This is a genomic window from Vibrio sp. FE10 (genome assembly GCF_030297155.1).
Lineage (GTDB): Bacteria > Pseudomonadota > Gammaproteobacteria > Enterobacterales > Vibrionaceae > Vibrio > Vibrio apostichopi.
In genome coordinates, this window is sequence record NZ_AP028067.1 from 1,499,456 (window position 1) to 1,960,828 (window position 461,373).

A 461,373-nucleotide genomic window follows, 5' to 3' on the forward strand; every position below is an offset into this window, starting at 1 on the left:
AAGCTCAGTGACTTCACTTACCAGCGTTAGCCAAGACTCTGGCACCTTGCTTTGCTTTAATTTTTCAAGAACCTGAGCACGGTAGTCATCAGAGATGTCGAACTGTCGGTCACCTGTCTTACGACAAATCATCACAGCCGCGAAGGCTATCATCTGCTCTTTCTGCCAGTTCTGGTCAAGCAGCTTTGGTAACCACTGTTCTGCTTGCTCTCTTGGAATGACGCTGTGTTGGCTTCCGTATAACGGTGTGCGAGACGCTAAGCGACCCAGAGCCCACCAATGAGCTTGTTCAAACTGATTATGGTTAATCGCTTTGCTTAAGAACCAAGTCGCTAATAGAACCTTATCTTCCACTTCAAGTTGCTCAAGTGACGCAGCTAATCTCACCATGGCTTCATAGCCATTGTCTTGCGCATCTTTAGCGGTTTTAGGGTTCTTCATTGCACCTGGGTGAAGGTACTTCGCGATATCAGCCAAGATGGTCTCTTGCTGTTCTTGATTTAAACCACCCGCAACACGGCGCCAGAATACCCACCAATCGGTCCAACCCTGATGGTTCTGGAATTGGATGTTTTGTTGGTAGAGTCCCCAAATTTGTTCAATACGCCATGAGTCGGTTGGATCACCAAAGCCAGGTCGCAAAGAGTAACCCGCTAAACGGAGCCAGTTCTTCTCGTGAGCTTCCGAGCGACGACGGCGTTTACGACCTAAAGAGAACGAATCAAACAGGTGACGGAGAGTGGTAAAGTCCCACTCTTCGCGCTTACCCAGTCGTTTCTCAAGATCTTTGGCCAGTGTTTTGATCTCTTTAGATTCAGCACTTTTCTTGTTGCCGCTATACAGGCGAGAAATCAACTCCTTACACTCGTCCAGCCTCGGATGAAGTTTAGAGTTATCGGACTCATCGCCTTGCTTGTTTCTGACTTCGAACTCAAGCAACCAACGCTTGGTGTCATCTTCCGTGCTCACACATTCCATTTTCAATGTGCCGACTTCGGTTAACTGACAAGCGAGCAGTACTTCAACGCGCTCTTTTTGGTTGGCCTGAAGCTCTGCAGTGCCTGATCCTTCCAGCGTAGAAATATAAGGTGGAAGAGGGGAGAACAAGTCAGCGTCCACATTGACCATCACACCATTTTGAATGGCGGTGTCATGAGCAATTTGATCGTGAGTCGAAGTCAGTAGATTGAAACGTACCGGCTCACCCAAAGTCAGTGAGAAACGACGGCTGTTCAAACGGATTTCTTGTCCTTCTTCAGTTCCTTTAGCAAGCAGGCAAAGTGCTTTGCCCATCTTGTTCTTTTCTTGTAGATGTAAGAAGTAAGAACGAGCCGCACCACCACCGATTTTCAGCTGTGCACCACGGCGTGCTTTACCAAAAGCTACTGCACCAAGGGCTACAGACCAGTCAGGGTGAGGGTTATCTAAGACGGTGATTGGCGTACCGTTCCAATTGCCAAGTAACTGAGTAATACGTTCAGTGACAAGCTCACTGTTGAACACACCGCCGTTGAGTAGTACACCGACAGGTATCGCTGGCTTTGTCTCGTCAAACTCGATTGCGCCAGATTTTTCTAGTGCCGCTTTTGATACTTGCTGGTGTGTCGCTAGGAATTCGGCAACGTGCTTACTTACCGCAGGATCTGCTGCATAGGGTAGGCCGAACTCTACAACCGCGCTACGGCGTTTGTCAGGTACTTCAGTGAACTCAGAAAGTGGGAAGAAACCTTCCAGTGCAATCTGATGAACTTCTTGTTTGGTTAAACCAATACTCTTGGTACCGCCAAGCAGTTTTGAACCGCTGCCCAGCATGGTGATCTTCACATCGTCTGGCGCATTAGCAGAAAGCAGGCTCTCTTTTGCGGCGCGAGTCTGTTGAATAAGTTTGGTTAAGCTAGACGCATTCAACTTTTTGTTTTGATTGAAACGTTGCTCTGCAAGGTGAGCAAGAGCCAAATCGAGGTTATCACCCCCGAGCATCAAGTGTTCTCCAACGCCGATACGGTCGAGTGCGAGTTCTTGGTCATCGCCATTGTTTGAGTTGAAGCTTGCTTCGATCAAACTTAAATCGGTGGTACCGCCACCAACATCACATACTAGAATCAGCGGGATCTGTTGAAGTTCGTCTGCCGCGGTTTGTTGGTGACGTGCATACCAGTCATAACATACGGCTTGCGGCTCTTCGAGTAACAGAATCTTACCTAAGCCCGCCAGTTTTGCCGCTTCGAGTGTCAGCTTGCGTGCTGTCTCATCGAATGAAGCAGGAACGGTGACTACAACATCTTGGTCTTCAAGCTTGTTGCTTGGGTTACGGTAGTTCCATGCTTGGCGGATGTGGTTTAGGTAGCTTGCGCTTGCAACAACAGGAGACACCTTATCGACGTCAGTTGCGCCTGCCCAAGGCAGAATATCAGAGTTACGATCAACCGCTTGGTGAGATAGCCAGCTCTTAGCACTCGATACTTGGCGGCCTTCAACTTTTGCGCCCAGTTCGCGCGCCCATTCACCGACGATGACGTTTTGAATATCGCCTTCAACCAAGCTCGGTTCCCAAGGCATAGTGAGATCGGAAGGAGAGATCTGACCTTGTGCAGGATGGTAACGAAATGAAGGAAGCAGCGGTTTACGAACCACTTCACCGGGGCCGATGAGTTGGTCAATATCGAAAAGAGAAACGGGAGCATGTTGTAGGTCGTCGTTGATTTCACAGTAGGCAACCACAGTGTTGGTTGTGCCTAAGTCAATGCCGACTAAAAAACGAGGAGATGCCATACAAAACCTTATTCTGCCAAAGTGATGACCAGTTAATGGATAGTCTTGGTCTTATTATTGTCTTTGGAATGTTTTTAATACAGGGCTAGGGAATCGCATTGATAAAATAACGGCACCCGTTAAGGTGCCGTTGATTCATTATGCTTGTTCGTTTGAGTCGTTATTCGAGTCTTCACGAACGTCGAACTCAACGTGCCATTTCTGACCATTGTCAGTGGCAATCGCTTCTAGGTATAACGTGCCTAATTCAGTAACACGAGACGCCAAAGTCACGGGAACCACTTCACCTTCGCGACGACCTTCAGAAACAGGCAGTGTCACTTGGATTTCAGGAAGCTCATCAAGATCTTCTGGAGCCCAGTGATCAAGGTGCGTACCCGCTTCATCTTCACGACGTGTTGTTGAACCGAAGAATTGGAAGTGTACTGGCTGACCAATCACGAGACCAAACTCTTGGCTAGGAACTTGAACGCTTGAGCCTTCTTCCATACCAAACGGTGCAACACACAAAGCTTCCATTGGAGGAGCCATACCAGGGATAGCTGGCATCGCGCTTTCAATTCCTACGTAGTAAGAAGAAGCGATACCACCGCGGATACGAACGCCTTGGCCACGACGTACTGCGCCGTAGTAAGAAGCGCCGCTTGCAACGGCTAGGTCTAGATCTAAACCTGAAAGCTGTTTAGCGAATTCTGCGTCTGCATTAATTAGCCATTCATTGATCGTGTCTGATAGACGGTCAGCAAGTAGGTTCGATTTTAGAACACCACCGTTAAATAGAACGGCGGTAGGCTTGATGAAGTCTGCCGCTGGCGCTTCTGACCCTTGCGCTTGTGTACCGGGCATACCGGGCATGTTTGCAAACGGGTTGAAATCTTGTTGAGCGGCTTCGCTATTTCCAGAAAGCGCATTGGCTTGCTTAGAAAGGAACGCGGCAATATGACGAGTGATACCCGCGTCTTGAGCGTAAGGCAGACCCATTTGAGTCAGTGCACCACGTGTTTTTTGTACCGGATGATCCGTTACCGCCACTTGTGGGAAGAAGCCATCAACCAATGTTTGTTGTACTTCTTGCTGAGTCAGTTCTGTTTTCAGTGTTGCGCCAAGTAGCTTAGAGCCACGGCTTGGAACAACGATCGGCACAGATTGAAGCTCAGCATCGTTAAGCAGAGCTTCTTTAGCATCGCGACACGCGTGAGTCATCGCTTGAACCTGCCAAGGAGCCAGTTCTTTGCCTTCTTGAGCCAGTTTCATTTTCAGACGGTAAGCGAGCGCCAAGTCCATGTTGTCGCCGCCAAGTAGGATATGTTCACCTACAGCGATACGGTTCAGACTTAGGTTGCCTTCATCTTGGGTTACTTCAACCAACGAAAGGTCAGTCGTACCACCACCGATATCGACAACAAGAACGATGTCACCAACGTTCACTTCATCACGCCATGTGTCGTTGCTGTTATCAATCCAGCTGTATAGTGCTGCTTGCGGCTCTTCTAGAAGCGTAAGGTGAGTGAAACCAACATTACGCGCAGCTTCAGCTGTTAGGTCACGAGCCGCAGGATCAAACGAAGCTGGAACGGTGATCGTTACATCTTGGTCTGCCAGTTTGTGTTCTGGGTTAGCGTGGTTCCAAGCATCTTTCAGGTGCTCAAGGTACAACTCAGTGGTCTTAAGCGGAGATACCTTTTCAACTTCTTCAGGGCTACCTGCAGGAAGGAATGCGTCACGACGGTTAACACCACCGTGGCATAGCCAAGATTTTGCACTTGCTACCAAACGGATAGGGGTTTTAGAACCAAGGTTACGCGCAATAGCACCAACCAGAGCTTTAGGCTCAGAAGACCAAGGAAGAACGCGAGAACCCGCATTCATTTCATGTTCGTGTGGCTGGTATAGGAACGAGCCAAGTTGGCTGCGAGTTTCTACTGTACCAGGTGCTGTTAGTTGAGGGACTTGCATCACCTCTACACGAGCGTCTTCATTGGTTGTGTCGATGTAAGACAAAACACAGTGTGTGGTACCTAAATCGATACCAATACTGAACTTAGGCGCTTGGTCTTGTGAATGCGTCTGCGCAGATGACTCGTGCGATGATGGCTGAGTTTGGTGTTCCATTATAGCTCCACCTCTGCCGGTGCAATCACAGATGCATCGTAGTTTTCAGCAAGTTTTGGAAGGTTCATGTCAGTTGCTTTCCAACCTTTGTGAACTAGCGTGCCGTTGAATGGTGCATTGCCCGTTACGTTGCCGGTTAGGCGAATTTCTTGTGGGTTGAAGCCTTCAACAACCGTGATACGCGTTTCTTCATCTTCAGTGCGGATGTGAGAAAGCGTTACGTAATCGGCTAGTACTTTTTTACCGCCAGTGTGAATAACACGTGCTGCTGCGCCAACTTCTTCGTCAGAGAATGAAGTTAGGTCTTCTTTTAGGAAGTCGATTAAACGCGCTTCTTGTTGCATGATAGACAGAAGTTGCATTGCAGAATCTGTCGGTGCTGTTGCCAGCTTAGATTCAACTTCAACGACTTTCTCGATCACTTTTTCAACTTCAACAACTTTCTCTACTTCGACAATTTTTTCAACTTGCTTTTCAACTTCAACGATCTTCTCTACTGGTTTTTCTACGACTTTCTCAACCACTTTGGTTTTACGAGAAACGGCAATTAACAGTAGTAAAACGCTTGATGCAGTTAAGCCTGCGTGAAGCATATCAAACGTCTGTGGGATTAGGTTCAAATCAACGATCATAGTGATTTCTCTTTAAAATTGATTTAACGGTATATTCGTCGGTTTAAAGGAATATACAGGTTGGAAAGAAACACGATGGCACAAGTCCAAAACGGTCACTTTCAAGCTATAAATATGGATGGATACTAGCATATTCAAGGCTTAAGAGTGGTATTTAATGTTTTCAATCAAGTGGGTTTTTGGTGTGTTAGCTTGAAAATTAGTCGAGATTTGTCTGAATATTGGCCGCTGATGTAAGCAAGAGGTAAACAATGCCCGTTTTATGTCAGTTTTAAGACTAAACAGAAATGGAGCATGATTCCCTTCCGTTATATACTTTTAACTCATTAGAGACTATTTGGAACCCATATGCCTCACACTACCGACCCATTAACAGGGTTGAAGAGACGAACTCTCCCATTGGTCGTATTTGCGGTCAGCTTTTTGATTACTGTGTTGTGTTTTATATTAGTCGCGCTAAACCAAAACCGCGCACTGAATATGAATTTGAATAGCTTTGCTACTCACCAAACACTGAGCTTGGAAGCGTTTATCGGCAATGATGTGGCTTATATAGGTTCCGGTGCTAATTTTTTCTACTCCAATGATCCTGAGAACTGGGATAAGTTCGACCGTTTTGCTCAGCAAACCATTAACGATTCAAAGAGTCTGATTGGCTTGCAGTGGATGCAAAAAGTGTCAGTAGATGAGATTGCTGAACACACGGCTCAAATGGAAGCAAAGTACCCATTCTATAAGTTGTTCACCATCCCGAAGCACGAAGCCAAAACCTATGGTTATATCTTAGATGGTGAGCCTGCTTTTATTGCCAGCGATGTCTATCCTAATACCGCAGCGAACGATAGAGTTCTTGGTTTTTACTCTTCTCGCGAACGATTTAAGCGCGTCTTAGAAAACATTAAACAGACACGCGAAGCGAATATTTCAGACAAGGTTCGCTTGATACAAGATGGCTTAGACCAAGAGACGCCAAAGAGTGGCATGTTGGTTTATCACCCGGTGTTTGAAGGAGAAAGCGACAACCTACTCGGTGTTGTGATTGGTGTAGTTCGCACCACGTATTACTTCGAAAACCTGCTGGCGTCAGCCTTGGGTGATATGGACGTTTATATTCGGGTTACTGATACCGGATTCGAAGCGGAAGATTCGCCAATCTTGTTCGAAACTGATGGTTATGAAGCCGTCTCTGGGCACCACATAACCAAGACAATTGCACTGACCAATCGTGATTGGAAGATCGATTACAAGATCGATTCATGCATCTCTTTTTATGGCTATCTGGTATTAACAGGCATCGCATTGGTAGGGACAACCATCTCGTTGCTGTTGGCGTACATCGTTAACATGCAAATCAGAGAGAAAGAACGCTTGTATGGAATGCTGGATAAGAGGACTGAAGAACTTCGTTTCTTAGCCGACCACGACAGCCTGACCGAAGTGTATAACCGACGTGCTTTCAATAAGAAGCTCGACAAAGCCATTGAGCGAAACCAGCCTTTTAGTCTCGTTGGGTTTGATATCGATAAATTCAAAGGCATTAATGACCAATTTGGCCACCCTGCAGGTGATGCTTTGCTCATTCATGTCATCAAGCTGATCTCGGTGAACTTGAAAGAGGGAGATAACTTGTTCCGTTTAGGTGGTGACGAGTTCTGCATTATTTCTAGCATTTCAGACCATGAATCTCTGAATCGATACTTAGAGTGCATTATAAACACCGTAAGTCACTCTCATTGTGAACACAAAGGTCGACAATTAAGTTGTACTTTGAGCATCGGTGCAGCCATTCGTAACAGTGAAGACTCTGAAGAAATCATGCAAAAAGCGGACAGCATGCTCTATCAAAGTAAGTCAAATGGCCGAAATAGAGTCACAATTGCAGGCTAAATGAGCACTTGATGCAACTGGGGTCGAGTTCTTTATTGGGCTCATGTACAATTTCAAAAAACTTTTGATGAAAGAATTGGGCGACGTATGAATCACAATCGAGTGGTATGTTTCGATTTAGAAATGTGCTGTTGGAGCAAAGATGGTGTAGGAACAACAGGAGAGATCATTGAAGTGGGTCTTGCTGAGATCGATCTTGTATCTGGAACCATCGTGAAGCGCGCACAATATTACGTTAAGCCCGAAAAAGACGAAGTCTCTCTGTTTTGTGCAGAGCTAACAGGCATTACACCTCGCAAGATAGAAAAGCAGGGGCGTCCTTTAGAATCCGTGATTAAATCGATGATTAAGAATTTCGGTGGCCCAAAGAAAATCTATGCCGCTTGGGGACGTGATGACCTTATCTTGCACAAAGAATGTATAGAGAAAGGCATCGAACCGCCGTTTAGCGAGTTCTTGAACATCGCCACACTTTATCGTGTTCAAAACCGCCTTAAAGAGAAACGCATTGGACATCGCGCCGCTCAAGAAGCTAAGAATATTGAGTGGGAAGGTCGTCAGCACTCGGGTTATGTCGATGCTTATAACCTCGCGAAACTGACACTGACGATGCTTTAGTCTTTAAAAGCGATTGGTCTCTTAAAGAACAACAGACAACAAAAAGCCACCTTCCAAGTTTCTATATGAACAGAGTTTATATATGAAAACTAGGTGGCTTTTTTTGTATTCAAGGAAAGGAGCTGAATAAATCAAACTTTTGATTCTAGTTATCCAAGCTAATTAGATATTCTGCCAGTTTTCTTATTCAACCTAGCGCCTTATTCATCCTAATTACTTACCAAGCATGTTTTTTAACTTATCGCCTTTATCGAAAAAGTGATGCTTCAGCGCGCCTAAAACATGTAACGTTACCAACGACATGAACACCTTAATTGCAGTCGCATGAATAAAAAACAATAGGCTAACCATCTCTCTTTTTGTTGCTCCGTCATTAAATACCCATGAATAAACACTGAATATCGGTGTATCAATCAATGCAATACTTAACCCCGATACCGCAATAAAGGTCAGTGTTACCGCCTGAATAAGTTGAACGACTCTGGGGATGGTAAATCGACGTTCACCTCTTTTCGGTTTAGCGAGCATTCTTGCAATCAGTATGTTTATCAGCACTAAAACAACGGATCCAAAAATCTGATGTATTAATATTGTTGGGTATTTATCTGGGAAGGGGAGCAATCGGCTTGATATAAACCCAAGGGTTAAGGTCATCATAACAGCACATAACATTGCCCAATGCAGTGAATCGACTTTGTTATTTTCGTTGTCGTCTATCCTATTTTGTATTATTTGTTGGTTCATTCGATATTCCATTATTAGTGTTAATCGATTTATTATATTTATCTAGCGTCTGTTATGAATATGTTTACCTGATGTTTAATATTAATAATAAAGTATCGTTTTAATTAATATTAAATCGTTCGTGTTGCTCTTGATGGCGGTTTTATCTCTGTTAGCGTGGTCGAATCTAATCCACGGAGAGCGATATGAAAATCGAGATGAAGAGTTTGATTAAACGAGCCATTACTTTGAGTTTGTTGAGTGTGAGTCCATTAGTCTTTGCACAGCCCGTTGTACTTATTAACACCTTCTCAGTTGAAACAAGCAAAGAAGCCGAAACGTTAGCGTATTGGGAAAGCGCTAGGGACGTACTCATTGAGCAACCGGGATACATCTCTACTACGCTGCACCGTTCGCTAAGCACTGATGCCACTTACCTGTATGTGAATGTGGCTAATTGGGAGAGCCAGAAACATTTCCTCGATGCTATCTCTGTGATGAGAAAAGAACTGCCCGCACTCGATATTGAGGGTGTGACTGCCGATCCTAATCTTTACGAAGTTATTCGCCATTAATTGAGAGTTTGTTCAAATGAAATATGTACCACGATTGTTTTTAGTTCTTTTTAGCTTTTTGTTCTCTGTCAGCAGTTATTCTGCGGCTTATGGCGTTTCGGTTGCGTGGAAAACACAAGATGCTCAAGCGGTATTCGATGCAATGCCAAATCAGAAAAAGGTGTTCGCTAATCTGATTGATGCAGGGCTAATTTACGATATGTTTGTTTCTGAAAGCTTTATTGGCGATCAAGCATTCCCAATCATTAAGTTTGTAATGGAAGCAGACAGTGAAGAAGAAGTAAGACGTGTTATTGGTAATCTTCCTCTTCAATTTAAAGAGCTAGCAGAAATAACAGAGGTGAGAGATATTGGCAGTAAGTGGTTAGATACTGAAATTGCGTTTAAAAATTATGCGATTGAGTTATCTTGGAAAGAGCCGGAAGACCAATTAATTGCAGACAAAATAATCAGTGTTGATTTGCAAAAAGTGGTGGACTGGAGTGCTCAAGGGGTTATTACTTCGGCCTATTTAAAAAACCAAGCGATTGCAGAAGCTCAAGCTAATCAAATGGCGATGATCAGACCTATTTATTCTATTGCTGTATTAGCACGAGATGAGCAACATGCACTTGAAATTGCTAATGAACTTAATGCCGTTAAATTAGGATTTGCTAGTGTAAATATCAGTGAGCTAGGTTTTAAACTCGCGTTATGATTTTGAAATAAAATAAATTTCCATGTTATTCTAAGGTGAGTCTATTAACACGTTTAACTCACCTTATGAATAATAATAAAATACAAGAATATGACTTGGTTATTGAACTTGAAAATCGACAATTGCTTAACCTGTCTTTAAATAAGCATGTGACCTTATCCCCATCAGAATGTTTAATTTTAAAGCACTTGATGGATAATTGCTCACAAACCATAGGGCGAGAGTTCCTCCTAACGCATTGTTGGCCGGGTAGAGTGGTAACAAGCAGCTCTCTTAATGTCGCGATTAAAAACGTTCGTACCGCGCTCAAAGAAGTCGGTTCTGACTGCAAGGTTATCACTGTCCAAAAAGAGGGCTATTGCTTTGTCTCACCAGATAAAGGAGAGACTCAAGTTGCCGAACTTATCAACAGCCCTAGCGAGAATGCCCCTGAGCGACTAGAAAACAACAGCGCTCCCCAACTCGTGAAAGCTCCTAGCGAAGTTTCTGACGTTATTGCGGTGCCTTTTTCTAAACGCCAATCATTACTTAATTTCGTTCATAGCAAAGACAAACTTCATTTTGTGCCGTTAGCGACTGGTATTGCGGCGAGCGCGTTGTTGGTCGTTGTGCTGTCTTGCCTAGGCTTTTTTATGGAGAAAACGCCTATTAATGGTATCGATGTATACCACGACAGCGTCGATTTCGATTCCATGCTGGTGGAAGATCTAATGTCGCTTGCTGAACCTGGCGTCGAGGCAATATACCTTCATCGGTTTGGTGTGGATTGTGGAAGTCTTCAAGTGGTGATTTTGACCCCTAGTGGTTGGCAAGACATCAGTTCAGATTTTGAATTAAGGCGTTGCAGTGCAGGGCTGGCAGGGCTCAACGAAGTAGAACGACTTGATAGCAGAAAAACAAACAAAGCCACAGAAGGGGGCGTCAATGAAGCGTAAGTTTTGGCTACCCATTTTAGTGACCTTATTCGCTATCTTATTGTTTGGCGTGATTTCAGGAGTGATGACCCGAGGGGCTTATCAGTTTGAAGGGGTCTATGACAATATTGGTTCAGAGGTTGTGACCCTAGAGCTAAAGAATGGTCGCTCAAAAATGCGTTACGTTGGCTACAACATTGATGGACAAGTGGTACAAGCCAAGCAATTTTTTGGCGTGTTCTTACGTTGGGGGAATCACTACTATTTCTACCAGCTTGAACAAAACCAAGCTCACGGGCAGCAAACCTTCAACGTGAAGAATCTTTTTATTCAGCACCACAGCAATAAACGTAGTGTGATGGTTTCAGATCAGCGCGGTGCTTATGTGACCAAAGATGGGAAAATTCTGGAACTGAAAGGGATTCTCTATGGGCGATCGCTTCGCTGATTTATGTCTCGTTCTTTAAGCAAGCTTGTAGAGAACAGTTCAGCTTAAATCAATTTAGTTCTGGCTCATCTAAACCAACAGCGACGGCTTATTGAGCCGTCGCTGTTGGTTCTGTTGAGAGTCTAATCTTCGCCCAGAACGCTTAATTTACTTTTGATGAAGTCTTTGTGGTCAACATAGAGAAGTTCTGCGGTTTTGCGGATCACTGAATCTTCAAGTGGGTCAATCTCTCCATCGGCATGCGCGACTTCCCACATAGCTTTGATCAAGTCTATGCGAACTGGCTGCGAAAGCTCTCGCAGTTGAGAAGTGAAATCGTACAGAGAAACAGATTGTTCAACTTGAGGCTCAGCTTGTGCCAATAAGGCTTTGGATTCTTCTTCTGTTATGTTCAACAAACGTTGTAGTAAGTGAAGCTTGGCTTCTTGTTCTGACTGGTTGATCGCGTGGTCAGCACCGGCCACTTCGCATAACAAGCTGGCGATAGCTAAGTTAGGTGAGGCGGTGGGTGTTTTACCTAAATCAGAGCCTTCAACTAATTGTTTAAATAACGAGGTAAGTGAGTTAAACATAAGAGCATTCCAGTTATGGTGAATATTATTACTATTGGGCCTACAGAGTGTGATCGCAAGCGTCTTTACTTAAAACTGACATTACGAAGAGGTCAGCAATAAGGAACACTTAGTTAGTCAGGCTCTGGAAAACGAGTGACTTTTCCATCACCACTTAACGTCGTAATCGCTTGTGGTTTACCATCGCTATCTAACCTTAACTCACCAATTGCACTGCGGTTTGAAAGGCGATAAAAGGTCTGATTGTCAGGGCTACGCTTTTCGATTTTTAGGCGCTTTCGCTTGGTGAAATAGTTAAGAACTGAGCGCGGGCTATATAACAATCGGTCACACACATCGCAGAATTTAAGCAATGGTGCAGGGAACTGATTTTTGATACCACTACAAGTAATCTGGTAGATATTCGGACTGTTTCGGCGATACCTAAGCTTAATGTCGTAGGCAAACGAGTAGTGAACATCACCAGAAAGCACAACGAAGTTTGTTGGCGTTTTGGTATGGGTAAAGATACTGATGAGCGTGTTAGCACTACCTGGGTGTGCCATCCAGTTTTCAGCATCAATCATCAATGGCTTACCTATTGTAGTTGCCATCTTTTGTAGTGTCTCAATGAACTTAACGCCGAACATTGGCGCAGCAGAAACAATCACCACCTTTTCTTGATTAATCAATTGATGCTGAAATTCCGTCAGCGCTTCCCAGTCCATCAAACCCGATGGCTTGTTCATTCGAGATTCAGAGCGCCAACGACGTGTCCGAGTGTCCAACACAATCACTTTTGGTGACGTGTTGATGGTGTAATGCCACTCTTCAAAGCGATCGATCATCTCTAAGTATTGTTGGTGCTGTTGGGGATCGATATTCTTACTGCGATCGCCGTGGTTTTTGCCATTCTTTTCGACATAACTTTCGCTATTGCTTTCATCATTATTTTCGATACTGCTTTCGCTTTCGTTACCGTTAACCACCGGAGAGAAAAGCTGTTTGGTTTGCTCGATAAATTCACTGCTGAACTTTTCTGGCGCATTACCCCAGCCTTGGCACATCCAATAAGCGGCAAGGCCGTTACCAATCACTTGAGTCGCAAAGCGATTTTGATCGACGGCATGTTCCCAACCTACTGTTAAGTTCCAATCATCAGTGACATCGTGGTCATCGAAGATCATGTAAGTCGGAATATGAGCGAACAATCGCTGCACTTGTGGCAAGCCTGCGACGAAGTCATCAATGATAACGCTTTCGTCACGCCACTGTTGTTGCTCTGCAGGTGTTAATTGACGACCAGCCTGCTTGAAATTATTTTCGATTAATCGTTCACGGTTGATGCATTGCCACAAGGTCGGAGACCAAACCAATAGGTACATTGCGATGAATTCAGACAAGGTGACCAAGTGATTCTCACAATCAGTCGAGCTGAAGATAGGAATCCCGCGTTTAGGGAATAACTTATCGAGCAGCGAATCCGAAGTGTTGTGGTGTGGCAGTAGGTGATGGCGTTGGTAGAGGTGATATTCACTCTCAAACAAGGCATCGCTACTGTTGATTTGGTTAACCTGTGAATCGGTTGGTAACTCTTCACCAATCAGGCCAAGCAATTGAATCACTTGCTGAATGGCATCCAATGTTGGACCTGCAACGTGATCGGCGTAGATTTGGTCGCCGCTCATCATCAGCATATCCGGTCGTTCAAGTACAGTTTGATTTGCGATTTTGTTGTCTGCTGCGACTAGGCTGTCTTTGCTTGGGTGATGAGGGTTACGACAAGAGCCATGCAAAATATAGTCGGCAGCTGTAGATATCTTAAATTCGATTCGAGAACTGTCGTTGTTGGTTCGCGTGTCCTTGTAAATCAAATGCGGAGCCAGTTCAGTGATTGAACCTTGCTCAGTCTCTATTTGATATTCCAACGGAACGTTGGTGGGGAAGTCACCCTGTAAATGAATCAAAGTGACCCAAGCGTGTGTGCCGACTTGAATCGACTCTTGCTCATCGAGTGATGACGAATAAAAAGGCGTCTCTTGCTCTGCATTGAATAGTTGAGTTGTGCCCGAAAGTGGGGCGCTGGTGACTACCCAGAGTACCACCTCAGTTGCGGTGGTTTTTCTTAAAATTGGGCCAGCAAGCAATAAGGGGAGAGGTGATGTCGTCGAGCGTTTCAATGCGGTTCCTAAATCGTTGGAGGTGAGTCGTTGAGTTGTTCCGTTTCAAGAGCGGAGATTTCGAGTTCTGGAGTTTGAGGTTCTGCAGCTTTCTGCTCTGTAACTTCAGGCTCAGCCATTTCAGCTTCTGTTGTCTCAAGGACTTCGATAACTTCTGAGCTAGAAAGTTCATGACCCATTAGAAATATTGCCAATAGGGCATCGGCTTTGGTCTTGGTATCGGAAGGCTCGTCTAACAACAGTTCAAGCTTTTCTCGAATCATAGCAATTTCGTGCTCAACAAAGCCACGGCCTTCGTCGTCCCCTTGGTTTTCTTCAGGGGCGTTATCGAACTCCATAAACAGCAGCTCACCGTCCAACTTTGTGTTGACCAGTCGCTCTGGTAACCATTCCTCACCCATAACGATATCTGGGTCGGAATCATTGGGTAAGTGGTCTATAATGTTTTGTAATTCTGAGACTTTCACAATACTTTCATTTAACCGAGAATATTCTACATTGTAACGGTCAATGTCGATCAAACCTAAAATTAGTTGGCTGGCATGGCCAATAAATGTCTATTCAGTAACACAATATTTATTACAAAGAGTAATTACACCAGAATGAAGCACAAATTTTCACCGAAGCTCATTTCGTATGGAGCGGTTTTATTAGGTAACGCTTTTTTAGGTAACAGCGTGGCGTGGGCTGCGGAAGAGCAAGAGTGGGGCATTGCCGCAATGTTCCGTACTGCGAGTATTCCTTATGACACGTCTGGCGGTGACCAATCGGTTAACTCGTTTGTACCGATGTTATTCTTCAAGAACGATTACGTGTTTATCGACGGCACTGAAATGGGCGCATACCTGTATCAAGCCGATGATGAAAAATGGTCACTGAACGCTATTTCTCGTATGCGTTTTATTGATATCCCAGCTTCAGAGCAAAATGCCATTGAAGGTGATACCGCCGATTTCGGTACTCAATTTACTTATCAACTTGATGAGCAATGGGGCGTCGAAACGGAAATCATGAGTGACAGTGAATACAACTTCCACGGTAACCTACGTGCAAAAGCCAAGTATGAAACTGGAGATTGGGAGTTTTCTCCAAGTGCCACGTTGCGTTACAAAAGTGCCGATTTCAACAGTGAATACTATTCAGCATCCAATGAAACGATTGGTGCAGGTGTTGACCTAAACGTTGGTGTAGAAGCGCGTTACCATGTGGTTTCGAACTTGTACCTATTGGGCTCAACTAGCGTGACTCGATTGGATGACAACGCCTACGATTCATCGATTATTGAAGACCGTTATCAAGGTGAACTCTACTTTGGTTTTGGTTTCTTCAATGATAAAGAGAAAGCGCCGAAACCCAAGCTAAGCAATGCACCTTACTTGCGAGTAGCGCATGGTTGGGCAACGCCATCAAACATCGGCGACATCATGAAGTTCAACGCCGAGAAAGACGAATACAACAACCAACTCACATCGTTCTTTTATGGTCACCCTTTAACTGATGAGATCTTTGGTTTCCCGTTGGATATCTACCTAACGCCGGGTATCGCGCACCACTGGAGTTCAGACGTTCAATCCAGTAGTACCGAATATATTATCGCAATCAAAGCGTACTACACCTTTGATTGGCCAACCCAGTGGCGTGTTGGTGTGGCAGAAGGTATGTCTTACATCGATTCGATTACCTACATCGAAGGATCTGAGATGGATCGCAAAGGGTATACAGCAAGCCATCTGTTGAACTACTTAGACTTCTCATTCGATGTGAACGTGGGTGACTTGATTGGTAAGAATGACCTGAACAACTTGTGGTTTGGTTACTCTCTACACCACCGTTCGGCAATCTTTGAAAACGCCTCTCAGTTTGGTCGTATCAAAGGCGGCAGTAACTACAACACCATAAGCTTGACAATAGAGTTCTAAAAAGAAGAATAGCTCTTGGCGTTATTTGGTAAGTAATTCCGAATACAACCCGTAAATTTAAGAAGCCTCAATTTTTATTGGGGCTTTTTTCTTATGGGAGTTTTCATGATTGCATACAGTTATCGTCGTTTTAGTTCAAAGGCACAGGCTAAAGGTGATTCTATTCGTAGACAAATTGAGCTAGCTGAAAAGTACTGCCTTAAACATCGCCTTAGGCTCTCTGGTAAGACATTTGAAGATCTTGGGGTTAGTGCATGGAATGGCAGTAATTCAGCTGAAGATGCGGGTTTAGGACTGTTCTTACAGGCATGTGAAAACGGAGTTGTCGAAAGTGATGCTGTGTTGCTAGTGGAAAACTTGGATAGATTGAGCCGAGAGCGAATTAAAAAAGCAATGCGCCAGTTAATGGATATTACGGATTATGTGGATGTCATTACATTGGTTGATGGTAGGCGTTATACCAAGGATATGGACATTACAGATTTCATAATTGCAGGTGCCACAATGCAACGTGCCAATGAGGAATCTGAGATTAAATCCAAGCGAGTATCCGCTGCGTGGGAAGCTAAACGCAGAGACCCTAAAGGCTCGAAGAAAACAAGAAAGTGTCCAACATGGCTAGATGTAACTGAAGATAGCATGAGCTTTGTTCTTAACGACAGGGTTGAGATTGTACAAAAAGCATTTGAACTAAGTAGCCAAGGGTTAGGTAATCTAAAGGTAGCGAATCAACTCAATTCATTGGGTTTTAAAACGGACCGCAATAAAGATTGGTCTCCTGCAAGTGTTTCTCATCTATTGAGGAGTCGGATGGTGCTTGGTGAGTATCAGCCAAAGAAAACTCAAGACGGCCAACTGGTAAATGTTGGGTGTATCGTAGCTGATTATTACCCTAGGGTGATTGATTTGGATTTGTTTAATAAAGTCCAATTGTGTATTGCGGAGCGCTCAAAGAAGATACGAATGGGGGCAACTCGAAGCCACAGAAACTTGATTCGTGATAATGGTAAATGCATGTGTGGAGGAACTTTGTTTATTACGTCTAAAAGGCAAGGAGTACCTTATTTTCAATGTCAAAATGGGGTAAATAAGGGCTGTATACATGGACTGTTTCGATTTGATGTCTTCCTACAATTTATACGTGAGCAGATAATCAGACCTTTGTATTTTAATTACTGGGTGACTGAGCAAGGTAGTGAGCTGGAAAACAAAAGAAACTCATTGTTAGTCGACGTTGCGGATAAACAAAAGAGGCTAGATACACTGCTCGAAATGGATATCCTAAATCCTAGCATTCAAAGTAAGATTTCTGATCTGGGTATAGCGATTCAAGACCTAAAGGCTGAAGTCGGCACTTTGGATACTGAAATAGCAAGAATGAAGATCTCAGGGAATAAGCGGCAAAGTGTTGATAGCATGTTTCGTATGATTGATGTAGCTGGTGGATTAGGCTGTACGGTTGAAGAGATAGCATCGAGAGTAGAGTTAAGCCGGATACTTAGCCGTTTTAAATTCCAATTGGGTAATGTAGATAGATGTTCGATAGTAAGTATTGAGCACTTTGATAAGCGTACAGATCGAGAGATTAAGCAGATTTTTAAAAGCCTACGTATACCTTCCAGAGCGATGAAAAAGAGTAAGCAGATCTGGACTCTAACTAGTTGTAAAATGTAGTGTAAATGACTGCATTAAATGCATTTAAGCTCCAAAGGTATCTGCCTAATGGGGCTTTTCTTTTTTTGCAAAAAGGGGAAGTGCTTCTGAGATATGCTTATATGCCCTATTACATAGAGCATATTTCGGGGCGGCTTGTTTATTCAGTTACCCAGCCGAGATTTATTGCTTGCATCTTTGCTTTATTGGTAAGAATGTAAATATCTTTATACCTGCTATTTACAAATTTACTATCTTTGAGCAGATATTTATCTTTCAATAGTTCAGTAACGTAGACTTCTGTGAAAATTGTAGAGCTACCAAGTTCGTGCTGTATCTCATCGAAGAAAAAGTACTCTTCAGCTTGGTTGTATCTGGCGATCAAGGATTTAAGTAACGCAGTTTTCTTATCGGTTTGACTCTCGGCTGGTTTTGCTCGAGCAGTTTGATAGGGGTTAGAACCAAGCTCAGGCTTCTTGTAAAGTGGAGAGCCGTGAATCTCTCGCATTAACTCGTCGATAACGGATTCGAACTCATTATCGTTTGAAAAGTTGTAATAGAGCTTTGAACCAAGGAAGGTAGGTACTTCATTTGTACCTTGTTGACGAATGATAGGAATGATTTTTGTACTGCCGATACTGGACATTAGTGAAGAGGTAACAATCATCTTTTCATAGCCTACGCCACCAGTGCCTTTGTTAGCTTTCTTTACATAGGTTTCTGTGCAGACCATTATTACGCGGTCTACTTCGGCTAATTGAGTTTCCATAAAGTGAGGTAAGTCAGTACCACCCCCTACACCCCAAGCGTCTATACGAGCATCTATACCTCCATGTACAAGGCGTGTTGCAAGGTCTAGAACCCATTGTTTGTGTTCTGCACTGTCATGAGAGTAGGATAGAAAGACTTTTGGTACGACTGCGCTCATTTGTTTCTCCAAATATTTTAATCCATAAGTTATATGTGGTTTAAATCGAGGATAACAAGGGTAGCTGAAAACTTTATTATAAACAGTTATTAAGCTCTTTGAAGTCTATTAACTGTGGCTGGTGATATCTGTAACTGTTCTGCTGTTTCTGCTATTGATAGAGTCTTACGCAGCTCTTTGACTTGGTCAGGGGTTGCTTTTGATGGTCGCCCAAACTTTTTTCCTTTAGCTTTAGCTGCCTCAATTCCTTCCCTTTGACGCTCTTTGATAAGCTCTCTTTCCATCTGAGCAACTGACGCTAGGATTCCCAATACCCCTTTTTGAGCTGCTGACATTGTAGAACTGAAACTTAACCCTTCTTTGATAAATTCGACTCCTACTTGCTTAGCTGTTAGTTGTTCTACAATCGCTACAGCGTCACCAGCTCCAGAGCGACATACACGGTCTAATGAGTGAATGTAAAGCTTATCATCTTTCCTTAGGTAATTAAGGCACTCAGACCATACAGGGCGGTCTATAGTAGATGCACTGCAATACTCTTCAAATACCTTATCTAATTGAATATCTACTAATTGACGATCAGTATTCTGGTCTGTTGTAGATACTCGCTTATAGCCTATCGTTGCCATTGTTCTATCTCATAAAGTCTTAGGATATAGAAGTTGTACTGTATCAAAAAGACAAAAGCAAGGTTTTGAGATAGGTTGGTGGTGGTATCTTAAAAAGTATACTTTTGAGATAGATCGGGTTCAGCCTTTCACAATAAAAAGTTTAGGCTTTAGTACATTCATTTTTCAGATGGCGTTTAATGATAAGTATAAGTTTCTTTACTAATTATATTTTTATTAAGAAACGTATACATGTTGAATCAACTCGACCGTTAAAGGTATGTAAGTCTGGCCACCAGTGAGCAATCACAAAAAGGGGGAAGTGCTTTTTTACCTTGCTACTTAGCTTGATGTTTGGGAGTTATGTGAATGAAAATTAAGAAGTGCTTGCGCTGTCAGAACGATAAACCGATTCAAGGTAACAAGAAGATTTGTGATGAATGTAGAAGCAATGAGTGGTTTGGGAGTAAAGCTGAGCGGTGGCTATACAGTCAGGTAGAGCGTGCTGGTATAGAAGTATTACCAGATACTACTGACGAGTTAGAAGAGGTTTTAGAATTACGCAAAGCCTGTCATAAAGCATGTGGTTATAAAAGTGACGGTTTGAATTGGAGTCAAGCATATACGTATAAACTTGGTCATCGTTTTCCTGCTAGTAAAGGAGGAAAGTTAGTAGCTGACAATCTGGTAATTATGCCAAGTTGGGTGAATCAGAAGATTGGAGATAATCACGGAGAAGGCTTGGAAGCTTTCAAAGTGGAAGGGAAAAATGTTCTTTCATATAGTGACTTTCGGTTATGGACAATGGAAAAGTATGAAATACCAAGATTAACTAGTTTTAAAGATACAACCCCGTCCGATTACGAATTTAGTAATAGTGGATTAAGTAGTGCCCGTGTTTTGTCTGATGAATTACAACGATTGAATCTCATTAAACCAGATCGTTCTAATCTTCTTAGTGAGCATGAAAACGAAGCACTAATTTTTTCTGGTATCTGTAATGGCGAGGAGGCATTTTGGCAACACTATGGTAATGGGGTTGTTGAATCCTTGCTCGATGAACGTAAGCGTCAAGACAAGATAATGTCCCAGTATGATATTCCAATGTTAGAGTTTGAACCGAATTGCGATATGAGCATTTCAGATTATGAATATGCCATTGAAGTAATGGACATGGCGCACGAAAGAGATACTAAAAGTGTTGAATCTGGAAATGGTAGGTTTTTCATGTCCTTAGATGGAGGGCACCCTAGCCACTTTGATTGGCGCTCTGGATATGTACGATTAGGGGTAGGGAGTGCAATGCATCGTGCTAGTTTCTATCAATTGGTTTTGGCAATGATGCATAAGGTGAATATGACTAGACGCGATATCAATTATGGGCTGATAGCTAACTTATTAAGGGGAGAGCTAGTGGAAATGAGAAAAGAAAAGGAAAGAGGAGAAGAACTTTATTTCGAAAATACTGAGTATATACACAATTAAGAGCTAGGAGATAGTGATGATGATAGACCTTTCTAGAAACTCCCTACCTTACCTATACAAGGGTGTTTGAGGAAATTATCCATTGATTATGGGGGATTGAAATTAAAGGCTCCAAGGGAGCTTTCACTCCCTATTAACACTAAGCTGGTTCGTTACCATTGCCATTACATCGTTGGCATTCTAGTGGTTCGTAATCGTCTTTCTTTACTATCCAGCTGGTAAGTGGGTTAGCCTTGCCGACCCCAGTACCTTTACAGGCGGTACATTCTTCAATTTCTTTATCCATATATTCACCTTATCTTTGTAAATGAGAAGGCACCGAAGTGCCTTATCCTAGTTAAGCGACCTTAGGAGCGTAATACTTAATTAACTGTTCATGTAGCTCGTTAACGTTAAGTGCTAGCAACTTGGGGGCAATGTGCTTCTGAGCATTTAGAAAGTTGATTGCTCGGTTGTGCTTGAGCAGTTCTTCGCCAGCACAGACAACTAAGTATTCTTGGTGCTCTGAATTTGCAGCATCCATTGCTGTATAGGCTAGTTTCTCGATAGCAGTACCATGTGACTCTTGATACTTAGCGGCAATCTGCACGGTTCCATGAGGTGTATGTAAAACAAAGTGTGCATAGTCATTTTTCTCAGGAAGTAGGGTGCTAGGGTATCGAACATTGCTTTCAAAGGTGTTTGGCTGACCGGATGAGCTTTGTTTGAATCCTACTTTTTCTAGACAAGTGTTGATGTCGTGTAAAAGATGTTTTCTAGACATACATGGCTCCTATCGTGACTTGTTAGATTGAGCAAGAACTGACGCAGCTAGAGATTTTGTCTCTTCGCTGTACTTGGGACTTTGTAGTGCTTTAGACGCCTTACTTTCCATATCTGCACTTGTTTGCCTAGATGTGGATGATTGAGAAAGAGCCGATCCAGCAAATGCTTTAGCAATAGCTGAAGAGTTAGGATTATTAAGTGTCTGAGCAGCCAGTGAAGCTACTTCGCTTGAGGTTTGCTTTTTATTTTTGGACATAATCATGCTTCCATTATTGGTAAATATTATTTTCAGTTCACCAGTTGGATGCTATGCTAAAGTTCTGAAGTCTAGATGAGCATCCTACTTGGTAGGTAATTGTCTTAAGTGACCCCTGACAATCGTTAGGGGTTTTCTTTATCTACTGTCTATCAATTTCTCTCCTTATTAGTATCTGCTGCCTATGATATAAAACACAACATGTAGTGTCTGTTTGTTCTAAAACAACAAGATAGTGCTATGTCTAATGGTTTTCAAGGCAAAGATTTTTGATGCGCTGTGGATAACTAGCAATTTTTAAATAAACGGTAAGTACTTGCTAACTGTAGGGATTAATAGGACTGGGAGTGCTGGGATAATATACAGTGCAAATGGTTTAATTCTGTCCGATTTAAAAAATATATTGCTTGATCTTTGTTCAGTTTTGAGAGCTTAGAGTAGTGAGCCTGATTTCTTATGAAATTATCGATTTTGGTGCGTTTTAGGTTTTCTAAATGCCAAATAGTAATCTAAGGTGATGGAGTAATTTAAGGAGGTTAAGCGTACCTATAGAGAGGATTTTTCGGTTAGTTTTACAATGGGAGTAGGCTACTGGTTGAAATGTGTGGGCTTACTAACAACTACAACACCGTTTACTTCCAGTACGAGTTCTAGAAGCGGCATTTTTAGATACGATTTCTAATCACCGTTTTTATACAGACGACTTGCATTTGACCTTGCTTTCATAGCCTTCGCTAGTGTTAGCTTAAAGAATCAGCCTGATCGCAAAAGGTTTTCCCTTTGTTGTCAGGCTTTTTTGTTTGAGACTTGTGGTACAATCGCGCGAGTTTAATAAGTACAAGAATAGGACACGCTTTGACTTCGTCTCCGGAAAAAGCAGACAACAACAAGAATGCAGCACAGCCAAGTTCTCCACAGAACGAAGCGAAATCGAATAAGCCTGCATCGAACCGACCTGCTAAGCAATTAAAAGCTAAACAGCCAAAAGCTAATCAATCAAAAGCTAAACCTGCCGATCATTCAGCAGCAGCCAATACAAAAGCATCTCAAAATAGCCCAGCCTCTCTTCGTAAAGCGCTCAACGAATGTATGATGCGCGATCGCTTCCGTCTGAGTAAGCGAATTGCTGGTGCGAGTAGAATTAAAAACGAACAATCTAAGAACGTTGTCTTCGATGAGATAGCGTTAGATATTGCCAAGTCAATGATGACGGCAAATCAGCGAGCCTCGCACAAACCAACCATCGAATACCCAGAGATTCTCCCTGTTAGCCAAAAGCGCGATGATATTGCGAAAGCCATTTCTGAAAACCAAGTGGTTATCGTGGCGGGTGAAACGGGCTCGGGTAAAACCACTCAGTTACCAAAGATTTGTTCTGAGCTTGGCCGTGGCCGCTTTGGCTTAATTGGTCACACTCAGCCTCGTCGTCTTGCGGCTCGTTCAGTTGCAAATCGTATCGCGGAAGAGATGGAAACACAGCTGGGTGATTTTGTTGGTTATAAGGTTCGTTTTAACGACCAAATTTCTGATAACACGCAAATCAAATTGATGACCGACGGTATTCTACTGGCGGAAATTCAGCATGACCGTTTCTTAAGCCAATACGACACCATCATCATCGATGAAGCTCACGAACGTAGTCTGAATATTGACTTCATCATGGGTTATTTGAGAGAGCTTCTGCCAAAGCGTCCTGACCTTAAAGTCATCATTACATCGGCGACCATCGATCCAGAGCGTTTCTCGAAGCACTTTAACAATGCACCGATCATTGAAGTATCAGGTCGAACGTACCCTGTAGATACCCGTTACCGCCCATTAGGTGGTGATGAAAGTGATTCAGATCGTGACCAAATCGAAGGCATCTTTGAAGCGGTGGATGAGCTTTGTGATGAAGGGCAAGGCGATATCTTGATCTTCATGAACGGTGAGCGTGAAATTCGTGATACTGCCGATTCATTAAGTAAACGTAACCTGCGTGATACTGAGATTGTTCCGCTTTACGCGCGTCTTTCTGCGGGCGAACAGAACCGAATCTTCCAGTCTCATACTGGTCGACGCATCGTTCTGGCGACCAACGTGGCTGAAACCTCATTAACCGTTCCTGGCATCAAGTATGTAATCGACCCGGGTACGGCGCGTATTAGCCGTTACAGCTACCGTACTAAAGTACAACGCCTACCGATTGAGCCTGTATCTCAAGCGAGTGCGAACCAGCGTAAAGGTCGTTGTGGTCGTGTTGCGGAAGGTATCTGTATTCGTCTGTACTCTGAGGAAGATTTCGAATCACGCCCAGAGTTTACTGACCCTGAAATCCTTCGTACTAACCTAGCATCCGTTATCCTTCAGATGACAGCGCTAGGCCTAGGCGACATTCAAGCATTCCCATTTGTTGAAGCGCCAGATAAGCGCAACATTCAAGATGGTGTAAGACTGCTTGAAGAGCTTGGTGCGATCGCAACAGCTGAACCCGCTGCAAACAAAAACAAGAATCAAGGCGACGATAAGAAGAAGCTAACGGCAATTGGTCGCAAGCTCGCTAAGCTGCCGATTGATCCACGTCTAGCGCGTATGGTGATTGAAGCGCCAAGCAACCGCTGTCTGCACGAAGTAATGGTAATTGCTTCTGCATTGTCGATTCAAGATCCGCGTGAGCGTCCGTCAGACAAGCAACAATCGTCTGACGATAAGCACAAGCGCTTCTTCGACAAAGAGTCTGACTTCATCACGTTTGTGAACCTATGGGATTACGTTAAGCAGCAACAAAAAGAGTTGTCGAGTAACCAGTTCCGCAAACAGTGTAAGCAAGATTACCTGAACTATTTACGTATCCGTGAATGGCAAGATGTGTACTTCCAAATTCACCAAGCAATGCGTGAATTGGATACCAAATTGAATACAGAACCGGGTAGCTACGATGGCATTCACATGTCTCTGCTATCAGGCCTGCTTTCGCACATAGGTATGAAAGACCAAGAGAAGAATGAATATCAAGGTGCTCGTAATGCGCGCTTCCATATCTTCCCTGCGTCTGGCCTATTTAAGAAACAGCCTAAGTGGATCATGTCTGCTGAGCTGGTAGAAACCTCAAAACTTTGGGGGCGTGTTATCGCCAAGATTCAGCCTGAATGGATTGAACCACTAGCGAAACACCTGATTAAGCGCAGCTACAGCGAACCTCATTGGTCGAAGAAGCAAGCGGCCGTAATGGCACACGAAAAAGTGATGCTTTACGGAATCCCAATCATCCCGAAACGTTTAGTGAACTACGGAGCGATTGATGCCACCGTCAGTCGTGAGTTGTTCGTGCGCAGCGCATTGGTTGAAGGTGAGTGGGAAACCAAACACGCCTTCTTCAAACAGAACCGTAAGCTACTGCAAGAAGTCGAAGAGCTAGAACATAAATCGCGTCGTCGTGACATCTTGATCGACGATGATGAACTGTTCGACTTCTATGACCAACGTGTTGGCGAAGAAGCGGTTTCAGGCCGTCACTTTGATACATGGTGGAAGAAGACCAGCCAGAAAACACCAGAGCTGCTTAACTTCGAAAAGTCGATGCTGTTCCGCGGTGATGCAAGCCATGTTACTGATCTGGATTACCCGAACTTCTGGCATCAAAACGGTATCAAGTTGAAGCTGAGCTACCAATTTGAGCCGGGCGACGACAACGATGGTGTAACGGTACACATTCCGCTGCCTATCTTGAACCAAATCGACCAGAACGGTTTTGATTGGCAGATCCCTGGCCTACGTCAGGAACTGGTGATTAGCCTAATCAAGTCACTACCTAAAACGCTACGCCGTAACTTTGTGCCTGCGCCAAACTACGCGGATGCGTTCTTGGCTCGTGTGACACCGTTAGAAGCGCCGTTGTTGGATTCTCTTGAGAAAGAGCTGCGCCGTATGACAGGTGTGGAAGTAGTACGTGATGACTGGAAGTTAGACCAGATACCAGAGCACTTAAAGGTAACATTCCGCGCTGTAGATCATCGCAAGCGTAAGCTGAAAGAACAGAAAGATCTGCATGAGCTGAAAGAAAGCCTGAAAGACAAGGTTCAAGAAACGCTTTCTAAAGTGGCAGACGATGACATCGAACAGCAAAACCTGCATACGTGGAGCTTTGGTGAGTTACCAAAAGTCTACCAACAGAAACGTGGCGGCTACGATGTTAAAGCCTTCCCAGCGCTGGTGGATACTAAAGACAGCGTAGAGATCAAACTGTTCGAAACCGAGCAAGAGCAGATCTCGGCAATGAAATCGGGTCAGCGTCGTTTAATCCTGTTGAACGTGCCATCGCCGATCAAATACTTGCACTCGAATTTACCGAACAAATCTAAGCTTGGTTTGTACTTCAACCCATACGGACAGGTTCTCGATTTGATCGATGACTGTATCGCTTGTGGTATTGATAAGCTGATTGAAGAAAAGGGCGGTTTGGTTTGGGAGCCAGAGCAGTTTGAAGCACTGAAAGAACACGTACGTGCAGAGTTGGGCGACAGCGTAGTTGAGATTGCTCAACAGGTTGAAACCATCCTAACTACCGCATTCAGCATCAGTAAGAAGCTGAAAGGGCGTGTTGACCTTTCAATGGCATTTGCGCTTTCAGACATCAAAGCTCAGGTAGAAGGTTTGATTTTTAAGGGGTTTGCCACAGAATGCGGGTGGAAACGTCTGCCGGATATTCTACGCTATATGAAAGCCATTGAGCGTCGTATGGAAAAACTGCCGATTGACCCGAACAAAGATCGTCTTCATATGATCAAAGTTGAGTCAGTAATGAACGATTACAAAGAGCTGCTTAATAAGATTCCAAAAGGGATCGCGGTTCCAGAAAATGTAAAAGAGGTGCGTTGGATGATAGAAGAGCTTCGTGTAAGCTTCTTCGCACAGCAGCTCGGTACGCCTTACCCAGTTTCAGATAAGCGTGTTAAAAACGCTATTGATGCTTGCTAAAGGAATAAAGCTAGACGCAATGGCAAGGTTTGGGTATAAATCTTGCTTATTGCTATACTAATTAAATAGTTACTACAAAAAGGGCGACTTGGTGGCAATTTATTACCACGCAAGGCCTGCCACTAGGACGAAAAGGTCGAATATGAAAAAAACGTTATTGGCACTAGCACTGCTAGGTGCATCTTCAACAGCAATGGCTGATTCTTGGTTATACGGTGGTGTTATGGGCGGTCAAAGCTCATTCGCTGGTGAAGATGAAAATGCGGTGGGCATCCACGTAGGTACAGGCATCCTGCCACTAATCGGCGTTGAAGCGGGTTACTGGGATCTAGGTTCTTTCGACAACGTTAGCTACGGTAACCGTGCTAAACAAGGTGTTGACGTAAGCACAGCTTACCTAGCGATCAAACCAAGCATCGACTTCGGTCCTCTACACGTATACGCGAAAGGTGGTCTTCACTCATACGAAGTGAAAGGCGATAACTTTAAGCAAGACGATGTAGACGTAATGTTTGCAGTTGGCGCTGAATACTTCATCTTCGGTCCACTATCTGTAGGCGCTAGCTACCAAAACTTCAAAATGAAAGATGACGACGCAGGCGTTTTCTCTCTAAACGCAACTATCCACTTACTGTAATCAATCAGTAAGGCGATCGTAAATAACGGTCGGATAGTCGTTAAAGAGTTCGTTAGAATTCATAAAAAATGCCAGCTTGATAGCTGGCATTTTTGTATCTGTAGAATAGTAATGTCGTTGACTTAATCGGTATAAGTTAAGCGAGCAGCGCTATTTTTTGCTGTTTAGAATCTTCTGGATTCTTGGGTTAATCGCTTTGCCGTGTTGGCTTTCATACTCTTCACGTTTCAAGTCGTTTAGGTTCTTCACTGAGTTAGCAGCAAGAAGGAACTGCGGCAATTCTGTTTCCAGCATGCCTTTCTCATCTAAACGCTTTGCTTCCAAATAGTATTTCTTAAACAGGCCATCGAGCTTGTTTTCAGCCGTACGCTTCAAGTCGTACAGTTTGTTTTGGATTAACCACTTCTCAATCTTGTTCACAGCAGTGCGCGACAACACACGAATGCGGCTATCCAACAGCTCTTCTTCTGTTAGTGAATCCTTCAGGATCCAAAGCTCGCCCATTTGCGGCGGCCAACTGTTGCCAAGTTGAATACGTTCATGACAGTGCATTAGTACGCGGTTAAGGCCGTCTGAGTCGACAGAGTGGGCAAACTCAAGAAACTTACCGCTCGGTTCACTGCCGTATTGGTATTCCCACTGAGTTTCGTACACGCTCAGGAAAGAACCGAACACATGGATACACCAATCGGTCAGCTCTAATTCTGCTGGATCTTGATCAACAACTGGCACTTGCTGAGACGCACCAGAGCTAACAGCTTGTTGAGCCGCTACATTTACTTCGGTACTTTGCGCTTCAATAACGTCAGGTACTACTGAACCTTTAGGCAGAACGGTAGCGTCAGGTACAACAGGTGAAGCTGGCTCAGAAGGTTGGCTTTTTGCCTTTTTGAATGAGCTGCTGCCTGAAGCGTTCAGATGGGCTAAGCTTTTGTCGATACCCATTTCCTTGAGCTTGTCCTGCATTTCCTGAATATTGAGAGGTCTTCTGCTGTTGTTGTCTTTCATTTTGCTTCTCGTTAACTAACCAGTACTGCAACTTAGATTCGATGCGCGATATTGGCATTAGTTCATTGGCTTTGGCTTTATACCAGAGGACAAATTTCTTCCATATTAAACTATGGTCACCAGCAAGGCCGGAGAATTTAAACGCACGTTCCGCCCATGTTGGAATGTTCTCTTCATCCAAATCATGAGTTGAAACGGTATTGCTGGTCATTGAGCCTCGGCTTTGTGGGCGAGGGGCATGCTGCATGTTTTGCATCGGTGCCGGAGCAGGCTGAAACTTAGGTGCAGGTGCAGGTGCAGGTGCAGGTGCAGTAGAGTAGACCGGAATACTATTGGTCGGTTGAGTCTCAGCGTGAACCGCAGCTTGCTCTTGCTCAATGAGCATTTTGAAAATGTGAATCTCTTTCTTATCTCGATAATCTACTTTTACCTTATCGAGAAAACCTTGGTCGACTAAACACTTAAGGCAGTCGGCTAAACCAAACGTAGAGAGAGCACAAAGTTGACCTGCTGATTGTAGGCACACATTGGTGTAGCCGAATTCGTCAGCACCGTCTGCAAGCATCAATAAAACCAGCTTTTCTGCTGGGCTTGAAGTATTCACTTGCCAAGCTAAATAAGAATATTTGGCGCTCAATATCGTGTTCTCAAAAAAGGTAAGTCGTTGTCACTATTGTAAGTCACCCCTTACCGAATTTATAGCAACTTAACAGAAAACGGCATTAGTAAGCCAAATATTGACCATAAGGAGAGGTCTGACCCAGAAAGTAAGCCTACACCCATTCATTCTTGTGGTTTTCGTTAGGACTCATTGGGTATGAGTACGCATAGCGGCTTGATGTGACGGCACACTTTGTTAGGTTAAGAATGACCAATTCGTTTTCGCATTCTGTTCGTCAAAATCAAATCTTCTCTTAAGGTCGGCTATTGACGATTTTCTTATCTATTTTCCATTCATCTCTGCTTATATTCACAAATGATATTAAATTTATAAAACACCTTGATGTGATCAATATTTGCGCTATTATGACGATAAGTCAGAAATGACGAAGCGTCACAAAATGGTTAACTACATGAATTTACCATTCGTGTTAATATATTGAATAGGAGTGTTTTAAATACTGGCGAAGCTTAGATAACGGCTAAGCTCATATACGGACTGAAAAATTATGTTTGGCTTTAGTTGTAAAGGCGATAAACAAGGTATCTTTGGTTGCAAAGGCGTGTTGTCTAAAAAGCAGCAGTCTATCGCAGACCGAGAAGTAGAATTGATGTTGTTAGCAAAAGATCTGGTTCGAGAACAAGGGTTCGGAAACCTCACGATGGATAAGCTGACGGCCGCGAGCTGCTATTCTAAAGGTACGATATACAATCACTTTTGCAGCAAAGAAGATGTGGTTTTGGCTTTGTGTATTCATTCTTTAAAGGCCGAGGCATTGATGTTTGCTCGCTCTGGAGAGTTTGAAGGCAACACACGTGAAAAGATCGTCGCACTGCACGTTGCTTACCGAATCTATGCTCGCATGGAACCGGTATTATCAACCTGTGCGATCATGGCGAAAAGCCCGTGGGTACTAGAGAAAGCGTCTAGTGCACGTGTAACCGAGATGAACGAACTGGAAGAATTGGTGATTGAACAAGCTGATTCTATGGTTAACCAAGCAGTAGAAGCGGGTGACCTAAAGTTCTCTTCTGGTGTGGGTTCAGATGCCATCGTGTTTGCAAACTGGTCAATCGCATTTGGTTCAAATGCCTTGTCACAGAACGCATCAAACAGTCATTGTATCAAGCGGTTACAAGACCCGTATTCAGTATTACATAACGCGAACATGCTTTTAGACGGCCTAAATTGGCAACCCCTTTCTAGCGATTGGGATTACCGCAAAACTTGGCGTCGTGTAGAACAAGAACTGTTCAGTGAAGAAATCACCTACTTAGAATCAGTAGGTCGATAAGCTTCCATTAAACCCACTCATGTGGGTTTATTAATAACCATTTATGACGATTCGTCATAAACTTAAGTTTAGCCTAACGTGGTTTTGGTTTTCTTGAGTGTATGACTAAGAATTGTGTCTTTTGTCAGCTTCGGCTGGCTTTTTAAGACACAACTATGACGAATCGTCACAAATGGAGACTGTGATGGAACATGACAGCCAGAAGCCCAATTTAGCTAATAGCTCTGATTCAATGAGTAACCCTGATTCAACTAGTAACCTTGATTCAACTAAAAAAACCGATTTAGACAGTCAATCGTCCAACTCAGGTCAACAGGCTCATAATCTAGATAACAGTTGGCACTCAATACCGACCAAGCGTTCGTTTATCGTTTTGCTGGTGGTTTTTTCAATCATCATGCTTTCTGCTTTTGGTGCGAAGAACCTCTACTTTAGAGGGGACTACAACATCTTCTTCGAAGGCACCAACAAACAGTTGATGGCGTTCGACGAAATCCAAACCACCTTTGCGAAAACCGACAACCTCGCGATTGTCGTCGCACCTGAAGATGGCAATGTCTTCACCCCAGAAACCCTTACCTTAATTCAAAACCTCACGGTCGATGCGTGGCAGATCCCGTACTCAAGCCGTGTCGATTCCCTTGCCAATTATCAGCATACCGAAGCCGTTGAAGATGACTTGTTAGTTGAAGACTTGTTGTACGAAGAATACGAGCACACACAAGAACGAATCGCCAAAGTAAAACAGATCGCCCTCAACGAACCTCTGCTTAAAAACGCACTAGTGTCAGCCTCTGGTGACGTGACCATTGTTAACGTCACCGTGCAATTGCCTGAAGTGGATAAAACTGCCGAAGTGCAAGAAGTGATCGCGGCTATCAATACTATGATCGCCAAGTACCAAGCCGATTACCCGAGCGTCGAATTCCATAAAGCGGGCATCATTGCCATGAACAACGCCTTTATGATGTCGGCTCAAGAAGACAGCTCAACGCTTGTGCCGTTAATGCTGCTGGTGGTATTGGTGTTCCTGACCTTTATGTTGCGCTCGTTCTTTAGCGTGGTGGCTACCTTAGTTGTGATTATCTCTTCGATTGTCGCGACCATGGGGTTGTCTGGGTGGGCAGGGATGTTCCTCAGCACCGCAACGGTTAATGTTCCAACCTTGGTATTAACGCTTGCCGTTGCCGATTGTGTTCACGTGATTGTGACCATGAGACAAGCGATGCAGCGCGGCATGGAGAAAGCACAAGCCATTCAATACAGCATTAAGCTTAATGCGATGCCGATCTTAATTACTTCGGTGACCACCGCGATTGGCTTCTTGATGATGAACATGTCGGATTCTCCAGTATTGCGCGACTTCGGTAACTTGTCGGCATTAGGCGTGATGATTGCGTGTTTCCTCTCTGTGACCATGCTTCCTGCGCTGTTAAAACTGTTGCCAGTTAAGAGCTTGCCAGCAAATCCGTTAGCGGCAGATAAAGTGACCTTCATGGATAAGCTCGGTGACTTTGTGGTGACCAACCGCAAAGCACTGCTGCCTATTTCTACTCTAGTAATCGTTGGTGCTGCGGCGTTAATTCCGTTGAACAAAGTGAATGATGAATCGGTGAAGTATTTCGATACCTCAAGCGAATTCAGACAGGCTGCAGACTTCATGGAAGAGACCGTAAGCGGCATGACCACCATCAGCATTGCGGTCAAAACTAACGAATCTCAAGCGATTGCTGATCCTGTGTTCTTGCAAGCGATTGGTGACTTTACCGATTGGCTACGCGTACAACCAGAAACCGACCATGTGGCCACGCTTTCCGATGTCTACATGCGTTTGAATAAGAACATGCACGGTGACGATGACAGTTACTACCAACTGCCACTTAACCGTGAACTTGCCGCGCAATACCTACTGCTTTACGAGATGTCTCTGCCGTATGGCTTGGACTTGAATAACCAGATCAACGTCGATAAATCATCGATCAAAATGGTACTCACCGTCGATAACCTCGGCAGTGTGGAATTGGTGGAATTCGAAGAGCGTATTTACTCGTGGTTTGCAGCTAATGCATCTCAGTATGAAGTAGTCGCGTCGAGCCCATCGTTGATGTTTGCTCACATTGGCGAGACCAACATGGCGAGTATGCTCTCGACTCTGCCTATCACCTTAGTGCTTATCTCTGGCCTGATGATCTTCGCATTACGCTCGGTTCGCTTGGGTGTGATCAGCCTAGTGCCAAACATTGCCCCTGCGATTATTGGCTTTGGTTTATGGGCGTTGATCTCAGGTGAAATCAACTTGGGTTTGTCGGTCGTGGTCACGCTCACACTGGGTATCGTGGTTGATGATGCAGTGCACTTCTTGAGTAAATACCAACGCGCCAGAATGGAAGGGAAATCAGCAGAGGAAGCCGTTCGTTACGCGTTCCACACAGTTGGCCGCGCATTGTGGATCACCACCGTTGTACTTGTGGCTGGTTTCTCTGTACTAGCGATGTCGAGCTTCAGACTCAATTCCGACATGGGCTTACTCAGCGCGATTGTGATTTTCATTGCGCTGGTGGTCGACTTCATCTTGCTACCAAGCTTACTGATGATCTTCGACAAACAGACTCACTACGAACCAAAGTCATCCGCTAAAGCTCAATCCACCCCGTCTAACCCAGCAGGCGAACTGACTACTTCGACCAAATAAGGAATCGTCAGTCTACTGCGGTGGGCTGACTCAAGGAGAAATTTATGAAAATCGTTAAACAAACTCTCGTTACGACACTATTTGCTTTCAGTTCATTAACCGTGGGTGCGGTATTAGCTTTCCCAGCGTTAGCAGACCCTGCGAAAGGCTTAGAAATTGCCGAGCAACGCAAAGCGGTCGATGTCGGGTGGGGCGATTCTGTCGCGACCATGGAAATGCTACTTCGCAACAAACAGGGTGAAAGCAGCACACGCCTAATGCGATTGAAATCATTAGAAGTCGATGACGATGGCGACAAAGGCTTGACCATTTTTGATGAGCCGCGCGATGTAAAAGGCACGGCTTTCCTAAACCATTCACACATCACCAATTCCGATGACCAATGGTTGTATCTGCCTGCATTGAAACGTGTAAAACGCATCTCTTCACGCAACAAATCTGGCCCGTTTATGGGCAGTGAATTTGCTTACGAAGATTTGAGCTCGTTCGAGTTAGGAAAGTACACCTTCAACTACATTGAAGACGCCAAAATTGAAGGTGTCGATACCTTTGTTTTAGAGCAAGTTCCGACCGATAAAAACTCCGGCTACACCATGCAAAAAGTATGGCTAGACCAACAATACTACCGCCCAATTCAGGTTGAGTTTTACGACCGTAAAGGCGCATTGCTGAAAACCTTGTCGTTCCAAGACTACAAACAGTACCTAAACCAATACTGGCGCGCTCACACCATGGCGATGCAAAACCATCAAACAGGGAAGAGCACCGTATTAACCACAACAGATTTGGCGTTCCAGACGGGCCTTAAAGACAAGGACTTCCAAAAAAACACACTGAAACGTGTTAAGTAAGGCAAGAATATGAAAAGGATTGTGGCAACAGGAACCCAGTTATCCTTAACCTTGGCAGCGACAGTCGGGCTTATGCAGGTGTCGTTGCCATGTGTAGCAGCCGGCTTTAGTCCGGAGCTCGCAGGGCAGGTTAACCTTGAACACAGGCAGTTCTTTAGTGACGGCTTGCAAGGGCAAGATAAAGGACAAAGCTCGCTGGTATTACAGCCAGAGTTTTACTGGGAACAAGAAGAGGGCAATGGCAGCTTTACCTTCACCCCGTTTTATCGCCTAGACAGTGAAGACGATGAGCGAACTCATGGAGATATTCGAGAAGCCCTATACCTAACCTATTGGGATGATTACGAACTGCGAGCCGGTGTCGGCAAAGTGTTTTGGGGCGTAACCGAATCGGCGCACTTGGTGGATGTGGTAAACCAAACCGATGCCATTGAATCGGTCGATGGCGAGTCTAAGTTAGGTCAGCCAATGGTGCACTTCACCTCGATAAAAGACTGGGGAACCATCGATGCCATGTTACTGCCGTATTTTCGTGAACGTACCTTTGCGGGCGAAGACGGACGATTAAGGCCAACGGTACCCGTTTCGGATGATGCGCTTTACGAATCTTCGAGAGAGGAAAAACACGTTGATGTGGCACTACGCTATAGCCAAATGTACGGCGATTGGGACGTCGGTTTAAGTTATTTAGGTGGCACAAACCGCGACCCTTATTACCGTGTGGAAGGCAATAAGCTCAAGCCATACTACGCACAAATGCAGCACTTTGGATTGGATGTGCAAGGCATTATTGGTGATTGGTTATGGAAGCTGGAAAGCATTTATCGCGACAGTTACGACAACCACACAGGCGTAGCAACAGGCTTTGAATACACTTGGGTTGGTGCGCTTGAATCATACTGGGACATCGGCTTCATTGCAGAATATCTGTATGACAGCCGGGGTAATAACGCCCAAACCATCGGTCAAAACGATGTGTTCCTTGGAGCACGTTTCGCCTTGAACGACGAAGACGGCACCGAAGTGCTCACAGGCATCACTCAAGATTTAGATAACAGCGATGTCTACAGTGCAAAGCTCGAAGCTTCAAGTCGCATCAATAACAACTTCAAGTGGCGATTGAATGCTTGGTTGTTTGAGAACGAAACCCCAGAGGACTTGCTGTTCTTTGCTCGCAAGGATGATTTTGTCGAGGTGGCGTTGGAATATTACTTTTAGTTTTATAAAGAGTTAGCATCTCCAACAACTTAGTCTTTACAAAAAATAAGCATTTCCAACAAGTTAATGTTGGTTTCGTGAGGCGTCCTCGTTAAGGGGCGTCTCAAATTTAAGATGACTCATATTTAGAATGTTCAAAGTCGCCTTTTTATAAAACGGATCAAACAATCGAATAGGCCCACAGGTAAAATGGTTATATTTTTCGAATATCTATAGCCTCCGAATATGCATGTAAATTGTGCTGGCGGTATCGACCCTAAGGGATTTATGAACTCATTTAACTGGGATAAAAACTTTGAGACAGGCATTGGTGTTGTCGATGAACAGCATCAATACCTTGTCGGTTTTATCAACCATTACGGAAACCTGTTGTCGGAGAATACGATCTCTATCGACGACATGAGCGCTGCTTTACTTGATCTCACACGTTATGCCGAATTTCATTTTAAAGAAGAAGAATCTTTGATGAGAGAGCGTGGCGTTTATGATTTACACATTGAAGAACACATCAAAGTGCATCGTGTGTTTATGCAAGACATCTACAGCATGCAAGCCTTCATCTTGGAAGAAGATCAAGCGTCAGCACGTCAGTTACTGGACTTCCTCATCCATTGGCTTGCTTATCACATCCTTGGCATCGACCAAAACATGGCGCGACAAGTAGCCGCGATAGAAGAGGGCGCAACGCCTCAACAAGCCTTTGAAGCAGAAGAAAAGCAGCAAGACTCTTCAACCATCCCTTTGCTAGCAGCGCTTAAAGGCTTATTCGAACAAGTCTCTGAACGAAACAAACAGTTGCTACGCTTCAATCAAGTACTCGAAGACAAAGTCGAGGAACGTACCGCAGAATTGAAACGAGCGAACAAGAAGCTCGAAGAACTCTCGTTAACTGATTCACTCACTAAATTACCTAACCGTCGTTGCGCTTTTAAACAGTTAGCTTTGCATTGGCAAGAATCGAAAGAATTTGGCATGCCTTTGGTGTGCATTATGATCGATGCCGACCACTTCAAGCGGATTAATGACACATGCGGACATGATGCTGGTGACTTGGTGTTAAAAACCCTTGCGAACGAGCTGAAAAACAGGTTTCGCAACGATGATATTGTGTGTCGATTAGGGGGCGATGAATTCTTGGTGATTTGCCCAGATACCGATCTTAATGGGGGCATGCACATCGCAGAAACGACTCGACAGAAAGTGTCTGAATTAGAGGTCGAAACTGGCAACCAAGCTTGGATTGGTAGCATCAGTGTCGGTGTGGCTGAAATGACCCAAGAATTCGAAACCATGAATGAATTGATTAAAGCGGCTGACGAGTCGGTTTATTTAGCGAAAGATGCCGGTAAGAACAGCGTTTGTTCTATTCAGATCTAGCGTTCAGGTCATTTCCAAATTAAGAAGTGGAACCTGTAATTGTTCCACTTCTTCCTACTCCTCATTAATATCCTGTTAAATTTGCCGTGTTTTTAGTCAATAACTTGTTCTTTTAGCGATTCAATTTGGCATTGGATGCGTGTTTGATTACTATGTGTAGCTATCTAAAAAAACTAATCATCCGATACGGACACTACCAACTGGTAGATGAGGAAATGATGCAACATCTAGAAGAGATCATTGCTAATGCAACGACTGCTATTGATACAGCAGATTCGTTAGTCGCACTTGATGAAGTGCGAGTTCAGTATTTAGGTAAGAAGGGTGAACTAACTCTTCAACTACAAAGCCTAGGTAAACTTCCACCTGAAGAGCGTCGCACTGCTGGTCAAGAGATCAACAAAGCGAAAGGTGCTGTTCAACAAGCGATCGCAGCTCGCAAAGACGCACTACAACGTGCAGAGCTTGAAGCGAAACTAGCTGAAGAAACTATCGATGTGAGCCTACCAGGTCGTCGCATTGAGAACGGTGGTCTTCACCCAGTTACTCGCACAGTTGAGCGTATCGAACAGTTCTTTGGTGAGCTTGGCTTTAGCACTGAGTCTGGCCCTGAGATCGAAGATGCATTCCACAACTTTGATGCACTAAACATCGCAGACGATCACCCAGCTCGTACTGATCACGATACTTTCTTCTTCAACCCTGATCTAATGTTACGTACGCACACTTCTGGTGTTCAAATCCGTACGATGGAAAACGGCAAACCGCCATTCCGCTTCATTGCTCCGGGTCGTGTTTACCGTAACGACTACGATCAAACTCACACGCCAATGTTCCACCAAGTGGAAGGTATGTTAGTTGATGAGAACGTAAACTTCGCACAACTTAAAGGCATTCTTAACGATTTCCTTTGTAACTTCTTTGAAGAAGAAGTTGAAGTGCGTTTCCGTCCTTCATTCTTCCCGTTCACAGAGCCTTCAGCTGAAGTTGACGTGAAACGTAAAGATGGCAAATGGCTAGAAGTTCTAGGCTGTGGCATGGTTCACCCTAACGTACTTCGCTCTGTTGGCATCGACCCTGAGAAATACTCTGGTTTTGCATTCGGTATGGGTGTAGAGCGTCTAACGATGCTTCGTTACGGCGTAAATGACCTTCGTGCGTTCTTCGAGAACGACCTTCGTTTCCTTAAACAATTCAAGTAATCCGGGGCAGTCAAAACTATGAAATTCAGTGAATCTTGGCTACGCGAGTGGGTTAAACCTGCAATTAACAGCGAAGAGCTAGCTCACCAAATCACTATGGCTGGTTTGGAAGTTGACGATGTAGAACCTGTTGCTGGTGAATTCACCGGCGTTAAAGTAGGTAAAGTGGTTGAGTGCGGTCAGCACCCAGACGCAGACAAACTACAAGTAACTAAAATTGATATCGGCGAAGAAGAGCTTTTAGACATCGTATGTGGTGCATCTAACTGTCGTCTTGGCCTAACTGTAGCAGTAGCAACGGTTGGCGCAGTACTTCCTGGTGACTTCAAAATCAAGAAAGCAAAACTACGTGGCGTTCCATCGCACGGCATGCTTTGTTCTTTCTCTGAGCTAGGTATCGACGTAGAGTCTGACGGCATCCTTGAGCTGCCAGAAGGCACAACGCTAGGTATGGACGTACGTGAGCTTCTTGAGCTTAACGACGTAACTATCGACGTAGACCTAACAGCAAACCGCGCAGACTGCTTCAGCATCCGTGGCCTTGCTCGTGAAGTTGGCGTACTAAACCGCGCAGACGTTACAGAGCCAACAGTTGACGCTGTTGCAACAAGCATTGAAGACACAGTATCTGTTGAAATCAAAGCAACTGATGCTTGTCCACGTTACCTTGGCCGTGTGGTTAAGAACGTAAACGTGAAAGCGGAATCTCCAATCTGGATGCAAGAAAAACTGCGTCGTTGTGGTATCCGTTCAATCGACCCAGTTGTAGACATCACAAACTACGTGATGCTAGAGCAAGGCCAACCAATGCACGCATTTGATCTTGCTAAGATCGAAGGCGGTATCGTGGTTCGTCTAGCAGAGCAGGGCGAAAAGCTAACACTTCTAGATGGCAACGAAGCTGAACTAAACAGCAACACACTTGTTATCGCAGACCAAAACAAAGCACTAGCAATCGCTGGTATCTTTGGCGGTCAAGATTCTGGTGTGACTACTGAAACAACTGACGTACTTCTTGAAGCTGCATTCTTCGCACCGGATCACATCCGTGGTCGCGCACGTGCTTACGGCCTTCACACAGATTCTTCTCTACGTTTCGAACGTGGTGTTGATTCAACACTTCAAGCAGCAGCAATGGAGCGTGCAACACAGCTTCTAGTTGAAATCTGTGGTGGTGAAGTTGCGCCAGTAAACGGCAGCGAATCTGAAGCTGATCTTCCTAAAGCAAACGTAGTTGCTCTACGTCGCGCTAAGCTAGACAGCCTACTAGGTCACGAAATCCCATCTACAGACGTAGTGGAAATTCTTACTCGCCTAGGTTGTACTGTTTCTGTTGTAGAAGATACGGAGACGACTGAAGCTGGTTGGACGGCAACGTCTCCATCTTGGCGTTTTGATATCGCAATCGAGCAAGACCTAATTGAAGAAGTAGGTCGTATCTACGGTTACGATAACATTCCAAACCAAGCGCCTAAAGCGGCACTTAAAATGAATGACCACAAAGAAGCTAACCAACCGCTTAAGCGCGTTCGTGACCTTCTTGTAGACCGTGGCTACCACGAAGCAATCACATACAGCTTCGTAGAACCAGAACAGCAAAAACTTGTTGTACCTGGTGTTGAGCCGCTAATCCTGCCATTCCCAATCTCTGCGGACATGTCAGCAATGCGTCTTGGCCTAATCCAAGGTCTTCTAAACACCGTTGTTCACAACCAGAAGCGTCAACAGTCTCGCGTTCGTCTATTCGAATCAGGCCTACGTTTCATCCCTGAAGCAACGGCTGAAAACGGCATGCGCCAAGAAATGATGCTTGCGGGCGTTATCTCTGGTACTCGTGGCGAAGAGCACTGGGACATTGCAACTAACACTGTAGATTTCTTCGATCTTAAAGGTGACCTAGAAGCCGTTCTTGAGCTTTCTGCAAACGAAATCGCATACAGCTTCAAATCTGCTAAGCACCCAGCACTTCACCCAGGTCAAACTGCGGCTATCGTAGTAGACGGCAAAGAAGTGGGTATCATTGGTACTGTTCACCCAGAACTAGAGCGTAAGTTTGGTCTTAACGGCCGCACTATCGTATTCGAAATCGAATGGGCAGCTATCAACACTCGCGTGCTTCCAGAAGCAGTAGCCGTATCTAAGTTCCCTGCAAACCGTCGTGATATCGCCGTTGTTGTTGACGAAGCAGTCGCTTCTGGCGACATCGTTGAAGCGTGTATCGCTGCTGGTGGCGAATTCCTAACAGGCGCTAAACTGTTCGACGTATACGTTGGTCAAGGCGTTGAAGAAGGTAAGAAGAGCCTAGCTATCGCACTTAGCCTACAGTCTGTAGAGCGCACTCTTGAAGATGCAGACATCGCTGGTTCAGTAGATGCTATCGTAGCTTCAATCTCAGAGAAATTCGGCGCAGCACTTCGCGACTAATCTCTTCTGATAGATAGAAAAACCAAAGGCCTCGCATTGCGAGGCCTTTTTGTTTGCTGGAACTGGTGTTTAAGCAGACATGTTCTCAAGCGTGTTTTTTAGTTCAGATAAGTTAGCTTGAATACCAGCAAGCTCGTTTCTAAACAATTCATCAGCCTTATCATCTAGCTCGGAGTGCCATTTACTCGTAAATGGTCGTAAGCTTCTTTCTAAATACCCATTAACTAAGCTGTAATACTCTTTGCAGTTTGGACCATGTAGCTTTGAGATATCTCTATGGAGGTCAAACAAAGAAGCTAAACTAGATAATGCCGCTTTGGACTCGCCTCGTAATAGCTGGCGAGTAGCTACTCTAGTATCAAGTTCGACAAATAACTCCCAAGCTGCAGACCTGTCAGCTTGTGTGTATCGACTTTCATTTTTATAAGTGCGATTGAAATAATTGATATAAGCCATTATGCGTTCAGGAGCTCGATGATCAGAGCTTCTAAGCAGAGATTTAAACCGTTCATAGTGATCTGCGATTGGTTTTTCATCCGCCGTCTCATTAACTTCTTCTCGGTAGTACTCTTCGGCAAAGTGACTCTGACTAATTTTTTGGTCTTTTAGTTCCTTCTTCAGATAATCTGCGTTTTTCATATTACTTTCCCTAAAAACAAAGCTCTTTCCCTAAGTTCATCCCTATAAACAAGTCATTGTTCAACCTACATTAAGAATGCAAATTCAATGACAACAACAAATAGGATTTAGTCATGAGCAACAATCAAAACAACCATAAAGCAAACCAAGGAAATGAGAATAAAGGAACCTCTGGCCACAATGCTGCTTATCAAAAAGCACAAGATAATCGCGCAAACCAACGGAACCCAAACAATGTTCGATTTCAAGGAAAAAAATAGGAGGTACACTATGGATACATCAGATATGTCACAGGATGAATTAGACATATGGTCAGACATTAACAACCCAAATAATGACTCTGATATGGATGCTTGGTCGGATGCCCACAATCCAAATAATGATGACTATTTGGATGATGATTAGAAGCTAAAATATGAGAGTAGGTGAGTCGTTTTCACTTACTCTCATATCAAATAAATCAACCACGAACCCAACTAGATACCATGTTTAAATCCCAATCATAAACCTCCTGCTGGACAATTTTAGGAGCGCCTCCGAATGAATTAGGAACTTTCATGACAAGAATGTCAGATCCTTGTTTCAGCTTCCTAAATTCGTTTATTTCCCATTCGACCCAAAGCTTACTATGAGTATCATTTCCTAAAAGCACTAAGAGCTTATCTGACTCCTGAAGTCGTCTGCTTATTTCCTGACGTACGAGATATGATGCGGAATCGTGAGGTGGTCGTCGATTTACATGTCCTTCTTCGTTGTAAATGGGTTCTTGCAATGACTTGTCATTAAACCCCAAACCATGATTTCTGTTTAACCTTACAGATTTGATGTCGCTAACGTAGCGTTGGTCACTGTGGCTATAGCTAATAAATACCTTGGTCACAAACTACTCCTTTAATTGTCTGTTTAAATGTTAAAAAATTAATAGAATAAGGTTTAAATGCAAATATTTTATATATTGTATGCTTGTATTGTTTTTCCTTCTGAAACTAAAGTCTCAAATCCTTGTATTTATTAACTTTTAAGCCAAGGATAAACAGTTCGACCATACCTTGCACAAGACATTGAAGAAGGTAAGAAGAGCCTAGCTATCGCACTTAGCCTACAGTCTGTAGAGCGCACACTTGAAGATGCAGACATCGCTGGTTCAGTAGATGCTATCGTAGCTTCAATCTCAGAGAAATTCGGCGCAGCACTTCGCGACTAATCTCTTCTGAAAGATAGAAAACCAAAGGCCTCGCATTGCGAGGCCTTTTTTGTTTGTGTCCTAAGGGACTAGGGGGCTAACAATTAGTCTAACATTTCAGTATTAGTGATGGTGTAGAAGAGATTATCAGTGCTCTTTTTCGCGTTTAATAACTCAAATATCTACATAGATCAATCTAGCCTTTCGCAAATAAAACTATGACTAACATGTAGTTAGCTTCAGTGGTAGCATGTTATTACAACCAGTTGCACAGGCGCGCCCTCCATGAGTTTTCATTTAAATAATTTCCTCAAAAATCAAATTCTAGATGATAATTGTTCTTACCTATATTTATTGTCTCTGCTTAAAAAGCAGAAGGGCAAAAAGCTTACAAAAGCAATTTATTCAGAACTGGGTGACATAGAACAGTTAAGAAGAAGAGTTGGAAGGCAGGTCGAAAGGTATAGACGAATTGTGGACCAAAATATGACTTTAGCACGTGACAGCTCTAATTTAGTGCTGACACCGCTGAAGTCAATACAAGTTAAAAACTTTAGAGGTTTCTCTTCCCTTAACGACAATGATCAAGGGACATTAATCCCATTTAGTAAGGGTGTTAATGTCTTTTTTGCACCAAACGGTGGGGGAAAAACATCATTATGTGAGGCTATCGAATATAGCCTTACAGATAATGTAAAAGAAGCTGATCGCAGAAATACCCCGTTAAAAAACTATATAAAGAATGGCGGAACACCAAGCATTATCTGCGAGTTGGTCAATGGAGTCGTCCCTAAATCACCATTTTGGAATAGTTGTTTTATTGATAGGAACAGGCTTCAAGAATTCTCGCTATTGGGTTCAAAGGATACTAACGTTAAACAAGCAGATGTTCTTGCTACATTGTTTGAACTCGAAGAAATTGATGACATTGTAAATGGAATGGTTAAGCCAGCTTCATTTAAAGCTATTGAGTTTATTCGAAGCTCTGGTCAAGAGCGTTATGACGCGGTTAATCAAGAACTAGCTGCTAAAAGACGCTTGAGAAAAACAAAGATAGATGAAATCCAAGGCGAGCAACAGCTCTTAGCGGAACTGTTTGGGTTAGAAAAATATGATAGTGCTCATATAGTAGCAAGGAAAAACTACTTTGATCGGTTGAAGAAACATTTAGTGTTAAGTACTCAGAAATTTGAAGTTGTTGGTGAAGAGATCAAACTAGACTCCCTTATTAAATATATTGATTCAATTACTTGGCTAATTGAGTTATTAGAAAATAGAAGGAACTTGTTAGCAACTAATGCTAGCAAAGTTAACTACAAAGACTTGTATAAGGCTATTCAAAATTTCGGTGATATGTCTGATATTGAGAGTTGTCCAACTTGTGAAACACCCATAAAAGACGTTTACAAACATCCAAAGAAAGTTGTTGAAGACGAGTTACCGAAACTAGAGTTTTTAGATCGGGCATCGATAACCTGCACAAAGATCGAGCTTCAATTACAAGAACGTATAACAGTTTCCTCTGCCTATCTACAAACGTTCTTAAATCTTCATCGGGATACTTTATCGGAAAACTTGGTTCTCGCAATTGATAGTACTTTATCTTCAAACAAATCGGATTCAGCCGAGTATTTAATACAATTATCAGCATTGAACGAATTCTCGGCTGAGATAGAAACATTAAATGTTGAGATTAGAGCAAAAAATAAGAGAGTAGTAAATCAAGCTAAACGCCTCGAATCTCTGAATTCTGAAATTGATAAGATCGAAGAAAAGCTCAGCTCTGCTACAGTTTTTGAAACAAATATTGCCACGAAGTCTGTCAATCTATCGGAGGCACACGAAGAGATAATTCGCTTTCTAAGTCAAAGAAAAAATCAATTTAATCAGATTCTTAGTGATGAAAGGTTTAACGATTTTGCAAAACAACTAGAAGGTAGTTACAAGAAACTGTTTTCAGAACTTAATGAATACAAGCGAGGAGTAGAGGCTGAAAATATAAGTGGGATAGAACAATCAACGCTCAATTATTACAGTCAGATCAACAAGCATGACAACCCAAATGAAATTGTGTCGGAAGTTAAATTTCAGCAACTGGGTGGTACATATAGAATTATTCTTAAGATGCAAGATGGTCGTGAAGATGATGCATTTTGTGTGTTAAGTGAAGGACACTTGAGAGGCTTGGGACTTGCTTTACTGTTATCTGTAGCAAAGAAAAATTGTCATCCAATAATTATTTTTGATGATGTAGTCAATGCAATTGATACTGAACATCGGTCAAATATTATAGATATGTTTAGTGAAGATGATTATCTAAAACAGGTTCAAAGGATAATAACAACACATGACAGAATGTTTTGGGAAAAGATTTCCAACAAACATAAAAGAGCAACTGATGCTGATACATTTTCAAGTCAAATATTAAAATCGACACCAAAGGGGATAGTAATACAAAACTTTGGTGTAAGTTACTCTCAAAAGGTTAAAGAAGCGTTAGATGTGTACGATATTCGTCAGGCTTTAGTCTACTCGCGAATTTGGTTTGAAACTATGATCAATGAGTATTGTGTCAACAATCAAATTCAAATTACGACAACATTTTCTAGTAGACAGCTCAAAAAAGATAATTGGTTGGAAATTAGCTTAGAGGCTACTTATAGCGAGTTTGCGAAATCATTGAACGGGAATGTCGATACCTTTAATTACCTGAAAAACGACCTAATAAACTGGGGAGGTCAAAATCAAGAGCACCATGCATTTGATGAATATAACTATAACTTCTCTCATGCAACAACTAGCCTAGAAGTTCAAACAATCTATGAGAAGTTATGGGTGTTTGAGGTTCAGTTGAATCAAGACAAAACTATTGAGAAGCTAAACCATGAGAAAGCAGAACATGAATGGATTAGGGAACAAGCTACCCGCCAGCTAGCAAATCAAGGTTTTGTTGATAATGCTACTCAAGAACTTGTGCAAGATTGCAGAGACCGCCTTGAAAAAGCCAATAGTGAGTTAAGGTTGTTGAACAAGATTTTAGAACAAGTTTAGTTGCATCATGCTTGGTCTAATTTACATCTTGACCCGTCTACAACTTCACATTTTATAGTGACTTATTGATTGAGAGGGGCGCTTTCTGTGTTCCCTCCAAAGTAAGTAGAGAGACACTATGAAACGTTTAGTTCTAAACATCACACTCTTGGTATTCATGACACTTAGTAGCTTTAATACCATGGCTCATGATTCAAAGGTTAAGTACGGTATTGCGATATCTCACGATGGTGAGCAAATTGCGTATGGCAAAAGTGGGAGTGGGGAGACAGCGCTGATCTTCATTCACGGTTGGAGCTTAGACAGCAGGCTGTGGCAAAACCAAGTGAGTGAGTTTTCAAAACACTATCAAGTCATCACCATGGACTTAGCAGGGCACGGTAACTCATCGTTCAACCGCGAAGAGTACACCATGGTTGCATTCGCTGAAGACATCAAAGCGGTAATTAAGAAAGAACAACTCGAATCCGTCATCTTAGTCGGCCATTCCATGGCAGGTGGTGTAATTGCAGAAGCGGCTAAACTGATGCCGAAAAGAGTGAAGGGTATTATTGGTGTCGACACATCGCAAAACGTCGCACTAACGGTTTCACAAAGCGACTTAGATGCAATGACCAAACCCTTTGAAGCAGACTTCCAAGCAGGCATTAATATGTTCGTGAAAGACTCGCTACCAAAAGACGTAGATGCGGATTTACTTTACTGGGTAACGCAAGACATGGCATCAGCACCGCCAGCAATCGCGATAAACCAGTTCCGCCATTATCTAGGTCAATACGTGACAGGCGAAGCCCACCGCGTGTATGAGAACGTGAATGTGCCAGTAATATTGGTTAACGCTCGCCTATGGCCAACGGATTCAGAAGCGAACAAGAAACACATTAAGGATTACAGCATTTACTACATTGAAGACTCAGGCCACTTCCCAATGCTAGAGCAACCACAGTAGTTCAACACAACGTTGATGAAAGCAGTTAAGTCAGTGAAGTAGGGCAGTTGTACGTGAGAATAGGCTGATAATCCCCTCCTAACCTCCCCTTGGTTTACATCTCCAATCTCTTGTTGGCAACGATAAAGGGGAGGAACTGAATACCGATCGTGACAAGTGCTGCTATATGTTCAGCGACAAAGAATGTTCTCCCCCCTCATTCTTATATCTCAAGAGATCGGGTCACTCCATTCGAGGGGGAGCTAGAGGGGGAGGCTTTGGTCTACTAGAACCATTCACACAACGTTGATGAAAGCGGTGAAGTCAGTGAAGTAGGGCGCTTGTAATCGTTAATCGAAATACTAAGGCCTCGCGTTTGCGAGGTCTTTTTGTTAGTCGGAGGTTTTGGTCGAATCCCAGAACTGTCTTTCACAATACTGATCTCATGGTCTTCATCCTATAGAGCAGACAGATACTGAGTGGATGGCTAGTCGTTCCGGGTCATATTCGGCATTTGTCCTAACATACCATCTTCGCTGAAATGGAATGTTTCAAGTTGGGCTCTGGGTGTAGAGCTCGACTTTATTGAGCTTGTATGGAGCGCTTCATCCTTTGTGCTAGCGGCGTAAAGTTGCCCAGAGAACGGAATGCTGGTGTCGTAATTTTCAAACCATACTGCCATTGCTTCCGTAAGCAAATTATCAGATTTGTCGACATGCGCTAAGTAAGACTTGTGGTTGGCAAATATTCTCAAGTCATGAACCAAGTTGGGCGTGTCGTCGTCCGGAAAGACCGCTGCCATCAAAATGCCAGGAATCTTCTGGTGCCACATGTCACAGACGGTCTCGAATGACGTACCTAAATTCTGTATTTGCCCTGGCTTCACATAACGCGTCGTAAATCCAAACAGCGGAGGACCTTCTTCCCTACCGCCATCAGGTTTCATGAAACCGGCAAGGTTGCTCTTAAAGTCGTACTTTACGCCCGAATCTGCTTTCGCTCGGGTTTTTGTTTCTTCGTTCCACCCGCCAAACACGGTTAATGTGTCTAGGTTTTCAGGCGAGTAATCATACGTATCCCACACGGATTCTGCCTGAGTAGAGCGAGACAAGTAATCGTTAAACGCACTGGCACTTCGGACCCATAAAATATGCCAGTATGCCAAAGGATCTTCTGTATCAGGAAAGGCAAAGATTGCTTTAATGTCTGGGTTTTCTTCGTAAGCTGACTTTGAATGCGCTTGGTACGCATGCTTAAATTCAGCAAGTTTCTCTTTTTTTATATGACGCTTACCGTAAACAAGAACCGGGGTTACTTGTGCCGAGTCAGAGATAACAGCAGTTTCTTCAAATTGGGATAAAACGGAACTTACTTGTTCATTATCATCTTTCTTTTGCATGTCTTCTCCTAACTGAGTGTCAATTTTTATCTACTATTGATAGTTAAAGTTTAGTTTTAATTCGCCTAGAACGAGCATCTATTATCTTAGGTTTGATAAAAGCCATGCTGCCAAATGTTCTAAGGACACCTTATTCACTGTTATCTCCTGTCTGTTCTGAGGCCAACAGATCATCCCTAGTTTTAGCGGTACGAAGCGTAATAAGTTGCTGGGTGATTTTTCGTTGTGTCTTCATATTTATCTCCAGTTAATTCTGAGTGAAATACAAAGCCTAGATACAAAAAAACCTCTGGCGATGAATCACTCAGAGGTCTTTTATTGACGCAAAAAACTACCTCCTGAGTAACCTCATGGTGGTAGTGGTGGTTTTTGCGTTTAGGTAAATTTTGTTCATAGGGGTAATTATTAACACCTTGTAGATATCCGCACAAGGTAAATTAAGATTCCACAACAGAAGAAATGGGTCTGTTGTGTTCTTGAGCTGACAGCAGCGCTTAGTCTCATTTCACCCTATGTTTGGTACAAGTGTTCTTGAAGCCAAATCGGTAACATGATGGCTTCTGTCATTCTCATGAGAACCGTTTATTTTTTGTCTTGAGAGTCTTTATATTTTTTTGCAATCCACTCATGCAAGTGAAGCCCCGTTTGACGCTTTAGGAATACAGTGATGCCAGCTAAAATTAACAGTCCGATTATTGTGCCCATAATTATCTCCAAAATTAGTTATCGTTCGTCATTCAAAAGTGAATCAATACATGTCGGTATTATGATTAATCCATTGATTTCATCATTTTATCTATATTAAGCCCACCAAGATCCTCGAGGTTATTCTTAATCGCTTCATCGATTGATAGCTGGCGTTCCACTTTCTTTATTTCCTTCTCAAGAAACTTTTCAACTTCTTGAGATACATTGAACATTAGCCCTTGTTCACGCGCTGCTTTTCTCGCTAGTTTAAGGCGAGCATCCAAGTCTGAAGAGATTTTAATGTTCAGTGATACTTTAGATTGCTTCTTCTGTAATGACATGTCGATTCTCATTTTTAACGTAAGAATACTATAAACTTTTCTACCTTTTTAGCAAGAAAAATTCAACCTTGACTGTAATAGAAGCAAACAAGAAGCACATCAAGGACTACCGCCTTTACTACATCGAAGATTCAGCCACTTCCCAATACTAGAGCAACCAGACCAGTTCAATACAACGTTGATGAAAGCGGTTAAGTCAGTGAAGTAGGGCGCTGTAGTTATTAAAGGATAGTGGTAACCCTTAGAAAGATATAACAAAGGCCTTGCGTGTACAGGACCTTTTGTTAGTTAGAGGTTTTGCTAGCTACATTCATTCCTAATTTGCGAGTAATGATCGTATTTTTCACTCGTTTATGGTCCTTAAACTCGTGCCTCATAGTTATATAAATGGTCTATCAACCATCCCTAGATACGTAATTAGCACCACTGTTATTAGTAAGGGCTGACCGAATCTAGTGGTGCTTTCTACTGATAATCACTTTAACTATGTGTTTAGGACGTCCTGCTATGGCTAAGAAAATAATATTCATTCATGGTCGCGCTCAAAAGCCCGATAAAGCTCCCCTTCAAGCGCTCTGGTACGAGGCTATAGAACATGGCTTGCAGCGAGATTGTGGAGACTCAAGTTCATTACAAGCTTTTAAAGATGTAGATAAACGGTTTGTCTATTACGGTGAACTATCAAACACATTATTAGAGAAACCAACGGAAGACCCTGCAAGTCGGCAGCAAGCGTTGTCCGAACTCAAAAAGTACAAGACAAGCCAGTTCAATAAAACAACGTATAACAAGGTATCTAAAATTGGTTTTCTGAAAGAGGCGTTAGCAGATACTTTTTCATCGCTATTTGGAAAGCTAGGTGTGGCTGAGACACTGATAACGAAGGTCGCGCCGGATATGGCGCATTATTGGTATGAAGATACCTATTTTGGTAGCGATGTCAGGCATAGGCTAATGGTTGAACTGAAGGAAGCGCTTGATAATCAGGATGACGTGATGATTGTGTCGCACAGCCTTGGGTCGATGATCAGTTATGACGTGTTATGGAAGTTGTCTCATTACGGAGAGTATAGACACGATTATGGTGCGGATAAGAAGGTCAACTTATTGCTGACGCTCGGGTCACCGTTAGGCGATGAAAACGTAAAAGACAGGCTAAAAGGGAGTCGCTTGAAAGATGAGAAAAAGTACCCTTTAAACATTCAGCAATGGATAAACATTTCGGCAGAAGATGATTTTATCTCTCATGACAGCAAAATTAGAAATGATTTTAAGGATATGCTCAAACTGGATTTGATACCCGGCGGAATGAAAGACATCCACCCAATTTATAACCTCAATATTCGCAACGGAAAAAGCAATCCGCATGCTTCTATCGGTTATCTCATTAACCCTAAATTCATCAAAGTATTGGATGAATGGCTCTCGAGTTAATTTGGTTTTACCATCGTAAATTGCTAGCTAGTCGTTCGTTGGAACGCAGATAAAACAAGGCCTCGCGTGCACGAGGCCTTTTGGTAATTGGGGAGTTAAATAGTAGGGTGCGAACTCGGAATCGGACAGAAACAATTCGGGACACATACACTACGTGCCTTTGCGTGTTCTTAGGCTAAAAACTGCTTAATTACACCGCAAACAAATTGTGGCTGATCTTTATGTGTCTCATGACCAGCGAATGGTACATTGGCAAACGATGATTCTTTAAGTCGATTAACTAGCTCTAATGCTGCTGGAAGAGGGAAAAAGAAATCATCATCACCACGTATCACCAGTACCTTGCCATCAATTTGATCAATCGTATTCGTAGGGTAGCCTGATGAGCTTGTATCCGTCCACATTCTGACCAGTTCAGCGATGAATGCATCAAAGTTCGGCTCTGGGTTTAGTTCGTTAAAAAGGCGATATGAATCTGGAAATTTCTCGCTCCAACTCTGCCCAGTCACTCCCGACAAAATATTGTAAATGGTCGAACCCGCCTCCAATTTATAATCAGAGCCAATCGTAATTAGCTTACTGATAATCACTGAGTTTGACGCCATCAAACGATAGCCAACGACACCACCATCACTGAAGCCAAGAACTGCCGTCTCTTTAATTCCCAAATAATTAAGCACTTCAATAACATCCAGTTCTAAGCGCTGGTATGTCAGTTTACTGCTGCCTAACGTAGAACGACCATGACCGCGACTATCAATTCTAATTAATTGATAATCCTGTGATAGTGAGGGAATCAGTGCATCAAAATCTTCAATACTACCGGCACCGCCATGGAGCATCACTAATGGGGCTTTGCTGCTGTCTCCCACAATATCAAAATAAATGCTCACATCGTCGATTTGGATGTTTTCTTGACGCTCAATAGTCCAGTTAGCCATGAAGATACCTATGCTTTTTTGAATGTTTGAAAAGAATTACCAGCCCGTTTAGAGGCAAGTAACCTTGCTACTGAAAGTAAATATAAATCATGTTAGTGACAGTTTATGTCAGTAGCGAATTCCATAGCATTAACTCCCCCTATTTATTGCCATTTTTCAATTACGCGTGCCGAGATGAAAGATAACGTTCTGTTGAGGGAGGCCATTTTGATATTCGATCTAGCCTAAAATTACGAAATGCTTTTCGTGTTTCACACCAAGCGACATGAACATAATGATGATGGAATAAATAATTAAGGTTCAGTCATATCACTCGTGAACTTTCTGGACATTTACTTCCTCCATTATTGTGTTTTGTAGCGCGGCAAAACAAAGTGGCAGATACACGTGAGAATCGTCTACAAATCCCCTCCTAACCTCCCCTTGGTTCACATCTCTAATCTCATGTTGGTAATGGGAAGGGGAGGAACTTAATACCGATCGCTACATGTGCAGCGCCAAAGAATGTTCTCCCCCTCGGTCGTATATCGAAAGAGATCGGCGAACTTCATTTGAGGGGGAGCTAGAGGGGGAGGCTTTGGTTTACTAGAACCGTTCACGCACGTTGATTAAAGCGATTAAAGTCAGTGAAGTAGGGCGTTTGTAACTGTTCATAGAAAAACTAAGGCCTCGAGATTGCGAGGCCTTTTTGTGTTTCAACCAAAACTAAATATTCATTGAGGTTAACGAAAACTCGGGATAATCGCTGGAATCCCCGGTAGAAGGCCAACCAACGCCATCACACCACTTAATACAATAAACATAATGCCAGGCAACACCCAACGGCTCATTTTACTCAGTTCACTACTACGTTCTTTACAACCAACTAGGCCTAAGTTATCCAACAGCATGGTGAGAGCCCAACCAAATGCAGGGTTAACCAGTGCTGAAGAAAACACGACAATCGCTGCCGATTGTGTGGTTTTCCCTTCACGAGTCATTTCCATGCCAGCTTCTAGCAATGGAACAAATACCCCAACAATCAGCGCAACACACAGTACAGGTTGCCAGATAGCTAAATCCATCGGGTAGCCCCAAACAGCGGCGATGATACAGAATAGAGCTGTGAGCAAAGCGCCTGCAGGAATAGGGCGTTTAGCAATCGCCGCCGGTACGATATAAGTACCCCATGAAGACGTAAAGTTGGTACCACCGAGCAAAGAACCGAACGTTTGACGAATTGAAGCCGTGGTCATGGTGTCGTCAATGTTCATGTGCACTTTTTCGGTACGTTCTGGGTAGCTGATCTTTTGGAATACTTGATGTCCTAAGAAATCTGGTGACCACATTGCTACGGCTAGAATCGCAAACGGCAATACAACCATGAAGTGTTCAATCGTCGGTAGGCCTAGCATCCAACCAGTATCTTCGCCCCACCAATACATAGGGTTCATGTTAGGCAAGCCTGGCTCAGTGTGGAAAGCAAATGGGGCACCCATGGCAAATGCAATCGTACCACCCAGTAAGCAACTAAGAGGCACCGCTAACCAACGTTTACGGAAGTGTTCCAATAGCGCGTACAAGATAATGGTGCAAAAGATCACGACAAACGCGATGTGGCTCATGCCGATTCCCTCAGCCCAAGCGAACAGTTTTTTCACTTGAGAGGCAGTACCAACAAAGCCAAGGTAGAGCAATAATCCGCCACACACGCCTTTACTGGTGAGGTTGGCCAACATGCTACCACCTTTACTGATGGCTAAGATTAGGCCAAAAGCGCCAATCAACAAGCCAAACGCCATAGGGTGTCCGCCTGCTGCAACCACAATAGGAATCAAAGGGATAAGTGGGCCGTGTGTACCTGCGAGGTTCGCGGTCGGCAACAGGAAGCCAGAGAAAATAATAATGAAAACAGAGGCGATGAGGAGTTCATAACGAACGTTTTCTAGAATGAAGTCTTCATTTAATCCGAGAGCCCCTGCAAAGGTGGCAGCAATCGCGCCCACCATAACAACTTTACCAATGGTCGCTGCCATTGCTGGGATGGTGTCTTCTATCTCGAATCGATAATCTTTAAACGGCAAATTAGGACGCCAGCGCTTAGGCGCCATGATTTGTAATTCATGTTCTAAATATTGTTCGCGGGAATCAAATTCTGATCTTGGTTTGTGTTGTTGTTCATAAGTGAGTTCATCCTCATTCGCTTGAGGCTTATCTGCTTGTATATGTACGGACTCTAAAGTACTGCTCATGTTGATTCCTTTCGTTCACACTCTAAGGTGTGTTATTCCAACAAACGTTGTTGACTCACGCAAAAGTGAAAACAATGCGTCAACTTATCATTAAAAATTCATTAACATTTAGTTGTTAGTACCTTATACCAAACCAAAAAAAACAAATAGTCTCAGGTAGTTAGACATTAGTCGTAGAGTTTGAAGGCTAATATGGGAGACGGTAAAGGGGATGAGTCAGTTTGTTGATAAGCCATTAATTACATGAACAATAAAGCCACTTGCAACAACGAACGGCCAAGTGAATCTGTTCTGACATCGAGCCTAAAAATCAAAACCAAAAAATAATTTAGAAAAGTGTGCATCCTTTCGCGACCTCAAACGTGTTAGAGGTAAATCGTTTAGAGGGTGCCACTATGTTGGACATTTTTACCTACTTTGCCGACTGGCTGACGTATTCCATTTTTAACTTGGAAGCCAGTACCTCAATGGCAACAGGCGTTCATTTCTTTATTGAAGACACCAGTAAGATCTTAGTCTTATTGGTCGTGTTGATTTATGTTATCTCCGCACTGAGAGCCAGTTTGAGTGTGGACAGAGTTCGCCAATATCTACAAGGCAAGCGCCGTGGTGTAGGTTACTTCTTGGGTTCTGTATTTGGTGCGATTACACCGTTTTGCTCGTGCAGTTCTATTCCGCTGTTCATGGGTTTTGTCTCAGCACGTATTCCCATTGGTGTGACCATCGCATTTCTTATTACATCGCCTCTGATCAATGAGGTGGTGATCATCATGCTTGGCAGTGTCCTCGGGCTGAAATTCACCATCATGTACATTGTGATTGGCATGTCGCTTGGCATTTTTGCAGGCTTTGTCTTAGATGCTTTTAGAGCCCACCGTTGGTTACAACCTTTCCTCGCTGAAGCGTATCAAAAAGCCAATGAGTTAGATGAACAGCCTCAAACGACGGTTGAATCAACCCCAATGACGTTTAAAGAGCGCCATGAATTTGCCGTGAACGAGACCAGTACCATCTTCAAGCGCATTTGGATTTGGGTCTTTGTTGGTGTCGGTATTGGGGCGTTTATTCATGGTTTTGTTCCGGCGGATTGGTTCGAGCAAAACCTCGCACACGGCCAGTGGTGGACGGTGCCACTCGCGACACTCAGTGCCATTCCGATTTACACAAACGCAACGGGCATCGTGCCAATCATGGCATCGTTGATAGACAAAGGTATGCCACTGGGAACCACGCTTGCGTTTTGTATGGGGGCGGTCGCAGTGAGCTTGCCAGAGTTCATGATGCTCAAACAAGTCATGCAATACCGATTGCTTGGTGTAATCGCGGGTTACTTGCTGGTGGCTATTTCCATCACGGGTTGGTTGTTCAATTTCTTCTATTAATCACAGCAGAGCACATGCTCACAGGAGTCTGATATGAAAAGCATTCAAGTTTATGGTTCAGGTTGTAAGAACTGCCTCGTCACCGCAGAACGGTTTGCCGAGGTCGCACAAGAGTTAGGGCAGCAAATCAACATTGAAAAAGTCACCAGTTTAGAAGCCATTATGAAAGCTGGCATTATGAGCACACCGGGTGTCGCGATTAATGGTGAGTTAAAACACACGGGATCGGTGCCATCTGTTGATCTGGTTCGCGCTTTACTCAAAGAAAATGTTGTAGCGTAAAGTAAGGAAAGAGCGTCGCGCGTGCCGCTTTTTTGAATGAGCAGGCGCGACGGATAATCGAGATTGAAGAATGAAATGTTTGATGAATGCGTGGAATGATGCAGAACCTAGTCTTTATGGATGGCTACTAAAACAGACCCAAAATCCGCACGAAGCGGAAGACATCATGCAAGAAGTGTTTCTGAAAGCCATGGGAAACAGCGAGCGTTTCTGTACATTGCAGGACGGTAAATCATGGCTGTTTAAGATGACCAGAAACCACCTTGTTGACCAACTGAGACGGAAAATACATTCGGTAGACATCGAAGAGTTTGTGATGCCCACGGACATTTCCCCAGCGATGGTTCAGCTTCAACGCTGCCTTCCCAAAGTATTGGTCAAACTCACCGAGCAAGAGCGCGATGTAATAGAACAATGTGACCTCAACGGCATGGCACAAAAAGACTATGCAGAGAAACACCAGCTCAGCCTACCAGCCGTGAAGGCGCGTTTACGTCGAGCCCGTATAGAACTCAAAACCATTTTGGTGAGTGAATGCAAAGTGACTCAAGATCAAACGGGCGTCTGTTACTTCAAGTCTTTTCAAATAGAGCTTTAAGTCCTTTCGAGCAGAGCCTTAAGTCTTTTCAAGTAGAGCGTTAAGCCCTTTCAAGCTGAACCTTAAATCCTTCTGGAAGTAACGTTTCTAATTGAAACTTATTGATAATAATTCTCATTACGTTATGTTTGTGGTCTCAAATACACTCATTGTTTCGGAGACCAACATGGAACACTCGGATATTACTCAACTGCTTATTCCAAAGAGTGATTGGGCATCGCCTGATCTCTTTCTCTATGAAGGCGAAGACAAACTTCGACTCAGCTTAGAGGGGGCAATTCAATACAGTGGGTTGAACAGCATTGGCGGCGTGGTTCTGGGCTTTAGGATACTCCAGTACGCGGTTAAATTAGCCGTGGGTGATCAGTCTTTGCAACGTGATGGCATCAGTATTTATACGGCGTTCCCTGGGCGTGGCGCTCAAGATGCCTTTGAATACACATGCCGCGCATTACGTGATAAGCGCTATTGCTGTGATAGCACATTACACCATCCAGCCGCGCAAACCGGGCAGCGTGGTCAGTTCCTATTTACGATTCGCTTGAACGAACAATCCATGGTGATGACGCCAGCAAACGGACTACCAAGACAAAGCTATTTTGAAGCTGACCGACATTCGCAAGACAGCAGAGAAGCGGCATTGAAATGGCGAGATGAGAAGATCAACTTCGCCAACACACTCTTGAGCTTATCGCCAGAAGAGTGCTTACGTGTGCTGTAATTCCCTGTTCTCATAAACACAATGCGCATAGAAATAGAATGAACAACAGGAGGTCGCTTGCTTTCAAGTGGGCGACCTTTTTGTATCAAGCGTTCGTGGGAACCAGATTCCTAGTCGCGCTTAGGCTTGCTGGAATGACGCGTTTTGGTTTTTGGGCTTCGGACTTCGGACTTCGGACTTCGGGCTTTGGTTTTTGGTATTGGGGGAGGTAGTCTAGAGTATCTATATCTTTCACCATTGTTCTTAAACCGCCTCGATTTCATTTCGCAGGCACACTTAGATGTACATATGGGACAGTTTTCAAAGCATTACACTGCTTACGGTGACACGAAGTGATATGATTTTGCTGAAAGAGCTAAAGAGCTAACGATTTAAAGGATGAGTACGATGGCAAAAACGATCTCATTGGTACTGGGTAGTGGTGGCGCGAGAGGCTTGGTTCACGTTGGAATCATCCGTTGGCTGATTGAGCATGGCTATGAGATAAAATCCATCTCTGGCTGTTCAATTGGCGCACTTATTGGCGGTGTCTACGCTGCGGGTAAGTTGGATGAATTTGAAGAGTGGGTGACCAGTATCGACCAAGGTGATATGGCGATGTTGTTGGACTTTTCATGGCAGTCGAGTGGTATGTTCAAAGGCGATAAGATTATCGACACGCTGCGTGGGCTGATTGGTGAGACTTCAATTGAAGATTTGCCTATCCCATATACCGCGGTTGCTGCCAACGTCGCCGATGAAAAAGAGGTTTGGTTGCAATCAGGTTCTCTGTTTGATGCCATTCGTGCCTCTATCTCTTTACCATTGTTCTTCACACCTCATGTGATTAATGGCGAAGCGCTGATTGATGGAGGGGTACTCAATCCCGTACCGATTGCACCTACCTTCGGTGATAAGACAGACTTTACTCTGGCTGTGAACTTAGGTGGTGAACCTGAAATGCTTCAACAGGAAGTGATACCGGTTTCCCTACCTACAAAAGAGAGCAACCTGCATGATAAAGTGGTGCACTTTATCGATAACCTCGGTAGCAGTGTAAAAAGCAAAATGAGCTTTAATTTTGCGGCCTACGACATTGCCAACCAAGCGTTTGATGCGATGCAATCGACCATTGCTCGTCAAAAATTAGCCGCATATCCTGCCGATATTACGCTTGAGCTTCCACGCAATGCCTGTGGCACCTTAGAGTTTGATCGTTCACAAGAGATGATAGACAGAGGCTACCATTTGGCACAGGCTAAATTAGGCAACCGACTTTAATGGCAACTAAAAGGCTTTGATAAGTGGACAACAGGCTTGACGAAGAGGGGATTTATGCAAACTGAACTCAAACAACTTGAACTCAAAGAATGGGTCACAAACAAAGATGTCATCGTGCTAACCAGCGTAGACGCGCCTGCCGTGTCTTGGCTGATAGATTGTTATCAAGACAACGCCGATATTCAGATTATCGAGAATGCACACCGGTTAGATACAGAAGCTATTTTGGCGCAATGCCGAAGCAGCCTAAGTGAAAGTAAAAAGGTCATACTTACCGCGCAGTTTCGCAGTCAGCTACCTATCATCAATATCGCTTCACTGTGTAATGAGAAGCGTAAATCATGGATCAACATTGAACTGTCTGGATGGGATGAAGAAAAATGCCTTCCTCACTCTTATAGCAGTTTCTAAGTTATAGCAGTTTCTAGCTTATAACGGTTTCTTGGTAACAGCAGCTAGTCTTTTGAGTTTCTGTGTTGAGTAAGCCCACAATACATGGGCTTTACTTCAAATGCCTACCGCCATCTAGGTGCAAGGTTCTTCCTGTCATGTAGTGACTGGCCAACACAAACTTGATGCCATCTATTATTTCCTCAAAGCCAGCTTCTGCGGGGATCAGAGCTTTCTGCAGCGCTTTGTTTTTGTATGCCTCATCGTCATGGTCATTGAACTTAATCATGGCTGGAGAGATGGTATTTACTTTGACCTTGGGAGCCAACATTGCTGAGAACGACAGCGTCAGGTTGTTGAGCGCAGCTTTACTGGCGGCGTAAGCGATGTGTTTTTTACTGCCTTTTTCCGCAACGTAATCACTGATGTGAATGATGTCTGAAGTTTGATCGCCAGACATCAGTTGGTCTTTGAGTGTTAAATTGAACAGATAAGGCACGGAAGCGTGAATCGTCATCATCTGGTGCATGATGTGTGATGCATTTTCACTGGGATCTGTCTTGTTCTCGGGTTTCCAGTCGGAAGCGTTATGTATGACGGCTCTGAGTGTCTTATATTCTTGACCAACATAATGAAGAAAGTCGTCTAGGCTGCTTTTTTGATAAAAGTCGACCTGTTGCAAGTCGGCTCCACTGTCGCGCAATAATTGCAGTTGCGGGTAGTCGCTGCGATAGGTGCCAACCACGTTGTATCCATCTGCTAAAAGTTGCTGCGCAAGTGCGAAGCCAAGTCGCTTTCCCACGCCGGTTATTAGTATCGTTTCACTCATCGTAAAAACTCAGCTCTGGTTTGAGGGTTAGTTTTGAAAATACCACCAAGCGCGGTTGTAGAGGTTTCAGAGTTTGCATCCATAACGCCTCGGGACTTAACGCAATAGTGAGTTGCTTTAATTGTCACGGCCACGTTTTCTGTTTCAACGAGAGTCTGTATCGCAACTAAGATTTGCTGAGTAAGGCGTTCTTGTACCTGAGGACGCTGAGCAAAGAAGCGAACAATGCGGTTGATTTTAGACAGCCCAAGAATCTTGTTTTCAGGGATATAAGCCACTTCTGCTAAACCATCGATGGTGATGAAGTGATGTTCGCACGTCGATGTTAGGTCGATGTCCGATACCTTAACCATTTCATCAACGGACATTTTGTTTTCTATAACACTGATTTTTGGGAAGTTATCGTAATCGAGCCCGGAAAATATCTCGTGTACGTACATCTTTGCAATGCGATGGGGTGTTTCAGCGAGGCTATCATCGGTTAAATCCAGCCCAAGCGTACTGACCACTTCCGTTAAAAGTCCTTTGATGCGGTTGTACTTCTGGCTGGGGTTCATTTCGCTCGGTGTCATTGGGGTTTCAAGTCCTTTTGCGAGCAAAGCTTCTCTTACTTTTTCGGCTTCTGTATTCAGCATGACTCTCTCCTTAAGAATTATTGTCGTTGTCTGCTTCATAACTCAGGGTGAGCGAAACAGAGTCGGCAAAACGTAGCGCATGAGGCTTATCAATTCTTACTTGAGCGTATTTCACCCATGGATGATCGATACAGATGCCGAGTACGTCGCTGGTCAATTTTTCTAAAAGTAGAAACCTTCCGGATTCGACGTGTTGAATGACCTTCTTGCAGATGTTTTTGTAGTTAAGCGCGTTTTCCACATCATCTGAGAGACAAAGGTTATTGGCGGGATAGTGGATCTCTGCATTGATAACGATGTCTTGCTGCTTAGACTTTTCTTCTTCGTTGAAACCGATGAAGGTTCTTAGTCTGAGGTTTGTGATGGTGATAATGGCGTTGTGATTCATAACAGTGTCCATTCCTTAGAAAGTGAAGTCAGTTACGTGCTTGTTTTAAGAAAAGATCATTAAAGCTCAGTCGATTAAGAGTTCAGTCGTTCCTTTTGTAGCCGAGCACGCGCTAAGTGAGGCTAAACTCGAAAGGGATGGGTTCGGTTTTCTGGCTCAACTGATCGAAGCTTTCCCAGAGCTGCTGAAACGAAATGTTTAGAGTGGGGTGGCGCTCTTGTGCGGCAACATCGACTAACGGTCTGAGTACAAATGCGTACTCGGTGATCTCACCTCTAGGCAGCTCTACGCCATCGATAACGCCCACTTGATTGCCATAAAGAAGGATGTCGATATCCATTGTGCGTGAAGCATAGGCTTTGGTCTGACGCTTGCGATCGTTCTCTGATTCGATTTGATGTAGAACCTTAACCAGCTCTGAGACAGGGAGGTCACAATCGAACCCAACGACTAGGTTTAGGAAGTTATCTCCTTCGAAACCGACAGGCTCGCAGTCGTAGAAACTAGAAATGTGCAGGGGTGCAAAGCGGTCATTCAATGCTTTGAGAGATTCTGTGACGTGATGTTCGCGGTTAATGTTGCTTCCGATGCTGACATAGACGCTGGCCATAATATTTCCTTTTTGTTTAAGGAACCTATACGTCTAACTCACGATGAAGATCAGCTATGCGTCCTTTTAGAGGTAAGAAGATAAAAGAAAATATGGTTCTGCCAAAAATCTTGCTCGTTTTTGAGTCCGTATAAGGGCACTTTGGATCTAGAAAGTACCACGAGTAAAAATTCAGCTGATGAGGATTCTGGACAAAAATGTGTTTCAAGCTGATCGAGCGAATGCCAGAAATGGTAATGGATAACCGTCTTTAGCAACTCAATTTCTACAACGTTCCGTCTTTGATAGTGATAGAATCCCCGCATCAGAATTATCGAGAATCTAGGTATTTATAAACAATGTTTATCCATCACGTTAACGGCATCGACTGGCTGGTGATTACAGCTTTTGAAGAACTAAAACCGATGTTTATCGAAGATGCTGGTCCAATCCCGTCTTACTTCTCGACCGCCAGTGAATTGAGCCTGATTGATCAAGCCAAGCGTAGCTATGGTTTTTTGCCGATTCTCCGCGGTGTGATCACCGATACCGGCACGTATCAAAGCAAAGATCTTGAAGAAGATTTGAATCCACAGCTTGCGTGTATCGTTGAAGGGCGTGGCCGAGTGTTTATCTATCATGGCGACTACGTGGCTTTCGTGGATGACGAGCAAACCTTCATTACTCGAATGGACTGAACATAATTCAGTATTTTTAGATCGGTGAATTGGTAGCTTAGTTAATTGGCTAATTGGCTATGGATAAACCGCTCTGTAGATCAAACGAAGGCCTCGCATGTGCGAGGCCTTTTTTATGTGTTGTTTAGCGAGCGAATAACTTGGCCAGAAGCTCGTGAGAATATACTGCCAACCCCCGTTCAAATCTCCCCCTTAATTGATATTTCCCCCCTTTTTTGAAGCACAGAAAAGGGGGAGGGTAAGAGCATCTAACTTCCTATTTTTGTGTGTTATGCCCCTATGCAAACTCTTTATTATTCAGGGAGTTAATTTGTCCGTATTCTCTGGTGTCTATTTGAAATACTAGGGAAACAAAAATGAAAAATGGGTTAGTCTGCACTTTAGCTGTGATGTTAATTGTAGGGTGTAAAGAATCTAATGAACCAAACGAGACTGCAGTGGAACAACTCAGTGTCATATCTCACATCGAGAAAACACCTGAGCTAGTCGCAGAGTTAAAGGCACAAGAAACAATTGATGATCAGTTTAGGCTGTTATACGAGCGTTTTGAACCCATGCTCGACCGCAGTGACTCTCTTACTGGTACTGATGTAAACAAAGATGGTATCCGCGACGACATTGAGGCGTTTATTGATGCGCTAGAAGTGACCGAGCCAGTCCGAAAAGCCTTAAAACAAAATGCGCACTACGCACAAGAGAGTCTCTATCACGACTGGAGTGTAAAGAGTAACGCCAATATAAAAAAGGCATTAGCGATTAGCCATAAACATAACAAAGTTCTCGCTTGTAAAGAGTTTGTTGGTATTCCCGTAAGAGATATAACCAATACAGGGCAAACTATCAGGGCACTGACTAACAACACTAAAGCCCGCACTATGACTTACTTGGCTTATAACCACCTGTTAGATGGTTCCGTAAGTACACTCCTTCCTGCTGAGGCAAAATACTGTGAATAGGCAAACAATATTACTCATGATTGCGGCTCCACTGCCATTCAATGCAATAGCTAACTCATGCAAAATTGAAGGTTACACTATCGGTTTTTTTAACGGTGTGGCAACAACTAGAGAGCAAGCCGAACAAGGGATAAAGGAGATAAAATTCACTTTAGGTATCAGCCAATACAAAAGTGAGTCTGTCGAATACCAGCTTTTCTACAACGATTCTTATATTGACGGAAGTGGGCTTAACGTACTGGCTGATTTTGCTGAAACCTTTGACCAAAGAACTTACGAGTTAGAGCAGAAACAATTCGACCGGTGGGAGGCCTTTTGGGACATTGTGAGCGGTCGGCAAAACAGCGCTATCATCCAAAAAATCAGCGCCACTTTTGATTGGTTTATTGGGTTTGTTCTCGACTTCACAAACCAAACCATCAATGCAACCATCACGAAATATTTACAAGAACTAGCCTCACTTGTTGATGCCCCCGAAACCAGCCAAACTAGAATGCAGCATCACCTTTTAAATGACTCTCTTACGTGGAAAGGAAAAAAGCTCATTTACATCGCGCATTCACAAGGGAACTTATGGGTAAACGAATCATACAAGCATGTTACATCCCAATACGGTTACAGTGCCGATAACATTCACGTTGTTCACATCGCTCCCGCTTCCCCAACCCTTAGCCCGGACAGTGATTATGTTTTATCGACCTCAGATCTTGTGATTAATGGGCTGAACTTTACAGGGATAGGCAGCGTTCCGCCTCCCAACACCACGATAGCACCGAGTAAATTAGACTTTGCGGGACACGGACTCATTCCTATTTACCTCACTCACCCCAAATCCATTGAGAAAATCAAAGCGTCGGTCGATAAAGCTTTTACCTCTCTTACTAAACCTGAGATGGAAGATTTTTTGTTTAAAATAGAGTTCGATTATAGTGCTAGCTATGACGCACTTCATGATAATCCTGTTTATGAAATTGTTGACGCTAATAAAACTGACGATTTTGGGTCTTACCTAAAGAGCCCTTCCTTTTATCTCAGCCCGAAAAATGAATCTTGGCCTAAGAAGACGGTGGATTCTTATATACAAGATGAAGATAGGTTGCCATTTAGAGTTACGGGCAATGATGTGGCTTTATTTGATACTTGTAAAAGCCCGAACGAGGCAATGAATGACATTCCATCGGTTCCCTCGCAAGACACTTATATGTTCGTACAATGGCGAAATTTAAAACGCTTTGAGCGAGGTACATTTAAGGATATTTGGAGGTCAAGAAAGATGACCGATAGATATGGATTGGTAGATGAAACCCCAATAGCATTTCGAGACATGGACGACGGCTATTTCATTTGTGCTGGGGATGGCGATGCCATTGAACTAGAAGCAACACAACACTTTTATAATGAGGAGCAACGTCAGTATTTAGTCACTCAGCATTTGTCTGGACGCTATGATGTGTCGGCACGTTATGCAGTACCTTTTCAAAGTTTTCATCCTACTAATCTCTGTCAAGGTCATTGATTACTAACTACGTTGAAGGTTCAGGCTATGTCCATATGATAGAGCAACTAAAACTGTTTAATGAAAAGTTGATGAAAGCGGCTAAGTTGGTGGAGTCGGGGGACAACCTTTCGATAGATAACACTAAGGCCTCGCGTGTACGAGGCCTTTTTGTTTGTATCGAGTCAGGAGAAAAGTCTCTTGAGGTGTTACTTTTCTAAATTGTGCTTAATGATTTGTTCCACCACACCATCCATCGTCCTGCAGCTAATCTCAGGATTCAAATACAAAGGATGATATTCAACGCCTGTGCGGTCTATATAGGCTGCCTGTAAGCCGGCGGATAATGCACCATGAGTGTCCCAATCGTGAGTAGCGACAAGACGAAGGTTTTCGACAGGCTCTTTTAACGTTTCTGCTGCAAATCTATACACATCTGAATTTGGTTTGAAACTGCCTGTTTCTTCAACGGAAATGACGGTGTCGAAATAATCTTCTAAGCCTGAGTTCTTGATTTGAGAAGTGATTAGGTCGAGGGATGAGTTTGAAAAAGCGACGGTTTTAAAGCCGTTGTTACGCAATTCAAGTAAAGATGCTTTGATATCAGTGTGCGGCGGTAGAGTGGCAAAAGAAGTTAACAAGGCATCTTTGCTTTCCGCCGTTAAATCACACTTGTACCGTTGTGCAATAGCGCCGAGCGCTGCATTCGCTAGTTCAGAAAAAGTAGACTTTACGTTTGTTGCGATGCAAACCGTTGAAGAGTGCAAAAGCTTTGAGAACCAAAGTGATAGTGCATCCTCACTGCCAAATGCCGCTTTAAATTTAGGCTGTAATGACTCCAAATTTAAAACCGTTTCGTTTATATCAAACAGTATCACTTCTTTATTCATGCGAAGAACCCAGATTTAATTGAATTTCGTACTTACATAATCCGCTCGGATGACCCGGTTTTCAACCTCGATTTAAGTAACTTAAGCTTGGTTCTCTAATTTGAAAAGAGGGTTGGAATGAGTCATCGATGAAAACGTCACTCAAATCTGGCGTTGCTTACTGAGTTGCAGACAGCGCCAAATCTGAAATGATTTATTTAGCTTATTTAGCTTAATTTGCAGCTTCGATAGTGCCTTTGAAAGTGCTGTTTAAAAAGTCATTGATCTCTTGTGAGTGGTAAATTGAGATGATCTTTTTATACGTTTCATTGTTTTTGTCTTCTTCTCGCGCTGCCACAACCATCACAGCTAAAGGTGCGTCTTTTTTCTCTAAGTAAATGCCTTGTTTCTTAGGATCGAGCCCAGCCGACATGACATAGTTCATGGTGATTGCTGCTGCATCTACATCGTCAAGAGAGCGGGGTAGCTGAGCGGCATCCACTTCAACAAATCGAATGTTCTTCGGGTTGTTAACAATATCGTTTAAAGATGCATTGAAACCAGCGTTGTCTTTTAATGAAATCAGCCCGGCATCTTCAAGTAGTAGCAGTCCACGCCCGCCATTCGTTGGGTCGTTTGGAATCGCGATTCGTGCGTTATCTGGGATAGAGTCAAGCGAAGTGTACTTGTTCGAGTAAACGCCCATACGCATCAAAATTGAACGTCCGATAGAAACTAACTGGCTATCGTGATTGGCATTAAAGTTATCGAGAAATGGCTGATGCTGGTAACTGTTCAGTTGGATACTTCCATCGTCCAGTGCTGCGTTAGGGGTGATGTAGTCTGAGAATTCGACGAGTTCAATGTTTATCCCTTGCTTTGCTGCTTCTTTGGCAACAGCTTGTACAACTTGTGCATGTGGGCCAACTGTCGCCCCAATCTTGATAACATCCTCGTCTTTTTTTCCACATCCTGTCACGCCGAATGCGAATGCTAATGCCAACAGGGATGCTGTGATTTTTTTGTAGCGGTTCATGATAACTCCATTTAATTAACCAAAAGACGTTTAGATGTCTAGATGTCTATATTATCTATTTATAAAGTTGGGTCAATAGGTTTGTCAGAAGCAAAGTTAGATCTAGAAAACAAAGGCCTCGCACGTATGAGGCCTTTTGGGTTTCGTTGAGTAAGATATAGGGCAGTCACTTGCAACCTAAAGAAAACGGGTTCGGTAATCTCGCCTATTAAGAAAGCTTTTGATTAAAGAACTCAAGCGTACGTGTCCATGCTAATTCTGCTTCTTCTTCGGCATATCGACCTGTTGAATCGTTATGGAAGCCATGATTCACACCGTCATAGATGTAAGCGGTGTAGTCTGCCCCAATCTCTTTGAGTTCGGCTTCATAGTCTGGCCAAGTTGCATTCACACGTTTATCGATTCCAGCGAATTGGATCAGTAATGGCCCTTTGACGTTCTTTCTTAAATCAGGAGCGGCAGGAGTGCCGTAAAATGGAACGCCCGCATCCAGCTGCTCTGGCATTACCGCCGCCAACATATTCACGATATAGCCACCGAAGCAAAACCCTACAGCGCCTAGTTTTCCGTTACTTTTTTCATGAGATTTCAAAAAGTTTGCAGCGGCGATAAAGTCTTCTTCGATTTTCTCTCTGGATAATGATTTTTGCATTGCTCGACCTTCATCATCATTACCTGGGTACCCGCCAAGCGAATAGAGTGCATCAGGTGCAAACGCAATAAACCCAGCGGCCGCGAGTCGTCTTGCCACATCCTTTACGTATGGATTCAAGCCTCTATTTTCATGTATGACCAAGACGACAGGCGCATTACCCTCTAGCTCTTTTGGTACCACCAAGTAGCCATAGCCTTCTCCGTGGCCTTTAGGCGAAGGAAATTTCTCGTAGGTTGCTTTGATGGAAGGATCATTGAAAGAGACTTGCTCTGCGTTTGCATAATTAGGAATCAATGCAGACGTTAATGTTGTCATGGTTAAGCCAAGTACAGCCAACCCAGATAGACGAGCCATAAACTCTCTGCGATCAATCAGACCGTGTGCATATTCGTCATACCAATCAAATGCTTCTTGGGGGATAGATCGAGTTGGATCTGATTGAGATTCGGTACTTTTATTCATAACTTTTCCTTGTTGTGAGTTGTTTGACCAATCAACTATAGTGGAAACTTCAATATATTTGAACGATCGCTCAATAACTTTTTAACTATTTGTTATATCAAAGTACAAAAATTAGATGACAGTCAGATAAAACGACCACTTCGGAATCGATTCCCTTGTCTTAGGTTTGTTTTACTGGATCAATCAACACAAGGTTGATGTAAGTGATTCAGTCAGTGAAGCAGGGTAGTTAAGACTATTCGATATTTGCTTTTCTTATTTGGGGAGGAGGTTCTAGTTCTAAATTGGCCTTTAATAGCTAGGCATATTTACCGTCAGTAGGGCAGTATGTTTCAATACAAAACGCTTGATTTTACTCTGGTATAATCTTTCCCCATAAGGAAGCCTTAGCGTTATTAGAACCGTTTTAATGAGAGATAAAGATTAGATGTTGAAACTTTTGTGTCAGATAAAAAAATGGAAACTTGCAGCGTTTAGTTTGCTCATGCTTATTTGCGCATTTTTTATCTACAACCAGTTTGGCAACCGTATGTCCCGTGTCGATGAGGCAGACTTTCTGATCGGGCAACTGAATACAGTCTTGGATGCCGCTGAGCAATATTCTCTTGATAATGGCTCTTTGCCTCCCATCACTTCCGATACCGACACTAAATACGGCTACTTGAATATCAATCACTTAATTGAAAATCCGGGCCTATCAACATGGCAAGGGCCGTACCTATCTTTTGACGATACATGGATAGGTGGAGATCAGTACATCGATAATCCAGATTACATAGCAACGCAATTACTGCTTAAGGAAAAGGGTAGTCAGTGGGCACGAGGAAGCACCGAGACAGGTTGTGAATCGTCGTCAGCAACCTGTTCTCTTGCGGCTTGTATCTGGTTGGTACCAATAAAAGTGGCACAAGAAATTAATCAGATTGTCGATGGCAATACGAGTCTCGAAAGTTCTAATACGACCGGAAAAATACGTTACGATAAAGCATTTGGTGGCGCACTTGTTTGTATGGTTGGAGATGACTATCCAATGCCTTCTGTACAGTCCAATTAAGTCGCCCCTAATTACCTCACTGGCAGCTTGGTCTTTGTTTTTACCTGACCGAAGGCGAAGCTGGATTCAATAGAGGCAATATTTGGCAGGCGAGTTAACTGTTTGCGGATGAACTGCTCATAGCTTTTGAGCGATTCACTCACTACATGCAGTAGGTAGTCGTGATTGCCCGTCATCAGAAAGCACTCTAACACTTCATCAATCACTTCAATGTGTTGCTCAAAATCTCGCATGTTCTCTTCTGTTGGCTTTTCAAGTTTCACCAACACAAACACATTCACAGGTAAGCCACACGCTTCTTGATCTACGCTGGCGTGATAGCCACGAATAATCCCTTGTTTCTCTAGGGCTCGAACTCGGCGTAAACAAGGAGAGGGCGACAGCGCTACGCGATCAGCCAACTCTTGGTTAGTCAGGCGAGCGTTGTTTTGCAGTTCAGCCAGTATTTTCTTGTCGATCTCATCCATTAGCATATCCCATCAATATTGAAGCTTATTTGGCAATATTATTGCTCAAAGTGTATGTCTTACTTCGCAAATAGCAATTTTTGACATCTGCGCAAAACTAAAATTAAAGGAGGAATAACAAGCATGGAATGACTTAGGAACTATGAATACTTCAACTCAACTTAGCCCACTGCGTAAAACCACCAAACATGAACAAGCAGAAGCGCTTGCCATTGAGCAAGCAAAGCACTTTGGTATCGACCCAAATAGTGATTACGGCGTCACGCTGATTGAGCTGGCGACCACGCTGTACCAAGCCAATACCAAGACTCACGATCTTTGGGCTCTGACGGTTGATGGACTTTCAGAGCTCGACAAGAGTGACCGAATCGCTTGGTTTAATGCCAAACGCTTCTTGTCATTCCAGATCGCGAAGATCCTTGATAACCTACAAAACCCAATGCGCGCTACCTACCAATCTATTGCTACTAACAATGGTAATTTTGCCTCTAAAGGAGCCTATCCTATCTTTGATAATGTTGCTGCTATCTTCTCTGCCAGTCCTGTTATTACGCGCACTGCGACCTATTTATTTGCCTGTACAGAATGGATTGAAGACGCGTTCAACGGTAAAGAACCACTGCACGATATTTACTCTCGACTGCTTAATCCGACCTCAATTTCACTCGCGAATCACATGGTTGATATTGAGGCAGGTTCTAGAGCCAACGAGTACCTCGCATGGAACTTTAACTCGGGGATGGCGGCTATTGATGGGTTGTTGAGCCATTTACTTGGACATGAAGACATTGTGTTGGCATCACGCAACATTTACGGCGGTTCTTATCAGTTATTGGAAGATTGGTTTGGCAAGCCTTCTAACTTGAATGTGGCGGTAGAATGGGTCGATGGTTATTCCGGTGATGAGTTTGCGACTCGCCTTGATGAGGTTGCTGATAAATACGCGGATCGCCTCGCCGCGGGTAAGAAAATCTACGTTTACCTTGAGTCACCGTGTAACCCACATGGATATGTGTTGGATGTCGCCAGTATCAGTAAAGCTGGTCACTCTCGTGGTTGGGATGTGATTGTCGACTCAACTGTGGGCACACCATTGCTTCATCCCGTACTCAAACGCGATGATGGGATGGAAAGACCAGATTATGTGATTCACTCTTATACAAAAGAGCTAGCGGGTTCCGGCACCACAACCGCTGGAGTCGTGATTGGCCGTAACGAAACGATGTTTGTTCCTAAAGGAGAAGAGGTGACTTTCACTAAACCCAATGGCGATGAGGCAACCATTCCGTGGAACGAAACCCTCTTTTGGAATGTGTACTACATTAAGGGCGCGTTCTTAGATGCAGATAAAGCGTTTGAAGTGCTCAATGGCATGAAAACCTATGAGATGCGTGTGGTGCAAAAAACGATTAATACTCTAACTCTCGCGAAGATTTTTGATGCTCACCCAGACATCAATGTGTCGTGTCCTGCTTTGCCAGACAGCGATAACTATGAGCATTGCCAGAACAACATGTACTTAGGGCTACCAGCAGCGTTGTTTACTATCGATATGGAAGGTAACGGCAATCGTGCGCCAATCAATCGTGATGGGTTTAAACAGTTCTTCGACATGCTTGAGCCAGCAATCGGTATGCAAGTGAGCTTAGGGCAAACTAATACGGTTGCCTTGTGTCCGGCATTGACCACGCATTCAGAACTTAGCGATGAGGCACTCAATGAAGCGGGTATTGAGCCAACAACAATGCGTATCTCTATTGGGTTGGAAGATCCTCGCATGTTCATTGCTCATATTATCGAGGCAGCCAAGTTATCGATTGACCGTAAACACGCAGACTTCTCATCGAGCTTCCCGAGTAACGACCGTATCGATGAGATCTATATGCAAACCTATATGGATGTACACCAGAGGTTTGTGAAGAGTTTGCCGAAGTTTAGTCAACTTACTCAGTAACTCTGGTTAGTAAGCCATGTCAGTGAAGTAGGGAGCTGTAATCGTTAGAGAATAGCTGCATCGCTAGATAGAAAAACTAAGGCCTCGCGTGTGCGAGGCCTTTTGAGTGTCAGATAATGGCTATAGAGCAATCCCGAATAGACGGTTTTCGGTTAGCTTTCTTTATCGAAAAATACGCGAACAAAACCAAAATCAGGATCAGATTCCTTACGAGAAATCGTCCATCCATTTTTAAGGTAAAAGTTCATAGCTTGAGTATTGGCCTCAAAGGTTTCAAGTGTTGGCTTGAGGTTACTACTTAGGATTTCCGCCTCAGCAAACGACAGCAACATCGCACCAATGCCTTTACGCTGCTGTGTTGGTGATACCATCATAATGTGTATTAGGTCATCAATAACCACGACGTAACCAATGGCAGATTCACTATCGTCTATGGCTACAAAGGTATTGCCAATATGCTTGTCAATTTCATCGTCACTAGCACCACTTGATAGGTAGCCATTGACCATTTCTTCACCCATAAAACTTGTGTAGCATGCACTAATGGCATGCTTGGATAGCTCTTTCAAAGAGTGAGCATCACTCAAATTTGCTTGTCTAATTTTCATTTTTTAATAACTCTCTAGTAACCATAAGGCTAATCTACCCTTTGTGGTTTTGGAAAAATTGAACAAATGCGACAAGATTAATTACTAAAGTCACCAAACAGGTCAATAGAAAGATGTTTCTCGATTAAGTAACGTTTGGGTGTCACGCCAATTACTTTCTTTAATTGACGTATCAGGTGGGGTTGGTCACTGAAACCAAATCGATAGGCGAGGTCGCTCCAATCTATCTTCTCGTCTTGCTCTTGGTAGATAGCCCATATAAGACGATCCATTCTCACCATTTGCTCATACTGCTTGAGCGACAAACCAGTGACTAATGCAAACTGTCGCTCCAATGTGCGCCTAGACATTGGCAACAAATCGAGGCTTTTTCCTTCGTTAATGTGCAAGCGAGCCTCATGAACACTCTTCCATATTCGCTGATCATCAATGGGGGGAAGAGTAAGTAGCTGTGACTCTATGATCTGGGCTGCTGTGTCCGGACAATTGATATCCATTTCATCTTGCCATTGAAAACAGGAAGGGAGAGGTTGAATGAGCTTCTGGTTAGCGCTCTCCGATCGCATCAAACCTAAGCCAAAAGCACCATCAGGGAAAAACTTCACTCCTAATAGTTGGCGCGGATGCAGATCATCAATATAAAGTTCTTCAGTGTATGCAGAGAGCCAATGTCCACCTTGAACCTCTAATTCGAATCCGTTCTTTCGGTAAACATGCTTGTCTTCCGAAGGAGACAGAATGGCATTAGCAGAGGGATTAGGAAGCAGCAAAGCAGACTGTTGGCTCGGCTCAGTGACTTGCAACGCCCAGATATACTCAACATATGGCGTGAGAAGGTCTGATGTGGGTTTGATTTTCCAGGTATTCATTCGTTGATTATTTCGGCTGGTGGCCTGTCTTTTTCGCAAGCTCTTGCATAGCCTCGGCAAAGGTTGTTGTCTTGCCTTTCGCTTTAACCTGAACCACCTTATACCCTTGGCTTTCCAACGCTTGGCGCTCTGCTAAAACCACTTTGTCGTCTGGCAGACTACCCTGTACAGGCTGATGAATGTAGCACCCTTCTAGTTGACCATCTTCGACCAGTTGGTGGTGTTTCAGTGCATTGATATCAAAATTCATAGTCAGTCTTTTCGTTTTAAATGGAGAGTCTCTGTGGCAAAGGCCGCAGGTATCTATAATTTTATTGTTTGTACCATACGGCATTTTAACCATAAGAAGCTAGTGTGAATACAGTAATTCAAAGGAATACAGCTGGGGACGGTTCTCCGCGGAAGGGGCAAAGATAAATTACGAAACACCTCGTTTCGTAATTCAGTGAAAAGCTGACTCCCAATGCATCGCGTTTGCGAGGCCTTTTTGTGTGGTGACAGTAAACTGAGCTCTGGCGACTTATTGGACAGACATTGGCTAGTGGTATCGCACTAACCAAGTCGAATATATGGGGTCAGTGCTACTTTGATTCAGTTTCTATAATTTCATTCATTAAACGATCGATTTGAAAGACAACTTGTATACTTGCGTCCTCCATCGCTTTAACTGATTTAATTGTCCCTTCAATGTTATTAGATGCTGCTTGATTCATTGCTTTACGACCATTGTCATGCACCTCTTTATGAGGTTCTTCAAGCAATTGATAACTTCTCAGGTGGTTGTAAGCCTTGCCATCACCGCGATAATACCACTGACCTAAACGACACTCTGAATGAGTATTGATTGTTTCCCCAAAAGCACCACTTTGGAGTAGGCGATAGGTGTTATTCTTCCAGATAGCATGGTCGAGTTTCACCGAATCTAAGAATGCACGTGTAGAAGCAATATGAATAACGTGCTTCATGTTTTCAGACTTCACAACAACTTCGTTGACAATAGAGCTTATTTGCGCGGAAGACGCTGAAACTTCTTCTGCACAAATTTGGTTTTCACCAATAGAGGTTTTTATCGCGTTTACTTGCCCCAATACCTGCTTTACTAATGAGTCAATTTTTTCGCTGGCTTCACTGGCTTTACTTGCAAGGGTTCTTACTTCATCTGCGACCACTGCAAATCCGCGTCCTGCTTCACCTGCACGCGCGGCTTCAATAGCAGCGTTTAATGCTAAAAGGTTGGTTTGATCAGAAATCTCTTGGATAGTCGATACAAGGTTAGAAATAGCACCAGCAGTGTGATCTAATATATCTACAGATTGAATGCTCTGAGATGCTTGATCGCTGATCTTAATTGCTCGGTTGTCTAGACGCACTAATGCTTGATGTGTTTGTTTAAACATATCATCCAGTTGTTTAAGCTCTTGGTTTTCATGAGCCATAGACTTAGCACTTTCAACCATTTCTTTTTGAATGGTCTTGAGCATATCTCCACCTTTCAAGCAATTAGACATCATTTCACTGCTGTTGTGATGTTGTTGATGTGTCGATTGAGCAAGCTTTTGCGACTTCTTTAATTCTATTTCGAGAGCATTAATATCAGATTCATGCTTCTTTTTTAGTTCGGCTAACTCTTTTTTAAGTGATTGGTTTTCTAAATTTATTCGTTTTATTCCAAACATAAAATACCTATACCGAATCAACTTGAAGATGCAGGCTTGAGAATCTGAAAATTATCATTAATTCGAGATGTCAAAGAGCCTGCGATCTCTGGAAGAGTCACTGCAAAAAATTGGTCTATTGCCTCCTTGAAGTCCCGTTTTCTTTTGAAGTAAACGTTGTTCCTCGACTTCTCATTCATTACTTTCCATAGCCGCTCTATTGGGTTGAGGTTTGGGCTGTAAGGTGGAAGATAATGCAGTTCAATATTCAGGACAAACGCCGCATCTTTGACTAAGTCACTGCGGTGATACCCCGCACCATCTAAGATGATATGAAGCTTATGGGTTAACGGATAACTCTCTCTTAACTTACAGAAAAAGCGAACAATCGTTTCACTGTTAATGTTCTCATAGTCGTGAACAATGGTTGCACCGATATCCGATAGGTTCAGTGCGCCAATAATGTTCAATCGGCTACGATTACCCGTTGTTTCAATCACTTTATCCTGACCAGTTCGTATCCAGCCACGAGATATTTTTGTTGATAGTGTTGGGTGAACTGCATCAATAAAGACTATCGATTCATCCTCGCCACAGCTTGCCTTTAGCGCTTCATAAGCCTCGATGAAAGCTTGTTGTTTTGCTTCATCAAATTTGTGTGGAACGCCTTTCGGCTGCTTGTAGCTAAAACCATTGTGGTGAAGCCATTTGTTCATACCAGAAACCGTGTAATCAAGTCCAAATGTCTCTTTAACGTAGGCGACAATTTGATGCGTGTGAGAATAGGTTTTCTCAGTCAAATGCTCGATTAGGTGCATGGTTTGAGTTGCAGAAAGCTTGCTTTGGCTTCCGCCATTTTCAGGCTTAAGTTTTTCAGAGAAAACATAATCACTGAGATGACGAGCAACAGTCGATTCGTGAATACGAAGAGCTTGTGAAATCATAGTCTGACTCCAGCCTTCAGAAGCCAGCAAAACAGCCTTAATACGGTCGCAGACCCGACTATCACGTTCAATGTCGTGCATTTGTTCGAGTTGTAGTTTCTGCTGAGGAGTCAGTGTAATTTTCATGGTTCGTAGCATGATCCTGATTTTAAAGAAAATCAAGCACCTTCAATGATCACGGGTATATATGTATAACTCGAAAAGTTATTTGTGAGGCTAATAATGTGGGTTAGGGTGATAACGTATTGGTTTTAAAGGTAATAATCATCGATCGGATTGTAACAAAATATTATTAAGTTGTTAGCCTTATTGAGAGTTTGGAGGAATTAAAAACCACAACTGATAAATTTGTTATTTAAATTCCTATATTGTAACTATGAATTACTTTGACCTCGAACCTTGTCAAATAACTATTAGCAAGGGTAAGGCAGTTTGAGTGAATTAGAATAAATGTGAGTTCACCGAACTTGTACATGGAGTTAGTTTTTAAGGCCTGACTCGTTTTTATGTTCGGAGAAATTATTGGAAACCAGTTATACAAGACGCTTCTTTCAAGGCTTCATGGATTGAAAAAAGAGTTGAGCACGATATTTTAGAATGAATTTCTTGTGAAAGCGTGGGACTACAATTCTGGGCGGTTGGCACAAAATGGTACTCTTGTTGATCGTATGATAACGGAATACCGATCTTGATAAGTTCAAGGTAAGTGCAACTTCAGTTCATCTGTAAAGAATGTTCTCCCCCTCAACCGCCAATCTAAAGAGATCATTAAACTTCATTTGAGGGGGGAGCTAGAGGGGGAGGTTAGTGATCCTAAGCTTTAATTCGTGTGTTGGTCATCATCGCGATGATTTTTGCGACGCGTATACGTATATCACGCCTAGCAATAATCATGTCTAAAGCGCCATGTTCTAATAAGAATTCACTTTGTTGAAAATCGTCAGGTAATTTTTCTCGTACCGTTTGTTCAATCACTCTTCGTCCCGCAAAACCAATTCGCGCTTTGGGCTCACCAATATTGATGTCACCAAGCATCGCTAAACTGGCCGAGACACCGCCAAAGGTTTGATCGGTCAATATCGAAATATAAGGCAATCTGGCTTCTGACAGTCGCTTTAAAGCAGCGCTTGTTTTTGCCATTTGCATTAAGGCCATGAGCGACTCTTGCATTCGAGCACCACCACATGCGGAAAAGCAAACTAATGCACAGTTTGATGCTATTGCTTGATTCACGGCGTCCACAAATCGAGCACCGACAACCGATCCCATCGAACCTGCCATAAAAGAAAATTCGAAAGCGCACGCCACAACAGGTATCCCTAACAGCTCTCCTTGCATCGCGACTAATGCATCTTTCTCGCCTGTACTTTTTTGAGCTAGGGCAAGGCGCTCTGTGTAGCGTTTATTGTCTTTAAAACTGAGTAAATCTTTCGGCTCATGTTGTTTGCCTAACTCAGTTCTTTCGCCTTTATCTAAAAATGTGTCCAAACGAAGACGTGCTGTCATCCGCATGTGGTGTTCACATTTAGGGCACACTTCTAGGTTTTCCTTAAGGGCTATGCGGTACAAGACCTGATCACAGGATGGGCATTGGGTCCATACTCCTTCGGGAATTGATGCCTTACGTGTACTTATTAACTTCTTTTTATCTAATAGCTTTTCTAACCAGCTCATGGCGAGACCTTCTTTTAATCGCTCTAATGATGAGTATTGTATAAGCCTATTGTTAGTAATAAAGTGTCTAAAATTGCACTTATAATCCAATATAATGGGATTATTGAAATGGGTGGGATTGATGTAATGCTTGAAAAAATTGACCAACAGTGGCTTAAAAGCTTTCACTGTGTATATGAGAACAATAGCTTTAAAAGAGCGGCGGATTTTTTATGTTTGCCGACCTCAAACGTCAGTCGTCACATCGCTTTGTTAGAAGAACAACTAGACGTTCGATTATTCGATAGAACGACTCGCCGAATTGCGTCGACTGAAGCAGGGGATCACCTCTATCTGCGAACTCAGCCATTGTTAGACAAACTCAATGATGCGCTCGAGGAGGTAACACAACATTCTCGTGAGGTGATGGGGCAGCTCAACGTACTCATGCCAGATTCACCGGAGTTAGCCCAAGCCGTCGTTTCTTTTTGTGCCGAGCATCCTTCTATTTCATTGTGTTGTGATACAAGCATCAGCCCTAAAGAGGACTTTGTGGATGGTTTTGACGTTATTCTGAGTTTTCACCGAGGAAAACTTGAAGACAATAATTGGATCGCGAAAGAGATTAAGCGCTGGCCTAGTAGTGTTGTGGCATCACCCAAACTCCTACAAACAACCTCTAAACCTTTTCAGATTACCGATTTGAAACATGTACCGTGTATTAATAGCTTTACTGCGCTAAACGGAACGCCATGGGTGTTTAAGAACGGAACCGGTGAACTCACAACTCAAAGGGTAAAATCTGCGTTTAAGGTAAACAGCGGGCAGATCGCGAAGGCTGGTGCATTGGCTGGATTGGGTTTCGCGATACTACCTGTTGAATTATGTCGTGATGAGATAAAGACAGGTGCGCTAGAGGTTATCAAACTTGAATACCAACCTGAAGATTTAGTGCTGTACGCCTTTTATGCATCTAGAAAACATATAGCGAAAAAGGTTCCAGTATTCATTGAGCACTTATTGCATCAAGCGAATCTAGACGGGTAAAAATAACAGAAAATACGGAGGTTATGGGTCCTTCGCTGTGCTAGAGCTGCCGGAGCAGTCAATTAAAACTAAGGCCTCGCGTTTATGAGGCCTTAGTTTTATTTGGTTGTGATAATAATCTCTTGGATAGAAATTAGTTAGGTCTGTTGCTTTAAAGCACTTATCTCCGATTAGGAAAAGTATGCTGAACCCTTAAGCGATAATTACCTGCATGATAAAGATGGTTGTTCTCTTAAATTAGATACTCAATGACGGTGTAATGTGGAATAACAATAGCGTCAGAAGTTAACTATTGACGCCATAGTCTCTTGTTAGGCTAGGATATCCTCATAAGCTTTAGAAGCCATTACAGGAATAAATTCAGTGATTGAATAAGTTACAGCTCCACTTGTAACGAATGGGTCTGAGTTTAAAACTTGGACTAGCTCTCGTTCGCTCGCATGTTGTGAAATAAGTATGCCTCCAGTTCTAGGCACTTTTCTTCCGCCAAACACTAGCTTGTTTGATTTATATTCTTGCTCAAGATAACTCTTATGCTTATTAGTTAGTTCCGGCGTTATTTTTGCCATGTCAGTAAAAGTCATATCTACTAGATACATATAATTCTCGCTTTTCAAATAGATTAATATAAAATTGCTACTTATTTCGTAGCGAACTATATCGCTACTTTTTTAGAAGCGCAACGTTTATGACAACACCATTACCTAAAAAATTAGTAAGAGGATCGAGTTCGGGTGTAGCAATCATGGCTGTATTCGATCTGTTAGGCCGAAAGTGGAATATGAGGATCTTGTGGGAACTTAACTCCGATCCTTTAAGTTTTAGAGGATTACAAGAACGATGTGACGGTATGTCTCCTTCTGTTTTAAACACTAGGATTAAGCAATTGACTGAAGCTGAATTGGTTTTTACAACATCAGAAGGCTATAAACTAACGGAATTAGGATTGTCCTTAATGAAGACACTTAACCCTTTAAGAGATTGGGCTGCTGAGTGGGAAGATAAAATATCAAAGTAGCCTAACGCCTACTTAAACCGTGAGTGGGCGTGTGCCATGTTTGAGCGTTAGCGAGTAGAGCACGCATTTACGAATCAGACTTAAAGCATTGACCGGTATATCAGCCATACACTTGATATTAGAAAAATAAGTCAAATTGTGGTTCAGTCAATTTAGTCGTAGGCCCGGTGAACCAAACTTTGGGGCAAAGACGTGTCAGCGATTTTTTAAAATGTCTATTCCTCAAGGTACGCCAAACACTTCGCTCTAAAAATACAGAGAGAAATCTGATTCGTTATTGGTATTTAAGTCTTGAATTCAGCTTTCTAGATTGCGCCTAACTAAATCGTGCATCTGTTTTACTGTCATCAAAGCTAACCAGATGATTTCTTCTACCGAGCGTTTACCTGTTGTGGAAGTGGGTTGGTCGGCATCGGTTTTATTGGTTAGCGCAGGAAGCTCATGGACGCGATTGTCACGAATGGTATTGATCAATGCGTCCATCGCATCATGAATTAAGCGTTCGACTTGTTGAGACCCTTGGTATTGCGTGCCTGTTCTGATGAGTGGAATCAGCAAGCAGAGATAATGGCTCAACAATCGATAGTGACTCAGCATATCTTCGTAATAATGAGGATCGGCGCGAGTGTGTCTTGGTTCTTGCTGCATCTCATTGTAAATCAGCTCAAGGTCGCTTTCTGCCGTGAGCATCGCGGCACGTTGCTTAGTTAAGGCCATGTGGTCGCGTTGTTCGGTGTCTACTTGCAGTTGTTCATAGCAGTAAACAAACAAGCTTTTTGAGCTATTCAATGCTGTTAACGCTTGATTGTGGATCTCTTTTCCTCGCCATTGCGGCCACAACAAACCATAACCGAGTAGCACAATGGCGCCACCGACGATGTTGTCGATCAAACGTGGCGCGGCAAAATCGAGCCCTTGGTGCGCCATGGTTTGATAAATCAAAATCAATAGCGCGGTAATACAACCAATGGCCAGCGAGTAATTGCGCATGATGTTGAGCATCGCGACGGGCAAAAGGGTGACCATTAGCGTATACATCGCGGTCGTTGGTACGCCAATATGAATCAAGGAAGTCGCAAAGAGCACGCCAAGCGCTGTACCTAAACAGCGTTGCCACGTTTTACTGCGTGTCGCCAAGAAGCTTGGTTGAATGACCATTAACATCGAAATCAACACCCAGTCAGGGCGAATCAACTCAAAGTATTCCGCAATCCCAGCGCCAAGCGCGAACATTAAACCGACACGAGTAACATGACGCCAAATCGGATTGCCTCGGGTTGGTAGTCGAAAAGATAACTCGAACGGCTGCACTTCAAAAGAGCGTTCATAAGCGGGTTCATTAAGCTCAATACGACGGGATATGTGCTTCACAGCGTAGGCCCAATAACGAAATCGGGGTTGGTCTTCAAGCTTTACCGCTTCAATTAAGTCATTGGCTTCTTGCTCTAGTGAGCTTAAGTGCTTCATTTCTTCGTTCGTGTTGTGCAAAAGCTGTTTGGCTTTGTGTCTTAATCGTTGCTGACAATGTTGGCTCCAAACCAATAACAAATCTCGCTTCTGTTTACTTGATTGAAATTGGCTTAATAGGTCAGGATTCGTGGTGTGGCTGCTGAGTATCACTTCAAATGTATCGAGTGCGAGAAATAAGGCTTGTCGGAGTGAGTCAGCATCTTCGTGCTTAGAGCGAAAGGATTCGGATTGAAGTGCCTGTTGGAACAACTCGATGAGCTGATACTTTATGCGTCTTTTTGGCGCTTCATTTTCGCCTCCTAACAAGAAGGCTTGGCGATATTGGATGTAGTCTGCCAACGTTTCGTAAATTGCAGATAGACACACGCGCAGCGCATAGTGTTTCCACAAGGCAAACCAAAGCCAACTAAACAGTGCAAAAGTAAGGGGCCCAAGTACCAACATTGGGTACAAGCTTAGCGCTGTGTTGGAATTATGGAGTGATAGGGTGACGACAGCTATTAGGAGGCTGGACATGCCTAGGCGTGCCCAAAATGGACCATTGACCGCCGCACTGGCAAGTAAGGCACCCAATGCGCCATAGGTTAACCATAAAGGCAGCCCACTGATCAGCAGGACATAACTGACGGCTAGAGTGATTCCCCAAGCGGTTGCGGTAATCGCAAAACGTGTCCACCGCCTTGGTCCTGCCGCATCAAGCCCACTAATCAAAGCGGCGGGCATGGTCATGAGCGCGGTCATGGCGATATTGATGTGGTTCGACAGCAACCCTAAGCCGAAAAATAGCACAATGGCACTGGTGGCGCGAAGCCCTAGGTTAATCGAAGGGGAGTACCAAATTTTACGCAGAATGGCAGGAGAAAACGTCATAGACCCTCTTTACTTGCTGTGTCTCATTCAGTGTAACGCCAAACCTCTGCATTGTGCTGGTTTCAATCACAGATTGATAAATTGAAGCGCTGTAACACTCTTCTATTGGCATAGCTCGCAATAGTTTGGTTTATTGGAGAGTGAATCAAGGCTTAACGTTGCCAATGTTTCTTTGAAAGGGGAGTGTTGTAAGGCGGTGGAGAGGGTGTCTATTTCTCTAGTTGAGAGCAGGCTCGCATGCCTGAACAGAACGTAATCTAATGCAACGTGTAGGTACAACGTCGAGAAATCAGGCTGAAGTAAATCATGAGTAGTGTTATTCAGTTGTTCGATAAGTGATTGAACACTCTTTTGAATACCTTCCTTTCCTCTAACTGTCAGCACATTTTGTTCAGCGCCAAAGCGGCTCAATGCAGCGCAGCGAAATGCCACTTCCATGAGGGTCTTACTCATCCCCAATAACGACATGCGTTTAGCATCATTAGCCTTGGTTATTGTGAGTGTCGTAGTTGGGTAAGTTTGTAATAGGAACTCACAGATCATTAAGCTCTCGGTGAGTGCAATACCATCACTAGTTTCTAGAACCGGAATGGTACTAAACGGATTGATTGTGACTAATGCTTGGGGTGTCTGCCATGGATCGACCCATTCAAGTTCCAGTGGTGCGTTACACAGGTAGGCAGTGGCCAACACCGCTCGTGAGAATGGCGAGGTATCATTTAAATACAGTTTCATGAGCGATTCCTTTGCTAAGAACTTATTTGAGCAGTGTTTAATCCCTGCTGTTTGGTTGATGTAAATGCAATGCAGAGTATTGATAAAATGAGCGCACTCGCACTGAGCATAAATAGGACGTTATAGCTGGTAAGTTGCGGGGCGTAATGAGCCATAACAAAGCCAACTGTGCCTTGCGAAACGGCAAAAGCCATTGTCATTGCTCCCCAAGATTTTGTATGGAGCTGCGTGCCAACGAGTTCTAAGGTGTAAGTTGAGACGAGTGTGACGATACCCGGAGTGAACATACCGACGAGTAGCGACGAAACAAAAAGTGCAACTTCACCTGTGTTCATTAACGGAAGTGCAACGCCAGAAGCCTTACAAATAAATGCAGCTAATAGCGCTTTTTTGAGCCCAACCTTATCACCCAATACACCTGTCACTATCGGTCCAATCGCCGCCCCGATGCCAAATACGGCCCAATAAAAGCCGCCACTTGTAAAACTCATCCCTAACTCACGAACAATATAGTCGACCCAAAAAAGGGTATGAGGTAAGTAACCAATTGCGCTAAAGGTATAGGCTAAAAGTACAAATCGAATACTCGTACGTTTACGCTTAGATAAGTCCTTAAACGAAGCTGGGCTCATCGCACAATGACTCTGTTTAGCCTCAAGACTCCATGTTTTCCATGTCAGAACAGTTGCTAGAAAAGCGATGGCCCCCATACCTAACCATGCGCTTTCGACACTTTGATAGATAAGCAGAGGTATGATCGTTCCTGAGATCATGGCACCAAGCCCGATCCCTGAAAATACGACGCCACTGATTCTTGCTTTCATCTCTTGTGGGTGAAGGCTAGCGATCATGGGTGGTGCGAGCACCATAAGAATGGCTCCCGATATTCCTGCAATGGTTCTCAGTGTTAAAAACCATTCAAAGGGGGCAGTCTTTAAGGCACAACCAAGATAACTAAAGCTGCTCAATAAAAGAGAGGCGCGTATGAGTGTGCCTGTTGAATAGTATCGCTGTAGAAAGCTTGAAGCGGGAGCCCCAAAGATATAGCCAATCAGCGTGGCAGCGCCAAGGGTTGACGCATCTTCACTTGAGAACCATCCGCTCTGTATGAGCACTGGCATCAAGGCAATGTAGGCAAAGCGGCCAATGCCATTCCCAACTAATGTTGCTGCAAATCCTGCGAAGGTAGCGCGGTTTAAGAGTTTTATTTGTTGCATGTCGCGCCTGATGTTTGTGTTTGTAACATCACGCTAACATTTTAGTTTGAGTGCTCTCAAATGAGTTTTTACTCTAATGCTTGGAGTTTGATGGTGATTTGTATTCTCTGTAAGTATTGGATTTATCATTTACATTGGGGTTCATTCTTTTGAACTCAGTTCAATGTTAAAAATAGACAGCCTGATAGTCGATTGAGTTAGTCGACAAACGAATTCTACTTAATCCAATCTTCTCGCTGCGATTGTATTCGTTAATAGAGTGGTCAAACCCGTAGGCGGTTGACGGTGCCATATATTGGGTTACGCCTTGTTTTATAAACGTTATTCCATCATGGCCGTGACCGCAAATAACCTCACGAACGCGGTACTTACTAAGCACCTTCATTACATCGGCATCGTTTTCTAGACGGATGGCTTTCATCCACTCAGCTCCGACTGGAATGACAGGGTGGTGGATAACAATGATTGGATTATTCGCTTTTCTTAGCTGTTGTTTTAGCTTTGCCATTCCACGGTTATCAATGCGCCCTGAACCGAGTGGATGATGGCTATCAAGCGGTTTGTCGCTAGAGTCAAGAAATACAAACTCTCGCTCATTGATGATTGCTCTATCGGTGACGAGAATTGTCGATCCTTTTAACTCTTTACGCATCAAGCAAGAGTCATCATGGTTGCCTGCAATCGCGTAAATAGATTGTTCGCTAATGTGTTGCCTAATGAACGCCTCTAATCGAATGTAGTCTCCCGGTTTGGGGTTACAACAAATATCACCGGTCAGAAAAATGGTCTCACACTTCGTGTCTTTGCTTACGTATTCCAGTGCTTTTCGCAGGTTTTCATAGCTGGGTTCATCTGAAAGGTGACAGTCACTGATTTGGTATACGGTAGTCATTAGCATTGTCCGGTTATGCCATACACCTTATTAAGGTGATAGAAAAATGCCTGCCAAATTGGCAGGCATTTTTTGAGATTAGTTTGCTTTAGGTGCTTTGGAAGCTTCGTGCTGTTCAATCATGAACTCGACTGCTTCATCGCTTAAACAAGATTTACTCACATATTGGCGCTGCTTACCAATATGAAGGATAAAGCCGAGATCGGTCTGTTCAAGTTGGTTGATGTCACTCCAAGCAATAGTATTGGTGGCTTTGCGGTTTTTATAGCTCACACCATCAGTATCCCCTGAAAAGACCACTTTACTGCCAGCGCCTGAGCTGATTTTTTGTCGCCATAACCACCAGGTTCTCTTGCAGTAAACGCTGAACGCTTCAATCACACTTAATACAATAAAGAACCAACCAACGTAACCGTTCGGTAATAGTTCAAACTCTAATAGAACCACACCAAAAACAAGAAACAGTATTCCTTTCAAATAGGCTTTTGGAAATTGAGTCGGAAGGCTTGTTTGATCATAACACTCTGCGAAAAACGTCTTGTCGAGGGTATATTTTGTGGTGAAACCGGATTCTTTAGACATGTGTGGCTACTTTAAGGTTCTCTGTGAATGGGCTTTCTTTCAATGGGCATTCCATGCTGCGCTCTTGCAACTTGAGCATTGTATCGCTTCTCGATGCTTTTCTTTAGCGGTTTTGACCCTCTTTTGTAAATCTATAATACCGCAGGTGTTTGCTCATGCCATCGTTATGCACAACAGATTAGATAGTGCGTGTCTCAGTTTATTATTTCGATGTTCTACAACAATAATGAAAAGAGACTAAAAGGTCATACTTCGCTTCATAACGAAGTGTCACAATTTCATGCCGTTATAATGTGCTTAACGATTAAATGAATGAGGTAGACAGACAATGATTGCCGTAATTTTTGAAGTGCAGGTCGCGGAAGGAAAAACGTCGGAATACTTGGATATAGCCAATGAGCTTAAGCCGCTGCTGTCCGACATCGATGGCTTTATCTCGATAGAACGCTTTCAAAGTTTAACGAATGAAGGCAAGGTGCTCTCTTTGTCATTTTGGCGAGATGAAGAAGCCATTCAAGCATGGCGAAATTTAGAATCACACAGATTTGCACAATCTAAAGGGCGTGGCAGCGTATTTGAAAACTATCGGTTAAGAGTGGCGAGCGTAATGAGAGATTACGGTATGGATCATCGTTCAGAAGCGCCAAAAGACAGTGTTAAGATTCATGGCTAAGGTAAGTCATTTAAGGTACACAAAGTGTTTGAGATCTAAAAGACGCTTGATTGTAACTCTGATAAGCGAATGATAGCTTAACGAAGAATGACACATTGGTTTTCATCGACGAATTGATAGACGGTCCTAATTTGAGTAAACAAAATCCTTGTTCCACAGAACCTATAAATTATAGCCAAGAAACCGATATGGCAGCGCTTGCTGCGGCTATGTCGGATACTTCTCGTATGAAGATCTTATGTGCGCTAATGGATGGTAAAGCTTGGACTGCGACGGAGCTCAGTACCGTCGCTGAGATAGGAGCCTCAACAACAAGCGCTCACTTGTCTCGGCTTTTAAAAGCCAACCTAGTGACGTGTTTGTCACAAGGGCGACATCGATACTTTCGCCTGTATAGCCATAGTATCGCGTCACTGCTTGAAACCATGATGGGCGTGACTTCCCAAGTCAGTAATCCATCCCACTCGAAAGTGCCTAAAGAGCTACTTAAAGCGAGAACTTGCTACGACCATTTGGCGGGCGAGGTTGCGGTGAAATTGTACGACTCTCTGACAGCGAATGGCTGGATTGATAGCGAGGGCAATGACCTTACCGAGCAGGGGAAAGAAAAATTCTTGCAGCTAGGTATCTTACTGGATGCAAAGACTAAGCGTAAGAAGTGTTGTCCTTGCTTAGATTGGAGCGAACGGAAGTTCCATGTGGGCGGTTATTTAGGGGCGTCTCTACTTAACTTCTTTGAAAGTCACCATTGGATTGAGAGAGTTCCGGGATATCGTGAAGTGGTGATTACCAAGAAAGGATACCAAGAACTTCACAGGCATTTCCTTATAAGTCAATAATGGTATTGGGCAGCAAACGAGCTGCCCGTTATTCGTCTCTACCAATTACATAGTAAACACAGGAGACATGCCGCTCTCTTGCCCGTTCATTAACAGCAAGCCAATCAACAACAATAGAATGCCGCCGAACAGCTGAAGATAGTGACCAGCCACTTTCAATGATGCACTGTTATTCTTGTTACCTGCTGCCAAATAGCGTTTTACCAAGTTCTTGCCTGTCAGTGTCATGATTGCAATCGTCGAGGTCGTAAATGCGGTACCTACCGCCATGGCGAAGGCACTTAACACGCCCATCCAATACAAGCCGACCATATTCGCGAACAGCAGAACCATAATGGCACCTGTACAAGGTCTTACGCCAATAGTGACAATGATTCCGGCGTATTCACGGAGCGTTGAAGCTTTGTTTATCGCATCGGCATCGGCTACATGCTGGTGGCCGCATCCACAGTCGCCATGAGAATGATCTGCGTGAGCGTGTTCTGTGGGTTGTAATGCGCTAGATGGATTCAACATTATTGAACCAGCAGATACTGATGAGCGAAGCGCCATTGGTGATTGGTCTGAAATCGAAGATCGAGCAGCCATTGGCGAAGACGCATCAGCAGCTAGTGTGGTGATGGCTTTCACTTTCAACTTTGGTTTGCGCATCGTGGTGTAGATGTTTTTCAGAGCCTTCCAGCAGATCAAAGTACCGACTACCGCGATTAACGCAAAGCTTAATGAGACAAACATATTGGCTTTGTCGTTCACCACTCGCATTGAAGCACTAAAGCCCCACAGCAATACACTCACCAATAAGATCGCGACTAGCGCTTGTAAAAACGCAGAGACAACCGTGAGCACTAAACTGGCTTTCGCCTTAGTTGGGTGCGTCGCTAAGTAAGTAGACACGATAACCTTGCCGTGTCCTGGGCCTAAAGAGTGAAGCATACCGTAGACGAAGCTGAATCCGATGAGGTAGCTGCCTGCGCCCCAAGGGTTAGACTTAGCTTCATAGAGTAGGTCGGCTAGCTCAGAGTTAACTTCTCTTTGCCATTGGATACTAGAGATAACCAATGATGGCCACATAGACCACAATTGATATGCGCCGACAGCAACCAGCAATAAAGCGCCCATACCAATGAGGTAATAATTTGTTTTGAATTGATTTTTCTGCATTTAACAAGAACCTGTATCAGAGACCTTTCTCATTGAGTGAGAGGTTTAATGAGTTTGAGTTAAGACGTTTTATGACTGAAACGACCCATTATGATTAAGACGCTGGAACCGCAGCACAATGAAGCTCAACCGATTGAGTAAACAGTTGGCCCAACGTGTTGTCTGGATCCGCATCGGCAGGCAGAGACATCGCATAGCTCATTTGTTCAGGTGTCGGGTTCGGTTCAACAATCTCCAACTTGCATTGTCTCGCGAGCGCAGGTGATAAGGTCACATCACCATTTGAGATCCACGACATATCGACGAAGTAACTCGGGTCAAAAATCAGCACGCGAAGCGAGTCTCTTGTCACTGGCTTTGGCTTTGAAAGCGGTAGATCAAAAGTGAGCACCATTTTGGCTTTGTCACGCTCAAATTTGGCATGTTCAGCAACTTGATATTTGATTGGCTCTTCGCCATCGTAGAAGTAGGTGAAGTAGTGCTCGTACATCATGTTTTCGATGACGGATGCTGCAAGGTTTTTGTATGTCTCGACTTCTTTCTCTGGAGAGACATCTTCCCCGTCTAACATGTACATGGATGTCATGGCATCAAAAGACCATTCCATTGAAAGGCCAGTGATCATGCCGTTTTCGCCCTCGATGTGGGTTTTCATTTCAACCCAAGAGTGAGGGTGGGCTTGCAGGGTCGGAGCAAAAGACAAGAATGCCAACCAAAGAGGCAAGCGCTTAATAGAACGTAAGCCCGCTGAAAAACGGCTTACATAGCGCGAAGAGAGTTTATTGAATGCGTTGGTTAGAACAAATAGCTGTTTCATGAGGACGAATGGTTATTTAGTGTGATGTTATAATATAACAATCTGCGGGATTATTCATTTCAAATTGTTAGCTTGTTCAATTCAAAATGTAAGTTTGTTTGCTTCAAAATTTTCTCAATCCATGATCGTCTGTCTAATTCTCTTACTGCCATTAATTCGTTGAATAATGTTCTTTTCAGCATTAGCTCAGCCAATGCTTGAGTGTTGGACTACTTGATTTTGGCTTTAAACGAGCCGATTGGAATACACTCTTGATGGCCTTATAAACTACCCCCCAGTATAGGTAAGGTGCTATATTACTTGTTAAATTCTTTCTTCCATCACATTGAGTAACCACGTTATGTCACACACAGCCAAAGATCAGAAAAAACTCAAGGCTCGAGTTAGCAAGATACAAGGTCAGGTTAATGGTCTGAAAAAGATGTTGGATGATGAAGAGCAGCAATGTCAGGATGTGTTGCAACAGATTTCAGCCATTCGTGGTGCTGTGAATGGCTTGATGCGAGAAGTGATTAAAGGCCATCTGCTAGAGCACGTCGTGTTAGAAGATGACAAAGTTCAGCGTGAAGAAGATATGGAAGTGGTGCTTAAGGTGCTCGACTCTTACATCAAATAATCGGCTCGGTTAATCTGCTTTCATTTGTGACTTTCTTTTCTGCAGTTCTTTCTTAAGAGTATTGATGGCGTAAGGCTTCATCGTTTTCCAAGCCTTACACTCTTCTCGGGTTCGAGCGCAGCCTAAACACCATCCCTTACTGTTTGAAAAGTCGCACATATCAATACATGGGCTTTTTTGTTTTTTCATTTAGAGTCTGTCCTATTTAAAGTCAGTCTTAGTTAGAGTCTGTCTAGAACTTTGTCGACACTTGCTTCAAGAGTACGTAATCGGTTGAATTCTTCAAACAAACGCTGTTCAAGATTTTTGAAGTTTAACGGTAACGTTCGTTGGCAAATGCCGTAACTGTTGTCTTGGGTTTTGTATCCCTTCCAACTTTCAATGCGGCTTTTTTCTAACTCTTTAAACTGACGTATAAATTCAGCTTGAGCGGGGCAATCTTCTTCTGCGTGCATGCAAATAGGAAAGGCTTTCTGTTTGATTTGAGGGCCTTCGATAAACGTCTCAAAGTGAATGCCGCCTTGGCTTTGGTTAAACCAGTTCTCTTTATAGAGTTGAAGGTACTCACCACGGTTATGGATTTCCCAACCATCTTCAAACCAATTCGCGTTTCGTAGCATTTTCTCTAGGTTGCGGAACACACCCTTAACGTCTTTCATCTGGAAACTCTACTTTGCTAATAGGGTTGCTAGGGGATACGAGATATATCGTTCAAAAAAACTATACTCCCCTCCAGTATAAAATACTACCCCCTAGTATATGTGGTTATTTGAAGTTTAAGATTAAGAGGGTGGTTCTTAGTCGTTTGAACAAAAAAATGCCTCGCAAGAGCGAGGCATTTTTTGATTGGGCAAGGAGGGTACTAGGCCGCTTTTCTAGATCAGTCAGTGTTTTTGGTAAACGGATTTTAGAAGAACTTCTTAATCGCTTTTTCAGCACATGCGACATCTAAATGACCACCCGGAGCACCACCCACACCAATCGCACCAATCATGGCATTGTTCAGTTGTACTGGAACGCCACCTGCTAGGAACAACAAGTTGTCGTCCATATTCTGTAAGGGTTGCATGATAGGTTTGTCGGCGATGAGCTTCATCAAGTTACCTGACGGCTGCTTCATGCTTGCCACGGTGAACGCTTTTTTGCGTGAGCTATCAAGTGTGTGGATGCCAGCGCCATCAGAACGCAGTTGAGCAATCACATTGCCCGACAAATCAACAACAGTCGCAGAAACCTTGTAGCCATCGGCTTCACATTGATTGACGGCTTCATGGGCAAGCTTGAATGCTGCTTCTGATGAGATTTGAGTGAAAGAGACCGATTGTGTCTCTGCCGCCATTGCATTGTGAGAAAGGCTAAGGAAACTAAGAGTTGCTGCTAGTACAGTAAGTTTTGTCGTTTTCATGTTTACTCCGTTAAAGCATTTGTTTTCAAAATATTGGATTTTGGTTCTAGGGACTTGTTTGGTATGAACAAGCCACTTTTAATCAACAGGTTCATACTAACGAACGCATGATTACGACTGGCTTTCTAGAACATTACAAAGTTGCAATGTTGGTTATATTCGAGAAAGGATATTGATAGAGTGTATTCAGACCACGGCTAACAGATAAACGGACGTTAATGAAAATACTATTGATTGAAGATGACATTCATATCGCGAGATTTTTGGTGAATGGTTTTCAGCAAGAAGGGATAACGGTGACTCACTCAGCAGATGGTGTTGATGGATTGCATGAGGCCATAACCGAAGAATACGACGTGATCATTCTCGATATCATGTTGCCCAAGAAAGACGGATTTGAAGTGTTGGCTGAACTCAGAGGGCAGGGCTACGCGATGCCCGTCATCATATTAAGTGCTAAGCATTCAGTGGAAGAGCGAGTACAAGGATTACAGTCGGGCGCTGATGATTATCTAGTGAAGCCTTTTGCATTTCCTGAGCTGCTTGCTCGTTGCCAAACCTTGGTGCGCCGAGGCAAACAGCCTACACCTCAAGCATTAGAACTGCATTACGATTCGCTGAGTCTAGACCTTCTTAAACACACGCTACAAAGAGATCAACAAACGATCACCATCAACCAGCGCGAGTTTATGCTGATGAAGTTGCTGCTCGAAAATCCAGAGGCTGTTATGTCGAAAACGGCGATCCTTGAGCATGTTTGGGGGCATCAATTTGATCCACAAACCAATGTGGTCGATGTACTGGTGTGCCGTCTTCGCAGCAAAGTCGATAAGGGTTTTTCTAAGCCATTGATTCACACACTTCGAGGTGTTGGCTATGTCCTCAAGTCGTAGTGTTGAACAGGCGCTTGCCAAAACGCAGAGGCATTTGTTGGTTCGCTTTATGTCGACCTTGCTGCTCTGCTTACTGTTGGTGGAGTTGATCGTCGGGGCTATTTTCTTTTTCGATCTCTATCAAACCGAGAAGAAAATCCTTACGTCTATGTCGACCGAGTATCAGCGCATTTTAACTTACGATTCGAGTGAGCGATTGGTCCATGTTTTAGAAGCCAATCCTCATCGGCTACTCGAAAACAACATTGCGGCTTATAAGGTTGAGAAGGGCGTTTCATCTGAGGGAGTATTCATCGCTGGTGCTCAAAACCTATCAATAGAACAACCTTTTTCCAGCTACCAAATTGATGAGAATCGCTCATGGTTGGAAAGCTTCATCTTTAGTCCCTATATGTCGTTATCTATTGAAGGAGAGCAGCATGATTTCTGGTTGGTTTTGGATAACCGAGCAAGAGACTTTATTGCCTACAATCAATGGCTAATGACCTTGTATGCGTTGCTTGCACTTGTGGCGGTGACTGCGGTATTTACTCGTAACATTATCCAGAGTGCGATGTCACCGCTCATTACCTTTGGTGACCTGCTCGATAAGCTTAAAAAAGGGCAGTTAGAGTTTCCTAGCACTGACACTAAGACAGAATCCGAATCTGAAATACCGCAAGGACTTAACGTGATCAGTTCCAGTGTTCACACCGCAGTTGCAAAGCTTCAGCATGTAACGACAACCTTGAATACGACGGTGGATGCGATTGCTCATGATATTCGAACTCCTTTGTCGCGTATTACTTTGGCGTCTCAAACCGCACTACTGAACAACGCCGATGAGCAAGCAATGAAAGATGCATTGGCTGACTGTTCTGAACACGCTATGCAGGCAAGTAATATGCTAACTGCCTTGATGAAGTTGAACGACGAACTGACTGGTAAACGCATACCACAGAAAGTATCGACACCGGTATCGGATGTGATTGGCAACGTGGTGAGTTGGTATGAAGATGTCGCAGAAGATAAACAAATCGAGCTGGTAGTTGAGAGCGCTGATGGTCTTGTGATTCAGTCAGACCCAGACAAGTTGACTCAGGTCTTGGTTAATCTTGTTGATAATGCGATTAAGTACACCGAGCCCGGAGGAAGAGTGACCGTCAAAGCGGAGCAAAATGCAGAGGGCAAGGTTGCTATAAGTATCCAAGACACTGGTGTTGGCATTGAACAGAAGTATCAGGACCTGATTTTTGAGCGGCTTTATCGAGTCGACAGCAGCCGCAGCAACGTTGAGGGGTATGGTCTTGGTTTGTCTCTAGCGCTTGCTATGGTTGATAACCTTGAAGGCACCTTAGTTGTGAAATCTGAGTTGGGTGTGGGGAGCACGTTCACTCTTACGCTTTAGTGAACGGGGTGCCTGTTATGGTTTTTATTGGCTACGAAGGCCGACGACGACTCTTGTAGGTAACGAGTAAGTTACCGATCAGCATCACCACACCACCAATGATTAAAGCCAACGTTAACGGTTCGTCATACAAGAGAATCCCTACAACTGCGATAACAGGCAGCCTAAAGAAGTCGAGTATCATCACCAGAGTCACTTCAGCGTTCTTCATGGCTTTGGTCAAACAATAATGAGCGGAGAGTGCCGATAGAGCGACGAGCAACAGCCAAGCGGACTCTAATGCTGAGGGTGTTTTCCATACTTGCCAAGACAGAACCAAACCTATCGGCAGTTGAATTAAGCACATGTAGAACAAGATAGTAAGCGGAGCCTCGGTACTGGCTAATGATTTGGTTGAGGTATGCGCGACCGCGTAACAAAACGCCGCGCACAGCACAATAATAGCGCCAACACTCATGACGTCTTGTGTCGGTTGAACAATGATGACAACACCTAGCAACCCTAATGCAATAGCATCATTTTCTTGAGTGTGAGGCTTTCACCCAGAAAGAGACTTGCCAGTAATGCCGTCCAAAGTGGGACAGTGAACTCGAGTGCAAACACTTCAGATAGCGGAAGCAATCCAATCCCAACGAACCAACCAAACTGACCACCAAAGTGAAAGACATTACGGAGGCTGTGAAGGCGCAGTCGCTGTGTTTGAAACAGTTCCTTTTGCTTAGACGCAAAGATCAGAAATGATACGACGCACAAACCAATGACACTTCGCACAAGCAAGACTTGATAAGTACTGATGTTACCACTGAGCTCTCGCGCTCCAATGGCCATCAAACTGAATGACATCAGTGTGCCTATCATCCAAAGAATCGTTGATGAGATAGTGATTTCCCTCGTGTGCGTGTCAGATTTCCATACTTAGTGATTGTTCAGAGTTTAACCGCTGCATTCAATTGATATCCAATGTTTTATTAGATTTTGCCTATTCATCGTTAAGATCTCTACAAACAGTAAATCTAATTTTCCACACGATAATTATTGGCATATGCCAATAACGAGGCGTATGCTGAACTCCTAATCATCAATAACAGGAAGTTATCATGTTATACGCAGTACCTTGTCGCGACCTTCATGTCGGTAACCACTTTGCTCGTTCTCCGCAGATAGCTATTGTCGATGAGCGACAACAAATAAAGCAGCTTATTCCTTTGGTTGAGTCGGACAGCCCGTGCAATAAGAAGAAACAATGGATGTCTGTCGTTAAATCATACGATGTGAAGGCTGTAGTTGTCCGTCACATAGGGAAGAAGATGCTAGCGCACTTGTTCAATAACGATATTCGAGTTTTTGCATCGACAGGAAAGGCGGAAGTTGCCTCGCTGGATTTCAGCAATCTGCAAGAAGTCACTGACCTCGATTATGGTCGCGAGTCGCGAAATAGCGGGTGTCGCGAGAAAACGTGCGGTGACAAAGGACACAAGAAAGAAACGTCGATTAACATGCCACGGTCGAATAGGTTCAGTGTTATTCGAGGTGTTCGTAAATGACTTTCTTACTCACGCTACTGGGTTTTGTTGGAATCGTCTTTCTGATGGCGATAGGCGTGATTTTTTCACGTAAGCCAATCAAAGGCAGTTGTGGAGGGCTCGCGCAGTTAGACATTGAGCGAGAATGCAATTGCAAGGATGTGTGTGAAGAGCATAGCCGAACGTTGTATCAGATTACTGAGCCATCACATTAATGTCCATTAAGAGTCTCTCGACAAGCAAAGTGAAAGCTTCGGACTATGAGCCTTGAATCAATAACGCGTGGCCGTTGACGATGCACTTGGCTACCTTAGCTCGTGCACGCTTAATGATGTTGCCGAATGTTTGACGAGACACCTGCATCTGTTCTGCGGCTTCAAGCTGGCTCAATCCTTCTTGATCAGCCAAGCGTAAGGCTTCTAACTCTTCTAATAGCAGTTCTTCTTTCTGAAGCTCATCCATAGGAACACCATTGGGCTTAAAACAAGAGTAAGCCGCACGGGTACATAACTGGCGATGTTTTTTTGGTCGAGCCATATCAATCTCTAGGAATCTAAGGGTAAAAAGGAATAAGGATAAGTATGAAGGTTTTCATTCCTCACAACCATCGGCGTTGCCAAGTATGCAGCCAAGGCTTTTTCACGGACAGCCCCATTTGCTTTGAAGCTGTTGGCGAGCGCGAGACTTTAATTAAGTATGAAGCTCTAGCTAAATATGAAGCTTTCGCTAAGATTGTACCAACAGATAAAGCTGAGGGCTACGATGGCATCATGCAGGGCGGTATTGTCACCACGTTACACGACAGTGCGATGCTGCATTGCTTGTTCCAAAATAGTATCAATGCGATGACTGTGAGTTTAACGTCACGCTTTCATCATCCAATAGCCATTGGTCAAGAGTTAGAAATTCGCGCTCAATGGGTCAAAAGCAGACGCAACATTCACTTCTTAGAGAGCCGAATCACTCAAAATGGAAAGCTGTGTTCATCGGCACAAAGCCAGTTTATGTCTTAGGTTTTAGCTATTAGGCGTCAGGTAACACGTTGATAGGTCTGGAGTCGGTGGAATGCGTATGGGGTGAAGTTCGGCAGGGCATTCAAATCGAACGTTATTTCAGGTTATCACTATACAAACGTTGATACTCTCTGGGTGAGTAACCTGTGCTTTTATTAAAGGTCGTCGAAAAAGTCGCCAAGCTTTCATAACCGACACTCATGCAAACATCGGTGACAGAATGGCCCTGCTTCAAGAGTTCTTTAGCTTTGGAAATGCGCATGTCTTTCAGGTAGTTCCTGGGTGTCACGCCGTATACCTGTTTGAATATACGAATGTAGTGGAACCGAGACATAAATGCGGCTTTGGCTAGGTCATCTAACTCTATTTTTTCTGGATAGAACGCTTCTATGAATCGCTTCGATTGTCGGATGAGCACGTAATGTTTGGCTGGAAGTGCTATCTCACTGTCCAAACGGTCGAGCTCTTGTTCATAGAATGTTTTAGGGGGTGATGACATTGCACGTTAACCCGTTATTGGATGGACACTTATTTATATTAGTACTTGTTCAGTACGAAAGAGGCAGAGCGACCAACAGGTGACACCTTTGGCGGCACCCGTTGGTTGAATGAGCAGAGCGTTATAGCAGTTGCATCAACTGGATGTAGTTACCACAGGTATCGTCTAATACGGCGATCATCACGCTTCCTGCTTCTCTTGGCGTAATTGAGAACTCAACCCCTAGAGCAACCAATCTTTCGTATTCCGCGTTAACGTCATCAACAGCAAATGACGTCCAAGGAATACCAGCTTCTTTCAATGAATCTTGGTATTGCTTAGCGGGTTCGAACGCCATTGGCTCAAGCAGCAGTTCAACACCCGATTGTTCTTGAGGGGACACAACCGTTAACCATTTGTGTTCACCGAGCGGGACTTCTGTCTTCTTGATAAAGCCCAGAATATTGGTATAGAAATCCAGTGCTTTGTCTTGGTCTTCAACGGGAACACTTGTTACGACGATTTTCATTGCGAACTACCTTTAATTGTTGGGAACAGGAAAAGAATAACCAGAAGGCGGTGACAATACTTATTCTATATTGCTTTTCTGAAAGTGTAGAGTCGAGCTGTCCTATAGTTCGTACTTTGTTGAGCCCATTCTTTGCACAATAAATAGGGTTCTCTATAGTTAAAGTTATAACTGTTAAAGCTAGGGCAGTATTGAATTTATCATAAACTCTCTCCACTTCTGGGGACATTAATGTGTGTTCGTTAGGCGAGCCTTCGCACTCGATTCAATTCATCGCTGCCTTTTTCTGGAGGGCTGCTGATGCACAAATTCTTCAAATCGACATTCCGATACAGTGTCACTTCAATCGTTTCTCTTTTTCTATTCTTCAGTACTTTTGCTTCCTCTGCTCCACTTAAAGTCGGTGTGTACCCGTGTCCGCCCTTTGTTATTAGTTCGATGGAGAGCGAGTGGAATGGCTTGAGTATTGAACTTTGGGAACAGATCGCAAAAGAAATGGACGTCGAGTTTACGGTAGAGAATCATAGGTTGGATGAGTTACTCAATGCGATTGAGACGGAGAAAATCGACATCGGTGTGTCTTGTATTTCAATCACCCCAGAACGCGAGTTGTTCGCTGACTTTTCCCATTCATTTTACGAAACTCATCTTGCCATCGCGGTGAAGAAGCAGGGTTATCTTCACACCTTACATGCCATTTTCTTGAACCCCGCATTGTGGCTGATCATTGGTGTCATCGTTTTTATCTCAGGGGTTATTGGCGCCTTTTTCTACGTATTGGAACACGGCGAGAATGAAAAACTCTATTCGATGAAAAGTCGCACCGGTCGTTGGTTAGAAAGCTTCATACTGGGCTTGCTGTTCATCACTAGAGGACCATTCAATTACTTTGAGTTTAAGAGCTTAACCGGACGAATTGCCACGGTGTTCATTGGTGTGTTGAGTATGCTTTTCATCGCCAGTATTACCGCCGTGTTAGCCAGTAAGCTTACGCTCAGCCAAGGCTCTTCAAATATTAAAGGCGTTAATGATCTTGCGGATGTTGAAGTAGGGGCAAAAGTCGCGACGACTTCTTCTTTGATGCTCACAAGCTTTGGTATCCGACATAAGAGTTATGTGGATATGCCAAGGCTTTTGGCAGCTTTAGAGGACGGCGAAGTTGAAGCCATTGTTGCCGACGATGTAGTGCTCAAATATATGATCGGTAACGGCAGAATGACGGGACAATTTGATGACTTGGAGGTGTTGCCTTATCAGCTAGAAAAGCAAAACTATGGTTTCATCATTACGGAAAACAATTCGTACGAAGAAGAGATAAACCGCGCGCTGCTGAAAATTCGCGAGTCGCGTAAGTGGCGTAAAATCTTGGTCGATTACTTTGCGGATCAATAACCGACATCAGCTGCCGACTTAAGAGATTTCCTAGATCTAGCCCTAGAGCTGATCTGACCCAGAGGCTTTGTTTTTCTTGAAGTACTTGAACGCGGTCCAAACGGCATAAGCCGAAACACCGACAATCAATGCTGAGCGAAGGAGAATAGGCGCATCATGCTCTAACTGACTAACATGCGGCACGATACTGGCAAACAATCGACTGGTAAAAAGCAGCCCCATTACTAACATAATAACTTTATTCATGTGACCTACCATTCAATCTGATGCGTTGCACAGAACAAGTTATGGGCGGGTTAGGCTATTAATGTGGCCAAAACTATTCTGCTCGGAAATAAAAGCATGCGCTTCTCAAACGTAACCGTCAACGCGATATCGGCTTAAAGCCAGTAAGCTAAAATTTCGTTTTTGGAAGTCCCCCAGTCCTGTAATTGAAATCAATGAAGTAATTGACGTTAAAGGGGGATACGCTCAGGCCTAACTAGTTAGCAGCCATCTACCCTAAAGGATACTGTGGTAGGCGATACCATATTTCATCAACGTATTAATTGAGTGGCTGAATTGCAGCGAGAGGTCGTTTAAATTGTTCGAGAGAGGGGAGCTACGTGGGAATACAGTGTTGAGGAAGCAGAGTTATCGATACGATGTTGCGGTTTACATGTCAAATAATGCCACTACAAGGCTGCAGTGGCATTTGAACGATAACAATCTATAACTCTAACAGTTTGGCCAATTCACGCTGTTCCATTAGCTCTTCAATACGTTGACGAGTCTTGGGCGTTTCGGCTTGTGCTTTAGTAGACTTGCCAGCTTTTTTACTGCGACTGGTTTTCGCTTTTTCTTTTGGCGTAGTCATCGTAACTTTCCTTGTTGTATTGCGGTGTTAAAGGTTGCATGCCTCTTTTAAAGCTTTACCTGCTTTAAAGGCTGGCGTTTTTGATGCTGAAATTTGAATCTCTTCTCCAGTTCGTGGGTTACGACCAGTGCGTGCAGCACGAGTGTTCACTTTAAAACTGCCAAATCCAAGGATGGACACATCATCGCCGTTAGCAAGCGTAGTAGAGATGCCTTCAACGAGAGCATTTAACGCTGTGCCCGCTTGGTCTTTTGAGATGTCTGCAGAAGTCGCGATGTGTTCAACTAATTGAGATTTGTTCATAATCTATATTCCTTATTGAGTACGGCTGGCGTCTACCTTTAGCACCTAGCTGATACGATCTTATCAATAGCAATTGAGATAATGTCAGTGATTGGGTAGGGCTTTGTAAAGTAACCAACAAAATCGACTATAAAAGCATCTGTCGGTTCAATCAATGGAATTCGTTGATTATTATGGATTTAAAGTGAGTTACTTGACCTAATCTAAGAAAACTGGCCTCGAATTATAAATGTGATTCATTTGATCAATCAAAGATGAAATTCCATCGACCAACCAACGAGAGAGTAAAACGAAAAAGCTCAGCGAGTGTGCTGAGCTTTTGGTGTGTTTCTAAGGTCGTTCGGTAAGAGCTACTTGGTAATGAAGATCTGTTCCGTTTCTAATGACGTCATGCCGCGTACTTGGCGCCAGATGTAGTAGAAAATACCTAACATCATCAGAAGGCTTGGGATAGCGATTGCTGGGTAGCTGTAAAGTGTCAGCTTACCAAGCTCTTCATTGAAGGCTACTGTGCCTGCTGGGCTGGTGACAATCCAAGTCGCTAGGAAGTAGTTCATCGCAGAAGAGAAGGCGAACGTGCTAGCGAACATGTAGTTTGATGTCATTAGGCAACGATCAAACTTCGCTTGGTTGCCAAACTGTCTCAAACGCTCTTCAATCAATGAGATGTTTAATAGTGCCGGAGTGAAGATGACTTTTTGGATAAATGGGTAGCGAGTAAACGTAGAGCCAAGTACCGCTAAACCAATTAAGCCGGGGATTAATGCTTCTTTGAGCGCTAACCAACGAGTGTCGAGTTCGAAGAAACCAATGCCGCCCGTTAATAATACGCTGACAAAGCCCAACGCAGCGATAAAGTTAAACTTCTTGTTGCGGATTAATTCCATACCACCGTAAGCAATAGGGAAGGCAAGTGCGACAAGCAATGCTAAGCCAGTTCCGAGATGCTCCTCTCCACTGAACTTCATTAGGATGAATGAAGGAAGAAAGACGTTAAAAACGACTTCGAAAAGAGGGCTCGATTTTTTGTTTTCTGTATTACTCATAATTTCTAAATACATTATGTTATGGATTTATTCTCAGGGATTGTTGTTTACCTCGCCCAAGATGTAAAGCCTTAAGGCTTCATGCTGTGTAACGACATGTGACATCAACGACATCTTTTGGAGTATAAGCGCTTCAATTCTCCGGAATAAATACGCTAAATACGTCAAATACGCTAAACACGTTACGCTCTGCGTTTTTTGAAGGCGTGCCAACCTGCACTTAAGATCGTTTTAACCACGACGCCAAGCGCACTTAATCTTGGGTCGGTGTTTTTTCCCGCGGCCATTCGCCACATTTGATGTTCGTACCAAACCAATCCAACCATCGCCATTCTATCTAATGAAGGCTTCCCTGTAGTAGGGACGGTTAGTGGCACTCCGTATTCTGGATTTTCAATTAACTTATTGGGGAAGTCAGGGTCAACCGCCATGGTTCGAGCTATGCCGATAAAGTCAGTTGCGGATGTGTTTAACGCGTCATTCATCGCTTGTGCGGTTCGAAAGCCACCAGTGACCACGAGGGGCGTGTTGACCAACTTCCTCGCTTTAACCATGTAATCCATAAAGTAGGCCTCACGTTTGAGTGTGCTTGCCTTTATCGGTTCACTTTTGCTCTTAGATCCCATCATCGACGGGCTTTCGTAAGTCCCACCTGATATTTCGATTAAGTCAATTCCGTCTTCGCTCAACGCTTTTACAACCTGCATTGACTCATCTTCCGTGAAGCCACCTTTCATGAAGTCGGCACTGTTAAGCTTGATACCAACAGGGAAATCATCGCCCACTTCTTTTCGGATACCACGATACACTTCGAGTACGAATCGAAGTCTGTTTTCCAATGAGCCGCCCCATTTATCGTCGCGTTGGTTGTGCCTTGCCGACAAAAATTGACTGACAAGGTAACCGTGAGCGCCATGGATTTGAACGCCAGTAAAGCCAGCTTGTTTGGCGAGCTTAGCACTCAGGATGAACTTATTAATAACGTCATGGATCTCGCTATTACTGAGAGCTCTTGGGGTGTTAAAGCCTTTCTCTAATCCTCGGCCTAGTGATATAGCAGAGGGAGCGACGGGTTCATTGCATAAGAACTTAGGGATCTGTTTACCGGGGTGGTTAAGCTGCATCCATATTTGTGAACCATTTTGCTTTCCGGCGTTAGCCCATTGACGAAAAACGGTTAAGTCACTTTGCTCATCCAAAACAACGTTTTTCGGTTCACCGAGCGCATTCCTATCGACCATTACGTTACCGGTTATCGACAAACCAATCCCGCCATTCGCCCAACGTTGATAGAGGTTAACTAAACCGATTGTCGGGTTGTGGTTTTTGTCGCCAAGTTGTTCGCTCATCGCTGATTTAAACAGGCGGTTCTTAATCACTTGGCCATTGATTAGAGTGAAAGGTTCACTGAGGGTAATAGAGTTCATGCGGTTTGGCTGCTATGGGCTTTTTATACGAGGGCTCTAGTATGACCTATTTGGTGGTTCGTTCCGAGAAATACGGCTCCATTGAACCTTATTCTGGCTCTGTTTGGGACTTTATAGGCATTAAGAATGATGGGATATTCTCCGCTTAAGCTCTCGCCTTAATAGGATGGAGAGAGCTTAGAGGGAGCCAGAAAGAGACGGTATTAAACTATTACTTGTCGAAGAGTAGATTGAAGCTTAGTGGAACCTTATCTGAAATCGCTAGCCCGCCGACGGTTGCTGAAAGCTTGTTTAGATTTTCCGTCGATATCCCAAAATCAGCGCCATTGACGATGATGGTTGATGTTGAATTGACCATGATAAAACCTTCAGCCGGAACAACCATAACCGGGAAGTCGATGGTTTTGGTTACGCCATGCAAGGTGACTTCGGCAGCGATAGACGTATTTTGTGGGTCGCCAGATAGCATTGCAGGGTCAACCTTTCCGGAGATCTTCACTTCAGGGAAAGTCATCGATTCAAAGTAGAGCTCATTGAGTCGCTGGTCGCGAATCGATACTCCGGTACTCACGCTCTTCAAGTCTAGCAATATGGAAAACTGACCTTCTTCTGTTAGCCCACCGGACAGAGGTTTTATCGACGCGGGCTCCACAACAAACTGTTTCTTAATGGTTGCGAATGTAACGTTCGATAACTTGGGATCTAACGTGTAGCCCGTTTCTGCAAAAGATGGCGCAGAAATGAGGGTACAAAACAGACCGAGCGTAGGTATTAGTTTTTTCATAAGTGGTCACCAGATTGATGAATTTACAGGTTTAACGTTATGGAGCCGTTCGCTTAAAGAACTTCTTTAGCACATCTTTTAGAGCATATATGTTGGAAAAGAAAGATAGATAAAAGCTTAGTCTAGCATTCACCAAATTACCTGAGGAAGGTAGAGCATCGCCATATTATTGGAACCATGATCGGCTAAGTTACTTGTGTATTTTTAGTTATGTTATAACATAACTAAAATCACTCTTGCTGTGAATAACGACCGTAGCGGCAAGAGGAAGACGATAAGCATGTATCAAGGAGATGACGTAATGAATGCCGTGTTAACGAAGCCTTTGACAACCAATAGTAATCAGCCACTTAACATTAGTTCCGCCGTGAGTATCAAGGATCAAGCGAGTCACAAACCATGCTTTCGTGCTTCTGAGCAGCCAACGGTACTGGCCGATATCTATCAAAGTGATATCAATATTGCGATTTGGCAGCGTACATTTGATGCTGACTTAACAAGTGCCATTGGTGAGTTTATCGCGTCGAATCCAAACTTTAGTAAGTCTATTAGTCTGTCACCTGACAACGCTTTTGAGAAATTAGAGTTTGCGACAGACGGAACGGCTTCTAAAGCGCTGTTAGAAAACATGGCAGAGCTGGTGGATATGTTCTGTTGCTTGTTCGAACTTGAAGAAGTAGGGCTGCGCCTAGCGGTTCTGAATAAAGCGATGTGTCCTCGTTTCCATTTTGACCAAGTACCTTGCCGCTTAGTGACGACTTATCATGGTGTCGCGACGCAATGGTTGCCAAACTACGCGGTCGACCGTTCGAAGCTAGGACGAGGAGCCAACGGACAACCCGATTCTGCTTCAGGCTTATACACTCATGAATCTGATATTCAACAAATGGTGAGTGGTGATGTGGCGTTGCTGAAAGGAGAGAGCTGGAGTGGCAATGAAAATGCGGGTCTTGTGCACCGTTCTCCCGTTACTTCATCTGACGAGACACGATTATTGCTGACGCTAGATTTCGGCTAATAAACTGTTTATGAGATGAGATGAGATGAGCAAGCGGCTAGGCGCAGCTTGCTCTTATTCGCTTAAGCGAAGACGCGGATACGGTGTCCGTCTGGGTCAACAGCAAGAAAGTTGATGCCGTAAACCGACTCTTCTGGATCTTGTTCAAACTGAATGCCTTTTTCTTTCCATGCTTGATAAAGATTTTCCAGTGTCTCTTTATCAGCAACAGGCATAGAGAGCTCAGTGCCGCCGCCCTTGATGTTACTTGCTGGTGTTAGAACGTCAGCCTGCTTTAGGGTGATTTTAACGTTGTCTGCAAAGTCTAGGGCAGCAAAGGTTGGTGATAGAAGCTTTGGCTCGCAATCAAATGCTTTTGCATAAAAGTCCATGCTCCGATGAATGTCTGCGACATAAAGAACAAATGAATCAATGGTAAACATAATAGCTCCTAGGCTGGTCAATTTGATTTACGATGTTGTTTCTGATTTAACTCGTTTCGTCTCTGGGCAACTTGATTTCCATCGAGTTTGCTCGGGTTGAGAGAAATATAACGCGTGCTAGTGACAGTTTTTGTCAGTAGCGAATCACTTTATCTGCAATGCCTTCGATGTTCTGCCAATCTTTGATCAAGTCATGACGCGGGCGCTGATATCTTTCTTCAAGCATTTTCCATTCTACGATTCTATCGAGCCTGAAATTCCGATACGCATTTCGCGTTTCACACCAAGCGACCAAAACATAGTGTTGTTCGAATAAGCCAATCAACATCGGCCAAACGATTCTTGAACTCACATTAGCTTTTGCGTCTGTGTAAAGGAGATCAGCTTTGTTCTTTTGCTTAATTGCCAGTTTGATGTCCGACAGTTCAATAGTTAACTCTGCAACCTCAATGATTGAAGCAACACGCACAATGTCTTCACTGCGTTTGGCTTGATGATCAGCAGGTAATACCGCAGAAATCTTGGCAATGGCATTTCTAGCCGATTCACTGAATTCCCCATTGGCTTGCTTGGCGACCCATTCAGCGCCAAGCCGTAACGCTTCCAATTCTTCCGTTGAAAACATCATTGGTGGGAGAGTGAAGGTGGGTTTCAATTGATAACCCACTCCAGCTTCACCATCAATTTCAGCACCTTGTGCTTGCAGCGTCACGATGTCTCTATAAATGGTGCGAGTACTCACGTTTAGCTCTTTAGCGAGATGATCGGCAGACACTGGGTATTTATGACAGCGCAATAATTGGAGCAGATCGAAGAGACGTTGACTTCGGGACATAGGAAAACTCTGAGTACTTAATAGCTTATAAGATTAATGCATTGAGAATACGAACGCCATTTACATCAGGGTAAATGAAGCAAAAGGCTCGGCATCTTTGTTTGGGCTTTGAAGGCGTAACTTAACGTATATCATTCTTTCGATTGTGAATTGATCTGGATCTGCTATTGGTTCACATATATCGATAATACAATGAGTTAGCCCGTTCTATTATTTATTTTAATGTGTAAAATATATTGGCTTGCTACCGCATGGGAACGGTTCTGTTACCCACGGTTATTTATACAAAAATTATAGGTTTTCTATGTTAAAGAAACTCTCGCTTAAGAATAAGCTGGCGATCTCTGCCAGTATGGCCATCATCCTGGGGGGGATTTTGGTCGAAGCACTTTCATTTCGTGCATCATTGCAACGATTGGATACAGAAGTTGAACAGCGTTTGGAAGGGGCGTCCGCTTCTTACAACCAATACGTGTCAGATTGGATCTTATCCAAAGAGCGTGCGCTCACTTCTCTGTCGAAAGAGTCCAAACAAGAAAGCTTGGTAACTCACCTAAAACAGGTTCGTGATTCTGCCTCTTTTGATAATGTCTTCCTGGCATTCCCTGACGGTTCGCAAAAGAATGCGAATGGTGTTGTGTTGCCACCGGGCAATGATGATCCACGCGTATGGGGTTGGTACACCAATGCGGTTGCGAATCCAAGTAAAGTGTTCATGGACAACCCAACGGTTGCAGCGGCAACGGGCGCTAACGTTGTGTCGCTGGGTACCGCAATGCAATTGCATGGTCAGCAGGTCGTGTTAGGTGCAGACGTAGAAATTACCGACATCCTTAATAGCCTTGAAAAGGTAATCCTTCCGGGTGAAGGTTATATGTTCATCGCGACCAATAAAGGCACGGTTTACACGCACGCAGATACCAAGCTACTGAATCAGAATATCAGTTCACTTGGGCTTAATTTCACAGATGTACAAAAGGCGTTGGTGAGCGGTAAAGATACCTCTATCGACTTAAACGGCAGCGACTATGTACTGTATGCGCGTGCGATTGATGGAACTAACCTGATCACCATCAGTGTGGTTAACCATGATTCTTTGGTGGCACCGTTATTTGATGCTGTGATCGGGCAAGTGTTGGTGACACTGCTGGTCGTGATTGTATGTACCATATTGTTCAATCTGCTGTGTACGATTCTATTCCGTCCGCTTAATCATGTATCTCAAGCCTTGGCACAAATCGCTAATGGTAGCGGTGATTTAACTCAACGAATTCATGTTGAAAACCAAGACGAAGTCGGTGAGCTGGCTCATAATTTCAATACATTTGTGAGTAGTTTACAGCAGTTGATTGGTCATATCCGTGGACAATCAGAACAGCTAAACAGCCAGTCGGAGCAAAGTGCCCAGCGTGCAAATCGTTCTGTGGATGAACTAAACCACCAGCAGCAAGAAATTACTATGGTGGCGACAGCGGTAACGGAGATGGCTTGTGCAACTCAAGAGATTGCATCGCATGCAGAACAAACAGCAAAGGCTGCACAAGACTCAGCAGCAAGCACCAACAGTGGTCACGCTCTGGTCGTCGACACGAAAGGTTCGATTAATAACTTGGCCAATGAAGTGAACGAAGCGGGCAATGTGATTAGCGAACTTAACAAGCATGCTCAAGAGATCTCAACGGTATTAGCGACAATCCAAGGCATTGCAGAGCAAACCAACTTACTTGCTTTGAATGCGGCGATTGAAGCCGCTCGTGCGGGCGAGCAAGGACGCGGGTTTGCCGTGGTAGCTGACGAAGTTCGTGTGCTTTCACAGCGTACTCACTCTTCAACAGAAGAGATCAAATCAACGATTGATATTCTGCAGCGCACAACGACCCAAGCCGTTGAGCTGATGGAGAGCAGTTCTAAACTGGCAATACATTCAGTAGAAGATGCCGACAGAGCTTCGCACGCACTTGAAGAGATCAATACTGCAGTTGCTTTGATTAGCGATATGGCGACTCAAATTGCGACCGCAGCTGAAGAGCAAACGCACGTGACGGGTGAAATTACCCAAAACATTACGACCATTAAAGATGTTACTGACCACTTGGTTGTGGGCGCACAGGACAGCTTAACTGAGTCGAACGAACTTAAGAGCCAAGCCGCTGGTTTAAGTGACAAAGTGGCGACTTTTAAGCTTGCTTAACGGTCTCGTTTTCTGATGCCTGATCAGTGAATGAACAGTAAGCAATAAGCCAAAGCGGCGTAGATTACGTCGCTTTTTTTGTGCCTGAAGAACGCACTTTTGTTAGCTCGCTTCTGAAAACTCTCTAAGTGCACTCATTGCGGCTTCAGCTTTGTCTTTCTGAACGAAGATGTGGTCGTGATAAAAGCCAGCAATCACGTTGGCGCTAATGCCGTATGAGCCAAGCTTTGTGGCAAAGGCCGCTGTTAATCCAACCGCTTCAAGGCTTGAGTGTACCGACAAAGTAATCAAGCTAAACACACCATCGAAATCGAGTTGAGCTTGGCGTGCGGCATCCTCAGCGAGCACCAAGGTTAAGCCTTCTTTTTCACGAAAGGTCGCGATTGGGTCGAGTTGAATATAGTCTGCCAACGCTCCATCGACAGTACAGAAAACATAGTTGCCTTCAATGAGTTCTGGTGACATGGACTTTAACAAAATGTCTAAATCGGTAATGGCGGTCATCGTCTTTTTCCCTGCGTAATCGCGTTTGTTTATAGTGTTGGATAATGCAGCCAAGATAGAATTTAGCTCTGCATAAGTAAAATTAATAATACTTATTCCACATCAGTATCGTTAATGAGAGAGTTTATCTACCAGCTTGTCGACTGTTCCATCTCACTTGATAGGTGATCGATAAAGGCTCTTAACAGCGGTGTGACTTGTTTACGCGTTCCATAAACTGCGTGCACACCCAACGTTTTCGGTTTCCATTCAGAGAGAAGAGGAACCAACACCCCGTTTTCAATTAGGCCTTCGACTGAAGGAAAGGGCAGTAAGCAGATACCGTTGCCTTTGAGTGTGGCAGAAAGTAGAACTTCAGAAGTATTCGCACTGATGTTCCCTTTAATCGGCACTGATTCCAGCCCATTCGGGCCATTAAACGTCCACGCGGTTTTGCCAAAATAACTGAATGATAGGCAGTTGTGGTGCGCTAAATCTTGTGCGTTTTTTGGGGTCCCTTTCTCTTTTAGATATTGTGGCGACGCGCAAATCACAGACCGACATTCACCTAGCTGTTTAGCAACAATATTGGGTGTCAGTTCGTTGGTAATACGAATTGCCAAATCGATGCGTGATTCAACAAGATTGACCGTTTGATCGGTAGAAACGATATCAATCGAGACCTCTGGCCATTTATCGATGAAGTGACTGATCACGTCCATCAAGAAGCTATCGACAATGGAGTAACTTGCGGTAATACGCAGTTGGCCTTTCAAGTGCTCGTGGCTTTGGTTTCTGATACCTGCTAACGACGCCTCAAGGGCAAGCAACTCTCTTGCGACTTCAAGCGTCTCTTTTCCTGCGCTGGTTAAGCTCAAGCTTCGAGTGGTTCTATGAAGCAGGCGTGTGTCCATCCAGTTTTCGAGTTCACCCAAATAGCGCGTGACCTTGGTTCGAGAGAGCTCAAGGTGCTCGGCTGCGGCACTCAAGCTGCCACGCTCAACGATGGTGACAAAGACGTTCATTGCCTCGAGTTTATCCATTGTTCTTATTACCCAAATGATTTTTGAATCTAATCGCTACCAGAAAATGAGTATATGTCCGAAAATCGCAACAGTGAAAGTTAATTTGATGTCTATTTCATCTAATTCCAATCAAATAAGATGTTTGCACACTCAATGAGTTGGCAGGCGTTCAGCTCTTAATAACGGAATAAAGCTATGAAAAAGTTATCTAAAATCCTTGTATCAAGAACCGCGCTTTTAGGAACAATGAGTTTAGGAGCCATGCTAGCTGCATCGAGTGTTGTCTCTGCTGCTGAGCTAAACATCACCCATTACAATCCGGGTGAAAATGCGATATTCCCAGCAAGCTCTGTACTGGTTTCGGGAGAGAAAGAAGTGATTCTGTTTGATGCACAATTTAGCGTCGCAGATGGACAAAAGCTGGTGGAGCAAATCAAAGCCACAGGCAAAGAGCTATCGATGATTTACATCAGCAGCGGTGACCCAGATTTCTACTTTGGCTTAGAACCGATAGTGGCGGCATTTCCAAACGTTGAGGTCGTTGCCAGTGAAGCGATCGTTGCTCACATCAAGCGTACTAAAGATGCAAAGCTAGAGTACTGGGGCCCAATCTTAGAAGACAACGCTCCGTCTAAAGTTATTGTCCCAACCGTTCTTAATGACACCACGCTAAGTATTGAAGGTGAAACCATCGAGGTGAGAGAAATTAACACACACCAAGCGTACCTGTGGGTTCCGTCTGAGAAAACGGTGTTTGGTGGTGTGTCGGTTTATAGTGGCATACATGTATGGATGGCAGATACCGCATCAAAAGAGATTCGTAGCCAGTGGTCACAATCATTAGAGCGCATGAAAGCACTTAAGCCTGAGGTGGTGATTCCAGGTCACTACTTAGGTGAAATGCCAACGGATACAAATGGCGTTCAGTTTACATTGGATTACGTGGCAGACATCGAAAAAGCACTGGTAAGCACAAGCAATCCAACTTCTGTTGATATCAGTGATTATATGAAGAAAGCATACCCACAATTCAAGGCAACAGAAGGCGACCTTGAACTGGGTGCCAAAGTGCTAAGTGGTGAGATGGAATGGCACTAAGTTGATTATTTCGGTTGTGTCTCAGAAAAGCTTGAAGATTGTGTGCTAGATTTAAGTTGATACACAACTGGAGATATCGATGATCTGGCTTTCGGTGAAAGTACTACAGATTGGACTTGTCTATGGATACAGGAAGTATCAAAAAACGAAAAGAGCGCCTATTTAGGGGCTCTTTTTTTGTTTGGCACTTTGTTGTTTACTATTTAGCAAAGCAGTAAGTTGACAGGGTTTAGCGTTAGAGAGTCAGAAAGCTAAAAAGTTAGCGAGACCGAAAATCATCAAGTTCGGATTTTAACCAAACTTCACTGCTAACCGATGCTTTACCTACACAGTGAACTTGGTAATGACGGCCACTCAACATACTTTTTGTTGCTGAATGCGCGATAAAATCTTCAGCAGACTCAATATCGTCAGCGTAATAATCGGCTTTCTTTTTTATATGTGCAGCCGCTTCTGGCCCGTTGTGCATTGTGCCATTTCGTTCGTATTTGCACTGCGTTGATTCAACAAAGGTAAGCAGATGGTCAATCTCTTGTTGAGGAGAGGCCAATGCATGATTCAGCGATAGTAATTGGCTGACCATCAACCCACACAGAAACAGTGTACGCTTCACAATCATCCTCTCCCATCTAATCGGCTATTACAGAAACGATTAGGAATCAGTGTTTATAGATGGCTTTTTCTAACAAAGAAAAAAGCTGTGTAAATTCTTGTTCAATGGTGTCGCTTTTCCATTCTGATGAATGAAGTGGGTGGTGGTAACGCACGGTACCAAAGAAGAAGCAACGCGCAGTAATAGCACAATCCTCAATTTCAAAGACACCTTCTGTAACGCCATCATTCAAAATCGACTCAACTTGCTGCAACAGATGGTTGATGTGTTTTGATTTTACGTGCTCTGGTGTTTGTTGTGCCAATGATGAATATGACTCAAACAACTCTGGCTCGCCAATAAAAATGCTTCTCTTAATGGCCGTTAACGCCTCAAACCATTCTCGAAGCCTTATTGATGCGCTTTCAGAACTGTGTGCGATCTCAGTTAATGGCGCAGTTACACGCTCCAACCATCTTAATGTTATCGCCTCATGCAATTCCGCTTTAGTTGCAAAGTGTCGGTAAACCGTGCCGTGACTCACATCAAGGGAACGAGCTACGTCAACAACGGTCGTTTTTCTTGGGCCGAATTTACGTAAAACGATTTCCGATGCATCTAATATTTTTTCTTTAGTAAGCATTTCTAACTACCAATAAATTGTGTCTAAACCCGTATTTAAGGCTTTGAAAATAAGAACCTTCGATAACGACAGTATTAGCTTGATGCTATCGATTACCGTCTACTCAGTCAAACGAGGTCATCGTTTAATGCAAAGGTTATTGCCGCTATACATAAGTTATTGCCGTTATACATAAGAGTTAATGTGTTCTTATATCAAATTGGCGCGTTGACAATGCAACAAATGACATTTATTGTAAATTGTCATTTGTTATTATCGAATCCATTGGGAGCATCGCTATGCCGCTAAGTTTGATTGCCAGTGGTCCCCCGAAGGGCAGGCATCGCCGAGTGATATCGGCCATTATTGGACAGAAAAGAAAACATCATGCTTGCCCTGAGTTACCAAGGCTTGATGGGAAAAGGGTACTTGTAACGGGTGGAACCGCTGGCATTGGTGAGTTCATCACTCGTTCTTTACTTGCTCAAGGTGCGAGGGTGACGTCGTTGGCGAGAGGTTTATCGGATGCAACGGATGACATCCTTCATGCCGAATCAATCTATATGGATCTTGCAGATCCTGAGAGTATTGTCGCTGCTGTAGAGCAACTAGGGGAGACGCCATTCGACATTGTTATTTGTAACGCGGGGCTGGTGTCTAAAAAGGCTGAAATCTCACCTTCCGGCTATGAAAAAACATTTTCAGTCAATGTGTTAGGTCATCACATTCTTTATCGACTCCTTATGCAGAAAAACATGTTGGTTGACGATGCTCGTCTGGTAGTGACCAGTGGCGATATTTACATTATGGAAAATGAGTGTGCGGCTGATATTCCTTTTGATGGCACATCCAGTACTTATTCACGAAGCAAGCTGGGAAATTTGTGGCAAGTGCGTGAGTTATCAGAGCGTTACCCTAATATTCATCCAATCGCGGTTCATCCCGGAGTGGTTGCCAGTGGTTTTGCTGGAAGTAAAAAAGGGTTTCTCGCATGGCTTCGTACTAAGCAACTTGTGTCGGAAGAGCAAGGGTCTCACTCTTCTCTGATTGGTGCGACACAAGCTCTTCCAAGAGGAAGTTACTGGCACAATGTGTTTGGGTTGGTTGACTTACCGGACGGGGATCCTGGTTGTGATGCATCTGGTTCTAGGAAGTTGTGGGACCAACTTGAATCGATTACCGCACCTTACCTGCAAGCGTGCGACGTTAAGCTATCTGGAAAATAGAAATGAAATTTCGTTACACATTAAGGTCAATATTTTTATGAAAACTAGGCTCAATGCTCTTGTGATCATGGGTTGTGCTTTATTGCTGATTGGATGTATTAGCAGCGAGCAGGAATATGATCATCCACTCTATGACACGTCTACTAGTGCGTTTCCAGTGCAACAGTTTGACTCGTTTCTAGAGTATCAACAAACCGTTCAGACTTGGCTTGAAGAGAATCGTGTGTTTTTGCAAGACGATCATGCAGCGGAGCTTTCTTATAATACTCCTTTTGAAATCTCACCAAACCAAGCAAACACACTGAAAAAGGGCATCATTTTTGTGCATGGCTTGGGCGACTCTCCTTGGTCTTTTGTCGATGTTGCCCAAGAGTTCGCTGATGAAGGTTACTTGGTGCGCAGTGTATTGCTTCCGGGACATGGTAGTCGTCCCGCCGATTTAGTGCCGATAAGTATATCTGATTGGGAGAAGACGGTTAAAAATCAAGTCGAGATTATGCAGGAAGAGGGGTTTGAGGTGTCTTTAGCTGGGTTCTCTACTGGTGCGAATTTGGTGACGGATTATGCCAATAGCAACCCAAGCATAGAGGCTCTGTATCTGTTTTCTCCTGCCTTTAAATCTGACAGTGACATTGATTTCCTTGCGCCTGCTGGCGCTCTATTTGTTGATTGGGTGTTCCAAGGCGATCCGCAAAATCACAACAATCAAATGAAATACAATAGCGTACCTTTGAATGGCTTTGCGCAGTATTACTGGACTAGCTACGAGGTTCAAAAATCTCTAGAAAGAAAGCCTTTCGACAGACCTGCATTTTTAGCTGTCACTCAAGATGACAGTGTCGTTAATGTTACTGAAGTCCTTAAACTGTTTGAAACGCAGTTTACCAATGCAAACAGCCGATTTATTTGGTTTGGAAACAAGCCAGATACGCTAGATAAACGCGTTGTCCATTTCGACAGTCGTGTGCCGTCAAAACGCATCAGTAACTTCTCTCACATGAGCTTGTTATACCGTGAAGACAATTTCTATTATGGCGCTAATGGTAAATTCCAAATGTGTCGTAACAGCACCGACCCTCTTGATTATGAAGCTTGTTTAAATAGTGATGAACCGTGGTATTCCGCTTGGGGATACAAGGAAGAAGGGAAGGTTCATGCGAGGCTGACCTACAATCCATATTTTGACGAAATGTTGGAATACGCGAAATCTATCACTGCCCTGTAAAGTCGATATTAGAAGGACACTAAAATGTATCAAACACCGTACTCTACATTGCCGCTGGGGCTGATATCGTTGCTATCGCTGTTGTTTGCTGGCCCAGTAAGCGCAGATTGGAAGGAAACGGGATCACACTTAAAGTTGGTTGATCTGTTAGACAGGGAAGACGGCTATTGCATTGATGTTGCTGGAAGTGGTGAGTATGTAAGATTCGATTTGCCGTTACTGACGCACAACTGCAAAGAAGGCTTGTACGCTGATGAAGCGGTGACCTATCGAGATGATGGAACACTGTTCTTTCCTGCTTACGAGGCATGTGTCACTGTTATGGGCGTGAATAATAATTCGCTACCTTACAATGCGTTGATGCTAAAACGCTGCCACGTTGACGAACCGTTTTTGAAAGCTACTCAGTTCCAAACGTTTGAGTTTACAGAGGATAAACAGGTGCAGTTAGTGGGTTCTAACCTTTGTATTACGACAGGCGATCTATCTAAAGTGACCTACAGTGCGGCGCACCGATGGAGAAGCTTGTATATGCAGGAGTGCAATGTTGCTGACAAAGCGTTATCTCAATGGCAAATGGTTAAACCAACGACTCGCTAGTCGATATCCTAAATTAATAGATAAAAACTAAACAAACTCAGAGCCTCAGTATTCACGCTGTTCTTAACAGATTGAAGACTGGGGCTTTTATGTATTAGGCGATACAAGATCATTGATTTTAGTCGGAAAACTGCTTTTTGCTTTTATAGCGAGTAGGATTGAAAGAAATGGCGTATTTGTCCGGTTTAATAATCAGTATCTAAATTGACTCTGAAATGTCACATCATCAATAAGCGAATTTATGTTGAAAATAGAACCCATTACCCCTCACATCGGTGCTCGTATCCATGGAGTCGAACTCGCTACATGCAGTGCGACTGAACTTGATGAGGTTTATCAGGCGCTTCTAACTCATCAAGTGATTTTTCTGGATGATCAAACCCTTTCGCCAGAGCAGCACTTGATGATTGCGGAGCGATTTGGGCAGCTCGAACCGGCACATCCATTTTTTCCTCGCGTCGAGCATGCACCTCAGGTGAGCGTGATAGAAACAACGCGGGGCAATGCTCCGATGGAAAGCTATTGGCATACCGACTTAACCTGGCGGAAACTGCCATCGAAAGCGTCGTTGTTGCATGCTCAGCATCTGCCCAATGTGGGAGGAGACACGATTTGGTGTTCGATGACCGCAGTGTTTGATTCATTAGATGAAGACATGAAAGCAAAGCTGAGAAGCTTATCTGCGACTCATTCGCTGGTGGCTTTTGAGGGCATCGAGTCGGATCTGATTGAGCTTGATTGGCACAAGTCGTTAATCAAAACGGCTCAAGAAAATCCACCAGTGATTCACCCGGTTGTTCAAATTCATCCTGAAACGGGTAAAGAGACGCTCTATATCAATGAACAGTTTACTCGTTATATCAATGAGATCGACCGCCAAGAGAGTGATGATTTACTTAGCCAACTGTTTGAGATAGCACGACGCTCCGAGTTTCAAGTTCGTTTCAAATGGGATAAAGGATCAATGGCGATCTGGGATAACAGGGTAACGCAGCATTACGCGGTGATAGATTACGGCGATACCCCAAGAAAAATGCACAGAGTCACGGTGACCTAGCTTACGTAAATTAAGGCCAAGTCGAACGCGACTAAATATTTTGACTCATAGGTCAATGTGATTTATTTTTAGCGCTAATGTTCAACTCGATACAAATATAAGGAGGATTCTTATGAAAGTGTGTAAATTTAACTTTGCGCATATTTTTTGGTACGACCAAAACTCAAGTTTTAACACTATCGTGCTACGATAACCAAAACTTGAGCGAAGCATTTAAAACTAAACTTCTATAGAGTTTCTTCTCTCTAGTTTACTTGGTTGTTGTCAGCAAATGACGACAGCGCATTCTTGCGCTTGAAACTTGAGTAAACAAATGACTACATTAATATCTACATCATCTATTTCTTACGATCTAACATCATGCCGCTTATTTGATGGGCTTTCTTTCACCATTAAAAAGGGTGACCGTATTGGCCTAATTGGCAGCAATGGGTGTGGAAAAAGCACCTTACTGCGTCTATTAAACAAAGACTTACCTGACTATGTTGGCAGTGTCTCATTCGCCTCTTATGCCGAAGTCGCGCTTATTGAGCAACATCTCCCTAAACGCCTGTTGAGCATGTCGATGCTTAATGCTGTTATCGATAATCTCCCATCTGAGATTCAACTCTCTGAGCAATGGCGCGCTCAAATCATCTTGTCTAACTTAGGCTTTGACGAAAGCTATTGGGATCAGTCGATTGATACCTTAAGTGGCGGTCAATACGCGCGAGTCTTGGTGGCAAGAGCCTTAATTGTCGAACCTGATGTTCTACTGCTAGATGAACCGAGTAACCACTTAGATTTGCCAACCTTGCTTTGGTTAGAGCAATTTCTTATGGATTGGAAAGGCTACTTTGTGATGGTGTCACATGACCAAAGGCTACTCGACCATGTGACCAATTGTACTTGGGTGTTACGTGACAAAAAACTGCAATACTTCAGCCAAACCTGCACTGAAGCAAGAAAGGCGTTAGAAGAGAAAGATCGCGCTGACGCTGAAAGGCAAGAAGTGGAACAAAAAGAGATTAACCGCATTGAAAAGAGCGCGCAGCGCTTAGCTATTTGGGGTAGGGATTTCGATAACGAAGGCCTAGCTCGCAAAGCCAAAAGTATGGAGAAACGTGCTGCTGGCTTGCGAACGACCATGACGCGTTTGGATACGATTGAACCATGGACACTAAGCCTGTCAGGTGAGTCGATGAAAGCTAATCGCTTACTTGAATTAGCGTCGGTGCCAATAGCAGCCGCGCAAGACCAAGCGCCACTGTTTGAAGTTCTGTTCCAACAAGTCAAAAGTGGCGATCGTGTCGCTATCTTAGGTAAGAACGGTGCAGGTAAGTCTTCATTGTTGCAGGTGTTATGGGCAAGCTATCAAGCCTCTCACCTCGAAGATAATGGTTACTTTCATCCTCAAGCCGATGTGGGTTATTACGACCAAAGCTTGAACCAATTGTGCGATGAGCACTCATTAATAGACTCGCTGTACCCGTTTTATCCTGTGTCGCAGGAAGCAAGAAAAATGGCTCTGATCAGCGCTGGTTTTTCTTATGAAAGACACGATCAAAGGATCGCAGAATTAAGCGGTGGCGAGCGTTCTCGTTTATTGTTTGTCGGGCTATCTTTGGCTAAGTATCATTTCCTGTTGCTTGATGAACCAACGAACCACCTTGATATTGAAGGCAAGGAAGAGTTAGCGCATTGCTTAACTCATTTTGAAGGAGGGCTGTTGTTGGTCAGTCATGATCGAGAACTCATCGAGAGTTCATGCAATCGATTCTGGTATATCAATGATGGGCAGCTGGTGGAAATGACTTATTTAGATGCGGTTTATGAGGCCATGTCTGTCGGTAATCAGGTCGTTAGCTTAGAGGCGGGAGGGGAAACTCCAAGTACTGTGTTATCACGCTCCATGACCAGTGAAAATCAATTCCCCGAGCTAGCTCAAAATGATGACGAGTTGCTGTTGGAAAGGCTGTTAGAGTTGGAAGAGTTACTGACACAAGATCAGTCTCGAAAAGCAAAGCATCAAAAGCCAGATCTTCAACAGAAATGGCAGCAAGAAATAGTAAGTATCAATATGAAATTGGAGCTTAGTTAGCTTTACATATCAATCTAGCTGTAAATTTCAATTAGCTGCGCACGCCAGTTGATTCGATATTAGATTGATGAGTTATGCGTGCTCGGCTGTGATTGCTGAGCACGCATGACCAAAGACTCTTCATTTATTCAGAATCGGCCAAAGGCTCTTTAGTTATTCTGAATCCGCTAAAGGCTTTTGTTACTTTTATCAGTATTTACACTGACTCCAAATTCAAGTTTAAAAGCAAAAACCTTGATATATATTTGATTGAAACCTCATTGCTCGGAGGTGATGTGTAATATAATCCGTGACAAAATATAAGAACAAAAATTAAATCATAAAATTTGTAAACGTTAGGGCTTAGTTAATAAAGTATTCCGTATGAACGCAATTCGCAAAGTTTATCAGTACGCAGAACCAAACCTTACTCTCGTCGGATGGATGGGCTTTGTCGGTTTCCCGATCTACTACGTTGTGTGGGAGTTTTTGTTCCCTCAACCTTATGAAAACTTATCGCTGCGTTTAGCTTGTTCGGTATTATTCTTCGGCATTATTTTTCGTAATCGTGTCCCATTTGACTGGCGTAAATACCTTCCGGCTTATTATCAAGTTGCGATAACCCTCTGCTTACCGTGTTTCTTCTTTTACATGCTGCTGATGAACAATTGGTCCAACGTTTGGGTCATGTCTTTCATGTCGGCCATATTCCTGCATATCTTGTTGGTGCACGTCACTAAAGTCATGTTCGCTCAGACCTTTGCCGGAATCGGAATTGCGACGTTTTGTGCTTGGGTGGCACAGGGCTTCTATTTAGAACTCACAATGGACTGGACGCATGTGCCAATCTTTTTGTTTATCTACTTATTCGGCAACTTGTTCTACTTCCGTAATCAGGTGGAACACGAAAACAAGGTGTCATTGGCGAAATCTTTTGGTGCTGGCATTGCTCATGAGATGCGAAACCCTCTAAGTGGCTTGTTGACCTCTATCGATGTCATGCAGTCCATATTGCCGAACCCCAAAAGTGGCGACCATAAAGGGCAATATGCGCTGAGCAATGAAGACGTTATCCAGTTGCGTGAGGTGGGTGATGAGGCGATGGAGATCATCCACTCAGGCAACGAGACGATTGATCTGTTGCTGACTTCAATCGATGAAAACCGCGTATCTCGTTCGACGTTCAAAAAGCATTCAGCGCAAGCGGTGGTTGAGGATGCAATCGACAGTTTTAACTACAAGCGTTCAGCCGATAAGTCAGCGATATCTTTAGATGTACAAAGCGATTTTGATTTCTTGGGCAGTGATACCTTGTTGAAGTACGTTATGTACAACTTATTCAAGAACGCATTCCATCATCGCAGCCCAGAAGATTTTCATATTCATGTCACGATGTACAGCGATGAAGTGACCAATCAAATCATGGTCACCGATAACGGTGCGGGTATCTCAAGCGACTTGATTCGACGCATTTTCCAAGATTTTTACACCACGGGCCAATCGGGTAATTACGGACTGGGTTTGCCATTTTGTAAAAAGGTGATGCGTTCGTTTGGTGGTGAGATTAAGTGTCAGTCAGAAGTGGAACAATGGACGCAATTTACGATGACCTTCCCATCTTTGGCTTCAAATACAGTGAAAGAGATCAAGAGTGAGCTCACTAAGCTGAAGACCGTATTGATGGTGAGCGACCAGAAGATCCTGACCAGTAAAATGACCGAGATATCGCGTTTTATGGGTTTCGACCTCGCCATCTTAGATGTCGCATCCGCCCTAAAAAATAAGGAATATCAGTTCGAATTTGATCTGATCTTTGTTGATATGGAGAGCTTGGACTTACGAGCCAGTTGCCTAGAAAGGATTGAGTCACTGCTTTCGTTCACTGAAGCGCGAATCATCTACTTGTATGAGCATCATCCTATTAAGCGTGTTCGAAACGTTTCTTTCGAGCCTATTTGGGTGGAAACGCAAGTTTGGCTGCTTAATACTAAAGCGACCATCGACCGCTTACTTTTCGATTCCAATTACGTGATGCCAGCAGCGCCTACAAAACCGCTAGAGGCCACGAATAAGCGAACGATTATGGTGGTGGATGACAACGAATCTTTGCGCCGTTTTACTGCGATGTTACTGGAAAAACAGGGTTTTGATGTTGTGCAGAAAGAAGATGGCCAACAAGCATTAGACGCGCTGGATAGCGACGAGATCGACTTGATTCTCATGGATATCGAAATGCCCATCATGGATGGTGTGGAAGCTTCTCGCCGAATTCGAAGTGCCAATAAAGCGTACTCTTCGGTGCCAATCATTGCTCACACTGGCGACAGCTCACCTGTCACTTTAGAGAAAATGGAATCGTCAGGCATGTCAGACTTTATCGTCAAACCGGCAGATAAAAACCGCCTGTTCGATAAGATTGCTCACTGGATTTAGTGAATACCATAAGTTGAAGCACACGATCATTTTGTCAGCGAACAAAAACACAAGAAAGAGCTCAGCGAATTGCTGGGCTCTTTTTGTTTAGCGACATGATAGCGTCCATTCAGTCCTGCCGTTTGTGTTAGTTATAAAATTGGCGTGTACAGAGTTATACGAATTCTAACTCTGGGTGATGGTACGCCTCATGACAAACCGTGAGCACATGATCAATGTCTCGTGGTGTCATGTCGGCATTTACTGAAAATCGGATGATGTTCTTGTTCTTGCCCGTAGCGGGGCGACAGAATACTGCACCGAACACATCACGCTGTTCAAGGAAGTCGCGTACTCGCTCTGTATTTCTCTCATTGCCGCACTCTAATGCAACGATTTGAGATTCGCTACGGATGTTAAAGCCAATCCGTTTGAGGCCTGTGGTGAGCGATTTAGACCGTTCAAATAATACTTTTCGTTTATCTTTTGCTCCTTTAATTACCTCCAAGGTTTTCTCTAAACGAATCACTTCTTGCGGCAACACGGTTGAGCTAAAAATCGCAGGGTAAGCGACAAACGGCAAGGTTGCCGATAGCTGTTTAGGCCCGAGGATTGCGCCTGCGCGATAAGCAAAGGTTTTGGCCAAGCTGACGGTGATAAAGTCGACTTGATTCGTGAGCCCGAGCGCTTGAACTAAGCCAGCACCATTCTCTCCGTGAGTGCCCAGTGAATGCGATTCATCTACGATGACGGCACAATCAAACGCTTGCGCCATTTCGTAGATGTCGCGGAGTGGGGCGATGGTGCCAATCGTGCTATAAACCGAGTCGACAACAATCACACCAGAGCCATGACGTTCCAGTTGCTTACGTAAGTGACTCATATTGTTATGCATAAATGGATGGGCGATTGCACCAGCCGCGCGAACGCCTTCCCACAGCGACATGTGTGCAAAAAAGTCGATATACACAGGCGTATCTGGCGGACAGATCGTTTGAAGTAACCCAATATTGGCCGTCCAGCCAGATTGAGAAAGCAAACAACTTTCCATCCCCACATAGCTTGCGAGTTCGGTTTCAAACTCAGGTTTAGACTCTTCATCTTGTAAGAAAATCGCAGACATCACCACGTTGTCATCGTGTTCACTGATCGCCGCTTGGTGAGCTTGTTGGATCTGCTTGTTGTGCGACAGGGCTAGGTAATCATTGCTCTGCATGACAACGGCGTTGCGGGGTGGACGTTTACCCAACACCAAGTGTTTCTGGCTTTGGTTCTGGGTAATCAGGTCTTGAATATAGAAGTTCAAGCGTTCTTCAATAAAGGAAGGTAATGGTTTTTTTTGGGTTTTATCACTCATAATAGTTCTCTTCAAATACAGGATAACGCCAGCGCTGACGGCTGTATATTGACGACTAAAAGTGATGTGTCATTAGCTGAGTTGCATAATTTTGTGGGTGCTTGCAAACTCAGTATTTAAGGGTTTTGAGGCGATTGAATTTCCTTACGGTACGGGGCTTTAACCCTGGGTTGAATCGGAATAATAGCCTCTTCCTTTATGACAAATAGCTATGAAAAAGTTATGAACAAAAGCGATCAACAAAAGCGATCAACAAAAGCCATCAACAAAAGCCATCAACAAAAGCCATCAAAGAAGGTCATGATAAAGTCGAACTCAAACAACTAATGCGTGCCAATCATGAGTAAATTGGATTAGGTAAAGCTAACCGTTGACGCATTGGTGGATAAGCCTAATCAAGTCATCCAACTGCTGTTTGGCTTCTCCTTCAAGTGAATAACCAAAATTGATGCGTAGGCAGTTGCTGTAGAGATCGAGCGTGCTGAACAGATGTCCAAGCCTAATATCAATATTCTGCTTAGCTACCGCTTGAGAAAAAGTTTTCTGGTTCAAATTTGGGATTTGCAACCAGAGAACCATGCCACCTTGTGGGTTACTGATCTTCACATCTTGAGGAAGATGTTGGGCTAAATAGCTGAGGTATTGCTGGCGCAAAGAAAGGATCTGAGAGCATCTTCTTCTAACGTGCTTGGCGTATTGGCCAGATTCGATAAAGTCAGCAACCGCAAGTTGAGTGGGCAGGGCAACGCCATAACTCGCAGCAGAAAACTGAGCCTTGTACTCGTCTATGTACCTTCCTGGCAAACACCAGCCTAAACGATAACTTGGTGAAAGGCTTTTCGATACCGATCCGCACCACAACACGTATCCGCCTTTGTCATAGTATTTTGCAGGCAATGGTGTGTGTGATGCGTAAGAAAGTTCTAGATACACATCGTCTTCAATGATTGGTACTCGATAATGATTCGCCAATTCAGCCAGCTTTTGTTTTTGACTGGCCGACATATTGATCCCTTGAGGATTCATATGTGAGGTACAGAAGATAGCAGCATCCACACGTTTGTTTTTCAGATGTGTTTCTAGCTGTTTTAGGTCGACACCGTCATCCAAAGACGGGATCTCAATGATCTGGCGAGACATCTTTCCAAGCAACTCCAAAATACCGTTGAAGCAAGGAGAACTGATGGCAATGGTGTCTCCTTCTTTGGTACACGATTCAAGAGCAGCTTTAATTGCTGACATGCATCCAGCAGTGATCACCATTTCTTCAGGTGAAAAGTGCACATCGAGCTTGGTGAAGTGGGTCGATAGAGCCTGTCTTAACATCGGCTCGCCCTGTGTATCAGGGTAATGATTGAGTCTGTTGCCCATACGTTTGATAGAGCGACGGAAGCTGCGTTCTAGTTCCACAATCGATTGTTCATCATTGGTGGTGCTAGAGACCCCTAAAGGCCCATTGATTGAGTTGTGAGTCGATGAAGTTTGTCTAACTCTGGAAACCTTACTTTCAAACTGTGCCCATTCCGGTGTGGAGTGAGAAGGCTTATGAGGCGAGACAAAATAGCCCGCTTGAGGTCGAGAATGAATCCAACCCTGTGATTCTAACTCTTGGTAACAGCTTACTACGGTCGACATGCTGATGGCTTGTTGTTTAGCTAACTGGCGCAGCGAAGGCATACGCCCACCTTCGGGTCTTTTCCCCGTTTCAATCTCATCAATAAATTGATTAGCAAGCTTTCTGTAGATACTCATGGTCACGACCGTTGTTAACTGTACTGGTTTTTATTATAAAAATTGTATCTGTACTGGTTTTATTGTTCAAGGGATACTCTTTTAAAACAAAGGAGGGGTCAGTATGAAAAGAAATGATTTGTTGTTAGCGGTGTTCGTGATGGCAATTTGGGGATTCAATTTCTCGATGATCAAAATGGGTGTGACCAATGTTCATCCGTTGTTAGCAACCGCTGCGCGTTTCTCGCTAGCGGTTATCCCGGTGATATTTTTTGTGGCGAGACCGAATGTCGCTTGGCGCTATTTAGTGAGTTATGGCTTTGTGTTTGGTGTGGGTATTTGGGGTATGGCTTCTTGGTCAATCACAGCCGGGCTTTCTTCTGGGCTTTCATCGGTATTGCTTTCAACCAACGTGCTAATCGGTATGGCTGTTGGGGTATGGGTTTTCAAAGAAAGTGCGTCGGTTCGCAAGTTAATGGGTGCGATGTTAGCGATGTGCGCCTTGGCGGTATTGGTTTCCGCAGCAACGGGCAATGTCACCGTTAATGGCGTGATTCTTATTATGATCGCAGCGTGCAGTTGGACGTTAATGGGCGTGATTGTTAAGGCGTCTAAAACCAAGCAGGCTTTTGCGTTTAACGTGTGGGGCATGCTGTTTGCGCCAGTTCCATTAGTGTTGTTTGCGGTTATGCTGCACGGTGACCAAATCATTTGGCAGGGGATCGCACTGTGGGATTGGAATACGACGATTGCTGTGTTGTTTCAGGCTTATCCAACCACGCTATTTGGCTACTGGGTGTGGAATAAGTTGTTAATCCAATATCCGTTAAGCACGACCGCACCGTTAACCTTGCTTGTGCCAATCTTCGCATTGATCAGTGGTTACTTTATGTATGACGAAGTACTGTCAGTCGCCCAAGTGGTTGCATCAGTGCTGTTCTTAGTCGGGATTGGCTTAATCGTGAAACCAGCGAAGACACCGAACACTAAAACATCAGATAGCGCGGGAGATAACGGAAAGCTTGTTAAGCAGTCGTGATGTGATTCGCTGCAAAGAAGCGTGATGTAGATTAATCATCGAAACTAAAGTGTTGAATAGAAACCAAGGCCTCGCAATTGCGGGGCCTTAGTGTATGAATGTTTCATAATGAATTCTCGTTTCTACTAAGAATTATCTAGTTCCTGATTACGAAGTGTTCTGGAGAAATGAACTTATTGTTGTTATGTTATATCATAACAATAAGCAAGGGTGACTTGCACTTTCGATATTTGGAAATCAATGACATGGACAACATTAATCAAGTCTTGCTGGTTGCTGGAACACACGGCAACGAGCTCTCAGGAATCTATTTAAACAAGCTCATCAAAGAGCGTTTGTATGCCGCCGAGCGTTCAACATTTTCGACTACTTCTGTTATCGCAAATCCTAAAGCGGTAGAGCAGAACGTCCGATATGTTGACACGGACCTAAATCGTCAGTTTTGTAATACTAACCACGACGATACTGCTGGTTTAGCTGAGCATACCGTGGCAAGACAGTTTATAGATAGACACGCAAGCAAAGAGCAGCAACTGATCGTGGATTTGCACAACACGACCAGCAATATGGGGGCGACATTAATCTTGCTTTCCAATGATGCTTTCTACCAAAAAATGGGCGCTTATGTGAAACAGCGAATGCCGGAAGCCAATATTCTGTTTGAAGATAGAAAGCCTTGGGATGAGCAGCCTTACCTTTGCACAACAGGGAAGTGTGGAGTGATGATTGAAGTCGGGGCTCAGGCACATGGCTCACTTAAGTTCGATACTCTCAAACTGATGAAGCAGATGCTGACCATGGTTCTTGATTACGTTGAGAAACATAACCTTAACCAAGTACAAGCGCTAGAAGACTACGATGCTTTCTTCTATGTTGAAGAGGTTAATGTTCCACTTGGTCCTGATGGTATGCGAGTAGCCACAGTACACCCAGCGATCTGTGGTCGAGATTTTGAGGTAGTGAAGCAAGGGGAGCCTTTGCTCGCGACTTTCTTTGGTTATGATATCTATTGGGAGCGCGAACAAGATATCTATCCCCATTTCATTAATGAAAGTGCTTACGCTAAAGCCAACATTGCAATGGCATTGGCCGAGAAGCGTTTGGTTTCGGTGAGTTAGAACTTTTAGCAGCTAACGAGTCCGCTAAATAGCCCATGAGTGTTGTAATTCGCGACACTCATGGCGTTATCTTGATCATTGTTGTTGCGAGTAGTAGGACGCCAATGGGTATGACAGTTAAGGCATCTAAAACCAGTCAGGCTTAATTTAACTGAGACAGGTCTTGTTTGTACTGTTCAATCTTTTGTTTTTCTTCGTCGATCTTCCCTTGGTATTTAGCGACCTTGTCGTCTTCGTTGAAGTCTTGCGCTTCTTGAAGTTCCTCTTTGTACTCAACGATTTCTTCTTGCGCGTCTTCAATGTCATCCATTAACTCTGATTTTAGTTCTTCGTTGGTACAGTATGTATTTAACTGATCTAAAGCGTCTGTCAGTCCTTCTAGCTTGTTGTCATATCCGTTGGCTTTCGCGATATCAATTTTCATTTCAATTTCACACGCTTTTTTCTCACAGCCAATCTTTTGCGAACAGTCAGAAGCCAGTGCAGATAAAGGGAAAAGGAACAGAGGTAACAATATTTTAATGCTGTGTTTTGACATTGAGATGGCCTGATTTGGATTAGGTGAATAGAACAAGTTCGAGACGCAACTTACAGGCTCAATGCATGAAAGGCTATATCGTTTAGCTATCAGAAAAAGACCAATGATATATCGACATCTTAAGTTCAGGATCAAGTGGTTTTCGTCTGAACCCTGAGTGACTGAGATTATGTCACTCAGGGGAAAGTAGATTTGCTCCTAGCGATTAACTAACTAAGCATTGAAGCAGGTGAGTTTCTAGGTCGCTGTCTATGGCCTGACCAATCACCTCAATTCTGGTTTCATTGCATTCATCAAGTTCACACTCTGTTAGACCATCTTCAGTTAGGTTGTAACCAAAGATACCGCTTTGAGTGATGAACACCGCTTTCATTCGTTCGGCTTTGAGCCCAACTAATACATTAAGCAATTGCTGACGGTCGAACAGTTTGTCAGCCGCGAATCGCCAACCAATACTTTCAAACCCTTCACCTTGGTTACTCGCCTTTATCATGCCGCTTTCTGGCATCGGTAATTCTGAAGCGAGTGGCTTATCTTGCTGATGATGATGGTGGTGATGGTGGTGATGAGCTTGATGATGGTAAAAATTGGTGTTTCCATCGAACTCGTCGGAAGGGATCTTACCGTGATGGGCAAATATGAGTTTGGTGTCTGGGTGACAAACCTGTGCGACGTACTCAGCCAGTTTTTCTGCATCGCCACTTTTGTACAGGTCGACTTTATTACCCACAATGGTGTCGGCAATGGTGATTTGCTGATTGAAGGTATCGTGTTCAGAATAGCGTGTGTCAGAAAGCTTGCGGGCATCAACCAAAGTAATGTTCTTCTGCAGTGACAAGACTTTGCGGTAATGCTCTGAAGACAAGACTTCTAACACTTCTTTAGGGTGACCAAGCCCTGTCGGCTCGATCAATAAGCGATCAGGTTTTGCTTCTGACAGCAGTTGATTCAGTGCGATCTGCATCGGTAAACCTGCCGCGCAACACATACAGCCGCCAGGCACTTCACGAATAAACACTTGTTGTTTGCTGTCGTTCCCTTGGATCAAACTGCCATCAACGCCAATTTCTCCGAATTCATTCACCAAAATAGCCCAGTTTTCATCTGCGGGCTTGTTCTTCATTAGGTTGAGAATCGCGGTAGTTTTACCTACGCCGAGAAAGCCGGTAATGATATTGGTTGGAATACCCAAGAGAGGCTTTTTATCAGAGTTCATTAGCAATTCTCCGATAACCTTGCACAAGGGTATGGTTTGCCGAAACAACTGATTCTGAAAACGCAGAGTACTCAGGTGGGACCTTGGAGATATTGTTCAAATCAAACCCTGAACCGATGTTGGTCATTGGTGGTACATGGAAGCCTTCAGGTAAGTCGTGCCCATCCACCACACAGTTATGGCGAATCACACAACCTTTGCCAATCACCGCATTAAAGACTACTGAGTTGAAGCCAATAAATACGTCGTCACAGACCTCACAAGGGCCATGAATAATCGAGCGATGGGCGATGGATGAGCGTTCACCAATAGTGACGGCAGCGCCAGCTTTTGAGTGAATGACCACACCATCTTGAATGTTGGTATCACGCTTAATCACGATGGCTTCCATATCGCCTTGTTCATTGACTTCGTCAGCACGAATCACGGCGTAAGGGCCAATAAACACGTTATCTTCAATGATGACCTTGCCACAGATGATGGCGGTCGGGTCAATGAAAGAGGTCTCCGATACTTCTGGCATGTGACCGCTTGGGTTTCTTCTTAACATATTGATTTCTTTTTATTGATTGTAATAACTGCTGAACTAGCGCTCGAATGACAGCCTCATTGCTGGAGTTGGCATTTCGTTTGGTATCTCATTTGGTACATGAGTGTTATGTGTGTTGTTGTCTGCGGATTCTGGGTTGGTATAAACCTTGATGCCGTTTACCCATGTATGCTTAATCTGAGCAGAGAATTCGTGTCCTGAGAATGGCGACCACCTACATTGATACAAGCTGTTTTCATTGCTGACCAAGGTTGGAGTTTGTGGGTCGACTAATACTAGGTCGGCGTAGTAACCCTCACGAATATATCCACGTTCCTGTATCGCATAACGGATAGCTGGGTTATGTGCGGTCTTCTCGACAACCTTAGCCACTGTCATGCTTCCCGCACTTACATGGTCAAACAGGCTCAATAGGGCGTGTTGTACCAAAGGTAATCCTGCTGGGGCTTGTTCGTAAGGAACTTGTTTTTCTTCCCATGTATGTGGTGCGTGATCCGTCGCAATGATGTCTATTTTCCCCGTGTTCAAAGCGGCTAATAGGGCGTCTCTATCGCTTGGGTATTTGACGGCCGGATTACATTTAATTTGGTTACCTAGCGTTGCGTAATCTTTGTTGCTGAACCACAGGTGGTGCACACAAGCTTCTGCCGTAATACGTTTTTCTTGAATTGGCCCTGCGTCAAACAGAGCGAGTTCTTTGGCTGTCGTGATGTGCAGCACATGAAGTTGACTGTTGTGTTTTCTAGCTAGCTCAATCGCATAAGAAGAAGAGGCATAACAGGCTTTGTCGTCTCTTAGAACTGGGTGGTCTTCAATCGTGAAAACGTCTTTTTCTTTTCTTAATTGCTCTTGGTTTTTAGCGATCACTGGCCCGCTTTCGCAATGGGTAACGATAAGGGCGGGGGAATCACGAAAGATGGCATCGAGCGCTTTAGGATCTTCAACCAACAGGTCGCCAGTCGAAGCGCCCATAAACACCTTCACACCGCAGTGTTTGGTTGGGTCGAGTCGCTTAATCTGTTCGAGGTTGTCTTCAGTGGCTCCGAGATAAAACGAGTAATTTGCCAGCGAGCTTTGTGAGGCAATATCAAATTTTCTCTCTAAGGCTTCAATGGTTGTTGTGGCAGGGTTTACGTTTGGCATCTCCATATAGCTGGTAATACCGCCTGCAACCGCAGCTCGTGACTCTGTGGCGATTGAACCTTTGTGTGTTAATCCCGGCTCACGAAAGTGGACTTGGTCGTCAATCATCCCTGGCATTAGATAACAGCCTTGCGCGTCAATGACCTCATCGTTTGGTTTTGGCTTGATATCATCTGCGATTTTTTCGATTCGGTGACCAACGATTAACACGTCGGTTTTAGTCACAGAACCTTCATTGACCACTCGGGCATTTTTGATGAGCGTTGCTGACATAGCGTTTCAGTGTCTCCTTTCTGATTAGGGCTAAGGTAATTTTGAATGTATTAGAGGTTGAGCTGAATGGAATGTCGCTAGGTATGCTCCGCGCAATCATCGCACACGCAGTTAATCTCCAATTGAGGGCTGACCACGGTGAAACCTTCTTGTTTAGCGTGGGATTGAAGCCCATGAATCATGGCAGGGTCGATGGTTTGCTCGCTGATTTTGTCGCACTTTGAGCAAATTAAAAATTGAGGGATACCATGCTCATGTTCGCAAAGGATATGGTCGCAGAGGATGTATTTGTTGGAGACTTTAAGTTTGTGCGCCAAGTGTTGCTCTTCAAGAAACTCCAACACCCGATAAACCGACATTGCTTGAACATGTTGGTCAAAGTGCTCTTTACAATAATCAACGATTTCATAAGCAGAAAGTGCTTTGTTGGCGTGAATCAAGGCTCGCAGGATTAGCTGTCTTTTGGCCGTAAATTGTTTGCCACTGACTTTACAGCCCTGTTTTACATGCTCGATGATCGCTTCAAGATCTCTCATTCAATCCACAAAATTAGAAATAACATAGATATGTTATAACATAACAACTTGAGGTGTGAAACGTACTTTTTGCTTTGTTTAAGCTAAGTGTGAGTAATATTGGTTGTGGATGAGATAAGGTGCTGAGGCGGTTGTTGAGCTGAATATTGAGTTTCGGTTGAAAATACGTTTTTAAAACGTCTAGGAGCGTGCAACATATCAATAGTCAGTATTGAGCCAATCGAATTAAATCCTGAAATGATACGAATCTCATATTTAATAATGCTTATTTAGTAACCTCTGTTGAGTTTGATATCAAATCAAGTCGCTGATTTTATTGAACATAGGAGAAAAGTCTCATAAATTAATATTTAGGAAACTAAAGTTTTAAATTCCATATAAATTCGATTAAATGGAATATAGTTCTATTTGGTTGTGTGTTAGTAGATGTTTTTTAGGCATATATGTGAATTTAGGAGTGGCTTATCTTTCTGATTTGAAAGAATAATTCAATAGTTGAGATAAAAAAGTTGGCGAAAATCAGAAGCTTGGCATACACTTTCCTTGTAAATGACCTTATCTCATTGATTGAATAGGGTAAATGCTTTGGCGCTACTGGCGATGGTAGCAATGTTTAACATAGCTTTGAGGAAAGTTTTATGGCACTCACGAAGGCCGATTTGGCTGAGAACCTGTTTGAGACACTCGGATACAGCAAGCGGGATGCCAAGGAAACGGTGGAAGTGTTTTTCGAAGAAGTTCGTAAAGCGCTCGAAAATGGCGAACAGGTAAAACTGTCTGGTTTTGGTAATTTTGATCTTCGCGAGAAAAACGAGCGACCTGGTCGTAACCCGAAAACTGGTGAAGACATTCCAATTTCTGCTCGACGTGTTGTTACTTTTAGACCGGGACAAAAACTAAAGGCCCGTGTCGAGAATATTAAAATCGAGAAGTAGCCAAGCAATAGACCACGCCTAGCGTGGTCTTTTTGTATCTGGCTCATTTTCACCTCCAGTAATCGTCAACTTCATACATCTCTTTAGCAGGAGATAAGTGCTATTTCCTGTACGCCTATCTTAAGTATATTAGCTCTTCTCGTTTCTCCTCATCTTACTCGTCTCCGGAATCTCATCCTTTATCTTTCATCCCTTTTACCTTTGTTGTTTGTACTTATTTTCTAATCCAACTCGCGGTATTCCTGCTTTCCATATCCTTTTCTAAGCCGTATTCCTTTCATCAAATCTAACACTAACGTTGCCTTTTCTTCCTTACTTGGCCATGCCTCTTGTCGTTTAGTTTTAATAAACGAAGGTTAAATATGTTTGAATTTAAATAAACGAATCAATTTGATTTAATGCCCAGTATTAACAATCAATTAACTTATTTAACCGTTCAAATACTAAGGAGGAACCTTGCGACAAGCCTTTTTAGCTTTGATATTTCTCGCTCTGCCTGTGGTAGTCACGGCAGCGGAATATCAGCAAATAGCAAATATGTGTATTGCCTGTCACGGTAGCGGCGAAGATACGTCATATCCGTCGATTCCCAACTTGAAGTGGCAAAACAAGGTTTACCTTACCGAACAGTTGTCGAACTTTAAGAGTGGTAAACGAACAGACAAAACTATGTCTAAAGTGGCTCAACTTTTGTCTGAGCAAGATATCGAGAAACTAGCCAACTACTTTTACACACTGCATCACAAAGGGTCACCCCAATGAGTTTAGACAGAAGGCAATTTCTTAAAGCTGCGCTTTCCGCTACAGCCGTTTCTGCATTGCCGGTTTCTTGGGTATTTGCGGCTAATCGACCTGAAGACTTGGCGGCACTCGATATCAACGCGTTAACGTGGGCGAAAGCTGAAGACCTTCCTGATTACTACACCGTTTTGAATACCAACCCTCTGAATGCCTATCCGCCAGAAAGTATGCTTGCACCTGCTGTTACACCTGCAGATGTGCCGTTTGTTCGATGGAATGGCTTGATGCCAGATTTTGTAGAAATGGATCCTGAGACTTGGACTTTTGAAGTGAAAGGCGAGTCAGTGAAAGAAAGTAAATCCTATACGCTGGCAGAACTTAAATCCAAGTTTAAACATCATACTCAGAGCCTTGTATTGGAGTGTGGTGGTAACAGCCGTAATAACTTCTATCCAAGTACCAAGGGGAATCAATGGAGTAACGCGGGCGTTTACTGTTCGCAATGGACCGGCGTTTTGCTCAGTGATGTTCTTAAAGACTGTGGCATTAAAGATGATGCGGTTTACGTGGGTAATCACGGCTTTGATAAACACTTAAGTGGCAAAGGAGAAGCCATCTCGCGTGGTGTGCCTATTGCGGCTGCGATGAACGACAACGCTTTGATTGCATGGGAAATGAATGGAGAACCAATTCCATACCTTCATGGCTTCCCACTTCGAAGCGTGTTTGGTGGACGCCCAGCATCGGTTTCTCAGAAGTGCACGACAGGGATTAGTATTCGTAACAAAATTCATGACGGCCATAAGATGGCGGCACCTGCCTATCAAGTACCAAAACATCCGATAGCGCCGGGTGAGAAGGTCGATAACAAAGATTTTCGAATCATTGAAGAGATGATCGTAAAATCGTTGATTACTTCACCAAAGAGCGGGACTGAGTTTTCGCTTGGTAAAAAAGTCACGGTCAGCGGCCATGCTTGGGCCGGGCTCAGAACGGTTGAGAAGCTGCAGGTGAGTTACGATTATGGGACGACATGGCATGATGCAAAGCTTAATAGACCCGTCAACAAAGGCGCATGGCAGCAATGGGAGGCCGATTTAGACCTTCCTATGACCGGTTATTACGAGATTTGGGCAAAGGCAACCGACAGTGAAGGCGACAGTCAGCCAGTCGTACAACCACAATGGAACCCGAAAGGTTATTTGTTCAATGGTTGTCACCGTATTGCAGTTCGAGTGTCGTGATGAAACAAATTAACGATAAGTCTCTTCATACTCATTCTACTCTCGCCAATTCTGCCCGTGCCCGGTTGACTGATGTAAGTAAGCGTTCTTACCGCAAAGACATAATGAGAGCCGCTCTAGTATGCAGTCTATTAACCTCGATGCTCGTACATGCCGATGAGATTCCAGAAAACCCGAAAGAGTATTACGGTGTAGACAAGACCTCTGGGCTCATTATGGCCCCAGGTTGGGAAGTGGTGAATGGCCAGTGTAATGCGTGTCACACCAGTTTAATCGTGGCTCAGAACAGCGGCACTAGAGAACAGTGGCGAGAGACGATCCAATGGATGGTTGATACTCAGGGGTTGTGGGACTTGACAGATACATGGGATCCAGTGCTCGATTACTTGAGCACTTACTACCAAGACAAAGGCATCGACATGAACAAGTATCGTCGTAAGCCTATTGATAGCGCCTTGTTGCCACCAATGCCAGGAGCGCATAAATGACGATGAACTCAGTGACATTAGTGTCTATATTTCTGGCGCCTGCGATGGCCGTTATGTTGCTTTCTGCATGCTCTGATGAACATTCCGAATTTGACACTAAGGTAGTGCCCAAAATTGACGTTGAGCTAGAAAAAGCGGAGCCTTATATACCAAGTTTGATTGCGGGCGAGAAACTTGCCCAGAACCTTTGTAGCCAGTGCCACGGCGATAAGATCATTCCTTTTGTGCAATCTTACCCAAATATAAAGGGACAAAAGGCGAGTTACATTCTTAAGCAACTACGTGATTTTAAAAGCGATGAACGCCAAGATCTGTATATGCAGTCGGTAGTGAAGTCTTTATCAGATAGAGACTTACAAGACGCGGCGGCATTTTACAGCACGTTAAAACCCTTGGATTTATACAACCGCTCTAAGGAGTATTATCACCAATAGCTTGGAATGGTGAGGTTGGGACAGACAAGCGAACGATTTGTTTATCAAACAGGTACTAAAAAGGGCTGCGAGTGCAGCCCTTCTGGTGTTTGTCGGTATTACGCAGTTCGCGCTAAGCCGCTTTAATGTGCGTTGTAATGTATGGTTGCCATGCTTGTTGGTAAAGCTCTAGAGATTGGCGTCTTAGGCTATTGATTTGCGCCGCTTCGATGTCGTTAATCGGGCGTTTTTCTGCAATAGCGTGACGCTCAATGCCTTGGATGATTTCGTAAAGCTCATGTTCAGGGCCACTTTTCACATCAGCGATGGCTCTCAAGTGAAGTTGCACTTCGGCAATAACATTAGTTTTAGGTAAACGAACCAAAAGGTTCAAATCACGGTAGCCAGAATCAGCCGGTGATTTGAATTTGTTTTTCACTTTTACCACATCCGCTTCGCGGCTTAGAGCTTCGTAAACTTCGACCAAGCTTTCTACATCGTTAGCGATGATGGTTGCGCGGGCTAAGTCGGTAATTCTTGATACATCGCCATCTAACTCAAGGTCAATTTTCTCTTCTGCTCGTGCTTGAGATTTAACGCCAGCAAAGAGTGCGTCTGAGTTAGTCAGTAGGGCAGTACTTTTACAGATGGTTTCTAGTTCAGCCTGTGCTTGGTGAGCTTTGCTGTACAGAATATCGAAGTCGGTATAAGGCTGAGTCGGACGTGAGTCGAATGCTTTGATGCCGTATAAGCCGCTAAGGCTGTGGCGGAATACGTTTGATGAAACTTGGTTTTGCGCAGGAGTGCGCGATTGATCAGTTGAACTTGTTGAAACAGGTGCTGCTGCGAATGCAGGCGCTCGGCTCAATACTAGAAGCATTAGGGCCGTCGTACGGAGAAATACACTCATTCAAACTCCAAAATACAAGGTTACAAAAACGGGTAAATCAAAAGGGGTAACCAGTAACGCATAAGAGTAAAAACAGCTTAACTACACTAACCAATCTAGCTATATATTAGATGGGGCTAGTTAAGACCGAAACCAACTCTAACGTTTAATATTGCTTTAAAATGTGAAGATATAGACAAATCATTTAAGCGTTTGTTCCCAAATTTTGAGAACTTTGAACCTCGGCAATCTTCTTTGTTAACTCGCGTCGTTTTCTACTATGACTCATGTCGTTTTTAAGTTTGAATCAAGCGAAGGTTGCTCTTACTTCTCTATACTGTACCCTTGCATTATGACTGTTTAACATGAACGAAAGATGAATAATCCTGAATTTTGGCACAATAAATGGGCAGCCAACCAAATTGGTTTCCACCTTGAAGATGTAAACCCGCTTCTTATCGAATTTTGGCAAAAGACTAACCCTAGTTACGACAAGAGTGTCTTCGTGCCTCTTTGTGGTAAGAGTGAAGATTTGATTTGGTTAGCGACCAAGCATGAAGAGGTTCAAGGTGTCGAATTAAGCCAGATCGCGGTTCGCGCATTTTTCTCTGAGCATTTATACACACCGACAGTGACTCAAATCAGTGGTCAACATGAGCTGTACCAATTTGATGAGCTGAGTGTTTACACCGGTGACTACTTCACTGCGCCCATTCAGCCTGTCGACATCATTTATGATCGTGCTTCGTTGGTGGCTTTGCCTGCTGAGATGCGCGCGCAATATGTGGAACGTTTGAAGCAACTGTTAAAGCCTGGCGGCAAGATCTTGTTGGTTACATTGGATTACGACCAACGCGAAATGGCAGGGCCTCCGTTTAGCGTGCCTAAGCTAGAGATCGATCAGTTGTTTGCAGGCTATAAGATCACTTTGTTGAATCAAGATATTGCAGATGATGAACACCCTAAGATTGCGAAGAAAGGTTTGTCTCGATTCAGTGAAGAAGTGTATTTGATTGAGTCTGACGCTTAAGCTGAGTTTGCTTTTAAGCTATCAGCTATCAGCTATTAGCTAACGGCAACAGCTAAAACGAACAAAAAGACGGGCTCGATAGCCCGTCTTTTTTATTGTTCAGATTTGAAGTCGTGATTGTTCAGAATTGAATAGCTGGTTAGTAAATCACTTTTACTTTTGCCGCGCTTTCAATGGCATCTTCGATCGCTGTCTCTGTGCTGTTGCGACGAGTTAACGCCACACCAAGACGACGGCGACCATAAATGTCAGGCTTACCGAACAAGCGAACTTGCGTTTGTGGTGCGTCTAGCGCTTCTGCAAGGCCTTCAAAACGGATATTCGTTGATGTGCCTTGGCCTAAGATAACCGCTGATGCACATGGGCCGTATTGAGTAATCGACTTAATTGGCATACCTGTAAATGCGCGAACGTGTAGTGCGAATTCCGACGAGTCTTGAGACATCAAAGTAACCAAGCCAGTGTCGTGTGGGCGAGGGGATACTTCATTGAAGATCACGTGGTCGCCTTTAACAAACAACTCAACACCAAAGATGCCGTGGCCGCCTAATGCGTTAACTACTTGCTCTGCGGTGTATTGCGCCGCTTTAAGAGCGTTGTCTGACATGATTTGTGGCTGCCATGATTCACGGTAATCACCGTCTTCTTGGCGGTGGCCAATTGGTGCACAGAAGTGAACACCGTCGACTGCACGAACGGTAAGCAGTGTGATTTCGTAATCAAAGTCGATGAAGCCTTCAACGATTACGCGACCCGCGCCAGTACGACCGCCTTCTTGTGCGTAGTCCCAAGACTTTTGAATGTCTTCTTCTGTTTTGATAACGCTTTGGCCTTTACCTGAAGAACTCATTACTGGCTTAACAACGCAAGGCATACCCACGAACTCAACGGCTGCTGAGAAATCTTCAAAGGTGTCTGCAAAGCGGTAAGGAGATGTGCTCAGCTTTAGCTCTTCTGCGGCTAGGCGACGGATACCTTCGCGGTTCATCGTCAGCTTGGTTGCATTCGCAGTTGGAACGACATTCAACCCTTTTGCTTCTAGCTCTACCAACTTGCTGGTGGCAATCGCTTCGATTTCCGGTACCACATAATCTGGTTTTTCTAGTTCAATAATGGCTTCTAAAGCGTCAGCGTCTAGCATATCCAATACGTGACTGCGATGTGCGACTTGCATAGCCGGTGCGTCTGCATAACGGTCACAAGCAATAACTTCTAAACCTAAACGTTGGCACTCGATAGCCACTTCTTTGCCAAGTTCACCTGAACCTAATAGAAGTACACGAGTAGCATTTTCACGAGTAGCGGTACCAAACATAGAAATTCCTTCCGATCTTTTGAACGATTGATTGAAAACGGGGTGATCATACTTATTTAAATGACAAAAGCAAACGTTTGCGTAAGTTGCTGCGTTAATTACAAGTATAAAAAAAGCAGCCCCGTTAAATAGGGCTGCTTATTTAAATTTTTGTTAACTAGATGTACTTAGATTGCTAAGTAAGTCACTGGAATGTCGGGATTAATCGCTTCTAATGTAGATTGCGTATCCGCTAGGTGACTGATGCTACCGTCGGCCATTTCAACCAACGCTGCGTTTTCAATTTGTTCAAAATCGAAGCCAGCCAATTTCAGCTGAATTAGAGCCACTTGTAGAGGTGGTAGGCTAGGGTTGAACGCTGCGTTTTCAGCGTAAGCACCCGTGAAGATCTCGCCAGTTGTCAGTTGTAGTGAAACGCCACTTAGGTTCTTAGTGTAAGGAGCGTGGCTGCGGTTCAATGCAGTTAAAGCGTCTACAACAACAGGGTTCATTTCATCTGTTGTGTATTGGTGGTTCAGCTTTGTCATCAAGCCAGTTGTCACACCTAAATCGGCAGGGCCGAATGAGTCTGGCAGGTACTCTTGCAGAGACATTTCATCACGTTGTGGCAGCTGAACTTTAAGTTCTTTTGCTGTTGTCAGCTCATTCATGAATTGACGACAGTGACCACAAGGGCTGAAGTTGATCGTGATGTCAGAAAGGCCTTCTTCTCCCTTCATCCAAGCGTGGCTGATGGCTGATTGTTCAGCATGAACTGTTTGACCAAGTTGAGCACCTGCGATCTCCAAGTTTGCACCGAAGTACAAGCGACCAGATAGGCCACGCACGATGGCACCAACATAGAATTCAGAAAGAGGCGCATAAGAGTATGCTGCTGCGATTGGCAGTAAAGCTAGGCGAACTTCTTTATCAGAAAGACCGCTCGCATCTAGCAAGCTTTGCAACTGCTCTTTAGAGATAGTGGCGTCAAAGTTGTCTGCTAATACGATGTCACTCAAAAGCGCTTTCATTGATGTTGGAGCACTTTCCAGCGCCAGGGTAATACGACTGTTCATGTTGAATCCTTAATTGACCTTAGGCTTTAATTCTATGCAATGCTCAGGATTTTTCTGTGACATTGATCGCTATTATATTGTTGTTGTTACATTGGTTTGCATAATTAGGGTGAGGTCACAGATGAAATCGATTGCAAGGACAAAAATCATCGTTGATATCGCAAATCAAAGGTTAGTTAGTACCGTTATCGCTGAATAATGGCGACGAAAAAGCCCAAACAGACGCTGAAATAACAGTGTGATGTTTGGGCTTACATGATCTTATAAAAATAATTTCAGAGTCGATTGGTTAAGAGTAGAGCCAAATCACCACTGAAAATACGCTAGGTGCGATGATTGAGGTGATAACCCCACAAAGAACCAACGCCAACGAGCTGAATGCCGCATCTTCTTGGTTCTTTTCAGCACATGTAGCGGTACCTAAAGCGTGAGATACCGTGCCCATGGTTAAACCTCTGGCGATTGGGCTCTTAATTCCAATTAGGTTATAGATAGGGTAAGCAAAGATGGCTCCGAACAGACCAACGATTAACACCAGAATCGCTGCAATCGCTGCTTCACCGCCAAGGTGGCTTGATACTTCCATTGCAATCGGAGTGGTGACGGATTTACCTAGCAGGCTCGCAATTAGGCTTAGATCTGCTTTAAAGGCAACAGCAATCAATGCTGTCGTGGTCATCGACATTACACTGCCCAGCGTACAAGCAAAGGTAATGATGCGCCAATTAGCTCGAATTTGAGGCAACTGCTCATACAAAGGGTAAGCAAGTGCCACAACCGCAGGCTGAAGCATGTAAGTAATCCAAGTGTTGTCTGCGTAATAGGTCTCGAAAGGGACCTTGAAGAACAACAGGATAGGAATAATGATACTAATGCTGATCAGTAACGGATTACACAGCGGTGAGTTCACTTTTTGGCTGACCCAACGAGCAAACAGAAACACCACGATAGTGAGTAGAATCCACATGATTATTGACCTCTCGAAAGCAAGCGGTCTAAGAACCATGATAGAGAGACCAATACGATCAGTGTTCCACCAACTGCACTCGCCATAATTGGTAGTGCATTGGCGATAAGCATGTCGAAGTGATCCATTAGCCCGACACTGATTGGGACGAACAATAAGATCATCAAACGAATAATCAAACTGGCACCGGGCTGAACCCAGTGCGAAGGAACGATACCAATCACCATGGCAGTAAACAGAATCAACATGCCAAAAATACTGCCTGGGATTGAGGTCTCTAGATATTGTTGTAACGCGTTACCTGCTGTGAGAGCACCTATGATTAAGGTGAAGGAGATTAAGCAGTAAACGAGTTTGATCAATCTTTCTTTCAAAGTGTCACGTCTCTTGATTATGAATTAACTAGCTAACTTTTCTACGTACTGATAAACCGCTTTTAAGATAGCCATTTTCTTCTCGTCGCTTTCGTGTTCATGCGCGAGGTTTTCGAGGTTCAACATATAATCCTCTAAACGACTCTCATAATACTCACGACAGTGGTTAGCCCATTTCAGTTGTTCAGCTTCGTCTAGCGTCCATGGGAAATGGCGAGCGCGGTAACGGAACAACAAAGGCTTGATACGTTCGTCACCAAAAGTGATGTCCAGTGCTGCCAAGTTATTCGGGTCAGTTTCGCGAAGGATGTTCATCGCGGTTTTATCGGCTGGAGAGAAGAAACCGTCGTAAAGATGTGTGTCTACGTCGTCGCTTTTCTCGTATTCACGTTCTTGTGAATACAAACCGATCAGCTTTTCACGGATCTCTGGATGTTCACGTAATAGGCCTAGGTTCTTCAAGCATTGTTGACGGTCGATACCGATCGTTTCTGCGTTTTCAGCGGTGAGCGTTTTTGCTGGCGCGAGAATAGGGCACTTGTTGAGTTGTACCAGTTTGATTGGTACTGGCAGTTCGTCTTCAGCAAGCTCACTGCGCTTGGTATAAAGCCTTTCTCTTAGTTCATCCGCATCCATTTCCAGTAAAGGACTTGGATCTTTCGCTAGGTCGACCACAATAACCGCGTTTTGGTTGGTTGGGTGCCACGCCATAGGCACTACCCAGCTTGTGTAATTACAATCACGACCAAACATGCCTGACACGTGCATTAAAGGTGTCATGTTTACGATGTCGACTAATTCATTCAACTTGCGTTTGTGGCGCATGTTGTAGAGGTAATCAAACATCTTAGGTTGTGCGGCCTTTAACTTCTTAGCCAGTTCGATAGTCGCAATAACATCAGCCATCGCATCGTGCGCGTTTTCGTGTTCGATGCCGTTTGCCACAGAAAGGTGTTCCAGTTTGAAACTTGGAAAACCTTCATCGTTTGTTGGCCAGTTAATACCGTCAGGGCGCAGTGCATGGACTGCACGCATCACATCCAATAAATCCCAACGTGAATTGCCGTTCTGCCAGCTCCACGCATATGGGTCAATGAAGTTACGGTAACAGGTGTATCGTGTCACTTCATCATCGAATCGAATGCTGTTGTATCCCAAGCTTGTGGTGTTCGGCTTAGCAAGCTCGGCATGAATCTTAGCGATAAACTCAGGCTCAGGTAGGCCTTGTGACATGGCTTTCTGAGGCGTAATTCGAGTGATTAATGCAGCTTCAGGTCCAGGCAGATAATCAGCAGGAGGCTGGCAGTAGATAACTAAAGGCTCCCCGATAATGTTGAAATCTTGGTCGGTACGAACACCGGCGAACTGACTCGGGCGATCTTTCGCTGGGCTAACGCCCCATGTTTCGTAATCGAAAAAGAAATAGGTCGACTGATTATCTGAACTCATTGAATTTCCTGAACAGCAAGCGGGAGCCGTTTACTGTGGCTGAAGGTTAGTTTTGTTCAGTATCTGATAGTATGCGGTACGCGTGCAACCCAGATCACAAATAAATTGCCGTAAAACGGTGGTTTACTATTCAATCGAGTCGATAGGCGTGCTTTTGAATCCAATTGTGACTCTTTATTAGTAACCTTTCTGTCTGTTTGCCTCTTTCTATCACCTTATCTATTGGTCTTTATGAGCTGGCTTTTATGAATTGGGATTGAAGTTACCGCGAACGACCTTGTTTTCGGTTTTCGGTTTGCTCTAGCGGCTGTGATTAGGGTTAGAGGTGCATTCATATTCTTAGACAGGTGTATAAGCTATCGTACGAGTGTTTAAATCGCTGAATCTTCCTGTCTGGCGCTTTGCCACGCAGGTGTCCGTCTGCAATATAATTCTCTTAGCCTTATTTAATTATGGGGTATTTATGAGTGTAGGAATTAACTTAATTAGTGAGTTCTACTTGTCTCATCTTTAATACTTTATAGACACCTTGTTTTAATTGGATAACAAAAGGATTGGTAATATTTCATTTTTATTACAGCTTGAGGTAAATGCTAATCTGTTTCACTTTTGAGACTGCATTGCAATACGGTGATCTATATAACAATTAACCTTAATTAAATAAGTGTTTATTGTTCTTATTTATTTTTGGTTGTTTTAATTGATTTATCTACCATGAAAAATAATGGCGCACAAAAATAAAGGGAATTAAATGTAAAACCAGTTTTATATATATTTAGTGGAATTGTTTAAATACCACTATTTTTGCTAGTGTTATTTGTGTCAATTTGCGTGATCTTATTCTCACTGCGCCTCATTTCTTTATAAATTAGTGTCAATGTATATATTTTATAAATAGGATTGCTGTTACTTGATTGTTAACTCTGATTAACTATTAGGTAACCCTAATAATAAAGCCGATTTTATATAAAGGATTAAAGAAATGAACAAAATTTTTAAGGTTGTTGCTGTCTCTGCACTTTCTATCTCTTCAGCGAACGTTTTCGCTGTGAGTGACACTTTTGATGCAACACTAGAAGTAAAACAAGCAATTACGATGACAAAAACAAGTGATCTTGACTTTGGTATCATCACTTCAGATAACACAACCGATGTTGTTATCGCTCAGGGTGATGCAGGAGCTGCGGCATTTACTCTTTCTGGAGAGTCTGGTGATGCAGTAACAGTAAGTATTTCTGATACTAACTTAGTTAACGGTGTAAATACGATTGCAGCAGAATTCGACTTTAATAACGCTATTACTCTTACTGGTGGTAGTGCGGATCTTAATATTGGTGGCACAGCACGTACTTCAAGTGCAACATTAGTTGCTGGTACTTATACTGCAAACGTTGCAGTAGATGTTACTTACCAGTAATTGATATAAAACAAGTCTAATAATAGCGACTGCTATTTATCAGTCGCTTTTACTATGAAACTATTTTTAAAACATTCCCTTTGTACTGCCATCATGGTTTTTTCTTTTTCATTATATGCATTAGAAATTATTCCAGAAAATATGGAAGTAAAGTTTCCAGGTATGTATATCTCTGGATCTGGACAAAATGCCGATGCTAACCCGGCGAATAGCCAGGTTTATGTCGTGCGTTTTTATGTTGAAGGTGAACCAGGGAAAAAAATTGTGGTTTCTCTTCCTTCAAAGCAATACCTCAACCATTCTCGTAAATCCAAGCGGCTTCGTATTCGGAAGTTCTATTTTGGTTGTGGGTTATCAAAACGAGGCCGAGCCAAAATAAAAGGCAACGGCAGAACCAAATTATTGTGTATTGGTGCAAAAGTGAAAATTGGCGCTAATCACCCTGCCGGTGTTTATACCAGTACTATCCCCTTTGAGGTTAATTATAAATGAAGTTGTTTATCTCATGCGTTTTCGGCTTACTTTTCACTGCTCAAGCCTATGCTCAACTCCTGATCGCTCCGACTCGTTTTGTTCTTGATGCTGATACGTCGGTAACGGAAAAGATTGTTGTCGAAAACAACTCCGATCAACCCATTCGCTTGGAGATAAAGCCGATTTACCGTCCTGTAAAGGCCAGTGGCTTGGTGCGCACTGATACGAGTGTGACCCAGTCAGAGAACATCGCGAACTGGATTAAAGTATCACCACCGATTATTCGTGAGTTGAAGCCAAATCAACGACGTACGGTTCGTTTACGAATGACAGCATTGCCAGCAGATATGCCTGACGGCGAATATCGTGCGTATTTATGGTTTTCTCCTATCGCCAAAGCGAAAGACTTATCGGAAGTCGACTTGTCGGGAAAGGCCAAATCGAATGATGGATCGGCTTTTGAACTTAACTTCCACATCAACAGCTATGTACCTGTTTATGTTCAGAAAGGGGGGCCAGTACAAGATGTTAAGTATCACTGTGATGAACAAAGCATTACGATTCGTAATGACGGTAACTTCCAGTTCAATGCCAAACTGAACGTTGACGACCATATTGAAAAAGTCGTGTTGCTCCGCAATGCTGAACTGACTAAACCTTTGCCAAAAGGGTCGAAGGTCTCGTTGGTTCAAAACGAAAACTCGTTGTTCGAATGCGTTTTGTAGCGAGAGTGCAGACGACTCAAGTAAAGTAAAATGCTTAGACGTGTGGTTTGGCATGCCCTGTTGTTGTTGTTCTTTTTGTCTCTGTCTTTGGCGGCGCATTCAGAAGTGAACCCAGAGGCGAGCGAACTGTATCCTGCTCATATCGAAGTGCGCGTTGGTCGAGTTGGAGATAGCTTTTATCGGGTCATGATGGATGACTACGAAGAACCGTTTATTTCGATATCGAATGCTGCGTTTTCTCTGTTAGAGATGAATGGGCAATGCGATGAAAACGGCTATTGCGAAATCTACCTACCGCAAGATGTGGGTAGAGAGTCTCCTCCCTATATTGTCGATACCGAGCAAGCGATCTGCTATCGCGATGAAAACAATAATCGCGATGACAACAATATCCAGTCAATCAAATTTGAAGTGATCGACTCGGAAACCTACATCCATTGGTACAGCTTACAAGCCTGTATTCCCGCTAAAATCCGGTGGGACATTGATGACTATCGGTTAACTGTCTCTCCAGAATTCAGCTCGTTGACTGAGTTAGAAGCGGTGATCTCAAAGATCAAAAATGAATCCCGTAAGAAAGCGGAAGACTTAAAGCGTGCGGGCAACATTCCAGCTATAGAACCGCGTGCGACTGTGGGTTTGGCGACGAGAGTTGCAGCTTCTGTTTATCATGATAGCGAAACTGGCGGCGACGTTTACGCCATCTCTGACACCATTTTAAGTACTGAACACTCCTTGTCTCGACTGTCTATTGATTCACGAGAAGATCAGCCCATCGTCTATTACAACATTGCGGTTGAGGCGCATGAAGGGGAAGGCTCTCTTGAAATCGGCCATGTGCTGTTAGATGGCAGCGTTTTTACAGTCAATCAAACACTCGAAGATGGGCTCTATTTCACCAACCGAAAGCGTCAACCTGAATTTGGCAACTTGCAATTGGAACGGACTACCCAGCCCAACATCAGTATCGATGTGTTGGTTAATGGCATCTATCAAACCACTTATCGTTCTGATGAGTTTGGACGTTTCGTTGTTGAAGAAGACAACATCTCGCCGGGTGACACCATAAAGTTTCGCTATTACTTATCGAAAGGAGTCTGGCAGGAAGAAGAGATTACCGTCGCCGGTTTAGAAGATGCATTTTTGCCACGCAACGAGTGGGGCGTCCAGGTAGTCGGGAATGAAGGTGCAGACCGAGCGGGTGCTGTATCTCTGGAATATGGCCTTGCTGATTACTTTACCGTGGGGAGCGCTTTCATGAGGCAACATGGCAAAGACTTGGTTGGTTTTCAGGGGCGATATTTACCGACACATTGGTTTGCAGGTCATATCGGATGGTTGCCTGATTTTAATCGATTTCCAATGGAGTTTGATATTTTGTTAGGTGGCGACCAGTCGGCGTCAATTGAGCTCAACAAAACCGATGAGTTGGACTTGGAGTCGATGGAGTACGACGTATTCAAATACAACTTGTCGTTTGCAAACCTCACGGCATTTTTAACGGTCAGAGACGATGAAGACGAGCTTAGTGTTGAACCCAAAGTTAACGCCAAAGTATCCAGTAACCTGTTTCTCTCCTATGCCGGCGACTATCAATACATAAAGGACTCTCATGAAGACAGTTATTTACACACGGTCGAACTCGCCAAAAGTGGATTTTCTGATACGTCCTGGAATATCTCTGGGACGGTTAATGGTTCTGGTCATCATGAAAGAACCGAACTCTCTTTAAGAAATGCGTGCAAAGAGTGCGTGCTTGATCCTTTTAACGTGTTCCAAGAACTCACCACGAACGTATCAGCACATTATCAGAAACAGGATGTGTCTTTTACGGCCTCTTTGGAAGCGCGCGTGAATCCTTACTTGCTGTTCAAGTTGGAGGGAACCGAAGACCGTTACGGTGTAGAAATGACCACGGAATTTGGGGCTAAAACGTACTTTGATGAAAACATCGGAGAGTTTGTAGAGTGGAATCGATACAACCATTCTAAGTTGACTGGGATTGTTTATGACCACCACAAACAACCGATACCTGGGGTAAGCCTACAAATACTCGATCAACGCGCGGTCAGTGATTCAAAAGGTCACTTTGAGTTTTCGAGTGTTCCGGCCCGAAGTAATCTCCCCATCTATATTGATGAAGGCGCGCTCGATTTGAACCTGACACCGATTCAAAACCCTGTGTTTGTGAATACCAAGCAGGTGGGATTGACTCACGCGAATATCGAAATGGTGGTGTCATTTGGTGTTGATGGCACAGTGGAAGGCGTAATCGAAAGCAATGCGTATCTGCACTTCAAACATATCCAGAAAGGAACTGAATATTCGAGCGAAATAGAGAGCGATGGCTTTTATATGGTAGAAGGACTGATCGCTGGAAAATACATTATCACCCTAGAGATGGGCGACAAAAGATACGTTCAAGGAGCCGATTTGGACGGTGATTTTTGGGTAAGCGATCTCACTTTCAATTTTATCGACTTCCACAGGGTGTATTAGGTCAGCAGGTCTATTTTTATGTAAGCTATTTGTTCGCTAGCTACTTCTGCATAAGCTATTTCCACAAAAACAATTTAGTCAGAAGGTGGCGAGAGCATTAACTTTACTTTCTGCCTCATTGTCAGCTTTTGGTTTCGCAAATCATTGAAGATAGCTTTCCACTCTTGAAAGGTCACCGTTATTGGGTTGAAACTGTCTACAGGTTTAGTGACGCCGTAACGCACTGTTTCGACTTCAGGTTCGAAGGTACCAAATAACTTGTCCCAGATAATAAGAACGCCGGCGTAGTTCTTATCGATGTATTGAGGGTTTCTACCGTGATGTACGCGATGGTGAGAGGGTGTGTTGAAGAGGTATTCCAGTGGCCCTAAGCTTCGTACCCACTGAGTATGTACAAAGAATTGCAGACCTAAGTTCAGAAGCACCACAAAGATCACCCATTTAGGATCGAAACCGATGATGACTAACGGCACCCAAAATAGCCACATACCTGCAAGTGGGTACATTAGGCTTTGACGGAAAGCTGTACTGAAGTTCATGCTTTCTGAACTATGGTGTGCGACGTGTGCCGCCCACATCCAGCGAACGCGGTGGCTTGCCCTGTGAAACCAGTAATAGAAAAAGTCCTGTAGAACCATTAACACAATGAAACTCAACACGCCCATTTCAATGTCCAATAAGTGCCAACCAAACAACCATAGATATAGCTGAACGATCACGAGTCCGGTTAATAAGTCGGAGAGTTGATGCATGCCTGCTAACGTGAAATTACAAATCACTTCTGACAATTTGTAGCTTGAATTCTCTGGTAATCGGCCTTGCTTCTGACCAATGAAATACTCGGCCAACATACAAATCATGAACAACGGAGCCAGTACCAACAGCAGCCATTCTGGGTGATTGATTAATGCGTCGATGTTCATTTCTTTTTCCTATTCAACTATCTGTATTTGAGAGTTAGCTGTATTTGAGAGCCAGTAGTATTTGATAACTAGCACAGGGATGTTATTACCAACGAGCGAAATGATCTTCGGTTAGGCCGAGAACATTATCGAGTTGGTGGGTTATGTCATCGTTATCTTGAATCGAACCAGAAAAGTGACCGACAAACTGACGGAAGTTACTTTTTAGCAGCCACAAGTTGAGCTTTTCACTGCGCTTATTGAGGGGAGTGAAAGTCAGGTTAATACGACCATCTTGCGAGGTTACCTTCCAGGGTAAATCCGTGTCCTGACGGCTAAACGTAAACTGGACGGCATTGAGTAAATGTCTGGTGCCATTCACCCACAATACGTTTTCACACCCTCCGGTTTCATTGACACCCGCCGCAAGGTTGAGGCCAATGTTTGTATTATTGGATTTCGCGTTGATGCTCGCCCAGCGCCAGCTGGTTTCGCGTCTCATGTATCCCGCAGAGAAATCATACCCAGCACGAGCTTGCTCTAGGGAAATAGGCTGTTGATTAATCTCAAGGCTGCCCGTTACTTTTAACGCGTTATGCTTTTGTGTGTAGGTCCAACCTGAGTAACCCGTTGGACTGCACATTGCCATGGGTAAGCTGTCGCTTTCTGGCTCTAAGCAAATTTTGCCTTTAATGAGTTTCGTGTTCAGCGAAACTTTCCATTGTCCGTTCTCAATATCAAATGCAACGCTTTGCCCTGCGATGTTTGTTGAACCTTCAAACGGGGAGCTCGTTACTTGTTTATCAAAGCCCAGTGGTCGTAACCAAGAGCATTCTTCTAACTCGTTATTCTGGACGTCGTAGACATAACAAAACGCCGAACCCAAGTAGCGAATATCTGCTATGGCGACGCCAATAACGTGAGTCTCGGTAACAATGCTGACAAATTGAAATTGCTTGTAATGGAAGTGCTTGTGCCAAGGGCTTGCTTTGGCATCCATGGCGTTTCGGTAGTCGAATTTTTCTATGTTGAGATGTTTTGGAATGCCATCGAAATGCCCAATGGTTGGCTGACCATTAGAATCAATCAAACTGTGTGGGGCAGGGTTGGTTTTTATCATTGCGATGGTTCACATAAATTTAACAACTAACTGCATTGTGCGGTGAGTAACGTAGAATTGGGAGGTCATAATCGGACAAGAGCAGGTTATCAATCACGATTTTGTCAGTATGGATTGTTTATGCGGAGTGGTCATGAGTTTGGGAATAGACTCAATATAAGGAGATTCGGTTGGAAATTATCGCGGAGTACATGCCTACAGAGCATCGACATCAATTGGGCTCATTGGATGTAGTGCTGCTGCTTAATACGCTAGAGCAAAGAGGTGTTGATATTGAAAAACTGGTTGCTGGCGTTGGCTTAGAGAACCTAGGTTGGCAAGACCTAAATGGGAAGCTGAGTTACGCAGATAAACTGTCCATCTTCAGTGCGGCTAACCAAAGTTTTCCACATGATGGTTTGGGTTTATGGTTGGGAGAAAATGCCAGCTTGAGCCACTTTGGTGTGTTGGGGTATGCCTTATCGACCAGTCAAAATGTAGGCGAGGCTATCAAGTCAGGTTTTAAGTATCTCCGCTTAAACGGGCCTATCTTTTCAGTTAAGTTGATTGTTGACGTTGAAGACGCGGTAATTCAAATTGAAAACACCTTGGAGGTTGGGGATCTACTTCCGTTCTGCAACGAATATTTCTTAAGCTCAATCCTCTCTTTGTTCCAAGAATTAACTGGCGATGCGTTAGCAATTAAAGCGTTGTCTTTCCCTTATGCTGAACCAAGTTATTCCAAGCTTTATGAAGAGCGCTTTCAATGTCCGGTGGTTTTTGGACACAACGTTTGTGAGCTGCGCTTCGACGCCTCGGTTTTATCACAAACGTTAGCCACACATGATGCCGCAACGCTTAAACGTTACCTCACTTCTTGTCAGTCGATAGTGGAGACGTTGGACTCTGAACATCTATTAACGAATCAGATCAAAACGATCTTTTATCAAACCGCAGGTAGCTTCCCGACTATAGAACAACTCGCCGTAGAGTTTGGTTGCAGTTCTCGCACACTTCGGCGAGAACTGGTCTCTCACAATTCCAGTTATCAAGCCTTACTTACTGAAGTCCGAATCGAATTAGCCAAAGAGCTATTGCTCGGCACAAGCATGAGTATTGATGATATAGGTGAAAGGCTCGGTTATAGCGACCCTGCTAACTTCAGAAGGGCGTTTAAAGGTTGGTTGAGTAAAACGCCCGCGCAGTTTCGTGACGGTCTTACTTAATCTGGTTATGACCATAATCGAGATCTATTTACTAAAGAACTGCTCACGAAATTCAGTTACTTGCTGTTGATAATAGCTGTCCCATTCCTGAGTATCCCAATTGGCATGACTTGCAGAACGTTCAGAATCTAAGCTCGATTTCAATTGATCAAGTTGGTCGTGATAGGTCATTACCGTCTGCTGTTGTTGCGCCACTTGTTGTTCACGCGCGGCGATATTATTAGCTTGTTCTGCATTTAAATATGTCTCTTGAAGTTCAGCCTTGATAGTCGCTAATTCAGTAGAGCTGTAGTTGTTTGGCAGCAGTGAGACAGCAAGCTCGTATTTTTGAGACTGAGTTTCTGCGTTTAATGTTCCTGTTTTACTTTCCCATTTCGCGAGCAAATCTTGGTAGTGCAAGACAAACTCACTGGGTTCAATTTCTTCAAGTGTGTTTGTGCTGAGTGTAAAATCCAAATGCGCAAATTGATCGGAAAATAGTTGGTGGGCTAACTCTCCCCAAACCTCTTGTGCAGACTGTTTAAACAGCTCAACACGCGCTTCCAAAGAGTCAACGGACTCAAGTGGAATTGTGCTTTCCGTTACTTGCCAATCAGCAGAGAGCTTGGGGTAATCACTCAATAGTACAAACCATTCTATCGGTAACTCAGTTTTCAACTGCGCGAGTTGTTCAGTGCAATTGCCCACTTGTTGGCAAAGCGTCCAAAACTCATCGAGTTCATCCAGCAGCTTCTTACCTTCAAGTTCAGTTAGGTTTTCTGCACACGCTTTTCCGTGCAGGTTGTCAGCTTGGACTCGTTTGCCTTGCGAAACGCGATTGCCTGAAAAGCTTGCCGTCTTTGATGTGGGACTATTGCCATCAATCGTTTTAGAAGCGTGCTGTTTTGCTTCTGTGTGTTGGGCTGAGGATTGCGATGTTTCAATCGATTTTGATGACCATGAATAGCCAACAATGCTCGTCACAGCGACGAGCATTAGGATTAATATAACTCGATGCATTATCTGTTCACCGCGCTACTTGATGACAGCACTAACAGGGAAGTGGTCTGAAAGGTTGTAGTGCTTCCATAATTCACTGCTGGTAGAGCGAGGAACATCAACGCGGTTATTGTTGTGAGCTTTTTGCGCGTACTCCGAACTCACCACCACGTAATCCAAGTATTCAACATTTTCCCCGCCAGACATAGGTTCGCCAGCAAAGTTGTTGATGCGAGGATCAAAGGTGGAAGCGGTATAACCTGAATACTCTGGCTCAGCGGCTTGAAGGTTAGCGAACATCTGCTGGTAGTCGCCTGGGAACTTCAGTTTGTTCACGTTGAAGTCACCGCTGTAAATAACCGTTTCTGAGGTTGGTATTTCCAGTGATTGAGCAAGCTGACGCATCTGTTTAAATTGGCGCTGTCGGTAGTCACGAGCTGTATCCGTATCGAATGAGGCGGTGTGAGTGCCAAATACGTGGTAAGCCTGACCGTTTTTGATGACTTCAGCGTAATTCACGCCTTTGTCAGCGAAGCAATCTGTGCCTGTACAATCAGGGAACACGTATTGCGCTTCGTTGACGATAGGGTAGCGGCTCACAATGATCACGCCGCCGTCATAGATGTTGATGCCATCTTTATCGAGCATCTTGGTTTGGTAAGGATACTCTTTTGCCAGTTCACGCAGGAACTCATCTCGTCCGTTGGCAAACACTTCTTGAAGCGCTAACACGTCGTAGCCCTTAACGTATTGAGGGATGAGGTCGTAACGATCACCGATGTGCGAAGCGATAGCCGGTAGAGCCCAAATGTTGTAGGTCATCACTTTCAGTGTGTTGGCATCCGGTTCGGGTTGCTCATCCACTTTCTGTGGGGTGATGGTGTAGTGAATATCATCGTATCGAGCGGTGTTATCAGCTTTGAAGGCAAGCTCAGTGTTTACATCAAAAGCATCGGTTGAACTACGGTGAATATTACGATCATCATGCAGTGTTAAGTCGACGTCTGCTGCGCTCAAGCCGTGTTGCAGTGTTGAGTTGTACCAATGTCCTTCCATGGTTTGATTGAGCGTGACACTTTCTCCAATAGAGTTTGATACCACGGTGTCAAACTCATACGTTTTACCGGACTTTACGCCAGTCCAGCGATTGAAACTGATCAGTTTTTTCGTCTCCCACGGTCCAATTTGCTCAACGTGTTGTTGCCACTCATCGCCAAGTTGCAGTAAGTCGGTACCGGTATGATTGGTTTGAATCGTCATCACTTGGTTGGTGTTGTTGGTCAGATACACATCGGTATCTGCAATAGCCGAGGTTGAAATGAATGAAGCTGATGCAAGTAATGCACTCAGGCAAGTCCATTGAGTTTTCATTTTCACGTTATCCTTACTGATTGGTTTAAAGAATAACGTAGTAAAGAGTTATGACATTGGAGTTATAACTCTATCAGAATTATCCAAATATTAGATATATGCCATGGTTTTATAAATTCTATTACTCATTGATAATTAACATATTGCTTTGTCGGAATGATAAGTGATACGCGCGCACGGTAACAAACTGAGGAACGATTTGGATTTGAGGGTAAGTCACTAGCGGTGTGTTTTCGTGGAAATCATAGGTCGGGAAATAACCAGAAATGGATGCTGTGAATCACGATAAGGGATAACGTTAACCGCCTTGCTCTATCAGCATAAATTTTGCCATTGTTCAGTAAACAGATTCCTCAAAAACAGGTATGATAGTGTCGTTTTTAATCCTGAACTGGGAAAGTCATGGCAAAGTTAACACTCCAAGAGCAAATGCTTAAAGCTGGCTTGGTAAATGAGAAAAAATTAAAGAAGGCGAAGAAGGGCTCTAAAAAGTCTCGCGTTCAGTCTCGTGAAGCAAAAGCGGCAGCAGAAGAAACTAAACTGGCGCAGCAAGCGAAAGACAAAGAGTTAAACCAACAGTTGAAAGAACAACAGTTGAGCAAAGAAATTAAAGCTCAAGTGAAGCAACTGATTGAGATGAACAAGATCGAACAGAAGAATGGTGAGATCAAATACAACTTCACCGACGGTACGCTGGTTAAATATCTTTACGTAGAAGACCTGACTCAAAAGCAACTAAGTAAAGGTATCCTAAGTATCGCGCGTCAAGGCGAAAGCTATGTTGTTATTCCTACTGCGGTAGCGAACAAGATCGCGATGCGTGACGAAGAATCTATCGTTGATACTCAAGCTTCAAGCTCTGATGAAGTAGACGAAGATGACCCGTACAAAGACTTCGTGATCCCAGATGATCTAATGTGGTAGTCCTCGACTAAACCATTATCTAATTCGTCAATTACTTGTGGCGTTGAAGAAGTATTAAAAAGCCCCGATGCGTCTTGCACCGGGGCTTTTTCAATGTTGGCAACTGCATAGAATTATTTGCGGGTTCATTTGAACCGGTCGCGTCTCTATATTTGAGAAATAATTCATTGCCAGTGTCTCACTTACGACCGCTTTACTGATAAGTAGGTAAGCAAGTAAGTTACCGACTAAGGCTTTGGCCTGCTAATCGGCAACAATGTCTGCGATGTCGAAAGTTGAGTCTTGTTGGCTGTTTTTAAGTTGATGATATTCGAGCTGATATTGCTCATAGCCATCAAAATAGCAGTCGCCGATTTCATTGCGTGGGCAAATTTGTACATCGTCTCTTGCGACCAGTTCAGTTGAACAAGATGGGCAGTGTTTCATAGATCCTCCTGATGGAATCCCAGTGTATAACCGGCCCCATTAACTCAAACTTTTGTTTCGTTGTGATTTCACTTTTAAGTCAGTGTGGAATGATTCAAGAGCATGATGTTTTAGACGTAATTGAGTGAGCTTGGTGAACCGAAGATAAAGAAATTAAAAACAATTCAATTAAGAAAAATCAAGCCCAAAGCGAGTGCTGTGGGCTTGGAAGAATCACTGTCGCTATCGTTATCGTAAGCTAGCTTGGCGGGCTTATCGTTGTGTCGGGTTTATCGTTAGTTCAGCATCTTCATATCCCAGCTGTGCGAGGATTTCAGAATCAAAGTCAGTTACCACCTGAACATCGTCGGCATAGTAGTTTTTATGATTGTTCAGTGCGCTCATCGCATCAAATGAGTCTACAGAGTGTTCTTCACCGATATCGATCAGGCCTGAATATTGAGATTCAGCACTGAATTGACCTGATACGTGAGTGTAGAACGGACGCAAACTTGCTCCTGCGGCATATTGCATACTGCTCAATCCATTGGTGTTGATAGCCCAGCTCCAATCCCACCATTTCATTTCTCCAGGAATATAGCGGTGATCCCATTGGTAGCGGATGTTCGCTTGTTTTTCACTGTTGGTGCCCATTGTAAAGGTGTGGGAAACAGTTGGACGATTTGTCGGGTGATTGCTGAGTGCATTGCCGCTAAAGCGAAGGAAGCCAGTAAAGTTAACGTCGTAACTCATCTCGGCTTTTATACGGTAAGGGTAAGAGATGGTCGAGCGTAAGAATTCGACTTGAAAGGGCAGTACTGAATTCGCGGGAACAGTAATTATAGCTTGCAGTTCACTCGATTCAGAACGAGATCCATTATTGCTCTCAGAGAAACGTTGGCCTTCCTCTAGCAACACTCTTACGTCCGTTTTTCCGACTTGTGGCCAGCTAAAGTTATCAGAAATGATCACCGAATCAGCAAGGTCAAAGCTATTGGTTTTTTGCCAACGAGTTGATTGCTCAAACTGAAGGTCAACGATGATCTGCTTAGGCTCGTTGCTTTCGTTGATTGCGTAGGCAGAAACAGTTTTGATCAGCTCTTGGTCCGGTTCCGAAATTAAACCATGCCAAAATGCGTTGCCATTGAGCGTGTAAGAGAAGTTATCGATTGTGATTTTTGTTTTTTCGTCACAGCGATTGTTGGTGCAGCTTCCGTCACTATTCCCTTTGATCCCCCAGCCATTATTAAGCTGTTTGACTGACATGTCTTGGCCTACATAGCGGCCATTGTCGCCGCCCACCCACGCAAAACCAAGGTTGTGAGCCAAGTAACTTAATGGCCTGATAAAGCTAGCATTGTCGCTAACCAAAGCTCTTTGAACCTCAAGGTTGTGGTTCTCTTGAATGGCTTGTTCATCGTAATAAGGGAGACCAGCATCCGGCGAGTTTGGATAACACCAAGTGTTGTCGGTTGATTGTCCTTGTTTGATGAGTCCATGATAGCCGGAACCCATGATCACCCAGTCGTCTTGAAGACCAGCAATCTCCCACACGTTCATACGAGAGATAAGAGCCGTTTTATGTTCTTGAGCCTCAAACTTATTCAGCGGGCGATAGTCTGAACGGCAACTATCGTCGCCGAGTTTATCTAAGACGATTTGGTCAGAGTAAATCTTTGAATGAGCCGTAAAGGATATTAAAGATAGGGCAGCGCTGAGTAGCATGGTTTTACTGACGTTAAGCATGAATAATTTCCTAAATGCCATTTTCTGGCTATTTTTATTAGAATCGATTATTAAATTGTAATTATATTATCGTGAAGCCGAGGGCCCCTAGCGGCGAGTACTTTGTCATATAAAACAAAGCCAAAAGTACTGAAATGAATTGAAAATAAATCCTCATAAATATCAGGTAGCTACAGTAATTAACTTGTTATTTGATAAGGCTTTATCTTGCTTGATTTCATTTGGTTTCAACTAACCAATTAATGGATGGTTAATTATTGAACGTTTGTATTTTTGTAACTTCGTTATTTACGATATAGGTTTAGACGATTAGGAAAGCAAGATTGATTAAAAGGATTGATTGCTGACTGGATGGGGGAGCAAAGACGTAAGTCAGAATAAGAAAGGATGTTGTGATAGGTAGGGTCAAAAAATGCAGCAAACAACCTTTCGATTGTTGCTGCATTTTTGTTTGTATCGTTCTAGTTAACTTAATTAAACGTAACTAAGCATCGCCTGGCTTTTCTCGCTTACTGTTCCAACCCATGAAGTTGTAGACACGGTATCGAGCGAAGCCAATTTGTTCGTGCAGGGCAAAGTCTGTCACCGCAAAGTTGTACCACAATGGCAGCCACGAAATCTGAGCCGCCATGTAATCGGCTCTTACAGGAATCACATTCAGTCCAAAGTGGTTGAAATAGAGTTCACTGCGGCGAATGTGAAGGCCAGATGAAACCAGAACAACTTTGTCGAATTGGTGATGTTTCATTAGGTCGCTCGTCAATTGTGCATTTTTCCAAGTGTTGACGCTGTTCGGTTCTTGGATAAGGTCGGCTACTGGAACACCCAGCCTAAGCAGTTGCTGTTCATAAACTTCAGCCTCTGTAACACCGTTATTCTGAGCATCACCACCACTGATGATCACTTTGCATGTGGTTTGCGCTTTTACACAATCTTTATATTGGCTTGCGGTTTCACTGATTCGGCCAAAAGAGAAAAAGGCTGGCTCGAACTCTTGCGTGCTTTTAATTAGTTGCGTGCCTGCACCCAGAAGAACAATAGCGTTATTGTCAGACCATTGGATATCAGGCTTACTTTCATAATTCGCTTGTAGGTCGTCTAATAAATAACGAGGGATCAAACCTGAACCAATCAACACAAATGACGATATAAGAAGAAGAGATAAAAAAGTAGAAGTTGTTCGCCATTGAAGTAAACGTGTAATGCCAACGAATAGCAGAAGAAGTAAAAGTATAATAAAGCTCATGAGGATCCCGTTATCGAACTGGTGCCAAGGTGGTGTAGCATGTTGAAGTGTTGCATGATATATCAATTATGATGATGCTTCATAGCTAACTCATTGTATTATTGAACAAATGCACGATTTCTTCCTATTAACGATTAATACTCGCGATAGTAGTAACTAAAACGCTTTATTATTGTTCGATTAATCCCTCTAAAAATATAGGCATATAAATCGGGAGGGTTATTTAAACCTTATTTCGTGTTATTTAAATTATTTATTCATCAACTTTTCATTTTTTAAATTCGTCAACTCAACTCAACTCAACTCAAGCGATCAAAGTAATTCTGAACAAACTTAATGAACATTTGATGTTTTTTTGCCGGATATATGACTTGTGGGTAGAACAGATAAATACTGTTGCCTTGTTGTAGGCACTCGTCAGGTAATACTCGCTCTAACTCTCCGCACGCAATTTCTTTATCAACGTAATAACTCGCGATTCGAATGATGCCACTGCCAGTCATAGCCTGCTGTTTAAGCAAGTGGTTGTCATTGCTTGAAAGCCAACCTGATACATCAATGTTTGCAGACTTTAACGGCCACTCTGTTTGATGCAGTGTGGCCAAACATTGGTGGTCATTTAATTCATGTGCGCTGGTAGGGCGTCCAAACTGATCGAGGTAACCGGGCGTCGCAACTAAATCATGTTGATAGGTAATTAAACGCCTGGCGATCATGTTTTCAGGTGGGGTGTTGGTGGCACGAAAGGCGATATCGATATCATCTTGGTTAAGATTGAAGTTGGTGTAACTGCTGTTTATCTCGAAGCGAACCTCTGGGTATTGCTCTCTAAATTGTTGGCAGATGTCGAATAGAAACACCTCGGTAAACATCTTTGGTGCTGTCAGCCGTAATGTACCTTTAACGATGTCGTGTTGCTCTGAAACACTGCGTTCAAGTTGCAATACTTGAGAGCGAATGGTTAAGCCTTGTTGTAAGGCACGTTCGCCTTCTTGGGTTAATCGAACGCTGCGCGTAGTTCTTACAAGAAGAGGACACTGCAAGTCGCTCTCTAGTCGTTTGATTTGCTCTGAAAGGTAGCTCTTCGATATGCCGAGTTTCTCTGCTGCCTTGGTAAAGTTAAGTCGCTGAGCCAGTTCTACAAATAGGATCAGTCGTTCTATTCTCTTGTGCTCATTCATGTGCGTATTCCTTCAAAACTGGCCAATCCTATTGTTCGTCATATAAAACAATCAATTCGTAACTAGCATATTCTGTTTTCTAAAAAGAACAATATGATAGAGGCATATTTATTGGCATCAAACCTTCAAAGCGAGATCAGGTATGACGAACAGCATGGATTCAACAAACAAAACTGATGATAAAAAGAATATTCCATTATCAAACCATCTTCCGAATGTTGGGCAAGTCGCTTATGGATGCATGGGGCTTGGTGGTGGTTGGAACGACAATCCAGTAACGACTGCGGATGTAGCTCAAACGCGCAGCGTAATTGACACAGCACTAGAGTCGGGGATCAATCTGTTCGACCATGCTGACATTTATACCTTCAGCAAAGCAGAGCAAGCCTTTGGCCAAGCGTTACAACAAACCCCTGAATTGCGTGATCAGATGTTCATTCAATCTAAATGTGGTATTCGTTTTGAAGGCGAGGGCAACGTTGGTCGTTATGATTTCTCGGCAGATTGGGTAGGTCAATCGGTAGAGGGTATTCTGAATCGCTTGAATACAGAAAAGCTCGACGTGTTGCTTTTGCATCGCCCTGATCCGCTCATGGAACTCGATGAGTTAGCAAGAACGCTAGAAGATTTGAAAACACAGGGTAAGGTCGATTTCTTCGGTGTGTCTAACATGAACAGCAACCAAATCCAGTATCTACAGTCGGCACTTGGTCAGCCGATTGTGGCGAATCAAATTGAAATGAGCTTGGCAAAGCTTGATTGGCTTAATGATGGGGTGATGATTAATTCGCAAGGTCATCATCAATCTGATTTTGCTGCAGGCACACTTGAGCATTGCCAAATGAAGGGGATTCAATTGCAAGCGTGGGGCTGCTTGGCACAAGGTCGCTTTGCAGAGCAAGGCTTGTATTCAGAACATGAAAACGTGAAAAAGACCGCGCACTATGTGGCTAAGTTGGCAAATCAATATGGTGTTGAAAGTGAAGCGATTGTGTTGGCGTTTTTACTGCGTCACCCTGCAAGTATTCAGCCTGTCATCGGCACGACTAATCTAGAGCGAATCAAAGCCTCTGCAGCCGCGACTCAAATTACCTTAAGTCGTGAAGAGTGGTACAACTTATACGTGTATTCACGTGGTCAGGCATTGCCATAGGGGATGGACATGTTGAATCAAAAAATCGTACAACAACTGGTGTACAGTGCGCTCGATATTGCAGGGCATAACAACCAAGCTATTGCGGTGAGCGTGTGTGATACACATGGTGAACTGCTCGCGTTTTCTCGAATGGACAACGTCAGCGTACAGGCGGGGTTGTTAGCTCAAAACAAAGCCTATACCTCAGCGCGAGATCGACAACCGAGTGGCAACTTAGGCGCTTGGGCAAGAGAAACAGGGAAAGACCTGAGTTACTGGACAGACTCAAAGATCACTGGCTTCAAAGGCGGTGTTCCAATCCAATGTCGAGGGCAGGTGATTGGTGCTATTGGTATCAGCGGATTGAGTGAAGACGACGATGAAGCATTAGCTGAGAAAGTGATTCAGTTGGTGCTTTAAGTTCTGTCGCTTACTAAGTGATTCTGATAAAAGCTAGATAATAAAAAACCGATGCATGTGCATCGGTTTTTGTTTACTCATACCAAGAGCTTTAATCGCTCATCGATAAGGAAGTCGAATTAAGCGTTCGCTTGTTCCAACTCTTTTTGTTCTTTCTTACCTAGTATACGACTTGTAATCGTACCGGCTGTCATTGCACCTGATACGTTAAGCGCAGTACGTGCCATATCGATAAGTGGTTCGATAGAGATAAGTAGAGCTGCGATAGTCACTGGAAGGCCCATAGCTGGCAGTACGATAAGCGCTGCGAAAGTTGCACCGCCACCCACACCCGCGATACCGAATGAGCTCACCGTAATAATCGCAATCAGAGACAGAATGAAGTTGATGTCCATTGGGTCGATGCCCACTGTTGGCGCAACCATAACTGCTAGCATGGCAGGGTAGATACCCGCACAACCGTTCTGGCCAATTGTCGCACCGAAAGTTGCAGACAGGTTAGCAATCGCTGGTGGCACGTTTAGCTTAGTAATTTGAGCTTCTACGTTCAGTGGAATCGTTGCTGCAGAACTGCGTGAGGTGAAAGCAAATGTCAGTACAGGCCAGATTTTCTGGAAGTATTCTTTTGGGTTTACGCCAACAAAAGAGACCAAAACACCGTGAACAACAAACATCAGGATGATTGCGACGTAAGAAGCAACAATGAAACCCAGTAGGCTTAGGATGTCTGAAGCACTTGATGTTGCGACAACTTTCGCCATTAACGCAGCGATGCCGTATGGCGTTAGTGCCATAATCATCTTAACTAAGCGCATTACGATAGATTGAGCCGCTTCAACGAAAGTGCGAATTGGTGACTCTAGCTCTTCTTTTTCAGCCATTACTTTACGAGCAGCAATGCCTGTAAGCACACCGAAGATAACCACCGCGATGATTGAAGTAGAGCGAGCACCGGTTAGATCTGCAAACGGGTTCGTTGGAATGAAGCTAACCAGCATTTGTGGAATCGTTAGGTCAGACACGCTTCCCATGCGGCTTTCTAGTGTTGCGATACGAGCCGTTTCACGAGCACCTTCGGTTAAGCCTTCTGCCGAAAGACCGAATGCTTGAGCCACTGCAATACCCACAATCGCAGAGATCGCCGTTGTTGCCAGTAATACTGAAATAGTGATACCTGAAATCTTGCCCAGTGAACCGCCTTTCTCAAGCTTCACCACGGCTGCAATCATTGAAACCAATACTAATGGCATGATCACCATTTTTAGTAGGCCAACATAGCCACTGCCAACAACATTTACCCAATCCAACGTTTCTTTGATGGCCGGATTGCCTTCGCCAAATAGCAGCTGTAAGCCTAGGCCGAATGCGCTACCAAAAACTAAACCTAATAGAACAAGGCGAGAAAGTGTGTTTTCTTTTTTCTGCTGTCCGTAGAGAAAAAATAGAATACCAATGAATACCGCTAAGGCAGCGATAGTTGGGAATGACATTTAATGTCCTTATGAATTACTTCAGATTGATGGGCGGCCTAGATATATAGGCTTAAGTACTGTTAGCTAAGATAACGTTCTGTTACAAAACGTAAAATAAAGAAAAGTAATTGATTAGAACAATTAGTAATATCCACTCAATGGGATGAATGGATATCCAATATTTTGGTGAATAGATGAGCTTTTTAGCGATATTTTGCCAATAAATTGAGCATGTCACTTGACGAGTAAATTTCTATATTTTGGAAATTATTTTCGAATAATCGGAACAACATGGCTTGTGCCACGTCTTTTGACTGAATAGGGCGCAGGTTTTTATATTTACCAATCATAAATGGTGAGATCAGAGGGAAGAGACTTTGTAGGAGTTTTTCATCGGCTCGTGGTTGTGCTCTTTCGCCAATAAGAGGGCCAGGACGAGCAATAAACAGCTGCTTGAAGCCAATTCGCATCAAGTTCTGTTCCATTTGTCCTTTGCATTTTAGGTAATGAGAATAAGATCTGGGTGATGCACCATAGCTTGAAACCACAGCAAGTCTTTCGACTCCAATAAACTTCATCGACTGAGCCACCTGGCTGACTAATTCAACGTCGACTTTACGCAATGCTTCTTTAGAACCGGCTTTTTTCTTGGTTGTACCTAGGCAGATAACGCCTAATTTGGGCGTCGCTTTGGTATCGTCCCAGCTTGTTACTTGCAGGTCACTGTGAATGAGCGTGTGGAGTTTGCTGGAGTTAAACTGAGAATCAAGTGCTCTTCGGGACAAAGCATAGATATGCTCGACCGCGGGTTCGTCTATGAGTAAATCCAAAACGTGTGAACCTATCAGGCCTGTTGCTCCTGCAACAATGACCGATGCTTTGTCTCCTGAAATACTCATGATTATCCCTAACACTTATCTAAGTTATTGTTTTAATTTAAACCTTATTTTCGAATGTACGTAATTTCATCGTTGTTAATGTGAAGGAACAAGCACATTGTGATGCCAAGGGGTGTCCCGAGAATAGGTAGCGTTATAAAAGATGAGCATAAAAAAGCCCACAGAGTGGGCTTTCAAGAGGAGAGATTAGGTGAAAGATAGTGGGATAGCCTTCACTTTTTTGCTGGTTTTCTTGCTAGATTTAATCGGTTTTCTTTTGCTTTGATTAGCGAACATTAGAACCTCCTAAATCATCACGGGCAGTAGGTAAATAAGTTTATATGAGTACACTCCTTGTTCTGTGCATGCTATGTAGAATGTATTGCGCTTAAGAGAGAGTGTTTAAGAGCAATTCAACTTAAATAGCTGCGTTAACCTGATTCTGTTGAACACATTTAATAAAGCATAAACGATGCCAAAACGTAAGTTATTGATAAATCTATTATCAGTATTGTAGGTGTTTTAGGGTTCGTCAATTTGATTGTCAATTTGAGAAAAAATCAGCGAGATCTGTTTAAATTAAGAACACTCTCTACGGTTTCTGTTACTTAGGCATAGATACGGCTTTGCTTAACACGTAAACTGAGTCGTAATTCACATAGACCAAGGACGTGCTATGAACCTCAAGCTTGATACTCTTGCTCCCACTCAAATTTATCACCTGATGACACAAACCGTTGTTCCTCGCCCGATCGCGTGGGCATTGACGGAATCTTCTGACCAAGAGTACAACCTAGCGCCTTTCTCTTATTTCACGCCTGTTTCCAGCAACCCGCCGCTACTGATGTTATCGGTTGGGAAAAAGCCTTCAGGTGAAATCAAAGACACTACTCGCAACGCCCTTGAAACGGGTAAGTTGGTCATTCATATTGCATCGGCAAGTTCTGCTGAGGTGATGACGGCGACCGCTGCGACACTGGATCATGGTGAATCTGAAGTGACGTTGAATAATATCGAGCTCGTTGAATTTGAAGGATTTTCTCTACCAAGAGTTAAAGAATGCTCGGTGGCTTTCGGTTGCACCTTGTATGAAGTAAAAGAAGTCGGCGAGGTTCCGCAAAGCTTGATATTTGCTCAGGTCGAAACCGTGTACATCTCGGAAGATATCATCGACAAAGACAGTGAGCGTCTTAAGATCGACGCGTTAGCTCTTGATCCTTTATCTCGATTGGGTGGAGGTGAATACGCCACGCTTTCCAATGTGTTCTCTGTCGCTCGCCCTAAATAGTTTTACCCATTTAGCTCAAGCAGAATAAGCGCTCTCAAACTCGTTTCCTCAATTTAAGTGCCACTAATTTTATGTTAGATACAAAATACTCACAGTCCATTCAACATCGCATTGACCAAAAAACCAAGCCACTCGGTGCGCTTGGCCTACTAGAAAAAGTCGCACATCAACTGGCCTTGATTCAGGGCCAAGGCAAAGAAGCTGCGGTTGAACACATCGAGTTGAACAAGCCAAGTATCATCATATTTGCTGGCGACCATGGCATTGCTGACGAAGGCGTGAGTATTGCCCCAAGTGCTGTCACACAACAGATGGTGTTGAATTTCTTAAACGGCGGCGCAGCTATTAATTGCTTTTGTGCGGTGAACAACATCGATATTACGGTGGTGGATACTGGGATTTTGTTACCAGTCGAATCTGATAGCCCAATGCTGATCTCTCAGCGCTTAGGTACACGAACAAATAACTTTGCCAACGAAGCGGCTATGAGTTTAGAAACGGTTGAACGCGGGATTGAACTAGGCACAGAGCTTGTATCTAGAACCATTTCAAATGGCACGAATATCATCATGTTTGGTGAAATGGGCATCGGCAACACCAGCAGCGCTTCAGCGATTTTAAGTGCGCTAGCAAACCGAACTGCAGCGGAGTGTGTTGGTTTAGGTACTGGTATCAATAACGAGCAGTTAGCTCGAAAAGTCGCGGTGGTTGAGCAGGGTGTTGCTCGTTGCAAAGGCTTGGAGCTTGAAGAAGTTAAAGAGCTTACAGATCTTAAAGATATTAAAGAGGTACTAGCTCAGGTCGGCGGCTATGAAATCGTTCAAATGGTCGGTGCTTTCCTAGGCGTTTATCAAAACAAAACCCCTGTATTGGTCGATGGTTTTATCGTGTCAGTCGCTGCGTATGTCGCAACCTTAATTGAACCGAATTGCCGTGATTACATGATCTTCGCTCATCGCTCTGAAGAGTCAGGGCACAAAATCTTATTAGAGCTGCTAGACGCCGAACCGCTGCTCGATCTTGGATTGAGATTAGGCGAGGGCACGGGCGCAGCTCTAGCTATGCCAATTATTCGTGCGGCAGCCGAGTTCTATAACAACATGGCGAGTTTCGAGAGTGCAGGAGTCACTGTTTAATGAGTGATGCACCAGAAAGATCATTGAAAGCTCGCGCAGCTTATCAATGGGAACTGTTTTCATTGGCAATGGGCTTCTTTTCTCGTTTGCCAATGCCGAAGAATACACCCTATTCATCGGAGCGAATGAACCGTTCGGGTCGTTATTTCTCAATGGTCGGTTTGTTGCTTGGTGTCTTGTGCGGTGGTCTTTTTCTGTTGCTTGATACAGTATTACCAAGCTCGATTGCCATCTTTTTGATGATGAGTTTTAGCTTGATGCTGACGGGTGCCTTCCATGAAGACGGCTTAACCGATATGGCGGATGGCATTGGTGGCGGCATGACATTGGAACGCCGTTTAACCATCATGAAAGACAGCCGAATCGGCACTTATGGCGCGTCTGCGTTGATTATGGCTTTGCTCGGTAAATGGGTTTTATTGAATGAACTCATAAGCATGACCGGACTGTTTATGGTTATCGTGACGAGTTATACCTTTAGTCGGGCGGTCGCGGCTTCCCTTATCTACGACATGCCTTATGTCAGCGATTTGGACACCAGTAAAAGTAAACCATTGGCCAACAAACAAACCAAAGGCGAGCTTGTCTTTCTGCTTATTATTGGCGTGCTGCCAAGCTTGTGGTTTGGTTTGGCATTTACGCTTGTTTTATCCGTTATTGCCTTTCTGTTTCGAATGGGTTTTAAAAAGTGGTTAATAGCTAGAATTGGCGGCTTTACTGGTGACTGCTTAGGTGCGGCTCAACAGTTGATGGAGTTGCTGATTTACGTTGCGTTCGCCGCTGCTTTTTATAACGGCCTTATGTAACGCATTCAGGACTTCAGGGACAACACATGACAACCAATAATCAAGCGTATCAGAGTTATCGCCATCTTGTTTTAGGCGGCGCTCGCTCGGGCAAGTCGAGTTATGCAGAACAACAAGCATTATGTGCGCTTGAAGCATGTTCAAATGGACGTTTGCATTACATTGCGACCGCCACTTATCTAGACGACGAAATGCGTGAGCGTATCGCCCATCATAAAGACCGTCGCGGTGAGCAATGGATTGAACATGAAGTACCTGTCGAATTAGCCACGAAACTGCAGTCGTTTAACCAAGATGATGTAGTGTTGATTGACTGCCTAACATTGTGGCTGAACAACATCATCTTTGAACTGGGTGATGATGCGACCAACAAGCAAATTGAAGCTGTGGTTGAAGCCTTGGTTAGAAGTGTAGAGCAAAGCCCTGCGCAAATTATCATGGTGTCTAACGAAGTCGGGCTTGGCGTGGTTCCGCTGGGTAAAGTATCGCGCTTGTTTGTAGACAATGCAGGGCGAATGAACCAAGCATTGGCTCGCGTTGTCGAACGAGTTACGTTGATAGCTGCCGGATTGCCACTGCACTTAAAACCATCTAATCACTCGCTTGATACTCAAGGCTAGGTCGCACACATGGTCAATGGAACAACCAAAAATATCTATCTACTTCGACATGGTAAGGTTGAAGGAAAAGCTGCACTGAATGGTTTATCTGATGTGTTGGTTAACCCAAACCTTCAACAACAGATTTGTGATGCGTTGGCTCAGCATGATGTCGCTTTCGATGGTGTTATTACGTCACCATTAAGACGATGCAGTGACCTGGCAAAGCTGTATGCAGAGCGCATGTCGGTGCCTTTGTCAGTAGCTCCTGATTTCCAAGAAATGAACTTTGGTGAAGTGGACGGGGTCGCATTTGATGAACTTGAAGACAAGTGGGCGATGCTCGACACTTTCTGGCAAGATCCCGCAAACCATCAACTGACTGGTGCGGAAAGTTTACAGAGCTTCCATAACAGAGTAACTCAAGCTTGGTCGCAACTTTTGAATGATCCAAGTGACAATCTACTGCTGGTTACTCATGGTGGCGTAATTCGAATGTTATTGGCGCATTGCCTTGATATTGATTGGAAAAATCCGAGCTTGTACTCGAAGTTATCGATTGAGAATGCGTCGATAACCCATATTCAAGTCACTCAGTTTGCGCAGAGCTTTATCAGCGTTAAAGCGATAGGGCTACCGGTTCTCTGAGTGTTCAAAAAACACAGTTTAAGAATTAACAATCTACTAAAAATATTAGAAGTATTAAAAGTAATTAGAAGTATAAAGCGGCGTGAACAGTCGCTATACCAGATTGGTATTACTACCTACGTGAAAGGAATTTAGTCATGACAACTCCAAGTTGGGATTTAAGCATTGCTTATCGCGATCTTGATGATGCAAAAATCGAACAAGACATCGAACTCATTCAACAGTGTATTGAACTGCTGTACCTGCATGTTGAAAAGCGTCACATCATTCTGGCAATGCAAAACGCAATCCAGACCTCAGAAGCGGCAGGCACGTTACTCAGCACTATCAATACCTTTGCTAACTGTCACGCATCGGTCGACGCGACACACACAGAAGCCAAAGCACTGCTTGGCCGTGTAGCTAAGCTGAACTCCGAAATGTCTCAAGCATTCAGCCCTTATGAAGACACGTTAATTCACGCAGAACCTGAATTTGTGAATGCCGTATTAGAGCATGATAGTGCAGATGTAGCAGGGCAGCGCTTTGCTATTGAAAGCTCACGCAAATTATCGAGCAGCCGACTCAGCGTTGCTGAAGAACAGCTTTTAGCAGCAATGAAAGTGGACGGCCGTGATGGATGGGGTCGTTTATACGACAACCTAACGGGTTCTTTGAAACTGTCGCTGAAGCTGGACGGTGAAGACGAAGCTCTAGGCTTTTCTCAAGCCGCGAGTTTGTTGTATGGCAGTGAATTCGACAAACAAGAACCAGCATGGCGCGCGGTTCAAGGTGCTATGAAAACGCATCAAGAGTCTTTTGCTTCGATCCTAAACGCATTGGCTGGATGGCGACTGACTGAAAACAAAAAGCGCTCGAAAATAAGCGACGTACATTTCTTAGATCCAAGCCTGCATGGCAGCCGAATTGTTCCAGAAACCCTAGACACTATGATGTCGGTAGCTAAAGCCAATCGCGAAGTAGGCCAAAAAGCGGGTCTGTTGATGGCAAGAGTTCACGGCTTAGACGAAATGAAGCCTTGGAACCATTTAGCCGCGATGCCACCACTGGGTGACAATGAATCTAAAGTCTACCCATTTGATGAAGCGATCGAAGTGATCAAAACTGCCTTCGCCGAAGTCAATCCAGAGATGGCTGAATTTGTCGCATTAATGGTTGAGAATGGTTGGATTGATGCCGCGCCTGCAGCCAACAAACGCTTAGGCGCTTACTGCACTAAATTTGCTGCGACACGCACCCCGCTAGTGTTCATGACGTGGAGCGGTAGCCGCTCTGACTTAATGACACTGGCACACGAGCTTGGTCACGCGTTCCACAACTGGGTAATGAAAGACATGCCGTTGTGTAAGACCCGTTACCCAATGACGCTGGCAGAAACAGCTTCTATTTTTGCTGAAAACATCGTTCGTGATCACTTGTTACAACAAGCTCAAACACGCAATGAGAAACTTGAAATGCTGTGGGAAGAGCTTTCTTCTTCACTCGCTTTGATGGTGAACATTCCAGTACGTTTCGAATTTGAAAAAGCGTTTTACGAGCAGCGTGAAAAAGGTGAGCTGACGGCTAAACAGCTGTGCGACTTGATGGAAACCACTTGGAAAGACTGGTACGGCGATGCAATGACAGAAGCCGACCCTTATTTCTGGGCGAGCAAGTTGCACTTCAGCATCTCTCAAGTGAGCTTCTACAACTATCCATACCTGTTCGGTTACTTGTTCAGTAAAGGCGTTTACGCACAACGTGACGCTAAGGGTGAACAATTCTACGGTGATTATGTCTCATTGCTTCGTGATACAGGCAGCATGATGGCGGAAGAAGTGGTGCAAAAGCATCTCGGAATGGACCTGACTCAAGCTGATTTTTGGCAACAAAGTATCGACATGGTCAAAGTTCAAATCGATGAATTCGAAAGATTGCTGAATCAGGAAGATTAATTGATCTCAATCTGTTCATAGCAGGTCAGAGCTGTGTTAGCTTACGTGGCTCTTATCTTGCTGACATGACTTGAGAAAGCTGAGACGACCCAAAGTTACTTTAATTAGAGAAAGTTATTTGGAACAGGTGTCGGTTAGTAAAGCCAGCAGGTAATATAAAAATATATGGGTAGTATTTGTGATTGATAACGGAGTTTCTGTTGATAAGTGCGATCCTAGCGACACAATTTCTATGTACAATTTATTAACATACGGCCGTGCAATTAAGGAGTAGCGCATGACGAAGACCCTCTTTCGCCAATCATTTCTTTTTGACAGCCTAGATCTTGAGCAAGAAGTGTTTGCAGGACAGACCGTACTGAGTAACGGTGTTGAAATTAAGCTTCATCAACGTGGTGTATTGGAAGTAATTCCCGCGGATTATAATTCTGAAACTAAGAACATCATCTTCTCAACAGGTGTTCATGGTGACGAAACTTCACCGATGGAGCTAGTAGATAAATTAGTTGAGGATATTGAGACAGGCTTTCAAGTAGTAAATGCTCGATGCTTGTTTATCATCGCTCACCCAGAAGCGACCAATGCACATACGCGTTTTCTCGATGTGAATATGAATCGTCTGTTTGATGAAAAGCAGCACGAAAGCAACCGAGAAGTGGATATCGCGAAGAACTTGAAGTTCTTGGTTACTGAGTTTTACAAAGAAACGGAACCTGCCACTCGTTGGCATCTAGATTTGCACTGCGCAATCCGTTTATCTAAGCATTACTCGTTCGCTGTGAGCCCTAAGGTTCGACACGAAGTACGCAACAAGGAGCTTTTCGATTTCATCAACAGTGCTCACGTTGAAGCTGTGTTGCTGTCGAATGCACCAACCAGCACCTTCAGTTGGTACAGCGCTGAAAACTTTGAAGCGCAAGCACTGACAATGGAGCTGGGTCAGGTAGCAAGAATTGGTGAAAACCAACTTGATAAGCTCACTGCTTTTGATTTGGCAATGCGTAACTTGATTGCTGAAGCTGAGCCTGAGCATCTACCTAAGCGAACCATCATGTATCGTGTGAGCCGCACTATTGTACGCTTGCATGATGACTTCGATTTCATGTTCTCTGATTCTGTAGAGAACTTTACCGCGTTCAAGCACGGTGAAGTGTTTGGTCATGATGGTGATAAACCATTAATGGCGAAGAATGAAAACGAAGCCGTTGTGTTCCCAAATCGGAATGTAGCCATCGGTCAACGAGCTGCCTTGATGGTGTGTGAAGTTGAAACGCGCTTCGACCATGGTCAGCTTGTATACGATTAATATCGAGTTGGGTTTAAGCGATTAAAATAACCGCTCAACTGGTTGAAATATCAAGGTTCACATTACGGTGTGAGCCTTGAGTTTATTTGGGTATACAGGTAAGGTTACGCGAACATTTTCAAAGTAGCTTGATATGGATTTCCAACAACTTCTTCACCAAAAACAGCGCAAATGGACGCGAGCCATTTATATCATGGCAGCACTGCTTGTCGCGCTGAGTGCAATTTACCTAATGGTTGGCGATCTCTTCATTTCCCCTCTGGGCACCTTGTCCACGTTAGAACAAAAACTATTGATTGATTTACGCTTACCTCGACTATTGGCCGCTATTGCTATCGGGGCTGGCTTGGCTGTATCTGGCGCAAGCTTACAAGTCTTATTGGGCAACGTATTGGCAGAGCCGGGTGTGCTCGGTATTTCCGGTGGCGCGAGCTTGGCGATGGTGATCGTGTTGTTCTTCTTACCGTTTGCTCCAACGCCTGAACTCTTCATGATCGCTGCCGTATTAGGGTCACTCTGTTTTACCGTAATTCTGGTGAGCATGGTCAAGACGATGCGGCTGACTACGGCTAAATTATTGCTGGTGGGTGTCGCGTTAGGCATTCTTTCCGGCGCAATGGTGACGTGGGCCTTCTACTTTAGTGATGACCTCAGCCTTCGCTTATTGATGTACTGGTTGATGGGCAGTTTAGGCGGCGTGACTTGGTATCAACACTCGCTCACGTTAGTCATGATTCCAGTGATTATTTGGCTGTGCCTGCAAGGCAGTAAGTTAGATAAGCTGATGATTGGCGAAACTCATGCTGCGCAACTGGGTGTCAACGTGCCAAAACTGCGTTGGCGTTTGATCTTCGCTGTGTCTATTTTAGTCGGTTGCGCAGTAGCTCTAGGCGGCGTGATCAGTTTTGTTGGCTTGGTTGTGCCACACTTACTTCGTTTAGCGATTGGTACTGATAACAAATACCTTCTTCCTTTGTCTGCCGTTGCTGGCGCTGCATTGTTAGTGTTTGCTGATATTTGCGCGCGTACATTACTCGATTCTGCAGAATTACCTTTGGGTGTGATGACCACCAGTATCGGTGCGCCTATCTTCATTTGGATGTTAATTAAAAATCATGATTCAAATTAAGAGCCTGGGCGTTGGCGCTCGTTTATTACCGCTATCATTTGAGCTCAAGCAAGGGCAGGTGACTCACGTTATCGGCCCCAATGGCAGCGGTAAAAGTACCTTACTGGAAGCGTTATCTGGCGTTGGTGATGGCTATAAAGGCGATATAAAGCTCGATGGACAAGACTTGTCAGTGTTGTCGCTACAAGATTTATCATTACACCGTGCTTATCTTTGTCAAAGCGCAAGACCCGCCTTCAATTTGGAAGTGTTCCAATACCTTGCGTTGTCACTGCCAAGTTCCTCACACGGCCTTGATACTGAAATCAACGCAGCTTTGGAAGAGATAAGCCAGATGTTGGACATCACAGACAAACTTCACCGTTCAATTCAGACACTGTCTGGTGGTGAATGGCAACGCGTTCGGTTGGCAGGAATGTGCCTACAAATCTGGCCGACGCTTAATCCTTACGCCAAACTGCTGATTCTCGATGAACCCGCGGCGCCATTGGATATTGCTCAAGAAGCCTTACTCTACAAGCTCATCGAACGAGTGGCAGAGAAAGGCATTGCTGTGATCATGGCAAACCACGATCTTAACCGCACTCTAAGACACGCCGACCAGGTGTTGCTGCTCGATAAAGGCGTTTTACAAGCTTCTGGTGCTGCGGCACAAGTGTTGACTCCAGAGCAACTAGAGTCCGTGTTCAACACTGAAGTCAAAAGTATCTCAGTCGATAATCAAACCTATCTGTTGTTTGGTTAAGCCTTTATCGTTTGAGTAAGACGGTTGAATCTTAGGATTGGAAAGCTCGGCAGTTATCGGGCTAACATCATCTCATATTCAACCATCATATCTGGCATCCCTAAACGTTGAACATAGCGCAACGTGCCTGTTGCTGGTTTTACTTCAACATCACCTAAAAACGCTTCCCAAACATGAGCAATGCCTTCGAATTGTGCAGAGTTTACTTCGTTGTTAAATGTCCAATCCGTCCTGACAATGTCGTTAACACTAAAGCCAGCTTCTTCTAAGAATGCCTTCATTTGGTCTAAAATTAATCGTGTTTGAGCAACAGGATCATTAGGGTGTTGAGTAATAAAGTCCGGGTTACAGTCAGCATGTCCTGTCACAAAGAATACTTCGCTGAATTCACTTAGTTTCAGTCCCCAACTAAACGCATTGCTCATATCGGGTAGGTTCTTATTACGAAAAGCTTGTTTAATGGCCATTTTATATCCTCTCTATTTGATAGTGTTTACAGCGAAACTTCCAATACGATTTTGCCACGAGCACGTTTCGATTGACTTAACTCCTGTGCTTGAGCGGCTTCAGATAATGGGAACACCTTATCGATGTTCACTTTAATTACGCCATCATCAATTAAAGCGGCAATACGTTGTAGATCTCTGGCATTGGGTGAAACCCACCAACGTTGAAAATTTACGCCTAGTTGCAGTGGTAATGCGCGTTCAATGTCATCTAACAGTGAAACTACATTGCCACCTTTTCGTACAACTTCGAGTGAACGCTCTGCAATGCCATCACCCCCAACAGCGACGAGTACAGCATCTAACTCATCAACTAGGTCTTCAAAGCGCTGAGTTTGATAATCAATGAATTGATCGACCCCTAAAGCCGTTAAGTAGGCTTTGTTGCTGGCTGATGCTGTTCCGATAACATAAGCGCCGAGCGCTTTCGCTATTTGAACCGCAAAGCTACCAACCCCTCCGGATGCATTGTGAATAAGGACACGTTGACCAGCTTTGAGTTGACAGCCTTCAACAAGTGCTTGCCATGCAGTTGTTGCGGCCAATGGCACAGCCGCAGCGGTCACAATGTCGAGAGACTTGGGCGCTCTTGCTACTAAATCACTATCGACAGCAAGATATTCGGCGTAGGCGCCTTGTTCAGAAATGGGCGCATATACATAGACCTGCTCCCCAAGTTTGAGGTTGCTTACATTGTTGCCTTTTTCGACAACTTGTCCTGCTGCATCCCAGCCAACAATGAGTGGCATTTCATGTTGACCAGTAGCCTCTAAGAATCCCTCTCTTACCATCCAGTCGACAGGGTTTACCCCTGCGCCTTGTACTTTGATCAGCACTTGATTTGGTGTGATGGTGGGTTTGTCTATATCGCCGAAGGTTAAGTTTTGCGCATTTCCATACTCTTCTAAATATACGGCTTTCATCGTATTTCCTTATAAGTGAGTCATCTAATTTGTTTTTCTAGCAGCGGGTTAATCTGCCTGTGGAACTCACTTTGCCCAACTTGATACTTACCGTCTAATTGATGATTGGTATAATATGCATTGATTAATGTGATGTGTTTGTCGATACTCATTCATCTAACTCCCCGTGTAATTAGGCAAGCAAGATGGCGAATGTCGATCTGAATTTAATGGTGATTTTTGATGCAATCATGCAGGAAAGTTCGATTACCGTGGCTGCCGATCGATTGTCGATGACGCAACCATCGGTATCGAACGCAGTCTCTCGAATGCGTCACGCTTGGAAAGATCCTTTATTCGTGAAACAAGGCAGAGGGATTCGCCCAACCCCTTACGCCGTCGAGTTGTGGAAAATGATTGGAGAGCCGTTAGAATCAATACGGATTGCAACTGAGCGTGGTGAGTTTAATCCTGCGACGTTGAAGCGTACGTTTAGAATCGCGACCACAGATTGGATGGCAGATCTGTTTTGGTTGCCGTTAAAGCAACGAATAGAGCTTGAAGCGCCTGACGTTAATATTCACGCCGTGCCTTACAACGTCAATGGAGAAAAGTTATTGCTCAGTGCCGATGTTGATATGGTTTTGGATTATTTCGAAGGCAACTCAGCTCAAGTTCAAACTCAACATCTGTTTGATAATCACTTTGTGTGCGCAATGCGTGCAAATCACCCGTTGGCTAGTGAAGAGCTATCGCTGAGTGCTTTTGCTAGTGCCGATCATTTGTTGCTCTCGTTGTCAGGTGAGGCGACAGGCGGGGTAGACATGCTACTAGGACAGAAGGGATTGAAACGGCGCATCGCCATGACGGTGAACCACTGTTACTCCATACCGAGGTTGTTAATCAATACTGACATGATCACGACGATTCCATTACCGATCATATCGGAAAGCGTGAGCAAGGGAGAACTGGTGATTAAGAAAACGCCATTCACCATGCAGCCGGGGCCCATTTCGATGTCTTGGCATGTGCGGCATCAACGTGACCAAGGTACGTTATGGTTGCGTGAGAAAGTGCTTAGTGTTCTGAACCATGGTTTACCTAAGAATTTACTTTTTTATCCGTTTCAATGAGAAGCGGTTCAAAGAGTATTCGTCTTGAAATTGCTTTTTCGCATTGTTAATCAGTATATTACTGACGTTATATATTGAGCATCATCATAAAGAGTGACATTCTAAGTGTTGCTCAAATCTGAACAACATTTGATGTGATATTTGTAAATTGGAAGGGGAATTAGAGTGTTTAGATATATTCAGCGACGAAGAATCAAAAAGGTAATCAAACTCCTGTCTGCAAAGATGGTAAAGAGTTACGGAAGCCGCGATTTTTTCTCTATCGGACAAGTTGAAACCAGCGCTCATGAACTAAGTAAACGCCAACAACAAATCGCATTATCTTTGTTTGCGGATCCACAAGATCTTGATGTTGAATTGGTTCCCACTATCCAACTGTTACGTAATGATGTGTCTAATGACTTCTTCGGCGGCGAGAGTTACACCGCGCGTGATGTGCTCAACCTCTTGGGTGGAAGCGGCTGGAAGGGCGGTCGTATGGACGACGACATGTCACATCGCATGGGCATGCATAGCCGCTATTAAATACGCTGATTCCAATGCGTCTCGTCAAAATCGTTATTTTGACGAGACGCACCTATATTTACTGTCCCTTATGACTTCTAACTAATTTCAATTTACCCCTGCTTCACCAACGTACATCTCTTACTAACCCAAGCATTATTAAAATAGCTAGCCATAGCTTCCTTTGGTTTCTGGATAAACCTCATATTTTTCAGATATATAATTCACTTTCTACTTCGTATGAGCTTTGTTGATTCTCAATCAGTCTTATTGACTAAATATTCACTCATTGTTCAACCATGCTCAAATTGACTGATATGCATTTGCTTTGTTAATGCTTGTGCTGAGTAAGCATTAATGACGAATCGCATATTTGCTCAACTTAGAACGTTGGTTAGGTCGACAGGCAAAGATCATGTGGGCCTTTAATTGGAAATATGAAGTCTTTAAATGGAAATGTTATGAGAATTGGAATAGAGAAAACGGCTTTAGCGATCGCTTTGTCTACCGTGTGTGGTGGGGCTATTGCACACGGCTTTGTGTCATTAAATGATGAAGGCAACATAATAAGTCGTGTCGCTTTGTGCCACTTAGAAGATTCTGAAGGTCAGGCGAAGAACATGGATTGTGGCAACATACAGTATGAGCCGCAAAGTGTGGAAGGCTTCGATGGCTTCCCAGAAGGTGGACCTGCTGACGGCTATATTGCCAGTGCTGAAATATCAATCGCAAGAAATCTAGATGAACAAACTTCAGAGCGCTGGCAGAAACGTCCAATAGAAGCGGGATCTCAAGAATTTGAATGGACATTTAGGGCTAACCACATAGCGGCTGGTTTCAAGTATTACATCACGAAAGAAGGATGGGATCAGAATGAACCATTGGAACGAGCAGCCCTTGACCTAACACCTTTCTGTGAGGTTGATGGTCACGGAGAGATGACACAAGACACGGCTACTCATACCTGTGATGTACCTGTGCGAGAAGGTTACCATGTCATTTTGGCTGTTTGGGATGTCGGTGACACAGACAAGGCATTCTACAATGCGATTGATGTGGTATTTGATGGTGATGATTCGCAACTACCGGATTGGGACAAAGCAGGTCAGATAATACCGACCGCCAACCTAAGAGAAGGTGATGCGGTTTATACTCGTGTATTTGATGGTTCTGGCGAAAATGTTGCACTAAGTACTCGTCTTGAGATTACAGACAGCGAAGCTGGCCAATCAAAGAACTGGTCAAAAGCATTAGCGACCAAAGTAAATGAAGAACGTAAGAATATTAAGTCGGGCGTGTTGAGTGAAAACGGCTTTGCTCCAATTTATGGCGTAAACCCGATATACGTTAATACAGACAGTGGTATTCAGAGTGTAGAAATAGGCTACGATGTTGAAGTACCGGAACCAGACACCTCACTCACGGTTGAAGGGTTAGAGCCTGAATACGTAATTGGTGAAGAAGCAACAGTTCTAGACCTAACACTGGTGGCTGAAGGTGATGCTAAAGCTGAGCTGACGGTGTACAACCATAGTCGAGAGTCATTAGCGCACTGGAGTGGTGAAGTAGAAGGTGATTCGTCAGAATCTGTAGCGCTGCCTTTATCCAAATCAGAAGCTGGCCATCACATGTTAGTCGTGAGTGTGAAAAACAACGAAGGCAAGTTGGTGGGGCAGCAGACGTTGAACTTCCATTTAGTTGAAGCTGGCACACCACCACCTGAACATGATTATGTTTACCCAGAAGGTTTTGGTAGCTATGTGGATGGAGACATCGTTCTATTTGAAGGTGAGGGAGTCTATGAGTGTTACGGCCCTTGGGCGGCAGAGTGTAACAATGAAGATTATTTACCAGGAATTGCAATTGACCCTAATTGGGTTGAACAGCAGTGGAAAAAGTTAGATTAATATTCCACTAATCGATTAGGCTCTAGTTTCTATTCGATATACAAACCCCAAAGCGGCTTAATCATTAAGCCGTTTTTTTATTCACTTTGAATATTGTTTCCTCAATCAAGACGGAATACTGAGATCCAATAATTCGAAGCAACATCATCTATCTACAATGCATTTGTTTGAGTTGTGTGATGCTGATTCCTATCAATATAAAACCCGCTGTTATTGATAAAATTGACGTATATATTTTTCGTTGTTCTTCAAATAAAAACTATAAACCTTCGAACTGCAATGTTGATTGGTAAGTGACCAGTTGACGTTGTGCTCAGGGTAAAATAATAGAGAGTGGGAAAGTGACAACAATAAATAATAATATATTAAAAGTAGCAGTAGGTATGGCTATGCTATCGAGTGTGCCGTCAGTGGCAAATGCTCATGGTTGGTCTGAATTTCCAAGCGCACGTCAGAACACGTGTTACGAGCAAGGCGGGATTTGGTCGGGTACACCACCTAACGCTGCATGTGCTCAAGCGAAAGATATTTCTGGCTCTTACCCGTTCGTTCAACGTAACGAGTACGCGAAAAATATTCAAGATTTCAACAACATCAATGCTGTGAAAGCGGCGATTCCTGATGGCACATTGTGTTATGCCAATGATTCGCAAAAGCGTGGTATGGGTGCGCCTCATACTGGTTGGACTCGCACCGAGCTAAGCACAGGCACGTTTGAATATGTATTCAACGCGACTGCACCACACAACCCTTCATTTTGGGAGTTCTACCTAACGAAACCAAACGCAGACCTGAGCAAAGGCCTAGCGTGGGGTGACTTAGATCTTATCCAAGAAGTGGGCAATGTTCCTGTAAGCGGTGGCAAATACCGTATCAACGTGACCATTCCATCTGACCGCTCTGGCGACGCGATCCTATATGTGCGTTGGCAACGTGACGATGCAGCGGGCGAAGGCTTCTACAACTGTTCAGACATCACCATCGCGGGTGGTACAACACCTCCGCCAGATCCAACACCACAACCGGATCTAGTTCGTGGCGACTTGTTTGTTTCCGACCAATTTGGAACACCAGAAATTGGCGATACAGTTAAGTACGACATCATCAACAAATACGGTGAAGTAGCACGTAGCTTCGACATTGTTATTGATGGAACAAACGTTAACGATTGGGCTCGCTTGTTGGCTTCAGAAATCAACGGTTGGCATGAAGAGTTTAAAGATGGTGCGATCTTCATCGGTGACTGGCATGCCGAAATGGAACACTACATGTATTTCCAAAACGATCCGTCACGCAATTTCTTTAACTCAAAAGATAGCCGTGCTTCTGGTCAGTTAACGCTGATTGACGGTGGCGAAGGTGGTGTAGAGCCGCTAAAAGGTGACATCTACGAACTAGTGAAGAGTGACAATGTTGTTAATGCTGGCGATAAAGTTGTGATTGCAACGAGCGAAGCAGCAAACCTAACACAGACTCAAGGTTCTGCAGTTAGCATTCAAAACAACGGCACGGCTTCAATTGTGGTAGATACGACTGCGATTACAGCGAACGAAACTTTGTCATTCGTTGCTAGCTCAATTGAAAGCGAAAGTGTTGAAACCTTCACGTTTGAAGTGATTGCTGATGACGGTGGCGTAACACCAGACCCAGATCCAACGCCGGATCCTGATCCGACACCTGACCCGGACCCTACGCCAGATCCAGGCACTTGGGATTCATCAGCGACTTACCTTGGCGGTGAAGTAGTGACTTACTCGAACCAGTCGTGGAAAGCACAATGGTGGGTTCAGGGTGGTACAAACCCTGAAGCGACCTATGAAAACGACAAATGGGGCGTTTGGCGTCCAGCTAACTAGTCAGCTAGTTAACCTAAACTAAGTAACTAATTAACTAAGTAGCTAAGACACCACACTTGATTGACGAGAGTGGTGCCTTTTCTTATGGGAGAGATAAACAAGTCGACCGTGAAGGTAATTGGGTTTAGGGTAGGGCTTTGTTATACCTGAATGTCCGAGTACTTCGAATATTCACGGTTTAGTAATCTTTTACACATTAGATAGAAAAGACTTTTTGATGAAAAAATCTCAGATACTCGCCAATACAATCAAGAATCAGATAGAACAAAACATTTGGCTGAGTGGTGAGAAAATCCCATCAATTAGAGACGCATGTAAGCGCTATAAACTCAGTATCGAGACGGTGCTGCAGGCGTATCAACAGCTTGAAGACCAAGGCTATGTGCGCTCAAAACCTAAGTCCGGCTATTTCGTGTTACCGCGTAGAAATGTATTCACCTCAGAACACGCGCAACAAAAAGTTATCAAACCGTATCCCGTTAAAATCAGCGACCTGCTTTACGATGTACTTCAACGAGCAAAAGACCCTAGCATTATTCCACTTAGCTCGGCATTTCCAGACCCTGCTTTGTTTCCGCATCAAGCATTGTCGCGCAGTTTAGCCAATGCCAGCCGCCAAATGCCGGATAACAGCATGCTCACCAATTTACCTCCGGGCAGTGAAATACTCCGTAGGCAAATTGCCCAACGTTACCAAATGCACGGTTTAAATGTAGTGCCAGATGACATCGTGATTACCTCTGGTGCGATGGAAGCGCTCAATCTGTGCCTACAATCTTGCACAGAGCCGGGTGACTTGGTCGCTATCGAGTATCCTGCGTTCTATGGCGTGTTGCAGACCATTGAGAGGTTAAACCTGACGGCAGTTGAGATACCAACAGACCCTGAAACCGGAATCGATCTTGATGTGTTGGAGTCGGTGTTCGCGTCGATGGACATCAAAGCGTGTTGGTTCATGACGGAATCACAAAACCCAGTTGGTTATTCTATGAGTGACAGCAACAAGCAACGACTGGCCGAATTGGTGAACCAACACAAGATCCCTATGATCGAAGACGATGTATACCGAGAGCTTCACTTCGGGAATCAAACATCATTGCCCGCCAAAGCCTATGACTCTGATGAACAAATCATGCTTTGTGGTTCGTTTTCTAAATCACTATCGCCGGGCTTTCGAATTGGTTGGGTAGTGGCTGGAAAACAAGCGCTAAAGATTCAACGATTACAGCACCTATCGACACTTTCCAGCAGTATTCCTATCCAACTTGGCTTGTCTCACTACCTGACGTTTTATAGCTATGACAATCATCTTAAAAAGCTTCGTAAATTGCTGAATGAAAGGAAGAAGGCGCATATAGCACTTCTAGAATCCAGTTTGCCTAAGAGTGCTCTGATTCATAAAAGCCAAGGCGGTTACTTCCTTTGGATAGAATTGCCTCACTCTGTTTGTGTTGAGAAGCTTTATGAGCAAGCACTTGAACACAACATCTCTGTCGCGCCAGGGATCATATTCAGTAGTGACAAGAAGTTCTCCCATCACATTCGACTTAATTGCTCGTATGCGTGCGACGACAAAATCGCACAGGCCATTCAAACGCTCGGCCACCTAATCAGAACCATGGAATCGCAAGGTTCTGCCGTTAGCTGAGTTACCGGCTGCTTCATACTTCAACGCTAGTCTCTACTGACTGGATAAACAATCTGTTCTGTTTTTTAACAATCAATCTGTTCTAGTTTGGTTTGTTCGAACTGTGCTGAAATACGATCCAATTCTTAATATGAAAGCCATCATTATGATGTTTGGAGCTTAAATGTTTGATGTAGTTGAATTGTCGCGTTTACAGTTTGCGCTAACCGCTATGTTCCACTTTCTCTTCGTCCCGTTAACTATCGGTATGTCTTGCTTACTGGCGATCATGGAGTCGATCTATGTGCTCACTGGTAAGCAAATCTATCAAGATATGACTCGCTTTTGGGGCAAACTGTTTGGTATTAACTTCGCCTTGGGTGTCACGACTGGCTTAACCATGGAGTTCCAGTTCGGCACCAACTGGGCTTATTATTCTCACTATGTCGGCGACATTTTTGGTGCTCCTCTTGCAATTGAAGCCCTTGTCGCATTCTTCCTCGAATCCACCTTTGTTGGCCTCTTCTTCTTCGGCTGGGAAAGGCTTTCCAAACGCCAACACCTCGTCGTGACTTGGTTGGTGGCGTTGGGCTCTAGCTTCTCTGCATTATGGATTCTGGTTGCTAACGGTTGGATGCAAAACCCGATCGGATCGGAGTTCAATTATCAAACCATGCGTATGGAAATGACCAGCTTCGCCGAAGTGGTGCTCAACCCTGTTGCTCAGGTTAAGTTCTTGCACACAGTCGCTTCGGCTTATACCTGCGGTGCGATGTTTATCCTTGGCGTGAGTTCATATTACTTGTTGAAAGGCCGAGATATTGCCTTTGCCAAGCGCTCTTTCGCCGTGGCGGCATCCTTTGGAATCGCTTCAATTATCTCAGTCATCGTATTGGGCGATGAATCTGGTTATGAGTTGGGTGACGTTCAAAAAGTAAAACTGGCGGCCATTGAAGCGGAATGGCACACCGAGCCAGCTCCAGCCGCTTTTACCTTGTTTGGATTACCCAACCAAGAGGAAGGCAAAACGGACTTCGCTGTGAAAATTCCTTATGTGATGGGGATTATCGCAACGCGATCTTTGGACGAGCAAGTGACGGGTCTTCATGACTTGCGCGATCAACATTTAGTGCGTATTCGAAACGGTATTGTTGCTTATGAATTGCTAGAGCGTTTGCGATCTGGCGATACCTCACATGATACCGCACAAGCTTTCGATCAAACCAAGCATGACCTTGGCTACGGCTTATTGCTCAAGCGATATACAGATACAGTGACTGACGCTACCGAACAGCAAATCCAACAAGCAGCCGATGATTCAATCCCAACTGTGTGGCCTCTGTTCTGGTCATTCAGAATCATGGTGGGTTGTGGCTTCATTATGTTGTTTGTCTTTGGCGCGGCTTTCTTACAAACCTACCGTAAAAACATTACTCAAAAACCTTGGTTATTGAAGGCGGCGCTTTGGTCGATTCCATTACCTTGGGTGGCAATTGAAGCAGGTTGGTTTGTTGCGGAGTATGGTCGTCAACCATGGGCGGTTGGTGAAATTCTCCCTGTTGCAGTTGCGGCATCTTCGCAAACCGTTGAGAACTTACTTACATCTCTCGCGCTCATTATTAGCCTCTATACCGTCTTCATCATTGTTGAAAGTTACTTGATGATTACCGTCGTCAAAAAAGGCCCGAGCAGTTTGAAAACAGGGCGTTATCACTATGAACAAACAACAACATCGCTTGAAGCCAAATTGGCACAACAAGTTCAACAATAGGTGACTGACTCATGTTCGAATATGACACATTACGTTTAATTTGGTGGGTGCTAATCGGTGTGTTGCTGATTGGTTTTATGATCACTGATGGCTTCGATATGGGAGTAGGAGCGTTATTACCGTTTATCGGTAAAACCAACTCTGAAAGACGAGTGATGATTAACTCCATCGCACCCCATTGGGACGGCAACCAAGTGTGGTTAATTACCGCAGGTGGCGCTTTGTTTGCGGCTTGGCCTTTAGTGTATGCGACATCCTTTTCAAGCTTATATGTGGCGATGTACTTAGCGCTTATCTCATTGTGGCTGCGTCCTCTTGCGCTTGAGTACCGAGCCAAAATTGATAACGACCAATGGCGCAAAGTGTGTGATTTGGCGATTTCATTCTCGGGCTTCTTTCCGCCGATTTTATTTGGTGTCGCGTTTGGCAACTTGATGCAAGGGCTTCCTTTCTCGCTCAATAGTTTGCTTATGGTTGAGTACCACGGATCGTTTGTTGATTTGCTTAATCCGTTTGCTCTGCTGTGTGGCTTCGTTGGGTTATTGATGGCGTTGTTGCAAGGCGGTGCTTGGCTGATGATGAAAACGACAGATGCGCTATACAACAAGGCGAGATTGGTTGCGCAGGCGAGTGCGATACTTGTGGCTACCCTGATGGTCATTGGTGGTTTAGCGATAAGCTACATTGATGGTTATTTGATTGTCAGTGAGCTGAACCATAGCGCTGTTTCAAACCCGTTAAACAAACAAGCGATAGCAGAAACCGGTGCTTGGTTAACCAATTTTGAGACTAATTCTTGGATGTGGTTTGCGCCGATTGGCAGTGTGCTCATTCCGCTGTTGGCGCTGATTAGCGCGAGGTTAAAATGGGACGCACTGGCTTTCATCAGCTCAAGTTTTACTAATGCGTGCATTGTTTTAACGGCTGGCTTTTCGATGTTCCCATTCATTATTCCATCGAGTATTAACCCAAGCCATAGCTTAACGTTGTGGGATTCAACATCGAGCGAACTGACTTTGAACATAATGACAGGCGTAGCGTTTGTGATGGTGCCAATCATTCTGTGCTACACGGCTTTTAGCTACCGAACCATGTTTGGACGACTCGATAGTGAGTATGTCGAACGCAACGGCCATTCACTGTATTAAGGAGTTTTTCATGTGGTATTTTGTTTGGATATTAGGCTTATTCCTAGCCTCTGCATTTGCAGTTTTGAATGTCATCAGCCTAGAGAAAAGTGACTCAGAAGTAGAGTTCTGATTGACGGTTTATTCATAAAAAGACCAGAAGCGTGAGTTTCTGGTCTTCTACGTTTTATGATGTGTTGACGAATTATTCCGGAATAAGGTTTTCTTTAATCTCATCGTTAAGATACCCCTGACTAAAACCTGGTGTCATGAATTCGACGAAGGAGGAGTCAAGGTAACTCGGCTCTAGATAATGGAAATCTAAGTGATCAGCACTTGCGTAGGTGGGAATCGCAGAAAACAAAACGATACTGATCGCTGCAGCGATATTAATGACTTTGTTACGTTGAGGAGTCATTTTCATAGTAGTGCCCTCGAAAGGTGGGCAAATCCATCTGCCTATGAGAATTGAATCTGAGATGTTTAGAAGTCGTAAGACAAACCAAGTGTAATGATGCTGTCGTTGTCGATCGGACCCATCGATTGGCCGTTCAAGTAAAGGTCACCTTCGTTGGTGTTGAAATAGGTGTATTTCACGTAGGGTGTCCAGTCGTCGATGCTCTTAGAGAGAACGACTTCGTGTTCATTGGTACGGTAGTCGCCTTGATGAAAGATAACGTTGTCATCGTTGTGAGTAAATCCGCCATTGGAACCATCACTGTTTTCGTGAGTGTATTGGTAAGCTAAATCCCAGCCTGAGAGTGAGTACCCCGCACCGGCGATGAACTTATTGGTGTTGATCGTGGTGTCGCTTACATTCTCGAGAACTTGCCCTGACTGGTTATATCCCAATCCACTGAATACATTGAATTTATCGTTCACTTGATAATCAATAATACCTTCGATTAATAACTCTTCACCGTTGTCCCATTTACCGAGTTCACCGTATAGGTTGAACGTGAAGGATTCGCTGATGTGAAAGTCGTGGCCGTAACCCGCGGCTAGCCAACCCTGGTCATCAAAACCTATATAGACTTGTCCATCTTCTGACGTATCGATTAATGCTCCGGCTTCTGTGGTGTAGACACCGTTATCAGCAGCATTAGAGGCAACATTTTGTTCGATGTAAACTTGAGTCGAAGTCGCGAACGCTGCGCTGCTGAGTAACGTAAGTGGTAGTGCAATAAGGCTAAGTTTGTTCATGGATTCTCCAGTGTCGTTCTATTGAATTAACTTGCTGGAGAGTATGTGATTAAACTGAATTTATATTAATAGGGTTAACTTTAGTTAAAACCTCAGTTTCATTTATGTTTTCTTAATGCAGATTTGATTGCTTCGCGGGTTTTGATGTGTTGTTCGTCTTTAGCGTAACGGCGGTGATAAAGCATTCGAAACGTGATCGGTCTTAATTTGATGGGGATCGGGTGAACGCGTAAGCCAAGCGCAGGTGCGAGCATTTCTGCAAAAGAACGAGTAGATGCGGCGATATAATCCGTCGTGCTTGCCAAAATCAGCATGCTTGAAATTGAGCTGGTTTCAATTCTGACTTTTCTCGGCTCGATATCGTTCTCTGATAAAAATTCGACCGTGTTCATGTTGGCGCGTTTGATCTTGAGCGCAATATGTTCCTCTTGGAAATACTCTTCTTTACTCAGTGTCTCACCAATTCGAGGATGGTTAATTCGAGTCAGACACACGGGTTCCTCATCGACGATGGTTTCTTCAATCAATGAGTGTTTCTTACTCGAAAGTACATCAATGACGATATCCACTTTTTGTGCAGTAAGCGCATCAAACAGTTCTTCCTCTTCGAGCGGCGCTTCCGTAAAGCTTACGCCTTCAATCTGGCTAACGAAATGAAGCAAGCTCTCTGTGCAATAGACTTTAAGGTCATTCTTTTGCTGCTCAACCGTTCCAATGATGTTCAATGGGTCTTCTATCTTATTAGCGAGTGATACCGCTGCTCCAGTGGGCGCGATACCTCGTCCTTCTCTCACAAATAAAGCTTTGCCCACGACACTTTCGAGTCTCTTAATCGCTGCGCTTACCGCGGGCTGAGAAATATCGAGCTGCTCTGATGCCACGGTGATAGAGCTGTGTTTGTAAACGGCCAAAAATGTCGTCAGTAGATTAAGGTCCAAATTCAGTTCCCTCTATTCTTATTGCCACTCATCCAGATCATTGTGGGGTCGTTTTTAACTCATAAATGAAATGGAGGTTTTAAGTAAAGTTTACACTATATATCAAGGTTCTGTTTATTAATAAACTTGTTTGCATCGGAGTGAGGAAGGAACTTCATTCATTTACTAAATACTCAGACCGATAGGTGAAACTATGAGAACTTTCGCAAAATTATCAATCATCTCTACAGCAATGATCATCACGACAACCGCTTTTGCTGCTGACCCAATGATGCAATACAACACCAAGCAGACTAACTCTGATATTCAAAAACTCGAGAAATTTGAATATCACGAGGGTGAAACCCTTGAAGAGTATCTGAGCACTCAACCTAAGGGGAACTTGTACTCTTCAGAAGAAGAAGTGCTTTCTGTGTTAATGGGTGGTGTAAACAATGGTGATTATCGCAAAGAAACCAATTCAGGTTGGAAAGAAGGCCTGATGTTTGAGGGCATTGCACCTTATGGCGATCACATGGTGTCGGGCGCAAACTGGTTCCCACGCACTGAAGAAGTTCAACCGGATGAAATGCGTGTCACGTTCATGGGGACATCACCAATGATTCGCCCGGGGCAGGCAAACACCTCGATATACGTCGAGTTGGGTAACGGTTCTAACTTTGTTTTTGATTTAGGTGAAGGATCTATTGCGAACTATGTGGCGGCGGGTGTCGCGATGAATGAACTCGACCATATCTTCATTACTCACTTGCACGTAGACCACTACGGCTCGTTACCTTACCTGTATCAATTTGGCGGTTGGAATGGTCGCTGGGAAAAGCCGCTTAACATTTATGGCCCGAGTGGTGCGACTCCAGAATATGGCACTCGTCATATGATTGAAGGCATGCAGCAAATGTTGAACTGGCACACCGATGCATTTGATGTGTTCCCATCAGGCAACGACATTGTGGTACACGAGTTTGATTTCCGCGACGACGGAGGCGTTATCTATGACCAAGATAATGTGGAAGTGATTCACTGGCGACGCAGTCACGCAAAAGATGGCGCGTCTGGTTACCGCTTGAATTGGACTCAAGATGACGGTCGAGTGCTTTCATTTGTTTGGACAGGAGACGGTCGCCCAACCGAGTTGGATTTGAAATACGCAAAAGGTGCAGACTTGTTCATTACTGAGCTGCAAACCGAAACGTTTGGTGTGTCTTCGATTATTCAAGGTGTGCCGCCATTCTTAGCACGTTACACCGTTGATACTCACCATACACCAGCGTACGCGGCGGGTTATGTGGCGAATGAAGTACAACCGCGCTTGTTCATGACAACGCACATGACATTCGACCCATATCTTAATGAGGAAACCGTTGTAGAGGTTCGCCACCACTGGCAAGGGCCTTACCACTTCGGTGCGCCAGATGGCATTGTCGTTAACATGACTAAAGATAATGCGTGGGTTCGTGAAGGTATTTTACCTGATTTCCCGAATGCGCGAGCGCCACAATTTGATATGGCCGATGGGTCTGACTTTAGAATCCCGCTGCCGAAAAACAGCCGTGAAGACATACAAGAACAAGAGATTCGTGATTTAGAGTTGGATCCAAAACTGTACTACCCAGAAGGCTACCACCCAGAGCTGTTAACAGAGTGGCCTGTCGACCGTGACATCGTGATCCCAGCAGAACAAGTACCAGAAGCAATGAAGCAAGGTATGAACACCAAGCAAGAATACATGGATAGAGTGCGTGCTCACCACAACCTTGAGCGCAAGTCGGTAAGTCGTCCAACTGAGCCTGGTGAAGGAGCAGGAACCGATAACAAATAGGGTATTTGCAGTGAGGGCTGATATTGCCCTCACATCCTAAAAAGTTAGGTAAACAAACCCATTATCTTACTCAATCATAAAGCTATTGCTTACAACTTCTTTGCTTAGAATATCTGGAGTTCATTATGAAAAAATCAATTTTAGCGGTCGTCATTCTATCTTTAGTGTCAGCGTCTGTTTTCGCTAACGGACAATCCAATGCTCACAACTATCAACCTGGTGCGACGAATAACTCAGAACGTTTAGCGGATATTGATCCTAACTACGAACTGACCTTACCTTCAGAAAAAGAAGGCTACACCATGTATGACAACCAATACATGTCAGATGGCGGCACCTACACAACGTATGTCAAACCAAACCCTTCCGATGCAATGCATGTCGCCGATGAAGGCTCATTAAAAATAACACACGGTGAAGGTGGAGGCATTATGACGGAATACACAATAAAGGATGGCCAACACGCTTTTTCTGTTATGTGTGGATATACCTCGGGTCCTTCATTCTGGGCTGATGGAAAACCAGCGAAGGTGTGTGAAGAGGCTCAAGCATTAGCGGTTGCATTGGAAGCAAAAGGGGAATGGGAGATGAAGATAATGGCTTACACCATCGCACCAGCAAGAATCGTGGTTGATAAGTAACTCTTGTTTGCTGAACGCTCGTTATATCGAGCCTCGTTATCCAATCATATTGATTATTTGTAGTGAGACAAGAGGGGTACTCAGGCTGAAATGCCCATGAAGTTCCCCTCAGCTCACCTCACAAGAAGCTAAGTCAACCATCTAATCAAATTTGTATTCGAAAATACAGAAGGTCTATCCCATGAAAAATACCATTAAGTTACTGGCTATCGCATGTGTTTTACTTACTCCAATGCTTGTCGCCGCTGCCGAACATAATCACAGTCACAACCATTTTAACCCTGCATTAGAGCAACTTGGCGACGACATTATTGGTCTAACCGTGTGTTACAAAAATGGTCATCTATCAGATGAGAATCAAGAACCTGCTTTCATGAATCTTATCAACCACGCCAATGTAGAAGGTGAGGAGTTGGGGATGTACTACATGGATAAGTTGGGCCCTAAAGCTGAGCAAATCATGAGTGATGACGACGCTCGTCGCTTATGGACTCAAGATTATTGTGCTGATTTGACTGACACTTATTTGGATTCAGATAAGTTAGCTCAAAGATCAAATGAACATCAAAGTCATTCACACGGCCACGATCATGGACATCACCATAACCATAATCACGATCACCATGGACATGGCGACTTGACTCCAGAGGTACTTGAGCAAGACATCGAACGAGGTCGTTTACTCAGTATCAATTAAGCCTAATAAGATAAGCGTACTTACTTTGTTACCTCTTGGCATAAAATGGTAAGACTCGATTCGCGCGAATGGCTAGAATTATCTCAAACGAAACAAGTGAACTAAGACTCAGTTTAGTCACTTTATCTTATTCGAATGGATGCTTTCAAAACTGGAAAGAGGATTAACTTATGTACGAACTAACACTGATTCTAAGTCTAATGATGGGTGGTGCAGACAGCACAGCAGAAATGGAAGTTAACACTCAATTTACGACTCTTGAGCAATGCAATGAAGAAGGCGCAGCGTTAGCTAAGAAGCTCAATGCTACGGATCTTAAAGTCATGCAAGTTCAATGTGAACGTGACTAATCAAGAGAGCTAGTTTAGCAATATGGGCACATATCTTTGTGTCCATATCACATCAACATGATAACCTATTCTTTACTCTCTCGATCGGAAACTCTTCAGTTAGCCACGACAAGTAAAACCATATTATTAACACGCCTTCGTCAAAATATTATTTTTCCTCCAATTGCTAATTCCTTAATTTGAAACAATTTCATCTAACCTATTGTTAAATATTTACTATTTGATAGTGTGTCTAGGTGCACATTGAGGATGTGCATCACATTTAGCGAAGAATAATAGTAGGAGTTGCGATGAGTATTATAGTGAGACGGTCTGAACCGTCAGATGCGAAGGGAATAAAAGAAATCTACGAATGCACTAATGCTTATACCGGTACGCTGCAACTCCCAAACCCGTCTCTTGAAAGCTGGCAGAAACGAATCTCTAATATCCCTGATAACGTGTATTCCTATGTCGCGTTAATCGATGGAGAAATTGTCGGCAATTTGGGAATGGAAGTGTGTGTCAACCCGAGAAGGCGTCATGTTGCTTCATTCGGTATGGGTGTTAAAGACGATGTATTAGGCAAAGGTGTCGGTAGCCAACTGCTCGCAACGGCGATCGACTTGTGTGATAACTGGATTAACATCAAACGACTGGAGCTAACGGTCTATACCGATAACGAAAGAGCGATCAGCCTGTATAAGAAATTTGGCTTCGTGATTGAAGGGGAGTCTGCAGGATTTGCCTTTAGAAATGGCGAATATGTGGCGGCTTATCACATGGCACGACTGGTATAGTGTTCTGCTTCTAATACACGGCTCCAATTAACACAGCTAGAGTTTTCTAATAGATAATAAAACGCCACGTTAAAATAACGTGGCGTTTTCGATTTCAGTCAACTGAGGCTTTAAAGTGCTTCAGTTGTAGCCTTACTTAAGCCGTTAGAGACTCAAGGCTCGCAGGGCGGTAGTGTACTGATTTTAGTACTTTACCTTGGCGAACTGTCTTGCCTTCAGATACGAAATCTTCCGCACACTTAGCGATGATGTACTCGCCTTTTTGAACCGCCATCAGTTTGATGTTCTGCTCAGCATAGAAAGCTTCAGTTTCTGCGTATTCTGTTTCGTTACGACACACTTTGCTCATGTTGCTTGAGTGTACTTCGTCCCAACAAGGCAGAAAGTCGATTGAACGGTTTTTAGAAACATTCAACAGTAGGTCGATCAAGTAGCTGATTGCTAAGTTGTCTTCAACCTTCGCTTGACCAAGGTGAACCAAACGTCCCATCAAAACATAAACGCTGTCTACAATAGCGTCCGCTTGTTCGATTTTAGAGTCAGCTTCTGCAAGTTCTGTCAGTTCTTCGATCGCTAGAGAGGTGTGTAGCGTATCGCCTTTTTCGTCCATTGTTTCAGGAGCAGCAACAGGCAGATCAAAAGTACTGCGGAACTCTTCAATGTCGCGGTAAAGGTGATCGTAGATTTCTTGGCTTAGTTGAGAAAGGTTCATTTTCCTATCCATTCTGTTTCGTTAATGGGGTATTTTACCAAAGCTGGGAATAGGGTGCTAACGCAAAGTCGAAGAAGTCGACTTTTATTCATTGGACCAATGAGGTATTTTGCATACAAACCAATTGATTATTGTGTTTTATTACCCTTTACTCTTCTAAATATACCAAATATTGATGTTGCCATTAAACTCGGCAGCAGTGGGATCCTAGTTATGAACCAAGCCAGTGAAAGTGAAATTGTGATACGCCGCTTGTATCAAATCACCAATGATTATCGAAAGGGCTTCGATAGTCAGATCGCTCAGCTGCTTATCATGGGGCTCGAACGCTTTAATTTAGATATTGGTATTTTGTCTAAAGTCGATGGTAATACTTATTTGGTTGAACATTGTGTTACACCTGAAGGGGTTGAACTCAATAGTGGTGACACCTTCGATTATCGCTCGACCTACTGTGAGATAACCTGTAAATCTATCAGTCCTATCTGCATTGAACATTGTGGCAAACACGATAAGTATGCGACTCATCCTGCCTACCAGTCTTTTGGTTTGGAGTCGTACATTGGTATTCCTATCTTCGTTAATGATGAGCTTTATGGCACCTTAAACTTTTCAAGCCCGGCTCCTTATCATCGTGAATTTAAAGAGTTCGACATCGACGTGATGAGGTTAATGGCCTCATGGATAGAAGTGGAACTCGTTAGAAGACAACAAGAACGAAAGCTCAAAGAGCTAAACGAAAAGTTAGAGTACCAAGCTCTTTACGACCCTCTTACACACTTACCGAATAGACGTTGCTTGTTCAAAACGCTGAATGCGGAAGTTGAACAGTTAAAAGGCTCTTTGGGAAAAGGGACACTCGCGGTTGTCGACATCGATTTCTTTAAGGTCGTTAATGACACTTATGGACATCAAATGGGTGATGTTGTTCTAAAGAAAGTGGCGAACGTGTTGAGTCATAACACTCAAGAAGGCGAGTTTGTGGCGCGTTTTGGTGGCGAGGAGTTCATTCTTTGGTATCCAAATAGAACACCCAGTTATGTTGAAGATAAGTTCATGATTCTTTTGCAAGAGATGAAGAAAATTACACTGGATAGAAAGCCAATTACCATATCAATCGGTGCGTGTCATTTTGAATTGAGTACTGGAGACACCAAAGGGGAAAGAATGTCGGCGTTAGACTCGTTAATCAAAGTTGCCGATGAATGCCTGTACATTGCTAAACAAAATGGACGAGATCAGTTTATTTCTCGTCCATATCATCAAGAACACTCGGGTTCGTAAGCCGAAATCGGTTCGTTCTCAGTGTTCAACTGTTCGCAATTAGCTGAATAGATAAGGGAACAGTTGACGACGTTCCGCTGGTGTTAAAGATTCAACTCTTGCAATGTTGGTATCAGGAATCGCTTCAGGGTTAGGGTAGTGCTTCAACACTTTTTCCATGCTTGCTTCACGAATCAAATGGTAAACCGGATATGGAGAACGGTTCGTTAGGTTTTCATCGTCCTCTGGGTCGGCACCACCAAAACAATAATCTGGGTGGAATGTCGCTACTTGGTAAACACCTTCCCAGTCTTCCTGCTTAATCAGCGCTTCAATCCAATCAATGAACATGTTGTAGTCGAAGAAATCTTGCAGCATGTTAGGGACAACCACTAACGTCGTCTCCAATTCAGCGACTGGTGTGTTATCTAACTCGACGAAATGCGTCATGATGTCTTCCAACAACGCTTCTTCCGTATTCGCTTCACTCACAAAGATCTTAATCTGTTTATTACGTTGTGGCTTGGCTGCGAATGGACACAGGTTTAGGCCAATAACGACATCGTCCAACCATTGTTTTACTTGGTCGTGGATGGTTTGAAGATCTGTGCTTTGAGTGTTCGACATAACAGGTTCCGAAATGAAATTTTGCGTAGGATATCAGAACGGACGTTAATCAAAAGCACTAATTCAATCAGACAGCTTGTGTTACTTAAGCTTCAGCTAGTTTAGAGGTTGATACCTGAAGCTGTTTCAACTGATAGACCCAAGCAAATATCGCGACATAGAAGATAGAACCACCTGCTATTACACCGTTCCAGCCAAATAACTGCCAGCAATACAAGAGCAAGAACCCACCCAAGCTTCCGCCAATATAATAGTGCACAAGGTATAGCGCGGTAGCTGTGGCCTTCGCACTTGGCGCTTTTTGACTTACCCAAGAGTAGGCAAGGGTATGAGCGAAGAACGCGCCGCCACTAATCAATAGCAAGCCTGCTAGCATGAACGGGATCTTATCGACTGCAGAAATGAGCATTCCAATTAAGCTGATACACACACCCATCAAGATTCCGCTTAACGGAGCAAAACGAAGTGTCCATTTATTGGAGAGCTTAGAGCTTACCGTTCCGGCCAAATAGCAAAGGAATATCAGTGAAGCCAAACCGACCGGTACTGAGTGAGGTTCGGATACCAACCTAAAGCCCATTACCGAATAGAGGTTAACAAACAGCGCAAAGTTAGCGCCACCAATCAACATCGCGAGCCATAAGGTACGGTTTCTTAAGTGCATTACTACCGAGCGATTATGATGAAAGAACAACCCTTTCTGTGGTTTGAAGTTTTGTTGGTCAGGCAGGCTATACGCAATATAGAGTGCACCAAGCAAAGAGCCGACCACGAAAAATAATACAGTGGCATGCCAATCGAAATAATCTGTGATTAAGCCGCCTAATACACGTCCAAAAATCCCACCTAATGAGTTGGCCGCTATATAGCCACCAATCGCGACCGCAAACGCTTTGGGCGATAACTCTTCGACCATATAAGCAACCGCAACACCAGCAAAAGCAGCGACAGCAATTCCCATGAAAGCTCTCGCAATAACCAGTTGTAACAAGGTTGTCGTGAACACCATGCTCAATCCAATCACAGGAATCGCGAATAAACTGAATAGAATAATAGGTTTTCGACCGAAGGTTTCAGATGCGATTGCCCAAGGCACCAAGCTAATTGAAAGGCCAAGCGTTGTTGCAGCAAACAGCCAGTTGATCTGAGTTTCAGATACTTGGAAGTGCTCCGCCATGTGCGGCAAGATAGGTTGAAAAAGGTACAGGTTGCAGAAAATGATAAACGAGCCAATAGCTAATGATTGGGTGATTCGTTTGTATTGAGTACTGCCTTTATCAAACATTGATGTTGCGCCTGTGCGAGTTAATAAGCTATTTGTGAACAAGTTATCAGCACAGGAGTGATTAAAAAAATATATTAAAGATATCACCTCAATATATAAAATATATCGACATGCTTGAATCAAAACCTCTTCGACATTTTCTGGCCGTTGCTCAGTTTGGTAACTTTACTCAGGCCGCAAAAGCGCTGCATATCGCGCAGCCTGCATTGAGTATCTCCATTAAAAAACTAGAACTGACATTGGAGTTAATTCTGTTTCGTCGCGGAGATAAATCCGTCACCTTAACGGAAGAGGGGAAGGTGTTGTTCGAGCATGCCAAGAGAATTGCTCAGCAGTTTGATGATGCTCAACTCGCAATGAACGAGTTAAAGGGGTTAGAGAAAGGAGAGGTTCGTTTAGGAGCACCAAGCATGATGGGGAGTTACTTTTTCCCACAGGTGGTTATGGCCTTTAAAAGCCAATACCCCAACCTCAAGTTATCGCTGATTGATGCTGGTACTGCTTCGATTCGTGAAATGTTATTGAGCGGTGAGCTTGATATCGGCGTGATTAATCATGAAAACGTGCCTGATGATCTTGAAACTGATCACTTGTTAAGTTCAGAAATGCTAGCTGTTGTTGGTAAAGAACACCCATTGGCAACGCAACCATCCATCACCTTTGAAGAGTTTTTCGCTCAAGAGCTGATCATGTTTAAGTCGGGTTATTTCCATCGTGACTTTATTGATGCGACCTGTAAAAAATACAACCTAGACATGACCATCGCATTCGAAACCAACTTGCTCCCGATGATTCTATCTATTGTAAAACGAGAGTTCGCCATTACTGCATTACTCAGCTTAGTGACGGAGTATGAAGAAGATGTTGTCGGCGTGCCATTCAAAGACCCAGTAAAACTGAATCTATCTTTGGCCTGGAGAAAGGAAGGGTATCTGTCGAAAGCAGACCGAACCTTTATTGATTTCGTGAAGCGCTATGTGTGATTTTTTGTCGTCACATCGGCGATTAATTTGAAGTAATGTCTCATTTGTGGTGTTTTATGAGATCAATGTCACTAATTTAGGCGTGGATATTAAGGGTTTATGATTTACTTAATATGCCTCGTACTTAATAATTAACAGGATTATTAAGTATGGTGTTCTGTTGTTATGAAATGCGAATGTAAAGAGCAAAAGCTGGTTAGGATTCATAGAACGTTTATGGATCGTTTCTTTGGTATCAAAGGAAGATACCAGTGCGTGAACTGCGGTATGGTTTTCAAAATCAAAGGTTAGTGAGCGCGTAGTAAGAGAAAAGTGTGGTTGAAATATGCGTATATAGGCCTGTGTTAAGCTGGCCTAATGCCTAATGCCTAATGCCTAATGCACAAGTTTCAGCTTTCCTTGATTTGACTCAACAGTTCATTGCAACAGGATAGTTACTCCAAAAGGTAGACAGTCATGCCTTCAATTATTGGCTCTTTTCTAACGTTGGCTGAGTCCAATTCTTAAACCTCCTCCAAACTCTTCAAATCGTCTCTGGGTAGTGCTAGAAGATTTCTCAGTCTTTATCTAAAAGTTGGTCATACATAACTATTTGATTTTAAATGTTTTATCCAAGTTTAATCACAAGCGTTAGTGATGGTTATATTATTCTGAGAAAAACGTGTGACTGACAATATGGCTAACTTACGCTGGGTCATTCATATTTGCTTCCTTAAACATCATCCAAATAGTAATTGCTACCTTATGAAATGTAAGTGCAAAGAACAAAGGCTTGTGAGAGTTCGCAGGACCATTTTAGACAAAGTCCTTGGAATTAAAGAAAAATATAAGTGTTCAGGTTGTGACAAGCTCTTGAGGGTTAAAGGATAGCGATATCGAATTTTAATGACCTATTTACATTGAAATAGAAAAAACAAAGCCCGCACATCCTAAGTTGGAGCTGCGGGCTTTGTTGTGTAGAAGTACTAAGCTCTTAGACCACGTTATGTGTTCTTTGAGTTATACATCTTATCGAAGTTCTTCTGATTCCAACCGACCATCACTTGATCACCGATTTTCAGTACAGGGATAGAGCGCGCGCCCATTGCTTGCAATTCTTTACGACCACGCTGCATTTTTGCATTCGTGAGGCGATATTCAATTTTCTTTGAGTCCAGATAGCGTTGAGCATCTTTACAGTGCGGGCATTTGTCTGCGACGTACAATACAACACGTTTCATTTTTTCATTCTCTTGGTGAATCTCGCTAAAGTGTAACGAATCCTAGGTGATTAGAAAAGTGTGATCAGTTACACTATGCGGCTCAAATTTCAAGACCACAACGTATTGTCGTGGTGTAACCGGTACGGTCTTTCAGCATGCATCCTTCTTTGCGGTATATTCAAGGCTATCCCAAGCATATTATTGACCCCGTAACTCAGTTACTTGAGTCGGATAAGTTAGTGCCTTGGTTTGAAGCTCGTTATCCAAATAATCATGAGATAAAAAGCGAGAGAGCCTTGTTTGATTATGCGATTGAGATAAAAAATCGCTATATGAAAAAAACGCCGCCCATTAGCAAAGTGATTTACGACGGGAAGATACACCTAATCAATAATGCATTAGGCCTTCATTCTTATGTTGCGAAAAATCACGGTGGAAAGATCAAATCGAAAAATGAAATTCGCATAGCGAGTGTTTTTAAGAACGCACCAGAGCCTCTATTGAGAATGCTGGTGGTTCATGAACTGGCGCATATTAAAGAGAAAGAGCACGATAAAGCTTTTTACCAACTATGCTGTCACATGGAACCGGACTATCACCAACTTGAGTTAGATGCCCGTTTATTCATGATGTATTTAGATTTAAAGAAGTAGCCCAATGAGCCAATCACAAAACAGAACTACGCTAAGCCTGTCGAAAAACAGTACCTCATCAGCAAAAACAAAAGACAATCAAGCTGATGTTAAGCCAAGTACAGCTAAGCCAAGCAGCGACAAGCGCATTTCTACAAAGAACACATCTGATAAAAGCCGCAAGAATAGTGCACCTAAAGGCGCTGGCAACAACAACGCAAAGCGACCTTTTGCAAAAGATAGCAAAGGTAAACAGGGCGCGAATAAGGGGTCATCGAATAAGGGTACTTTTAATAAAACAGCTTTTAACAAAAACGCAGCCCAGAAAAGACGCTCGGCTGAAAAACCTCAAGGCGGTTTGCATCCAAGAAACCAACACACAGGCCGATACGATTTTGACCTGTTGGTTACGGCACTGCCTGAGTTGAAAGAACACCTGATTAAGAATCCAGTAGGGGAAGATACGGTTAACTTTTCTGATCCTTTGGCGGTCAAGCTTTTGAATAAAGCCTTACTTGCTCATCATTACGGTGTGAAGCATTGGGATATTCCTGCGGGCTATTTGTGTCCGCCTATTCCAGGGCGCGCTGATTACATCCACAGAGTGGCCGATATTCTGAATAGCGATGGCCAAGGTGAACCTTATAACCATGCTTCTGTTAAAGCGCTAGATATCGGTGTTGGTGCAAACTGTATCTACCCAATCATAGGTGCGACAGAGTATAAATGGCGTTGTACCGGCACGGACGTGGATCCTGTTTCAGTGAAAGCGGCGAACTTTATTGCAGAAAGCAATGCGAACCTAAAAGGTAAGATCCGAAGTCGTTTACAAGCAGACTCTGAATCCATCTTTAAAGGTGTGATTAAGGATAATGAGCGTTACGATGTCACTATTTGTAATCCTCCTTTCCATGGATCGCAAGAAGAAGCGGAGCAAGGTTCTCAACGTAAACTAGACAACTTAGCAGCCAATCGAGCGAAGAAAGCAGGCTTACCGTTTAAGCCTGAGCGTAAAAACAAGAAGACGGCGCAGAATGCTGTAGATGCAGCGAACAAACCAACATTGAACTTTGGTGGTCAGAAAACCGAATTGTGGTGTCCGGGTGGTGAAGCTGCGTTTATCTTGAAAATGGCCAAAGAGAGCCAATTGTTCTCGACGCAAGTCTTGTGGTTTACGACGCTGATTTCTAAGAAAGACAACGTAGATATGATTCGTTCAGAACTTGGTAAGCTGAGAGCAAAACAAGTGAAAGTGGTTGAGATGTCTCAAGGACAAAAAGTCAGTCGCTTCGTTGCTTGGACATTTATGGACGACGAACAGCGTCAACAATGGATCGAATTGAAATAACGAATCCAGAATTGAAGTAACCGGTTCAAAACCGACCTCTAAAACTAACAACGGGCTTGCTGATACTTTCAGCAAGCCCGTTTCTATTTAATCATCTAAAACCCAAGCTGGTTTAAACAGAAAGCAACTCGTCTAATTCGCTTTGATACTTCTGCTGTAATGCGCTGTTGCCGGCTTTCTTTTCTAGTTCGATTAAGATCTGAAGTGAGGGTACTTGATAGCCATAACGCTGGTGGAATTTAAACAGGCGCAGCCGAGCATCATTATAATCCTCGGTACTGACTTCTATCTTAGATAGCTGAAGAATTGATTTTACGCGGTTTGGATCGTGGTCTATTGCTCTCGTGAAGTAGTATCGTGCTTGGTCCACTTCGCCTGCTTTAAACGCACAAAAAGCCGCGTTTTCATAACTTGCAGACACTAAATAATAGTAAGGCTGGTCAATAGCTTGGTTGAAGTATTTATCGGCTTGCTCGTATTCACCCTGTTTACATAAAAAGGTGCCGTAATTATTGAGCACGTTACCATTTTTGGAATCTAAGCGCAGAGCTTTTTGATAAGTCACTCTGGCTTCATCAATTTCGCCGACTCGTTCAAAATAGTGAGCCATAGACAGGCGTGCGCGATAGTAACTTGGTGCATGTTTAACGGCGAGTTCAAGATTCTCTCTAGCTCTTACCATGTTACCTTGCCCCATGTACCCCAAACCTAACTCGATTCGAGATTCAGACATCGCAATAGGGTCGCTTTCTATTTTAGGTTGTCCTTTAGTCACAGAAACGCAGCCAACCAGAGAGAATGAAGCAAGTAGCGCGAGATTTGGTAGTAGGGGATATGAAAACAACGATTTGGCAGGCATGTGCGGCTCCTTATGAACACAAACACATCATATGAAATCGCAGTCGTCGAAGTGGTAAATCTATTATGGAATGCGAGCCACACACCATAAAAAAGCCGCCCTCAATTAGCTGTTTTATCAACAACCTACCGAGTGCGGCTTTATCAAGATTAACTATAACGAACTACTGATTACTACGACCTGTTGATTACTACGAACTCACGTTTAATCGTCTTTAGTGAAGTTGTCTTCGCTGAAGTGATCCAGATCGTAAGGTGTTTGCTGGTAAACGCAGTAGTTTAGCCAGTTGGAGAACAATAAGTGCCCATGGCTTCGCCAGCTTGCAACCGGCTTATTATCTGGATTGTTGTTCGGGTAGTAATTGATAGGAATCACCGGCTCCATGCCTTCCCCTAAATCACGAACGTACTCACCGTGTAATGTATGCGCATCGTATTCTGGGTGACCAGTTACAAACACGTTTCGCTTATCTTTGGTTGCGGCTAAGTAAACACCAGCAACGTCAGATGTCGCAAGAATATCCAGTTCAGTATGGTCGTTTAGGTATTCTTGTGAGAAATCGGCATAACGCGAATGGGGCGCTAAAAACGTATCATCAAAGCCACGTAAAAGAGGGTGGTATGGGTTATGTATCTCGTGACTGTAAACACCAGAAAGCTTCTCCTTGCGCGTGCGTTTTGGCAAATCATACAACAGCTTCAAGCCCGCTTGAGCCGCCCAGCATACATACAGAGTCGAGGTAACGTGTTTATTGGCCCACTCCATGATGGTTTTTAGGTGGTCCCAGTAGATAACATCTTCAAATTGAACTAAGCCAAGCGGCGCACCAGTGATGATCAATCCATCAAAGTTTCTCCCTTTGACCATTTCAAATTGGCGGTAGAAGTTATCAAGGTGCTCTGTCGGTGTGTTTTTGCTTGGTCGGTCATCAATGCGCAGCAGCTCAACATCTACTTGCAATGGACTGTTCGATAGTAGGCGTAAGAATTGAGTTTCAGTTTCAATCTTCTTCGGCATTAGGTTGAGGATCAAGACTCGAAGTGGACGAATTTCCTGTGTCGATGCTCTTGATAGCGGCATAACAAAGATGTTCTCTTCACGAAGAACATCAGATGCTGGCAATTGGTCTGGAATGCGAATAGGCACAGCTTTCTCCCTAAGCTAGATATGTAGACGTCTATACTTCTAAATTTATAGTAGTTTTATACGCTTGTCGATATACAAAATGGATAGATGTAAATTATTTGTGTTTTTTATCAAAAGCAACACCTACCTACTAAGGGCTTGTAGTGTGTTGTTCGTACATTCGGGGTGGGGGAATAGTTTGACTCAAGTATGTAGGATTAGAGGAGTTATCGGAGCAACTCGATAGTATTTGAGATAAACTCATGTTTTCGAATTAGCCTGTAAAGTGACAGATGAAGTTAATACTCATTCGAGGATTGCCTGGCTCGGGCAAATCAACAAAAGCAAAGACCTACGATGCATTACATGTCGAAGCGGATATGTATTACGTGAATGAGCAAGGTGAATATCATTTCGATCCTAGGCAGTTGCAGCAAGCGCATGAGTGGTGTCAGAACACGACGGAAAATGGCCTAAAGCAAGGGCTAGATGTTGTGGTGTCGAACACATTCATCAAGCAGTGGGAAATGAAGGCTTATCGCCAACTTGCACTCAAATACAAAGCTGATTTGGTTATCGAAGTCTGCCGAGAGCAATATGGCAGCATTCATGATATCGAACCATCGGTGATTAAGCGTATGGTGAAAGATTGGCAAGAATAGTCCTGTACTTTTTGCTAACGACTATCTGGCTAACGAATCAAACACAACGACCAATATTTAAACTTAAAGAATAACTCCAAGGTAAAGATTGAAATGGCAAAGCGCTCAGTTGTGGTCGACATGACTTCTTATGGTATCTACTCCACATGGGATTCAAAATCTAAAGACCTACCAAAAATCCAAGAGTTCACCACGATTGTCGACGCTGAAATTGACGTCGAGTTTGGCTATATCCTGAATATCAAAAAAGCCAAAGGTGAAAAGATCCGTTACTGCATCTATCACCCAGATATCACCACAGATAAAGGTGAAGTCTTAGAACCGTTTGATGGTGAAGAATATGTAGGCAACAACGATTGGGACTTCTACTTAGGCGACACTATTTGGGCTCCTATCTCGAACAAACTCGGTAAATGGCGTATGACAGTCGAGCTAAAAGGAAACATCATTGCCGACAAGACATTCGACCTAGTTGGCAAAGACGAAAGCCAGTTCTGGAAGCGTCGAGGCTTCTAGACGAAATTTCTGGTAAACGTTAGTTTTAGGCTAAACGCAAGACAACAAAAAAGCCGAGTCACACGTCATATGGGGACTCGGCTTTTTGATATGAGCTAAATGGTATTTCCACCTAGCTTAGAAGCAAGACTATTGAGTCACGTAAGCGACAACAAACTCAGTGATTGCGACCATGTCCTTCACTGCAATGTACTCTTCAGTGGTGTGAACTTTCGCCATACCCGTAGAAAGGTTAACGGTTGTTAGACCTTTCGCGTTGAAGTTGTTTGCATCGCTACCGCCGCCAGTGCGTTTGGTGTTCGCCGTTACGCCAAGCTTCTCAAATGCTGTTTTGATAGAAAGAATATGCGGGTGATCGTCTGCAATCACGAATGCATCGTAAGCACGAGTCGATTCGATCTCCACTTCAGCACCGAACTGCTTCGCGCTTTCTTCAAATGTCGAAATCATATGCTCAACTTGCGCTGTTAGCTTCTCACCGTTTAGTGAACGCGCTTCTGCTACGACTTTAAGCTCTGGCATTACGATGTTAGTCGCTTGACCGCCTTCAACAATACCCACGTTTGCTGTTGTTTCTTCATCAATACGAAGTAGGTTCATTTTAGTGATAGCGTCTGCTGCTACTTGAATCGCGCTGATGCCTTCTTCTGGTGCTAAACCAGCGTGTGCAGGGCGACCTTTGATCTTCGCAACGATTTTCTGTTGGCCAGGTGCTGCATTTACGATAGTACCAATCGGGCCGCCTGTATCTAGAACAATAGCGTGCTCAGATTGAATGTAAGACATATCGAAGTTCAAAGAACCAAATAGACCGCCTTCTTCGAATACGGTGAACGCGATTTCAATGGTTTTGTGCGCTTGGCCTTCAGCTTGGATTACGCGAACCGCTTCCATAATAGCTGCGATGCCAGATTTATCGTCGCCGCCTAGGATCGTGTTGCCTTTTGAACGGATGATGCCGTCTTCAATGATTGGCTCAATGCCGATACCTGGCGTTACTGTGTCCATATGGCAGCTAAATACTGTGCTACCAGGAAGTGTGCCATCTAAACGAGCGTAGATGTTGAAACCGTTCGACACTTCTTCAGGAACCGCCAGTTTATGTACGTCAAAGCCTAGTTCGCCTAGCTGCTCAGCCAGTGCTTCCGCGATGGCTTTTTCGTTGCGTGATTCACTATCGATTTTCACAAGATCGCAGAAATGGTCGACAAGACGTTGTTCATTAATTTGGGTCATTGTTAATTCTCATTATGTTTCCGCTCGTTCGTCAGAAGTCACGGCTATAGGAACAGGAAAATCACTATAACGCCAATGTGCCAGATGAATGCCTGAGTTAAATCAAGAAAGTTGCCTGATTATTCTATTTAATTAGAAAAATCTTATTTATATCGTCGAGCTGGCAACATTTTAATCTGTCTAGGGCTCGGGTATAATACGTTTCTAATATAGATAAACAGCAGTGATATGAGAATTCAATTTGGAACGGCCTTGATACATGAATAAAAACAACGTTTTAGGATCCTTTCTACTCGTTGTGACAATGAGTGCCGTACTCGGGCTTTATTTGTTGTACCCATTGCAGGACGACGACCTGAGTCATACGCAAATAACGAACACTGCTGCTTACACTCCAGAAAATGAACTGGCTAAGTCCGCATATGGGCTCCAGTTAATCAAACTGCTTGAGCTATCTCGTGGTGATCCACTTCTCGCACAACAAAAGCTTGCTGAGCTTGCAGACACTTCACCTACAAAACCTTCCGCTATTTACCAAGCTTACCGTTTGATGATTCTGTCGAATGTCGCCCATCATCAGCAAGATACCGAAGCCGTCATGCAATACGTTCAACAGCTTGAAGAACTGGCTGACCACGAAGATTTGTTGTGGTTGAAAGCTCAGTCGCTTGTTGAATTATCTATCGAGTATTTGAAAGAAGGGGAGCTCGCAGCCTCTGAAATTCAAATTCGCGCCGCAATCGATATTGCAGAATCCATAAGATACGAAGAACTGTTGGTCAAAGCCTATAACACGGCGGGCGCCATCAATAATGTTCGCAACGACCTCCAAGATGCCCAATACTTTTTCCATCAAGGGATACAACTTGGTAAAAAGTACCCTAAACACATTTATAACAGCAAACTCATGTCTAACATGGCATTGCTTTACATCTATTTGGAAGATTGGCCAAAAGCACTCAAGATCATTGAGAAAGCTAAAAAGCTCTATTATCAAAGCGGTTTACTTGAAGATGAAGCCATTGGCACCCTCTACATTAACGAAGCCTTTACTTATTTAGGCAGTGGCGATCTCGATAAAGGCCGTATTGCTTATAACAAAGCGCAGCAGCTTAATAGTGAGCGAGTGAGTGCCCGATACAAGGTTCTATTGCTTAGAACATACAGCGATGTATTACTCGCGGAAGGCGATTTTCAATCAGCATTAAATGTAACGAATCAATGCATTCATTATCCTGGCGCTGAGAAATACACACTTCAACATGGTCAGTGTTATCTAAACCGAGCGTTGGCGAAAATTGGACTGAATCAAGACGACGATACCCTGACAGATTTTCAACACGCGTTCGACAGCTTTGAAGTCGTGGGCAGCCGAAGCTGGAAGGTGCTCGGTCTTAAAAGGTTGGCTCAATATTACGAATCAAAGGGCGACCTTGATAAGGCATTACACTATTACAAGCTTTACTATAAAGACAATAAAGCGCTGCTTTTTGATAAACGCCAGAGTGACATCTTCCTTTTAGAGCAAGACTTTGCAACTGCGACACTCGCGAAAGAAAACGAACTACTCAACACTGAAAAAGACTTAAATGAGTTGTTACTGCAAAAGCAGCAGCTTAGAAATCGAATCGTTGTCGCACTGATCATCATGGTAGGTATCAGCGCATTTTTATTGATGATTCGACTGCGTTCAATTCAAACTAAGAACAAAGCCTTGTTAACACAATCAACCACTTGTGAGCTCACTGGCTTGTTCAATAGACGCTATCTTGAGCAGTTACTCACTCAACCTATGTCATTCGATCACAATCAATTTGGCGTGAGTTTGGCGATTCTAGACCTCGACTTCTTTAAGCAAGTGAATGATACCTACGGGCATGATGTTGGTGACCAAGTGCTGGTGGAAGTGGCCAAGCGTATCCAACAACAGTTGTCTAAAAACGATGTCGTGGCTCGTTGGGGTGGGGAAGAGTTCGTTCTGCTACTTTCAGGCTCTCAGGATCCGGAACAACAACTGGAAACCATCAGGCTAGCCATCGCTCAGCATCCTATTGATACTCATACTGGAACGTTGAAGCTTACTTGCTCGATTGGTGCCACTATCAACGTCGCTCAAGAGCAAGTTAATAGCGGAACTTATAAGAAGCATCTCAAGGCCGCAGACGATGCTTTATATCAAGCTAAAGAATCGGGTAGAGACCGTGTGGTTATTGCTGAAAGTTAGTCGGTAATTAGGGAATAAAAAGCCATTCTGATCGTGGTTAGATAAGAATGACTTCTAAGCGGTAATTTTAGTACCAGTGATCGATGAACGTATTAACTTACTTTGCGATGCCTTGCAGCATTTCTACTAATTCACCTTCTGTTGCAGGCTCTTTTGCTAGTTCGATCACTGCAGAAGATCCACCTTTCAGCATGTAGGCTTGCGTCCCGCAATGGTCGTAGTGGAACCACTTACCATCTACACAAACATCGGTATAGCATCGAGGGTCTTGTTTTAGTGTCATATCAATTTCCTTATTAACATTTGCCTAACGTTTTTCAATCTAAGTGATCACAAATGCACGCAAATTGATCTACATCAATCTCGGGTGTAAATATTCTTAGAATGATCAAATAGGTGAACTATGTCGAACTCATCAACTGACACTTTCTCCTTAGCTGGCTTGAAACGGCGTGATGTTTGTTAGCAATTGATTTTCTTTTTCTTGCCACATGCTGGCTTTCTACTTAGGCTACAAACTCTTCTAATCTCCCTATTTACGTGATTGCATTCAAAAATGACTAATATTTTTATCGTTGTAGTGGTTCTTGTTGTGTTCTTTTACTTTATTCAAAAGTATGTGTTTAAACACGACGACACCAAAGACCACGCTTACCAAAAGAAAGGGGCATTGCTCAACGTACAACAAGCCACCTTTTATACGGCCTTGATCTCCGCAGTGGGTAATCACGGCGTGGTGTTTGCAAAAGTGAACATGGCAAACGTGCTTGCGCCTGCAAAATCGAATACGAAGAAAAACTGGTTCATCGCGAACAATAAAATCGCACGAAGCTATTTCGACTTTGTGGTGTGTGACCCGCGTACGTTAGAGCCTAGAGTCATTATCGAGCTCGATAACGGCAAAGAACTGAATAAAGGCAAGGTAGATCGCGAGAAGCTGTTAATACACGTGTGCAAATCGGCAGGGTTACCTTTGATTGGCGCATCGGTAAAACACAGTTATCAAGTGAGTCGTTTGAAAAGGTTATTGGCAACTCATATTGACCTTATTGAACCATCGAAAGAAGTTCGATTCTGTAAGAAGTGTGGTAGCCCGATGATCATCAAGCTGGCAAGCCAAGGTGATTATAAAGGCAGACGCTTCTTCACATGTAGCCGTCAACCTAATTGTACTTACACTGAGAACTACAATGTGGTGTTCGATGTGGATGAAGATTCTAACTAATATCTTGAGTCAAAACGCTTCATCTGGGGGATAAGACACGAAACAGGCAGATGTATGTAGCGATTGAAGTAGAGGCGAAATGTGATCTACTTCAAGCCATTGATCTGCTTTGTGTTTAAAATTTATTCTGATTGTTGTTTTTAAAAGCAAACGATCAGTTTTGTGCAAATTTATCCTTGCACGCTACCCATTCACTCGTTATTATCCATCTCGTTCTGAAGCGTTAGCCACTTAATAAAGCGGTTAGTTAAGTTTCAAAGCATTGCCCGCTTAGCTCAGTTGGTTAGAGTACTTGCATGACATGCAAGGTGTCACTGGTTCGAGTCCAGTAGCGGGCACCAAATTCGTTCTTTATGAACAAGCAAAAAAGCCCACCTAGTGTGGGCTTTTTTGTGTCTGTAATTCCTATCTTTATTAAATGTTCAATTTTTCCATGATGAACGATTCTAAGAATTAAGCTTACGACCTCTAATTGTTATTTTGCCCTTGTTGCCGTTAATTAATCGAAAGCGGGCGATCTTCATCACAATTACTAATACTTATCTAATGCTAAATCGTCATATGCAACCAACCCAGATATTATCGAGTGAGATTGATATACGAGTTGACTTATGTCGGTAAACACTTCTTATTACAACGAAAACGCGGTCCAGCTTTCAAAGCAATATGATTCTTTGGAATTTGAAAATGTCCACCGTGCGTGGCATGTGTATTGGCCTTGCGGTGCTACAAGAATACTTGATGTCGGTGCTGGCTCAGGCCGAGATACGAGGTGGTTTGTTGAACAAGGTTGCTCAGTGGTAGCCGTTGAACCAGCAAGCGAACTTCGACAGTTAGGGATCTTAAACTCCTCGACTCAAGTTCAGTGGTTAGACGACGCTCTGCCTGCTTTAAGCAAAGTCAGAAAACTGTGTATTCAGTACGATTTGATTTTACTTTCAGCGGTATGGATGCATTTAAATTTGTCGGTTCGAAAAAAGTCGATCGATGTATTGTCTGAACTGCTTTCCGAGAATGGAAAACTAGTGATCACATTGCGTCATGGCGGCTTTAATGATGGCCGCAGTGCTTACCGTGTTTCAGTCGAACAATTAGAAAGGTTAAGTGAAGCTGTAGGGCTGACAGTCTGTCACGTTGCTGAAGACACTGATTCATTGAAGAGAAAAGGGATATCTTGGCAAACCGTAGTGTTAGAACATGCAAGATCTAACAAAAGCAAGGGTCGATAATGGCATTCGAGTACTACTTAGATCGTTTTCAAAACCTGAAAATGAACAATGCTGGTGGCAAAAAAAGTCCTCATAAAGTCTGTATGTTGCTGGCTGTTATGGATCTAATTCAAGCAGGGCATATTTCGACCAATAAGATCTGCCTTAACCAAGCCCTTAAAGAACGTTTTACACATCACTTTGATAACCTAGCTCAGGGGGCTGACAAAAATACCCCAGAAAACCCTTTCTTCCATTTGAGAAGTGAAGGCTTTTGGCACCTTTTCTTCAATGACGGTTATGACAATACGTCAACCAGTCGTTATTCAGTAAAGGCGGTCTCCCACGCATATATTGACGATGAGCTGTTTAGCTACATGAAAAGCTATATCGTTTCTAACGAACTAAAGGATGCTTTAGTTTCTAATCTATCTGATCTAGCGACGTTATATCATCAGTGGTTGATTGATATTGGTAAATCTGAAAAAACCGCGAAGAACTACCTTGGAGCCATAAGAGGCTCGATATCTAATTGGTTGATGGATGTTGGTGAGTTAGAAGCACCGCTTACTGATATCAATTCGTATCGTGAGTTTGTTGGTTATGAAGAAAAAGCGAGAAAGTTGGAACAGTTTCAAATTTGTGACTCTAGGGGTAAGGGGATGTACAGCGCCGCTTTGTCTCATTACCACAAGTTTTTAGCTGACCTATCTCAAGTCGATGTTAATGCAGACATCAAACAAGTGATGACTGACAAAACTTTGTCCGAAACTGAAAAGACTATTTTGGTTAATACAAGAGTAGGGCAGGGACACTTTAGATCAAAACTGATTCAGATGTGGGGTGGTTGCGCCATTACAGGGTATCGAAATACACAGCTGTTATTGGCTTCACACATTAAACCCTGGCGAGATTCTAGTAATGAAGAGCGATTAGATAAATTTAATGGTTTGCTGCTTCTTGCCAACCTAGATAAAGCGTTTGATCTCGGTTTTATCTCCTTTGATGATCACGGAAAGGTACTCATTTCAAGCTACTTGGAGTCTCCGGATGTGATTGGCTTAAAGGAAGATATGGCATTTAGCATTATGCCGGATCACCGGCCATACCTTCGTTATCATCGAGGCGAGTTATTTAAGGGGCGCTAGTTGATTAGCTCTGGCTTATCATGGAGTTAAAAGATCAGATGTGGTTTCAATTCTTCAAAGTTCCCCAAGATGATTTGTTGCCCTTTAGGGTTCGAATTCAACACATTAATATCGATGTTATAAGCATCCAGAACATAGCGAACCAATGCTGCGTTCGTCGGTATTACTAGGGTGCCTTTTTCCATACCGTAGTCGTGTGCAATCACTTCGGCTTGGGCTTCGGTTAATCTTGAATCGGGGATTAATTTAATAGAGAGGTGAGTGTTCCAAAGCCCATCTTGTTCTTTCCCTTTTATTTTTTTTGTCTCAAGAGCTGGAACACCTCGAATTCGGCTCAGCACGAAATCTCGATAGTCTTCTGAATGTTCGCAATAAGCTCGAACATGCCAGCGTAATGGTGTACAAACGAGTGTATGTGGAGAGATGATCCGTTCTACTTCTTCACCATTCTTCAATGATGTGTAGCTTAAATCGACACGTTTCTTCTCTCTGATTGCTTGGACTAATGGTCGTAAAATTTCGGGTGTGATGTTGCGTGTCACTGGGCGAACCATCGTCGTATTTTCAAAGCCCATATCAAGCTCATTGAAAGTCACAGTCATATCTTCACTTCGAGATAGGATGTGTAAGTATTCATCAGCATGACCGCTCGTTAGCTTTGGAATAAAGCTATCACTGGGCTTGTATCCTTTCAATTGCTTATCGTAGACAAGGTTACCTGGCACTACATCGGTGAGGTAGGTGTTGATGTCTTTAGATGCTTGCTGCCTACCAATGCCAAAGTTTTTGATCAGATGGTTAGTTGTTAACCTCCCTTCCCATAACGCAATCACTTCTATCATGCGATAGCGGAATAGTAGATCCCACCGAATTGGCCATTTGCTCATAGTTTGATTCCTGTCTAGTTATGCTACGTGTATATGCAGTCAGCATTTACCCGTCGCTGATGACGTCATATTATGGTTGGGTTAACTAAACATCAAGAGCTGTTGGGGTAGAATTGTATGAACGTGTCGATAGAAGCATTTGCGAGTTTTGATTTTAGTCTTATTCCCGATCTTTCGCCCTTGGATCTTATCATTACAGAATCACTCGAAAATCACACTAAAGTTAATGGCGCTAAATCTGGAGCTTTGCTTCCATTACCGTTTCAGACTGGAATTGGGAAAACATACACGGCATTAAACTTTTTGCTCCAGCAGATGCTTGAACAAGTGAAAAATGAATTACAGGAAGAAGAGTTCGGTAGTAACACAAAGCGTTTGCTCTATTACGTTACAGACTCAGTAGATAATGTTGTTAACGCGAAAGCGGACTTGTTTCGGTTAGTTGAAAAGCAAGCTGTCAAGGGGGAGCCTCGCTTCACTCTAGAACAGCAAGAGTACCTTAAAGCGCAAATAGTTCACCTACCCAATCAGTCAGATCAGTTATTGCAATGTTCTGATGCGGTCTTGAACGAAGTGTTAGTCGGATTTGACTTGAACACCGAGCGTGATCTTAAAGCAGAGTGGATCGCTATATCAGGTCTAAGACGTCATGCGAGCAATCCAGAAGTTAAAGTTTCTTTGAACAGGCAGGCTGGTTACTTCTACCGTAATCTAGTTGCCCGCTTACAAAAGAAACAAAAAGGTGCTGATAGAACCCCGCTTAATGGCATGTTGCTGGCCTCTGTAGAAGCACTACTGCCGGGAGAAAAAATCCGCAATGGAAGCGCTCATGTTATTTTCTTAACGACTAGTAAATTTTTGAAAGGCTTCCACAATACTCGCTCGCGCTACAGTCCATTGCGCGATTTAAGTGGTGCGCTACTTATCATTGATGAAATTGACAAGCAGAATCAGGTTATCCTCTCCGAGCTGTGTAAGCAACAAGCGCAAGACTTAATTTGGGCTATAAGAACTTTGAGAGCAAACTTTCGAGATCACCAACTAGAGAGTTCGCCTCGCTACGATAAAATTGAAGACCTGTTTGAACCACTCCGTGAGCGGCTTGAAGAGTTTGGCACCAAGTGGAATCTAGCGCTCGCATTTAATACGGAAGGACCTAACTTGAATGAGCGACCGGTTCGGTTGTTTTCGGATAGAAGCTTCACACATGTAAGCAGTGCCACTCACAAGCTGTCATTAAAATCAGATTTATTGAGACAGAAGAATCTCATATTTAGTGATGAGAAAGTGGAAGGATCCCTCATTGAAAAAAATGGCCTTTTAACTCGCTTTGTCAATGAGGCGGATGTTATATATCAGTGGTTTCTTGGCACAATGCGTAAGGCAGTGTTTCAGTACTGGGAGAACGTTCGTAGCCTTGAAATTGAAGGGCGTGAAAATAGAAACCTTGAAGGAACGTTTCAAGAAGCCGTTCAATCCTTGCTTACTCACTTCAATTTGCAAGAATTTGAGTCTGCCGTTTACGAGTCATTTGATACTAGGGGACTACGGCAATCTGCGGGCGGTCAAGCGAGCAAGTTAAGTTCTAGCAAGAGCTACCATCATACCGGCCTGAAACTTGTCGAAGTCGCTCATAATCAGGGGACTCGCGATACCGTAAATTGTAAAGCGTCATTCCTAAATCTTTCACCATCGGGTGTCTTAGCGGATATGGTTGATGCCGGAGCTGTCATTCTCGGTATAAGTGCAACAGCGAGAGCAGACACCGTAATACATAACTTTGATTTTAAATACTTGAATGAGCGTTTGGGTAAAAAGCTTCTGTCTTTGTCGAGAGAGCAAAAGCAGTGGGTAAATGATTATTATCATAGTAAGCGCAACTATAGAGATAACGGTGTGGTCTTAACGGTCAAATACCTTAATAGTCGAGATGCATTCCTTGATACTTTATTAGAAGAGTATAAGCCGGAAGCTCGTTCAAGCCACTTTATCCTAAATCATTATGTTGGTATTGCGGAATCAGAGCATGCATTTGTTCGGAGCTGGTTGTCTAAGCTATTAGCCAGTATTAAAGCGTTTATCTCAGTTTCTGATAATCGTTATATGCTGTCGTTGTTAAACCGCACTCTTGATACAACGCGTCAGGATATTAATGACTTTATTCAGTTCTGCTGCGATAAATGGGCGAAAGAATTTAATGTTCAAACCAAGACGTTTTTTGGCGTAAACGCCGATTGGATGAGGTTGGTTGGCTATGATGATATTTCCAAACACCTAAATACAGAACCTGGGAAAGTCGTTGTATTTAGTACATATGCTTCAATGGGAGCGGGTAAAAACCCCGATTACGCAGTCAATTTAGCGTTAGAAGGAGAAAGCCTAATATCCGTTGCCGATGTCACTTATAGCACGCAGCAGCGAACCGATATAGACAGTATTTATCTTGAAAAACCTACTCAGCTACTGATGTCAGATGATTATTCGCATACTGCTAACCAGCTTTGTCAATTCCACCAAATTCTATCTTTGCAAGAGAACGGGGAGTTGTCACCGAAAAGCGCTGAAAGCTGGTGTCGCCAGCAACTTATGGGCATGAGCAGAGAGCGCTCTTTACAGCAATACTACCAAACAAGTGACTACCAAAGTTCAGTAAGGAAATACATTGAGCAAGCGGTAGGAAGAGCTGGGAGAACCTCTCTGAAACGAAAACAAATTCTCTTGTTTGCTGATTCTGGTTTAAAAGAAATTTTGGCAGAAGAGAGTAGAGAACCAAGCTTATTCTCGCACGAGTATGTTGCTTTGGTTGAAAAAGCGAAATCAGCTAATAAGTCTGTAGTTGAGGACAGGGTTGTCCGACGTTTATTCAACCTTGCTCAAAGAAACAACAAAGACGGTATGCAGTCAATTAAGGCCCTAGTTCGTCGTCTACATAATCAACCTGCATCTGATAATGATATTCAAGAGTGGCAAGACATTAGAACTCAGTTACTTCGATATCCGACGATCGCCTCTCAACCTGAGCGATTCAATCGATTGTACTTACAGTCTATGACCAAAGGGTATTACCGTTACCAAGGTAACTTAGATGGTAATCCGAATGCCTTCGAGTTCTTTAATAGAGTGCCTACTGGTGACATGGTTTCAGAAGAAGCGTGCAGCCTAGCTACGTTACTACAAAACCAATATGTGAGGTCGTGGTTTGAACACAAAGGCTTTGCCTGTTCGTGGCAAAAAGAAGTTTATGTAATGACGCCAGTTATGTTTACCAACATTTATAAGGGAGCGTTGGGCGAGCAAGCGGTAGAGGCAGTATTAACAGCATTCGATTTTACGTTTGAAGAAGTTCCAAATTCAATTTACGAGCGATTTGACAATAGAGTCATGTTTGCAGGGATTGAGCAACCGATCTGGCTAGACAGCAAATACTGGAAGCATGAAGGTAATGAGACCAGCGAAGGCTACAGCTCGAAAATTTCATTGGTGGAAGAAGAGTTTGGGCCCTCGAAGTTTATTTATGTGAATGCGCTAGGGGATGCTTCAAAACCGATTAGATACTTGGACTCATGCTTCGTAGAAACCTCACCACAGTTAGCTAAAGTCATTGAAATTCCGGCACTAATTGATGATGTCAATGCCGACACTAACCTAACAGCAGTACAGGAGTTGATAAAATGGTTACACAACAGCTAGAGCCGTCCTCACACGAACCCTTATCGACCTTAATTGAACAAATATCGATTGATACTGATTGGGTTGATAGAAGCTTCGCAATTTACTGCGTCAGTTATAAAGGAATTGACTCTTCAGAACGACCTAAGCGTTTAGTTACATTAGCGAGTGAAATCTATAAATCCGAATGTGTGTATTGCTTAGTGAAAGGTACCAATAAGGAAGCGTGTTATTGGGTGATATTACCAAAGGACATCAAATTAGACCTCAAGGATACGTCTTTGGCCATCAAACCAGTTAGCGCTACCGAGCTACCTACATGGCAATTGGCTCGTTTACTGATTAAAGCGATACCAAAAGTATTGAATGGCGCTATGCCAGAGATAAAGCGCTTTGAAAGTGAAGGTTTATATTATCTAGTCAAAAGCAAAAAGTTACCGAAAGGTCACTCTGGCTATGAATTAACGACCGTAGAAATCGACTTAGCGCCATGTGCAGTGCTTGGATTCAAACAAACACTGTCAATGAGTGCCAAAACGTTTTCCCCTTTGTCTTGGTTTACGCTAGAGAACGGAGAGATACAAAAAAAGGTGAAGTTTGCTACACGTTATCAACTTGATGATGTAGGGATGTTGGTAAGCAAATCCATAAAGGGCGACTATATCAAGAAGCCGCTTTACTCTAATGCGAAGAATCGAATTCAGGCGATTGATATCACCAAAGAATCTTATAGCGGCTTTCAACTATCTAAGGTCGGTATTCTTGAACAGTTCATACAAGATCTTAAGCAAGCTTATGGCGATTCAGTATCCGTGAAGTTGCAGCGGATTCCCGGAGAAAAGCACAGATTTGTTTCAGATACGATTGTTAAAAATCACTATGTAGGGCTGTTTGATGCGTTGAAAGAGCATCGTTTGGTGATCTGTGATTTAACCGAAAACAAAGATACTGATGCTGCATTAACCTTGCTTCATGGCATCGAGCATCTAGATATAAATGCAGAAATAGCCGAAGTTCCGATTCGTGGTGCATTGAATATCCTAATTGTCGGTAATAAAGACACCTATAAGTCAGCTAAAGAAGACCCATATAAGGTTTATCGCAAAAAGTACCAAGATACGGTTTTCCAGTCGTGTTACCCAGAGCGATTATGGAACCGTCAAGGCCAGCCAAACCGCCATGTGGTGGAAGTGCTGTTAAAAGAACTACTTATCAAACTAGAAGTCCATACAAGAAAGCATTTGATTGAATACCCAAGCAGCCCTGAAGGATGTGTATATTACATGCCTCATCGGCCGCAAGGCGAATTTTCAGAGGTTCGAGACGGGCCGTGGCCAGTGTATGCGTCTAAGTTAGTGGGTAATGAATGGCAATATATACAAGCGACTCAAGAGGAGCTTGAAGAGCTTGAACTCGATTTAGGCAATGATAAAAGGCAAGTATTTCAAGGATTCCAACGTTCCCCCTTTATTTATTGGCCGGAGACAGGTGACTATGCCATTTTCAATGATACTGGTATTCAAATGCTGCCGGAATTTGAAGTAGTTGCAGAGCGGCTGCGTGAACTTAAAGAAGGGCGTTTACAAGATGTTCCAATTGCATTATTGATTCAGTTCATTGAAGAAAACCCAGAGAGTAAAGTAGTCAATAAGCTCAGAGCAATACTGTCGGAATGGGATGATACAGCCCCTTTACCGTTTGATGAGTTTTCGTCAATCTCTTACAAAGGTAATGATGAAAAACAATTTTACGATTGGCTGCGCGATCAAGGATTCTTTTTCAAAACGTCAATAAGAGGACAAAGTGAAGGGTTCTTTAATGCATCTTTAGGTTTTTTCTATAACCGGGAACAGGGAATGTATTTTGCTGGTGGCAAAGGTAGCCCACAAAGCAAAATCGAAAACTTTAGTCATTTATACGTGATAAAACATTCGTTTGATGTGCTACCAGAAGAGGTAGAAAACTTGTTTTACGTTTATCACTTAAGGCATCGTCTACCAACTGTAACGCCTTATCCATTTAAGCATCTACGTGAGTATGTAGAGATGCAGCGTTTTAAATCTTGATAGCAGACCAAACCAAAGAGCTGGTAGCGAGCAGAAACGAATGTTTTATTCGCTACTAGCGGTTGTTCAAGGTTTAGCAGGAGTAATACATGAGTGGGATGTGGCTGTCATAGATCAGAATGAAGCTAGGTTTTGTAGCTCACACGGAGTACACCCCAAGAAGAATAAAGTTGTAATTGCAGTAGAGTGTAAACTGTATGAAAACAACCTAGGCATAAAAATCGGTAGAGAATTTATTGGTATGACTGCTGACTTGGGTAAGGAAAATAGGTTTTTATTTAGTAATTCCTCTGGTGCTTCATTAGAGAAAATACTTGTCCACCATAAACGTCATAGACTAATGGGGATACACCGCTTGACCATGATAGGGAAGAGCAAGCGGTTGCAAAGCTAAGAGACGCTTTTAGGGACTACAAGGTTAAGAACAGCTAGATTCTTAATCGGAGTCTTTGGTTGTTGATGTAACAGTATATCTAATAGAATGCTTAACTTAATACCTGTAGTCATATTTATTACACGTATGTCGATTGATTTCTATTGAATCAATATCGAACACTAATAAGTGTGATGTCTCACTCGCAGCATATTTAACTTCAAAGAAGTATCATGGGTGCCTTTAAGTTCTACTTTGTGATATTCATTTAATCAAAAAGATAGGGTTGATAGTCGAGTCCAGTAGCGGCACCAAATTCGTTCTTTATGAACAAGCAAAAAAGCCCACCTAGTGTGGGCTTTTTTGTGTCTGTAATTTATTGCCTACAAAGCTTTTAGATTGTGGCCTCCAATGCTCCAAACTGCAATAGCCACTTAAAATCCATTCGGGTTGTCAATAACGTATAGCCAGCCTCCATCTACATATCTCATCACTTCCAGAGCGGTGCCTTTGGGGCCTCCAACTATCTCCCAATTAGACCTAACAAGAGCGGTATCGCCGTTAATATGGATAGATACATCATGGGTTAGCATTTCAACGTCACCTTGAAGGTAACCTTTCAATATTGGCTTGATAGCCTTTGGCCCTCTAGCAAGGTTCCCTTGAGCATCAAGGACGAATATGGCGTCTTCATGGAACAGAGTGCCCAGTCCTTCTATGTCTTGTTTTGAAAAGTATTCAGCGAAAAGTTGATGCAGTTCTGTTGGTGACTGCGGTTTTTTGTAATCTGTTGATGCGTAAGAATAGAAAGTTATAAAGTTTAAAACTATGAACAGAAATATCTTCATGGAACCACCTGCTTGTTTGTGTTTTGGGTTGAGGCCATAATAGATAGGGTGCTTACTAAAAGAAATTAGCTACCTAAAAGTAACTAATTACTGTTAAGTAACTATGCAATTGGTGATTTGAATTAGCTGAGAGGTAAATATGAGTGAACAGGGTAAGCAACCTGAAGGTTACTGTAACGCTGATAAATATTTGACCTTGATCTCTACGAAGTGGACTGCTCACATCGTTTGGTTGTTAGGTCAGAATAGCGAGATACGCTTTGGTCAAATCCAAAAACAGTTGGCCCTGGTGTCTAGTAAAGTACTTAGTGAGAGGCTGAAGTTACTTAGTAAAGAAGGTTTTATCTGGCGCAGGCAAGAAGAAACCGTTCCTGTGACTGTATATTATGGTCTGACAGAAAAAGGAAAAGAGCTTGCGGACATTGTCGATATCATCGTAAAAAAATCTGATAGCTGGGGCTAGTCTGACGTGACCACAGAAAAGCTATTCTATTATCGAACGTTATTATTTATGGCGGGTTTTCTGCGTTTACAGCTTGAGAAGCATCGTTCGATATTTGGTGGCACACTAAGTATTAGTTAAGTGCTGAATAACCTTATCGGCTAGTGTCTATCTAGATTTTATTACAGATTTATGAACGGCTAGGTAATGAAGAATTCGAAGTAAATAAAAATGCATACATTAACTGATATATCTCATGTTAATTATATGTATTTTGCATGCTTTGCTTGGCGTTTATATTCGGATAAATATTGGTATTGAAATATCACACTCGAAGCGGGAGAGTGCAATAGAGTGTGATTGTCATGATTTTAATAGAACATTATTGGGCTAAGTCAGCAATAAATGTTTGTTTATAACTGGAACTTGTTTTCAGCTCGTCCTTAATCCATTGATTAAACAAGCTAAAGTCAGAATGTATTTGCCAGAAAAGGGATGCAATAACTCGCTTGCCAAAGAAATCGGGGTGGTCTGTAATCACCTTAAGTTTACTGTCTTCTACGTTTCCTTCGATGAGAAACCCCGGTAAAAAAGCAATGCCTTTTTGAGCTTTGCACAGTTCGATAATGGTGGCTAAATCATCCAGTCGCCATAGATTATATGAGGCGATGTTCGACAAATTCAGCAGCTCTTCACAGCCATCCATTAATAGAACACGTTGAGATGGCGCGTGAGACTTCAAGGATACCAAGTCTTCGTGGGCCACCCACCAACAGTTGACGTGAAAAAGCTCTTCTATATTAAAATCGTTATTTGTCTTGTGATAGGGGTTACCTAACGCTAAGTCTATCTTTCCTTCATTAACGTAATTACCTAAAACGAAACTTGGTTTAGTCACAACAAGTAGGTCGACATTAGGAAAAGCCTCTGAAAATGCCAACAATGCCTTTTTTACGTTTTTGTTGAAAACTAATGGATCGATGCCCACGCGGTAAACTATCTGGTCGGATAGATTCATTTGTTCTGCAATAGTGATTAACTCACGATATTTTGATACTACAGGTAAAGATAATTGGAATAGGCGTTTTCCTTTCTCAGTTAACCAGACTTTAGAGTGTTCTCTATTAAATAAATTGAAACCCAAGTCTGACTCTAGGTTTTGCACAGCGGTACTAACCGTTGACTGAGACTTGCCAAGCTTACGTGCAGCAGAGCTAAATGAACCTTCTTCAACTACTGCTATGAACGAAACAATATTTTCGAAATGTAGTTTCATGATTCGACTAACCTTTTGACACAAAGAAATTATATTTTTTATGGTTTGTTGATTCGAAGAACAATAGCGTGATGATAATTGTATTTCAACATGTTTTATAAGGAGTAATAAAGATCGATGAATTATCTATTAGGCTAGTTCCAAAGCTTATATAAATTTTGGATTAAGTTAAACATTGATGTATGTCTTATTTTTTCAAGTTTATAAATTTAAATATTCATTTTGTTTTTTAGCTGTTTTTTAATGTAAGTGTTTGTCATGTATGGACTTTGTATTTCTGTTGATATTTTAAAAGGTGTTTGTTCTGATCGTTTTTTACACGACCTATAGATTGAATCGATAGGGGGTATTTTCCATAGATTGGTGGTGCTAATTATAATGGCGACGAATTTTCAACAGCCCTTATAGGAAGACATAATAATGATTACTAAGCTATACGTTAAAACAAGCATGTTTCTATCACAATTCAAGAACGATGAGCGCGGAGTAACTGCAATTGAATATGGTCTTATTGCAGTAGCAATGGCTGTATTAGTAACTACTGCAGTAGGCGCTGATGGTTTCATTGGCAAACTAGAAGGTGCTTTCGAAGATGTAGCTACTGCTATTGATAATGCGGGCAGCTAACATCAAGCTTTATTGACCAATTTAGAATATATCGAAAGATATTTGTGCCAGACCTATGTTTTCATTGGTCTGGCTCAGTTAATTGGGAATATCAATTAAGACTTGCTTACGTCAATCCATATAAATTTAGGCAATATTTCCAATTTTGAGTTTTGAAGTGTATTTACTGATTTTGGCAATCGTGTGTGTCTATGTATCGGTTACCGATTTTCTCTATCGCAAGATACAAAATCACGCATTGTTGATATTACTCTTTTTGCAATGTTTTCTGTCACCGTTAGACATTCAAATTATGAGCTTTTTACTGGTGTTAGGGGGAGGGCTGATTGTTTACGCCCTGATTTGGATTGGAGCCGGTGATATTAAATATGCCGCAGTTCTATCACTTACTATACCTCTCAACGATTTACTTTGGGCGTTTGTTATGACGGCTTTTGCTGGTGGTTTTCTAGCTGTTATTTATCTCGTAAAGAACAAGCTGATAAGTAAAAAGCTAACAAGAAAAACGTCGAACGACCAACAAGGTATTCCATATGGGATAGCAATTAGCGTTGGATTCTACTTGGTAATTTTAACTCAAAACACGCCACATATTTAAACCTCCAAGAATGAGAACATTATGAGATCTCGACTGGTATTACTTGTTGCCATTGCTGCCTTAATAGTGGGCGCGCTAGGCGTTGTCGATTTGTTGAAGAGTGAACCTCAACCGACAACGACCGCTGTAGTGGTGGAAGATAAAAATGAAGAGCATGTTGCCGTTTGGATGACCACGGAACCTTATGAAAAAGGACGTGCGATCGATGCGCAAGGTGTCGTAAAACAACAACTCCCTCTTAGTGAAGCATTAACGCTTGGTGTCAGAGAAGATGCACAAATCAGCTTTTCGCCCTCCATTTTGCTCAATCGCAGCCTTAACGCAGGTGAGGTTGTACTGCCTGAATATCAAGTGACGCCAGGCCAACCCGGATACATCGACCTTTTGATCACGGAAGGCATGACGTTATACCCACTTAAAGTCAGTGACAAAAACCTAATCAACGATTACATCCGCCCTGGAACGTCCATCGATATCCTCACTGTGAGTTCTCCAAACGACAACTTAGCCGGAATTATCGATAAGCCGAAGCGCTTTAGGGGTGTGAAGGCTTCAATGTTTCTTAAAAATGTAAAAGTGCTCAACATTGGCAATGACGCAACTGGCGACAGTTCTATTACTGCTCGCGCTCCGAGTAAAGAGGATGGACTGACTACGGTGGTCATCGAAGTTAGCCCCGACGAATTACTAAAGCTTGCGCTAGCACAACGAACAATGCACATCGAAATTTACCGAAGCCAAACCTACACGCAACCCGAGTTCGCGGAGGTGCGCAATATTATCGATAACTATACAGGGATTTCTGAGTTACGTGGTAACGAAAGCAACCCGAGAGAGGCTTTGTGATGATGATTCACCATCGAATCAAACAAGTACTGTTTGCTTCCATTCTAGCGCCACTGATTGGCTTACTTTCTATAACAAACGCTTTTGCCGCCGATCGCTCCATCACGCTCAACGATGGTCAGCACATCCAGTTAAAAAGTCCGATTGGCCAAGTGTTTATTAATAACCCTGACATCGTCGACTACAAAATAATCAACGACAACACGATCGTTGTGTTCGCCAATGCTATTGGGCAAGCACGACTGATTGTCTACGGCATTGATGGTGATGTTCTGCTTTCAGACCGCATTATTGTTGATCTGGATTTAACGGATATCAGACGTCAACTCAAATTTCATTTCCCCGATGCCAAAGTCAAGATTCAGTCTGTGGGAGAGCAAGTCGCAGTGAGTGGTCTTGTTGATTCCGAAGCGACTCGTGACGACATCTATCGTTTGGTTGCCACTCTGCTTGGACGAGAAAAAACAGAGAAATGGGACAAAACGGTGAAGCTGGAGTTTAAGTCCGATAGCTCAAATTATGAAGAACCCGAAAGCATGGTGTTTGCCCGCAATATGACGTGGGAAGGGATCATTGAACGCATTGAAGTTGCAACGACCCAGCAAGTGAACGTCAAAATATCAGTGGCTCAAGTCACCGAATCATTTGGACAAACCGTTGGTGTCGACTGGAGTTCCGTAGGTTCAAGTGTTGGCGAATTTGTCTTCGACCAGTTCGATGCTGCAAACCTCAGCACGTTAATCACGGCATTAGGCAATGACCAGATCGCAGAGGTATTGGCCGAGCCCAACTTGACCGTGTTGTCCGGTGAGTCAGCAAGTTTCCTTGTGGGCGGCGAAGTGCCCGTTATCGTGTCGACCAGCAGCAACGTGAACATTTCTTTCAAAGAGTTCGGTATCAAACTCGATCTTACTGCGAAAGTGCTTAGCCAAGACAGAATCCGAATGCAACTCGCGCCAGAAGTGAGCGAAGTAGAAGGCTATGTAGAAGCGGCTGGCATCAAAGTACCGCAACTGGCTTCACGACGAGCGATGACAACCGTTGAGTTAGCCGATGGCGATAGCTTCGTGCTTGGTGGCTTGATGAGCAGTGCTGATTTGGAAAAAATGCAAAAGATCCCTTTTATGGGCGATATACCAGTCTTGGGTGCAGCCTTCCGCAAAGCAACCACAGAAAGAAAACGAACTGAATTGATCATCGTTGCTACCGTGAATCTTGTTGAACCGATGAAACCGAAAGACATTCAACTCCCTTACATCAAGAAGACCTCAACTTTGGCGCGTTGGCTAAACATTAAGTGGGATGGCAAGTCGGTGACCTCTTCCGATGCAACGATTCGTCTGTTGTCGCAAGGAGGGTTTATCCAATGAAGAAATTACTATTAATGGCGTTATTTACCACGTCACTTTTAGGCTGCGCCTCTGAGCAATATTTTGTTGGTCATGGTGCTGAAGCCTTGGTGTACAAAGAGCACCACAGTTTTGATTTTGCGATAAAAAATCGTTCGGAAACGACTAAACAGATCACTGCTTTGATTCAAGATATTGAATCAACGGACAAAGAAGCCACTTATGTCGTGGATTACAAATCAAACCGTAGCAAACAGATGCTGCAGGCGATTTTCGATCAATATCCGTCGCATGTCATCGCGCCACAAAGAGTCTCGTATCGAAGCGCTCAGTTGTTACCGAGCGACTTAAAGATTCAGGTGACCTTAACGCGTTTGAAGACTCAAGAATGCGCGCCAGCACAGATTCACGTTCGGTTGAGGCAGTCAGACTGCTTTGCGGAATCGATGCGTTTGAAGCAAGTGGCTTACAAGTCTCGATTGGTAGGAGAGCAATAATGTTTGACCTAACTAAAGCGTTAACAACAAAGGCCAAGCCAGTTCAGACCGGAACGACAGGTGTTGCCGGATGTACTTTGTTCTACCAATCTCAAGAGTGTTTAGACCTTGTTCAAGAAGTCTTTCGATTTGAAGGATGGAATGACCCTGCATGCGTTAAAGCCAAAGCCGGCTTGACCAAGCTAACAGAACAACAAAGTAGCCACATTGTGATTCTAGAGCTTAATGAATCGACCAATGTGGTTGAAGACGCTAAATCCTTTGCCAGTAAACTACCCACGCATAAAGGGGTGGTTGTGATTGGTAAAGAGGATGCGATTTCTACGCTTCGTTCGCTTAAAGACATGGGTTTTTACTACGTGTTCTGGCCAGTGAATAAGCAGGAATTTGCTGACTTCTTAAACCACGTAAGTAAGAACCTTAAGACTTTCTCTGGTGTGAGCCAAAAACGCAAAGCGAAGCGAGTGGCGATTGTCGGTTCAAAAGGCGGCGTGGGCGCATCGTTTTTAGCAACTGAGTTGAGTTCACTATTGTCGACTCAAGGCTCGGATACGATTCTCGTCGATCATCAATATGCGGATACCAACATTGATGTCTTGCTCGGCCTAAAAGACTTTAAGCCGAGAACCATCGATGAGTTCACTGCGCCATTGCATGAAATGGATGAAGAAGGGGCGTTGAGTTACCTAATCAATGCTCGCAAGAACTTACGTCTGTTAGCGATTGATGGCGACATGAGTCAAATCGATGTTCTTAATTACAACCAAACCTTGTGTGAGCTGTTAGCGCGCAACACCAATTTCATTATTGAAGACTTTTCTGGTGGCGTGGATTTCAAAGTTGAACCTCAACTCTTGGTAGAAAACTTCGACGTGGTTGTGCTGGTGTTGGACGCGTCAGTCTCTTCAGTAAGAAGTGCAAAACGACTGTATGAAAAAGTCTCCAACTTACAGCTTTCGCTATCGTCGCGTACTCGCCTGATTACCGTGGTGAACTACCATCGCCCGGAAAGTGCCTACGTCTTACAAAAGCCCGATCTGATTAAGTATTTAGGCACCAATGTTGACCTCGAAGTCGATTACTGCAAAGCGTTAGCGCACATCATTATCGATGGTAAACGCGGCCATAAGCACGACCGTCACATTAGTCGTTCTATGGAACAACTGGTGAAGCTGATTAATGGTCAGCCGATGGATCAGAAGGGTATGAATTCTTGGTTGAAAAAGGTGCGTGCTAAATGAGTTCTAACAAAGACTTATACCTCGCGTTTCGTGGCCAGATTTTTGAAGCCCTAGATGCAGAAGCGGTTCAGAAAATGAGCCGTCGAGACCTTGAATCGCAGATACAAGCGGCGGTTGATTTGTTGGCGAATAGCTACCAAAGACCGATCACCTCGATGATGAAGTCAGGCTTGGTGAAAAGCCTGATTGATGAACTGTTTGGTTTGGGACCTTTACAGCCCTTGGTCGAAGACCAGTCTATTTCCGATATCATGGTGAACGGGCCCAACAACATCTTTTTCGAACGACACGGCAAGGTGAAAAAGTCCGAAGTCTCGTTTGTAAATGAAGAGCAGTTGTTAGCCATTGCTAAGCGTATTGCCTCACGTGTCGGAAGACGTGTCGATGAACTTTCACCGACAGTCGACGCCAGGTTAGAAGACGGCAGCCGTGTGAACATCGTGATTCCTCCCATTTCGTTGGATGGTACTTCGATCTCTATTCGTAAGTTCAGAGAGCAGAACATCGGCTTTGAAGATTTGATTGGCTTCGGGTCTATGTCTCCAGATATGGCGAGAGTGCTGATGATCGCTTCACGCTGTCGCATCAATGTGTTGATTTCTGGCGGTACCGGCTCAGGTAAAACCACATTGCTTAACGCGCTATCTCAATACATCGCAGAAGATGAACGTATCGTTACCATTGAAGATGCGGCTGAACTGCGTCTGCAACAACCCAATTTAGTTCGACTGGAAACGCGAACCTCAAGTGTTGAACAAACTGGGGCAGTGACTCAACGTGAGTTGGTAATCAATGCACTTCGTATGCGTCCAGACCGTATTATCCTCGGGGAGTGTCGTGGCTCTGAAGCGTTCGAAATGCTGCAAGCCATGAATACCGGACACGATGGGTCGATGTCTACGTTGCACGCCAATACCCCGCGCGATGCCATTGCTCGTGTTGAATCGATGGTGATGATGGCGAACCTAAATCAGCCTCTGGATGCGATTAGAAGAACGATCGTGAGTGCCGTTCAAATGATTGTTCAGGTTAACAGGCTGCGCGATGGGTCTCGCAAGATCACAAGCATCTCGGAAATCGTCGGCCTAGAAGGCGACAGCGTGGTGATGGAAGAGATTTATCGTTTTCGTTATGACGACGCGCACTACGGAGAAACCGTTAAAGGCGAATTTGTCACCGACGGCATTATGCAGCGATCTGAGCTTGTGAAAAAAGCGCAATTCTTCGGGCTCTACGAAGAGCTGAAAGCATCGTTTAAGGGGGCCTAGCATGCTTTGGCTTTCGTTAATCCTCTTTGCGTTTGTGTTGCTTTTGATCCGAGATTCAAAGGTAAAAAAGGTCAATCAGTTTTTCAATATTGAAGAAGTAGAAGCTGAAAACTTCAATGCCATTAACGTCAAGTCATTGGTACGTAAGCAAAACTGGCAAAAACTCAAAGAGTCTGTGTCACCCACCTTGATGGTGTTAGGTCCACGCTCTTCTTTATACATCGCGCTCTATATTACGGGTAGCATCATCGCATCTTGGTACATCGTTGTTGAGTTGTTATCAATCACTAATACGTGGTTTGTACTGGGTTCATCTATGGTGTTTACCCTTTGCGGTTATCGATTCCTGGTCACAAGAAGACGTCGAGAATTTGAGAATACGTTCCCTGATGCGCTGAACATTCTAATGAGTGCGGTAACGGCCGGTGACAGCTTAATGCAAGCTATCGGTTATGTAGGCGATGTGATGCACAACCCAATTGGTCGTGAATTTAAGTTAATGGGTGACCGACTGAAATTGGGTGAGTCTCCAGAAGTGGTGCTTAAACGTTCGTGCAAAAACTATCCTTATCCGGAATTTCTTTTCTTTACCGTGACGATCAGAGCGAATATCGCGCGAGGCGGGCAACTCAAAGGTGTGTTAGCCCGGTTGATCCGAGTGCTGGTGGATTCTCGAACACTAGAGAAAAAGAAGATGGCGATGACTTCGGAAGCTCGAATCTCTGCCAAAATTGTTGCCGCGATACCTTTGATTTTTATGCTCATTCTTAACTACGTTAATCCAGATAATGTGGAGTTTGTTCTCTACGACCCTGAGGGAAGGCTGGTGCTGTTTTACGTATTGGGTAGTGAGCTTTTCGGTTTATTCCTTGTTTGGTTATTAGTAAGAGGGGTACGCGCATGATGTTACTGGCTTCCCTTATTGTGTTGTTTTTTTCGTTACTGTTTTTGATTGTTGATTCGATTCGTAAAGAGCAACGACATAAGAAGGTTGCGCTCTATATCGGGGATAATTCAGCTCGTGCGCCTTCGCGCGTAAATCGCTTTTTTGTTCGTTTTGGTAAAGAACACCGACAAGAACTCGAGCAAAAAATGATTGAGGCGGGTTATTACAACACGGATTGGGCCAAATTCTATTTTCCGGCCAAGTTGTTGGTATTAGCGTTGGTTTCAGGCTTGGTATTGTTAGGGGACATGACATCAACCAACAAACTGATCGTGGTTATTTTCTCGTTGATCGGCGTCATTGTCGTCCCAGATACCATGCTTCAAATGCGCCGAAAGATGTTGATCAGCCGAACCTCAGCTCAACTGCCATATTTGCTCGACATGATGTCGGTATGCGTTCAAACCGGCATGACGATTGAAGCGGCGTTGGTTTATTTGGGCAAAGAGCTGGCTGAATTTGACTCAGATCTTTGCTACCAGATTAAGCGCACATCCGATTCTGCGAAAATACACGGTTTAGAAAAGGCGCTCAATGATCTGAGTGAACGTATCCCAACGCCTCCAGTACGAAGCTTTGTACTGACCATCATTCAAAACCTGCAATACGGTACATCCGTTGCTCAGGTGCTAAGTGATCTCGCAGAGGACATGCGAAAAGTCCAAATTCTTACGGTCGAGGAAAAGGTAGGTAAGCTCTCCGCGAAGATGAGTGTCCCTTTGATCCTTTTCATCATGTTTCCGATCGTTATCTTGATTCTCGCGCCGAGCATCATGCAAATGACATTGAATATATAGGGAGACGACGAGTGATTGGAAAACGTTTTTGTCTCATTTTGTTGTCGATGAGTGTGTTGGCGGGCTGTCAATCGGCCCCTTCACCACAAGACCTGCAGCTTGGCAACGTGACTAGCATGGAAAAAGTGAAGAACTATGACGGCTTGATTAGTTATTACAAATCCGAGCTAGAGCAAGGCTCCGAAGACCCAGAGGTAAAAGAGAAACTGGCATGGGCATATTTTCATAAAGGAGATATCGAGTCGGCAGACTTCTATGTTCAACATTTGCAACAAGAGGGGTTTGAAAACCCCAACTTGTACCAATTAGAAGGGCAAGTGTTTGATGCAAGAAATGACGTTGAAAGCGCCATTGCTGCTTATATGGCTTCAGTAGATGCGGGGAATACCACGGGTCAAATTCACGTTTTACTCGGTGTGTCATATACCAAAGTTGGAAGATTTAATGAAGCTTACCAAGAGCTCAACCGAGCCCGTTTACGTGGTTATGATGATGTCGTTGTTAAGAACAACATTGCGATGATTCAAATGGCCAATGGCGAGTACCAACAGGCAATCGAAACGTTAGCTCCGGTTTTAAAAGAAGACCCTGCGAATAAGATCGTTAAAGCGAACCTAGCTATCGCACTAATGAAAACTCAGCAAATCGATTCAGCCAAAAAGCTACTCAAAGGCGACTTCTCTGCAGAAGAGATCCAGAGCATCGCCGCTGAATTAACTCAATTAGGAGTTAATGATGAAGCGTCTTAATAGACAGAAGGGCGTGACGGCGATTGAGTTTGTGTTGGGTGCGCTTGTTCTGTTTTTCGCCACCTTTGCGATCTTCGAATCAAGTTACCAAATCTACGTTGTGAACATGACCGAGTATTCGCTGAGAGAAACCATCAGGAATACCAAAATATATGAAGGCGAAGGGATCAACGAGCAGTACGAAACTAAGTTCAAATCACTAATCGAAGATGATGACAATCTATGGAGCTTCTTAATTGATAGCTCAAGGTTTTCTATCGAAGGTCAGTACTTCAAAACCTATGACGATTTCATCGCGAACAGGGGACACTCTGATCAAGGCTTGAACTTCAATTACGACTTAGCCGAGATCACGGTGACGTACCGCTATACCCCAGTTATTAAACTGGCCGGTGCTGCGGATAGGGATATTTCAAGCACTATGGTTTTGAACTTAGAACACGAGGGGTGGGAAGATGATGCGCCGTAAACAACGTGTGTCTTACGCGATTCGCCAGCAAGGTTCATTTACCGTTGAATTGCTGTTCATTCTTGTGGCCTTGTGGGGTGTTTATCTGTTTGGCGCAGACTTGAGCCATCAGCTACTCATGCGTGCCAAGCTCGATCGGTCCAGCTTTGCTTTAGTCAATGTGATCAAAGAGCGTACTCGTTACTTTGAAGCCGACGTGCTGGCAGGACAAAACCTACCCGTAACTAATTCAGAGTTAGAAGACATGGCTAAAGTGGCAAGTCGAATGCTCAATACACCAGTCGATAACGTGGCGATCAAGATAGAGTCATTGACCAATAAAGTTAATGTCGCTGAATTCTCAACCAGTAAGTACCGAAGCTTAAATTGCCAAACCGATTCGATTCTCGAGCATGCAGATCTAGCTCCGATAGAAAAGGGCGTTGTCTATCCATTGTACCGAATCAGTCTTTGTGAAGAGCAAAGTTCTTGGTTCAAGCCCTTCTTCAACAGTGGTACCAGCACCACGGTTAAGATTGGATCTTCTTCAATCATGCCTGGGAGATAATGAAATGAAAATGCAGCACGATCGTTATATCAATCGCCAGCATCTCAGTCTCCACAGACAGCAAGGGGTTGCCGCGGTGTGGATGGGCTTATTGCTTGTTCCAATCATGGGCATGACCTTTTGGGCGGTTGAAGGCACACGTTATGTACAAGAGACCAGTCGATTACGAGATTCAGCAGAGGCCGCTGCCATAGCGGTGACGATTGAAGATCAACCGGATCAGGCTCGTGGGTTAGCGACCAAGTATGTCGAAAACTACGTGCGAGACATCAAATCAACCAACCTCTCAGCAGACCGATTTCACCAAGCGGAAGACGAGGGCACTGGGGTTCTGGAATACATCCAATACACAGTGAATGCCAAGACGACACATGACTCTTGGTTCGCGAGTAGCTTTATCCCTTCGTTTGACCAGCAGCAAGACTTAGCGGGACGCTCGTTAGCGAGGAAGTACCCTGTTTATCTTGGTGACAACAACATCGATATAGTTTTTGTGTCGGACTTTTCCGGTTCAATGAACGACAGATGGGGCTCAAGTCGACACATAAAAATCGACGATCTAAAGACAGCCATCGATGAAATATCCAGCAAAATTCTTTGCACATCGATTAAACAGGACTATGTCGATGGAGAGTGGAAATACGTTTGTGACGAACCGGGAGAAGATACAACCGGAGACAGGCTGCTTAACCGAGTTGGCTTTGTGCCTTTTAACGTCCGAACGAGGGAAATCGTCTCGGGTAATAAAGCTAATGCGACCAGCCAGCTGAGCTACAAAGATAACTATAAAACGAACGTATCACCTTATTCCTACAACGATGTTAACTGGGATTACTGGCGCACGTATACCCAGAATCAGGTGCTTAATTGCGCTAGTTGGCAGTCATATTGTTCAAATCCAAAATCGGATAATCAAAAGTACGCCAAACGGATAAGGGATGTCATCAATGCAGATCGATACGCCGTTGCTGATGTCTACAACTACGTTGATTTTCCGAGTTCGGTATCGACGATGTTTACTGACAAGTCGGGGTTACAGCCTGATTTCTATGATGTGAGTGGAACTCGTCTATTTAACGCGCATGGTTCTTCAAACTCATCACAGTTTTCCAACATTCGCCTATCGAACAAGCTCTCAGACTTGAACCCGATTAACTCGATGTGGGCAGACGGTGGTACTGCAGCTTTTCAAGGTATTTTGAGAGGTTCTCAGGTGCTCCATGACGGTGACCCGAACAGTTCCGACCAAGAAGAACAGCAAGTCTACAACAAGAAAATCAAGATGCTGCTGATCTTAAGTGACGGGCAGGAGAGCCCTGATAACGGCATCCTCAGAGGGTTAGTCGACAGAGGCATGTGTGACAAAGCAAGAGAGGAAATACCAGGCTTATACATAGGTGTCATTGGTATTGATTTTCGAGCATCCCAGCAGAGTGGTTTTCAAGACTGCGTTGTCGACCCAAATGAAGACATCATCGATGTATCTAACCTAGATGAATTGATTGAAAAGATAGAAGAACTCATCCGTAAAGGCTCAAAAACAAGCGGAATCACTAAGTTGTACTAGAGGAAAATATGAAAAAGTTAATGATCAGTTCAATCGTTATATCGACATTGCAATTTAGTTTTATCGCTCATGCAGAAGAAGGTATCAGCGTTTATTGCAACACTGCGTTCAGTGAATATCAACACAATGTTACGGTTGATGATGTCGTCGGCATTGCACAGCACAGACAGGGCTTTTTACAAATAGAGCAGCCGTCTGGCAGTAGTGAGCTAAAACAGGCGTTAGCTAGTCAATCCAATCTAGGTATGAACCAGTTAGGATGTAAGACTTGGATCAGTAACCAAGAGCGCCAAGGGTTGTTGGCACGTCTTCATTTTGGTTTTGACCAACACAACTTAACGCCGATGGGCAGCCAAGCTTTGAGCCAACTAGCAAGCGAGTTAAAGACTAACGGTAGTGCGATTACGGTGGATGGCCACACTGATAGCACTGGCGAAGCAGGTTACAACCAAGCATTGGGGCTACAAAGAGCACTGACTACGTCGGACGGTTTAATCGCGGATGGTGTCGAGAAAAATCGTCTTGTGACTCGTTCGTTTGGTGAGAGTAAGCCTATTGCCTCCAACGCAACTTCAGAGGGTAGAGCCAGTAATCGACGCTCGGAAATCTGGGCCTCTTCGAACGATGTCACTGAATTAGAAAATTAAGATGCACTCAAAGGCATCTGCTTGCTAGCCAATACGGTACTGCCGATAGAATAAGTGGTAGGGCTTGGTTGTTGCTTAATGCTTAGTGCTTAGTGCTCAGCAATAACCGCCCTAAATTATTGCTCTTGGAATTTTTGTTACAACGTATACTAATGAATATTCAATTAAGTTTAACTATCTAATACTAAAGAAATATTAATGCTTTTTGATAAGATCTCTTCTGAAGGGATGCAAAGAAATATCGATGTCGATACTTGGATATCTATATTGGATAACATACGAGACATAATGGATGCATCGAATGCAGGCATCATCATGATCTCTGATTTGAGTTGCTCTGGTTCTGAGAGTGTGTGGAGCTCCTCAAACGTATCGTGCAACCAGCACAAGAGCAGGATTAGCTGTTTTTGTGAATATGTGCATAACGAAAATCGCACGGTTTATTTGAGTGGTCACGCTGGTGGAGAATCCGTTTCGGCAAAGGGAGCGGATGCCTATAAGTCTTTTTGCGGCGTCCCGGTAAGAGATATCGATGACGAAGTGTTTGCGGTGCTCTTGGTGTTTGATTTAAGCCCAACAACGTATACAGAAAGCCAAGTTAACTTGATTGAAAACATATCGACTCTATTGCGTTCTGAAATCTTATTAAAAGAAGAGAGCCGGATTTTATACAAAAATAGTCATTTTGATATCATGACTACGCTCCTTAATCGAAGGGGCTTTTTCCATGAATTCAACAAAGCAAACATCAGCGATGGCGAGATCGTTTGTTTGTATTTCGATTTAGATAATTTGAAATACATCAATGATACCTATGGTCACTTCAAAGGTGATGACTATATCTCTGGTTTTGCGTCATGCATAAAAAACAATTCAAAGTACAACATCATATCGGCTAGAGTCGGTGGTGATGAGTTTATCGTTGTCATACATTCAGAAGAGGCTGGCTATGCTTCTGAGTTGGTTAGTAAAATTCACGCTGAATTTGATGATTTCATTGAAGGCTTTCGTTGCGATGATGAGGTTTCCCTCGGCTTTTCATATGGTTTTGGTACGGCGGATTCTCGAAGTTTCAATATCATTAATCTAATCAAGTCGTCCGATGAAAACATGTACCTCAACAAGAAGAACAAGATTTAGCTGTTCGTGACAGGCGTAAAAAGCCCACTAGTGTGGGCTTGGATGTAGATGTAGATGTAGATGGTTTAGCTTTCTAAACTAAGATCGAATGATCATTTGCTCGCGCTCAGGACCTACCGATACCATTACAATTGGCACACCCATCAATTCTTCGATACGAGTTACGTAATCTTGTGCTGCTTGAGGAAGGCTCTCAAAGGTACGGCAGCCAGTGATGTCTTCATTCCAGCCAGCCATATCTTCATACACAGGCTTTAGTTCAGCTGTTTGTGGCCAAATTGGGTTCTCAGTGTGTTCACCTGAGTAAGCCGTACAAATCTTAAGTTCAGATAAACCAGACAGACAGTCAATCTTAGTCAGTGCGATTTCAGTCGCGGCTTGCAGGTCAACACCGTTGCGAGTTGCTACCGCGTCGAAGTAACCCATATCACGCGGACGACCCGTTGTTGCACCGTATTCGTTAGAGCTTTCGCGGAAGCTGTCTTGTTCTTCCATTGCAGTCACAAGGGTGCCAGTACCAACAGACGAGCTGAACGATTTAGCAACAGCAATAATGCGTTCAGGGCGAAGGGCAGGTAAGCCACTACCGATACCTGCGTAAGCTGCAGTTACATTAGAAGAGGTCGTCCAAGGGTATTCACCGTAGACAAGGTCACGGCCTGCACCAAGTTGAGCTTCAAACAGTAGGTTCGCGTCTTGTGATTGCAGTGCTTTAAGCGGCTCAGTCACGTTGCAAATGAATGGGCGCCAAGCTTTAGTCACTTCAAGTAGCCACTCTGTCATTTCAGAAGCAGTCTGAGTGAAATCACATTGAGGGTATAGAGCCTTCAGTTGAGGCATCTTCCAATCAAGTAGGAATTGAATGCGCTGCTCTAAGATCTCAGGCTGATTCAACCAACCCACAAGAATACCTTTCTTCATCACACGGTCGCCGTACGCTGGCGCAATGCCTTGTCGTGTTGAACCGTAAGCGCCGTCACCCAAACGCTCTTCTTCAAGCGTATCTTCAAGGGCGTGTAAAGGCAGACACAGTGTCGCGCGGTCTGAAATCACCATTTTAACTTTGATACCAGCCGCTTGTACTTCTGCAATCTCTTGAGTTAGCGCAGCAGCGCTGATCACCATGCCAGGGCCAAGAACCGCTGTACAATCAGGATTAAAAATACCACTTGGTAGTTGGTGCAGTTTGAACGTACCGAAGTCGTTTACTACGGTATGGCCAGCATTGTTTCCGCCTTGAAAGCGAATGCTAGCAGAAGCTTGGTCTGCTAAAAAATCAACGATACGGCCTTTGCCTTCGTCGCCCCAGTTTGCGCCTACAACAACAATAGATGGCATAATTTTTCTCCTGACTGATTGAGAAATTATGTTAGTCCTGCAAAGTGGATAAGAGAAATTAATTATCTTTATTATCTTGATAAGGATTTCATATATCCTTAAAGTCTTAACCCATAAGCGAGATTCCCTATCACGTTCGTTCCTCACTGTAGGGAATGACGATGTAGGTGCATCCCTCACTTTAGAGGATGATGTAAGTGACAAGAAAGAGGACATGATGCTTGATATCAATTTGTTGAAAACGTTTGTGACGCTAGCGGAATACAAGCATTTCGGGAAAGCGGCAAACGCACTGCATATGACACAGCCCAATGTGAGCTTGCATCTAAAGCAGTTAGAACAACAAACACGCATAAAGTTGATAGAGCGAAGCCCGTTTCAACTGACTCAAGCTGGCGAAAGGCTATTAGAGACAAGCCAAAGAACGTTACTCGAACTGCAGATTTGCCAGGCCGATCTAAATGCGATTAACGACCTTAAAATAGGGACGTTAACCATCGCTGTGAGTGACATCATTTCTCGATTCTTGCTGATTCGTCCCTTCCAGAAATTCAAAGCGGAATATCCGGGTATCGACCTAACTTTGCTGAATACCACGTCATCTCAGGCATCGAGTTTAGTTAAGAATGCTCAGGCGGATCTTGGCTTCGTTATTGCCAAAGAACAACACAATGAGTCACTCTATTTCACCAAGCTGCAAGAGCTCTCATGGTGTGCACTTGGTAATGGTTTGGATATCCAAAGCGCAAATAATTCGATAGAAAGCGAGTCTGAAGATGAAGGTGTCGATACAGAACTCACCTTAATCCTACTAGGTCATGATACGAGAACCCGTGACTTCATCGATGAAGGTTTACCAAGTTTGAATCTACCCAATCATAGGGTCATGGAAGTAGGGAGTGTAGACGCTCAAATTGACTGGGCAGAAGCAGGTTTTGGGGTGGCAATCATTCCTGAGTTTGCAATATCAACCAAGCAGCACCTGAAATCGAAGGTGACACCATTAATCAATTTCTCAAGCACAAGTCTTGGTTATATTGTTAGGCAGAATCAAGTGTTGTCTAAAGCGACCAAGCAGTTATTGGGTTGGGTAAATGATGAGATTACTCTGTTGCAAAACCAATAACGCCATCTGATCTATCTAAGCCCACCTCGTGTGGGCTTTTTTGTGTCTGCAAAGCGCAGCTGTTTCTCCCCCCAATAGGCTATCGAGCTAATTAGAGCTCCCCATCCATTATTACTCATCCAAATCAGAGCCTTAAAATTCATCGTTGACAATGTTTGATAATCAAACTAAATTCCATTTATTGATTTGATAGTCAAACTACTTGTTAGTCAAAGCACTTTTTTGAGCAAGATCGATAAGTAACGACTCCTAACATTGAACATACGAGCTAAGGACGCCATTTTGAGTTTTCCAACACGTCATCAACACAATTTCTCTTCACACAATCAACAAGGTGAAAAGCGTACTTTCTACGTTCTCTTGTTAACTATTATCACCATGGTTGTCGAGATCGTGGCCGGTACGATTTACGGTTCTATGGCGTTACTTTCCGATGGTTGGCACATGGGAACGCATGCTGCAGCGTTTGGTATCACCTTGTTTGCCTACCGTTATGCGAAGAAGCATGCCGACAGTGAACGTTTCTCTTTCGGTACTGGCAAAGTCAGTGTGCTAGGGGGCTACACCAGCGCGATTGCATTGGGTATTGTGGCGTTGTTGATGCTGGTGGAGTCAGTACATCGCTTGTTTAACCCACAAGCGATTCAGTTTAACGAAGCGATTATCGTTGCGTGTATTGGTTTGACGGTGAATGTTGTGAGTATGTTTTTGCTAGGGAATCATCATCATGACCACGGACACGATCATGGACACTCTCATTCCGAACATAAGGGACATAGCCATCAACATGGTGAGCATCAAGAACACGCAGAGCACAAAGGACATCATCACGATCACAACTTACGAGCGGCTTACATGCACGTCTTGGCCGATACATTGACGTCTCTGCTGGCGATCGTGGCACTGTTGTTTGGTAAGTTTTACGGTTGGAACTGGTTAGATGCAGCTATGGGCATGGTTGGCGCTGTGGTGATTGCGAAATGGACCATGAACCTAATGAAGCAGACAAGTCCAATCTTGCTCGATCAGAATATCGACGATGAGTACCGTAACGGCATAACTCAAGCTTTAGCGCCTTATGCGGCCGTAACCGACTTACACATGTGGAAGGTGAGCGGGCATCACTACTCAGCGGCGATTACTCTTGAATCAAACAGTGATAAAAGCGTCTCTGAATATAAACAAATGCTCGCCAAGTTTGATAAGATTAACCATCTTACTCTTGAAGTGCACTCAAACAGCCATGCGAAATATAGAACAGCTTAATCAAATACTGACTGAGTTCTACGATAAAATGTCTTCGTGGGAGCAATCTGTTGTCAAAGAAACGGGTTACTCCTTAGCGCAAGTACATACCATCGAAGTGCTTGGTATGCATGGTGCGTTAAGAATGAAAGAACTGGCAGAGAAGCTTGGCATTACTACTGGCACGCTCACCGTTCAAATTGAAAAGTTAGTTAAGGCAGAGTTGATTGAGCGCCATGAACACCCAACGGATCGTCGTGCGATTGTAGTGGCCTTGACCGATGAAGGTCAGAAGATCCATGTTCACCACAACCAACTTCACTTGAACCTAGTTAATGAACTAACGCAAGACATCGAAGAAGATGAGAAAGCCGTATTGTTGAAATGCCTGACTAAGATGGTTAAAGCGTTTTAGTTTTAGTAGAAAGCTGAATCAACAATCAACAATCAACAATCACTAATCACTAATCACCGGTCACGAATGCAGACAAATGGATCGTACTCGAATAGAGACGTTCCATTTTTTATAAATCTAGGTATTGAACCTCATTCCGGCTCATCTGATGAGCCAAAATACTGTCATTGGCGATATAAAGGCCAATGAAACGCTAAAGCCTTTCAATTCAAAACCTTGTGTGGCCTACTGTGCGAGGTATACTTGCCCCGTCAAATACCCGTCTCCCAAATTTATAACGCAACGGATGTACATGTAATAAATTTGTGTTATTGATAAATTTAACTTTAATGAAAGGTCTCATTCGCGGTTTAAATGCAATTGAGAACAGTACGGCTGGTGGTCTTCATTGCCTCTTGTTTCGTGCTCATTATTGGGACAAAAACGATAAAAATAACGAGATAACACGAGTTAGTTAGCATGAGCTAATTAGAACGAGTTACATACCACACTTAGATACCTATATTTAGTTTAGTAAAGACGAGTCGCATATATGAATATAAAGAAAAAGCTCTATTCATTGGGAATGTTTTCCATTTTCGGCATGATTTCATTGCTGTTTACCACCTCACAATTCGCAGACACCACCGCTCAAATGAGCGAAGCCAAACAAATAACCAAAGAACTCGAAGTGCGATTGCTCAACCTTCGCCGAAACGAGAAAGACTTCTTGCTGCGCAGTGATTTGAAATACCTCGATAAGTTCGATGTTAACTACAACAAATTCCTAGCGTCTGAATCAGAACTTAACGCCGTGCTGAACGATTTGGGTCTAGCGAACAGCACACACTTGCGTGAAGATATTGAAACGTACCACACAAGCTTTGTTAACCTAGTAAAGGCCAGTGAAGTGTATGGATTAGCACGAGACAAAGGTTTACTTGGCCAATTTCATGAAGAGTTAGACAGCATCAGTGCAACAGTCAACGCTGAGCAAAAAGTTGAGCTGTACCTGTTTAATGACCTGATTGAAAAGGGCACATTCGACCCGAGTGTGCTTTCTATTACCTCGAGTGCGGGCAGTTCAAGTTCGCTTTTAGATGCTGCAAAGCAAGTCGTCGCGCAGAAACGTGTGATTGGCATGAAGCATAATGAAGGCCTGTTAGGGCAAGCTCGATCAGGTTCTCATGCGATTGAAACTCAATTCAAAGAGTTCTCAGCTGTGTTAGAGCGAGAAACCCAACAAGAGATGGATAAACTGTCGCTGATCAACAACATCCTTTGCGTCACGTTACTTGTGTCGATCATTTTGTTCAGCTGGTTAATCGTCCGTTCTATCATTGGTAAGATTGAGTCATTACTCTCGGTAATCCGCAACATTGTCGATTCTAACGATGTGTCTATTCGTTCACACCTAGACGGTAAAGACGAACTGAGCACGCTAGGCCAATACTTCAACCAATTACTTGATCAACTTGAAGGGCTTATCGCGGCATCGCAATCTAAGTCACTTCAACTGACGCAAAGCACATCGAACATGCATGATGAGCTTGAATCAGTCATCAAGCAGTTTGAAGTGCAAGCGAACCACACCTCGACCATGACCACATCGGTACAAGAAATGGTGTTAACGATTGGCGAGATCTCAGAAAGCACATCGGTTGCCGCTGAAGGTGTACACCAAGCGAAAGTGAATGCCGATAAAGGCCGTGAAGTGGTGGTAGACACCATCAGTAACATTACTCAGTTGTCTGAGCGTCTTTCAAGCAGCCAAGACTCAATTAGCTCGCTGAACCATCATGTTGATCAAATCGGTGATGCAGTAAACATCATCCAAGGCATTGCAGAGCAAACCAACTTGCTGGCATTGAATGCAGCGATTGAAGCAGCGCGTGCAGGCGAACAAGGCCGAGGCTTTGCTGTTGTTGCGGATGAAGTTCGAGCTCTTGCAAGTAGAACGCATCAATCGACCACTGAAATCACCAGCGTTGTAACAGCAATACAGAGTCAAATGAATGCTTCAATGACCGAGATTGGCGAATGTAATCAGCAAGGTCAGCTGACACTTAAAGATTCTGAAGAGCTAGATGCTAGCTTGCAGCTTATCTTAAGCGATATGGAAAGCATTCAAGGCAATTCAGAACGTATTGCATCAGCAATTGAAGAACAGGGTGCTGTGATGGCGCAAGTGAGTGACTCAATCACCGAGCTAAACACCATCTCAAGTGACAACAACGCATCAGCTCAACACTGTTTAGTTGAAGTTGATAAGGTCGCAGAGCAAGCTCATGACATGGATAAAGCCGTGGCGCAGTTCAAGACGTCGTAATTGAAAATGATATGAAAAGCGCTTAATGACAGGGAAACCGAGATTTAAGTGGGATGGAAACAAAGGCGCAGATAATCTGCGCCTTTTTGTATTTGAGTGCCTTGGATATGATTTGCCTTGTCAAAAAAAGACCCTGCTCGGGGGAGAGCAGGGTCGTTTGGTTCAAGAACGCTTGTTACTGTTACTGTTACTGTTACTGTTACTGTTACTGTTACTGTAACTATTACTGTTACTGTAACTATTACTGTCGCGTTGTTATTTACTTCGGCCTTCCAACACTTCGAGTGCAAGATCGACCGCTTTGTCGATGTTGTCGCATCCGGCTAACTTACCTGAACTTATCGGGCCCAAAACGTTAGCGTATAACGAGATCTGCTTATTAAATGGCAGGCTCAACTGCTCATATAATCGCTGTCTAATCTCGGCATGCTGCTCAGGAGCGTGTGCAGCAAGGCTTTTTAAAGTGTCATAAACAAGAGTGGTGGTAGTGTTCATATGGCGCTTTATCTTTGAGTGGGGGATTTCTATTTTAATATCATTTGGGTACAAATTGCTGTGATATATGTCATACAATAAGTCAAATAAACTTAGGGTGAGAATTTTGGCCTTAACTGACAAGTGAGAAATCATCAATGATTTTTAACGCACCTGAAAAATCATTGTTTATGTTGAAAGAATGTTGAAATGCAATGACTTCACAACCACTAGCTAAACCAGCCTGAAGTCCTGGAGCCGAGTCTTCAAAGATAATGGCTTTATCTGCGGTTACATTTAATCTAGATAGCGCCAACAAATAAGCTTCTGGATCTGGCTTGTGCATTGAAACATGCTCTTTAGCGATGACAAGATCAAACAAGTGCTCAAGTTTACAATCTTTCAGTATTTGGTTAGCCATCCACTGTTGCGCAGAAGTTACAACCGCACATTGCTTCCCAGAAGATTTTAGTTGCTGTAGAAGGTTAACAACACCTTTATTGATAGATAATCTTTGTGAAAGGAGTAATTGATAATGTTCCTTAAATTTATCGTTAAACTCTTGTACATCTGGCTCAATCCCTCCAATTTTGAAAAAATACTGAACGACATTTTCCCATTTCATACCCATGACATGCTGATAAATGCAGTAGTCAACGATGGAACCATAATCTTTACAAGTCAACGCTAATGCTTGACCTTTGAGCGGCTCGGAGTTTACTAATGTTCCATCCATATCAAAGATAAAGGCGTCGTAATAAAGGCTTATTGTTTCCATTTCAATACGTTAACTCATGATTAATTTGTTAATGGTGGGTAGCATTCAATAATCTCGACGCCATCGTCTGTTTCTATCGTGATATTTTCAATGCCAGCCGGACAGAAAAATTTATCGTACTTATTGAGTACTAAAATTTCTTCGTCTAATTTTATCGTGCAACTGCCAGCAGTAATAACACCGACATAAAAGTCGCTCTCAGATTTGGTGATGCTGCTAATGACTTTTGTGCGACAAACTCGATATCTGTCGGTTGTTTTGTCATCAATGAGAGACTCTTTTACCGAGCCGTCAGCATAAGTTGTCAATAGTTGAGGTGTCTTTTTGTTCTGAGTTGTCACCGCTTCAACCGACTTCTCTGAATAGTCAAAAACATCAAGGCAAAAGTCCAAATCTCGCTTCATGTAGCGAGCTTCTTCAGGAAGTGTGTAACCGGCTCTCTCAAACTCAAATCGAACAGCCCAGTCCGATGGTTCCATTATCTCAATCATTAGAATGCCTTCGCCAATCGCGTGAGGCATTCCTCCTGGAATAAAGTAACACTCACCAGGAGAGACTTTGATTTTTTCGAAGCAAGTTTTCAGTCGGTTAATGTCTTGTTCAACAATGATCTCTTTCAACGTTTCTTTAGTCGGAGGCGTCTGAAATCCGAGATAAATATAAGGATCATCAATTTCTTCACGAACTTGTAATATATAGTAGGCTTCAGCCTTACCTGAATTTGAATCTAGGTGCTTTTGGGCAAACTCTCTGGTTGGGTGTGCTTGGAAATGTAAGCGAATTGAAGAGTCTAGAAACTTAATCAAAACCATAGGGTTAGGACCGAATCTACTGAAGTGCTCTTTACCTAAAAAATACTCAGGATCTAGATCTAATAATTCGGAGAAATCGAGTGAGTGATCGCCGATAATCGCAGTTGATTGACCTTCACTGATGGTTTCTCGACCTGGATTAACAGCTTTAGTGACCGATGCAATCCAGTCTTCAGGAAAATGGGAGTCGACCGGAACGCTTTCGTTATTAATTTGGTCTAAAACCTTACCCCCACTGTAAGAGCGCCAAACGCGGTTTTGACCAAATCGAATCAACTTATTTTTGTATTCCATGCCTAGCCCTTTAAGTTCAGTGTTTTTGTTAAGTTATGTAAAGTTTGCATTGCACCAACCTCTTGAATACGTTCGAAAAGGTCGACTATCTTATTTACGAATTCGGCATCTGCAAGAATGCCTGATTCAAAAATGCTATCAATACTTAATAAAGAAACGACAGCTTCACGAGGCGTTTTACTTTCTTGTTTGATTTGCTTGAACACGCCAGCCATTGGGTCATGAACCTCGATAGCATCGCCGTTGTCATCCGTGCCAATCACATAAGCCATCCACCCTGCAATGACCAACTCTAACCAAGTCGTTTGAACAGCATTTTCACGGTTATATTTGAGAGATTCACAAAATCGTGGTGGTAATTTCTGACTTCCGTCCATTGCTATCTGAGAGGTAAGATGCTTCAAATTTGGGTTAGAGAAACGTTCAATCAGCGAATCTGCGTAAGCTGCAATGTCAGTTTCCTTTGGTAACGACAATGAAGGCGCTTGCTCATTCATCATGAAGTCTAGAATCACCTTCTTAAAATATGGGTCTGAAATCGCTTCTGACACATACTTATAACCACTCAAGTATCCCAAGTAAGCAAGAAGTGAGTGACTACCATTTAGCATGCGTAGCTTCATCTCTTCAAAAGGTACGACATCATCGACAAATTGCGCACCCACTTCATCCCAATTTGGTCGACCAATTACAAACTTATCTTCTATTACCCATTGTCGAAAAGGTTCACAAGCGATGGCACATGGATCCGAGTAGCCGATAGCTGTTTCTATATAAGATAAGCTTTCTTTACTCGCCGCTGGAACTATACGGTCAACCATAGTGTTTGGGAATGTGACATTAGCCTCTATCCAAGAATACAACTCCAAGTCGACCAATTTTGCAAAACTAAGAATAGCCGACTTCGCTACTTCTCCATTGTTTTGAATATTGTCGCAAGACAATACGGTGAACGCATTAATATTCCTTTCTTTTCTGAGTCTTAAACCTTCAACGATATAACCGATGGCGGATATTGGACGAGAAGGTGAGTCGAGATCGAGCTGGATAAGACGGTTGTTAACATCAAGACAACCAGTACTTGGTTCAATGCAATAGCCTTTTTCTGTGATAGTCATTGAGACTATACGAATGTTTGGATTCGCAATTTTTTCGATGATAGTCGACTGACCGTCTAGATCTGGATGTAAGGATTGAGTGATTGCCTTTGATATTTTTATTTGTTCGCTTGTCGCACCTCTCTCCAAAACAGTGTAGCAATGACCTTGCTCTCTTAACTGCTGAATAAGCGATTGTGAACCAAATAAGTTAACGGAACAGATCGTCCAGTTAGACTTTTTATTGTCTAACAATTCGCTTGTATATAGAGCTTGATGAGCTCGATGAAAAGCCCCTAATCCAATATGAACAATTCTCTGCTCTTCTTTTAAGTGTTGATTTAAAACATTTTTATTCATATTCCTGCACTCTTGCTCCAATTTTTTAAATCAGACGGCTATAAAAATTACCATTAGAGAGTAACATTCATTTGTATTATTTAAACAGCATATCATCAGAGATTTATTTTTTTGTGAGAGGCGTCAACCAATTGGTAGACCAATTTTGACAGCCAATATCTAGGGGCGATATAAAAGAAAGCGAAAGGTGTTTAGTTTTTAAATATCACGGTTAGGGCTCATTATGAATATCGATATACTTATAGTTATAGGCTACTTCGTTTTCCTCCTCGGAGTAGGTTGGATGTTTCGATCAGCAACGTCATCGACAAGTGATTACTTTAGGGGGGGAGGCAAAATGTTGTGGTGGATGGTTGGGTCCACAGCATTTCTTCAAGCACTGAGTGCTATGACGTTTACTGGCGTAATGGGAAAAGCTCTTGATGTTGGCTTATCCATATCTGTTATCTTTTTTGCGAATGCTCTCGGTTACTTTTGTAACTACTTATTCTTTGCTGCAAGAGCTCGACAAATGCGAGTTATCAGCCCAATCCAAGGCATTCGCAAACGTTTTGGTCCTGTTAGTGAGCAAGTTGTAACGTGGGCGACAGTACCGTCGAGTGTACTTCAGGCTGCCCTATGGCTGAATGCATTAGCGATCTTTGCAAGTGCGGTATTTAATATCCCAATTGAAACAACGATAGTTGCTGCAGGTATGGTTGTACTTCTTATGTCTTTGGTCGGCGGAAGTTGGGCTGTAGTTGCGTCAGACTTTATACAGATGATCATCATTACTGTTGTTACCTTCATAGCGACAATCGTAGCGATATACAAATCTGGTGGTGTAACACCAATCCTAGAAGCGGGTTTGCCTGATCAAGGTTTTGTTGGAGAAGGGTATAGCTATACCTATTTATTTGTTGGCTGGTTTATCTGTATTTTCATCAAACAGTTCTTCAGTACAAACAATATGATTGATTCTTACCGCTATATTGCAGCAAAAGATACTAATAATGCACGTAAAGCGGCAATCCTGGCGTGTTGTCTAATGGCGTTTGGGCCTTTCATTTGGTTCCTTCCTGCTTGGTATGTAAGCGGAAATTACCCAGATATGTCTACATGGGGCCTCGATGTTCTAGGCAAAGATATTTCTAATGCCACCTATTTTGTCTTCGTTCGTAACGAGATGCCGGTTGGGATGGTTGGCTTGATGATGTCAGCTATGTTTGCTGCAACCATGTCGTCAATGGACTCAGCATTAAATAGAAATGCCGGCATATTCATTAAAAACGTTTATGAACCTTATATGGCAAAAGACAAATCAGATAAATCGATCTTGTTTGCAAGTAAAGTTTCTACCGTGGTATTCGGCTTGTTGATTATTGTTTGTGGCTTGTTCATGAGCAAACTGCAAGATTTTGGTCTATTTGATGCACTTATGATGGTGAGTACTCTTGTCGCGTTCCCTGTGCTTATTCCTTCACTGCTTTGTTTCTTTATCAAGAAGACTCCAGATTGGTCATGTTGGGCAACCATTGCAGTAGGCGCTTGTGTTTCAGCCGTTATTGCTTCAACAAATGCACCAATGATCGAAAGCCTGTTTAATTTATCTGAACCATTGTCTAGTCGTGAATTCGCTGAAATGAAATCGATAACCATGGGCGTAACAGGGCACATTATTATCACAGGTGGTTTCTTCTTGCTGACTCAACTTTTCTATAAAGAGCCAACAGGTAAGCGTGCTGAAGAAATCGCAGAGTTCTTTAGTAATGCAGAAACTCCAGTAATTGTCGAAGATTCGCCTCAAAGCTTCGAAGCTGATAGACAACAGTACATTTTACTTGGTCGAGTGTTATTGGCGACAAGTGCCGCGCTTCTTCTATTAACGCTGATACCAAACCCTATGTGGGGAAGAATGTTATTTGTATTAATGGCAGCGATTGTCGGGTTTATATCTTGGCTATTACTACGAGCTGGTAAGTTAAATGATGTAAAACTAAAAGCTTACACTGTCTAATTAAATAAAATATCAGATGAAGCCTTAATAAGGCTTCATCAAAAAATTAATAATAGGTAATAACTTATGAAGCAAACTTGGCGATGGTATGGTCCAAATGATATTGTAACGCTTAATGATATTCGTCAGGCTGGGGCAACAGGAATCGTAACGGCATTACATCATATTAAGAATGGTGACATATGGCCTAAAGAAGAAATACTAAAACGTAAAAAGTTAATAGAAGAAAATTCACTTACATGGGAAGTTGTCGAAAGTATCCCTGTTCATGAAGATATCAAGACTCAAGCTGGAAACTTCATTCAATGGATAGAGCACTATAAGCAATCTATTATCAATTTATCTGAATGCGGAGTTGATACAGTTTGCTATAACTTTATGCCAGTTCTTGATTGGACGAGAACAGATTTAGAGTATGTACTCCCAGATGGCTCAAAAGCATTAAGGTTTGACCATATTGACTTTGCTGTTTTTGAGCTATGCATACTAGAACGAGAAGGTGCACATGAAGAGTATTCAAAAGCAGACATTGCACTTGCTCGAACTCGTTTTTCTAACATGCCTGATGACAAAATTGCACAGCTAACATCGAATATCATTGCTGGTCTACCTGGTGCGGAAGAAGGCTATACTCTTCAGCAGTTTAGAGAGCAATTGGATCAGTACCAACACATTGATGGTAATAAGTTACGTGAACATTTAGTTTACTTCCTAAACGAAATCACCCCAGTGTGTGAAGAATATGGCGTGAAGTTGGCGATTCACCCTGATGATCCACCACGCCCAATTCTTGGTTTACCGCGAGTGGTATCTACGATTGAAGATATCGAATTCTTGGCGCATCGTGTACCGAGCAAAATGAACGGTATTACTATGTGTACCGGGTCTTATGGTGTGCGAGACGATAACGATCTTGTGAAGATGATTGAAACTTTTGGTGATCGAATTTATTTCACGCATCTACGTTCAACAAAGCGCGAAGAAGAACCCGGCAACTTCCATGAAGCAGCTCATCTCAATGGTGATGTTGATATGTATGAAGTGATATTTGCACTTCTTAAAGAAGAAAATCGTCGTACTAATAATGGACAAAGTGATTTAATTCCAATGCGGCCTGATCATGGTCACCAAATTATTGACGACTTAAATAAAAAAACAAACCCAGGGTATTCTTGCATAGGCCGTTTAAAAGGCTTAGCTGAGATTCGCGGTGTCGAGTATGCATTGACTCGGTCTCATTTTAATTAATGTATTTTCAATTCGATATTGGTTTTCAAAATTAAGCTAACCCAGGAATATTATCGGCTTAGCTTATTTAGTGTCAGTGAAAATATTGATAATCAATGAGGGAAGTCGTTACTGTTACTTCCCTTTATTTATAGGTGATGATGTGTCAGTTCAACAAAAATTTGGCGGTGAACTTTCGGATGAGGAATTTAGAAAATTCACCCTATATACAACACAAAGTAATAATAAACATGATGACGAGTCGAGAGCTAAAATCTTAGGCTTCACCAACAATAATGTTCGAGTTGCTCCAGGAGCTATCGTTCGCATTGGTGAAAACCAAATCGGAACACGAAGTTATATAGGCCTATACAGTTACATCAATGGTGATGTGGAGGTTGGTGAAGACGTTTTGGTAGGGCCACATGTTTCTGTCGTTGCGTCTAATCATGTATTTGACCCGACTACAGAGAGCTTTAGTGGTCGTAGTGATTTGGAAAGCGGAAAGGTCACAATCGAAAAGGGTGTTTGGTTGACATCTGGTGTTGTTGTCACTCCAGGAGTGAGCATCGGAAAATGTTCACTGATTTGTGCTAATTCGGTAGTGACATCCAATGTGCCCCCATATTCGATTTTTGCAGGGACCCCAGCGAAGCAAATTGGTCATATTGATGCAGACACAGGGCGTTATCATTGGTCGAAATAGAGGAGTAACACATGCTACAACTAGAAAGAACGCATGATTTCCAAGTTTTTTTGTCGCCTTGTAACGAAATTTCCTCAGTCAATCCCCCAAGTTTCAATTGGCCTCAAGGAGAGTATGGTTCTGCGTATAACATCGAACTTGAAGACAAAGACGGTGAGCAAAAATGGGATTGGAAATCGGTGCAGTCTCCTTTACAACCGACATTTCAGTTACCTCAAGGCAGCTATCGCTGGAGGGTGACTTGCCTTAACACTCTAGCGAAATCTGATTGGATTGTTTTTGAAATCACGACGGAGTCAGAAGACTACTTGGCACCGGACGCTATGTCATTATTCTCACTGTGTGCTAATAAAGACCAGTTTATGATGTATCTCGATGAAGATATTGACGCAGTCAGCAATACTTCATTAAGTGCAAGAGACAAGTTACGCAATAGTGTTGAACTCACCGATATCGACGAGATTTTATATTCTAATCATTATCGCCGTGGTAATGAAGAAGGGAAGCGTACAGCTATCGCTAACGTAAGACGTTGGATTGATCGCGATCTTATCGCACTAACATTACTATATAAGGTGTGGGGTGATGAGGAGGCAGGACATAAGGCATGCCAAATTTTATTGCGCTTATCCGAGTGGAGCCCTGAAGGCCCGGCGTCACTGTTAAGGCCTTGCACGTGGGGAGATGAAATTGGCCTGTCAATGACGCGAAATTTGTATCTTGCCTATCATTGGTTGTCTCCATTGTTGACGACCGACGAATGTTCATTCGTCAGGCCGCTCTTAATTCGATATGCCTATCAAATGGAAGAGCGCTTAGAGCAAGATAAGTTTAAACAGTACCCGGGACATTCACATACATCGCGTTTGCCTGCTTACTTAGGCGTTGCTGCCCTTGTGTTACACAAAGAGTTTGAAATTAAAACTTGTGAACGTTGGCTTAATTACGCCTTAATGATTTACCGAGGTGTGTTGCCTTTCTATGGCGGAAAAGATGGCAGTTGGGTTGAGGGGCCTTTTTATTCTTCTTCCTATACCAAGTGGCACCATCCGTTTTTCTTGTCGGTTGAGCGTTTAAGTGGCTTTTCTTTCTATAATCACCCGTTTTATAAGAATTACGTTAAGTTTGCTTTGGACTTTGTGGCGAATAACGATCGAATTCATCCCTTTGGTGATGGCTTCTGGTGTAAGAGAGAAGGTAAAGAGTGGCCTGGTTTCTTTGCGCAAAATCCACTCAGAATATATGCACCACGGTATGGTTGTACGAAGTCGATATTAGAGTCCAAGAAGTTAGAGTCCAATATTGAGACTTACAAGCTCCATTTATTAGATATAGTACCGACGTATCCGCAGTTACGATTTGAAAAATCGGGTCAACATTCAACCGTTTCTAATACGTTAATGACTTCAAATGAGGCTCTTGCTTCTGACGAGACTGCTCATTGTGTGAACCCTGAGTCGAACAACATTTACTATTCATACGCGGGGTTAGGTAAAACTACCCACAGTAAAATGTCGGTGTACTACCGAGCAAGTAAGTTTGGCAATAGTTCTCATCGCCATGCTGATCAAGGGAATGTTGCATTAGTCGATGATGGCGTTAATGTTCTTACTCCGAGTGGCAGCTATGGCTATAGGTTTGGTAGCAAACATCATAGTTTATGGACTCGAACGACGCAGGCGCATAATTTACCCTTATTTGGTGGTGTCAATTTAGACGATAACGTTACCAACGCGACTGAAGGTCAGAAGATAGATTGCGCAACAGCTCAAGCAACAGTAATCACTCGAATTGATAGCAATGAGTTTCAATGTGTCGTTCTAGATCTCGCGAATGCTTATGAGAGTTGTGAGTCGTTTGTGCGAACAATAATACAAGTTGCAGATAACGGGGTCGTTATTGTCGACAACATTAGGCTATCTGAACCCAAATCGATGCAATGGCGAGCCCATACCCCGCTCGAAGTTGTTATTAAGGGGGGGAGTGTTGATTTGCACCATGAACAAGAAACTTATTATCTTGGAATGATGAGTGATCCTTCTTGTGCAGTTAAGTTAACAAGTGAAATTGATGACGGTGATGGTTTCAAAGGGAATGTTGAATCTGACGCTCAGAAAGATATTAAACATCTAGAATGGTTCATACAAGAACAGCAGCAACATCAAGTGGTTATGAGTTGCTTAAAACAACCAATAGATTACGTGTTAACTGACGAAAATACTTTGATACTTGCCCATGCGGGCCAGTCTTTTAAGCTCAATGTAGAAACTGGTGAGGAGATCACTCAGTAAAAATCAGGTGACATAAGTATTTATGTCACCTATTTTCTAAAGATTGTCTTTTGATGTCGCGATAGCGGGAATGGAGTTAAACAGATAACCATCAAAATTAGGGTCGGTAAAATCAGAAAGCTCTAAAAGCCTAATCTTCACATGTTCTAGATGTTGCCACATCGCTTGCTTGGCTTCGATTGGGTTTTTGCGTCTCATCGCTAGCAAAATAGCAGCGTGATCATCTAACCACTCTTTCCTATAGTCTTGGATCTCGATATGTGTATGCAGTGTCTTCCACATAGGGCTAGACTCACGACGTTCCCACGATTCCTTTAGAATATCGACCAGCACAGAATTCTGTGTCGCTTCAGCAATACACTGATGGAACATTCTGTCACCAACCGGATTCTGGACATTATTTTCAATTTCGCGGCGCTCAATTTCTAGAGCTTCACGCATTTTTTCGATATCAGCAGGGGTCGCTTGTGTTGCAGCAAACTCAGCAATACTGCTTTCCAATAACTGTCTTGCTTGAAGCATTTCAAAAGGACCTACATCTTCATTTTGTGCCACTGTTGATGTAGTCGGTAAGTTAACGATGTACACTCCCGAGCCTTTCTTTACTTCAACGAGTCCCTCAAGTTCCAGCATGATGATTGCTTCTCTAACCACAGCTCTGCTCACGGATAGACGCTCAGCAATATCTCGCTCGGGCGGTAAACGACTTCCAATCGGGTAAAGACCATCAGATAGTTCTTTTCTCAAGATAAGACCGAGGGTTTGATAAGGGCGTTTGGGTTCGAAGTTGATCATGGAAATGCAGTGTACCTTTGGATCTGTGGTTTGAATTGAAAGTTTTCGCTAACTCGAAAGTCATTGTAAACGCTTATAAATGTCAATTCGAGTAAAAACCTAACTAATCCAGCTCTCATTGTATCAAAGCGTAACGGTTCGTTGTGGTCACTTTTATGTACATGAACAAAAGGTTATCAACTTCGATATTAAACTTTCAAAAGCCATACAAGTAACGCGCTCATAGTTTTGAAGTGAGATTAAGCGTGTTGCGTATAATCTTGAGTTTTTGATCAATAGCACAAGCCGTGAATAACCGCTATGTTCAATAGAGTTATATCACCTAACAAGTTGATATTGATAATAAACAACGGTGCTTGTAAAAATACAGATATAAACTTCAAGCCTAATCTGATTGAGAGCAAAAGGAACAACATGCACTACGACGTATTCAATGGAGATGCAGACGGCATCATCGCTTTACTGCAACTGCGCTTAAATGAGCCGAAAGAAAGTGTGCTGATCACTGGTGTAAAGCGTGATATCAAATTGGTCTCTCAAGTGGCCTCTGAACTCGCTGAGCAGGGCGATCAAGCGGATGTTGCGTCTGTTACGGTCCTAGATGTATCGATGGAGAAGAACCTTCCGGCTTTACACTCGTTACTTGAGGCCAACGTTGAAGTGTTCTATTGCGACCACCATCGCACAGGCGATATACCTCAGTCTAAGCATCTTGAGACTCTAGTTAATACGGCACCTGAATGTTGCACCAGTTTGTTGATAAATCAGAAGTTAAAGGGTGAGTATGTTGCGTGGGCCATTGCTGCTGCCTTTGGTGATAATTTAAAAGCGGTAGCTTCACAATTAGCGTTAGAAAATGGCTTTGACCAATCCCAAACTGATTTCTTGGAAGAGCTGGGTACTCTAGTCAATTACAACGGCTACGGCTCGTCACTGAATGATTTACACTTTACTCCAATCAAGCTTTACCATGCTCTCTACCAATATCCGAATCCGTTCGCTCTCCTAGATGATAAAGACTCAGTTTTCTATCGTCTTCGTACAGCTTATCAAAATGACAACCAACACTTATCAAACCTAGTACCTATATATGAGAGTGAAGTCGCGCGTGTGTTTGAATTGCCAAGTGAGACTTGGGCAAGGCGCATTAGTGGTGTCTTTGGCAATGAAATCGTTAATCAAGACCCACACCGTGCACAAGCGGTGTTAACTAAAAACCAAGATGGCGAATCTTATACTGTGAGTTTGAGAGCGCCGTTATCAAATAGAATCGGTGCAGACGAAATTTGTTCTAGTTTTGATACGGGTGGTGGAAGAAAAGCAGCAGCGGGTATCAATCAACTCAATGAAGAAAACAAAGTGAATTTTATTTCGTCAATTGAGATTTATTATTCATCTTTGGGAAAATGTATCGATAGTTAACTCTCGATCTGACAACTGAAAATATAATAATTGTCACCTACATCTTTGGTTGTTCGTGTGCACATCTAGCATACGTACAGCTAATAGACCTAATCAATTTTCGTGATGTCACTCGCAATGATAAATCTCCGTTAGGCCAGTAAATACGAGGGTTTCTAGACCTTTTACTCTTATTCTCAGCCCAGCGTGTCCACTTTGCTATTTTTACATATTCATCTTAATTACCCGAGTGAATTAAGATTCTAGATCTATTTGTCTTGTCAATGGTTCATCCCGATAAATCAATGTTTTAGCATTTTAATTTGAATGAAAAGTCAAAATCATATTGATTCTTATATTCAATCTGTGACTTAAAATCACAAGTTAAATCAAAGGTCATCTTTTCTTATAAATTCCATTACTTGTCTATAAATATTCATGGCTAAAATGAATTGATTCGGTTGTGATGGGCACAGCTGTTGAGTAAGGGAATGGAATTGATGTTGAAACGTAAAGCTCTGCAATTAGCAGTATCGGTCGGAATGGCCGCAATGTCTGGCGCTGTTTATGCGAATGGTTCAGACATGACGAATCCAGATTCTGGTGTCGTAGTCGGTTATTGGCACAACTGGTGTGATGGTGGTGGTTACCAAGGTGGCAATGCGCCATGTGTGACATTGGATGAAGTGAACCCAATGTACAACATCGTGAATGTGTCGTTCATGAAAGTGTACGATGTGGCGGATGGTCGAATCCCAACTTTTAAACTGGACCCAACCATTGGGCTGTCAGAACAACAATTTATTGACCAAATCTCAGAACTTAACAAGCAAGGTCGTTCTGTCCTGTTAGCGCTAGGTGGTGCAGATGCACACGTAGAATTAGAAACAGGTGATGAAAGAGCCTTTGCTGATGAGATTATTCGTCTGACTGAGCGTTACGGTTTTGATGGTCTGGATATCGATCTGGAGCAAGCAGCGGTGACCGCAGCCAACAACCAAACTGTCATTCCTGATGCGTTAAAACTGGTGAAAGACCATTACCGTACTGAAGGTAAAAACTTCCTTATTACCATGGCACCTGAGTTTCCTTACCTGACGTCTGGTGGTAAATACGTACCTTACATCGACAATCTAGAAGGTTACTACGACTGGATTAACCCTCAGTTTTACAACCAAGGTGGCGATGGTATCTGGGTTGATGGTGTCGGTTGGATTGCTCAAAATAATGATGAATTGAAAGAAGAGTTCATCTACTACATCTCTGATTCTCTAATCAACGGTACTCGTGGCTTCCACAAGATCCTACACGACAAGCTCGTGTTTGGTATCCCTTCAAGCATTGATGCCGCTGCGACGGGTTTCGTTCAAGATCCTCAAGACTTATACGACGCGTTCGAGACCTTAACGACTCAAGGGCAACCTCTGCGCGGTGTGATGACTTGGTCTATCAACTGGGACATGGGCACTAATAAGAACGGCCAGCAATACAACGAACAGTTCATCAAAGATTACGGCCCGTTTGTCCATGGACAAGTGACACCACCACCGGTTGAAGGCGAGCCAGTACTGAAAGGTGTTGAAAATACGCGTGTGCTTCATGGGACTACATTTGACCCAATGGAAGGCGTAACAGCAACAGACAAAGAAGACGGCGATTTAACGTCTTCAATCGATGTTGATGGATATGTTGAAACAGCGGTAATCGGCACTTATGTTCTGACTTACCGAGTGAAAGACAGCGACGATAACGAAACCACCAAAGCAAGAACAGTAGAAGTTTACAGCCAAAAACCAGTCTTCGATGGCGTATCTGATGCAACAGTAATACTTGGTACTGCATTCGACCCAATGGCTGGTGTAACGGCGAATGATGCAGAAGATGGTGACCTAACCAGTTCTATTACACACACTGGCAGTGTCGATGTGAATGAAATAGGCAACTACTCGCTTGTTTATAGTGTGACAGACAGTGCTCATCAAACCGTCACTGCCGAACGTAAAGTGTCTGTGACTGACGGCTCTAACTGTGCAGCAGCATGGGATGCCGACACAGTTTATGTTGAAGGCGATCAAGTATCACATGATGGCTCAACATGGGGAGCTGGCTGGTACACTCGTGGCGAAGAGCCGGGAACGACAGGTGAGTGGGGCGTTTGGAGAAAGGTTTCAGATTCTTCCTGCGGTGGTAACCCTGATCCAGGTGCAGATCCTGAACTTCAAGTTTCGGGCCTTCAGTCTGAATACGCACCTGATAACGGTAATGTCCGCTTGGATCTGACGCTGACGTCAAACGAAGCAATGGATGTGACCGCAATGGTGCTCAACAGTGCAGGTACTGTGGTTGAACAGACTAAAGTCAACCTTGTCGATAGCCAAACAATCACCATCGTTTTAAATGATGTTACCGAAGGGCAATATGCACTTGAAGTGGTTGGTACAGCATCGGATGGCGAAATGGTGATGGTCGACAATACGTTCGCGATTAAAGAGGGCGGCGGTACAACACCACCTCCAGGTGATTACCCTCCGTATGAAGCAGGTACCAACTACGAAGCGGGCGATATTGTTGTGGGCAGTGACAATGGTTTATACGAATGTAAGCCTTGGCCATACACGGCTTGGTGTGCAAGCGCATCTTACGCTCCTGCAGAAAGCCAATACTGGCAAGATGCTTGGACAAAGCTGTAAGTTAAGTTAATTGTGCGTACTAGAAACTAGAAACTAGAAACTAGAAACTAGAAACTAGAAACTAGAAACTAGAAACGTAAACGATCAAAGAGAGGCCATGTGCCTCTCTTTTTTTGTTGTCACACATAATGGCTAAGTCGATAGGGGACTTTGTTTTAGATCAAAATAAGAGTGATTATCAATTGTATTACTTGTTCCAAAGTTGCACTATGCGCTCACTGAATTTTCAAATTTGTGAATATGTAAATAATGAATCTAGCGCAAGTCGACCTCAACCTCTTAGTCATCTTAAAGCACCTTTTAGAAGAAAAGCATGTGTCCAATACGGCGTTAGCGCTTGATATGAGCCAGCCAACGGTGAGTCGTTCGCTGCAAAAACTGCGCACTGTATTTAACGATGATTTGTTGGTGAGAGCGGCTTATGGCTATGAATTAACGCCAAAAGCGGAAGCGATTAAACAAGATCTTAACTCTGTACTTACGCGCTTGGAAAAGCTGGTTCACGGAGACGTATTTGAACCTGAGACTAGTGATAATACTGTTCGCTTTTTTGGCTTGGTTCCTCAGGTTTCACACTTGTTGCCAAAAGTAGTGGCGCAAATTCGAAAACAAGCACCGAATATGGTTGTCGACATCGACTCGATCCCTAAACGTCACTTCGAACCTTTGCTGTCGGGCGATGCGCACTTCGTGTTGTCAACACATGAGCCGTTAAGCTCTGAGCAGAACCTGTATCGAATGTTCGTGATCAGTCGCGATTACCGTCTGTTAATGAGCAAAGACCATCCGCTGGCAGACAAAGAGATCACGGTCGATGATTTACTTAACAGCCAACTAGGTCAGATTTCGCTACAAGGGGACAAGAAACTCTCCATTGAAAATCGCTTTAAAGATTTAGGCTTAATTGATAAGCAGCGCCAGCTATCGATCCCAATTCAGCTGTCCAACTTCAACATTGCTGCGGATATCGCTGAGACGACCGACATCATCTTCCACTTGCCAACACCGTTTGCTATACAAGCGGCCAAGCAACGTGACTTAATTTGTAAACGTGTGCCGAAAGCGATCAGAAGCCCGTCAGAAGATGTGTACCTTTACTGGCATAAACGTTTCCACAATGATCCTATGTGTCGATGGGTTCGCAATCTATTTAAAGAGATATACACCTGATTTATCTGGGTGGTGAATGTGATTTTAATAGTGCTATTGAAATGAATATGTCTTTGTTCTGTTATTTGAAAGGTGAATAGCGAGAATCAATTTTTGGTATGAAACTTTCGTTGATAAGAATGGTACTAGGTTGTTTAATGCAAACCATTATCATTACCAATCACATATAAGAATGAATATCATGTCTGAGAGATCCCTTTTGATTCGCAAACCTCTTTTGGTTCGTAAACCCCTTTCGATCGCAGTCGCTGTTATTTGTACGTCACTTTCGGCTAACGTGTTAGCGCAAGAAGAAGCACAAGCGACCGATGAACAAATGGTGGTTACGGCAACTCGTACTGAGATGGCACTAAAACAAGCACCAGCTTCAATGTCGGTTATCACCGCTCAAGATATCGAAGACAGCCCTGGTATTACCTTGGCTGACATCGTTGCTGAATCAACGAGTGTTGAGTCTGACTTCGATAGCACACGTGCTGGCCGTCAAATGATCTCTATTCGTGGTATGGATTCTGATTACACGCTTATCATGGTCAATGGCCGTCGTTTAAGCTCAGCAAGCGCCATCATCCGTGGTAACGATTTCGACCTTTCTACCATTCCTGCTGATTCAATCGAGCGTGTTGAAATCATCCGTGGCCCAATGTCTGCACTTTACGGTTCAGATGGCATGGGCGGCACAATCAACATCATCACCAAAGCTCCGGAAAATGATTGGAGTTCAACGCTAAGCATGGACACTTCTTCACCGTTAGATGGTGATGGGGGGGAAGAGTACTCGATGGGCTTCACGACCTCTGGGGCTCTAATTGAAGATGAGTTGTTTGCACGCGTTTCTGTGAACCAAACTAGTCGCAATGCGTGGCAGCCATACTCTGGTACACACAGCTCTGGTTACGAACGTTCAGATGTTACGGCTTTAGAAGAACGTGACACATTAAGCTTACTCGCAAGCCTGACTTGGAATGCGACAGACAATCAAACGATCGACTTTGATTTTGGTTACAGCGACGACGAACGTGAATCAGCGGCAGAAAGCGCAAAATCGGTTATTGAGTCAGACACTCGCGTAGTTCGCAACAGCCAAGCGATTACACACAGTGGTTTCTGGAGTTGGGGTGATACTCAAGTGCGTTACTCTCGCGAGAACGTGACCGATAACGATGCGGCTGATCTAGGCAACAATTTCAGCAGCGATATCGAAGAGCTAACTCAAATTGTTGAAGCATCTGCGACCACTTACCTTGGCGACAGCCACACGCTTACGTTTGGTATGGATTACCAGTTAAGTGAATTAACTAACAAAGAAAACCTATCCAGCGGAACATCTGAAGCGTATCAAGGCGCGTTGTTTGTTCAAGACCAATGGGTAATGACGGACAAACTAACCGCAACGATCGGTGGCCGTCTGGATAAACACGAATTGTACGGTGAAGAGTTTAGCCCGCGCGTATATCTAGTTCATCAAACGACCAATGACCTCATCATCAAAGGTGGTGTAGGCAAAGCGTTCAAAGCACCAACATTGACTCAAAACCAATCTGATTACACAGTATCAAGCTGTAAGGGTGGGTGTGCGTTGGTGGGTAATGAAGACCTAAACCCAGAAACCAGCATCAACTACGAACTTGCGACGGTATACACGCAACCACGTTGGAATGTAGAAGCGGCGTTATTCCGTAACGAAATTAATGACCTTATCGAAAGAACACAAGGTTACTGCCCGCAAGGTGGTGATTGGAACGAAAGTGCTCTTCAATGTGAAAACCCTGACGGTACACCAACGGGGGATTTAGGCGCGAAGACGTACCAAAACGTGTCTGAAGCCATTATTCAAGGTGTTGAGTTGGGCGGTATGTACCAAATCTCGGATGAATGGGCGATGTCTGGTAACTACACTTACTTGGATACAGAAGATAAATCGACAGGTGAACAACTTCTTGAGCGTTACAAGCATTCTGGCTTTGTTAAGCTTAACTGGAGCCCAACTTATGACCTAAGCACTTTTGTGAGTGCGCGTTACCGTGGCGAACGTCAGATTGACAGTGACCTAACTCAAGATGCTTACACAACATTGAACATTGGTACGGTTTACAACTTGAATGATTCTGTGCGACTACGTGCAGGTATCTCAAACCTAACGGACGAGTCAGTATCGGAAGAGTTAGAGTACATTGGTTATGTGGAAGAGCCACGTACTTACTATGTAGGTATGACTGCAGATTTCTAATTTGGTATGAGTGATTTTACTCGCTAAATTGATAAGCAATAAGACAAAGAACCCACACTGGCTGGATACTCTATAAAGAGATTGGCGAGTGTGGGTTCTTTTAATTTGGGTGCTCGTAACTAGAGTGAGCATAGGTGTCGAAAAGTGTTAGCTTTTTACACAAGTGATCAAAGCATTGCCTGACAAGTTATCCCATGGAAGTAACTTATCGTAATCGTGTTCAAAGATATGAACCTCGAAGTAGGGCTTCAGTATTTCAATCAACTCTTTAAACGAAAACGCGACCATAGGGTGTTCATCATTCCAAATTTGCGTTTCACCCGCCGTCGTCTTTTCAATACTTAACTTTAACGCTTGCTTGCTACCTTCACCTGAGTAATACCAACCTGAACGAAAGGTGAAATCATCTTGTTCTTGGTTGGCCGTATGTCGAACAAACAAGTCGTTGCTGATTTTCTCTTTGTCGACTACGTTGAAGCAGAACACACCTTCGGGTTTCAAGGCTCGGTGCACACTTGCAATGCACTCTTTTAGTTTATCGAGACCGTCGTTGTAATGGATTGAATATAAGAAACAGGTGATCAAGTCGAGTGGCTCAGAGACTTCAAAGTTACTCATGTTCTGCACTGAGAAGTTAGCTTCAGGGCAACGAACTTGAGCGATATCGAGCATCGGTTTATTCAGATCAAGGCCATTACTTTGATAGCCGTAATCAATAAAATGACGAACGTGTGGTCCTGTGCCACATCCAAGGTCTAGGTGAGTTATTCCTTTATTTCCAAAAATCTGATGTAGCCTACGAACGCAGTCACTCTGCGCTTGGTAGTCAATATCGACACACATTAAATCATAGTAACCGGATAGGTCGGTATAGAGTGCGTTGGCGGACATGTTTGCCTGCAGCATAAGCTGAAAAAATTGGGGTGGCGCATAGTAAACTAGAACCTAAAAATAACAAGAAAATCTTGGGTCAATTGACAGGCTTAAATGACCTTTTCTTGATGCTTAGCAATTGTTTCATGAACCACACTCTACACATGCACCTACGTGGTTTACCGAGACTCTATTTTTTCCGTTTGATTTAGCACGATAGAGCGCGTCATCTGTAACTCGAATCAACGTATTGAGGGAGTTACTGGTACGAACGATGCAGCTGTCGGTAATGCCAATACTGACGCTTGATTGAAACTTGGTGCGATTGAACCCAAAGAATTGACGAGTTCGAAACTCTTCGCAAATACGTTCACCCACCACGCGTGCTTGAGAATCTGCAGTATCGAGGGCGGACGCGTGAGTCGTGCGCTTTTTTGGGAAAAAGACGATAAATTCTTCGCCACCCCAACGTCCAACCACGCCGTTCAAGGCTTTAACGTGCTTCTTAATGGTATTCGCGAGGGTGCGAATTACATCGTCACCAACACTGTGCCCAAATTGGTCGTTAATCTTTTTGAAGTCATCAATATCAAACAGTAGGCAAGACATCTCGGTTTGTTCTTTTAACGGCTTTTTTAACCAATCGTAAATGGCACTGCGGTTGAACACCTGCGTTAAGTCGTCGTGAAGTGCGCGGTGCATGAGTTCTTGTTCCAATATCACCTTATCGGAAACGTCTTCTACTACCACTTGAATGGCTTTCTCGCCTTCCCAGTTGATGATGTTGTCGTAGATATTGAAGTGCTTTTTATTGCCATCAAAACATTGGTTTTCAACCACCGAACTGAAGCTTGGCGTATCACCGGCAAGAATACTCTGGCTACGTCTCATGGCGTTGATACGATTGTCCGGCGGAATAATTGAAATGATGGAATCCATGGCAAGCACATCTTCTATTGATTTGGCGCCTTGCATTTCGACCCACGCTTGATTGACCATAAGCGGTTTGAAGTTTCGATGTACGAGCACGCCTTGTTTAGAGCTATTGAGCAGAGCTCGATACATCTGATCTTTTTCTTTATGGCGTCGCTCTGCGGCGATGACAGACGTGATATCAATGAGCATGACGCGAAGTGCAGGGCGATTATTGACCATAATGCATTGAGCGAGGCTGAACAATGAGAGGAAATTTCCTTTCACGGGGACATCTGTATAGATCTTACCGTTTTGCAATTGGCCTTTAATCGCAGAAAGGTAACGTTCACGGACTGAGCCGTGATAATGCTTGGGTACTAGTGAGTAGACAAAATTGACGTTGTTTAAAAGAGCTTCGCGGGTATCGTAACCGAAGATTTTGGCGATGTTTTGGTCGACATCGATGACACGGTGATCTTGCAGTGTAATGTAGCCCTGTGCAGAATCGAAATTCTGGCAAGGTATGGCTGTGGTTAAATCTAATTGGATACTCATATTGACCTGACTACTTATCCTCTCACCGGAAACAGGTGCTTTTTATTAATGGTGGTGTCGTGAATAGATTTTGATTGCTGTATATCGGCAAAGTCTTTAAACACGCAGCACGACAAATGTCGCGAGACTATGTAAGTAAAGTATGATATTCGTAATCTTTCGAGGGTAGCGTAATTTTACTGTATCTAAAACGGATTAAGAAATTATTAAGGATAATTAAAGGGTTATGGAAATAAAAATTGATGACTTGTCGGGTGGCGAAGTGATTGGACTACTGGAAGAGCACTTAGCTGACATGTATGCAACATCGCCACCAGAAAGTGTTCATGCGCTTGATCTTGATGGACTCAAGTCGCCAGAGATAACGTTTTTTAGCGCTTGGAAAGACAGCCAGTTATTGGGATGCGTCGCGATTAAAGAGCTGGATACTCAACATGCTGAACTTAAATCAATGAGAACCACTCAGCTTGCTCGAAACTCTGGTGTGGCTAGTCAACTTTTACAACACGTTTTAGATACAGCCAGCGCTCGTCAATATCGACAAATCAGCTTAGAGACCGGTTCTGAAGACTACTTTAAACCTGCCCGCAACTTATACGAGAAGTTTGGCTTTGGTTACTGTGAACCTTTTGCCGATTATGAGTTAGATCCTTACAGCCAGTTTATGAGTATCGAACTGGGTTAGTAGAAGCTTAAAAGAAAAAAGGTTGCCGAAAGCAACCTTTTTTAATTATGAATCAATAGGTAACGATAATGGTTAAAACGTTAGCGAGTTTCTAGCTCTGCAAATATCGCTTCAGCATCGACCACGCTTCCTGAGATAGAAAGTGTGCTGAACGGAACCAAATCTTCCGGGCTCGATGGCTTTTTAACAAGTAGCTCAGGGTAGACTTTTGCATCGCCCATTAACATCGCTTTGAGCTCTTTGACTGACAAATCAGGGTAGCGTGACCAGACCAATGCCGCGACACCGGAAACCACTGGCGCAGCCATACTTGTACCACTTTTCGAACCGTACTTGTTCCCCGGAGTGGTTGATAAAATGCGGTATCCTGGCGCAAACACATCAACCGTTTTCTGACCGAAGTTACTGAAACTTGCGACTAAGGTTTCGTCGGCGTATTTCGCTGATGCACCCACATCTAACCATGTTGAGATAGGCTTTGAACGGTAGTGCTTCGCATAGCGGTTTGGAAAGCTTGGTTTGATGTCATTATCATTGCGACTGTTTCCAGCAGAGTGGACAATTAGCACACCTTTACGCGCTGCATAGCGGAACGCGTGGTCGACGATGTACTTACGTGGCGAGTAGCTTTTTCCGAAGCTCATGTTAATGACCTTAGCACCATTATCGACGGCATAGCGCACTGCGTTAGCAATGTCTTTGTCTCGCTCATCGCCATTTGGCACCATACGTACCGCCATGATCTGAGCATGATCCGCCACACCATCAATACCAATAAAATTGCCACGTTCAGCTGCGATGATTCCAGCGACATGTGTACCGTGCGAACCGACAGGGCCTTTTACATCGTTGTTGCCGTAGCCTTTTTCCCAAGGGTTAGAAATGTCATCCCAAACAATATCGCCACGCGTATCGAGTTCTAGATTAAGATGGAAGTCTAGAGAGTCTTGATAGCGACTGCGACGAGATTCCAGATATTCAAAGGAGTACCATGAATCAAATACACTCAAAAGCCCTTCAGCAGCGGTTACAACGCTAGCGTTCTCACTATCTAATAGTGTTTTTAAACCGTTGGTAGAAAAGTCTTTTTGATCGACGAACTGAAGAATCTGTTCTTTGAACTCATTGGCTTGGTCAGTTGCTGTCGTTACGCGATTCAACGCATCTTGGTCGTCTTTTAGAGACGACAAGTAATCGGATTCAACGCCTTGATAGTACTTGCGTTTCTTACGCGGAATCCAATGTCCGTTCTCTTTTAACTCAAGGTATTTTTTGTATTCTCTAGTGACCTCTAGCGTGTCTTGGTCAACGTTAATGCCTAACGAGTTACCCAAAAAGTTCCAGCCGTGGACATCATCGATGTAACCATTGCCATCATCGTCAATTCCGTTGTCTGGGATCTCGTCTTCATTGGTCCAAAGCTTGTTCTTGAGGTCTTCGTGTTCAACGTCGACACCTGAATCAAGAACGGCAACGATGACAGGTTGTGGTTGAAGAGGGGGCATCAAGTAGTCGTATACCACATCAGAACCCACACCCTGAATTCTTGTGTAGCTTGCCGTTAAGTTAAACCAATCACCGCGCTGTTCATCAGCGTTGCTCATCATTCTCATCGAGAAAAATGAAGGTTGAATAGTTTCTCGCGTGTAATCCTCAACAATTGTCCCTTTTACATCTTGGATGAAAGGTGAGTTGGCAGGTTGTGGCTCTGGGCTACTCTCATTCAGAGTTGTAGCTGATACGTGGGTCGAAGCCATAATAGCCAAAGCAAGCGTGGTGAGTCTTTGTCCGTGATTCATGTGTGTTGCATCCTTATCATTGTGCGACTAAATAGTTGTGCGACTAAAACTGACTCCTTAGTGAAGCTTTTTGAAAGCACGTAGTCAGTTCTGTGAGAGGGAAATGCCCGCTCAAAAAGCAATCAAAAGGTAATATGCAATCAGACTTGTATCATTCGTTTGATCAATGAAATGGTAGGAAGATCTCACTGTGATCGATTTTAAACTCTCAAAGTTTGAGCTAAATTCTATTAATAAAACCAACATTTATAAAATTAAGAATTGAAATTAAAGATGTTTAAAATCAATTGATTAGTTTGTTAATAGGTAATTTAAGGGCGAGGGTTATTAGTCTCAAAATGAGTGGGAGTGAGTCCCTGATATATTCGTAACTCGGTTACTCGATAGGTCAAATACACACGTGAAGTGTCGTTGATAGACAATATATTCACTTGTTAACAATATGATAAATGGGCAATATTGTGTACTTATCATCTTAGTCATTACTTTTAAGACCTTTCTCATGACGACTTATTTTGCTGGTTTCTCTTTGGGGCTTTCGCTGATTCTTGCGATTGGTTCTCAAAATGCGTTTGTTTTAAAGCAAGGCCTAAAGAATCAACACGTTTTGGCGGTTTGTGCCGTGTGTGCTATTTCCGATGCGCTGTTGATTAGCTTTGGTGTGACAGGCTTTGGCGCCATCGTTAAACAGTTTCCACAAATTGAGCAATTTGCTCGTTTTGGCGGAGCGGTCTTTTTAGGTGTTTACTCTTTCTTAAGTTTTCGGTCGGCATTCACTGAAAATCACGCTCTAGAAACAAGTGTAGAAACGAAAGATTCGTTAACTAAAGCGATAGCTATGTGCTTGGCGTTTACTTGGTTAAACCCACACGTTTATTTGGATACGGTTGTTCTATTGGGTTCCATCTCAACGCAATACCAACCGAATCAAATGTTGTTTGGTGCAGGGGCAGTGTCGGCATCGTTTGTGTTCTTCTTTTCGCTTGGTTATGGGGCTCGATTCTTGGCACCATTATTTAAGAACCCACGAGCATGGAAGGTGTTGGAGTTTGTCGTCGGAGTGATCATGGCGTCGATTGCGATATCTCTGATCGTTTAGCCACTCGTATTTAGGCATTCAAACTTACTGCTTAAAGTGACTGCCTTTAGTTACTTCAGTATTTAATTATTTCTAGAAATAACGAATTAAATTTCGTCTTTTTAATTTGGTGTTCGTCTTAAGGGTGTAAACAGAAATTAATGACCTAATTCGGAGTCGAAAATGATTAAATTGATTAGCTTTAAAAACTGCCCATTTGTTCAACGTGTTATGGATTCGCTCGTCATGAAAAAAGTACCGTTTGAAATTGAATATATTGAACTAAACGACAAGCCACAGTGGTTCTTGGATATTTCGCCAAACGGTCAAGTGCCAGTCCTAGTAACAGAAAATGACACTGTACTTTTTGAGTCTGATGCGATTGTTGAATACCTAGATGATAAATATGCGCCTATTGAAGAAGTGACTTCCGAGCAAAAAGCATTAGACCGTGCTTGGTCTTATCAAGCGAGCAAACATTACATGCCACAATGCGGCACGATGGGAAGTAAAGACAAAGAAACCTTTGAAACACGTTTGGCGAACCTTCAAAAAGCCTTTCTGAAAGCCGAAAACAAATTAGGCGACACCGAATTTTTCAAAGGTGATTACATCTCTAACGTTGATATCGCTTGGCTACCATTATTACACCGAGCATCGGTGATCAAAGTGCGTTCAGGTTTTGATATGTTGGAAGGTTTCCCTAAAGTACAGAAGTGGCAAACGGCTTTGATTGAATCGGGTTTGATGGAGAAAACTGTGCCTCAAGATTTTGTAGAGAAATTTAGTGGCTTCTATCTGACCAATACTTATTTAGCGAGTCTCGCTGAAACGCGTTAATAATGTATTCATAAATTGAAATATATTTTAATAGCAGGCTGTTCTAAATAATATATCTCAAGAAAATAAAACTCGTTCTATTTTCGAATAGTGTGAGTTTTTTAATTTAATGAGCCGGATTATTAAAGGAAATGCTATTTCCTATGAGTTGTAATAGACCGAAATAAACAGATTTAAATTAATGGTTTAGGGTGTTACTGACCATGTTATTAATGGTCGTTATATCGTGAGGCTATGTCCAGAATACTTAATGAAATTATTTTGTCTCATAATTAAGACTTATTGAATATCCCCAATTGTTCGTTTGATGAACACAAAATGTTGTGATAATTTCTCATTCACTCCGTAAATGAACAGTGTTTTATTGTTCATTGAGAGTGATTGAAATAAATTATTTTAAACGGTGGTGTAACAGTTCGGGGTGGTGTTGGAATACTACCAAAGACAGCGTAACGCTACTGTAGGACAAACTAAAAAGGGTATTTACATGCTTAAATCAACATTTCTATTGGGCCTAGTTGGCTTGGTTTCACTTCCTACTTTTGCTGCTGGTATTGAAGGCGGTCCATACATTGGTGCTGGCCTTGGCGTATATCAAGATTCAGACACGGATGGCGGTGGTAATTTAGACGCAGAAAGCATGGGATATAGCCTTTACGGTGGTTATCAGTTCAACCGTATCGTAGGCATCGAGCTTGGTTACACAGATTATGCTGACTACGAAGCGTTCGGTACTAAGGTACTTTCACCTACGTCTTTTTCTGTTGCAGCAAACGTAGGTTACACCTTCGACAATTCAATTCGTCCGTTCGTAACAGCGGGTCTGAGCTACGTTGACCTTAATTCAAAGGGTTCGAGCTATATTGATGATGATTCTGGTGCTGGTTTTCACTTCGGTGTTGGTGTTGAATACACACCAGTTGAGAACCTAACGTTACGTCTGATCTCGCAAGCGGACGCGGTAAATGTCGAGTTCTTCGATAACCGAGGTAATAGATTAGCGAGTCGCGATGTTGCGTTCAGCACAGTAACACTGGGTGCTTCGTACAACTTCTAATTGCTTAGCATTTGAATTATAGATATAGCCCATGTTGTCGAGCGATAACGTGGGCTTTTTTATCGGGCAATGGATTCGCAAATTATGGGGCAATAGGTTCGTAAATATGGCCATAATGTGTAGAATCCTATTTTTGCCAAAATCGAGAAATACAGATGTCTGAACCAATCCAACAGCAAATCGGAAATATCGCATTAGTCGTAGAGAACTATGATGATGCGATTGAGTTCTATACCAAGAAGCTTCAATTCACTCTGATCGAAGACACCAATCTAGGTGGTGGGAAACGTTGGGTACAGGTATCTCCTCCGAATTCAAACGGAACCAACCTATTACTGGCTCAAGCGAGTAATGAAGAGCAAAAACTGTCGATTGGTAATCAAACTGGTGGCCGTGTTTTTCTTTTTCTTCAAACTAATGACTTTTGGCGTGACTATGAGTTGATGAAAACCAATGGCGTTGTATTCAATGAAGAGCCACGAGTAGAAGAGTATGGGACTGTGGTTGTGTTCCAAGATCTCTACGGCAATAAGTGGGACTTACTTCAGTTAAATCGCCCGAACCATTAAGTTCCAAGTTAACTAGATTCGCACATCAAAACCGCTCTAACTTTGAGCGGTTTTTTTATATAAAAATACCAATTGATGGCACGTTGAACACGAATCCTCCAAAGCCCGAAATTAGTTGTTTTTCACAAGCTTATAAAAGGGGAAATAATGCTAACTCATTTGGTAGTTGATCGGTATTTTGGTAAATTAAAGCTATTACCGACTTCCAGTGAGCAACAATGAAGATTCTTCACACGTCCGATTGGCACCTTGGCCAAAACTTCTACAATAAAAGCCGTAAGAATGAACACGAGCGGTTCTTACAATGGTTACTTGAGCAAGTTACTGAGCACAACATCGACGCGATAATTGTTGCTGGCGATATTTTCGATACCAGTACGCCACCAAGTTATGCTCGCGAGATGTATAACAAGTTTGTCGTCGACTCGAATAAGATCGGCTGCCAATTGGTGTTATTGGGCGGCAATCATGATTCAGTGTCTGTGCTTAAAGAAACTCAGCAATTACTGAAGTACATGGGTGCCGACGTGATTCCCAATACCAATGAAGAATATGCGACTCAGGTTGTCGAACTCAAAGGTAAAACCGGCGACGTAGAAGCGCTGGTGTGCGCGATTCCGTTTATTCGCCCTCGCGATGTGTTGACCAGCCAAGCCGGTGTCACTGGTGTTGAGCGTCAAAAGCAATTAGGTGACGCGATTAAACAGCACTATCAAAGTGTTTATGATGCCGCTGTTGCAAAGCGTGCGACGTTTGAAAACAGTGACAACATGCCAATCATCGCAACGGGTCACTTAACCGCAATGGGCGTGAAGCAGTCTGATTCTGTACGTGATATCTATGTCGGTAATCTCGATGGTTTTGCCGCTGATGGTTTTCCTAATGCGGACTATATTGCCCTTGGTCATATCCATCGCCCACAAGTTGTCGCGAAACGTGAATACATTCGTTATTGCGGTTCACCCATTCCGCTCAGTTTTGACGAGCTGAAATCTCAAAAGCAGGTCTGTGTGGTTGAGTTTGTCGAAGGCGAACGCACCATTTCACAACTGGCTGTTCCAACATTCCAACCCCTTGCTGAAATCAAAGGCGATTTGAACGAAATCGAGTCGCAATTGAACCAGTACATTGGTGTGGAAGAAGGGCAAAACGTGTGGCTGTCGATAGAAGTGCAAGCACAAGATTATCTGTCTGATTTACAGGAGCGGATGCAAGCGCTAACGGAAGGCTTGAATGTCGAAGTGCTTCAATTGAGAAGGGCGAGAGAGCGACGCAATCAAGGGTTAGAGCAAGAGTCTGCTGAAACCTTATCTGAGTTAACTCCGATGGATGTGTTTGAAAAACGTATCGCCTTAGAAGAGTTTGAAACGGATTCTGAAAAAGCACGCTTAGAGCGCATGACCGTGAAGTTCAAGCAAGTGATGGAAGAAGTCTCTTACGGCGCTGATACTGATAGCTATGGTGCTGATAGTCGAGAAGAAATAGAAGCACCAAAAGGGACGGGTGAGTAACGAGTATGAAGATTTTAAGCCTAGAATTTGAAAACCTAAACTCTTTGAAAGGTCGTTGGAAGCTCGACTTTACTCAGTCACCGTTTGCAGAAAATGGCCTGTTTGCTATTACTGGCCCTACGGGTGCGGGTAAGACAACAATTCTTGATGCGATCTGTTTGGCACTGTTCCATCGTACACCGCGTTTGAAAAGTATCGCCAAAGGTACCAATGAGCTAATGACGCGTGGCACAGGTGAGTGTTTCGCTGAGATTGAATTTGAAGTGAAGGGTAAAACTTACCGTTCTAATTTCCATCATAAGAGAGCACGCGGAAAACATGATGGTGCGCTTCAGACACCAACCTGTGAATTTGCAGATGCTGATAGTGATGCTGTATTAGAAACGCAGCTCATGAAGAAAATTAAGATGGTTGAGACCGTGACCGGTTTGGACTTCTCGCGATTCACTAAATCTATCATGCTGTCGCAAGGTGAGTTTGCTGCTTTCTTGAATGCCAACGCTAACGACCGTGCCGAGTTATTGGAAGAGCTTACGGGTACCGAAGTTTATAGTCTGATTTCAGAGCGCATTTACGATCACTTTAAGTCGAGCGAAGAATCACTTAACCACCTTAAAGCCAAGGCTGAGGGTGTAAGCTTACTTTCTGAAGAGCAGATTCAAGAGCTGACCAAAGAACATGGCCATCTAGAGTCTGAACAGAAACGTTTGGCTGAACAACTGACTGAGTGGAACGCACATTTAGGCTGGTGGAAAGATGTCGGTAAAGCCGAACAGGTTATTACGGTAAGCAATCACGACTTAAAAACGGCGCAAGAAAGCCTTGCTGAAAACCAACCATCGTTAGATCGTTTAGCGAATAGCGAGCCTGCTGAAAAACTGCGTCCGCTTCATAAAGATTTAAAGCGTTGTGGCCAAGACGTTGTGACGACTCAAGCTAACCTTGAAAGCAGTACCAAGCGATTAGCTGAGCGAGATACAGAAAAAAACGCGGCACAACAGAGCGTTAATAACCACATCAAGTTGGTTGAAGTCGCTAAACAAGAACAGCAAGATCAAGAGAGGATCATTGAGCAAGTTCGACCGTTAGACAACCAAATTGCGATGTTGAAAGACAAGCAAGTAGCGGCTTCTAAAACGTTAACTACGCTTAATCAACAACAGGTTGAGAGAAGTCAGCTGCAAGTTTCTTTGAATCAAACTGTTGAATCGATTAAGCAGCAAGAAAAGATCGCTGCACAATATTTAGCGGCTAACCAAGCTGATAGCTTGCTTGAAAAGTATCTGGGTCAATGGCAAATCAAGGTCACTCAGGTTCGAGATCTTGAACGTCAATACACTGAACTTTTAAATAGTGTTCAAGCTTCACAGCGCACGATGGCCACTCAGCAAGCAGCGTTACAAGCAGCTAAAGACTCTAAATTGGCACAAGATAAAGCACTCACAGAGTTAGTCTCTGCAGAGAACCAAGCTAAACAGCGGTGGGATACTTTGCAGCAACAAGCTAATGAACATACCCTTAACGCACAAAAAGAGGTGCTTGAGTATTGGAGCCGTAATACCAATACTCTGGCGGATATTAATCGTGGCTTTATTCAGGCAACTCAGCGCATAACATCCAAATCTGTCGAGTTGCAGACCAATACTCAACTTAGTGAAAAGCTCACAAAAGAGCGTGAAGTGCTGGTGGAGCGTTATCAGAACAATAAGATATCGTTAGAGCGTTTGACTCGCCTAATTGACCAAGAGGGTGAATTAGCGAAGTATCGCGCGGCGTTGAAGCCAGATTCAGAATGCCCACTGTGTGGTTCAACCGAGCATACTGTTGAGCAATCTCAAGATATCGCTGATCTCGTGGCACAAAAAGATCGAGAAGAGCAAGAGTTAGCCGTTATTCAAAAAGATGGTACCGAGCACCGCCAACACTTGGATTCATTGGTGCCTATCATCAACGGCCTCAACGATGAAATTCAGCGTACTCAATCAGACATCGAACAAGCCAAAGTGAATTGGGCAAACCTTGTTGCCAAGCTAGAGCAAAGCCATGCAACTTTGGCTACTCAGAATTGTTCACTCAATATCTATCTGCCAAATGTCGAAGGGTTAGGCAATAGCGATGTTGTGCAGTTGTTCGTTGATGCTTGTGAGCAGCAGCTTAACAACACGATCGTACTCCTGCGCAATATGGCTGATGCAAAAAATGCCTACCTTGATGCAGAGAAGCAGCGCGCAGCAACCGCGATGATTGTTGAGAAAGCTCTATCCAATCTAGAACTTGCAGAACAACGACTTACAGATCTTTCCACACAAACGAACGCATTGAATGATCAGGCCGCTAAATGTGCGCAAGCGAAAGAATCTGAGTGGCAAGGGCTAAGAGAAAGCATTATTCAAACATCGATTGAAGCGCCTGAGTTAGCGCATATCGATGCTTGGTTTGCTCAAAAGCTTGAAGCTTCTAATACTTGGTTAACCACAAAACAGCAGCATGATGGGTTAGATAAGCAGTTGATTAGCCAACATGCTGAGTTGAAAGCACTCGATGACAAGTTAGAAGCCTTAGCTAAAGATATCACGGTGGCGAATCAAGAGGTTGAGTCACTGTCGAAAGAGCTGGAGGCTGTTACCGAATCTAGAACGCAGCTGTTTGGTACACAAGATATTCAAATCGCAGCCAACACCATGAAACAAAAAGTGATGGATACCGTCAGCGCACACGATGCCGCTCAAACGGCGTTTAACCGTTGTGAACTCGAGCACCGAACAGAACAGACGAAACACACCAGTTACAGTGACGAGTTAGTAGCGAAACAGACAGCTCTGACTGAAGTGACGTCGCTTTGGACTCAAACATTAGCGATAAGTCCATTTGCTACCGAAGATGAATTTGAGTCGGCACTGTTGGATGAAACCGTGACAGGGCAACTGCAAAGCCTTAAGAAAACGCTGGAAGAGGCGATGGTTAGTGCCCAAGCTCGTTTGAATTCAGCCAACGCGAATTTAGTCGAACTTAAAGGCTATGACAAAGCGGAAGTTTGGCAACAACTTCCACAACAAGAAGTAGAACAAGCCGTGACTGACTGTTCCAATGCACAGCAAAGTCATGCTACGCAAATTGGTGCGATTTCTGCAAACTTGGAAACGGATCGCCAGAACCGCAGTAATCAACAAGACTTGTTCAAACAGATCGAAGTACAACAACTTGAGTTTGATGACATCTCACGTCTTAATTCATTGATTGGCTCTAGAAATGGCGACAAGTTCCGTAAGTTTGCTCAAGGGTTAACGCTAGAGAACTTGGTGTACTTGGCCAACAAGCAATTGCAACGTCTACACGGTCGTTACGAGCTGAAACGTAAAGCCGATGACGGGTTAGAACTGCAGGTGTTGGATACGTGGCAGGGCGATGTGATGCGCGATACCAAGACATTATCCGGTGGTGAAAGCTTCCTGGTGAGTTTGGCGTTGGCACTCGCGCTATCTGATCTTGTGAGTCACAAAACCAGTATTGATTCACTGTTCTTGGATGAAGGTTTCGGCACGCTAGACAGCGATACATTGGACATCGCACTTAACGCGCTCGATAACCTGAATGCATCAGGTAAGATGATTGGCGTCATCAGCCACGTTGAAGCACTGAAAGAGCGTGTGCCTGTGCAACTTAAAGTGACAAAACATTCAGGCCTTGGCGTGAGTGAGATGGAGAAGCAGTACAAAGTCGTTGCTTAATTGGATTAAGCTGACTGAGTTGAATTTGAGCAGAGTAATTTCAGATAAAGCTGAATCCGTTTGGATAAAGCAGATCCCCGACTCAGTCGTTCCTCCTTCTCGAGGATGACGGAGTCGGGGGCTGTTATTAATCACACCTCCGTCACTCCCTCAAGTTAGGAACGATTAGAATAATCGCCGTCATCCCCTAAAGCGAGGAACGAGCGCAATAGGGAATCTCTTCCTAGCGAACAGGTTAATGGACTCATCGACAAGGAAGCGGTCATGCATAAGAAACCACATCTACCCACCAAGACATGTCCCGTTTGCCTCAAACCATTCTCATGGCGTAAAAAATGGCAACGTTGTTGGGAAGAGGTGATTTATTGCTCTGAACGCTGTCGTCGCCATAAGACAAAACCCACATAATCTCCCTTCATTTAAGAATCTATTGAGAATAACCACTCATTTAACGAGTTAATATTTTATCTGTCAGGTAACTCATGTATAAAGACGACATGAAGATACCTAAAAGAATACAGCCTTTAGTTGACGATGGTTTAGTCGACGAGGTGAAAAGCCAACTAATGAGTGGCAAAGAAGCGTCAGTGTACATAGTACGCTGTGGTGATACGATCCGTTGTGCCAAGGTGTACAAGGAAATAAGCCAGCGTAGCTTTAAAAAAGCAACGGCATATCGAGAAGGGCGAAAGGTCCGCAATAGCCGCCGCGCTAGAGCGATGGAAAAAGGCTCTGGTTTCGGTCGTGAGCAACAAGAAAAAGTATGGCAAAGCGCAGAAGTGGATGCCTTGTATAAGCTGGCAGAAGCAGGCGTTCGCGTACCTGTCCCTTATGGCTGCTTTGATGGCGTACTGCTGATGGAGTTGGTCACTGATGACGAAGGTTATGTCGCTCCAAGATTGAACGATGTGGTGATGCCGCCTGAACAAGCGATTGAAGATCACGCGGTGATGATGACTTATGTCGTTAAGATGCTTTGCGTTGGTCTAATTCATGGCGACTTGTCTGAATTCAACGTATTGGTTGATGAATACGGCCCTGTGATTATCGATTTACCGCAAGCGGTTGACGCTTCTGCGAACAACAATGCCGAGTGGATGCTGACTCGTGATGTGAATAATATCCGTGACTATTATGCGCAGTTTGCCCCTGAACTGGCGAACACTGAGTACGCTAAGGAAATGTGGGCACTGTTTGAGAAAGGTGATTTGAAGCCTGACAGCAAACTAACGGGTGAGTTTACCGAAAGTGACGCATTGGCGGATATTGATGCCATAATGCAAGAAATTGACGCAGCCCGCGCTGAAGAGCAAAGCCGACGCGAGCGTGTTAAGGAAGAAAAAGAAGGTGTCGACGAGAGTAAGTTCAACTGGGCTGAGTAGCGGTAATAGTAATAGTAATAGAAACAGTAATGATCAGTTTTGAACCTTAGTTGAGTCCTCAGAGTGCCCTTCGTTGAAACGACATCTTTAGTTTCAACCAACAGCTTCGAGCTAACGACTAAACCCAACAGAGTCACAGCTTTGTTGGGTTTTCTATTTTTTACCACTTACCAAAAATTCTAACGAAGTTATCGATCGTTTTTCCCATTAGGGTGACCTGTTAGTTACTACGATTGGTATTATTTACTACGAGTGGTGTTACTCATTACCAAGTCAATTGCTCACCATCATACGCGTAGAAATGACCGCTTTTATCCGGCGTAGCCGTTCGAATGATGTCCACTAATTGATGAGCTACATAACTAGACTCGAACAACTTACCTTGCGGTACATTGGTCTGAAAGGGCTTAGATAAAGCCGTGTCGGTTGTACCAGGGTGTAGCGCTAACACCGTGCCTTTCTTCAATGTGCGTTGCCATTCAATCGACATGGTTTTGATGAACATGTTTAGTGCGGCTTTGGATGAGCGATAGCTATACCATCCACCCAAACGGTTGTCTGAAATACTGCCGACTTTGGCCGATACCACTGCAAATTTTGGATTGTCGCTGGCTTTAAGAATCGGCGTGAAGTGTTTGGCCAGTAACAAGCTGGGTAGGGTGTTTACCGAGATGTTTTTCAGGAAGAATTCCGGGTCGATAGAGGACAGGTTCTTTTCCGGCCCCAGGTCCGGTGTATGAAGCATACCCACGCAATTTATTAACCAATCCAATCGCTCGAATTGAGTGCTTAGCCGCTCAATATCAGCTTCTTTAGTGGCATCGACTTGGTGCCAGTTCAAACGGTTATCTTCCAATTCCGGTCGTTGTGAGTGATAAGTCGCGTCGACATGGACATCGAGAAAATCAAAGCGAGACAGCTCAGACAATAGGTGCTTAACCACGGCGAAACCAATACCGCCGCTGCCACCAATGACCAATATGTGTAATCTGAGTTGTTCCACCATTATAAGTTCTCCAAGTTAGTCAGTCGTTGTTCTGCGGTGTCGAGTATCGCTTGCTGGTCTTGCTCATCCATATTGTCCCAAGAGCGATAAAGCATCCCCATTCGAGGGTTACGATTTAAGGCCTCGCGATGTTTATTCATAAAGCGCCAGTACAAGCTGTTGAATGGACAAGAACTCTCGCCACTGCGCTCTTTAATTTGATAATGACAGCCTTTGCAGTAATCACTCATGCGATTAATGTAAGAACCGCTGGCAGAGTATGGTTTGGTTCCGACGATCCCGCCATCGGCAAAAAGTGCCATACCTCGCGTATTCGGCATTTCGACCCACTCAATCGCATCAACATAAATACCAAGGTACCAATTGTCGACTTGGTCGGGCGAAATCCCTGTGATTAAACAGAAGTTACCGGTGATCATGAGTCTTTGAATATGATGCGCATAAGCAAACTCTAGGGATTGATCAATCGCGTGCTTCATGCAATTCATTTTGGTTTGTCCATCCCAAAAGTAATGAGGCAACTGTCGGTCTGCTGAATAGTGGTTTTTATTGGCGTAAGTAGGCATGTTCGCCCAATAAACGCCACGTATATACTCTCTCCAACCTAGAATTTGGCGTATGAACCCTTCGACTTGTGCGATGTCTATAGCGGGTGCGTTTGGCTTAGAAGAAGCCTGATAAGCCGACAGTGCTGAATCAATCACTTCTTGGGGGCTTAGCAATTTGCTGTTCAACGAAAAAGAGAGGCGACTGTGATACAAACTCCACTTTGAATCGTGCTCGGTCGTCATCGCGTCTTGGAACTGACCAAACAACGGCAAACAGACTTGGCAGAAGTGAGCAAGCAGAGACAGGCTTTGCGCTCGATTGACTGGCCATAATAACTGGTCGCCAACTTCACCAATAGTTTGTACTTGATGATGCTCTATACGTTTTAAAATCGCAGAAATGTCGTTGGCAAACATCAATGGTTGCGGCAAGTTCTCGATGTCTTGCTTCTTTAGTTTCTTACGATTGTTTGCATCGTAATTCCATTTCCCACCAACTGGTTTGCCATCGTCGAGCAGGATGTCGAAACGCTTTCTCATTCGACGATAGAAGTGTTCCATCATGATGTGTTTGTCTTTCGGAAACTGGGCTTCAATCTCGTCAAACGGAAAAAGGAAGTGCTCGGAATCGCTACAACCTTTTGTTACTCCAATTAACTTCAGTTTTGCGAGTTGTTGGAGAAGTCGATACTCATCTGGTCGTTGGTATTCAAATTTTTCAGCAGCAAACTCGTGTACATAGTGTTGCAATAGCGCATCGAGGTTTTCAAATTGAGTCGTGTCATCAAGAGTTAGGTGGAGTACCTGATGACCTTGTTGTTTGAGTTCGTCGGCAAAATAGCCCATCGCCGAGAAAAAAGCGGCCACCTTTTGGATGTGCGATGCAACGTAGCCCGTCTCTTGCTTGAGTTCGGCAATGATATAAATGACGTCATCATCAACCTGTTGAAACCAAGAGTGCTCGATATTGAGTTGGTCGCCTAAGACAAGGCGCACGGTTTTGAAGTTCATAACACATCCTGATTGTTGTTTAAGACAGGTTTGTTGCTGGTCGTATTCCACTTGTTGATAAAGATGTGGTCTGGGTCATACATATCGGTCTGCATAGCCAAGTTGAAATGGTGTGATTTAGGTTGTGCTTGGTTAGCATTCTTTTGCTTGTTGGTTTGAGCGCTTACCGGAGGTCTTAACTCTCCTGCAATATACGCCCAGTGACCCCAATTTGATGCCACGTCATAATCGATGAGTTGGCTCTCAAAATAGGCTGCACCGTGCCTCCAGTCGATCCCCAATTCGAAGATCAAACAGCTAGCGGCTAGTTGCCTTCCACGATTAGACATATAGCCTGTTTCGTTAAGTTGGCGCATGCAGGCATCGACAATCGGGTAGTTGGTATTGCCACTTTTCCATTTGGCGAAATTAAAGTTCGACGTTGCCGAGGAGTTGGGGCTGTAGAGTTCACGGTTTGCATAATCACCGAACAACGACGAGCCCAGCGATAAGCACTTCCAATAGAAATATTCGCGCCACAACAACTCAAAGTAGATCCAATAGGTTGAATCGTTACTGCCATGTTCGGCTTCGAACTGTTTCAAATGGCGATAAATCGTTTTAGGCGAAACGCAGCCGAGTGCCAACCACGGCGAGAGCTTGGTTGAGTTTTCGATGCCGTCAAATGCGTTTCGAGTCTGTTTGTAGTTAAGGGCGTAATCATGTGAAAAGTAGTTGTTTAAATGCGCTAGTCCTGCATCTTCTCCACCCAAATAATCGCTTGTTACTGCGCTTTCGTCAGTTGGTGAACTGAATAGTGGGATTGTCGATGTTGGTTCAGGTGTCGCTATTGGTGTCGCTGCTGGCGGAAGGCGTGAAATAACCGTCTCATCGCTATTAACGTCCGGGTGTTCGACTAGCTTTCTAAACTTGGTAAACGAGCTCGGGACTTTCGATAATTTAAACGGCAGCTCATGTAAGTCAAACAAGGTGGAGTGATGTGGCAAGCGTGTTATTAATTCAGGGTGACGGCTGTGTACTGTATGAATCAATTGTCGCTCGTCGTAACCACAATGTGCATTGGCGAAAAAGTGGGTAATTTGTTGTGTAGCAATGATTTGGCTAAGTGTTTGCTCGGCAGTGTCGGGTGCTAGATGGTTACTGCGGATCACAACCAGTTGCTGTCCAAGCTTCACTAAATTCGATTCTAGATTGGCAATCGATTGTGAAATAAAGGTTTGGCGATGCGCGCCATAAATGCGTTCTTGTGCGTAATCAGCAGAGAAACGAGACAGTGTGGGTTCGACAATAACGCAAACGAGCTCATCGACCACCTGCGCGGCGTGGTGAAGCAACTGATTGTCGTTGATTCTTAAGTCGTTTGTGAAAAGATAGAGACCAATCTTTTTCATTGCTTACACTCGTGAATTGTTAATTATTAGACGCTTACGAGTTGATAAGCCGACAAGATCACAAATGATTTCAGCAAGTCAGTGATAGTTGGATTGAGGTAAATAGGAAGATTGACTAGGGGATGTAAGCCAACCAATAATACCGATAGAGGTTGGCTCTTTGTAAGTGCAAACAGCTATGTTTTAGGAGCCGGGAGCCGGGAGCCTTTAGAAGCTTTAGTCCACAGACGCAGTTAGTCAACAGAAGCAGTTAGTCCATAGGAACGACGAGTATGTCGACAGAGGAAGAGTCTATCAATTGCTTCGAGTGTGAGATGATCTTGTGCCAAAAATCATGATGATGACCGCAAAGCATTAGGTCAATGTTGTGCGCTTTTACCGTGTCTTTGAGTTTGTCATTCAAATCACCCGTACCCACAAAGATATGTTGAATCGGCTGGTTAGCGTAAGCCTCAAACTCTCTTAAGTGTTTTATGGCGTCTTCATTGACAGGCAGGTCATCATTACTTTTTTGAATATCAACGAGTTCTGGGTAAATTTCTCCGTGAGTACCGTCGATATAAACAAATGAAAGTTCCGTTTCTAGTTTGTTCGCGAAGAAGGTTGCTCTATCAATGAGTATTTTCGAGTCATCAGACATTTCAAGTGCGACCAGAATATGTCGGTATTCCATAATTAAAGCCTCTTGTTATTAGTGATGTTATAAGCATAGTTTCTCTCTAAGTAAATGATATCGAAGAGGTCTCATATTGCGTAAAATCGTCATTCAAAGATCTTCTAAGTACTCTCGTATTTATATCGCTTTGATTGATAAGAAATTTACAAAAGGTTGTTATAGTGACTTCAGTCCGAGCTTTAGGCTTTTCGTCATTAGATAAGTTCGACAGTTCAACGCGCCATTAACGAAGAGGCATCAATGACAGCATTACTTACCATTCCCACTCGCACATTAGGCTTTGATTACGATATTGAGATCAGTGATTGGTCGCAAAAGCTCGTGGGCTTTCATGTGTTTGAAGATGGTAGACGTCCGCTCGATGGTGGTATTGGTTTAAGCCTCAATCTCGTTGAACAGTTTGATGTAAATGGTCGTTGGTTAGATTCGTTGCCTGCTCGTTATCGTGAAATCACCGATGATTTTCCAGAGTATCAATATCAAATGCTCTGGTTAGCTGCCAACACTTATGAAGCGGCGCAACTGCTTGAATTAAGGCCGGTTATTTTGGCGTTAATCTGCATGAAACACAGTGTCGATAACAAAAAAGCGTTGGAACTGAGTCGTTTAGGGCAAAAGAAGATCTTAGCTAAACTCGGCTTAGACGGCAGTAAAGCGACGCTCAAGTTTATCGACAAGTTAGAGCTTCATTACAACGTCGGTGATGAGCTTGACCACATTGTTAGAATTCTCGAACCGCTACAAAGGCGTGTGCTCAAATTCAAACATTACTCTAAAGTAGGTTACACGGCGCTGCGTTTGGATCAGGTTCATCCGTTTTTAACCGGCAGTCGATTAGGCATTGCGATGGTTGAAGAGGGCAGGCTCAATGCCCCTTCAAAAATGGCCATGTTCCAAGATGCGATTTTACTAGGTCAAGATTTGGAGATGGATGACCCACTGCGCGCTATCACGAGTCAAAACTCCTTTGCTATGTTTGAACAACTGCATGATAGATGGACAGAGCAGCGTCAACTGAGAAGGTTAGAGGGAAATCGCCCTGTGGACATGGACATCCCTTATCCAGTTCCTTTACTCGGTAACGACAACATTCATCCGCTGACTGATTACTACGACCTTGAACAAGAGGGCGTGGAACAAAAACATTGTATTGGTGTTTATCATAATAGAATCATGAGCGACCGCTATGTGGTATTTCGCATGCTCAAACCTCAGCGCTTAACCATTGGCCTGCGTCGTGTTCCGAGCAAAGCCTTTCCGTTTGAAATTGATCAGATTTGTGGGAAACGAAATGCCCCGCCATCTGAGTCTGCTCGCCAAGTCATTCATGATTGGTTAGAAGTGAGTAAGCAAAAGTATCCGAAGCAATAGCTGTGAAGTAGAAGGAATAACAGGATGTTTCAACAAGGTGATTTATGCCCGCATTGTGGTTTGATTATTGTTATGCCAACAGATTTGCAAGCGGAGTGCTTGGGTTGCGGCGAAGAGATCAATCAAGATCCTGATGAAGAACATTATGAGGAAGAGGAATAACCACCTTCTTATCACAAGGGAACAGGTTCGATATCGTTATACTTAGTAGAGGTTATAACCCACTACTAATATATTCCACGCAGCACGAGTATTTGAAAAGGAATTTTAAATGCAGAGAGTCGTATTCAGACAATGTGAACAACACTCACCATACTGGCAGCAACTCGAACGACTTTTCCAAAGCGCATGGTCGGATTTCGACTTTAAGGCTTCATATTCCGACGAAGCCAATCTAGATAACCCCCAGTTACCACCTGTAATTGTTGTGCTACGAGATAATGTCGTCATCGGTGGGTTAGCGTATTCCCATTTTCAAGAACCTCATCAAGTAAGAGACGTGGTTTGGGTCAATGCTGTTTATGTTGATTCCCAGTGGCGTGGTCAAGGTATTGCGAGTGAATTGATTAAACGCGCAGTCGCGCAAATGCCAGAATACTATCGATCTCAACCTCAATCCTCGAAAGATTCAACGTCTAAGTTGTACGCCTACACCAATATTGCACCTTTGTACCTTTCTCTCGGTTGGTCAATTGTCGATATTGAAACCGACCCAGAACATCACGTGATGAGAGTTTCGTTTTAGGTTAAAACAAAATAGTCGCTATGTATCTGCCGAGTAGTCACACACCGTCAGGTATGCGTTCTGTTGTGCTAAGTAGTCGTATTGGCAAATTATACTCTCCGATTTATTGCCCTTTGAATCATGACTCTCTGAATCCGAAATTTGCGAAGTAATATCTTTGGACAGTTCGAACTGAACTGTGTCATTGTCGATTGCGAACAATCTTGCCGAGTTAAAATTTAGTCCTCTTCTAGCAAAGCGAGCCAATGCTTTGTAAATAGACTCCTTAGCCGAAAATAGCAATGTCACAGCTTCTGCCCGAGTTAAGCCATATCTCACCACCAAACCGACCTCTTGAACGGTTGCGACTATGTTCTCGATATCATCACAAACTTCACTGGAGATTAGGTGTTGGATATCGAGCCCAATGTTTTCTCTGTTCGCAGTAGAAGAAGGTAAAACGGCAACTGTGGCTAAATCGTTACTATGAGAAATAGAGCCAATGACATCACTTGGTAGGCGCGGACTTCGGTCGCTATTCGGTTCAAGGGCTTGATGTGAAAAGCCCAGGTTTTGTAATTCTCTCGCGACCAAATATCGTCCCGCAAAATATTCCGCCTTTCTTTTGTCGACCGATTGAGTGATCGCGATAGGGCAGTATACGTTTGTTATATCAAACAGACGGTCGTCATAGCTTTGTTGATCAAACTGCGCGACATGGATTTCAATACCTTTAGTTTTGCAGCTCAATTCTTTTTGAAAGCCAAATTCGGCCACAATAAATGGATGATCGGTTGGTAGTGGACGAAAGGTGTTGTTCATCATTAGCTTAACCATTTTGCAACAAGGTGAATAATCAATAATAAGCATCCATTATTCATAGTAAGGTCTCTAACCCTCTAAAAAATAGGGGAAAGGTCGTATGGCATATAGTTTAATCTAAATGAAAATCGTTTGCATTTGAATTTTTGCGAGTGTATAAAAGCGTGTCTGTTAATGATTTTATGAATATGTTCGTATTTCATTAATTTTTTAGTGAATGATGTGTTTTAAGGTTGAAGGTATGCTCGAAGCAAAGGGACTCGGTTTTAGCGTAGGGGATAAGCAATTGCTCAAGACATTCAATGTGTCGTTTGAGCAAGGAAAAATCTACGCTTTGGTTGGGCATAACGGCTCGGGGAAATCGACCTTATTAAAGTTGTTAGCGAAGCAGCAGAGCGCTACTTCAGGCGATATTTTCTTGAAAGATAAAGCGGTCGCTAAATGGTCTGATAAGGACTTCGCACAGCAAATTGCTTACTTACCTCAACATTTACCTGTAACCGACAGTTTATCTGGCAAAGATCTCGTGAGCTTTGGTCGCTACCCTTGGCATGGCTTATTGGGTCGACTTTCAAGTAAAGATAAACAGTATGTTGAAGAGGCAATGCAACTTACCGACACAGTGCAATACGCTGATCGTCTGGTGGACACTTTATCGGGTGGTGAACGCCAGCGTGTGTGGCTTGCGATGTTGTTAGCTCAACGCACCAAATACCTTTTGCTTGATGAACCTTTAGCGGCACTTGATATCGGTCATCAGATTGAAATGCTGACATTGATTAAGCGACTGAGTGAAACATTAGAGATTGGCGTGATCATCGTCATTCACGACATCAATATGGCTGCGCGTTTCTGCGATCACATTATTGCCTTGCATAGTGGTGAGTTATTAGTCGAAGGTGAGGTTGATGAGGTGTTTAAAGAGTCAATATTGAAAGATATCTATGGTGTGCCTATGCACATTACTCAACATTCTGCGGGTTACCCAGTCGCGATGCCTGGTGATTTGGAGCCAGCATGATGCTTAAACATTTTTTCCAATCAATATTACATCGCTCGCACGTTAATCGTACTCTTATTTCAAGTGTCGTCATCTCGAGCTTACTGGCGTTTTCTTCACTTTCGTCAGCCAGTCAAGCTACGTCTGAGTTGAATGATGGTGCTCGACCTCGATTGGTTTCTATCGATTGGACTCACACTGAAACGCTTTTGGCATTGGGCGTTGTTCCTGTCGCGGTAGCGCAAATACCCGATTACAACTCGTGGGTAAAGTCTCCTCAAATTCCCCCAACTGTTGCTGATGTTGGCTTACGAACGCAGCCAAACCTTGAACGTATTCATGAGCTTAAACCAGACAAGATATTACTCTCTCCAATGTTTTCAACGCTGGAGACTCAACTAAGCAAAATTGCCCCTGTCACGACCATTGGTTTGTACCGAAGTGGAGATGTTGATTGGTCGGCGTTAGAAACGGTTACTCGAAAGCTAGCAGAGGTCTCTGAGAAACAACCTCAAGCTGAAGTTTTGATTCAGAAAGCGAATGCTGAAATGGATCGTTTAGGATCTCAGCTACCCAACAGTGCGCCTGCAATGTTGATGGTGCAATTCATGGACACTAATCACGTTCGCGTCTTTGGAGACAACAGCCTATACAAAGCTTCAGTCAACAAGATTGGCCTTGAATCAGCATGGAAAGAGCAAACCAACGCTTGGGGTTACAGTTTGGTTGGTGTCGATCAGCTCATTGGTGTTAAAGGACAAATCGTGATTATTTCGCCAATGCCAGCAGGGACTGAAGAGAGCCTTAAAGCAAATCAGTTTTGGCAATACATTGTGAAAGAGTCGGGCTATCCCGCCTTACAAGTACCAGCAGTTTGGAGCTTCGGGGCGATACCTTCTGCAACACGCTTTGCGCGCTTCATTGTCTCTGAATTGAACCAAGGAGACGTGCTATGAGAGCTCTCTCGTTTGGTGTTTTAACACTGTTAATGGTTTCTACATTAGCGCTAATTGGCCAACACTTATCTGTCTCTCAATTTGGACTGAGCCGACTTTCTAGTTTGTGGAGTGCTGATTTCACCTCTCTAGATTCAGTGAAACTGCATTTGGCTTGGTGGCCGAGGTTATTCACCACACTGTTATCTGGCGCAGCGCTCGCGGTGGCGGGAGTTTTGATGCAACAAGTGCTCAGAAACCCGTTGGCTTCACCGTCTACGTTAGGTGTTGCGAGTGGTTCGAGCTTTGCACTTATGTTAGCGACGCTTTACGCCCCTTGGCTTTTAGAGTGGTCTTATTCGCTGGTGGCGCTTGTTGGTGGCGTAACTACCATTAGTTTGGTGTTTGCTTTGTCTTGGCGACGAGCTTTGTCTCCAACTGTGGTGATTGTATCTGGCTTAGTCGTGAACCTCTATTTTGGTGCTTTGAGTACTGTCTTATTGATGGTGAACCAAGACAAACTGAATGGCTTAATGATTTGGGGCGCAGGTTCATTGGTTCAAACCGGATGGGGAGATGTTCAGTACTTAGCTCCACGTTTAGCGATTGCGACTCTCATGGCGTTTCTGTTTGTAAAACCATTGAGCTTGCTCCAGTTATCAGAGCAAGGCGCTAAGAGCTTAGGTGTTTCGTTACCCAAATTGAGAATTGGTTGTTTAGGGTTAGCTGTATTGTTGACGGCATGGGTTGTCAGTGCTGTCGGTGTTATCGGTTTTGTTGGTTTAGCCGCACCAGCGTTAGCACGTTTAATGGGCGTGCACCGTTTAGTCCCTAAATTATTGGTATCTATGGTGTTAGGTGGCTTGTTGTTAAGCCTTACCGATCTGCTGATTCAACAACTACCTGGCATCATGTCGATGTTTATACCAACAGGTGCTGCAACGGCTGCGTTAGGTGCTCCGTTGTTATTGTGGTTGTTGCCTAAGTTATCAATGAAAAGCCAATCACAAACGCAAACGGTATTAACGCGTCATAAGGAAGTAGCTTCTCGCTTAAACAAGCATTCAGTGGTATTGGCCAGCTTGTTTATTGTTCTGTCACTGGTTGTATTCAGTTTGTTTTCTGTACAGACAGAAGGTTGGCGTTGGTTATTTCAAACTCAAGACTGGGCAATGCTTGAATGGCGTTTGCCTCGATTAACAGCAGCGGCATTGGCGGGCGGCATGTTGGCCGTCGCTGGTACGATCGTTCAGCGTTTGAGTGGCAACCCAATGGCTAGCCCAGAAGTGATTGGTATTAGTTCTGGTACGGCATTAGGTTTGATCATCGCAATCTTTGCGGGCTTTGGAAGCAGCGTTGTTGGGCTTTATGTCGGTGGCTTTATTGGCGCGGTCTGTACTTTGGGAATCATTGTTGTGCTTAACCAAAAGTCGGGCTTCCAACCGGAAAGAGTATTACTAACAGGCGTTGCGATAACGGCACTGATGAACGCTGTGCAAAGTTTTGTACTGGCAGGCGGTGACCCAAGGAGTTATCAAGTTCTGGCTTGGTTGGCAGGTTCAACGTATTACGTCACCGAAGAAACACTCGTTCCGTTACTGATATCTTCGGTGGTATTTATCTCGTTAGGTTTTCTCTGTGCGCGATGGTTGGATGTGTTGCCATTAGGGCAGGCGAGTGCGCAATCTCTTGGTATCAATGTATCAAGATCTCGAATTCTATTGTTGGTGCTGGTGGCATGTTTAACCGTGAGCGCAACACTGGTGGTGGGTCCATTAAGCTTTATTGGTTTGATGGCTCCACACATGGCGAGACTATTTGGTTATAGCCGTGCTAAAGAGCACTTGATCTGTTCTTCGTTAATTGGAATGGCGCTGATGTTGTTCTCGGATTGGCTTGGTAGACAGTGGCTTTACCCACAAGAGATCCCGGCAGGCTTGGTGGCTTCGATTATCGGTGGCATGTACTTGATGTGGGGCTTAAGAAGGTTATAGCTTAGTCGCTTGCAGTCGCTGTAGTTACTTGTAGCGACTACTGAACGCTTGTTAACGGGTGTCTATTGAATGAACTGGTTGAGCTTCTAGAGGCCAGGACTAAACAACAAGATTATCCAGTTCGCTTTATACGGGATTATCCTTTTCTTAGTTGATAATGATAATCACAATAATAATTAATTAAATGGTGTGTATGAAATGGGGTTGATCCTATTACTGGCTGAAAAACAGAAAAAATCACTTTCCTTCGTGATCTTGTTGAGTATAGCGAGTGCGTTCCTGAGCGTTGGCGTGATTGCGTTTATTCAGCACAAATTACTTGAAAGCAATGGGTCACTTTCCAATACCCTAATTCAGTTTACTTTGCTGCTGATTGGTTTGTTGGTCACAGCCACCGTTGCTCAAGTCGCTCTCCATAAACTGGGTCATAAATTCGTTTATAACAAGCGTTGTGAATTGGTCTCTCAATTATTGAATACCGATATTGAGCAAGTCGAGAAGGTTGGAAGTGCAGGGGTACTCGCGTCACTGAACACAGACATTCGTAACATCACTATCGCGTTCGTACATTTGCCAGAGCTGATTTATGGCTTGGTATTAACAGTGGTGGCATTGGTCTACCTGGCTTTTCTGTCTATGCCTCTGTTTGGTGTCAGCGTTTTAATGCTGTCTTTAACCGGTGTCATTGGCTATCTGCTTGTTACGCGCATCACTAAACACGTTAAACAGGTTCGTGAGTACGACGACAAGTTGTATCACGACTACCAGTCCTTGATTGATGGACGTAAAGAGCTGTCTTTAAATCCATTCAGAGCCAAGCGTTACTTTGATGAAACCTTTTCAGTCAATGCTGAAGGTTACAGAAATGAAGTGACACAGGCCGATATCCTAAATGGTTTCGCTGCCAACATGGCGAACACCGTGGTATTGGCGCTGATTGGTTTGAATTTTTACCTAGCGACTGGTTTAGGTTGGGCGACATTAGAAGTCGCGTCTACATTTGCGTTGGTCGTGTTGTTTATGAGAACACCATTGATGTCTGCAGTAGGTTCAATTCCAACCTTGATTACTGCCAACATTTCGATGAAGAAGTTGTCATCGTTAGAGTTGAGTATCGATCGAAGCTTGAGTCCGAAATCGGCAAAAACCAAAGTATTCAATTCACTAGAACTCGTGGGAGCGAGCTATCGATACCGCTCAGATTCTGATGGCGACGCATTCGGCGTAGGTCCAATCGATTTCAAAATAGAACGCGGTGAGCACATCTTCATTATTGGTGGTAATGGCAGTGGTAAATCGACCTTTGCTCGTTTGCTGACTGGACTCTACCGACCGCATTCTGGCCAAGTCTATGTTGATGGTAATGAGGTGACTCAAGCGCATTGGCAAGATTATCGCCATCAATTCTCTGCTGTATTCAGTGATTTCCATTTATTCCATCAAATTGTCGATGGTGAAGGTCAAGACATCGATAGCAAAGATATTGACGAATGGATGGTACGTCTTGAAATGGCACATAAGGTCGATCACCAGCAAGGTAAGTTGAGTGATGTTCGCTATTCACAAGGTCAGCGAAAGCGACTGGCACTGATGATGTCAGTACTCGAAAAACGCGGTTGTATTCTGCTTGATGAATGGGCCGCTGATCAGGACCCACGCTTTAGAAAACTATTTTACCGCCAGTTATTACCACTGCTAAAACAACGTGGCGTGACTGTAATCGCGATTACTCATGATGACGCTTATTTTGATGCCGCAGACCGCATTTTCAAAATGGATAGGGGCAATCTTATTGAGTTGAGCAAAGGGAATTTGGCTCAAGCGCACCAAGCACTAGAAAGTGTTGTCGCTTGAGTTTTTAAGAGTCGAGTTAGGCTCAAAAACATAATAAAACAAAGTTAGTTGAGGAAAGAATGAGTATCGATAGCCCCAATACGGAATTTACCGTTGTTATAAACGAACAAGAACAATACAGCATTTGGCCAACCTACCACTTAGTACCCAATGGTTGGACTGAGGTCGGTGTAAAAGGCAACAAAGAACATTGTCTTGCGCACATCCGTGAAGTTTGGACCGATATGCGTCCGAAAAGTTTACGCGACGCAATAGACGCTCTAGAACACTAAACCCGTTTAACTTTTAGTCAGCACCTGTACTTTTCGCCTATAACGGGCGAATTGAGGATTTCTGTAACCAAATTTCATGTTTAGGTAATAAAAATGTCAGTGGATGATGAACAAATTTTGGATTCCGTAACGCCTTGGAACCCGCTCTCATACTCTCAACAACGCTTGTGGTTATTTCAGCAATTACAACCGATGAGCCTGGCCTATAACCTAGGTGGTTTACTTTGGTTTGAAGGTGAAGATATCACCGCTGAAAAGATCCAACATTCATTAAATGAAATGGTGTCGGCATTTCCCTCGTTACGCAGTCAGTTTTCCGAAATTGAGGGAAAATCGGCTCAACGCGTCTTGCCTTTTAGTCCTGTTGATTATGATTATATCGACATGCAGGGTGGCTCGGATGCGGTTGAAGTTATTAATCAAGATGCTCGTAAACGTTGGCAACAACCGTTCAATTTATTGGAAGGCAATCTTGCTCGCTGTTGTATTTATCGGGTCAGTGAACATCGCTTTGCTGTGTTGCTTTCGACTCATCACATTGTCACTGATGCTTGGTCATTTCAAATCAAAATTAAGATGCTGGTCAACTCAGTTGCAGGCAAAACCTACAATGGGAAAGAGGTTCAAAGTTATCTTGATTACGCTGCAGAGCAAGCCAGTACAGAAAAGTCTGATATCTATAAGCAACAGAAAGCGGCATGGATAGAGAATCAGTTTATCGGTGAAGAGTCGCTGTCGTTATCAAACCTGAATGACCAATCACAAGACACTTATGGGGCGAGACATGAGCTTGTTAGCTTGTCTAACGAAACTAATGACTCAATCAAAAAGTTAAGCCATAAGCTAGGCGCGACTAAATTTGAGGTTTTGGCATCTGCAATGATGCTAACGCTACGCCAGTACTCTTCTAATGTTCATCCTTCTATTTGTGTTCCCGCCTTAAACCGAAATACTAAGAATCGCAGAACGGTAGGCTTTTATGTGAATAGTGCCGTGATGGGCTATCGCATTGATGCTGAGATGTCGTTGTCGCAGCTAGTAAATAATACCCATGCGTCCATGAAAGCGTCTTTGGCATTTGAAGGTACGCCGTTAGAGGCGTTAGTGGGTGATTTACCGCTACCGACAACCGCTTTAAACTTTAGAAATCATGGTGACAAATTATCGATTAACACCAACGGAGTGTTTGCAGAGTTTGAAGAGTTTCCAGTATTAGAAACACCGTTTGAGTTGGTGTTGGATGTCATCAATAAAGGCGATGCTCCGCTGCGATTTGTCTATGCAAAAGAGAAGTTTACCCGACCGTTTATTACCAAATTTATCGAAAGCTTTAAGATTAATTTAGCGACCATTGTTCAATCGCCCAACGCTGCTGTCGCCTCAGTTAATGCTCTATCAAGTAAAGACATGAGGTTAATCGACCAACATGGTTCAGGTGACCACTCATGGCAATACCGTCCATTCACTGACTTAGTGACTGAACAAGCATTTAAGTGCCCGAACAGCATTGCGTTAAAACACCAAAACGAGTCAATGAGCTACCTAGAACTAGAGACTCGCTCTAACCAATTAGCGCATTCTATTTTATCTCAAGGCACTGCGGCTAAATCACCAATCGGTGTGATGATGGAACGCGGTGTCGATATGATCGTCTCTATGATCGCAGTTTTGAAAGCTGGCTCGCCGTTCTTACCATTAGACCCTGATTATCCAACGGAACGATTAAGCTTCATGTTGGAAGACAGCGGGGCAGAATTACTTCTCACTCATTCTAAATCTAACGATAGATGCAGAGACGTTTTGAGTGGGGGTAACGGTGTCAATCAATTCTGTATTGAGAGTGCAGAGCTTGCGAACTTGTCTTCAGATAACTCTTTTAATCGCCCGTTGGCCGAAGAGCTGGCCTATATCATCTATACCTCTGGTTCAACGGGAAAGCCAAAAGGTGTCACCATATCGCATGAAGGTTTGAGCATGCACGTTCAGACCATTGGTCAGCGTTATGGCATGAGCGAACAAGACGTAGAATTACATTTCGCCTCCATCAGCTTTGATGGTGCTGTTGAACGTTGGACCGTGCCATTAGCGTTTGGCTCAAAGCTAGTGATACGCGATCAAGAATTATGGACAGCCGAGCAAACTTGTAACGCACTTCAGCAAGAAGGTGTGACTATTGCTTGCTTCCCTCCGAGTTATGTAGGCCCGCTACTCGATTGGATTGAAGCGACGAAGCCTGCACTGGCATTGCGTTCAATTACCTTAGGTGGCGAAGCCTTCACCCGTGAGACCTTTGAGCGTATTCAACATGTACTAGCGCCACCACGAATTATCAATGGTTACGGCCCTACTGAAACGGTGATCACACCGATGATTTGGGAGGCGTATACCGACGATACAATGAACAGCGCATATGCACCAATTGGAACGCCAGTGGGTGATCGGAAGTTGTATGTACTTGACTCTGAGTTAAGCCAAGTGCCGTTCGGTTGCAGTGGAGAACTGTATATTGGTTCAGAAGTGGGCTTAGCTGAAGGGTACTTGAAACAACCTAATTTAACCGCTGAACGCTTCTTACCCGATCCATTCTCAAGTAATGGCGAGAGAATGTATCGAACGGGCGACCTGGTACAGTGGCGTGATGATGGCGTCATGGAATATTTAGGTCGTGTTGACCAACAAGTGAAGATCCGTGGTTTCCGTGTTGAGCTCGGAGAGATTGAATCTCAACTTCAAGAGCTTTCCGGAGCTGAATTTTGTGCGGTTGTCGATCATGAATCGCCAACGGGTAAAAAGCTTGTAGGCTATGTTCAGCTAAGCAAAGTTCAACAAAGTAAAGCCCCGTCAAACACTTCCCAATTGCAAAGCGCGAATGACAACGAAGAAGTACAATGGCTTGAACTGCTAGGGCAAACATTGCCTGACTACATGGTACCTGCTTGTATTATTGTTCAAGATAAGCTGCCGCTGACTCCGGCTGGTAAGGTCGATAGAAAGGGGCTGTTTGCTCCTGATTGGACAGAGGTACGCAGTGATCAAGGTGCACTTGAGAACAACCGACAAGTAATGCTTGCTGAAATATGGTGTGAATTACTTAAAGTTAAGAGTATTGGTGCGAACAGCCAGTTCTTCGCGTTAGGTGGAGACTCGATCATGGCACTCCAGTTGGTCGGAAAACTTCGCCAGTTGGGTTTCATGCTATCGCCTAAACAAGTCTTCGATTTTCCGAAGTTGAGAGATATGGCAGGGAGTCTTGAAGAAGCCAAACTTGTTGTTGCAGAACAAGGTAAGCGACAAGGATCAGTGGCGCTGTTGCCGATTCAACAAAGGTACATCGAACATTTTGAGTTGAATCGCTGTAATCAATATATCCAGTTTAAATGGGACTATCCGGCTGATTTAGCAAGATTGACTAACGCATTCCGCGGCCTTATCGAACATCATGACGCGCTTAGATTACGTTTCTCAGCTGATGCCGCAATTGGAATGACGGCAAATTACCAAGACGATGTTGAGTTTACGATTCACTCGTTTGATGGCGAGATAAATATAGACCAAGTTCAAACGAGCATAGACTTAATCAACGGTGTGATAGGTGCGGTTGGCATACGGAGTATGGACGGCTTAGATGAAGCGGCCGAGAATAGTGAAGTGTTAATCGCTATTCATCACTTAGTGGTCGATGCGCTTTCATGGCCAGTCATTATCGAAGATCTCGTTAAACTGTACGCTTCAGAGCCTACATCAGAGCTTTCATATGAGCCAAGAGGTATTTCTGGTCCGCATCTACTTACGCAAAAGACGCATCATCAAGGAAATTGGGCAAATGCTTTAAATACACTGTCGATATCTGATGACCAACAAGATTATTGGGCAGAACAAACCAACGAGCCACTGTATTCCATGCCACGTGGTAAACCTATTTCGACACATTGGCATACTCCGCTATCAAAAATAGAAGCTCTAACAAAAGCAGGATTTGGCTTTGCACGTCTTACACAAGAACAAATAGTGTTCCTTTTGAGTGCTTTAACCGTAAGCACGTTAAATCAAGGTAAAGCGTTAACGATTCATCGCGAATCGCATGGCCGTTTCACCGAGGGTTCTGGGCTTGATCTCAGCCGAACTGTCGGCTGGTATACCTCGTTGTATCCGCAAGCCATTCCGGTTCTTGATTCGTTGGAAGAGTGGGTTACATCCTTAAAAGACAGCTTTGATGCTGACCAACTTGGCGGAGTCACGTTCCACGCTGGTGTCATGCAAAATCTTTGGTCTCATGTTGGCGAAATGGATGTGCTGTTCAACTATCTTGGCAATGCGGCTCAACAGATTAATGACGCAGTCGAGGTGACTAACATCGGCCTGTGGAGAGATGAGTCTAACACTGCAGACGCAGCCATTGTGATCAATGCATCTGTAGTCAAAGACGCATTATTGTGGGATGTCGAATTAGATAATGGATGTTTCAATGAATTTGAAGTTGACGTTTTACACGCGGCATTTGACAGCAGTATCGAACGTCTACATGACTTGTTTATTGAAGCCAGCCCTATATTAACCAAAGCCGATGCGCCATTGGTCGATTTATCTCAAATCCAGTTTAAGCAACTTTGTGGGTGTGTCAGTACCGCTGCCGATTTACCTAGAACGATTCTACCGTTATCAACGTTACAGCAAGGCCTGTATTTCCACGCGAAGCTCTCTGATAGTGACAGCACTTACGTCAATCAAATCACATTGCCTTTGAACAATGTCAATGTGCCAAAGATGGTAGAAGCTTGGCAAAGTGTCATGCAAAGACACCAAATGCTACGTTCAACGTTGTTCTCATTTGATGGAAACGCTTATCTCGCGGAATGGGCAGAACTTGGCTTGGACTATGAGGTGTTGGATGTTCGTAAGCGCAGCCAATTTGATATTGAGGAATATAAGCAACAAAGGGTTGAGGGTGGCTTTCAATTAGAGCAAGTTGTCGAGCGTTCAAAGGTAACACCTTTATGGCGTGTTGATTTCATTCAAACTCACGACCATCAAGTTCAGTGTATTTTCACGATTCACCATATCTTAATGGACGGTTGGAGTACGGGGGTGCTACTCAGCGATTTGTTCACCTTGTACCAAGGTCGTGCTATTACTCCGGTTAAAGGTGAGTTTTCTGATTATCTGGCCTGGACGCAGCGCCAAGACAAAAGCCAGTCTAATGAGTATTGGCAGCATTACCTTCAAGACATAGAGTCGCCAACGCGTTTAGCTGAATCCTTTGGACAATCGAACCTTGAGGCATTTGATTCTAAGGTGTCTAGCTTCCATCGATACAATGATGATTATTCACCGGAAATCGTCAGCGAATGGTTACCTAAACTAAACCAAGTTGGTGTGACGCTTAATACGCTAACGCAAGCGGCTTGGTTACTGACATTGAATCGCTTCACTGGGCAAGAGACTCCAGTATTTGGAAACACGGTAGCAGGGCGCCCAACAGATCTTGCTCATAGTGACTCTATGGTTGGTTTGTTTATTAATACCTTGCCTATTGCGCACCGAGTTGACCTTTCGAAGCCTGTATATGAATGGCTGTTGGATATTCAAACCTCATCAAGTGACCAGCGTGAGTACAGCTACTCATCTTTGTCTGATATCCAAGCGCAGACGGGTTGGTCAGGAGAAAACTTATTCGACACCTTGGTTGTCTTTGAAAACTATCCGTTAGATGAAGCGCTTCTGAAAAGTAAAGGTAACGACGAGTTTAGTATTGGCGAACCTGAAAGCTATGAATTTACTCATTACCCGTTAACCTTGGCAATTTTGCCGAGTGACTCACTTCGTATTGTCTTTGCCTACGATGAAAGCAAGTTTACGTCTCAACAGATTGAAGCACTTTGTACAACTAACCGACATTACTTAACTCAGCTAGTGGAACGCCTAACCGAAGATTTAGGCCGATTACCTGAATTAGCCGAAGCTCAGTTGAGTGAACTTAGGTCGTTTGACCGCCAACCGGAACCATGGGCATTTGAACCGTTTACCGACTTGGTTACAAAGCAGATGTTACTGCGCCCAAACGATGAGGCGTTAGTCTCTAACGTTGAAGCTGATAATGGCCTGCAAAGGCAATCTTTAACGTACCAACAAGTGGTTGAACAGAGTGATGCGATAGCTTCGAGGCTCATTACTGAAGGTGTTGAACGTGACGATATTGTTGGTGTGCTCTTTGAGCGTGGCTGCAATATGCTGGTGGTAATGATGGGCGTCATGAAAGCAGGCGCGGCTTTCTTGCCATTAGACCCTTCATATCCCCAAGAGCGCTTAGACTTTATGGTCAAAGATAGCGGAGCGCGTGTTTTGGTTCATGATTTATTGAGTGAATCGTTAGCGAATCGTATCAGGAACCAAGCTAAAACTATTAGTTATAGCTCGTTTGATTTAACTGAAACCCTTAGCCAAAAGCCTGCGATATTACCTGACCAACTGGCTTACATGATCTACACATCGGGTTCGACTGGCAAGCCGAAAGGGGTCTGTGTATCGCAACAAGGTTTGAGCATGCATGTTCAAACCATAGGTCAACGCTATGGCATGACAGCAAGCGATGTTGAACTCCACTTTGCGTCAATCAGTTTTGATGGCGCGATTGAACGTTGGACCGTGCCATTGGCGTTCGGCTCACGTTTAGTGATTCGAGACCAATCGTTGTGGAGTGCACAACAAACTTGTGATGTTTTGGCTCGTGAACAGGTAACTATTGCGTGTTTCCCTCCAAGTTATGTGTTGCCGTTATTGGAGTGGATAGAGGGTAGCGACCCAGAGCTTTATGTCCGTTCATGGACACTCGGTGGTGAAGCTTTCACTCGCGATACCTATTTCAAACTGCAACACGTATTAAAGCCAAAAAGAATCATTAATGGTTATGGCCCAACTGAAACGGTTGTGACTCCGATGATCTGGGAAGCGTATTCTGATACTGAGCTAGAAAGTGCTTATGCACCGATCGGAAAGGCTGTCGGAAACCGAACCTTATATGTGTTGGATTCTGCGCTCAATCGTGTGCCTACAGGTGTTGCCGGAGAACTTTATATTGGCGAAGAGGTCGGGTTAGCTAGGGGCTACTTTGAGCGTCCAGACTTAACATCAGAAAGCTTTATTCCAGATCCATTCTCAAATAACGGTGAACGAATGTACCGAACCGGAGATGTGGTGAAATGGCGTTCAGACGGAGTGATGGAGTATCTCGGGCGTAGCGACGAGCAAGTTAAGATTCGTGGGTTCAGGGTTGAGTTGGGCGAAATTGAATCTCGTCTACAAAAGATCACAGGTTCAGAGCAGTGCGCGGTAATCGCTTGTGACAGCCCTTCAGGTAAACAGCTAGTGGCGTACATTCAAAGTGATAATGTGCTGTCTAGCGAAGGTGCTTTACAAGATCTTGCGAAAGATCTTCCCGATTACATGGTGCCTAGCCAAGTTGTCAAAATGGATAAGATTCCACTGACTCCAGCAAGTAAAGTGGATAAGAAACGCTTACCAATGCCGAATTGGCAAGAGGTTGTCAGCGCAGACTATATTGCGCCAATCGGTGAGATTGAGTTGGCTTTAGCAAAGCAGTGGCAAGCGCTGTTTGATAAAGAACAGATAAGCCGTGAGGATGATTTCTTTGCCTTAGGTGGTCAGTCGTTACTGGCGACCCAGTTAGTTGGAAGGCTGAGTCAACAAGATGACATCAGATTATCATTACTGGCGGTGTTCGATGCACCAGTGCTTAAAGATCTTGCTGCTCAATGTATGTTTACAGATGTTAGAAATAGGGGAGAAATCGTCTCTTTAGCGCGAGCTTCAAGGCTACCTTATATGCCAGCCTCCGCTGTGCAGAAGCGTTTATGGTTCGTGCAACAACTGTTGCCAGCCAGTGCTGCTTACCACATGCCTCTAGGACTTAAGTTCACGGGCAATGTGAACGTTGCCGCCCTTGAGCGTGCAATCAATGTGTTAGTTGAACGCCATGAGATCTTGAGAACTAACTTCAGTCAGGTTGAAGGTGAGCTCATGCAGTCTATCCATCCTGAGCGTGAAATCTGCCTTGGGATGCACGAAAGCTTAGTGTCCGATGAACAAAGACTCTTAGCATATAAAGAACTGATCGCTAAATCGTTTGATTTCGCTGAAGGCCAGTTGATTCGCTTTGATTGGATAGTAAGAGCTACCGAGCGATCTACTGGTGTTGAACAGGCTGAGCTACTGATTGTAGCGCACCATATTATCTCTGATGGGATATCGATGCAGTTGCTACTAAAAGAGTTAGCTCATTGTTATCAATCGATGATTTCTGAATATGCGGAAAGTGCGGAAAGTGGAAGAGTCTCAGCTTTTGAGCCTACTGCTATTGATGACCTTCAATATGTAGATTATGCGAACTGGCAGAAGCAGTGGCTTGCGTCCGACGAAGCGAGTGAGGAAAAAGCATGGTGGTTGGACGCGTTGAAATACGATATTGACCCTCTAGTGCTGCACAGTGATGTTCCTAGAGAACAAACTGAAACACAAGGCAACCGACTTCACTTTGAACTGACGAATGAGCAAGTTTCTAATATCACTGAATTGGCAACGTCGCATAACACGACTCCTTTCACTGTAATGCTGACACTGTGGCATTTGTTGATACACAAGTATTCCGGCCAAGAGCAAGTGCGTGTTGGTGTGCCGGTTGCTGGTCGCACACAACCTGAAACACAGACGATGCAAGGGTGTTTCATCAACAGCTTGGTGATTCCGGCTCAGTTTAATGGGGAGCAATCTTTCTCGGGTTTATTGCATCAGGTGAAGTCTTTCACAGAGCAAGCTTTGGGCAGGCAAGACTTCCCATTTGAAATGTTGGTTGAATCACTCGGGATTACTGGGAATTTGCAATACCATCCCGTTTTCCAAACCAGTTTCAACTTCCAGCGCTTTGATGAGGAAGAGCTCTTTGATTGGCAAGGGCTGGATGTTGACCCATTTGATCCAGGTGTTGTGAATGCTCAGCTCGAAATCGGTATAGACATCCAACAGATGTCTGAGAATAAGTGGCTTGGTTTCGTAAGCTATGTGTCACCGATTTTCACACAAGATTTCGCACAAGCGTTACTTGGTCATTGGTTATTACTTTTAGATAGGGTAGCTACAAATAGTGATGGGTTAGTTAGCCAACTTCATTTGATAGACGAGACTGCAGAGCAACAAAACCGAGCATTCAATGACACGTCCCTTGATTGGGGTAGGTTTGTGACGCCGTCACACCAGATTCAGCATCAAGCAGAGAAAACACCTGGCTCGATAGCGCTATCGATGCAAGGTCAAATTCTCACGTATAAAGAGTTTGATAAGCGCGTTAATCAACTAGCAAACTGGTTACGAGATAAAGGCGTGAATTCTGAAACTCGTGTTGGATTAGGGCTTGAGCGTTCGTTTGAATTGGTCATTGGCTTACATGCTATCACTCGTGCTGGTGGTGCCTATGTGCCATTGGATCCGAGTTATCCAGTAGAGCGACTGCAGTATATTCTGCAATCAGCCAACATTGACCTGTTATTGATTGACTCAAACTCGGTGCACTTGTGGCCACAAATCCAAGATTGTGAGTATGTCGATTTAAGCAAGCTTGATGTATCGGGACAACCTTCAGTACCACCTTTGGTTCACTGGCATCCAGAGCAGGCGTTGTATGTGATCTTTACTTCTGGTTCAACGGGTTTGCCCAAAGGGGTGGTAAACACTCAAGCTGCATTACAAAACCGTTTGAATTGGATGCAACAAGAATATGTACTCAATGAGTCCGATTGTGTGTTACAGAAAACCCCATTTAGCTTTGATGTCTCGGTGTGGGAGTTCTTCTGGCCATTGATGACTGGTGCACGACTAGCGATCGCACCGCCAGAGGCTCATCGTCAGCCAAGTGTGTTATCTGAAGTCATTCAACAAGAACAAGTGACAACACTTCACTTTGTGCCGTCGATGTTGAATGCATTTTCGGTTGAAACCAATATCTCCGATTGTGTGTCACTCAAACGTATTATCTGTAGTGGAGAAGCATTGCCTGCCGATCTTGTTGAGCAGGTGCTTAGTCATGCACCTGTCGAACTGCACAACCTTTATGGACCCACGGAAGCGGCGATTGATGTCACGTATTGGCCTTGTGAGTTGCCAGTTTCTAAACGTATCCCAATAGGTTATGCGATCAGTAACACGCAACTTTATGTCCTTGATGACAATTGGAACCCGGTACCCATTGGTGTGCCCGGTGAACTGTATTTAGCGGGCATTGGATTAGCGCGTGAATATCTAGCTCGACCGGATTTAACGGCTGATCGATTTATACCGAATCCATTTGGAGAAGCTGGCAGTCGAATGTATCGCACTGGTGACCAAGTGGTGCAACTGGCCGATGGTCGTTTGGAGTATTTAGGTCGCTTGGATAACCAAGTCAAAATTCGCGGTTTACGAATCGAGCTAGAAGAAATTGAGAATGTGATTAACCAACTCGACTGGGTTGAAGAGTCTGCGGTTATTGCATTTAAACATCAGACTGGTGACCAATTGGTTGGTTATGTTGTTGATGCGAGTTGGAGTGAAGACAAACAAACGTTGGTGAAACAGCACTTATCGGAACATTTACCCGATTACATGGTGCCAACGATACTGATTGGGTTGAGCGACATGCCGCTCTCTCCTAATGGCAAACGAGATAGAAAAGCGTTACCAGCGCCTGAATGGCAATCAATCAAATACCGCGCACCGGAAACGGAGTTGGAAATGTGGTTTTCGACTAACTGGGAAGAGGTTCTAGAGGTCTCTCAAGTGGGCTTGGACGATAACTTCTTTGCACTGGGTGGTCATTCTTTATTAGCGACTCGTGTGGTAGCTAAAGCGCATCAAGAGCTTGGTTTGGAAGTGGCACTTAAAGACTTTTTCGAAGCCAATAGCCTGCAGGCACTAACGGATAGTTTGCAAGCACAATATCAAACACAAAATGAACATGAACAAGACGAATTCGATGCCATGGCAGCATTGATGGACGAACTGGAGCTGCTATGAATTACCCAAGAGATAAAAGCCACCTAAAAGATCAGAGCGATCTACAAACAAAGAGCCAGTCAAAAACGATGACTCAACCTAAAGCCACTAGCCAAGGGAAAATCGACAAACACGCGTTAGCGAACCGATTTTTACAATTGGGCAAACCAGAACAAATCAAGTTCATCGAACTGCTGAGTAATAAAGGTTTGGATTTCGAAAAGCTACCTATTGTTTCGGTTGGTAGTGAACAGAAAGTCGCGTTGTCGCCAGCGCAGCAACGCCTGTGGGATATCTATTGCTTGGATAAGGGCAACAGTGCCTATCACATGTCTGGCACGTTTCAGGTAAATGGAGATTTGGATACAGAGCGGTTAACGCATCTCGTCAATAAAGTGTTGGAGCGGCATGATGTATTACGAACACGCTTTATAACTAACGCCACCGAGCAGGTTATTCAGTTTGTCGACAAAGCTGCGGTTATGCATCCGGTGAGTGTTGATGCTAAAAGTTGGAATCAAGAGCAAGTTCAAGATGCACAACAAGCGTTTATCGCGAAGGGCTTTGAGCTTGAAACTGAATTGCCGATACGTATGCAATGTTTGCAATTGAGTGACGGTTTGTGGAAGTTGCAACTCGTCATGCATCACATTGTTTCAGATGGTTGGTCGATAGGTGTGTTCTTAAATGAGCTGATAACCCTTTATCAACAAGGAGCATTACCGGAATTACCCATTCAATATCGTGACTACTCTCACTGGCAAAGTGCCTTGTTAGACGCGGGTAATGGGCATAAACATGTTGAGTTTTGGAAGGAAGAACTTGCAGGGGCAGATTCAACCTTGTTGTTCCCTTGGCATAGTGAAGTTACACCCAACCAAAGACGTATCGCCGATACCATCACTTATGAATTGAGTGAGTCGCAGTCTCACAAGCTAAAGCAGATTGCCCGTCAATTGTCGGTGACAACTTCAAGCCTATGGTTGGGTGTTTGGCAGGCGGCTTTAGCGAAAGTCACGTATCGCGAAGATATTTCAGTTGGCGTACCGATGGCGAATCGGATACGCCATGAGGTTTCCAACCTGATTGGCTTTTTTGTGAATACCATGGTGATTCGTCAATCTATAACAACTAGTAGTTCATTATCTGACGTTATTGAAGGCGCTCACAACAAAGTACTCGAGGCGCAAGAACATCAATTGCTACCATTTGATCAATTGGTCAATGCTCTGATTAATGAACAAAAGAACATTCAGCCAAAGAGTAAAGAACCGACGAATAGCCAGCAAAAACTTTTTGATAGAAAAGCGGGCCAAACTCCGCTGTTTCAAGTGCTGTTTAATCATCAAAATTCATTGGCTGATGATATTCAGTTAGATAACCAACTTACGCTGTCGGCAGAAGACCAAAGTGGTGAATTTGCGTTATTCGATATCGCATTAGATGTTCGCGAGACTGAACGAAGAACACGTATCGTGCTGACTTATTCCAAGGATCGAATCGATTCAGAAACCATGGTTGAGCTGAATGCCGTACTTGAAAACCTGATTGGTGAATTGGAATACAACGCAGATACAAGTTTAGTGCAAATTAATCACCTGACGTCACATGATGCATCCGCGTTAGAGAGGTTATCGCAACCTGAAGGGCAATGGAGCTTTAAATCGATTATCGAATTGATCGAAGCTCAAATGAAAGCACAGCCAAATGCCATCGCATTAAAACATCAAGATCTTGAATTGAGCTATCAGCAATTGGATTCAGCTTCATCCCAACTCGCTTTCAAACTCATCGCCCAAGGTGTGCAGCGCGATCAAGCTATCGGTGTACTCTTTGAAAGAGGCGTTGAAATGATTGTTGCTATGGTCGCAGTGATGAAAGCGGGTGGGGCGTTTTTACCACTGGATCCAGACTACCCAACCGAGCGTCTGGCTTTCATGATTCAGGATTCGAAGGCTGGCTTTGTGATCACCCAACGAGGCTTAGAATTACGTTGGCAAAACATTCATTCTGAGTTTGATGTCTCCTCGTCTCAACCAGATTCATTCGTTTATGGTTCACAAGACTTAAATAACTCACTAGATCAACGGTATGAACAAGACCAAGCAGACAAACAGAGTGAACTCACACCAACCATACTCCCTGAACAGCTGGCTTACATCATTTATACCTCAGGTTCTACAGGTAAACCCAAAGGCGTGGCGATTAACCATATTGGCTTGTCGATGCACGTTCAAACCATTGGTAAGCAGTATGGTATGACATCAGAAGATGTTGAGCTTCATTTTGCTTCGATTAGCTTTGATGGTGCTGTTGAGCGTTGGACAGTGCCGTTAGCGTTTGGTAGCAAGCTTGTGATCCGAGATCAAGAATTGTGGAGTGTAGAGAAAACCTGCGAAGTGTTGTGCGATGACAAGATCACCATTGCCTGCTTTCCACCAAGTTATGTAGGCCCTTTGCTGGATTGGATTGAATATCAAAAACCACCTCTCAATGTTCGTTCTTGGACATTAGGTGGCGAAGCCTTTACCGCAGAAACTTATCAACGCTTGCAAAAGGTCGTGAACCCTCCGCGTATTATTAACGGCTATGGTCCAACAGAAACCGTTGTCACACCGATGATTTGGCGCGCATACCCTCAAGATAAATTGGACTGTGCGTATGCTCCAATTGGTCAGCCTGTTGGTGAACGTCGTTTGTACATATTGGATTCACAGCTTAATAAGGTGGCGTTTGGCAAAGTCGGGGAGTTGTATATTGGCGGAGAAGTGGGGCTTGCTCGTGGTTACTTGGAAAAGCCAGACTTAACTTCTGAGCGTTTCATGCCTGATCCGTTTACCAATACGGGTAATGGCAGTAACGAATCAATGGGCGAGCGTATGTATAGAACTGGTGATCTGGTTCGTTGGAATCACGATGGCGTGATGGAATACATAGGACGCGTAGATCAACAGGTTAAGATCAGAGGGTTTCGCGTTGAGTTAGGCGAAATCGAAAGCCGCCTCCAAGCAATATCTAAGGTTGAACATTGTGTTGTGGCTGTGAAAGAAGCTGGCCAACAAAAACAGTTGTTTGGTTATTTGCAGAGTAGTGAACCTGATCGCTTTAATCTTGATGACATTCTAGAAGCGCTTTCACGAGAGTTACCTGATTACATGATACCAAGCCAATTAATGGTGCTAGATAAACTGCCTTTAACACCGGCAGGAAAAATCGACAGAATATCTCTGCCGACGATTAGCGGGAGCGCCCAATCGATTGTGGCGCTTACGTTGCCTCAAACCGAGCAAGAGTCGTTGCTCGTAGAGATATGGCAGCAACTGCTAGGTATCGAGGAAGTAAGCTGCACGGATAACTTCTTTGCGTTGGGTGGGGATTCTATACTTTGCTTGCAAATGGTGAGCAAAGTACGCGTTGCGGGTTACAACTTAACACCACAGCAAGTGTTTGAAGCTAAGTCCTTAAGTGATCTGGCGTGCATGCTTGATATCCATAAAGTGGCAAAAGAGCGTGTTCTGACTGAAGAACCGTTTGGATTGATGCCGATACAAGCACACTTCTTTGCTCAAGAGTTTGCAGAACCTGATCATTGGAATCAGCATATTTGTGTTGAGCTTAAACAAGACATGAATACCGACTATTTGGAATTGGCGATTCAAGCGTTGGTAAAACAACACCCAAGTTTGAGGTTGGCGTTTAATCAGTATCAGGGTAATTGGAAGCAACAGTATCAATCTTATCAAGAACGCCAGTATCTATGGTTAAGCTCTGTGAAGTCCGATGATGAGTTTTCTGTGTTTGCACAAGAGATCCATCAAAGTATGGACATCGGGGCTGGAAGGTTGATTCAAGCTGGATATGCAGAATTTACTGAAGCACCGAATCGTTTGATGATAGCGATTCACCACTTAGCAGTGGACGGTGTGTCTTGGCGAATTCTATTAGATGACCTTTGGAAAGCTTATCAACAGCAAATTGCAGGACAAGCGATCGATCTGATGCCGAACTCGAGTGCAATGGATGAAACCGTTCAAGAAATTGATAAGTGGTCATCAAGCGAGCAAGGGAAGTTGATGCAATACACTTGGCATGAACTAACCCAAAAATCGGCTGATTCCATAGAAAATAAACAAGAGATAATTCCTGCTCTTTATCAAGACAAACAAGTCTACAAAACTGAGTTATCGAATGATCTAACACAAACGTTGTTACGTGTTTCATATACCAGTCACGGGGATATCCAAAGCGTGTTGATTGCTGCGTTAGTGTCAGCATTAACGAGTGAAGGCCAACAGGAAATTGCTCTGTATCTAGAGGGACATGGTCGAGAAGCATCTGTTTTTTCAGGTGTTGATCTATCACGAATGGTGGGTTGGACGACAAGTTTGTACCCAATGATTGGGCATTTCCAACCTGATATTCTTGGTGTGCTCAACCACACTCATGACTATCTAGAGAACGTTAAGCAAGATGGCGGTATCGGCTATGGCGTCAGGTATTTAAACAAAAAGACTAATGATAGTTATCGAGCAAGTGCAACGTTTAACTATCTCGGTCAGTACTCAAGTGACGGGTTTGCACACTGGTGTACGCCTATCGCAGACGGAAGCCTACCTCAATCTGGACTCAATCAGATGTTGACGCCACTTGTCGTCAATTCTCAGGTTGTGTCTGGGCAGTTAAGCCTGTCATGGGAATTTGCGAAAACACACTATTCATTAGCGGACATCGAGCAAATAGCAGAGCAGTATGTTGAGCGTTTAACGGCGCTTGTCAGTGCTATGAATGCACTAAATAGCAATCAATGCAACGCGAATCCACTACTCGTGGAAAAACTCAATAACACCACTGATGAAAATGAGCCCGTATTCTGTATCCACCCGGTAACGGGTCGTGTGACGGGCTACCAGAGGCTCGCCCAAGCACTTGAAGGCGATAGAAGCGTATTTGGCATAAAGTCACAGAGCTTTATATCTGAGAGTGTATTTGATTCCTCGTTTAAGGATATGGCCGATACCTATTTTCAAACAATAAAACAAATACAGCCTCGTGGACCATACAGATTAGTAGGATGGTCATTGGGCGGGGCACTTGCTCAAGAAATCTCATTACGTTTAGAGAAGAATGGTGACGATATTGCATTCGTCGGGTTACTCGATTGCTATGTGCCAGGTACTGAAGTTGCTGAAGATCAATGGGACTCACCAACCTCAAAAACTAAACTCATGGAACATATTTCATTACTGCTCGGTTCAATTACGGAAGCGCAAGGGCAGAGATGTTTAGAGTTGCTCGATTCCGTACCTCCTCCAAGGTGGCCAGAAGTCTTTAATACATGGTTAGCGGAAAATAACTTCGACCACTACATGGCGGACAATGCAAAACAGATGCTCTATAGCTGGGCTGTTGAACAACACATGCGTGCTTTGTGTAGCGGATATCAATTACCGAACATAAAAACCCAGTTGCATTGTTGGTGGGCAGGGCAACCAAATGGGCGCTCAGAGCTATTATCAAAAGGGTTGAATAAGCATAACAACCTTCAATATTCCTCGGTTATAGATACGGATCATTTAGGGATCGTACAGAACAATAAAGTAATCAAAGACTTATACAGACATTTGTATTGTGAATAATTTTATAAATATCTATTGCTGAGATGTTTTATTTTGAAAATTACGTGGTACACTTCGTTAAATTATTAATCGCAATGATAACTATTATCGTTATTGTTTGTGTTTTTATTGCAATTGGTTCATAGCCGTATTGAAGGAGAATTATATGAATCGGCACTTTATGCGTACCCCAACAGCTCTTGCGGTCGCTTTAGTTATATCGTCAGGAATGGTTCAGGCCAACGAAGATGAAACCGTTGTTGTTATTGGTCAGCAGCTAGAAGACAGTTCAGTAGGTCCAGATTTTAGTTACGTGGGTTTAAGCAGTCGCACAGCAACCAAAACTGACGTTGCGATAGGTGAGACGCCGCGCGCTATTTCGATTGTGACTCGCGAACAAATGGACGATCGAGCGTCAATCAGTATTGCCGATGCACTGCAGTACACACCAAGTATTCAAGCGAACTACTTTGGTGAAGACAACAAGCAAGATTGGTTTGTTATCCGTGGCTTTAAGCAAGCAAACAGTGGCTTGTATCAAGACGGAACGCGTTTGTACTCATCTGGCTTCTATAGCTGGCAGATCGACCCGTTTGGATTGGAGAGAGTAGAAATCTTACGTGGTCCAGGTTCTGCGCTATACGGTCAAACCCCTCCGGGTGGTGTTATTAACGTAATCAGTAAGCGTCCACAGTTTGATGGTGGCTCGGGTCAGTTTGCTATCGAATACGGTACTGATGATCGCAAGCAAATCAGTTTAGATGTGAATTCTGAAGTTAACGATAAGATGGCGTTTCGTCTGCAGGCGCTTGGTCGTAAAAATGGCAGCCGTGTCGATGGTGTAGAAGCTGAACGCATTTTTATCGCTCCTTCTCTGGCTTATAAATTCACAGACGACACAAAAATCACACTACTAACGAGCTACCAGAAAGACGATTCTGATCCGTACCTGCAGTTTTTACCAATGGAAGGAACGTTAACCTCGAATCCAAATGGAAAAATCAGTGATAGCACTGCAGTAGGTAATACAGATTGGGAAACCTTCGAGCGTGAACAACTGTCATTAGGTTATGAATTTGAACATCATTTTAATGACAGTACTTACTTTATGCAGAACACGCGTTACAGCAAGATGGATATAAATCTTCGTCAGATGTACTCCCTTGGTTACGCAAAAGATAACCTCTTAGGAGCATATGACCCTGCGGACAGTCAGATTCTGCGTGGGGCATCAACGGAAGAAGGTACATCGGACGCATTCAACATTGATAACCGAGTTGTGCATACATTTAAAACCGGGGTTGTAGAGCATACGCTATTGGCTGGTATTGATTACCAAAACATCGATATTGATAGCAAAGATTATGCTGCAGATCCACTTGTTGCTGATGGCAATAGTTCTATTGGCGTGCCAATACCTGGAGTGGGTTTAGTTCCAATCGCTAACCCATTGTTTGATGTGTTCAATCCATCATATAGCAATAACGTTACTCTGCTTAATTCAAGTTTTGGTGTCGTTGATGAATCTGATCGCCAAACGACTAAGACCAAAAACAATCAGTTAGGCCTGTATCTGCAAGATCAGATGATGATAGCTGACAAGTGGGCTGTTCAGATTGGTGTTCGTTACGATGATTCTCAAAACAAGACTCATAACACCACGACAGGTAAGAAAACTAAGGTTGATAACGAAGAGTGGACAACCAACTTAGGTGTTGCTTACCTAATGGATAATGGTTTTACGCCATACGTCAGTTACGCCCAGTCGTTCAATCCAATTATTCAACTTGACGTAAATGGCGACCCAGCTAAACCAGAACGCGGTGAGCAGTATGAAGTGGGTTTGAAATATCAACCGCGTAGCTTTGAAGGCTACTTCAATATAGCGGCATTTGAAGTCTCGAAAGAAAACCTAGCGCGCACTGTTAATAACCAGCTAACGCAAATTGGTGAAGTTCGTAACCGTGGTATTGAACTAGAAGCGGTGGCTAACGTAACCGAAGAGCTAACGTTAATCGGTAACGTGTCATTCATTGATTCTGAAATTACTGAAGATGCAAACAGCAGTTATGTAGGTAACACTCCGTCACAAATTGCTGATCAACTGGCCTCGGCTTGGGCAAACTACCGTTTCTTGAGTGGTCCACTTGATGGCCTAACCGTTGGTGCGGGTGCACGTTACGTTGGTGATTCATACGCTGATAATACCGAGACTAACGTTGTTCCTTCATACACATTGTTTGACGCAACATTGAGTTACCGAATCGAAGATTACAAGTTCCAAGTTGCAGCGAAGAACTTAGCAGACAAAGAGTACGTGGCTACGTGTGACTTCTACTGCTTCTACGGCGATCGCCGTAATGTGATTGCGAGCGTAACTTATGACTGGTAACCACCAGCCTTTGAACACTCTGCCCGATGGGCAGAGTGTTTCTTTAAGTGAGGCACAAGACAGTTACTGCGTGGAAGTAAGCTCAGGTGTGATTGAAGTTGTGCGTGAAACAAACCAGTTCTGGCGTTTAACTCAAATGACAGCGCTCAATACGGAGCAACTTTCTGCCTTTGCCATTCTGTTCTCTGCTAACCCTGAGATTCGAACGATTGAACTCGGACAGTTTAAAAGTGAAGTGTTGGATTCTTTGTGCTTTGAAACTGCTGAAGGCTTAAAGGTGTTATGGCGTGAAGCCGTAATGCAAACTCCCGAGCTTTGGCTCAAAAATAGAAATCGCAGCCTTTACCTGCACAAGCAAGTCCTAGACGCTGTAGGGTATCACCCAGCTAGGCCACAGCCCTTATTGGGTGAGTTGTATCGTCGTTATATTCCCGATCTTAACGCTGTTCTCACTCTAGAAGGCTTAGATGTCGACAAACACTTAACCTTCTTTAATAAGTGGCAAAACAGCCAACGTGTAGCGAATTTTTGGGAGCAAACAGGCTCACTGGAAGAACACAGAAAGTACTTAGAAGAGTCTGTCAAAAACAACAAGAATCAGCTTCTTATTGTGTGTTTAGACAATCAGCCTTTCGCTTATATCGAAGTGTACTGGACCAAAGAAGACCGAATCGCACCTTATTACGCGGCAGGGGATTATGACCGAGGTATTCATATGCTGGTCGGTGAAGAATCCTACCGTGGTGCACATAAAGTAGCGGCTTGGCTGCCTTCCGTTTGCCACTTCATCTATCTATCAGATCCCCGTACAGAAAAGATTGTTAGCGAGCCAAGAGCCGATAACGACAAGATGATCGGATATCTGCAGAAATATGGATTTGCCAAAGTAAAAGAATTTGAATTTCCGCATAAACGTGCGGCTTTAATGTGTCAGTTGAAAGACAGCTTTTTCAGTAACGAGTTCTAATAATGAAGCGGTAAGTACTGGTAAAGGGAGTCGGAATAGGGGCCTTGTACCCAACAATTATCATGAGGTTATACATGACGAAACAAATTAAGGAATATGATGTTCTCGGAGTAGGGTTTGGCCCTGCTAATTTATCGATAGCCATTGCGTTAGAAGAACAAGCTAAAGATAAAGGCTTAAGTTATTGCTTCTTGGAGCAAAAACCTCATTTTGAATGGCACGGCGGGATGCTGCTTGATGGAACAAGAATGCAAATCTCTTGTTTGAAAGATCTGGTTACGTTACGAAACCCAACAAGCCCATATTCATTCGTAAACTATTTACATACCAAAGACAGGTTAAACGCTTTTATCAACCTAGGTAGCATGAACCCTTCTCGTGTTGAGTTTAACGACTACCTGACTTGGGTTGCTAATCAATTTTCAGAACGCGTAAATTACAGTCAGCGAGTCATTGATATTGAAGCCATTGATGAAAATGGTCATAGCTCCAAAGTAAAAGTGACCTCTACCGATATACATGGCAATCAGACAGTCCGAATCGCTAAGAACCTTATTGTTGGGATGGGCGGGATGCCGAAGCTTCCAAAACAGTTTGAAGGCCATGATAACGAACAAATCATCCATTCCTCGAAGTACAAAGCGTGGCGTGAAACCTTTAAGCCAAACTCAGAGCCAACAATCGCTATAGTGGGTGCTGGGCAGAGCGCCGCTGAAATATTCGTTGATCTGACAAACCGTTATGCGGATGGTGAAGTTCACATGGTTAACCGCCGCTTTGCATTGCACCCAGCTGATGACAGCCCGTTTGTAAACGAGGTGTTTGACCCTGAGTTTACCGACCATATGTACGAAAGCACACAAGAGCAACGTGACCACATCCTCTCTCGCTTTAGTGCGACCAACTATTCAGTTGTGGATACAGAGGAGCTAAACGCTATTTATGAGCTGCTTTACCTGCAGAAAGTAACGGGGGAAGGCAACCATCAACATCTACGTTGTCATGACATCCAAGAAGTGGCAATGAAAGACGATAAAGTAGCGTTGAGACTGAATGACACGATCAACAAAACGCAAGCATGGAATGAATACGATGCAATCATTCTTGCTACTGGTTATCGATACGATGAGTTCAACCAAATGCTGAGCTCAATTGAACCTTTGATTGATAGTAAATCAGTAGGGCGTTCATACCAATTAGACATGAAGCCAAGCTGTGACGTCAAAATCTTCCTACAGGGTTGTTGTGAATCTTCCCACGGTTTGAGTGACACGCTTCTCTCTGTGTTGGCTGTTCGTTCTAAAGAAATTGTGGATGCGCTTCTTTCTAGTTCTAACCAAACGGTTGAGACTAAAAAAGCGTAATCAACATTGCTACATCGCGCCGAGCCCTTGAGCTTGGCGCTAATTTGCTAGATACATAGATAGCTCGCCCATTTTTATACTCCTTCACTACCTTTCGCTTATTCTGACCAATAATATTTTTACTTCAGTCATCGCTATTCTCAGCTCAATACTGGATTGTGTTACTGATGGTTTTATCTTGGATTCAAACAGAGCAACTACCGCTGCTAAATCAAACAACTAGACGCTGATTAAAACGATCAAGCCGATTTATTGCAGCAGTTGTTGAGCACAAAGCCTATATTGACTAGAATGACGCACTTTTTTTATTTACGTACATACAGGTAATGAACATGAGCGATACTAATTCAAGACCAGCTTTACCAGATCATCTTGCAGGCAACCCACGCAGCCCACACCACGTGGCTGAGTGTTTCGAATACCCAATCGGCATTCGTCTAAATGGTAAAGAGCGTACTGATGTTGAAGAATACTGCATCAGCGAAGGTTGGGTTAAGATCCCTTCACCTAAAGCGCTAGATCGTTTTGGCCAGCCAATGCTTATTACTCTAAAAGGCACTGTAGAAGCTTTTTACATCGACGCATAATCGCTTCGTGTAACTCGATAATGTCGAGTACAAAACGCTGTTTATAGAAGGGGCTAGAGAAATCTAGGCCCTTTTTGTTTTGGGGGTTCTCGATATGCAATTACCACGCGATACCTGCACCAATTGAGAACTCCAAGTCTTCACCTTCTGCTTTATCGAAACCTGCGGTCACAACAAAGCCACTGTCCATAATGTAGGTTGCATCTAAACCACCCACCTGTTTGGTTGAGCTATCAGAGAACTCGCGATTATCCAAAGTTACGTCCGTATGGGTACGCTTAATGCCGTATCCCGGAGTGATGTATAAATTTTCTGTGATACCAATAGGGGCCTGAAACTGATATTCGTTATCGCGTTGTTTGTATTCGTATGAACCTTCGTCTTCGTTATAAGCAGAGCGTGTGAACTCAACGCCGTAACCTAACGTGCCTGGGCCTCGATACTTAATGTAAGAAGCAGACCAATCTCTCCAACCACGCTCAGCCGATAGGCCAAATGTAATCGCCGTTTCTTCTTGGTTTTGTTCATAGGCTTGAACTTCAGAAATAGTGAAGAACAGAGTAGCGGCTATGATGAGAAGGGGAAGTTTGTTATTGGTCATTGGATCGCTCGCTTATGTATACAAAATATCGACGAATTCAGAAACGTTGAATGTCAGTAAATTAGTAACCTAGTCTGGATCTTCCTTGAGAATTTATAGTTATTTATCTTTTATCGACGTGCTGTGAACGCACCCTGACATTTCATCAGGGCGTTTGGGTGATTACTATCTTAAAGTGCGTAATTTATTAACCTGCATTTTTGTACGTACTTTAGTGACTTCAGCATGAGACGGCAGGTTATCTTTGATTTTGTTTTTTACCTCAGCCATAGGAATAAAATTCCACTGACCGTCGTAATACTTGACTACGAAAGTGTTGCGATGCATCTCCTCACGGAATACCAAAACACCATCGTCAAGACGTTTAAAGTCGCCAATCACGTTACCGTCTGTGCCGTGAACGGTCCAAAAGGTGTGTTCTGTGTCTGAGTAAGTTTTTCTCTGACCGTTAATTTCTTTTTCTCCTACAGTCACCTTTACATGGTCCTTTTCGACCAACACTTCACCAACACGTATATCATCAACATAGATACTGTAAAGCGTATGCTCTTCAGTGATCTGCTCTTTAACGGCCGCTATTTGCGCATCACCATTATCTCTATTGAAAAAAGGAATATCTCCGATCTCTGGAATATGAACAAAGCCTAAATCTGCCTCTGCGATTTTGTCTTTTAGAGTGGGAGCATCATGGCCATAGTTCGGATCTGGATTGTCGTAACCACCATCGTTATCTGTGTCATCTAGTCCAAAACCTGGGTCGATATTTTCAAAACCGTAATCTCCATCGAATTGTGGTTGTGCTGGATCTGAGTTTCCACCTGATGAGCAACCAGCTAGAACAGCAGTAAGCACAAGAGCGATAAGTGATTTGTTCATGATATTTCCTATCGTTATTTAATTTCGTAAAGGCAATGAGCGGATAACCGACTCCACTAGTCGCTGTCCTAACGCACTTAACGTTGTAAGGCTGCTGCATTGCTTGAGGTTGTACGATACGTAAACTTAGGTGTTCAATAAATAAACTGAGCAATAGGTTTAACATCAGGAATGGTTATGTGTTAGCGACAAAATAAAACGTCTATGGGTATGAGTTTAAGATGCTTCTGGGTATGAGCTTAAACGTCCTTGGGTATGAACCCTGTGTTGGTTAGTTGCAAAACTCGAGTTCTGACGAATTTCATGCCTTATAAGTAAGATCCTTTCTGTATTCCTTTCACCAAAGTACTAATAATTTGTTCGTTATCCGTTCATTCGATCAATTATTGTTCGTTAACCCCATTTCTAGAATTCAAAGGCGCAAACAAAAACATGAAGCGTAGTCTAATTAAATGAAACTAAAGTGCTGTATTTAAGGTTGTTTATTGTTAATGGCTATCTCTATCACAGAAATTAATCCTGAAGCACATACAATGCCCTGGCTTTCGAATGAGCGCTTAATTTTTTTCGTTCGAGCATTTTTAATTCTATCGCCCAATATTTATGAGGTTCCTATGTTTGGAATATTCAAACCTATGGCGCATATCGATCGCTTATCATCAGATAAGATCGATAGCACCTACACACGTTTACGATGGCAGCTGTTTCTCGGCATCTTTGTTGGCTACGCAGGTTATTACTTAGTTCGCAAAAACTTCAGTTTGGCGATGCCTTACCTTATTGAGCAGGGCTTCAGTCGCGGAGAGCTAGGTGTTGCCTTGGCTGCAGTGTCAATTGCTTACGGCTTATCTAAATTTTTAATGGGAAGCGTGTCGGACCGCTCTAACCCGCGTTATTTCCTTAGCGGTGGCTTGTTAATGTCGGCACTGGTGATGTTCTGCTTTGGCTTCATGCCTTGGGCAACAGGCAGCATTACTGCAATGTTTATCCTGCTGTTCCTTAATGGTTGGTTTCAAGGTATGGGCTGGCCGGCTTGTGGGCGAACCATGGTGCACTGGTGGTCACGTAAAGAACGTGGCGAGATAGTGTCGGTATGGAACGTTGCACACAATGTTGGCGGCGGATTGATTGGTCCAATGTTCTTATTGGGTCTGTGGGCTTTTAACGACGACTGGCGAACCGCTTTTTATGTTCCTGCATTTTTTGCCACTCTCGTTGCTATTTTCGTTTGGTTTACAGTAAGAGATACACCTCAATCTTGTGGTTTACCTCCGATTGAAGAACACAAAGACGATTACCCAGATGATTACGATAAGTCTCACGAGACAGAGATGACGGCTAAAGAGATCTTCTTTAAGTATGTATTCTCTAACAAGTTGTTGTGGTCAATTGCTATCGCGAACGCGTTTGTTTATTTGATTCGTTACGGTGTACTCGATTGGGCTCCGGTTTACTTGAAAGAAGCGAAAGACTTCTCAGTGGATAAATCGTCTTGGGCTTACTTCTTGTACGAGTGGGCGGGTATTCCTGGCACTTTATTGTGTGGTTGGATTTCAGATAAGTTGTTTAAGGGCCGACGTGCACCTGCAGGGATCCTGTTCATGGTACTCGTGACTGTTGCTGTGTTGGTGTACTGGTTGAACCCAGCAGGTAACCCAACGGTTGATATGCTGGCACTGATTGCGATTGGTTTCCTTATCTATGGTCCAGTAATGCTAATCGGTTTGTACGCGCTTGAACTTGCACCTAAAAAAGCGGCGGGAACGGCGGCTGGCTTAACCGGTTTGTTTGGCTACTTAGGTGGTGCGGTTGCTGCCAACGCAGTACTTGGCTTTATGGTTGACCTTTACGGTTGGGATGGTGGTTTCATTATCTTGGTCGGTGCTTGTGTCGCTTCAATAATTTGTCTGATTTACGCGTTCTTAGGTGAGCGTGCACATCATAAACAAAAAGAACTCGAACAACAGAAAGAAGCGTTAACTCAGTAGTTTACTAATTAGACAACGTCATACCAATAGACAGCAGAGGCAGGGATATCCTGCCTCTGTGCTATCAAAGGAATAGAAATAATGAAAACAACGTCAATGTGCCTAACTCTTTTAGCACTTAGCTTATCAACCAATGCGCTTGCCGATCCTTTAGTGATCGCTCACCGTGGTGCATCAGGTTATTTACCGGAACACACATTACCGGCTAAAGCGCTCGCTTATGCAATGAAACCGGACTACATCGAGCAAGATGTCGTGATGACAAAAGACGATCAGTTGGTTGTACTGCATGACCATTATTTAGATCGCGTCACCGATGTTGCAGACCGCTTTCCAGACCGTGCAAGAGCAGATGGCCGCTATTACGCGATAGACTTTACGCTTGCCGAGATCAAATCGTTAAAAGTAACTGAGGGTTTTAACCTCGATGAACAAGGTAACAGAGTGGCAGGGTACCCAACTCGCTTCCCAATGTGGCAGTCTGATTTCCGTGTCGCTACTTTTGCAGAAGAAATCGAGTTGATCCAAGGCTTAAACAAGACGCTCGGTTATGACGTGGGCATTTATCCTGAAATCAAAGCTCCTTGGTTCCATCGTCATGAAGGGAAAGATATCTCTAAAGCGGTACTTGCTACCTTGCATCAATATGGTTACCTATCAAAAGACGACAAGGTCTATTTGCAGTGTTTTGATGCTAACGAATTGCAACGTATCAACGATGAGTTAATGCCAGCCATGGAAATGGATCTTAAGCTCGTTCAGTTGATGGCTTACACCGATTGGAACGAAACCATGACGTACAAGGGCGATAAAGCGACGCCGTATAGTTATGACTGGATGTTTGAGAAAGGCGGCATGGCAAAAGTCGCTACCTACGCAGACGGTATTGGCCCGTGGAAACCAATGCTGGTGGACGACGCATCGACTAAAGATAACATCATCATTAAACCGTTGATGAAATCTGCCAAAGACGCAGGCTTAGATGTTCACCCATATACGTTCCGTGCTGATCCAGGTCGAATTCCGGGCTATGCCGATAATTTCGATGGCATGTTGGATGTGTTTTACAACCAAGTGAAAGTCGACGGCGTGTTTACTGACTTCCCAGATAAAGCGGTAGAGTTCCTTAACCGTTAAGCTATTCAGCAGTAACAATACACCAGCTATGAAGAGCTAAAAGCAAAGTTCAGAGGTGCTTTTAGCTCTTTCTTGTCAGCCTTGTGCCCACTCAAATACCCATTTTGACATTCCTCAGGTTTACACCGATCTCGCTCCTTGATAGGTTACCAATATTGCAGTCAGTCGCTTGCTTAAAGGCGTGTACTTACTGAACCTTATATTGAAATTGGAACCATCATGGAAGAAAGAAGCCAAGCTTATCTAGATAACTATCTAAACTCATTACCAGAAGAAATTGCTAAACAGCACACCTCATTCAGTGCTGACTATTTCTGCGGAGACGAATACAACGCCAATTTGTGTGCACAACTCATATTGAAAGGCGAAAAGCAGGCGTCTTGTAGCCTAGAGTATTGGTACAGCCATGAAGATGAAGTGATGCCGATTGTCGGACACCTGCAAGTTGTTACTGATTGGGATGGCAAGCCTATCTGTATTGTTGAGATTACCTCTGTTTCTTTGTGTCCATACAATGAAGTGACCGCTGAATTTGCTGCCGCTGAAGGTGAGGGTGACAAAACTCTAGCATGGTGGAGAAAAGCGCATTGGAACTTCTTCTCACGTGAATGTGAAGAACTCAAGATCACACCGAGTGAAGACATGGTGTTGGTACTTGAACGTTTCAAAGTGGTTCATCAATAAGTTGTGAGATTGAAACGTGCCCACGGCTTAATTGAATCTTAAGTCGTGGCACTTAGATCTCGAAAGCAGTCAAGCGATACAACAAGGAGTGTGTAGTGAAAATAGCGATATTGGATGATTATCAGAACGTAGTAAAAAACCTTGAGTGTTATAACAAGTTAGAGCTGCATGAGGTTACGGTATTCGCGGAAACTTACCTTGAAGACGAGCTTGCGCTGAAGTTATACGACTTTGAAGCACTCGTACTTATCCGCGAAAGAACCGAAATCACTGAGTCTCTGTTATCGAAGCTGCCGAATCTTAAACTGATCAGTCAAACAGGTAAGGTCAGTAACCACATCGACCCGCAACTGTGTGAACGGTTCGGCGTGAAAGTATTAGAAGGGCGCGGTTCACCTGTCGCTCCGTCTGAACTGTGTTGGGCATTGATCATGACTGCGTCTCGTCATATTCCTACTTACTCTTCAAACCTCAAGCAGAACCAATGGCAAGATTCAGGCTCACTTGGTTTAGGAAGAACATTAAAAGGCTTAAAGCTCGGCATTTGGGGATATGGAAAGATCGGACGCTGCATCGCGCAATATGCCAAAGCATTCGGAATGGATGTGATGGTGTGGGGAAGCCAAACCTCAAGAGAGCAAGCACTGGAAGACGGTTTTGAAGCGGCAGCAACCAAACAAACGTTCTTCAGCAATGTCGATTTACTCTCTTTGCACCTACGCTTGAATGACGCCACTAGAGGCTGCGTAACTTCTGATGATCTTGGCTTAATGAAGGCAGACTCACTGTTCGTGAACATCAGTCGTTCAGAGTTGGTTGAGCAAGGCGCTTTATATCGAGAACTGAGTCTGGCACCAACTAAGCGAGCGGCTGTTGATGTGTTTGATACAGAGCCTACCACCACTGACATTGAACCGCTATTATCCTTACCAAACGTCACGGCGACCCCGCATTTAGGCTACGTTGAACAAAATAGCTACGAACTCTACTTTGATATCGCTTTCGACAATATCTTAGCTTATGAGAAAGAATCATCGATGCAGGAGGCATGATGACCAACTCTATAAAAATAACAGCTCCAACCAAGCTGACTAAAACCGTCTTATTTGATTGGGGGAATACCTTAATGATCGACTTTCCAGACGCACAAGGGAAAATGTGTGACTGGGAAACCGTACAAGAAGTGAGTGGGGCACAAGCCTTACTTGCTCAATTGTCGGAGCATCACAACATCTATATTGCGACCAATGCAGCTGATTCGAGTAAAGATGACATCATCAGTGCGTTTGAACGTGTCGGATTGTCCCAATACATTGATGGTTACTTCTGTAAGGCGAGTATTGGCTTATCTAAATACGATTCTGGTTTTTATCCCGCAATCATTGCCAAGCTCGGTGTTAAACCACAAGACATCACCATGGTGGGAGATACCCTCGAAAAAGACATCTACCCTGCGTTGGAAGCTGGCTTGCAAGCTATTTGGTTTAACGCAGAAGGAAAAGTGTTTGAATCGAACCATGCGAACATTGTGCAGATTCAAAGCCTGACCCAACTATTGGATCACCTCAATGGATGACCATTTAGGTATCTGGCGTCAGTAGTTGTCATCACGTTTACGTACCGCTCAAATCCTTGATCTTAAAACACAGCGACGAGCTTGTTTGTTTTGACGTAAACCTCTCATTTATTGCCTATCTAATGCTCTAAGCTAAGTTTAGATTTCTAATATAAGGGCTAGGCTATGAGTATCGAACGTCATGGAATATCGGTTGGGATTGAACGTGTTAGCTGCGAGACCATCATCGTGTTTAAAGCGAAAGGAAAGCTGACACACGACGATTATCAAGCAATGATGCCAATCCTTAACACAACAATAGAAGAGATCGATTCATCCGCATTGAAGATGCTAGTCGACATCTCAACATTAACGGGTTGGGAACTGCGCGCCGCGTGGGATGATTTCAAACTCGGTTTAGAACTCAACTCTAAAATAGACAAGATTGCTATTTATGGCGATAAAAGCTGGCAAGAAATGGCATCAAAAGTCGGCAGTTGGTTTGTGTCGGGTGAGATTAAGTCATTTGAAGATCATGACTCTGCTATAGAGTGGCTAGTTGATTAACTTAACCACAGTTTAGTTCTTATGACAGCTGGCGAGTGTTTTACTTGTAGGCTGTCGTTTATCGATTCTCAAAGTCATTTCCTAAGCAATTCAATAGAATATGTTCACTGCTGCATGTAACATGCGCCTGCCGCGATACGCTCGTGCTAACCAGAATAATAAACACAATAACAAGGTCTAAGAACATGAATAAGGTAATTGATAAGCTCGCTTGGATATTCATTGAAGATGGCAAGCTGCTGATGGTGAGATCAAAAGGCAAAGAGTTGTTCTACTTGCCGGGCGGAAAGCGTGAAGCAGGGGAAAGTGACGAGCAAGCATTGGTACGCGAAATCAAAGAAGAAATATCGGTAGACCTAGTGCCTGATTCAATAAAATACGTAGAGACGTTCACTGGCCACGCTGACGGCAAAGCAGAAGGCGTGTCAGTGCAGTTGACGTGTTACCTTGCAGATTATACTGGCGAACTCGCTCCAGATGCTGAAATTGAAGAGCTTAAGTTTGTTGATGGCAACGACAGAGCAGTATGTTCATTAGCTGCTCTTGTTGCGCTTGATTGGTTAGAAGCAAACCAGTATTTACCACTTATCAGTAAATAATGGCTCGTTGATATAGAACGACTGTTTAGTCAGGATCTTTATAAGATCAGTGCTTATGAAAAGCTTGAAGGGCGACTGTCTTTCATTAAAAGGTCGAGTTTTCTTTGAGCTTTTTTCGTATCTTGTAAATCCACCACCTCGATCATCTCACACTCATCTCTTACCATCTCATTGATTAAGCTCGGATAATGGCGGCAATCTTCAGGTCGGTCTAAGTAAATGCTGCACGTATATTTCGCCTGAGCATTCTTATCTTTCGTTGGAACAACCTCTAGGAAAGGGCAACGACTTAAGCGTTCGCCAGATTTAGGATCAAACCAGATCTCACTACCGCGAACATATTCAAAGATGTCTGGGTTGAACAGCTCCCACAAATCAATCTCTTCTTGAGTCGCGGCAAGGTCACCATCTCCATATTTGATACAGCATTTTCCGCATTGATTACAATTTTTCATTAGTGACTTCATTGGTTGGTGAGCTTTTGTCATTTTACCACTGATAGCCGTGGCACGTTGATTTTGTTGTCCATCGCGCGGAATCTGAAAAGAATCACCTCATCTGATACTTATTTATCTAGGTCACAACACTGCAAACAGGGCTGTAAACAGTGATACAATTTGCGCCTAGCAAGTTATTAAAACAAAGGCATGAAAATGAGAACCGTATACACCACCGAAGGCGACATTAACGCAAAGAAACAGAAAGACGCTTACCCAAAGTTGGCGCTATGTGATAACTGCGTTCGAGACTATGTGGTGATTGCTCAAGGTGAACGTACCTACAAGCCTTGTGCGAAATGTGGTGCAGACGATTAATGCGCCTTGATAAATACCTTTGTAAAAGCACAGAACTAACAAAACTCGAAGCCGTTCAGCGAATCCAAAACGGTGAGGTGACTGTGAACAGTGTGGTTGTGCTAGACGAATCTACTCAGGTTCATGAAAGTAACACCATCTTGCTTAATGGTGATGCATTGACGCTACGCGCATTTCGATACATCTTAATGCACAAGCCAGCGGACACCATCTGTTCCAATATCGACGAAGTTTATCCATCGCTTTTCAATTATCTAGAGTTAGATAAAGCCTCAGAACTGCATATTGCAGGGCGATTAGACGCCGATACAACTGGTCTAGTGTTGATTACCGATGATGGCCGTTGGTCTTTCAATATCACTTTACCGACCAAGTCGTGTAAAAAGGTGTATCGTGTGACATTGTCACGTGATATCAAAGACGATGTCGCAGATAAATTCAAAGTGGGGGTTCAGTTGCAAGGTGAGAAGAACCCCACGCGCCCCGCAGAACTAGAAGTGATAAGCCCGAAAGAGGTGCTACTGACCATCACAGAAGGTAAGTTTCATCAGGTTAAACGAATGTTTGCCGCAGTCGGTAACCGAGTTGTAGGGCTTCACCGAGAGCAAATAGGCGAAGTAAGTTTAGATGTCGAAGAAGGCCTGTGGCGATATCTCACCAAAGATGAAGTTGCGTCTTTTAGCCAGTAACTGAAACCTATTCAAGAGTAAGCCGAGCTAGATAACTAGGCTTCAAAGCCATAAGAAAACCAGAAGGAAAGGTGTGTCATGGAAAACCTGAAAGTCGCAGAAATAAAGTCGTTTGTCCCCGCGAAAGATTTCGATTTGTCCAAGCGTTTTTATCAAACTCTCGGCTTTGAAATTATGTCTGAATTCCATGATATCGCCTATTTCCGTCACGGCGATTATGCATTCCTTTTACAAGATTTTTACGAACCTGCGCACTGTCACAATTACATGATGCACTTGCTGGTGGAAGACGTAAAAAGTTGGTATCAACACGTGCAAAACTCTAATGTAATGACGGAATTTGAAGTAACCGTTACTGAGGTTGTCGAACAGCCTTGGGGAATGCTTGAGTTTTGTATCACTGACCCAAGTGGCGTGCTATGGCGTGTTGCCGAGAACATCAGGCCACGTTAGCCCGTAAACTTGTTTTAAGGCCAGTGAAACGCTTCAAATTATCCATATGTCGCTTAATTTATACCGCTCTCGGTAATTATCAAATAGGTTAAAACATGGATATAAAGGCAAAAATGCACAACCAAGACGTTTATTACTGTGATGACGAGGATCTGGTCGCCGAGCAAACACAATGCTTAGAAGTGCTTTACGATTTCAACCACACTCGCCCGAGTGAAGGTGACAAACGCCAACAAATCATGAAGCAACTGTTCGCTGAAGTCGGCGAGGGTTGTTACATCGAACCTCCATTACACGCCAACTGGGGCCGTCACACACACCTAGGCAATAACGTATATGTGAACTTCAACCTAACTTTGGTCGACGACACAGACGTATTCATCGGCGATAACGTGATGATTGCTCCTAACGTAACCATTGCAACAGGCACACATCCCATCAGTCCTGAACTTAGGCTCAAAGCCGCGCAGTTCAACGTGCCTGTTCGTATCTGCAAGAACGTATGGCTTGGCGCGCATACCGTCGTATTACCGGGCGTCACCATCGGCGAAAATTCGGTTATTGGAGCGGGCAGTATTGTCACCAAAGACATCCCTGCCAATGTGGTTGCTGTCGGAAACCCGTGCAAAGTGGTACGTGAAATCAACGAGCGCGACCGTGAGTACTACCACAAAGATCGCCGCATTCCAGAAGAGCTGAAGTAAGCTATCTTGACCAGATTCTTAATGTTGGGAGTTTGGTCATACTAGACAGAAAGATTCTGCATTTTCTCTAAAGCCGATGCTAGCTGTGATATAAGTCATTGTTATATAATGGCTAGATTGCATATGGGATGTGAGTGGTAGAAACTAGACAGAATTAGTCTGCATTTAAATACAGAATTTTTCTGTCTAATATAGCTGTTAGGCATCAGTGGCAATTATTTAGAAACTAATATTATGAAAGATATATTTAAACCAGTCTTAGATGACAATGAAGAAATACTCTGGGTGGGAGAGCCTTATTTTATAGCATACATGCTAAATGCTTCCTTTGTGTTCTTTTGCGGAATACTGCTATTTTTATTTTTAGGCAGGTCATCCTCGGAACTTTTTTCTACAGACCCTGTGCAGCTTTTATCAGAAGGGTGTGTAATGTGGTTTGGTTTAGCGCTAATACTATACAAGTTGCTAGTATATCCAAATACGTTTTATGCGTATTCCAACAAGCGGCTTCTCTTTCGTAGTGGCTTTATGGGTATTGATTATAAAGTAATTGATTACGATAAGATCACAAATGTTGAAGTTAATATTAATCCAATTGAGAGTTTGTTTAGCGTTGGAACGATCAAGGTTTTTTGTGGAGAAGTCGGTGGTAAAGGTCAAAAGATTACTAATGATATGATAGCGATTCCTTACCCTAATGATACGTTCAGAAATATCAAACAAGTTTCTATTGATGTGAAGTCTGACTTACTCTATCCAAACTCACTTCGCCCTGAAGATAACCCCGGTTACGAGACTAAATATAAAAAGTGATTGATTTTGTTGAGCAATGCCTAACAAACTGTTTAAGAGTGATTCGCAACGCGTGGCATTTTCACTATGCGTTGGTTTTAGTGGTTAAGGTGGTATGCGGAAGCATCGGTATTGCGTTGCTCACACCTTAACAGGGCGTTATATTTTTTGAGGATGTACCATGATTGAAAAGCTCGAATTAGCATGTAGAGCTATGAGTTCTCGCTATACAAATATTTTGTCTCAATATTATCCAGCCCACGGCAGCACAGGATTTACAGAACGAAATTTGACAAATAATTTAGTAGTAGCCTTAGAGAGCGCTTTTGGTGAAGCATGCATATCTTGGTTTGAAGCGCCCATATGTTTAATAGATGGAAAGCATATTGACGCTGTGGTTTTTCATGAAAATATTACCATTTTAATCGAAGCGAAAAGGCTAACGTCTGTAAAGCAACAAATGGGTTGTATTGAGCGAGATGTAGAGCGAATGTTTTCTATCAACACAATCAAAATGTTAGAAAAAGAACTGAGGTCGAATCATAGCCAACGCCGTCGGTACTCGATCGTACTTGCAGATGTTTGGACTGAAAATGACGAAAAAACAAATGCCTATGAGTCTTGGCCTAATTTGTTGCCTACATATTTTCTTGAAACGTTATTGTTCTCCAAACAGCTGTCTTTCAATGACTTATGCGTTGAAGGGGAGTGGAAAGATAACTACAAAATATTATTAGCAGTGTCAGAAATAAAAATATAACAAACTGTTTAAGAGTGATTCTGTAGTTGACCCGATCTAATGGACACCTTCAATTGTAATTGGAGGTGATTATGCCAGCTTATAAATCAGGTAAAAAAACTCAACAATATCTTACGGAATTTAAGGTAACTGCTGTCCGACTTTCGCTTCGAGAAGGAGCTACAGTTAAAAGCGTGGCGCTATCATTAGATATCCACCCTTATATGCTTTCTAAATGGCGAAAGGACTATAGAGAAGGGGTTATTATGGAAGATAAACGTAAGAAAAGGACTAAGATCCCGAGCCAGAAAACTGAGTCTAGTCGGATTGCAGAACTTGAACGTCAGAACGAACAACTTAAGCTCGAGAATGACTTGCTAAAAAAGTGGCAACGATTCGTTGCCCAAGAAAATCGACAAAATTCCGATTCATAACCCATTACAAAACGCGTTATTCCATTGTATTGATGTGCCGTTTTCTATCTGTTTCTAAGTCGGGTTATTACGCATGGCTTGATAGAGAACCAAGCCGCTACGATCAAGAAGAGCAGGCTTTGAAGAAGCGTATAATTAAAGTTTTTACCCAGAGTCGAGAGACTTACGGCAGCCCACGAGTTCATGCAGAACTGAGGCGCCAAGGCGTTTTGGTTAGCCGCAAGCGTGTGGCTCGGATCATGAAAGAGCAAGGGCTAAGAGCGCGAAGTTATCGCATTTACATGAAAATGGCCAAGCTACATCGGTTCTATCAATCGATTAAGAATATTAAAAAAGACACACCAAAACCAACGGCAGTTAATCAACAATGGTCTGGAGATCTAACGTATATAAAGCAAGGTAAACGTTGGATGTATCTAGCGGTCGTTATCGATCTTTACTCGCGTAAAATCGTCGGTTGGTCGCTTGGTAGTAAGAAGAGTACACAACTAACGATGAGTTCGTTGAGAATGGCAATTAGAAATCGAAAGCCACAAGAGCGCTTATTGTTTCATACCGACAGAGGCTCTGAATATCGAGCCCATGAAGTTCAAGCTTTATTATCAAAAAATGGAATTGTCCCAAGTATGAATCGACCAGGTCATTGCACTGATAATGCGGAGGTGGAGTCGTTCTTCCATACGCTCAAAGGCGACATAATTAGGAAAAATAGTTTTAAAAGTGAGAAGCAGCTTAGAGATAAACTTGCCGGTTATATCCAGCATTTTTATAACCGTTATAGACTGCACTCAAGTCTTGGATATCGAACCCCGCATGAATATGAAGTAGCGACGGGTTAAAGATAATAGGGTGTCCATTTTATCGGGTGAAGATCATTCGCAACGCGTGGCATTTTCACTATGCGTTGGCTTAAGTGTTTAAGGTGGCATGCGGAGGCTTCGGCATTGCGTTGCTCACACCTTAACAGGGCGTTATACATACGGAGTATATTATGAATATATGGATATTTAGCTCGGGGTTATTAGCCCTGTTTACTACGTTAGTACATGTATTTGCAGGTCAAATAGACCCGGTTAGACCTTTTCTAAAGTCAAAGCTTGATGATATCCCGAAAGCAACGCTTCTAGCTTGTTGGCATCTGGTCTCAGTCACTTTGTTTGTTAGCTCACTAATGCTTTTATACGTCGGTTGGTATGGTATTGATTCACTCTATTTCCTAATCCAGTCGTTAGGTTTTTTATATATTCTGTATGCATCAGTGTTTGTGGCAGTTGGGTTATATTTTTTTGGATCTAAGGTTTTTGTAAAACTTCCACAATGGATATTGCTCCTTCCAATCGGCTTGCTAGCAATCTATGGTGCAATGTATGTATAACAAGCAATTTAAGCAGACTGTCAACGCTTGGCATTTTCAACTCGGCTTAGCTTCAGTGATTTAGGTGGTAAATTTGAGTGTCTTGGTAGCGTTGTCAGCTACTTAATTGGGCGTTAGGCAATATGAGGAGGATTCATTGGGAACTTTATTTCTAGGTGCGGGCTTTTCGAAATGGGCGTTTGACCTGCCGTTAGTTAATAATCTGTTTGATTTTGATATAGGCACCACCTCTGACGCCGAAGAGAGAAGACTTGAGCTCATCAAAAAAGACTGGGTTCTGTGGAGGGAAAGCAACCCCGATTGCACTCCAGAAAAGTTTGTTCATTGGTGCGTTGAAAAATCTAGCCACAGGAAAAGTCGAGTCATCTGGTATGTGAATCGACGCCTTACAGAACCATTTATGACTAGAATTAGTGGGTCATATTCAGCAGCAATGTTTGACGAGCGTGTTGTTAGAGAAAATGAAAAAATTGTTGCCCTAAAGCAATTCTTTGAAAAGCTGAAAGTTTTTGGTCTAAACGGCATTATTACCTGTAACTATGACACGATTGTCGAATGTGCACTTGGAACATCGGGCTTTAATTATGGCGTGGTTGGGGAGCAATTAAGAGGTCGAGGAATCAACCCACAGTTTCCATGGCAAAATGCGCATTTAAGAGTTACTGGTGACACGCCATTGGTTAAGCTCCATGGCTCACTTTCGTGGGATAAAGACACTAAATATACTAGCGGTAAGCCAGGAAAGGCGGGTAACGCACTAATTGTCCCTCCGGCTCCTGAAAAAGAGCCTCCATCTGAACTAAAAGAAGTTTGGGATCTAGGGGCAAATATACTATCTCAATCACAAAGCATTATTATTTTTGGTTTTGCGTTTAACCCTTATGACCAAGCATTATTGGAGTATCTTAAAAAGTTTGGTTCAAATATCAAAAACGTTCTTTTAATTGATCCTTATCCGCAGGTTGAAAGTGCCAAGAGCCTATGGGCTAATAGTAAAATTGAGGTGTTGGATCCTAGAGAAGAATTTGATATTGAGCCGTGGGTAGAAACGTGTACCGTATCGCGCGTGGTCATCGCCTAACAAAATGTTCAAGAGGAATTTGCAACGCGTGGCATTTTTACCATGCGTTGATTTTTGTGATTAAGGTGGTTGCTGCAACATCGGTATTGCATTGCTCACCTCTTAACATGGCGCTAAATAGATTCAAAAGGAAACTATAAATGGAACTAGTAGGAAGGTTATTGGGTTATGAGTTTTTTGTACCTTTTTTAATAACATGCGCGATTTATGGCGTACTCTTTGCTTTAGTCTATTTTATTTATAAAACAGTACGTTCATTTATTGTTAAGTTATATATATCACATAGCTTGAAGCCTGAAACCAATTATAAAATTCAAAAAATTATTGCTATAACAAAAAGCATCAATGTTCCTGGCGAATTACCGGATAACTACCAATCTTTATGGAATTCAATATACAAGAATAAAAACAACTATGAGAGTATGAAGAGTTCTATTGGTTTTTTTGAATTAGCAATGTGTAACTATAAAAAGTCAGATACAGATTCAGATGACTTACTAGAAATCATCGATTTACTTGATAACTTTAAAGAGCAGGCACTTCGTCAGAGTAAGTATTTTTATGAGACTCGTGAAGCTATAAATATTTCGCTTTCATATGTGTTGGTTTCAAAGCACTTTCTAGTGTCAAGTGAATCGCTATAACGCGGCGTTAGGCTACAAGGAAAAGTATATGAACGAGACAGTGGAAGTTTATCCAAAACAATATGAAGCAATATTGAAAGCCACACATGAAATTGGTTTTCCGCAATTATCAGAACTTCCGATAGGTTCATTTCTAGCTGCTTTAGCTGCGAGTAAGCAATCAGGGTACTTGTTAGAATTAGGGACTGGCACTGGTCTTTGCACATCATGGATATTGCATGGAATGTCTGAAGACTCGAAATTAACAACGGTAGATAATTCGGCAGCAAATATTGATATCGCTCGTAGTTATCTAGAAGAAGATCCACGAATTGATATTGTTTTATCCAATGGTGAGGATGTTATCGATCGAACCCTTCCATTGTCGATTGACTTGATATTTGCTGATACTTGGCCGGGTAAATACCACTATCTAGATGAAACTCTAGCTTGCCTCAAAATTGGTGGTTTTTACATCATAGATGATATGAAAACTCGTGAGGATTGGTCAGAAGAGCACAATGAAAAGGTTCGAACGTTGATAGCTCACTTATCACAGCGAGATGATCTTGTTGTAGCAAAGCTTTGTCGGTCAACAGGCATAATTATGTGCGTGAAAGTAGCCTAACAAATTCTTCAAGAGTGATTCGGCACGCGTGGCATTTTTGTTATGCCTTGCTCTTGGTGGTTAAGGTGGTGTGCGGAGACTTTGGTATTGAGCTACCTCACACTTTGATTTGGCGTTATGTGGTTGGAGAAAAATCATGAATCCATCAGCGGTTCTTATTCATGTCCTAGATGTACCGAAAGGGCTTGAATGGTACAAGAAAGCTTTTCCTGAAGCCGTTCCGGTTTACTACCCTGACTTTGACTTCACGGTACTTGATGTCAACGGGTTCTCTCTCGAAGTCGTTCAATCTGATGACAAGGTTTCTGAGGGTAAAAAGGGAACTGTAATATATTGGTCTGTTATTGATCTATCTGTTGCATTAGCTCGTTTCGAATCACTTGGGGCATCTTTATATCGTGGTCCTATGGAGATCGAAAATGGATTATCTATGTGCCAAGTTGAAGACCCTTTCGGAAATTTAATCGGTTTACGCGGGGCAGCCACTAAACAGAGCATTTAAGATAGATTCCCAATACTTGACACTTCAATTCAAGGTTGGATTTCGTGTTTATGATGCAATGATTTAGGTGGTAGTGTCGCTCAGCAAGTGGAATTAGCTAAGGAATTTAGATGTACAAAGGAAGTTGTTTATGTGGCTCAATTCAGTTCGAATTGGATGGAGGCGTCACTGATATCATTCACTGTCATTGCTCTTTGTGTCGTAAGGCAAGCGGAAGTGCCTATGCCACTAATGGCTTCATTAATGCTGAAGATATCAAGTTAACAGACAAAAATAATACACTTACCTTTTACGAAAGCAGTGAAGGCAAACGGAAGTACTTTTGTAAAACTTGTGGAAGTCCAATCTATAGTTCAAATTCACAATCCCCGAAAAGGCTTCGCCTTCGTTTAGGTATACTCGATACAGAGATATCGGAACGTCCTATTTCTCATAACTTTGTTACATCAAAGGCTAACTGGGATGACTTAGATGTTGAGTTACCTCGCAATGAAAAGCACGAAGTCGGGCGAAAGTAGGCGCGGTTAAATCCGTTTAACAAGGTGCTAAAATTGACGTTTAACACTTGGCATTTTCACTTCGTAAAAGTATATGACATAGTTTCAAGTGGTTAGTTTAGCGTTATACGCTTAGAGGAAATGATGATTCAGAGTATTTATGATGACATGTGGCAAAGGTTTGAATTGGCATTAAAGCGCAATGAATATGAACTCGATCCATACCTGTCAGAGCTTGAAAATGATACTCGAAGAGGCATCACTGCCTTGGCGTATTTAAATCAAGGGAACCGCTCTACCATCAATGACATCACTCGTTTTCAGAAAGAGGTGCGAGAACTCGAACCAGAGCAATACTATCACCCTTCAGATGAGTTGCACCTAACCGTTTTGTCAGTGATTTCATGCTTACCAGAGTTTGCCGTAACCGAAATTGATGTTAATTCTTATATCGATGTTTTTCGTTCGGCTCTCAAAAATGCAGGCAAAATAGAAATTAGGTATCACGGTGTTAGTGCTTCACCTAACTGCATTGTAATTCAAGGCTTTCCAACATCTGGTACTTTAGAGCGACTTAGAAATGAGCTTAGAACGCAGCTAACTGAAGCTGGGGTAAGAGTAACGTTCGATAGCCGTTATAAGCTAGTTACAGCGCATAGCTCAATTATTCGGTTCAAAGCCCCACTCAATGATGCTCAGCAACTTTTAGCCTTATGTCAGCGGTATAGGAATCACGATTTTGGTCGTGTTGTGCTTGAAGACTTCGAGTTGGTTTTCAATAACTGGTATCAGAATTTAGACGTCACCAAGTCTTTGGCAAGGTATAGGGTGCAATAGTTAGCACGCGTTGTGTTGCGGATCAGTTCTACATAGATAAAGGATAAAAATGGTAGTACTCAGAGAAATGCGCCAAGAGGAATATCCGGCTTATTGTCAGTATTTCATTGACGATTACAGTCAGGAAATAGCTAAAAATTATGGACATTCTTTAGATGTCTCAATCGAATTAGCCAAGAAGGATTTGCATCGTTGCTTTCCTAACGGGCTAGAGGGAAATGAGCATTCATTATTATGTATTGATGCAGAAATCAAAGGTGAGCTTAAGCTGGTGGGTTATCTTTGGCACTCAATAAACATGAGTGATAAATCTACTTTTATTTATGACTTTTTTGTTTCAAGCGAACATCGAGGTTTTGGTTTCGGAACTCAATCTATTTCAGCGTTGGAAGCTCAACTACAAACGATTGGTATCAGTCAAATAAAGCTTCGGGTTGCTTATCATAATGAACGAGCGCTTAAACTATACAAAGACGTTGGTTTCGAGATTACTGGTTTCAATATGTCTAAGAAAATCAGTGGGTAGTGTCAGCTGAACAAGCCATTCAATTGGGCTGCCAATGCTTGGTACTTTCCACTCCATTGTTGTTTTTTGTGTTTACAGAGCAACGGCTTGGATTATTTATAGAAATACTCACATAAATTGAGTTATGGAGAACATAGTGAACGTAAGGAAAGCATCTAAACAAGACTCTAGTAAGTTGTTCGAACTTATTAAGCAAAAAGCTGAGTTTGATCGAAGCATGAAAGGGTTTGAAGGCGAAATCTCGACGACTACAGAGAAAATCGAACGCACGTTATTTGGTGACTATCCATTTGCACATGCTTTTCTATTAGAACTGAATGACGAGGTTCTAGGGTTTGCGTTGTTTCATTATAGTTACTCCTCTTTTAGCGGTGAACCATCTATTTGGCTTGATGACCTCCTAGTTTTAGGAGAACAAAGATCAAAGGCTTATGGCAAAGAGCTTATGCAAGCGTTAAAGTCATACGCTGAAACGTCATTGGTTTCGTACATTTCATGGACTGCGAGCCCTTACAACACAAAAGCACGCGAGTTCTACATTAACCTAGGCGCCGAAATAGAGCGTATGGATGGTCAGAGACCATATTTCCGTTGGGTAACCTGCAGATAACAACGGCTATGGATGACTCACAACGCTTGGGATTTTTAGTTTAGGCGACTTGTTTATGCGCAATGAGTTAGGTTAGTTGGATAGTGCCGTTTGATTCTTAACAAGGTGTTACACGACCTACTAAAACTGTTAGAGAGAATAAATATTATGTACAAAGTTGGTATTGTATTGTTTGATGATTTTACAGACGTAGACTTCTTTCTTATGTATGACTTGCTTGGTAGAACAACAGATAGCTGGACAGTTAGCATACTAGGGACTAAATCTGAACATCACTCCCACTTAGGAATTAAAGTTAAAACGGATGGTCATGTCTCAGAAACAGCAGAGCAAGATGTAGTCCTTATTACTAGCGGTAAACGTGGTATTCCAGCGGCTATGAATGATGTTAATTTTATGTCAGCGTTGACGTTAGATCCTAATAAACAGTTACTAGGTTCAATTTGCGCAGGGTCATTCATCCTTCACGAGCTTGGTATACTCAAAGGCAAGCCGTTGACCACAAATCCGGATGCTAAGTCAGTTTTGGAAAGCATGGGAGGTAATGTTCAAGATCTACCTCTAGTGATTGACGGTAATGTAGCTACTGCTGGCGGTTGTCTTTCACTGATGTATCTAGTCGGTTGGTTAGCTGAAAGGTTGTTTGATTCTAATAAACGACGAAGTATACAAAACCAGTTAATTCCAGCAGGGCAATTAGCTCTATTCGAAGAGCTAATTTCTACAACTATTCAATCTGCGGAATTGGAAAACTTGCATCATGATCGTTCAAGGCTGACACCCAAAGTTCGATAACTCAAAATAGCGAAAGGATAAAAATGAAGTTTCATCAAGAAACGTCATGTCCCGCTTTTGAACTCGTATAAGGTAAGACCCGCTACCAGAACATATAATAAATAATCATGTTGTTTTGGTAAGCGTAGTGTTGCGAGTTGAAATTACGTATTCGAGAAATTTCTATGAGGTTAGGTATGAGTAAAAGTGTATTAACTGTCTGCTTATTTATGGTTAGTTTAGGAGCAACAGCTTCTACAATAGAAGAGTGTACTAAACACCTACCTGAAGGCCATGAGTATCAAATAGAAATCGTATTAGATGTCGATAAAACGGGTTTAGAGCCGACTGTGAAAGGCTGTTTTGATGTCACTGGTGGTTCAGATTCTCAAGAAAGCTTTGATATAAATGATTTTGTAGAGTGTGCAGCTCCATTAATAAAATCAGTGGATGTCGAAACTAATAAAGTTTAATAATGTGCTTAATGCACGAAACTTAGATTTGGTCGTGGCATTGTGTGAATAGGAGGTTTCAATGGACAAGGCAGTCAAGGATCGTTTCGAAGAGTATCCAGTAAATTCTCGAATTCGGCTTGAAGAGTTACGAGAACTTATCTTCACACTATCATCCGATTTGCAGTTGGGCGAAGTGGAAGAGTCGTTGAAGTGGGGAGAACCCAGCTACAGCGTAAAGACAGGTAGCCCAGTACGAATCGACTGGAAATTGAAATCACCGAATAACTATTATCTGTACTTTCACTGCCAAACAAAGTTGGTAGACACCTTTCGAGAGTTGCATGGTGATGTATTGCGGTTTCAAGGAAATAGGGCGATTGAATTACGCTTATCCGACCCATTGCCAGGCCCAGAAATTAAACATTGTCTAGAGCTTGCCTTAACTTATCACCAACGAAAACATCTACTGCTTCTGGGCTCGTGATGTTGATTATCACGAAGTATCTGATTTAACTCACCAATCAAGAAAGTTGCTCGCGGTCTCGTTAAAGACCAATTGTTCTGCACTGCGAGTGCCAAAAGCTAATAAAGAATTTATGATGGAATCTTAACGCTCGGCGTTTTTGGCTTAAGTCATTATGAGGATAGAAATATGGAACACGCTCCAATCAAAGATGAAATCACGTTTGATGATTTCGCGAAAATCGACATTCGCGTGGGTCTAATCGTAGAGGTCTCTGAAGTCGTTAAATCCGACAAGCTCATGAAACTGACAGTAGATTTTGGCGATCATCAACGTTCAATCTTGGCAGGTATAAAGCAAGAGCGAGAAAACCCGAAAGAAATTGAAGGCAAGCAAGCTTTGTTTGTTGTGAACTTGCCTGAAAGAAAGATGGCGGGTGAAGTGTCTCAAGGAATGTTGTTCGACATCGGCTACGAAGATAAATTACAACCATGCTTGGCTTGCCCTGAAAACGAAATGCCAAACGGCGCTAGAGCTGGGTAACGTACATAAATGAAGTTATGGCGGCTGGATCGTTTACAACTTACTGTATAAATAAAATAGTAGGTATTGGGTATATATGGACGTTTGGTTTTTAGTAACCGCAATCAGTTTTGTTGTCTGCTTGATCGCAACTTTAGTTAGTTTAGTCACTAATGTTAGGTTTAAAGTAACTCTTTCATGGAGTTGTTTGGCGCTTCTAACTGTGACGCTGTTTCTTTCTCAGAAGTATACGATACGTGATTTGCTTTCAGATAGGTTAGTCGAGGACAGTTTCGTTATTTCGTCCATTGAAGAGGTTGACGAGGCTAGTCTATTGAGCGCCTTAAAGAACAAGGAATATTTAGATATATACAGGACTAAACCAACGGTTAAAAATAAAGTTAGAATCATCGCGCGGGATGGCGAATTACAGTTAATCTTAGCTAAAGACTCGGTACATGATGATGTTTATTGGGTGTATTACCCTAAATATCGTTTTAGTCGAATCAACGATATTGGAAAAATCAGGTTGGACTAGGTATTTACTTAGTAATACCCATAAATAAATCCACATAAAAAATCACCGTAGGAACTGGGAAGTGGGTTTCATGTTAGGGTGTAAAGATTCAGAACGAGTCTTGATTGGCGATTGACGTTGGTTATTGTTCATCGAAGTACTCTCCATTTTTATCATAATTATTCAAGGAAGAAGCATTGTGAAATTAGCTCAGTTAAATATTGCTCTAGCGAAGTACGCTTTAGATGCACCGGAAATCAAAGACTTTGTCGATAATTTAGATCTGGTTAATGGCATAGCCGAAAGCAGTGAGGGGTTTGTCTGGCGTCTCAAAGATGAATCTGGTGATGCAACCAATATTAAAGCGTTCGATGATCCGAACATGATCGTCAATATGTCTGTTTGGGACTCAGTAGATTCGTTAAAGAACTTCATGTTTAGAACTCACCATCGCGACTTCATGCGAAGAAAAAACGAATGGTTTCATCGCTTAGCGGAAGACACCTATGTGCTTTGGTGGATTGAAGATGATCACATCCCAAGCCTTGATGAAGCTATTGAGCGGTTAGAGCACCTAAGAGAAACGGGTGATTCGCCTTACGCGTTTACATTCAAAACCAATTTTACAGAGTCAGAAGCTCCTAGATGAAGCTCTTGCATTGTTCACCTCTCGGTAATACGTTAGATGACGAATGTTATTGATAATGAACAAGGGAGATGTTGTGAGCACTTTACCAGATGAAACTCAGCAACGATTCATTGCTGTCTTAAGTAAGAAGATGGATTTGGGAAGAGCGCTGAATGTACTAGGGCATTTGAGTGTTGGCTTGTCGAATCAATTGAACGAGGGCGAAACCTGTTACGTTGACTATCAAGATATGGATGACGGCATTCACCCTAATTTGTCTCACTATCCTTTCATTGCTTTGAAAGCCGACAATTCGAACAAGCTTCGAAAAGTTCGTGAAGAGGCCATTAGCCGCGGTATCAAATTCACTGATTTCACGAGCACGATGATCGAAGGTGGTTCTGTCGAGCAACAACAGAGAACGAAAGAAACCAAAGAGGCAGATCTAGAATATTTAGGTGTATGCCTATTTGGTGACACTGAAACCCTACGCGAATTTACCAAGAAGTTTAGCCTCTATAAGTAAGTTTTAGCTCACATATCATAACTGTATGGATATACATGTTCTTGTGTGAGTGTATTATTCTGTTGTTTTTTCAGCATAGAATAAAAAAATGACCAAGCATTTAGAGACTGGCATCAAAGAGCTAGTCGAAGATTTTCAATTAAATGGTAAACCTTGCCCATCACGACAATCCATTGAAGATAGACGAGCTGGCTATATTGGCAGTACCGTTTTGGCGGGTAATAGCCCTCAAATTGAACGCGAATTTTTAGATGTCATCAATGGCGTCGAGGTAAAAGTTTACAAACCAACGAGCGAACCGAATTTGCCGATCACTGTGTACTTTCACGGTGGCTGTTTTATCAGTGGTGGCTTTGAAACTCATGATATTCAATTGAGACAAATTGCTCTTCAATCGGACTCTATTGTTATCTGCATCAAGTATCGACTCGCGCCAGAACACGCTTACCCAGCAGCACACGACGACGTATACCAAGCTGTACTCGGCATTAAAGAATGCGGGCTGAAATATGGTGGCAACACAGACCACTTGGTGTTTGTTGGTGACAGTGCTGGTGGCCAATTAGCTTTGGCTACGACATTGAGGCTTAAGAAATTTTATTCGTGGCTACCGCGCCAGCAGATTCTAATCTATCCAATGTTAGACCCTAATGGCCGCTCAAACAGTTACGTGGAAAACGGGTCAGACTATATTATCACTGCGAACATGCTGCTTTCTGGCTTCGAATTATACGCAGGTAGCGAGTCCAATTTATTGCACGAACCGGAACTTAACCTTCTAAATGTGAGCTTTCACGGCCTTCCAACAACAACGATCATTACGGCAGAGTTTGATCCATTGCGTGATGAAGGGGAGCAACTCTATAGGTCGATGGCTGCTCAAGGTGTTGAAGCGCGATATGAGCCTTACTTGGGTGTAATCCATGGATTCTTTCAACTCTCAGGTGTAAGTGATTCAGCAAAACGTTGTATTGAATCTATTTCAAGCCACATAAAACATTCAAACTAACAGCTTCTTAAGTTGTAATTCTTTAACTGACAACTGGTTAAAGAACAAGAGTTTAGTGTTAATTTTAGCGCCGTTTAAATCCCCAACAACGTTGTGAGTATTGTTGGTTTCATGGAGTAGATTCGATATGACTGATAAATTTAGTGACAAGATCTCGAGGAATAGCATGGAATGAACATCAATCGAAGCAAGGAGAGCAATGTGGTCAAGATTCGGGAAATGGTAACTGCAGATTATGATTCAGTCATTGCGTTATGGTGTAAAACTGAAGGCATGAGCATCCGAGATGCGGATTCAAAAGAAAGCATTTCGAGTTACCTAGAGCGTAATCCGGGGTTGAGCTTTGTTGCTGAGTCCGACAAAGAGATTGTTGGTGCTGTCTTAGTGGGTACTGATGGGCGTCGAGGTTATTTACAACATTTGGCGGTCTCTACTGAATGCAGAGGACAGAGGCTAGGTTGTAAACTTGTATCCGAAGCGGTTAACTCTCTTGCTACGTTAGGTGTTCCCAAGACGCACTTATTCGTATACAACGATAATATCAACGCTCAGCAATTTTACGAGAAATTGGGTTGGTTTCCTCGTGACGAAGTTCGCATGTACTCGTTTAATAGCTCAAGCAACAGTAACGTCTAATTTTTAAGGAGTAAGTTTTGCCTCATTGTATTATTGAACACTCTTCGTCTATTAAGTCGGATGAGTTAAACAGCAAAGTTTTTCTCGGTGCGCTAAATTCGGGTTTGTTTGAGGCTGACGGCCGAGATATCAAGGTGAGAAGTATCGCCTATCAGAACTACCAAACCGGTACAACCAAAGAAGATTTCATCCACGTCACACTGCGCATATTGTCTGGCCGTAGCGATGACAATAAGGCTACCTTGTCAAACACTGTGATGACGCAATTAGAGTCTTTGTCTCTGGTTGATGCCTCGATTACGATTGAAGTCGTCGATATGGATCGAAACAGCTACAGCAAGGTTGTGGTTTAACTCTCTCTGTATTTACTTCATTTTCCAAGCTTCTAAATAGATTCATAACATTTGGTGTTTTACCGTGCGTTATGTGTTCTTTATTGATGTCATTTTTGAACGATTTTCTATTGTCGTGATTTATAAATCGGTACGGCAATCACAAACTTTACGCGTCTAGTTGAATACTAATTGAGAAGTCGATTGCATTACGTATCATGTATTTACGTTGGTTATATAAGTAAATAGTATGAAAGATGATGTTCCCTCAACAATAAGTGATTTGTACGAATATTCAGGCTTTTGGCCTCGAGTTGGTGCGAGTTTAATCGATACAGTAATAATCGGTGCCATTACATACCCTATATTGATTTCGGTTTACGGCTGGGTATATTTTGATAACGAGGCAATAGTCAAAGGCTTGACAGATCTTGTGTTTGGTTGGATCTTTCCAATCGTCGCTATTTTGGGTTTCTGGCTTTATCGACAAGCAACACCTGGCAAAATGGCGATATCCGCAAAAATTGTAGATGCAACCACTGGCGAAAAACCTTCACTTCAACAATATATAGTGAGATACCTTGGATATATCCTAGCGACTATCCCATTTGGGCTTGGAATATTTTGGGTCGCTTGGGATAAGCGTAAACAGGGCTGGCATGACAAACTGGCCAATACTGTGGTTATCTGTAAAAAAGACCGAAAAACACCTCAGAAAGTCAGTTTTTCTTCTAAAAGTTAGTATCTATAGTGAGTCCGAGTTCATCGCTCACTGCACATGAGTTCATGTTAATCAGCTATGTAGAACCGCACATCTTTAGTTATTGAAACCGATTACAGAAAAAGTGCATCTAGAAACATCAAATTGTGACAAGATTGTCTAGAGTGGGAGAGAGCATTTATCCCCGTTTATTATGATGTTGTATGGAGGTAGTGAAGTTGAAGAATGTTGAAGCTTTTCTGGTTAATTCGTTTACTAAGAACGGCAAGGGAGGGAATCCTGCGGGCGTAGTTTTGCAGGCCGATTCTCTGTCTAACGAAGACAAGTTAGCGATAGCACAAGCTGTTGGCTTTTCTGAAACAGCGTTTATTTCTCAAGATGATGAAGTCGACTTTGAATTGTCTTTTTTCACCACAACGAGCGAGGTCGATTTCTGCGGACACGTAACATTAGCAGCGTTTTCAACAATGCACCGTGAAAGGCTTATCACTCCAGGGCAATACATTCAAAGGACTAAAGCTGGCATATTGGCTGTCACTGTTGAGTCGAATGGACAGATAGTCATGGAGCAAGCATTACCTGAATATAAAGATGTGTTTAGCTATGACACGATATCTGAATTGATTGGAATCGACCCCCAAACATTAAGATCTACCCAGTTACCAATCGAGGTTATTTCAACTGGGTTGCCAGATATTATTGTTCCCGTCCCCAATGGTTATCTCGACAAAATTCAAGTCGATGAAGGTTCTCTTAGTGAATTCTGTAAGGTACATGATGTCATTGGCCTACATGCTTTTGAACTGTGTGAGAAACACACCGAATTAACTGCAAGTTGTAGAAATTTCGCTCCTTTATTTGGAATCCCTGAGGAATCAGCAACAGGGAGCGCCAGTGGTGCGTTGGCTTGCTATTTAGCTAAGCACTTAAATGGCATTCATGGAGATAGTTTTACTTTCGAGCAAGGTAGGGCAATGAGTTGTGTTTCACAAATTACTGCAGTCGTTGAATTGGACGATGCTGGCGATAGAGAGATTATCAAGGTTAGGGTCGGTGGTTTCGCTCACCCAATTGGGCTTCAGAACATCGACATTTAGGAACCTTGAAAAACACCTGAGTAATAGGTTGTTCGCCTCGAGTGTTTATAAACGAACCTACAATCATAAGTACCAACTAGTTTAAAGGTTAGGCTTTCTGATGACGCATATTACAAAGCTCCACGTAGACTAAGTACCTAAAAAGGCGTTATAAGAGTGATGTTTCGCCCTGTAGTTCGGCGTTAGGCAACTGTGTTTTGAATGAGTTAACTCGTAGAGGTATAGAATGAAAAGAATAATATCACTAGGCATTATCGCACTTTCCGCTTCCTTTTCTGTAGCGGCTTCTGATGGTCTGGTTAAGTATGAAAGTAATTACTCGGTAAAAGAAACGGCTGATCGCTTCGAAGATATAGCGAAAAGCAAAGGGCTTACTTTGTTTGCAAGAGTAGACCATCAAAAAAATGCGGCCAGTGTGAACCTAGAACTTCGACCAACCGAAGTGATCATTTTTGGTAACCCGAAGGTTGGAACGCCTTTAATGCAGTGCGCTCAAGATGTGGCTATCGATTTACCTCAGAAAGTCATGGTGAGTGAAGACGATAATAAGAAAGTTTGGCTTACTTACAATAATCCTACGTACCTAATGGAGCGTCATCAAATTCAAGGTTGTGATGAAGTCATTAAAAAGATCTCAGGTGTGTTGAGCAAGCTGTCAGAGGCGACAGTAGCCAAGTAAGTATTGATAGTTTCATCACTAACGGCCTATGCGTGGCTTGCTACGCGAGGTTAGGCTGTCAGTAACATCCCTCAACTCCTTAAGCTTTACTCAAGTTAACAACCAATTATCCATAGTGCATGCTTTCTCATATGAGTTAGCTTAGTGAGTATCACTTTTGATAGACTTAGATTTGCGTTTCGGACTTGGTGAGGAATATGGAATTAAATGAAGTTGGAAGTAGTGAGATCCCGATGGATCTACTGCTTGAAGCTGACCCGTCTAAAGAGAGCATTTCATCGTATCTGCCAAGTTCGTGGTGCTTTAGCGCGTCAGAGAATGGAAAAATCTTAGGCGTGTGTGTAGTTAAACCTCAACTTGAACCTCAAACGCATACTGTTGCTGAAATCTATAATGTCTCAGTCTACCCCGAAAGTCAGGGGCGTGGCATTGGGTCTGAATTACTTAGGTTTGTCTTGTCTGTTTTACCGACGAAAGGGATAGAAAGAGTCGAACTCGGCACTGGTACTTTTGGTTATCAACTAACTTACTATCAACGCCTTGGCTTTCGAGTCGATTCAGTGGCTAAAGATTACTTTCTTATCCATTATCCAGAGCCCATCTTTGAAAACGGCATTCAACATAAAGACATGCTGAGGTTATACATACAGCTTTAATAAGCTGTAAGTTTGAGTGGAATCGTCAGCGTTCAGCGATTAATGACTAACTAACCCTATCAACAGTGAAGCGTAAAAAAGCACACCGATTTCTTCGGTGCGCTTTTAGTCAAACATTTAGTCAAACAGGTTGATGCTTCATATCCCGATAAAGCCTCCGATGAGTGTTCTATCTATCGGCGAGTTCTTTTCGAATGATCTCTGCACCTGCATGTAATGCATTAAGCTTGGCCGTTGCGATAGAGCGAGGCAGGGGAGCCATTCCGCAGTTAGTGCATGGGTACAAATTTTCGGCATCCACAAACTCTAGAGCTTTTCGAAGAGTATCCGCAACTTCTTCTGGTGTTTCGATATCGTTGGTGGCTACATCAATAGCACCGACCATGACTTTTTTACCGCGAACAAGTTCCAATAGCTCGATAGGCACATGAGAGTTGTGACATTCTAATGAGATAATATCGATATTAGATTTTTGCAGTTTCGGAAATACTTCTTCGTATTGTCTCCACTCGGTTCCTAAGGTCTTTTTCCAATCTGTATTGGCTTTAATGCCGTAGCCATAGCAAATATGAACCGCAGTTTCGCATTTAAGGCCTTCAATGGCTCTTTCTAAACATGCGATTCCCCAAGCATTCACTTCATCAAAAAACACGTTAAATGACGGCTCATCAAATTGGATAATATCAACGCCAGCGGCTTCTAGATCTTTAGCTTCTTGGTTGAGAATTTTGGCAAACTCCCAAGCCAATTGTTCGCGACTCTCATAGTGATCATCGTAAAGCGTGTCGATCATGGTCATAGGACCAGGCAATGCCCACTTAATCGGCTGATCAGTTTGCTGACGTAAGAACTTCGCATCTTCGACAAAAACAGGTTTTTGGCGAGAAACAGGGCCTACAACTGTGGGAACACTCGCGTCATAGCGATTACGAATCTTGACTGTTTTACGCTTCTCAAAATCAACACCGTTGAGGTGTTCAATAAACGTGGTGACGAAGTGTTGGCGCGTTTGCTCGCCATCACTAACAATACTGATTCCGGCTTGTTGCTGTTCTTGCAACGAAATACGCAAAGCATCGTGTTTACCAGTAATCAGTTCTTCACCTTCCAATTTCCAAGGTGACCAAAGGGTTTCTGGCTGAGCTAACCAAGAGGGCTTAGGTAAGCTGCCTGCCGTTGAAGTCGGTAATAGTGTTTTCATAATAAGTGCCGCTATATTCTGGGTTAATTACAATGCGTAGTTCGCAGACCAATTCTCAAGAGTCGCTTGATGCGGCTTAATGAAGTGTTCTTCAGCGAATTTACCCTGTTCAATAGCTAACTGGCTGCGCTCTTCTCGGTCATAAACAATTTGAGTCAACGAGTGATCTAAGCTCTTCAGGTTTGGTTGGTAGCATTTACCGGCAACGGCGTTGGCATTATAAATCTCTGGGCGGTAAATCTTTTGAAAAGTTCCCATCGTGCTGATGGTGCTGATCAGTTCAAAATTGGTGTAGTCATTAAGTAAATCACCAAAGAAATAGAAAGCTAACGGCGCTGCGCTATTTGGCGGCATAAAGTAGCGAACTTGTAAGCCCATCTTCTTGAAATATTGCTCAGTGAGAGAAGACTCATTTGGCTGATATTCAACACCTAGAACTGGGTGTTGATTCTCTGTTCTATGATAGGTTTTATTGTCTGAAACACTCAGGCATATCACTGGCTGTTTATTAAAGTTCTGTTTATATACTTCCGAGTTGACAAAGTATTTAAAGAGCTTTCCATGAAGGTCACCAAAATTATCTGGAATGCTAAATTTTGGTTGGCCCTTATTATGATCCAGTAGTAATACACTAAAATCATAATCGCGAACATAAGAGGAAAAGTTGTTTCCAACAATGCCGTCAATACGTTTGTTGGTGGTGTGGTCAACGATATTTGTTTTCAAAATTTCGATTGAAGGAAAGGCTTGGTCGCTGCCTTCGATGTCCATATCAACAGAAATGATTTCAAGTTCAACAGAGTAGCGATCACCATTTGGGTTGTCCCAATGCGCTAAAGCATTGAAACTGTTATCAATCATCTTTAATGCGTTACGCAGATTCTCTTGGCGGCTATCGCCTCTCGCTAAGTTAGCAAAGTTGGTTGTGATACGAGTACTGTCTGAAGGACGATAATTTTCATCGAGACAAATGCTTTTAATTGTAAAGTTAAAGTCTTTATTCATAGTGTTCGGTATCCCAATGTTTTGATTTCTTAGTCAGTATCCTGCACAGATATTGGTTTGAGGCAGCGAGCTGATTTAAGAATTAAATTCAATAATGTTTTTGCTATGGGATTATTTATACGTGCTTCAGTGAAAGGTTAATAATGGTTTTCTTTCACATTCAACATGAGGATTATTCATGATGTATTCGTTTGAAAAATAAAGCGACCGTCAGTTATATTAATTTGCTGAATGCGATCGTAACTGAATTTATGTCGCAAATTAGCCCCTAAAATATATAAGGAAATAAGCGGAATGAGTGAATGGCTGTTGTTGATTTTATACTGCGCGATACTTGGCAGTGGTGTAGGTTTTTTAGCTGGGTTATTGGGTATCGGTGGGGGACTAATTATTGTCCCGGTACTCAGTAGTATTTTACTGCATTTCGGATCTTTACCAACAGATCAGGTCGTGATCGTTGCAATTGCAACATCATTGGCATCGATACTATTCACATCAACATCGTCTGCGATTGCCCATCACAAAAATGGTAACGTGCCATGGAATCTTGCACCATGGATAATGTCGGGTGTTGCTCTAGGCGCACTGGTCAGTGGTTTTATGGCGGCACTTTTGCCAGAGCAAGTGGTTCGCTTGGTCTTTACCGTGAGTGTTGTGCTCATCGCAATTAAGATGTTCCTAAGCAGTAAAAGTGACGCCTCTAAAGAACGTAAACTACCCAATAAAGCATTGTTAACCTTTTTTACGACGATCACTGGCGGGTTATCAGCCATGATTGGCATCGGTGGTGGCGCGTTATTGGTGCCTTTACTGACGTTCTTCTCACTCGATATGAAAAAGGCCATAGGTTGTGCGTCTGCCTGCGGTATTGTCATCGCGTTGTTTGGGTCGATAGGTTACATAAGCTCAGGTACGGCTCACTTTGCTTTAGAGGAGGGGTTTGCTGGGTTTGTCTATCTACCAGCCTTGTTGGGTATTGTTTGTACTTCATGGTTCACTGCACCTTTAGGGGCAAAAGCGACCAATTACTTACCCGTTCCAACGATCAAAAAAATCTTCGCGGTATTACTATTAGCCATGGCTGCCAATATGGCTATTCGTTAAGAATTAGTGGTCGTTAAAAACTAATGGCCGTTAAGAATTAATGGTGGTTAAAAATAAATTGTCTTTACAAATCAATGAATGAACGACTCCCGGAAGGTGTTAAGCCTATAGGGTGATACAAGTTCACCCTGTGATATCACAAAATACGTTCGAATCGTTTTTAACGTTTAAGTGGTCGTGTAATGCTTGAGTTCATAAGCAGCGTCGCTTTCTGTTCGTGGTTCATTGTTCACGGCTGATACGTTAACAATTCAAGGGAAGTCATTTGGATATCATCAAACAATTAGAAAAGCTCATGTCGATGGACGAATCCACTTGGCATAAGCACTCTAATCCATGGAGTGTTTATACTCGATTTACTCTTCTGCCATTGATTTCTCTCGCTTTTTGGTCTAGAGATTGGATCGGAATCTATTCTGTACTGGCAATATTAGCCTCTTTCCTTTGGGTATGGATTAATCCGAGGTTATTCCAAGCTCCTGACACAACAAACAACTGGGCTTCAATGGGTACGTTTGGCGAGCGTATCTATCTGAATCGTAACGTTGAGCCTATTCCTCTTCATCATGTAAAACCGATTCTGGTTCTTCAGTTTTTAACTGGGCTAGGCTTGCCCGTATTTGTATATGGCTTATGGAGTTTAGACTTAACCTTAGTCGTCTTTGGTAACCTATGGATTGCAGTATTTAAGGCTTGGTTTGTCGATAGAATGGTCTGGCTGTATTTGGATATGAAAGACACCAAACCTGAATATGCGAATTGGTTAAAGTGATGACAAACGAATCGGGTAGATACCTTATGAGGTGAAAGGCTTTATGAGTGCTTTCACCTTGATAACGCCAACTTGAGGGATACTTAAGATTTGGCCTTTTTGGGGCGGAATTTTCGACCATCCATAATATTCAAAGACATCAGTGTTAGGTTAGTGGCCCCAGCAATAAGTTCTAACGCTTGAACGCCATAAAAGACTGCATCCATCTCTCCAGAACTCGCCCATTGATTCAAAAAGTAGGCTGCTGGGATCAAAATAAAGATTCCGTTAAACGCAATGATTGGCATACGTTTACTTTTACGTTCAACAATTTTTCCTTTTCGGTGCTTAGCCATTGCTGCACCTGTTGCGCCCGTAACTGCAATCGCTGGGACCAGAATGAATAACCCTGGAAATACGATTAGCGACTTAACCAGCTGTATCGACTCTGAAGTCCCAGTCAGTTCCACAATCAAGGTTGAAGAAAAGAATGTTGCAACACATAACGTAGCAACCATTGCAGCAAGTCGGTGGATTATTGGTTTCATATTGTTCTCTTCCATTTGTTATTTTGGTAACATATTGTCAATATTGTTGAGTTTAAATTAATGACAGCATGTTGTCAAAGTGAGGCGTTGTGGATACGAATGGAGAAGTCTTTACTAAGATTGCTTTAGAGATCTTTAAGGTAAGTGGTTTATTGAACAATGAAGGCGATAAAATAACGGAAGAGTTTGGACTGAGTAGTGCACGATGGAAGGTGATGGGAGCGATTGAAAAATCAACTGACTTAGTCACAGTGTCACAAATTAGCCGTATTATGGGCCAAAGTAGGCAAGCCACTCAGCGTGTTGTTGACGTCATGGTTAAAGACGAGTTGGTGGCATGGTTAGATAATCCGAATCATAAGAAAGCGAAGCTCGTGGAACTCACTGACAAGGGTAAGCAAACCTATAATCTACTCGATAAGAAACAAGCTGTGTGGGCAACTCAAGGTGCCGAAGGAATTAACAGAGATGAGCTAGATAATGCTTTAATCGCTTTGAATAAAATGGCCAGGTTTCTTGAAAGAGAATAGCTTGGTTGATGAACCTGAATTCTATGAGAAATTAGGCTACAAACTTGTGTCTCCTTCTTGCCAAGGAATGACAAAAAAGTTCAAACCTTGCGTATAATGAACGGATTCTAAAAACTAAAAATTTTACACACTAGGTAAGAACATGAAGCAAAATATTGTCCACATTGCATTGGTCGTTAAAGATTACGATGAAGCCATCGATTTCTATGTAAATAAGCTGAATTTTGAACTTATTGAAGACACCTATCAGGCAGAACAAGACAAACGTTGGGTTGTGGTTGCTCCACTGAATTCTCACGGTGTTACCTTATTGCTTGCAAAGGCTTCTAAGCCAGAACAACATGATTTTATTGGTAATCAAGCGGGTGGACGCGTATTTATTTTCTTGAATACCGATGATTTCTGGCGTGATTATGAGCATATGAAATCAATAGGGATTAACTTTGTCCGAGATCCACAAGAACAAGACTACGGCACCGTTGCTGTATTCGAAGATTTATATGGAAACCTTTGGGACTTACTTCAGTTAAACCCTGACCATCCGATGGCAAAGAGATAAACGCAACAAGTCGTTAATAAGTCAATTTATGGGGCGTTCTTTACATACGTCCTATAAATTACGCTACAAGACACTAGATAAATACTTCTAGAAATACGTATAATCTGACACTTAAGGCATGGCACTTAAAGGTTGCCATGTTTGGCCTCTAATAGGCTCGAATATTTGAAGCGGTAATCATATAAAACAAGGAAGACAGGTGGAAATAGTACAAGCAGAAATATCAGATCTAGAAAACTTCTATCAGTATTTAGACGTGCAGCTTTTAGACAATGCTGGCGACGACTCTCCACTTTTCCAACCTATTGCTAAACACGACTGTCGTGTTTCAGATTCTCTCAAAGCTAAGTTTAGAAACGGCTTCGAAGTTTCAATCGGTGAATCAGGCTGGCGAAAGCTTTGGGTCGTTACAGACTCGTTTGGTCATATATTTGGCCACATTGATTTACGCCACAATGTTGGGTGTATAGTTTCCACCGCGTTTGTTTAGGTATGGGCGTTGATCATAGCGTCAGAAAACAAGGGTTAGGACGTAAGTTGATTGAATTGGCCGTCGAGTTTTGTCGAGATACTCAAGGAATAGATTGGCTCGACCTCAACGTGCTTTCAGATAACATTCCAGCGAAAAATTTATATTTAAAATGTGGCTTTTCAATCATTGGTGAAATGTCAGATTGCTATCGTATCGATGGGCAATCGATCTCTGAAATGACGATGACGTTGTGCACAGCAGATCTTCATCACTCACACCCATCTAACTAATACTCGATTTAGGAGAATGCTTCATGGAAGAAATCAATAATGTCCTTCAGTTTATGGTTGAAATTGAAAAGCTAAAATCAGTCCACCGCCAAACGAAACCGGTAGGGCTGGATCGCTATGAAAATTCAGCTGAGCATAGTTGGCATGTGTGCTTAAGTGCTTTGATGTTGAAAGACTACGCGAATGAGACGATTGATATAACGCGTGTCGTTAAAATGCTCCTGATTCATGACCTAGGGGAGATTGACGCGGGAGACACGATTATTTACGCCAGCGAAACGGAAGAAAATAAGTTAAAAGAGCGTAATTGTGTTGAGCTCTTATTCCAATCGTTACCCAATGATCTTCGTGATGAGTATTTACAGTTGTGGTTAGAGTTTGAAGAAGGCAAGTCTCCAGAGTCGAAGTTTGCTAAAGCGATTGATAGGGTGCCTCCCTTATTACATAACATCCACGGTGGCGGTCATAGTTGGAAGAAGCACAATATCTCTAAAGACAAAGTGCTCACTTTTAATGGTGAACGGATATCCAAGGGCAGTAACACGTTGTGGGATGCACTTGAAGTTCAGCTGGAAGATTCTGCAAAGAAAGGTTTTTTGAAATAGCGCTTGAGCCACAGTATTACTCCAACTTCTCTTAGAGAATAAGCCAAAATATTATCTAACCAGTAACCCGTAACCAGAAAGCATGGAGCATTTATGATAACCGTTGAACGACTCAAGCCGTTGGATGTTGAGAGAGTCAAAAACATTCAATTAGCCGATGACCAGATCAAGTTCGCAGGAACCGCAGAGGCGTTTTTATTGAGTGGCAGTGATGAAACGATTCATTTGCACGTCATCAAACACAATGACGATGTTGTTGGTTTTTTTAAGTTAGATACTGCGTATGCCGCTGGGTATGATTTTTGTTCTGAACGTGGTTTGGGATTAAGAGCATTCGCTGTCGACAAAAATCAGCAGGGCAACGGCATAGGAACGGGTAGTGTGAAGGCGCTATTTCCTTATTTGAAATATAACTACACCGAATACGACTCGATTTACCTGACCGTTAATTGCAAGAATCCAGGGGCAGTCAGTTGTTACAAAAAGGGTGGATTCATGGATACCAATGAAAAGTACTTAGGTGGTGAAGCTGGTCCGCAACACATAATGAAAGGGCAAATCATATAGGTGTTGTTCGTATGTGATGCTCAAACGAAAAAGTCGTTTGTGAAAACTCAATACCCACCTATTTTTAATACTGGGAACGAACTAAGCACCAATCGATACGCGAGATACTACTGATAATCGCTCTACTCTTGTTTTAATATTTCATGAGGAACTATGAATAGTCAAATATCAAAGGCTTTGAGAGCGAGCGTATGGGCTGTGTTTAGCCACTCTATTATGTTTAGCCATATGGCAATGAGTGAAACTTTGCCCTTAGGTTATTCTCTGAGTGTTGAGTACCAACCTTATACCGTGACCGGAAATACCGTTGATGAGATTAAGCGCTCCTTTCGTGAGGACAAGCCTCAGCACTTGAAGGATAGCGGATTCGATGGCCTAACTAATTGGCAATATAAAACCTCTCACAATAGTGAAACCTGCAAGCTGTCTAAATTGGACGTCAGCATCACATATACTTTGCCTCAAATTCAACGTTCGCAAGCCAATCGAGAAGCGGTGGACGAGTTTAAATTTTATATGGGGCAGCTGTATCGTCATGAAGAAATGCACTGTGCGATAGCCGCTAAGCTATTTCAAGAAGTGTATTTGGCCTACAAACAAGGAGAGAGCGGAGACTGTAAACATCAACTCACAATAGTCGAAGGTTTATATGCACGCCTGCAACAAGAGAGTGATGAGTTTGATTCCTATACCAATCATGGTGCGACGGAATTGGCTGTTTCTCCTTTTGGAGAGGAAGCGTATTACACCCATTGCCGTATCAAGTTATCCAAGTATCCAAGTAACTAACTAAGTATCTAAGAATTGTATTTAAGTACCTGACAAACATGAAAGAGTGAGTGTAAGGTAAGCTCGAGTTACGCGCTTCAGTTTTACTTTCTCTAATGTTTATCTTTTGGTAAAACCTAACAATGATTAAAGGCTTTCTGAGCTGGGGTGATGTAATGGAATATGCAGTAGTTCTCTTTCATGTGACGTTGATTTGGACGCTTGCTGTCGCGACACCGGGGGCAAACGTATTATTAACGATTAATACGGCACTGAATTATGATCGCAAACTCGCGATGTTTTCTGCTTTTGGGGTCAGTGCGGCCATACTCTTGTGGGCGTTCTTTGGTGGTTCAGGGTTAGTGATCCTATTCTCCCATTTCCCTAACTTGTTTAATCTTATGAAAGTCGTTGGTGGCTGTTACCTAGTGTATTTAGGGCTACGCCAAATCTATGTTAGCCGTAAAACCAAGAAGCTTTCTGAGGTGAGTGAACAGACGCAGCGTCATTCACCATCGAAGAGGAAGGTGTTTTTGTCGGCGTTCATCACGAGTATTCTTAACCCCAAAACTGGCTTCTTTGTCGTCAGTCTATTTAGTGTCTCTATGCCTGAAAATATGAGTGCATCGATGATACTGGCAATTATGTTTACGATGTCCTCAATCACGCTGGTTTGGCATTTGTTTTTAGCGATGGCATTTTCCCATCATTCAGCCAAAAGTGTTTATGCTCGTATTTCTGGTGTTATGGATTACGTGACGGGTGGGTTATTCACGATTTTTGGCATTAGAGTGATGACATCTTGATGCAACCTTTGGTTTGTTCTGTATTATCCAAGTAACAGCTCTGAGTTGTATCTAATCTGATATGAAAAAGTAAGTGAGAAAGTATGAGTATCAATGTGAAGTGGGGCGGAGGGTGCCAATTTAGCGTAACAACTGAAGGCGGTTTCAATTTTAACGTCGATGCCACCAGCAAAACGGCGCCGTGTCCGACTGAGGTTTTACTATCGGCATTAGGTTCATGCAGCGCAACAGACGTGGTGTTAATACTGCAAGAGCAAGGCTTTGAGATAGAGCGTTTAGAAAATAATGTCACTCACACATTAACGGACGACGAGCCTCGTTTATATAAATCAGCGAATTTACACTTTGTGGTTCAAGGACATGGCATTTCAGAAGCTGATGTTGTGAAAGCCGCGAATGAAGCCGTTGCAAAGCATTGCCATGTTTGTTTGATGCTACAACCTAAGATCAAAATGACTTGTTCAGCGGAAGTCGTGGCATAAACCAGCATTTTAGTTAACCTCATATTTCATTAAAGCGAGTTATATCATCTGGTCAAACATGCTGATTTATTTGTTTACCGTATTGACAACGAAACGACGATATATAAAAGTGATCTTATGAAAATGAATTTAGCGCAACTTAACCAACGAATTATCATCATTCCATAGGAATGGTGGGATTGTTGATGTGCTTTATTTATCGAACCCACCCCGTAAGGTGGGTTTTTTGTATCTGCCTTATGGGTTTTATCTCAGTAGAAGGAAGTTATATGAAAAAAATAGCGGTATTTGGTAAGCCTGGTAGTGGAAAATCTACCGTCAGTAAAGCGCTCGCAGCCGCAACTGGTGTGGATCTTCATCAGTTAGATTCCCTCGTGTATAAGGCGAACGGCGAGTTTGTCGACAGTGACGTATTCGAACAAGCGCACGAAAGCATACTAAGTTCTGAAAGCTGGATCATTGATGGCTTTGGCCCGCTAGATTCCTTTAACAAGCGTTTAGACGCGGCAGATACTTTGGTTTATATCGATCTTCCTTATCCACTTAGCTACTGGTTCGTCACCAAACGTATGTTGAAAGGCTTGTTTGTTAAACCTGAAGGTTGGCCAGAGGGAAGCTCAGTCATTAAAGGGACAATACAAAGTTATAAGACACTTAAGTTGTGCCCTAGATTTTGGAATGACGACTTTAGAGCACGATTAGAATTACGTGCTGAAGATAAAAACGTTCACATCATCAAGAGCGTGGCGGAGCTGAACAACTTTGTTCGCCAACACGTTGGTTGATGAGAGGCTTTTCATACTGGTTTTGAAGGTTTGAATGTAGAAGATTCTATAAAACGATTTCGCTTAAATTCAACTTGTGGCATATTTGCATGCGTTAAATTTCTGTTATCGATAGGGACTATAGATATTATGTATGGAAGTGAGCAGGCGAGAGCGTTTTGTTGTAATTGCAAAACACTGACACTGCATAAATACACTATGTTCAGTAATCAAGTACAGCAAGCGCCTCAAGAAGAAAAAAAACCGGGTTTGTTTCAGAAAATTTTTTCGTCACTCATCTCCAATAACACTACTGGAGACTACAAGTGCACAAAGTGTGGAACGTACTTACGGACGCCCGATAATCTTGATTAACGCTGCATTCTTTAAAGAATCACTCAGGACATAAAAAACGGGCAGATCGTAATGATCTGCCCGTTTTTAATTCAATTATCTCAATCACACTGTGAGTAGCGGAATCAGAAACGCTTATGCGCAGCACTTCTTGTATTTCTTACCGCTACCGCAAGAACATGGATCGTTACGGTTAGGTGTTTTTTCGAACGTCATTGTTTTTGGCTTGTTTAGTAACGTGTCGAACTCAAGCGTGTTTTCTTCTTTTTCTGCATCCACAGATACAGTCACGAAGATTGAATGCTCAGCTGCAATTGCTTCAACTTCTGTTTTGCGAGCTTCAGTTTGAACCATTACCGCAACTGGTGACTCTTCAGTACCCACTTTAACATCGCGGTTTACGTTGTAGCCTGCAAGAACGTGATTCTGTCTTGTTTCGATACGGCCTTTGAAAAATAGTTTCGACATTGGGTACTCATTAAAATTTGGGACGACGCTATTCCAATGATGGGTAGCGTTATAGAGCGGGGGATTATACGCATATATTCCAATTGATAAAGCAATGATGTGAGCAAAGAGGCCTTAGTGATTGTGATCTAACGATCAGCCGCTTGTTAACTTCTCAATTTTTTGCGTGGTTTGGAATAAGTTTGAAATTAGAGACAATAAGATTTCCCTCAATAGGGATTAGAGTGATAAATTCAAATCGTCAATTTAAACAAAGAGATAGTGTATGAAGTTAGATGCCATCCTGTGGGATTACGATGGAACCTTGGTCAATTCAGTTCCCAAAAATATCGCAATCACCAAAGACATTATCTCTGTGGTCGCGCCACACTTGTCCGGTGATAATTTACCGAAATATTTGTTGAGCGAGGCTCTTTATCATGAAGCCAACCACGGTGCTAAAAACTGGCAAGCCTTGTATGTCGACTACTACGGTCTATCGCATGATGAAATGCTGATCGCTGGTGGCATGTGGGCTGAGCATCAAGAGAAAAATCAAACGCCGGTTGCACTGTTCCATGGTTTGGAAACAGTGGTTAATCAGTTCGCTCATTTGCCTCATGGTATTTGTTCTCAAAATTCTCAATTGAATATTCGTGGTGTACTCGACAGTTACGGCATTGGTGATTTGTTTAAATCGGTTGTCGGCTATGACGATGTATCCAATGGAAACCAAAAACCACATCCATTTGGTGGCATGAAGTGCGTTGAAAGCATCTTTGGAAAAGCTCAAACCGATGAACTTTGTTTGATGTATATCGGTGACCACGAAGCGGACACGCAATTTGCTCGCAATATCGAAGCCGCACTTGGCGACAAAGCAAAAGTGATCGCAGTTGCCGCGGGTTATAGCCGTTCTGAACCTGAAAACTGGCAAACTAAGCCCGATTACATTGCAAACAATGTCGATGATCTTCTAATGATCATTGGCAAATACGCTTAATCAATATCGTTTGGTTAAATCTAGTTAATTTAAGGAAGAATAATGACACCAAAAGACGTGGTATTAGGTTTTTGGGATGCAATGCGCACCAACGATTTTGCAAAGGCCAGTGAATGGCTAGCAGAAGATTTTCAAGGTTATTGGCCGCAGTCGTCTGAATTGACTCTGGGCAGAGATAACTTCACGGCAATCAATTCTGAATACCCAGCGAATGGGGTTTGGAAATTTGAGCTCAACTCGATTGTTTGTGAGGGTGACACGGTAGTCACGGATGTGTCAGTAACTGATAGTGTATTAAACGAACGTGTTATTACCTTTCATACGGTAGTTGATGGCTTAATCCAAAAGCAAACCGAGTTTTGGCCAGATGGTTTTGCTGCACAAGAGTGGCGATCGCAGTGGGTTAGCATTGTCAGCTAAGCGGGTCAGCATTGTCAGTTAATAGGCTGTTAGCTTTTAGACGGTTCGTTCTTAGAGTATTGGCCCTTAAACCGTAGAGTTAGAAATAACAAACATAAAAACAATTAGATAACTATCAGTCAGCAAGTCATCAAGCCAACAAGTTAGGAGATTTCATGAGCAAGGTCGCAATCGTTACAGGCGGAAGCCGAGGCATTGGTGCAGCAACGTCGAAATTATTAGCAAAACAAGGCTATGCGGTGTGTGTCAACTTCATACACAACGAATCAAGAGCTGACGAGTTGGTGAATGAGATTCGTGAACTGGGCGGAACCGCTATCTGTGTGCGCGCGGATGTGTCGGTGGAGTCGGACGTTAAATCCTTGTTCGAGATTGCTCGTAACAAACTTGGTCCAATTACCCACTTGGTGAACAACGCTGGAATCTTGTTTACTCAATCAGCACTGGTCGATATTGAGATTGATCGCTTTGAAAAAGTCATGAAATCGAACGTATCGAGCTGCTTCTTATGTAGCAAAGCCTTTATCAAACAAGCGGATGGTGCGGGCTCGATTGTTAATGTGTCGTCTGCCGCTTCTCGCACAGGCGCACCGTTTGAGTATGTGGATTATGCAGCATCTAAAGGCGCGATGGATTCACTCACTAAAGGCTTGTCCCTTGAATTGGCTGCGCGTAATATCCGAGTCAATGGCGTAAGGCCTGGTTGTATCTACACTGAGATGCATGCAGACGGCGGGGAGCCTGGGCGAGTTGATAGATTAGCTTCACAATTGCCATTGCAACGAGGTGGTACACCAGAAGAGGTCGCTAATTCAATTGCTTGGTTATTGTCAGATGAGGCGTCGTATGTGACTGGTTCATTTATTGATATTGCAGGCGGTCGATAGCGCACGGAAGTCTTTACACTAAAGAAATCAATTAAAGCATCATCACGTAACAAAAGTACCTAACTAAAAGAACGAAACTAAGAGTACAAACATGAAAAACTATTTTGAAAGCCCATTTGTTGGCAAGTCACTCAAAGAACAAGTGACTAATCCAAACATCATTGTGGGCGAACACAGCTATTATTCGGGTTATTACCATAATCACAGCTTTGATGATTGTGCGCGTTATCTGCTGCCTGACAGAACAGACATCGACAAGTTGATCATCGGCAGCTACTGTTCGATTGGTTCTGGTGCAGTCTTCATGATGGCAGGCAACCAAGGACATCAAAATCAATGGGTGAGCACTTTCCCGTTTTTCTATCAAGATGACGAAAAATTCGAAGGGGCGGCAGACGGCTTTGAAAGGGCTGGCGATACCGAGATTGGCAATGATGTGTGGATAGGCACTGAAGCCATGATCATGAGCGGCGTGAAAGTAGGTGACGGGGCAATTATCGCGAGTAGAGCAGTGGTGACCAAAGATGTCGCGCCATACTCGATTGTCGGTTCGAACCCTGCACGCCATATCCGTTATCGCTTTAGTGAAGCTCAGATTGCTCAGCTATTAGAAATGAAATGGTGGGAATGGAATGAAGAGCAAATCAAAGGTGCCATGACCTTAATGTGCTCTTCAGATATCGACGGCTTATATCAGTATTGGAAGAGCTTCGCTGCGTAATCCACTGTTATGCCATTGAGTTTGCATGTGGCTGAATTAGTCTACGATGGAATTAGTATGCGACTGAATTAGATACCGGCTCCGACTTGGAAGTACAGGGCGGTATCTTCTTCACTGAACGCAACATCAATGCCTGAAATCAGACCATAACGCCTTGCGATTAGGTAACGGAAACCAACGCCGTACGCAGAGTGTGAGCTTTGGTCGAACATGTCGTTATCGCTGTCTCCAGCATAACCAATCCCAGTAAATACGCCTGTTGACCAACGCGGTGTCCACTGTTTGGTGACTTGCACTTCGGCAGCAAAGGTATGCTCACCTTGATAGCGATTGCGGGCAATGCCTCTGATGTCAATGTCTGGGTAATATTGAGGAGAGAGAACGCGTTCATTGGTTGATAACGACTTATATTGACCTCGTAAAGCGAGATTCCATTCTTTGTTTAATTCCCAGTAGTTTAACCCCTCTAGATTAAACGTTTGATACGTGTAGTCACTGCCGATTGCATCGCCGAACCACAAGTACTCTGCAACATAGTTATAGCCTTGAGTGGGATTAAGAAAGTTGTTCTTACTGTCATATTCAGCAATTAAACCCAAGCCGGAAGAGGTCGGTGAAGAGTTACCGATATTGCTTAGGATCTCTTGTGCTTTTGGATGATTGTTCACTGAAAGGGTTGGTGCAAAAAACTGCTGCGAGAAACCCAACAACCAAGATGTTTCAGGGATTCTAAATTGTAGCTTTTGAATTCCGCCCATGCCTTTTAGCCCTAATTCAATCCCTTCATTGGGGTCGAGAGGCGCTAAAGCATTGGAGGAGCTTTGACGGTAAAAAGTCATGTTGATATCGCCATAACCCAAACCGCCCAAGTAACGAATTGAGTCTTCCTTCCAACTGCGTTTGTGGCCAACAAACGCCATCCAAGTGCCGTTTTCTGTCGCAAAGCCACCCACAGCGGTAATCGCAGGAGTTAAAAGCTGAGCGCCGCCATCGATCGATTTCTCTGCGAGTTCTTTACGTGTGTTTTTCTGATCTTCTGATTCATGAAGAAAGATACCAGTGAAGCCGCCACCGTATCCCACAGCCGGTTCGGTAATCAGTATTGGAACGGGCAGAAAACCATAGGCATTTTCAGCCAGATATTCGCCCATATCTAAGTGGCCATCGATTTGATCGATAAAACTCACAGCATGTGAAGTAGCAGAAACAAGCACAAGAGCACTTGCCGCTAAGGGTTTGAGAGTCATAACATTCCGTATTATTCACTATCCATTAAATTCAGTGTAATCAATGAAATAGATAGCGCAATAAAACGAACGCTTTTACGTTAAATCTCTGTTCAAAAGGCGAATGGAACAGCGTTTACTACTGGATAGACTCTACGTAAGTCAAAATATCGAGGGCATCTTGCTTGGTGATAATACCTTGCCATGCAGGCATACCGCTTTCGACTTCACCTTCTAGTATGTCGCCGGCCAGAGAGTTTTTAGTCGTGAATAACTTTCCAAGTTTATTAGGAATGTTGGCAGGCTTATGCGGTAAAGAAGCAGCAGTTGGGCCATCGCCTAAACCTGTATCGCCATGACACACCTGACAAAGCTGTTGATACTTTGCTTTGCCGTTCGCGAAGTGACTTGCATCATCAAGTGAGGCGGAGTTTGCACTGAATGTCATCATTGAAGCGACTAAACCCAAGCAAGCTAACACGTGTAATTTGGTTATGTTTTTCATTGTTTTATTCTTTATTTTTATTCAACAGGTAAAGAATAAGCACGGGTTAGTAGAAGAAACGTGAATGGTTGAATCGGTTCTAAACTGTTATTAGAAAGCCGATTTACCTTAAGAGAGCATGATCAATGTGATAAGAGTAAATGATTGATTATAAACAGTTTGCATAGTATGGCGTCTCGCATTAGCGTGATGGATGAATGGGGGGGGTTATGATTAGTTGCAATGATTACGATTATATTGAGATTGTGTGTATGCACAGGTACCCGATTAAACTCACAATGAAATCTGGTGAGCAGTTAGTCTGTGTTGCATTAGATACGAAGCGCAATCAAGCACGAGAAGAGTGCATCAAGGTCAGTGTTGAAGGTCAAGAACAGCTTGTCGTGTTAACTGAAATTACAGATTTAGAAGTCTGTGTCGACAATCCTCATTTTCAACATAAATCCTTTAAAACGTCATAGGTGCCATATGAACCACACGATAGAGCAATGCTACTGCACCGAATGTCGCGAAGAGACACAACACGTTGTGATTTTGGTGAGAAAGAAAAGTGCGTTTGCAGACAAACCGAACCAGAAACGACACGAGTTCTGGGCGGGCGTCGTAAAAGGCTGGTTCCTTGGCCCGTTTATCGCGTCAATGGATGAGTTTTCTCGTCATCTTGTGTGTGAAAAGTGTGGCCGTAAAGAGATTCAAGATTAGAATTAATCTAAGGTTATGATAGCGACATTGGTTAAGGAATGAAAACAGATGAAAGTAGAAACGATTGAAGCTGTAAAGGCGTACGGGTTTTCAGTAAGAACCACTAACACTGACGAAGTTGACCCAGCAAAGGCGAAGATAGGGCAATTATGGCAAGGGTTCTTCGATCAAGTTTTTCCTAAGCTGACACCAGACTCAAAGGTGTATGGCGTCTACACCAATTACCAATCAGATTTTACTGGTGAGTTTGATGTTGTTGCGTGTACCAATGCACTCACCGATAACAATTTAGCTGACCTAGTTGAAACCAATATCGAAGCAGGTAAGTACTTAACGTTCTCGGCTGAAGGTGAATTGCCGCAAGCGGTTATCGATTTGTGGGGAAAGGTGTGGGCTTATTTCAACGATCCAGATTGTCCACATACTCGAACTTACACGACTGATTTCGAGTTTTACAAAGGCGAAACGGCAGTCGAGATCTCGATAGCGATTCAATAAGCTTTTACTTGTAAGTTATCGATAACAAAACTAATGAAAACAAAAAGAGCCATTCAATACGAAGTGGCTCTTTTTATTGGTGTTCCTGCTAGAAATTAAAGCTAACTACATCATTCTCATGAAGTAAGGAATGATCAGAGCGTTGGCTAAATCGATGAAGAATGCGCACACCAATGGCACAATGATGAAGGCTTGAACTGAGTGTCCATACTTTTGGCTTACTGCCGACATGTTTGCCATGGCTGTGGGTGTTGAACCCAGAGAAATCCCGCCGAAGCCAGCACATACAACGGCAGCATCATACGTTTTCCCCATAGACGGGAATACAATGAAGATATTGATGACCAGAGCCAGTAGAAGCTGCATTGCTAATATCGCAAAGATCGGGCCTGCTAAGTCAATCAGTGTCCAAAGCTGCATGCTCATTAGCGACATCGCCAAGAAGGTACTCAACGATATTTCAGCAATTAGGTCGATAGCAGGAGAGCGGGTAGGCCATTTGGTGCCTGATATTCTTGGGTAAGAGTCGGGTATCGCGTTGGTAATTACGATACCGGCAAACAAACAAGAAACGAACAGTGGCAGCTGTAACCCGGTTTGGCTGATCAATTCATTCAATAAAGCGCCAACGATGACACAGATATGAATCGCTAATACGGCATCGAGAAACTGAAATGACGTGAGCGCTTGTTTCTGCTTGTCTGTATTTGAACTTTCCGCGTTACCTTGGCCTTCCGCTGGCTTTAGGTTGTGACGCTTGATAAGAAACTTAGCAATCGGGCCGCCCATCAAACTCGCTAAGATAAGCCCAAATGTGGCGCTGGCGATACCAATCTCCATCGCGCTTTCCAAACCAAACTCTTCTGCAACCTTTGGTGCCCAAGCGATTGCTGTGCCGTGGCCTCCAATCAATGAAATACTGCCACTCAACAAGCCGAAGACAGGCTCTAAACCAAACATTGAGGCGACAGAAATACCGACAATGTTCTGCATTATCATAAAGAAGATGGTGATGACGAGTAGAATCACCAAAGGTTTGCCGCCTTTGAATAGGTCTTTTAAGCTGGAGTTGATACCGATGGTGGTAAAGAAATAGACCAGCAATACATCGCGAGCGAACAGATCAAACTGAACTTCTATCGATGTCGTCGCGTAAAGCGCTGCAAAGAACAGAGACGCTAAAATCCCGCCTGATACGGGTTCTGGAATACTGAATTCTTTTAGAAAGCCGATGACTTGATTCAGCCTTCGTCCGATAAATAGCACCACAATACCCATGGTCACCGCAAAGAATGACCCAAGGTGTAAGACGTTGTTTTCAAATTCCATAATGAGCCTTGTATAAATATAATTCTAACGTGTGTTATGACTGCTGGTTAGCGAGCTTATGAGCAACTAGATTAACATTATTTGTTATTGCCAAAAGATAAGAAGGTTTGAAATTCAGCATCGGAGATAAGTTGTTTATTGCCTTCTTCGATCAACAAGTCGACCTTGTGTTTGTCTATCGTGAAATCAGTCGGGATTTGATTGAGTGAGTAACGTGTGTCGTCATCGTCGACTTTGTTCAAGCTGACCTCAATGAAATGCGGGACAACTTGATGTCCTTCGTAAGAGGAGAACTCTGCCCAAGACGTTAACTCGTCGACGATTAAATCTTTAGTGGTGTCGTTGTAGCGGTGCAACTGGATATCGGTGATGACATCCACCGTCTGTTTCACGGTTGGCATGTCGATAGAATCGCCGATGCCAGACTCAGGTTGGGTTGAAGCATCCACTGAGATGATGGCAATCGGGCGCACGGATTGGTTTTTGTGTAAGTTTTGGAGCTTCTCTTTATCGTTGTAACGCAAATATTCCGACATCTCATAAACCGACAACAAGCCAAGGTTATCGGTAATTCCGCCGTCCACTAGATGAAGATAATTCACTTGGTCTTTATTGCTGTAGGACTCTAGCGATTTGATGAGGTTTCTATTGCGATAACTGGTGGCTTCAAACGAGGGGTGTAAGTACTGATCTTCACCCGATAAAATGGACACCCTATTATCTTTAACCCGTCGCTACTTCATATTCATGCGGGGTTCGATATCCAAGACTTGAGTGCAGTCTATAACGGTTATAAAAATGCTGGATATAACCGGCAAGTTTATCTCTAAGCTGCTTCTCACTTTTAAAACTATTTTTCCTAATTATGTCGCCTTTGAGCGTATGGAAGAACGACTCCACCTCCGCATTATCAGTGCAATGACCTGGTCGATTCATACTTGGGACAATTCCATTTTTTGATAATAAAGCTTGAACTTCATGGGCTCGATATTCAGAGCCTCTGTCGGTATGAAACAATAAGCGCTCTTGTGGCTTTCGATTTCTAATTGCCATTCTCAACGAACTCATCGTTAGTTGTGTACTCTTCTTACTACCAAGCGACCAACCGACGATTTTACGCGAGTAAAGATCGATAACGACCGCTAGATACATCCAACGTTTACCTTGCTTTATATACGTTAGATCTCCAGACCATTGTTGATTAACTGCCGTTGGTTTTGGTGTGTCTTTTTTAATATTCTTAATCGATTGATAGAACCGATGTAGCTTGGCCATTTTCATGTAAATGCGATAACTTCGCGCTCTTAGCCCTTGCTCTTTCATGATCCGAGCCACACGCTTGCGGCTAACCAAAACGCCTTGGCGCCTCAGTTCTGCATGAACTCGTGGGCTGCCGTAAGTCTCTCGACTCTGGGTAAAAACTTTAATTATACGCTTCTTCAAAGCCTGCTCTTCTTGATCGTAGCGGCTTGGTTCTCTATCAAGCCATGCGTAATAACCCGACTTAGAAACAGATAGAAAACGGCACATCAATACAATGGAATAACGCGTTTTGTAATGGGTTATGAATCGGAATTTTGTCGATTTTCTTGGGCAACGAATCGTTGCCACTTTTTTAGCAAGTCATTCTCGAGCTTAAGTTGTTCGTTCTGACGTTCAAGTTCTGCAATCCGACTAGACTCAGTTTTCTGGCTCGGGATCTTAGTCCTTTTCTTACGTTTATCTTCCATAATAACCCCTTCTCTATAGTCCTTTCGCCATTTAGAAAGCATATAAGGGTGGATATCTAATGATAGCGCCACGCTTTTAACTGTAGCTCCTTCTCGAAGCGAAAGTCGGACAGCAGTTACCTTAAATTCCGTAAGATATTGTTGAGTTTTTTTACCTGATTTATAAGCTGGCATAATCACCTCCAATTACAATTGAAGGTGTCCATTAGATCGGGTCAACTACATACTCCGTTTTGTCACAGTTGTTTTTGTTTTCAAGTACTACGGGCGTGAAAACGAAAGGCACAGCAGATGATGCTGTCACTGAGCTCGACACCGAATAGCTGTTTAAGTCTGAACAAATAAGGTCAAAGTATTCTTGTGTGAATGAAAAGCGTGAACCCGTCGATATGTCGGTCGCGTTGATCACAATATAAGGCGCGCCGTCACGTCGAATGTCGGCAAACGTACTGTCCCCAAATATGTTGGCGTCGTAATAGTCGGTCGCTTTATCCGTTCTGGTCGCATAGGAGAACCAATAGCTTGGAGACAACAGAATAGAGATGAGATCCTCAGACACTTCGTGATAGAGAAACGCCTCTTCGTAATCTTCGAATATCTTATCGCCATACAAACCGTAGTAAGCCGCGGTAAAACTGCCTCCAGACACAGCGCTGATCATGTCGACTTCTTCTAGCAGATTAATACGTTCGCCATCGATCTCCATATCGGTATCGCGCAGTGCTTGTAAAACACCGTAAGAAAGCGCTGCCGCACGCGTTCCGCCACCTGAAAAAGACAGGATCAAAGTGACTTTGTTGTCTTGTCGGTAGAAGTTTTTCGCCGTGTAAGATTGGCTTGGCTTGTTGTTCCCTTGCTTGCTTGTCTGGGTGTGTGTCTGGTCATCTGACTGATTTATGTTTGTTGCTTTGTTCTTGGCGCTGCAACCAGAAAGGTTAAGCGAGAATGCCGCTAACAGTGAAATTTTCGCTAATCCGGTCAGCCAATGAGTGGGGTTATCGAAGATGTTACTTTTAGGATTCGGCATAGCGCAATTCAAACTAACGTCGGGTTAAGTGAAAGGCTATTTTCGTTGATATCTAATATGCTATCAATGGCATTACATGCGACACAGTGTCACGAAATACATAACAATCCTTGATGAATAAGGTAGGTAATTAACCAGTTAGATAGTTATTAATAAGCTAGATAGTTAATAAGGTCAGTTGTGCGTTGTTTTGTCTTATCCAAAAAGACAATCTTGTTTCGTTTCATTCCACAAAGGGTATTGCTTCATTACTTGGGTGTAGAGCTTACTTTCAAGATGCGCTCTTAACCAACGTCCTACGTTTTGATATTCAGACTGTACAAACCACTTCTTTTCGACTCTCACAAATTGGCTGACAAACGGCATTACTGCAAAGTCGGCGAGGCTAGGGGTGTCACCAAAAAAGTAATCATGATGGCTGAGTTTACTTTCCAATTCAGTGATAAATTCTTCGCAGTTGTGTCTGCGTTGTTCACTATCGATGTTTCGGTAACGTACTGAAGCGCGGTATTTCTCTAAGTGACCAATGAACTCGTTATCGTTGCGACCAATAAGCTCAAGAATTTGTTGGTTTAGAGCGGGGTTGCTTGAACGCATTAGATCTTGAGGATCATTCTGTCCCAATGCCCAAATCATCACCTCAATGCTTTGTTCTATAATCGTACCTTGTGGCAAGACAAGCACTGGTACCGTGCCTTTTGGCGAACTGGCTAATAGTTCGCTAGGCTTATCTTTGGTGACGATTTCGCGGAGCAACACTTGCTGTTTTGATAAGGCTATCCCCATCCTTCCACGCATAGCGTAAGGACAGCGTCTTAAAGAATAAAGGATAGGTAAATCGGATTCGTTTGGCATTATTGAGGTCATTTAGTTTGAAAAGTGTTGTTAGGTGGTAAAGAGATCGTGATGTAGGTAGAATACGCGGCTTAAAAATTATAAGTAAGTGAGCGACTTCAAAAATGAGCAGAAAGATTGAGTTATTAGCCCCAGGTGGCGATGTAGAGGCGATTAAAGCAGCTATCGTAGCGGGTGCTAATGCGGTTTATTGCGGTTTAGACACCTTCAACGCTCGTAACAGAGCCTCTAACCTGTCGTTAGATGAGTTGAATGGTGTGATTCGCCTTGCTCATGAATATGGCTGTGAAGTGTTTCTGACTCTTAACGTTGTGCTGCTGGAGCATGAAATTAAGAGCATCACTAAACTGCTAAACCAATTAGTGAACACCAAACTAGACGGCATCATCGTTCAAGATCTTGGTTTGTTCGATTTGGTGAAAAAGCATTTCCCATCATTAGATGTTCACGCATCGACTCAGCTGACTACGCACAATGAAGGCCAAGTTAAGTTCTTATCTAAGATTGGCGCAACACGCGTTAACTTGTCTCGCGAACTCAACCTGCCTGAAATTAAGATGCTGACGGAAGTGGCGCACGATCACGATGTACTGACTGAAGTGTTTGTACACGGTGCTTTGTGTATCGCGTTCTCTGGCCAATGTTACTCAAGCTCTGTAAGTGTCGGTAACTCGGGCAACCGTGGCCGTTGTAGCCAAGCGTGTCGTGATGAGTACGAAGTGACCAACGCAGGTAACAAGTTCCCACTGAACTTGAAAGATAACTCTGCTTACTACGACCTACCTGAACTGGTTGACGCAAAAGTTGACTCGTTGAAAGTAGAAGGCCGTATTAAAGGTGCACACTACGTATACACAGTGGTAGACACGTGGCGCAAACAGATTGATAGCTTTGTAGAAAGTGGTTTGTTGATCGAAGACGATTCGAACCTACACAAAGTATTCAACCGTGATTTCACTAACTCTTTCCTTAAGGGCAACCTAACGAAAGACATGTTCATCGATAACCCGCGCGACAACAGCATGAATTACGCTGTTGATAAAGCGACGAAAGAGAACAATGAAATCTCTGTTGTTCAAATTCAAGAAGTGACCAGCGATCTTTACGAAGCTAAGAATGCCCTAGGCAGCGAAATGCGCGACAAGATCGAGTTCCTTGATATTCGTAAAACACCGGTGTCATTGTCGTTTAGCGCGAAGCTAGGTCAACCATTCACGGTGACAGTGAACACATCAAAAGAGAACTTTACGGTTCAATCTAAATCGCTTCTGATAGCGGCAGGTGAGAAAGCGATCGATCAAGAGTTACTTGAGAAGCGTTTTAAAGCGGTTAAGAGTGCGGTTCATACATTAGAGAGCTACAACTACGATAACCTTGATGCTGGCCTGATTATTCCGTTGAAAGAAGTGTCTAATCTTAAAGATGAAATCGACTTCGTTCTTAATGGTTCTGTAGAAGTGATTAAGCACGTTGACGTGCCAGCACTACCACAACACCCTAAGGTGAACGACAAGCCAACCATGTCGATGCTTATCGCTGATGTGGAAGACTTGCACCTGTGTGATGTGACTGAAGCGGATGTTTACTTCAAACTGCCTGAAAGCTTCAAGAAGCGTTGCAACAAGTACATCGACATCTTAGCTGCAAACCCACGCTTGATTCCTTGGTTCCCTGCAGTATTGATCGGTAAAGACTATGACGAAGCGGTTCGTATTCTTGAAGAGATCAAGCCAGCTCGCATCGTGACCAATAATACGGGTATTGCTTACAAAGCTTACGAGATGGGTATCGAGTGGGTTGCTGGCCCGTTCATGAACACCACAAACTCTCACGCTCTGGTTACGCTGAAAGAAGAGCTGAACTGTGCCGGTGCTTTCATTTCGAACGAGATCAACAAAGGTCAGATTCGTCATATTCGCCGCCCAGAGAACTTCAAACTGTTCTACAGCATCTACCACCCAATCTTGATGATGACCAGCCGTCAGTGTTTCTTCCAAAGAACTGTCGGTTGTAACAAGCCAAGCATCGAAGCGGGTTGTATGTTGAAGTGTGAGAAAGCGACCACGATTACTAACGTGAAAGGCATCTCTTTCGCGGTTGATAAACAGAAGGGCGGCTACCCAAGCATTTACAACCACGAGCAGTTCTTAAACCATGACGCTGTAACGGATTTCTCTGGTCTGTTCGATGAGTTCTTCATCGACCTAACCAACATCGGTGCAGGTTCGAAAGAAGTACAAGACAAAGTAGAGCTGATCAAACACTTCCAAGGTTTGATTGACGGCGTTGATGGTTCACAACAGAACCTAGAGCAGCTAGTCGAAATTCGTACTAACGCTCAATACGTTCAAGGTCTATAGGGTCCAAGGTTTGTAGCGTTCAAGGTCTATAAGCTCCAACGTCTATAGCCAAAAGCTTATAAGCCCAGAAGACCAAACAAAAAGCCACTCAATCGAGTGGCTTTTTAATGTCTGAAATTTGCTGAGTCTTTCTCAATTAGCTAACACGTTATTCCGTCACGGCTTCCTGTTTGAAGCATGGGCTCTTTAACGTGTTCATCTTTTCGATTTCATTGGTTAAACGCAGTGAAAGCAGCGCTTTTTGGTTTGAAGCAAAATCGAACATAACGATGGTCGCAGTGCCGATTGTCGTTAGCTTTTGCTGAGTCTTACTGACGATCGCGTATTCCATGGTGAAGCGGTCGTCTTGAATATCTGTAACGCGAGAGCCAATCATCAGCGTGTCTGGATACGTGACTGGTCGGAAATATTTACAATAAGTGTCGCCAAGAACAGGGCCAACTTTGGTAATCGCCATTTCTTCCATCAGCTCGACGTGCTTGAAAAAATCTAAGCGAGCGGTTTCGAAATAACGAAAATATACGGCGTTGTTAACGTGATTAAGCGCGTCCATTTCTCCCCAAGCGACTGGGATTTCTGTTACTACCGGGTAGTCAGATAATAATGCTTCCATGCGAACTCTCTTATTGTTATCTACGGGAATAAGTTGTTATTGGAATAAAAACCCTACCGTTAAATTAACAAAACTGCAACACGTGTGATTTAAGTTTTTGAAGCTTGAAACCACACAATGTCAGGGACTTAGTCTTTCATTACTTAATGACTTAAACGCTTTTGCTCTATAACTTAGCTACTGAGGTGTTTGAATTGCAGTTCAACCAATCGTTGGTACAGTTCACAGCTATTGATGAGCGACTGGTGGTCGCCGATGTCTACTAGCTGTCCTTTATCGAGTACCGCAATTTGGTCGGCGTGTTTAATTGTTGATAAACGGTGCGCAATAATGATGGTCGTTCTGCCACGCATTAACTCTTCTAAAGCTTGTTGAACATGATGTTCACTTTCGCTGTCTAGCGCACTGGTTGCTTCATCCAATAATAGAATATTCGGGTCTTTTAAGATGGCACGTGCGATTGCAATACGCTGACGCTGACCGCCAGACAATCTCACACCACGTTCACCAAGAAAGCTGTGATAGCCTTCAGGTAAGTTCTGAATGAACTCGTGCGCGTGCGCTTTTTTCGCCGCCTCGATCACTTGCTCGTCCGTTGCTTCTGGGTTTCCGTATCGGATGTTATGGAACACATCGTTACTGAACAGAGCGGGTTGCTGAGGAACTAACGCCATCTGCTTTCTCAGTTCATTCGGATCAAATTGATTCAGTTCAACACCGCCTAACGTTACTTTACCCACTTGTGGGTCGTAGAAACGTTGCAGCAGTTCAAATAGAGTGGTTTTACCTGCGCCAGACGGGCCAACCAATGCCAATACTTTACCTTCATGGGCCGTTAGCGTGAGGTTGCTTGTTGCGGGCTGGTCTGGCCTTGATGGGTAGCAGAAGGTCACATCATCAAAAGCGACTTCTGGTGTTACGTTATCCAGTGATGTTGGGCTTTCTACAGGCGCAACAATGTGGCTTTCAACTTGTAGAATTTCAATCAAACGCTCTGTCGCACCTGCCGCGCGTTGCAATTCACCCATCACTTCAGAAATCGTACCCAGCGATGAAGCCACCATGATCGCATAGAAGACAAATGCAGCCAGATCACCCGCCGACATCGTGCCGTTGATAACATCACTGCCGCCAACCCAAAGCATGCCTGCAATCGCGCTGAACACGATAACAATCACGCCAGAGATCAGAATCGCACGCTGTTTAACGCGTTGGCGACCAATCTCGTAAGCCTTTTCCACTTCAATCGCGAATGATGCTTTCTCTTGTGCTTCTCGGCTGTAGCTTTGCACCGTCTTAATATGTTCAATCGCTTCGCCAGCATAAGAGCCCACATCAGACATCGAATCTTGGCTCTGGCGAGAGAGGGCTCTCACACGTCGACCGTACACCAAAATCGGAATCAAGATAAACGGCACCGAGGCCAACACAATCAGCGTTAGCTTAATGTTGGTCGCGAATAGCATGATGATGGCGCCAATACACATCAGCGCGCTTCGCATCGCCATAGAAAACGACGAACCAATGATGCTTTGCAGCAGGGTGGTGTCTGTTGTGATGCGCGACATGATGTCGCCACTGCCGTTGGTTTCAAAGTAACTCGGATGAAGTGTCACCACGTGATTGAAAACCGATAGGCGAATATCCGCACTCACACGTTCCCCAACAGAAGAGACCAAATAGAAGCGGAAGAAGGTGCCAATCGAAATCAAAACGACCACCACCATGATGAATTGAATCGCACTGCCTAAATCTGATAACGATTGTTGGCTGAAGCCTTGGTCGATAAGAAGACGAATACCGTGTCCGACCGAAAGGGTTAAGCTCGCCGTGAAGATCAACGCGATCAATGCTGCAATTACGCGGCCTTTATAGGGTTGAATAAATTTGCTGAGCTCGAACAGAATACTGAGGCTTTTCTTCTCAGGTTTGGGTTCTGGCGCTTTTTGAGTAGAGCGCTGAGTCGATCGCTGAGTAGAGTCGAGCGTAGAAGAGACATCGTTTTGCATATGACTGCCTTAATGTGTTGTCGCTTTAAGAATAGATGGCTTGTAGCTTGTAATACGTGTTGTTCGCTGCTGAAAACTTGTTATTGAGAATCGATGCCATTAAAGCATTTATTGCCGCGTGACGCTTCCTAGGAAACTCAATTTCCAAAATTTTCTTAACACTGATTGAATCAACAGAAACTGTTTAAAGGGAAAATTAAGCATTTCCTGTACACCAAGGTGGTTGTGAAATTGGCTTTTTAACCCTAATTTTTATGCAAGTAATTCCAAATCAATAGGGAAGTGTGTTCATAGATTTACAACCCAGTGGTGATTTATAAATTATCAGTAAAACGTTTGCCTTTTATCTCTAGATCAATCTTATCAATAACTTGTAATTTAGAGATGTAAGACCAGTCATTGAGACTATTTTTTATGCAATATCTGTTACAAAAATTCAACAAATTAGTTTTTTATACATTTATCTTGCATAAACGTTCAGTTTGAATAGAATAACCAACAAATGACAATTAATGCAGTAATCCGGCATGAGTATTCAAGTAAAGAGCATCAACAAATCATATGGCGATATCCAAGTTCTTCACGACATCAGTTTTAACTGTGAGAGTGGCGAAACCTTGGTACTGCTTGGCCCAAGCGGCGCTGGTAAGAGTTCACTACTGCGTGTTTTGAACCTGCTAGAAATCGCGGACAACGGCGAATTAGACATTGCTAACGAGCAATTCGACTTTGCTGGTCAGATCCAAGAGAAGCAGGGTCTTAAACTTCGTCGTAAAGTCGGCATGGTTTTCCAACAATACAACTTGTGGCCACACATGACGGTAATGGAAAACTTGATTGAAGCGCCAACCAAAGTTGCAGGCTTAGATAAGCAAGAAGCCATCAAACAAGCAAAAGCGGTATTGACCACTTTACAGCTTGCAGACAAAGCAGACGCTTGGCCACTTCAACTGTCTGGCGGTCAGCAACAACGTGTTGCGATTGCACGTGCTCTTATGATGAAGCCCGATGTATTGCTGTTTGATGAACCAACGGCAGCACTCGACCCAGAGATCACCAACCAAGTTGTTAGCATCATTAAAGAGCTAAGCGGCACAGGGATCACTCAGGTTGTTGTGACTCACGAAGTTGATTTCGCCAAGAAGATTGCAAGCCATGTTCTTTACCTTGAGAAGGGTTACATCGTTGAACACGGCACCAACGACGCATTTATTAATCCGCAGACCCCAGAGTTTGCTGAATATTTGACTCACTAAGTCACTATTAGATTTACCTAAACACAACATCGATTAAAACAATCAAATTATAAGAATGGCCATAGGCCACTATCACAATGTATTCGGAGTAACAAAATGAAAAAGATTCTACTAGCTTCACTTATCGGTCTTGCTTCTTTCAATGCAGCGGCTCAAGAAGAAATCAAATTCGCAATGGAAGCAACTTACGCACCGTTCGAATACATGGACGAGAACAACCAAATCCAAGGCTTCGATGTTGATCTAGCAAACGCGCTTTGTGAAGAGATGAAAGCGACCTGTACTTTCCACAACCAAGCGTTCGATAGCCTGATCCCAGCTCTTAAATTCAAACGTTACGATGCGGCTATCTCGGCAATGGACATCACTGAAGCACGTCTTCAACAAGTGAACTTTTCTGATGCTTACTACGACAACTCTGCAGCATTCATCTCTATCGAAGGCAAAGTAGCAGACCAAGCTGCACTTGAAGGTAAGCGTATCGGCGTTCAAAACGGTTCTACTCACCAAAGCTTCCTACTTGAGCAAATGACGGGCGTAACCGCTGTTCCTTACTCAAGCTACCAAGATGCATTCATCGACATGAAAAACGGTCGTATCGATTCAGTATTCGGTGACACAGCGGTAGTAGCGGAATGGTTTAAGAAGCAAGACAACCTAACTTACGTTGGCGAGCAAGTAACGAACCAAGAATACTTCGGTAACGGTTTCGGCATCGCAGTAAACAAGAGCAACCCAGAGCTCGTTGCACAGCTAAACACAGCACTTGCAGCGGTTAAAGCGAACGGCGAATACGACAAGATCTTCAACAAGTACTTCGGTAAGTAATATGCAGTTAACGGGTTACTCTTTAGGGCTCGTCGAAGCAAGCTGGATGACAGTTCAGCTTGCGTTCGTAAGTCTATTGGTTGGATTAGTTTTAGCGGTACTGTTTGCTGGCGGTGAAATGTCTCGCCGTATTGCAATCAAATGGCCGACAACCGCGTTCGTGACTATCGTACGTGGCCTACCAGAAATCTTGGTGGTTTTGTTTATCTACTTTGGTTCAACACAAGTGCTCTTCATGATCACTGGTGACTTTATTGAAGTTAGCCCGTTCTTATCTGGTGTTGTTGCGTTGTCACTTATCTTCGCTTCTTATGCTTCACAAACCATTCGTGGTGCATTGAAAGCAGTAAGTAAAGGGCAGAGAGAAGCAGCGAGTGCATTGGGTATTCCTCAATCTCGCGCCTTCTTCAGAGTTGTATTGCCACAGGCTGTAAGACACGCACTACCAGGTTTAACGAACCAATGGTTGGTTCTATTAAAAGACACCGCACTGGTTTCACTGATTGGCGTAACCGATCTATTGAAGCAGGCGCAACTAACATCAGCAGCTACGCACGAAGCATTTACTTGGTACGCGACTGCAGCGGCTATCTACTTAATCATCACTTTAATCACGCAAAGATTGGTGAAAGTGATTGATGGCAAGTTCTCTATTCAAGGTTTGGGTAACAAAGGGGCAATGGCATGAATCAACAATACCTCTCTCAAATGCTTGAAGGCTTAGCGACCAGCCTTCAACTGACCGGTGCTTCACTGCTTGTTGGTTGTATCTTGTCACTGTTGATGACAGTAACGCTGATTCTAAGATTACCAGTAATACATTGGTTCACTCGTGGCCTGATTACGCTGTTCACAGGTACGCCATTATTGGTGCAGATCTTCTTGGTGTATTACGGCCCAGGTCAATTCGATTGGATTCGTGAAAGCTTCCTATGGACATGGTTAAGCCAACCTTGGTTCTGCGCGATGTTAGCATTAGCTTTGAACACCGCAGCGTACAGTACGCTACTGTTCAGAGGTGCATTCAATGCAATACCAGCAGGGCAGTGGGAAGCATGTCGAGCTCTAGGCATGGACAAAATCGCAACGCTTAAAGTGTTACTGCCATACGCACTGCGCCGCGCCGTTCCAGCTTACTCGAACGAGGTGATTCTAGTATTCAAAGGCACTTCATTGGCAAGTACCATCACCATCATGGATTTGATGGGGTACGCTCAGCGTATCAACGGCCAAACCTACGACACACTCACTGTGTTCGGTATTGCTGGTGCATTTTACCTAGCAGTAAACGGCATATTGACGCTGATCTTCCGTCAGGTAGAGAAGAAAGCCCTCGCATTCGAAGCCGCGTAATCTAGCGACTCACAAGCTTAACTAACGTATAAAGCCTGCCATTTATGTTCGCATAGATGGCAGGCTTTTTTGTGGTTGGGATATGTGTAGATGAACAGTGGCTATATACAGCTCAGGACGATTTCCGCTAGAACTATGCAGTGCGGAAATGTTCTTTATCTTATCATTTGACGTGATTATATGTGCTTTAAGTCACTGAAATGATGAAATTAATTGTGGTAGAGTTCCGCTCATATGCAACTGAGCTAAATGTAAATTTATTTTCTTATAACTGTTGTGTGCCAGTGCAATATTGGAGTTCACATTGAATTTTAGTGTTAAATCAAAATTATTAATCAGTTCTGGAGCTATAGCTTCAGCTTCTGCCATTTGGCACCTTCTTTGTATTTGGGGTGGTCCAAGTTGGTTTGCGTTTGCTCGTGCACCTCAGCCAATAATCGACTCTGCGGTGCAAGGTACTTTGCTCGCTCCATTAAGTACCGTATTCGTTGCGGGTTTAATGTTCGCTTGTACTTTGTTTTCTTTTTCAGCCGTAGGTTTAATTCGCAAAATGCCTTTACTTAAGCCAGCCTTAATTACTATTTCATTTCTTTGTACTGTGCGTGGTTTAATTGCAATACCAATATTAATTACCCCTACTGGTTTGGATACTTGGGAGCTAATTGCCAGCAGTGTATGGCTTTATGTTGGCTTGTGCTTTATCGCTGGTACTGTAGAACAATATAGGTTTGGTAAATCAGGTACATAACAAAGCATTAGACCGAGAATTTAATTAATTATTCATGGAGAATGTCATGACATCAATATTGGAAATAAACTCAGAAGATTCAAAAAATCTTCGACAAGTAAAATCTATATATAGTGCACTTAAGTCTTCAGATATAGATTCATTAAAGGCAATACTGGTAGACGAGCCTATTTGGGATGTATCTCCTGGCTTTCCTGAAGGAAAGGTTTATCGAGGCTTACCTGAAATACTTGGTGTCTTTTATACAAATCTTCGATCACAAGCTTATTCATTTGCTGCTTTACCAGATAGTTTTGTCGACAGTGGAGATAAAGTTGTTGCACTTGGTCATTACCAAGTCATAAAAACACAAGACGCAGATCCGATTTTGATTCGTTTTTGTCATGCATGGAGTATCGATACTCAAGGGAATGTTAAAGGCGTTTGGCAAGTCGCAGATTCTGCTTCATTTTATAACTGATAATTTATTAACATTGAGTAAATTATCAGCTAGACACATAACGGTTGTCATCGTTTTGTTGAAAGAAAAAGCAGCAAAAACAGACCAGCCTACGCGATGTACAAATAAGATGGCTTGTTGCTCGGCTACAAAGCGAGTTGATTGACGTTGAACAACTTCGTATATGGCAAGAGCATTATTAAGGTCATTCTTTCCCTTAGTTTGATAAGGGATTACGTATTTAACGGCCATAATACGGGCGTCGTGACCCAGCTTGTTGAGTGTTCTTGTTCAATAATGTGCACCACCACACGCTTCAACGTTATACGCATGAGTGGCATATTTGCTATTGTAGTCAGTAGGTTAGAGCGAGTTACTGACTTATGAAGTATGACCTTACTATTTTGGTTTACGGCATGAAGACTAAAGTGGTTTTTAGCTAGGTCGATACCGCAGAAATAGGAATAATCAGACATGGTGCATCCGATGCATTTAAGTACCATATAAGTGTGGCAGCTCTTCGGTAGGGGGAATCCATGTCATTCGTTATGTTCTCCAAAGGAAATATCATATAGATGAAAAACGTAGTTCAAATTGTCTTTATTTCAGGAAATCAGTTACTGCTTGGTTATCGCCAAAATACTGAAGCGTTTGACCAGTGTTGGGGCTTTCCTTCTGGACGGATAGAAGATGGTGAGTCTCCTCTAAATGCGGCTGAACGTGAAGCTTTGGAGGAAGTTTCGGTGAGTACTAGAGAGTTGAGCTTAATTGCAGAATTGGTTGATTCTAGTATGTCTATTCGTCATTACTTTTATCTTTGCTTTGATTGGGTAGGAGAATTAGAAAACGCAGAATCTGATTTGTGTCGAGAGCTACGTTGGTTCAATATTAACGAGTTACCAGAAGAGTGTACTCCGATAACTTATTTGGCTATAAATAAAATAATAAATGCTTTGCGTGATACCCAATGATGAACATAACAAATTGCTTAAGATTGATTCGCAACACATGGCATTTTACTATGCGTTGGCTTTAGTGTTTAAGGTGGTTACGGTAGCTTTGGCATTACGTGCCTCACACCTTAAACAAGGCGTTATAACTTAAGAGGTAAAAATGGAATTTCGTGAAGCAAAAGTTGAAGATCTAGAGCAGTTATCTATGCTTTTTCATGCTACCGTCAGTTGTCGGTGAGCCTAGATAGTACAGCTAGTGAAAGTGAATCTTCAGATTGGATAGCTTCTAGGTTAAATGATGGAAGTGGTGTTTTTCTCCTAGCAATAGCTAAAGAGCAAGTACTTGGTTTTGTAACGTTATACCAAGGATTCAGTTCAATTTCGTTAAAAAAATACTGGGCGTTAAATGATCTTTATGTATCTACAGAGGCAAGGGGATTAGGACTTGGTCGAGCCCTAATGGAATTTGCAGAAATATATGCCAGAAACACTAATGCGAAAGGTATTGAACTAGAAACATCGCTTGATAACGTTGTAGCTCAATTACTGTATGAAGAATTAGGTTATTCGGAAAATACAAAATATAAACAGTACTTCAAACAAGTGAAACTATAACAAACAATTTAAGCCGAAAGCCAACACGTAGCATTTTTAATGGTTTTAGCTTGAGTGATTCTGAGTATATTAATGCCGTTGTTAGCTGCTTAATTGGACGTTATGGGCTAGCGATAATTTGTCAAAATAAAGGTCAAACATGTTAAGTAGTAAAATTTTTAATAGCTTGGAAATTAGTAAAGAGTTGAGTTCATACATAGAAGGGATTGATGATTACGATGACCCATATTTTGTAATTTTAAGCTGTGAAAGTAACTTAGATCTCGCCGTTAAATCTATGGTGGATGTCGCAAAAACGTACGAAGACGACTTGTACAGCTGCGAAGCTTTTGAACTAAATCACTCATTAGTTTTGTTTTCAATTAGTTGCGCAATGAAAACAATTAATGCTGTGTCTAATAGAGTACTAGACAGTATTAGTGCTACCGGTTTGTTAGTTCATATATCAGTTTTTCATCACAATAGCCTAGGTGAAGCACTGGAGACGTTTAAGTGGTCAACGCAGCTTCTAGAAGAGGTTATTCAAGAATCAGGTAATAAGTCATCTATAGGGATTAATGATTTTTCAGATCGCGAAAACTGGGATGGTATTGTTCGGTACAGAAACTAGCACATAACAAGGGACTATAGTATCAATGACCAGTTCTTGGTCGCGCTTCGACCACACATGGCGCCATCTCTCTGCATAGAATTAAGGGTCACAACCATCTTTCGAACACACGCGATTATTACGGCTTTCTTAAGCTTTCCTGCTGCCAAAAGTAGAACGTAATATAGGGTGCGTATTTCGGCTGATGTGACCCCTAGTTTCGTTTTTAATCGACCACCTTTTTAAGCCTCTCTTTTCTCTTCCTTAGTTTTACTCCAAGTGGTCGATTTAAGCCAGTTTTCTCATTGATTCCCCTCGTAACTCGATTCTATGACTTTGATGAACCAACCTATCTAAGATCGCATCAGCGATCGTCGAGTTGTCGATCATCTCGTGCCATTCTTTTACAGGTAGTTGGCTGATAATGATTGTACTGCACTCTTGGTATCTATCTTCTAGCACTTCGAGAAGATTACTTGCATGCTCTTGGCTGAGTTTTTCCATTCCCCAGTCATCGATAACCAACAGTTTTTTCTTAGACAAGCTCAGTAGCAGCTTTTGATAGCTGCCATCAAGGCGGCTACTACTCAGGTCATCAAGTAAACGATTTAGGCGATAATAACGACTTGGGCAGTGTTGCTCACACGCCTGCTCGGCGAGCGCACAAGCAACATAGGTTTTACCTGCACCTGTTGCACCTGTAATCAGGACATTCTGTCGCTTTTGTAAATAAGTGCCTGATAATAACTCTCCCATCATTGCTCTTTTTAAGCCTCGTTCTGGGCGGTAGTCCAGTTGATTACCGCTAGCGCTTAGGCGCAGCTTGGCTTGCCGTTTAAGTCGTTGGATTTTGGTTTGATCTCGGTTCACTATCTCATGATCAAGGATGAGTCCTAACCTTTCTTCAAAGCCAAGTTCAGCATAGGTCGCGGGGTGTATCCTTTGCTGTTCCAGTGCATCAGAAGCATGACTTAGGCGTAGTGATTTTAACTGTTGGATTATTGCGTCCATATTGTTTCTCCTAGTGGTAGTAGTTGGAACCACGAACATTAGTGTGTTTAAGGTTTGGGGTATCAGTGGAAGGCTGAGAGAGAGTGCCTTCTCGATGGTTCTTCAATAAGTTTTTGACGAAGCCAAGGTATGGCTTCTCTGTCACTAAGGCATCTCGGCAAGCTTGTTCTAACCGTGCGTCTGAGTGCTTTTTGGCAAGACTTAGTAACCCAAAGCAACTTCTAAAGGCCAATGCTTCATGCTCTGGGCGTTTGAGCAACATCTGAGTCAGTTCACCTGTGGCTGGCCCAATAGATTTTCCCCAACGGATAAAACGCTCGGGTGTCCATGATTGGTATTGATGGTTGCTTGGCATATGCTCGTAAACGGTAGAGAGACCATATTCTTTTTGGCTTGTGCAGTGGTGAGCAACAATGCTCCCTTTGTGGTAGATACGTATTATTTGATGCGTTGCTTCAAGCTCAACTTGTTGCCCAACAAGTTGGTGCGGCACAGAGTAGAAGTGCTTTTTATATTGAATGTGATAATCAGGGGAGACGGTTGCTCGTTTAGTTTCGATATACACATATGGTTGCGATGGCAGTGGTTTTAACGCTGGACGGTCAACTTTGTTGAACAAGTCATGTCGATTGACACCAAGCTGTTTCATCTCTCGTTGGTTTAAGTCATGCATCAGCTTTCGGATAGCCAGGTTCAGCTCAGCCATTGTATAGAACACTTGGTGGCGAAGGCGCATCATTATCCAGCGCTCTACGATGAGAACTGCGTTCTCAGCTTTGGCTTTATCTTTAGGCTTGTAGGGCCTGGCTGGCATCACAGCAACGCCGTAATGTTGTGCCAGTTTTCGGTAGCTCTCATTGAGGATAGGGCTATGACAGTCTGCTTTCGTTACAGCAGATTTCAGATTATCAGGTACAAGTAGATTCGGAGCACCACCAAAGTGATTAAAGGTATTCACATGAGCCATGAGGAAGTGTTCAAGCCCTTGGCTCTCACTCGCCTCGACATAGGTGTAATTTGACGCTCCTAAAGTGGCGACAAATACCTGAGCATGTCGGCATTCTCCTGTATCTGGATTCACAACAGGGATCGTTGGGCCACAGTAGTCAATGAAGAGCTTGTCACCAGCATGGTGAAGTTGGCGCATACTGCGTTTTTGTGTCTTTAGCCAACGTCTATACAGTTCGCAGAACTGTGTATAGCCATAGGCTTTGTCTTGATGCTGATGACAATACTCTTCCCAAAGCAAAGCTTTAGTCATCCCTTTACGCTTCAATTCTAAGTAGCAGAGAGTGAAATCAGGCATCACTTTATGCTGAGAAGATGAGCGACCATCAAACAAAGCTTGGGTGACTTGATTTTCATGATGAGTCTCTTCCAGTGGCCACGTGAGGCCACTGGATTTAAATCGGGATAGATGCTGGGATACAGTGGAATGAGCAATATTGAGGCAAGCGGCGATCTGTCGATTAGAAAGATTGCACTCGTATCGGAGGCGTAAGATTTCCTTAATTTTATTCATTGGCATTCTCTTTTTCGGCATGATTTATCCTTAGTGCTCTCAACATGAAAGACTCAGGTTAAACCTATTGATTTAAAAGAGAAAAGAGGTTTATTTCGGTAAATCGACCATCGATTTCGGAAACACACCGAAAAGTGGATGATTAAAACCGAAATGAGTGGTTGGTTAAAAACGGATTTGGTGGTCGATTAAAACCGAAATAGGCGGTCGGCTAGCTCCGAAATATGCAATAGGGTTATTTTCCTCACTTGGTGATTTGATTTTTTATCGTGGTTAGTATTGGTTTGATAGTAAGGAGGATGCATGGAAGTTTTGCTTTATAGCGCAAAAGGCTCGAACAGCTCTGAAAGAGTGGAGTGGGTACTCAACTTCAAGCGGATACATTACGATAGAATTGAGGTTAGCTCTAGCGAACTAGCGACAAGGTACTTAGATATAAACCCTTTTGGTTATGTTCCATCACTTTCTGTCGATGGTTCTGTGTTTTCTGAATCAATGGCGATTATCGAGTATCTGGAAGAACGCTTTCCTAAACCAACCTTATTTGGCAAAAATCTTGATGAAAAAACTCATATCCGAAGAGTTTGTGAATACGTAAATACCAGCATCCACTCACCCCAAAACAGAACCGTATTAAAGTTCATGCGTCCAGAGTTAGATGAAATGTCAAAGCGCGAACTTCGTGGGGATTGGATTATGAGGTGCCTAGAAAAGCTAAGTACGTCAATTTGCCGTGAATCAAGATTGGCAGTGGGTAACAGCTTTAGTGTAGCCGATATATTTGTGGCTTCAATCTATAAAAAAGCGTTACAACATGGTTGTGTAAAAAGTGACTTTTACGATAAGCATTTGATGTACGTTAGGTCAAATGAAAGTGCCTTGGTTTCTGAGCCACAAGCATTATGAACAATTTAAAATAGATTCGACATGCGTGGTATTTTTACTATACGGTTTTTTGTGATTAGGCTTATGCGGAAGCATAGGTCTTGCGTGCCTGACACCTCAATCCAGCGCCAGGCTTAGTTTAAACATGGAGAGTAAATATGAAGGAAGATTTTTCTGAATTAGCGACAACCGAGTACGGAAACATATTGAGTAACGACCACTTTATTGATTTCAACATTGTTCCTCTTTGGCAGGGTATGACGCGAATTTTTGGTGAAGCATTTACGGTTCAGTTAACTTCTGGTGATAACTTAATGCTTCATGCTGCGATATACGAAGCACCCGAGGGGTCTATCATTGTTGTCGATGGCGTTGATAGCAAATATGCGGTGGCTGGCGGAAATGTATGCGCAGTAGCTAAGAGCCGAGGGATAAAAGGCTTTATTATTGATGGTGTAATTCGGGACCTGAGTGAAATTTCAGACATGAAGTTCCCAGTTTTTGCGAAAGGCGTCCACCCGGTACCGGGAAAAAAGGAGGTCTATTCTGAATTGGGTGCACCAATCACTTGCGGGGGAGCAAGAGTCTCTACGGGGGATGTCATTGTTGCTGATGTAGAGGGTATTGTCGTTATTCCTAAATCAAGACAAGATGAAGTGTTTGCAATGGCTTCAAAGAAAACACGTGAAGAAGCTTCATTAACACTAACTGAGTGGGAAGTGAATCATAGGGCTAAAATAGCTCAAGCAATAACCTGTGCGAAACAAAAAGCTTAACTGATGTTTCAAGTTGATTCGCTGTTTGCGCCATTTTTTATTCGAGCTAGTGTATTGTTCAAGACATAATGATTTAGGTATGTTTGGAGCGTTGCTCATTACTTAGCGCAGTTAGTCCACAGGCGTTACTAGTAGGAAGATTTATGATGAAAGGTCAAATAGTAGAATGGAATGACTCTAGAGGTTATGGCTTTATTTCTTCCGTTGGTGGTGAGCTGAGAGTATTTTTTCATATTTCATCCGTCAAAAATCGTGGTTACCGTCCTAAATTACAAGATAACGTCTCCTTCAATGTGATTGAGGATGAAAAAGGACGCCTCAATGCTGAAAACGTCATTGTTCAAGGTACCAATGGCTTTCCTGTTACCGTGTTGTTTAGTTCTAGCTTTTTGGTTGCAGCAACAGCATCGATAATCGTGTTCAAAGGGGAGTTACTTCTTATCCCTTTGTATCTTATATTGAGCATCTTCACTTACTTTATGTTCGCTTGGGATAAACAAGCTGCACAGAATGGAAGTTGGAGAACACAAGAGAGTACGCTTCATATACTTTCACTGTTGGGAGGCTGGCCCGGAGCTTTACTTGCTCAGTTCCTGTTACGACATAAGTCGAGAAAGCAACCTTTCAAATTCATTCTTTGGGTTACGATCCTTCTAAATGTCGGTGGCTTCGTTTGGCTGTTTACAGAGTCAGGCAGGAACTTGATTCAGGGTCTATTACGCCTTTTTAGTTAAACCTAACACGTCGAGTAATGTTGTCTCATAAACAACTCAAGAGTGCCTGACGATATTTAAGGTAAGCACTGCTTGTCTTTGGTTGCGAAGTGACAAGCCTACCAATGTTGTAGTATTTCAACTTAGTGTTGTACAAATTCAAAAGTACTACATTTTCTGTTATTAAATAATTTAATCTAGATTCATACAGTATGGACAAACAAGAATTTAGAATAACTTGTGCAATTGATGCCTGAGACGTTCAGGCTGTCTTTAGACTGTGTAAAACCAACCTTTAGCATCGAGTGTAGCGGAGCTTACGAGCAATCTCAGGTACCTAAGTTCTTCGATTTCATTTGTATTATACTCACATAGAGAGTTCCTAATATGAGGGCTTCAGTATGGCTCTTAAGGGTTGGTTATTTGTTAACGGTTTTTTAGCAGCAGTAACTTCAATAGTGATTGCCGGGTTGCTGACATGGTATGGTTTGGTTCCAATTGGAAGAGCGGCAGGGCAAGGTAGCATCATTTTCTGGGTCGTATTGTCACCATTTGTCTTGTTTTTTCTAATTTTACACCTCAGTAGCCACATGAAAGTTGATTATTTGACCAAGGGCGCGTTTCCTGTCTTGGCTGGGTTAGCTAATACACTGCTAATCGTAGGTAGCGTTGCTTTTTTGGTTACCTCTAGTTTGTTAGTTATTTCTGTGTCGTTAATGTTTGTTAGCGGATTGGACTGTTGCCTCGTTTATTAGGGCGAGAAAGTTGAAAGGAGCAAATGAATATTGGATGCTATTATCGAGACCGATACCTGAGAAAAACTTCCATCGTATGGCATAGTCAAATTACAAAAATACCGCGGATCGAATCAGCGGTATTTTTTATTGAGCTTATTGCTTCGGTGACTAGCGGATAGGTTTTCTAGTTCACCGAAGCTACTTCAACGCTTTGTGTCTCGTTTACGACTTTCCAATCACCGCCCAGCGCTTTGTATACCGCAATCGTGGTGTTCGCGGTTTGTAGTTTGGCGGCTACTTGGCGGTCTTGCATCATCTTTTGCTGTCGTTGTGCATCTAACACCGATAAGTAATCCACTAGGCCAGCTTTGTATAGCGATTTGGCTTTGCTGACTGCATTGTCGACGGCGTCTGTTGCTTCATCAATGCGCTTTTGATTTTCTTGGCTACGACCATAAGCAAACAAGCTTGAATCGACTTCTGCGAAGGCACTGTCTACTGAATGTTGGTAGTTGAGTGCTGCCGAACGAAACCTTGCTTCGTTCATCTCAACCATGGCTTCACCTCGGCCACCATCAAACACATTCCAACTGATACCCGCAGACGCTGCCCAACCAAATGAGTCGCTACTGAACAAGTCATCAAAACTTCCAGCCGTAACACCTGGTGTGCCCGTTAGGAAGAACTTTGGATAACGATTGGCGATGCTTGCGCCAAGCTCTTCATTAATGGCAGCCATTTCACGTTCTGCGATTCGGATGTCTGGGCGTTGTTCTAACAAGTCAGAAGGTAAGCCCGTTGGGATAACATCGTTCATTCGTGGCAAGGTAAATTCACCCGCTAAACGTTGGTTGACGTTCGCTAGTGATTCACCCAACAAAACGGCCATACGCTGCTTGTGAACTTGTTCTGCAATTTCTAACTGTGGAACAATCGACTCTGTGGCTGCGAGCATCGCTTTGGCTTGAGCAAGATCCAACTCAGAACCATAACCGCTGCGAACCACTTTGGTCACCAACTCAAGTGTGCGTTGTTGGTCTTGGATATTATCCATCGCAATCACTTTGCGTTCTTGAGCGCCTCGATATTGCAGATAGTTGTGAATCACGTCTGCGGTAATCAGTGTGTTCAAGCCTGATTGGAATATCTCGGCTTGTTCCACTCGAATCGTTGCCGCGTTAGATTGTCTGTCGATACGTCCAAATAAGTCCATTTCCCATGCGATACTCGCGCCTAAGAAACCGCCATCGTGTTGCGCATCAAGTAATGACATACCGGTTGCCGATTGAACGGCATCAGACGCGCCAAATACAGGGCCGAGTAGGGAGTCGTTTTCACTCAATTGATAGTTGTAGTAACCACCGCCGACATTGACTGTAGGCACTTTGAAAGATTCAACGACACTTTTGTATGAGTTCGCCATGTTGATTCGTTCGGCTGCGAGTTTGAGTGGGATGTTCTGGCTTTGAACATCGGCCACCAACTGGTTAAGCGTTGGATCATTGAACTGTGTCCACCAGTGAGTATTTGATTGGTTTGTCTCGCTTTGGCTTTGACTATCTTGGCTGTACAAGAAGGTTTCTGCCATCGTGGTTTGCGGCTCGTCGTAGTCAGGGCCAACCGCACAACCGGTTAGTAACAAGGCTAGGGCAATAGGAGCCACTTTAAATCTAGGTAATAGATACATGTTTATTGCTCCTTATTGAGTGATGTTTGATTGTTGAGTCTGTGCAGTTCCGTTCGGCGTTGCATCAAGCACGACAACGGCGTCTTTAATCGCGTCAGATATGCTTGTAGTCTCTTCCGCGCGGTAGAACAATTTGTACAACGCAGGCATCACAAACAAAGACAACACGGTTGCAGCAGCCAAACCACCGATAATGGTTGCGGCCATTTGGTCGAACAGGAGATCCGTAAGTAGTGGGATCATGCCGAGTGCGGTGGTTAGTGCACCCATTGAAATTGCCATAGTACGGTTTACCGTGGCTTCTTTGATTGCGTCCGACAGTGAGCGACCGTCTTTACGTTCAAGTTCAATTTGGTCCATCAGCACAATCCCGTTTTTGATGATCATTCCTGTTAGTGTTACTGCGCCGATCAATGCCATAAAGCCGAACGGTTTATCCAATAACAACAAGCTGAATGTGGCACCTGTTGCTGCTAGCGGTAAGGTAGTGAAGATGATGACGGGTTGTTTGAAACCGTTAAACATCGCCACCAAGATGATCACCATTAACAAGATCGCTTTTGGCAGTTGCTTAAGAATATCGCTAACGGCTTTGTGTTCGTCGTAGTATTCGCCACCCCATTCAAGGCTGTAACCCGGTGGAAGTGTGATAGCTTCAATATCATCAATCACTGAGTTTCTTACCGCAGCTGGCGTGGTGTAACGACCAACCCCGGCTTGTGCTGTGATGGTTTTCACGCGGTCACGACGCCAAATCATGGTCTCTTCGCTGGTCAGTTCAAATCCATCGACAACTTGACCCAGTGGTACGCTGTGTAAGCCAAGTAACGAGCGAACGGGTAATGTTTCTAATGATTCGATGGAGTTTTCAGTACCACGTAATTGAATGGTGACCAGTTCATCGTTTAGATTCATACGACCCAAAGGCATGCCTTCAGACGCTCGTTTCATCGCAAAGGCAATGTCGGCACGGTTAATACCTGCAAGGCGAATCTTGTCTTGGTTGATGATCGGTTCTAACACTTTGCTCTTTTGACGCCAGTCATCACGAACATACTTAGTATCTGGATGTGCTTGGAAAATGGCTTTCGCTTGGTTCGATAATCCATGTAAAACGTCGACATCTGGGCCTGAGAAACGCGCTTCTACGCTGAACTTGTCTGAGGTCGCCAGTTTCAAGCTTCTAAAGCGCGGATCGGCATTTGGAAACTCTTGAGTTAACCATTTGTCACCACGAGCAATTAAAGGGCTTAATGACGGGAAGTCAGTCGCGTTGATGAGGATCTGACCGTAAGCCGGGTCGAACGGTTCTGGCTCAATCGTTACAGAGAAGCGGGGCGCACCTGCACCGACATAAGTTGAGATACTTTCCACTTCTGGCTGTTCAAGTAACCACGCTTCGATGCGTTTCATGTCTTCCGAGGTTTGTTCGACCTTAGCGCCATTCGGTAGCCAGTAATCGAGGAACAAGATCGGTCTGTCTGCTTGTGGAATAAAGTTAACTGCAATGCTTGGGATAGCGAAAGCGGTTACCAAGATCAGTGGAATCAATCCACTCAACGCTTTCATCGGGTTATCGACTGTCCAGTTGACGCTCTTGCGGTACAAGCTGACTTTGGTGTCTGTTTTCTGTTTGGTTGGTTTAATGAACATCCAGCACATCAATGCGGTGAACGTCATTGCGACGAACCAAGATAGCAGCAGTGAAGAAGCAATGATTAGGAATACCGAACTCGCAAATTCAGCAGCATCGGTCTGCGAGAAGATAACCGGACTCGCACCCATAATGGCGATAACGGTCGCACCAAACAGTGGTGTCACTGTCTCTTTGACAGAATCAATGGCCGCTATCGTGCGGTCGATGCCTTTGTTGATCTTCACGATCATCATGTCGGTAATCACAATTGCGTTATCTACCAACATACCGAGAGCTAAGATAAACGTACCCAGAGAAACTCGATGCAGGTCAATCGATGCTAAGTTCATGTAGATCAGAGTTAACAAGATAGTCAGGATCAGGCTGCTACCAACGATGGTTGCACTCTTAAGCCCCATGAACACAGCAAGTACGACAAAGACAATTGCGACACTCTCTACTAAGTTAGTGACAAAGTTATCTATCGACTTTTGAACTTCTTCTGGTTGGTTAGCAACGGTCGCAACTTCAACACCCAGTGGCAGTGACGCTTGGAACTCATTAACGATTCGGTTGATGTCGTCACCCAGAGATACCACGTTTACACCCGAGACAGGGCTCATTGCGAGAGTTACTGCAGGCACGCCGTTGTAACGGTTTTCGGTCATCATCGGTTCTTGATAACCCATGGTCACTTCAGCAATATCGCCAAGTCGCAGCAAGCCAGTACCTAACTCGCTCACGCCGCCTTTGATCATCAGATTTTTAATATCAGCGAGCGAAGTGAATTGGCTCGATTGCTGAACACGGATACGCTCGCTACCTGCAGAGAATTTACCCGCATCAAACGTTGTGTTCTGTGTGTTTAATTGGCTCCAAACTTGAGCCATCGATAAACCGTATTGCGCCAAACGCTCGTCTGGAATATCGATATGAACTACACGAGGTTGAACGCCGTGCAACTCGACTTTTTTAATGCCGTCTACGGTTTTAATGCGACGTTGTAACTCTTCCGCGTAGCTACGAAGTTCTGATGGAGAAGCGTCTTCGCCGTACACAGAGAAAAGCATCCCGTAAACTTCAGAAAACTCGTCTTGCACGATGCTGATTTGTGCCGTGCTTGGTAACAGCATTTTCATGTCTGATACTTTACGGCGCAGCAAGTCCCATTCTTGTGGCAATTCTTTTGAGTTCAGCGATTCTTTTAAGTCGACAAACACCATCGACATGCCCGGACGAGAAAGAGAGCGCAGTCGGTTTAGGTTAGCCATTTCTTGAAGCTTGGTTTCAACTGTGTCCGTGACTTGTTGTTCTACTTCTTCGGCTGATGCGCCAGGGTAGAGTGTCACCACAACAGCCGTTTTAATCGTGAAACTTGGGTCTTCAAGTTTACCAAGGTCGAAGTAAGAGTAGAGCCCGGCAATCACACTCAACACGGTGAAGAACAAGACGAAGGTTCGTTGTTTTATGGCGAAGTCAGCTAAGTTCATGATGTTTACCTACAGATCTTTAACTTGGATTGAAGAGAAATGCTGGCCTTCTTGAACATACTGCGCGCCGTTCACAACCACATAGTCACCATCGTTCAGTTTAGATTCGACACACGCGGTGTTTTCACCGAATGAGGTAACATGTACAGAAATGGATGTTGCTTGCGAGTCCTTAATCGTAAAGACCTGTTCGCCGCCCGATTGGTTTACGATGGAAGAGTAAGGTAGGCAGAAATTATCACTGCTTTCGCCTAATTGAGTGGTGAGCGTGACGGCTTTACCTGGCAACAACCTGTCTGTGTTGCTAGTTGCAAAGTCATCCAAACGATAAGTCACTGAGTAAGTTTGTTTGATTGGGTGAGGGAGTGTCGAGATCTCAGTTGCATGACCAGTAATAGACTTTTTTGCGTGATACCAACTGATGGTCGCTTGTTGCTCTGCTTCAAATTGATGGATCATGTTTTCAGGTACATCAATGGTGACTTCCAGCTGTTCTGGTTTGTGGATGGTGAAAACCGAGACGCCCGGAAGCACTTGTTCGTATTGGTCGAAATTAGAAGAGGCAACCACGCCATCGAACGGCGCAAGCAGGCGAGTGTAACGAACCGAGTCTTTGGCACGTCGAATGTTTTGTTCAACCACTTTAACGGCGGCTTCACTTCGTTCGTAACCACTGATGGCTCGGTCTAAATTGACGTTGGCAATCGCATCGTCAGCAATCGCTTGTTTTACTCTAGCCAATTCCGATTTTGCTAGTTTGTGCGCTGATTTTGCTTCTAAGGCGCGAGCTTGCAACTCTTCTAACGCAACTTGGTAATCGTGCGGGTCTAGTTGAGCAATCGCTTGACCCTTTTTCACGCTATCGCCGGTTTTGACTAACAACTCTTGAATGGTACCGGGAACGCGAAACGCCACACCCGCCGTTTCAACGGATTGAAGCTTACCTGTAAAGGTCTTGCTGGCTTGTTGAGATTTCGATTCAAGTTGAATGACTTGAATCGGACGCTCTTCCGTTACTTTGGCTGAATCGGCAGTTGCTTTCGTAGAAACAGACTGATTGCAACCGATAAGCGGGATAAGAGTGGCAGCGAGTAGGGAATAGCGATAGATGGACATCATGAATTGCTCCTAAATATTGATGGAGTAATTCTATCGAGTTGATGCTAAGAGATAATCAGTGCTAACGGTATAACACTGTCATAATATTCGTGACAATAATTAGAGTTTTGGTAATTCTTGTAATAAGAAATCAATCAATAATTGACTGGCATGACTTAATGCTTTGCGCTGAGGATACAGCAACCAAGCTTCTTCTTTTTCCAGAGTCTCTGTCGGGAACAGGTTGATCAGTGTACCTTCTTTCAATTCTTGTCGAACCATCAATTGAGGCAATAATGCAATGCCTCGGTGACGGGTAGATGCACCTTTCACAAAACCAATACTGTCACTAACGATAGACGGTTCAACCTTTACAACTTTGTTGGATATTTCCCATTCTTTATCGACATCACCGCTTGGCCAACGGAAACAGACAAACGGAAATTTAGACAGATCTTCAAGCGTTGCGGGTTTACCTGATTTCGCTATGTATTCTGGGCTAGCCACAAAAATACGCTGTAAATCCATAACCTTACGAGCCACGACATTCGAATCACTTAGTCGACCTCCATGCATAGCAAGGTCTAACCCTTGACGGTACATGTCGATAAAGCCGTTACTGATACTACGAATATCAAGTTCAATCTCTGGGTAGAGATCTTGGAACTTAAATAGGGTGGCTTGAACAATATCACCGGTCTCAGGAAGCAGGCCTATCTTTACGCGACCATGTGGTACTTCTAACAAGTTAGATGCCATATGATTGGCCTTTTCAAGCGCGCTCAAGGCTTTCAATAGTTCGTTGTAATAGAGTTCACCGGACTTAGTCACCGACAAACTGCGTGTGGTACGAAAGAAAAGCTGTATGTTAAGTGCTTTCTCTAGATCATTAATTCGTCTACTCACGTTCGCTCGAGGAAGGTCCAGTGCGTTGGCTGCGGCTGTAAAGCTTCCGAGTTCAACGACGGTGGTGAATAGTTTGAGATCTTCGATTTTCATAGGAAAGGCACTTCGAATACAGGGTTGAAATATTAGCTCGGTATCGTATATCAAATGGTATATAAAATCGAAAAAACCAATGAGTAATTAACGACTCATTGGTTTTAATAGGACTTGAATCAAAAAGCGTGGGACTAGGGCAAACGGATACTGACAATTGACTGCAAAGTCTAGTTTTAACGCCCTCGGCCATCCACCATCACTACAATCGTTTTAGTGATAATGCTTAGGTCAGCCACAATCCAAGATTTTACAGAACATAGACTCAGTGCGTAACTGTGGTCGAAACCCACTTTACGGCGAACATCATCAATGCAGGTGTCATAACCTTGGTTAACTTGTGCAAGCCCCGTAATACCAGGCATTACGCCGTATGTACGGTCTGCAAAGTAGGGAATTTCGTTTTCGAGTTTGTTATAAAAAGTTGGGCGTTCAGGACGCGGACCAATCAACGACATTTCACCTTTAAGTACATTGAACAACTGTGGCAGTTCATCAAGTCGCGTCTTTCTCAGAAAGCGACCAACCGGTGTAATTCTTGGGTCATTCGCCGTTGCCCAAACCGCACCAGAGCGAGTTTCCGCATCTTGATACATGCTACGAAACTTCATGATTTCAAAAATCTCCATCTTTTCTGGTGTCGATTTTCCTACGCGCAGTTGGCGATAAAAGATAGGACCGCGAGAAGTCAGTGCAATGGCCAGTGCGATAAATGGGAATATCGGAGATAAGATGACTAACGCGAGTAAAGAGCTAACAAAATCAAACGTTCGTTTCGCGCGAGAAATCTTGCTTTGGTATAGGTTTTGGTTTGATAGTTGGTCAATGTTCATCATGGTCAGTCCTTAACGATTAGCTCGAGTCCAAGGGGAGTTTTCAAGTCCGAGTAGGTAACGTACGCCACCAATGAAGTTGGCATAATGACCAACGATTAAATAGGAGATTAGCGAAACAGGTTTGTTGGTGAGTCTGCTAGGTAAAATGCAACCAAGCACACCAATGCTATAAACAAACACTTGTGCCCAAAGAAGGACTTCAAACAACAGATATTCGTTGAGCAAGATTGAGCATACCAAGCACACAATCATCAGATAGGGGATCAAGAGTCTCAGACCTTTCCCAGAGAAGAATGCGAACGCGATGCCTCTAAATTTAGGGCTGAATAAACCAAATAATCGAATCGCTTGTTGCATGTTACCTGCTGAGATACGAAGTCTTCTTTTGAAGTCGGTTTGTAGGTTTGACTCTTCAAGTTCCAACGCCACCATCTGTGTCTCGTATTCAGCGATATAGCCTTGTTTAACAATTTGCATCGGTAAAATGAAATCGTCGTTGATGGTGTTCAGTGGTAGAGGTGCAAACAACGCAGTTCTGAACAGATAAAAAGCACCGTGCGAACCTAAACTTGAACCAAGTGAAGCTTCACATTCTTTAACTGCCGTTTGATATTGCCAATAGGTGTTTTCACCCTCGTTGCCGGTGGGACATAACTGGTAGGTTGCATTTACCACCCCAACCGCGTCACTTTCAAAGTGAGCAGCAGCAATCAACAGTGCATCTAATGATATCAGTGCAGAAACGTCACTAAGCGCTGTAATGTCGCTGGTGATGTTTGTCACTTCTTCATTGAGTACGGCAACTTTCCCTCTGTTTTGAGCATGGTCGTGTATCTCAAAGTGAATATCGCTGCACATCGCTTCTTGGATGGTCATTTGAGCAATTTCGACCGTGTTATCAGTACAACCGTCACAAGCTATAATCACCTGCAGTTTCTTTTTGGGATAGTCTAACGACGCAAGGTTACGAATCTTATCTGCAATCCATTGTTCTTCGTTAAACGCAGGAACAAGGACAGTAATCGTTGGCAGCGCGCAATCCTGTTGTTCATCCTTGTAACAGCGTTGACTCTCTTCGATTTGACGAGCTGGATGGTGTCTCGCATACCAACGCAGCAATATTGGATAAGCTGCGTGATGGTAAACAATCAGCATTCCTGAAAATAAACAGAGACCTGCAAGTACCCAATCAATCATGCGTAAACTCCTTCAGAAATGTCATCGTAAGATGCGACCATTTTGATGATGTTGAAGTGCTTCAGAATATAAGAACGAGGAGAAAGAAATCGTGCGCGTTCGTTCTCTAACAACGCATGGCTTAACCCTATAATGCTTCCGCTTTTCACTAGTTTACCGCTGACCGGGCATAAGGTTTCATCTACAGCACCGACGTTCATCGCGACGGTAGGGATGTTACATGCTTGAGCCTCAAGCGTTGAAAGCGGTAACCCTTCATGGCGAGAAGGTAGGCAGAAAGTATCTAGCGCACCGTAAAAAGTCGTCATGTCATCCACTAACCCAAGAAAGATAACACGATCATTCAGGTTGAGGCCGGTAGCCAGTTGCTCTAATTGTTTGCGTTTAGAACCGTCGCCAGCAAAAGCTACGATGGTATTTTTAGGCAGGAGTGCGAGAGCTTGGATCAGTTGGTCTTGGCCTTTGACGTGTTCCAATCGACCAGCACAACCCACAATGTTCTTGTCTTGTGGCAAGCCTAACGCTGTTCGCGCGTCTATTTTCGACATCGGCTTGAACTTGTTGCAGTCCACGCCATTTTTGATGGTAATGATGTTCTCATAAGCGAAAGCTGAACGGAGTTGGTTGTAAACACGAGTTGCATCAGCCACCAAAGTTGGCTGAGCGGCTTTCAGTGCTAAGGCTTGTAAGCGTCGGCGCTTGTCATCTTGAAGGTGCCAAGCATCATGCTCAGTATGAATTCGAGTAGGAACACCTGATACACGAGCCGCGTAACCCGCGTAGAGCAGTGGGCCTATGTGATGCGTGTGAACAACGTCAGGGCGAATTCCTCTAAATGCTTTAATGAGTTTTATGATGATGTTGAATTGAACACCGGGCTCTTTGTCTAAAAACACGATTTGGTTGTGGTAAGGCTTAAGCTTCGGCCAGTTTGCGATGGATTCTTCTTTAGTGCCTTCAAGACTGACGATCAACACTTGATCGGTTGGCTTGGCAAGGCGCAGCAAATCCAGAGTCAGCGTTTCCAAACCGCCTGGAGCAAGGTGCTGAACAACATGTATTATTTTTTTGCCATTCGTTGTGATTTGGTTTCCCATAATATTGCTCCCTTCAGTAACGCTCTAATGTTGCAACCTAGCTTTCTGTTTCGTTCTGCTTGTGTTCCAGTTTTATATTGCACGTCTCGTGCCAGTTAATTAACTGTTAAATTTCAATGATTTATTGTTTTGTCGTGTTTGCTGAAGGGCAATTCTCAAAATAGGAATCAAAACAGAATGTTTGTTTCAACCAATGATAAGAAAATTAGGGAATGAATAAGCAGACTAAAACTGACCAGAAAACCAAAACATAAAAAACACCAACGAGAGGTTGGCGTTTTTATCGGTGTTTAGCTGATTCTGCCTATGATCTCATTCTTGCTAAGAGCTAATTTTTGCTAGGAGCTAGGAGCTAGGAGTTAGGAATTAAGTGATCGTGTGATCAACTCATTCTAGGAATCACGGTAATCACGGGAACACCCATGATGTCTTCTATTTCATCTTTTCTTTTGATTGAAGAATCAAACAGTTCGAACAATATCGCTAAACCGGTTCCTAAGCCGATGCCAGCAAGCAGACCCGCGATAATAAAGATGAATGACGGCATGTTAGATTTGATGCTCGGTGTAAACGGTAAATCGATAATCTTCACTCGTTTATTTTCTTCAAATACCCCGAGAGAACCGGTTAACTGAGCCATTTCGTAACGCTCTGTGAGCTCGTCGTAAAGCTGACGTTTGATCTTCACATCACGTTGCAAGCGATACATCTCTTTTGCGTTCTCACCAAAGTTGTTCGCTTTGTTTTCCAATTCAAAAATCATCGTACGAAGGCTTTTGGTTTCTTCGGTTAAAGATTCATAACGAGCTCGAACCAATTGCAGGCTGTGGAGCTGGGTCACTAACAAGGGTTGAATGTCGGAAAGCTTGTTTAATGTTGTGCTACTCGCGATGTCCCACAATTGATCGCTGTTCATGCCTGGCTGTTTTTGTTCCAACAAGGCTGTTCGCTCGTTTTCAAGTCTTTCCAGCTCACGAACTTTGGCTTGTACTGCACTGTGTTTGTCTGTGTATTTTGCTTGTAACAGAGTTAGCGCACTACGAATATCAATGATTTGATCTTCTAGACGCCCGATGACAGGGTTGGTTTTCGAGAGTTGTTGATCTATCGAACCCAAGCTTTTTTGGACACCAGACAATTCGGCCTCTTTCTCTGCAAGTGTTTGTTTCAATGACGCCAATCGATTCAAACTTTGACTCTGAACCTCAGGTGTCGAATGCACATTTTCGTTCACGTACAGCGCAAGTGCTTCTTCTGCTTTTCTTAACTCTGCGTTTCGTTCATCGATGTGAATTTTAAGAAAGCTACTTGAGTCTTGAATCGAAGAACGCTCTGGCGCTAATAACTGCTCGATAAAATGTTCACTGACAGAGCGAAGCGTGTCTTCCATACCTACAGGTGTATCCGAACTTAGGCTTATCTTTAGGAAATCTTTCCCTAATTGTGTGACGGACAAACGCTGCGATAAGTCGGTAATGATTTCTTGTTTCTCAACGTCTGACATATCAGGAGTCGTCAGGCCAAGCTCTTGAGCAACGGAGTAAAGGACATGTCGACTGTGAAGCAAGGTACGAAGTGCACTCATACGGTCTTTGAGCATCGTGGATACCGCAATGTCTTCAAGAAACGGGTTCATCTTAGCGGTTTCCTGAATCAACATACTGGTGTGAGCATCGTATTTTGCTGGCGCCAACTTACTTACTCCAAAACCGATGAAAGGCAGAATAAGAATCGGCACCAAAATTACATAGCGTTGACGCCACGCCGCATTCAATAAAACCAATAGACGCAATTTTAAGTTGTTCATAATAGCTCCAGCATCCAATGCACGAAGTTACCGCGGTTTTGCCAGCTGTCTTTTGATACAACAGACACAGGGGTGTTTTGAAGGTTACGCGCGCAATTAAGTGCCTCGATCATTTGTTGCGCGTTCTCTACGGTCGAAACATGCTCTTTGTAAGGAAGCAGAGCCGGAAAAGGTGTGGCGATGATTGGCGTTCCGGCTGCGAGGTATTCCATGAGTTTTAAAGGGCTGCATGCACGGATTTGTTCATTATCGACAAAAGGAAGTAAGCTCACATCCCAATGCTGAGAGTAGCTTGGGAGGGAGTGATGAGGACGAGGTCCAAGGTAATGCACGTTATCAAGTTCAGGCAGAGATAACGTATCTAACTCGTTTGGCCCAATGAACACAAAATCCCATTCAGGCATAGCTCGAGCAACATGTTCAAGTAACGAATAGTCGAGCCACTTTGATAAACTCCCATAAAAACCAGCAATAGGTCGGTGTTCGCTTGGCAGATCATGTGCTCTTGGTGCAGGTGTCGAAAATAAACTGACATCGACACCGTGAGGCAGCAGTTGCGCTTTGTCTTTAGGGAACTTCGCCATTAAGTTCTCGCTGGCTGCGAATATGAGATCAGACTTTTCGATCAATTCCGATTCATGCTTTGCAACGGTTTGATGGTCAACGCCAGCCAAAGCGCTAAAGTCATCACCACAATAATAAACAACAGCGGATTCATTGAGGTACCCGCACAGGTCAACAGCAGTCGGTAGGGATGTCCATAGGATTGGAGCGTGTAAATCCAGCTCTGCAATAATCGGCTTGAGTTGCTTCAACATCATCCATTGCGCAATCTTACGTCCAGTGGCAGAAGACGGCGCTGGAATGGTTCTGAGGTTAACGATGGTTATGTTGCCCACCGCATTCGAATCAAGCATGTTCTGAGTCACGGCTTTGGTTTTGCCAAACAGTTTGTTAGACGCTCTTTGAATATCTTTGACACACCATTTTGGCTGTCTTAAACCAATGGAGTTAACCCACAAAACTTTGTGTTGCTCTGCGAGATGGCGAACCAAATGCTGAGTAGACGAAGGTAGACCTCCGAAATCTTCACCGAACACGATTAAATCACGCATGACGACCTCCATGAGTTTCAAGAGAATCGAATACATCAGATTCAGTCTCAACGTGTTGTTCGTTTGGAATCTGTCCGACCACACGTGCAGGGTTACCTGCTGCAATAGAAAAAGGAGGGATAGACTTCGTGACAACACTGCCAGCTGCAACCACGGTGCCTTCGCCGATAGTGACTCCACCTTTTACCGTAACATTCGTGCCTAGCCATACATCTCTCTCAAGGATGATGCTTCCAATCTGTTCAGGATCGTCGCCTTCGCCTGCTGCTCTGCGCTTAGCGTCTAGTGGATGCCCAGAGTAACCAAACAGAAATGCACCGCCTGCAATACGCACATTGTCGGAAAGAACGACTTTGTGGCCGACGGCGATAGTGGATTGCCATCCAACATCAACGTTGTTACCAATGCTTAGCAATGGCTGGGAACCGTCTGGTGTTGGTTGAGTACATCCCGAAAATGTAGTTTGCCCAGAGATACGACAATCATTACCAAGTTTAATCATGAGTGGGCCACTAACGAATGGCAGGCCACCATAAAGGTAAAGACGTTTACCGCATTGATTAACTCGGCCTTTGAAGGCTGGAGTCCAATAAACAAAGCGTGCTAATCCAGAGATGAAGTTGGTTACCAATTTATGGACATGGTATAGGCACTTGTTGAAAATCTGAGGGCTTGGAAATTCCATTGTTCTGATGTTTTTCAAAATGAAAAATACATTTCTAATATGAGAATTAGGATGAAACTTAAGCCAATGTTTGAATTGATGCGCTGATACTGACGTCATAATGAGAATCTCCATTTTTATCTTTAATGGATAACTTTCATTTTATATGCCACATATTGATTGGTAATAGTTTCAATGAGTTATGAATTTTCGTTTTCTAGGTTCTCATTCTGACATTCAGTTTGGGATACGTGAGATACGCAGACTGTGAGTGCCGCCAAGATATAAATTGGCCAATTGAAACCTTGGGTAAGGAAAGTACCCGAGACAATCGTACCGATTAATCCCGCATAGACTGCGTAGGCCGCAGAATGAAGCGCTGGCGTTACATTGTGGGAACATTGATTGATACGCGCTAATGTTTGTCGAGTGGTGAGGAGCAATGAAACAATCACAGTGATGAACACAATGAGTCCGAGGAACCCAGTTTCGGCCAATACGCCAAACCAAGTACTGTGCACTGCATGGTTAAGGCCGTCCCAGTGAGGGCTGTAGAAAAAGTAATTGGAGAAAAAGTTATTTAACCCAACACCAGTCAGTGGGTTATCAAGCGCCATTTTAAAGGCCGCCTCCCAAGCATATAAACGTCCCATTGCCGACTCATCGATACCAGCTTCTGCTGCTCCACCGGAGGATCTATCTGAAATACCAGCGGCAAAGTACAGGACGATGGCGCCCATCGCACCAAGTGATAGCAGGAGCATTTTAGAACGAATCACTTTTAAAGCGAATATACCTACGACGGCAACACAACCTAACAACCCGCCTCGGCTTTGTGTGGCTATGACAGCGTAAACCAAAATACATCCAGCGATAACACAAAGTAGTCGTTTGAAAGTCGCTATGCCTTGGGTGCTAGCTTGGCTTATCGCAAACGCGAGAGGAAACATTAATACGAGTGCTAAATCGTTTGGATCGCCTAACATCGAGCCGAAGTCCCGACCAATAGTCACTCGAGATCCTTCCACTAATCCAATACCGTTAATTGAGTTATAAATGGCGATAACGCCGACTAATGTTCCTGCACCAACGATGATCATTGATGTCTTCGCGAGTTTTTCGGCAGTATTTACTAACCAAACAATCGCTAATGTCATGACCATTATTTTCCAGTAGATGCCTTTAAATTCAGCCAACGCGACACCTCTGTTGGACGCAAACACTAATCCGATGGTCACCAACACCCAGAACACCATTAACCATGACAAAGAAGGATGCCAATAAGGCTTCAGCTCCCGACTGATAAGGCCGTGCCAAAGTAATGCAGATAAAGCACCTAGCGACAGAAGCAAAGGGATTTTGAACGCAAAAAGCTGAGGGATAGCCTCGTGAATACGGAAGAAAGAGAACACAACGAACATAATCACCAACCAAAAAGTTTTGTTGATGATAAATAGTGCTGCCAATGGAGCAAATGATAAACAAACGGCCACCAATGGGTGAGGCACCATAACCCATACCACGCCCACAATTAGGCAGAGCGCAAAAATACCGATGGTAGAGGGTGCTTTCCTAGCCGAAGCGATCATCAATGCTCCTTATTTGGATTTTTCATACTTAGTCTCATACGTAGGTTGCCAAATTTCTTTATTGCTTTTTAACTAAATGACGTGAGCGAAAACAGTGTTAGGACTAACTTTGCAAGTGTGATGCCATCGGTTTTATATGGTTAACTCACTGTTATTTAAGTCTTAATAAATAGAGTCGATTCGTTTTTTCAAATTGAGAATCAGAATGAGCGGTGAGGTTCTACACGACGGTAATCCATCAAATCAACGAAGTAGTCTGTATTAAGATGCTGAGTGCTTTAAACGCAGATTGGTTTAAGTGACGGTTCTTTTTAATGCGCTCGCTTAGTTTTTAAGGAGTTCGCATGGTTTTCAAAGAGCTTATTTGTGGCTGAACTGTCTAATGTGAAAGTATGGTTGAAGGCTAACACGAGCATTAAATAGTTAATACGAGGACTAGTTTGCTAATACGCGCATTAAAGGCGATAGCAATTCAACAGCTGCGGGATAACGGCTTGTGGCGAATAATCATCGATGACGCGCTGCCTAGCTTTTGCGCTCATGATTTCTTTGTCCGTGGAAGATAGGGCTAACCATGCGCTGAGGTTCGTGTTTAGTTCTGATTCTGACTGCGCGATGTAGCCATTACTGCCATGGTCAATCAACTGCGGTAGGTTGCCCACGGCGGTTGCTATTACCGGAATACCACGAACCATCGCTTCAAGAGCGGCCATTGGCAGACCTTCGTATCGAGAGGAAATAATCAATACATCGATTTGCGGCCATACTGAAGCCATATCATTTTGATGACCATGAAATTGGCAGTTTGCTGGGCTATTTTGTGCTAGCTGCGAACGTTCAGGCCCATCACCAAATAGGTTGAATTGATGTTGTTCAAAATCTTTCGCTAAAGTTATAAAGCGATCGGCGGCTTTCTCGTGGCTTAAACGTCCAACAAAACCAAATCGATAATGACTGAGATGATTGTGATGACTGCTTTGTGCTGTTTGAATATCGCTTGAAACCGATGGTTGAGAAACGTCAGCAACACTCACAAAGTTATTAAGCAATGTAGAGCGAGTAGGGAGTTTACGGCTTATTTTACTGCTAACCACTAGCGAGTGATTTGATATCCAACTTGTGTAACGGTCGAGAAGATCATAAATCCAAACACGACCTGTTGGCGTTTCACCAGCATGGTACGTAGTGATTTGGCGAAGGGGGATTGGCCTGCTTAACAATTTAGTGGATTTACTTACGATACTGGCTTTGTAACCATGTGCGTGAATAAGTTGTGGCTGATATTGTTCTACCGCTGATCGCAACTGAGCTATCGGATTACCTTGGACTTTTGATAGGTCTTGGAGATAAGAGTAAGGCAAGGCGTTTTCATTTAATCGCCCAATAATCGAGGGTTCTGGCGTGTATTGCGTTAACAAAACAACACGTACCTTGTTGCCGTGATTAAGCAGGCCTTTTGCTAGCTCTACAACGTGTGTTTCTATTCCTCCGAAAGTTTGGCTATCGATAAACAACCAAATTTCTCCCAGTACAGGAACGAGAGCCTCTTTGATAAGAGGCTCGTCTACGTTATTCGGGGAGATATTAGGCTTGGTTGTACTCATCTTCAGATTCCCAAGCCTGCTTCTTACGATAAACAGTTGATGGACTTAACTCCAAAAGCACAGCTGCGTTTAACACGTTACCATCGCAATGATTAATCGCATGTTGAATGGCTTCACGTTCAATCTGCCACATTGGACGAATAGCACCTTCGGTGGTTGTGAACGCAGGTGTCATCGGTTCGCTTTGTGCCTGAAGTGTTGATGCTGATGCTGATACTGATGCTTGCTCAAGCTCTTCTGGCGTTAGCGGTGGTAGCCTAGCTTCTGTTACAGGGGGCGGAGCGGCAACAGCAACGGGCGCCACATTTCGTATTGGCGTAATAGACTTCGGTTTCGTGGTCTCTGCTTTATTAATTGGTGGGGGAAGCATGTCTTTAGTCACGCTGCTTTCATTATTCAACACCACGATGTTTCGAATGACATTTTGCAACTGACGTACATTACCTGGCCACGCGTAACGTTTAAATAGGGCTTGTGTCTCTTTGTCGATAGATTTGAATTTCTTCTTATCTTGCTTCGCGTACAGCTTCAAAAAGTGCTTAGCTAGTGTAACAATGTCACTTCCTCTTTCTCGTAGTGGCGGCATCTCGATAGGCACGACATGGACGCGATAATAAAGATCTTCACGGAATCGACCTTCTTCAACTTCAACCAGTGGATCTCGGTTGGTTGCGCAGATGATTCGAACGTCGACTTTGATTTCTCGGTTACCGCCGAGTGGGGTAAAAGTACCTGTTTGTAAGAATCTGAGGAGCTTTTTCTGCATCTCCAGTTCCATCTCACAAAGCTCATCGAGAAATAAAGTACCGCCATGCGCTTGCATCGCTGAACCTTTGCGGTCTGTTGTCGCGCCAGTAAAAGCGCCTTTAACATGACCGAAGATTTCACTCTCCATTAGATCTCTAGGGATAGCACCACAGTTAATCGCGACAAACGGTTTATTGCTGCGCTGACTTTCTTGATGTATCGCTTCGGCACAGACTTCTTTACCGGTACCACTTTCGCCATTGATGAAGACACTGGCAGTCGTTGGGGCCACTGAATCAATGATCTTGTAAACAGCTTGCATCGGTAAGCAAGAGCCGATGAAGTTATGGAAGCGGTCACGATCGAATTTGGTTTGAATGTCGTCAACAAGGTTTTCGAGCTTGGCTCTACGCAGGTGAAGATTAACCGACGTTTTCAGGCGGTCAGCTTGAATGGGTTTTTCTAAGAAATCTTCCGCACCACGTTGAATTAGATCAACGGCTATATTCACTGAACCGTGTGCTGTGGCGATAATGACCGCGGTCGGAATCTCATTGTCACTGATCCAATCCAAGACTTCTTCGCCCGGCATATCGGGCAGTTTTAGATCGAGGATGACGAGCTGCGGGGCGTGTCTCTCTATAAATGTCTTGGCTTCAGCGCCAGTCTCGACATGAAATATGTCGTATGGCTCATCTTTGACGTACTGTTTGTAAAGTACGGCAAGGGAGGTGGAGTCTTCAACCAACAATACTTTAGGGCGCATTGTATAATTCCTTTTAAAACTTTATCCTAACCAATCAATAACATAGAGGCATGTAAGCATCAATGCGAATAAGGTGTATTTGTTACCTACCGCATGCAATCTTTCCGACTGTTCTACTTATCTTTCCGATTGCATCTAATTCGAAATTGGATTGTTGATATTGTCTATGTTGAGTGTTTTTGTGTCGTATATGGTGTTAGCTAAAACCGGCTTCTTTTCTTGCGATAAGGGCATCGATTGAGCGAACTGCTAAGTCTAGAAGCTCGTCGATCTGGCTAAACGCTAATTCGTGGTTCTGTTCTAAGCATTGCTTTTCAAGCTTTCTAGACAACGTTGAAAGCGGTCGATTACCTAAAGCTAGGGCAGTGCTACCAAGGGTATGAACTTCAAACTCAAGCGCCTCTGAATCGTTTGCGGTCGAGGCTTGTTTAATGGCTGCAATACGTGTTTGTGATTCCTGAACATAATGGTCAATCAAAATTGGAATCACATCAGCACTGGTGTCTTTAATCATCTGCTGCAGAATACTTTCGTCAACAAGTTCGACTTCTTGAATCATGGCGCTGTCGTCTTGGGTACTTAAATTCGTGGGTGTCTCTGTGGTTAAGGCTGAGTTCTTCACATCAATTCCTTTTATTTTGAGAAAACGCAGTATCTTAATTTGGTACCAAATTGCACCGTGATTACTAAGTTTTAGACATTTTTTAGAATAATTTCAACCGCTTGCCCCATAAATACAGTAATTATTTTACAGTGAAATATGGGTAAGGTGAGTTTGCTCTCATCGTTAAGCTAATGATTTTAATGAATTAAGTGTCGTTGGTTCGGTTGGTTATGTGCTTTGATGCATCTGGATGAGTTGTGGAAATAAAAAGGCCGTTGCGATTCAGTGATCACAACGGCCTTAGCTTCTATCTGTATTAAAGGCCATTTACGACAACGCTAAATGACAACGCGATAAACAGCACTCAGCACTCAGCTAAGAGGCTTTATCAATCTTTAACTTTGGGGCGGGCTCTACTTCTTCCTCGCTATTTTCAGTAAAGATTTCAGCAACAGCGCTTCGTTCCAGTTCGCCTTTCAGGTTACCTTCTTCATCGACAACAGGAAGCGAGTAATCACAAGACATTGTGTCAGGCAGAACTTCTTCAATTACAGCGTCAGGCAACACCGCTGGCACTTCTTCGTAAATCTCTTCACTGAAGTCATGCACTGAGGAATCTTCAACCGCATCTTGAAGACTTTCTTGGGTCACTAAGCCCTGATAGCCGTCATCGGTCACGTGATAAGCGTAATCGTTTTTCAGCATCTTCATCTGAGCCAGAGCACCTTCAATGGTTTCCGAAGTAATGCGGTAAAGAGGAGGCTGCATAACAGTTTCAACCGTAAGTGCGCGTGCTCGGTTTACGTCTTTTACGAACGCTTCTACATAATCATCTGCAGGGTTCAACAGAATCTCATGAGGCGTACCTTGTTGGACTAATTCACCATCTTTCAAAATCGCGATTCTGTCACCTAAACGAAGTGCTTCATCGAGATCGTGGGTAATGAAGATAATGGTTTTGTGAAGCTTCTCTTGAAGTTCGATCAGCTGATCTTGCATTTCGCTTCGAATCAAAGGGTCAAGCGCCGAGAAGGCTTCATCCATGAGTAGAATTTCAGCGTTGGTACACAAAGCTCGTGATAAACCGACACGTTGTTGCTGACCACCAGAAAGTTGAGCAGGGTACTGATTACCGTAACCTTTCAAGCCAACGGTTTCGAGCCACTCATTAGCCTTGGCTAAACGGTCTTCTTTCTTGATGCCTTGAACTTCCAATCCGTATGCAACGTTTTCAACCACAGTACGGTGAGGCATTAAGCCAAAGCGTTGGAAAACCATCGACATTTTGTGACGGCGAAACTCTTCAAGCTCTTTGGTGTTGAGGCTCATTACATCAATGCCTTCAACCGTGATCTTACCTTGAGTCGGGTCAATGAGACGGTTGAAGTGTCGGATTAATGTAGACTTACCAGAACCTGAAAGGCCCATGATAACGAAGATTTCACCGCGGTTGATCTCGAGGTTAATCTCTTTCAAACCGACGGTATGCCCAGTATCTGCCAATATGTCGTCTTTGTGTTCACCATTTGTCACACGGTTCATAACAGACATCGGCTTTGGTCCAAACACTTTGTAAAGACCACTAATTTCAATCAATGGTTTAGTCATGCTTTAACCCTCCTAGGTGCGCATTCGTTCTACGCGCATAAGCCTGCGAAGCTCGGTCAAATAGAATCGCGAGGGCAACGATGGCAAAGCCGTTCATCAAGCCTAATGTGAAGTATTGGTTGGTGATCGATTTAAGCACCGGTTGCCCTAAGCCTTTAACACCGATCATCGACGCGATAACCACCATAGAGAGCGCCATCATGATAGTTTGGTTGATACCCGCCATAATGGTTGGCATCGCTAAAGGCAATTGAACGCCCCACAAACGTTGTTTCTTACTCGCGCCAAACGCTGTTGCCGCTTCTAACACTTCTTTGTCGACCAAACGAATGCCTAAGTTGGTTAGGCGGATCACCGGTGGAATTGCATAGATAACTACTGCGATAAGGCCAGGGATCTTACCGATGCCAAGCAGCATAACCACAGGGATAAGGTATACGAACGCAGGCATGGTTTGCATGATATCGAGTAACGGGGTAACGATTGACTGCACTCGATTAGAACGTGCCATCGCAATACCAATAGGGATTCCGAGGAATATTGAAACTAGGGTACACACAGTAATGATGCTGAGTGTCCGCATTGTATCTTCCCACATTCCAAAGTAACCAATGAGAAGCAATGAAACCACACAACCTAGTGCCAGTTTCCAAGAGCGACTCGCGGCATACACCAAGCCGGTGCACACGCCAAGAACGATAATCCACGGGGTGGAAATGAGGAGTTTTTCAAACCAAACAAGGAAAGAAAGAAGAGGGTCAAATAATGATTCAATCATTTCGCCGTATTCACGGGAAAATTCGCGGTAAGCGCCATCTAGCGCCTTTTTAATTGCTCGCAAATCAGAGCGTTCCATTTCAGGAAAGCTTGATAACCAATTGCTGTCAGCCATTTTATATCCTTATAGTTCGGCGTCTTTAAGTTCGTCTTAAGTCGCTGTTGAATAACGAGCGAGTTAGACGGTTTCAGTCGCGATAACGCTTAACATCATCGTGACTGAAACTTAGGACTCCGAATATTGAATAACATCAAGTATAGCGACGTTATTTATTCCTATTATTTTCATCTATTTAGCAAGAGCGATTACAGCTCTGCTTCTACTTTTTTCGCGACTTCTTGAGATACCCATGGGTGCCAGATTTCTGGGAATTCACTCAAGAAATGGATACTCGCTTCTTCTCCGTCCGCTTGGTTGTCTTCCATCCAAGCAAGAAGTGAGTTCATTTTGTCGTTGGTGAAACCACGTTTAGTGAAGTAGTCGTAAGCCTCTGGTGCTCTTGATGCGAAGTCTTCTGTCGTGACGGTGTGAACAGGTGAAGGCGGGTACATGGTTGCTTTAGGGGAATCACAGTCTTCCTTAGTGGTACAGTTCAAAAACTCCTGTTCATTGACGCCACTACCAAAGTCAACTTTGACCATATCGTATTTACCTAGCACCGCGGTTGGTGCCCAGTAATAACCAAACCAAGCTTCTTCACGTTCATAAGCTTTCGCGATAGATCCAGATAAGCCGGCACTCGAGCCTGGGTCCACAATAGTGAAACCACTCTCTTCTAGGTCAAGAGCTTCAAACAAGTTACCGGCACTGATTTGACAGTTCCAACCTGCTGGACAGCTATAAAATGCAGATGTATCTGGGTCTTCTGGGTGTTTAAACAAGCTAGCGTTTTTGCGGACGCCTTCAATGGTTGCCATTTCTGGGTATTGCTTAACCAAATAAGCGGGAACCCAAAAACCTTCTTCACCACCGTTTACGAGGGCTTTACCTGCGTAGCGGAGACGTTTCTCTTGGACACCTTTATCGAGTGCGTCTTTGAGGCTGTTACTCCATAGTTCTGGTGCAACATCTGGTTGGCCTTTTTCAATCATCGACGTGCCAGTTGGCATTGTGTCACCAGGGATGAGTTCGGCATCACAACCATAACCGTGTTCTAGGATGAATTGGTCAATGTTGGCGATTAAAGTTGCAGAGTTCCAGTTCATATCTGCGATTGTTACGCTGCCACATTCACCAGCGTTAGCATGACCACTGGCTGCTGCAACTAACAAAAATACGGAGCTTAACTTGTATTTCATATTGAGTTTCCTTTCTCTTTAATGATACAACCAAGCTAATCAAGGTCTGTTGACTAACTAAATTGCTCGATGGTGATCCTTTCCGTGTATTTGAACCATTTGAGCAGAAGGAGGGATGGCGGGAATATGAATAGATAAACCAACAAAGCATAAAGTGTGATTTGCTTGATTTATCCACTGTGTTTCACAGCCATCGGATAACTTTGTCAAACTATTACAAATTCGTCAAAAACCACCTCTATTTATAATCTTAGGGAATATTCGTACGAATTCCATCTTTGATGCGATTTGCATGGTGCTTTAACCGTCTGTGTCACATTACCGCTAAAGTTAGGTGCAGGGCTGTTGATCTTTGAGTGGTTTTGAAGGTGGTAAGACCATATTCGTGATGTGTGAAATGCGTTGAATGGTTTTTAAAATCGCATCTTTGATGATAATTTCGCCAAAAATACCAAATTTGGTTTGAGGTGAATAAGCTCTGAGCCTAGTTGGGTAGGTGGCCGTCAAGTTTTGAGTGACAGCCGAAAATCAACGCCGAAAAATCACATTGGTAGGTTCAAAAACTCATTTTGATATAGCTTGTTCGCCAAGCGGTCACGGAGCTTAGAAGGAAGAAATCTCATCCGGTTGACCTGTCGAACCAGTTCTTGAGCAAAGCTTGGGTTGTTCTTCATGTTCATCACGCAACCCATCAATGTAATGCTTTGAGCATCGAGAAGTTTCTTCGCTTGTTCTAGATGATGAGTCGACGTTTCACCATAGGCGACAACAAGCAGTGCACAGTCACAAGCACTGGCAACCGATTGAGCAGGAATATTCCCCTTGTTGATATTAAGCAGTGGTGACGTATCAATGATCACACGGTCGTATTTTCCTAACCATTGAGTCACCGCTTTTTTCAGTGTCGCAGGATCTTTATAAGCGAGTTGAGTTGATGCGACTTGTGGAGCAGGTACGCCAATGAACATACGATGAGATTCAACGTGCTCAATAAGTTGACCGGATTGATCCTCTTCAAGCATGTGTAAGTTCTTAAAGGCAGAGTTGAACAAGTTGAGGTCAACATACAGCGTAGAGTGACCCGCTAATAGGAAACGTTCGGCCAATGCCGTAGCAATAGATGTTACGCCGTCACCTGAATGACAAGCGGTGACACAAATAGAGCGTTGTCCATTCAGTTCAGAAGCTAAGTACAGCTGTTCAACTTCGGCATGCGTTGCTGAAATAGTCATTATAACGCTCCTATTAACACGATAGTGGTCGTAATACGCAGGATGTCATCTAAACCAACACGTGCTTTCTCGATAAAGCTTTCACGACGGTCGGGGATATAAATCGTATCACCTGCACGCAATACCGGAAGGTTGTAAATGTTCGCGGTTTTACTGAACTCAACAAGGTCAAAGGTGCGCGCTTGGCCTTGGCAGCAAGACATGTTCACAATCGTAATTTTCTCGACGTAAGCGTTATCAGTAGGGCCTGCCGCTTCTGCCAAGATATCTAAGATGGTCATGTTGTCGTTAAACACATAACGACCGGGATTGTTGATAGCCCCAAGCACTCGAACGGTTTCTTCTTTGGGTGTATCTAGCCAGTTCTTACCTTTCTCTGGGATATAAATGGTGTCGCCAGTGGTTACGTTTGGCAGTAATGATTCATCACCCGTTTCAAAGTACAGTGATAGGTTCAGTTTGCTTACTTTAGAGTAAGTTTTGTCGCGGTGTGTGACACGAACATTGTGTATGTCGGCATCTTTAGTTGGACCATCAGCCGCTGACAGTATGTCTAAGAAATGCATGTCTTTAGTAAAGCGGTAACGGCCGGGTGCATTCACTTGTCCGAAGATATAGATTGATGCGTCTGAGCTTTGACGAACCCATTGTGATTTGTTGTCCGAAGGATCTTGTGGTAAATCGTGAACACGCACGATAGAACCCGCACGAATGTATGGAAGTTGATCGCGTGGCGCGCCATTTCGAATGAAGTCATCAAGATTAAACACAACCATCTTTCTACCCGTCACGACTTCAATTTTTGACGTATCCGCTCGTAATGTCGGGCCGCCAACATGAGCTAATAATCCCATGAAGTTCATTTCATCTGACCATTCGATACGACCAGGTCGGTTCACTTCACCAATGACATTAACCGCTCTGTCTGGTGCAATCTTCAACCAAGACTTCTCGTTCATGTCGGTTTTCTCTGGAACGAAAATCGCGTCACCGGCTTTAATACTCGGTGGGTTAGAGTTAGGTAGGCCTTCGGTGTACGCCGCCAAATCGAATTTAATCACTCTGCCATCGGCTTTGATCACACGTATTTGACGTGATTCTGCAAATCGAGTCGGACCGCCAGCATTCGCAAGGATATCCATAAAGGTCGCGTCTCTTTTTCCTTCAAAAGCGCCGGGCGCAGCAACTTCACCCATCACGTAAACCATATTGGCACCAGACTTAATCTCTTCTTCTTGCTTAGGCACAAAAATGGTTGAGCCGGGACGAAGAACAGGCAACAAACTTTCATCACCAGAGTCTAGGTAGCGTTTAAGGTTGAATAGAGTAGGCGTGTTGTTAGAGATGACACGGATTTGCTCGACACTGGCATAGCGAGTCACACCGCCCGATCGCATCAGCACATCAACAAGGTCAGTGTTTTCTTTGTACGTGAATGACCCTGGTGCGTTTACTTCACCAAATACCTTAATCGCATTGCGAGAGTCGGCACTGTCACCCGAGTTAGCAAGTTTGGCTGGATCAAACTCTTGTTCAATATTACCAACAAGCGGAGAAGCGGGAACGAACAGCGAATCAAGTGATTGCAGTGTCGGTAAGTTAGCTTCATCCCCAGAATCTAGAAAACGTTTGTAGTTGAACTCTTTTTTATCAGAGCCACGTTTTAAGATCAGTTTGTCTAACTGCGCACCTGAACGTAAACCGCCCGCTGCGTACAGTGCCATTTGAACACTTGAGCCGAGCGCTAACGTGTATTCGCCCGGTTCTTTCACATAACCTTGTACCGAGATGATGATTTGTTGCTCTTTCACATACACGGATGCGTTTGATAGGTCTTTGTAAGCCGATGCTAAAGATTCAAGAACGACTTTGTTTAGTTGCTCATTGTTGTAACCTGCCACGAATACCGCTCCGACTTCAGGAAGGGTAATTCGTCCACGTTTATCAACTTGGAATCCAGTATTGAGAGTGCTTTCACCAGGAACATTAACTTGGATAAGGTCACCGACTTGTACCGCATCAGAAAACTCATCATTAGCTTGAACGAAACTCGCGAAGCACAATGAGAATGTGATGAATAAAGTGATTAGTGATTTCATAGTGCACCTCCCATCTTCGCTGCGTTTTCAGGCGAGATAACTTCAATACTCACTCGACGGTTGGTCAGTAGGGTGCCGTCAGATTCACCCTCAAAAAGTGGCACCGTTTCACCGACAGATACGGCTTTGATTCGTTGTGGGCTTAGGCCAAAGATAGTGAGGTAGCGTTCGACTTGTTTTGCGCGTCCTAGTGCCAATTTATCGTTGTACTCTTCAGAACCTGTCGCATCTGCGTGTCCTGTAACAATAAGGTCTAAAGATTTGTTTTCTTTTAAAATGTAAGACGCTTCAGCCAGTTTACCCATGTATTTAGGATTCACTTCGGTAGAATTTTGCGCGAATTGGTTGTCAACATTGAGCAGTTCATACAGTTGTTGAATCACAGATAACTGCATGCGGAATTGGTTTTCGTTTTTAGGTGGTTCACAGCGCGCCTGAGAGGTCACATAGTCGAGTTGCACCTCAAGTTCGTTAAGACGTTTTCTTTGGATAACAAGGTCGTTGGCTGCATCTAACAGAAGACCACCTTGGAGTTCTCGTGCGATTCGGTTTTGTTTTTGAATGGCTTGAACAACAGCAGCAGGGAAGCACCAACGCGCACCTTCTTGGATCAACGCATCTAAATGCAGTTTTGCCAGTTGCCAATCAAAACGCAGTCCATGTTCAGGACCAAGAGGCTCGTCGGGCATGACAGGAGAGAAGTCAGAATTTTGATAATTGAGTGAGTCATAGCTTTCTGCTAAACCGCCAGTGCCTTGTTCTGGGTAACTCGTGCAACCCAGAACTAGGACAGACAGAGAAAGGGCTATGTAGTTTTTGAGTTTTTTCATGCCAACGTCCTTTGTTTTTTCTTTTTATTATTATTTTTAGTTACTTCTAGCTTAGTGGATCCTCATGAATTGGTAGGATTTTTTGAATTCACAGGGATAGCGTGGCCAATGCGTAGAAGCTTCATGATTTCTAAAGGCTGACCAGATACATTTTCTAAGCGCATATTTCGTTCGCGTTCAGTTAATCGCTTAAACATGTAGACAATTGCACCCACGCCTGATGAATCAAGAAATTGAACTTCACTGAAATCAACTTCAATTTCTTGGTGGCCGTCATTTGAAATCACATCATCAATATCGGTCTGTGCGTCGCGGCTACCTGCTGCGTCTAAATCACCAAAAATCGAAAGAGTCAGTGTCGTTGTGTTTAAGTCAATTTTGCGTAATTCCATAGTCTTATCTCCTTTAATGTATGAAATTACGATTGCACTGAATGTGCCAACTTTTATGTTATGTATTTTCAATAACTTAGGCGCAACTTCGGTTTAGATGTCATATTGAGAAATAGAACTTCTCAATATGAGAACGAATAATGAGTGGATTTTTGAGAGTTACCAGGTATTAATTTGATGAATGTAAGTCGAGATTATTAATAATGTTGACGTTTGGATCGCATCGTTTATTTAATTCCTGATATCAACTTTGTTGAACACATAGGATGAAAGGAGTGAAAAATACGGAGTGAACAATGAGGTTAACCAAACTGGCTATGGCAACGTTGTTGGCGTGTGGTCTGCCTGCACATTCATCTTATTTGCCGCCCGAGCAATTGGTACTCGCTAATACCTATCAACAAGGTATCGATGTCTCTCAATATTGGAAAAGCGAAAAACTGGACGGCATTAGAGCGTTGTGGGACGGAGAGCATTTATATACGCGCAACGGAAATCGAATTTATGTCCCTAAGTGGTTTGTCGAAAAACTGCCTAAAGTTCACCTAGAAGGTGAGTTATGGGCAGGGCGAGGTAACTTTCATGTTGTTCAATCAACCGTATTAGACCATACGCCCAGCGACACGGCCTGGCGACAAATCGACTTCATGCTTTTCGATATGCCTGGTGCCGCAGGAGATTATCAAAAACGTTATTACAACATTCTGCATTGGGCGAGTGTCATCGATGAAAAGCATATTGGGTACATCGAACATTTCCCAATACCCAATGAAGAGCTGTTATTCCAGCAATTAGACAACATCGATGAAGGGAATGGTGAAGGCATCATGCTTCGTAAGATCACCAGTCGTTATCAAGCAGGAAGAAGCAATGATTTACTCAAACTTAAGAGACACCATGACGCTGAAGCGACCGTTATCGGTTACAAGGGAGGAACTGGGAAATACAAGGGAATGATGGGCTCGATATTAGTGCACACGGAAGAGGGCGTTGAATTTTATATTGGGAGTGGGTTTAGCGATAAAATGAGGTTGGCACCACCAGAAATCGGCAGTCGAATTACCTTCCGCTATAACGGCTTTACGCAAAACGGAAAGCCCAAGTTTGCACGCTTTGTTCGAGAAAAGAGTGAGTATTAATAAATCAGGGCAGTAACTGTATTCAAACTAGAGAGTTTAAAATTAACAGAAACAAAAAGAGCCCTGATCATTCAGAGCTCTTGAGGTTCATTTTTATACTGGATCTAGTTTGCAATTAGCTGCCAATTATTAACGAGAACTAAACTCTAGCTGTACGTCATCATCTTGCTTATGCATCCAGTGCAGACGCATACCCAACATAATGGCTGCAGACGTAAGACCAACAATGAAACCAATCCAGAAACCATGTGCACCCATAGGTTCAACTATCCAATCTTTCATTCCTAAGACGTAACCGATCGGAAGACCAAGTAGCCAGTAGGCAACGAAGGTAATGTTGAAGATAGAGCGCATGTCTTTGTATCCGCGTAACGCACCCGCCGCAATCACTTGAATTGCATCCGTACATTGATATACCGCAGCGAACAACAGTAGTTGCATGGCAACGGTAATAACCGCTGTATTTTCAGTGTAAAGCAACGAGACTTGCTCTCTGAACAGTACGGTTAGCGCGGCTGTCATAAACGCCGTCACCAATCCAACAATAATGCCCACATGTGTCGCTATTCTTGCACCTTCTGTGTTGTTTTGACCCAATTTATGGCCAACACGAATACTTACCGCAGCGCCGATACTCATTGGAATCATGAACACGAGTGAAGAGAAGTTAATCGCGACTTGGTGCGCGGCAACAATCAGTGAGCCTAACGGTGCCACTAATAAAGAAACGACTGCAAATAGGGTTACTTCAAAAAAGATTGCAGCGGCGACAGGGAAACCAAGTCTGAACAAACGGATTTGCGCTTTTAACTGTGGTTTATGGAACGTGCCAAAGATATTAATTTTCGCTAAACGCTTCGATGTTAAAACATAAGCAAACAATAAAGCGAACATCACCCAATAGACGATTGCCGTCGCTACGCCACAACCCACGCCACCAAGAGCAGGTGCGCCTAGTTTTCCGTATACAAACATCCAGTTAAGCGGGATGTTTAATAGTAAGCCGATAAAACCGATAACCATTGCCGGCTTGGTTAAAGACATACCATCCGTAAAACTTCTTAACGTTTGGAACAGCAAAAATGCAGGCACAGCAAACATCACAGCATTCATATAGCCGATGGTTTTGTCTGCCATGAGCTGTTCAATGTCCATCCATTCCAGTATCAGCTGCGTTTGAAAAAGCACACCAATGATAGGAAGGGAGATGACTAGCGCTAAAAACGCACCTTGTTGAATCTCAAATGGGATCTTTACTTGGCGACCCGAACCATTCAGTTGTGCCACTACAGGAACAAGCGCCATTAATAGGCCAACACCAAATAGAATGGATGGTAGCCAAATACTTGCTGCAATCGAAACCGCCGCCATATCGATAGCGCTTACGCCACCGGCCATAACGGTATCAACAAAACCCATTCCGGTTTGTGCAACTGATGCGATCAAAACCGGAGTCGCAAGTTTGATTAAATTAGAGGCTTCTTCTTTGTAACGATGCACAAACAACTCCAAATAAGAGAGAAAATTAGAATAATAGCGTAGGAATAGACATTCTGAAGGAATCAGAGACACTGATCTTGAGCTTCCACTGGACGAATCATAAAGAAATGTCACAATACTTGCTATGAAAAACTGTTATTAGGGCGTGTTGATCTTTCGAGCTGATTTTTGCAGCGAGTTGCTGGGCATTTATACAAGGCAGAGGCGTCGATGTGTAGCTAGCCTACATGAGAAGCCGATAACGTAGTAAAAATGACCAGCAAACGCTGCCCGAAGGGTTCGGCTAAAAGCGTTTTACTCTTTGTTGAGGGAGATTTACTTAGAATGACTAGGCTACTTCCCCCTCGCCGCGATTAAAACGCTTTTATCTCGAACAAAATTTAACCACGAAAGGTCAACACGCCCTAGAATACTAAATAGGAATCTTATGTTTACAGGTATCGTTCAAGGCATGGCTACACTGGTTGCCATCAACAAAAAAGAGTTGTTTCAAACTCATACCATTGAGTTAAACGATGAGATGATTGAAGGATTAGCGATTGGTGCTTCAGTCGCTCATAACGGTTGTTGCTTAACCGTTACTGAAATCTCAGGTAACCAAATCTCATTTGATCTCATGCAAGCAACACTAAGGCTCACCAACTTAGGTCAACTCAATGTTGGTGACCAAGTAAACGTCGAGCGCGCCGCTAAGTTTGGTGATGAGATTGGCGGTCACAGCATGTCTGGGCACATCGCACTCATGGCTAAGTTAGTCGAAGTAATTAAAACGGAAAACAACCGTACACTTTGGTTCGAACTGCCAGAAGCATCGATGAAATATGTTCTGAGCAAAGGCTACATTGGCGTCGATGGTTGTTCATTAACGATTGGTGAAGTGGAAGACAATCGTTTCTCTGTCCATCTCATCCCAGAAACTTTGAATCGCACTCTGTTTGGTGGCCGTGAAGTAGGGGATGATGTGAACATCGAATTCGACCCTCAAACACAAGCTATCGTTGATACCGTAGAACGCGTACTTGCAAATCAGAAGTAACCTGAACGACAAGGTTTATGGCTTGAGTAATTAAGATATCGTTATAAATAGTAAAAAGAGCACATCAGGTGCTCTTTTTTGATCGTGGCTGAACCGAAAAATGATTTGTCAGAAAACCTGTTCATCGTCTGCATCAATCGAGAGATTAATTCTATCTCTCGCTTCATCTACCTGCATGTCGAGGTGGATTGCATTGCAACACGCGGGACAATCGTCGTAGAAGTCTTGGCTACCATTGGAAGCGTCGAGCGTTATGCTGATGGCGTGCCCACAATGAGGGCAGGAGACATGTTTCTCGGTGTATTTATGCATGGCGAATTCTCCTCACTGTAACTTTTATCAATTGCAGTAGCGTTTCTCAATCTTAGTCGCTTATATCAAACCTAGTATCTTGTATCAAACCAGATAGCTTGTATTGAACCGAGTAGCTGATATCGAACGTGCTTGTTGTTATCGATCTAGCTTGTATGGTTCTTGGTCAACTACTGTGATTATTATTAAACAGCCTGAATCTTCTGAATACACGCTTCGGTTTGTGCTAAATACTCGCCGCCAAATTGGTTGCAGTGATTAAGAAGATGGTACAAGTTGTAAATGTCTTTCCGATCAGTATAGCCAACGTCGAGCGGCATGACGCTTTGGTAACCTTCATAAAACTCTTTAGGGAAGCCTTCGAACAATTCGGTTAACGCCAAATCACACTCATGGTCACCCCAGTAGCAAGCTGGGTCGTAACAAATTGGGCCAAACGCGGAATTGGCGACATTGCCATTCCAAAGATCGCCATGAAGTAAAGAAGGACGAGGGTTGTGGCCTGCAAGTCGCATATTCACCACGTCGACAATATCGTCGATGTCACCAAACTCAATGCCTTTTTCTTTCAGAAGTTGCAGTTGAAAACCGATGCGCTGTTCTGAGAAAAAACGGCCCCATTTTTTATGCCATGGGTTGGGCTGTAGGGTGCTGCCGATATAATTATCTTGATCGCAACCAAACTCTTTTTGTTCGCCCCATCGGTGCAGTTGTGCCAATTGAACACCAAAGTCATAGCTATTATTGCCGGTTTCTAAAGGCTTAGTCGGTAGGTAATTGAGGATAATGAACGAGCACTCCTTGGTTTTACCAATAAGCACAAGCTCTGGGACATAGACGGTGGAGGTATTTCTTAATAGACGTAGGTTCTCAGCTTCAATCTCAAATTTTGGGAGAAATTCCCGCTGATTCACTTTTACAAAGTAACGTTCATTACCATCACTGATCATATAGCAATCGTTAATGTCACCACCAGGCACCTTAGTACGTTCAGTTATCTGAAAGTTAAATAAAAGGGTGTCTGAAAGCTGTTGAGAAATGGCCTGCCACATAGGAAATCCTCACAGAACTGTTAGTTTAAAAGACTAAATACAATTAGTTTAATAGCAATAGTTTAGGATAAATCTGAGCATTTTATAGACGTTCTGGTCAATGTTCTTAGCTCTTATTCATATCAATATGCATCAATTACTGGATTTGTGAACTCGGACTGTCTCAATGCCTTTGATATAACGAAAGAAATTATACTCTGCTAGGTCGCCAACAGTTTGGAACTGGCATCACATCTGCACCTGATAAGATGCTGGTTAAGTGGAAAAGAAGAGGCGGATTGGTATCGTCTACACGTTACCTTATTTGGTTCTAATAAGATGGTTAGTACTCGTTAGACATTAAGTAGGATGTCAGCATGGCATCGAATCACGTTCTGTTGGTCTTTTCACCATGCCTCGTTCGATGGTTTGATTGATGCTTGAGCGATTGATTTAAATTTGAGCTTAAATGCTAACAAGGATCATTTAAATGCGACTTTTAATAATAAAATGATGACAAATGACCTAATTTACATAGTATTAGCCAAGTACGTATTAATCTACTCTTGAGCTTAAAACGGAGATTTATTGTGGTTGTAGAAACCGATGGCTACTTAGCTTTAATCGAGCACCTATCATTCAACCTGGATGTATTCACCAAAGGTACTGGTGATACTGGCACTGAAAGTGTCGAAGATATTGTAACGGACATGATTTCAAGCAACATCATGGCTATTTTCGAGCAAAACCCAGAATTGCATGCCAGCGTTCGTTTTCAATTGTTGAAAGAGGCCGATGCTGTTGTGGCTGATTTAGGTGAAGTTTTGGCTGGTGTTTGGTCTAAGAAAGCGACAAACGAGCAGATTGTTTTTCTTGATGAATACATCGCGTTAGTGAAAAACTTGTTTGACACTGCCGTTGCTAAATACGACTAAGATTAGTGGTTGCTGACGTTAAATCAATGCAATTAAAGTCAGACAAACTTCAAACTATATACGTCTAAAGTGCCAGAATTTTGAAGCCCAATAGGGGTTATCAAGCCTTGAGATAATCACGCCTTTAGACGTAGACGCATGTAGGAACTGTTTGTTTCCCAGATAAACACCTACATGTCGAACCTTTGGTGAGGTTTTGAAAAAAACCAGATCACCGCTTATCGCTTGTTCATACGCGATTTCTTTTCCTTGTTGACTCTGATCTTTTGTCGTCCTTGGCAGTGCTTGCTGGGTCGCATTTTGTACTGCAATTTGAACGAATGCAGAGCAATCAACACCTCTAAATGACGCGCCACCAAAATGATAAGGCACACCTTTCCACTGGTCATACACGCTCATATAAGCATTAACAGTCAATTGTTCTGACTTTGATAAGGGTTTCTGTGCGGTTTGACTGAAGTGAGAGGGAGGTGGTGTCGAGCTACATGCAGCTAATGTTGCGAAAGTTATTGTAACTGCAAGCATTTTTCTGAATTTCATATGTAACTCTTCTGAAAAAAAAATGAAATAAAAACGTCATCAAGGACTTCTAGTATACGAACTAACTTAAGGATATCTCTTTTCGTAGTCAAACTGGATTTCACATGCCCGACACAAATTTATCAATAAAACCCTCACGTTATACATTCTCGCTCATCCAAACCGTTAGTGCTGTCTTTATTTCCATTCTTTTACTTGTCAGTTTTTTATCAATGGTCAGCATAAGAGGCGTTGAACGAGTAGGCGGATATTTCGATACGCTATCGGAGCAGGCTTTACCGCTTGCACTTCACAACGCGGAATTAACTCAGAGCGTATTAGAGCAAGTCAAACTCCTCACTTACAGTACCCAATCAACCGACTTAGATACGCTAAATGCAACACGAGGATCTATTGATCAACTTGCTTCCGAGAGTAACGCAACGCTAGAGGAACTCCTTTTTATCTCCCAATCTTTTCCTGATGCGATCTCTCTAGAACAACAACAGAACCTTATCGACGATATGGCGCAACTGCAAACCATGACCAACAAGGTTCTGTTAGCCCAGATTGAGATTCAAAATAAACAAAACCTGATCGACAGCAAAATGGGCGAGTTCCGTTACGGTGTCGGTTCTATCGGACCTGAAATGAACCGTATCAGTTCGTTTTTGGTGGAAGATAATCCAGAAGCCAATGATGCAGCGAATCGTTTCACTTCAAGTGCTTCAGCAATGGCAAATACCTTCTTGATGTTGATGATGCAATCTGATATCGAGAAAGCAGAAGACGAATATCGCCAATTGAGAAATCGAATTGCGGGTCTTAATTTGGCTTACAGTGATTTTGCAGATTGGCACCCAGACATTGCTGAATTCGCAAGCCTAACCGCACCTTATGAAATGGTAAAAGAGGGCTTCACTGAAGAAGGTGTTATCAAGCAACTGCTATTGAAATTAGAGTTAGTTCAACAACAAGAGCAAAATCTCGCTGAAGTGATTTCTTTAGCGAACACCGTCATCAACACACTCAACCAATTATCTTCTACCGCTTCTCAGTTGATTGATGAGAGCGAGCTAGTCGTTAATCAGACCATTACCAATATTGACCGAGTGTTGTTTATCAGCGGCTTGGTGATCGCCGTAATCATCGTGATTTCATGGTTAGTGTTACGTCGCTGGGTCAACAAAGGCCTGAAAAATATTACGCAACAACTGAGCTTGCTTGCAGAGCATGATTTCTCAAAACAAAGTGCATTGGTTGGCCCATTAGAATTACAAGTGATTGCCTCGAAACTGAATACCGTTGTCGATTCAACAGCAGATTCCGTGCGCTTGGTGACTCGTAACTGTGAAACGCTTTACCAAACTGCAGAAGTAAGCCATGACGCAGCGGAACAAACTAATTCGAGCTTAAATGAGCAGAACGAATCGTTGCAGAACATGATTACAACGATTACTGAACTTGAAGCATCGATTGGTGAAATTGCACGCATTTCGAATGCATCCAATGACGACGCGCAACTTGCTGAAAACGAATCGGTAACTGGCAGCCAAGTTGTCGGGCTCAATCAACAACGCCTGCAAGCTTTAGAACACTCTTTAAGTACGAACGAAGAGTCGATGACCGACCTCGACGGACGCGTTAAACAGATCCGCGAAATGGTCGACGTGATCAGCGGTATTGCAGAAAACACCAACTTGCTAGCATTGAACGCCGCAATCGAAGCAGCGAGAGCCGGTGAACAAGGAAGAGGCTTTGCTGTGGTTGCCGATGAAGTCAGAAAATTAGCCAGCGGCACTTCTCAGCAAACCACTAATATTCGCAATATGATGAATGAACTAGTCGCTGCAGCAGGCCGTTCTCGCTCGGCGGTAACTGAATCTCGAAGCGAAATGGCCAATGCGATGCAAACCAGTGGTGATGTTAAGCAAGCTTTTGAAAAAATTGAAGTTGCAGTGAGTCAGATTAAAGGGCGAGTTGAGCAAATCATGGTGGCGACTGAGCAGCAGGCACGCGCCACGGTTGATGTTACGCATTCAATCACCCGTGTATCGGAGCAGGGTGAAGATACCAAGTTGCAGTTAGAATCTATGATTGAAAGCTCAGAACAAGTCGCCGAGATAGCAGGGCATCAACAAGCCATGCTTCACAAGTACCAGTTGCAAGCTGAAAAGTAGAAACGTTGGCTGCTGTTTCTTGATAAATATTGAATAACTACCAAGCGAAATAGGATTTACGAAAAAGGCAGAGTACGAGACTCTGCCTTTTATTTTTTACATTATTTACCTGTCTATTTGAGCTTCTCTACATCGGCAACATTGGCATGATTTGTTGGAAAAAGATGAGCGAGGCAACACCACTGATCACAACCCAAATCAGATCAAAACGAAGGCTAACGAGCGTACAAACAATCGCAGCCAAAACCTTTGGGTTGTGAAGATCGAATTCCATTTCAGACCCCGCACCTAAAATCTCCACAGCAATGATCGCAGGTAAAACCGTAACAGGAACGAAGCGCAGCGTCTTTTTAAAACGCTCCGACATCTCAAACTTGCCCGCCATACCAATCACAGAGAAACGAATGATGAAGGTTGCTGCCGCCATCGCTAAAGTAATAAGAATAAAAGTCGTTGTATTCATGATTATGCCACTCCGCTTTCTTCGATTAATAAACCAGTTTGTGTTGTTTCTTGTTCTGCTTTCTCTGTCGATAGATCCATACGATACCCCGCGTAAACGCCTACAACCGCTGCGATAACGAGACCAAGTGAGTAGGGTAGTTCTGCAAGTAGAACGCCAGTGAACGTCGCAACGATAGCCGCCACAATGCACTCGCGACTTTTCACTTGCGGAATCACAATAGCAATGAAGGCTGCAACCATTGCGAAATCTAAACCATAGTTAGCAATTTCAGGGAACGAAGAACCAATCAGAGCACCTAAGAAATCTGCCATGACCCAGTTAACCCAAAATCCGCCCATCGCCGCCAAATAGAACCAATGACGCCCTTCTTTTTCTGCCTTCATTTCATTGATCGTTACTGCGTAAACCTCGTCCGTTAACCCGTAAGACATCAACATACGCATATGAATAGGATATTCCTTCATGTGTTCAGACATGGATGCGCTATAGAGCATGTGACGCAGGTTGATAATAAAAGTGGTAAACATGATAACGACGATGCTCGCCGACGATTGAACCAAGCCTAGTGCGACCATTTGCGATGAACCCGCAAACACAGTGAATGACCATAAAGTACTTTGTGTAACGGTCATTCCAGCCGTGATACTGATTGCCCCGACAATGAATGAAAATGGAAATGCGCCTACGCACAACGGAAAGATGGCACGTAGCCCTGCCTGTATTTGTTGTTTATTCATGACTGCTCACCCTAAATTAAAAATTCAAATTTATTTGCAAAATATGATGAGAATCGTATTGGTGATTAATTTATTTTTCAAACATAGATTAAAATTTATTTGATTTAGATCGGTATTCTTGAGTCAAACAAAAACAGGGGTTGAATTAACTACTTCAAATTCAATTGGTTAGCTCTTGTTTCATTTTTGGTATCTTTGATTGTTCTTTTTGAATTGATTTTATTGCAACTATTTTTGCATTTTATCGTTTTCAATGGTTAAACTGTAGTTGAAATATTTAGGCAACTAAGAACAGGATTAAACATGAAAGAAATCATTACAGCAGATAAAGCACCAGAAGCTATTGGACCTTACTCACACGGCAACGCGATGGGTAACCTAGTTTTTACATCAGGCCAATTGCCTGTATGCAAAAAAAAGGGCGGCGTAGTGGAAGGCGGTGTTAGCGAACAATCCCGTCAGTCGTTGCTTAACCTTCAATATGTTTTACAAGCGGCAGGCAGTGACCTGGACGCAGTACTCAAAACAACATGCTACTTATCAGACATTAACGATTTTGCTGCGTTCAACGAGGTCTATAAAGAGTTCTTTGAAACGGATTGTCCTGCTCGTAGCTGCTTTGCAGTGAAGGATCTTCCTCTCGGCGTGAAAATCGAAATTGAAGCAATTGCTGGTCGTAAGTAGCTGGTCGTAAATAATTGAAGAATAGTGTGAGGTCCTTACTATGAAACAACAATGGCAACAGTATAAAGAGATTTTAAATACCGTCGTTAAACCCGCTCTTGGCTGCACAGAACCCATCTCCGCAGCTTACGCTTGTTCAGTCGCGGCCAAGATGCTTGTGGGTACACCGGATAAAGTTCGAGTGTATGTATCGGATAATTTATACAAAAACTCTATGGGCGTGTTTGTTCCGGGAACAGGAAAAATCGGCTTACCCATTGCTGCAGCTGTTGGTGCAATTGGTGGGGACCCACACGCTGGTTTAGAAGTTCTAGCGAAGATCACCGCACAAGATGTCGATAAAGCTCAGGCACTCATTGATGCAGGACAGGTGAGCGCACATCGCAAAGACGTCGATGAATTCATCTATTGTTATACTGAAGTTGAATCTGAAGGACAAATCGCGACGGTTGAAATCAGTGGTGGTCATACTCAGATCATCACCAAGACCTTAAATGGTACGGTTCTATTCAGTCAAGATTGCGACCAAACAGTATCTACAGGATCGATTTGTGAAGGGATAGATATTGATATTGGCAGTATCTATAACTATGCCACGAGCGCAGACTTCGAAGATATTCAGTTTATTTTGGAAGCCTCTGAACTTAACGGCAAGCTATCGCAAGAAGGTCTTGACCACGCGTATGGGCTCGAGGTTGGTCGTACCATGGAACAAGGTATCCAACTGGGTTTAATGAGCGAAGATCTTGTGAACAGCATCGTTATGCAAACCGCAGCGGCATCTGACGCTCGTATGGGCGGTGCGACACTGCCAGCGATGAGTAACTTTGGTAGTGGCAATCAAGGTATTGCTGCAACAATACCGGTTGTTGTGATTGCCAAGCACTTTAAATCGTCTCAAGAGCAATTAGCACGCGCACTGATCATGAGCCATCTTGGTGCCATTTACATCAAGTCGTACTATCCGCCGCTTTCTGCTTTTTGTGGTAACACAGTTACGAGTGCAGCTGCTGCGATGGCGATGGTGTATCTTGCTAAAGGTTCATTTGAGCAGGGTTGTTACTCAATTCAGAACGTACTAAGTGATTGTTCTGGAATGGTTTGTGATGGCGCGAAATCGACCTGTGCGATGAAGGTGAAAACCTCAACCAGTGCAGCGGTAAATGGCTTCTTAATGGCGATGCGCTGTAACGAAGCTCACAACCAAGGCATTGTTGCTGATGATGTCGAGACCAGTATCCGCAATATTGGAAAATTGGTTACCGCTGGTATGAGTGTTACAGACTCAACGATTATTGATATAATGTCAGCGTAATCAAACGTTTTAGAATAAAACAAACCGCTTGGTATTTTTACTTAGCGGTTTTTTCGCCAGAAGAGGAAGGACTCAGTGTTTGAATTAGCTCAAAGTGATTATGATATTTTGCACTCAATCGAAAACATCGTTGACGGGATTGCTGCAATGTATGGCGAGCATACGGAAGTGTTATTGCACAGTTTAGATGTTCGCAACCCTTCGATTATCAAAATCGCGAACAGTCATGTCACCGGTCGAGACGTAGGCGCACCGATTACCAACTTAGCGTTAATGAAGCTGACTCAAGGTAAAGACGTGTCGGGTGCTTATATGACAAAATGTCCCGATGGCAAAACCTTACGTTCTATGACGACGATAATTCGAAATCCTCAACAGAAAGCCATCGGTTTGTTATGTATCAACACCAACCTCGATGCACCATTCCAAGAGGTGATGCATTCACTGGTTCCTTGTTTGCTTCCACATCTAGAAAGACCTCAAACAACGCCTGAAACCTTTGCCCGCAGTAATGAAGAGATGATGCACAGCTCAATTGAAACCGTGCGAGAGCAGGTGACGAGCGATCCTGAAATTGCACCATCGAAGAAGAGTCGTGAGATTGTGACACGATTGCATGAAATGGGTATTTTCGATTTGAAAGACAGTGCGCAAATAGCAGCAAAAGGTCTCGATATATCTATCCACACCATCTACCGCTACTTACGTGAGCTAAAAGCGTAACGTTTGGTTCGCGTTTACTGTCTAGTTTTTAGTTTTCTGGTTGTATCTAAATGGCTGGGTGATCAGTTTATCCAGTCGCTGCTCTTTTCCATCGCGTATTTCGGGAACACCAATATTGACCTTGTCGTGACCAAGCTTAGGTTGAGCACGATAGGTTTTGAACCAAATGTCCCACACCGATAAAAAGAAACCAAAGTTCGAATGGGTTTCTTTAACAATGACGGAATGGTGAACTCGGTGCATGTCGGGCGTCACAATCACTTTGCGTAACGGTTTATCCAGCCACAAAGGCAATCGGCCGTTGCTGTGGTTGAACATCGCACTCACATTCAACACCACTTCGAAGATCACCACCGCTAATGCCGGAACGCCGAGTACAAAAATCAACGCGACTTTAATCAACATCGATAAGATCATCTCAATCGGATGAAAGCGTGTCCCCGTTGTTACATCGATATCGAGGTCAGCGTGATGAACTCGGTGTAGTTGCCAAAGCCAAGGAATTCGATGAAAGACCAAGTGCTGTGTATAGATTGCTAAATCCAGCAACACGACACACAAAAACACGGTGATTTCAAAAGGCAATGAGATGGTGTTAAACAGACCCCACTGATTTTGCTCGGCAATGATCGCAGCTTGGAAGGCCGCAACCGGTATTAATGTCGCCATTAAAACACTATTAAGAGCCATCAAAGAGAAGTTATTCCCCCAACGAAACCATTTGCTTTGAGTCAGCGTTTTTCTAGGAGCTCGATATTCCCACAACGCACACATGATGAAAGCGGTGATAAAACAAACAAGGCGTAGTAGTGCTGGGTCTTGCATAAGAATTCCTTCTATCATTATCAAGCCACTGTAAGTACAATCGTGCCACTTTTCTAGTTCTATCTGTCGTTATTGTCCATGAGAATCCACGCTTTCCACCGTTTATACCAACACCGTTTATCCATTGCTACTAAGCCGTTTAATGCACGCGGTTGTAAAGTGGTTCGATGTGAGTATTGCAAAATCAAACAAGACAGCTGTATCTGTGAGCATCAACCAAACATAGATACGAACGTCGCCACCATGTTGATCTTGTCAGATAACGAAATCTTGAAACCAAGTAATACAGGGCGACTCATTGTCGACACGGTTAAGGACAGCTACGCGTACCTTTGGCATCGTACTGAGCCAAATCAAGAGATGTTGGATGTCCTCAAAGATGACAAATACCAACCTGTGATCGTATTCCCTGAAGACTATACCGACGACAAAACACGTGTGGTTCAAGACCTGCCACAAATGCGTGACCCTAATAAAACGTTATTGCTGATTTTCATTGATGGCAGTTGGCGCGAAGCGCGACGTATCTTCCGTCGTTCAGAGTATCTGCAAGATTTACCTGTGTTATCGATTGAACCTGAGTCAGTTTCTCAATACATGATGCGTAAGTCAGACAACGAACAACACCTTTCTACTGCAGAAGTCGCGAGCTTAGTATTAAAGCAAGCGGGTGAAGAGCAGGGCGCTAAGACTTTACAGCTATGGTTTGAAGCATTTCGCGAAAGCTACATGCTAAGTAAGACGCGTTATAAGTCAGATCCAACCAAACCTAGCCTGAACGCTTTCATAGAACACAGTAAAAGTGAGACTTCACTCTAACCTTTAACCGCTTTGTGCTGACTTGTTGTTCAAACAGACTCGATCACGAGATAAGTTTGTTATCTATCACGGTTTGTAGGGGGAGTGTTATGGATAATGCTCCTTAGTTGTTTAATTTAAAAATTTTATTTGCCCGAATTTAGGGAAAAATTGGAGAGATTTCATGTATTACGGCTTCGATGTTGGCGGCACAAAAATTGAGTTTGGTGCATTCAACGAGAAACTTGAGCGAGTAGCAACAGAGCGTGTTCCAACACCAACAGACGATTATCAATTACTGCTTGATACGATTGCTGGCTTGGTTAAAAAATACGATAGCGAATTCTCTTGCGAAGGCAAGATTGGCCTTGGTCTTCCTGGCATGGAGAACGCAGACGACGGCACAATGCTTGTTGTTAACGTACCAGCTTCAACAGGCAAGCCACTTCGTAAAGACTTAGAAGCGCTTATTGGTCGTAGTGTAAAAATCGAGAACGATGCGAACTGTTTTGCACTTTCAGAAGCATGGGATGATGAACTTAAAGATGAACCATCAGTGGCTGGCCTAATTCTAGGTACTGGCTTCGGTGGCGGTTTAGTTTATGAAGGCAAAGTTTTCTCTGGTCGTAACCACGTTGCAGGCGAGCTCGGCCATATGCGTCTTCCTATTGATGCATGGTTCCACCTTGGCGACAACGCACCACTATTAGGTTGTGGTTGTGGTAAGAAAGGTTGTTTAGACAGCTACTTATCAGGTCGCGGCTTCGAATTGATTTACGAGCACTACTTCGGTGAGAAGAAGAAAGCGATTGAAATCATCCAAGCATACAACGAAGGTGAAGCAAAAGCGGCTGAGCACGTAGATCGCTTTATGGAGCTATTGGCTATCTGTTTTGCGAACCTGTTTACGGGTCTTGACCCACATGTTGTTGCACTGGGTGGCGGTCTTTCAAACTTCGAACTTATCTACGAAGAAATGCCAAAGCGCATACCTAAGTACCTATTGTCTGTAGCGAAGTGTCCTAAGATCATCAAAGCGAAACACGGTGATTCAGGCGGCGTTCGTGGTGCTGCATTCCTTAACATTAAGTAATCGCAACTTAACGTTAAGCTAGTTAAAAAACATAAATAAAAATGCCGCAATCTCGAAAGAGGTTGCGGCATTTTTTACTGTTCGGTGTTTTCGTTTCTTTAGCTCTTAACTTCTTAGCTCTCAAGTGCAAACGAAAAGCTAGAAACTACAGATCGAGAAAAAGAAGCCAGAGGGCTTACTTCTTCTTTTTGCCAACACCAAGGTTGTCTTTTTGCTTCAACGTAAGCTTAGTAAAGCCAAGCTTACGGAAATAGTTGTCTTGGTAGTTACGAACCGCTTTAGTATCAGAAATAAACTCAAGCTGTTGCTCAGTTTTTAGATACTCGGTGATGTCGATACCTTCAGCTGCAGCAACAGCTTCTTGGATCGTGCGGTGTTCTTGTTTCGAAAACAGTAACTCTTTGTCTTCGTCTTTGTAAGTGTACAGAATGGTACGAGCCATGATGCTCTCCAATAGAATTATTACTTTGCGCGCACTCTACATAAAAACAGTACGTGGCTCAAGGTTATGATAAAAAATCTTAAGATTATCGTTCTAACGTTTAGCGTAATTTAAGCTATTTGTCTTTTAGGCAAAGAACAGGTTGTCTTTCACGAAACGAAAAGAAAAGAACAAAAAGCCCCTTAACATCGAAAGCTCGATAGAAGGGGCTTCCTCTATGTCTTGGCGAAGATCTTCCAAATCAATTAAAAAGCTTCTAAGTCAATTAAAAAGCAGCTAAGTCAACTTAGGTGTTTGAGCTTTGAATCAAACGCGACCTTGTAGCGGAATGATCGTTACCGTCTCACCAACTTTCACGGTATCAACCGCTGGTGAGATTTCGATTAAGCAGTTCGCTTCGCTCATTGAACGCAGAATACCTGAACCTTGCTTACCGGTTGTTTTCACTTCAAGCACACCAGATTCACTCATTGAGAACACACCGCGACTGAACTCAGTACGACCTTGACGTGAACGCAATTGCTCAGTCGCAACCGCGTTCGCTTTCACTGGTGTCCAGTTAGTTTGACCTTGTAGCTTACGAATCGCAGGCTCAACAAAGTTAATAAACGACACCATCACAGCAACTGGGTTACCCGGTAAACCAAAGAAAGGTTTGTCTTCAATTTTGCCGTAAGCAAGAGGGCGACCCGGACGCATGTTAATACGCCAGAAGTTAATCTCACCCAACTTATCTAATGCGAGTTTGATGTAGTCAGCATCACCGACAGACACACCACCTGAAGTCAGAACCATATCGGTCTCTAAAGACGCAACATGAAGCACATCCATCATCTTTTGTTCGTCATCTTCAATGATGCCGTAGTCAACAATGTCACAACCTAGCTTTTGAAGCATGCCGATGATCGTGAAACGGTTCGAGTCGTAGATAGAGTTCGGCTTCTGCTCACTACCCGGTGCTTGAACTTCATCACCCGTAGAGAACACACCGACTTTTACTTTGCGTAGAACAGGGCAGCTACCAAAACCCAGTGACGCCATCATACCCATTTCTGGTGCTTCGATGCGTGTTCCACGAGTAAAGACAGGTTGGCCGATTTCTAAATCTTCACCCGCCATGCGGACATTTTGTCCAACCGAGATTTTAGCGTCTGGGAAGCTAACTGTGTCGCCTTCTTGAACGGCTTGCTCACGCATCACAACCACATCAACACCTTCAGGCATTGGTGCGCCCGTCATGATCTTAACGGCTTCACCTTGTTGAACTTTTTTATCGTAGCTGTGACCAGCCATGACTTCAGCAACCAGTCGGTAGCTATCCAGTTCTAAATCTTCACTGCGGATTGCGTAGCCATCCATCGCAGAGTTGGTGTTTTGAGGTACATTGATTGGCGAGATGACATCTTCAGCCAGTACGCGACCGTAGCCTTTTTCTAACGCCACTGATTCAGTGAGAACCAGCGCATCAATACTATCAACGATCTTTTGCTGACCTTGCGTAACGCTTAAGCCAGCAGGAGAAAATGAATCACAACACACAACCGGTGTATCGTCTTTTGAAGATGAACACGACGCTGTTTTGCTTGTTGTCGAAGCAGGGTCGAATGATTGAGCATACTCGATGATGAAATCACGAATCGCTTCTAAGTCGCTTATCGCTATTTGTGGCAAGTCTGATTCAACTTGGCTGTCCGCGGCAATCGCAATAATGTTGTCATCGTTTGGATACAACCAAGGCTTACCAACTTCGTCTCTGTGCAGTTCAATTTTTGGGAAGGCGATGTTCTTGCAGCCTTCAACCAGAATCAAGTCCAACGTGTTGGTATCAAAGCGTGTCAGCAGGTAATCAAAGTCTGCTTCGGCTTCTGGCGTTTCTGTCATCATCACGTGACGGTTACGCGAAGCGATCAGCATTTGATTCGCGCCAGCTTTACGTAGGCGGTAGCTGTCTTTACCTGGCTTATCGACATCGAAATCGTGGTGAGCGTGTTTAAGAACACCCACTTTTAAACCCGCGTTAGTCAGTAGAGGCAGCAACGCTTCAAGTACGGTTGTTTTGCCTGTGCCGCTGTAAGCAGCGAAACCCAATAAAGGAAGGTTAGGGCGTTGTTTTGAATCTTTCATTATTGAAGCGTTCCAAATTGGGTGAGTTCTTCAGGCGTATTGAGATTAACAAAGCAGTTAGGCGCGTCGCTAAAGTCTACGTACTCAGTCACACACTCTTTGTATAACAAGATGATCTTGCGGTCGCCACGCTCTAAAAACGCTTCTAACTTTGGAAGAACACGTTTGTGGAACAGGGTGAATACAGGTTGCTTAAATTCGCCATCGTGAGCCACTAAAATATCGCTGTCTTCTTTTACCGCTGCACAAAAACGCTCAACAAGGTCGTCACTGATTTGAGGGCTGTCGCAAGGAACAAAGCCGACCCAATCTGTGGTCGCGTTTTTAAGGCCAGCATGAATGCCACCCAAAGGACCTGGATAATCAGGAAATGAATCGGAAACAACCGGAGCAAATGCTTGGTAACTGTCGAGGTTACGATTCGCATTGATGGTAATGCTGACATCTTGTTGTGACAGCTTGTCGATAACGTACTGAATAAGCGGAGAACCGTTGAGCTCAACGAGTCCTTTATCTTTTCCGCCCATACGGCTGGCTTGTCCGCCAGCCAAAATAACCCAACTAGTTTGCGTTGGAAGCAGCATAAATATTCTCTTGTGCTTTGTTCTTTTTAATAACTTGCAGAAGCGGTGATTCAGTCAAAGTGTTGTCTTTGATCCACCACTGCTTCTTACATAAATCGGTTAACGCGTTAGTTTGGTGACTAGTGATGACCAAACTCGCGCCTCTCTGAAGAAGATCTTCGGCCATAATGACCAATCTTTCAATAGATTCTTTGTCTAAAGAAGCACTTGGTTCGTCCATCAGCAAGATTGAAGGCTTGAGAATCCAAGCTCGTGCCATTGCTACGCGTTGACGCTCACCACCAGACAAAACAGAAATGTGCTCGTCTGCTAGGGTTTCTAAACCTACCATTCTCAACGCATTAATTATTTGAGCTCGCTTATCTTTTTGGCTCTCTTTGTTAAAGCGAATGCCATAAGCGACATTTTGGTACACCGAACCATCAAAAAGGTAAGGGGTTTGGTGTAGATAGATGATGTCTTTAAATTTTAGCCTAGGAAACAGGCTATGTTGCCAGCTTTGTGTCGGAGACTGAATACGGCCAGAGCTCGGCTTGATCAATCCTGACAAGATTTTAAGTAGGGTCGTTTTGCCAACACCGTTATCGCCTTTGAGATAAATAGCATCGTTCGGGCCGATCGACAGTTCTGGGATGTGGAACAAAACACGCTCTTTGTAGCGCATTGAAATTTGCTGCGTTGTTATTTTTATACTCATGACAGCGTTCCTAAGTTCTCAAGTAGCCTTTTCCTCTCACACTGGAAAGGAAAAAGTTAAGGGCTAATGCCAATGCTAATAAAACCATACCAAGTGCCACACCTTGAGCAAATGCGCCTTTGTGACTTTCCATAGCAATAGCCGTTGGGATATTTCGTGTCATTCCCATAATGTTGCCGCCGACCATCATCGAACAACCGACTTCGGTTACGATGCGTGAGAATGCCGCAATGGTCGCTGCTAACAAAGGGAATCGTGTTTCCCAAATCAAAGTACACGCGACTCGAGTGGTTGAGACTCCAAGAGTACGTGCCGTTTCTACTGCTCGGCGATCGCTGGCTTGCAGCGCGCCATGCATCATAGCAACCAGAATAGGGAAACAGATCAGCATCTGACCCAGAATCATCGCCTTCTGGGTGAACAGCAGTTGCCAATCACCAAGTGGGCCAGAACGAGAGAGCATCATGTACATCAACAAGCCAATCACCACGGTCGGTATCGCTTGTAAGGTGTTGATCACCGAAAGCAGCGCCCATTTACCGGGGAATTCGGTGTAAGCCAATAAGAAAGCCATAATGATTGCAGGAACAATCACCAGAGAAATGGCGGACAATGAAACGCTGAAAGATACCGCGACGATTTTCCACAGTTCGTTGTCAAAACTCACCAGTAGGTTCATTGCATCAAGCGTTGTTTGCCATAGGGTCATGAAGTATCTCGTTTAAAGCGACAATAAGTCTTAAAAAGTAATGCTGATATTTGGGTAATAGCTGACACTGGGTTTGTGAAACAGGGTGAGTCAGCTATTGATTCTTTTCGAGTTCACTATTCACCCTGTAAGAATAGTGCAATGACGACTATTCAGCGCTAGCAACAAACAACTGTTTGCCGTGTAGCTTGAAGTCGTTAATCAGTTTTTGCCCTTTAGGGTTAACTAACCAATCACTGAATACTTTCGCTGCTTGGTAATTAATGGTCGGGTAACGCTCTGGGTTTACTAGAATCACTTGGTATGGGTTGAATAGGTTCTTATCACCTTGGAACAATACTTTTAGGTCAAGTTTGTTTTGGTAAGCTAACCAAGTACCACGGTCTGTCATGGTGTAGCCTTGCATTTCAGACGCCATGTTAAGAGTAGGGCCCATGCCTTGGCCAACACTGCGGTAACCGCCGAAGTTTGGTTCCATTTTGGTTTGTGCCCAGATGCCCATCTCTTTTTTGTGAGTACCAGAATCGTCACCACGAGAAACGAACGTCACGTTGTTCTTAGCAATCGCTTTGAACACATCAGCCACTGCTTTTTGAGATTCAATGTGTGCTGGATCAGCTTGTGGGCCTACGATAACAAAGTCGTTATACATCAGTTTACGAGGTAGAACGCCGTAGCCTTGTTCAACGAAATTTGCTTCTGCTTTTGGTGCGTGAGTCATCACCAGATCGACATCGCCGTTCTCACCCATACGAAGTGATTTACCCGTACCTGCCGCAAGAACGTCGACCTTAATACCCGAGTCTTTTTCGAACTCAGGTAATAAGTAGTCTAGTAGGCCAGAGTGATACGTGCTTGTTGTTGTCGCAAGTTTGATATGTGTGGTGTCTTCTGCGCTGCTAGCCGAGTAACTGACGATAGATAGAGCGGCAATAGTTAAGGGAATTGCTTTCATTATTATTATGTCCATTCTGTTATAAATGAATGACACGCCTTCAACTTCAAGGGGCTCAAAGAAGGTCATGTTCATACGATGCTAATTTTTGTAATTAGAAATCATCACCTTATAAGCAATGTTAGTGCCAATAAATCATGCATCAGATCTCATTAAATTGCTGTTATTTCGAACGAAACTGCGCCTTTTGACCTCATAAATTAAAACAAAACATGAGCTAGGACAAAATGTCGCACATTGACCCTGTTGCGTAAAAGGTTAATTGGTACACTCTGTCCCAACTTTCCCTATCGGCTGATCATTATGTCTTTACCTAGTTCAAGCGCCTCTAACCTCAACTCCAACACATTGACTCAATATCAGGCATTTTCTGTCTTGGTGGTCGACGATGAAATTGGTATGCAGGCTATTCTTAAGAAAGCACTAGGTAAGTATTTTGGCAAGGTATCCAGTGCCGGTTCGGTAGAAGAAGCCGAGGTTCTGCGTTGTAACGAACATTTTGATTTGATCGTGCTTGATATCAATCTCCCAGGTCGTTCTGGCATTGAATGGGAAGAAGTATTCAACGACGCCGACAAACGCGCCGATGTTATTTTTATGACGGGTTATGCTGATCTCGAAATGACCATCTCTGCACTCAAACTTGGCGCCTCTGATTTTATTTTGAAGCCTTTCAACTTAGAACAGATGATAAAAGCCGTACTTCGCTGCATGGACAAGCGTCTAGACCAAAGAATGCAATACGCGTTGAAGCGCGATGTTAGCCGTCATATCAAAACCGAATTGATCGGCAACTCCGATAAAACCAAACAGCTTAAACAACTCATCAGTCAATTCGCACCATCAAGAGCATCGGTATTAATTGAAGGTGAGTCAGGGACGGGTAAAGAGTTAGTTGCCCGTGGCGTGCATGAAGCCAGCAAGCGAACAGGGCCATTCGTGCCAATCAACTGTGGAGCGATTGCTCCTGAGCTTTTAGAAAGTGAATTGTTTGGCCACACCTCTGGTGCCTTTACTGGTGCGAAGAAAAACCGAGAAGGCCTCTTTAGAGTCGCAAGTGGCGGCACACTGTTCCTTGATGAGATCGGTGAAATGCCACTACCAATGCAAGCAGCGCTATTACGCGTACTAGAGCAACGCACAATTCGTCCGGTAGGCAGTGAGAAAGAGATCGCTGTCGATGTACGTGTTGTCGCTGCAACCAACCGAAACCTTCAAGAAGAGGTCGACAAAGGACACTTCCGCCGCGATCTGTTCTACCGACTCAATGTACTCAAGATTGATGTCGTGCCATTAAGAGAGCGTCCATCGGATCTAATTGAGCTGGTCCCATATTTCACCCGTTTGTTATCGAGCGAACTGGGTGTGCCTGTTCCTAATTGGGCGCATGAAGATATCTTGGCGATGAACGAATACGAATGGCCAGGAAATATTCGTGAACTTAAAAACTTGGTCGAACGTTGCATCTTATTAGATAAGCCACCAGCTCATTATTGGCGTGAGATTAACGGTGACCCAGCACCCACCAGCATTTCAGTGACGGTGTCACACGGCGCTGAATTGCCTAATTTGGATAACAATGATGCTGTTGAAGGCTACCCGAACACTTGGACGCTCAAAGATGTTGAGAAAGCACATATAGAACAGTTGGTTAGTTTTCATGATGGAAACAAATCAGCGGCGTCTCGAGATCTTGGCGTTGCTCGTAAAACGTTAGAGCGTAAATACAAAGAGTGGAATACAGAAGGCTCTGAATATGCCGATTAGACGTCAATGGTGGTCAAAGTGGGCGTTCCGATTCAGAACCATGGTGCGTTATCGCCTGCTATTTTTAACGTCTGCGCCGATCATCTTAACGTTATGTGCTCTGGTTGCGATCACTTTGTATTGGTCTGTTCATTACACATGGCAGGGCGCATTGATCGATGTTGATGAACGTTTGGATGTTGCAGACAACAGCATTCATCTGATTCAAAACCAACAGGCCTATAACGTTCAAGCCTTTGCTGAGTCTTACAACTTCCGAGTCAAACTCACGAGTGATATTTCGAAAGAAGATCTCACGTATTGGGTTTCTGAAAACAAATCCCGCTATGAACTCGATTTTCTACGCTGGCGTAGCGTCGAGAGCATGGAAAAGAAACTGGAATACCTAAACCTGACCCACAAAGAGTCGTTCTTTAGTGTATTAAGCCAAAACGAACTCAACGAACTAGACCAAAACCTTGCAAGGCAAGCCGAAGTCCCAATGCTCAATAGTCAAAATGTTGAAACTCGGGGCTTAGTTAGCCGGACAGTAGTGTCAATTCGAGACAAGAATGATCACGTGATTGGTTTTCTCGATGGCGGGATCCTACTTAATAACAGCACGCAGTTAGTTGATCAGATCAGCAACCTAATTTATCCGCAACGCGATGGTTTTAATCGACGTATTGGTACGGTCACGGTTTTCCTTGATGACCTTCGTGTGAGTACCAATGTACCACTGAGCAGTGAAGAAAGTGCAGGGCGCGCAATCGGTACTCGTGTTTCACATGAGGTTCACTCAAAAGTCTTGAATGAAGGTAAAGAGTGGTTGGATCGTGCTTACGTTTACGACGCTTGGTACATCACCGCGTATCAACCCATTCATGACCAATTCGATAACGTCATCGGCATGCTTTATACCGGTTATTTGATTTGGCCATTGGTGGAAACGTACTTGACCAACCTTGGTGAAATCAGTATTACGATTGTGTTGTTGTTACTGGCTTCTGGTTTGATCGTTCACCGTGGTGCGCGTGATCTTTTCAATCCTATTGAACGCATTCATAAAGTCGTCAAGCTAGTCCAGATGGGGCAAGACAAGCGAATTGGTACGTTGGGTTTAAACGATCAACACGAACTTACTTTGCTCGCTAAGCAATTCGACAAGATGTTGGATTTGCTACACGAACGTAATCAAGAGATCCAACAAGCCGCTTCAGAACTCGAATGTAAGGTTCATTCTCGAACCGCTAGTTTAAAAGAGAAAACCGAAGAACTCGAACTGCATATCAAGCTGTTGAATCAAGCTCGAGATAAGCTGGTGGTCAATGAAAAGTTAGCCGCATTAGGTGAATTAACCGCGGGCATCGCCCATGAGATTAATAACCCGACGGCAGTGATTCTTGGCAATGTCGAATTGATGAAGTTTGAACTCGGTGATGAAGTGGCTCGTGTAGACGAAGAAGTCCACGCGATCATGGAGCAGATCGACCGAATCCGAAATATCACACGAAGCCTGCTTCAATATAGTCGTCATGGTGGCGTACAAGATGAGATCACTTGGCAACACATCAATCCAATCGTTGATGAGAGTATTACGCTTGTCAAAACGGGGGCGAAGAAGAAAGGCATTGTGTACGTATCCCAACTGCACGCGAAAACGTCTGTCGAAGTGAACCGCAACCAATTACTACAGATTCTGGTTAACCTACAGATGAATGCGATTCACGCAATGGATGGAAAAGGCACATTGACTATTTCAAGTGAAGACTGGGTTGAAAATGGCGTGTCTCATGGGGCGATTGTTCATGTCGAAGATGAAGGCTGTGGTATCAAAGAAGAGCAATTGAAACGTATTTTCTCGCCTTTCTATACCACCAAACGAGACGGTACTGGCTTAGGTTTGTCAGTGTCTCAAAGTATCTTGAGCCAAACGGGCGGTGAGATACGTGTTGAATCTGAAGTGGGTAAAGGGAGCCGCTTTAGTATCTATCTTCAACAAAAGGCGACTCCTCAGTTGTTGGTATCAAATCTATAAGTTCTAAGAACTAATTCACCGATATTATCACCCGATAATATTTCTACAGTGCTTGGGCCGTTACATGAACGTTTCAGCCCAAGCACGAAAATTCCGCACTACTAAACTATCACCCACCAAATCTCAACCTCTGCCTGTTTGACGAGCACCTCCTTTTGGTTATGTAACACAGTGTATATCTTTCGATCTTGATGCATATCATCTGAACTGTACGAAATTTTGATAACTTGGTCGAAAATCCATAATCAAAACAAATAATAAAGTCAGTCAGCTATGAAATTAAGTAACTTATCTATCAAATCAAAACTCGTATCCATCGTCATTTTATCGGTTGTTCTATTGGTAATGGCATCCACTTTTAATCTAATGCAACAGCGCGCTAGCTCCATGGAAGAGCGGCAAGATAAACTCAGTGCTCAAGTCGAAACTGCGGTCAGCCTAGCTCAACACTATTATGACCAACGAAATGTTCTTGGCGAAGAGACAGCAAAGAAACAAGCATTGCAAGCGATTGAAACGCTTCGCTATGACAGCACCAACTATTTTTGGATCTTAAACCAACAACTCAACATCATTAGTCATCCACTTAAGCCAGAGCTCAATGGCAAGAACGCGGGTAACTTAAGAGATGGCGCGGGCAAGTATCACTGGCGTGAAATGGTGACCATTTCTCAAACAGCGCAACAGAAAGGCTTTCTTGATTACCAATGGAAAAGCCCGAATGGAGAGTTGAAAGACAAGATCTCATACGTACAACTGTTCCCTGAATGGAATTGGGTGCTAGGTTCTGGAATATTGGTCGCGGATATTCAAGATGCGTTCTACGCGTTGGCGATTAAAGAAGGGATGGTTGCGGTTGTGTTGTCTGGCCTACTGTTTGCGATGGGCTACGCGATATCCAATAACATCCTTGTGCCTCTCAATAAGCTTATCGATAACACCCATAAAATTGCCGATGGCGATCTTCGTGTACGTATGAACATGACGCGTAAAGATGAACTGGGTGATATGAGCCAACAGATCGACACCATGCTTGATAAGCTGCAAAGCACGCTGCGTACCGCCAATGAATCTGCGGATCTGTCGAGCAACATGGCAAGTCACATTGCACAAGCGAGTGAAGAGGCGGCGACCAGTGTCAATTCGCAGCACGCGCAGCTTGAATTATTGTCTACTGCGATGACAGAAATGAGCGCGACTATTTCAGATGTCGCGGTTAATGCAGAGAACACGGCGGCGAGCACGAATAAAGTCGTCGATCATGCCAATCAAAACGATGAGAACATGCAGGTCACGTCTAAAACCATCTCTCAAGTTTCAGAAAACATCTCTACGGCTAACGAATTGGTAAGAGACTTGCAATCCGGAGTGAGTGAGATAAGCCAAGTAGTCAGCGTGATCCGTGATGTCTCAGAACAAACTAACTTACTGGCCCTTAACGCTGCGATAGAAGCGGCACGTGCGGGTGAACAAGGAAGAGGATTCGCGGTTGTGGCTGATGAAGTTCGTAACCTTGCGAGTCGTACTCAGAACTCAACCAATGAAGTGCAATCGACGATTGAGAAACTCACTCAGCAAGCCGAGCGTACCTTTAAAGCAATGCAAAGCAGTAACGAGAAAGTGGACCACAGTGTCGTGGCCTCGAATGAAACACGCCAACAACTGGATGTGATTGTGAATGAATTACACAACGCCAACGACATGGTGGCTCAAATTGCAGCAGCGTCAGAGCAACAAAGCACGGTAGCGACTGAAATGAGTGAAAGTGTTACTGGGATTCATCTGGCGGCTAACGAAGTACTGCAAGCTTCACAATCGCTAGCAGAAGACAGTCAGAAAATGGCCAATACCACAGAGCACCTTACGGATCAGTTGAAGTACTTTAAGGTTTAATCCCAAGCTAGGTTTTATCGAGCAAGAACTAAGCTAAAACTTCATAAAAAAACACCTCCGCACTTGAGACAAGTTCGGAGGTGTTTTTGTTTGTAGATGACTGGATTGCTAACTCGCTCAACAAAAGAAGCGCGTTAAGAAACAGAAGTGAGTTAAGCCAATCTTGTTAATGTGCCGTCACTGAAATCTTCGGCGGGTTGATGTTGTGTTTCTTAAACTCTTTCATTACTCGAAGGGTAATATCAGTTTCAAACAATTTCTCATACGCCGTATCGACCACATAAGCCTTACAAGTCAATTGTATTGCTAGATAGTTGTCGGTAATGGTTTGTTTAACCAGAACCGTAACAGGCTTTGGCAAGTGGATGTAACGGCTTGAAGAAGCAGCTTCTTGAATCAAGTCACGGGCTAGGGTGATGTCTTCATCCATTCCTACGTAAAACGGAATCACCACCTGCATATCTAATGCGCCATAGTTACCGCTCGTTGTTACTTCATTTAAGAACTTGTTGTTCGGGATAGTGATGATGTCATCATTCAGCGTTCTCATACGCACTGAACGTAAACCGATAGTGATAATGTCGCCGTAGTTACCTTCGAACGTGACGCGGTCACCAACTTGGAAAGGTCTATCGATCATTACGGTGATACCCGCGATGAATGACGCCGCCAAGTCTTTAAGCGCAAAGCCAACGGATACGGCGAGGGTACCACCAATCAGAGCCAGTATTTGGTCGTTAATACGGAAACTCATCATAAACACAATCAGACCCGTGCTCACATAGATGAAGAACTGCATAAACGATTGAAGCTTTTGCAGCAGCATTCGATATTGAACGAATTGGCTACCGAAGCTAGTGACCATCGAATTGATGAACTTGAGCAGCAACCACATTGCGGCAATGACGATAGCGGAGAAGAACACGCCACTCCATCGCACTAAGCTCGCTATCTTCGAGATGTTTTCTACATTGGCCAACTCTTCCGTCGCGAAGGTCGGAAAACTCACAGCAGTCGTTAAACCAACAAATAATAGGACAAATAATTTCTTCATTTTACTTCACCAAGAGATGTTGACGGTCGAGAACGTTCGTAATGTGGCGGAACCAGTGATCGGAAATCTTTGCCTTCTCTTCACTCCAACCGATGTAACCTCGACTTTCGAAGTAACGTAGAATGCCCGTAATCTCCGCAATACTCAGCTGAGTACAGTCAGACAAAACTTCAGGAGAGGCTATCTCGAGCTGAACAATCGAGCGAAGCACGGCCAACATGGGTTTAGGCATGTTCTCTAACTCTTGCGCTTCAGGCACATGGAACAGCCTAACGACAGCTTGGTCGGTGTCTTTATTTCTATTAAGAGATAAACGGAAGAAGCGCAGCGCCACTGTTGGATTACCATCAGAGTAATGCCATAGAATTCGATAGAAGCCTTGGCGAGCTCGTTCTTCTTCTGTCATCTCATCTTGATCCCATTGTTTAGGAACCACCAAACCATCAAACGACAACGGCTTTTCTAACTCGGTATTGATACGGCTTGTCAGTAGCTCACCGATTTGCTTCTCAGTCCAACGAGGTAAGAAACACACGAAATCAAACAATAGACGCTCACCACGAGCTCTATCCACAAATCGCCAGCTTGATTTAGCAATCGACATCACCACGCGGTGATTCTTTTTAGAACGGCGCAGCAAGTTGGTTAAGCGAATCAAATCGGATAGGCCGCCAACCATCGGCTTAACAAGTCGTTGTGCATTGTCGATTGCGATCAAGTAAGTGGTTTCACTTTTACGCAAATGAGCAAGAATCTGAATTTCAGTCGCTTCTTCTTCCAGTCCGATGCTTACAGCCAAATGACAAAGAAACTCTTTGTAACCGGCGTAAGGGCAGCTAACGTAGATTGGCTCAGCGTTGGTAACTTTATGGAGTAACGTATAGAGCAGGGTTGTAGAACCCACACCACGTTCACCAGATACAATACAAATCGCGGGGCTGTCAGACATCAGATAGCGATTGAGTTGTTTCACTTCATCGCCCGCGTAGTCAATCAACGTACTATCAATAGAACCTGGTAGAACGTATTCAAACGTTTGGTCGCCTTTGATTCTCACCAGATTCTGTTGGTTTTTATCAAGGTCGGACTGTTTCGCAACTTCAATTCTGAACAGGTAAGCCAACGCTTGGCTAAATAGGGTATAACCGGATAGCAACGCCATGATTCGATGTTGGAAGGTGTACACCGTTAGCCACACAACACCAATTGCGGTTGCCAGAATATTGAGAATAAAGGTGTCTTGACGATTCACCGCCCAATTGACCCACACAGGGCGATCGGAAATATGATGCAACGCGTCAAACACCTTCGCACGCCATAGCCTCAATACTGAGATAGTCACAAGAACAAACCAGAAGAACAGCGCACTGTAGATCCAGCTGTAAATCGTGCCTTTACCTAGCGTACGGATTGAAATCTGAAGAATCACACCCGCAACGATAAAACTCCATACATAACGACGAATCGTTGAAAGTCGCAGCGCAATGACTTCTTGGTTTGAAGTTCGGCTAATACGGAACGCGAATTCCAGAATAAAGCTAATAGCTATCGAGCCACCAAGAATCCACCACGTAAAGATCTCTAGGAAAATCAGGTGCTGTAAGCTCGGTATGCTTGAGAGAATACGCAATGAAATAGTAATCGCGATTAACCACGCTATGGCGCGATGGGCACGGCTCACGTACCAAATCAAACGCACTAAGAAGGGAGGGTTCTGCTTAGCTTCCAAGAAATTAACTCGGAACAATTCAATCAGGCGCGTACTGTTTGATAGCCACCACACTAAAGCGAAGTAAATAAACAGCACTTTCAAAGAGGCCCAAATAACAGGCACTGGCGAAATGAAGATATCAGTGATCAGCGCTTTGAAGCTACGAGTTTGGAAATACACCAAATATTCAACGTTGAGCTTAGTCAGTCGCCACTCTTGCTTAAACTGCGTGACACCATAAGGGCCAAAACCCGTTAAGCGCTCTTTGTTCGCGGTGGTAGTCTGCTCAAGTAAATGCTGCTTACTCACATTTAAACTGTTTAACGTTACGTAGCTCGATTCAACGTCAAACCACAAATCCGCATCACTTTTCTTTCGATAATCCAGAAGCTGTTGATCAAAGGTTGCGATTTGTTGGTTTTGAACACGAAGTACTTCAGCCAATAAAACATTGACCTTACGTTTGTCTGCCGCCTCCATAAACAAAGGGTCGGGGAGTGCATTAATGCGTTGATCCAGATCTTGGGCAATGTCAGACACCTGAGGACGTGACTGCAAGTCATATTCCAAGTTGGCATGACTAGGCCAAGAGAGCATGGCTAAAATGAACAATAAGAAGCGCGATAGTGAACGCATAAAAGTCTCTTAGAATTATGAGGTTAGGATTACTATAGTTAGATAATGGTGCTTTGTGAAATCTAACCCTTTTTCGGGGGCGAGTACTTTATTCCTGTTTCTTTCGTCTTTGTCATGAAATTGTCAGGGTTTGGGCTAGTATTTGAGCATCAGCCAGTACCGTAAACAAATAGGCTGAAAGTAGGTTAGGTTATAACGATGCGCCGTGCGATATATTCAATTGTCGGTAGAATTTAAGCCGTTATATAAGCCCCATTATCGGCGGTTGTTCGATATTTTGTATTTTACGGACTGTGGCGTTTTTATGAACACAAAGAGAAAATCAAAAGTGTGAGTCAGCTCAAATTATGATTTGGCTAGGTTATCACTCACTTAATGGCCTGTAATTGCAATCAATACTTGAAGTTAAAGCCCCGAAGAAGTACCGTTGCGGCGTTTTTCACATTAAAAAGGTAAAGGCATTGATCTCCACAGCAAATATCACTCAACAATTCGGCGCTAAGCCACTTTTCGAAAATATTTCAGTTAAGTTCGGCGAAGGTAACCGTTACGGTTTAATCGGCGCGAATGGCTGTGGTAAATCGACGTTCATGAAGATCCTATCAGGTGAACTTGAACCAAGTGCTGGTAACGTAAGCTACGACCCAAACGAGCGTGTAGCTAAACTAAACCAAGACCAATTTGCTTACGAAGAATTCACGGTAATCGACACGGTTATCATGGGTCACAAAGAGCTTTGGGCTATTAAGCAAGAGCGTGACCGCATTTACTCTTTGCCTGAAATGAGCGAAGAGGACGGCATGAAAGTGGCTGATCTTGAAGTTCAGTTCGCTGAAATGGACGGTTACATGGCAGAAGCGAAAGCGGGTGAGCTTCTTCTTGCTGTAGGTATTGAAGAATCACTGCACTTCGGTCTAATGAGCGAAGTAGCACCAGGTTGGAAACTTCGTGTTCTATTGTCTCAAGTACTGTTTGCAGACCCGCATATCATGCTTCTTGACGAACCAACGAACAACCTGGACATGGACACCATCAAGTGGTTGGAAGATACGCTTAACCAACGTAACTGCACAATGATCATCATTTCGCATGACCGTCACTTCCTAAACTCAGTTTGTACACACATGGCTGACCTTGATTACGGCGCACTTCGCCTGTTCCCTGGCAACTACGATGAGTACATGACAGCAGCGACACAAGCTCGTGAACGTCTACTTTCTGATAACGCGAAGAAGAAAGCACAAATTGCTGAACTTCAAACGTTCGTTTCTCGTTTCTCTGCTAACGCATCTAAAGCGAAACAAGCAACGTCTCGTGCTAAACAGATCGACAAGATTCAACTAGACGAAGTTAAAGCGTCTAGCCGTCAAAACCCATTCATCCGTTTCGAACAGTCTAAAGAACTATTCCGTAACGCACTTGTGGTTGAAAACCTAGCTCAAGGCTTTGAAGAAGACCTATACAACAAGTTCGATGCAATTTTCGAAGTTGGTGAGCGTGTTGCTATCATCGGTGAGAATGGCGTAGGTAAAACAACGCTTCTTAACACGCTAGCGGGTGCTCTAGAAGCGCGCGAAGGTGAGTACAAGTGGTCTGAAAACTCAAACATCGGTTACTATGCTCAAGATCACGCACATGATTTTGAAAAAGACATGAACCTGTTTGATTGGATGAGCCAATGGCGTCAAGAAGGCGAAGACGAGCAAGTTGTTCGTGGCTTCCTAGGTCGTATGCTGTTTGGCCAAGACGACATCAAGAAATCTGTAAAGGTTATCTCTGGTGGTGAGCAAGGTCGTATGCTTCTTGGCAAGATCATGATGCACAAGCCAAACATCCTTCTAATGGATGAACCAACGAACCACATGGATATGGAATCTATCGAAGCGCTTAACTTGGCTCTTGAGAACTACAAAGGCACATTGTTCTTCGTATCTCATGACCGCGTATTCGTAGACTCTCTAGCTACTCGTGTTCTTGAAATCAAAGACGGCAAGATCAACGATTTCCGCGGTACTTACGCTGAGTTCTTGAAAGCACGCGCTTAGTACGCATTAAACATGGTACGCATTAAGCACGAATACGTAATACAACGTTAGTACGTATTCCTGATTAAAAAGGCCTCTATCTTATTCGCTAAGATAGAGGCCTTTTGTTTGTCTCGGTCTTTTACACACTTGGTCTTTTAAGCAAGTCTCTTTGTATCAAAAAGTTCGAGCGGTTAGTCTCAAGTACTTGTTACTAATCAATACTTAAACTGCGCCACTATTTTCTCAAGCTTCACACTCACATTAGATACTTGCTCGCTGCAACGAACAGATCCTGACACCACTGTATGAGTATCACTCGCTAGGTGTGCGATATCGGTGATGTTGCGGTCAATTTCCGCTGATACCATGGATTGCTCTTCTGACGCCGTGGCAATCTGGCTGTTTAAGTCGAACATCTCTCCGACCTGAAAGTGTATCCCCTCAATCGCATTCACCACGTCTTTGGTTTGGTGTTTAACTAACCCCGTTTGCTCTAAGCTCACCGACATCTTAGCGACCGTTTTTGCTATTCCCGACGTTAGACCATGAATGGTCGATTCAATTTGATGGGTTGAATCGTTGGTCATTAGTGAAAGCTCTCTCACTTCAGAGGCCACGACAGCAAACCCACGGCCATGGTCACCGGCACGCGCAGCTTCTATCGCTGCATTTAGTGCGAGTAGGTTAGTTTGTTCAGCAATGCCTTGAATCGTAGTAACGACTTGGTTGATTTCGCGACTCTGATCTTCAAGCTGAACAATTAGGTTTTGAGACTCTGCAATATTCTCGGCCAGCACATTAATGCTGTCATTGGTTGCGTGGGTTTCTTGCAACGCCTGATGTGCATTGTCTTTGATCTTCTCAGCGTTCATCGCTGCATTTTCTATATTCGCCGTCACTTCATTACTGGTCATCACCAGCTCATTAACTGCCGTCGCTACTGATTCAGATTGTTGCTTCTGCTTTTCAGCATTACTCATACTTTTGATTGCCGCTTCTTCAGAGCTACACGAACTATCGGTCAACACCGTCATCACGCCAGACAGCTCTTTAATATTGCCATGCAGTTTATTGATGAAGGTATCGAAGGAGTGCGCCAACTGAGCAAGTTCATCATTGCCTTTGGCGTTCATGCGCACGGTTAAGTCACCATCTCCATTCGCAATCGACTCCATCATCACGTTTATCGCTTTGATTCGCGCCAGTATGTTGCGACCAATGAATACCAACAACAAAGAAAGAAGAGCCACGATAGCTGCACCAAATAGATGTAGTGTGTTTTTGGTATGTGTGCTCGCTGCTGTGATAGCTTGGCTTATCTCGGTTTGTACCGCTTCAATGGCTTGTTCTGTTCGGTGGACGTTGCTACGTAAGGCGCCTCTAAGACCGAGTTCTGCCGACAAGCCTAAATTGGTGTTAGCCAGCAGGAGCGTTTCAACCGCAGTCTTGTAGTCCGAGTAGGCTTGCTCTGTCGCAACAGACGTTTGAGAGTAGGGTTCAAACTCTTTAAGAGCATTCGCTAACGCCATGTGTGTTTGGTCATTGATATGAGCGAGATAATGGAAGTCTTTTTCAATCAACTCCAATAGCGCAAGCTCTAACGCCAAACTCGATTCAGATTCGATCGCTGATTTTAAAGCGGTTCTTTTGCCATCTAACGCAGCGACAAAGCCTAAGGGCGCGGTCGTACGTTCAATGTTATTCACTTGTTCGACGATTTGGTGAAACTGCTTTTGATATTGATGAAGAGTGTCCGAAATCTGCGTCATTTGGTCGGACAGGTGAAGCTCGTGCGAGGTTAGGGTTTGGTTCAAAGTCACCAGTCGTTGATTCAAGGTATCGGCGGTTTTGTCGAAACGCTCTGCGTATTTTTGATCATTGCGAGCTAAGAAATCTTTTTCGTGTCGCCTCAGAGTGAGTAGGTCAACCGAGCTCCTCAAATTTTCAGTGGCAGCTCGTTCCAGCGATTCTAGTTTGTCTAAGCTGAACTGCTCGTAGATGGCATAGATGAAGACTGAAACAAACAAAGTCAGGTTGATTAGAATGAATTTACTGCGTATTGAAAGAGACAGCGAATGACGCTGAGGTTCCGATGGATTACTCATGGTTAATTCCCTTTAAGCCAGTGACGTTGATATTCATCTTTGTTTTATAATTAATAGATTCATCAAAATGATGAATATGTAACTAATAGCTTATAAGGTTGTTAAAGCAAGATTCGTCTACAACTAAGGTCGAAGGAAACGTTATTTATCTGCAAACGAAAATCAGTGGGGATCATCTGTGAGTACCTTTGATAGCAAAACTTGATAAAAAAGCCCTAGGCTTCTTCGTTAAGCAGTTAAATAGCGGCGTAACTAAGTCATTGGGTCACTAAGTTATTGGGAAGCTTAATATTCATACCTTGAAGTGAGCATTGAACGAATACAAAAATGCCGCTCATCAGTGTTGATGAACGGCATCGTTTCTTTTTTGTGCTAGCTCGGTGTTCTATTATTCGACTGAACTAAGGTATCAACTGGGCTTTTGAATCTAGCTTTCAGATGAAGCCTGTTCACCTTTTACATCGAATTCAATCTTCTCTGCGCCAGTGAACACTTGGAAACGCAGGCCTTTAGCGCGAGCAATGGTCGTGATGCCAAATTGCTGAGCTAAGTCTAAGCCCATTTGCGTTACGCCAGAACGTGATAGCAGAACAGGAATACCCATTTGCGCCACTTTGATGACCATTTCAGAGGTTAGACGACCAGTGGTGTAAAAGATCTTATCTGCGCCATCTTCTTTGTTAAGCCACATCTCACCAGCTAAGGTATCTACAGCATTGTGACGGCCTACATCTTCAACAAACGATAGCACCTTATCGTCTTTGCAAACAGCGCAGCCATGTACCGCGCCAGCTTTCTTGTACGTGTCGTTGTAATGAGTCAGCGCTTCTAAAGCCGTGTAGATTTCAGATTGCTTAATCTTGGTCTGCGGCACTTGGTAATCTTCCAACTGCTTCATCACGTTACCAAACATGGTGCCCTGACCACAGCCAGATGTCACTGTCTTCTTCTTCAGCGCTTGCTCAAGTTGGCTGGTATCTTCTTTGGTGATAACCGCTGCAGAGCTGGTTTCCCAATCGATGATGATAGATTCAACCGCTTCAGGGTCGGAAAGGAAGCTTTGATTCTTCAAATAACCCAAGACTAAAGATTCAGGGCGTGAGCCGAGAGTCATCAGGGTTACGATCTCTTTCCAGTTCAACATGACGGTAAGAGGACGTTCACAAGCGATCTGTTTGGTTAGCTTCTCACCATATTCGTCAAACACTTCAACTTCGATTGTCTGAAGTGGATTTTCGCTGGTTTTTATTATGTTTGGTTTTACCACAATCACTTCCTACTTAATGAGATAGGGTTGTAACAAGACGGTCTAACGCCGCTCTTGTTAATCGATTCTTTAGTCCATGCTTAAAGCAAATCTCATTCCAAAATAACGGGTATTCAGGAAAACATGAAGCATTCGATTAAAATAGCGCAAAATATGAGAGTTCACCGTGTGTAGTTGTCTGAATTTACGTGTATCGACTAACGTTATAGGGCGACTCAATAACGGAAGCCATCATGTAAGAGGGCAAAAATTAACGTGTATTGGCGTGTTTATTGCTTTATAGGGCTTATATGATTGAGCGAAGTACAAAATGTCCTAAGCACATTCAAACCAAAGAAAATCAATTGGGTGAAGTATGTCTGAGATAAAAGAATTCAAAGAACAATATGAAAAAACAGAAGCAGCTTGGCCAATAGGTGTCCAAAGAATAGAGAAAGAGATCAAAACAGGTATTTGGGTCACTACGCAATGGGAATTAATGGGGTTTGAACTGTCACCAGAAGATGACGCCCAAGACGTTTGTTTACTTCAGTTACACAAAGACGAACGTACTGACTACCGTTTCAATTTAAGCTCTCAACAACCAAAGCTGTTCTTGGTAATGGATAACGTTGATTCAGGTATTAAGCCTGTTATTCAATTGCTGACAGCTTCTCAGTCGGTCGCAGGGCAGTATATGGACGGAGACAACCAAGTGCTGTCATACGACATTCCTTTACCCGTACAGGCTTGGATGGAAGCCTTTATTGGTCGTCATGGCGAGCTATTGGAAGCAAGACGTAAGAAACGTAAAGGTGCGGGTCGATCTAATGGCAACTAACTTTTTTAGCCGTTGGTCTCAACGAAAGCTTGATGAATCCACTGACGAACCTTTTGAAGCAGAGCAAATACAGGAAGATGTAGAACCTACTTCTTCCGATCCTGCATCTTCTGAGATTTCGTCTACTGATCTTTCATCTGCTGCTGTCGCAGAAGCGCCTCAGCCTTTAGAAGGTGACGCTTTAGAAAGCGATGAAGAAGCTCATGCTGTTGACTCCCAAGATACGGCATCAGAAACGACTGAAGACTTGTCTGTTGCTCAATTATTGGTGTCTGAAGCCTCTGAAAGCGTAAAAAAGGCCGCATTGCGTAAATTATTCCTCTCAGAAGAGTTTAACGTCCGTGATGGTTTAGACGATTATGACGACGATTACAGTAATTTGAAGTCTCTTTCTGAAGGCGTCGCAGAAACATTGCGTGATTGGGTAAAAGACAAGCCAGAAGAGGAAGCACCAAGCGAGACTGAGCAAGCTGCTGATAATGAAGAAGAAACTGTAATTGATGAGGTTGATAACTCGATTAATGAAGCGGAAAAGACTGAATCAGAACTTAGCGAAAGTGACGAAATTGCCGGGGAAGAAAAAGAACTGTATAAAAACACAGTATCTAGCAGTAATGATACTGTGACTATCGAAGATGACCTAAAAGAGGTGGGACAAAATATACCACACAAAGAATAGGTACATTTTGACTAAACACTCAATGAGCCGCTTGAGACAAAATGTCCCAAGCGGCTTTTTCATATCTCAAACAAACTACAAATCATGCTAATTCATTGAAAATAATGAATTATTAAATTGGCATGGCATTTGCTAAATATCGTTCATTATCGACTTTTTTTGTAGATAGCTTGGGTAAGGTTGATTGGATAATGAATAGCTAACGAAACCGTTAGTTGTTAACCGATTACTCAGCAAGTTCTCTAACGCTAACTACAATGAAGGTTGAACAGATTATCCATGTCCAAAGATGGAACTGAGCAATGCTTAAACAATTATTAGAACAAGCAACTTCAAATAACGCTAAAGCAAGACTGTATGCATTTGAAAATACAGTTGAATTAACAAACCTAATTCCACCGACAGTCAGTTATGAGAGCGGGGGAAACACACTCATCATTGGTCCAACAAAGATCATTGAGAGTGCGGCTGCGCAATTACCTCAGCTAACAAGCCTAACTTTATTGTCAACAGATGGCGAAAAGGGCACAAACCCTGAATTGTACTTCGCGAACTCGGTCCAAGTATCCGGTTTCCTTGGCACGTTTGAAGTTCTGATTGAGAGTAAAGGCACATCGAGCAACCTAGCGAAAGTGGCCATTAATCACGATTGTTTCGATGTGGTTTTAGATCTTTGCCTGAATAGTTGCATGACAGAAGAAGTGCCTGTTCCTGGTTATTACCCAGTAGGGCGCGGTTATCCAAAACTGGCTGAAGCGTTAGAAGAGATTCCAACGTTAATGGGTACGTTTGATAAGCCTAAATTCTTCCGTTTAGACACCGACCTTTGTGCGCACAGTTCTCGTGGTGTTAAAGGCTGTGAGCGTTGTGTTGATGCTTGTCCTGCTGGCGCACTGTCGAGTGAAGGTTCAGATAAGACTGGTCACAAGATCGAGATTAACCCTTACCTATGTCAAGGAGTGGGGACTTGTGCAACAAGCTGTCCTACAGAAGCGATTACCTATGCGCTTCCAAATCCTGACGATACTCAAAAGTTCATTGAACGTACGCTAGCAAACTATGAGCAAGCGGGCGGTCTGGATCCTATCGTACTTATCTGTAGCTCACGTCATGAGACCTACAATGTGATGGCGCTCAAAGCACTGCCGGATAACGTGATTCCGATTGTGGTGGAAGAACTGCCTTCTATTGGCATCGATACGTGGTTTGCAGCGCTAGTTAACGGCGCGACTCAGGTTCTGTTTGCAGCTTCTCGCTTTATGCCAGAAACCATCATTCGTGTTCTGAATAACGAAGTCGGGATCGCTCAAGAGCTACTTGACCAAATTGGTATCCCAAAAGAAACGATCGATATCCTTTATCTAGAATCGCTTCGTGAAGGTCCTCCGACATTGTGTGTTGATTCGTTCGACCTTGCACTTGGCGATCTTCAAGGCAATAAGCGTCAACGTTTGTTCACAGCACTTGATGCGATGTCTTCGTCTCGTATTCCAGTTGAGAACATTGTTGAGCTTCCTTCGAATGCACCATACGGCACGGTTTCGTGCGAAAGCAAAGATTGTACTTTGTGTATGAGTTGTGTGGCTGTGTGTCCGACACGTGCTCTACATACCGATGGCGCCTCTCCATCCCTTAAGTTTGTCGAACAAGACTGTATTCAATGTGGTCTGTGTGAAAAGGCATGTCCTGAGAATGTTCTCACTCTGACTCCTCGTATGAATTGGGTGAAAGAAGAACGTCAACAAGCGGTTGTGATTCATGAAGAGAAAGCCGCGGAATGCTTACGTTGTCATAAGCCATTCGCACCACAGTCTATGATTGACATGCTACAGAACAAGTTACGCGGTCACTCTCATTTCTCAGATGAGACAGCAATTAATCGTATTGCGATGTGTGAAGACTGTCGTGTGGTGGACATGTTCGATTCAATGGCTCAAGACCCATTGAAACAATTGAAATACTAGGAGTTGGCCTTGGATACTCATTTAGATCAAGCACAAGAGCTAGAACAAACACTAAGAACTGAAATCTATCTGGTTCTTTCTGCATTGTTTCGTAGCGCACCTTCTGAAGAGGTGATTGATTTTCTAAAGACACTAGACATTGAAGCATCAGAAAGTGCGATGCAGAAGGCTTGGGTGGCGATTCAACAAGCAGCAACCGAATCAAATCGCGAAGCACTAGAAGATGAATATCAAAATCTTTTCATTGGTATTGGTCGTGGGGAGATTGTTCCATTTGGATCTTGGCACCGAACAGGATCAATGATGGAAAAACCATTAGCTGAGATCCGTCACGATCTTGAATTGCTTGGCATTGAGCGTGATGAGCAAGTTAAAGAACCTGAAGATCATATCGCGGCGCTTTGTGAAGTAATGGCGATGCTAACCGATGAAGAAGACGCACTGCAACAAGCCGTTTTCAATAAACATATTGGGCCTTGGTTTAACTCTTTTACGCGTCAGCTTGAAGCCGCAGAGAGTGCCAACTTCTACAAATCTGCAGCTCAGCTGTGTGAAGCATTCTTAACGTTGGAACAAGTTCGTTTCAGCGTGAATACAAAAAACAGTAAACACAAATTAAAGATTGATGTGAAAAACGTCACTGATTACGAGTAATCGAGCAGTACGCGATTATATCGATAGAGGGGCATGAAGCCTCCAAAAAGATCTACCGCAAGGTAAGGAAGCAATGATGAAAGATAATAAAGAAATAGATACAAGCCGTAGAGACTTACTCAAAGGTTTAACGACTGCAGCCGTTGCTGGTGCCGTTGTCGCTGGAACAACCAAAGTGGCAACCGCTTCAGAAACTGTTGAAATGCCTGAAAAAGACGTGAAGAAGACGGGCTATCGCGAAACGCAACATATTCGCGATTACTACGACACACTTTAGGAGATAACGGATGAAACTTGTCAAACGCTCCGATAGTGTGAGCAAAGAAACCAATCAGCTGGGTGTGTCTCGTCGCGCCTTCATGAAAAACACTTCACTTGCTGCTGGTGGCGCGGTTGTAGGCGCAAGTCTATTCGCACCGGGCATGATGAAGAAAGCACAGGCTAAATCAGTCGACCCAGAAGCGAAAACAGAAGTAAAACGTACGATCTGTTCTCACTGTTCTGTGGGTTGTGGTATCTACGCTGAAGTTCAAAATGGTGTGTGGACGGGTCAAGAGCCTGCATTCGATCACCCATTCAACGCTGGTGGACACTGTGCAAAAGGTGCTGCACTGCGTGAACATGGCCACGGTGAACGTCGTCTTAAGTACCCAATGAAATTGGAAGGCGGTAAGTGGAAGAAGCTTTCTTGGGAACAAGCGATTGAAGAAATCGGTAACAAGGCGCTAGAACTTCGTAAAGAATCTGGCCCTGATTCGGTTTACTTCTTGGGTAGTGCGAAACACAGTAACGAGCAAGCTTACGCATTCCGTAAGATGGCGTCTTTGTGGGGAACGAACAACGTTGACCACCAAGCGCGTATTTGTCACTCAACCACAGTAGCCGGTGTTGCAAACACTTGGGGTTACGGTGCGATGACAAACTCGTTCAATGACATGCACAACTGTAAATCAATGCTATTCATTGGTTCAAACCCTGCAGAAGCTCACCCAGTTGCGATGCAACACATCTTGATCGCGAAAGAGAAGAACAACTGTAAGATCGTGGTTGCAGATCCTCGTCGTACACGTACTGCTGCGAAATCTGATCACTACGTATCATTGCGTCCAGGTTCAGATGTTGCCTTTATTTGGGGCATCTTATGGCATGTATTTGGAAACCAATGGGAAGACAAAGAGTTCATTCGCCAACGTGTATTCGGCATGGAAGAAATCCGTGAAGAAGTAGCGAAATGGAATCCAGCAGAAGTTGAGCGTGTGACTGGCGTAAGCGAAGAAGACGTTTACCAAACCGCGAAGCTACTTTCTGAAAACCGCCCGGGTTGTATTGTTTGGTGTATGGGTGGTACTCAACATACAACTGGTAACAACAACACACGTGCTTACTGTGTACTTGAGCTTGCGCTCGGTAACATCGGTAAATCAGGCGGTGGTGCAAACATTTTCCGTGGACACGATAACGTACAAGGCGCAACTGACCTTGGCGTACTGTCTGACACACTTCCAGGCTACTACGGCTTGTCTGAAGGTTCTTGGCGTCACTGGTCTAAAGTCTGGGAAGTTGACTTTGACTGGATCAAAGGACGCTTTGACGACAACGCATACGGCGGTCAAAAACCAATGAACAGTGCAGGTATTCCTGTATCTCGTTGGGTTGATGGTGTGCTTGAAAACAAAGACAACATCCGTCAGCGTGAAAACATCCGTGCCATGTTCTACTGGGGTCACGCGGTGAACTCTCAGACTCGTGGTCCTGAGATGAAGAAAGCGATGCAAAAGCTGGATATGATGGTTATCGTTGACCCATACCCAACAGTAGCTGCAGTAATGAACGATCGTACTGACGGCGTTTACCTGCTTCCTGCAACAACGCAATTTGAAACCTACGGCAGTGTAACGGCATCAAACCGTTCTCTACAGTGGCGTGACAAAGTGGTTGAGCCTTTGTTCGAATCTAAACCTGACCATGAAATCATGTACTTGCTTTCGAAGAAGCTTGGTTTCTCAGATCAGCTGTTCAAAAACATTCGCGTTGAAAACAACGAACCGCTTATCGAAGACATTACTCGTGAATTTAACAAGGGTATGTGGACGATCGGTTACACAGGTCAAAGCCCTGAGCGTTTGAAAGAGCACCAACAGAACTGGCACACATTCCACAAAACAACGCTTGCTGCAGAAGGCGGCCCAGCGAATGGTGAGACTTACGGTCTTCCGTGGCCATGTTGGGGCAACCCAGAAATGAAACACCCAGGTACGCACATCCTTTACGATACGTCTAAACCGGTAGCAGAGGGCGGCGGTAACTTCCGTACTCGTTTCGGTGTGGAGTTCGAAGGTCAAAGTATCTTGGCAGAAGACAGCTACTCGAAAGGCAGCGAAATCAAAGACGGCTACCCAGAATTCAGTGACAAACTTCTGAAGCAACTGGGTTGGTGGGACGATCTAACCGCAGAAGAGAAAGCTTCAGCGGAAGGTAAGAACTGGAAGACTGACGTTTCTGGTGGTATCCAACGTGTGGCTATCAAGCATGGTTGTATCCCGTTTGGTAATGCGAAAGCACGTGCGATTGTTTGGACATTCCCAGATCGCGTACCTCTACACCGTGAGCCACTTTACACGCCACGTCGTGATCTTGTTGCTGATTACCCAACTTGGGATGACAAAGAAGCGATTTTCCGTGTTCCTACGTTGTACAAGTCAATTCAAGACCAAGACAAGTCTGGCGAATACCCAATCATTCTGACGTCTGGTCGTCTGGTTGAGTACGAAGGTGGTGGTGAAGAAACGCGTTCAAACCCATGGCTAGCAGAACTTCAACAAGAGATGTTTGTTGAAGTGAACCCGAAAGACGCAAACGACATTGGCTTCAAAGATGGTGATGACGTTTGGGTTGAAGGTGCAGAGAAGGGCCGTATTAAGGTGAAAGCGATGGTTACACGTCGTGTGAAACCGGGTTTAGCGTTCTTGCCGTTCCACTTCGGTGGTAAGTTCGAAGGCGAAGATTTGCGTTCTAAGTACCCTGAAGGCACGGATCCTTACGTTATTGGTGAAGCAGCCAATACAGCAACCACATATGGTTACGACCCTGTCACGTTGATGCAGGAAACGAAAGTAACCCTTTGTAATATTCGTAAAGCGTAAGGAGTCTTAAAATGGCTAGAATGAAATTTCTTTGTGACACCAAACGTTGTATCGAATGTAACGGTTGTGTCACTGCATGTAAGAACGAAAATGATGATGCTCTGGAATGGGGTATTCAACGTCGCCGCGTTGTAACACTGAACGATGGTGAGCCGGGCGAAAACTCTATCTCAGTAGCATGTATGCACTGTACTGATGCACCTTGTATGGCAGTTTGCCCAGCAGACTGTTTTGAACATACAGAAGATGGCATCGTACTTCACAATAAAGATCTATGTATCGGTTGTGGTTACTGCTTGTTTGCTTGTCCGTTTGGCGCACCTCAATTCCCTAAACAGGAAGCATTTGGTGAGCGCGGTAAGATGGACAAATGTACCTTCTGTGCTGGCGGCCCAGAAACAGAGCCGGGTTCTGTGGAAGAGCGTCAGAAGTACGGTGCGAACCGTATTGCTGAAGGCAAGCTGCCAATGTGTGCTTCGCTTTGTTCGACAAAAGCGCTGCTTGCAGGTGATGCTGAACAAGTCTCTGATATCTTCCGTCAGCGTGTTGTAGAACGCGGTGCGAAAGGTGCCGGTTGGACAGACGGCAACGACCTTTCTTACGATGCGATGAAGAGCTAGTTAGGAGAGACATATGCTTACAATGTTTAAGCGTCTCTTCCTTGTTGTGCTGCCGATGTTGGCAGCACTAACAATGCTGTCTCCTTTGAGTCATGCATCTGAGACGAACTCATCACAAACTCAATCGAGCTCTGCTGAAAGAGAAATCACACAACTTGCTGGCGCTGATTTTTGGCGACAAGTAAGAAACGGTGAGGAAGGTTACACCACCTCTCAATCGGCTGAGCACGGTGTATTGATCAGTACGCCAGGTCAAACGTGGTACATATTGAAAGAGAAGTGGATGTCGCCAGCCGGCGCTGTTGCGATCTTTGGCAGTATTGCTTTCGTTACCTTGATGTACGTTGTGATTGGACCGCTAATGCTAAGCGCACCAAGAACGGGACGTAAGATCAAACGTTGGTCTCGACTCGATCGTGCGTTGCACTGGAGCATGGCGTTTACCTTTTTATCACTGGCATTCAGTGGTTTAATGTTGGTTTACGGTAAACACTTCTTGAAACCATACATCCCAACGGATCTATGGGGCTTCATTGTTCTACTGGCTAAGCAATACCACAATTACATTGGCCCGATTTTCTATGTGCTGTTGATGGCTGTTCTTATCAAGTGGTGGCGCAAGTCGATCTTCAAGATGGTCGATCTCCAGTGGTTCATGAAACTGGGTGGTATGGTTGGCAAGCATAAAGGTTCTCATCCATCAGCAGAATTCTCGAACGCGGGTGAAAAAGCGCTGTTCTGGCTTCTGATTGTGGTGGGTACTGTGGTTGCGTTCAGTGGCTTGGTATTGGACTTCCCAATCTTTGGTCAAACTCGACGTGATATGGAGCTTTCAAACCTTGTTCATATGCTGGCGGCTCTGATCCTTATCTGTGGTTTCGTGTTCCACATCTACATCGGCTTGTTCGGTATGGAAGGCGCACTAGAAGGCATGGTAACCGGTGAAGTCGACGAAACTTGGGCAAAAGAGCACCATGACCTTTGGTACAAAGAAGTGATGGAACAAGAGAAAAACGGCGTTGAAGAAAACGCTAACGCAGCAACAGAGAAAAGTGAAGGGGTGAATAAGAATGAACAAACCTCATAAAGGTATTTGGGTTGCTTACATCCTAAGCTGCTTCACACCCTTTACTTGTCTGATCTCTGGCGTGATTGCGATTGTCTACGCAGGTTATCGTTTAGATAAAGGTGAAGACGGTGAAGTAGTGGATACGCATTACTATGGCTTGATTCGCTCGTTCTTCTTGAACTTAACGTTCTTTGTCGTGCTTATCGTAACGGTAGCGACCTCTAATGGCGTGTTAATCGGTGTGAACGATTACTGGTATCAAAACCATATTATCGATGACATTGCTTACTACATCCCATACGTAGGCATGCTGTTTGGTGGTGTTGCGATTGTGGTTTGGTTTATCCGGATGTATCAAGGCATGCAGCGTTTAAGTCAAAACTTACCGCAAAATCCTTCAACAGGACCGAACCTGTAACGCTAACACGTTAACGACATACCTAAAGAAAGCCCAGTGATTCATTTCACTGGGCTTTTTGTTTTTAAGTCCCTCAAACAGTAAATAGTTGTCAGCCGTTCTCTAGATTAGAACCTACTTGCTGGCCGCTTCAATATGGTGCAGCTCCCTTATTTGGTGCAATTGTCGTTGTGAATTTTTCGGTTTTTAAGAACCATAAATGTGCACCAGAATATTTAGAATCTAATAATCAATAACTTAAAGTAAAAACCTGTTGCACGAAAATTACCCTTCGCACTTGGAACACATCTTGCGTTCACTGTTGAGTCTTTAATTAATTACATCATTGAATCGCACGATATCAGTGCAAATCAGATAAAGCGAAGGAGAATGCTTTAATGAGTGAAACGGTGACTCAAGTTCATAGTGCAGTACAAACCCTTACCCAAAGTTCAGATACTTTATTCCTATTACTCGGCGCCATCATGGTCTTCTTGATGCACGCTGGCTTTGCATTTCTCGAAGTCGGTACCGTTCGAAAGAAGAACCAAGTCAATGCGCTGGTTAAGATCCTCTCGGATTTTGGTGTCTCCGCTATTGCTTACTTTTTTATTGGCTACTGGGTCGCTTACGGCGCGCACTTTTTTGCCGACGCAGAAACGCTCTCGCAAGGGAATGGATATGAACTGGTTAAGTTTTTCTTCCTAATGACCTTTGCCGCAGCAATCCCTGCGATTGTATCCGGTGGTATCGCAGAACGTGCACGTTTCTATCCAATTTTGATTGCGACACTGTTTACCGTTGGTTTCATCTACCCATTTTTTGAAGGCATCATTTGGAATGGTAACTTTGGCTTCCAAGCGTGGCTAGAAGGCCAGTTTGGTTACGGATTCCATGACTTCGCAGGCTCTGTTGTCGTTCACGGCGTTGGCGGTTGGATTGCATTGGTTGCAGTTTACTTCCTTGGCATGCGTAAAGGTCGTATCCGCGCTGGCAAACACACCAACTTCGCACCATCAAATATTCCTTTCTTAGCATTAGGTTCTTGGATCTTATGTGTGGGTTGGTTTGGATTCAACGTGATGTCTGCTCAAGCGATCAATGGTATCAGCGGTCTCGTGGCGATGAACTCACTCATGGCAATGGTCGGCGGTATTCTTGCGGCTTTAGTCGCAGGTAAAAATGACCCAGGCTTTATTCACAATGGTCCTTTAGCTGGTCTCGTGGCGATATGTGCAGGTTCAGACTTGATGCATCCATTGGGCGCTTTGATTACTGGCGGTGTTGCAGGCGCACTGTTTGTTTACCTGTTCACGTACATGCAAAACAAAACACAGATTGATGATGTACTCGGTGTGTGGCCTCTACACGGCGTGTGTGGCGCTTGGGGTGGCATTGCAGCGGGTATCTTCGGCCAACAAGCATTCTGGGGGCTAGGGGGCGTGAGCTTTGCTGCTCAAGTTGTCGGTACTTTGGCGGGTATCACTGTAGCTTTGGTTGGCGCACTCATTGTTTATGGTGTGTTGAGTAAACTAACAGGCTTACGTTTAAGTGAAGAAGACGAGTTCAACGGTGCTGACCTTGCTATTCACAAGATCTCATCAATCAACGAAGACTGATCACGGTTCAATAGATAAACAATAAGCGGCTTCGGTCGCTTTTTTTGTGTCTGTTCATTCTTAATCTGCTGATATCGAGCGAGTTATGTCACAAATAGCCAATGAATTCAGTTGGCTAAGACTATGGTCTAATCCCTAAAACTATTGTTGGAATTTGAACAGTGCTAAGCTGTTACCAAGTGACATATCTAAAAGGACGTTATATGCATTTCCCATACAGAAATATCGTAATTCTTACTGGTGCCGGAATCTCAGCGGAGTCGGGGATACAAACATTTCGAGCGCAAGATGGATTGTGGGAAAACCATAAAATCGAAGATGTCGCAACACCTGAGGGTTTTGCAAAAGATCCAGATTTGGTGCAAGAGTTCTACAATAAACGTCGTCATGGCTTACAAAGCGAAAGCATCCTGCCAAATTCAGCCCATAAGGCGTTAGGAGAGCTTGAAGACAAACTAGATGGCAAAGTTACAATCATCACTCAAAACATCGACAACCTGCATGAGCGCGGTGGTAGTAGCAATATCATCCACATGCATGGCGAACTATTAAAAGCGCGATGCAGCGAATCCAATCAAGTTATCGAGCATAAAGACAATATCGAAACCGGTGAGCTTTGTCATTGCTGCCAGATCCCCGCTCAAATGCGTCCTCATATTGTTTGGTTTGGCGAAATGCCACTAAGAATGGGCGACATCTATTCAGCGTTAGAAGAAGCGGATTTGTTCATCTCGATCGGTACGTCAGGTGTGGTTTATCCAGCAGCCGGTTTTGTACATGACGCTAGAATGCATGGCGCACATACAATTGAAATCAATCTCGAACCGAGTGCGGTTGAGAGCGAATTTGAAGAGAAACGCTACGGTAAAGCCAGTATTGAAGTGCCGAAATTAGTCGGTGAGCTGTTGTCTGTAGAGAAAGGTTCTTTGACCGCTTAAACTTGTCATAACGCTTTTGCTCAAGCTTAGCTAACAAGGCAAATACGTGTCCGACTGCAACCAAGCAAGTCAGATAGGTGTTTGCTTTTTTGTTCATGAAGAGTTTTGTTCATATAAGTAAATCGCAGCCTGTTAAAATCTCATTTCACTGAAGATTAAGAGCTAGTTGAAACAGAACGCTGCGCTTTTTTCATTTCATACATAGCCTTATCTGACTTATCCAGCGCCTGTTGAAAGTTATCCTGACAAGTGACTTCGATGCCGTAAGAAAAAGAGATGTTTTCACCGTGAAGTAGGTTGTTAACTTGGCTGACGAACTCACCACCACGACCCAGCTGCGCCGTTGCGACAAACTCATCGCCGCCAACACGAAACACCATTTCATCTTCTAATACCGCTTGGCTTAATGCCTGAGAGAAGCGAACGATCATCAGATCTCCGACTTTATGGCCTTTACGATCATTCACCGTTTTTAACCCATCCAAATCGAAATAGATGAGTTCGAATTCTTTCAATTTGATTGCATCGAACTTCTTACGGTTATACAAACCTGTCAGCTCATCTTGCTTACTTTGGTCTTTTAATTGAGTGGTCAGCTCAGTAATGCCGTAGGCAATAAGTAGGAAGGCTATTTGCAATAAGCCATCTTCAAGAAAGGTGTCGAGTAGTTCGTTTCTGTCTGCCCATTCATCGAGATGTTTGAGTTCTGTGGTCACATCATAAAATAGGTTGAAAATAAGCAATATAGCCCCGTAGCGAAGGATTTTATGAGGGCGAATGGCATGACGAGCAACGTAGTAGATGTACATAGTAATCACGAGGGTGTTTGTTTCGAAAAACAGGTCGTAATTAGAGTCTATGTGGATGAATGAACTCAGGCCGAGCATCAAGAAAGACGCAAGAAGCATCAGAGTCACAACCAATAATATCGGGTTCGCTGGCATATTATAACGCACTCCATGTCGTTTAATGCCATCCTATATAAAGTATAGATAAAAATAAAGCGGCTTACGCCGCTTTATTAACCTGTCAGTAACAATCTAGTTGTTTACTTTAAGTTTTTGGAAGTACTCGTCATAAATAACGCTCGCTTCGCCAACTTCATCTTGCCAAACGCCGTTATCCATCACTGATTGTGGTGGGAAAACGTTCTTATCTTCAGCAAATTCTTTAGGAAGAAGAGGGTAAGCCGTTTTAACTGGCGTCGGGTAACCGATCTCTAGAGCAATCTTAGCTGCGTTTTCAGGGCGAAGAAGGAAGTCGATCATCTTATGTGCCGCTTCAGTGTTCTTAGCACCTGCTGGAATCGCTAGGCTGTCCATCCAGAAGATAGCGCCTGTCTCTGGCCAGATGATGTCAATCGTCGCGCCTTCTTGGCGTGCCATGTAAGCAGAGCCATTCCAAAGCATACCAAGAGACACTTCACCCGCTAGGTAAGGGTTTGCTGGGAAATCTGAGTTAAATACCAATACGTTTGGCATCAGCTTACGAAGTTCTTCGTACGCTTCTTTGATTTCTTCAGGGTTCGTTGTGTTTGGAGAATAACCCAGTTTAGACAGTGCGATATGGAAAACCTCACGAGAGTCATCCATCATCATCAGTTGACCTTCCCACTGTGTATCCCACAGATCGCCCCAGTTTTTAACTGAAGACTTGTCTAGCATATCTGAGTTGATACCAATACCCGTTGCGCCCCAGATGTATGGGATCGAGTAGTTGTTGTTTGGGTCAAATGGCTTATCTAAGTAATTTGGATCCAAATCAGCAAAGTGGCTTAGCTTAGTTTTATCAAGCTCTTGAAGCATGCCTTCTTTACGCATCTTAGAAACGAAGTAAGTAGAAGGAACCACTAAGTCGTAACCCGTACCTTGAGTTTTTAACTTAGCGTACATGCTTTCGTTAGACTCATAAGTTGAGTAGTAGACTTTAATGCCAGTCTCTTCTGTGAAGTCTTCTAACACTTCATTTGGAATATATTCAGACCAGTTGTAAAAATACAGTTCTTGGTCAGCTGCGAAAGAGGGTGTAGAAAGTAAAGTAGCAGCACACAATGCGCCGGTATACAGTGTTTTTTTCATTACTGTTCCGTTCATTTGTTTGATTTGGAGCTGGGTAGTGAACCCAAAGTAAATGGATTTCTAAAAATCGCGCTAGATTATAGCAGTGATATAACAAAATAGGCAGCCTAAGCTGCCTATTCATTGATATTCTTATTTTTAACGTGTTGATTATCTAACTGAGGTTGTTAAGTAAACCAGTTACTTATTAGCGTCTGTTGACCAGAGCAATTAGATAAAGAACTCGCTTACTGACCGGCTTTAAGCTTCATGAAGTAATCTTCGTACTTCACTGTCTTATCGCCAACCGCAGCTTGCCATTCAACACGGTCAAGATCTTCTTGCGACGGGAACAGAGCAGGGCTGTCTTTGAACTTCTCATTAGACGCTTTGACTGCCGTTAGATAACCTGTGTCGCGAGAAATTTGCTCTGCGATTTCTGGGCGAAGTAGGAAGTCGATCATCTTATGAGCCGCTTCTACGTTTACTGCGCCAGAACTGATGGCAAAGTTATCAACCCAACCGATGCCGCCTTCTTTAGGGAAAACCAGTTTAATCGGCAGACCTTCATTTTGCGCTGCAGCAGCAGAACCGTTCCAAAGCATACCAAGACCCACTTCACCAGACATGTATGGTGCGCCAGGGTTATCTGAGTTAAACACAAGAACGTTTGGCATCAGCTTGCGCAGCTCAGCGTAGGCTTCGTCGATTTCTTTCTCGTTAGTCGTGTTACCTGAGTAACCTAACTTACGCAGTGCGATGTGGAACACTTCACGCGTGTCGTCCATCATCATCAGCTGACCTTCAAGCTCTGGCTTCCATAGATCAGCCCAGCTTTGGAAATCTTCTGGATCGTACATGTCTGTGTTAACAGCCAGGCCCGTAATAGCGACAACATGTGGAATGGAGTAGTCGTTGCTCGGATCATATGGCTTATCTAGGTAGTTTGTATCTAGATTCGCAAAATTGTTTAGCTTGGTTTTGTCGATCTTTTGAAGCATGCCTTCGTCGCGCATTTTAGACACGAAGTAGGTTGAAGGAACCACAAGGTCGTAACCTTTATTGTGCGTTTTCAATTTTGCGTACAAAGTTTCATTCGACTCGTAAGTCGAGTAAATCACTTTGATGCCAGTTTCATCCGTGAACTGTTCTAAGATCTCACTGTTGATGTAAGGTCCCCAGTTCATGAATACCAATTCTTTGTTATCTTTTGCAAACGATGGTGCAGATAACATTGAAAGCGCACATGCACTACCAGCTAATAGAGTAGCCCATTTTTTCATTGACGTTAGCTCCAAACTAAACGTTGCCCGAAGGCACTAGATAGAAAAACAGAATGGCAATTTACCATTCTGTTTATGAATAACACTGTTGTTAAACTTGAATCTTATCAAGTCTGTCTCAGTAAAGAGTAGGAGACTTACTTGATTTTCTCTCTCGCTAATAACTGAGAAATAATCACCAGTATTAATGACACCACTAACATCACTGTTGCTAGGGCGTTGACCTCTGGAGATATTCCGACTTTAACCATCGAGTAGATCTTCAGTGGCAAGATTTCATAGGTTGGACCCGTTACGAAAGAGCTGATGATCACATCGTCCAAAGACAGTGTGAAGCTCAATAACCAACCCGCAGCCACCGCTGGCTTAGCCAGAGGAAGGATGATCTGTTTTAGAATCGTCCATTCACTTGCACCTAAATCTTTTGCGGCTTCTAGCATCTTGACATCAAAGCCATTCAAGCGACTGTAGACCGTGACAACAACGAACGGCAGACAGAAAGTAATGTGCGCTGCAAGTAGGGTAAAGAACCCAAGTTGCACACCCATTACCAAGAATAGCGCAAGAAGCGAAATCGCCATTACGATATCTGGCGACATCATCACGATGAACAACATGCCATTGACGATGCCTTTACCTTTAAATTGGTAACGGAATAGGGCAACGGCAGTCAGGCTTCCGACAATCGTTGCGGCAGTTGCAGAGAACACCGCGACGTTGATCGAATGCCACGCAGCCTGCATTAGGCTGTCGTTGTTAATCAGCGCGTCATACCACTTAGTGGTAAAGCCACCCCATTTCATGCCGAATTTATTGGCATTAAATGAGTTTGCAATCAATACGATAATAGGTAGGTATAGAAAAGCGTATACCAGCGCCATAAAGCTGAACTTAACTGTGCGACCCATTAGTCTAGCTCCACTTTCTTATTCAATAACTTGCCTGCACGGTAGTAGGCATAAAGCATCACGGCCATAGCAGTGGTCAGTGCAATACTGGTTGCCGCGCCAAACGGCCAGTCTCGAGCGTTGAGCACTTGGCTCTTAATCACGTTACCGATCAATAGGTTCTTAGCGCCGCCCAACAAGTCTGAAATGTAGAACATTCCAAGCGCAGGGAGCAATACAAGTAAGCAACCGCCGATAATGCCTGGCATTGTTAGGGGTAAAACAACCTTCAATAACGTTTGAAGTTTGTTCGCACCTAAGTCTTTAGCCGCTTCTAAATAAGTATCGTCTAGCTTTTCAATTGCTGAATACAACGGCAAAATCATGAACGGAAGTAGGATATACACTAAACCGATCATTACTGCCGTTTCTGAATACATAATACGAAGTGGCTTATCGATAATGTCTAACGCCAACAAGCCTTTGTTCAACACACCTTGAGTACCCAGAACCACTTTTAATCCGTAAGTACGAATCAAAGAGTTTGTCCAAAATGGCACAATCACTAGAAACAACATGATTGGACGCCATTTCGCTGGCATTTTTGCCACGATGTAGGCGAACGGGTAACCAATAATTAAACAAAGTAGGGTTGCGACAATCGCCATATAGAAAGAGTGCATCAGCACTTTAAAATACAGCGGATCAGCCAAACGCAAGTAGTTATCGAGAGTGAAGGTCATCTCGATCAAGTTCGCTTCATCACGAGTTAGAAAGCTAGTACCGATGATCATGATGTTTGGAATCATCACGAACAGCACTAACCAACCTGTGATTAAAGCAACAATCGCGTTTTGTAAATTAAACTTCTTGCTCATCTTCTAACACCACTTCCCAGCTCTCAACCCAAGTTACTGCAACTTTTTGGCCCAGTGAGTGATCAACATCAGGGTCATCTTCGTTGAAGAATTCGCTAACCATGACACGCATACCAGATTCAAGTTCTACGACTGAATCTAATGTCATGCCTTTGTAGGTTCGCTCGACAATGTGGCCGACAATACCGCTTTGATCCGACTCTTTAATTTCTTCGATACGAAGATCTTCAGGGCGAAGTAGTACTTGCAGTTTTTGGCCCGGTGCTACGTCTTTATCGTGATAGATAATTGACTCTTCACCTTCGATTGTCGCAACAATGCGCTTTTCATCTTGACGAGATTTCGCTGTCGCTTCGAATACGTTAATTTCACCAATGAAACGAGCAACAAACAGGTTCTTAGGCTCTTCGTAGATTTCTCTTGGCGTTCCGTCTTGTTCAATCACGCCATCACGCATAACAATAATACGATCAGACATGGACAATGCTTCTTCTTGGTCATGCGTTACAAAAATGAACGTGATACCAAGTTGGCGTTGCAGTTGTTTAAGTTCGATTTGCATTTGTTTACGTAGTTTGTAATCAAGAGCAGATAGAGACTCATCCAACAAAAGAACTTTAGGCTTATTAACGACAGCACGAGCGATTGCGATACGTTGCTGTTGGCCACCAGATAGCTGGTGTGGCTTTCGTTGTGCCATTTGTTCTAGGCGCACCATTTTTAAAGCATCCATTACACGAGGTTCAATCTCAGTGTTTGGTACTTTCTGCATGCGTAAACCAAATGCCACATTGTCGAAAACGGTCATATGTGGGAATAGGGCATAGCTTTGGAATACAGTGTTAACATGCCTTTGTTCAGCAGGAACTTGGGTTACATTCTGTTGGGCTAATAGTATTTCACCACTATCTGCCGTTTCAAACCCTGCAATCATTCTTAGTACCGTGGTTTTACCACAACCGGACGGGCCTAATATCGTGAGAAACTCACCATGATTTACGTTTAGATCAAGATTGCCGATGACTTCCTTACCATCGAAACTTTTACTAATGCCAGTTAACTGTACGACTGGCTTTCCTACTGATTTTTTAGCGTTCAACGTCTGTTTTTCTCCACCTTGGTTCTATTTGAGACCTGTTGCTATACACTTTTAAGGCGCGCATGATAATCACCAAAAACGTGAATTCAAAGCATTTTTTACCTTTCGAAGATAAAAAATTTCGCAGGTAAAAGTAAACATCCTTTACCATACTGTTATTTATTGGGTTTACACCCTAATAAGTGTCTAATTATTAACCATTAAGACGCAAAAGCAAGCCTTGTTACAGATTCATATTTTAGTTTGTTCCCGACATATGAGTATAATGAAGGTAATTTTTTATCAATAAGTTAGGTGGCTTCAAGCAATTGAGTACACCTAGGTATCAATATGAACAACGACATCGAAAAAGATTTTAATTTGGGCGGTAGTATCGACCGTGCACTTTCCGGCGATTATGAGCTCAAAGCAACGGCTGTATTCCAAGAAGCATGGAAACATACGGTAAGTCACTTTCTTTCGTTTTCTCCTGCGATCGTTGCATTGATGTTCGTGCAACTGGCTATTTTTTATATCGCATTGAAATTACAGCTTGGTGATCCGGCAGTCATCTTAGATGCCGTTATCGACCCTGAGGCATTTACGCCACAGATCGTTGAATCTATTTTCATTGCTAACTTTAGCTACGAAGTGGTGAGTGCACCTATTTATGCGGGCATCAGCCTAATGGCAATGAGCCACGCTGCAGGTTTGCACACCAAGACTCGTCATATTAGTAAAGGGCTACAATTTACCGTGCCAGTTATCTTGGTGACTCTGTTCAGCTTAATGCTGCAAGGTATTGCAGGAATGCTGTTACCGTTTCTTTCTATCTATTTTTCACTGGCTTTCAGCCATTCAATCCTATTGATTTGTGATAAGAAAGTTCCACCAATGCAATCGCTGTTGCTTTCACTACGAGCGGTAAACAAGAAAATCTTCACCGTTGCGTCTATTTACTTAGCGGTGATGCTGATGTTTATCGTCGCTGCGATGATGTACGGCATTGGCTTGATATTCGTTCTACCATTCTTCTTCCACGTGAAAGGCATTCTTTACCGCGAAATGTTTGGTATTAAGTTAAAAGTTATTGCGTCAGATCGACCAAATAGTGATGACGATAATAACGACAGCAGCAATGGCGACAATAACAGTAACGACGGCAACAACAATAAAAACCCTCAGGTGTTCGATGCGTAATAACGTTAAAGGCAGCGCAAGTAAATCTCTTGCGCTCAAGGTAACGGCACTGGCGATCGTGGGTTCTATCTCACTGGTTGGCCCGTACATTTACCAAGAAGAAGAGCGCCGACGCTCAGCAGAGCAAAGTTCAAACACATCTAGTGAGTTTGGTGATTTGACCGTGGCTTCAGATCGCCCCAACTTTGCTGCCATTGAAGATGTGAACGAGAAAAAAGAGACCTTCTTTTCTTACCTTCGTCCTAGCATCAACATCGAAAACAAACGAATTACCAAAGAGCGTGCGTTTTTGACCAAGATCTCTCAAGCAGGTATTGCGAACGTTGATTCGGAAGATGTGTCGTACGCGAAAAGGCTAGGGAAGCTGTACAGCTTGCCAGTGCCATCTTCAGGACTAGATCAAGCTTGGCTCACGGAAATGCTTAGTCGCGTTAACGTACTGCCAGAGGCGCTTGTATTGACTCAAGCTGCTAACGAGTCGGCTTGGGGTACATCGCGCTTCGCAACCAAAGCCAACAACTACTTCGGACACTGGTGTTATACCAAAGGTTGTGGTCTGGTTCCGCTACAACGTAACGAAGGCAGTTCGCATGAAGTAGCTACATTCTCTTCAAGCCAAGAATCCGTTCATCGTTACTTCATGAACCTGAACCGTAATCGTGCTTATGCCGATTTAAGAGCGATTCGAGCAAAACTGGCGGCACAGGGCGACGATTTGCTAACAACCGCATCTGCGACAGAGCTTACCAATGGCTTACTAAAATATTCTGAGCGAGGTTCAGACTATGTGACTGATTTACAAGCCATGATCCGTCACAACGATGTATACTGGAAAAAGTAACTCGATTTGGTCTCAGTTTGGTTAACCTCGAAAGTAAGTTATTATCCAAACGGCATCACACAAAGAGCAGCTAATGGCTGCTCTTTTTAATTATGAACGCTCAACTTCGACAAGATTATAATAATGAAAAAGACAGTACTCGCTCTATTAGCCTCACTCAGCCTTGGGGTTTCTCTTCCAGCTTCAGCTCAAGAATACATGTTCACGTATTCCAAGCTCTACACACAGCTTAAAAACAACACCAAAGAAGGGCATGATGACGTCAAAGTTGCGGTCTTCTTTGTGGATCAACAAGCTCAAACAATCTGTCACATCAGCAAAGCGTGGATGGAGAAGGAAGAACATTATGAAGAGCTAAAAGTCTCTCCAGCCAGTGAACTGCTTCTACCTGTCGATCAAAACCTACGTTCAGCTAATCCTCTTATCTTTGTACAAACACAAGAACAAGAGTGTGCGTATTCGCTGGTCGTAATGACTCAGGAACCTTTGGCTGGAACGGTTGAAGTTGCACAGCTAGAAAGCCTGTTACCGCAGATGCAAGCGATGCTAGAAGACGTAAGCGGCATGTTCTCTAGCTGGATCACACCCGATATCCAAGGCTTAACGTTGGAGTTTGATAATAAGCTTGAAGGCAACATTGCTCTGTCTAACGGTAAGCAAATCCCAATTGAAGAAGGGCGCGCGAAATTCACGCTAGCTGAGCTCAATGGAAGTGACAGCATCACGTTACCAGAAGCTACTGTTCGTGTTTTGCCTTACATCCCAGCACAATAGCGGTCAGTCTGAAGCTCTTTGTTTCGCTTCAGCTTAAGATTTTACTAAACAGCCTGCTCTTCTTTGAACAGGCTGTTTTTATTTATAGTCTTAAACCTAAGACCTTTGATCTTGCCAAACCACAGATCTCAACAGCTTCTCATCATTGGTTCTTACCTCTTATTACGACGTGTTTTCTCACCATTAGAAGGCAGAACGCATGATATGACAGAATCTTTCTCCTGCTCCGCTTGTTTATCCTGCAGTTACTGTTTCAACCTTAAATAAAAATCCGTATAATCCACGCCCTAAAACAGTCCCACTAGCAATCTACAGTCGGTAATACGACGGTGTGAGAGTCGCAATGAACCAAAACGAAAATAAAAAAGATACACTTGAATTCAACAAGCTTCAGAAACTTCTAAGAAGAAATGTTGGGAATGCCATCGTCGACTACAACATGATCGAAGAGAATGATGTAGTAATGGCGTGCATTAGTGGCGGTAAAGATTCATTTGCGATGCTAGACATTTTGCTACGTTTACGTGAAGCAGCACCCATCAAATTTGATGTAGTGGCAGTAAACCTAGATCAGAAACAACCGGGCTTCCCTGAACATATTCTTCCTGAGTACTTTGAAACTCTGAACATTCCTTACTACATCGTAGATAAAGATACGTACTCAGTAGTAAAAGAAAAAGTGCCAGAAGGTAAGACGACATGTGGCCTTTGTTCACGTCTGCGTCGCGGTACTTTGTACTCGTTTGCAGAGAAGATTGGCGCAACGAAGATTGCTCTAGGTCACCACCTAGACGACATTGTTGAGACTATGTTCCTAAACATGTTCCACGGTGCTCGCCTTAAGGCTATGCCGCCTAAGCTTCGCTCTGACGATGGTCGTAACGTTGTAATCCGTCCTCTGACTTACTGCCGCGAAACTGACCTCATCAAATACGCAGAGCACAAAGAGTTTCCGATCATTCCATGTAATCTGTGTGGTTCTCAAGAAAACCTACAGCGTCAAAACATCAAAGCGATGCTAATTGATTGGGATAAACAGACTCCAGGACGTGTTGAGAAGGTCTTCAAGTCAATTCAGAACGTGAGCCCGAGCCAATTGGCAGATCGTGAGTTGTTTGATTTCATTAACTTACCGTTAGACCGTACTGAAGAACGCAAAGCATACGAATTCGAAGAAGCTGAAATCTCGTCGTCAAACATCGATGAGTCTTTGTACATCGATGTAACCAACGTTTAAGCCTTATTCGTCATAGAATTGCTATAACATCTAGATAAATAAAAACGCCTCAAGCAATCAATGCTTAAGGCGTTTTTTTTATGAGTTAAATATGTAGATTGAAGTACATATTGAGATTACTGTTTTAAGGCATTTAGCCTTTCTATCCGTTTAAACTTTTAACTCACTTAACTTTTTAACTCAACTTAACCTTTAGCAAGGTTAGGATCGAGAGGGCTCACATAACCAGACGGTTTAAGCGCCAGGACATCACAATTAATCTTATCGATAACGTGCTCAGCGGTATTACCAATAAATACAGCAGACAAGCCAGTACGACCTGTGGTTCCTAAAATCACCATAGCGGCGCTGTTTTCAGACGCGACTCGTGGAATCACATCTTCTGGCAAGCCTTGCTCAACGATCGTCTGTTCTTCACACATACCGTGCTTTTGACGAAGTGCTTTCATTCCCGTTAAGTGGTGACCACGAACGGCGTCAGTGTAAGACGTAGGATCGAACTCTGGCAACTCAATAGTGATATTCGCAGGCGTTACAGGATAAGCATTAACCAAGAAAGGTTCAGCATCCAAACGACCCGTAATCTCAAGCAATCTATCAACCATTGTATCGTTCAGCTCGATGTGAGCTTCTGTTTCAGAGCCGACGTGTACCGAAGCAAAAATCTTCGCATTATCAGGCCAGAAATCATTTTTAACTAAGAGCACAGGGCTAGGGCACTTTCTCAACAGATGCCAGTCTGTAGGAGTGAAAATCACAGACTCTAAGGTATCGTGCTTACGCGTACCTTTAATCAGGATCTCATGCCCACCGCTGTATACTTCAGCGATGATCGCTTCATAAGGACGGTTATGCCAAACCACTTGAACGTTAAATTCAATAGAATCATCAAGGTAAGGTTCTGCGACTTTATTCATCCAAATTTCGCGTTGATGAATCACGCCTTTACGCATTGCGTCTCTTTCATCAACAGAGAGCATTGATGTCATCTCATACGAGAAATCGTATATCGACAAAAAGAAAGTGATGTGGCTTGTTGAGGTGCTTTTCTTTGCAAGTTGGATAGCACGAACTAGAGCAGGTTGCTCATCGTGATTAATGTCTGCGACAACTAAAATTTTGTTATAGATACTCATAACTAAGCCTACTTTTCAGACCGAACATATAAATAATGTAGCGTAGTTATGGAGAGATTAAGAGAAATATAAGAGGTTTTAGGGGAGAAACATGATGTAGCTCATTATTGAACTACATCATTGATATCTAAACTATTCTTTTGAAACGCCAGCAAGTTCCATCAGAGCATCGTGATCTTCGATAGTGATGTATTTGCCTTTAACACTCAAGATGTCTGCTTTTTGGAAGCGACCTAATAGACGGCTGATTGTTTCAACAGTCAAACCAAGGTAGTTACCAATGTCGCCACGAGTCATCGTTAAGCGGAACTCTCTTGGGCTAAAGCCACGTTGAGAGAAGCGAGTAGAAAGGTTGTAAAGGAATGCAGCAAGACGTTCTTCCGCGTTCTTTTTAGAAAGAAGCAGAATCATTTCTTGGTCACCTTTAATCTCGTTACTCATCAGACGCATAATTTGCTGACGCAATTTAGGCATTTTGCCTGATAAGTCATCAAGGATCTCGTATGGAATTTCACACACCATAGAAGTTTCAAGTGCTTGTGCGAAACTAGGGTGTTCGTCACCCGTGATCGCATCAAAGCCAACAAGATCACCCGCAAGGTGGAATGCAGTAATCTGCTCATCACCTTGCTCAGTAATCGTGTAACTCTTGATCGTTCCAGAGCGAATAGCATACAGAGATTTAAGCTCGTCACCGGCTTTAAATAACTCTTGGCCTTTTTGAATAGGCTTTTTTCTCTCAATGATCTGATCAAGTTGATCGAGTTCAGATTCATTCAAAGTAAATGGGATACAGAGCTGGCTAATACTACAATCCTGGCAGTGGATTGCACAGCCACCAGACTGAACACGTTTCGTCACAGGCTTTTCAGAAATCATAACAATCTTTCACTATTTGATATACGTCAATATTTTAGCATTCCTTTATCCAGTTGGGTAGTAAAAAAACCGGATTTAAAGAATGACTATACGGTATAAATAATGAGCTGCAGTGCCATATAACCAGTATAAAAACCATAAATAAGGATTAGAATTGCGCCTAGTTGGCGAAATAAGTCGGCTTGTTGCAGTTTCTTGAGAAAATTTGCGCCCATACCAACAGTAAGCATGACAGGTAGCGTCCCTAAACCGAAAGCAAGCATGATACCCGCTCCGTTATACCAGCTTCCCGATACCGCTGCCCACGTCAACATAGAGTAAACAAGGCCACATGGAAGCCAACCCCAGAAGAAACCGAATGGTAAAGCATGGCTAGGGTGCTTTAATGGTAGAAATGATTTACCTAAAGGAGATATGTAACGCCATAGCTTCTGTCCGACTTTTTCGAAGAACAACAAGCCGAACCACCATTTACCGATGTACAAACCTAAAATAATCATAAAGACGGCAGCAAATAAACGAAGCCAACCAAGTAAGGCATTAAAATCGCTCAACTGGCCAATCGAAGAAATCGCACCGCCAATCACGCCACCAATTACGGCATAGCTTAGCAGTCGTCCGAGATTATAAAGGAGGGGAATAACAGGGGAAGGTTTACTGTTGCCAATAGACAGAAGCGACGCAATACCACCACACATTCCCATGCAATGGCCTGCGCCGATCAATCCAACAACAAAAGCGCCAATCCAATCAGGCGTCATCATTCTTCTTTTCTGCGTTAGATTGTGTTTCAGTCGAGCTATGTTTGTTGTCGCTCTCTTTCGAGGCTGCGGTAGGCTTAGTATCAACGTTAATATGGTTATCTTCATCAAACAGAATGTTGTGGCCTTGACGCTCAAGGTCTTCAAACTGCTCACTCTTAACTGCCCATAGAAAGATACCGACAGCGATGCATACAAGTACGATCGCAATTGGAATGAGTATGTATAAACTTTCCATTATTTACCTTGCTCTTTTAAAAGCCTTAACGAGTTAGACACAACAATAATAGAGCTAGCAGACATGCCAACAACGGCAATGTACGGAGCAACCAAACCTGCGACAGCCAATGGAAGAATAAGTAGGTTATACCCCAACGACCACGCTAAGTTCTCACGGATTATCTTACGCGTTTTAAGCGCCAATGTACGTGATTTAAGTAATCTATCGAGTTTATCGCCCAATAACACCATATCAGCAGAGGCTTTCGCTACATCCGTACCGCCACCCATAGCAACCGAAAGGTGTGCACCCGCAAGAATAGGCGCATCGTTGATGCCATCGCCAACCATCATGGTGATGTCGCTTGCGTCTCTAGAGTTAAGGTAAGCCAGTTTATCTTCTGGTTTCGCGTTAGCAACAATGTCAGTAATACCAATCTCTGCCGCAACAGGTTTCGCGTTAATCAAAGAATCGCCAGTCAGCAGCGTAGTTTTGATTCCCGCTTCTTTGAATTGCTTAATGAACTCGATACTTTCTTTACGAATCGGGTCTTCATAAGTGAATGTTGCGATATGACGACCAGCCATCGACAAGTAAATACCGTTACTTTCAGATGGCTGAGCTTCACCTAGAATGAACTCGCTACTACCAATCGCCACTTCTTGCCCATTCCACTCACCAGTTATACCTGAACCAATCACGTTGTTCACCGACTCCACTTCGATATCATCTGAAGTATGAGTTTTAAACGCTTTAGCGATAGGGTGGTTAGCGTGTTGTTCTAAGCTCGCCGCGACTTGCAGGCATGTTTCTTTATCAAGATCAGCAAACGTCTCGACTTTGCTGATACGAATATCACCTTCAGTCAGCGTGCCCGTTTTATCGATGATTAAGTGGTTCACTTTACACAAGGTTTCAAATACGTGGCCTTTGCGCAGCAAAATACCGAAGTTACCCATACGAGATGTTGAACACGTAATCGCGGTCGGTGTCGCAAGAGACAGAGCGCAAGGGCAGGTAGCCACTAATACTGAAAGCATGATCCAGAATGCGTCTTCTGGTCGTGTTTGGTGCCAGTAGAACCAAGTCCCGAATGAAATGATTAAGATAACCGCGACAAAGTATCGCGCTACTACATCGGCAATTTCAGCAATTCTAGGCTTGGAAAGTTGAGCTTCATCTTGAAGACGAACGATATTAGAAATAACCGAATCCGCTTTAGAGGTCATTACTTCCAATTCAAACGATTCATCACCATTGAGTGTGCCAGCAAAAACGGTATCGCCTTCATTCTTAACGACATGGAGCGATTCGCCAGTTAACATGGATTCATCGATGTGAATTCTACCAGACAGTACTTTGCCATCCGCGGGGATATGCTCGCCAGGAAGAACGCGAATCTGGTCGCCAACCTTCAAGGTTTTTACCGGAACTTGCTCACCGTCCAACGTTGTTGCCATTGCGGGAACAAGCTTAAGCAGGTTACCACTCGCAGCTGCCGCCTTACGACGCGCTCTCATCTCTAAGAAACGTCCTAGAAGCAAGAAGAAGGTAAACATCGAGATAGATTCAAAGAACACTTCGCCTTGCTCTGTTACCGTTGCCACCAAACTCGCAACGTAAGCAAATAGCAAAGCAATCGACACAGGAACATCCATTCCCAAGGTTCGGCCTTTGATACTACGCCAAGCGTTAATATAGAACGGTAATGCAGAGTAGAGCAGTACTGGCGTTGCGAAGATCAAACTCACCCAACGAAAGTAGCTTTTAAATTCAGGCTCAAGACTGCCAAACACTTCGAGATAAAGCGCCACAGCTAACATCATGACTTGCATGGTCGCTAAACCCGCAACACCAAGACGATAGAGATAATTCTTCATCGAGCGATGGTAGGCCGCTTCTTGTTGATCAGCCTCGAATGGCGCCGCTTTGTAGCCTAGGGTGTGGATTGCCGATAACAACTCACTGAGTTTAACTTGAGTGTTGTCCCAGCTGAGCAGGGCACGGTTGGTAGTCGTGTTAACGCGAATACTGTCAACGCCGGCTTTTGAGGACACTTGCTTTTCAATAAGCCATGCACAAGCCGCACAAGAGACACCTTCTAGTGACAATGTCACCTCTGAGGTATTTTCAGAGCTACGGACAAACTCTAATTGAACATCTTCGTTGTCGTAATGGCTGAGTGCCAGAAGCTGCTCTGGCACCAGATCTGCTTTTTCAGCTGGAGCAGTACGGTATTGGTAATAAGAGACCAAACCGCTATCTATGATTGTCTGAGCTACGGTTTCGCAACCCGGACAACACATAGGTCGAACCGCCCCTAAGATTTCTACTTTAAAATCCGTTTCCGCTGGTACATCTTCACCGCAGTGATAACAGGATTCACACATAAGCTTTAGTTCGTTAGTTGAGTAGGAGTATCAATAGGGAAGTTCATGCGACCTTGCACTAACCATTCAGAATCATGCGGAGAAAGCTCGATAAACCAAGGGCCTTGCATTTCGTGGTCCAGAGTCAAAGTGTAGTTGCCGCTCGCATCAGCCGTCAGTAGCTGAGTGAAATCACGGTCAGGTAACGTTCGGTGTGCGAACATTGCGTTAATAGCAGGGAAGTGGTCAAGCTTGCCTTTGTTTAGAGTAATGATAACCGAGTTACCTTTCTCGTTAACTGAAGCCGATAGGCCAAGCTCTTTAGCAATGTTGACTTTTGAAATGTCGACATTAATGCCTTTTCCCTTTTTATAGTAATCTTCACTTACAAGGTGAATTGAATGGTTGGTCAGTATCGCAACTCGAACCAACGTTAGCATAGAAACGCCAACGGTTAGAAAGAGTAAAAACCACGGCCAAAACTGCTTATACCAAGGCTGAACCATATTATTATTCTCAATATATACAATGAAATAAAACTTTTTTACAAACACTTAGGGTTTTAACTGTAAAAGAAAGACAGCCCCTTCAGAAGGGGCTGTTATTATTATGTTACTCTTTATCTGAGTTACTGAGGCTCCACACGTAGGATGAAACCAGCTGTACTTTGTCTTCGCCTAGAATGTCTTTCCAAGCAGGCATTACGCCAGAACGTCCGTACATAACTGTTTCAGTTACATCTGCGCGAGAATCGCCAAACAACCAATCGCGGTCAGTCAGGTCAGGAGCGCCAACAGCAGGGTTACCCTTACCATCAGTACCGTGACACGCTGCACACACTACAAAGCGAGCTTTACCAGCTTCTGCTTCACGTGCGTTTACGCTACGACCAGAAAGGCTAAGAGTGTAGCTAACTACTTCTTTTACGCCTTCTTCGCCAAGAGCGTCTTTCCAACCTGGCATTTGACCGACACGACCATGCATGATGGTAGTAACGATAGCTTGCGGTTCACCGCCATATAGCCATGCATCGTCAGTCAAGTTAGGGAAGCCCTTTTGACCACGAGCATCAGAGCCGTGACACTGAGAACAGTTTTGTAGGAACAAACGTTGACCCACTTTGATTGCTTCAGCATCAGATGCGATATCAGGAACAGAACGTAGACCGTTCTCATCATGAGCTAGCTTCTTAAATGCTTCGCCAAAGTAAGTGTTCGCGTCATCAAGCTCTTTCGCGTACTCGTCTAGCTGTTTGTTAGCTTGAGCTGCAGCGATTGCAGAGCGAGACTCTTCTACGCTACGAACTGTTTGGTTTGAACTCGTCCAACCTAGTAGACCTTTAAAGTTGCCAAGGCCTGGGTATAGAGCTAGATAAACAGCTGCAAACACAATTGTGCTAATGAAAAGGTATGTCCACCACTTAGGTAGTGGGTTATTAAGCTCACGAATACCATCGTATTCGTGGCCCATATCATGACCTGGTTCTACACCTGTTTTATCGTTGGAACACCAACGAAGTAAGGCTGCACAACCAATCAGCGTACCGATTGTGATTACTGTTACCCAAATACTCCAGAATGTACTCATTACTTCGTCACTCCTTGATTTATATCTTTCGCAGGTGTTTCATCAGCGAACACTAGGTTTGCATCTTCATCGAAACGCGACTTACGGTTTTTACCGAAAGCCCACCAAACGATGCCGATGAAACAAGCAAAAACAGTAACAGTCCAAACACTTTGAAATGTAATAATGTCCATAATTATTCCTTATTTCATTGCGTGGCCAAGCGATTGAAGGTAAGCGATGATTGCATCCATCTCTGTTTTTCCTTCAACATCTTGTTTAGCGTTAGCAATTTGTTCGTCTGTGTAAGGAACACCAAATTGATTGCGGAAGAGTTCAAGCTTCTGCTTAGTCAATTTGCCATCAAGTACATTCTCAGCAAGCCATGGGAAACCAGGCATGTTTGATTCAGGAACAAGTTCGCGTGGGTCTAGAAGGTGAACACGGTGCCACTCATCAGAGTAACGATCACCAACACGCGCTAGATCTGGACCAGTACGCTTAGAACCCCATAGGAATGGATGTTCCCAA

Annotated in this window: 438 protein-coding genes, 1 tRNA gene and 9 pseudogenes (2 of these 448 only partly in view); 258 read left to right on the forward strand and 190 right to left on the reverse strand. The window is 43.5% G+C overall.

Annotated features, from left to right (window positions below):
* From QUF19_RS06750 to QUF19_RS06760, 3 genes are all read right to left on the reverse strand, one after another.
* Positions 1-2,772, reverse strand: partial view of an Hsp70 family protein gene (locus tag QUF19_RS06750; RefSeq protein ID WP_286297948.1) — the 5' portion only. It extends 69 nt beyond the left edge of the window; only the first 2,772 of its 2,841 coding nucleotides appear in the window; its start codon is at positions 2,770-2,772; its stop codon lies off the left edge, out of view.
* A 138-nt stretch (positions 2,773-2,910) separates the two neighbouring features.
* A complete protein-coding gene (locus tag QUF19_RS06755) occupies positions 2,911-4,884 on the reverse strand; it encodes an Hsp70 family protein (protein WP_286297950.1) in 1,974 nt (657 codons plus the stop codon).
* Positions 4,884-5,516 (reverse strand): DUF2760 domain-containing protein, encoded by a 633-nt coding sequence (locus QUF19_RS06760; protein ID WP_017108190.1) that lies wholly within the window; start codon positions 5,514-5,516, stop codon positions 4,884-4,886. The genes QUF19_RS06755 and QUF19_RS06760 overlap by 1 nt, the downstream gene beginning before the upstream one ends.
* Before the next feature lie 348 nt (positions 5,517-5,864).
* On the opposite strand from QUF19_RS06760, the gene QUF19_RS06765 reads away from it, so the two are divergent.
* Together QUF19_RS06765 and QUF19_RS06770 are read left to right on the forward strand one after the other, a co-directional pair.
* Positions 5,865-7,403 (forward strand): sensor domain-containing diguanylate cyclase, encoded by a 1,539-nt coding sequence (locus tag QUF19_RS06765; RefSeq protein WP_286297952.1) that lies wholly within the window; start codon positions 5,865-5,867, stop codon positions 7,401-7,403.
* Positions 7,404-7,490: 87 nt separating this feature from the next.
* The gene (locus QUF19_RS06770; protein ID WP_017109700.1) at positions 7,491-8,021 is read left to right on the forward strand and encodes a 3'-5' exonuclease; all 531 of its coding nucleotides are present in this window, start codon (positions 7,491-7,493) and stop codon (positions 8,019-8,021) included.
* A gap of 213 nt (positions 8,022-8,234) precedes the next feature.
* Here QUF19_RS06770 and QUF19_RS06775 read toward each other — a convergent pair whose 3' ends face one another.
* Entirely contained in the window at positions 8,235-8,765 is a 531-nt protein-coding gene (locus QUF19_RS06775) for a cytochrome b (protein WP_286297958.1), read from the reverse strand.
* 197 nt (positions 8,766-8,962) lie between these two features.
* On the opposite strand from QUF19_RS06775, the gene QUF19_RS06780 reads away from it, so the two are divergent.
* The 4 genes from QUF19_RS06780 to QUF19_RS06795 all read left to right on the forward strand — a co-directional run bounded on the left by QUF19_RS06780 (position 8,963) and on the right by QUF19_RS06795 (position 11,378).
* Entirely contained in the window at positions 8,963-9,319 is a 357-nt protein-coding gene (locus tag QUF19_RS06780) for an antibiotic biosynthesis monooxygenase family protein (protein WP_286298828.1), read from the forward strand.
* Between the two features lie 16 nt (positions 9,320-9,335).
* Positions 9,336-10,016, forward strand: coding sequence for a hypothetical protein (locus QUF19_RS06785; protein WP_286297960.1), 681 nt, complete (start codon positions 9,336-9,338; stop codon positions 10,014-10,016).
* A 191-nt stretch (positions 10,017-10,207) separates the two neighbouring features.
* Positions 10,208-10,951, forward strand: a complete 744-nt coding sequence (locus tag QUF19_RS06790) for a transcriptional regulator (RefSeq protein WP_286297963.1) — start codon at positions 10,208-10,210, stop codon at positions 10,949-10,951.
* Entirely contained in the window at positions 10,941-11,378 is a 438-nt protein-coding gene (locus QUF19_RS06795) for a hypothetical protein (protein WP_286297964.1), read from the forward strand. Before QUF19_RS06790 ends, QUF19_RS06795 begins: the two co-directional genes overlap by 11 nt.
* Before the next feature lie 122 nt (positions 11,379-11,500).
* Here QUF19_RS06795 and QUF19_RS06800 read toward each other — a convergent pair whose 3' ends face one another.
* The 4 genes and pseudogenes from QUF19_RS06800 to QUF19_RS06810 all read right to left on the reverse strand — a co-directional run bounded on the left by QUF19_RS06800 (position 11,501) and on the right by QUF19_RS06810 (position 14,630).
* On the reverse strand, positions 11,501-11,950 hold the full coding sequence (locus QUF19_RS06800; protein ID WP_286297966.1) for a tellurite resistance TerB family protein: 450 nt from the start codon (positions 11,948-11,950) through the stop codon (positions 11,501-11,503).
* Positions 11,951-12,063: 113 nt separating this feature from the next.
* Positions 12,064-12,813: pseudogene (locus QUF19_RS26480) on the reverse strand (alkaline phosphatase D family protein); the annotation flags it as partial.
* Positions 12,814-12,924: 111 nt separating this feature from the next.
* Positions 12,925-14,109: pseudogene (locus QUF19_RS26485) on the reverse strand (alkaline phosphatase family protein); the annotation flags it as partial.
* An 8-nt stretch (positions 14,110-14,117) separates the two neighbouring features.
* Positions 14,118-14,630 (reverse strand): VC1380 family protein, encoded by a 513-nt coding sequence (locus QUF19_RS06810; protein ID WP_286297973.1) that lies wholly within the window; start codon positions 14,628-14,630, stop codon positions 14,118-14,120.
* Positions 14,631-14,711: 81 nt separating this feature from the next.
* On the opposite strand from QUF19_RS06810, the gene QUF19_RS06815 reads away from it, so the two are divergent.
* Positions 14,712-16,028 carry a MipA/OmpV family protein gene (locus QUF19_RS06815; protein WP_286297975.1) on the forward strand — a complete coding sequence of 439 codons (1,317 nt, stop codon included), beginning with the start codon at positions 14,712-14,714 and terminating at the stop codon, positions 16,026-16,028.
* A gap of 105 nt (positions 16,029-16,133) precedes the next feature.
* Positions 16,134-17,702: a recombinase family protein gene (locus tag QUF19_RS06820; protein ID WP_286297978.1), complete on the forward strand. Its 1,569-nt coding sequence runs from the start codon at positions 16,134-16,136 to the stop codon at positions 17,700-17,702.
* 139 nt (positions 17,703-17,841) lie between these two features.
* Here QUF19_RS06820 and QUF19_RS06825 read toward each other — a convergent pair whose 3' ends face one another.
* Positions 17,842-18,609: a toll/interleukin-1 receptor domain-containing protein gene (locus QUF19_RS06825; protein ID WP_286297982.1), complete on the reverse strand. Its 768-nt coding sequence runs from the start codon at positions 18,607-18,609 to the stop codon at positions 17,842-17,844.
* 89 nt (positions 18,610-18,698) lie between these two features.
* Positions 18,699-19,238, reverse strand: coding sequence for a recombinase family protein (locus QUF19_RS06830; RefSeq protein WP_286297988.1), 540 nt, complete (start codon positions 19,236-19,238; stop codon positions 18,699-18,701).
* 348 nt (positions 19,239-19,586) lie between these two features.
* Between QUF19_RS06830 and QUF19_RS06835 the strand changes: the two genes are divergently transcribed.
* On the forward strand, positions 19,587-20,702 hold the full coding sequence (locus tag QUF19_RS06835; RefSeq protein ID WP_286297991.1) for a hypothetical protein: 1,116 nt from the start codon (positions 19,587-19,589) through the stop codon (positions 20,700-20,702).
* 139 nt (positions 20,703-20,841) lie between these two features.
* On the opposite strand, the gene QUF19_RS06840 is transcribed toward QUF19_RS06835, so the two are convergent.
* From QUF19_RS06840 to QUF19_RS06850, 3 genes are read right to left on the reverse strand one after another with little or no spacing between them, the layout of a single operon-like run.
* Entirely contained in the window at positions 20,842-20,988 is a 147-nt protein-coding gene (locus QUF19_RS06840) for a hypothetical protein (protein WP_286297992.1), read from the reverse strand.
* 51 nt (positions 20,989-21,039) lie between these two features.
* Positions 21,040-21,465 (reverse strand): PD-(D/E)XK nuclease superfamily protein, encoded by a 426-nt coding sequence (locus QUF19_RS06845; RefSeq protein WP_286297995.1) that lies wholly within the window; start codon positions 21,463-21,465, stop codon positions 21,040-21,042.
* A 9-nt stretch (positions 21,466-21,474) separates the two neighbouring features.
* Positions 21,475-21,723, reverse strand: a complete 249-nt coding sequence (locus QUF19_RS06850) for a hypothetical protein (protein WP_286297996.1) — start codon at positions 21,721-21,723, stop codon at positions 21,475-21,477.
* 855 nt (positions 21,724-22,578) lie between these two features.
* On the opposite strand from QUF19_RS06850, the gene hrpA reads away from it, so the two are divergent.
* Positions 22,579-26,679, forward strand: coding sequence for an ATP-dependent RNA helicase HrpA (gene hrpA, locus QUF19_RS06855; RefSeq protein ID WP_286297997.1), 4,101 nt, complete (start codon positions 22,579-22,581; stop codon positions 26,677-26,679).
* Positions 26,680-26,821: 142 nt separating this feature from the next.
* The gene (locus QUF19_RS06860; RefSeq protein ID WP_286298004.1) at positions 26,822-27,316 is read left to right on the forward strand and encodes an outer membrane beta-barrel protein; all 495 of its coding nucleotides are present in this window, start codon (positions 26,822-26,824) and stop codon (positions 27,314-27,316) included.
* A gap of 150 nt (positions 27,317-27,466) precedes the next feature.
* Here the strand turns inward: QUF19_RS06860 and QUF19_RS06865 are convergent, their stop codons facing one another.
* Together QUF19_RS06865 and QUF19_RS06870 are read right to left on the reverse strand one after the other, a co-directional pair.
* The gene (locus QUF19_RS06865; protein ID WP_286298006.1) at positions 27,467-28,261 is read right to left on the reverse strand and encodes a hypothetical protein; all 795 of its coding nucleotides are present in this window, start codon (positions 28,259-28,261) and stop codon (positions 27,467-27,469) included.
* Positions 28,182-28,961, reverse strand: a complete 780-nt coding sequence (locus QUF19_RS06870) for a hypothetical protein (RefSeq protein ID WP_286298007.1) — start codon at positions 28,959-28,961, stop codon at positions 28,182-28,184. The genes QUF19_RS06865 and QUF19_RS06870 overlap by 80 nt, the downstream gene beginning before the upstream one ends.
* Before the next feature lie 532 nt (positions 28,962-29,493).
* Here QUF19_RS06870 and QUF19_RS06875 point away from each other — a divergent pair.
* The 7 genes from QUF19_RS06875 (at position 29,494) to pheT (ending at position 40,043) form a co-directional block, all read left to right on the forward strand.
* On the forward strand, positions 29,494-30,279 hold the full coding sequence (locus tag QUF19_RS06875; RefSeq protein ID WP_017109714.1) for a TetR/AcrR family transcriptional regulator: 786 nt from the start codon (positions 29,494-29,496) through the stop codon (positions 30,277-30,279).
* 121 nt (positions 30,280-30,400) lie between these two features.
* A complete protein-coding gene (locus QUF19_RS06880) occupies positions 30,401-32,971 on the forward strand; it encodes an efflux RND transporter permease subunit (RefSeq protein ID WP_286298013.1) in 2,571 nt (856 codons plus the stop codon).
* A 44-nt stretch (positions 32,972-33,015) separates the two neighbouring features.
* On the forward strand, positions 33,016-33,822 hold the full coding sequence (locus QUF19_RS06885; protein WP_286298015.1) for an outer membrane lipoprotein-sorting protein: 807 nt from the start codon (positions 33,016-33,018) through the stop codon (positions 33,820-33,822).
* 9 nt (positions 33,823-33,831) lie between these two features.
* A complete protein-coding gene (locus QUF19_RS06890) occupies positions 33,832-35,040 on the forward strand; it encodes a hypothetical protein (protein ID WP_286298017.1) in 1,209 nt (402 codons plus the stop codon).
* A gap of 267 nt (positions 35,041-35,307) precedes the next feature.
* Entirely contained in the window at positions 35,308-36,417 is a 1,110-nt protein-coding gene (locus QUF19_RS06895; protein WP_286298020.1) for a GGDEF domain-containing protein, read from the forward strand.
* Between the two features lie 218 nt (positions 36,418-36,635).
* Positions 36,636-37,619, forward strand: a complete 984-nt coding sequence (gene pheS, locus QUF19_RS06900; RefSeq protein ID WP_004734764.1) for a phenylalanine--tRNA ligase subunit alpha — start codon at positions 36,636-36,638, stop codon at positions 37,617-37,619.
* An 18-nt stretch (positions 37,620-37,637) separates the two neighbouring features.
* Positions 37,638-40,043, forward strand: a complete 2,406-nt coding sequence (gene pheT, locus QUF19_RS06905; protein WP_102548680.1) for a phenylalanine--tRNA ligase subunit beta — start codon at positions 37,638-37,640, stop codon at positions 40,041-40,043.
* A 69-nt stretch (positions 40,044-40,112) separates the two neighbouring features.
* Here pheT and QUF19_RS06910 read toward each other — a convergent pair whose 3' ends face one another.
* Complete coding sequence (locus tag QUF19_RS06910; RefSeq protein WP_286298023.1) at positions 40,113-40,682, reverse strand: hypothetical protein; 570 nt, start codon at positions 40,680-40,682, stop codon at positions 40,113-40,115.
* A 113-nt stretch (positions 40,683-40,795) separates the two neighbouring features.
* On the opposite strand from QUF19_RS06910, the gene QUF19_RS06915 reads away from it, so the two are divergent.
* Both QUF19_RS06915 and QUF19_RS06920 read left to right on the forward strand, forming a co-directional pair.
* Entirely contained in the window at positions 40,796-40,942 is a 147-nt protein-coding gene (locus tag QUF19_RS06915) for an alpha-amylase (protein ID WP_280534464.1), read from the forward strand.
* A 10-nt stretch (positions 40,943-40,952) separates the two neighbouring features.
* Positions 40,953-41,087, forward strand: coding sequence for a hypothetical protein (locus tag QUF19_RS06920; RefSeq protein WP_286298028.1), 135 nt, complete (start codon positions 40,953-40,955; stop codon positions 41,085-41,087).
* Between the two features lie 55 nt (positions 41,088-41,142).
* Here QUF19_RS06920 and QUF19_RS06925 read toward each other — a convergent pair whose 3' ends face one another.
* On the reverse strand, positions 41,143-41,562 hold the full coding sequence (locus tag QUF19_RS06925; RefSeq protein WP_286298029.1) for a TIR domain-containing protein: 420 nt from the start codon (positions 41,560-41,562) through the stop codon (positions 41,143-41,145).
* A gap of 165 nt (positions 41,563-41,727) precedes the next feature.
* Here QUF19_RS06925 and QUF19_RS06930 point away from each other — a divergent pair.
* The 3 genes and pseudogenes from QUF19_RS06930 to QUF19_RS06940 all read left to right on the forward strand — a co-directional run.
* Positions 41,728-41,886: pseudogene (locus QUF19_RS06930) on the forward strand (phenylalanine--tRNA ligase subunit beta-related protein); the annotation flags it as partial.
* Between the two features lie 264 nt (positions 41,887-42,150).
* The gene (locus QUF19_RS06935) at positions 42,151-44,916 is read left to right on the forward strand and encodes an AAA family ATPase (protein WP_286298030.1); all 2,766 of its coding nucleotides are present in this window, start codon (positions 42,151-42,153) and stop codon (positions 44,914-44,916) included.
* A gap of 118 nt (positions 44,917-45,034) precedes the next feature.
* Positions 45,035-45,865: an alpha/beta fold hydrolase gene (locus tag QUF19_RS06940; protein WP_286298032.1), complete on the forward strand. Its 831-nt coding sequence runs from the start codon at positions 45,035-45,037 to the stop codon at positions 45,863-45,865.
* A gap of 466 nt (positions 45,866-46,331) precedes the next feature.
* Here QUF19_RS06940 and QUF19_RS06945 read toward each other — a convergent pair whose 3' ends face one another.
* The 3 genes from QUF19_RS06945 to QUF19_RS06955 form a co-directional block, all read right to left on the reverse strand.
* Complete coding sequence (locus tag QUF19_RS06945) at positions 46,332-47,243, reverse strand: hypothetical protein (protein ID WP_286298034.1); 912 nt, start codon at positions 47,241-47,243, stop codon at positions 46,332-46,334.
* Between the two features lie 582 nt (positions 47,244-47,825).
* Positions 47,826-47,948 (reverse strand): hypothetical protein, encoded by a 123-nt coding sequence (locus QUF19_RS06950; protein WP_261890851.1) that lies wholly within the window; start codon positions 47,946-47,948, stop codon positions 47,826-47,828.
* A gap of 65 nt (positions 47,949-48,013) precedes the next feature.
* Positions 48,014-48,271, reverse strand: a complete 258-nt coding sequence (locus QUF19_RS06955; protein ID WP_286298036.1) for a hypothetical protein — start codon at positions 48,269-48,271, stop codon at positions 48,014-48,016.
* An 80-nt stretch (positions 48,272-48,351) separates the two neighbouring features.
* Between QUF19_RS06955 and QUF19_RS06960 the strand changes: the two are divergent.
* Together QUF19_RS06960 and QUF19_RS06965 are read left to right on the forward strand one after the other, a co-directional pair.
* Positions 48,352-48,479: pseudogene (locus QUF19_RS06960) on the forward strand (alpha/beta fold hydrolase); the annotation flags it as partial.
* A 299-nt stretch (positions 48,480-48,778) separates the two neighbouring features.
* Positions 48,779-49,705, forward strand: a complete 927-nt coding sequence (locus QUF19_RS06965; protein WP_286298037.1) for a hypothetical protein — start codon at positions 48,779-48,781, stop codon at positions 49,703-49,705.
* Between the two features lie 170 nt (positions 49,706-49,875).
* On the opposite strand, the gene QUF19_RS06970 is transcribed toward QUF19_RS06965, so the two are convergent.
* The 3 genes from QUF19_RS06970 to QUF19_RS06975 form a co-directional block, all read right to left on the reverse strand.
* Entirely contained in the window at positions 49,876-50,646 is a 771-nt protein-coding gene (locus QUF19_RS06970; RefSeq protein ID WP_286298038.1) for an alpha/beta fold hydrolase, read from the reverse strand.
* A 160-nt stretch (positions 50,647-50,806) separates the two neighbouring features.
* A complete protein-coding gene (locus QUF19_RS26435; protein WP_353505926.1) occupies positions 50,807-50,950 on the reverse strand; it encodes a WYL domain-containing protein in 144 nt (47 codons plus the stop codon).
* Positions 50,951-51,368: 418 nt separating this feature from the next.
* Complete coding sequence (locus QUF19_RS06975; protein WP_102314247.1) at positions 51,369-52,877, reverse strand: DUF3360 domain-containing protein; 1,509 nt, start codon at positions 52,875-52,877, stop codon at positions 51,369-51,371.
* 395 nt (positions 52,878-53,272) lie between these two features.
* On the opposite strand from QUF19_RS06975, the gene QUF19_RS06980 reads away from it, so the two are divergent.
* The 6 genes from QUF19_RS06980 to QUF19_RS07005 all read left to right on the forward strand — a co-directional run bounded on the left by QUF19_RS06980 (position 53,273) and on the right by QUF19_RS07005 (position 57,531).
* Positions 53,273-54,259: a permease gene (locus tag QUF19_RS06980; RefSeq protein WP_286298039.1), complete on the forward strand. Its 987-nt coding sequence runs from the start codon at positions 53,273-53,275 to the stop codon at positions 54,257-54,259.
* Positions 54,260-54,292: 33 nt separating this feature from the next.
* Positions 54,293-54,541 (forward strand): thioredoxin family protein, encoded by a 249-nt coding sequence (locus tag QUF19_RS06985; protein WP_286298041.1) that lies wholly within the window; start codon positions 54,293-54,295, stop codon positions 54,539-54,541.
* 82 nt (positions 54,542-54,623) lie between these two features.
* On the forward strand, positions 54,624-55,139 hold the full coding sequence (locus QUF19_RS06990; RefSeq protein ID WP_286298043.1) for an RNA polymerase sigma factor: 516 nt from the start codon (positions 54,624-54,626) through the stop codon (positions 55,137-55,139).
* 166 nt (positions 55,140-55,305) lie between these two features.
* Positions 55,306-55,860: a hypothetical protein gene (locus tag QUF19_RS06995; protein WP_286298044.1), complete on the forward strand. Its 555-nt coding sequence runs from the start codon at positions 55,306-55,308 to the stop codon at positions 55,858-55,860.
* A 387-nt stretch (positions 55,861-56,247) separates the two neighbouring features.
* On the forward strand, positions 56,248-57,120 hold the full coding sequence (locus QUF19_RS07000) for a patatin-like phospholipase family protein (RefSeq protein ID WP_286298045.1): 873 nt from the start codon (positions 56,248-56,250) through the stop codon (positions 57,118-57,120).
* Between the two features lie 54 nt (positions 57,121-57,174).
* On the forward strand, positions 57,175-57,531 hold the full coding sequence (locus tag QUF19_RS07005) for a hypothetical protein (RefSeq protein WP_286298046.1): 357 nt from the start codon (positions 57,175-57,177) through the stop codon (positions 57,529-57,531).
* Positions 57,532-57,622: 91 nt separating this feature from the next.
* On the opposite strand, the gene folM is transcribed toward QUF19_RS07005, so the two are convergent.
* The 4 genes from folM to folK form a co-directional block, all read right to left on the reverse strand.
* Entirely contained in the window at positions 57,623-58,339 is a 717-nt protein-coding gene (gene folM / locus QUF19_RS07010) for a dihydromonapterin reductase (RefSeq protein ID WP_286298047.1), read from the reverse strand.
* Positions 58,336-58,974 (reverse strand): GTP cyclohydrolase I FolE, encoded by a 639-nt coding sequence (folE, locus tag QUF19_RS07015; RefSeq protein WP_048658458.1) that lies wholly within the window; start codon positions 58,972-58,974, stop codon positions 58,336-58,338. Before folE ends, folM begins: the two co-directional genes overlap by 4 nt.
* Positions 58,975-58,984: 10 nt before the next feature.
* Entirely contained in the window at positions 58,985-59,362 is a 378-nt protein-coding gene (gene folX, locus QUF19_RS07020; RefSeq protein ID WP_054546529.1) for a dihydroneopterin triphosphate 2'-epimerase, read from the reverse strand.
* Between the two features lie 112 nt (positions 59,363-59,474).
* On the reverse strand, positions 59,475-59,972 hold the full coding sequence (gene folK / locus QUF19_RS07025) for a 2-amino-4-hydroxy-6-hydroxymethyldihydropteridine diphosphokinase (protein WP_286298050.1): 498 nt from the start codon (positions 59,970-59,972) through the stop codon (positions 59,475-59,477).
* Between the two features lie 338 nt (positions 59,973-60,310).
* Here folK and QUF19_RS07030 point away from each other — a divergent pair, with 338 nt between their 5' ends.
* From QUF19_RS07030 to QUF19_RS07040, 3 genes are all read left to right on the forward strand, one after another.
* Positions 60,311-60,649: a cytosolic protein gene (locus QUF19_RS07030; RefSeq protein WP_286298051.1), complete on the forward strand. Its 339-nt coding sequence runs from the start codon at positions 60,311-60,313 to the stop codon at positions 60,647-60,649.
* A gap of 356 nt (positions 60,650-61,005) precedes the next feature.
* Positions 61,006-61,605, forward strand: a complete 600-nt coding sequence (locus tag QUF19_RS07035; protein WP_286298053.1) for a chromosome partitioning protein ParA — start codon at positions 61,006-61,008, stop codon at positions 61,603-61,605.
* A gap of 16 nt (positions 61,606-61,621) precedes the next feature.
* Positions 61,622-63,121, forward strand: coding sequence for a hypothetical protein (locus QUF19_RS07040; RefSeq protein WP_286298054.1), 1,500 nt, complete (start codon positions 61,622-61,624; stop codon positions 63,119-63,121).
* Between the two features lie 188 nt (positions 63,122-63,309).
* Here QUF19_RS07040 and QUF19_RS07045 read toward each other — a convergent pair whose 3' ends face one another.
* The 3 genes from QUF19_RS07045 to QUF19_RS07055 all read right to left on the reverse strand — a co-directional run bounded on the left by QUF19_RS07045 (position 63,310) and on the right by QUF19_RS07055 (position 66,122).
* Positions 63,310-63,990 (reverse strand): haloacid dehalogenase type II, encoded by a 681-nt coding sequence (locus tag QUF19_RS07045; RefSeq protein ID WP_286298056.1) that lies wholly within the window; start codon positions 63,988-63,990, stop codon positions 63,310-63,312.
* A 211-nt stretch (positions 63,991-64,201) separates the two neighbouring features.
* Positions 64,202-65,005: a MetQ/NlpA family ABC transporter substrate-binding protein gene (locus tag QUF19_RS07050; protein ID WP_286298057.1), complete on the reverse strand. Its 804-nt coding sequence runs from the start codon at positions 65,003-65,005 to the stop codon at positions 64,202-64,204.
* A gap of 208 nt (positions 65,006-65,213) precedes the next feature.
* On the reverse strand, positions 65,214-66,122 hold the full coding sequence (locus QUF19_RS07055; RefSeq protein ID WP_286298058.1) for a dienelactone hydrolase family protein: 909 nt from the start codon (positions 66,120-66,122) through the stop codon (positions 65,214-65,216).
* A 427-nt stretch (positions 66,123-66,549) separates the two neighbouring features.
* Here QUF19_RS07055 and QUF19_RS07060 point away from each other — a divergent pair, with 427 nt between their 5' ends.
* Positions 66,550-67,176, forward strand: coding sequence for a type II secretion system protein (locus QUF19_RS07060; protein ID WP_286298059.1), 627 nt, complete (start codon positions 66,550-66,552; stop codon positions 67,174-67,176).
* An 11-nt stretch (positions 67,177-67,187) separates the two neighbouring features.
* Here the strand turns inward: QUF19_RS07060 and QUF19_RS07065 are convergent, their stop codons facing one another.
* Positions 67,188-67,643, reverse strand: coding sequence for an Lrp/AsnC family transcriptional regulator (locus QUF19_RS07065; protein ID WP_050634531.1), 456 nt, complete (start codon positions 67,641-67,643; stop codon positions 67,188-67,190).
* Positions 67,644-67,785: 142 nt separating this feature from the next.
* Here QUF19_RS07065 and QUF19_RS07070 point away from each other — a divergent pair, with 142 nt between their 5' ends.
* Entirely contained in the window at positions 67,786-69,597 is a 1,812-nt protein-coding gene (locus tag QUF19_RS07070; RefSeq protein ID WP_286298064.1) for a PLP-dependent transferase, read from the forward strand.
* A gap of 152 nt (positions 69,598-69,749) precedes the next feature.
* Here QUF19_RS07070 and QUF19_RS07075 read toward each other — a convergent pair whose 3' ends face one another.
* The 6 genes from QUF19_RS07075 to accD form a co-directional block, all read right to left on the reverse strand.
* Positions 69,750-70,205: a GNAT family N-acetyltransferase gene (locus QUF19_RS07075; RefSeq protein ID WP_286298065.1), complete on the reverse strand. Its 456-nt coding sequence runs from the start codon at positions 70,203-70,205 to the stop codon at positions 69,750-69,752.
* A gap of 77 nt (positions 70,206-70,282) precedes the next feature.
* Positions 70,283-71,074: a helix-turn-helix domain-containing protein gene (locus tag QUF19_RS07080; protein WP_286298067.1), complete on the reverse strand. Its 792-nt coding sequence runs from the start codon at positions 71,072-71,074 to the stop codon at positions 70,283-70,285.
* A 7-nt stretch (positions 71,075-71,081) separates the two neighbouring features.
* On the reverse strand, positions 71,082-71,324 hold the full coding sequence (locus tag QUF19_RS07085) for a hypothetical protein (RefSeq protein WP_286298070.1): 243 nt from the start codon (positions 71,322-71,324) through the stop codon (positions 71,082-71,084).
* 331 nt (positions 71,325-71,655) lie between these two features.
* Positions 71,656-72,750 carry a methyl-accepting chemotaxis protein gene (locus QUF19_RS07090; protein WP_286298072.1) on the reverse strand — a complete coding sequence of 365 codons (1,095 nt, stop codon included), beginning with the start codon at positions 72,748-72,750 and terminating at the stop codon, positions 71,656-71,658.
* Between the two features lie 17 nt (positions 72,751-72,767).
* On the reverse strand, positions 72,768-73,799 hold the full coding sequence (locus QUF19_RS07095) for an IS630 family transposase (RefSeq protein ID WP_270000015.1): 1,032 nt from the start codon (positions 73,797-73,799) through the stop codon (positions 72,768-72,770).
* A gap of 687 nt (positions 73,800-74,486) precedes the next feature.
* Positions 74,487-75,347: an acetyl-CoA carboxylase, carboxyltransferase subunit beta gene (accD, locus tag QUF19_RS07100; RefSeq protein ID WP_286298073.1), complete on the reverse strand. Its 861-nt coding sequence runs from the start codon at positions 75,345-75,347 to the stop codon at positions 74,487-74,489.
* Positions 75,348-75,473: 126 nt separating this feature from the next.
* Between accD and QUF19_RS07105 the strand changes: the two genes are divergently transcribed.
* Entirely contained in the window at positions 75,474-76,373 is a 900-nt protein-coding gene (locus tag QUF19_RS07105; protein WP_434784915.1) for a LysR family transcriptional regulator, read from the forward strand.
* Between the two features lie 311 nt (positions 76,374-76,684).
* Here the strand turns inward: QUF19_RS07105 and QUF19_RS07110 are convergent, their stop codons facing one another.
* Positions 76,685-76,972, reverse strand: coding sequence for a YciI family protein (locus QUF19_RS07110; protein ID WP_286298075.1), 288 nt, complete (start codon positions 76,970-76,972; stop codon positions 76,685-76,687).
* Positions 76,973-77,061: 89 nt separating this feature from the next.
* On the opposite strand from QUF19_RS07110, the gene QUF19_RS07115 reads away from it, so the two are divergent.
* Complete coding sequence (locus tag QUF19_RS07115) at positions 77,062-77,391, forward strand: winged helix-turn-helix transcriptional regulator (protein WP_286298077.1); 330 nt, start codon at positions 77,062-77,064, stop codon at positions 77,389-77,391.
* A 297-nt stretch (positions 77,392-77,688) separates the two neighbouring features.
* Here QUF19_RS07115 and QUF19_RS07120 read toward each other — a convergent pair whose 3' ends face one another.
* The 5 genes from QUF19_RS07120 to QUF19_RS07140 form a co-directional block, all read right to left on the reverse strand.
* Positions 77,689-79,731: an FUSC family protein gene (locus QUF19_RS07120; RefSeq protein ID WP_286298078.1), complete on the reverse strand. Its 2,043-nt coding sequence runs from the start codon at positions 79,729-79,731 to the stop codon at positions 77,689-77,691.
* Between the two features lie 102 nt (positions 79,732-79,833).
* Positions 79,834-80,466, reverse strand: a complete 633-nt coding sequence (locus QUF19_RS07125; protein WP_286298079.1) for a glutathione S-transferase N-terminal domain-containing protein — start codon at positions 80,464-80,466, stop codon at positions 79,834-79,836.
* 14 nt (positions 80,467-80,480) lie between these two features.
* Complete coding sequence (locus QUF19_RS07130) at positions 80,481-81,683, reverse strand: YbfB/YjiJ family MFS transporter (protein ID WP_286298080.1); 1,203 nt, start codon at positions 81,681-81,683, stop codon at positions 80,481-80,483.
* Positions 81,684-81,849: 166 nt separating this feature from the next.
* Entirely contained in the window at positions 81,850-82,575 is a 726-nt protein-coding gene (locus QUF19_RS07135) for a metallophosphoesterase family protein (RefSeq protein WP_286298081.1), read from the reverse strand.
* Between the two features lie 78 nt (positions 82,576-82,653).
* On the reverse strand, positions 82,654-83,157 hold the full coding sequence (locus QUF19_RS07140; protein WP_286298083.1) for a YcxB family protein: 504 nt from the start codon (positions 83,155-83,157) through the stop codon (positions 82,654-82,656).
* Positions 83,158-83,485: 328 nt separating this feature from the next.
* On the opposite strand from QUF19_RS07140, the gene QUF19_RS07145 reads away from it, so the two are divergent.
* Together QUF19_RS07145 and QUF19_RS07150 are read left to right on the forward strand one after the other, a co-directional pair.
* The gene (locus QUF19_RS07145; protein ID WP_261885690.1) at positions 83,486-83,830 is read left to right on the forward strand and encodes an antibiotic biosynthesis monooxygenase family protein; all 345 of its coding nucleotides are present in this window, start codon (positions 83,486-83,488) and stop codon (positions 83,828-83,830) included.
* A gap of 188 nt (positions 83,831-84,018) precedes the next feature.
* On the forward strand, positions 84,019-84,669 hold the full coding sequence (locus tag QUF19_RS07150; RefSeq protein ID WP_286298085.1) for an ArsR/SmtB family transcription factor: 651 nt from the start codon (positions 84,019-84,021) through the stop codon (positions 84,667-84,669).
* Positions 84,670-84,714: 45 nt separating this feature from the next.
* Here QUF19_RS07150 and QUF19_RS07155 read toward each other — a convergent pair whose 3' ends face one another.
* On the reverse strand, positions 84,715-85,830 hold the full coding sequence (locus QUF19_RS07155) for a nickel/cobalt transporter (RefSeq protein WP_286298086.1): 1,116 nt from the start codon (positions 85,828-85,830) through the stop codon (positions 84,715-84,717).
* Between the two features lie 94 nt (positions 85,831-85,924).
* A complete protein-coding gene (locus tag QUF19_RS07160) occupies positions 85,925-86,647 on the reverse strand; it encodes a DUF1007 family protein (protein WP_286298087.1) in 723 nt (240 codons plus the stop codon).
* 340 nt (positions 86,648-86,987) lie between these two features.
* On the opposite strand from QUF19_RS07160, the gene rcnR reads away from it, so the two are divergent.
* The gene (rcnR, locus tag QUF19_RS07165; RefSeq protein ID WP_286298089.1) at positions 86,988-87,263 is read left to right on the forward strand and encodes a Ni(II)/Co(II)-binding transcriptional repressor RcnR; all 276 of its coding nucleotides are present in this window, start codon (positions 86,988-86,990) and stop codon (positions 87,261-87,263) included.
* 9 nt (positions 87,264-87,272) lie between these two features.
* Here the strand turns inward: rcnR and QUF19_RS07170 are convergent, their stop codons facing one another.
* From QUF19_RS07170 to QUF19_RS07180, 3 genes are all read right to left on the reverse strand, one after another.
* Positions 87,273-87,452, reverse strand: coding sequence for a DUF1289 domain-containing protein (locus QUF19_RS07170; protein ID WP_286298091.1), 180 nt, complete (start codon positions 87,450-87,452; stop codon positions 87,273-87,275).
* Positions 87,453-87,484: 32 nt separating this feature from the next.
* The gene (locus tag QUF19_RS07175) at positions 87,485-87,922 is read right to left on the reverse strand and encodes a hypothetical protein (protein ID WP_286298093.1); all 438 of its coding nucleotides are present in this window, start codon (positions 87,920-87,922) and stop codon (positions 87,485-87,487) included.
* 248 nt (positions 87,923-88,170) lie between these two features.
* Entirely contained in the window at positions 88,171-88,668 is a 498-nt protein-coding gene (locus QUF19_RS07180) for a GlcG/HbpS family heme-binding protein (RefSeq protein WP_286298094.1), read from the reverse strand.
* Positions 88,669-88,886: 218 nt separating this feature from the next.
* Here QUF19_RS07180 and QUF19_RS07185 point away from each other — a divergent pair, with 218 nt between their 5' ends.
* Positions 88,887-89,561: a response regulator transcription factor gene (locus tag QUF19_RS07185; protein WP_286298095.1), complete on the forward strand. Its 675-nt coding sequence runs from the start codon at positions 88,887-88,889 to the stop codon at positions 89,559-89,561.
* A complete protein-coding gene (locus QUF19_RS07190) occupies positions 89,545-90,948 on the forward strand; it encodes a sensor histidine kinase (RefSeq protein ID WP_286298096.1) in 1,404 nt (467 codons plus the stop codon). Before QUF19_RS07185 ends, QUF19_RS07190 begins: the two co-directional genes overlap by 17 nt.
* Before the next feature lie 31 nt (positions 90,949-90,979).
* On the opposite strand, the pseudogene QUF19_RS07195 reads toward QUF19_RS07190, so the two are convergent.
* A pseudogene (locus QUF19_RS07195) lies at positions 90,980-91,806 on the reverse strand (DMT family transporter).
* 239 nt (positions 91,807-92,045) lie between these two features.
* Here QUF19_RS07195 and QUF19_RS07200 point away from each other — a divergent pair.
* Both QUF19_RS07200 and nqrM read left to right on the forward strand, forming a co-directional pair.
* Complete coding sequence (locus QUF19_RS07200; RefSeq protein ID WP_286298097.1) at positions 92,046-92,492, forward strand: NifB/NifX family molybdenum-iron cluster-binding protein; 447 nt, start codon at positions 92,046-92,048, stop codon at positions 92,490-92,492.
* Positions 92,489-92,686 (forward strand): (Na+)-NQR maturation NqrM, encoded by a 198-nt coding sequence (gene nqrM / locus QUF19_RS07205; RefSeq protein WP_286298098.1) that lies wholly within the window; start codon positions 92,489-92,491, stop codon positions 92,684-92,686. The genes QUF19_RS07200 and nqrM overlap by 4 nt, the downstream gene beginning before the upstream one ends.
* A gap of 43 nt (positions 92,687-92,729) precedes the next feature.
* On the opposite strand, the gene QUF19_RS07210 is transcribed toward nqrM, so the two are convergent.
* Entirely contained in the window at positions 92,730-93,008 is a 279-nt protein-coding gene (locus QUF19_RS07210) for a DUF134 domain-containing protein (protein ID WP_286298099.1), read from the reverse strand.
* 44 nt (positions 93,009-93,052) lie between these two features.
* On the opposite strand from QUF19_RS07210, the gene QUF19_RS07215 reads away from it, so the two are divergent.
* Positions 93,053-93,484, forward strand: coding sequence for a PaaI family thioesterase (locus QUF19_RS07215; RefSeq protein ID WP_286298100.1), 432 nt, complete (start codon positions 93,053-93,055; stop codon positions 93,482-93,484).
* 94 nt (positions 93,485-93,578) lie between these two features.
* Here the strand turns inward: QUF19_RS07215 and QUF19_RS07220 are convergent, their stop codons facing one another.
* Positions 93,579-93,983, reverse strand: coding sequence for a helix-turn-helix transcriptional regulator (locus tag QUF19_RS07220; protein ID WP_286298101.1), 405 nt, complete (start codon positions 93,981-93,983; stop codon positions 93,579-93,581).
* A gap of 121 nt (positions 93,984-94,104) precedes the next feature.
* Positions 94,105-94,491, reverse strand: coding sequence for a VOC family protein (locus QUF19_RS07225; RefSeq protein ID WP_017109753.1), 387 nt, complete (start codon positions 94,489-94,491; stop codon positions 94,105-94,107).
* Positions 94,492-94,791: 300 nt separating this feature from the next.
* Here QUF19_RS07225 and QUF19_RS07230 point away from each other — a divergent pair, with 300 nt between their 5' ends.
* The gene (locus QUF19_RS07230) at positions 94,792-95,883 is read left to right on the forward strand and encodes a transporter substrate-binding domain-containing protein (protein ID WP_286298102.1); all 1,092 of its coding nucleotides are present in this window, start codon (positions 94,792-94,794) and stop codon (positions 95,881-95,883) included.
* Positions 95,884-95,925: 42 nt separating this feature from the next.
* On the opposite strand, the gene QUF19_RS07235 is transcribed toward QUF19_RS07230, so the two are convergent.
* The 6 genes from QUF19_RS07235 to QUF19_RS07260 all read right to left on the reverse strand — a co-directional run bounded on the left by QUF19_RS07235 (position 95,926) and on the right by QUF19_RS07260 (position 100,299).
* Complete coding sequence (locus tag QUF19_RS07235; protein WP_286298104.1) at positions 95,926-96,129, reverse strand: hypothetical protein; 204 nt, start codon at positions 96,127-96,129, stop codon at positions 95,926-95,928.
* A gap of 463 nt (positions 96,130-96,592) precedes the next feature.
* Positions 96,593-96,739, reverse strand: a complete 147-nt coding sequence (locus QUF19_RS07240; RefSeq protein WP_017106021.1) for a hypothetical protein — start codon at positions 96,737-96,739, stop codon at positions 96,593-96,595.
* 27 nt (positions 96,740-96,766) lie between these two features.
* Positions 96,767-97,042 carry an HU family DNA-binding protein gene (locus QUF19_RS07245; RefSeq protein ID WP_192888868.1) on the reverse strand — a complete coding sequence of 92 codons (276 nt, stop codon included), beginning with the start codon at positions 97,040-97,042 and terminating at the stop codon, positions 96,767-96,769.
* Positions 97,043-97,392: 350 nt separating this feature from the next.
* Entirely contained in the window at positions 97,393-98,088 is a 696-nt protein-coding gene (locus tag QUF19_RS07250) for a VC0807 family protein (RefSeq protein ID WP_286298107.1), read from the reverse strand.
* Between the two features lie 182 nt (positions 98,089-98,270).
* The gene (locus tag QUF19_RS07255; protein ID WP_286298109.1) at positions 98,271-99,515 is read right to left on the reverse strand and encodes an NADH:flavin oxidoreductase/NADH oxidase family protein; all 1,245 of its coding nucleotides are present in this window, start codon (positions 99,513-99,515) and stop codon (positions 98,271-98,273) included.
* Between the two features lie 211 nt (positions 99,516-99,726).
* Positions 99,727-100,299, reverse strand: a complete 573-nt coding sequence (locus QUF19_RS07260; RefSeq protein ID WP_286298111.1) for a YceI family protein — start codon at positions 100,297-100,299, stop codon at positions 99,727-99,729.
* Positions 100,300-100,600: 301 nt separating this feature from the next.
* Here QUF19_RS07260 and QUF19_RS07265 point away from each other — a divergent pair, with 301 nt between their 5' ends.
* On the forward strand, positions 100,601-101,317 hold the full coding sequence (locus tag QUF19_RS07265; RefSeq protein WP_286298834.1) for a DUF1826 domain-containing protein: 717 nt from the start codon (positions 100,601-100,603) through the stop codon (positions 101,315-101,317).
* 62 nt (positions 101,318-101,379) lie between these two features.
* On the opposite strand, the gene QUF19_RS07270 is transcribed toward QUF19_RS07265, so the two are convergent.
* Both QUF19_RS07270 and QUF19_RS07275 read right to left on the reverse strand, forming a co-directional pair.
* Positions 101,380-101,739: a VOC family protein gene (locus tag QUF19_RS07270; protein ID WP_102435268.1), complete on the reverse strand. Its 360-nt coding sequence runs from the start codon at positions 101,737-101,739 to the stop codon at positions 101,380-101,382.
* A 133-nt stretch (positions 101,740-101,872) separates the two neighbouring features.
* Entirely contained in the window at positions 101,873-102,574 is a 702-nt protein-coding gene (locus QUF19_RS07275) for a helix-turn-helix transcriptional regulator (protein WP_286298113.1), read from the reverse strand.
* 304 nt (positions 102,575-102,878) lie between these two features.
* Between QUF19_RS07275 and QUF19_RS07280 the strand changes: the two genes are divergently transcribed.
* Positions 102,879-104,765: a methyl-accepting chemotaxis protein gene (locus QUF19_RS07280; protein ID WP_286298114.1), complete on the forward strand. Its 1,887-nt coding sequence runs from the start codon at positions 102,879-102,881 to the stop codon at positions 104,763-104,765.
* 102 nt (positions 104,766-104,867) lie between these two features.
* Here QUF19_RS07280 and QUF19_RS07285 read toward each other — a convergent pair whose 3' ends face one another.
* Both QUF19_RS07285 and QUF19_RS07290 read right to left on the reverse strand, forming a co-directional pair.
* Positions 104,868-105,269 (reverse strand): ACT domain-containing protein, encoded by a 402-nt coding sequence (locus QUF19_RS07285; RefSeq protein WP_286298115.1) that lies wholly within the window; start codon positions 105,267-105,269, stop codon positions 104,868-104,870.
* A gap of 128 nt (positions 105,270-105,397) precedes the next feature.
* Complete coding sequence (locus tag QUF19_RS07290) at positions 105,398-106,291, reverse strand: LysR family transcriptional regulator (protein ID WP_286298116.1); 894 nt, start codon at positions 106,289-106,291, stop codon at positions 105,398-105,400.
* Between the two features lie 177 nt (positions 106,292-106,468).
* Between QUF19_RS07290 and QUF19_RS07295 the strand changes: the two genes are divergently transcribed.
* Positions 106,469-107,371 carry a Vmh family MBL fold metallo-hydrolase gene (locus tag QUF19_RS07295; RefSeq protein WP_286298119.1) on the forward strand — a complete coding sequence of 301 codons (903 nt, stop codon included), beginning with the start codon at positions 106,469-106,471 and terminating at the stop codon, positions 107,369-107,371.
* 259 nt (positions 107,372-107,630) lie between these two features.
* Here QUF19_RS07295 and QUF19_RS07300 read toward each other — a convergent pair whose 3' ends face one another.
* Positions 107,631-107,990, reverse strand: coding sequence for a DUF5329 family protein (locus QUF19_RS07300; RefSeq protein ID WP_286298120.1), 360 nt, complete (start codon positions 107,988-107,990; stop codon positions 107,631-107,633).
* 40 nt (positions 107,991-108,030) lie between these two features.
* A complete protein-coding gene (locus QUF19_RS07305; RefSeq protein WP_286298121.1) occupies positions 108,031-108,606 on the reverse strand; it encodes a TetR/AcrR family transcriptional regulator in 576 nt (191 codons plus the stop codon).
* A gap of 278 nt (positions 108,607-108,884) precedes the next feature.
* On the opposite strand from QUF19_RS07305, the gene QUF19_RS07310 reads away from it, so the two are divergent.
* The 6 genes from QUF19_RS07310 (at position 108,885) to QUF19_RS07335 (ending at position 117,185) form a co-directional block, all read left to right on the forward strand.
* A complete protein-coding gene (locus tag QUF19_RS07310) occupies positions 108,885-109,811 on the forward strand; it encodes an SDR family NAD(P)-dependent oxidoreductase (RefSeq protein ID WP_286298122.1) in 927 nt (308 codons plus the stop codon).
* A gap of 37 nt (positions 109,812-109,848) precedes the next feature.
* Positions 109,849-111,036: an alpha/beta hydrolase gene (locus tag QUF19_RS07315; RefSeq protein ID WP_286298123.1), complete on the forward strand. Its 1,188-nt coding sequence runs from the start codon at positions 109,849-109,851 to the stop codon at positions 111,034-111,036.
* 24 nt (positions 111,037-111,060) lie between these two features.
* Positions 111,061-111,636: a DNA-directed RNA polymerase subunit beta family protein gene (locus QUF19_RS07320; protein ID WP_286298125.1), complete on the forward strand. Its 576-nt coding sequence runs from the start codon at positions 111,061-111,063 to the stop codon at positions 111,634-111,636.
* 241 nt (positions 111,637-111,877) lie between these two features.
* Positions 111,878-112,693 carry a TauD/TfdA dioxygenase family protein gene (locus QUF19_RS07325; RefSeq protein ID WP_286298126.1) on the forward strand — a complete coding sequence of 272 codons (816 nt, stop codon included), beginning with the start codon at positions 111,878-111,880 and terminating at the stop codon, positions 112,691-112,693.
* A gap of 313 nt (positions 112,694-113,006) precedes the next feature.
* A complete protein-coding gene (locus QUF19_RS07330) occupies positions 113,007-114,773 on the forward strand; it encodes an ABC-F family ATP-binding cassette domain-containing protein (protein ID WP_286298127.1) in 1,767 nt (588 codons plus the stop codon).
* Between the two features lie 363 nt (positions 114,774-115,136).
* Positions 115,137-117,185, forward strand: a complete 2,049-nt coding sequence (locus tag QUF19_RS07335; protein WP_286298128.1) for an ATP-binding response regulator — start codon at positions 115,137-115,139, stop codon at positions 117,183-117,185.
* Between the two features lie 154 nt (positions 117,186-117,339).
* On the opposite strand, the gene cqsA is transcribed toward QUF19_RS07335, so the two are convergent.
* Both cqsA and QUF19_RS07345 read right to left on the reverse strand, forming a co-directional pair.
* Positions 117,340-118,521 carry an alpha-hydroxyketone-type quorum-sensing autoinducer synthase gene (gene cqsA, locus QUF19_RS07340; RefSeq protein ID WP_286298129.1) on the reverse strand — a complete coding sequence of 394 codons (1,182 nt, stop codon included), beginning with the start codon at positions 118,519-118,521 and terminating at the stop codon, positions 117,340-117,342.
* Positions 118,522-118,884: 363 nt separating this feature from the next.
* On the reverse strand, positions 118,885-120,273 hold the full coding sequence (locus tag QUF19_RS07345) for an aminotransferase-like domain-containing protein (protein ID WP_286298130.1): 1,389 nt from the start codon (positions 120,271-120,273) through the stop codon (positions 118,885-118,887).
* A 103-nt stretch (positions 120,274-120,376) separates the two neighbouring features.
* On the opposite strand from QUF19_RS07345, the gene QUF19_RS07350 reads away from it, so the two are divergent.
* Entirely contained in the window at positions 120,377-121,291 is a 915-nt protein-coding gene (locus tag QUF19_RS07350) for an EamA family transporter (protein WP_286298131.1), read from the forward strand.
* 245 nt (positions 121,292-121,536) lie between these two features.
* The gene (locus tag QUF19_RS07355) at positions 121,537-122,409 is read left to right on the forward strand and encodes an aspartoacylase (RefSeq protein ID WP_286298133.1); all 873 of its coding nucleotides are present in this window, start codon (positions 121,537-121,539) and stop codon (positions 122,407-122,409) included.
* Between the two features lie 142 nt (positions 122,410-122,551).
* Here QUF19_RS07355 and QUF19_RS07360 read toward each other — a convergent pair whose 3' ends face one another.
* The 5 genes from QUF19_RS07360 to QUF19_RS07380 form a co-directional block, all read right to left on the reverse strand.
* Positions 122,552-122,947, reverse strand: coding sequence for a DUF1090 domain-containing protein (locus QUF19_RS07360; RefSeq protein ID WP_286298136.1), 396 nt, complete (start codon positions 122,945-122,947; stop codon positions 122,552-122,554).
* Between the two features lie 205 nt (positions 122,948-123,152).
* Positions 123,153-124,163: a CobW family GTP-binding protein gene (locus QUF19_RS07365; protein ID WP_286298138.1), complete on the reverse strand. Its 1,011-nt coding sequence runs from the start codon at positions 124,161-124,163 to the stop codon at positions 123,153-123,155.
* A complete protein-coding gene (locus QUF19_RS07370; protein WP_286298141.1) occupies positions 124,153-124,713 on the reverse strand; it encodes an LbetaH domain-containing protein in 561 nt (186 codons plus the stop codon). Before QUF19_RS07370 ends, QUF19_RS07365 begins: the two co-directional genes overlap by 11 nt.
* A 36-nt stretch (positions 124,714-124,749) precedes the next feature.
* Positions 124,750-126,129 carry a dihydroorotase gene (locus tag QUF19_RS07375; RefSeq protein ID WP_286298143.1) on the reverse strand — a complete coding sequence of 460 codons (1,380 nt, stop codon included), beginning with the start codon at positions 126,127-126,129 and terminating at the stop codon, positions 124,750-124,752.
* A gap of 77 nt (positions 126,130-126,206) precedes the next feature.
* A complete protein-coding gene (locus QUF19_RS07380; RefSeq protein WP_286298145.1) occupies positions 126,207-126,665 on the reverse strand; it encodes a Fur family transcriptional regulator in 459 nt (152 codons plus the stop codon).
* Positions 126,666-127,303: 638 nt separating this feature from the next.
* On the opposite strand from QUF19_RS07380, the gene ihfA reads away from it, so the two are divergent.
* From ihfA to QUF19_RS07405, 5 genes are all read left to right on the forward strand, one after another.
* Entirely contained in the window at positions 127,304-127,600 is a 297-nt protein-coding gene (gene ihfA / locus QUF19_RS07385) for an integration host factor subunit alpha (RefSeq protein WP_004734853.1), read from the forward strand.
* 456 nt (positions 127,601-128,056) lie between these two features.
* Positions 128,057-128,362 carry a c-type cytochrome gene (locus QUF19_RS07390; RefSeq protein ID WP_286298229.1) on the forward strand — a complete coding sequence of 102 codons (306 nt, stop codon included), beginning with the start codon at positions 128,057-128,059 and terminating at the stop codon, positions 128,360-128,362.
* Complete coding sequence (locus QUF19_RS07395; protein ID WP_286298231.1) at positions 128,359-129,585, forward strand: molybdopterin-dependent oxidoreductase; 1,227 nt, start codon at positions 128,359-128,361, stop codon at positions 129,583-129,585. Before QUF19_RS07390 ends, QUF19_RS07395 begins: the two co-directional genes overlap by 4 nt.
* Positions 129,585-130,073, forward strand: a complete 489-nt coding sequence (locus QUF19_RS07400; RefSeq protein WP_434784916.1) for a cytochrome C — start codon at positions 129,585-129,587, stop codon at positions 130,071-130,073. Before QUF19_RS07395 ends, QUF19_RS07400 begins: the two co-directional genes overlap by 1 nt.
* Positions 130,070-130,507 carry a c-type cytochrome gene (locus QUF19_RS07405; protein ID WP_286298236.1) on the forward strand — a complete coding sequence of 146 codons (438 nt, stop codon included), beginning with the start codon at positions 130,070-130,072 and terminating at the stop codon, positions 130,505-130,507. Before QUF19_RS07400 ends, QUF19_RS07405 begins: the two co-directional genes overlap by 4 nt.
* 112 nt (positions 130,508-130,619) lie before the next feature.
* Here the strand turns inward: QUF19_RS07405 and QUF19_RS07410 are convergent, their stop codons facing one another.
* The gene (locus QUF19_RS07410) at positions 130,620-131,396 is read right to left on the reverse strand and encodes a RelA/SpoT domain-containing protein (RefSeq protein WP_017104499.1); all 777 of its coding nucleotides are present in this window, start codon (positions 131,394-131,396) and stop codon (positions 130,620-130,622) included.
* A 355-nt stretch (positions 131,397-131,751) separates the two neighbouring features.
* On the opposite strand from QUF19_RS07410, the gene QUF19_RS07415 reads away from it, so the two are divergent.
* The gene (locus QUF19_RS07415; protein WP_286298242.1) at positions 131,752-132,405 is read left to right on the forward strand and encodes a thiopurine S-methyltransferase; all 654 of its coding nucleotides are present in this window, start codon (positions 131,752-131,754) and stop codon (positions 132,403-132,405) included.
* Between the two features lie 139 nt (positions 132,406-132,544).
* Here the strand turns inward: QUF19_RS07415 and purT are convergent, their stop codons facing one another.
* The 5 genes from purT to sbcB form a co-directional block, all read right to left on the reverse strand.
* Positions 132,545-133,720 carry a formate-dependent phosphoribosylglycinamide formyltransferase gene (gene purT, locus QUF19_RS07420; RefSeq protein WP_286298243.1) on the reverse strand — a complete coding sequence of 392 codons (1,176 nt, stop codon included), beginning with the start codon at positions 133,718-133,720 and terminating at the stop codon, positions 132,545-132,547.
* A 167-nt stretch (positions 133,721-133,887) separates the two neighbouring features.
* Positions 133,888-134,775: a cytidine deaminase gene (gene cdd / locus QUF19_RS07425; RefSeq protein ID WP_286298245.1), complete on the reverse strand. Its 888-nt coding sequence runs from the start codon at positions 134,773-134,775 to the stop codon at positions 133,888-133,890.
* Positions 134,776-135,064: 289 nt separating this feature from the next.
* Entirely contained in the window at positions 135,065-135,742 is a 678-nt protein-coding gene (locus QUF19_RS07430) for an LrgB family protein (protein WP_286298246.1), read from the reverse strand.
* A gap of 2 nt (positions 135,743-135,744) precedes the next feature.
* Positions 135,745-136,116 carry a CidA/LrgA family protein gene (locus QUF19_RS07435; RefSeq protein ID WP_108082991.1) on the reverse strand — a complete coding sequence of 124 codons (372 nt, stop codon included), beginning with the start codon at positions 136,114-136,116 and terminating at the stop codon, positions 135,745-135,747.
* A gap of 24 nt (positions 136,117-136,140) precedes the next feature.
* Positions 136,141-137,565: an exodeoxyribonuclease I gene (gene sbcB / locus QUF19_RS07440; RefSeq protein WP_286298249.1), complete on the reverse strand. Its 1,425-nt coding sequence runs from the start codon at positions 137,563-137,565 to the stop codon at positions 136,141-136,143.
* A 982-nt stretch (positions 137,566-138,547) separates the two neighbouring features.
* Between sbcB and QUF19_RS07445 the strand changes: the two genes are divergently transcribed.
* Genes QUF19_RS07445 through QUF19_RS07460 form a run of 4 tightly spaced genes read left to right on the forward strand, consistent with a single transcriptional unit; the run spans position 138,548 to position 142,680 of the window.
* A complete protein-coding gene (locus tag QUF19_RS07445) occupies positions 138,548-138,982 on the forward strand; it encodes a DUF4402 domain-containing protein (protein WP_017104493.1) in 435 nt (144 codons plus the stop codon).
* Positions 138,983-139,036: 54 nt separating this feature from the next.
* On the forward strand, positions 139,037-139,474 hold the full coding sequence (locus tag QUF19_RS07450) for a DUF4402 domain-containing protein (protein ID WP_029223395.1): 438 nt from the start codon (positions 139,037-139,039) through the stop codon (positions 139,472-139,474).
* The gene (locus QUF19_RS07455; RefSeq protein ID WP_286298253.1) at positions 139,471-140,181 is read left to right on the forward strand and encodes a fimbrial biogenesis chaperone; all 711 of its coding nucleotides are present in this window, start codon (positions 139,471-139,473) and stop codon (positions 140,179-140,181) included. Before QUF19_RS07450 ends, QUF19_RS07455 begins: the two co-directional genes overlap by 4 nt.
* A 30-nt stretch (positions 140,182-140,211) precedes the next feature.
* The gene (locus QUF19_RS07460; RefSeq protein ID WP_286298255.1) at positions 140,212-142,680 is read left to right on the forward strand and encodes a carboxypeptidase-like regulatory domain-containing protein; all 2,469 of its coding nucleotides are present in this window, start codon (positions 140,212-140,214) and stop codon (positions 142,678-142,680) included.
* Positions 142,681-142,754: 74 nt separating this feature from the next.
* Here QUF19_RS07460 and QUF19_RS07465 read toward each other — a convergent pair whose 3' ends face one another.
* Complete coding sequence (locus tag QUF19_RS07465; protein ID WP_286298257.1) at positions 142,755-143,603, reverse strand: sterol desaturase family protein; 849 nt, start codon at positions 143,601-143,603, stop codon at positions 142,755-142,757.
* An 85-nt stretch (positions 143,604-143,688) separates the two neighbouring features.
* The gene (locus QUF19_RS07470) at positions 143,689-144,702 is read right to left on the reverse strand and encodes a DUF2804 domain-containing protein (RefSeq protein ID WP_286298258.1); all 1,014 of its coding nucleotides are present in this window, start codon (positions 144,700-144,702) and stop codon (positions 143,689-143,691) included.
* Between the two features lie 170 nt (positions 144,703-144,872).
* Between QUF19_RS07470 and QUF19_RS07475 the strand changes: the two genes are divergently transcribed.
* Entirely contained in the window at positions 144,873-145,907 is a 1,035-nt protein-coding gene (locus tag QUF19_RS07475; RefSeq protein ID WP_286298259.1) for an AraC family transcriptional regulator, read from the forward strand.
* 24 nt (positions 145,908-145,931) lie between these two features.
* Here the strand turns inward: QUF19_RS07475 and QUF19_RS07480 are convergent, their stop codons facing one another.
* Positions 145,932-146,882 (reverse strand): chromosome partitioning protein ParA, encoded by a 951-nt coding sequence (locus QUF19_RS07480; protein ID WP_286298836.1) that lies wholly within the window; start codon positions 146,880-146,882, stop codon positions 145,932-145,934.
* 39 nt (positions 146,883-146,921) lie between these two features.
* Positions 146,922-148,256, reverse strand: a complete 1,335-nt coding sequence (locus QUF19_RS07485; protein ID WP_286298262.1) for a sphingomyelin phosphodiesterase — start codon at positions 148,254-148,256, stop codon at positions 146,922-146,924.
* A 402-nt stretch (positions 148,257-148,658) separates the two neighbouring features.
* Here QUF19_RS07485 and QUF19_RS07490 point away from each other — a divergent pair, with 402 nt between their 5' ends.
* The gene (locus tag QUF19_RS07490) at positions 148,659-149,180 is read left to right on the forward strand and encodes a DUF2058 domain-containing protein (protein WP_004734880.1); all 522 of its coding nucleotides are present in this window, start codon (positions 148,659-148,661) and stop codon (positions 149,178-149,180) included.
* Between the two features lie 243 nt (positions 149,181-149,423).
* On the opposite strand, the gene QUF19_RS07495 is transcribed toward QUF19_RS07490, so the two are convergent.
* From QUF19_RS07495 to QUF19_RS07510, 4 genes are all read right to left on the reverse strand, one after another.
* Positions 149,424-149,606: a hypothetical protein gene (locus QUF19_RS07495; RefSeq protein WP_076679233.1), complete on the reverse strand. Its 183-nt coding sequence runs from the start codon at positions 149,604-149,606 to the stop codon at positions 149,424-149,426.
* A 252-nt stretch (positions 149,607-149,858) separates the two neighbouring features.
* Positions 149,859-151,331, reverse strand: a complete 1,473-nt coding sequence (locus QUF19_RS07500) for an aerolysin family beta-barrel pore-forming toxin (RefSeq protein ID WP_286298273.1) — start codon at positions 151,329-151,331, stop codon at positions 149,859-149,861.
* Positions 151,332-151,815: 484 nt separating this feature from the next.
* On the reverse strand, positions 151,816-152,577 hold the full coding sequence (locus QUF19_RS07505; protein WP_286298274.1) for a YdcF family protein: 762 nt from the start codon (positions 152,575-152,577) through the stop codon (positions 151,816-151,818).
* 299 nt (positions 152,578-152,876) lie between these two features.
* Complete coding sequence (locus QUF19_RS07510; protein ID WP_286298276.1) at positions 152,877-153,758, reverse strand: LysR family transcriptional regulator; 882 nt, start codon at positions 153,756-153,758, stop codon at positions 152,877-152,879.
* Between the two features lie 142 nt (positions 153,759-153,900).
* Between QUF19_RS07510 and QUF19_RS07515 the strand changes: the two genes are divergently transcribed.
* A complete protein-coding gene (locus QUF19_RS07515) occupies positions 153,901-154,911 on the forward strand; it encodes an aldo/keto reductase (RefSeq protein ID WP_286298278.1) in 1,011 nt (336 codons plus the stop codon).
* 9 nt (positions 154,912-154,920) lie between these two features.
* Complete coding sequence (locus tag QUF19_RS07520) at positions 154,921-155,313, forward strand: GlcG/HbpS family heme-binding protein (RefSeq protein ID WP_286298280.1); 393 nt, start codon at positions 154,921-154,923, stop codon at positions 155,311-155,313.
* A gap of 119 nt (positions 155,314-155,432) precedes the next feature.
* On the opposite strand, the gene QUF19_RS07525 is transcribed toward QUF19_RS07520, so the two are convergent.
* Together QUF19_RS07525 and QUF19_RS07530 are read right to left on the reverse strand one after the other, a co-directional pair.
* Positions 155,433-156,803, reverse strand: a complete 1,371-nt coding sequence (locus QUF19_RS07525) for an L-cystine transporter (protein WP_136994367.1) — start codon at positions 156,801-156,803, stop codon at positions 155,433-155,435.
* A gap of 185 nt (positions 156,804-156,988) precedes the next feature.
* Positions 156,989-157,684 carry an NAD-dependent epimerase/dehydratase family protein gene (locus QUF19_RS07530; RefSeq protein ID WP_286298287.1) on the reverse strand — a complete coding sequence of 232 codons (696 nt, stop codon included), beginning with the start codon at positions 157,682-157,684 and terminating at the stop codon, positions 156,989-156,991.
* Between the two features lie 655 nt (positions 157,685-158,339).
* On the opposite strand from QUF19_RS07530, the gene QUF19_RS07535 reads away from it, so the two are divergent.
* The 9 genes from QUF19_RS07535 (at position 158,340) to btuD (ending at position 167,254) form a co-directional block, all read left to right on the forward strand.
* Positions 158,340-158,951, forward strand: a complete 612-nt coding sequence (locus tag QUF19_RS07535; protein ID WP_286298289.1) for a flavin reductase family protein — start codon at positions 158,340-158,342, stop codon at positions 158,949-158,951.
* 71 nt (positions 158,952-159,022) lie between these two features.
* On the forward strand, positions 159,023-160,087 hold the full coding sequence (gene cobT, locus QUF19_RS07540; protein ID WP_286298291.1) for a nicotinate-nucleotide--dimethylbenzimidazole phosphoribosyltransferase: 1,065 nt from the start codon (positions 159,023-159,025) through the stop codon (positions 160,085-160,087).
* Complete coding sequence (locus tag QUF19_RS07545; protein ID WP_286298293.1) at positions 160,087-160,893, forward strand: adenosylcobinamide-GDP ribazoletransferase; 807 nt, start codon at positions 160,087-160,089, stop codon at positions 160,891-160,893. The genes cobT and QUF19_RS07545 overlap by 1 nt, the downstream gene beginning before the upstream one ends.
* Positions 160,894-160,919: 26 nt before the next feature.
* Complete coding sequence (gene cobU / locus QUF19_RS07550) at positions 160,920-161,513, forward strand: bifunctional adenosylcobinamide kinase/adenosylcobinamide-phosphate guanylyltransferase (protein ID WP_286298295.1); 594 nt, start codon at positions 160,920-160,922, stop codon at positions 161,511-161,513.
* A gap of 9 nt (positions 161,514-161,522) precedes the next feature.
* Positions 161,523-162,140, forward strand: a complete 618-nt coding sequence (gene cobC, locus QUF19_RS07555) for an alpha-ribazole phosphatase family protein (RefSeq protein WP_286298297.1) — start codon at positions 161,523-161,525, stop codon at positions 162,138-162,140.
* A 137-nt stretch (positions 162,141-162,277) separates the two neighbouring features.
* Positions 162,278-164,074 (forward strand): M3 family oligoendopeptidase, encoded by a 1,797-nt coding sequence (locus QUF19_RS07560; protein WP_286298299.1) that lies wholly within the window; start codon positions 162,278-162,280, stop codon positions 164,072-164,074.
* A gap of 277 nt (positions 164,075-164,351) precedes the next feature.
* Complete coding sequence (locus QUF19_RS07565; protein WP_102307313.1) at positions 164,352-165,380, forward strand: succinylglutamate desuccinylase; 1,029 nt, start codon at positions 164,352-164,354, stop codon at positions 165,378-165,380.
* Between the two features lie 133 nt (positions 165,381-165,513).
* On the forward strand, positions 165,514-166,509 hold the full coding sequence (gene btuC / locus QUF19_RS07570) for a vitamin B12 ABC transporter permease BtuC (protein WP_286298305.1): 996 nt from the start codon (positions 165,514-165,516) through the stop codon (positions 166,507-166,509).
* Positions 166,496-167,254, forward strand: a complete 759-nt coding sequence (gene btuD / locus QUF19_RS07575) for a vitamin B12 ABC transporter ATP-binding protein BtuD (RefSeq protein WP_286298310.1) — start codon at positions 166,496-166,498, stop codon at positions 167,252-167,254. Before btuC ends, btuD begins: the two co-directional genes overlap by 14 nt.
* A 53-nt stretch (positions 167,255-167,307) precedes the next feature.
* Here the strand turns inward: btuD and QUF19_RS07580 are convergent, their stop codons facing one another.
* Together QUF19_RS07580 and QUF19_RS07585 are read right to left on the reverse strand one after the other, a co-directional pair.
* Complete coding sequence (locus QUF19_RS07580; RefSeq protein WP_286298312.1) at positions 167,308-167,721, reverse strand: RidA family protein; 414 nt, start codon at positions 167,719-167,721, stop codon at positions 167,308-167,310.
* 26 nt (positions 167,722-167,747) lie between these two features.
* Positions 167,748-168,683, reverse strand: coding sequence for an NADP-dependent oxidoreductase (locus QUF19_RS07585; protein ID WP_286298314.1), 936 nt, complete (start codon positions 168,681-168,683; stop codon positions 167,748-167,750).
* A gap of 185 nt (positions 168,684-168,868) precedes the next feature.
* Here QUF19_RS07585 and QUF19_RS07590 point away from each other — a divergent pair, with 185 nt between their 5' ends.
* From QUF19_RS07590 to cydX, 8 genes are all read left to right on the forward strand, one after another.
* Positions 168,869-169,795, forward strand: a complete 927-nt coding sequence (locus QUF19_RS07590) for a LysR family transcriptional regulator (RefSeq protein ID WP_286298316.1) — start codon at positions 168,869-168,871, stop codon at positions 169,793-169,795.
* 165 nt (positions 169,796-169,960) lie between these two features.
* The gene (locus tag QUF19_RS07595) at positions 169,961-170,320 is read left to right on the forward strand and encodes a DUF6559 family protein (RefSeq protein ID WP_286298318.1); all 360 of its coding nucleotides are present in this window, start codon (positions 169,961-169,963) and stop codon (positions 170,318-170,320) included.
* 440 nt (positions 170,321-170,760) lie between these two features.
* Positions 170,761-172,206, forward strand: coding sequence for an N-acetylglucosamine-binding protein GbpA (gbpA, locus tag QUF19_RS07600; RefSeq protein WP_286298320.1), 1,446 nt, complete (start codon positions 170,761-170,763; stop codon positions 172,204-172,206).
* 383 nt (positions 172,207-172,589) lie between these two features.
* Positions 172,590-174,062, forward strand: coding sequence for a lytic polysaccharide monooxygenase (locus QUF19_RS07605; protein ID WP_491851264.1), 1,473 nt, complete (start codon positions 172,590-172,592; stop codon positions 174,060-174,062).
* A gap of 217 nt (positions 174,063-174,279) precedes the next feature.
* Positions 174,280-175,710, forward strand: a complete 1,431-nt coding sequence (locus QUF19_RS07610; protein WP_286298323.1) for an aminotransferase-like domain-containing protein — start codon at positions 174,280-174,282, stop codon at positions 175,708-175,710.
* A gap of 163 nt (positions 175,711-175,873) precedes the next feature.
* The gene (locus QUF19_RS07615; RefSeq protein WP_286298324.1) at positions 175,874-177,460 is read left to right on the forward strand and encodes a cytochrome ubiquinol oxidase subunit I; all 1,587 of its coding nucleotides are present in this window, start codon (positions 175,874-175,876) and stop codon (positions 177,458-177,460) included.
* 11 nt (positions 177,461-177,471) lie between these two features.
* Positions 177,472-178,608: a cytochrome d ubiquinol oxidase subunit II gene (gene cydB / locus QUF19_RS07620; RefSeq protein WP_286298326.1), complete on the forward strand. Its 1,137-nt coding sequence runs from the start codon at positions 177,472-177,474 to the stop codon at positions 178,606-178,608.
* A gap of 10 nt (positions 178,609-178,618) precedes the next feature.
* Positions 178,619-178,720: a cytochrome bd-I oxidase subunit CydX gene (cydX, locus tag QUF19_RS07625; protein ID WP_286298327.1), complete on the forward strand. Its 102-nt coding sequence runs from the start codon at positions 178,619-178,621 to the stop codon at positions 178,718-178,720.
* 72 nt (positions 178,721-178,792) lie between these two features.
* Here cydX and QUF19_RS07630 read toward each other — a convergent pair whose 3' ends face one another.
* The 3 genes from QUF19_RS07630 to QUF19_RS07640 form a co-directional block, all read right to left on the reverse strand.
* The gene (locus QUF19_RS07630) at positions 178,793-179,011 is read right to left on the reverse strand and encodes a hypothetical protein (protein ID WP_286298329.1); all 219 of its coding nucleotides are present in this window, start codon (positions 179,009-179,011) and stop codon (positions 178,793-178,795) included.
* 59 nt (positions 179,012-179,070) lie between these two features.
* Positions 179,071-179,790 (reverse strand): hypothetical protein, encoded by a 720-nt coding sequence (locus tag QUF19_RS07635; protein ID WP_286298331.1) that lies wholly within the window; start codon positions 179,788-179,790, stop codon positions 179,071-179,073.
* 98 nt (positions 179,791-179,888) lie between these two features.
* Positions 179,889-180,728, reverse strand: coding sequence for a LysR family transcriptional regulator (locus tag QUF19_RS07640; protein WP_286298332.1), 840 nt, complete (start codon positions 180,726-180,728; stop codon positions 179,889-179,891).
* Between the two features lie 193 nt (positions 180,729-180,921).
* Between QUF19_RS07640 and gntH the strand changes: the two genes are divergently transcribed.
* The 5 genes from gntH to QUF19_RS07665 all read left to right on the forward strand — a co-directional run bounded on the left by gntH (position 180,922) and on the right by QUF19_RS07665 (position 185,014).
* Entirely contained in the window at positions 180,922-182,547 is a 1,626-nt protein-coding gene (gene gntH, locus QUF19_RS07645) for a guanitoxin biosynthesis MBL fold metallo-hydrolase GntH (RefSeq protein ID WP_286298335.1), read from the forward strand.
* Between the two features lie 125 nt (positions 182,548-182,672).
* Positions 182,673-183,188 carry a hypothetical protein gene (locus QUF19_RS07650; protein WP_286298338.1) on the forward strand — a complete coding sequence of 172 codons (516 nt, stop codon included), beginning with the start codon at positions 182,673-182,675 and terminating at the stop codon, positions 183,186-183,188.
* Positions 183,189-183,369: 181 nt separating this feature from the next.
* On the forward strand, positions 183,370-183,885 hold the full coding sequence (locus QUF19_RS07655) for a hypothetical protein (protein ID WP_256799666.1): 516 nt from the start codon (positions 183,370-183,372) through the stop codon (positions 183,883-183,885).
* A gap of 170 nt (positions 183,886-184,055) precedes the next feature.
* Positions 184,056-184,235, forward strand: a complete 180-nt coding sequence (locus tag QUF19_RS07660) for a hypothetical protein (RefSeq protein WP_004734908.1) — start codon at positions 184,056-184,058, stop codon at positions 184,233-184,235.
* Between the two features lie 290 nt (positions 184,236-184,525).
* On the forward strand, positions 184,526-185,014 hold the full coding sequence (locus QUF19_RS07665) for a GNAT family N-acetyltransferase (protein WP_239829429.1): 489 nt from the start codon (positions 184,526-184,528) through the stop codon (positions 185,012-185,014).
* Between the two features lie 136 nt (positions 185,015-185,150).
* Here QUF19_RS07665 and QUF19_RS07670 read toward each other — a convergent pair whose 3' ends face one another.
* Positions 185,151-185,726: a nucleoside triphosphate pyrophosphohydrolase family protein gene (locus QUF19_RS07670; RefSeq protein ID WP_102350834.1), complete on the reverse strand. Its 576-nt coding sequence runs from the start codon at positions 185,724-185,726 to the stop codon at positions 185,151-185,153.
* Between the two features lie 213 nt (positions 185,727-185,939).
* Between QUF19_RS07670 and QUF19_RS07675 the strand changes: the two genes are divergently transcribed.
* Positions 185,940-187,010 carry a sensor domain-containing diguanylate cyclase gene (locus QUF19_RS07675; protein ID WP_286298356.1) on the forward strand — a complete coding sequence of 357 codons (1,071 nt, stop codon included), beginning with the start codon at positions 185,940-185,942 and terminating at the stop codon, positions 187,008-187,010.
* A gap of 39 nt (positions 187,011-187,049) precedes the next feature.
* Here QUF19_RS07675 and QUF19_RS07680 read toward each other — a convergent pair whose 3' ends face one another.
* Both QUF19_RS07680 and QUF19_RS07685 read right to left on the reverse strand, forming a co-directional pair.
* On the reverse strand, positions 187,050-187,616 hold the full coding sequence (locus QUF19_RS07680) for a DUF1415 domain-containing protein (RefSeq protein WP_102350833.1): 567 nt from the start codon (positions 187,614-187,616) through the stop codon (positions 187,050-187,052).
* Between the two features lie 85 nt (positions 187,617-187,701).
* Positions 187,702-188,901, reverse strand: coding sequence for an MFS transporter (locus QUF19_RS07685; protein ID WP_286298357.1), 1,200 nt, complete (start codon positions 188,899-188,901; stop codon positions 187,702-187,704).
* Between the two features lie 110 nt (positions 188,902-189,011).
* On the opposite strand from QUF19_RS07685, the gene QUF19_RS07690 reads away from it, so the two are divergent.
* Complete coding sequence (locus QUF19_RS07690; protein ID WP_286298359.1) at positions 189,012-189,884, forward strand: LysR family transcriptional regulator; 873 nt, start codon at positions 189,012-189,014, stop codon at positions 189,882-189,884.
* A 983-nt stretch (positions 189,885-190,867) separates the two neighbouring features.
* Here QUF19_RS07690 and QUF19_RS07695 read toward each other — a convergent pair.
* Positions 190,868-191,104: a glutaredoxin family protein gene (locus tag QUF19_RS07695; RefSeq protein ID WP_004734934.1), complete on the reverse strand. Its 237-nt coding sequence runs from the start codon at positions 191,102-191,104 to the stop codon at positions 190,868-190,870.
* A 137-nt stretch (positions 191,105-191,241) separates the two neighbouring features.
* Between QUF19_RS07695 and QUF19_RS07700 the strand changes: the two genes are divergently transcribed.
* A complete protein-coding gene (locus QUF19_RS07700; RefSeq protein WP_102307301.1) occupies positions 191,242-191,739 on the forward strand; it encodes a M48 metallopeptidase family protein in 498 nt (165 codons plus the stop codon).
* Between the two features lie 4 nt (positions 191,740-191,743).
* On the forward strand, positions 191,744-193,066 hold the full coding sequence (gene rlmF, locus QUF19_RS07705; protein WP_286298365.1) for a 23S rRNA (adenine(1618)-N(6))-methyltransferase RlmF: 1,323 nt from the start codon (positions 191,744-191,746) through the stop codon (positions 193,064-193,066).
* Positions 193,067-193,178: 112 nt separating this feature from the next.
* Here rlmF and pilW read toward each other — a convergent pair whose 3' ends face one another.
* Entirely contained in the window at positions 193,179-193,925 is a 747-nt protein-coding gene (gene pilW / locus QUF19_RS07710) for a type IV pilus biogenesis/stability protein PilW (protein WP_286298366.1), read from the reverse strand.
* Between the two features lie 204 nt (positions 193,926-194,129).
* Positions 194,130-195,071, reverse strand: a complete 942-nt coding sequence (gene metA / locus QUF19_RS07715) for a homoserine O-acetyltransferase MetA (RefSeq protein WP_017105520.1) — start codon at positions 195,069-195,071, stop codon at positions 194,130-194,132.
* 272 nt (positions 195,072-195,343) lie between these two features.
* On the opposite strand from metA, the gene QUF19_RS07720 reads away from it, so the two are divergent.
* Both QUF19_RS07720 and QUF19_RS07725 read left to right on the forward strand, forming a co-directional pair.
* Positions 195,344-195,712 carry an AAA family ATPase gene (locus QUF19_RS07720; RefSeq protein WP_286298369.1) on the forward strand — a complete coding sequence of 123 codons (369 nt, stop codon included), beginning with the start codon at positions 195,344-195,346 and terminating at the stop codon, positions 195,710-195,712.
* Positions 195,713-195,805: 93 nt separating this feature from the next.
* Positions 195,806-196,228, forward strand: coding sequence for a DUF3859 domain-containing protein (locus tag QUF19_RS07725; RefSeq protein WP_286298371.1), 423 nt, complete (start codon positions 195,806-195,808; stop codon positions 196,226-196,228).
* Between the two features lie 129 nt (positions 196,229-196,357).
* On the opposite strand, the gene QUF19_RS07730 is transcribed toward QUF19_RS07725, so the two are convergent.
* Complete coding sequence (locus QUF19_RS07730; RefSeq protein ID WP_286298373.1) at positions 196,358-197,464, reverse strand: M20/M25/M40 family metallo-hydrolase; 1,107 nt, start codon at positions 197,462-197,464, stop codon at positions 196,358-196,360.
* Between the two features lie 259 nt (positions 197,465-197,723).
* Here QUF19_RS07730 and QUF19_RS07735 point away from each other — a divergent pair, with 259 nt between their 5' ends.
* Positions 197,724-199,688, forward strand: coding sequence for a tetratricopeptide repeat-containing diguanylate cyclase (locus QUF19_RS07735; protein ID WP_286298375.1), 1,965 nt, complete (start codon positions 197,724-197,726; stop codon positions 199,686-199,688).
* Between the two features lie 97 nt (positions 199,689-199,785).
* Here the strand turns inward: QUF19_RS07735 and QUF19_RS07740 are convergent, their stop codons facing one another.
* Entirely contained in the window at positions 199,786-199,971 is a 186-nt protein-coding gene (locus QUF19_RS07740) for a hypothetical protein (protein WP_017105525.1), read from the reverse strand.
* Positions 199,972-200,244: 273 nt separating this feature from the next.
* On the opposite strand from QUF19_RS07740, the gene QUF19_RS07745 reads away from it, so the two are divergent.
* From QUF19_RS07745 to QUF19_RS07760, 4 genes are all read left to right on the forward strand, one after another.
* Positions 200,245-200,913 (forward strand): DUF2726 domain-containing protein, encoded by a 669-nt coding sequence (locus tag QUF19_RS07745; protein ID WP_102278572.1) that lies wholly within the window; start codon positions 200,245-200,247, stop codon positions 200,911-200,913.
* A gap of 264 nt (positions 200,914-201,177) precedes the next feature.
* Positions 201,178-201,254, forward strand: a tRNA-Val gene (locus QUF19_RS07750).
* Between the two features lie 270 nt (positions 201,255-201,524).
* Entirely contained in the window at positions 201,525-202,142 is a 618-nt protein-coding gene (locus QUF19_RS07755) for a class I SAM-dependent methyltransferase (RefSeq protein WP_286298381.1), read from the forward strand.
* Positions 202,142-203,269 (forward strand): HNH endonuclease, encoded by a 1,128-nt coding sequence (locus QUF19_RS07760; protein WP_286298382.1) that lies wholly within the window; start codon positions 202,142-202,144, stop codon positions 203,267-203,269. The genes QUF19_RS07755 and QUF19_RS07760 overlap by 1 nt, the downstream gene beginning before the upstream one ends.
* Before the next feature lie 26 nt (positions 203,270-203,295).
* Here the strand turns inward: QUF19_RS07760 and QUF19_RS07765 are convergent, their stop codons facing one another.
* Positions 203,296-204,156 (reverse strand): helix-turn-helix transcriptional regulator, encoded by an 861-nt coding sequence (locus QUF19_RS07765; RefSeq protein ID WP_054546419.1) that lies wholly within the window; start codon positions 204,154-204,156, stop codon positions 203,296-203,298.
* Between the two features lie 117 nt (positions 204,157-204,273).
* Between QUF19_RS07765 and QUF19_RS07770 the strand changes: the two genes are divergently transcribed.
* Genes QUF19_RS07770 through QUF19_RS07780 form a run of 3 tightly spaced genes read left to right on the forward strand, consistent with a single transcriptional unit; the run spans position 204,274 to position 210,285 of the window.
* Positions 204,274-207,846 carry a hypothetical protein gene (locus QUF19_RS07770; protein WP_286298383.1) on the forward strand — a complete coding sequence of 1,191 codons (3,573 nt, stop codon included), beginning with the start codon at positions 204,274-204,276 and terminating at the stop codon, positions 207,844-207,846.
* Positions 207,828-209,891, forward strand: coding sequence for a hypothetical protein (locus tag QUF19_RS07775; protein WP_286298384.1), 2,064 nt, complete (start codon positions 207,828-207,830; stop codon positions 209,889-209,891). Before QUF19_RS07770 ends, QUF19_RS07775 begins: the two co-directional genes overlap by 19 nt.
* A 40-nt stretch (positions 209,892-209,931) precedes the next feature.
* Entirely contained in the window at positions 209,932-210,285 is a 354-nt protein-coding gene (locus tag QUF19_RS07780) for a hypothetical protein (RefSeq protein WP_286298385.1), read from the forward strand.
* A 413-nt stretch (positions 210,286-210,698) separates the two neighbouring features.
* Here QUF19_RS07780 and QUF19_RS07785 read toward each other — a convergent pair whose 3' ends face one another.
* Positions 210,699-211,112: a YybH family protein gene (locus QUF19_RS07785; protein ID WP_286298386.1), complete on the reverse strand. Its 414-nt coding sequence runs from the start codon at positions 211,110-211,112 to the stop codon at positions 210,699-210,701.
* 139 nt (positions 211,113-211,251) lie between these two features.
* Here QUF19_RS07785 and QUF19_RS07790 point away from each other — a divergent pair, with 139 nt between their 5' ends.
* Positions 211,252-211,575, forward strand: coding sequence for a winged helix-turn-helix transcriptional regulator (locus tag QUF19_RS07790; RefSeq protein ID WP_286298387.1), 324 nt, complete (start codon positions 211,252-211,254; stop codon positions 211,573-211,575).
* 361 nt (positions 211,576-211,936) lie between these two features.
* On the opposite strand, the gene QUF19_RS07795 is transcribed toward QUF19_RS07790, so the two are convergent.
* On the reverse strand, positions 211,937-212,830 hold the full coding sequence (locus QUF19_RS07795) for a LysR family transcriptional regulator (RefSeq protein ID WP_065205321.1): 894 nt from the start codon (positions 212,828-212,830) through the stop codon (positions 211,937-211,939).
* A gap of 420 nt (positions 212,831-213,250) precedes the next feature.
* On the opposite strand from QUF19_RS07795, the gene QUF19_RS07800 reads away from it, so the two are divergent.
* The 15 genes from QUF19_RS07800 to QUF19_RS07870 all read left to right on the forward strand — a co-directional run bounded on the left by QUF19_RS07800 (position 213,251) and on the right by QUF19_RS07870 (position 226,118).
* A complete protein-coding gene (locus QUF19_RS07800) occupies positions 213,251-213,457 on the forward strand; it encodes a Flp family type IVb pilin (RefSeq protein WP_286298388.1) in 207 nt (68 codons plus the stop codon).
* A gap of 157 nt (positions 213,458-213,614) precedes the next feature.
* A complete protein-coding gene (locus QUF19_RS07805) occupies positions 213,615-214,055 on the forward strand; it encodes an A24 family peptidase (RefSeq protein WP_286298389.1) in 441 nt (146 codons plus the stop codon).
* Positions 214,056-214,076: 21 nt separating this feature from the next.
* The gene (cpaB, locus tag QUF19_RS07810; RefSeq protein ID WP_286298390.1) at positions 214,077-214,901 is read left to right on the forward strand and encodes a Flp pilus assembly protein CpaB; all 825 of its coding nucleotides are present in this window, start codon (positions 214,077-214,079) and stop codon (positions 214,899-214,901) included.
* Entirely contained in the window at positions 214,901-216,271 is a 1,371-nt protein-coding gene (locus tag QUF19_RS07815) for a type II and III secretion system protein family protein (RefSeq protein WP_286298841.1), read from the forward strand. Before cpaB ends, QUF19_RS07815 begins: the two co-directional genes overlap by 1 nt.
* Positions 216,268-216,747, forward strand: a complete 480-nt coding sequence (locus tag QUF19_RS07820) for a hypothetical protein (RefSeq protein WP_286298392.1) — start codon at positions 216,268-216,270, stop codon at positions 216,745-216,747. The genes QUF19_RS07815 and QUF19_RS07820 overlap by 4 nt, the downstream gene beginning before the upstream one ends.
* Positions 216,747-217,988, forward strand: a complete 1,242-nt coding sequence (locus QUF19_RS07825) for a CpaE/TadZ family protein (protein WP_286298394.1) — start codon at positions 216,747-216,749, stop codon at positions 217,986-217,988. Before QUF19_RS07820 ends, QUF19_RS07825 begins: the two co-directional genes overlap by 1 nt.
* The gene (locus QUF19_RS07830; protein WP_004733950.1) at positions 217,985-219,256 is read left to right on the forward strand and encodes a TadA family conjugal transfer-associated ATPase; all 1,272 of its coding nucleotides are present in this window, start codon (positions 217,985-217,987) and stop codon (positions 219,254-219,256) included. Before QUF19_RS07825 ends, QUF19_RS07830 begins: the two co-directional genes overlap by 4 nt.
* Position 219,257: 1 nt before the next feature.
* The gene (locus QUF19_RS07835) at positions 219,258-220,160 is read left to right on the forward strand and encodes a type II secretion system F family protein (RefSeq protein ID WP_076671770.1); all 903 of its coding nucleotides are present in this window, start codon (positions 219,258-219,260) and stop codon (positions 220,158-220,160) included.
* Positions 220,157-220,999, forward strand: a complete 843-nt coding sequence (locus tag QUF19_RS07840; protein WP_102291571.1) for a type II secretion system F family protein — start codon at positions 220,157-220,159, stop codon at positions 220,997-220,999. Before QUF19_RS07835 ends, QUF19_RS07840 begins: the two co-directional genes overlap by 4 nt.
* Positions 221,000-221,046: 47 nt before the next feature.
* Complete coding sequence (locus tag QUF19_RS07845) at positions 221,047-221,748, forward strand: tetratricopeptide repeat protein (RefSeq protein ID WP_286298842.1); 702 nt, start codon at positions 221,047-221,049, stop codon at positions 221,746-221,748.
* On the forward strand, positions 221,735-222,217 hold the full coding sequence (locus QUF19_RS07850; protein WP_286298843.1) for a TadE/TadG family type IV pilus assembly protein: 483 nt from the start codon (positions 221,735-221,737) through the stop codon (positions 222,215-222,217). The genes QUF19_RS07845 and QUF19_RS07850 overlap by 14 nt, the downstream gene beginning before the upstream one ends.
* Positions 222,207-222,764 (forward strand): tight adherence pilus pseudopilin TadF, encoded by a 558-nt coding sequence (gene tadF, locus QUF19_RS07855; RefSeq protein ID WP_286298844.1) that lies wholly within the window; start codon positions 222,207-222,209, stop codon positions 222,762-222,764. The genes QUF19_RS07850 and tadF overlap by 11 nt, the downstream gene beginning before the upstream one ends.
* Positions 222,765-222,774: 10 nt before the next feature.
* Positions 222,775-224,331: a TadE/TadG family type IV pilus assembly protein gene (locus tag QUF19_RS07860; RefSeq protein ID WP_286298846.1), complete on the forward strand. Its 1,557-nt coding sequence runs from the start codon at positions 222,775-222,777 to the stop codon at positions 224,329-224,331.
* Positions 224,332-224,339: 8 nt separating this feature from the next.
* Positions 224,340-224,978, forward strand: coding sequence for an OmpA family protein (locus tag QUF19_RS07865; protein ID WP_286298416.1), 639 nt, complete (start codon positions 224,340-224,342; stop codon positions 224,976-224,978).
* Between the two features lie 198 nt (positions 224,979-225,176).
* Positions 225,177-226,118: a sensor domain-containing diguanylate cyclase gene (locus QUF19_RS07870; RefSeq protein WP_286298419.1), complete on the forward strand. Its 942-nt coding sequence runs from the start codon at positions 225,177-225,179 to the stop codon at positions 226,116-226,118.
* 78 nt (positions 226,119-226,196) lie between these two features.
* Here QUF19_RS07870 and QUF19_RS07875 read toward each other — a convergent pair whose 3' ends face one another.
* On the reverse strand, positions 226,197-227,456 hold the full coding sequence (locus QUF19_RS07875; RefSeq protein ID WP_286298422.1) for an adenylosuccinate synthase: 1,260 nt from the start codon (positions 227,454-227,456) through the stop codon (positions 226,197-226,199).
* Positions 227,457-227,670: 214 nt separating this feature from the next.
* Between QUF19_RS07875 and QUF19_RS07880 the strand changes: the two genes are divergently transcribed.
* The 4 genes from QUF19_RS07880 to QUF19_RS07895 all read left to right on the forward strand — a co-directional run bounded on the left by QUF19_RS07880 (position 227,671) and on the right by QUF19_RS07895 (position 232,550).
* Positions 227,671-228,582, forward strand: coding sequence for a LysR family transcriptional regulator (locus QUF19_RS07880; RefSeq protein ID WP_286298425.1), 912 nt, complete (start codon positions 227,671-227,673; stop codon positions 228,580-228,582).
* A 282-nt stretch (positions 228,583-228,864) separates the two neighbouring features.
* Positions 228,865-229,848, forward strand: a complete 984-nt coding sequence (gene dmeF, locus QUF19_RS07885; protein WP_286298428.1) for a CDF family Co(II)/Ni(II) efflux transporter DmeF — start codon at positions 228,865-228,867, stop codon at positions 229,846-229,848.
* Positions 229,826-230,242 carry a MarR family winged helix-turn-helix transcriptional regulator gene (locus QUF19_RS07890; RefSeq protein WP_017059185.1) on the forward strand — a complete coding sequence of 139 codons (417 nt, stop codon included), beginning with the start codon at positions 229,826-229,828 and terminating at the stop codon, positions 230,240-230,242. Before dmeF ends, QUF19_RS07890 begins: the two co-directional genes overlap by 23 nt.
* A gap of 583 nt (positions 230,243-230,825) precedes the next feature.
* Positions 230,826-232,550 (forward strand): methyl-accepting chemotaxis protein, encoded by a 1,725-nt coding sequence (locus QUF19_RS07895; RefSeq protein ID WP_286298847.1) that lies wholly within the window; start codon positions 230,826-230,828, stop codon positions 232,548-232,550.
* Positions 232,551-232,805: 255 nt separating this feature from the next.
* On the opposite strand, the gene QUF19_RS07900 is transcribed toward QUF19_RS07895, so the two are convergent.
* The 4 genes from QUF19_RS07900 to QUF19_RS07915 all read right to left on the reverse strand — a co-directional run bounded on the left by QUF19_RS07900 (position 232,806) and on the right by QUF19_RS07915 (position 236,365).
* Complete coding sequence (locus QUF19_RS07900) at positions 232,806-233,045, reverse strand: PAS factor family protein (RefSeq protein WP_135458504.1); 240 nt, start codon at positions 233,043-233,045, stop codon at positions 232,806-232,808.
* 112 nt (positions 233,046-233,157) lie between these two features.
* Complete coding sequence (locus QUF19_RS07905) at positions 233,158-233,802, reverse strand: HAD family hydrolase (RefSeq protein WP_286298437.1); 645 nt, start codon at positions 233,800-233,802, stop codon at positions 233,158-233,160.
* 20 nt (positions 233,803-233,822) lie between these two features.
* A complete protein-coding gene (locus tag QUF19_RS07910; protein WP_286298439.1) occupies positions 233,823-234,908 on the reverse strand; it encodes a class I mannose-6-phosphate isomerase in 1,086 nt (361 codons plus the stop codon).
* A gap of 2 nt (positions 234,909-234,910) precedes the next feature.
* On the reverse strand, positions 234,911-236,365 hold the full coding sequence (locus QUF19_RS07915) for a mannitol dehydrogenase family protein (protein WP_286298440.1): 1,455 nt from the start codon (positions 236,363-236,365) through the stop codon (positions 234,911-234,913).
* Between the two features lie 223 nt (positions 236,366-236,588).
* On the opposite strand from QUF19_RS07915, the gene QUF19_RS07920 reads away from it, so the two are divergent.
* From QUF19_RS07920 to QUF19_RS07935, 4 genes are all read left to right on the forward strand, one after another.
* Positions 236,589-238,361, forward strand: coding sequence for a sodium:solute symporter family transporter (locus QUF19_RS07920; protein WP_017075019.1), 1,773 nt, complete (start codon positions 236,589-236,591; stop codon positions 238,359-238,361).
* Positions 238,362-238,427: 66 nt separating this feature from the next.
* A complete protein-coding gene (gene uxuA / locus QUF19_RS07925; protein WP_286298448.1) occupies positions 238,428-239,609 on the forward strand; it encodes a mannonate dehydratase in 1,182 nt (393 codons plus the stop codon).
* A 142-nt stretch (positions 239,610-239,751) separates the two neighbouring features.
* Positions 239,752-240,294: an acyltransferase gene (locus QUF19_RS07930; RefSeq protein ID WP_286298450.1), complete on the forward strand. Its 543-nt coding sequence runs from the start codon at positions 239,752-239,754 to the stop codon at positions 240,292-240,294.
* Positions 240,295-240,305: 11 nt separating this feature from the next.
* Complete coding sequence (locus tag QUF19_RS07935) at positions 240,306-242,585, forward strand: heparinase II/III domain-containing protein (RefSeq protein WP_286298453.1); 2,280 nt, start codon at positions 240,306-240,308, stop codon at positions 242,583-242,585.
* 36 nt (positions 242,586-242,621) lie between these two features.
* Here QUF19_RS07935 and QUF19_RS07940 read toward each other — a convergent pair whose 3' ends face one another.
* Entirely contained in the window at positions 242,622-243,380 is a 759-nt protein-coding gene (locus tag QUF19_RS07940; RefSeq protein ID WP_017075015.1) for an FCD domain-containing protein, read from the reverse strand.
* 414 nt (positions 243,381-243,794) lie between these two features.
* On the opposite strand from QUF19_RS07940, the gene QUF19_RS07945 reads away from it, so the two are divergent.
* From QUF19_RS07945 to QUF19_RS07960, 4 genes are all read left to right on the forward strand, one after another.
* A complete protein-coding gene (locus QUF19_RS07945; RefSeq protein WP_286298457.1) occupies positions 243,795-244,802 on the forward strand; it encodes a DHH family phosphoesterase in 1,008 nt (335 codons plus the stop codon).
* Positions 244,803-245,281: 479 nt separating this feature from the next.
* Complete coding sequence (locus tag QUF19_RS07950) at positions 245,282-247,471, forward strand: immunoglobulin-like domain-containing protein (protein WP_286298459.1); 2,190 nt, start codon at positions 245,282-245,284, stop codon at positions 247,469-247,471.
* Between the two features lie 249 nt (positions 247,472-247,720).
* Positions 247,721-248,641 carry a LysR family transcriptional regulator gene (locus QUF19_RS07955; RefSeq protein WP_286298461.1) on the forward strand — a complete coding sequence of 307 codons (921 nt, stop codon included), beginning with the start codon at positions 247,721-247,723 and terminating at the stop codon, positions 248,639-248,641.
* Positions 248,642-248,822: 181 nt separating this feature from the next.
* Positions 248,823-250,871, forward strand: coding sequence for a TonB-dependent receptor domain-containing protein (locus QUF19_RS07960; RefSeq protein WP_286298463.1), 2,049 nt, complete (start codon positions 248,823-248,825; stop codon positions 250,869-250,871).
* Positions 250,872-251,018: 147 nt separating this feature from the next.
* On the opposite strand, the gene QUF19_RS07965 is transcribed toward QUF19_RS07960, so the two are convergent.
* Positions 251,019-251,762, reverse strand: coding sequence for a class I SAM-dependent DNA methyltransferase (locus QUF19_RS07965; RefSeq protein WP_286298464.1), 744 nt, complete (start codon positions 251,760-251,762; stop codon positions 251,019-251,021).
* Between the two features lie 126 nt (positions 251,763-251,888).
* On the reverse strand, positions 251,889-253,214 hold the full coding sequence (locus tag QUF19_RS07970; protein WP_286298467.1) for a sensor domain-containing diguanylate cyclase: 1,326 nt from the start codon (positions 253,212-253,214) through the stop codon (positions 251,889-251,891).
* Positions 253,215-253,440: 226 nt separating this feature from the next.
* Between QUF19_RS07970 and QUF19_RS07975 the strand changes: the two genes are divergently transcribed.
* Positions 253,441-253,899, forward strand: a complete 459-nt coding sequence (locus tag QUF19_RS07975; protein ID WP_286298469.1) for a GNAT family N-acetyltransferase — start codon at positions 253,441-253,443, stop codon at positions 253,897-253,899.
* A gap of 80 nt (positions 253,900-253,979) precedes the next feature.
* Here QUF19_RS07975 and QUF19_RS07980 read toward each other — a convergent pair whose 3' ends face one another.
* Positions 253,980-255,698 (reverse strand): S8 family peptidase, encoded by a 1,719-nt coding sequence (locus QUF19_RS07980; protein WP_286298471.1) that lies wholly within the window; start codon positions 255,696-255,698, stop codon positions 253,980-253,982.
* Positions 255,699-256,200: 502 nt separating this feature from the next.
* On the opposite strand from QUF19_RS07980, the gene QUF19_RS07985 reads away from it, so the two are divergent.
* The 8 genes from QUF19_RS07985 to QUF19_RS08020 all read left to right on the forward strand — a co-directional run bounded on the left by QUF19_RS07985 (position 256,201) and on the right by QUF19_RS08020 (position 265,863).
* A complete protein-coding gene (locus QUF19_RS07985) occupies positions 256,201-256,797 on the forward strand; it encodes a LysE/ArgO family amino acid transporter (RefSeq protein WP_286298474.1) in 597 nt (198 codons plus the stop codon).
* Positions 256,798-256,959: 162 nt separating this feature from the next.
* Positions 256,960-257,616 (forward strand): glutathione S-transferase family protein, encoded by a 657-nt coding sequence (locus tag QUF19_RS07990; protein WP_286298476.1) that lies wholly within the window; start codon positions 256,960-256,962, stop codon positions 257,614-257,616.
* A gap of 487 nt (positions 257,617-258,103) precedes the next feature.
* Positions 258,104-258,673: a porin family protein gene (locus QUF19_RS07995; protein ID WP_017110681.1), complete on the forward strand. Its 570-nt coding sequence runs from the start codon at positions 258,104-258,106 to the stop codon at positions 258,671-258,673.
* Positions 258,674-258,828: 155 nt separating this feature from the next.
* Positions 258,829-259,242, forward strand: coding sequence for a VOC family protein (locus tag QUF19_RS08000; RefSeq protein ID WP_286298479.1), 414 nt, complete (start codon positions 258,829-258,831; stop codon positions 259,240-259,242).
* A 218-nt stretch (positions 259,243-259,460) separates the two neighbouring features.
* On the forward strand, positions 259,461-260,753 hold the full coding sequence (sbcD, locus tag QUF19_RS08005) for an exonuclease subunit SbcD (protein ID WP_286298481.1): 1,293 nt from the start codon (positions 259,461-259,463) through the stop codon (positions 260,751-260,753).
* A gap of 5 nt (positions 260,754-260,758) precedes the next feature.
* Positions 260,759-264,481: an SbcC/MukB-like Walker B domain-containing protein gene (locus tag QUF19_RS08010; RefSeq protein WP_286298483.1), complete on the forward strand. Its 3,723-nt coding sequence runs from the start codon at positions 260,759-260,761 to the stop codon at positions 264,479-264,481.
* 264 nt (positions 264,482-264,745) lie between these two features.
* Positions 264,746-264,889 (forward strand): DUF2256 domain-containing protein, encoded by a 144-nt coding sequence (locus tag QUF19_RS08015; protein WP_076671818.1) that lies wholly within the window; start codon positions 264,746-264,748, stop codon positions 264,887-264,889.
* Between the two features lie 89 nt (positions 264,890-264,978).
* Complete coding sequence (locus QUF19_RS08020; protein WP_286298487.1) at positions 264,979-265,863, forward strand: PA4780 family RIO1-like protein kinase; 885 nt, start codon at positions 264,979-264,981, stop codon at positions 265,861-265,863.
* A 265-nt stretch (positions 265,864-266,128) separates the two neighbouring features.
* Here the strand turns inward: QUF19_RS08020 and QUF19_RS08025 are convergent, their stop codons facing one another.
* The 4 genes from QUF19_RS08025 to QUF19_RS08040 all read right to left on the reverse strand — a co-directional run bounded on the left by QUF19_RS08025 (position 266,129) and on the right by QUF19_RS08040 (position 270,492).
* Entirely contained in the window at positions 266,129-266,869 is a 741-nt protein-coding gene (locus QUF19_RS08025; protein ID WP_286298489.1) for an SDR family oxidoreductase, read from the reverse strand.
* The gene (locus tag QUF19_RS08030; RefSeq protein ID WP_286298491.1) at positions 266,869-268,428 is read right to left on the reverse strand and encodes a cryptochrome/photolyase family protein; all 1,560 of its coding nucleotides are present in this window, start codon (positions 268,426-268,428) and stop codon (positions 266,869-266,871) included. The genes QUF19_RS08025 and QUF19_RS08030 overlap by 1 nt, the downstream gene beginning before the upstream one ends.
* Positions 268,425-269,819 (reverse strand): DASH family cryptochrome, encoded by a 1,395-nt coding sequence (locus tag QUF19_RS08035; protein WP_286298493.1) that lies wholly within the window; start codon positions 269,817-269,819, stop codon positions 268,425-268,427. The genes QUF19_RS08030 and QUF19_RS08035 overlap by 4 nt, the downstream gene beginning before the upstream one ends.
* Positions 269,820-270,069: 250 nt before the next feature.
* Positions 270,070-270,492, reverse strand: coding sequence for a universal stress protein (locus QUF19_RS08040; RefSeq protein WP_286298495.1), 423 nt, complete (start codon positions 270,490-270,492; stop codon positions 270,070-270,072).
* Between the two features lie 243 nt (positions 270,493-270,735).
* On the opposite strand from QUF19_RS08040, the gene QUF19_RS08045 reads away from it, so the two are divergent.
* The 3 genes from QUF19_RS08045 to QUF19_RS08055 all read left to right on the forward strand — a co-directional run bounded on the left by QUF19_RS08045 (position 270,736) and on the right by QUF19_RS08055 (position 272,611).
* On the forward strand, positions 270,736-271,866 hold the full coding sequence (locus QUF19_RS08045; RefSeq protein ID WP_286298497.1) for a PcfJ domain-containing protein: 1,131 nt from the start codon (positions 270,736-270,738) through the stop codon (positions 271,864-271,866).
* A 24-nt stretch (positions 271,867-271,890) separates the two neighbouring features.
* On the forward strand, positions 271,891-272,028 hold the full coding sequence (locus tag QUF19_RS08050; protein WP_286298499.1) for a hypothetical protein: 138 nt from the start codon (positions 271,891-271,893) through the stop codon (positions 272,026-272,028).
* Positions 272,029-272,137: 109 nt separating this feature from the next.
* Complete coding sequence (locus tag QUF19_RS08055) at positions 272,138-272,611, forward strand: GNAT family N-acetyltransferase (RefSeq protein WP_286298502.1); 474 nt, start codon at positions 272,138-272,140, stop codon at positions 272,609-272,611.
* 18 nt (positions 272,612-272,629) lie between these two features.
* Here QUF19_RS08055 and QUF19_RS08060 read toward each other — a convergent pair whose 3' ends face one another.
* Positions 272,630-273,415, reverse strand: coding sequence for a 4'-phosphopantetheinyl transferase family protein (locus QUF19_RS08060; RefSeq protein ID WP_286298503.1), 786 nt, complete (start codon positions 273,413-273,415; stop codon positions 272,630-272,632).
* Positions 273,416-273,653: 238 nt separating this feature from the next.
* On the opposite strand from QUF19_RS08060, the gene QUF19_RS08065 reads away from it, so the two are divergent.
* The 11 genes from QUF19_RS08065 to QUF19_RS08115 all read left to right on the forward strand — a co-directional run bounded on the left by QUF19_RS08065 (position 273,654) and on the right by QUF19_RS08115 (position 301,429).
* Complete coding sequence (locus tag QUF19_RS08065; RefSeq protein ID WP_286298505.1) at positions 273,654-274,433, forward strand: ABC transporter ATP-binding protein; 780 nt, start codon at positions 273,654-273,656, stop codon at positions 274,431-274,433.
* Positions 274,430-275,368: an ABC transporter substrate-binding protein gene (locus QUF19_RS08070; protein ID WP_286298507.1), complete on the forward strand. Its 939-nt coding sequence runs from the start codon at positions 274,430-274,432 to the stop codon at positions 275,366-275,368. The genes QUF19_RS08065 and QUF19_RS08070 overlap by 4 nt, the downstream gene beginning before the upstream one ends.
* Positions 275,365-277,341, forward strand: a complete 1,977-nt coding sequence (gene fhuB / locus QUF19_RS08075; protein ID WP_286298509.1) for a Fe(3+)-hydroxamate ABC transporter permease FhuB — start codon at positions 275,365-275,367, stop codon at positions 277,339-277,341. The genes QUF19_RS08070 and fhuB overlap by 4 nt, the downstream gene beginning before the upstream one ends.
* Before the next feature lie 198 nt (positions 277,342-277,539).
* Positions 277,540-279,195 carry a multidrug ABC transporter permease/ATP-binding protein gene (locus QUF19_RS08080; RefSeq protein WP_286298511.1) on the forward strand — a complete coding sequence of 552 codons (1,656 nt, stop codon included), beginning with the start codon at positions 277,540-277,542 and terminating at the stop codon, positions 279,193-279,195.
* 59 nt (positions 279,196-279,254) lie between these two features.
* A complete protein-coding gene (locus tag QUF19_RS08085) occupies positions 279,255-279,467 on the forward strand; it encodes an MbtH family protein (protein ID WP_065103530.1) in 213 nt (70 codons plus the stop codon).
* A gap of 93 nt (positions 279,468-279,560) precedes the next feature.
* Entirely contained in the window at positions 279,561-290,525 is a 10,965-nt protein-coding gene (locus QUF19_RS08090) for a non-ribosomal peptide synthetase (protein WP_286298515.1), read from the forward strand.
* 68 nt (positions 290,526-290,593) lie between these two features.
* Positions 290,594-296,140 carry a non-ribosomal peptide synthetase gene (locus QUF19_RS08095; RefSeq protein ID WP_286298848.1) on the forward strand — a complete coding sequence of 1,849 codons (5,547 nt, stop codon included), beginning with the start codon at positions 290,594-290,596 and terminating at the stop codon, positions 296,138-296,140.
* A 160-nt stretch (positions 296,141-296,300) separates the two neighbouring features.
* Complete coding sequence (locus tag QUF19_RS08100) at positions 296,301-298,511, forward strand: TonB-dependent siderophore receptor (protein ID WP_286298849.1); 2,211 nt, start codon at positions 296,301-296,303, stop codon at positions 298,509-298,511.
* Positions 298,501-299,478, forward strand: a complete 978-nt coding sequence (locus tag QUF19_RS08105) for a GNAT family N-acetyltransferase (RefSeq protein ID WP_286298517.1) — start codon at positions 298,501-298,503, stop codon at positions 299,476-299,478. The genes QUF19_RS08100 and QUF19_RS08105 overlap by 11 nt, the downstream gene beginning before the upstream one ends.
* Positions 299,479-299,552: 74 nt before the next feature.
* The gene (locus QUF19_RS08110; RefSeq protein ID WP_286298520.1) at positions 299,553-300,842 is read left to right on the forward strand and encodes a lysine N(6)-hydroxylase/L-ornithine N(5)-oxygenase family protein; all 1,290 of its coding nucleotides are present in this window, start codon (positions 299,553-299,555) and stop codon (positions 300,840-300,842) included.
* A gap of 332 nt (positions 300,843-301,174) precedes the next feature.
* The gene (locus QUF19_RS08115; protein WP_017059204.1) at positions 301,175-301,429 is read left to right on the forward strand and encodes a DUF3297 family protein; all 255 of its coding nucleotides are present in this window, start codon (positions 301,175-301,177) and stop codon (positions 301,427-301,429) included.
* A gap of 100 nt (positions 301,430-301,529) precedes the next feature.
* On the opposite strand, the gene QUF19_RS08120 is transcribed toward QUF19_RS08115, so the two are convergent.
* Together QUF19_RS08120 and QUF19_RS08125 are read right to left on the reverse strand one after the other, a co-directional pair.
* Positions 301,530-302,030 carry a hypothetical protein gene (locus QUF19_RS08120; RefSeq protein WP_286298524.1) on the reverse strand — a complete coding sequence of 167 codons (501 nt, stop codon included), beginning with the start codon at positions 302,028-302,030 and terminating at the stop codon, positions 301,530-301,532.
* A gap of 165 nt (positions 302,031-302,195) precedes the next feature.
* Entirely contained in the window at positions 302,196-302,906 is a 711-nt protein-coding gene (locus QUF19_RS08125) for a membrane lipoprotein lipid attachment site-containing protein (RefSeq protein ID WP_286298526.1), read from the reverse strand.
* 614 nt (positions 302,907-303,520) lie between these two features.
* On the opposite strand from QUF19_RS08125, the gene glpT reads away from it, so the two are divergent.
* The 7 genes from glpT to QUF19_RS08160 all read left to right on the forward strand — a co-directional run bounded on the left by glpT (position 303,521) and on the right by QUF19_RS08160 (position 309,436).
* Complete coding sequence (glpT, locus tag QUF19_RS08130) at positions 303,521-304,894, forward strand: glycerol-3-phosphate transporter (RefSeq protein WP_192888718.1); 1,374 nt, start codon at positions 303,521-303,523, stop codon at positions 304,892-304,894.
* Between the two features lie 81 nt (positions 304,895-304,975).
* Positions 304,976-306,031, forward strand: coding sequence for a glycerophosphodiester phosphodiesterase (glpQ, locus tag QUF19_RS08135; protein WP_286298531.1), 1,056 nt, complete (start codon positions 304,976-304,978; stop codon positions 306,029-306,031).
* Positions 306,032-306,250: 219 nt separating this feature from the next.
* On the forward strand, positions 306,251-306,715 hold the full coding sequence (locus QUF19_RS08140; protein WP_286298533.1) for an ASCH domain-containing protein: 465 nt from the start codon (positions 306,251-306,253) through the stop codon (positions 306,713-306,715).
* Between the two features lie 95 nt (positions 306,716-306,810).
* A complete protein-coding gene (locus QUF19_RS08145) occupies positions 306,811-307,767 on the forward strand; it encodes a D-2-hydroxyacid dehydrogenase family protein (RefSeq protein ID WP_286298535.1) in 957 nt (318 codons plus the stop codon).
* Complete coding sequence (locus QUF19_RS08150; protein ID WP_434784917.1) at positions 307,767-308,291, forward strand: HAD family hydrolase; 525 nt, start codon at positions 307,767-307,769, stop codon at positions 308,289-308,291. Before QUF19_RS08145 ends, QUF19_RS08150 begins: the two co-directional genes overlap by 1 nt.
* 165 nt (positions 308,292-308,456) lie before the next feature.
* On the forward strand, positions 308,457-308,837 hold the full coding sequence (locus QUF19_RS08155; RefSeq protein ID WP_286298537.1) for a SpoIIAA family protein: 381 nt from the start codon (positions 308,457-308,459) through the stop codon (positions 308,835-308,837).
* Between the two features lie 185 nt (positions 308,838-309,022).
* Positions 309,023-309,436, forward strand: coding sequence for an NUDIX hydrolase (locus tag QUF19_RS08160; RefSeq protein WP_286298540.1), 414 nt, complete (start codon positions 309,023-309,025; stop codon positions 309,434-309,436).
* A 53-nt stretch (positions 309,437-309,489) separates the two neighbouring features.
* Here QUF19_RS08160 and QUF19_RS08165 read toward each other — a convergent pair whose 3' ends face one another.
* Positions 309,490-309,891, reverse strand: coding sequence for a YkgJ family cysteine cluster protein (locus QUF19_RS08165; RefSeq protein WP_286298542.1), 402 nt, complete (start codon positions 309,889-309,891; stop codon positions 309,490-309,492).
* A gap of 198 nt (positions 309,892-310,089) precedes the next feature.
* On the opposite strand from QUF19_RS08165, the gene QUF19_RS08170 reads away from it, so the two are divergent.
* The 30 genes from QUF19_RS08170 (at position 310,090) to QUF19_RS08330 (ending at position 329,756) form a co-directional block, all read left to right on the forward strand.
* Positions 310,090-310,251, forward strand: coding sequence for a hypothetical protein (locus tag QUF19_RS08170; RefSeq protein ID WP_012604036.1), 162 nt, complete (start codon positions 310,090-310,092; stop codon positions 310,249-310,251).
* Positions 310,224-310,940 (forward strand): pseudouridine synthase, encoded by a 717-nt coding sequence (locus tag QUF19_RS08175; RefSeq protein WP_286298553.1) that lies wholly within the window; start codon positions 310,224-310,226, stop codon positions 310,938-310,940. Before QUF19_RS08170 ends, QUF19_RS08175 begins: the two co-directional genes overlap by 28 nt.
* 78 nt (positions 310,941-311,018) lie before the next feature.
* A complete protein-coding gene (locus QUF19_RS08180; protein WP_102383068.1) occupies positions 311,019-311,393 on the forward strand; it encodes a VOC family protein in 375 nt (124 codons plus the stop codon).
* A gap of 95 nt (positions 311,394-311,488) precedes the next feature.
* Positions 311,489-312,097, forward strand: a complete 609-nt coding sequence (locus QUF19_RS08185; protein WP_286298558.1) for a sugar O-acetyltransferase — start codon at positions 311,489-311,491, stop codon at positions 312,095-312,097.
* A gap of 234 nt (positions 312,098-312,331) precedes the next feature.
* Positions 312,332-312,910, forward strand: coding sequence for a PH domain-containing protein (locus QUF19_RS08190; protein ID WP_286298559.1), 579 nt, complete (start codon positions 312,332-312,334; stop codon positions 312,908-312,910).
* Positions 312,911-313,070: 160 nt separating this feature from the next.
* Complete coding sequence (locus tag QUF19_RS08200) at positions 313,071-313,649, forward strand: hypothetical protein (protein ID WP_203505312.1); 579 nt, start codon at positions 313,071-313,073, stop codon at positions 313,647-313,649.
* A 71-nt stretch (positions 313,650-313,720) separates the two neighbouring features.
* Positions 313,721-314,901 (forward strand): IS3-like element ISVisp1 family transposase gene (locus tag QUF19_RS08205; RefSeq protein WP_286298566.1). Its coding sequence is split into 2 segments (ribosomal slippage): positions 313,721-314,006 and positions 314,006-314,901, totalling 1,182 coding nucleotides; the frame shifts between segments, so codons are not numbered across the junction.
* 152 nt (positions 314,902-315,053) lie between these two features.
* Positions 315,054-315,437, forward strand: a complete 384-nt coding sequence (locus QUF19_RS08215; protein ID WP_137375705.1) for a hypothetical protein — start codon at positions 315,054-315,056, stop codon at positions 315,435-315,437.
* A gap of 136 nt (positions 315,438-315,573) precedes the next feature.
* Positions 315,574-316,518, forward strand: a complete 945-nt coding sequence (locus QUF19_RS08220; protein ID WP_286298572.1) for an SIR2 family protein — start codon at positions 315,574-315,576, stop codon at positions 316,516-316,518.
* Positions 316,519-316,658: 140 nt separating this feature from the next.
* Positions 316,659-317,162 (forward strand): hypothetical protein, encoded by a 504-nt coding sequence (locus tag QUF19_RS08225; protein WP_286298575.1) that lies wholly within the window; start codon positions 316,659-316,661, stop codon positions 317,160-317,162.
* Positions 317,163-317,190: 28 nt separating this feature from the next.
* Entirely contained in the window at positions 317,191-317,769 is a 579-nt protein-coding gene (locus tag QUF19_RS08230; protein ID WP_286298578.1) for an O-methyltransferase, read from the forward strand.
* Between the two features lie 136 nt (positions 317,770-317,905).
* Positions 317,906-318,271: a VOC family protein gene (locus QUF19_RS08240; protein ID WP_286298581.1), complete on the forward strand. Its 366-nt coding sequence runs from the start codon at positions 317,906-317,908 to the stop codon at positions 318,269-318,271.
* Positions 318,272-318,381: 110 nt separating this feature from the next.
* Complete coding sequence (locus QUF19_RS08245) at positions 318,382-318,789, forward strand: GFA family protein (RefSeq protein WP_102291266.1); 408 nt, start codon at positions 318,382-318,384, stop codon at positions 318,787-318,789.
* 123 nt (positions 318,790-318,912) lie between these two features.
* On the forward strand, positions 318,913-319,605 hold the full coding sequence (locus tag QUF19_RS08250; RefSeq protein WP_286298589.1) for a 2'-5' RNA ligase family protein: 693 nt from the start codon (positions 318,913-318,915) through the stop codon (positions 319,603-319,605).
* 49 nt (positions 319,606-319,654) lie between these two features.
* Positions 319,655-320,131 (forward strand): GNAT family N-acetyltransferase, encoded by a 477-nt coding sequence (locus QUF19_RS08255; RefSeq protein WP_286298591.1) that lies wholly within the window; start codon positions 319,655-319,657, stop codon positions 320,129-320,131.
* A 124-nt stretch (positions 320,132-320,255) separates the two neighbouring features.
* Positions 320,256-320,741, forward strand: a complete 486-nt coding sequence (locus QUF19_RS08260) for a GNAT family N-acetyltransferase (protein WP_286298593.1) — start codon at positions 320,256-320,258, stop codon at positions 320,739-320,741.
* Positions 320,742-320,888: 147 nt separating this feature from the next.
* Positions 320,889-321,536, forward strand: a complete 648-nt coding sequence (locus QUF19_RS08265) for a DJ-1/PfpI family protein (protein ID WP_286298595.1) — start codon at positions 320,889-320,891, stop codon at positions 321,534-321,536.
* Between the two features lie 176 nt (positions 321,537-321,712).
* Entirely contained in the window at positions 321,713-321,988 is a 276-nt protein-coding gene (locus QUF19_RS08270) for a hypothetical protein (protein ID WP_286298599.1), read from the forward strand.
* Positions 321,989-322,049: 61 nt separating this feature from the next.
* The gene (locus tag QUF19_RS08275) at positions 322,050-322,454 is read left to right on the forward strand and encodes a DUF1801 domain-containing protein (protein WP_286298601.1); all 405 of its coding nucleotides are present in this window, start codon (positions 322,050-322,052) and stop codon (positions 322,452-322,454) included.
* A gap of 168 nt (positions 322,455-322,622) precedes the next feature.
* The gene (locus tag QUF19_RS08280; RefSeq protein ID WP_286298603.1) at positions 322,623-322,976 is read left to right on the forward strand and encodes a tRNA-binding protein; all 354 of its coding nucleotides are present in this window, start codon (positions 322,623-322,625) and stop codon (positions 322,974-322,976) included.
* Between the two features lie 76 nt (positions 322,977-323,052).
* Positions 323,053-323,493, forward strand: a complete 441-nt coding sequence (locus tag QUF19_RS08285) for a hypothetical protein (RefSeq protein ID WP_286298606.1) — start codon at positions 323,053-323,055, stop codon at positions 323,491-323,493.
* Positions 323,494-323,671: 178 nt separating this feature from the next.
* Positions 323,672-324,121 (forward strand): DUF3291 domain-containing protein, encoded by a 450-nt coding sequence (locus QUF19_RS08290; RefSeq protein ID WP_286298609.1) that lies wholly within the window; start codon positions 323,672-323,674, stop codon positions 324,119-324,121.
* Positions 324,122-324,194: 73 nt separating this feature from the next.
* Positions 324,195-324,626, forward strand: a complete 432-nt coding sequence (locus QUF19_RS08295) for a DUF2000 domain-containing protein (protein ID WP_286298610.1) — start codon at positions 324,195-324,197, stop codon at positions 324,624-324,626.
* An 88-nt stretch (positions 324,627-324,714) separates the two neighbouring features.
* Positions 324,715-325,635, forward strand: a complete 921-nt coding sequence (locus QUF19_RS08300; protein WP_286298614.1) for an alpha/beta hydrolase — start codon at positions 324,715-324,717, stop codon at positions 325,633-325,635.
* Positions 325,636-325,836: 201 nt separating this feature from the next.
* Complete coding sequence (locus tag QUF19_RS08305) at positions 325,837-326,271, forward strand: GNAT family N-acetyltransferase (protein WP_286298617.1); 435 nt, start codon at positions 325,837-325,839, stop codon at positions 326,269-326,271.
* 17 nt (positions 326,272-326,288) lie between these two features.
* Complete coding sequence (locus tag QUF19_RS08310; protein ID WP_286298619.1) at positions 326,289-326,624, forward strand: 5-carboxymethyl-2-hydroxymuconate Delta-isomerase; 336 nt, start codon at positions 326,289-326,291, stop codon at positions 326,622-326,624.
* Between the two features lie 229 nt (positions 326,625-326,853).
* Positions 326,854-327,345 (forward strand): RDD family protein, encoded by a 492-nt coding sequence (locus QUF19_RS08315; RefSeq protein ID WP_286298620.1) that lies wholly within the window; start codon positions 326,854-326,856, stop codon positions 327,343-327,345.
* Between the two features lie 191 nt (positions 327,346-327,536).
* Positions 327,537-328,421 carry a PhzF family phenazine biosynthesis protein gene (locus tag QUF19_RS08320; protein ID WP_286298622.1) on the forward strand — a complete coding sequence of 295 codons (885 nt, stop codon included), beginning with the start codon at positions 327,537-327,539 and terminating at the stop codon, positions 328,419-328,421.
* 226 nt (positions 328,422-328,647) lie between these two features.
* Positions 328,648-329,100 carry a DUF302 domain-containing protein gene (locus tag QUF19_RS08325; protein WP_017112017.1) on the forward strand — a complete coding sequence of 151 codons (453 nt, stop codon included), beginning with the start codon at positions 328,648-328,650 and terminating at the stop codon, positions 329,098-329,100.
* A 197-nt stretch (positions 329,101-329,297) separates the two neighbouring features.
* The gene (locus tag QUF19_RS08330) at positions 329,298-329,756 is read left to right on the forward strand and encodes a GNAT family N-acetyltransferase (protein WP_286298626.1); all 459 of its coding nucleotides are present in this window, start codon (positions 329,298-329,300) and stop codon (positions 329,754-329,756) included.
* 169 nt (positions 329,757-329,925) lie between these two features.
* Here the strand turns inward: QUF19_RS08330 and QUF19_RS08335 are convergent, their stop codons facing one another.
* The gene (locus QUF19_RS08335) at positions 329,926-330,957 is read right to left on the reverse strand and encodes a methionine synthase (RefSeq protein ID WP_286298628.1); all 1,032 of its coding nucleotides are present in this window, start codon (positions 330,955-330,957) and stop codon (positions 329,926-329,928) included.
* Between the two features lie 27 nt (positions 330,958-330,984).
* The gene (locus QUF19_RS08340) at positions 330,985-331,962 is read right to left on the reverse strand and encodes a DUF1852 domain-containing protein (RefSeq protein WP_286298630.1); all 978 of its coding nucleotides are present in this window, start codon (positions 331,960-331,962) and stop codon (positions 330,985-330,987) included.
* 294 nt (positions 331,963-332,256) lie between these two features.
* Here QUF19_RS08340 and QUF19_RS08345 point away from each other — a divergent pair, with 294 nt between their 5' ends.
* Positions 332,257-333,066, forward strand: coding sequence for a sulfite exporter TauE/SafE family protein (locus tag QUF19_RS08345; RefSeq protein ID WP_286298632.1), 810 nt, complete (start codon positions 332,257-332,259; stop codon positions 333,064-333,066).
* Positions 333,067-333,331: 265 nt separating this feature from the next.
* Positions 333,332-333,838, forward strand: a complete 507-nt coding sequence (locus QUF19_RS08350) for a DUF6653 family protein (RefSeq protein ID WP_286298635.1) — start codon at positions 333,332-333,334, stop codon at positions 333,836-333,838.
* Positions 333,839-333,921: 83 nt separating this feature from the next.
* Here the strand turns inward: QUF19_RS08350 and QUF19_RS08355 are convergent, their stop codons facing one another.
* Complete coding sequence (locus QUF19_RS08355; RefSeq protein WP_286298637.1) at positions 333,922-334,365, reverse strand: hypothetical protein; 444 nt, start codon at positions 334,363-334,365, stop codon at positions 333,922-333,924.
* Positions 334,366-334,454: 89 nt separating this feature from the next.
* On the opposite strand from QUF19_RS08355, the gene QUF19_RS08360 reads away from it, so the two are divergent.
* The 11 genes and pseudogenes from QUF19_RS08360 to QUF19_RS08410 all read left to right on the forward strand — a co-directional run bounded on the left by QUF19_RS08360 (position 334,455) and on the right by QUF19_RS08410 (position 340,583).
* Positions 334,455-334,895 (forward strand): MarR family winged helix-turn-helix transcriptional regulator, encoded by a 441-nt coding sequence (locus QUF19_RS08360; protein WP_286298639.1) that lies wholly within the window; start codon positions 334,455-334,457, stop codon positions 334,893-334,895.
* A 1-nt stretch (position 334,896) separates the two neighbouring features.
* Positions 334,897-334,992, forward strand: a pseudogene (locus QUF19_RS08365) (GNAT family N-acetyltransferase); the annotation flags it as partial.
* Between the two features lie 45 nt (positions 334,993-335,037).
* Entirely contained in the window at positions 335,038-335,454 is a 417-nt protein-coding gene (locus QUF19_RS08370; RefSeq protein WP_286298641.1) for a VOC family protein, read from the forward strand.
* Between the two features lie 199 nt (positions 335,455-335,653).
* Positions 335,654-336,216, forward strand: a pseudogene (locus QUF19_RS08375) (GNAT family N-acetyltransferase).
* A gap of 23 nt (positions 336,217-336,239) precedes the next feature.
* A complete protein-coding gene (locus tag QUF19_RS08380) occupies positions 336,240-336,821 on the forward strand; it encodes an HD domain-containing protein (RefSeq protein ID WP_286298643.1) in 582 nt (193 codons plus the stop codon).
* Positions 336,822-336,914: 93 nt separating this feature from the next.
* A complete protein-coding gene (locus tag QUF19_RS08385) occupies positions 336,915-337,388 on the forward strand; it encodes a GNAT family N-acetyltransferase (RefSeq protein ID WP_286298645.1) in 474 nt (157 codons plus the stop codon).
* Positions 337,389-337,541: 153 nt separating this feature from the next.
* Positions 337,542-338,177: a DUF922 domain-containing protein gene (locus QUF19_RS08390; RefSeq protein WP_286298647.1), complete on the forward strand. Its 636-nt coding sequence runs from the start codon at positions 337,542-337,544 to the stop codon at positions 338,175-338,177.
* 155 nt (positions 338,178-338,332) lie between these two features.
* A complete protein-coding gene (locus QUF19_RS08395) occupies positions 338,333-338,962 on the forward strand; it encodes a LysE family translocator (protein ID WP_286298649.1) in 630 nt (209 codons plus the stop codon).
* An 83-nt stretch (positions 338,963-339,045) separates the two neighbouring features.
* Entirely contained in the window at positions 339,046-339,444 is a 399-nt protein-coding gene (locus QUF19_RS08400) for an OsmC family protein (protein ID WP_286298651.1), read from the forward strand.
* 269 nt (positions 339,445-339,713) lie between these two features.
* Positions 339,714-340,229 carry a P-loop NTPase family protein gene (locus QUF19_RS08405; RefSeq protein WP_286298653.1) on the forward strand — a complete coding sequence of 172 codons (516 nt, stop codon included), beginning with the start codon at positions 339,714-339,716 and terminating at the stop codon, positions 340,227-340,229.
* 129 nt (positions 340,230-340,358) lie between these two features.
* Positions 340,359-340,583, forward strand: coding sequence for a hypothetical protein (locus tag QUF19_RS08410; RefSeq protein WP_286298655.1), 225 nt, complete (start codon positions 340,359-340,361; stop codon positions 340,581-340,583).
* A gap of 114 nt (positions 340,584-340,697) precedes the next feature.
* Here QUF19_RS08410 and QUF19_RS08415 read toward each other — a convergent pair whose 3' ends face one another.
* On the reverse strand, positions 340,698-341,030 hold the full coding sequence (locus tag QUF19_RS08415; protein ID WP_192888679.1) for a PBPRA1643 family SWIM/SEC-C metal-binding motif protein: 333 nt from the start codon (positions 341,028-341,030) through the stop codon (positions 340,698-340,700).
* 265 nt (positions 341,031-341,295) lie between these two features.
* On the opposite strand from QUF19_RS08415, the gene QUF19_RS08420 reads away from it, so the two are divergent.
* The 4 genes from QUF19_RS08420 to catB all read left to right on the forward strand — a co-directional run bounded on the left by QUF19_RS08420 (position 341,296) and on the right by catB (position 344,040).
* A complete protein-coding gene (locus QUF19_RS08420; RefSeq protein WP_286298658.1) occupies positions 341,296-342,012 on the forward strand; it encodes an HAD family hydrolase in 717 nt (238 codons plus the stop codon).
* Positions 342,013-342,054: 42 nt separating this feature from the next.
* The gene (locus QUF19_RS08425; RefSeq protein ID WP_286298660.1) at positions 342,055-342,432 is read left to right on the forward strand and encodes a nuclear transport factor 2 family protein; all 378 of its coding nucleotides are present in this window, start codon (positions 342,055-342,057) and stop codon (positions 342,430-342,432) included.
* Between the two features lie 155 nt (positions 342,433-342,587).
* Complete coding sequence (locus QUF19_RS08430; protein WP_286298663.1) at positions 342,588-343,319, forward strand: SDR family oxidoreductase; 732 nt, start codon at positions 342,588-342,590, stop codon at positions 343,317-343,319.
* Positions 343,320-343,410: 91 nt separating this feature from the next.
* Complete coding sequence (gene catB / locus QUF19_RS08435; RefSeq protein ID WP_286298665.1) at positions 343,411-344,040, forward strand: type B chloramphenicol O-acetyltransferase; 630 nt, start codon at positions 343,411-343,413, stop codon at positions 344,038-344,040.
* A gap of 68 nt (positions 344,041-344,108) precedes the next feature.
* Here catB and QUF19_RS08440 read toward each other — a convergent pair whose 3' ends face one another.
* A complete protein-coding gene (locus tag QUF19_RS08440) occupies positions 344,109-345,287 on the reverse strand; it encodes a BamA/TamA family outer membrane protein (RefSeq protein WP_286298668.1) in 1,179 nt (392 codons plus the stop codon).
* Positions 345,288-345,405: 118 nt separating this feature from the next.
* Positions 345,406-345,771 carry a c-type cytochrome gene (locus QUF19_RS08445; RefSeq protein WP_286298671.1) on the reverse strand — a complete coding sequence of 122 codons (366 nt, stop codon included), beginning with the start codon at positions 345,769-345,771 and terminating at the stop codon, positions 345,406-345,408.
* 209 nt (positions 345,772-345,980) lie between these two features.
* Here QUF19_RS08445 and QUF19_RS08450 point away from each other — a divergent pair, with 209 nt between their 5' ends.
* The 3 genes from QUF19_RS08450 to QUF19_RS08460 are packed head-to-tail and all read left to right on the forward strand — an operon-like array spanning position 345,981 to position 346,971.
* A complete protein-coding gene (locus QUF19_RS08450) occupies positions 345,981-346,232 on the forward strand; it encodes a Rho-binding antiterminator (RefSeq protein WP_286298674.1) in 252 nt (83 codons plus the stop codon).
* A gap of 7 nt (positions 346,233-346,239) precedes the next feature.
* Positions 346,240-346,473, forward strand: a complete 234-nt coding sequence (locus QUF19_RS08455; RefSeq protein WP_286298675.1) for a hypothetical protein — start codon at positions 346,240-346,242, stop codon at positions 346,471-346,473.
* A gap of 48 nt (positions 346,474-346,521) precedes the next feature.
* Positions 346,522-346,971, forward strand: a complete 450-nt coding sequence (locus QUF19_RS08460) for a GyrI-like domain-containing protein (RefSeq protein WP_286298679.1) — start codon at positions 346,522-346,524, stop codon at positions 346,969-346,971.
* A 105-nt stretch (positions 346,972-347,076) separates the two neighbouring features.
* On the opposite strand, the gene gltS is transcribed toward QUF19_RS08460, so the two are convergent.
* The 5 genes from gltS to QUF19_RS08485 form a co-directional block, all read right to left on the reverse strand.
* A complete protein-coding gene (gene gltS / locus QUF19_RS08465; RefSeq protein ID WP_286298682.1) occupies positions 347,077-348,300 on the reverse strand; it encodes a sodium/glutamate symporter in 1,224 nt (407 codons plus the stop codon).
* A gap of 77 nt (positions 348,301-348,377) precedes the next feature.
* On the reverse strand, positions 348,378-349,013 hold the full coding sequence (locus QUF19_RS08470) for a hypothetical protein (RefSeq protein WP_286298684.1): 636 nt from the start codon (positions 349,011-349,013) through the stop codon (positions 348,378-348,380).
* A 10-nt stretch (positions 349,014-349,023) separates the two neighbouring features.
* Positions 349,024-350,204, reverse strand: a protein-coding gene (locus QUF19_RS08475; RefSeq protein WP_286298566.1) for an IS3-like element ISVisp1 family transposase whose coding sequence is annotated in 2 segments (ribosomal slippage) — positions 349,024-349,919 and positions 349,919-350,204 — 1,182 coding nt in all. Because the reading frame shifts where the segments join, the coding sequence is not laid out codon by codon here.
* A gap of 31 nt (positions 350,205-350,235) precedes the next feature.
* Entirely contained in the window at positions 350,236-351,057 is an 822-nt protein-coding gene (locus QUF19_RS08480) for a patatin-like phospholipase family protein (protein ID WP_286298687.1), read from the reverse strand.
* A 195-nt stretch (positions 351,058-351,252) separates the two neighbouring features.
* Positions 351,253-351,912 carry a glutathione S-transferase gene (locus tag QUF19_RS08485; RefSeq protein WP_286298693.1) on the reverse strand — a complete coding sequence of 220 codons (660 nt, stop codon included), beginning with the start codon at positions 351,910-351,912 and terminating at the stop codon, positions 351,253-351,255.
* A gap of 104 nt (positions 351,913-352,016) precedes the next feature.
* Between QUF19_RS08485 and QUF19_RS08490 the strand changes: the two genes are divergently transcribed.
* Positions 352,017-354,272, forward strand: a complete 2,256-nt coding sequence (locus QUF19_RS08490; protein WP_286298695.1) for a peptidase U32 family protein — start codon at positions 352,017-352,019, stop codon at positions 354,270-354,272.
* A gap of 148 nt (positions 354,273-354,420) precedes the next feature.
* Here the strand turns inward: QUF19_RS08490 and QUF19_RS08495 are convergent, their stop codons facing one another.
* Positions 354,421-354,885 carry an acyl-CoA thioesterase gene (locus QUF19_RS08495; protein ID WP_016786146.1) on the reverse strand — a complete coding sequence of 155 codons (465 nt, stop codon included), beginning with the start codon at positions 354,883-354,885 and terminating at the stop codon, positions 354,421-354,423.
* Between the two features lie 173 nt (positions 354,886-355,058).
* Entirely contained in the window at positions 355,059-356,894 is a 1,836-nt protein-coding gene (locus QUF19_RS08500) for an ABC transporter ATP-binding protein/permease (RefSeq protein WP_286298701.1), read from the reverse strand.
* Positions 356,895-357,421: 527 nt separating this feature from the next.
* On the opposite strand from QUF19_RS08500, the gene artP reads away from it, so the two are divergent.
* The 6 genes from artP (at position 357,422) to QUF19_RS08530 (ending at position 361,539) form a co-directional block, all read left to right on the forward strand.
* Positions 357,422-358,150 (forward strand): arginine ABC transporter ATP-binding protein ArtP, encoded by a 729-nt coding sequence (artP, locus tag QUF19_RS08505; RefSeq protein WP_102433859.1) that lies wholly within the window; start codon positions 357,422-357,424, stop codon positions 358,148-358,150.
* A 96-nt stretch (positions 358,151-358,246) separates the two neighbouring features.
* Positions 358,247-358,978: an arginine ABC transporter substrate-binding protein gene (locus tag QUF19_RS08510; RefSeq protein ID WP_065112559.1), complete on the forward strand. Its 732-nt coding sequence runs from the start codon at positions 358,247-358,249 to the stop codon at positions 358,976-358,978.
* Position 358,979: 1 nt separating this feature from the next.
* Positions 358,980-359,666, forward strand: coding sequence for an arginine ABC transporter permease ArtQ (gene artQ, locus QUF19_RS08515; protein WP_065103466.1), 687 nt, complete (start codon positions 358,980-358,982; stop codon positions 359,664-359,666).
* Positions 359,663-360,331 (forward strand): arginine ABC transporter permease ArtM, encoded by a 669-nt coding sequence (artM, locus tag QUF19_RS08520; protein ID WP_065112560.1) that lies wholly within the window; start codon positions 359,663-359,665, stop codon positions 360,329-360,331. The genes artQ and artM overlap by 4 nt, the downstream gene beginning before the upstream one ends.
* 304 nt (positions 360,332-360,635) lie before the next feature.
* Positions 360,636-361,079: a hypothetical protein gene (locus QUF19_RS08525; RefSeq protein WP_102433856.1), complete on the forward strand. Its 444-nt coding sequence runs from the start codon at positions 360,636-360,638 to the stop codon at positions 361,077-361,079.
* Positions 361,080-361,125: 46 nt separating this feature from the next.
* A complete protein-coding gene (locus QUF19_RS08530) occupies positions 361,126-361,539 on the forward strand; it encodes a nuclear transport factor 2 family protein (RefSeq protein ID WP_286298717.1) in 414 nt (137 codons plus the stop codon).
* A gap of 90 nt (positions 361,540-361,629) precedes the next feature.
* Here the strand turns inward: QUF19_RS08530 and QUF19_RS08535 are convergent.
* Positions 361,630-361,994 (reverse strand): annotated as a pseudogene (locus QUF19_RS08535) (IS110 family transposase); the annotation flags it as partial.
* Positions 361,995-362,093: 99 nt separating this feature from the next.
* Here QUF19_RS08535 and QUF19_RS08540 point away from each other — a divergent pair.
* The 3 genes from QUF19_RS08540 (at position 362,094) to QUF19_RS08555 (ending at position 363,696) form a co-directional block, all read left to right on the forward strand.
* Positions 362,094-362,489, forward strand: a complete 396-nt coding sequence (locus tag QUF19_RS08540; RefSeq protein ID WP_286298721.1) for an NUDIX domain-containing protein — start codon at positions 362,094-362,096, stop codon at positions 362,487-362,489.
* Positions 362,490-362,705: 216 nt separating this feature from the next.
* Complete coding sequence (locus QUF19_RS08550) at positions 362,706-363,086, forward strand: GNAT family N-acetyltransferase (RefSeq protein ID WP_286298724.1); 381 nt, start codon at positions 362,706-362,708, stop codon at positions 363,084-363,086.
* Positions 363,087-363,225: 139 nt separating this feature from the next.
* The gene (locus tag QUF19_RS08555) at positions 363,226-363,696 is read left to right on the forward strand and encodes a hypothetical protein (RefSeq protein WP_286298726.1); all 471 of its coding nucleotides are present in this window, start codon (positions 363,226-363,228) and stop codon (positions 363,694-363,696) included.
* 14 nt (positions 363,697-363,710) lie between these two features.
* Here the strand turns inward: QUF19_RS08555 and QUF19_RS08560 are convergent.
* From QUF19_RS08560 to istA, 3 genes and pseudogenes are all read right to left on the reverse strand, one after another.
* A pseudogene (locus tag QUF19_RS08560) lies at positions 363,711-363,857 on the reverse strand (IS110 family transposase); the annotation flags it as partial.
* 106 nt (positions 363,858-363,963) lie between these two features.
* A complete protein-coding gene (istB, locus tag QUF19_RS08565; protein ID WP_286291966.1) occupies positions 363,964-364,686 on the reverse strand; it encodes an IS21-like element helper ATPase IstB in 723 nt (240 codons plus the stop codon).
* A 10-nt stretch (positions 364,687-364,696) separates the two neighbouring features.
* Positions 364,697-366,229, reverse strand: coding sequence for an IS21 family transposase (gene istA / locus QUF19_RS08570; protein ID WP_286291968.1), 1,533 nt, complete (start codon positions 366,227-366,229; stop codon positions 364,697-364,699).
* Between the two features lie 282 nt (positions 366,230-366,511).
* On the opposite strand from istA, the gene QUF19_RS08575 reads away from it, so the two are divergent.
* From QUF19_RS08575 to QUF19_RS08590, 4 genes are all read left to right on the forward strand, one after another.
* The gene (locus tag QUF19_RS08575) at positions 366,512-367,114 is read left to right on the forward strand and encodes a glutathione S-transferase family protein (protein WP_286298728.1); all 603 of its coding nucleotides are present in this window, start codon (positions 366,512-366,514) and stop codon (positions 367,112-367,114) included.
* 137 nt (positions 367,115-367,251) lie between these two features.
* Complete coding sequence (locus QUF19_RS08580; protein WP_286298731.1) at positions 367,252-367,869, forward strand: RraA family protein; 618 nt, start codon at positions 367,252-367,254, stop codon at positions 367,867-367,869.
* Between the two features lie 146 nt (positions 367,870-368,015).
* A complete protein-coding gene (locus QUF19_RS08585; RefSeq protein ID WP_286298855.1) occupies positions 368,016-368,603 on the forward strand; it encodes a cold shock and DUF1294 domain-containing protein in 588 nt (195 codons plus the stop codon).
* A gap of 380 nt (positions 368,604-368,983) precedes the next feature.
* Positions 368,984-369,337, forward strand: coding sequence for a hypothetical protein (locus QUF19_RS08590; RefSeq protein WP_286298733.1), 354 nt, complete (start codon positions 368,984-368,986; stop codon positions 369,335-369,337).
* Positions 369,338-369,503: 166 nt separating this feature from the next.
* Here QUF19_RS08590 and QUF19_RS08595 read toward each other — a convergent pair whose 3' ends face one another.
* From QUF19_RS08595 to QUF19_RS08695, 21 genes are all read right to left on the reverse strand, one after another.
* On the reverse strand, positions 369,504-371,006 hold the full coding sequence (locus QUF19_RS08595) for an efflux transporter outer membrane subunit (RefSeq protein WP_286298735.1): 1,503 nt from the start codon (positions 371,004-371,006) through the stop codon (positions 369,504-369,506).
* Positions 371,007-371,018: 12 nt separating this feature from the next.
* The gene (locus QUF19_RS08600) at positions 371,019-374,132 is read right to left on the reverse strand and encodes an efflux RND transporter permease subunit (protein ID WP_286298737.1); all 3,114 of its coding nucleotides are present in this window, start codon (positions 374,130-374,132) and stop codon (positions 371,019-371,021) included.
* Between the two features lie 9 nt (positions 374,133-374,141).
* Positions 374,142-375,251: an efflux RND transporter periplasmic adaptor subunit gene (locus QUF19_RS08605; protein ID WP_286298740.1), complete on the reverse strand. Its 1,110-nt coding sequence runs from the start codon at positions 375,249-375,251 to the stop codon at positions 374,142-374,144.
* Between the two features lie 99 nt (positions 375,252-375,350).
* Entirely contained in the window at positions 375,351-376,229 is an 879-nt protein-coding gene (locus tag QUF19_RS08610; protein WP_286298742.1) for a LysR family transcriptional regulator, read from the reverse strand.
* Positions 376,230-376,405: 176 nt separating this feature from the next.
* The gene (locus QUF19_RS08615) at positions 376,406-377,065 is read right to left on the reverse strand and encodes a sugar transferase (RefSeq protein WP_286298745.1); all 660 of its coding nucleotides are present in this window, start codon (positions 377,063-377,065) and stop codon (positions 376,406-376,408) included.
* 9 nt (positions 377,066-377,074) lie between these two features.
* The gene (locus QUF19_RS08620; protein ID WP_286298748.1) at positions 377,075-378,262 is read right to left on the reverse strand and encodes a glycosyltransferase family 2 protein; all 1,188 of its coding nucleotides are present in this window, start codon (positions 378,260-378,262) and stop codon (positions 377,075-377,077) included.
* Positions 378,259-379,359, reverse strand: a complete 1,101-nt coding sequence (locus QUF19_RS08625) for a glycosyltransferase (RefSeq protein ID WP_286298750.1) — start codon at positions 379,357-379,359, stop codon at positions 378,259-378,261. The genes QUF19_RS08620 and QUF19_RS08625 overlap by 4 nt, the downstream gene beginning before the upstream one ends.
* A gap of 382 nt (positions 379,360-379,741) precedes the next feature.
* Positions 379,742-381,166 (reverse strand): GumC family protein, encoded by a 1,425-nt coding sequence (locus tag QUF19_RS08630; protein WP_286298753.1) that lies wholly within the window; start codon positions 381,164-381,166, stop codon positions 379,742-379,744.
* The gene (locus tag QUF19_RS08635) at positions 381,163-382,281 is read right to left on the reverse strand and encodes a glycosyltransferase (protein ID WP_286298755.1); all 1,119 of its coding nucleotides are present in this window, start codon (positions 382,279-382,281) and stop codon (positions 381,163-381,165) included. The genes QUF19_RS08630 and QUF19_RS08635 overlap by 4 nt, the downstream gene beginning before the upstream one ends.
* A complete protein-coding gene (locus QUF19_RS08640) occupies positions 382,274-383,065 on the reverse strand; it encodes an acyltransferase (protein WP_286298757.1) in 792 nt (263 codons plus the stop codon). Before QUF19_RS08640 ends, QUF19_RS08635 begins: the two co-directional genes overlap by 8 nt.
* A gap of 80 nt (positions 383,066-383,145) precedes the next feature.
* Complete coding sequence (locus tag QUF19_RS08645) at positions 383,146-384,534, reverse strand: O-antigen ligase family protein (RefSeq protein WP_286298759.1); 1,389 nt, start codon at positions 384,532-384,534, stop codon at positions 383,146-383,148.
* Between the two features lie 455 nt (positions 384,535-384,989).
* The gene (locus QUF19_RS08650; protein WP_286298760.1) at positions 384,990-386,138 is read right to left on the reverse strand and encodes a glycosyltransferase family 4 protein; all 1,149 of its coding nucleotides are present in this window, start codon (positions 386,136-386,138) and stop codon (positions 384,990-384,992) included.
* The gene (locus QUF19_RS08655) at positions 386,119-387,651 is read right to left on the reverse strand and encodes a sigma-54-dependent transcriptional regulator (RefSeq protein ID WP_286298763.1); all 1,533 of its coding nucleotides are present in this window, start codon (positions 387,649-387,651) and stop codon (positions 386,119-386,121) included. The genes QUF19_RS08650 and QUF19_RS08655 overlap by 20 nt, the downstream gene beginning before the upstream one ends.
* Positions 387,652-387,847: 196 nt before the next feature.
* A complete protein-coding gene (locus QUF19_RS08660) occupies positions 387,848-388,273 on the reverse strand; it encodes an Hpt domain-containing protein (protein ID WP_286298766.1) in 426 nt (141 codons plus the stop codon).
* Between the two features lie 357 nt (positions 388,274-388,630).
* Positions 388,631-389,863, reverse strand: coding sequence for a quaternary amine ABC transporter ATP-binding protein (locus tag QUF19_RS08665; protein WP_286298768.1), 1,233 nt, complete (start codon positions 389,861-389,863; stop codon positions 388,631-388,633).
* On the reverse strand, positions 389,856-390,755 hold the full coding sequence (locus tag QUF19_RS08670) for an ABC transporter permease (RefSeq protein ID WP_286298770.1): 900 nt from the start codon (positions 390,753-390,755) through the stop codon (positions 389,856-389,858). Before QUF19_RS08670 ends, QUF19_RS08665 begins: the two co-directional genes overlap by 8 nt.
* A 191-nt stretch (positions 390,756-390,946) precedes the next feature.
* Entirely contained in the window at positions 390,947-391,939 is a 993-nt protein-coding gene (locus tag QUF19_RS08675) for an ABC transporter substrate-binding protein (RefSeq protein ID WP_286298772.1), read from the reverse strand.
* A gap of 542 nt (positions 391,940-392,481) precedes the next feature.
* The gene (locus tag QUF19_RS08680) at positions 392,482-393,171 is read right to left on the reverse strand and encodes a P-loop NTPase family protein (RefSeq protein ID WP_286298774.1); all 690 of its coding nucleotides are present in this window, start codon (positions 393,169-393,171) and stop codon (positions 392,482-392,484) included.
* Positions 393,171-395,270 carry an SLBB domain-containing protein gene (locus QUF19_RS08685; protein WP_286298776.1) on the reverse strand — a complete coding sequence of 700 codons (2,100 nt, stop codon included), beginning with the start codon at positions 395,268-395,270 and terminating at the stop codon, positions 393,171-393,173. The genes QUF19_RS08680 and QUF19_RS08685 overlap by 1 nt, the downstream gene beginning before the upstream one ends.
* The gene (locus QUF19_RS08690; protein ID WP_286298778.1) at positions 395,267-396,100 is read right to left on the reverse strand and encodes an OmpA family protein; all 834 of its coding nucleotides are present in this window, start codon (positions 396,098-396,100) and stop codon (positions 395,267-395,269) included. The genes QUF19_RS08685 and QUF19_RS08690 overlap by 4 nt, the downstream gene beginning before the upstream one ends.
* Positions 396,101-396,162: 62 nt before the next feature.
* Positions 396,163-396,492 carry an STAS domain-containing protein gene (locus QUF19_RS08695; protein WP_102437165.1) on the reverse strand — a complete coding sequence of 110 codons (330 nt, stop codon included), beginning with the start codon at positions 396,490-396,492 and terminating at the stop codon, positions 396,163-396,165.
* Positions 396,493-396,788: 296 nt separating this feature from the next.
* Here QUF19_RS08695 and QUF19_RS08700 point away from each other — a divergent pair, with 296 nt between their 5' ends.
* Positions 396,789-397,631 carry a DNA ligase gene (locus QUF19_RS08700; RefSeq protein ID WP_286298779.1) on the forward strand — a complete coding sequence of 281 codons (843 nt, stop codon included), beginning with the start codon at positions 396,789-396,791 and terminating at the stop codon, positions 397,629-397,631.
* A 129-nt stretch (positions 397,632-397,760) separates the two neighbouring features.
* On the opposite strand, the gene QUF19_RS08705 is transcribed toward QUF19_RS08700, so the two are convergent.
* Complete coding sequence (locus QUF19_RS08705) at positions 397,761-399,131, reverse strand: MATE family efflux transporter (RefSeq protein ID WP_102437161.1); 1,371 nt, start codon at positions 399,129-399,131, stop codon at positions 397,761-397,763.
* Between the two features lie 427 nt (positions 399,132-399,558).
* Here QUF19_RS08705 and QUF19_RS08710 point away from each other — a divergent pair, with 427 nt between their 5' ends.
* Complete coding sequence (locus tag QUF19_RS08710) at positions 399,559-400,167, forward strand: riboflavin synthase subunit alpha (protein WP_286298781.1); 609 nt, start codon at positions 399,559-399,561, stop codon at positions 400,165-400,167.
* Between the two features lie 108 nt (positions 400,168-400,275).
* On the opposite strand, the gene QUF19_RS08715 is transcribed toward QUF19_RS08710, so the two are convergent.
* Complete coding sequence (locus QUF19_RS08715) at positions 400,276-400,479, reverse strand: CPXCG motif-containing cysteine-rich protein (RefSeq protein ID WP_016790726.1); 204 nt, start codon at positions 400,477-400,479, stop codon at positions 400,276-400,278.
* Positions 400,480-400,664: 185 nt separating this feature from the next.
* Positions 400,665-401,531, reverse strand: coding sequence for a fructosamine kinase family protein (locus tag QUF19_RS08720; RefSeq protein WP_286298783.1), 867 nt, complete (start codon positions 401,529-401,531; stop codon positions 400,665-400,667).
* Between the two features lie 569 nt (positions 401,532-402,100).
* On the opposite strand from QUF19_RS08720, the gene QUF19_RS08725 reads away from it, so the two are divergent.
* Entirely contained in the window at positions 402,101-402,445 is a 345-nt protein-coding gene (locus QUF19_RS08725) for a DUF3802 family protein (protein ID WP_192890687.1), read from the forward strand.
* A gap of 54 nt (positions 402,446-402,499) precedes the next feature.
* On the opposite strand, the gene QUF19_RS08730 is transcribed toward QUF19_RS08725, so the two are convergent.
* Positions 402,500-402,985: a C40 family peptidase gene (locus tag QUF19_RS08730; protein WP_286298785.1), complete on the reverse strand. Its 486-nt coding sequence runs from the start codon at positions 402,983-402,985 to the stop codon at positions 402,500-402,502.
* A gap of 104 nt (positions 402,986-403,089) precedes the next feature.
* Between QUF19_RS08730 and QUF19_RS08735 the strand changes: the two genes are divergently transcribed.
* On the forward strand, positions 403,090-405,144 hold the full coding sequence (locus tag QUF19_RS08735) for a methyl-accepting chemotaxis protein (RefSeq protein WP_286298786.1): 2,055 nt from the start codon (positions 403,090-403,092) through the stop codon (positions 405,142-405,144).
* 127 nt (positions 405,145-405,271) lie between these two features.
* Here QUF19_RS08735 and QUF19_RS08740 read toward each other — a convergent pair whose 3' ends face one another.
* Together QUF19_RS08740 and QUF19_RS08745 are read right to left on the reverse strand one after the other, a co-directional pair.
* Positions 405,272-405,607, reverse strand: a complete 336-nt coding sequence (locus QUF19_RS08740) for an AzlD domain-containing protein (protein WP_286290954.1) — start codon at positions 405,605-405,607, stop codon at positions 405,272-405,274.
* A gap of 2 nt (positions 405,608-405,609) precedes the next feature.
* Positions 405,610-406,347 carry an AzlC family ABC transporter permease gene (locus tag QUF19_RS08745; RefSeq protein WP_286290955.1) on the reverse strand — a complete coding sequence of 246 codons (738 nt, stop codon included), beginning with the start codon at positions 406,345-406,347 and terminating at the stop codon, positions 405,610-405,612.
* Between the two features lie 303 nt (positions 406,348-406,650).
* Here QUF19_RS08745 and QUF19_RS08750 point away from each other — a divergent pair, with 303 nt between their 5' ends.
* The 3 genes from QUF19_RS08750 (at position 406,651) to QUF19_RS08760 (ending at position 409,069) form a co-directional block, all read left to right on the forward strand.
* Positions 406,651-407,031, forward strand: coding sequence for a RidA family protein (locus QUF19_RS08750; RefSeq protein WP_286290956.1), 381 nt, complete (start codon positions 406,651-406,653; stop codon positions 407,029-407,031).
* A gap of 40 nt (positions 407,032-407,071) precedes the next feature.
* Positions 407,072-408,346 carry an L-cysteine desulfidase family protein gene (locus QUF19_RS08755; protein ID WP_286290957.1) on the forward strand — a complete coding sequence of 425 codons (1,275 nt, stop codon included), beginning with the start codon at positions 407,072-407,074 and terminating at the stop codon, positions 408,344-408,346.
* Between the two features lie 75 nt (positions 408,347-408,421).
* Entirely contained in the window at positions 408,422-409,069 is a 648-nt protein-coding gene (locus QUF19_RS08760) for a helix-turn-helix transcriptional regulator (protein ID WP_017112055.1), read from the forward strand.
* A 21-nt stretch (positions 409,070-409,090) separates the two neighbouring features.
* On the opposite strand, the gene QUF19_RS08765 is transcribed toward QUF19_RS08760, so the two are convergent.
* Positions 409,091-409,894, reverse strand: a complete 804-nt coding sequence (locus tag QUF19_RS08765; protein ID WP_286290967.1) for a sterol desaturase family protein — start codon at positions 409,892-409,894, stop codon at positions 409,091-409,093.
* A 72-nt stretch (positions 409,895-409,966) separates the two neighbouring features.
* On the opposite strand from QUF19_RS08765, the gene QUF19_RS08770 reads away from it, so the two are divergent.
* Together QUF19_RS08770 and nagK are read left to right on the forward strand one after the other, a co-directional pair.
* Positions 409,967-410,713 (forward strand): tRNA-uridine aminocarboxypropyltransferase, encoded by a 747-nt coding sequence (locus tag QUF19_RS08770; protein WP_286290968.1) that lies wholly within the window; start codon positions 409,967-409,969, stop codon positions 410,711-410,713.
* A gap of 163 nt (positions 410,714-410,876) precedes the next feature.
* Complete coding sequence (gene nagK, locus QUF19_RS08775; protein WP_017112058.1) at positions 410,877-411,785, forward strand: N-acetylglucosamine kinase; 909 nt, start codon at positions 410,877-410,879, stop codon at positions 411,783-411,785.
* A gap of 175 nt (positions 411,786-411,960) precedes the next feature.
* Here nagK and QUF19_RS08780 read toward each other — a convergent pair whose 3' ends face one another.
* The 6 genes from QUF19_RS08780 to QUF19_RS08805 form a co-directional block, all read right to left on the reverse strand.
* Positions 411,961-412,227, reverse strand: coding sequence for a DUF2960 family protein (locus QUF19_RS08780; protein ID WP_004733780.1), 267 nt, complete (start codon positions 412,225-412,227; stop codon positions 411,961-411,963).
* A gap of 306 nt (positions 412,228-412,533) precedes the next feature.
* Entirely contained in the window at positions 412,534-414,351 is a 1,818-nt protein-coding gene (locus QUF19_RS08785; RefSeq protein WP_286291130.1) for a bifunctional molybdopterin-guanine dinucleotide biosynthesis adaptor protein MobB/molybdopterin molybdotransferase MoeA, read from the reverse strand.
* Positions 414,351-414,935, reverse strand: a complete 585-nt coding sequence (gene mobA / locus QUF19_RS08790) for a molybdenum cofactor guanylyltransferase MobA (RefSeq protein ID WP_017112061.1) — start codon at positions 414,933-414,935, stop codon at positions 414,351-414,353. Before mobA ends, QUF19_RS08785 begins: the two co-directional genes overlap by 1 nt.
* Complete coding sequence (locus QUF19_RS08795; protein ID WP_009846743.1) at positions 414,913-415,632, reverse strand: energy-coupling factor ABC transporter ATP-binding protein; 720 nt, start codon at positions 415,630-415,632, stop codon at positions 414,913-414,915. Before QUF19_RS08795 ends, mobA begins: the two co-directional genes overlap by 23 nt.
* Before the next feature lie 10 nt (positions 415,633-415,642).
* Positions 415,643-416,341, reverse strand: coding sequence for an ABC transporter permease (locus QUF19_RS08800; RefSeq protein WP_286291208.1), 699 nt, complete (start codon positions 416,339-416,341; stop codon positions 415,643-415,645).
* A 148-nt stretch (positions 416,342-416,489) separates the two neighbouring features.
* Complete coding sequence (locus QUF19_RS08805) at positions 416,490-417,296, reverse strand: ABC transporter substrate-binding protein (protein ID WP_286291211.1); 807 nt, start codon at positions 417,294-417,296, stop codon at positions 416,490-416,492.
* 303 nt (positions 417,297-417,599) lie between these two features.
* Between QUF19_RS08805 and QUF19_RS08810 the strand changes: the two genes are divergently transcribed.
* The 3 genes from QUF19_RS08810 to QUF19_RS08820 all read left to right on the forward strand — a co-directional run bounded on the left by QUF19_RS08810 (position 417,600) and on the right by QUF19_RS08820 (position 422,973).
* On the forward strand, positions 417,600-419,063 hold the full coding sequence (locus QUF19_RS08810; protein ID WP_102437139.1) for a sigma-54-dependent transcriptional regulator: 1,464 nt from the start codon (positions 417,600-417,602) through the stop codon (positions 419,061-419,063).
* Positions 419,053-421,080, forward strand: a complete 2,028-nt coding sequence (locus tag QUF19_RS08815; protein WP_286291219.1) for a sensor histidine kinase — start codon at positions 419,053-419,055, stop codon at positions 421,078-421,080. Before QUF19_RS08810 ends, QUF19_RS08815 begins: the two co-directional genes overlap by 11 nt.
* Before the next feature lie 273 nt (positions 421,081-421,353).
* The gene (locus QUF19_RS08820; RefSeq protein WP_286291222.1) at positions 421,354-422,973 is read left to right on the forward strand and encodes a methyl-accepting chemotaxis protein; all 1,620 of its coding nucleotides are present in this window, start codon (positions 421,354-421,356) and stop codon (positions 422,971-422,973) included.
* Positions 422,974-423,139: 166 nt separating this feature from the next.
* Here the strand turns inward: QUF19_RS08820 and QUF19_RS08825 are convergent, their stop codons facing one another.
* Both QUF19_RS08825 and QUF19_RS08830 read right to left on the reverse strand, forming a co-directional pair.
* Positions 423,140-424,027 carry a mechanosensitive ion channel family protein gene (locus tag QUF19_RS08825; RefSeq protein ID WP_286291224.1) on the reverse strand — a complete coding sequence of 296 codons (888 nt, stop codon included), beginning with the start codon at positions 424,025-424,027 and terminating at the stop codon, positions 423,140-423,142.
* Between the two features lies 1 nt (position 424,028).
* Positions 424,029-426,374, reverse strand: a complete 2,346-nt coding sequence (locus tag QUF19_RS08830; protein WP_286291226.1) for an ATP-binding protein — start codon at positions 426,372-426,374, stop codon at positions 424,029-424,031.
* Positions 426,375-426,835: 461 nt separating this feature from the next.
* Between QUF19_RS08830 and QUF19_RS08835 the strand changes: the two genes are divergently transcribed.
* Entirely contained in the window at positions 426,836-428,419 is a 1,584-nt protein-coding gene (locus tag QUF19_RS08835) for an ABC-F family ATPase (protein WP_017107090.1), read from the forward strand.
* 197 nt (positions 428,420-428,616) lie between these two features.
* On the opposite strand, the gene QUF19_RS08840 is transcribed toward QUF19_RS08835, so the two are convergent.
* Positions 428,617-430,506, reverse strand: coding sequence for a methyl-accepting chemotaxis protein (locus QUF19_RS08840; protein WP_286291236.1), 1,890 nt, complete (start codon positions 430,504-430,506; stop codon positions 428,617-428,619).
* A 427-nt stretch (positions 430,507-430,933) separates the two neighbouring features.
* Entirely contained in the window at positions 430,934-431,773 is an 840-nt protein-coding gene (fdhD, locus tag QUF19_RS08845) for a formate dehydrogenase accessory sulfurtransferase FdhD (RefSeq protein WP_102437127.1), read from the reverse strand.
* Between the two features lie 355 nt (positions 431,774-432,128).
* On the opposite strand from fdhD, the gene QUF19_RS08850 reads away from it, so the two are divergent.
* From QUF19_RS08850 to cobB, 11 genes are all read left to right on the forward strand, one after another.
* Positions 432,129-432,593 (forward strand): DUF3305 domain-containing protein, encoded by a 465-nt coding sequence (locus QUF19_RS08850; protein ID WP_286291239.1) that lies wholly within the window; start codon positions 432,129-432,131, stop codon positions 432,591-432,593.
* Positions 432,583-433,272 carry a DUF3306 domain-containing protein gene (locus tag QUF19_RS08855; RefSeq protein ID WP_286291241.1) on the forward strand — a complete coding sequence of 230 codons (690 nt, stop codon included), beginning with the start codon at positions 432,583-432,585 and terminating at the stop codon, positions 433,270-433,272. Before QUF19_RS08850 ends, QUF19_RS08855 begins: the two co-directional genes overlap by 11 nt.
* Positions 433,273-433,574: 302 nt before the next feature.
* Positions 433,575-435,236, forward strand: coding sequence for a 4Fe-4S binding protein (locus QUF19_RS08860; RefSeq protein WP_102352939.1), 1,662 nt, complete (start codon positions 433,575-433,577; stop codon positions 435,234-435,236).
* A gap of 9 nt (positions 435,237-435,245) precedes the next feature.
* Positions 435,246-435,890 (forward strand): TorD/DmsD family molecular chaperone, encoded by a 645-nt coding sequence (locus tag QUF19_RS08865; protein ID WP_286291247.1) that lies wholly within the window; start codon positions 435,246-435,248, stop codon positions 435,888-435,890.
* Positions 435,891-435,966: 76 nt separating this feature from the next.
* Entirely contained in the window at positions 435,967-436,167 is a 201-nt protein-coding gene (locus QUF19_RS08870; protein WP_029225905.1) for a twin-arginine translocation signal domain-containing protein, read from the forward strand.
* 10 nt (positions 436,168-436,177) lie between these two features.
* Complete coding sequence (locus QUF19_RS08875; protein WP_286291250.1) at positions 436,178-439,033, forward strand: formate dehydrogenase subunit alpha; 2,856 nt, start codon at positions 436,178-436,180, stop codon at positions 439,031-439,033.
* Between the two features lie 11 nt (positions 439,034-439,044).
* Positions 439,045-439,653, forward strand: a complete 609-nt coding sequence (gene fdh3B / locus QUF19_RS08880) for a formate dehydrogenase FDH3 subunit beta (RefSeq protein ID WP_010440854.1) — start codon at positions 439,045-439,047, stop codon at positions 439,651-439,653.
* A gap of 13 nt (positions 439,654-439,666) precedes the next feature.
* The gene (locus QUF19_RS08885; protein ID WP_286291270.1) at positions 439,667-440,740 is read left to right on the forward strand and encodes a formate dehydrogenase subunit gamma; all 1,074 of its coding nucleotides are present in this window, start codon (positions 439,667-439,669) and stop codon (positions 440,738-440,740) included.
* Positions 440,724-441,140, forward strand: coding sequence for a hypothetical protein (locus QUF19_RS08890; RefSeq protein ID WP_102437111.1), 417 nt, complete (start codon positions 440,724-440,726; stop codon positions 441,138-441,140). The genes QUF19_RS08885 and QUF19_RS08890 overlap by 17 nt, the downstream gene beginning before the upstream one ends.
* 377 nt (positions 441,141-441,517) lie before the next feature.
* Positions 441,518-442,738, forward strand: a complete 1,221-nt coding sequence (locus tag QUF19_RS08895; RefSeq protein ID WP_286291275.1) for an ammonium transporter — start codon at positions 441,518-441,520, stop codon at positions 442,736-442,738.
* 203 nt (positions 442,739-442,941) lie between these two features.
* Positions 442,942-443,676: a Sir2 family NAD+-dependent deacetylase gene (gene cobB / locus QUF19_RS08900; protein ID WP_065205195.1), complete on the forward strand. Its 735-nt coding sequence runs from the start codon at positions 442,942-442,944 to the stop codon at positions 443,674-443,676.
* A 155-nt stretch (positions 443,677-443,831) separates the two neighbouring features.
* Here the strand turns inward: cobB and QUF19_RS08905 are convergent, their stop codons facing one another.
* The 6 genes from QUF19_RS08905 to potA form a co-directional block, all read right to left on the reverse strand.
* Complete coding sequence (locus tag QUF19_RS08905) at positions 443,832-444,620, reverse strand: GGDEF domain-containing protein (protein ID WP_286291285.1); 789 nt, start codon at positions 444,618-444,620, stop codon at positions 443,832-443,834.
* A gap of 96 nt (positions 444,621-444,716) precedes the next feature.
* Positions 444,717-445,754 carry an extracellular solute-binding protein gene (locus QUF19_RS08910; protein ID WP_286291288.1) on the reverse strand — a complete coding sequence of 346 codons (1,038 nt, stop codon included), beginning with the start codon at positions 445,752-445,754 and terminating at the stop codon, positions 444,717-444,719.
* Between the two features lie 227 nt (positions 445,755-445,981).
* Complete coding sequence (locus QUF19_RS08915) at positions 445,982-447,016, reverse strand: extracellular solute-binding protein (protein ID WP_286291291.1); 1,035 nt, start codon at positions 447,014-447,016, stop codon at positions 445,982-445,984.
* A gap of 137 nt (positions 447,017-447,153) precedes the next feature.
* Positions 447,154-447,924 (reverse strand): spermidine/putrescine ABC transporter permease PotC, encoded by a 771-nt coding sequence (gene potC / locus QUF19_RS08920; protein ID WP_004733706.1) that lies wholly within the window; start codon positions 447,922-447,924, stop codon positions 447,154-447,156.
* On the reverse strand, positions 447,924-448,781 hold the full coding sequence (gene potB / locus QUF19_RS08925; protein WP_017107109.1) for a spermidine/putrescine ABC transporter permease PotB: 858 nt from the start codon (positions 448,779-448,781) through the stop codon (positions 447,924-447,926). Before potB ends, potC begins: the two co-directional genes overlap by 1 nt.
* Entirely contained in the window at positions 448,765-449,880 is a 1,116-nt protein-coding gene (gene potA, locus QUF19_RS08930; protein ID WP_017077234.1) for a spermidine/putrescine ABC transporter ATP-binding protein PotA, read from the reverse strand. Before potA ends, potB begins: the two co-directional genes overlap by 17 nt.
* A gap of 330 nt (positions 449,881-450,210) precedes the next feature.
* Between potA and QUF19_RS08935 the strand changes: the two genes are divergently transcribed.
* The 4 genes from QUF19_RS08935 to ttcA all read left to right on the forward strand — a co-directional run bounded on the left by QUF19_RS08935 (position 450,211) and on the right by ttcA (position 453,911).
* The gene (locus QUF19_RS08935) at positions 450,211-451,059 is read left to right on the forward strand and encodes a DUF2189 domain-containing protein (protein WP_286291402.1); all 849 of its coding nucleotides are present in this window, start codon (positions 450,211-450,213) and stop codon (positions 451,057-451,059) included.
* Positions 451,052-451,900 (forward strand): glucosaminidase domain-containing protein, encoded by an 849-nt coding sequence (locus tag QUF19_RS08940; protein WP_286291404.1) that lies wholly within the window; start codon positions 451,052-451,054, stop codon positions 451,898-451,900. Before QUF19_RS08935 ends, QUF19_RS08940 begins: the two co-directional genes overlap by 8 nt.
* A gap of 123 nt (positions 451,901-452,023) precedes the next feature.
* Positions 452,024-452,674, forward strand: coding sequence for a DUF2987 domain-containing protein (locus QUF19_RS08945; protein ID WP_286291406.1), 651 nt, complete (start codon positions 452,024-452,026; stop codon positions 452,672-452,674).
* Between the two features lie 343 nt (positions 452,675-453,017).
* Complete coding sequence (gene ttcA, locus QUF19_RS08950; protein WP_029223700.1) at positions 453,018-453,911, forward strand: tRNA 2-thiocytidine(32) synthetase TtcA; 894 nt, start codon at positions 453,018-453,020, stop codon at positions 453,909-453,911.
* A 185-nt stretch (positions 453,912-454,096) separates the two neighbouring features.
* Here ttcA and uspE read toward each other — a convergent pair whose 3' ends face one another.
* The 9 genes from uspE to ccoO form a co-directional block, all read right to left on the reverse strand.
* Positions 454,097-455,047 (reverse strand): universal stress protein UspE, encoded by a 951-nt coding sequence (gene uspE, locus QUF19_RS08955; protein WP_102437092.1) that lies wholly within the window; start codon positions 455,045-455,047, stop codon positions 454,097-454,099.
* A 132-nt stretch (positions 455,048-455,179) separates the two neighbouring features.
* A complete protein-coding gene (gene fnr / locus QUF19_RS08960) occupies positions 455,180-455,926 on the reverse strand; it encodes a fumarate/nitrate reduction transcriptional regulator Fnr (protein WP_004733691.1) in 747 nt (248 codons plus the stop codon).
* A gap of 86 nt (positions 455,927-456,012) precedes the next feature.
* Positions 456,013-456,687, reverse strand: a complete 675-nt coding sequence (locus QUF19_RS08965) for a sulfite exporter TauE/SafE family protein (RefSeq protein WP_286298857.1) — start codon at positions 456,685-456,687, stop codon at positions 456,013-456,015.
* Positions 456,677-456,925, reverse strand: a complete 249-nt coding sequence (gene ccoS / locus QUF19_RS08970) for a cbb3-type cytochrome oxidase assembly protein CcoS (protein WP_286291427.1) — start codon at positions 456,923-456,925, stop codon at positions 456,677-456,679. The genes QUF19_RS08965 and ccoS overlap by 11 nt, the downstream gene beginning before the upstream one ends.
* Positions 456,925-459,297 (reverse strand): heavy metal translocating P-type ATPase, encoded by a 2,373-nt coding sequence (locus QUF19_RS08975; RefSeq protein ID WP_286291429.1) that lies wholly within the window; start codon positions 459,295-459,297, stop codon positions 456,925-456,927. The genes ccoS and QUF19_RS08975 overlap by 1 nt, the downstream gene beginning before the upstream one ends.
* 5 nt (positions 459,298-459,302) lie before the next feature.
* The gene (locus QUF19_RS08980) at positions 459,303-459,782 is read right to left on the reverse strand and encodes a FixH family protein (protein ID WP_286291430.1); all 480 of its coding nucleotides are present in this window, start codon (positions 459,780-459,782) and stop codon (positions 459,303-459,305) included.
* 106 nt (positions 459,783-459,888) lie between these two features.
* On the reverse strand, positions 459,889-460,863 hold the full coding sequence (ccoP, locus tag QUF19_RS08985; protein WP_102437081.1) for a cytochrome-c oxidase, cbb3-type subunit III: 975 nt from the start codon (positions 460,861-460,863) through the stop codon (positions 459,889-459,891).
* Positions 460,863-461,036, reverse strand: coding sequence for a cbb3-type cytochrome oxidase subunit 3 (locus QUF19_RS08990; RefSeq protein WP_286291433.1), 174 nt, complete (start codon positions 461,034-461,036; stop codon positions 460,863-460,865). The genes ccoP and QUF19_RS08990 overlap by 1 nt, the downstream gene beginning before the upstream one ends.
* Positions 461,037-461,045: 9 nt before the next feature.
* On the reverse strand, positions 461,046-461,373 hold the 3' portion of the coding sequence (ccoO, locus tag QUF19_RS08995; RefSeq protein WP_016767204.1) for a cytochrome-c oxidase, cbb3-type subunit II. 293 nt of this gene lie beyond the right edge of the window; 328 of the gene's 621 nt are visible here — the last part of the coding sequence; the start codon falls outside the window, past its right edge; it ends in the stop codon at positions 461,046-461,048.

Excerpts from the sequence above, each read along its gene's own strand:
- QUF19_RS06755 (WP_286297950.1), bottom strand. The coding sequence starts at position 4,884 with ATGGAACACCAAACTCAGCCATCATCGCACGAGTCATCTGCGCAGACG.
- QUF19_RS06760 (WP_017108190.1), bottom strand. The coding sequence starts at position 5,516 with ATGATCGTTGATTTGAACCTAATCCCACAGACGTTTGATATGCTTCAC.
- QUF19_RS06765 (WP_286297952.1), top strand. The coding sequence starts at position 5,865 with ATGCCTCACACTACCGACCCATTAACAGGGTTGAAGAGACGAACTCTC.
- QUF19_RS06770 (WP_017109700.1), top strand. The coding sequence starts at position 7,491 with ATGAATCACAATCGAGTGGTATGTTTCGATTTAGAAATGTGCTGTTGG.
- QUF19_RS06775 (WP_286297958.1), bottom strand. The coding sequence starts at position 8,765 with ATGAACCAACAAATAATACAAAATAGGATAGACGACAACGAAAATAAC.
- QUF19_RS06780 (WP_286298828.1), top strand. The coding sequence starts at position 8,963 with ATGAAGAGTTTGATTAAACGAGCCATTACTTTGAGTTTGTTGAGTGTG.
- QUF19_RS06785 (WP_286297960.1), top strand. The coding sequence starts at position 9,336 with ATGAAATATGTACCACGATTGTTTTTAGTTCTTTTTAGCTTTTTGTTC.
- QUF19_RS06790 (WP_286297963.1), top strand. The coding sequence starts at position 10,208 with ATGGATAATTGCTCACAAACCATAGGGCGAGAGTTCCTCCTAACGCAT.
- QUF19_RS06795 (WP_286297964.1), top strand. The coding sequence starts at position 10,941 with ATGAAGCGTAAGTTTTGGCTACCCATTTTAGTGACCTTATTCGCTATC.
- QUF19_RS06800 (WP_286297966.1), bottom strand. The coding sequence starts at position 11,950 with ATGTTTAACTCACTTACCTCGTTATTTAAACAATTAGTTGAAGGCTCT.
- QUF19_RS06815 (WP_286297975.1), top strand. The coding sequence starts at position 14,712 with ATGAAGCACAAATTTTCACCGAAGCTCATTTCGTATGGAGCGGTTTTA.
- QUF19_RS06820 (WP_286297978.1), top strand. The coding sequence starts at position 16,134 with ATGATTGCATACAGTTATCGTCGTTTTAGTTCAAAGGCACAGGCTAAA.
- QUF19_RS06825 (WP_286297982.1), bottom strand. The coding sequence starts at position 18,609 with ATGAGCGCAGTCGTACCAAAAGTCTTTCTATCCTACTCTCATGACAGT.
- QUF19_RS06830 (WP_286297988.1), bottom strand. The coding sequence starts at position 19,238 with ATGGCAACGATAGGCTATAAGCGAGTATCTACAACAGACCAGAATACT.
- QUF19_RS06835 (WP_286297991.1), top strand. The coding sequence starts at position 19,587 with ATGAAAATTAAGAAGTGCTTGCGCTGTCAGAACGATAAACCGATTCAA.
- QUF19_RS06840 (WP_286297992.1), bottom strand. The coding sequence starts at position 20,988 with ATGGATAAAGAAATTGAAGAATGTACCGCCTGTAAAGGTACTGGGGTC.
- QUF19_RS06845 (WP_286297995.1), bottom strand. The coding sequence starts at position 21,465 with ATGTCTAGAAAACATCTTTTACACGACATCAACACTTGTCTAGAAAAA.
- QUF19_RS06850 (WP_286297996.1), bottom strand. The coding sequence starts at position 21,723 with ATGTCCAAAAATAAAAAGCAAACCTCAAGCGAAGTAGCTTCACTGGCT.
- QUF19_RS06860 (WP_286298004.1), top strand. The coding sequence starts at position 26,822 with ATGAAAAAAACGTTATTGGCACTAGCACTGCTAGGTGCATCTTCAACA.
- QUF19_RS06865 (WP_286298006.1), bottom strand. The coding sequence starts at position 28,261 with ATGGGTATCGACAAAAGCTTAGCCCATCTGAACGCTTCAGGCAGCAGC.
- QUF19_RS06875 (WP_017109714.1), top strand. The coding sequence starts at position 29,494 with ATGTTTGGCTTTAGTTGTAAAGGCGATAAACAAGGTATCTTTGGTTGC.
- QUF19_RS06885 (WP_286298015.1), top strand. The coding sequence starts at position 33,016 with ATGAAAATCGTTAAACAAACTCTCGTTACGACACTATTTGCTTTCAGT.
- QUF19_RS06890 (WP_286298017.1), top strand. The coding sequence starts at position 33,832 with ATGAAAAGGATTGTGGCAACAGGAACCCAGTTATCCTTAACCTTGGCA.
- QUF19_RS06895 (WP_286298020.1), top strand. The coding sequence starts at position 35,308 with ATGAACTCATTTAACTGGGATAAAAACTTTGAGACAGGCATTGGTGTT.
- pheS (WP_004734764.1), top strand. The coding sequence starts at position 36,636 with ATGCAACATCTAGAAGAGATCATTGCTAATGCAACGACTGCTATTGAT.
- pheT (WP_102548680.1), top strand. The coding sequence starts at position 37,638 with ATGAAATTCAGTGAATCTTGGCTACGCGAGTGGGTTAAACCTGCAATT.
- QUF19_RS06910 (WP_286298023.1), bottom strand. The coding sequence starts at position 40,682 with ATGAAAAACGCAGATTATCTGAAGAAGGAACTAAAAGACCAAAAAATT.
- QUF19_RS06915 (WP_280534464.1), top strand. The coding sequence starts at position 40,796 with ATGAGCAACAATCAAAACAACCATAAAGCAAACCAAGGAAATGAGAAT.
- QUF19_RS06920 (WP_286298028.1), top strand. The coding sequence starts at position 40,953 with ATGGATACATCAGATATGTCACAGGATGAATTAGACATATGGTCAGAC.
- QUF19_RS06935 (WP_286298030.1), top strand. The coding sequence starts at position 42,151 with ATGAGTTTTCATTTAAATAATTTCCTCAAAAATCAAATTCTAGATGAT.
- QUF19_RS06940 (WP_286298032.1), top strand. The coding sequence starts at position 45,035 with ATGAAACGTTTAGTTCTAAACATCACACTCTTGGTATTCATGACACTT.
- QUF19_RS06945 (WP_286298034.1), bottom strand. The coding sequence starts at position 47,243 with ATGCAAAAGAAAGATGATAATGAACAAGTAAGTTCCGTTTTATCCCAA.
- QUF19_RS06950 (WP_261890851.1), bottom strand. The coding sequence starts at position 47,948 with ATGGGCACAATAATCGGACTGTTAATTTTAGCTGGCATCACTGTATTC.
- QUF19_RS06955 (WP_286298036.1), bottom strand. The coding sequence starts at position 48,271 with ATGTCATTACAGAAGAAGCAATCTAAAGTATCACTGAACATTAAAATC.
- QUF19_RS06965 (WP_286298037.1), top strand. The coding sequence starts at position 48,779 with ATGGCTAAGAAAATAATATTCATTCATGGTCGCGCTCAAAAGCCCGAT.
- QUF19_RS06970 (WP_286298038.1), bottom strand. The coding sequence starts at position 50,646 with ATGGCTAACTGGACTATTGAGCGTCAAGAAAACATCCAAATCGACGAT.
- QUF19_RS06975 (WP_102314247.1), bottom strand. The coding sequence starts at position 52,877 with ATGAGCAGTACTTTAGAGTCCGTACATATACAAGCAGATAAGCCTCAA.
- QUF19_RS06980 (WP_286298039.1), top strand. The coding sequence starts at position 53,273 with ATGTTGGACATTTTTACCTACTTTGCCGACTGGCTGACGTATTCCATT.
- QUF19_RS06985 (WP_286298041.1), top strand. The coding sequence starts at position 54,293 with ATGAAAAGCATTCAAGTTTATGGTTCAGGTTGTAAGAACTGCCTCGTC.
- QUF19_RS06990 (WP_286298043.1), top strand. The coding sequence starts at position 54,624 with ATGAATGCGTGGAATGATGCAGAACCTAGTCTTTATGGATGGCTACTA.
- QUF19_RS06995 (WP_286298044.1), top strand. The coding sequence starts at position 55,306 with ATGGAACACTCGGATATTACTCAACTGCTTATTCCAAAGAGTGATTGG.
- QUF19_RS07000 (WP_286298045.1), top strand. The coding sequence starts at position 56,248 with ATGGCAAAAACGATCTCATTGGTACTGGGTAGTGGTGGCGCGAGAGGC.
- QUF19_RS07005 (WP_286298046.1), top strand. The coding sequence starts at position 57,175 with ATGCAAACTGAACTCAAACAACTTGAACTCAAAGAATGGGTCACAAAC.
- folM (WP_286298047.1), bottom strand. The coding sequence starts at position 58,339 with ATGAGTGAAACGATACTAATAACCGGCGTGGGAAAGCGACTTGGCTTC.
- folE (WP_048658458.1), bottom strand. The coding sequence starts at position 58,974 with ATGCTGAATACAGAAGCCGAAAAAGTAAGAGAAGCTTTGCTCGCAAAA.
- folX (WP_054546529.1), bottom strand. The coding sequence starts at position 59,362 with ATGAATCACAACGCCATTATCACCATCACAAACCTCAGACTAAGAACC.
- folK (WP_286298050.1), bottom strand. The coding sequence starts at position 59,972 with ATGGCCAGCGTCTATGTCAGCATCGGAAGCAACATTAACCGCGAACAT.
- QUF19_RS07030 (WP_286298051.1), top strand. The coding sequence starts at position 60,311 with ATGTTTATCCATCACGTTAACGGCATCGACTGGCTGGTGATTACAGCT.
- QUF19_RS07035 (WP_286298053.1), top strand. The coding sequence starts at position 61,006 with ATGAAAAATGGGTTAGTCTGCACTTTAGCTGTGATGTTAATTGTAGGG.
- QUF19_RS07040 (WP_286298054.1), top strand. The coding sequence starts at position 61,622 with ATGATTGCGGCTCCACTGCCATTCAATGCAATAGCTAACTCATGCAAA.
- QUF19_RS07045 (WP_286298056.1), bottom strand. The coding sequence starts at position 63,990 with ATGAATAAAGAAGTGATACTGTTTGATATAAACGAAACGGTTTTAAAT.
- QUF19_RS07050 (WP_286298057.1), bottom strand. The coding sequence starts at position 65,005 with ATGAACCGCTACAAAAAAATCACAGCATCCCTGTTGGCATTAGCATTC.
- QUF19_RS07055 (WP_286298058.1), bottom strand. The coding sequence starts at position 66,122 with ATGAATAAAAGTACCGAATCTCAATCAGATCCAACTCGATCTATCCCC.
- QUF19_RS07060 (WP_286298059.1), top strand. The coding sequence starts at position 66,550 with ATGTTGAAACTTTTGTGTCAGATAAAAAAATGGAAACTTGCAGCGTTT.
- QUF19_RS07065 (WP_050634531.1), bottom strand. The coding sequence starts at position 67,643 with ATGGATGAGATCGACAAGAAAATACTGGCTGAACTGCAAAACAACGCT.
- QUF19_RS07070 (WP_286298064.1), top strand. The coding sequence starts at position 67,786 with ATGAATACTTCAACTCAACTTAGCCCACTGCGTAAAACCACCAAACAT.
- QUF19_RS07075 (WP_286298065.1), bottom strand. The coding sequence starts at position 70,205 with ATGAAAATTAGACAAGCAAATTTGAGTGATGCTCACTCTTTGAAAGAG.
- QUF19_RS07080 (WP_286298067.1), bottom strand. The coding sequence starts at position 71,074 with ATGAATACCTGGAAAATCAAACCCACATCAGACCTTCTCACGCCATAT.
- QUF19_RS07085 (WP_286298070.1), bottom strand. The coding sequence starts at position 71,324 with ATGAATTTTGATATCAATGCACTGAAACACCACCAACTGGTCGAAGAT.
- QUF19_RS07090 (WP_286298072.1), bottom strand. The coding sequence starts at position 72,750 with ATGTTTGGAATAAAACGAATAAATTTAGAAAACCAATCACTTAAAAAA.
- QUF19_RS07095 (WP_270000015.1), bottom strand. The coding sequence starts at position 73,799 with ATGAAAATTACACTGACTCCTCAGCAGAAACTACAACTCGAACAAATG.
- accD (WP_286298073.1), bottom strand. The coding sequence starts at position 75,347 with ATGAGCTGGTTAGAAAAGCTATTAGATAAAAAGAAGTTAATAAGTACA.
- QUF19_RS07105 (WP_434784915.1), top strand. The coding sequence starts at position 75,474 with ATGCTTGAAAAAATTGACCAACAGTGGCTTAAAAGCTTTCACTGTGTA.
- QUF19_RS07110 (WP_286298075.1), bottom strand. The coding sequence starts at position 76,972 with ATGTATCTAGTAGATATGACTTTTACTGACATGGCAAAAATAACGCCG.
- QUF19_RS07115 (WP_286298077.1), top strand. The coding sequence starts at position 77,062 with ATGACAACACCATTACCTAAAAAATTAGTAAGAGGATCGAGTTCGGGT.
- QUF19_RS07120 (WP_286298078.1), bottom strand. The coding sequence starts at position 79,731 with ATGACGTTTTCTCCTGCCATTCTGCGTAAAATTTGGTACTCCCCTTCG.
- QUF19_RS07125 (WP_286298079.1), bottom strand. The coding sequence starts at position 80,466 with ATGAAACTGTATTTAAATGATACCTCGCCATTCTCACGAGCGGTGTTG.
- QUF19_RS07130 (WP_286298080.1), bottom strand. The coding sequence starts at position 81,683 with ATGCAACAAATAAAACTCTTAAACCGCGCTACCTTCGCAGGATTTGCA.
- QUF19_RS07135 (WP_286298081.1), bottom strand. The coding sequence starts at position 82,575 with ATGACTACCGTATACCAAATCAGTGACTGTCACCTTTCAGATGAACCC.
- QUF19_RS07140 (WP_286298083.1), bottom strand. The coding sequence starts at position 83,157 with ATGTCTAAAGAATCCGGTTTCACCACAAAATATACCCTCGACAAGACG.
- QUF19_RS07145 (WP_261885690.1), top strand. The coding sequence starts at position 83,486 with ATGATTGCCGTAATTTTTGAAGTGCAGGTCGCGGAAGGAAAAACGTCG.
- QUF19_RS07150 (WP_286298085.1), top strand. The coding sequence starts at position 84,019 with ATGGCAGCGCTTGCTGCGGCTATGTCGGATACTTCTCGTATGAAGATC.
- QUF19_RS07155 (WP_286298086.1), bottom strand. The coding sequence starts at position 85,830 with ATGCAGAAAAATCAATTCAAAACAAATTATTACCTCATTGGTATGGGC.
- QUF19_RS07160 (WP_286298087.1), bottom strand. The coding sequence starts at position 86,647 with ATGAAACAGCTATTTGTTCTAACCAACGCATTCAATAAACTCTCTTCG.
- rcnR (WP_286298089.1), top strand. The coding sequence starts at position 86,988 with ATGTCACACACAGCCAAAGATCAGAAAAAACTCAAGGCTCGAGTTAGC.
- QUF19_RS07170 (WP_286298091.1), bottom strand. The coding sequence starts at position 87,452 with ATGAAAAAACAAAAAAGCCCATGTATTGATATGTGCGACTTTTCAAAC.
- QUF19_RS07175 (WP_286298093.1), bottom strand. The coding sequence starts at position 87,922 with ATGAAAGACGTTAAGGGTGTGTTCCGCAACCTAGAGAAAATGCTACGA.
- QUF19_RS07180 (WP_286298094.1), bottom strand. The coding sequence starts at position 88,668 with ATGAAAACGACAAAACTTACTGTACTAGCAGCAACTCTTAGTTTCCTT.
- QUF19_RS07185 (WP_286298095.1), top strand. The coding sequence starts at position 88,887 with ATGAAAATACTATTGATTGAAGATGACATTCATATCGCGAGATTTTTG.
- QUF19_RS07190 (WP_286298096.1), top strand. The coding sequence starts at position 89,545 with ATGTCCTCAAGTCGTAGTGTTGAACAGGCGCTTGCCAAAACGCAGAGG.
- QUF19_RS07200 (WP_286298097.1), top strand. The coding sequence starts at position 92,046 with ATGTTATACGCAGTACCTTGTCGCGACCTTCATGTCGGTAACCACTTT.
- nqrM (WP_286298098.1), top strand. The coding sequence starts at position 92,489 with ATGACTTTCTTACTCACGCTACTGGGTTTTGTTGGAATCGTCTTTCTG.
- QUF19_RS07210 (WP_286298099.1), bottom strand. The coding sequence starts at position 93,008 with ATGGCTCGACCAAAAAAACATCGCCAGTTATGTACCCGTGCGGCTTAC.
- QUF19_RS07215 (WP_286298100.1), top strand. The coding sequence starts at position 93,053 with ATGAAGGTTTTCATTCCTCACAACCATCGGCGTTGCCAAGTATGCAGC.
- QUF19_RS07220 (WP_286298101.1), bottom strand. The coding sequence starts at position 93,983 with ATGTCATCACCCCCTAAAACATTCTATGAACAAGAGCTCGACCGTTTG.
- QUF19_RS07225 (WP_017109753.1), bottom strand. The coding sequence starts at position 94,491 with ATGAAAATCGTCGTAACAAGTGTTCCCGTTGAAGACCAAGACAAAGCA.
- QUF19_RS07230 (WP_286298102.1), top strand. The coding sequence starts at position 94,792 with ATGCACAAATTCTTCAAATCGACATTCCGATACAGTGTCACTTCAATC.
- QUF19_RS07235 (WP_286298104.1), bottom strand. The coding sequence starts at position 96,129 with ATGAATAAAGTTATTATGTTAGTAATGGGGCTGCTTTTTACCAGTCGA.
- QUF19_RS07240 (WP_017106021.1), bottom strand. The coding sequence starts at position 96,739 with ATGACTACGCCAAAAGAAAAAGCGAAAACCAGTCGCAGTAAAAAAGCT.
- QUF19_RS07245 (WP_192888868.1), bottom strand. The coding sequence starts at position 97,042 with ATGAACAAATCTCAATTAGTTGAACACATCGCGACTTCTGCAGACATC.
- QUF19_RS07250 (WP_286298107.1), bottom strand. The coding sequence starts at position 98,088 with ATGAGTAATACAGAAAACAAAAAATCGAGCCCTCTTTTCGAAGTCGTT.
- QUF19_RS07255 (WP_286298109.1), bottom strand. The coding sequence starts at position 99,515 with ATGAACTCTATTACCCTCAGTGAACCTTTCACTCTAATCAATGGCCAA.
- QUF19_RS07260 (WP_286298111.1), bottom strand. The coding sequence starts at position 100,299 with ATGAAAAAACTAATACCTACGCTCGGTCTGTTTTGTACCCTCATTTCT.
- QUF19_RS07265 (WP_286298834.1), top strand. The coding sequence starts at position 100,601 with ATGAATGCCGTGTTAACGAAGCCTTTGACAACCAATAGTAATCAGCCA.
- QUF19_RS07270 (WP_102435268.1), bottom strand. The coding sequence starts at position 101,739 with ATGTTTACCATTGATTCATTTGTTCTTTATGTCGCAGACATTCATCGG.
- QUF19_RS07275 (WP_286298113.1), bottom strand. The coding sequence starts at position 102,574 with ATGTCCCGAAGTCAACGTCTCTTCGATCTGCTCCAATTATTGCGCTGT.
- QUF19_RS07280 (WP_286298114.1), top strand. The coding sequence starts at position 102,879 with ATGTTAAAGAAACTCTCGCTTAAGAATAAGCTGGCGATCTCTGCCAGT.
- QUF19_RS07285 (WP_286298115.1), bottom strand. The coding sequence starts at position 105,269 with ATGACCGCCATTACCGATTTAGACATTTTGTTAAAGTCCATGTCACCA.
- QUF19_RS07290 (WP_286298116.1), bottom strand. The coding sequence starts at position 106,291 with ATGGATAAACTCGAGGCAATGAACGTCTTTGTCACCATCGTTGAGCGT.
- QUF19_RS07295 (WP_286298119.1), top strand. The coding sequence starts at position 106,469 with ATGAAAAAGTTATCTAAAATCCTTGTATCAAGAACCGCGCTTTTAGGA.
- QUF19_RS07300 (WP_286298120.1), bottom strand. The coding sequence starts at position 107,990 with ATGATTGTGAAGCGTACACTGTTTCTGTGTGGGTTGATGGTCAGCCAA.
- QUF19_RS07305 (WP_286298121.1), bottom strand. The coding sequence starts at position 108,606 with ATGCTTACTAAAGAAAAAATATTAGATGCATCGGAAATCGTTTTACGT.
- QUF19_RS07310 (WP_286298122.1), top strand. The coding sequence starts at position 108,885 with ATGCCGCTAAGTTTGATTGCCAGTGGTCCCCCGAAGGGCAGGCATCGC.
- QUF19_RS07315 (WP_286298123.1), top strand. The coding sequence starts at position 109,849 with ATGAAAACTAGGCTCAATGCTCTTGTGATCATGGGTTGTGCTTTATTG.
- QUF19_RS07320 (WP_286298125.1), top strand. The coding sequence starts at position 111,061 with ATGTATCAAACACCGTACTCTACATTGCCGCTGGGGCTGATATCGTTG.
- QUF19_RS07325 (WP_286298126.1), top strand. The coding sequence starts at position 111,878 with ATGTTGAAAATAGAACCCATTACCCCTCACATCGGTGCTCGTATCCAT.
- QUF19_RS07330 (WP_286298127.1), top strand. The coding sequence starts at position 113,007 with ATGACTACATTAATATCTACATCATCTATTTCTTACGATCTAACATCA.
- QUF19_RS07335 (WP_286298128.1), top strand. The coding sequence starts at position 115,137 with ATGAACGCAATTCGCAAAGTTTATCAGTACGCAGAACCAAACCTTACT.
- cqsA (WP_286298129.1), bottom strand. The coding sequence starts at position 118,521 with ATGAGTGATAAAACCCAAAAAAAACCATTACCTTCCTTTATTGAAGAA.
- QUF19_RS07345 (WP_286298130.1), bottom strand. The coding sequence starts at position 120,273 with ATGAGTATCTACAGAAAGCTTGCTAATCAATTTATTGATGAGATTGAA.
- QUF19_RS07350 (WP_286298131.1), top strand. The coding sequence starts at position 120,377 with ATGAAAAGAAATGATTTGTTGTTAGCGGTGTTCGTGATGGCAATTTGG.
- QUF19_RS07355 (WP_286298133.1), top strand. The coding sequence starts at position 121,537 with ATGGACAACATTAATCAAGTCTTGCTGGTTGCTGGAACACACGGCAAC.
- QUF19_RS07360 (WP_286298136.1), bottom strand. The coding sequence starts at position 122,947 with ATGTCAAAACACAGCATTAAAATATTGTTACCTCTGTTCCTTTTCCCT.
- QUF19_RS07365 (WP_286298138.1), bottom strand. The coding sequence starts at position 124,163 with ATGAACTCTGATAAAAAGCCTCTCTTGGGTATTCCAACCAATATCATT.
- QUF19_RS07370 (WP_286298141.1), bottom strand. The coding sequence starts at position 124,713 with ATGTTAAGAAGAAACCCAAGCGGTCACATGCCAGAAGTATCGGAGACC.
- QUF19_RS07375 (WP_286298143.1), bottom strand. The coding sequence starts at position 126,129 with ATGTCAGCAACGCTCATCAAAAATGCCCGAGTGGTCAATGAAGGTTCT.
- QUF19_RS07380 (WP_286298145.1), bottom strand. The coding sequence starts at position 126,665 with ATGAGAGATCTTGAAGCGATCATCGAGCATGTAAAACAGGGCTGTAAA.
- ihfA (WP_004734853.1), top strand. The coding sequence starts at position 127,304 with ATGGCACTCACGAAGGCCGATTTGGCTGAGAACCTGTTTGAGACACTC.
- QUF19_RS07395 (WP_286298231.1), top strand. The coding sequence starts at position 128,359 with ATGAGTTTAGACAGAAGGCAATTTCTTAAAGCTGCGCTTTCCGCTACA.
- QUF19_RS07400 (WP_434784916.1), top strand. The coding sequence starts at position 129,585 with ATGAAACAAATTAACGATAAGTCTCTTCATACTCATTCTACTCTCGCC.
- QUF19_RS07405 (WP_286298236.1), top strand. The coding sequence starts at position 130,070 with ATGACGATGAACTCAGTGACATTAGTGTCTATATTTCTGGCGCCTGCG.
- QUF19_RS07410 (WP_017104499.1), bottom strand. The coding sequence starts at position 131,396 with ATGAGTGTATTTCTCCGTACGACGGCCCTAATGCTTCTAGTATTGAGC.
- QUF19_RS07415 (WP_286298242.1), top strand. The coding sequence starts at position 131,752 with ATGAATAATCCTGAATTTTGGCACAATAAATGGGCAGCCAACCAAATT.
- purT (WP_286298243.1), bottom strand. The coding sequence starts at position 133,720 with ATGTTTGGTACCGCTACTCGTGAAAATGCTACTCGTGTACTTCTATTA.
- cdd (WP_286298245.1), bottom strand. The coding sequence starts at position 134,775 with ATGAACAGTCGTATTACCCTGGCGCTGGAAAGTGCTCCAACATCAATG.
- QUF19_RS07430 (WP_286298246.1), bottom strand. The coding sequence starts at position 135,742 with ATGTGGATTCTACTCACTATCGTGGTGTTTCTGTTTGCTCGTTGGGTC.
- sbcB (WP_286298249.1), bottom strand. The coding sequence starts at position 137,565 with ATGAGTTCAGATAATCAGTCGACCTATTTCTTTTTCGATTACGAAACA.
- QUF19_RS07445 (WP_017104493.1), top strand. The coding sequence starts at position 138,548 with ATGAACAAAATTTTTAAGGTTGTTGCTGTCTCTGCACTTTCTATCTCT.
- QUF19_RS07450 (WP_029223395.1), top strand. The coding sequence starts at position 139,037 with ATGAAACTATTTTTAAAACATTCCCTTTGTACTGCCATCATGGTTTTT.
- QUF19_RS07455 (WP_286298253.1), top strand. The coding sequence starts at position 139,471 with ATGAAGTTGTTTATCTCATGCGTTTTCGGCTTACTTTTCACTGCTCAA.
- QUF19_RS07460 (WP_286298255.1), top strand. The coding sequence starts at position 140,212 with ATGCTTAGACGTGTGGTTTGGCATGCCCTGTTGTTGTTGTTCTTTTTG.
- QUF19_RS07465 (WP_286298257.1), bottom strand. The coding sequence starts at position 143,603 with ATGAACATCGACGCATTAATCAATCACCCAGAATGGCTGCTGTTGGTA.
- QUF19_RS07470 (WP_286298258.1), bottom strand. The coding sequence starts at position 144,702 with ATGATAAAAACCAACCCTGCCCCACACAGTTTGATTGATTCTAATGGT.
- QUF19_RS07480 (WP_286298836.1), bottom strand. The coding sequence starts at position 146,882 with ATGCTCGTCGCTGTGACGAGCATTGTTGGCTATTCATGGTCATCAAAA.
- QUF19_RS07485 (WP_286298262.1), bottom strand. The coding sequence starts at position 148,256 with ATGAAAACTCAATGGACTTGCCTGAGTGCATTACTTGCATCAGCTTCA.
- QUF19_RS07490 (WP_004734880.1), top strand. The coding sequence starts at position 148,659 with ATGGCAAAGTTAACACTCCAAGAGCAAATGCTTAAAGCTGGCTTGGTA.
- QUF19_RS07495 (WP_076679233.1), bottom strand. The coding sequence starts at position 149,606 with ATGAAACACTGCCCATCTTGTTCAACTGAACTGGTCGCAAGAGACGAT.
- QUF19_RS07500 (WP_286298273.1), bottom strand. The coding sequence starts at position 151,331 with ATGCTTAACGTCAGTAAAACCATGCTACTCAGCGCTGCCCTATCTTTA.
- QUF19_RS07505 (WP_286298274.1), bottom strand. The coding sequence starts at position 152,577 with ATGAGCTTTATTATACTTTTACTTCTTCTGCTATTCGTTGGCATTACA.
- QUF19_RS07510 (WP_286298276.1), bottom strand. The coding sequence starts at position 153,758 with ATGAATGAGCACAAGAGAATAGAACGACTGATCCTATTTGTAGAACTG.
- QUF19_RS07515 (WP_286298278.1), top strand. The coding sequence starts at position 153,901 with ATGACGAACAGCATGGATTCAACAAACAAAACTGATGATAAAAAGAAT.
- QUF19_RS07520 (WP_286298280.1), top strand. The coding sequence starts at position 154,921 with ATGTTGAATCAAAAAATCGTACAACAACTGGTGTACAGTGCGCTCGAT.
- QUF19_RS07525 (WP_136994367.1), bottom strand. The coding sequence starts at position 156,803 with ATGTCATTCCCAACTATCGCTGCCTTAGCGGTATTCATTGGTATTCTA.
- QUF19_RS07530 (WP_286298287.1), bottom strand. The coding sequence starts at position 157,684 with ATGAGTATTTCAGGAGACAAAGCATCGGTCATTGTTGCAGGAGCAACA.
- QUF19_RS07535 (WP_286298289.1), top strand. The coding sequence starts at position 158,340 with ATGAACCTCAAGCTTGATACTCTTGCTCCCACTCAAATTTATCACCTG.
- cobT (WP_286298291.1), top strand. The coding sequence starts at position 159,023 with ATGTTAGATACAAAATACTCACAGTCCATTCAACATCGCATTGACCAA.
- QUF19_RS07545 (WP_286298293.1), top strand. The coding sequence starts at position 160,087 with ATGAGTGATGCACCAGAAAGATCATTGAAAGCTCGCGCAGCTTATCAA.
- cobU (WP_286298295.1), top strand. The coding sequence starts at position 160,920 with ATGACAACCAATAATCAAGCGTATCAGAGTTATCGCCATCTTGTTTTA.
- cobC (WP_286298297.1), top strand. The coding sequence starts at position 161,523 with ATGGTCAATGGAACAACCAAAAATATCTATCTACTTCGACATGGTAAG.
- QUF19_RS07560 (WP_286298299.1), top strand. The coding sequence starts at position 162,278 with ATGACAACTCCAAGTTGGGATTTAAGCATTGCTTATCGCGATCTTGAT.
- QUF19_RS07565 (WP_102307313.1), top strand. The coding sequence starts at position 164,352 with ATGACGAAGACCCTCTTTCGCCAATCATTTCTTTTTGACAGCCTAGAT.
- btuC (WP_286298305.1), top strand. The coding sequence starts at position 165,514 with ATGGATTTCCAACAACTTCTTCACCAAAAACAGCGCAAATGGACGCGA.
- btuD (WP_286298310.1), top strand. The coding sequence starts at position 166,496 with ATGATTCAAATTAAGAGCCTGGGCGTTGGCGCTCGTTTATTACCGCTA.
- QUF19_RS07580 (WP_286298312.1), bottom strand. The coding sequence starts at position 167,721 with ATGGCCATTAAACAAGCTTTTCGTAATAAGAACCTACCCGATATGAGC.
- QUF19_RS07585 (WP_286298314.1), bottom strand. The coding sequence starts at position 168,683 with ATGAAAGCCGTATATTTAGAAGAGTATGGAAATGCGCAAAACTTAACC.
- QUF19_RS07590 (WP_286298316.1), top strand. The coding sequence starts at position 168,869 with ATGGCGAATGTCGATCTGAATTTAATGGTGATTTTTGATGCAATCATG.
- gbpA (WP_286298320.1), top strand. The coding sequence starts at position 170,761 with ATGAGAATTGGAATAGAGAAAACGGCTTTAGCGATCGCTTTGTCTACC.
- QUF19_RS07605 (WP_491851264.1), top strand. The coding sequence starts at position 172,590 with ATGGCTATGCTATCGAGTGTGCCGTCAGTGGCAAATGCTCATGGTTGG.
- QUF19_RS07610 (WP_286298323.1), top strand. The coding sequence starts at position 174,280 with ATGAAAAAATCTCAGATACTCGCCAATACAATCAAGAATCAGATAGAA.
- QUF19_RS07615 (WP_286298324.1), top strand. The coding sequence starts at position 175,874 with ATGTTTGATGTAGTTGAATTGTCGCGTTTACAGTTTGCGCTAACCGCT.
- cydB (WP_286298326.1), top strand. The coding sequence starts at position 177,472 with ATGTTCGAATATGACACATTACGTTTAATTTGGTGGGTGCTAATCGGT.
- cydX (WP_286298327.1), top strand. The coding sequence starts at position 178,619 with ATGTGGTATTTTGTTTGGATATTAGGCTTATTCCTAGCCTCTGCATTT.
- QUF19_RS07630 (WP_286298329.1), bottom strand. The coding sequence starts at position 179,011 with ATGAAAATGACTCCTCAACGTAACAAAGTCATTAATATCGCTGCAGCG.
- QUF19_RS07635 (WP_286298331.1), bottom strand. The coding sequence starts at position 179,790 with ATGAACAAACTTAGCCTTATTGCACTACCACTTACGTTACTCAGCAGC.
- gntH (WP_286298335.1), top strand. The coding sequence starts at position 180,922 with ATGAGAACTTTCGCAAAATTATCAATCATCTCTACAGCAATGATCATC.
- QUF19_RS07650 (WP_286298338.1), top strand. The coding sequence starts at position 182,673 with ATGAAAAAATCAATTTTAGCGGTCGTCATTCTATCTTTAGTGTCAGCG.
- QUF19_RS07655 (WP_256799666.1), top strand. The coding sequence starts at position 183,370 with ATGAAAAATACCATTAAGTTACTGGCTATCGCATGTGTTTTACTTACT.
- QUF19_RS07660 (WP_004734908.1), top strand. The coding sequence starts at position 184,056 with ATGTACGAACTAACACTGATTCTAAGTCTAATGATGGGTGGTGCAGAC.
- QUF19_RS07665 (WP_239829429.1), top strand. The coding sequence starts at position 184,526 with ATGAGTATTATAGTGAGACGGTCTGAACCGTCAGATGCGAAGGGAATA.
- QUF19_RS07670 (WP_102350834.1), bottom strand. The coding sequence starts at position 185,726 with ATGAACCTTTCTCAACTAAGCCAAGAAATCTACGATCACCTTTACCGC.
- QUF19_RS07675 (WP_286298356.1), top strand. The coding sequence starts at position 185,940 with ATGAACCAAGCCAGTGAAAGTGAAATTGTGATACGCCGCTTGTATCAA.
- QUF19_RS07680 (WP_102350833.1), bottom strand. The coding sequence starts at position 187,616 with ATGTCGAACACTCAAAGCACAGATCTTCAAACCATCCACGACCAAGTA.
- QUF19_RS07685 (WP_286298357.1), bottom strand. The coding sequence starts at position 188,901 with ATGTTTGATAAAGGCAGTACTCAATACAAACGAATCACCCAATCATTA.
- QUF19_RS07690 (WP_286298359.1), top strand. The coding sequence starts at position 189,012 with ATGCTTGAATCAAAACCTCTTCGACATTTTCTGGCCGTTGCTCAGTTT.
- QUF19_RS07695 (WP_004734934.1), bottom strand. The coding sequence starts at position 191,104 with ATGAAACGTGTTGTATTGTACGTCGCAGACAAATGCCCGCACTGTAAA.
- QUF19_RS07700 (WP_102307301.1), top strand. The coding sequence starts at position 191,242 with ATGCATCCTTCTTTGCGGTATATTCAAGGCTATCCCAAGCATATTATT.
- rlmF (WP_286298365.1), top strand. The coding sequence starts at position 191,744 with ATGAGCCAATCACAAAACAGAACTACGCTAAGCCTGTCGAAAAACAGT.
- pilW (WP_286298366.1), bottom strand. The coding sequence starts at position 193,925 with ATGCCTGCCAAATCGTTGTTTTCATATCCCCTACTACCAAATCTCGCG.
- QUF19_RS07720 (WP_286298369.1), top strand. The coding sequence starts at position 195,344 with ATGAAGTTAATACTCATTCGAGGATTGCCTGGCTCGGGCAAATCAACA.
- QUF19_RS07725 (WP_286298371.1), top strand. The coding sequence starts at position 195,806 with ATGGCAAAGCGCTCAGTTGTGGTCGACATGACTTCTTATGGTATCTAC.
- QUF19_RS07730 (WP_286298373.1), bottom strand. The coding sequence starts at position 197,464 with ATGACCCAAATTAATGAACAACGTCTTGTCGACCATTTCTGCGATCTT.
- QUF19_RS07735 (WP_286298375.1), top strand. The coding sequence starts at position 197,724 with ATGAATAAAAACAACGTTTTAGGATCCTTTCTACTCGTTGTGACAATG.
- QUF19_RS07740 (WP_017105525.1), bottom strand. The coding sequence starts at position 199,971 with ATGACACTAAAACAAGACCCTCGATGCTATACCGATGTTTGTGTAGAT.
- QUF19_RS07745 (WP_102278572.1), top strand. The coding sequence starts at position 200,245 with ATGACTAATATTTTTATCGTTGTAGTGGTTCTTGTTGTGTTCTTTTAC.
- QUF19_RS07755 (WP_286298381.1), top strand. The coding sequence starts at position 201,525 with ATGTCGGTAAACACTTCTTATTACAACGAAAACGCGGTCCAGCTTTCA.
- QUF19_RS07760 (WP_286298382.1), top strand. The coding sequence starts at position 202,142 with ATGGCATTCGAGTACTACTTAGATCGTTTTCAAAACCTGAAAATGAAC.
- QUF19_RS07765 (WP_054546419.1), bottom strand. The coding sequence starts at position 204,156 with ATGAGCAAATGGCCAATTCGGTGGGATCTACTATTCCGCTATCGCATG.
- QUF19_RS07770 (WP_286298383.1), top strand. The coding sequence starts at position 204,274 with ATGAACGTGTCGATAGAAGCATTTGCGAGTTTTGATTTTAGTCTTATT.
- QUF19_RS07775 (WP_286298384.1), top strand. The coding sequence starts at position 207,828 with ATGGTTACACAACAGCTAGAGCCGTCCTCACACGAACCCTTATCGACC.
- QUF19_RS07780 (WP_286298385.1), top strand. The coding sequence starts at position 209,932 with ATGTTTTATTCGCTACTAGCGGTTGTTCAAGGTTTAGCAGGAGTAATA.
- QUF19_RS07785 (WP_286298386.1), bottom strand. The coding sequence starts at position 211,112 with ATGAAGATATTTCTGTTCATAGTTTTAAACTTTATAACTTTCTATTCT.
- QUF19_RS07790 (WP_286298387.1), top strand. The coding sequence starts at position 211,252 with ATGAGTGAACAGGGTAAGCAACCTGAAGGTTACTGTAACGCTGATAAA.
- QUF19_RS07795 (WP_065205321.1), bottom strand. The coding sequence starts at position 212,830 with ATGAAACTACATTTCGAAAATATTGTTTCGTTCATAGCAGTAGTTGAA.
- QUF19_RS07800 (WP_286298388.1), top strand. The coding sequence starts at position 213,251 with ATGATTACTAAGCTATACGTTAAAACAAGCATGTTTCTATCACAATTC.
- cpaB (WP_286298390.1), top strand. The coding sequence starts at position 214,077 with ATGAGATCTCGACTGGTATTACTTGTTGCCATTGCTGCCTTAATAGTG.
- QUF19_RS07815 (WP_286298841.1), top strand. The coding sequence starts at position 214,901 with ATGATGATTCACCATCGAATCAAACAAGTACTGTTTGCTTCCATTCTA.
- QUF19_RS07820 (WP_286298392.1), top strand. The coding sequence starts at position 216,268 with ATGAAGAAATTACTATTAATGGCGTTATTTACCACGTCACTTTTAGGC.
- QUF19_RS07825 (WP_286298394.1), top strand. The coding sequence starts at position 216,747 with ATGTTTGACCTAACTAAAGCGTTAACAACAAAGGCCAAGCCAGTTCAG.
- QUF19_RS07830 (WP_004733950.1), top strand. The coding sequence starts at position 217,985 with ATGAGTTCTAACAAAGACTTATACCTCGCGTTTCGTGGCCAGATTTTT.
- QUF19_RS07835 (WP_076671770.1), top strand. The coding sequence starts at position 219,258 with ATGCTTTGGCTTTCGTTAATCCTCTTTGCGTTTGTGTTGCTTTTGATC.
- QUF19_RS07840 (WP_102291571.1), top strand. The coding sequence starts at position 220,157 with ATGATGTTACTGGCTTCCCTTATTGTGTTGTTTTTTTCGTTACTGTTT.
- QUF19_RS07845 (WP_286298842.1), top strand. The coding sequence starts at position 221,047 with ATGAGTGTGTTGGCGGGCTGTCAATCGGCCCCTTCACCACAAGACCTG.
- QUF19_RS07850 (WP_286298843.1), top strand. The coding sequence starts at position 221,735 with ATGAAGCGTCTTAATAGACAGAAGGGCGTGACGGCGATTGAGTTTGTG.
- tadF (WP_286298844.1), top strand. The coding sequence starts at position 222,207 with ATGCGCCGTAAACAACGTGTGTCTTACGCGATTCGCCAGCAAGGTTCA.
- QUF19_RS07860 (WP_286298846.1), top strand. The coding sequence starts at position 222,775 with ATGCAGCACGATCGTTATATCAATCGCCAGCATCTCAGTCTCCACAGA.
- QUF19_RS07865 (WP_286298416.1), top strand. The coding sequence starts at position 224,340 with ATGAAAAAGTTAATGATCAGTTCAATCGTTATATCGACATTGCAATTT.
- QUF19_RS07870 (WP_286298419.1), top strand. The coding sequence starts at position 225,177 with ATGCTTTTTGATAAGATCTCTTCTGAAGGGATGCAAAGAAATATCGAT.
- QUF19_RS07875 (WP_286298422.1), bottom strand. The coding sequence starts at position 227,456 with ATGCCATCTATTGTTGTTGTAGGCGCAAACTGGGGCGACGAAGGCAAA.
- QUF19_RS07880 (WP_286298425.1), top strand. The coding sequence starts at position 227,671 with ATGATGCTTGATATCAATTTGTTGAAAACGTTTGTGACGCTAGCGGAA.
- QUF19_RS07890 (WP_017059185.1), top strand. The coding sequence starts at position 229,826 with ATGCGAAATATAGAACAGCTTAATCAAATACTGACTGAGTTCTACGAT.
- QUF19_RS07895 (WP_286298847.1), top strand. The coding sequence starts at position 230,826 with ATGATTTCATTGCTGTTTACCACCTCACAATTCGCAGACACCACCGCT.
- QUF19_RS07900 (WP_135458504.1), bottom strand. The coding sequence starts at position 233,045 with ATGAACACTACCACCACTCTTGTTTATGACACTTTAAAAAGCCTTGCT.
- QUF19_RS07905 (WP_286298437.1), bottom strand. The coding sequence starts at position 233,802 with ATGGAAACAATAAGCCTTTATTACGACGCCTTTATCTTTGATATGGAT.
- QUF19_RS07910 (WP_286298439.1), bottom strand. The coding sequence starts at position 234,908 with ATGGAATACAAAAATAAGTTGATTCGATTTGGTCAAAACCGCGTTTGG.
- QUF19_RS07915 (WP_286298440.1), bottom strand. The coding sequence starts at position 236,365 with ATGAATAAAAATGTTTTAAATCAACACTTAAAAGAAGAGCAGAGAATT.
- QUF19_RS07920 (WP_017075019.1), top strand. The coding sequence starts at position 236,589 with ATGAATATCGATATACTTATAGTTATAGGCTACTTCGTTTTCCTCCTC.
- uxuA (WP_286298448.1), top strand. The coding sequence starts at position 238,428 with ATGAAGCAAACTTGGCGATGGTATGGTCCAAATGATATTGTAACGCTT.
- QUF19_RS07935 (WP_286298453.1), top strand. The coding sequence starts at position 240,306 with ATGCTACAACTAGAAAGAACGCATGATTTCCAAGTTTTTTTGTCGCCT.
- QUF19_RS07940 (WP_017075015.1), bottom strand. The coding sequence starts at position 243,380 with ATGATCAACTTCGAACCCAAACGCCCTTATCAAACCCTCGGTCTTATC.
- QUF19_RS07945 (WP_286298457.1), top strand. The coding sequence starts at position 243,795 with ATGCACTACGACGTATTCAATGGAGATGCAGACGGCATCATCGCTTTA.
- QUF19_RS07950 (WP_286298459.1), top strand. The coding sequence starts at position 245,282 with ATGTTGAAACGTAAAGCTCTGCAATTAGCAGTATCGGTCGGAATGGCC.
- QUF19_RS07955 (WP_286298461.1), top strand. The coding sequence starts at position 247,721 with ATGAATCTAGCGCAAGTCGACCTCAACCTCTTAGTCATCTTAAAGCAC.
- QUF19_RS07960 (WP_286298463.1), top strand. The coding sequence starts at position 248,823 with ATGTCTGAGAGATCCCTTTTGATTCGCAAACCTCTTTTGGTTCGTAAA.
- QUF19_RS07965 (WP_286298464.1), bottom strand. The coding sequence starts at position 251,762 with ATGTCCGCCAACGCACTCTATACCGACCTATCCGGTTACTATGATTTA.
- QUF19_RS07970 (WP_286298467.1), bottom strand. The coding sequence starts at position 253,214 with ATGAGTATCCAATTAGATTTAACCACAGCCATACCTTGCCAGAATTTC.
- QUF19_RS07975 (WP_286298469.1), top strand. The coding sequence starts at position 253,441 with ATGGAAATAAAAATTGATGACTTGTCGGGTGGCGAAGTGATTGGACTA.
- QUF19_RS07980 (WP_286298471.1), bottom strand. The coding sequence starts at position 255,698 with ATGAATCACGGACAAAGACTCACCACGCTTGCTTTGGCTATTATGGCT.
- QUF19_RS07985 (WP_286298474.1), top strand. The coding sequence starts at position 256,201 with ATGACGACTTATTTTGCTGGTTTCTCTTTGGGGCTTTCGCTGATTCTT.
- QUF19_RS07990 (WP_286298476.1), top strand. The coding sequence starts at position 256,960 with ATGATTAAATTGATTAGCTTTAAAAACTGCCCATTTGTTCAACGTGTT.
- QUF19_RS07995 (WP_017110681.1), top strand. The coding sequence starts at position 258,104 with ATGCTTAAATCAACATTTCTATTGGGCCTAGTTGGCTTGGTTTCACTT.
- QUF19_RS08000 (WP_286298479.1), top strand. The coding sequence starts at position 258,829 with ATGTCTGAACCAATCCAACAGCAAATCGGAAATATCGCATTAGTCGTA.
- sbcD (WP_286298481.1), top strand. The coding sequence starts at position 259,461 with ATGAAGATTCTTCACACGTCCGATTGGCACCTTGGCCAAAACTTCTAC.
- QUF19_RS08010 (WP_286298483.1), top strand. The coding sequence starts at position 260,759 with ATGAAGATTTTAAGCCTAGAATTTGAAAACCTAAACTCTTTGAAAGGT.
- QUF19_RS08015 (WP_076671818.1), top strand. The coding sequence starts at position 264,746 with ATGCATAAGAAACCACATCTACCCACCAAGACATGTCCCGTTTGCCTC.
- QUF19_RS08020 (WP_286298487.1), top strand. The coding sequence starts at position 264,979 with ATGAAGATACCTAAAAGAATACAGCCTTTAGTTGACGATGGTTTAGTC.
- QUF19_RS08025 (WP_286298489.1), bottom strand. The coding sequence starts at position 266,869 with ATGGTGGAACAACTCAGATTACACATATTGGTCATTGGTGGCAGCGGC.
- QUF19_RS08030 (WP_286298491.1), bottom strand. The coding sequence starts at position 268,428 with ATGAACTTCAAAACCGTGCGCCTTGTCTTAGGCGACCAACTCAATATC.
- QUF19_RS08035 (WP_286298493.1), bottom strand. The coding sequence starts at position 269,819 with ATGAAAAAGATTGGTCTCTATCTTTTCACAAACGACTTAAGAATCAAC.
- QUF19_RS08040 (WP_286298495.1), bottom strand. The coding sequence starts at position 270,492 with ATGGAATACCGACATATTCTGGTCGCACTTGAAATGTCTGATGACTCG.
- QUF19_RS08045 (WP_286298497.1), top strand. The coding sequence starts at position 270,736 with ATGACAGCATTACTTACCATTCCCACTCGCACATTAGGCTTTGATTAC.
- QUF19_RS08050 (WP_286298499.1), top strand. The coding sequence starts at position 271,891 with ATGTTTCAACAAGGTGATTTATGCCCGCATTGTGGTTTGATTATTGTT.
- QUF19_RS08055 (WP_286298502.1), top strand. The coding sequence starts at position 272,138 with ATGCAGAGAGTCGTATTCAGACAATGTGAACAACACTCACCATACTGG.
- QUF19_RS08060 (WP_286298503.1), bottom strand. The coding sequence starts at position 273,415 with ATGATGAACAACACCTTTCGTCCACTACCAACCGATCATCCATTTATT.
- QUF19_RS08065 (WP_286298505.1), top strand. The coding sequence starts at position 273,654 with ATGCTCGAAGCAAAGGGACTCGGTTTTAGCGTAGGGGATAAGCAATTG.
- QUF19_RS08070 (WP_286298507.1), top strand. The coding sequence starts at position 274,430 with ATGATGCTTAAACATTTTTTCCAATCAATATTACATCGCTCGCACGTT.
- fhuB (WP_286298509.1), top strand. The coding sequence starts at position 275,365 with ATGAGAGCTCTCTCGTTTGGTGTTTTAACACTGTTAATGGTTTCTACA.
- QUF19_RS08080 (WP_286298511.1), top strand. The coding sequence starts at position 277,540 with ATGGGGTTGATCCTATTACTGGCTGAAAAACAGAAAAAATCACTTTCC.
- QUF19_RS08085 (WP_065103530.1), top strand. The coding sequence starts at position 279,255 with ATGAGTATCGATAGCCCCAATACGGAATTTACCGTTGTTATAAACGAA.
- QUF19_RS08090 (WP_286298515.1), top strand. The coding sequence starts at position 279,561 with ATGTCAGTGGATGATGAACAAATTTTGGATTCCGTAACGCCTTGGAAC.
- QUF19_RS08095 (WP_286298848.1), top strand. The coding sequence starts at position 290,594 with ATGACTCAACCTAAAGCCACTAGCCAAGGGAAAATCGACAAACACGCG.
- QUF19_RS08100 (WP_286298849.1), top strand. The coding sequence starts at position 296,301 with ATGCGTACCCCAACAGCTCTTGCGGTCGCTTTAGTTATATCGTCAGGA.
- QUF19_RS08105 (WP_286298517.1), top strand. The coding sequence starts at position 298,501 with ATGACTGGTAACCACCAGCCTTTGAACACTCTGCCCGATGGGCAGAGT.
- QUF19_RS08110 (WP_286298520.1), top strand. The coding sequence starts at position 299,553 with ATGACGAAACAAATTAAGGAATATGATGTTCTCGGAGTAGGGTTTGGC.
- QUF19_RS08115 (WP_017059204.1), top strand. The coding sequence starts at position 301,175 with ATGAGCGATACTAATTCAAGACCAGCTTTACCAGATCATCTTGCAGGC.
- QUF19_RS08120 (WP_286298524.1), bottom strand. The coding sequence starts at position 302,030 with ATGACCAATAACAAACTTCCCCTTCTCATCATAGCCGCTACTCTGTTC.
- QUF19_RS08125 (WP_286298526.1), bottom strand. The coding sequence starts at position 302,906 with ATGAACAAATCACTTATCGCTCTTGTGCTTACTGCTGTTCTAGCTGGT.
- glpT (WP_192888718.1), top strand. The coding sequence starts at position 303,521 with ATGTTTGGAATATTCAAACCTATGGCGCATATCGATCGCTTATCATCA.
- glpQ (WP_286298531.1), top strand. The coding sequence starts at position 304,976 with ATGAAAACAACGTCAATGTGCCTAACTCTTTTAGCACTTAGCTTATCA.
- QUF19_RS08140 (WP_286298533.1), top strand. The coding sequence starts at position 306,251 with ATGGAAGAAAGAAGCCAAGCTTATCTAGATAACTATCTAAACTCATTA.
- QUF19_RS08150 (WP_434784917.1), top strand. The coding sequence starts at position 307,767 with ATGACCAACTCTATAAAAATAACAGCTCCAACCAAGCTGACTAAAACC.
- QUF19_RS08155 (WP_286298537.1), top strand. The coding sequence starts at position 308,457 with ATGAGTATCGAACGTCATGGAATATCGGTTGGGATTGAACGTGTTAGC.
- QUF19_RS08160 (WP_286298540.1), top strand. The coding sequence starts at position 309,023 with ATGAATAAGGTAATTGATAAGCTCGCTTGGATATTCATTGAAGATGGC.
- QUF19_RS08165 (WP_286298542.1), bottom strand. The coding sequence starts at position 309,891 with ATGAAAAATTGTAATCAATGCGGAAAATGCTGTATCAAATATGGAGAT.
- QUF19_RS08170 (WP_012604036.1), top strand. The coding sequence starts at position 310,090 with ATGAGAACCGTATACACCACCGAAGGCGACATTAACGCAAAGAAACAG.
- QUF19_RS08180 (WP_102383068.1), top strand. The coding sequence starts at position 311,019 with ATGGAAAACCTGAAAGTCGCAGAAATAAAGTCGTTTGTCCCCGCGAAA.
- QUF19_RS08185 (WP_286298558.1), top strand. The coding sequence starts at position 311,489 with ATGGATATAAAGGCAAAAATGCACAACCAAGACGTTTATTACTGTGAT.
- QUF19_RS08190 (WP_286298559.1), top strand. The coding sequence starts at position 312,332 with ATGAAAGATATATTTAAACCAGTCTTAGATGACAATGAAGAAATACTC.
- QUF19_RS08200 (WP_203505312.1), top strand. The coding sequence starts at position 313,071 with ATGATTGAAAAGCTCGAATTAGCATGTAGAGCTATGAGTTCTCGCTAT.
- QUF19_RS08215 (WP_137375705.1), top strand. The coding sequence starts at position 315,054 with ATGAATATATGGATATTTAGCTCGGGGTTATTAGCCCTGTTTACTACG.
- QUF19_RS08225 (WP_286298575.1), top strand. The coding sequence starts at position 316,659 with ATGGAACTAGTAGGAAGGTTATTGGGTTATGAGTTTTTTGTACCTTTT.
- QUF19_RS08230 (WP_286298578.1), top strand. The coding sequence starts at position 317,191 with ATGAACGAGACAGTGGAAGTTTATCCAAAACAATATGAAGCAATATTG.
- QUF19_RS08240 (WP_286298581.1), top strand. The coding sequence starts at position 317,906 with ATGAATCCATCAGCGGTTCTTATTCATGTCCTAGATGTACCGAAAGGG.
- QUF19_RS08245 (WP_102291266.1), top strand. The coding sequence starts at position 318,382 with ATGTACAAAGGAAGTTGTTTATGTGGCTCAATTCAGTTCGAATTGGAT.
- QUF19_RS08250 (WP_286298589.1), top strand. The coding sequence starts at position 318,913 with ATGATTCAGAGTATTTATGATGACATGTGGCAAAGGTTTGAATTGGCA.
- QUF19_RS08255 (WP_286298591.1), top strand. The coding sequence starts at position 319,655 with ATGGTAGTACTCAGAGAAATGCGCCAAGAGGAATATCCGGCTTATTGT.
- QUF19_RS08260 (WP_286298593.1), top strand. The coding sequence starts at position 320,256 with ATGGAGAACATAGTGAACGTAAGGAAAGCATCTAAACAAGACTCTAGT.
- QUF19_RS08265 (WP_286298595.1), top strand. The coding sequence starts at position 320,889 with ATGTACAAAGTTGGTATTGTATTGTTTGATGATTTTACAGACGTAGAC.
- QUF19_RS08270 (WP_286298599.1), top strand. The coding sequence starts at position 321,713 with ATGAGTAAAAGTGTATTAACTGTCTGCTTATTTATGGTTAGTTTAGGA.
- QUF19_RS08275 (WP_286298601.1), top strand. The coding sequence starts at position 322,050 with ATGGACAAGGCAGTCAAGGATCGTTTCGAAGAGTATCCAGTAAATTCT.
- QUF19_RS08280 (WP_286298603.1), top strand. The coding sequence starts at position 322,623 with ATGGAACACGCTCCAATCAAAGATGAAATCACGTTTGATGATTTCGCG.
- QUF19_RS08285 (WP_286298606.1), top strand. The coding sequence starts at position 323,053 with ATGGACGTTTGGTTTTTAGTAACCGCAATCAGTTTTGTTGTCTGCTTG.
- QUF19_RS08300 (WP_286298614.1), top strand. The coding sequence starts at position 324,715 with ATGACCAAGCATTTAGAGACTGGCATCAAAGAGCTAGTCGAAGATTTT.
- QUF19_RS08315 (WP_286298620.1), top strand. The coding sequence starts at position 326,854 with ATGAAAGATGATGTTCCCTCAACAATAAGTGATTTGTACGAATATTCA.
- QUF19_RS08325 (WP_017112017.1), top strand. The coding sequence starts at position 328,648 with ATGAAAAGAATAATATCACTAGGCATTATCGCACTTTCCGCTTCCTTT.
- QUF19_RS08330 (WP_286298626.1), top strand. The coding sequence starts at position 329,298 with ATGGAATTAAATGAAGTTGGAAGTAGTGAGATCCCGATGGATCTACTG.
- QUF19_RS08335 (WP_286298628.1), bottom strand. The coding sequence starts at position 330,957 with ATGAAAACACTATTACCGACTTCAACGGCAGGCAGCTTACCTAAGCCC.
- QUF19_RS08340 (WP_286298630.1), bottom strand. The coding sequence starts at position 331,962 with ATGAATAAAGACTTTAACTTTACAATTAAAAGCATTTGTCTCGATGAA.
- QUF19_RS08345 (WP_286298632.1), top strand. The coding sequence starts at position 332,257 with ATGAGTGAATGGCTGTTGTTGATTTTATACTGCGCGATACTTGGCAGT.
- QUF19_RS08355 (WP_286298637.1), bottom strand. The coding sequence starts at position 334,365 with ATGAAACCAATAATCCACCGACTTGCTGCAATGGTTGCTACGTTATGT.
- QUF19_RS08370 (WP_286298641.1), top strand. The coding sequence starts at position 335,038 with ATGAAGCAAAATATTGTCCACATTGCATTGGTCGTTAAAGATTACGAT.
- QUF19_RS08380 (WP_286298643.1), top strand. The coding sequence starts at position 336,240 with ATGGAAGAAATCAATAATGTCCTTCAGTTTATGGTTGAAATTGAAAAG.
- QUF19_RS08385 (WP_286298645.1), top strand. The coding sequence starts at position 336,915 with ATGATAACCGTTGAACGACTCAAGCCGTTGGATGTTGAGAGAGTCAAA.
- QUF19_RS08390 (WP_286298647.1), top strand. The coding sequence starts at position 337,542 with ATGAATAGTCAAATATCAAAGGCTTTGAGAGCGAGCGTATGGGCTGTG.
- QUF19_RS08395 (WP_286298649.1), top strand. The coding sequence starts at position 338,333 with ATGGAATATGCAGTAGTTCTCTTTCATGTGACGTTGATTTGGACGCTT.
- QUF19_RS08400 (WP_286298651.1), top strand. The coding sequence starts at position 339,046 with ATGAGTATCAATGTGAAGTGGGGCGGAGGGTGCCAATTTAGCGTAACA.
- QUF19_RS08405 (WP_286298653.1), top strand. The coding sequence starts at position 339,714 with ATGAAAAAAATAGCGGTATTTGGTAAGCCTGGTAGTGGAAAATCTACC.
- QUF19_RS08410 (WP_286298655.1), top strand. The coding sequence starts at position 340,359 with ATGTATGGAAGTGAGCAGGCGAGAGCGTTTTGTTGTAATTGCAAAACA.
- QUF19_RS08415 (WP_192888679.1), bottom strand. The coding sequence starts at position 341,030 with ATGTCGAAACTATTTTTCAAAGGCCGTATCGAAACAAGACAGAATCAC.
- QUF19_RS08420 (WP_286298658.1), top strand. The coding sequence starts at position 341,296 with ATGAAGTTAGATGCCATCCTGTGGGATTACGATGGAACCTTGGTCAAT.
- QUF19_RS08425 (WP_286298660.1), top strand. The coding sequence starts at position 342,055 with ATGACACCAAAAGACGTGGTATTAGGTTTTTGGGATGCAATGCGCACC.
- QUF19_RS08430 (WP_286298663.1), top strand. The coding sequence starts at position 342,588 with ATGAGCAAGGTCGCAATCGTTACAGGCGGAAGCCGAGGCATTGGTGCA.
- catB (WP_286298665.1), top strand. The coding sequence starts at position 343,411 with ATGAAAAACTATTTTGAAAGCCCATTTGTTGGCAAGTCACTCAAAGAA.
- QUF19_RS08440 (WP_286298668.1), bottom strand. The coding sequence starts at position 345,287 with ATGACTCTCAAACCCTTAGCGGCAAGTGCTCTTGTGCTTGTTTCTGCT.
- QUF19_RS08445 (WP_286298671.1), bottom strand. The coding sequence starts at position 345,771 with ATGAAAAACATAACCAAATTACACGTGTTAGCTTGCTTGGGTTTAGTC.
- QUF19_RS08450 (WP_286298674.1), top strand. The coding sequence starts at position 345,981 with ATGATTAGTTGCAATGATTACGATTATATTGAGATTGTGTGTATGCAC.
- QUF19_RS08455 (WP_286298675.1), top strand. The coding sequence starts at position 346,240 with ATGAACCACACGATAGAGCAATGCTACTGCACCGAATGTCGCGAAGAG.
- QUF19_RS08460 (WP_286298679.1), top strand. The coding sequence starts at position 346,522 with ATGAAAGTAGAAACGATTGAAGCTGTAAAGGCGTACGGGTTTTCAGTA.
- gltS (WP_286298682.1), bottom strand. The coding sequence starts at position 348,300 with ATGGAATTTGAAAACAACGTCTTACACCTTGGGTCATTCTTTGCGGTG.
- QUF19_RS08480 (WP_286298687.1), bottom strand. The coding sequence starts at position 351,057 with ATGCCGAATCCTAAAAGTAACATCTTCGATAACCCCACTCATTGGCTG.
- QUF19_RS08485 (WP_286298693.1), bottom strand. The coding sequence starts at position 351,912 with ATGCCAAACGAATCCGATTTACCTATCCTTTATTCTTTAAGACGCTGT.
- QUF19_RS08490 (WP_286298695.1), top strand. The coding sequence starts at position 352,017 with ATGAGCAGAAAGATTGAGTTATTAGCCCCAGGTGGCGATGTAGAGGCG.
- QUF19_RS08495 (WP_016786146.1), bottom strand. The coding sequence starts at position 354,885 with ATGGAAGCATTATTATCTGACTACCCGGTAGTAACAGAAATCCCAGTC.
- QUF19_RS08500 (WP_286298701.1), bottom strand. The coding sequence starts at position 356,894 with ATGCAAAACGATGTCTCTTCTACGCTCGACTCTACTCAGCGATCGACT.
- artP (WP_102433859.1), top strand. The coding sequence starts at position 357,422 with ATGAGTATTCAAGTAAAGAGCATCAACAAATCATATGGCGATATCCAA.
- QUF19_RS08510 (WP_065112559.1), top strand. The coding sequence starts at position 358,247 with ATGAAAAAGATTCTACTAGCTTCACTTATCGGTCTTGCTTCTTTCAAT.
- artQ (WP_065103466.1), top strand. The coding sequence starts at position 358,980 with ATGCAGTTAACGGGTTACTCTTTAGGGCTCGTCGAAGCAAGCTGGATG.
- artM (WP_065112560.1), top strand. The coding sequence starts at position 359,663 with ATGAATCAACAATACCTCTCTCAAATGCTTGAAGGCTTAGCGACCAGC.
- QUF19_RS08530 (WP_286298717.1), top strand. The coding sequence starts at position 361,126 with ATGACATCAATATTGGAAATAAACTCAGAAGATTCAAAAAATCTTCGA.
- QUF19_RS08540 (WP_286298721.1), top strand. The coding sequence starts at position 362,094 with ATGAAAAACGTAGTTCAAATTGTCTTTATTTCAGGAAATCAGTTACTG.
- QUF19_RS08555 (WP_286298726.1), top strand. The coding sequence starts at position 363,226 with ATGTTAAGTAGTAAAATTTTTAATAGCTTGGAAATTAGTAAAGAGTTG.
- istB (WP_286291966.1), bottom strand. The coding sequence starts at position 364,686 with ATGGACGCAATAATCCAACAGTTAAAATCACTACGCCTAAGTCATGCT.
- istA (WP_286291968.1), bottom strand. The coding sequence starts at position 366,229 with ATGCCGAAAAAGAGAATGCCAATGAATAAAATTAAGGAAATCTTACGC.
- QUF19_RS08575 (WP_286298728.1), top strand. The coding sequence starts at position 366,512 with ATGGAAGTTTTGCTTTATAGCGCAAAAGGCTCGAACAGCTCTGAAAGA.
- QUF19_RS08580 (WP_286298731.1), top strand. The coding sequence starts at position 367,252 with ATGAAGGAAGATTTTTCTGAATTAGCGACAACCGAGTACGGAAACATA.
- QUF19_RS08585 (WP_286298855.1), top strand. The coding sequence starts at position 368,016 with ATGAAAGGTCAAATAGTAGAATGGAATGACTCTAGAGGTTATGGCTTT.
- QUF19_RS08590 (WP_286298733.1), top strand. The coding sequence starts at position 368,984 with ATGGCTCTTAAGGGTTGGTTATTTGTTAACGGTTTTTTAGCAGCAGTA.
- QUF19_RS08595 (WP_286298735.1), bottom strand. The coding sequence starts at position 371,006 with ATGTATCTATTACCTAGATTTAAAGTGGCTCCTATTGCCCTAGCCTTG.
- QUF19_RS08600 (WP_286298737.1), bottom strand. The coding sequence starts at position 374,132 with ATGAACTTAGCTGACTTCGCCATAAAACAACGAACCTTCGTCTTGTTC.
- QUF19_RS08605 (WP_286298740.1), bottom strand. The coding sequence starts at position 375,251 with ATGATGTCCATCTATCGCTATTCCCTACTCGCTGCCACTCTTATCCCG.
- QUF19_RS08610 (WP_286298742.1), bottom strand. The coding sequence starts at position 376,229 with ATGAAAATCGAAGATCTCAAACTATTCACCACCGTCGTTGAACTCGGA.
- QUF19_RS08615 (WP_286298745.1), bottom strand. The coding sequence starts at position 377,065 with ATGATGAACATTGACCAACTATCAAACCAAAACCTATACCAAAGCAAG.
- QUF19_RS08620 (WP_286298748.1), bottom strand. The coding sequence starts at position 378,262 with ATGATTGATTGGGTACTTGCAGGTCTCTGTTTATTTTCAGGAATGCTG.
- QUF19_RS08625 (WP_286298750.1), bottom strand. The coding sequence starts at position 379,359 with ATGGGAAACCAAATCACAACGAATGGCAAAAAAATAATACATGTTGTT.
- QUF19_RS08630 (WP_286298753.1), bottom strand. The coding sequence starts at position 381,166 with ATGAACAACTTAAAATTGCGTCTATTGGTTTTATTGAATGCGGCGTGG.
- QUF19_RS08635 (WP_286298755.1), bottom strand. The coding sequence starts at position 382,281 with ATGCGTGATTTAATCGTGTTCGGTGAAGATTTCGGAGGTCTACCTTCG.
- QUF19_RS08640 (WP_286298757.1), bottom strand. The coding sequence starts at position 383,065 with ATGACGTCAGTATCAGCGCATCAATTCAAACATTGGCTTAAGTTTCAT.
- QUF19_RS08645 (WP_286298759.1), bottom strand. The coding sequence starts at position 384,534 with ATGATCGCTTCGGCTAGGAAAGCACCCTCTACCATCGGTATTTTTGCG.
- QUF19_RS08650 (WP_286298760.1), bottom strand. The coding sequence starts at position 386,138 with ATGAGTACAACCAAGCCTAATATCTCCCCGAATAACGTAGACGAGCCT.
- QUF19_RS08655 (WP_286298763.1), bottom strand. The coding sequence starts at position 387,651 with ATGCGCCCTAAAGTATTGTTGGTTGAAGACTCCACCTCCCTTGCCGTA.
- QUF19_RS08665 (WP_286298768.1), bottom strand. The coding sequence starts at position 389,863 with ATGACTAAACCATTGATTGAAATTAGTGGTCTTTACAAAGTGTTTGGA.
- QUF19_RS08670 (WP_286298770.1), bottom strand. The coding sequence starts at position 390,755 with ATGGCTGACAGCAATTGGTTATCAAGCTTTCCTGAAATGGAACGCTCT.
- QUF19_RS08675 (WP_286298772.1), bottom strand. The coding sequence starts at position 391,939 with ATGAAATACAAGTTAAGCTCCGTATTTTTGTTAGTTGCAGCAGCCAGT.
- QUF19_RS08680 (WP_286298774.1), bottom strand. The coding sequence starts at position 393,171 with ATGACTATTTCAGCAACGCATGCCGAAGTTGAACAGCTGTACTTAGCT.
- QUF19_RS08685 (WP_286298776.1), bottom strand. The coding sequence starts at position 395,270 with ATGAAATCACTAATCACTTTATTCATCACATTCTCATTGTGCTTCGCG.
- QUF19_RS08690 (WP_286298778.1), bottom strand. The coding sequence starts at position 396,100 with ATGAAAAAACTCAAAAACTACATAGCCCTTTCTCTGTCTGTCCTAGTT.
- QUF19_RS08695 (WP_102437165.1), bottom strand. The coding sequence starts at position 396,492 with ATGGAATTACGCAAAATTGACTTAAACACAACGACACTGACTCTTTCG.
- QUF19_RS08700 (WP_286298779.1), top strand. The coding sequence starts at position 396,789 with ATGAGGTTAACCAAACTGGCTATGGCAACGTTGTTGGCGTGTGGTCTG.
- QUF19_RS08710 (WP_286298781.1), top strand. The coding sequence starts at position 399,559 with ATGTTTACAGGTATCGTTCAAGGCATGGCTACACTGGTTGCCATCAAC.
- QUF19_RS08715 (WP_016790726.1), bottom strand. The coding sequence starts at position 400,479 with ATGCATAAATACACCGAGAAACATGTCTCCTGCCCTCATTGTGGGCAC.
- QUF19_RS08720 (WP_286298783.1), bottom strand. The coding sequence starts at position 401,531 with ATGTGGCAGGCCATTTCTCAACAGCTTTCAGACACCCTTTTATTTAAC.
- QUF19_RS08730 (WP_286298785.1), bottom strand. The coding sequence starts at position 402,985 with ATGAAATTCAGAAAAATGCTTGCAGTTACAATAACTTTCGCAACATTA.
- QUF19_RS08735 (WP_286298786.1), top strand. The coding sequence starts at position 403,090 with ATGCCCGACACAAATTTATCAATAAAACCCTCACGTTATACATTCTCG.
- QUF19_RS08740 (WP_286290954.1), bottom strand. The coding sequence starts at position 405,607 with ATGAATACAACGACTTTTATTCTTATTACTTTAGCGATGGCGGCAGCA.
- QUF19_RS08745 (WP_286290955.1), bottom strand. The coding sequence starts at position 406,347 with ATGAATAAACAACAAATACAGGCAGGGCTACGTGCCATCTTTCCGTTG.
- QUF19_RS08750 (WP_286290956.1), top strand. The coding sequence starts at position 406,651 with ATGAAAGAAATCATTACAGCAGATAAAGCACCAGAAGCTATTGGACCT.
- QUF19_RS08755 (WP_286290957.1), top strand. The coding sequence starts at position 407,072 with ATGAAACAACAATGGCAACAGTATAAAGAGATTTTAAATACCGTCGTT.
- QUF19_RS08765 (WP_286290967.1), bottom strand. The coding sequence starts at position 409,894 with ATGCAAGACCCAGCACTACTACGCCTTGTTTGTTTTATCACCGCTTTC.
- nagK (WP_017112058.1), top strand. The coding sequence starts at position 410,877 with ATGTATTACGGCTTCGATGTTGGCGGCACAAAAATTGAGTTTGGTGCA.
- QUF19_RS08780 (WP_004733780.1), bottom strand. The coding sequence starts at position 412,227 with ATGGCTCGTACCATTCTGTACACTTACAAAGACGAAGACAAAGAGTTA.
- QUF19_RS08785 (WP_286291130.1), bottom strand. The coding sequence starts at position 414,351 with ATGAAAGATTCAAAACAACGCCCTAACCTTCCTTTATTGGGTTTCGCT.
- mobA (WP_017112061.1), bottom strand. The coding sequence starts at position 414,935 with ATGCTGCTTCCAACGCAAACTAGTTGGGTTATTTTGGCTGGCGGACAA.
- QUF19_RS08795 (WP_009846743.1), bottom strand. The coding sequence starts at position 415,632 with ATGAGTATAAAAATAACAACGCAGCAAATTTCAATGCGCTACAAAGAG.
- QUF19_RS08800 (WP_286291208.1), bottom strand. The coding sequence starts at position 416,341 with ATGACCCTATGGCAAACAACGCTTGATGCAATGAACCTACTGGTGAGT.
- QUF19_RS08805 (WP_286291211.1), bottom strand. The coding sequence starts at position 417,296 with ATGAAAGCAATTCCCTTAACTATTGCCGCTCTATCTATCGTCAGTTAC.
- QUF19_RS08810 (WP_102437139.1), top strand. The coding sequence starts at position 417,600 with ATGTCTTTACCTAGTTCAAGCGCCTCTAACCTCAACTCCAACACATTG.
- QUF19_RS08815 (WP_286291219.1), top strand. The coding sequence starts at position 419,053 with ATGCCGATTAGACGTCAATGGTGGTCAAAGTGGGCGTTCCGATTCAGA.
- QUF19_RS08820 (WP_286291222.1), top strand. The coding sequence starts at position 421,354 with ATGAAATTAAGTAACTTATCTATCAAATCAAAACTCGTATCCATCGTC.
- QUF19_RS08825 (WP_286291224.1), bottom strand. The coding sequence starts at position 424,027 with ATGAAGAAATTATTTGTCCTATTATTTGTTGGTTTAACGACTGCTGTG.
- QUF19_RS08830 (WP_286291226.1), bottom strand. The coding sequence starts at position 426,374 with ATGCGTTCACTATCGCGCTTCTTATTGTTCATTTTAGCCATGCTCTCT.
- QUF19_RS08840 (WP_286291236.1), bottom strand. The coding sequence starts at position 430,506 with ATGAGTAATCCATCGGAACCTCAGCGTCATTCGCTGTCTCTTTCAATA.
- QUF19_RS08850 (WP_286291239.1), top strand. The coding sequence starts at position 432,129 with ATGTCTGAGATAAAAGAATTCAAAGAACAATATGAAAAAACAGAAGCA.
- QUF19_RS08855 (WP_286291241.1), top strand. The coding sequence starts at position 432,583 with ATGGCAACTAACTTTTTTAGCCGTTGGTCTCAACGAAAGCTTGATGAA.
- QUF19_RS08860 (WP_102352939.1), top strand. The coding sequence starts at position 433,575 with ATGCTTAAACAATTATTAGAACAAGCAACTTCAAATAACGCTAAAGCA.
- QUF19_RS08870 (WP_029225905.1), top strand. The coding sequence starts at position 435,967 with ATGAAAGATAATAAAGAAATAGATACAAGCCGTAGAGACTTACTCAAA.
- QUF19_RS08875 (WP_286291250.1), top strand. The coding sequence starts at position 436,178 with ATGAAACTTGTCAAACGCTCCGATAGTGTGAGCAAAGAAACCAATCAG.
- fdh3B (WP_010440854.1), top strand. The coding sequence starts at position 439,045 with ATGGCTAGAATGAAATTTCTTTGTGACACCAAACGTTGTATCGAATGT.
- QUF19_RS08885 (WP_286291270.1), top strand. The coding sequence starts at position 439,667 with ATGCTTACAATGTTTAAGCGTCTCTTCCTTGTTGTGCTGCCGATGTTG.
- QUF19_RS08890 (WP_102437111.1), top strand. The coding sequence starts at position 440,724 with ATGAACAAACCTCATAAAGGTATTTGGGTTGCTTACATCCTAAGCTGC.
- QUF19_RS08895 (WP_286291275.1), top strand. The coding sequence starts at position 441,518 with ATGAGTGAAACGGTGACTCAAGTTCATAGTGCAGTACAAACCCTTACC.
- cobB (WP_065205195.1), top strand. The coding sequence starts at position 442,942 with ATGCATTTCCCATACAGAAATATCGTAATTCTTACTGGTGCCGGAATC.
- QUF19_RS08905 (WP_286291285.1), bottom strand. The coding sequence starts at position 444,620 with ATGCCAGCGAACCCGATATTATTGGTTGTGACTCTGATGCTTCTTGCG.
- QUF19_RS08910 (WP_286291288.1), bottom strand. The coding sequence starts at position 445,754 with ATGAAAAAAACACTGTATACCGGCGCATTGTGTGCTGCTACTTTACTT.
- QUF19_RS08915 (WP_286291291.1), bottom strand. The coding sequence starts at position 447,016 with ATGAAAAAATGGGCTACTCTATTAGCTGGTAGTGCATGTGCGCTTTCA.
- potC (WP_004733706.1), bottom strand. The coding sequence starts at position 447,924 with ATGGGTCGCACAGTTAAGTTCAGCTTTATGGCGCTGGTATACGCTTTT.
- potB (WP_017107109.1), bottom strand. The coding sequence starts at position 448,781 with ATGAGCAAGAAGTTTAATTTACAAAACGCGATTGTTGCTTTAATCACA.
- QUF19_RS08935 (WP_286291402.1), top strand. The coding sequence starts at position 450,211 with ATGAACAACGACATCGAAAAAGATTTTAATTTGGGCGGTAGTATCGAC.
- QUF19_RS08940 (WP_286291404.1), top strand. The coding sequence starts at position 451,052 with ATGCGTAATAACGTTAAAGGCAGCGCAAGTAAATCTCTTGCGCTCAAG.
- QUF19_RS08945 (WP_286291406.1), top strand. The coding sequence starts at position 452,024 with ATGAAAAAGACAGTACTCGCTCTATTAGCCTCACTCAGCCTTGGGGTT.
- ttcA (WP_029223700.1), top strand. The coding sequence starts at position 453,018 with ATGAACCAAAACGAAAATAAAAAAGATACACTTGAATTCAACAAGCTT.
- uspE (WP_102437092.1), bottom strand. The coding sequence starts at position 455,047 with ATGAGTATCTATAACAAAATTTTAGTTGTCGCAGACATTAATCACGAT.
- fnr (WP_004733691.1), bottom strand. The coding sequence starts at position 455,926 with ATGATTTCTGAAAAGCCTGTGACGAAACGTGTTCAGTCTGGTGGCTGT.
- QUF19_RS08965 (WP_286298857.1), bottom strand. The coding sequence starts at position 456,687 with ATGACGCCTGATTGGATTGGCGCTTTTGTTGTTGGATTGATCGGCGCA.
- ccoS (WP_286291427.1), bottom strand. The coding sequence starts at position 456,925 with ATGGAAAGTTTATACATACTCATTCCAATTGCGATCGTACTTGTATGC.
- QUF19_RS08975 (WP_286291429.1), bottom strand. The coding sequence starts at position 459,297 with ATGTGTGAATCCTGTTATCACTGCGGTGAAGATGTACCAGCGGAAACG.
- QUF19_RS08980 (WP_286291430.1), bottom strand. The coding sequence starts at position 459,782 with ATGGTTCAGCCTTGGTATAAGCAGTTTTGGCCGTGGTTTTTACTCTTT.
- ccoP (WP_102437081.1), bottom strand. The coding sequence starts at position 460,863 with ATGAGTACATTCTGGAGTATTTGGGTAACAGTAATCACAATCGGTACG.
- QUF19_RS08990 (WP_286291433.1), bottom strand. The coding sequence starts at position 461,036 with ATGGACATTATTACATTTCAAAGTGTTTGGACTGTTACTGTTTTTGCT.